Raw genomic sequence first — 448,824 nt, forward strand, 5'->3', positions numbered from 1 at the left:
CGCTGCACACGACCACCGCCACGCGCCAGTCCCGCAAGGGCGAGATCTCCACCTGGAAGGCGCACGCGCCCGCCTTCGCCGGGAAGATGGCGGTGGAGGCCGTCGACCGCGCCATGCGCGGCCAGACGAGCCCCGTGCCCATCTACGAGGGCGAGGACGGGTTCATCGCCTGGCTGCTCGACGGCTTCGAGGGCCGCTACACCGTGCCGCTGCCCGGCCCGGGCGAGGCGAAGCGCGGCATCCTCGACACGTACACGAAGGAGCACTCGGCCGAGTACCAGGCGCAGGCCTGGATCGACCTCGCCCGCAAGCTCTCGGCCGAGCGGCCCGAGCTGCGCGACCCCGAGAACGTCGCCTCGATCGTGCTGCACACGAGCCACCACACGCACTACGTGATCGGCTCGGGCGCCAACGACCCGCAGAAGTACGACCCGACCGCCTCGCGCGAGACGCTCGACCACTCGATCCCGTACATCGTCGCGGTCGCGCTGCAGGACGGCGGCTGGCACCACGTCGACTCCTACGCGCCCGAGCGAGCGGGCCGGCCCGACACCGTCGAGCTCTGGAACCGCATCACGACCGTCGAGGACCCGGTGTGGACCGAGCGGTACCACGACCCCGACCCCGACCGGAAGGCGTTCGGCGGCCGCATCGTCGTCACGCTCGCGAGCGGCGAGACGATCGAGGACGAGATCGCCGTCGCCGACGCGCACCCCGCCGGCGCGCGCCCCTTCGGCCGCGAGCAGTACGTGCAGAAGCTGCGCACGCTCGCGCAGGGCATCGTCGACGACGCCGAGATCGACCGCTTCCTCGGCCTCGTCGAGCGCCTGCCGGAGCTGACGGCCGACGAGGTGCGCGAGCTCACGGTGCGCGCGCCCGAGGGCACGGTCGACCAGGGCACGACGCGGGGGCTCTTCTGATGGCGGGGGCTCTTGTGATGGCCGCGCCCGCGAGCGCTGGGGCGCGCTGATGCTCTCCACGACCCGCACGCCGGCCGAGAAGCGGCAGGCGTTCCGCGAGGGGCTCGCCTCCGGCACGCTCCAGCGCTTCCCGGGCGCGTTCACGCCGCTGTCGGCGCCGCTCATCCAGGAGCTGGGCTTCGAGGGCGCCTACATCTCGGGCGCCGTCATGGCGGCCGAGCTGGGCCTGCCCGACATCGGCCTGACGACCCTCACCGAGGTCGCGCAGCGCGGCCGCGAGATCTCGCGGATGACCGACCTGCCGACCCTCATCGACGCCGACACCGGCTTCGGCGAGGCGATGAACGTCGCCCGCACGGTGCAGGAGCTCGAGGACGCCGGCGTCTCCGGCCTCCACCTCGAGGACCAGGTCAATCCCAAGCGCTGCGGCCACCTCGACGGCAAGGAGGTCGTCGGCCTCGACACGGCGGTGCAGCGCATCGCCGCCGCCGTGGCCGCGCGCCGCGACCCGGGCCTCGTCATCATGGCGCGCACCGACATCCGCGGCGTCGAGGGACTGGCTGCCGCGGCCGACCGCGCGAAGGCGCTCGAGGCCGCCGGCGCGGACGCGATCTTCCCGGAGGCGATGGCCTCGCTCGAGGAGTTCGCGGCGATCCGGGCGGCGGTCGACGTGCCGATCCTCGCCAACATGACGGAGTTCGGCAAGAGCGCGCTGTTCACGCACCAGCAGCTGCGCGACGTCGGCGTGGACCTCGTCATCCACCCGGTGTCGCTGCTGCGCATCGCGATGGGCGCGATCGAGCGGGAGCTCCTCGAGCTGCGCGAGACCGGCACGCTCGACGGCGCGGTGCCGCGCATGCAGACGCGCGCCCGGCTCTACGAGCTCAACGACTACGCCGCCTACGGCGCCTTCGACGAGCGCGTCTTCGACTTCGAGGTGCCCGGCGCGCCCTGACCGCCCCGCCCCGTCCGCCCCCGCCACCTGGTCTCAACCGGCTCAGTGGTAGCGCGAGGGGATCATCCCTTCGGCCTACCAACAGCCCGGTTGAGAACGGGGGATGCGGGAGGCCGGGAAGCCCGCGGCGGCGCCGCGCGTTGGCCCTCGCGGCGGCCCCGCCGCCGACCACGTCACGAGAGGAACCCATGAGCCTGCTCTTCAGCCCCGTCCGGATCGGCCAGCACGAGGCCCGCAACCGCGTCTGGCTCGCCCCGATGTGCCAGTACTCGTGCGAGGCGCAGGACGGCATGCCCACCGAGTGGCACCACGAGCACCTCGCCTCGTTCGCGCGCGGCGGCGTCGGCGTGGCGATGACGGAGGCCGCGGCGGTCAGCCCCGAGGGCCGCATCTCGCCGTGGGACGCCGGCATCTGGTCGGACGAGCAGGCCGAGGCGTGGGCGCCCATCGCGGCCCGCATCGCCGCGCACGGCGCGCTGCCCGCCATCCAGCTCGCGCACGCCGGCCGCAAGGGCTCGACGTACCGCGAGTGGTCGGGGCAGGGGAGCGTGCCGGTCGCCGAGGGCGGCTGGGAGGCGGTCGGTGCGACCGACGCGGCGTTCGGCCCGTACGCGCCGCCGCGCGCGCTCACCACCGAGGAGGTCGAGCAGGTCGTCGCCGACTTCGCGGCCGCCGCCAAGCGCGCCTGGGACGCCGGCTTCGTCGTGCTCGAGGTGCACGCCGCGCACGGCTACCTCATCCACCAGTTCCTCTCGCCGCTCGTCAACGACCGCGACGACATCTGGGGCGAGCGCACGCTGCTGCTGCGCCGCACCGTCGAGGCCGTGCGCGCCGCCGCCCCGGAGGCCGGCATCGTCGTGCGCTTCTCGGCGCACGACTGGGTCGCGGGCGGCATCGACGAGACCATGACCGCCGAGCACGCCCGCGTCGCCCTCGCCGCCGGCGCCGACTGGCTCGACATCTCCTCCGGCGGGCTCGACCCGCGCCAGCAGATCCAGGTGGGCCCCGGCTACCAGGTGCCGCTCGCGGCGAGCGTGCGCGAGGCCACCGGCGCGCCGGTCGCCGCCGTCGGCATGCTCGACGACGCCGAGCTCGCCGAGGCGACCCTCGCCGAGGGGAGCGCCGACGCGATCATGATCGCCCGCGGCCTGCTGCGGAACCCCCACTGGGCGCTGCTCGCCGAGGCCGAGCTCGACGGCGCGCCCGAGGGCTCCGCCTGGCCGGTGCAGTACACGCGCGCCCGGCCGCGCCCGGTCTCGGTGGCCGCCGGCCGCTGAGCCGGATCAGCACCTGAGCGAGGGGCCGACGCGCATCTGCGCCCGGCCCCTCGCCCACGTGCGGATGCGGACGGCTGCATGCGGACGGCTGCGCGCCGCCCGCCCCCGGCGCTGGCCCGCTAGCCCCGGTCGGGTGCCCCGTCGCGCTCGGGCCGGTCGCCGCCGTCGCGGTCGCCGCCGCCCGCGCCGCCCGCCTCGATCGCGCGCCGCTCCGTGCCGGGCCGCAGCTCGCGCTCGCCGCCCTGCCCGGCGGCAGCCGCATCCGGCACGACCTCCACGGCGCCGGTCGTCGCATCCGTGTACCACTCGGTGAGCGCCGGATCCTCGGAGTCGAGCCACGCGCCCGCGCCCCGCTCGGCCTCCACCTCGCTCGCGCCGAAGACGAAGTCGTCGCCGTGCTCCTCGATGCCTCGGCGCACGCCCTGCGCGATCGCGGTCCGCGCGTAGCGGTGGCGCAGCATGTACGGATCGGTCGAGAGGTCGCGCCAGAACGCGACCATGATGCCCATCACGACGAACGCGAACGGCAGCGCCGTCACCACCATGAGCGACTGCAGGCCGCCGAGCGCCGTCTCGCCGCCGCCCACGAGCAGCACGGCCGCGGTCGCGCCGAGCAGCAGCCCCCAGAAGATCGTCACCCAGGTGGTCGGCTCCGGCTTGCCGCGCTGGCTGATCGACGACATGACGATCGAAGCGGAGTCGGCGGCCGTCACGAAGAAGATGACGACGGCGGCCATCGCCACGATCGAGGTGATGGTGCTGAGCGGCAGGTTCGCGAGGACCTCGAAGAGCACGGCCTCCTGCGCGCCCGCGTCCGCGATCCCGAGCCCCTCGGCCTCCATCGACATCGAGGTGCCGCCGTAGATCGTGAACCACGCGAGGCACACGGCCGAGGGCACGAGGATGACGACGGTCACAAACTCGCGAAGGGTCCTGCCGCGCGAGATCTTCGCGATGAACATGCCGACGAACGGCGTCCACGACACCCACCACGCCCAGTAGTAGGTGGTCCAGGAGGCGAGGAAGGCCTGGGCGTCGTCGCCGTGCGTCACGTTGCGCACGAGCATCGTGCCGAGCTCCTCGACGTACGAGACGACGGTGGCGGGGATGAGGTTGAGCAGCAGGAGCGTCGGGCCCGTCACGAGCGCGAAGAGCCCGAGCAGCACGACGAGCAGCATGTTGGCGTTGGACAGCAGCCGGATGCCGCGCTTGACGCCCGAGACGGCCGAGACGATGAAGAGGCACGTGAGCAGCGCGATCGCGCCCACGATGAAGCCGTTGCCGACCGGTCCGATGCCCGAGACGACCTCGAACCCGCGCCCGATCTGGAGCGCGCCGATGCCGAGCGAGATGGCGGTGCCGCCGAGCGTGACGATGATCGCGAAGGCGTCGATCACCGAGCCGACCCAGCCCTCGGTGCGCTGCCCGAAGATGGGCGTGAAGAGCGCCGAGATGAGCGGCGAGCGGCCGCGCCGGTACGCGCCGTAGGCGATCGCGCCGCCGACGAGCGCGTAGTACGCCCACGCCATCGGTCCCCAGTGGAGCATCGTCTGCGCCATCGCGGAGTGCATCGCGTCGGGGCTGCCGGCGGCCTCGTCGAAGCCGTGCGGCGGCTCGAGGAAGTAGGTGAGCGGCTCGAGCGGGCCGTAGAAGAGCAGGCCGATGCCGAGGCCGGCGGCGAAGAGCATCGAGATCCACGAGGCGGTCGAGAACTCGGGCCGCTCCTCGTCGGCGCCGAGCCGGATGCCGCCGGTGCGGCCGAGGCCGACGAAGAGCATGAAGGCCGTCACGGCGACCGTGAGGGCGCCGAACAGCCAGCCGAAGTTCGTGGTCACCCACGACAGCGAGGCGCTGCCGGCGGCCGCGATGCCCTCGGAGTCGAGGATGCCCCACGCGACGATGCCCGCAGTGAAGGCGCCCGCGGCGGCGAAGACGCCCCAGTCGGTCGAGAAGTCGCGCCCCGTGCGCTCGACCCCGATGCCGGGGATGAGGGCCGGATGCACGAGGCCGGGCTCCGTCACCTCCCGCAGCACCTGGCGGACCGGGGTGCGGCGCGGGGCGGTCGACGATGCGGCCGGAGCGGGTGACGGGCTGGGCGACTGTGCGGGCGGCTGGGCGGGCGGCTGGGGCGATGCCATGGGGCTCGTCTCTGTCGGGCGCGGAGAGCGGGCCCGACGGCCCGGCGCGGTCGCTCAGCGACGCTACCGGCGTGCGCCTGGACGGCTCCGGGGACGGCCGCCGGACGGCCGCCCTGTCAGACGTCGTGCCGTAGGGTCGATGCGGCGCACGCCCCCATCTGTCTCACCGAGGAGCACCATGGCCGAGAGCGACATCAAGAAGGGTCTCGCCGGCGTCGTCGCCGACACCACCGAGATCTCGAAGGTCAACCCCGACACGAACTCGCTGCTGTACCGCGGCTACCCGGTGCAGGAGCTCGCCGCCACGCAGCCGTTCGAGGCCGTCGCGTACCTCCTGTGGCACGGCGAGCTCCCCACCGAGGCCGAGCTCGTCGCCCTCCGCGAGCGGGAGCGCGAGCTGCGCGCCCTGCCCGACAACGTCAAGCAGGTCATGGACGCCCTGCCCGAGACGGCGCATCCGATGGACGTCGTGCGCACCGCCGTGAGCATCGTCGGCGCCAACGACCCGAAGGCCGACGACCCGGAGGCCGACCTCGAGAAGGCGTTCCGCCTGTACGCCGTGCTGCCGGCGATCGTCGCGTACGAGCAGCGCCGCCGCAACGGCCAGGCGCTCGTGCCGCCGCGCGCCGACCTCGACTACGCCGCCAACTTCCTCTGGATGGCGTTCGGCGAGGAGGCGCACCCGACGGTCGTCGACGCGTTCAACCAGTCGATGGTGCTGTACGCCGAGCACTCGTTCAACGCCTCCACGTTCACCGCCCGGGTCGTCACCTCGACGCTCGCCGACCTCTACTCCGCGGTCACCGCCGCGATCGGCGCGCTCAAGGGCCACCTGCACGGCGGCGCCAACGAGGCGGTCATGGACGTGTTCCGCGAGGTCGGCACCGCCGACAGGGCGGATGCGTGGATGCAGGACGCGCTCGACTCGAAGCGCACGATCATGGGCTTCGGTCACCGCGTCTACAAGAACGGCGACTCCCGCGTGCCCACGATGCGCGCCGCGCTCGTGCGCCTCGTCCAGCACTACGAGGCGCAGGAGGTGCTCGACATCTACGATGCGCTCGAGCGCTCGATGGCCGAGCGCAAGCCCATCAAGCCCAACCTCGACTTCCCGTCCGGCCCCGCGTACGCGCTCATCGGCTTCGACGTGCCGATCTTCACGCCGCTGTTCGTCGCGGCGCGCGTCGTCGGCTGGACCGCGCACATCGTCGAGCAGCGCGCGAACAACGCGCTGATCCGTCCGCTCTCGGAATACGTCGGCCCCGACGAGCGTCATGTCGAGGGCGTCTCGCAGGCAGACCTGCCCGAGGACACGTCCACCATCGAGGAGGAAGCATGACCATCCCCACGCTCCAGCTGAACGACGGCCGCACCATCCCGCAGCTCGGGTTCGGCGTCTTCAAGGTCGACCCGGCCGAGACCGAGCGGATCGTCACCGACGCGCTCGAGGCCGGCTACCGCCACATCGACACCGCGGCCATCTACGGCAACGAGGAGGGCGTCGGCGCGGCGCTCGCGAAGTCCGGCATCGCCCGCGACGAGCTGTTCGTCACGACGAAGCTGTGGAACGACCGCCGCGGCGAGACCGCCGCCCGCGAGGCGCTCGGCGAGAGCCTGCAGAAGCTCGGCCTCGACCACGTCGACCTGTACCTCATCCACTGGCCGACGCCCGCGAACGGCAGCCCGGTCGAGACGTGGCGCACGCTCGCGTCGCTGCGCGACGAGGGCCTCACGACGTCGATCGGCGTCTCGAACTTCGACGAGCGGTTCCTGCCCGAGATCCTCGAGACCGGCATCGTGCCGGCCGTGAACCAGATCGAGCTGCACCCGCAGTTCCAGCAGCGCGCGGCCACCGAGCTCTCGGCGCAGCACGACATCAAGGTCGAGGCATGGGGCCCCCTCGGCCAGGGCAAGGTCGACTACGCGTCGACCGTCGTCGGCGAGATCGCCGAGCGCCACGGCGTCACCTGGGCGCAGGCCCTCATCGCCTGGCACCTGCAGTCGGGCCGCATCGTCTTCCCGAAGTCGAACCGCCGCGAGCGTATGGAGGACAACTTCGCCGCCGCGTCGGTGCAGCTCACCGCCGAGGACGTCGCCGCGATCGACGGGCTCGACCAGGGCGCTGCCGGCCGCGTCTCGGCCGACCCTGCCGAGGTCAGCTGACCTTCGCTCCGCTCGACGCCCCCGCCCCTCGGCGGGGGCGTCGTCGTGTCGGCGTCGCCAGCGGGCTCAGCGGAGGCGGTCGGCGAGCACCGGCACACCGTCGCCGGTGAGCGACGGCAGAGCGGCGGCGCGGCCCGCGAGCGCGGTCGCGACGGCGACGGCCGGGCCGCGCACGAGCGGGCCGTCACCGAGCGCGAGATCGGCGTCGTCGGCCTCCATGCGCAGGCCCGCCGCGGCGCTGCGGCTCGAGACGGCGAAGTCTCGGGCGACGAAGAACGCGAGCACCTGCGCCGCGGCGTCCGAGGGCGTGGGCGTCGGCAGGCCGAGCGGCATCCGGATGTCCTGGCCGTGCACCACGACCTCGCCGAGCCACGCGGGCCAGTGCCCGGAGGCGGCGGTACGCCGGCCCGCGGCGCTCCGGAAGCGGGCGAGGGTCGCGGCGGGCGTGGGCCCGCGGCGCTCCTCGAGCCGCCGCCGGTTGTGCACTGCGTCGTCGAACCTGGCGGCGAGCATCGACGCGATCCAGCGCGCCGGGCCGACGGTCGCGCCGGCGGTCAGGTGGGCCACGACGTCCTCGACGGTCCAGCCATCGCACAGCGATTCCGCCGACCACTGCGCCTCGTCGAGCTCCTCCAGTTGTTCGGCGAGCGCCGTCCGCTCGGCGACGATCGCGTCCTGCAGCCGCTGCTTCCCCCAGGTCTCCATGCGGTCGAGCCAAGCAGCAGGGGCTGAGCGTCCGCTACGGCCAGGTGGGCGGCCAGTACCGGAAGCGGACCTCCGCCGCCGGCAGCTCGATCCCGTATGCGACGGGCGCGTACCAGGCGAGCGCGACGACGCTCAGCAGGACGATCGCCGAGATCGCGACCCAGCCGGCCGCGCGCCGCTGCAGCGCCTCGCGCTCGGCCGTCCAGCAGTCCGCCTCGCCCATCGAGCGCGCGAGGTCGAGCTCGAGCGCCGTCGGCACGTCGTCGGCCCGCCGCGAGCGCGGCCCCACGAGCGCCTGCAGCGCGATCGCGAGCCCGATCACGAGGAACGGCAGGAAGACGATCGCGTAGAAGAAGAAGATCGTGCGGTCGGGGAACGCGAGCCACGGCGCGTAGCCCGCGAGCACGCCGACCACGACGAAGCCGGCCCGCCGGTCCAGGTGCCTGCCGAGGCGGTAGATGAGGTACGCGAGCGCCACGACGGCCGCGTACCAGACGACGAGGTTGGGGAGGGCGGTGATCCACCAGGTGCCCTCGGAGCCCGTCCCCATCTCGAACGCCGTCGGCCGGCCGAGCCACAGCCACTGGTACGCCGGCGACTCGTAGGCGTGCTCGCTGGTGAGCCCCACGTGGAAGCCCAGCTGCTGCGCGTGGTACCGCCAGAGCGCCTGCAGGCCGAGCGGCACCCACGCGAGCATGCCGGTCCAGCGCAGCGCCGGATCCTCGAGCACGGCCTGCGAGCCCCAGCCGCCGTCGAACCAGCCGGCGTAGCTCGCCACGTAGACGACGATCGCGGGCAGCACGAGCAGCACGAAGCTCGTGGGTGCCTGCGTGAGCAGGGTGCCGATCCACGGATGCCGGAAGCCTGCCCGGCGCCGGTCGAGCGCGTCCATGATGACGGTCCAGAGGCCGAAGGCGGCGATGAACGCCGCGCCCGACCACTTCGTCGCGCAGGCGGCGCCCAGCAGCACGCCCGCAACGACGATCCACGGCCGCGACCACATTGCCGCCCCGAACCTGCGACGGCGGGCCGCGATCGCCCGCACGGTGCGCGTCGGCGACCCGCGCCGGTCGAGCAGCAGCGCCCCGGCCCCCGCGAGCACGAACATCGCGAGGATCGTGTCGAGCAGCGCCGTGCGGCTCATCACGATCGCGAAGCCGTCGATGGCGAGCCACAGCCCCGCGAGCGTCCCGAACGCGATCGAGCGGGTGAGGCCGCGCGAGATCGCGTAGGTGAGGCCGACGATCACGATGCCCGCGAGCGCCGTCGGCAGGCGCCACAGCACAGGGTCGACGACGCCGAACGCGCCCATGAACATGCCGATGATCCACTTGCCGAGCGGCGGGTGCACGACGTAGTCGGCCACCTCCGTGAGCCCGCCGGCGTCCCCTGCCTCGAAGCGCTCGTCCGAGCCCTCGGCCCACTCGCCCTCGTAGCCGAGCTGCCAGGTCGACCAGGCGTCCTTGGCGTAGTACGTCTCGTCGAAGACGAGGATGTGGGGATGCCCGAGCGCGGTGAGCCGCAGCAGCGCGGCGATCGCGAGGATCGCGACGGGCGCCCCGACCTCGAGCCGCCGGCGCACATGCGGGCGGGTGAGGGCCCGCTCGAGCCGGCCGAAGCGGTCGGCGGCGACGTCGAGGCGCGCGAGCAGCGCTGAGCCGCGGGGGAGCGGCCGGGGCGCGTCCGCCACCGACACCGCGGTGCCGTCGTGCGCGCCGGCGGCGGCGCGGTCTCGGGCGTCCTCGGGGTCGGGCGCGCCGGAGATCGTCACGCCCGAATCATCGCACCTCGGCCGGTGCCTGGCCCGCGAACCCGCCGTCGGCAGCGGGCCGCCTCGGTACGATCGGCGGCGTGATCATCCTCGGCGCGACGCCCATCGGCAACCTGGGCGACGCGAGCGGCAGGCTCCGCGAGGCGCTCCAGGCCGCGCCCGTGATCGCGGCGGAGGACACCCGCACCGCCCGCCAGCTGCTCCGCGCGCTCGGCATCGAGGCGCAGCCGCAGCTCGTCGCGCTGCACGAGCACAACGAGGCCGCCGCCGCCGAGGGGCTCGTCGCCCGCGCGCACGACGAGGACGTGCTCGTGCTCACCGACGCCGGCATGCCCACGGTCTCCGATCCCGGCTACCGCCTCGTGCAGGCCGCCGTCGCCGCCGACGTCCCCGTCACGTGCCTCCCCGGCCCCTCCGCCGTGCTCACCGCGCTCGCGCTCTCGGGCCTCCCCACCGACCGGTTCGCGTTCGACGGCTTCCTGCCGCGGAAGGCCGGCGACCGCGACCGGATGCTCGCCTCCGTCGCCCGCGAGGAGCGCACGCTCGTGCTCTTCGAGGCGCCGCACCGGCTGGCGGAGTCGGTCGAGGCGATCGGCCGCGCGATGCCGGGCCGCGCCATGGCGGTGTGCCGCGAGCTGACGAAGCGCTTCGAGGAGGTGCGGCGCGGCACCCCTGAGGAGCTGCTGCCGTGGGCGCGGGCGGGCGTGAAGGGCGAGATCGTGCTCGTCATCGCGGGCGCCGAGCCGGTGCTCGCCGACGAGGCAGCGGCGGTCGAGCAGGTGCTCGCGCTGCGCGCCGGCGGGATGCGGCTGAAGGACGCCGCGGCGGAGGTCGCGGAGGCCACCGGGCACGCCCGCAACGCCCTCTACCAGGCCGCGCTCGCCGCCGGCCGGGGCTGAGGCCGGACGCGCGGCGTCACACGCGCGCGACCCTCCGTAGGATTGGAGGCATGCCTGCCCGCTTCACGGTGACGACGCCGATCTACTACGTCAACGACGTGCCCCACATCGGCCACGCCTACAACGAGGTCGCCACCGACGTGCTGGCCCGCTGGCACCGGATGCGCGGCGACGACACGTGGATGCTGACGGGCACCGACGAGCACGGCCAGAAGATCATGCGCACCGCCGTCGCGAACGGCACGACGCCGCAGGAGTGGACCGACCGGCTCGTCGAGAGCGCCTGGAAGCCGCAGCTCGAGCTGCTCGACATCCAGAACGACGACTTCATCCGCACCACGAGCGAGCGGCACAAGGCGGGCGTGCGCATCTTCCTCGAGCGCCTGAAGGAGACCGGGTACATCTACCACGGCGAGTTCGAGGGCCAGTACTGCGTCGGCTGCGAGGAGTACAAGACGCCGAACGACCTCGTGCCCGGCACGGGCGAGTTCGAGGGCCAGCAGGTCTGCGCCATCCACTCGCGCCCCACCGAGACGGTGCGCGAGGCGAACTACTTCTTCAAGCTCTCGGAGTTCGGCGACCGCCTGCTCGCGCTCTACGACGAGCGTCCCGACTACGTGCAGCCCGAGCACGTGCGCAACGAGGTGCGGCAGTTCGTCAAGCAGGGCCTCACCGACCTGTCGATCAGCCGCAACACCTTCGACTGGGGCATCAAGGTGCCGTGGGACGAGTCGCACGTCGTCTACGTGTGGTTCGAGGCGCTCCTGAACTACATCACCGCGATCGGCTACGGCGTCGACGACGAGCAGTTCGAGCGCCGCTGGCCGGCCACGCACATCGTCGGCAAGGACATCGCCCGCTTCCACGCGGTCATCTGGCCCGCGATGCAGATGGCGGCGGGCCTGCCGATCTCCGACCACGTGTTCGGGCACGGGTGGCTGCTCGTGGGCGGCGAGAAGATGTCGAAGTCGAAGGCGACGGGCATCGAGCCGCGGCAGATCACCGACGTGTTCGGCGTCGACGCGTTCCGCTACTACTTCATGTCGGCGATCGCGTTCGGCTCCGACGGCTCGTTCTCGTGGGAGGACCTCGACGCCCGCTACCACTCGGAGCTCGCGAACGGCCTCGGCAACCTCGCCAGCCGCGTGATCGCCATGGTGCACAAGTACTTCGGCGGCACGGTGCCCGAGGCCGCGCCCGACGCCGAGATCGCCGAGCTCGCCGAGCGCGCGGTCGCGACCGCCGAGGCTGCGATCGACCGCTTCGCGATCGACGAGGCGGTGGATGCGGCGATGGGCATCGTCGAGCGCCTCAACGGCTACATCACCGAGCAGGCGCCGTGGGTGCTCGCGAAGGACGAGGCGCAGCAGGAGCGGCTCGCCGCGGTGCTCGCGTCGAACGTGCACGGCATCGGCACGGCGGCGATCCTGCTCGCGCCGGTCATGCCGACGACCGCGCAGGCGCTCTGGGCCGCGATCGGCGGCGAGGGCGAGGTCACGGCGCAGCCGATCCACGAGGCGCACCGCTGGCAGGGCACCCGCACGGTCACGACGGTGCCGCCGCTGTTCCCGCGCATCGAGCAGGCGCAGCCCGCCACCTGATCGGCTCCCTCCGCCGGTCGAGCCGGTCCTTCGCCCTCCGCCGGCCGAGCCGGTCCGCGCGCGCAGCGCGCCGACCGTGTCGAGACCACAGCGCGGCGGGCCGCTCGCCATGCTGCGGCTTCGCCGCGCTCAGCGGCCTGCGGCCGCGGAGCGGCTCAGCCAGCGGGTGATTCCGGAGGAATCGGCTCTCAGCGGTGCGCTGGCTGGACTATCCACTCGGCGGCGCGCTGAGCCTTGCATCCTCCGGGCTGGCAGTGCGCCACCAGCCGCTGGTCGTGACGGCCGCGCCCGGAGGGCGCAGCCGTCACGAGACCCCCTGCGCCGGGCGGCTCTCGTAACGCGTGCGGCTGCGCCGCGCGCTCCTCCATCAGCGGTGCAACCACCCGGGGATCGGATCCGGCGCACCCCTCCGCCGGTCGAGCCGGTCCGCGCGCGCAGCGCGCCGACCGTGTCGAGACCACAGCGCGGCGGACCGTTTGCCATGCTGCGGCTTCGACACGCTCGGCGGCCTCCGGCCGCGGAGCGGCCAGCCAGCGGTGGGGCGGCCGCAGAGCGGCTCAGCGGGTCATCGGCTCCGGAGGAATCGGCTCAGAGCGGCCGCTTGGTCGCACTATGCAGCCATGCGCGCGCTCAGAGCTGATTCCTCCGGGCGGTCCGCCACCCCCGCCGGTCGAGCCGGTCCGAGCGCGGAGCGCGCCGACCGTGTCGAGACGACAGCGCGGCGGACCGCTCGCCATGCTGCGGCTTCGACACGCTCGGCGGCCTGCGGCCGCGGAGCGGCTCAGCCAGCGGGGGAGCGGCCTGCGGCCGCGGAGCGGCTCGCCCCTCCCGCTGGTCGAGGAGCGCGCGGCCGGAGGCCGCTCGCGTCTCGAGACCACCGCGCGGCGAGCAGCTCGGCAGGCGTAGGGTCGCCCGCATGACGACCACGACCCACGAGCGCGTCGGCGAGCAGTCGGTCGTGCACCGGCGCGAGTTCGCGGCGCCCCTCGCCGCCGTCCACCGCGCGCACACCACCGCCGTCCTCTTCGCGCAGTGGATGGGCCCGCGCGGCTCGCGCATCCGCATCGACCGCTTCGACGCGCACACCGGCGGCGGCTTCGACTACACGGTGGAGGCGGGCGGCGACTGGAGGTTCTGGGGCTCGTACCACGAGGTCACCGACCACCGGATCGTGCACACGTGGGAGTTCGAGTCCGAGCCGGGCCGGCCGACGCTCGAGGTGCTCGAGCTGCAGCAGCTCGCCCCCGACCGCTGCCGCCTCACGATCACCTCGACGTACGGATCCCGCCAGGCGTGCGACGCGATGGTCGCCTCCGGCATCGACGGCGGCATGGACGAGGACTTCGAGCGGCTCGACGAGCTCCTCGCCCGCATGGCGCACTGACGCGCGGGGCCGGCCGGGCGAGCCGGCTTCAGGGCACGTCGAGCGTCGAGCGCACCCCGGCGATCTCGACGACGACCCGCTCGGGCCGCTCCCCGCCGGGCAGCGGGTAGGCGGCGCCGTAGCGCTCGCCCGAGCACTCCGGTTGGGCGATGAGCTGCACGGTCCACGTGGTGGGCTCCTGCACGATCCGCCCGAGCAGCGGCTCGCAGCCGCGGCGGGCGTCGAGCGCGAGCACGAGCCCCCCGCCCTGCTCCACGATCGTCGGGCCGTCGGCGACCTGGCCGACCGGCACCTCGGGCCCCTCCGGCGCGAGCTCGCTCGGCTGCGGGTCGGCCGCGCCGCCGGCATCCGAGCCGTCGCCCGAGCCACCGCCCGTCGAGCCGCCGTCGCCCGGCGCGCCGTCCCCGGGGACGGGCGAGGCGCCGCCGTCGGGGGAGGGGCTCGCCGACGAGCTCGGGCCGGATGCGTCGGGCATCGGCCCGTCGGGGTCGAACAGTCCCGGCGCGCAGCCCGCGAGGCCGGCGACGAGCGCGATCGCGGCGAGCGCGGCCGCGGCGCGGCGCGCGCTCACGGCGCCGGCAGGGCGGCCGTGCCGGTGCCCGCCTCGAGCCCGCTGATCACGACGTCGACGCCGTCGCCGACCTCGACGCCGTCGGGCACGTCGAACGAGAAGGTCCGCACCGCGTCGCCGACGGCGCAGCCCTCCGCGGCGATCAGGTCGACGCCGATCGCGCCGCCGGCCGCGTAGGCGGGCAGCGCGGTCGGCCAGCACTCCTCGGCGGCCGGCACCGAGAGCGAGAACGTGCCGGGCGGATCCGCCCAGAGCACGACCGCGCCGAGCCGCAGCACGTCGTCCACGGACGCGCCGCTGCCCGCAGGCACGCCCGCCTCGCCCAGCAGCACCGGCAGCCGCTGCGCCTCGAGCGCGCCCGTGCTGTCGGCCGCCGCGCCCGACGACGCGTCGGCCGCCGACGACGGCGTCGGCGCGAACGTCGGCGCGGTCAGCGGCGTCTCGGAGCCCGAGGGCGCGGATCCGGCGGCCGAGCAGCCGCCCACCGCGAGCACGACGGCGGTCGCGGCGGGGAGCACGAGCCGGCTGAGCACGGGGCGGCGGAGCATGCCGAGAAGACCTCCTGGGTGGTGGTTGCCACCATCGTGGCACCGGTTCCATGGCGGATGCTGGACGACGCCTCACCTTCCGCTCATCGTCGTCGATCCTAGGCTGGGAGCATGCCTGCCACCCACGACGGCACGGCGCCGATCGACTCGGCCGCCGTGCCCGCGCGCACCCCCGACGCGCTCGCCGACCACCCCACCGACGTCGTCCTGCCGGGCGGCGAGTACATCCGCGAGCGGCACGACGACGGGAGGCGCGACCGCAGCAGGCCGCCGCTGCCGGAGCCGCTCGGGGTCGCCACCTACGACAACCACGCGCACCTCGAGATCCGCGACGGCGAGGCGCCCGCGTACGCCGAGGCGCTCGACCTCGCCGCGTCGGTCGGCATCGCCGGCGTCATCCAGGTGGGCGGCGACGTCGAGTCGTCGGTGTGGTCGGCGGCGCTCGCCGCGCAGGAGCCGCGCGTGCTCGCCGCCGTCGCGATCCACCCGAACGAGGCGCCCGGCTACGCCGAGGCGCGCACGCTCTTCGACGCCCTCGCGACCATCGACGAGCTCGCCGCGCAGCCGCGCGTGCGCGCGGTGGGCGAGACGGGACTCGACTTCTTCCGCACCGGCGACGACGGCCGGCGCGCGCAGTTCGAGTCGTTCGAGGCGCACATCGACATCGCGAAGCGGCACGGCATCGCGCTGCAGATCCACGACCGCGACGCGCACGACGAGGTCGTCGAGACCCTCCTGCGCGTCGGCGCGCCCGAGACCACCGTCTTCCACTGCTTCTCGGGCGACGAGCACCTCGCCCGCACGGCCGCCGAGCACGGCTGGTACCTGTCGTTCTCGGGCACCGCGACCTTCTCGAACGCCCGGAACCTGCACCGCGCGCTCGAGGTGGCCGACCGCAGCCGCATCCTCGTCGAGACCGACGCGCCGTTCCTCACGCCCACCCCGTACCGAGGCCGGCCCAACAGCCCGTACCTCGTGCCGGTCACGGTGCGGTCGATCGCCGAGCGGCTGGGCCTCGGCGCCGACGAGCTCGCCGGCATCACCGCCGAGAACACGGTGCGCGCCTACGGCAGCTGGGAGGCTGACGCGGCCTGACGGCGCGGGCGGCGCCCCGCAGATCCATAAGCGCGCTGGCAGACGGCTGGCCGTATCCTGAGCGCACGCTCGTCGAAGGAGTCACCGTGCGTCGCATCGCCGCCACCGCCGTCCCCGCGCTCGCCGCGCTCGCCATGCTCGCGGGCTGCGCCGCGGCGCCGCCCGTCGCGACCACCGGCCCTGACGCCGAGCCGACCGAGGCGGCGCTCGAGTGCGCGCAGATGGTCACCAACTCCGGCGGCCTCAACGACCGCTCGTTCAACGAGACCAGCTGGGCGGGCATGCAGCGCGCCCAGGAGGAGCTCGGGGTCACCGCCAACGTGCTCGTCTCGACCTCCGAGACCGACCTCGCGCCGAACGTCCAGGCCGCCGTCGACACCGGGTGCGGCTTCGTGCTCACCGTCGGCTACGAGCTGGCCGCCGCGACCGCGGAGCAGGCGGAGGCGAACCCCGACGTGCAGTTCGCGATCGTCGACGAGATCGTCGAGGCGCCGAACGTGCGCCCGATCGTGTTCGACACGGCGCAGGCCGCGTTCCTCGCGGGCTACACGGCCGCCTCCGTGAGCGAGACCGGCATCGTCGCCACCTTCGGCGGCGGCAACCAGCCGCCCGTCACGCTCTTCATGGACGGCTTCGCCGCCGGCATCGATGCCTACAACCAGGCGAAGGGCGCCGATGTGCGGCTGCTCGGCTGGGACCCGGAGGCGCAGGACGGCACCTTCACGGGCGACTTCGAGAACGTGCAGCTCGGCCAGTCGCAGACGCAGGCCTTCCTCGAGCAGGGCGCCGACGTCATCCTCCCCGTGGCCGGTCAGGTGGGCGAGGGCGCCTTCCGCGCCTCGCTCGACGCGGGCGGCGACGCGCTCGTCATCTGGGTCGACAACGACGGCTACGACACCCTCCCGGCCGAGTTCCGCCCGCTGCTGCTCACGAGCGTGCTGAAGAACACGGAGGACGCGGTCGTGGGCGCGATCGAGGACGCCGTCGGCGGCGGCATCTCGGACGAGCCCGTCATCGGCACGCTCGAGGACGGCGGTGTCGACATCGCGCCGTTCCACGACCTCGAGCCGCGCGTCAGCGACGGGACGAAGGCCGAGCTCGAGGCGCTGCGCGAGCAGATCATCGCGGGGGAGATCGTCGTGGAGTCGCCCTCCAGCCCCTGATCCGTTGCGCCGATCCTCAACGGAATGCAACGATTCCGTCTCGGATCCGTTACAGCGGCATGGCGGGCGCGAGCACGACCCTATGCTCGTGCGTATCTAGCGCCCTGCCGCGTGTCGGCGGGCATCCTTTGCACTGGAGGATCCCTTGAGGAAGTTCACCCGTACTGCCGTGCGCGGCGGCGCCGTCGCCATCGGCGCGGTCCTGCTGCTCGCCGGCTGCGCAGCGGCCCCGGAGGCCCCGGCCGAGACGTCGGGCGGCGCGGCCGAGCCGACCGTCGACATCCAGCCCTGCATCATCTCCGACTCGGGCGGCTTCGACGACCGCTCGTTCAACCAGCTGGGCGCCGAGGGCCTGCGCGCCGCCGCCGAGACGCTCGGCGTCGAGGCCGTCGAGGTCGAGTCGCAGTCGGAGGCGGACTACGCCCCGAACCTGTCGACCGTCATCGACAACGGCTGCAACATGGTCGTCTCGGTCGGCTTCGCCCTCTCGGAGGCCACCGCGGCCGCCGCCGAGGCGAACCCCGACGTGCAGTTCACGATCATCGACGACAACGCCATCGAGCTCGACAACGTCAAGCCGATCATCTACGACACGTCGCAGGCGGCGTTCCTCGCGGGCTACGCCGCGGCGTCCTACTCGGAGAGCGGCAAGGTCGCCACGTGGGGCGGCATGCAGTTCCCGACGGTGACGATCTTCATGGACGGCTTCTACGACGGCGTCATGTACTACAACGAGCAGACGGGCGAGGACGTCCAGGTGCTCGGCTGGGACCGCGAGGCGCAGACCGGCTCGTTCACCGGCGGCTTCGAGGCGGGCCCCACGGCCAAGTCGATGGCGGAGACGTTCATCGGCCAGGGCGCCGACGTGCTCCTGCCGGTCGGCGGCCCGATCTTCCTCTCGGCCGCGGAGGCGATCCGCGACCAGGGCGACGACGCCGGCATCACGATGATCGGCGTCGACGCCGACCTCTACGAGACGTCGCCGGACTACGCCGACCTCTTCCTCACGTCCATCCTCAAGGGCATGGCCGAGGGCGTCCAGACGGTCGTCGAGGAGGCCGGTGCCGGCGAGTTCTCGAACGAGCCGTACATCGGCACGCTCGAGAACGACGGCGTGGGCCTGGCCCCGTTCCACGACTTCGAGGGCTCGGTCGACCCGGAGCTGCAGTCGCAGCTCGACGAGATCCGCGAGGGCATCATCAACGGCGACATCGTCGTCGAGTCGCCGTCGTCGCCGTAGTCGACTGACGGTCACAGGCGTGGGGGTCGGCGCAGTCCGGCCCCCACGCCCGTGCGCGGCCCCGGGTCCGTGAGCGCGCAGCGCGCAACCCGGGTAGGTTCACTCACGTCCACAGCGTCGTCGGAGGAAAGGCCCATGACCGCCGAGCACTCTTCACTCGAGCTCCGAGGCATCACCAAGCGCTTCGGTGCCCTCACCGCGAACGACCACATCGACCTCGAGGTCCGCGCGGGCGAGATCCACTGCCTCCTCGGCGAAAACGGCGCCGGCAAGTCGACGCTGATGAACGTCCTCTACGGGCTCTACCGGGCCGACGAGGGCGAGATCCTCCTCGACGGGCAGGTGCAGCGCTTCGCCGGCCCTGGCGACGCCATGCGCGCCGGCATCGGCATGGTGCACCAGCACTTCATGCTCATCCCCGTCTTCACCGTCGCCGAGAACGTCCTGCTCGGCCACGAGCGCGAGCTCGGCGGCCTCTCGGGCGCGAAGCAGAAGGTGCGCGAGATCTCGCAGCGCTTCGGCTTCGACATCGACCCGGATGCGCGCATCGAGGACCTGCCGGTCGGCGTCCAGCAGCGCGTCGAGATCATCAAGGCGCTCTCGCAGGACGCGAAGGTGCTCGTGTTCGACGAGCCCACCGCGGTGCTGACGCCGCAGGAGACCGACGAGCTCATGGCCGTCATGCAGCAGCTGCGCGGCGAGGGCCGCGCGATCGTCTTCATCACCCACAAGCTCCGCGAGGTCCGCGCGATCGCCGACCGCATCACCGTCATCCGCCTGGGCAGGGTCGTCGGCGAGGCGAGCCCGCAGTCGACGAGCACCGAGCTCGCGTCGATGATGGTCGGCCGCCCGGTCGAGCTGACCGTGCAGAAGGACCAGCCGGTGCTCACCGACAACCAGCTCGAGGTGCGCGGCCTCACGGTGCTCGACGCGATCGGCCAGAAGGTCGTCAACGACGTCTCGTTCACCGTGCAGGGCGGCGAGGTGCTCTGCATCGCCGGCGTCCAGGGCAACGGGCAGACCGAGCTCACCGAGGCCATCCTCGGCCTCCAGCACCGCGCCCGCGGCGCGATCCTGCTCAACGGCACCGACCTGCTCGGCCGCTCCGTGCGCGAGGTGCTCGACGCCGGCGTCGGCTTCGTGCCGGAGGACCGCAAGGTCGACGGCCTCGTCGGCGACTTCTCGGTCGCCGAGAACCTCATGCTCGACCGCTACCGCGGCGAGCCCTTCTCGAAGGCCGGCACCATCGACCGGGGTGCCCGCGATTCGTTCGCGGAGGAGAAGATGGGCGCCTTCGACGTGCGTGCGCAGGGCATCGAGACGCCCGTCGGCACCCTCTCCGGCGGCAACCAGCAGAAGGTCGTGCTCGCGCGCGAGCTCGGCCGCCCCCTCGCGCTCTTCGTCGCGTCGCAGCCCACCCGCGGCCTCGACGTCGGCTCGATCGAGTTCGTCCACAGCCAGATCATCGCGACGCGCGACGCGGGCATCCCCGTGATCGTCGTCTCCACCGAGCTCGACGAGGTGGTCGGCCTCGCCGACCGGATCGCGGTCATGTACCGCGGCGGCGTCGTCGGCATCGTGCCCTCGGACACGAGCCGCGACGTGCTCGGCCTCATGATGGCCGGCGAGCGCCCGGCAGACCACGCGGAAGGAGCCGCAGCGTGAGCGACCGCACGCCCGACGCCGACGACCCGATCGAGGCCGGCCACCGCCACCGCGACGGGGCGCCCGACTCCGACATCAACCCGACCGTCGTCCACGCCCCCGAGGTGGCCGAGGTCGCCGTCGCGGCGCCCGTCGCCACCACCGACGACCGGATCGTCGAGCAGGAGGACGTCTGGGGGAGCGCGTTCCGGCGCATCATGGGCGGCAACCTCGTCATGTCGGTGCTCGCGGTGCTCGCCTCCCTCGTGGTGGGCGGCATCCTCATCGCCGCGACCGACGAGCGCGTGCAGGAGACGAGCGGCTACTTCTTCGCCCGTCCCACCGACATGCTCAGCGCCGTGTGGGAGGCCGTCTTCGGCGCCTACTCCGCGCTCTTCCAGGGCTCGATCCTCAACGTCGCGCGCGCCGACGCCGGCTTCGCGCAGCTCATCAAGCCGCTCACCGACACGCTGAACTTCGCCACCCCCCTCATCGCCGCGGGCCTCGGCGTCGCGATCGCGTTCCGCGTGGGCCTGTTCAACATCGGCGGCCGCGGCCAGATGCTCTGGGCCGCCGCCGCGGCCGGGTGGGTGGGCTTCTCGTTCGAGCTCCCGCCCGTGCTGCACCTGCTCGTCGCGATCGCCGTCGGCATCCTCGCCGGCGCGATCTGGGGTGGCATCGCCGGCGCGCTCAAGGCGTTCACCGGCGCGCACGAGGTGATCGTCACGATCATGCTCAACTTCGTCGCGCTCTGGTTCATCACCTGGATGCTGCGCACGCCCGGCCTGCTGCAGGCGCCCGGCGGCAACAACCCGATCTCGCCGCGCATGCTCGACACGGCGGTGCTGCCGCCGATCTTCGGGCCGCCGTTCGTGCTGCACTGGGGCTTCGTGCTCTCGATCGCGGCCGTCGTCTTCGCCTGGTGGCTCATCGAGCGCTCGAGCCTCGGCTTCCAGTTCCGCGCCGTCGGCCTCAACCCGAACGCGGCGCTCAACGCCGGCATGGACGTCAAGCGCATCACGGTGCTCGCGATGCTCTTCGCGGGCGGCTTCATGGGCCTCGCCGGCGCGCAGCAGGTGACGGGCGCCGTCACCACCGGCTTCACCGCCGGCATCGACGCGGGCATCGGCTTCGACGCGATCACGGTCGCGCTGCTCGGCGGCTCGACGCCGTGGGGCACGCTCGCGGCCGGCCTGCTCTTCGGCGCGTTCAAGGCCGGCGGCTTCCGCATGCAGGCCGCCGAGGGCGTGCCGATCGACATCGTGCTCGTCGTGCAGTCCTTCATCGTGCTGTTCATCGCCGCGCCGCCGCTCGTGCGGGCCATGTTCGGCCTGCCGCAGCCCGGCAGGAAGTCGCGCCGCCAGCGCCGCGACGAGGCTGCGCTCGCGGCCCTCGAGGCCAAGGGCGCCGCGGCGAAGGCCGGCACGGCGCAGGATGCGCGCACCGAGCGGAAGGGGACGGGCGCATGACCACCCAGCAGCCCATCGACGCGCACACCCCTGCGCCGTCCGAGCCGGCCGCCCTCGAGCGCGCCGTCGTCAAGCACTGGAAGGCGCCGATCTCGTACGCGGTGATCACCGTCGTCGCGGCGATCCTCATGGTCGGCCTCGCGCGCGAGGGCGACGCCACGCTGCGCCTCGCGACCGCGAGCGACTTCATCCAGCTGCCGGACGCCGTCATGCCCGTGCGGGCCACGGGCGGCGTCGTCGTCCTGCTGCTCGCCGCGCTCACGGCGCTCTCGTTCTGGGCGACGGGCACGGCCCGCCGCCTCGGCGCGTGGCTGCCGATCGCGTTCGGCGTGCTCTTCGTCGTCGGCTTCCTCGTGTGGGCCGGCGCGGGCGCGATGATCCCGATCCCGGGCCTCCTCTTCGCGACGGTCGGTCTCTCGGTGCCGCTCATCTTCGGCGCCATGGGCGGCGTCATCTCGGAGCGCGCGGGCGTCGTCAACATCGCCATCGAGGCGCAGCTGCTCGGCGGCGCCTTCACCGGTGCGGTCGTCGCCTCGGCCACCGGCTCGACGATCGTCGGGGTGCTCGCGGCGATGGTCGCCTCGGTGCTCGTCTCGATGGTGCTCGCGGTGTTCGCGATCCGCTACTTGGTCGAGCAGGTCATCGTCGGCGTCGTGCTCAACGTGCTCGTCGCCGGCCTGACGAACTTCCTGTACTCGTCGGTGCTCACGGCCAACCCGGCGCTGAACTCGCCGACGAGACTGCCGCGCATCCGCATCCCCGGCCTCGCGGACATCCCGATCATCGGCCCGGCGATGTTCAACCAGACGATCATCGTCTACGCGATGTACCTCGTGGTGCCGCTCATCGCCTGGGGCCTGTTCAAGACGACGTGGGGCCTGCGCCTGCGCGCGATCGGCGAGCACCCGCTCGCCGCCGACACCGTCGGCATCCGCGTGAACCCGCTGCGCTTCTGGAACGTCTCGCTCGCGGGCGCGATCGCCGGCCTCGGCGGCGCGTACTTCACGCTCGACTCGAACGGCGCGTTCACGCGCGAGATGACGGCGGGCCTCGGCTACATCGCCCTCGCGGCCGTGATCTTCGGCCAGTGGCATCCGATCAAGGCGACGGCGGCGGCGCTGCTGTTCGGCTTCGCGTCGGCGCTGCAGCAGACGCTCGGCGCCATCGGCTCGCCCGTGCCGAGCGAGTTCATGCTCATGCTCCCGTACGTCATCACCATCCTCGCCGTGGCCGGCTTCATCGGCCAGTCGAGGCCGCCTGCCGCGAGCGGCAAGGCGTACATCAAGCAGTAGGGGAGGGCACCATGGCGGAGATCGACTGGGAGACCCTCCACGAGGCTGCGGTCGGCGCGGCCGCGAAGGCGTACGCGCCCTACTCGCGGTTCGCGGTCGGCGCCGCCGCGCTCGTCGACGACGGGCGCGTGGTGACGGGCGCGAACATCGAGAACGCCGCGTACGGCGTCACGCTGTGCGCGGAGTGCTCGCTCGTCTCCGAGCTCGTCATGGGCGGCGGCGGGAAGCTGGTCGCGTTCGCGTGCGTCGACGGCAACGGCGACCGGCTCATGCCGTGCGGCCGCTGCCGCCAGCTGCTGTTCGAGCACGCCGCCGAGGGCTGCCTGCTCGACACCGTGAGCGGCATCCGCACCATCGACGAGGTGCTGCCCGACGCGTTCGGGCCGCGCACGCTCGCGGCCTACGCCGAGACGCAGCGCCCGTAGCCCGCGCCCCGCACGCCCCATCCGCCGATCCGGCACCTGTGGTTGGGTCGAGGGGCCGGCGCACCACCACGAGTGCCGGATGGATCCCGCGGCCGATCGCGGCGGGGCAGCAGCAGAGAGGCAGGCGACCATGGCCGAGGCGTTCGACGTCGTCGACATCATCCGCACGAAGCGCGACCGGGGGACCCTCTCGACCGCGCAGATCGACTGGCTCGTCGACGCGTACACGCGCGGCTACGTCGAGGACCCGCAGATGGCGGCGCTCGCCATGGCGATCCTGCTGAACGGCATGGAGCGGCGCGAGATCCACGACCTGACGACCGCCATGATCGCCTCCGGCGAGCGGATGGACTTCTCGTCGCTCGAGGCGCCCACGGTCGACAAGCACTCGACCGGCGGCGTCGGCGACAAGATCACGCTGCCGCTCATGCCGCTCGTCGCGGCCTTCGGCGCCGCGGTGCCGCAGCTCTCCGGCCGCGGCCTCGGCCACACGGGCGGCACGCTCGACAAGCTCGAGTCGATCCCCGGCTGGCGCGCCGACCTCTCGAACGACGAGATGCTCGAGCAGCTCCGCACGGTCGGCGGCGTCGTCTGCGCCGCGGGCTCGGGCCTCGCGCCCGCCGACAAGCGGCTCTACGCGCTGCGCGACATCACCGGCACGGTCGAGGCGATCCCGCTCATCGCGTCGTCGATCATGTCGAAGAAGATCGCCGAGGGCACGGGTGCGCTCGTGCTCGACGTGAAGTTCGGCTCGGGCGCGTTCATGCAGGAGTTCGAGCGGGCGAAGGAGCTCGCCGAGACGATGGTGTCGCTCGGCCGCGACGCGGGCGTCGAGACGCGCGCGCTGCTCACGACGATGGACGTGCCGCTCGGCCTCGCGATCGGCAACGCCAACGAGGTGCGCGAGTCGGTCGAGGTGCTCGCCGGCGGCGGGCCCTCGGACGTGGTCGAGCTCACCGTCGCGCTCGCGCGCGAGATGCTCGACGCGGTCGGGAAGGGCGACGCCGACGTCGAGGCCGCGCTGCAGGACGGCCGCGCGGTGGACGTGTGGCGCCGCTTCGTGGTGGCGCAGGGCGGCGACCCGGATGCGGCCCTGCCGACCCCGAACGAGACGCACACCGTGGTCGCGGAGGCCGACGGCGTGCTCGCGCGCCAGGAGGCGCTGCCGTTCGGCGTCGCCGCGTGGCGGCTCGGCGCGGGCCGGGCCCGCGCGAGCGACCCGGTCGTGCACGCCGCCGGCATCGACCTCCACGTCAAGCCGGGCGACGCGGTGCGGAAGGGCGACCCGCTCTGGACCATCTCGGCCGACGACGCCACGCGCATCCCGCGCGCGCTCGAGGCGCTCGAGGGCGCCTGGGAGCTCGCGCCGGTCGGCACCGAGGTGCCCGTGCCGCCGATCGTGCGGGAGCGCATCGCCTGATGCGGCTGGCTGGGCGCTGCGGCGCGCCCGGCGGCCGCCGGGGCGCCGGGCGCCGGCAACCTCCCCGCAACCTGCGGCTTGTACGATCGACCCGCACCACTTCGCGATCGGACGATGGAGACGAGATGAGCCGCTACGAGGTCGACGGCGTCGACATCCAGAGCCTGCCCAAGGTCAGCCTCCACGACCACCTCGACGGCGGGCTGCGGCCCCAGACGATCGTCGAGCTGGCCGACGAGGTGGGCCTCGAGCTGCCGGCCGCCGACGGCCCCTCGCTCGGCGCGTGGTTCGCGCAGCGGTCGAACTCCGGCTCGCTGCCCGAGTACCTCACGACCTTCGACATCACGACCGCGGTGATGCAGACCGAGCACGGCCTGCACCGCGTCGCGAAGGAGTTCGTGCTCGACCTCGCCGAGGACGGCGTCATCTACGGCGAGATCCGCTGGGCGCCCGAGCAGCACCTGCAGCGCGGCCTCTCGCTCGACGCGGCCGTCGAGGCCGTCCAGGCGGGCATCGACGAGGCGATCGGGCTCGTCGAGACGCACGGCGGCAGCATCCGCGTGGGCCAGCTCATCAGCGCCATGCGCCACCTCGACCGCGGCGACGAGATCGCCGAGCTCGCGCTCCGGCACCGCGACGCGGGCGCCGTCGGCTTCGACATCGCAGGCCCCGAGGCGGGCTTCCCGGCCTCGCGCCTCGCCTCCGCCTTCGACATCCTCGCCAAGGCGCACTTCCCGGCGACGGTGCACGCGGGCGAGGGCGACGGCATCGAGTCGATCAAGGACGCGCTCTTCTCGGGCCGCGCCCTGCGCCTCGGCCACGGCACGCGCATCGCCGAGGACATCGCCGTCGAGGAGGAGTCGGACGACGCGATCGTCGTGCGCCTCGGCGAGACGGCCGAGTGGGTGAAGGACCGCCAGATCGCCCTCGAGGTGAGCCCGAGCTCCAACCTGCAGACCGGCACGATCGCGCAGTGGGGCGAGGAGCTCGCCGACCACCCCATCGACCTGCTGCTCCAGCTCGGCTTCGCGGTGACCGTGAACGTCGACAACCGCCTGCAGTCGGGCACCTCGCTCACGCGCGAGCTCGGGCTGCTGGTGGAGGCGTTCGAGTGGGATCTCGACGACCTCGAGCAGGTGCAGCAGAACGCGGCCGCCGCGGCCTTCTGCTCCTTCGAGGAGCGCGAGGCGCTCGCCGACGAGATCGCCGACGGGTTCGACCGCCTGCGATGACCCTGCCCCTCGACGACGCCTCCTTCTCGCCGGGGGTGCACGCCGCCGACTGGCGCGCCGCCGTGCGCGCGGCCGGCGTCGACCTCGTGCACGCGGGCGCGGTCGGCCGCGCCTACGTCGACGAGATGGTGCGGCAGATCGAGGACGCCGGCCCCTACTGCGTCGTCGCGCCCGGCGTGGCCGTGCCGCACGCGAAGGCGAGCGCCGTGGTGCGCCGCGACGCGCTCGCGATCGTCGTGCTCGACGAGCCGGTCGCGTTCGGGCACGCGCACCACGACCCGGTGCGGGTCGTGATCGGGCTCGCCGCGACGAGCCCGCGCGGGCACCTGCGCATCCTCGCCGAGCTCGCGAACGAGCTCGACCGCCCCGGCGTCATCGAGCGGCTCGTGGCCGCCGAGTCGCGCGAGGCGGCGGTGGCGGCGCTCGGCGCCTGAGCGGGCCGAACGCGGATCAGTCGGTCATCGGGCGCGCGGCGGTGCGCAGGTGCGAGCCGTCGGGCGCGTGGCCCGGGTCGTGGCCGGTCTCGACGATGCGGTTCGCGTCGTCGACGAACACCACCGAGGGGTGGAAGGCGCGCGCCTCCGCGTCGTCGAGCTGCGCGTAGGCGATGACGATGACGGTGTCGCCGACGTGCACGAGCCGCGCGGCCGCGCCGTTGACGCACAGGATGCCGGACCCGCGCTCGCCGGGGATCGCGTAGGTCGTGAGCCGCGCGCCGTTGTCGACGTCGACGATGTCGACCTGCTGGCCGGGCAGGATGTCGGCCGCGTCGAGGAGGTCCTCGTCGACCGTGAGCGAGCCCACGTAGTGCAGCTCCGCCTGCGTCACCGTCGCCCGGTGGATCTTGCCCTGCAGCATCGTGCGCAGCATCCGAAGGTCCCCTCTCGCCCGCCCCGGTCGGGCGGCTCCGGGGCTCAATCCTGCCACCGACGGCGAGGGCCGGGCTCCGCCCTGAGCGAAGGCCGGCCCCCGATCCCGGATGCGTCAGCCGAGCAGCGGCCGCACGGCCTCGGCGATCGCGTCGACCTTCTCCTGCGCCGCGCGCACCCGCTGGGCGGGGGAGCCCTCGTGCGAGACGGCGTCGATGTACACCTTCACCTTCGGCTCGGTGCCGGAGGGCCGCACCATGACGCGCGTGCCGTCGGCGAGCGCGAAGCGCAGGATGTCGCCGATCGACCCGTGCTCGGGCAGGGAGAGATCGTCGGCGGCGGTCACCGCGAGGCCCGCGAGCGAGGCGGGCGGCTCGGCGCGCAGCGCCGCCATGATCGCCGGGATGCGGGCGAGGTCGGTGACGCGCACCGACACCTGGCCCGACGCGAACGCCCCGAACTCGCCTGCGAGCGCCAGCAGCTCCTCGGCGAGCGACGAGCCGCGCTCGTGCAGATCGCCGGCGAGGGTGAGCACGCGCACGAGCGCCGAGATGCCGTCCTTGTCGCGCACGGTGCCGGGGTTCACGAGGTAGCCGAGGGCCTCCTCGTAGCCGTACACGAGGTCCGGCACGCGCGAGACCCACTTGAAGCCCGTGAGCGTCTGCACGAACTCCAGCCCATGCGCCTCGGCGATCGCGCCGAGGCCGGGGGAGGAGACGACGGATGCGGCGAGCACGCCGCGGCCGCGGGCCGAGCGGGCGGCGTCCCAGCCGAGCAGCAGCCCCACCTCGTTGCCGGTGAGCATCCGCCAGCCGCCGTCCTCCGGCACGGCGACCGCGAGGCGGTCGGCGTCGGGGTCGTTGGCGAGCACGAGGTCGGCGTCCTCCGCGGTCGCGAGCGCGAACGCGAGGTCGAGCGCGCCCGGCTCCTCGGGGTTCGGGAAGTCGACGGTGGGGAAGGCTGCGTCCGGCTGCGCCTGCTCGGGCACGGTCGTGACGGGCGGGAAGCCTGCGGCGTCGAGCACCGCCTCGACCGTCTCGAGGCCGACGCCGTGCATGGGCGTGTAGACCACGCGCGGGCCGCCCTCGTGGGCCGGCTGGCCGAGCGACGCGGTGGCGGCGACGTACGCCTCCCACACGCCCTCGCCCGCCGTCTCCACCTGGCCGCGCGGGTACTCCGAGACGGGCGTCGCCGCCGCGCGCTCGATGAGCGCCGCGATCTCGCCGTCGACGGGCGGCACGATCTGGCTGCCCTCGTCGTCGCCGCCGAGGTACACCTTGTAGCCGTTGTCGCCGGGCGGGTTGTGGCTCGCCGTCACCATGACGCCCGCGCTCGTGCCGAGGTGCCGCACCGCGAACGCGGTCACGGGCGTCGGCAGCAGGCGCGGCAGCAGGATGGCGCGCACGCCCGCGCCCGCGAAGACCTCGGCGGCGTCGCGCGCGAACACCTCGGAGCCGCGACGGCCGTCCCAGCCGATGACGATCGAGGGATGCGGCTCGCGCGCGAGCAGGAACGCGGCGAGGCCCGCGGAGGCCTGCTGCACCGTGACCCGGTTCATGCGGTTCGGGCCGGCGCCGATCGCGCCGCGCAGCCCGGCGGTGCCGAACTGCAGGCGCCCGCGGAACGCATCCGCGAGCTCCGCGACGGCCAGCTCGTCGCCGCCCTCGGCGGCCGCGATCGTCGCCTCGAGCTCGGCTCGCGTCTCCGCGTCGACGTCGGCCGCGGCCCAAGCGCGCGCGACCTCGACGGCGGAGCTCACGCGGCCTCCCCGATCGCGCCGACGACGTCGGCGAGCAGGCGCGAGATGCGGCCCTCGGCGGCCTGGCCGGCCTCGATGACCTCCTCGTGCGAGAGGGGCGTCGACTGGATGCCGGCGGCGAGGTTCGTGATGAGCGAGAGGCCGAGCACCTCCATGCCCGCCTCCCGGGCGGCGATCGCCTCGAGCGCCGTCGACATGCCGCAGATGTGGCCGCCGATCGCCTTGGCCATCTGGACCTCCGCCGGCGTCTCGTAGTGGGGCCCGCGGAACTGCACGTAGACGCCCTCGTCGAGCGAGGCGTCGACGGTGCGGGCGATGTCGCGGAGGCGCGGCGCGTAGAGGTCGGTGAGGTCGACGAAGGTGGCGCCCTCGAGCGGCGAGTCGGCGGTGAGGTTGATGTGGTCGCTGATGAGCACGGGCTGGCCGGGCTCCCAGCGGTCCTTGATGCCGCCGGCGCCGTTCGTGAGCACCATCACCTTGGCGCCCGCCGCGGCGGCGGTGCGCACCGAGTGCACGACCCGGCGCACGCCGTGGCCCTCGTAGTAGTGGGTGCGCGCGCCGATGACGAGGGCGCGGCGGCCGTCGTCGAGCAGGATCGAGCGGAGCGTGCCCACGTGGCCCTCGAGCGCGGGCTTCGAGAAGCCGGTCACGTCGGTGGCGGGGATCGTGTGGGTCGTCTCGCCGAGCAGGTCGGCGGCCTTCGCCCAGCCGGAGCCGAGCGTCAGCGCGATGTCGTGGCTCTCGACGCCGGTGATGCGGCGGATGTCGTCGGCGGCGGCGGCGGCGACGGCCTTCGGGTCGGCGGGGTGGTCGAGCGGGTGCGTCATGCCGCCCACTCTAGGCGGCGGGCGCCGGGCATCCGGGGCGGACGCGGCGGACTCGGCGGGCGGGATCCTGCCGCTCGCCTAGGCTCGATCGCATGGCCATCGGCGCGACGATCCACACCTTCGACGTGCAGCTCTCGGACGTCGACCGCGGCGTCTACGAGGAGCTGACGCTCAAGGTCGCCCAGCACCCCTCCGAGACGGCGCAGTTCATGGTCACGCGCGTGCTCGCCCTCTGCCTCGAGCACGAGGAGGGCATCGGCTTCGGCGACGGCCTCTCGGGCGGCGACGAGCCCGCCGTGCTCGCCCGCGACCTCACCGGCGCCCTCACGGCCTGGATCGAGATCGGCGCGCCCGAGGCCGAGCGGGTGCACCGCGGCAGCATGGCCGCCGATCGCACCGCCGTGTACACGCACCGCGACCCCGACAAGGTGGCCGGCCGCTGGGTCGGGAAGCGCATCCACCGCGCCGAGGATGTCCGGCTCGTCTCGTTCGACCCCGGCTTCGTCGAGGCGGTCGCGGATGCGGTGACGCGGCGCACGAGCATGTCGGTGTCGCGCACCGAGGGCACCCTCTACGTCGAGGTCAACGGCACGTCGCTCATGAGCGAGGTGCACGAGCGCACCGCGGGCTGACCGCTGGCGCCGCATCCCGTCAGGGTGCGGGATGATGGAGCGCGTGAGTGCATTCGAGCGCAGGCAGCGCGTGGTCATCATCGGCGGCGGTCCCGGCGGCTACGAGGCCGCGCTCGCGGGCGCGAGGCTCGGGGCCGACGTGACGCTCATCGAGCGCACGGGCGTCGGCGGCGCCGCGATCCTCACCGACGTCGTGCCCTCGAAGTCGCTCATCGCGACCGCCGAGTCGGCCGCCGCGATCCGCGACGCGAGCCAGCTCGGCGTGCAGTACTCGGTGCGGGGCGAGTCCGGGCGGCCGCAGCGGCCCGAGGTGAGCGTCAACCTCCGCGCCGTCAACCGTCGCCTGCTGTCGCTCGCGGCCAAGCAGTCGCTCGACATGAAGGCCGACCTCGAGAAGGCCGGCGTCACGATCGTGCAGGGCGAGGGCCGCCTCGAGGGCACGGGCCGCGTCGTCGTCTCCACCGGCAAGCAGGGCGCCGACTTCGACGAGTTCGAGGCCGACACGATCGTCGTCTCGGTCGGCGCGACGCCGCGCCAGCTGCCGAGCGCGATGCCCGACGGCGAGCGCATCCTCACCTGGACCCAGCTGTACGGCCTCGAGGAGGTGCCCGAGCACCTGATCGTCGTCGGCTCCGGCGTCACGGGCGCCGAGTTCGCGAGCGCCTACTCGCTCATCGGCGCCGAGGTCACGCTCGTCTCGAGCCGCGACCAGGTGCTGCCGGGCGAGGACACCGATGCGGCCGCGGTCATCGAGGACGTCTTCCGGCGCCAGGGCATGCATGTGCTCTCGAAGTCGCGCGCCGAGCGCGTCGAGCGCACGGAGTCCGGGGTCGTCGTGCACCTCACCGACGGCCGCACCGTCGAGGGCTCGCACTGCCTCATGGCCGTCGGCTCGATCCCGAACACCGCGGGCATCGGCCTCGCGGAGGCGGGCATCGAGATGGCGGAGTCCGGCCACATCCTCGTGAACCGCGTGGCCCGCACGAACCTCCCCAACGTCTACGCGGTCGGCGACTGCGCCGACGCGCTGCCGCTCGCGTCGGTCGCGTCGATGCAGGGCCGCACGGCGATGTTCCACGCGCTCGGCGACGCCGTGGACCCGATCTCGATGCGCACGGTCGCGTCGAACATCTTCACGCAGCCCGAGATCGCCACGGTCGGCTGGTCGCAGAAGCAGATCGAGGAGGGCGTCGCGCAGGGCGAGATCTACCGCATCGACCTCGCCACGAACGCCCGAGCGAAGATGATGGGCATCGAGGACGGCTTCGTGAAGCTCTTCGCCCGCACCGGCTCCGGCACGGTCATCGGCGGCGTCATCGTCGCCCCGAAGGCCTCCGAGCTCATCTACCCTGTGACGATCGCGATGGAGCACCGCCTGACGGTCGACCAGCTCGCGCGCGTCTTCCCGGTCTTCCCGTCGCTCACCGGCTCGATCGCCGACGCGGCGCGCGCGATGCACCGCGTCGACGAGGGCTGACGCCGCGCGCCGCGACCCACGCCTCCCGCTGCTGGACCCGATCCTGCGCCGTGGACCCGAAGGTTCGGGTCCAGCGCGCAGGATCGGGTCCTTTCGCGTGCGCATGTCGAATCGGGGAGGCCCTCCGCGTCTTCCATGCGAGACTGCGACCGACGCGGTCCCTGACGGAGAGGATGCGGCCATGGTCGACCAGTACATGTTCCTGATCGTCGAGCCCGACTGGGACTCGGACGCCTACCAGGGCGACAGCGACCGCATCGAGGCGGAGTTCCCCGAGTTCGTGGTGTTCGAGCGCCGCGTCGAGGAGCTCGGGGCGAGGATCGTCGGCGGCAACGCCCTGCAGTCGCGGAAGCACGGCGGCACCGTGCGCCCCGGCCGAGACGGTCGCGAGCTGGAGGACGCCGTGTGGACCGATGGCGCGAGCCTCGAGAGCGATGAGGTGATCACGGGCTTCTACCTCGTCGAGGCGGAGTCGGACGAGGTGGCGAAGCAGCTCGCCGTCGGCGTGCCCACGGGCGGCCACGTCGAGTCGCGCAAGGTGTTCGACTTCGGCGGTGGCCAGGAGGGCTGAGTCGGGTCCGAGGCGGGTGCCCCTGCCGGCGCCCGCCCACGGCCTCCTGACCCGTCCGGCCCGCGCGTGCCACGATGATCCCGTGCGCCCGGACGACGCCGCCTTCCGTGCCGCGTGGCCGAGCGTCGTGCGGCAGCTCGCCGCGCACACCGGCTCCGTCGACGCGGGGGAGGAGCTCGCCGCCGAGGCGGTCGCCCGCGCTGTGGCGCATCCGGAGCCCATCGACGACCTCGTCGCCTGGTGCACGACCGTCGGCCGGCGCATCCACCTCGACGCCGTGCGGCACGGCGCGGTCGAGCGCCGCGCGCTGCCGGAGCTCGCGCGGCGCCGCGGCGGGGCGACCGCGGCCGACGCCGAGGGGACGGAGGCGGGCGCCACAATCGACGACCGGCTCGCGCTCCTCCACGTCGCGTGCGATCCCGCGCTCGGCGCCGGCAGCCGGCTGGTGCTCGCGCTGCGCCTCGTGTGCGGGCTCGACACCGCCCGCATCGCCTGGCACCTCGGCATCGACCCGCGCGCCGCCTCCGCGCGCCTGACGCGGGCGAAGCGGCAGCTGGCCGAGGCCGCCGGCGCGTTCCGCGTGCCGGGGCCCGAGGAGCGCGCGGCGCGGATGCCCGACGTGCTCGAGTGCATCGCCGCCGTGCACGCCGTCGGGCAGCGCGACGCGATGCGGCCCGAGGGGCCCGCCGACGACCTCGGCCGCAGCGCCCTCACGCTCGCGACCGCGGCGGCGATCGACCGTCCGGGCGATCCGGAGGCCGCGGCGCTGCAGGCGGTCGTGCTGCTCGCGCTCGCCCGCCGGCCCGGCCGCTTCGACGCCGACGGCGCCGCGCTGCCGCTCGAGGAGGTCGACCGCACCCGGTGGGATCGCCGGCTGGCGCTCGCGGGACTCGAGCGCGCCGCCCAGACCGCCGGCAGCGGCGGGCGCTTCGCGCTCGAGGCCTCGATCGCGGCGCTCCACGTCGTGGCGCGCCGCGCCGACGGGACCGACTGGCGCGCGATCGCTGAGCTGCACGAGCGGCTCGTGGCGCTGCGCCCGACGCCGGCCGCGCGGGTCGCCGCCGCGATCGCCCGCGGCCGGGTGGCGCTCGGATCCGGCGCGACCGGTCCCGGCGACGGCGCGCGCGACGAGGCCGCGCTCGACGAGGTCGCGGCGGCGCTCGCGGCGCTCGAGCACGACGGGCCGTCCGCCTCGCGGCGCGACGCGAGCCTCGCGCTCGCGGACCTCGACTGGCAGCGCGGCCGCCGTGCCGAGGCCGCCGCGCGCTACGCGGCGCTCGAGCCGCTCCTGCGGGCGCCGCTCGCCGCCTTCGTCCGCCGCCGCATCCGCGACGCCTGACCCCGCGGGCGCAGCGCCTACCCGGCGGCCGGCTCGATCGTGACGAGCGGGTGGCCCGACGGCACGGTCTGGCCGACGGGCGCGTCGACGAACGTGACGGTGCCGTCGATGGGCGCCTGCAGCGGCTGCTCCATCTTCATCGCCTCGAGCACGACGAGCAGGTCGCCGGCGACGACCCGGTCGCCCTCCGCGACGGCCGCCTTCACGACGGTCGCCTGCATCGGCGAGACGATCGCGCCGCTCGCGGCGCCCGAGATCGCGGCGCGGGTGCGGCGCGGGGCAGGGCCCTTCGCGTCCTTCGCGTCCGAGAACAGGCGCTTCGGCATCGACACCGCGATGCGCTTGCCGTCGGCCTCGACGACGACCGTGCGCCGCGCCTCCGGGCCGCCGAGCTCGCCCGGCTCGCCCGCCCACGCGGGGATGTCGTTGTCGAACTCGGTCTCGATCCACGAGGTGTAGACCTGGAACGGCTCGCCACCCTCGGGCGCGAACGCCGGGTGGTCGACGATGCGGCGGTGGAAGGGGAGCACGGTCGGCAGGCCGTCGACCTCGAACTCGGCGAGCGCGCGGCGCGAGCGCTCGAGCGCCTCCTCGCGGGTGCGGCCCGTCACGATGAGCTTCGCGAGCATCGAGTCGAAGTTGCCGCCGATGACGTCGCCGGCGACGACGCCGGAGTCGACGCGGATGCCGGGTCCCGACGGTGCGCGGTAGATGCGCACGGGGCCGGGCTGCGGCATGAAGCCGGTGCCCGGGTCCTCGCCGTTGATGCGGAACTCGATGGAGTGGCCTGCTACCCGGGGGTCGTCGTAGCCGAGCGCCTCGCCCTCGGCGATGCGGAACTGCTCGCGCACGAGGTCGATGCCGGTGACCTCCTCGGAGACCGGGTGCTCGACCTGCAGGCGCGTGTTCACCTCGAGGAACGAGATGGTGCCGTCGGCGCCGATGAGGAACTCGCAGGTGCCGGCGCCGACGTACTCCGCGGCGCGCAGGATCTCCTTCGAGGCGCGGCGGAGCTCGGCCTCCTGCTCGGGCGTGACGAAGGGCGCGGGCGCCTCCTCGACGAGCTTCTGGTGGCGGCGCTGCAGCGAGCAGTCGCGGGTGGAGACGACGACGACGTTCCCGTGGGCGTCGGCGAGGCACTGGGTCTCGACGTGGCGCGGCTTGTCGAGGTACTTCTCGACGAAGCACTCGCCGCGGCCGAAGGCGGCGATCGCCTCGCGGGTCGCGGAGTCGAACTGCTGCGCGACCTCCTCGCGGGTGCGGGCGACCTTGAGGCCTCGGCCGCCGCCGCCGAACGCCGCCTTGATCGCGACCGGCAGGCCGTGCTGGTCGACGAACTCGAGCACCTCGTCGGCGCCCTCGACGGGGTTGATCGTGCCGGGCGCGAGGGGCGCGCCGACCGACTCGGCGATGTGGCGGGCCGAGACCTTGTCGCCGAGCTGCTCGATGGCCTCGGGGCTCGGGCCGATCCAGATGATGCCGGCGCCGATGACGGCGCGGGCGAAGTCGGCGTTCTCGGCGAGGAAGCCGTAGCCGGGGTGCACGGCGTCGGCGCCCGAGCGGCGGGCGACCGAGAGGATCTTGTCGATGCGCAGGTAGCTCTCTGCGCTCGTGGCGCCGCCCAGCGCATAGGCCTCGTCGGCGAGCTGCACGTGCTGCGCATCGCGGTCCGGCTCCGCGTACACGGCGACCGAGCCGATGCCCGCATCCTTGGCGGCGCGGATGATGCGGACGGCGATCTCGCCGCGGTTGGCGATGAGGACCTTCGTGATGCGGGGCATGGTTCCTCAGCCTAGGCGGCGGAGGGTGCGCCGCTCGGCAATCACCTCCACAGGATCCGCCGGAACGTTGTGGAGACCTCCAACAGCCGAGCGCCTCCCGCGAGCCCGGAGGTGAGCGGCGCCGGGGGACGCCGCGCGACACGCGGGATTCCGCGCGGCGCCACGAATCCCGCTAGGTGAGTGAGCGCTCACTCACCTAGCATCGGAGCCGTGACCCCCCGCATGAGCTCGGACCAGCGGCGCGAGCAGATCCTCGACGCCGTGCTCGACGTCGCGCTCGAGCGCGGCCTCGCCGTCACCTCGAAGGAGCTCGCCGCGGCCGCGGGCGTCGCGGAGGGCACGCTCTACAAGGCGTTCGGCGACAAGGAGTCGCTGCTGCGCGCCCTCGTCGCCCGCGAGGGCCGCCGCGAGGATGCCGCCGGGCAGTGGATCCGCGCGGGCGGGGCCGAGGGCACGAGCCTCGAGGAGCTCGCCGCGGGCATCGCCGAGCTCGCCATCCTGCAGTACCGCCAGCAGTTCCGGATGCTCCAGATGCTCGGCTCGCTCATGCAGCAGCCGAGCCACGAGGACATCGCCGAGTTCGACCGCATGCTCGAGCCCTGGATCGACGCGCTCGACGCGCATCGCGACCGCCTCGGCATCGCGACCGCACGGGCCGCCGCGATGCTCCGGATGCTCGTCATCGCCGCCTGCCACGACGGCGGCTGGGGCATCCCCATGACGCCCGCCGAGATCGTCCACGTCTTCCTGCACGGCGTCGCCTCGCGCGCCCACGCGCCGGCCGCGCCGGCCGTGGCCGCCTGAGCCGCCGCCCCGCCCACCCCGCCCGACCCGACCCACCTCCGACCACCCCAGGAGAGGACCCCCCCATGCTGTGGACGCTCATCGTCCGCTACGTGAAGCCGAGCTGGCTGCTGCTGCTCGGCGTCATCGTCTTCCAGTTCGTGCAGGCGCTGCTGTCGCTCATGCTGCCCACGATCAACGCCGACATCATCGACGAGGGCGTCCTCCAGGGCGACACCGGCACCATCTGGCGCCTCGGCGGCGAGATGCTCGGCATGAGCCTCGGCCAGGTCGTCGCGAACCTGCTCGCGATCCTGCTCGGCGCCCGCCTCGCCATGCGCGCCGGCCGCGACCTGCGCGCCGACGTCTTCGCCCGGGTCGGCGACTTCTCGGAGCAGGACGTGCAGCGCTTCGGCTCCGCGAGCCTCATCACGCGCACCACGAACGACGTGCAGCAGGTGCAGATGCTCATCCTCATGAGCTGCACCATGCTGCTCGCGGCGCCGCTGCTCGCGGTCGGCGGCATCGTCATGGCGGTGCGCGCCGACGGCACCCTCTCGTGGCTCATCGCCGTCGTCGTGCCCGTGATGCTCGGCGTCATGCTGCTCGTCGTGACGCGCCTCGTGCCGATCTTCCGCCTGCTGCAGGACCGCATCGACCGCATCAACCAGGTCATGCGCGAGCAGCTCACCGGCATCCGCGTCGTCCGCGCCTTCGTGCAGGAACCCCGCGAGCGGCGACGCTTCGAGGAGGCGAACGACGGCGTCTACGACGCGATGCTGCGCACCGGCAACCTGTTCGTGCTGCTGTTCCCGCTCGTCATGCTCATCCTCAACGGCTCGTCGGTCGCGGTCATCTGGTTCGGCGGGCAGCTCGTCGACACGGGCGAGCTGCAGATCGGCACGATGATGGCGTTCCTGCAGTACCTCATGCAGATCCTCTTCGGCGTCATGATGCTCAGCTTCATGACGATGATGATCCCGAGGGCGGCGGTCTCGGCCCGCCGCATCGGCGAGGTGCTCGGCACGACCCCGTCGATCGAGCGCGGCATCGGCGACCTCGCCCCCGAGCCCGACGGCCGCGTCGTGTTCGACGACGTCACCTTCGCCTACCCCGGCGCGGACGCTCCGGTGCTCAAGGGCGTCTCGTTCACGGCCGAGCCCGGCGAGACCGTCGCCATCATCGGCTCCACCGGCGCCGGCAAGACCACGATCGTCAACCTCCTCGCGCGCCTCTTCGACGTCACGGGAGGCTCGGTGCGCGTGGGCGGCGTCGACGTGCGCGAGTCGGAGGCCGACGCGCTGTGGGCGCAGATCGGCCTCGTGCCGCAGCGGCCCTACCTGTTCTCCGGCACCGTGGCCTCGAACCTCCGCTACGGCGACCCCGAGGCCGGCGACGACGCGCTGTGGTCGGCGCTCGAGACCGCGCAGGCCGCGGGCTTCGTGCGCGAGCGCGACGGCGAGCTGGAGTCCGTGATCGCCCAGGGCGGCACGAACGTGTCCGGCGGCCAGCGCCAGCGGCTCTCGATCGCCCGCGCGCTCGTGAAGCGCCCGCCGGTGCTCGTCTTCGACGACTCCTTCAGCGCCCTCGACCTCACGACCGACGCGCGCCTCCGCGCCGCGCTCGACCGCGACGTCGCCGGCACCACCCGCATCGTCGTCGCGCAGCGCGTCTCGACGATCGTCGACGCAGACCGGATCGTCGTCCTCGAGGACGGCCGGGTCGTGGGCCTCGGCACCCACGAGGAGCTGCTCGCCACGAACGACACGTACCGCGAGATCGCCGACTCGCAGATGGCAGTGGAGGCCTGAGATGGCGCGCAAGGACCGGGCCCCGCAGGCCCCCGTCGAGGACAGCCGCTCCGAGGCCGAGCGCCTCGAGGACGAGCAGGCCGAGGCCGCGCGCCTCGGCGCCGGCGACTGGGAGGCGCCTCCCGGCAAGGCGAAGAGCTTCGGCCCGTCGATCAAGCGGATGCTGGGGCTGCTGCGCCCCTACCGCTGGCTCATGACCGCGGTGCTCGCCGTCGGCGCGGCCGGCGTCGTGCTCTCGGTGATCGGCCCCCGCATCCTCGGCGAGGCGACGAACATCATCGTGCAGGGCTTCGTGCAGCGGCAGCTGCCGGCCGGCGCCACCCAGGAGCAGGTCGTGGAGGGCCTGCGGCAGTCGGGCCAGGGCGACCTCGCGAACATCGTCGAGGCGATGCCGGGGCTCCAGCCCGGCGCAGGCATCGACTTCGAGGCGCTCGGCGGCATCCTCGTGGCCGTCATCGCGATCTACGCGCTCGCCTCCCTGTTCCAGTGGATCCAGGGCTACGTGATCAACGGGATCGTGCAGCGCACCGTCAAGGGCCTGCGCACCGAGGTCGAGGAGAAGGTGCACCGCCTGCCGCTGTCGTACTACGACCGCATGCCGCGCGGCGAGCTGCTGAGCCGCCTCACGAACGACCTCGACAACGTCGGCCAGACGATGTCGCAGACCATCTCGCAGATCGTCACGGGCGTGCTCACGATCGTCGGCGTGCTCGTGATGATGTTCACGATCAACCCGTGGCTCGCGCTCATCGCGCTCATCTCGGTGCCGCTCACCGCGGTCATCGTCGGGCTCGTCATGGGCCGCGCGCAGTCGCTGTTCAAGGAGCAGTGGCGCCGCACGGGCCGCCTCAACGCGATCGTCGAGGAGACGTTCACCGGCCACGCGCTCGTCAAGGTCTTCGGCCGCGAGCGCGAGGTGCGGGAGCGCTTCCGCGAGGAGAACGAGGCCGTCTTCCAGGCGTCGTTCAAGGCGCAGTTCCTCTCGGGCCTCGTCTTCCCGCTCATGACCTTCGTCGGCAACATCGGCTACGTGCTCGTCGCGGTCGCGGGCGGCCTCTTCGTCGCCGCGGGCCAGATCCGCGTCGGCGACGTGCAGGCGTTCATCCAGTACTCGCAGCAGTTCTCGCAGAACCTGGGCCAGATCGGCCAGACCTTCGCGATGGTGCAGTCGGGCGTCGCGAGCGCCGAGCGCGTCTTCGAGCTGCTCGACGCCGACGAGCAGGGCTCCGACGAGGGCGGCGCGACGCCGACGCCCGGCGCGGGCCGCGTCGCCTTCGAGCGCGTGCGCTTCTCGTACTCGCCCGTGCGGCCGCTCATCGAGGACCTCTCGCTCGCGGTCGAGCCCGGGCAGACGGTCGCGATCGTCGGCCCGACCGGCGCCGGCAAGACCACGCTCGTGAACCTCCTCATGCGGTTCTACGAGATCGACGGCGGCCGCATCCTGCTCGACGGCGTCGACACGGCGACCATGACGCGGGATGCGCTGCGCAGGCAGACCGGGATGGTGCTGCAGGACACGTGGCTGTTCGGCGGCACGATCCGCGACAACATCGCCTACGGCCGCCCCGACGCGACGGAGGAGGAGATCCTCGAGGCGGCGCGCGCCACCTACGTCGACCGCTTCGTGCACTCGCTGCCCGACGGCTACGACACGCTCATCGACGAGGACGCCTCCAACCTGTCGGCGGGCGAGAAGCAGCTGGTCACGATCGCGCGCGCGTTCCTCGCGCGGCCGAGCGTGCTCATCCTCGACGAGGCGACCTCGAGCGTCGACACCCGCACGGAGCAGCTGCTGCAGCACGCGATGGCGGCGCTGCGGACCGACCGCACGTCGTTCGTGATCGCGCACCGCCTGTCGACGATCCGCGACGCCGACCTCATCCTCGTGATGGAGCAGGGCGCGATCGTCGAGCAGGGCTCGCACGACGAGCTCGTCGCCGCGCGCGGCGCCTACTGGCGCCTGCTCAACGCGCAGTTCGAGCAGGCCGTGGCCGACCTCGACCTCGAGCCCGAGGACGACGCCGCGACGGGCGCGCCCACGGGCGCGGTGCCGCAGCAGACGACCTGAGCCGGATGCGCGGAGGGCGTGGCCGAGCGGCTCCGCCCTCCGTCGTCTCCGCCCTCGCCGCCACCCGCACATGTGCAGGCAGGGACGCGGAGCGCTCGTCAGGCGAGCGCGCGCCAGTGGTCGTAGTCGTGGATCGCCGTGCCGGCGAACGCGCGGGCGCCGGCCAGCGCCGCCTCGATCGCTGCGAGCTCGCGCTCGAGCACGGCGCGGCCGTCGTCGGCGAAGGTCTCGGCCGGCGCCTCGGACGGCAGCACATCGACGCCGATGCGGCAGGGCTTCCCCACCCGGGCGACGATCGCGCGCGCTGCCGCGCTGATCGCGAGCACGTCGGCGGCGCGGTCGCGGTAGGCCATGAGCGCGACGCGGTCGGCGCGCCGGACGATGCGGCCGAACTCGTCCGGGTAGGCGTCGGCGAGCCAGGGGGAGAGGTCGACCTCGACCGGCAGCGCCGTGCGTCCGGCGACGTCCTTCACGGTGCGCTCGAGGCCCGCGAGCAGCTCGCGCTCGCGGCCCGCCCAGTCGCGCCGCGTCCACGGCTCGATGTCGAGGTGCACGGCGTCGAACAGGAACGACGCGGTCGCCCGCTGCAGCCAGGTGACCGCATCCGATCCGGACGTCCACGCGGGGTCGCCGCCGAGCGCGGCGACGCGCACGCCGCGGCCGCGGAGCGCGGCGACGCAGCGGTGCGTCTCGGCGTCGGGGCCGGTCCACGGCACGCTCACGAACGCCTCGCCGACGCGCTGCGCGTCGACGTGGGCGACGAGGGCCGCCGTGTCGAGCGTCGTGCCTGCCTGCATCCAGATCCACATCGCGCGCGCCATGGGTGCTCCTCCGGTCGGTCCCGCGGATCAGGATTCCGCGAGTGCGGGCCAGGGTACGCCCAGCTCCCGAGCGAGTCGGCGGACGGCCGGGATCGACATGCCGATGACCGTCGACGGATCGCCCGAGATCGTGTCGATGAACGCGGCGCCGCGACCGTCGATCGTGAACGCGCCCGCGACCTGCAGCGGCTCGCCGGTGGCGACGTACGCGTCGATCTCGGCCTCGTCGATGTCGGCCGAGAAGCGCAGCGTCGTCGCCGTCGCGACGTGCGCGGAGTCCTCGATGCGGCCGCCCTGCACGCGCAGCATCCAGTGCCCCGAGTGCAGGGTCGCCTCGCGGCCGCGCTGCTGCAGCCAGCGCTCCTTGGCGCGCTCGGGCGTGTGGGGCTTGCCGAGCATCGCGCCGTCGAGCTCGAGCGACGAGTCGCCGCCGAGCACGAGGCCGTCGAAGCCGGTGAGCGGATCCTGGTCGAGCAGCGCCTCGGCCTTCGCGCGCGCGAGCAGCAGCACGTACGCGTCGGCGGCGAGCGGCCCGTGCTCGGCCTCGTGCGCCTCGACGAGCAGGTCCTCGTCGACGTCCGTCGGCCGCACGATCGGCTCGATGCCGGCCTGGCGCAGCAGGGCGAGGCGGGCGGGGGAGGCGGAGGCGAGGATGAGCTGCACGACCCGATCCTCGCATCCGCGGCTCCGCACGTCCGGTCACCGCCGCTGGACCCGATCCTGCGTCGTGGACCCGAGATCTCGGGTCCACCGCTCAGGATCGGGTCCACGAGCGAGGCGGCGCGCCGCCGGATGGGAGGATGGGGGCATGCCCTCCGACATCCAGCCCGGTCAGATCGTCGAGCTCCAGATCGACAACGTCGCCCACGGCGGCCGCTTCGTCGGCCGGCACGGCGCGACCGAGGACGAGCGGGGGCGCGTCGTGTTCGTGCCCGACACGATGCCGGGCGAGCGCGTGCGCGCGCAGATCGTCGACGTGAAGAAGTCGTTCGCCTCGGCCGTCGCGCTCGAGGTCGTCGAGGCCTCGCCCGACCGCGTCGAGCACGTGTGGCCCGAGGCGTCGATCGAGCGGGCGCCGCTCGAGCGCGCCGGCGGCGCCGAGCTCGGGCACATCCGCCTCGCCCGCCAGCGCGAGCTGAAGCAGCGGGTGCTCGAGGACGCGCTGCAGCGCACGGGCGGCATGACGCGCGAGGTGCGCGTGCGGCCGGCGCCCGGCGACGACGGGCGCGGCGGCCTCGGCTGGCGCACCCGCGTGCGCCTGCACGTCGACGACCGCGGGCGCCAGGGGCCGTTCGCGCCCCGCAGCCACGAGGTCGTGCCGGTCGCCTCGCTGCCGCTCGCGACTCGCGGCATCCAGCTCGCCGCCCAGCTCGACCAGCGGCTGCCGGGCGTCACCGCGGTCGACTACGTCGAGCGGTCCGACGGCGAGGTCGACGTGATCGCGTTCGAGGGCGAGCCCGACCGCGGCCGCTCCGACACGATCGTCGAGACCGTCGGCGAGCGCGAGTTCCAGCTCGACCGTGCCGGCTTCTGGCAGGTGCACCGCGAGGCCCCCGCCGTGCTCACGGCGGCGGTGCGCCGCGCGATCGACACCGATCGCATCGACCCGGCCGGCTGGAGCCTCGACCTCTACGGCGGCGTCGGCCTCTTCGCCGCCACCATCGCCGAGGCGCTCGGCGACCGCACCCGCATCACGAGCGTCGAGGCCGACGAGGTCGCGACCGACCACGCCGCCGAGAACCTCGCGGAGTGGCTGGGCGCGAGTGCCGAGACCGCGCGCGTCGACCGCTGGCTGCAGTCGCTCGCCGATCGCGCCAGCCGCGCCGAGCGGGAGCGCCTCGCGAGCGGCGTCGTCGTGCTCGATCCGCCGCGCGCGGGCGCCGGCCGCGAGGTCATCGAGCGGCTGGATGCGCTCCACCCCGCGCAGATCGTCTACGTCGCCTGCGACCCGGTCGCGCTCGCCCGCGACGCGAAGCTGCTCGTGGGGGCGGGCTGGGAGGTCGGGTCGCTCGAGGCGTTCGACCTGTTCCCGCACACCCACCACATGGAGGCGGTGGCCTCCTTCCGCAAGGCGTAGCGGCTGCCGCGGCCCTGCGGGCCGCGGCGCTGGGGTCGCGGCGGAGGTCCGCAGGACCTCCGCCCTCAGCTCCACCGCGCACACCCACCACGTGGAGGCGGTGGCCTCCTTCCGCAAGGCGTAGCGGCTGCCGCGGCCCTGCGGGCCGCGGCGGAGGTCCGCAGGACCTCCGCCCTCAGCTCCACCGCGCACACCCACCACATGGAGGCGGTGGCCTCCTTCCGCAAGGCGTAGCCTCCGTCGGTCGAGCCGCTCCGCCGCCGCAGGCGGCTGAGCGAGTCGAGACCACAGCGTGCCTCGCTGCTCGCAGCGCTGGTGGTCTCGAGACGCGGCCGGCTGCGCCGGCAGCTCCTCGACCAGCGGTGGGGCGGAAGAGGGCGCTACGCCCGCGTCGTCACGCCGCCCGCCGCGCGCGCCACGAGCTGCGTGACGCCCGGCACCGCCGTCGCCCGCCACAGCGCCCGCTGCGCCTCGAGCTCCACGCGCGTCGCCGGCGCGAACGCCGCCGCAGCCCGCCGACCGCGCGCCTGCTCCCGCTCGACCACCGGCCGCCAGTCGCGCTCGAACGCCTCGAGCCCCGCCCGCACGTCGCTCGGGTGCCGCGCGTACGCGAGCTCCTCCGCGAGCCGCGCCGCCCCCGCGAGCGCGAGCGACGCGCCCTGCCCCGCCACGAGCGACACCGCCGCGCAGGCGTCGCCCAGTAGCACCGTGCGCCCGCGCACCCACGGCGCCACCTCGGTCTGCGCGACCCGGTCGACGTAGGGGGCGCGGATCGCGCGCACCGCGCGGCGGCCGAGCACGCCCATCCCGGCGATCGCTCCGCGCGCCTCCGACGCGGGCACGCCCCGCAGCACGGCGAGGCCCGACACCTCCGTCGCGCCCAGCGGCGCCACGAGCAGCTGCCTGCCGAGCTCCACCTGCGTCGCGACGCGTCCGCCGAGATCGGCCGCCAGCTGCGGATCCTCGCCGATCCACGCGACGGCGAGCAGGTCGGCGACCGGCCGCACCGCATCCGCATCTGCGCCCCACAGCAGCCGTCGCACACGCGAGCCGATGCCGTCGGCGCCCACGAGCACGTCGCCCTCGAGCCGCTCGCCGTCGGAGAGCAGGGCGGTGATGCGCTCGCCGTCGTCGTGCACCGTCTCGATCTGCGCCCCGTGCCGCACGCGCACCGCCTCGGGCAGCGACTCCTCGAGCGCCTCGACGAGCTGCGGGCGCAGCACCGTGAGCCAGCGGCCGCCGACCGCGCCGCCCAGCGCCCCGATCGGCACGCGCCCGCGCACTCGGCCCGCGGCGTCGACGGCGCGCAGTTCGGCGAACGACTCCGCCCGCGCCTCGATCGCGGCGAGCACGCCGAGCTCCTCGGCGGCGTCGTGCCCGAGGCCCCAGAGGTCCACGAGGTAGCCTGCCGCGCGGGGCGACGCCGCCCGCTCCACGACCTCGACGGTCCAGCCGTCCCGCCCGAGGCGCCCGGCGAGCGCGAGGCCCGCGACCCCTGCTCCCGAGACGATCGCGTGCATGCCGCGACGCTATCCGGCCTCGCTGGGCACCGACCGCACGGCGCGCCCGCCCGGTCGCGGCCCCCAGCCGCTCAGCGCAGCAGGTCGAGCAGCGCCCGCTCGCGCGCGCCCTTGAGCGCGATCGTCTCGCCCGCCTCGAAGCGCTCGAAGACCTCCGGATCGATGTACGACGACTTCGCGACCGTCGGCGTGTTGCCGAGCGCCTCCGCAGCCTCGTCGATCGCGGCCTTGATCGCGCGCTTCCGCTCGGCCGCCGTGCCCACCTCCCGCGCCCGCGCGAGCGCGACCGCCGCCACGATCGTGCCGTGCAGCGTGCGGAAGTCCTTCGCGGTGAACTCGCCGCCCGTCGCCTCCTTGACCGCCGCGTTCAGCGACGCGTCGCGGAGCGGGTGGGCGCCCTCGTCGTCGCGCCACGCGAGCAGCCGGGAGCGGCCCGAGCGGCCCGCCTTGAGGTCCTCGACGCAGCGCGCGAGCGGGCCGTCGTCGATCGTGGTGTCGAAGCGCTGGCCCGACTTCGCGGGGAACTTCAGCCGGATGGTGTCGTCCGTGACCGTCGCGTGCCGGCACAGCAGCGTCATGAGCCCGTGCGAGCCGTTCGCCTCGGCGTACGCGTCGCCGCCCGCGCGGATCGCGACGAGGTCGAGCATCCGCAGCGCCGCCGCGAGCACCCGTTCGCGCGGCAGGCCCTCGAGCGAGAGGTCGCGGGTGACGCGCCGCCGCATCGCGGGCAGCGCCTCCGCGAGGTCGAGCGCCCGCTCGTGCTTCATCCGGTCGCGGCGCTCGCGCCACTCGGGGTGGTAGCGGTACTGCGTGCGGCCCGCGTCGTCGACGCCGATCACCTGGATGTGCGCGCGCTCGTCGGCGGCGATCCACACGTCGCGCCATGCCGGCGGGATGGCGAGCGACTGCGCGCGCTCGCGGTCGGCCGCGGAGACGGGCCTCCCGCTGTCGTGCCGGAACGACCAGCCCGAGCCCGCCCTCCGACGACGGATGCCGGGATCGTCGTTCGGATGCGCGCGCCGCAGTCTCGCCATGGGCGCGATGCTAGCCGCGGCCGGGGGGCAGGAGGCTGAGCGTCAGGCGCGCTTCCAGCGGTGCCCGGTGGGCGTGCGCGACCGCGCCTGCCACTCCGACTCCGTGTCGAGCACGGTGCGGTGCTTCGTCTCGGCCCACTCGTCGGCCATGCCGGTGAGCACGGCCTCGACGGCGGCGCGCTCCTCCGGCGTGGGGGAGCCGCTGACGACCTGCATGATCGGCTGGTCGTCGCGCGGCTCGCTCGCGGTCGGGTCGACCATCAGAGCGGGATGTTCCCGTGCTTGCGCTCGGGGCGCTGCACGCGCTTCGTGCGCAGGGCGCGGAACGCGCGGGTGACGGCCACGCGGGTCTCGGCCGGCTCGATGATGCCGTCGAGCTCGCCGCGCTCGGCCGCGAGGAACGGGGAGGCCACGTTGTACGTGTACTCGCTCGCGAGGCGCGAGCGCACCTCCGCCACGTCGTGCCCGTCGGCCTCCGCCTGCTTGATCTCGTTGCGGTAGAGGATGTTCACGGCGCCCTGGCCGCCCATCACCGCGATCTCGGCCGACGGCCACGCGATGTTGATGTCGGCGCCGAGCTGCTTCGAGCCCATGACGATGTACGCGCCGCCGTAGGCCTTGCGCGTGATGACCGTCACCATCGGCACGGTCGCCTCGGCGTACGCGTACAGCAGCTTCGCGCCGCGGCGGATGACGCCCGACCACTCCTGGTCGGTGCCGGGCAGGTAGCCGGGCACGTCGACGACCGTGAGGATCGGGATCGAGAAGGAGTCGCAGAAGCGCACGAAGCGGGCGGCCTTCTCGCCGGCCTCGATGTTCAGCGTGCCCGCCATCTGCTTGGGCTGGTTCGCGATGACGCCGATCGTGCGGCCCTCGAGCCGGCCGAACCCGATGACGATGTTCGGCGCGTAGAGCGGCTGCACCTCGAGGAACTCGCGGTCGTCCATGAGCGTCTCGATGATCGTCAGCACGTCGTACGGCTGGTTCGGCGAGTCGGGGATGACCGTGTTGAGGCGGCGGTCCGCGTCGTTGACGACGCGCTCGGCCGTGTGGTCGTACGCCGGCACCTCCGACTGGTTGTTGTCCGGGAGGTACGCGAGCAGGGCGCGCACGTAGTCGAGCGCGTCGTCCTCGTCGGCGGCCAGGTAGTGGCTCACGCCCGAGACGGTGTTGTGGGTGCGGCCGCCGCCGAGGTCCTCGAAGCCGACCTCCTCGCCCGTGACCGTCTTGATGACGTCGGGGCCGGTGACGAACATGTGGCTCGACTTGTCGACCATGACGACGAAGTCGGTGAGCGCGGGGGAGTAGACGGCGCCGCCGGCGGCCGGGCCCATCACGATCGAGATCTGCGGGATGACGCCCGAGGCGGCCGTGTTGCGGCGGAAGATCTCGCCGTACTTGCCGAGCGCGACCACGCCCTCCTGGATGCGCGCGCCGCCCGAGTCGAGCATGCCGACGATGGGCACGCCCACCTTCATCGCGTAGTCCTGGATCTTGATGATCTTCTCGCCGGCGACCTCGCCGAGCGAGCCGCCGAACGTGGTGAAGTCCTGCGCGAAGACGGCGACGCGGCGGCCGTGGACCGTACCGATGCCCGTGACGACGGCGTCGCCGTAGGGGCGGTTGCGCTCCATGCCGAACGCGGTCGTGCGGTGGCGCACGTAGGCGTCGAACTCGACGAACGAGCCCTGGTCGACGAACTGCTCGATGCGCTCGCGGGCGGTCTTCTTGCCCTTCGCGCCCTGCTTCTCGCGGGCCTTCTGCTCCTTGTCGGTCACCGCCTCGCGGTGTCGGTCACGGAGGTCGTCGATGCGGGAGGCCGTCGTCGACAGGGGTGCGGCAGCGGTCGTCTCGTCGGTCACGGATGCCACTCTAGACGCCGCCCCATGCACGGCCTTTGTGGACTGCCACAGCGTCATCCCCGCATCCGTAGGCGGAGCTCTCCAGTCCCGCCGTGCCGCGTCGCGGCCCGCGGCCTAGGCTGGGGGCATGCTCTTCCCCGGTGCCGCGCGGGTCTCGACCGTCGTCGAGCTCGGCACCGTCGGCTCGACGTTCGACGCCGTCGACGACCGCGCCGAGCACCTCACCGCGTGGGCGACGCTCGACCAGCGCGCCGGCCGCGGCCGGCTCGGCCGCGAGTGGGTGTCGCCCGCCGGCAAGTGCCTCGCCGCCACCGTGCTCGTGCGCACGAAGCGCCTCTCGGAGGACGCGATCGGCTGGCTCCCGCTCGCCGCGGGCCTCGCGCTCGCCGACGCGCTCGACCCGCTCGTCGCCGACCGCGCGCGCCTGAAGTGGCCCAACGACGTCCTCGTCGACGGGCGCAAGGTCGCCGGGATCCTCTGCGAGCGGCGCTCGACGGGCGTCGCCGTCGGCTTCGGCGTCAACCTCACCCTCACCGAGGCGGAGCTGCCGACGGATGCGTCGACCTCGCTCACGATCGAGGGCGCCGACGCCACCGCGCCCGTGCTCGCCGACTGCGTGCTGGCCCACGTCATCCGCTCGCTCGACGACCTGCTGCCGGCGCTCGGCACCGAGCCGCTGCGCGCCGCCGTCGCGGCGAGCCTCGACACGATCGGGCGCGACGTGCGCGTGCTGCTGCCCGCCGGCGAGCTGCGGGGGCGCGCGGTCGGGCTCGGGTCGCACGGCGAGCTGCAGGTCGACGACGGGAGCGGGATCGTCGACGTGCGGGCCGGTGACGTCGTCCACGTGCGCTGATCGGGCAGAATCGACGGGTGCCAGCCGTCGACGAGCGCGTGATCGCGCGCATGCGACCGCACGCGCGCGTCCTGGTGCTCCCGGTGCTCGTGCTGTGGGGGTCGCTCGGCCTGGCGACGCTGCTCGTCGACCGCGTCGACTGGCCGCTGTGGAACGTCGCGGTGCTCACGGTCGCGGGGATCGTCGTGGTGCTGCTCACGATCGTGCCGACGCTCGCGTGGCTGTCGCGCGGCTTCACCTTCACGACGGAGCGGGTGGTGACGAGGTCGAGCTTCGGCGGCACGCGGCGCGAGACGATGCTCGCGCGCGTGCACGACGTGACGGTGCGGCGGCGCGGCATGCAGGCGCTGTTCGGCGCCGGCGACGTGCTGCTCTCGACGGGCGGCGACCGCGCGGTCGTGCTCTCGGACGTGCCGCACGCCTCCCTCGTGCAGCGCATGCTCTCGGAGCAGCTGGGCTCGCGCGGGCGCGCGCTGCCCGAGACCGAGGCGTGACGCCCGCCCGGCGGGCGACGACGGATGCGCGCGCGGCGACGCGCGGGAGGGCAGGATCGATGGACGTGGAGACGAAGGAGGCGGCGGCATGATCGTCGGCGTGGTGGGCGGCGGACAGCTGGCCCGGATGATGATCCCCGCAGCGGTCGAGCTCGGCATCGAGCTGCGCGTGCTCGCGGAGGGCGAGGGGATGTCGGCCTCGCTCGCGGCCACGGCGGTCGGCGACTACCGCGACGCGGCGACGGTGCTCGCGTTCGCCGAGGGCGTCGACGTCGTCACCTTCGACCACGAGCACGTGCCGCAGGCGGTGCTGCGCGCGCTCGTCGAGGCCGGCCACGCCGTGCACCCCGGGCCCGATGCGCTCCGCTTCGCGCAGGACAAGCGCGAGATGCGTGCCCGGATGGCCGAGCTCGGCGCGCCGCAGCCCGACTGGGCTCCGGTCGACTCGGCCGACGACCTCGCCGCGTTCCTCGCCGACCACGGCGGCGTCGGCGTCGTGAAGACCGCGACGGGCGGCTACGACGGCAAGGGCGTGCGCGTCGTCCGCTCGGTCGAGGATGCGGCCGACTGGCTCGAGGGCGCCGCCGCGGGAGGACCGCGCCTGCTCGTCGAGGAGCTCGTCGACTTCCGCCGCGAGCTCGCGCAGCTCGTCGCCCGCCGACCCTCGGGCGAGGCGGTCGTCTGGCCGCTCGTGCAGACCGTGCAGCGCGACTCGATCTGCGCCGAGGTGCTCGCGCCCGCGCCCGACGCGGCCCGCATCCAGCCCGTCGTCGACGACATCGCCCGCCAGGTGGCCGAGGGCCTCGGCGTGACCGGCGTCCTCGCGGTCGAGCTGTTCGAGACGACCGACGGCCGCGTGCTCGTGAACGAGCTCGCCATGCGGCCGCACAACTCGGGCCACTGGTCGATCGACGGAGCGATCACGAGCCAGTTCGAGCAGCACCTGCGGGCCGTGCTCGACCTGCCGCTCGGCTCGACGGCGCTCGTCGCGCCCGCGAGCGTCATGGTGAACGTGATCGGCGGGCCCGCCTCGGGCGCCATGGCCGACCGGTACGCCGGCGCGCTCGCCGCGCATCCCGACGTCAAGGTGCACTCGTACGCGAAGTCGACGCGCGCCGGCCGCAAGGTCGGGCACGTGACGGCGATCGGCGACGACCTCGACGAGGTCGCGTACCGCGCCCGCGCGGCGGCCGCGCACTTCGACGCCTGAGGCGGTCGCGCAGCCAACCGGCCCTGCGAGTCCCTGCCCGTCGGATGCGTGTGGTCACAGAGCGCCCTCGTCGCGCCCCTACAGGGGCGTTCTCTGACCACACCGCCACCCGCGTAGCGCTGCATCGCGGCCGGCGGATGCGGGTGTGGTCAGAGCACGCCCCGATCGAGCCGCGTCGGGGGCGTCCTCCGACCACACCGTCACCCGCACGCCGAGCGGGCCGCGCGGATCAGCGCCTCGGCCGGTCGGGTGCGAGGCAGGGCGACCAAAAGCCGCGCAGTGCGATCGGAGTCGTCGCGGCGGCCGCAGCGCGTGCCCGGACCTCTGCGACGAAGTCCGAGAGCGCGGCTCTGCCCTCCGGCCGGTGATGGTGCGCTCCGAACTTCCGGATGCGCCAGCCGAGCGCCTGCGGACGCTCGAGCCGATCCAGGTCCTTGGCGCGCTGCTGCGGGTCCGACCAGTGCTGCTCGCCGTCGTACTCCCAGCCTGCGCGCAGCTCCGGCCAGCCGCCGTCGAGCCGCATGAGGAAGGTGCCGTCCTCGTCGAAGATCGTCAGGTTGAGCTCCGCTGTGGGGAGCCCGAGGTCCTTCAGGAGCAGACGGTGCCTCGTCTCCCGCGGTGATTCGCTGCCGACCGCGCAGTCGCGCACGGCGGCGACGGCGGCTGCGATCCGAGGCGCGCCCCGACGTCGCTCGCAGTGCGCGAGGAGGTCGGCGGGCTCGATCCGCTCGGCGCCGCGCCGATGGGAGACGAGCCAGTCGGCGACGGCGACGAGGGAGCCGTGGTCGAGGAGCGTCGCGAGGTGCACGAACGTGTCGATCCGGCTGGTCACCGGCAAGCCGGCCGCGCTCTCGACGCGAGTCCGGAGCCGATGGCCCACGACGCCGCGTCGACGCATCCGGCTGCCCGCGGTCGGGGCCGCGACATGCACCTCGCCCGCGCGGGTCCGAGCGGGCAGCGGCATGCCGTGCAGCGCCGCTGCGGTGGTGTGCGAGAAGCAGTGGTCGTCGCGGGCGACGAGCGCGAGCGCGTCGAGCACGAGCCGGTCGTCGTCGACCGCCGCCCGCAGCACGCGGACGCCGTGAGCGGGCGCGGCGAAGCGGCCCGCCCTGAGCTGCTTGGGCGTTGCGCCAGCGGCGCGCGCCTCGGAGACGAGGAAGGGGGAGGCGAGGTCCATGGGCGCAGGGTGCCCCGCCCCGCCGGACGGCGTGCGGCGTGCCCTCGTCGCTGTGGACAGCTGCGGCCGCCTCGTTCCAGCCCGCTGTGGTCACAGATGGCCCCCGCGGGATCGATCAGAGGGCCATCTGTGACCACACCCCGAACTGCGGTGGATGGGGTGTGGTCAGAGAGTGCCCCGGATGCGCCGGGCGGAGGGCCATCTGTGACCACACCCCTGACCGCGCGGCGGGCGAGGGGGCGGGCGCAGGTCAGCGGCGCGGGTGGGGCTGCGACGCGGGGCTGCGGGCGGTGCGGAGGTGAGCGGCGCGCCGCGCGGCCCGCGTCGGCGGCGGGCGCAGGGCCGGTCTACCCTGGTGGGCATGCCTGCGGTCAGCATCATCATGGGATCCGACTCCGACTGGCGGGTCATGGAGGCGGCGAAGGCCGCGCTCGACGAGCTCGGCGTCGCGGCGGAGGTCGACGTCGTCTCGGCGCACCGCACGCCCGACAAGATGGTCGACTTCGCGCGCGGGGCGGCGGACCGCGGCGTCCGCGTCATCATCGCCGGCGCCGGCGGCGCCGCCCACCTGCCCGGCATGGTCGCGTCGATGACGCGCCTGCCCGTCATCGGCGTGCCCGTGCCGCTCGAGCGCCTCGACGGCCTCGACAGCCTCCTCTCAATCGTCCAGATGCCCGCCGGGATCCCCGTCGCGACCGTCTCGATCGGCGGGGCCCGCAACGCCGGCATCCTCGCCGCGCGCATCCTCGGCACGACCGACCCGGCGATCGCCGATCGGCTCGACGCCTTCGCCGCCGACCTCGAGCGCCAGGTCGGCGACAAGGCCGCCGCGCTGCGGGAGCGCGTCGGCGGCGACGCATGACCCTGCTCCAGGCGCGCTCGCCGATGCGCGATCCCGATCAGCGCGACGCGGTGGTCATGCAGCGTCGCGGCTGGTGGCTCGTCGGCGTCGGCTTCCTGCTGCCCGGTAGCGCCCAGGTGCTCGCCGGCAGCCGGCGGCTCGGCCGCTTCGGCATCGCGGCCACGCTCGCGCTGCTCGCCCTCCTCGCGCTCGCGGGCATCCTCTGGGCGGTCTGGCGCACGGCGCTGCTCACGGTCGTCGGCAACGCCATCGGCCTGCTCGTCCTCGAGGTGCTGCTCGTCGCCTACGCCCTCCTGTGGCTCGTGCTCGGCATCGACACGATCCGCCTCGCCCGGCTGCCGAAGGTGCAGGGCGGCGCCCGGGCCGCGATCGCGGCCGTCGCGGTCATCGCCACGGTCGCGCCCGCCGCGCTCGCCGGCTACGGCGCCAGCCTCGTCGACGCCTCCCGCGGCCTCGTCTCCGACCTCTTCACCGCCTCCGGCCCGCCGGTCGAGCCGATCGACGGCCGGTACACCTTCCTGCTCCTGGGCGGCGACGCCGGCGACGACCGCGTCGGGCTGCGCGCGGACTCGATGACCGTGGTCACCGTGAACGCCGAGACCGGGGCGGCGACCATGATCGGCGTGCCCCGCAACATGCGCGACGCGCCCTTCTCCGAGGGCTCGCCCATGTGGGGGCCGTGGCCGAACGGCTTCGACTGCGACTCGAGCGACTGCTACCTCAACGGCACGTACACGTACGGCGAGGCGCACCCCGAGCTCTACCCGGATGCGGCGGCCCAGGGCTCGAGCCCGGGCATCGAGGCGACGCGCGACGCCGTCGAGGGCGTGACCGGCCTGGAGCTCCAGTTCTTCGTCCTCGTCGACATGCACGGCTTCGAGGACCTCATCGACGCGCTCGGCGGCCTGCGCCTCGAGGTGACGGAGCGGGTGCCGATCGCGGTCGAGGACGAACCGGTCCGCGACTGGATCGAGCCGGGCACGCAGGTGCTCGACGGCCACGACGCGCTCTGGTACGCCCGGAGCCGTGCGGGTGCGAACGACTACGCCCGCATGGAGCGCCAGCGGCAGGTGCAGGAGGCGCTCATCCGCACCTTCACGCCGCAGGTGCTGCTGACGAAGTACTCCGAGCTGGCGCGGGCCGGCACGGACATGGTCGAGACCGACATCCCGCAGTCGATGATCGGCTCCCTGTCGGAGCTGGCGCTCAGGACGCGCGAGCTGCCGATCACGAACCTCGAGCTCGTGCCCGACTCCGGCGTCACGACCGGCGACCCGGACTTCGACCAGATCCACGCGATGGTGCAGGCGGCGATCGCCGAGGCGGACGCCGTCGCTGCGCCCACGGAGACGCCCGAGCCGTAGCGCGTCGGCGGCCCGTCGGGCTACAGCTCGGCGTGCAGCTGCCACACCTGGGCGGCCGCGGCCTCCCAGGTGAACGCGCGCGCCCGGTCCTGCGCCAGCAGGCCGAGCCGGACGCGCTCCTCCTCGTCGCCCAGGAGCCCGGCGAGGGCCGCCGCGAGCCGCTCGGTGCCGCCGAGCGCGGCGACGCTCGCGCCCCCGCCGATCTCGAGCAGGGACCGCGACGACGGATGCACGGTGGGCGTGCCGAGCGCCGCGGCCTCGAGCAGCGTGAGGCCGAGCGCGTCGACGTCCGAGACGTGGAGGTGCGCGAGCGCCCGCCTGTAGGCGACGGCGAGGTCGGCGTCGTCGAGGTCGCCGAGCATCACGAGGCGGCCCGCGGCGATGCCGGCCTCGACCGCCAGCGCGGCGAGGGTCGTCTCGCCCCACTCCACCGGCCCGGCGACGACGACCCGGACGTCGGGCATCGATCGGCTGGCGATCGTCTCGACGAGCCGCTCCGCCTGCACCGACGCGCCCGGCGCCGTGATCGCGAGCACGTACTCCGCGGGGAGCGCGAGCCTGCGGGCGACGGCGTCGTCGTCCTCGGGCACGTGCAGCCAGGACGAGGGCGCGGGATGCACGACACGGACGCGCGAGCCGACGTCGGCGCGCTCCGCGAGATCCTCGGCCACGGCGGTCGTCGGCACGACGATGCCGTCGGCGTGCTGCACCGCGCGCCGCAGCGCCCGCTCGAACCAGCGGGCCTTGCGCGAGGAGCGGTCGGAGAGCGGGTGGAGGCCGTGGAGGGTGACGGTGCGCTGGTCGCCCACCTGGCGGTCGCGCGTGAGCGGCGCGAGCAGGCTCGTCGAGTGCACGAGCCCGCGCACCGGCAGCGTCGCGATCGAGTGGAGCCACGCCTGCCGCAGCTCGCGCGCGGGCACGGCCGTCTGCCGCAGGTCGGCGAGGCCCGGGACGAGCGCGGCGATCCGCTCCGCGCGGCGTTCGGAGACGCTCGGGCTCAGGCCCGCGACCTCGACGCCCTCGGGCGCCGTGCGCACGAGCGCCGCGGCGAGCTCGGCGCCGTAGCGGCCGACCATGGTGGTGCTGCGCTCGCCGACCTCGTCGAGCACGACCGTGAGCCGCGCGCTCACAGCGCCGCCCGCTCCTTGAGCGGCGCCCACCAGGAGCGGTGCTCGTCGTACCAGCGCACGGTCTCGGCGAGGCCCGCCTCGATGAGCACCTCGGGCATCCAGCCGAGCTCGGCGCGCGCCTTGGCGGCGTCGACGGCGCGGCGCCCCTCGAAGCCCGGCAGCTCGCGGCTGGGCCGCTCCGGCGCCGCCTGGGGGGAGCCGGGCTCGCGCCCGGCCGCGGCCACGAGCAGCTCGCCGAGCCGGCCGTGCGTGAGGGCGTCGCCGCCGCCGATGTTGTAGACCTCGCCGGGGCGTCCGACGGTGAGCGCGAGCGCGATGCCGCGGCAGTGGTCGTCGACGTGCACCCAGTCGCGCACCTGGTCGCCCGCTGCCGGCATCGGCTCGTCGTCGAGCAGCGCGGTGATCGAGCGCGCGACGCGCTGCTCGGGCGCCTGGTGCGGGCCGTAGGCGCTCGAGTGGCGGGTGATGCGCACGTCGAGGCCGTGGAAGCGGTGGTACGAGCGGGCGAGGAGGTCGCTGCCGGCCTTCGAGGCGGCGGCGGGGCTGCCGGGCGTCAGCGGTGCGTCCTCGGCCCACGCGCCGGCGTCGATCGAGCCGTACACCTCGTCGGTGGAGACGTGGAGCACGCGGCGCACGTCGTGGCGCAGGGCCGCGTCGAGGAGGCGCTGCGTGCCGACCACGTTCGTCTCGACGAACACGGAGGCGTCGCGCACGGAACGGTCGACGTGGCTCTCCGCGGCGACGTGGACGATCGCGTCGACGCCCGGCAGCACGCGGTCGAGCAGGCCCGTGTCGCGGATGTCGCCGTGCACGAAGGCGTAGTGCGGATGCTCGGCGACCGCCGCGAGGTTCTGCGGGTTGCCCGAGTAGGTCAGCGCGTCGAGCACGGTGACCGAGGCGCCCTCGAGGCCCGGCAGGCGGTCGGCGAGGGCCATCCGCACGAGGTCGGAGCCGATGAACCCGGCGCCGCCGGTGACGAGGATGTGCACGGGCTGCGCTCCCTTCCGCGTCGGCTCGCCGACGCACGGCCCACCAGTGTAGGCGGGTGCGCCGCTACCAGAGGCCCAGCGCGAGAGCGATCGAGAGCAGCCGCCGCTCCGACGGCTCCCGGCGCAGCTCGGGCGCGAGCCGACGCAGCGCCGCGCGCGATCCCCGATCGCTACGCTCGAAGAGCGGTGCGACGCGCTCGAGCCGCTGCTGGAGCGGTGGCTGCGCGAGCGACGCCGCGAGCCTGGCGACGGCCGCGCACTGCGAGCGGTAGTCGCCGTTGGCGAGGCGGCGGACGCGGGTGAGCACCGCGCCGAGGCCGCGGTTCGCCCCCGTCACGTTGCCGCCGTGCTGCCGGTAGTCGAGCGTCGGCTCCGGATCGATCCGCCAACGCCTGCCCGTCGCGCGGGCGATGGCGTAGACCGTCCAGTCGTGGGGGACCCGCGCGTCGACGAGCGGGTGGGATCGCACCACCTCGCGGACCATGGTGAACGCGGCGGCGGTGAGCACGAAGGTGCACCCCGGGCCGGCGGATTCGAGCAGAAAGTCGAGCTGCGTCTGCGGGTCCGACTTGCCCACGTAGTCGGTGCGCTCCGACCCGTCCGCGCGCGTCCAGAAGGCCGTGACGCTCGACGAGACGGCGTCGACATCGTGTCGGGCGATGAGCGCGAGCTGTCGTGCGAGCCGGTCGCGATGCCAGCGGTCGTCCTGGTCGGCGAACGCGACGGCGGTCGCCCCCGCGACGTCCGCATCGCGGACGAGCCGCAGGAAGTTCGCGGAGGCCGAGCCCGACCGGAGCGGGGGCAGCACGACGATCCGCGGATCGTCCATCGCCTCGACGACGCCGAGGGTCCCATCCGTGGAGCCGTCGTCCGAGACCACGACTCGGACGTCCACGCCGTCCTGGTCGAGGATCGTGCGCAGCTGCTCCTCCACGAAGGCAGCCCCGTCGTAGGTCGCCATCAGCACGGCCACCACAGGGCGGTCGGCGCGTGCGCCGGACTGGATGTCGCTCAGGAGTGCCTCCGTGCTGCTTCGGTCCGACGGGCGTCGTCCGACCTCCGAGCCTATCGGCGGGCGTGGTCCGGGGCCGGTCCGACGGTGCTCCGACACGGCCCGGATACGCTGGGCGCGATGAGCCCCGACGTCGACGCCCCCCGCATCGCGATCGTCGCGCACCGAGACCCGCGCGGCGACGTCGGTGCACGCGTCGCGCTGATCGCCGAGCAGCTGCGCGGCATGGTCGACCGGGTGGTGCTCGTCGCCGACGGCCTCTCGGACGCCGGGCGCCAGCGCGCCGAGGCGATCGCCGACCGAGTGGTGGTGGCTCCGGGGCCGACCGCGATCGCGCTGCTCGCCGCCGGCCTCACTGCCGTCGACGCGGAGATGCGCGATGCCGGGGCGGCGCTCGTGACCGACACCGAGCGCTATCCGATCGGCGATCACCGGGATCCCGGTCGAGCGCAGGACCCCTCCGGATCGCGACCGGACGCATGGGTGCTCGTCCCGACGGCGCCCCGGCAGCCGCTCGAGCCCTCGCCGTGGCTCTGGGCGTCGCGCGCCGTGCTCGACGACGCGGCGTGGGCCCAGTGGTGGCGAAGCGCGCGCGACGACCGCGGCGCGCTCGGCATGCATGACCTCGTCGGCGCGCTCGAGGCGGCGGGCCGCAGCGTCGCCGCGCTCGCGGAGACAGGGGAGCGGTCGGTCCGCGCGAGCCTCGAGTCGCCCGGCACGGCCGGCTTCGTGGAGCGGGTGCTGCTCACCGCGGATCCGCTCGAGCTCGAGGAGCAGGCGCTCGACAGCCGCTCCGCCGCCCGGTCGCTGCGCGGCAGCGCGTGGCAGGGCATCCTGCCGGAGGACCTGCGCCTGGCCGCCCCGCCGCGGCAGGTGCACACGGCGGTCGGCGGGATGGCGATCCCGGTCGGCGTCGGGAGGCTCAGCGGGCCGGTGCGCCTCGGCGTGCTCTCGCACGTCTTCTATCCGGACGCCCTGGCCGAGATCGGGAGCGCGCTGCGCGGGATGCCCACAGGGTGGGACTGGATCGTGACCACCGGCTCCGAGGCCTCGAAGGCCGATATCGAGCGCCGGCTCGAGACCGAGGCGCCGCGGTTGCAGGGGCTCGAGCGGATCGAGGTCCGCGTCGTGGCGTCGAATCGCGGCCGCGACATCTCGGCGTTCCTCCTCGGCTGCGCCGATCTGCTGCGGCCGGACGCGGGCGGGCGGTTCGCGTACGACGTCGTGCTCAAGCTGCACTCGAAGCGGTCGCCGCAGGATCCCATCGCGCGCGCCGAGCGGTTCCAGCGGCATGCGCTCGGCAGCATCACGGGCTCGCTCGACGGCATGCTGCAGCTGTTCCTCGACGAGCCAGAGCTCGGCATGGCCATGCCGCCGCAGATCCACGTGGGCTACCCCACGCTCGGTCGCGCGTGGTTCGGCAACCGCCCCGCCGCCGAGCGCATGGCGAGCCGGCTCAGCATCGACGTGCCCTTCGACGAGGGCTCGCCGCTCGCGCCGTACGGCTCGATGTTCGCTGCGCGGCCGGCGGCGCTCGCGCCGCTCGTCGACCGCCTAGGCTGGCGCGACTTCCCCGATGAGTCCGGCTACCGCGACGGCGGCGCCGCCCACGTCGTCGAGCGGCTGTTCGCCTACGCGGCCATCGGCGAGGGCTTCGCGGTGCGCACGGTGACCACGCCCGAGCTCGCAGCCGAGTCGCACCAGGTGCTCGAGTGGAAGCTCCAGGAGATCCTGCGCGACGTGCCTGGCACGTCCAGGCAGCAGGTGCTGCTGGCCGCGGTGGCAACGCGCGCCGCGGCCTTCGCCTCCGGCGCGGCGGTCCGAGCGGCGCGCATCGCGGGACGGGCGCCCGGGCGGCTCGCGCGGAGCGCGCGGCGCACGCTGAGGAGGCGCGGCTGATGCGCGTCGTCGTCTTCCCGGCCTACCGCGAGAACCCCTTCCTCGGGATGCTGCTGTCGGGTGCTAAGCGCGACGGCGCCGAGATCGTCGACACCCGCACGCTCGACGAGCTGGCGGCCGCCCTCGCGGTGCGGCCCGAGTCCACCGTGCTCAGCGTCCACTGGACCAACCCGGTCGCGCAGTCGACCCGGAATCCGGCGATCGCGGTGCGGAACGCGCTGCAGTTCCGACGCATCCTGCGATCGGCGAAGGCCGCGGGGGCGCACGTGGTGTGGACCGTGCACAACGTGCTCCCGCATGGCGCCCGGTTCCCGCGCATCGAGCGCTGGCTCCACCGCCTGCTCGCCGCCCAAGCCGACCGGATCCACGTGATGCACCCCGACACCGCCGCGCTCACGGCGCCGCACTACCGCCTGCCGGACGACCGCGTGCGCCTCGTGCCGCACCCGAGCTACGTGGGCGCCGTCGGACCCCGAGCAGACCGAGAGGTCGAGCGCGCGCGCCTCGGCCTCGGAGCGAGGGAGGCGGCGGTGCTGCTGCTCGGGCAGATGCGGCCGTACAAGGGCGTGCTCGAGCTCATCGACGCAGCGGGCGCCGCGCACCGTCCCGGCGGTCTGACGCTGCTGCTCGCGGGCAACGCGACGCCCGACGAGGCCGCGGCGATCGAGGCCGCGATCGCGGCGCGGCCCGGCCTCCGAGCGGTCTGTCAGCTGCGCTACATCGACGATGCGGAGCTGCCCCGCTGGTTCGCAGCGGCCGACGTCGTGGCGCTGCCGTATCGCCGCATCCTCAACTCGGGCAGCGCGCTGCTCGCAGCGACCTTCGGCACGCCGGTGCTGCTGCCGGACGAGCCGCATCTCGCTGACCTCGGTGCCCACGACTGGGTGACGCTGTTCAGCGGCGCGGACGGACTCCGCGCGGCGCTCGAGGCGGTTCGTGTGGATGATGCGGCGGCCCGGGCGTCCGCCATCGCCTTCGCGTCAACCTGGACCGGCGAGGACGCCGGAGACGCCTACCGAGAGCTCCTGCACGAGGCGCTCGTGTCCTGAGCGCTCACCGCCGCCTGAGGAGGCGGCGCCATGCCGAGATGTGCGGCTGGTCTGCTCGCCGAGGTGCCGCGACCTGCTCGACCTCATCGAGCAGCGCCAGGTACCCCTGTCCCATGCGGTACGGCGACCGCTCGCGCGCGTAGGCGAGCGCGGCCTCGCGGACCGCAGGGTCCCGGTACCAGCCGGAGGCGAGCAGCTCGGCGATGGAGCTCGCGGGGTCCTCGGTGTCGAAGAAGCGGATCCAGGTCTGGTCGCCGTAGTCTGCGGTGATGGTGTGCTCGTCGGGGAGCATCACGGGCAGCCCATAGGTGGCCGCGAGGTGCATCGTCCCCGAGTTGAGGATGTTGCGGTAGGGGAGCACGGCGACGTCGGCGGCAGAGAACCACGCAGCGATCTCGTCGTCCTCGAGGTAGCGCAGCGCGGCCGTGACCTCCACCTCCGAGTCGACGAACCGCTCGACCTCGTCGCGCACCTTGGGGGCCGGCTTGCCCGCGAGCAGCACCTCGATGGGGGTCGCACTGCCATGGAGGCGCCGAGCGGCCTCGAAGAGGTGCTCGATGCCCTTGTAGGGGCGGATCTGCCCGAAGAAGAGCGCCTGGGTGGTCGCTGCTCCTGCGCCGATCTCGACCCGCGCGCTCGAGCGGTCGAGACGCGCGCCGTAGATGCCCGCGTAGCTCGAGTGCGGCAGGACGCGCACCTTCTCGGCCGGCAGCGTGTAGAGGTCGCCGATCGCCTCCTGCGCGGTCGAGCCGAGCGTGTGGATCAGATCGGCGCGGGCAGCGAGGCCCCGGTGCAAGCGGATGGCGGTGTCGCGGAACCGAGAATCGTGAGGCAGGACGTTGTGGATCGTCCACAGGATGGGACGCCCGTGCGCGCGCGCGACGTCGATGGCGGCGAGCACGCGGTCGACCGTCTCGTCCGCGTGCGCCTGATCCCGGGCGCGCTCCGTGAACGGGCTCGTCCACTGGATGTGCACGACGCCCTCGGCGCTGGGCTTCTCCAGGTCGCCGATCAGCGCATCCGGCTTCTCCGAGCCGGGGAACGCGATCCCCGCCCCGCGCGCAGCCAGCTGGAGGATGGCAACGTACGGGTTCTCACCCCAGTTGGGGAACGAATAGACCCGGCGATGCTCGCGCTCCGGCCGCGGCGCGACCTCGACGTCGGAGGCGCGCCGCGTCGTGGTCCATCGCAGGGGCGTGGCGCCCTCGAAGACCACCTCGACCCGCTGGCCGTCGATCGCGTCCTCGATCGCGAGAGCGTCCGGAGCGGTGTCCGCGACGAGGGGAAGCTCGATGGAGCCGCGCTGGCGACGGTCGCGCCGCAACCACGCCCGCAGCGTCCGGCCGCTGAGGCGAGCGTCGCTCGGCAGCGGCGCGCTGAAGGCGGTGAGGGCAGCATCGCTGGCGCTCGGCGTCGCCCACGCGGGCGCCGAGTGGCGCACCGTGCCGTCGGACGATCGGACCACGACGCTCAAGCCGTCGGCGGCGCTCAGCGGCCGGCCGAGGTCCGCGACGCCGCGCAGCACGAGGCCGCGGTGCTCGAGGCGCACGCTGGTCACGCGCGCCTCGCGGACTCGGAGGCGGTCGATCAGCGCTCGCGCCCGCCTAGCGCCTTCGCCCCGGGCCGCGCGATCCGGCGCGGCGGGGACGGCGACGCCAGTGAGCGCCTCGCTCGGCAGCGCGGCGATGGCACGCTCGGCGTCGGCGAGCAGCTCGACGTCGTCGAGCAGGCCGAAGGCGATCGGCGCGACGACGCGGGAGACCAGCATCTCGGCCGCCAGGCGCGCTTCGATCGGCTCCTCGTCCACGAGGAGCTCGGCGGCACGCAGCGCTGCGACGGCCGTCACCGAGGCAGTGCGCGGGGTCGGGTTCGCGAGCGGGCTCGCGATCACCGCTTCCCTGCCCTCCCACGCCCTGCGCTCCTCGTCCCCGAGGCCGGCCAGCGCCGCGCGCAGCTCTCCCCAGCGGCGCGTCGCGACCCCGGCGGCGAAGGCCTCGAGCGCGGCGCCGCGCACGGGATCCAGCTCGTCGACGTCGTTGCCGAGCACCTCGACCATCCGGGCGGCGAGGCGCTCGACGCCCGCGAGGAGCGACGAGTCCTCGACCAGGTGGACCAGCTCGGCTCGCGTCCACCACTGCCCGAGCGTGTGGCTCGCCACGTAGTGCACGGTCGCTGCTCTGTCGCCATGGGCCTCGACGAGATCGATGGTCGCGATCGCCTGGTCGACCCAGTCGCCGAGCGTGGAGGGCCGCAAGTAATCGGCGCTCACCGTCGCCTCGTGGCGGCGGTGCAGGTAGACCTCGCGCGGGACCACCGCGATGGTCTCGGCGGCGAGCTGCAGGCGAAGCATCGGCGCGATGTCCTCGCAGTGGATGCCCTCGGGGAAGCGCAGGCCGATCCGATCCAGGAGCTCGCGCCGGAACAGCTTCGCCCACACCACGTGGTCCTCGAGCAGCGACGGCATGTCGGCGAGGCGGTAGCTGCCCCAGCCGCGCGAGAACTGCTCCCCGCGCATCGTCCAGTAGCGCGCCCGGCGGCCGTCGGGGAAGAAGTCCGTGCCGATGCCGGTCGCCATGTCGGCGCTCGACCCGTGCAGCGCGGTGACGAGGATCTCGAGCGCCGTCGGGATGAGGACGTCGTCGGCGTCGCAGAACGCAACGAGCGAGCCCGTCGCGTGGTCGAGGCCGATGTTGCGCGCTCGACCGATCCCGCCGTTCTCCGTCGAGACGACTCGGAAGCGCGCATCGCGCGCCTGGTAGGAGCGTGCGACCGCCTCCGAGCCGTCGGGCGATCCATCGATGACCAGCACCGCCTCCCACTGGTCCCAAGTCTGCGCGAGCATCGAGTCGAGCAGCTCGCCGAGCACTGCCTCGACGTTGTACACGGGTACGATGATCGAGATCAGCGGCCGGTCGCTCTGCTCGTGCGTCGAGGGGATCGACAAGGGATTGCTCCATCGGTCGGGGGCGGGATACCGGACAATTGTAGGGAGTCCTCTTGAGCCAGAGCACGTTCCAACCGCGCGGCGCCGACGGCGTCGACGGGCCGACCGTCTCGGTGATCATCCCCACGAAGAACGTGGGGGAGTGGATCCCGCAAACCGTGGAATCGCTCAAGGGCCAGACGCTCTCCGACATCGAGGTCCTCGTCGTCGACGACGGCTCGACGGACGACACCGTCGAGCGCTTCGAGGAGGCGGCTGCGGACGACCCGCGGTTCCGGATCCTCCCGAACCCCGGCATCGGCGGCGCGCAGGCGCGGAACCACGCGATCGCCATGGCTCGGGGTGAGTTCCTCGCGTTCGCCGACGGGGACGACATCATCCCGTCCGGGGCGTACCGTATGCTGGTCGAGCAGGCGAGGGCCTCGGGCTCGGAGATGGTCATCGGCAACCATCTCGTCATGGAGCCGCAGCAGATCACGTCGCGGGATCGCTCGGTGCCGCTCTACCGCGGTGTGCGGGCCGGTATCACGCTGCTCGACGAGCCCCGCTTCCTGCGCGACCGGGTGTGCTGGAACCGCATCATCCGCCGGAGCTCCTGGCACGCCGCTGGCCTCGCCTTCGCCGACTCGCGGCGCTCGAACGACATCCAGGCGATGACGCACGCGTACTGCGCATTCGCGTTCGACGTCATCCCCGAGCCCGTCTACGCCTACCGTCGCCGCATCGGGCGGACGTCGATGACATGGTCGAAGCACCAGCCGGGACCGCTCCTGGATCATTTCCGGCAGGAGCTCGCCTGCCTGGAGCCGGTTCGGCGGCTCGCTGACGAGCGGGTGCTCGAGCAGTACTTCGCGGGCATCCTCGAGTTCGACATCTGGGCGCACGGCGTGGTCGCCATCGAGTCCGACGGCGACGAGTTCGAGGAGGTCCGCGATCTCCTGGTGGAGCTGGTCACCGCAGCTCCTCAGCGAGCCCGCGACCGCCTGCCGCTCCGACCGCGGCTCGCCTACGGCCTCGTCGCGAAGCGCCAGTGGGAGCTCGCGCGCCTCATCCTCGGCGAGCCGGGCGTCGCGATGGCGGAGGCGCTCGAGCGGATCGACGTCGAGACCCTGATCCGCGCGAGCGTCGAGTCGGACCCCGGCTCGCACGAGGCGCTCGCCGACCTCGTCCGCACCGCATGCCTGGCGCCCATCGCGAACGGCACGGCCGACGAGGGGCACGTGGGGCGGCTGCACGCGCTCGCCCAGCGGATGCATCGTGCCGGCATCGTGGACCAGGCGTTCACGCGCAGGGAGCTGCACCTCCTGGCGATCGAGGACGACATCCCGGTCGAGGAGCTGCGGCTGCGCGCCGTGGAGGCACTTCCCGCGGAGACGCTGCAGTCGGCCGTCACTGCGACGCGCGAGGCGCTCGCGCGCGTGCGACGCGGCGGCGCTCGCGAGCTCCTGCGCGTCGCCGCCCGCGTCCGGCCGCGCCACGTGCTGGTGATCGCTCGCGAGACCAGGCCGCGGCACCTCGCCGCCGCGGCGCGCTCGGCCGCCCGTATCGCGCGTCGGCGTCTCGGCCGCTGATGCCGCGCTCCACCGACACCTCGACGGCCCCAGCTCCGGCTCGGCCGCAGCGACCGCGCGCGGCCGAGGTCGCACGCGAGGGCCCGCGCCGTGACATCCAGGGCCTGCGGATGCTCGCGGTCGTGAGCGTCATCGCCAACCACGCCTCCGGATGGCCCATCGGCGGATTCGTGGGCGTCGACGTGTTCTTCGTCATCTCGGGCTTCCTCATCACGGGGCTGCTCCTGCGCGAGCACGACCGCACGGGTCGGATCTCGTTCTCTAGCTTCTACCGCAGGCGCATCAAGCGGCTGATGCCCGCCGCGCTCACCGTCCTGCTCGTGACCGTCCTGATCGGCGCCTTCGTGCTGCCGCGCACGCGCGCGGTCGAGGCTGCCATCGATTCCGTCTTCGCCGCGCTCTTCTCGGTGAACTGGCGGCTGGCTACCGTCGGCACCGACTACTTCGCCGCCGGACAGGCTCCCTCGCCGATCCAGCACTACTGGTCGCTGTCGGTCGAGGAGCAGTTCTACGTGGTGTGGCCGATCATCATCGTGCTGGTGCTCTGGGCGGCAGGTCGCGCAGCCATCGGACGTGCCGGGCGTGGCGCGATCGTGCTCGGCGCCGCTTCGCTCATCACGGTCGCCTCGTTCGCGTGGGCGATGTGGGAGACGCGCGCCGACGAGGCCTTCGCCTACTTCTCGACGATCTCGCGTGCCTGGGAGCTCGGCGTCGGTGCGATCGTCGCGATCGTCGCGCAGCACTCCTCTCGACGCATCCCTGCCGCGATCGCGCCCTGGGCTGGTCTGGTGGGCACCGCGGGCATCCTCATGTCCTTCCTCGTGGTCGTGCCGTCGCCCGGGTTCCCGGCACCGAGCGGCCTGCTGCCGGTGCTGTCGACCGCGCTGGTCCTGGCAGCCGGCTTGACCGGAGGCGAGCGCTACGAGCGGGTCAACGTCCTGCTCACCAACCGTCTCGCGAACTCCGTGGGCGACATCTCGTACTCGCTCTACCTCTGGCACTTCCCGGTCATCGTCCTCGGCGCAGCCTTCGTCGCGCAGGACTCGGGCTGGTTCCTCGTCGGCGCAGTCGCCGTCACCGTCGTCCTCGCAGCGGCGAGCTACCGCTGGATCGAGGACCCGGCTCGCCGCTCCGCATGGCTGACGCCGACCTGGCGCTGGACGCCTCGCATCGCCGGGGCGTCGGCGGCTGTCGCGGCGCTCGTCGTGGTGGCGATCGCGGCCACGGGCATCCGCCTCGCGACCCCGCCGGCCGAGGCGCAGCCGGGCGACGTCGCGGTGGCGTCGTGCGTCGGCTACGGGGCGCTCGCGAACGGCTGCGGACCTGACGACCTCACGGGGCTCGTCACGCCCAGCCCCGATCGCCTCACCCAGGACACGGGCGACGCGTACGCCTGCTGGCGGGAGGAAGGCACCGAGCTCGAGACCTGCTCGCTCGGCAGCGACGCGGCGGACGCGCGCCGCGTCGCGATCATCGGCGACAGCCATGCCGCGATGCTCATGCCTGCCATCGAGCCGGAGCTCGAGGAGCTGGGGTGGAGCCTCGACACCTTCATCGGCTACGGCTGCCAGTGGAGGGTCCCGGATCCGTCCAGCGACTGCGCAGCGGTCATGGACGAGGCGTCCGCGCGTGTCAGCAGCGGCGACTACGACGTCATCATCACGACCGCGGCGCGATGGTCGGACTCCGGGTCCGGTGCCGTCGATGCCTACGCCGAGGCGTGGTCTCGCGCGGCGGCGGGAGGTTCTCGCGTCGTGGTGGTCGGCGACGCCCCGACCGTCAGCGAGGAGGCGCTCGCGTGCGTCGCTCGCGTGGGCTTCGACCCGAGGGAGGACGACTGCTCCACGCCGCGCGAGGAGGCGATGCAGCCGGTCGACCCCCTCGTCGCTGCGAGCGAGCGCGTGGAGGGAGCTGAGCTGGTGGAGGTCGCCGACCTCTACTGCAGCGGAGACTCGTGCCCTGCCGCCATCGGCGGCGTTCTGGTGTACCGCGATGCAGTCGGCCATGTCACCGCCACCTACATGCGCTCCGCGGGGCCGACGCTGGTCGAGCGCATCGCGACCGCGGCCGGTTGACGTGAGCCACAGGGACTCCGCAGGTATCATCCAGGGCAGTGCATCGCCGGCCCTGGCGGGCCGGCCGACTGGAGGAGCATGACTGCGGGCTTGGAGCGCGAGCGATCGGGATCGCGGACGATCACCGTCAACCTGCTCAAGAACCTCACCCTTCGGGAGGTGCGCTCGGAGTACAAGCGCACGGCGCTCGGACGGCTCTGGTCGCTGATCAATCCGCTCGCGCAGATCGCGATCTACGGCGTGGTCTTCGGCGTGATCTTCGGCGCGGAGCCCGAGCCAGGCATCAACTCGGGGATCCATCTGTTCGCGCTGTGGCTCGGCGTCGGGATCGTGACGTGGGGCTTCATCAACGGCGGCATCCGCGAGGCGATGCAGTCGTTCCTGAGCTATCAGGGGCTGCTGAAGAAGGTGTCGCTGCCCCGCTGGACCCTTCCCGCGTCGAAGGTGCTCGCCAAGGGGATCACGTACCTGACCGAGATCCTCGTCGTGGCCATCATCTGCGGCGTCCTGGGCGGCTGGGAGATCCTGCTGCGCATCTGGATGCTGGTCCCGCTCCTCGCGCTCACCGCCATGTTCATCTACGGGATCGGCCTCGTCCTGGCGATCGGGATCGTCTACTTCCGCGACCTGGAGCACTTCTGGGGCATCTTGACGCAGATCTTCTTCTACGCCTCGGGCATCATGATCCCCAGGACTACCGTGGAGGCCGCGCAGGCGAGCCTCGACGCCGGTGGGCACACCCTCCTCGGCGCGCCGATCCCGCTGCTGGCGCTCTTCGAGGCGAACCCGGTGTACCAGTTCCTCACCGCCTACCGGCGCGTCGTCTACGACTTCGCGTTCCCCGAGTGGCAGATCATGCTCTCGCTGGCGCTGTGGTCCATCGGCGCGCTCGTGGTGGGTCTGTTCGTCTACTCGCGCTACCAGGCGAAGATCGTGGAGGAGCTCTGATGACCGACAACGCCGTCGAGGTGCGGAACGTCTCGAAGACCTTCCGCGTCTACCACGACCGCAACCAGTCGATCAAGGCGACCGTGCTCAAGGGCGGTCGCGCGAAGTACGAGGAGTTCTGGGCGCTGCGCGACGTGTCCCTCGAGGTGCCGAAGGGCCTGACGTTCGGACTGCTCGGCCTCAACGGCTCCGGCAAGTCGACGCTCCTGAAGTGCATCGCCGGCATCCTGCAGCCGAACGAGGGGTCCATCACCACGCGAGGCCGCATGGCGGCCATGCTCGAGGTGGGCTCCGGCTTCCACCCTGAGCTGTCGGGTCGCGAGAACGTGTACCTCAACGGAGCGATTCTGGGCATGAGCGATCGGGAGATCGACCGCAAGCTCGACTCGATCATCGACTTCGCGGGTGTCGAGCGCTTCATCGACCATCCGGTGAAGAACTACTCGAGCGGCATGTACGTGCGGCTCGGCTTCTCGGTCGCGATCCATACCCAGCCGGAGCTCATGCTCGTCGACGAGGTGCTCGCCGTCGGCGACAAGGACTTCCAAGCCAAGTGCCTCAGCAAGTTCGACGAGCTCAAGGAGGAGGGCAAGACGGTCGTGGTCGTGTCGCACTCGATGGGCACGATGCGGACGTTCTGCGATCGCGCCGCGTGGCTGCAGGAAGGCGAGCTGCAGTCGGTGGGCACGGCCGCGGAGGTCGTCGACCAGTACGCAGGCTCCGGCGAGCCCGTGATCGAACTGCCTGGCGGAGGCAAGCGCCGCGGTTCCGGTGAGGCGATCTTCACGAGGATCCAGGTCCTCGGCGCAGATGGGCTCCCGCGCGACGAGTTCGCGCCGGACGAGCCGGTGCGGCTGCGCCTCGACTTCGAGGCGAAGGAACGCATCAACCGTCCGGTGTTCTCGGCGTCGGTCGTGAATGCGCATCAGCTCAACATGTTCCGCATCAACGGCATCGACCGCAAGTGGATCCCGGACGTGCTCGAGCCGGGGTTCGGATCCCTCGAGATCGAGGTGTCGTCGCTGCCGTTCGCATCGGGCGACTACCACGTCAATGCTGAGCTGCGCGAGCAGGGGAGCCCTGTGCCCGCCGATGATCTGCGCGAAGCATGTCCGATCAAGCTCCGGCGAGGTGATCAGTGGACCGCTCGCTCGCTGGTCTACGTGCCGTCCGCGTTCGACGGCCTAAAGATGGGTCTGAGCGCTCCCCGCTCCTGAACCAGCGTCGCTGAGCGCTCCTCGACGACACGCCGAACCGGAATCCGGCGCCGGAAACCCTCGAGCGATGCTTCAGGGTTCGCTAGCCTGGGCAGGTCCTTGCCGAACGATCATCGGACCGCCATGCGCCTCGCTCGAGCCTCGCTCGCCCTGCTGCTCGCTCTCGTCACCGTCGCCGCGGCGCTCGTCGCCGTTCCGCCCGCCAGTCGAGCGGAGGCGGCGGTGGCGAGCGACTTCGACCCCGGCTTCATCATCAGCGATGAGCAGTTCTTCGACGGCCTCGCGATGGGCGGCGCGCAGATCCAGTCGTTCCTCGACTCCCAGGTCCGCGCATGCGAGCGCGGCTACACCTGCTTGAAGGACTACTCGCAGCACACGCCGCAGATGCCGGCGAGCCTCTACTGCTCATCCATGCCGCAGCGCACCGATCAATCGGCGGCGGCGATCATCTACCACGTCGCGCGTGCCTGCGACATCAGTCCGAAGGTGCTCCTGGTCCTGCTCCAGAAGGAGCAGAGCCTCGTGACGCTGACAGCGCCGTCGCCGGTCCGGTATGAGCGGGCCACGGGCTTCGCGTGCCCTGACACCGCTCCGTGCGACGCGAGCTTCGGAGGGTTCTTCTATCAGATCTACTACGCCGCGCGACAGTTCCAGCGCTACGCGGAGCATCCCACGAACTACCAGCACCGGGCCGGCCATGTCAATCGGGTGCTCTACAACCCGAACGCGGACTGCGGGTCGAGCCAGGTGTTCATCCGCAACCAGGCGACAGCGGGCCTGTACAACTACACGCCGTACCAGCCGAACGCGTCCGCGCTGCGGAACCTGTACGGCACCGGCGACGCCTGCTCGGCGTACGGCAACCGCAACTTCTGGCGGATGTGGACCGATTGGTTCGGGTCCCCGACCGGCGTCGGCCCGCTCGTCCGGGTCGATGGCACGTCGGAGCACTACCTGATCGATGGCAGCACTCGCTTCCGCTTCACGTCCACCGCCCTGGTCGGGGAGTTTTCACGCCTCTCCTCGGTGCAGGCCGTCTCGCGCGCATGGCTCGGCACGACTCGCGATGGCGGCGAGCTGAGCCGAGTCCTGCGATCGTCCGACGGCCGAACGTTCTTCGTCGACGAGAGCAAGCGCTTCCAGTTCTCCTCATGCGCACAGATGGAGGCGTGGGGCTACCGGTGCGGTGGCCCGACGGTGAGCGCCGGGATCCTCGACGGTCTCCAGGACGGCGGGCGGCTCAACGACCTCGTCGGATGGGAGGGGGCCTGGTGGCAGGTCGCCGGCGGCGAGAGGCGCGAGGTCGCCGACACTGCCGTCTTGGGAGCGATGGGGATGTCCTACACCAATTCCTGGATGTCGCCGGGAGCGCTCGACCACCTGCGGATCGGCCCGCCGCTCCTCGCGCCCGGCTGGGGTGTGCGCGACGCGGGACGGACGCAGGCGCTCATGGGCGGCGGCAACGGCACGATCGTGGCGCTCGACGCGGGCCAGGCTCGGCTGAGCGCGTTCGCAGGATTCGCGGTCGCATCGGAGCAGTCGCTCGCGGCCGGTCGCGCCGAGGCGACCGCGCTGCCCAACCGCATCGACTACGGCGACACCGCATGGATCGTCACCGACCGCGGTGTCCTGCAGGTCTCCGAGGACCAGTACGGCGGTGACGCCTTCTTCACGGATCTGGCCTACCCGGCGTTGCGTGGCGTCCCGCAAGCGGGCGCGACGTCCGCGCGCGATCACTTCCAGGCAGAGGTGGGTTCGAGCACGGCCTGGCTCATCACCGGCGGCAAGCGGCAGCCGATCGCGGTCGCCCAGGTCCCCGCACAGGCGAGCCAACGGGGGCTGTCGTCGACGATCCACCGCGGCGCGCCCGGATACCTGAGCTGGATTCCCGAGCACTCGGACTTCGCCGCGGGCAGCCTCCTCCGCGACGAGCTCAGCGGACAGCTGCTCCTGACGTCGCGCAGCACGACGATCCGGGTCGACTCGATCGCCTCCCTCGCACAGCTCGGTCTCAGCACAGAGGCCACCACGGTGTCGCGCTCGGTGCGCAATGGCCTGCCTCCTGTCGGGCCGGTCCTCGACGACCCGGGGGTGACGTGCGAAGGCACCTCGGCCCTCGGCAGCGGCGGACGGCTGGTGGGCTTCTCGAGCGCGTCGTCGCGCGACGCGTGGCGCTTCACCTACGAGACGCTGCCCGCCGACGTCTGCCGGCTCCTGCGTCAGAGCGGGGTGCAGACCGGACCGGTGGTCACGGACCCGGCCGGCGCGCTCTGGCTCATCGAGGCGGGGGTGCGACGGCCCATCGACACCGCGAGGACGGCGGACCGCATCGCGGCGGCGTCGGGCGTCGCACGTGCGAGCATCAGCGGCACGACGCTGTACCTGCTGCCGCGCGGGCCGATGGTGACGCCGTACTGGTACACCGGCTCGCACGTGCAGGGCCACGGGCAGGCGGTGTCGTACATGGTCGACCAGGGTCGACTGCTCACGACGAACTCGACCGTCATGTGGGAGCTGGGATTCGCTCACCGTCCGACGGGCGTGCCCATCGAGGCGATCCAGGTCTCCAACCGCTCCGGATCGCTGCAGTCGACGCTCATCTCCTGCGGCGGCATCGCCTACGCCGCCGTGGACCAGCGCCTGATGCGCTTCCCCTGGCGGACGGCTCTCGAGTACGGCGACCGCTTCGCAGAGGTCTCATCGACGCTGTGCGGCAAGGTTCCCGTCGCCGGTTGGATGTCGCAGTACATCCGCGATACGTCGGGACAGGCGTGGCTCGTCGCGGGAGGGAGCCGCACGCGCGTGTCGTCGGTTCCGACCGGGAGCTTCGCCCCGGTCGTCGACCAGACGATGCTGAGCGCCATCCCGGCACGCTGATCTCGCGTGCCCGGCTGCGCGGGGCGCCTCCCTAGGGCGCCCTGCGCAGCCGATCGGATGAGCGCGCACCAAGACGCTGCTGGCGGGCTCCCTTCGCTCGATGGGCAGCCGGGAGCCCGATCAGCCGGCGGCGGTCGTGGTGATCGCCTCCGTGCTGGGCGCGCGCGGCGCGATCTGCCGCCGCAGCGGGCCGATGGCGAAGATCGTGAGGAACAGCATCCCGATCTCGATCCAGGGGCGCGACTCCGCGAGCCCCTGGACGAAGAGCGCGACCCACAGCAGCAGCGGGATGGCGTTGAGCGCGTGCGTCCCGGGGGCCGCGCGGTAGAGCGCGCCCAGCGAGTTGGAGACGGCACGGTACTGGATGGCGCCCCACACGAGCACGCCCACGATGCCGAGCTGCATGAACACGTCGAGCCAGACGTCGTGCGCCTGCAGGTAGACCATGCCGTGCAGCTCGCCGAGGGAGTCGAAGGGCGGCACCCACGGGATCCAGTAGCCGAGGTAGCCCACGCCGACGACGGGGCTCGTGAGGCCGAGCGCGATGACCCGCTCCCAGATGTCGAAGCGGCCGGTCATGTCGGCGTCGCGGCCGAGGAACTCGGTGACGTGCTCCCAGCCGCCCACGATGAGGCCGACGCACACGAGGCCCGCCGCGATCGCGACGCCGAAGATCCGGTAGAAGACGGCGCCGCGCCAGCGCACCCACGCGATGACGAGGAAGGCGAGCACCGCGACCATCGCCGTGGCGAACAGCACGGTGGCGCTGCGGGTGAGGGCCTGCGTGAGCAGCGGCAGCCCCATCCACAGCGGCCACAGGCGGTCGATGCGCGCGGCCGTCCGGCAGCCGGCGATGATGAGCGCGAAGAGCGCGACCATGCCCAGCAGGTTCGCGTTGCCCATGAGGCCCGAGATGCGGCCTCCCGCCAGGATCGCGCCGCTCGACCAGTGGAGCTCGGCGCTCACGTCGGCCGGGTAGTCGGCCCAGAGCGGGAACAGCGGCCGCCGCAGCACGAGCGCGACCCACAGCTCGAACAGCAGCGAGCCGGCGACGAGCCCCTGCATGACCCAGTGGGCGATGTCGAGGATCGTGCGGTAGGGGAGCGAGGCGACGAGCACCGCGGAGGCCATGGTGCCGACGAGGATGAGGGTGCCGACGAGCGACCACAGCGGCGAGATCGCCCAGGCGGCCGACACGAGCGCAAGGGCCGCGAAGGCCACGAGCGGCACCGGCAGGCGCCAGAGCCGGACGCGCAGCAGCACGAGCTCGACCGCGACCCAGACGAAGGTCGCGAGCACCACGGCGCCCCAGGCCGGGTAGCCGATGATGTTCCGCACCATGTCGCCGCAGGCGGCGTTCGCGAGGATCCACGTCGCGAGGACGGTCCTGCGGGTCTGGCTCGGCACCGGACCATGCTCCCACGCCCCTGCCCCCGGAGCGCCCAACCGGGGGACGCCCGGAGGTCGGTGTGCGAAGATGATGCGCTGCCGCCGCCGACAGGACTGGAACCACATGCGCGTCGTCGTCCTCGTGCCTACGTACAACGAGCGCGACGCCCTGCCCGTGACCATGGACCGGCTGCTCGCCGCGGCCCCCAACGTCGAGGTCGTCGTGATCGACGACGCGAGCCCCGACGGCACCGGCGCGCTCGCCGACGCGATGGCCGCCGCCGACCCCCGCGTCTCGGTGCTGCACCGCCCTGCGAAGCAGGGGCTGGGCGCCGCGTACGTCGACGGCATGCTGCTCGCGCTCGAGCGCGGCGCCGACGTCGTCGTCGAGTTCGACGCCGACGGCTCGCACCCGGCTGAGGCCGTGCCGCGCATGGTCGAGCTGCTCGGCCCGGACGGCCCCGCCGACCTCGTGATCGGCTCGCGCTGGGTGCGCGGGGGCGGCATCGTCGACTGGCCGTGGCATCGCGAGGCGATCTCCCGGCTCGGCAACCTCTACGCCATGGCGATGCTCGGCTCCGGGGTGCGCGACATGACGGCCGGCTGCCGCGCGTACTCGGCGGAGCTCCTGCGCGCCATCCCGCTCGAGGAGGTGCGGAGCCAGGGCTACTGCTTCCAGATCGACATGACGCGGCGCGCCCAGGACGCGGGCGCCGTCGTCGCGGAGGTGCCGATCCTGTTCCGAGAGCGCGAGGTCGGGGTCTCGAAGATGACACCCGGCATCGTGCGCGAGGCGCTCGTCCAGGTGACGGGCTGGGGCGTCGGCCGCGGCGTCCGGGCCCTGCGCGGCTGGCGCCGTCCGCTCGCGCTGGGACAGGCGGCGCCGCGCTGAGGGACCGGGCCGTCAGGCGAAGGCCGAGCGCCCGGTGATCGCCCTTCCGACGATCAGCGCGTTCATCTGCGCGGTCCCCTCGTAGGTGTAGAGCGCCTCGGCATCGGCGAAGAAGCGCGCGACGTCGTAGTCGGTGACGATGCCGTTGCCGCCGCACACCTCGCGGCACCAGGCGACGACCTCGCGCATCCGCGCCGTCGTGAAGGCCTTCGCGAGCGCCGAGTGCGCATCCTCCTGCCGGCCCTGGTCGAGCATGCGCGAGACCTGCACGCACAGCGCGATCGACGCCGTGATGTGCCCGAGCGACTTGGCGAGCAGGTCCTGCACGAGCTGGTGGCCGGCGATCGGCTGGCCGAACTGCACGCGCTCGGAGGTGTAGCGGACGGCCGCCTCGTACGCGCCGACCATGACGCCGACGGCGCTCCAGGCCACCTCTGCGCGCGTGAGCCGCAGCACGCGGGCGGTGTCGCGGAAGCTCGACGCGCCCTGCAGCCGCAGCGACTCCGGCACGCGCACGCCCTCGAGCTCGATGTCGGCGTTCTGCACCATGCGGAGCGAGATCTTGCGCTCGATCCGGGTCGCGCGGAAGCCGGGCGAGGTCGTCGGCACGATGAAGCCCTTCACCTGGCCGTCCTCGACGTCCTTCGCCCAGATGACGACGACATCGGCGTGGGTCGCGTTGCCGATCCAGCGCTTCGCGCCGTCGAGCACCCACTCGTCGCCCTCGCGCCGGGCGGTCGTGAGCAGCCCCTGCGCGGAGTCGGAGCCGGAGAGCGGCTCGGTGAGGCCGAAGGCGCCGATCGTCGAGCAGTCGGCGAGGCGCGGCAGCCACTCGGCGCGCTGCTCGGGGCTCCCGGCGACGCCGATGGACCCCGCGACCAGGCCGTTCTGCACACCGACGAAGGTCGAGATCGAGGCGTCGACGCGGCTCATCTCCAGCGCCACCCAGCCGCGGTAGACGGCGGAGTTCTCGAAGCGCGCCGTCTCGGCCCAGCCGGGGCCCACCACGCCGAGCGCGGCGATGCCGGGGATCAGGTGCTCGGGGAACGCGTCGCGGTGCCAGTGCTCCTGGATCTCGGGCGCGACCCGCTCCTCCATGAAGGCGCGCACCTCGGCGAGCGATGCCCGCTCGGCCTCGGTGAGGTCGGCGGCGAACCCGTAGAAGTCGCTCGCGAGCGGCGTGAACTCCATTGCTCCTCGTCTCCCGGCCGTCGTCGGCCGTCCCGCGTCAGCGTAGGGCCGCGGGCAGGCGGCCGCCCGCCCGTTGGTACGGTGGAGCCAAGCGAACGGAAGGAGCCGACGGCATGTTCGTGCCCATCGCCAACGCGCCGCGCTCCTACGCCTGGGGCAGCACGTCGCTCATCGCCGACTACCTCGGGTCCGAGCCCTCGGGCGGGCCGGAGGCCGAGGTGTGGCTGGGTGCGCATCCGGGCTGTCCCGCCCGCGTCGTGGGCGGCCCGCATCGCGGCGCCGGGCTCGACGAGGCGATCGCGGCGGAGCGCCGGCCGCAGCCCGCGCTGCTGCTCAAGGTGCTGGCCGCCGCCGAGCCGCTGTCCCTGCAGGCGCACCCGGACGACGTGCGCGCTCGCGCCGGCTTCGCGCGGGAGGACGCCGCCGGGATCCCGCGGGACGCGCCGCACCGCTCCTACCGCGATCCCTTCGCCAAGCCCGAGCTCATCGTCGCGGTCACCCCGTTCGAGGCGCTGTGCGGCTTCCGGGATCCGGCGCTGGCGCTGGAGGTGCTCGACGCCCTCGCCGCGGTCGACGCGCGGGTGGCACCCGCCGCGGCTCGCCTGCGGGCGGGCGATGCGCTCGAGTGGCTGCTATCGGGCGCTCCCGACGTCGCGGACGCGGTCGGCGCGGCGACCGGCGCCGGACCCGCCATCGCTGCGCAGCATCCGCGGGACGCCGACACGATCGCGCGCATCGCCGCGACGCACCCCGGCGACGCCGGACTGCTGGTCGCGCTGCTCATGCATCGGGTGCGGCTCGAGCCCGGGGAGGCGCTGTACCTGCCCGCGGGCAACCTGCACGCCTACCTCGAGGGCCTCGGGATCGAGCTGATGGGCCCGAGCGACAACGTGCTGCGCGGCGGACTGACGCCGAAGCACGTCGACGTGCCGGAGCTGCTGGCGGTCGTCGACCGGTCCACGCTCGCGGATCCGAGGCTGCCGTCGCTCGAGCTGGACGGCGCGACCGCGTATCGGCCCGAGGCTCCCTTCGAGCTGCGCCGGGTGCGCGGCCTGCACCGCCTCGGCGAGCCCGGCCGTCGGCTCCGCGGCGTCGTGCTCGCGATCTCCGGAGCGTCCGTCGAGCTCGAGGGGGCGAGGCACGAGCTCGCGCCCGCCGGCGCCGCGTGGATCGACGCCGACGGCACCGCGGAGATCGCGGCGCGGGACGCGTGGATCGCGCTCGAGCGCGACACGCCCGCGCGACCCGACAATCCCGGGGATGCGGGGCGACACTCCTAGGATCCCCGACTTGACGCGAGGCGAATCACACCGGTGTAATTGTCGCAACGCGGGGCCCGGCCGGGGGCCCGCAGAACCCGGGGGAACGCCATGCGAGAGGGACTGCAGCGCAGCACGTCGGCCGCGGACGAGACCCGCAGCCCGCTGCATCGGGGCGTGCCGGGCGACTGGTTCGTCGACCCCGTCATGCTCGGCGTGCCGGGCGTGCGCTCCGAGACCGCCGACCAGCCGCTCGGGTGGCAGGCCGACGCGCTCTGCGCCGAGACCGACCCGGAGGCGTTCTTCCCCGAGAAGGGCGGCTCGACCCGCGACGCCAAGCGCATCTGCGACTCGTGCGACGTGCGGCAGCAGTGCCTCGAGTACGCGCTCGAGAACGACGAGCGCTTCGGCATCTGGGGCGGGCTCTCCGAGCGCGAGCGCCGCAAGCTGCGCAAGCGCGCCTAGGGAGCCCCCGAGTGCGCGTCGTCCTGACGATGATGGTCCGCGACGAGGCGGACGTGATCGCGGCCACGATCGAGCACCACCTCGCCGAGGGCGTGGACCACATCCTGGTGACCGACAACGCATCCGTCGACGGCACCCGCGAGATCCTGTCCGACTACGCGCGCGTCGCCCCGATCACGGTGCTGGACGACCCCGAGCACCGCAAGCAGCAGGCAGAGGTCGTCACGCGGATGGCGCGCCGCGCCGCGACCGAGCTCGGCGCCGACTGGGTCATCAACGGCGACGCCGACGAGTTCGTGCTCGCGGGCGACCGCACCGTCGCCGAGGCGCTGGCAGAGGCGTCGCCGCGGATCGGGTGGTTCCCCGTGCCGGTGCGGAACCTCGTGGGGCCGACCGCGCGCAGCGGCTCGGGGCTCATGACGCGGATGCGCTGGCGCGACGAGCGGACGCCCGAGCAGCTGCTCGCGGCCGGGGTGCACGCGCATCCCTCGAGCAACGCCGTGCATGCGGCCGACCCGCGCGTCGAGGTCTCGCAGGGCAACCACGCCGTCACGACGCCCCAGCGCGGTGCCGCGCCCGATGCGTTCGGCCTCGAGGTGCTGCACGTGCCGTGGCGGTCATGGACGCAGTTCGAGCGCAAGACGGTCAACATGGGCCGCGGCTACGAGGCCTCACCGTCCCTCGACCCCAGCCCCAACCATCACGGCATGCGCGACTGGCGCAGGTGGAAGGCCGGCGTGCTGCTGCCCTTCTACCTCGCTCGCACGCCGCTCGACGACTCGGGCTTCGGCGACGGCTTCGTGCGGGACGAGCGGCTCGCGGAGCGCCTGGGGAGGCTCAAGCCGGTCCTGCGGGATCGGCTCGCGGATGCGGTCGATCCCGCGCGCGACGAGCCGTTCGACCTCGACGAGGTCGAGAGGATGCTCGCGCAGGAGCGCGCCGTGCACGACGTCGACGAGGCCTTCCACGCCCAGGTGGTGCGGGAGATCGAGCGTCGGCAGGCGGCCGAGCGCCGGGTGCTGACGCCGCAGCGCATCGCCCGTGGTGCGAGGCGGGCGGCCACCGCGCTGGTGCGGCGGGTGCGCCGCTGATCCCGTTGGGCGGCACACCGCCCTCAAGGCGGAGGCGTCGCCCGTCGCGCACCTAGCCTTGCCGGGTGCTCCCGAGGGTCTTCGCCGTGCTCGCCGTCAGCGACGGTGCAGCCGCCCTGCCCGCGACCCTCGCCGCGGTCGCTGCGCAGACCGTCGCGCCCGAGCGCGTGATCGCGGTCGACGGCGGCTCGCGCGACGGCTCGCGCGAGCTCCTCGAGGCCTCGGCGGCGCGCACCGTGCTCCACGAGCGGCGCCTGCCGTACGGCACGCTCGTCGCGCGCGGCGTCGCGGCGCTGCCCGAGGCGGAGCCGGGCGACTGGCTGTGGCTGCTCGCCCACGACGCGGCGCCCCACCCCCGCGCGCTGCAGGCGCTCCTCGGCCACGTCGACGCGCATCCGAGCGTCGCGCTCGTCGGCCCGAAGGTGATGCGCGCCGACGAGCCGGACCGCTTCGCCGAGCTCGGGCAGACGATGACGCCGTTCGGCCGGAGCATCCTGCTGCACGAGGGCGAGCTCGACCAGGGCCAGCACGACGACGTGTCGGACGTGCTCGGCGTCGCCGAGACGGGCGTGCTCGTGCGCCGCGACGCGTTCGATGCCCTCGGCGGCTTCGACCCCGCTCTGCGATCGATCGACGCCGGCCTCGACCTCGGCGTGCGCGCGCGCCTCGCCGGCCATCGGGTCGCGGTCGAGCCTCGCGCCCGCGTGCGCCGCGCCGGCGGGCCCGAGCACTTCCAGGCGCGCTCGGTGAGCGACGCCCAGCGCGTCGCCGTCGCCCGCCGCGCGCAGCTGCACCGCCGGCTCGCGTACGCGCACCCCGTCGCGCTCGTCGCGCACTGGCTCCTCCTGCTGCCGCTCGCGGTCGTGCGCAGCCTCCTGCACCTGCTCGCCAAGCGGCCCGCAGCGGTGCTGGCGGAGTGGCGCGCGACCCTCGCCTCCGTCGTCTCGTTCGGTGCCACCGCTCGCGCCCGACGCAGGATCGCCGCCGCGCGCGAGGCCGGCTGGCGCACGCTGCGGCCGCTGCGGATCCGCTGGCGGCAGGTGCGCTCCGGGCGCCGGGCGCTCGGCGACCCCGTCCGCGCCCAGCATCCGGTCGACGAGCGCGTCGGCTTCGTCGAGGGCGCGGGCCTGTGGGTGACCGCGCTCGCCGTCGTCGTCGGCATCGTCCTCTCGCCGCAGCTCATCGGCGCCGCCCGCGCGACCGGCGGCGCGCTGCTGCCGCTCTCGGGCACGCCCGCCGAGCTGTGGACCAACGCGCTCGCCGGCCCGCGGGACGCGCTCGGCGCGGTCGTCGGCCCCGCCGACGCCTTCGCCATCGTGCTCGCCCTGCTCGGCACGCTGACGCCGTGGCAGCCGTCGACGAGCATCGTGCTGCTGCTCATGCTCGCGCCCGCGATCGCATCCGTGACGGCCTTCTTCGCGGTGCGGCGGCTCACGGCCTCGCGGTGGGCGCCCGCGGTCGCGGCCGCCGTCTGGGCGCTCGCACCGACGCTCCTCGCCGCGATCGTCGAGGGCCGCGTCGGGCCGATCGTCGCCCACCTCGCGCTGCCGCTCGCCGTGGCCGGCATGCTCGCCGCCCACCGCTCCTGGCGCGCCGCCGGCGCGGCGGCGATCCCGGTCGCGCTCGTCGCCGCTTCGGCGCCCGTGCTGCTGCCCGCGCTCGTCGTGCTGCTCGTGCTCGCCGTCGCGCTCGGCTGGCGCAGCCCGCTCCGCCCGCTCGCCGCGGCGGTGCCCGCGGCGGCGCTCGTCGTGCCGGTCGCGGTCGACCGCTGGCTCGCCGGCGTCCCGCTCGCGGCGCTCGCGGACCCGGGCGTGCCCCGGCCGGGCGACGCGCCGACCGCCGTGGAGGCCGCGCTGCTCGCGCCGGAGGGCACGATGGCCGGCCTCGAGGCCGTCGTCGCCGCGCTCGCGCCCGGGACCGATGCGGCATGGGTCGCCCTCGGGCTCCTCGTGCCGCTCGCCGCCGCGGCGCTCGCGGGCGTGGTGCTGCGGCCCGGCCGAGCCTGGCCATGGCTCGTGCTGCTGCTCGCGGGCTACGCGACCGCCGTGGGCGCGACGCGCCTCGCGCTGACGAGCCTCGAGGGCGAGCCGGCGACGGTGTGGGCCGGATCCGGTGCCTCGCTCGTGCTCGCGGCGCTCGTCGCGCTCGCGGTGGTCGCCGTCGACGTGGACGACCGGCGTGGGGCCGCGCCCGGCGCGCTCGTCGCGATCGCGGCGGTCGCCGCATCCGTGCCGGTCATCGCGACGTCGTTCCTCGCGCCCGCGGTCGTCGTCGCCGCGCCCGAGCGCCGGATGCCGGCGTTCGTCGACGCGGCTGCCGACGAGGACGCGCGCGTCGGCGTGCTCGTCCTGCACCCGCTCGCGGAGGGCGTCATCGCCATCGACGTCGAGCGCGGCGACGGACGGACGCTCGATGACCTGTCGACGGCCGATCTCGTGCGCACCGCGGCGGATCCGGTCGAGGCCGAGCTCGCGCAGGCCGCGGTCGACCTCGCCGCCGGCGGCGACGTCGACGTCGCGCGGCTGCTCGACGACCAGCGCATCCGGTTCGTGCTGCTCGAGCAGGAGCGCGAGGGGGCGGCAGGCGTGCACGACCGGGCGCAGCGCTCGCTCGACGCGCGCGGCGACCTGGAGGCCATCGGCCAGACCGAGGCGGGCCTGCTGTGGCAGCGCGACGCCGACGACGTCGGCGCGCCCGCCGAGCGGCCCGCGTGGGCCGGCTGGCTCCTGGTGGGCCAGCTCGCCGCGCTCGCCGGCGCGGTCGTCGCAGCGCTGCCGTCGCTGCGCCGCGGCGACCGGACGCGCACGCGCAGGACCGACGGGACGGGGGAGTGGCGATGAGCGATCGCGATCGGGCTGAGGGCCCGGACCCGCTCGAGCTCGACGGCTCGCAGGAGTTCGACGACGCGTCGTCGATCGAGGACGACGAGGAGCCGCGCGCGCACCGCGCTCGGCAGCGCGAGCTCGAGGTCGAGGCGGCGTCCGCCGACCTCGCGAGCGACGTCGAGCTCACCGACCGCGAGGCTGCCGCCAACTCCGCGGCGGAGGCGGCGCGCGGCCCGCAGCGCCGAGACGCCCTCCGCTGGGCCCTCCGCGCGGGCGCCGGCCTGGCCGCGGCGGGCGTCGCGACCGCGGCCGTGCTCGGCGCGGGTGCGCTGCCCGAGGACGCCGCCGTGCGCGCCGAGCCGCCGACCACGCTCGTCCAGCCGGCCGCGCCGCTGCAGTCCCGCGTCTGCGCGGGCCCCGCCGTGCGCATCGGCACGGCCGACGGCCAGGATGCGCTCGCCCGTGCCGCGATCGCGCAGCCGCAGGTGGCCGTCGGCAGCCTCGGCGGAGAGGTCGCCGAGGAGGCGCTCGTCGCGCCCGACGGCTCCGAGGCGTCCACCGCCGTCGACCAGCGCGGCGAGAGCTCGACGCTCTCGGCCGCGCAGTCGCTCGACGTCGGCGTCGACGCCGCGCGCGGCTTCGCGGCGAGCGAGTGCGCCGAGACGAGCCTCGACCAGTGGCTCGTCGGCGGCTCGACCCGCACCGGCCGGCAGTCCGTGCTCACGATCGCCAACGCCTCCGACGTCTCGGCGAGCGTCGACATCACCGTGCACGGCGCCGACGGCCCCGTGCCGTCGGTCGGCTCGAGCGGCGTCGCCGTCGCGCCCGGCGCGGTCGAGACGATCGACCTCGCGGCGATCGCGCCCGGCGTCGAGGACGCCGTCGTCCACGTCGCGTCGACCGGCGCGCCCGTCGCGGCGCACCTCCAGCAGACCACCACGCGCGGCCTCGCGCGCGGCGGCTTCGACGTCATCGATCCCGTGCAGGCGCTCACGACCGCGGTGCTCGCCGGCATCGCGATCGAGGCGCCCACGGGCGTCGAGACCGAGCCCGACCACGACGACACCGTGCCCGTCCTGCGCCTGCTGTCGCCCTCGGGCGGCGCCGTGACGGTCGAGCTTCGGTCCGCGGACGGCACCGTCACGACCTCCGAGGGCACGCTCGAGGCAGGGCGCGTCACCGACTTCCCGCTCGAGGAGATCCCGCTCGGCGACCTCGTGCTCCGCATCGAGTCCGACGCCCCGGTCGTCGCGGGCGCGCGCGCCGTCGCCAACGACGCCGCCGGGCTCGACCTGGACTGGGTCGCCGGCGGCCAGCCGCGCTCGGGCGCCTCGGCGATCGCGGTGCCCGCGGGGCCGTCGCCGACGCTGCACGTCGTGAGCGCCTCCGACGAGGCGCAGGAGGTCGTCGTCGACGGCGAGCGGATCGCGCTGCCCGCCGGCGGCGCGATCGTGCGCGATGTCGCGCCCGGCACGGTCGACGTGGAGGGCGCCGACGTCGTGCTCGCCGTCGCCTACCGGGGCGACGGCCTCGTCGGCGGGTTCACCGCGAGCCCGCAGGGTCCGACCGCGGAGGGCATCCGCGTCGTGCACTGACGCGCGTCAGTGGTGGCGCCAGCGGTCGGGCGCGACCTCCCACGGGTCGCGGCCCAGGAGCTCGCCCGCGGCGCGGAACACGGCGCCCTCGATGGCGATCTGCCGGTGCCATGCGTCATCGACGTGCACGCGCGGCAGCCGCTGCAGCGGCAGCCGGAACACGGTGATCGAGCGGCGGTGCGGGTCGACGGCGAAGTCCGGCACCTCGACGACCTCGTCCGCGAGGATGCCCGGCGGCATGTCGGCCCACAGGAAGTCGACGTCGCCGAGCTCGTCCGGCCACAGCGACTGCACGTAGTCGGCGGCGTCGGCCGCGACGTCCTCGAAGCGCGTCTCGCGAGAGGAGAGGTAGGGCAGCACCGGCCCCGCGACGGACGAGCGGAGCTCGCGGCCGTGGCGCGACCGGCGCGCTCGAGCGCGGCCGGGCATGCCGCCATCCTACGCGCGGCGCGGCCGGTAGCCTGAGGCGGATGGACGGCAGGACCTGCGCTCGCCCCGGGTGCCGGCGGTACGCGGACCGCACGGTGACCGTCGACTACGACGCGCGGATGCTGGTCGTCGGCCCCCTCCAGGCCGCCTCGCGGCAGGGCGCGATCGAGGGCAGCTACGACCTGTGCGACCCGCACGCGGAGCGCGCGACCGGCCCCGAGGGCTGGACGGTCGTGCGGCACGAGCCCGACCGCGCGCTCCCGTAGCGGGCCTCCGGGGATCCCGAGCGGGGCCGCCGGCGGCGCTGCGCGGATAGGCTGGGAGCGTGAGCACGCTCCTCGTCACCGGCGGCGCCGGCTTCATCGGCTCGAACTTCGTGCACCACGTGGTCGAGCACACCGACCACGACGTCGTCGTGCTCGACAAGCTGACGTACGCGGGCGACCGCGCCTCGCTCGCGGGCCTGCCGGAGGACCGCGTGCGGCTCGTCGTCGGCGACATCGCCGACCCCGAGGTCGTCGACGGCCTCGTCGGCGACGCCGACGCCGTCGTCCACTACGCCGCCGAGTCGCACAACGACAACTCGCTGTCCGACCCCTCCCCGTTCGTGCACACGAACCTCATCGGCACGTTCACCCTGCTCGAGGCGGCCCGCCGCCACGCGCGCCGCTTCCACCACATCTCGACCGACGAGGTCTACGGCGACCTCGAGCTCGACGACCCGGCGAAGTTCACGCCCGAGACCCCCTACAACCCGTCGAGCCCCTACTCGTCGACGAAGGCCGGCTCCGACCTCCTCGTGCGGGCCTGGGTGCGCTCGTTCGGCCTCGAGGCGACCATCTCGAACTGCTCGAACAACTACGGCCCCCGCCAGCACGTCGAGAAGTTCATCCCGCGCCAGATCACGAACGTCATCGACGGCGTGCGCCCGCGCCTGTACGGCGCGGGCGAGAACGTGCGCGACTGGATCCATGCCGACGACCACTCGAGCGCGGTGCTCCGCATCCTCGAGCGCGGCCGCATCGGCGAGACGTACCTCATCGGCGCCGACGGCGAGAGGAACAACCTCGAGGTCGTGCAGGCGATCCTGCGCCTCATGGGCCAGGAGGCCGACGCCTTCGACCACGTCGCGGACCGCGCCGGCCACGACCTCCGCTACGCGATCGACGCCACGAAGCTCCGCGAGGAGCTCGAGTGGGAGCCGACCTACACCGACTTCGAGGCCGGGCTCGCGGCGACCATCGACTGGTACCGCGCCAACGAGGCGTGGTGGCGTCCGCAGAAGGCGGCGGCCGAGGCCAAGTACGCGGCCGCGGGCCACTGAGCGTGGTCGCCGCCGCATCCGGGGGTCCCGCCCGCGTCGTCGTCCTCGGCGCGAACGGCCAGCTGGGTCGCGCGCTCCGCGCCCGCTGGGCCGAGCGCGACGACGTCGCCTGGCTCGGCCGCGACCAGGCCGACCTCGAGCGCCCCGAGTCGCTCGGCTCGATCGACTGGACGGGCTGCGAGGCGATCGTCAACGCGGCCGCGTACACCGCGGTCGACGCCGCCGAGACGCCCGAGGGCCGGATCGCGGCGTGGCAGGTCAACGCCGTCGCCCCGGCCGCGCTCGCGCGCATCGCCGCCGACCAGGGCATCGGGCTCGTGCACGTCTCGAGCGACTACGTCTTCGACGGCACCCGCCCGGAGCACCGCGAGGACGAGCCCTTCAGCCCGCTCAGCGTGTACGGCCAGTCGAAGGCCGCCGGCGACATCGCCGTCGCGACCGCGCCGCGGCACTGGATCGTCCGCACCTCCTGGGTCGTGGGGGAGGGCAGGAACTTCGTCGCCACGATGGCGTCGCTCGCCGAGCGCGGCATCGACCCGACGGTCGTCGGCGACCAGGTCGGGCGGCTCACCTTCGCCGCCGAGCTCGCGCGCGCCATCGACCACCTGCTCGCCGTCGACGCGCCGGCAGGCACCTACAACGTGTCGAACGCGGGCGAGCCGCGAAGCTGGGCCGAGATCGCGCAGCGCGTCTTCGAGCGCACCGGCCACGACCCGGCCCGCGTGACGCCCGTCACCACCGCTGCGTACTTCGCAGGCAAGGACGGCATCGCGCCCCGCCCCGAGCAGAGCGCCATGGACCTCTCGCGCCTCCGCGCCACCGGCTTCGAGCCGGAGGACCACGAGGCCGCGCTCGACGCGTACGTGGATGCGCTGTCGGCCGGAGGCCCCCCGCAGGACGCCGCCGCGGTCCGCTGACGAGGTGGGAGGATGGCGGCATGACCGACACCGCCACCTGGCTCGACTTCGACGTCCGCGACCTCGGCCTCGCCGAGGCCGGCCGTCACCAGATCCGGCTCGCCGAGCACGAGATGCCCGGGCTCATGGCGCTGCGCGAGCGGTACGCCGCCGAGCAGCCGCTCGCCGGCCACCGCATCGCCGGCAGCCTCCACATGACCGTGCAGACGGCGGTGCTCATCGAGACGCTCGTGGCGCTCGGCGCCGACGTGCGCTGGGCGAGCTGCAACATCTTCTCCACGCAGGACGAGGCGGCGGCGGCCGTCGTCGTCGGCTCGGGCACCGTCGAGGCACCCGCGGGCGTGCCGGTGTTCGCCTGGAAGGGCGAGACGCTCGAGGAGTACTGGCGCTGCACGAACCGCATCTTCGACTTCGCCGAGGGGCCCACGCTCATCCTGGACGACGGCGGCGACGCCACGATGCTCGTGCACCGCGGCCGCATCGCCGAGCAGGCGGGCGGCGCGCCGGTCACGCCCGAGGACGCGCCCGAGGAGCTGCACGTCATCGACGCGCTCGTCGCCCGCACGCTCGCCGACGACCCGCAGCGGTGGACGACCATCGCGGCGCAGCTCCGCGGCGTCACCGAGGAGACCACCACGGGCGTGCACCGCCTCGAGCAGCTCTTCGCGCGCGGCGAGCTGCTCTTCCCGGCGATCAACGTCAACGACTCCGTGACGAAGTCGAAGTTCGACAACCGCTACGGCATCCGCCACTCCCTGCCGGACGGCCTCAACCGCGCGACCGACGTGCTCATCGGCGGCAAGACCGCGTTCGTCGTCGGCTACGGCGACGTCGGCAAGGGCGCGGCGGAGGCGCTGCGCGGCCAGGGCGCGCGCGTGATCGTCTCGGAGGTCGACCCCATCTGCGCGCTGCAGGCGGCGATGGACGGCTACCGCGTCGCGCGCGTCGAGGACTGCCTCGACGAGGCCGACATCTGGATCACGACGACCGGCAACGAGCACGTGCTCACGCTCGAGCACCTGCAGGGCATGAAGCACCTCGCGATCGTCGCCAACGTCGGCCACTTCGACAACGAGATCGACATCGCGGCGCTCGAGCGCTCGGGCGCCGAGCGCATCGAGATCAAGCCGCAGGTGCACGAGTGGCGCATGCCCTCGGGCCGCTCGCTGCTCGTGCTGTCGGAGGGCCGGCTCATGAACCTCGGCAACGCGACCGGCCACCCCTCGTTCGTGATGTCGAACTCCTTCTCGAACCAGGTGCTCGCGCAGATCGAGCTCGCGACGAAGGACGTCGAGCTCGGCGTGCACCGCCTCGCGAAGGAGCTCGACGAGGAGGTCGCCCGCCTGCACCTCGACGCGCTCGGGGCCCGCCTCACGACGCTGACGCAGCGGCAGGCCGACTACATCGGCGTGCCGGTCGAGGGGCCGTTCAAGCCCGAGCACTACCGCTACTGAGCGATCGGCAGCGACGGTGGGGGCTCGACGGTGAGCGCGCTGCGGCTGCGCGCGAGGCTGCCGCTGGTCTACCCGGCCGTGGCGCTCGCCGCCGCGGCGGCCGGTGCGATCGCGATCGTGCGCGACGTGCCGGTGCTCGCGGCGCTGCTGGGCGCCGCGCTCGTGGTCGCCGTGGTGCTGGGGGTGCGGGCCGCGACGACCCGCGTCGTCGTCGAGGTCGGCGCGGAGCCGACGATCGCGGTCGGCAGCGCCTTCGCCCGTCGACGGGTGCCGGTCGCCGCGGTCGCCGTCGCGCGGCGTCGCCCGCTGCCGGCGCTCGTGCCGCTGCGCGTCGCGCGCTGGGAGCTCGCCGGGCGCGACGGCGCGCCGCTCGCCGCGTTCCTCGACGAGGGCATCTCGGAGCGCGATGTGCGCGCGCTCGAGACCGAGCTCGGGGGCCTCGGCATCCCGATCGACCGCGGCTGACCCTCGGTCGCGAGCCGCGGATCCGCACGCCGCGATCCGGACCCCATCGCGCGAACCGGACCCCGCGCACCGGTCCGCGTCGCGCGATCGGATCCGGTTCAGACGATCGCGTCGGCGAGCACCCGCAGCAGGCCGGCGAGGCGAGCCTGGTCGTCGGCGGGGATCGAGCGCAGCAGGCGCCGCTCGGCCTCGAGCAGCGCGTCGAGCGCGACGTCGACCCGGTCGACGCCCTCGTCGGTGAGCTGCACGAGCCGCACGCGCCGGTCGGTCGAGCCCTGCACGCGCTCGACGAGGCCGGAGGCGACGAGGTTGTCGATGCGGTTCGTCATCGTGCCGCTCGTGACCATCGTCTGCGCGATGAGGTCCTTGGGGCTCAGCGGTCCGCCCGAGCGGCGCAGCGCCGCGAGCACGTCCCACTCCCACGGGTCGAGCCCGGCCTGCGTGAACGCCTCGGCGCGCACCCGGCCGAGCTGGCGCGAGATGCGCGTCATGCGGCTGAGCACCGCGAGGGGCGTGACGTCGGCGTCGGGGCGCACGCGCATCCACTGCTCCATGATGCGGTCGACGTCGTCGCCCCCGGATGCGCTCATGCCGTCATCCTGCCAGCAGCGCCCACCAGCTGAGCTGCTCGGTGGTCGCGACGAGCAGGAGCATGACGGCACCGGCGACGAGGGCCGACGCGAGGACGGCGAGGCCCGGATGCCGCACGTGCCAGGGGGCGCCCGTCGGCAGGGCGCCGATGCGACGGGCGAGGCCGTAGGGGATGCGCTCGCCGGGCACGAGGCGGCGGGCGCGCTCGACGTCGGCGGGGTCGAGGCCGATGGTCGGCGCGGTGCCGAGCGAGGTGCCGTCGTGGCCGACGAGGTGCCACAGCTCGCTGTCGCGGGTCACGGGGACGCCGCGGCTGGAGGCGCCGGGGTTCACCTGCTCGATGACGCCGCCGATGTCGGCGAGGCGCACGGAGCGGCGCGCGTCGACGCCCCAGCGGAACCGCGCATCCGGCCCCGGGGCGTCCACCTCCCAGCGGATGCGGCGCCCGCGGCTCCACGACACGGGGGCGAGCAGGAGCAGGGCGCCGAAGACGAGCGCCCAGAGCGGGCCGATCAGCAGCATCGCCGCGAGCACGACGAAGCCGAGCCACGCGAGGGGCCGCGCCCACCAGCCGGCGAAGCGGTGGCGCGCGGAGGCGCGGGCGACGAGGGCGGGTGGCACGGGACGAGGATCGCACGGCCGGACCTCGCTCGCGCGGCGACGCAGCGCGGGACGGCCCAGCTGCTGCTGGCTCCGCCACCAGGATTCGAACCTGGGCCTCACGGCTCCAAAGGCCGTCGTGCTGCCGTTACACCATGGCGGAGAGCACGATCCAGGCTAGCGTCGCCGCTCGATCCGTCCGCACCCGGTGGCCACGTGCGGCCCCGCCGGCGCCGTCCTGCCGGCCACGAGCGACGACCCGGAGCGACCGGGCCCCGCGTCGCCCATGGGAGGATCGTCCCATGCCCTCGACCCGCTCCGACGTCGTCGCCGTCGCCGTCACGTACGGGCCCGACGAGGCAGCGCTGCCGGACGTCCTCGAGCGCGCCGCAGCCCAGGTCGGCAGGCTCGTCGTGCTCGACAACGACAGCCCCGAGGTGGGCGGCGCGCACTGGAGCGACCGCGTCCGCATCCCCGAGGGCGTCGAGGTCGTGCGCCTCGAGGCGAACGTCGGGCTGGGCGCCGCCTACAACCGCGCCGCGCGCATCGCGCGCGAGCACGGCGCCCGCTTCGTGCTGCTGCTCGACCAGGACTCGCGGCTCGACGAGGGCTGCGTCGCCCTGCTGCTGCGCCACCACGACCTGCGCGCCGAGCACGGCCCGGTCGGCGCGGTCGGCCCCACCTTCGTCGACGAGCGCTCGGGGGAGCGCGCGCCCTTCGTGCGCTTCGGCTTCCCGCTCAACGGCAAGGTCGACGCGCCCGCGGGCGGCGACGTCGACGCCGACTTCCTCATCTCGTCCGGCTCGCTCATCCCGCTCACCGCGATCGACGCGGCCGGCGGCTTCGACGAGGGCCTCTTCATCGACAGCGTCGACATGGAGTGGTGCTTCCGCGCGAGGGCGGCCGGGCTGCAGCTCGTCGGCGTCGCGGACGCGCGGATGCTCCACGCCATCGGCGACGAGCTCGTGCGGCTGCCGGGCGGCGCGACGATGTTCGTGCACTCGCCGCTGCGGCTGTACATGATGACCCGCAACCGCGTCGCGCTCTGGCGGCGCCCGGGCACGCCGGGCGTCTGGACGGCGCAGGACGTGCCGCGGATGGCGTTCAAGCTCGCCCGCATGACCGCCTTCGCCGCGCCCCGCGGCCGCAACGCGCGCGCGATGCTGCGCGGCGCGCTCGACGGCTGGCGCGGGCGCCAGGGCCCGCCGCCTGCAGCCGGGCGCCGATAGCCTGGCCCCGGATCCGACCCCGACCCTGGAGGCAGCATGCCCTCGATCGCCGTCATCGTCCTCGCCGCGGGCGCCGGCACGCGCATGAAGAGCCGCACGCCGAAGCCGCTGCACCCGCTCGCGGGCCGCCCGCTCATCGCGCACGTGCTCTCGACCGCGGGCGAGCTGCACCCCGAGGCGATCGTCGCCGTCGTGCGGCACGAGCGCGACCGGATGGCGGAGGCCGTGCTCGAGCACGCGCCGCACGTGCGGATCGCCGACCAGGACGAGATCCCCGGCACCGGCCGCGCCGTCGAGCAGGGCCTCGACGCGATCGCTGGCTTCGAGGGCCACGTGGTCGTGCTCTCGGGCGACGTGCCGCTCATCGACGCGGCCACGCTCCGCACGCTCATCGAGCGGCACGAGTCGCAGGGCAACCAGCTCACGCTCCTCTCGGCGCACCTCGGCGACCCGACAGGGCTCGGCCGGATCGTGCGCGACGGCTCGGGCGCGTTCGTGCGCATCGTCGAGCAGAAGGACGCCTCCGACGACGAGCGCGCCATCGACGAGGTCAACGGCGGCATCTACGTCTTCGACGCCGCGGCGCTGCGCACGGCGCTCGCGACGATCGGCACCGACAACGCGCAGGGCGAGAAGTACCTGACGGATGCGGCGCTGCGCATCCAGGCGTCCGGCGGCCGGATCGACGCGGTCGCGGCCGCCGACCCGTGGGCGATCCACGGCATCAACGACCGCATCCAGCTCGCCGACGCCGCGCGCGAGCTCAACGCCCGCATCATCCGCCGCTGGCAGGCCGCGGGCGTCACCGTGGTCGACCCGGCCTCCACCTGGATCGACGTCGACGTCTCGCTCGGCGAGGACGTCACGATCCTCCCCGGCAGTCAGCTGCACGGCGCCACCTCGGTGGCCGCGGGCGCCACGATCGGCCCCGACACGACGCTGGTCGACACGGAGGTGGGCGAGGACGCGGTCGTGAAGCGCACCGACGCGACGCTCTCGGTGATCGGCGCGCGCGCCACGACGGGCCCGTGGGCGTACCTGCGCCCCAACACGATCGTGGGCGAGGGCGGCAAGATCGGCACCTTCGTCGAGACGAAGAACGCCCAGCTCGGCGCGGGCAGCAAGGTGCCGCACCTCAGCTACATCGGCGACACGACCGTCGGCGAGGGCTCGAACATCGGCGCCGGCACGATCACCGCCAACTACGACGGCGTCGCCAAGCACCGCACCACCGTCGGCTCGCACGTGCGCACCGGCAGCCACAACGTCTTCGTCGCCCCCGTCGAGATCGGCGACGGCGCCTACACTGGTGCGGGCACGGTCGTGCGCAAGCGCGTCGAGCCCGGCGCGCTCGCCATCACGGTCGCGCCGCAGCGGAACCGCACCGGATGGGTCGAGGCCAATCGTCCCGGCACGGCGGCGGCGGAGGCGGCAGCAGCCGCCGAGGAGCAGGCCGAGTAGGCCGAGGAGGAGCCCGCGTGGGATCGATCGTCGCGAAGAACCGCAAGCACCTGGTGCTGGCGACCGGCAGGTCGCACCCGGAGCTGGCCAGGGCGGTGGCGACCGAGATGGGCGCCGACCTCATGGACGTCGACTCCCGGACCTTCGCGAACGGCGAGATCTACGCGCGCTTCGAGGGCTCGGTGCGCGGCTCCGACGCCTTCATCCTCCAGTCGTACGGGCGCCCCGTGAACGAGTGGATCATGGAGCAGCTCATCATGGTCGATGCGCTGAAGCGCGCCTCCGCGAAGCGCATCACCGTGGTCATGCCGTACTACCCGTACTCGCGGCAGGACAAGAAGGGGCGCGGCCGCGAGCCGATCTCGGCCCGCCTCGTCGCCGACCTGTTCAAGACGGCCGGCGCCGACCGCATCATGTCGATCGACATCCACGCCTCGCAGATCCAGGGCTTCTTCGACGGCCCGTTCGACCACCTGTTCGCGATGCCGGTGCTGCTCGAGCACTTCCAGGCGACGACCGACCCCGAGACGCTCACGGTCGTCTCGCCCGACATGGGCCGCGTGCGCGTCGCCGACGTGTGGTCCGACAAGCTCGGCGCGCCGCTCGCGATCATCCACAAGCGCCGCGACCCGCTCGTGCCGAACCAGGTGTCGGTACACGAGATCGTCGGCACGGTGGAGGGCCGCACGTGCCTCCTCGTCGACGACATGATCGACACGGGCCGCACGATCGTGAAGGCCGCGGAGGCGCTGAAGAAGAACGGCGCCACGAACGTCGTCGTCGCGGCGACGCACGCGATCTTCTCCGACCCCGCGCCGCAGATCCTCAACTCCGACTTCATCGACAAGGTCGTCGTCACCGACACCCTGCCGCTGCGCGACGAGCAGCGCTTCGAGAAGCTCGAGGTGCTCTCGATCGCCCCGCTGCTCGCGCGCGCGATCACCGAGGTCTTCGAGGACGGCTCGGTCACGAGCCTCTTCGACGGCGCCGCCTAGCGGGGCTCGCCCCGCCGGGGAAGGAGGAGCCATGCCCATCCCGCCGCTGCTCGCCCTCGTGCTCCGCGAGGCGCCAGGGCTCGTGAAGGAGTACGGCCCCGCCGCGGTCGACTGGCTCCGCCAGCATCCGGAGCTCGTGCGCGACCTCGTCGCGCAGGTGCGTCCGAAGGGGCGCCGAGACGGCGAGCCGCAGCACGCCGACGAGGCACCGCCCGAGGCGGGCGCCGATGCGGCGCCGGAGGAGCGGGCGGACGTCGACGAGGTGATGGCGATGCTCCGCGAGCAGATCGCGTACCTCGTCGAGAGCGCCGACGACGCCGTCGAGCTCGACCGCGCCGAGGCCTGGACGATCCGGCTGCGGCGCTTCGAGCGAGCGCGCGGCCTCGTCGGCACCGCCGCGGAGCGCCGGAGGCTCGAGGCGCAGGTCGAGCGCCTCCGCGCCGAGGTGGTCGCCGCCTTCCTCATCGAGCGCATCGAGGACGAGGGCGGGCCGTCGCCGCGCGACCGCTAGCCTCGAGGGGTGCGCGACCTCCGACCGCTCCCGGGCCCGCGATGACCTGGCACCGCGCGGGAGGCCCGACACCGATGGACGGCGGCGAGCCGCGGCTCGAGGACGGCATCGGCGACGAGCACGGCACCCGCAGCGACGACGCGCCCGGTCGGCGCGTGCGACCGGTCGAGGCCGGCGCGGCGGGGGCGGCGCTCCGCGGGCTCCAGGTCGTGACGCTCACGGCGGCGCACGCCGCCGTCATCCTGCTGCTCGTGCTGTGCGTCGTCGGCATCCTCGACGAGGAGATCGTCGGCACGACCGTCGACCTGCAGCTGCTGCTGCGCGGCGCGCTCGGCGCGCTGCTGCCGCTCGTGCTCCTCAGCGGCATCGGGGAGCCGCTGCGCGTCGCCGCGGAGCGCGCGCTGCTGCTGCGGGCCGCGGAGCGCGCGACCGACCGCACCATCCCGCCCATGGTCGAGCGCGAGTCGCTCCGGAAGGGCACGGGCGCGACGCTGCGGGGGCTCGGGGTCGGCCTCACGATCGCGGGCGCGATCGTGCTGCCGATCGGGCTCATGCTCGCGACCGACGACCGGGAGGCGCTGGCCGCGCGCATCCTGCTGCCGACGCTCTCGGGCCTGGCGCTCGCGATCGGCGTCGCGCTCATCCTCGTGCTGCGGCCCGCCGGCGCGATCCGCGAGCGGTGGGCTGCGCGGCTCGGCTCGGTCGCGCGCGGCTGGACGCGCGGCGTCCGCTCGACGCCGCGCTCGCACCGCCAGCGCCGGTTCCGGCTGCTGAGCATCGCGAGCGGCGCGGTCGGCGTCGGCGCGGGCGTCTTCGCGCTCGGCGTCTTCATCCGCCAGCCCGGCAGGTTCGCCGCCGAGCGCACCTACGACGAGGCGGGCGAGCTCGCGATCCGCGGCCTGCTCGCGACCGGCGCGTCGATCATGGGCGTCGCCGTCGCGATCCTGCTGCTGGGCGGCGCCGTGCTCATCGCGCGCGCTGCACTGACGCACGGCCGCGCGGTGCGCGCCCTCGAGCGGGGCGAGCGGGTGCGGCTCGAGCGGATCGACGCGATCCTGCTCGACGACGGGCCGCTCGAGCGCGTCGCCTACTTCCTCGGCGTCGTCGCGTGGCTCGCGCTCGCGGTGGGCTGGGCGCCCGGATGGGCGGCGCTCGTCGAGGGTGCTGAGGCCGCGGCGCCGCTGCAGCCCGCGAGCGCGCTCGTCGCGCCGGCGATCCTGGCGCTCGCCCTCGCGCTCGTCGCGGCCGTCGTCGGCGCGGCCCGGCGCCACGCGCGCCGCCGCCGCGTGCACGCGGTGCTCGCGCGCGACCCGCGTGCCCGCGAGGAGCCCTCCACGCCGCGCAACCGCCGCGCGGAGGCCGTGCGCGACATCGCCCTCTACGCCGACCGGTCGGGCATCTGAGCATGGTGAGGACGGCCCCGTGAGCGCGGGCGAGTCGGTCGCGCTCGAGTGCGCGTACTTCGACGCGTGGCGCTGCCGCTCGTGCACGCTGCTCGCCACGCCCTACGCGCGGCAGCTCGCGGCGAAGCAGGCGGAGGTGGAGGCGCGGCTGCCGGCGCTCGCGTGGGAGCCGCCGTTCGAGAGCGCGGCGGGCGGGTTCCGCAACAAGGCGAAGATGGCGGTCGCGGGGAGCCTCGCCGCCCCGACCCTCGGCATCCTCGCCGCCGACGGCACGGGCATCGACCTGCAGGCGTGCCCGCTGCACGAGCAGCCGATCCAGGACGCGATGCCGGTGCTCGAGGCGCTCGTCCGCGACGCGGCGCTCACGCCCTACGACGTGCCGAGCCGGCGCGGCGAGCTCAAGCACCTGCTCCTCACCGCCTCGCCCGACGGCGAGCTCGCGCTGCGCCTCGTCCTGCGCTCGAGCGAAGCGATCCCGCGCATCCGGAAGCGCCTCGACGCGCTGCTGGCCGCGCTGCCGCTCGCCTCCGTGTCGGTCAACCTGCAGCCCGACCACAAGGCGGTGCTCGAGGGCGACGACGAGCTCGTGCTGCACGGCGGCACGCTCCGGATGCGCGTCAACCACGTGCCGCTGCGGCTCAAGCCCCGCAGCTTCTTCCAGACGAACACCGCGGTCGCGGCCGGGCTCTACCGGCAGGCGACGGCGTGGATCGACGACGTCGACCCCGCGAGCGCCCTCGACCTGTACTGCGGCGTCGGCGGCTTCGCCCTGCACGCCGCCCGGCCCGGCCGCCGGGTCGCGGGCGTCGAGGTCGCCGCCGACGCGATCGACGCCGCGCGCGAGACGGCCGCGGAGCTGGGCGTCGACACCGCCTTCTCGGTGGGCGACGCGACCGCCGTCGACCTCGAGGGCGCCGGCGCTCCGGAGGTCGTCGTCGTCAACCCGCCGCGGCGCGGCATCGGCCCGCTCGCCGAGCGGCTGGAAGACTCCGCCGCCCGCCACGTCGTCTACTCCAGCTGCAACCCGGTGACGCTCGCGAAGGACCTCGCCGCGATGCCGTCGCTCGCGCCCGTCCGCGGGCGGCTGTTCGACATGTTCCCGCACACCGGCCACGCCGAGGTGCTCGTGCTGCTCGAGCGCCGCTGACGGACGCGCCGCCGCACCGGACGCCCAGGCACCGGCCGTTCACCGGACGCGGATAGGTTCGCGGGCATGGCACAGCTCGAGCGGCGCATCGGCGTGCCCGGCGCGATCGCGATCGGCCTCGGGGCCATGATCGGCGCCGGGCTCTTCTTCGTCTGGGCGCCCGCGTCCGCGACCGCGGGCGGGCTGCTGCCGCTCGCGCTCGTGCTCGCCGGCGCGGTCGCGGTGCTCAACGCGCTCTCCACCGCCCAGCTGGCCATGGAGCACCCCGTCTCGGGCGGCGCCTACGCGTACGGCCGCGCGGAGGCGGGGGAGCGGGTCGGCTTCGCCGCCGGCTGGATGTTCCTCACCGGCAAGACGGCCTCGGCCGCCGCGATCGCCGTCGTCGCCGGGCGCCACCTGTGGCCGGAGCACGCGGTGCCGGTCGCGGTCGCGGCAGTCCTGGTGCTCGCGGCGCTGAACATGGCGGGCATCCGCGTGACCGCCTGGACCTCCGCCGGCATCGTCGCGGTCGTGCTCGTCGCGGTCGTCGCCGCGCTCGTCTGGTGGGCGGGCGGCGGCGCCGCGCACGAGGTCGGATGGATCGCGTACGCGCCGCTCGCGGCCGGCTCGACCGACGTCGCGTTCATCGGCGGGCAGCTGCCGGGCGTGCGCCCCTTCGACCTCCCGGTCCCCGAGGGCGCCCTCGCGGTCCTCCAGGCCGCGGGCCTGCTGTTCTTCGCCTTCGCCGGCTACGCGCGCATGGCGACGCTCGGCGAGGAGGTGCGCGATCCCCGCCGCACCCTCCCCATCGCGATCGTCGCCGGCCTCGCCGTCGTGCTCGTGCTCTACGCGCTCGTCGCGTGGGCGACCTCCGACGCCCTCGGCGCCCTCCTGCCGATCTCGGGCACCCCCGTGGCCGACCTCGTCGCCGATCCCGTGCTGCGCGGCGCCGTGCTGGTCGCGGGCGGGCTCGCGTGCCTCGGGTCGCTCATGGGCATCCTCGCCGGCCTCAGCCGCACGAGCCTCGCCATGGCGCGCGAGGGCGACCTGCCGGGCCCGCTCTCGCGCATCGCCGCGCGCACTGCCACGCCGATCGTCGCCGAGGCGGCGGTCGCGGTCGTCGCCATCATCGGCGTGCTGCTGCTGCCGCCCGGCGGCCTCGTCGCCGTCTCGTCGACGTGCGTGCTGACGTACTACGCGATCGCGCACCTCTCGGCGATCCGGATGCGCGGGCACGGCCGTGCGGCGATGTGGCTGCCGCGCTGGCTGCCGGTCGCGGGCCTCGGCGCGTGCGCGCTGCTCGTCGTGACGCTGCCGTGGCCGGGCGTGCTCGCCGCGGCCGCGTGGCTCGCGCTCGGCCTCGGCGCGCGCGAGCTGCTGCGCCGCCGCCGCTGAACGGCGACGGGCCCGGGCCGCCGCAGCGGTCCCGGGCCCGTCGGCCGAGCGGCGTCAGCGGCGCTCGGCCTCCTCGAGCTCGCGACGGTCGTCGTCGCCGTCCACCGCATCCTCGGGCTGCGCGCCGTGGTCGTCGGCGAGCAGCGTCTGCTCGTCGAACGGGCGCTCGCCGGCGAGCACGCCGCGCACCTGGTCCATGTCGATCTGCTTCGTCCACGTGCCGATGAGCAGCGTCGCCACCGCGTTGCCGGTGAAGTTCGTGAGCGCGCGCGCCTCCGACATGAAGCGGTCGATGCCCACGATGACGCCCACGCCGTCGACGAGGTCGGGGCGGTACGTCTGCAGGCCGCCCGCGAGGGTCGCGAGGCCGGCGCCCGTGACGCCCGCGGCGCCCTTCGAGGCGATGATCATGAAGACGAGCAGGCCGATCTGCTCCGGGATCGACATGGGCATGCCCATCGCGGTCGAGATGAACAGCGACGCCATCGTCAGGTAGATCGCGGTGCCGTCGAGGTTGAACGAGTAGCCGGTGGGCACCGTGATGCCGACGACCGGCTTCGAGACGCCCGCGTGCTCCATCTTGGCGATGAGGCGGGGGAGGGCGGACTCCGACGACGAGGTGCCGACGATGAGCAGGTACTCGCGGCCCAGGTACTGCATGAGGCGGAAGATGTTCACGCCCGTGACGACCTTCAGCAGCGTGCCGAGCACGACCACGATGAAGACGATGCAGGTGAGGTAGAAGCCCACCATGAGCGTCGCGAGGGCGACGACCGCGCCCCAGCCGGTCGAGCCGACGACGCCGGCGATGGCGCCGAACGCGCCGATCGGGGCGACCCAGAGGATCATGCCGAGCACGCGGAAGACGAGCGCCTGGAGGTGCTTCACGACGCCCAGGATCGGCGCGCCGCGCTTGCCCATCGCCTGCACCGCGAAGCCGACGAGCAGGGCGACGAAGAGCGTCTGCAGCACCGACTCGCCCGTGAGCGGCGAGAAGAGGGTGGTGGGGATGATGCCGAGCAGGAAGTCGGTGGTGGACTCCGCCTCGCCCGTGGCCTCGTAGGACGCGTCGCCGATGTTCAGGCCCTCGCCCGGGTGGACGAAGTTGCCGACGACGAGGCCGATCGCGAGCGCGAACGTCGACATCGCGAGGAAGTAGATGAGGGCGAGGCCGCCGACCTTGCCGACCGTCGCCGCCTTGGCGATCGAGCCGATGCCGACGACGATCGTGCAGAAGATGACCGGCGCGATCATCATCTTGATGAGCGCCACGAAGCCCTTGCCGATGGGGGCGAGGCTCTCGCCGACCTCGGGCGCCGCGAGCCCGACGACGATGCCGAGGACGACGGCGATGATGACCGAGATGTACAGCCAGTGCGTCTTGTCGATGCGACGGAGGCGGCCGAGCCGGGATCCGTCGGTGCTGGGCGTCGTTGCCATGCTGTGCTCCTTGCATCGGGCGCCGCACCTGCGCGGCGCTTCCGGTGAGCCAGCATGCGCGCGGGCCGAGCCGCGGCCCGCCTTTCGTGCATAGTGTTCATGGTCCGTGAGCGGGAGGGGGACTGCCGATGCGTCGCTGGTGGCGGTCCGCGAGCATCGCCACGCGCGTGTTCGTGCAGACGGCGGCGATGCTCGTCGTCGCCGCGATCGGCGCGTTCGCGCTGCTCGCCCTCGACGCCCAGCACGCGCAGGAGCGCGAGGCGGCGGTCGCGAGCCGCGAGCTCGCGCAGGCGATGGCGGCGACGCCCACGATCCAGCAGGCCACGGCGACGGCGGCCGCGCGCTACGACGAGCACCCCGAGGCGGCGGTGGACGGCGCGTCGGAGGCGATGCAGGCCTACGTCGAGGCGGTGCGCGAGGCGACACGCCTCGACTTCGTCACCGTCATGCATCCGGACGGCACGCGCTACACGCATCCCGACCCCGCGCAGATCGGCCGCACCTTCCTCGGCACGACGGCGCCGGCGCTCGCCGGCGCGACCTTCACGGAGGTGTTCGAGGGCACGCTCGGGCCGTCGGTGCGGGCCGTGACGCCCGTGACCGTCGACGGGCGGATCGTGGCGCTCGTCGCCGCGGGCGTCACGATCGAGCGGGTCGGCGGGCTCGTGGTGGAGCGGTTGCTCGTCGTGGGCGCGCTGCTCGTGGCCGCGCTCGTCGTCTCCGCCTTCGGCGCCTGGCTGCTGGCGCGGCGGCTCGACCGCGCGACCGGCGGGCGCCGACCCGAGGAGCTCGCGCGCCTCTTCGCCGCCCACGAGGCGGCCCTCCACTCCGTCGACGACGGGCTCGTGCTCGTCGAGGACGGCAGCGTCGTGCTCGCGAACGACCGCGCCCGGGCGCTGCTCGGCATCGAGGCGGCGCGCCTGCCGCTGCCGGCGGACGCGCCGCTGCCGCGGGAGGTGCGGCGCGTGCTCGACGGGGAGGGCCAGGTGCGCGTGCAGGGGCGCTGGCTGGTCGTCGAGCGGCACCGGGCGGGGGCCGGCACGGCGACCGGCACGTCGTCCGGCACGACCACGCTGACGATCCGCGACCGCACCGAGCTGCAGCGGATGACGGGCGAGCTCGACGCCGTGCGCACGCTCGCCGCGGCGCTCCGCGCCCAGACGCACGAGTTCGGCAACCGGATGCACACGGTCGCGACGCTCATCGAGCTCGACCAGCCGCGGCAGGCGCTCGAGGTGGCGACGGCGGGCCGCGACCTGGGGCAGCGCCTCGCCGACCGCGTCGTCGGCGACGACGAGGAGCCGGTGATCGCCGCGCTGCTGCTCGGCAAGGCCGCGGAGGCGCACGAGCGCGGCGTCGAGATGCACGTCGAGACGCACCTCGAGCCCGGCACGCACGGCATCGACCCGGTCGACTTCGTCACCGTGCTCGGCAACCTCGTCGACAACGCGATCGACGCCGCGGCGGAGCGCGCGAACGCGGTGCTCGCGACCGGCGGCGACGCGGCGGCGTGGGTCGAGGTGTACCTCGACGAGGACGACGGCCACATCGTGCTGCAGGTGAGCGACAGCGGCGCCGGCGTGCCGGCGGCGCAGCGCGACGCCGCGTTTGGCGCCGGCTGGTCGACGAAGCCCGCCGGTCCGCACGGTCGCGGCTTCGGGCTCAGCATCGTGCGCGAGACCGTCGACCGCCTCGGCGGCTCGGTGGAGCTCGGGCAGGCGGAGCGGGGCGGCGGCGCCGCCGTCACCGTGCAGCTGCCGAGACCGGGTGGCGCGTCGTGATCCGGGTGCTCATCGTCGAGGACGAGCGCGGCACGGCCGCGGCCCACGTGGCCTACGTGCAGCGCTGCGACGGCTTCGAGGTGGCGGCGGTCGCGCACTCGGCGGCGGCGGCGCTGCAGGCGATGCGGGAGGCGGCGGCGAAGGGCGCGCCGATGCAGCTCGTGCTGCTCGACATGCAGCTGCCCGACGGGCACGGCCTCGACGTGTGCCGGCGGATGCGCGCCGAGGGCCACCTCGTCGACGTCATCGCCGTCACCGCCGAGCGCGGCCTCGAGACGGTGCGCGACGCGATCGCGGTCGGCGTCGTGCAGTACCTCATCAAGCCGTTCGCGTTCTCGGCGCTCGCGGAGCGGCTGCAGCGGTACCGCGACTACCGAGAGCGGGTCGACGGCGAGGGCCGGCTCACGCAGCAGGAGGTCGACCAGGCGATCGCGGCGCTGCGCACCACGAACGCGCCGGGGCTCGCGAAGGGGCTCTCCGCCGACACGCTCGACGCGGTGGCGGCGCTGCTCGCCGACGGCGTCGCGCGCTCGGCGGCGGAGGTCGCGGGCGAGGTGGGGCTCTCGCGCGTCACCGCGCGGCGCTACCTCGAGCACCTCGCCGCGACGGGCGACGTGGAGCGCAGCCCGCGCTACGGCGCGCGAGGGCGGCCCGAGCTCGAGTACTCGCGGCTCGCGTAGGAGCCCGACACCCGCACCCGGTACCGTGGCCCGCTCCGACCGGAAGGAGCCGCATGCCCGTCCTCGACCTCCTCGCACTCGCCGGCATCGCCGTCGGCGTCTCGCTCGTCGTCGCCGCGATCGCGAGCCTCGCGCTGCTCGCGGGCGCGTTCGCCGCCACCCGCTCGCGCGCCCGCATCGCCGAGGTGCGCAAGCCCCTGCGCTGGCCCGTCGCGGCGCTCGCGTTCGTGATCGCGCTCTCGGTCTCGACGGGTGCGACGGGGCTGCAGGCCGGGCTCGGCGGCGGCGGTCCGGTGCTCGCGCAGCTGCTCGTGATCGCGGGCATCGCCGCGGGCGCGTGGCTGCTCGTGCGGCTGCTGGGCGTCGCGAGCGACGCGGTGCTGCACCGCTTCTCGGCCGCCGACCACGGGCGCCGGGCCCGCAAGGTCGCGACGCAGGTGGGCATCCTGCGGCGCGTGCTCGCGGTGGTCGTGGTCGTGGTCGCGTTCGGCGCGGCGCTGTTCACGTTCGAGGCGGCGCGCGTCGCGGGCACGAGCCTGCTCGCCTCCGCGGGCCTCGCCTCCCTCGTCGCGGGCCTCGCGGCGCAGTCGCTGCTCGGCAACGTCTTCGCCGGCATCCAGCTCGTCGCCTCCGACGCCATCCGCGTCGACGACGTCGTCGTGGTCGAGGGGGAGTGGGGCACGATCGAGGAGATCACCCTCACCTACGTGGTCGTGCGCATCTGGGACGACCGCCGGCTCGTGCTGCCGTCGACGTACTTCACGACGACGCCCTTCGAGAACTGGACGCGCACGACGAGCGAGGTCATGGGCGCGGTCGAGCTCGACGTCGACTGGACGGTGCCGGTGGAGGCGATGCGCGAGGAGCTCGCGCGCATCCTCGACGGCCACCCGCAGTGGGACGGCCGCGACAGCGCCCTGCAGGTGACGGGCGCCGTGGGCGGCTCGGTGCGGGTCCGCGTGCTCGTGACGGCCGAGGACGGCGGCGCGCTCGCCGGCCTCCAGCACGACGTGCGCGAGCGGCTCGTGGCCTGGCTGCGCGAGCAGCACCCCGACGCGATGCCGCGGCAGCGGCTCGCGGTCGCCGAGGCCGGGCCCGAGGCGGTGCGCGAGGTCGCCGGCTAGGAGAACGCGGCGGTCGAGACGTTGCGGCGGTACTCGAAGACGATGCTCGTGCGGGTGGACGCGACGGTCGCGTCGGCCGAGAGGTGGTCGACGACGAAGCGGCGCAGTCCCGTGGAGTCCGGCACCGCCACGTGCACGATGAAGTCGTCGTTGCCGCCGAGGAAGAAGAGCTGGCTCACCTCGGGCAGCGCGCGGACCCGCTCGGCGAAGTCGGGGATGGTGGCGCGGGCGCCGGCGCGGAGCGTCACGTGCACGAGCGCCTGCAGGCCGCGGCCGAGGCGCTCCTGCCGCACGACCGCCTCGTAGCCGGCGATCACGCCGCGCTCCTCGAGCCGCCGCACCCGCGCGTGGGCGGTCGACTCGGCGATGCCGGCCGCGCGGGCGAGCTCGCGGTTCGTCGTGCGGGCGTCGCGCCGCAGCATCCCGAGCAGGTCGTGGTCGACCTCGTCGAGCCCGTCGTCGGGCTGCGAAGGCTTCGGCTCGGAGGGCGGTGCGGGACTCATGCCTGCATCTTTCCATCGAAAGGGGCGGCTTCGCCACGGATGCTTCGGCAGATCGTGCGGATCGCCGGATCGTCTCCCATGATCGTTCCGACCCCCGACGACGAGAGGCCGAGCAATGCGCATCGCCATCCCCACCGAGATCAAGACGCACGAGCAGCGCGTCGCCATCACGCCCGCCGGCGTCGACGCGCTCGTGCAGCGCGGCCACGAGGTGTGGGTGCAGGCCGGCGCGGGCCTCGGCTCGCGCATCAGCGACGAGGACTACGTCGCCGCGGGCGCGCGCATCGCCGCCGACGCCGCGGAGGCGTGGGCGAAGGGCGACCTGCTGCTCAAGGTCAAGGAGCCCGTCGGGCCCGAGCTCGGCCTCATGCGCGACGGCCAGGTGGTCTTCACGTACCTGCACCTCGCGGCCGCGCCCGAGACCGCCCGCGCCCTCATCGACTCCGGCGCCACCGGCATCGCCTACGAGACGGTGCAGCTCGCCGACCGCTCGCTGCCGCTCCTCGCCCCGATGAGCGAGGTCGCGGGCCGCCTCTCGATCGCGATGGGCGCCTACCACCTGCTCGGCCCGGCCGGCGGCCGCGGCACCCTGCTCGGCGGCGTGCCCGGCACGCGCCGCGCCAAGGTCGTCGTGCTCGGCGGCGGCGTCGCGGGCGAGCACGCCGCGCGCAACGCCGTGGGCCTCGGCGCCGACGTCACCGTCATCGACCTCTCGATCCCGCGCCTGCGCCAGCTCGAGGCGCTGTTCGGCAACAGCATCCAGACGCGCCACTCGTCGCGCCTCGAGATCGCCGAGCAGCTCGCCGACGCCGACCTCGTCATCGGCTCGGTGCTCATCCCCGGCGCCGCGGCGCCGAAGCTCGTCACCGACGAGATGGTCGCCGGGATGCGCCCGGGCGCCGTGCTCGTCGACATCGCGATCGACCAGGGCGGCTGCTTCGAGGGCTCGCGCGCCACGACGCACGACGACCCCACGTTCCGCGTGCACGACGCCCTCTACTACTGCGTCGCGAACATGCCCGGCGCCGTCCCCGAGACGTCGACGCGCGCGCTGACGAACGCGACCATGCCGTACGTGCTGAAGATCGCCGACCTGGGCGCCGAGGCGGCCATGGAGGCCGACCCCGCGCTCGCGAAGGGCCTCAACGTGCGCGCCGGCCGCGTCACGAACGCGGGCGTCGCCGCCGCGCTTGGCCTGGAGCTCGCGAGCGCCTGAGCCCGTCGCTCCTCCGGAGGAATCGGCTCCCAGCGGCCGCATGGATGCGATGTGCGGCCATGCGCTCGCTCACGGCCGAATCCTCCGGGCCAGCACGACGAAGGGCCGCTCCCACGGGAGCGGCCCTTCGTCGTGCGCGAGGCGTCAGTGCGTGTCGACGGCCTCGACCTCGGTGCGGTCGCCCGACCACTGCGTGTGGAAGGTGCCGTCCTTGTCGACGCGGCGGTAGGTGTGCGCGCCGAAGAAGTCGCGCTGGCCCTGCACGAGCGCGGCCGGGAGGCGGTCGGCGCGGAGGCCGTCGTAGTACGACAGGCTCGACGAGAACGCGGGGGCAGGGATGCCGGCCTGGGCGGCGGCGACGACGACGCGGCGCCACGCCTCCTGCGTCTGGCCGAGCGCGTCGCGGAAGTACGGCGCGAGCAGCAGGGCGGGCAGGTCGGGGTTCTCGGCGTAGGCGCTCGTGATGTCGTTGAGGAAGCGGGCGCGGATGATGCAGCCGGCGCGCCAGATGCGGGCGACCTCGCCCTTCTGGATCTCCCAGCCGTGCTCCTCGGCGGCGGCGACGATCTCGTCGAAGCCCTGCGAGTAGGCGATGATCTTCGACGCGAACAGGGCCTTGCGGACGTCCTCGACGAACGCCTCCGGGTCGGCGACCGTCCACGCGTCCGACGGGCCGGGGAGGTCGGTCGCGGCCTCGCGCTGCGCGAGCCTCGACGAGAGCGAGCGGGCGAAGACGGCCTCGGCGATGCCCGAGACGGGCACGCCGAGGTCGAGCGCGGTCTGCACGGTCCAGGCGCCGGTGCCCTTCGCGCCGGCCGCGTCGAGGATGACGTCGACGAGCGGCGTGCCGGTCTCCGCATCCACCTGGCGCAGCACCTCGGCGGTGATCTCGATGAGGTACGACTCGAGCTCGCCGCCGTTCCACGCGTCGAAGATGTCGGCGATCTCGGCGGGGCTCTTGCCGGTGCCGCGGCGGATGAGGTCGTACGCCTCGGCGATGAGCTGCATGTCGGCGTACTCGATGCCGTTGTGGACCATCTTCACGAAGTGGCCGGCGCCGTCGGTGCCGACGTGCGTCACGCACGGCTCGCCCTCGGCGACCGCGGCGATCCGCTCGAGGATCGGGCCGAGCGTCTCGTACGACTCGGCCGTGCCGCCGGGCATGAGCGACGGGCCGTTGAGCGCGCCCTCCTCGCCGCCGGAGATGCCGCAGCCGACGAAGTGGATGCCCGTCTCGCGCACGGCCGCCTCGCGGCGGATCGTGTCGGTGAACAGGGCGTTGCCGCCGTCGACGATGATGTCGCCCGGCTCGAACACCGAGACGAGCTCGTCGATGACCGCGTCGGTGGGGCGGCCGGCCTTCACCATGATGATCGCGGTGCGCGGCTTCTGCAGGCTGTCGGCGAGCTCCTGCATCGTCGCCGCCTTCACGAACTCCGCCTCGGGGTGGGCGGCGATGAGGTCATCGGTCTTCTGCGTCGTGCGGTTGTAGACCGCGACGGTGTTGCCCTCGCGCGAGGCGAGGTTGCGGGCGAGGTTCGAGCCCATGACGGCGAGGCCGACGACGGCGATGTTGGCGGTAGGCATGCGGGAGTCCTCCTGAAGGGTCTGCGCTCCCAGGCTATGCGCTCGCGCATGCGTCGCTCCCCGCACGTCCAGCCCCCAAGGAGGCGCGGCTGGTTGCATCGCCGGATGGCTGCACCCACCGACCTCCACGACCCGCACGGCCTCCTCGCGCCCGGGGCGAGCCTCGAGCGCATGGCCACCGGCGCCTCCTGGAGCGAGGGGCCGCTCTGGATGCCCGACGAGCGCGAGCTGCGCTGGAGCGACATCCACGGCGACCGCATCCTCGCGGTCGACGAGGCGGGCCGGATGCGCGTGCACCGCGAGGGCGTCGAGTTCACGAACGGGCGCGCGCTCGGCCTGGGCGGCGTCGTGCAGTGCTCGCACGGGCGCCGCGCGATCGAGCTGGAGCGGGGCGGCGAGGTGACCGTGCTCGTCGATCGCTTCGGCGAGGCGCGGTTCAACTCGCCGAACGACCTCGCCGTGCACCCCGACGGCTCCGTCTGGTTCACCGACCCGCCCTACGGCATCGAGAAGCCGGAGGAGGGGCACCCGGGCGACGAGGAGTACGGCGGCCGCTTCGTCTTCCGCTGGAGCGAGGCCGACGGCGTCCGGGCGGTCGTCACCGACCTGGCGCGGCCGAACGGCATCGCGTTCAGCCCGGACCTCGCCACGCTCTACGTCACCGAGTCGGCGGGCGAGGACGAGACGCCCGCGCCGAACAGCATCCGCGCCTACCGGCTGGAGGGCGAGGGGGCCGACGCCCGCGCGCTCGAGGGGCGGCAGCTGTTCGCGATGGACGACGGCACGCCCGACGGCATCGCCGTCGACGCCGAGGGGCGCATCTGGTCGTCGGGCGCCTCCGGCGTCCACGTCATCAGCGCCGCGGGGGAGCGGCTCGCGCGCGTGCCGGTGCCCGAGACGGTCGCGAACCTCTGCTTCGGCGACGACGGCTGGCTGTGGATCGCGGCGACGACGAGCGTCTACCGCATCCGCACCCGTACCCGCGGCGCCTGAGCGCGATCCACGGTTGTCCCCCACCGGGCGTCCAGACCCGGGTCGTAGCGTCGCCGCCATGCAGATCGGATACAAGCTCTTCGCCGAGGACACCGAGCCGAAGGAGCTGATCCGCCGGGCCGTCGAGGCCGAGCGGGCGGGCTTCGACTTCGTCGAGATCAGCGACCACTTCCACCCCTGGCTGCCCGAGCACTCGCACTCCGGCTTCGCGTGGGCGATCCTCTCGGCGATCGCCGCGAAGACCGAGACGCTGCGGATCGCGACCGGCGTCACGTGCCCCTCGGTGCGGTACCACCCGGCGATCATCGCCCAGGCGGCGGCGACGCTCCAGATCATCTCCGACGGCCGGTTCACCCTCGGCGTCGGCGCGGGCGAGCGCCTCAGCGAGCGCATCGTCGGCCAGGGCTGGCCCGAGGTCGGCGACCGCCATCGCCGCTTCCGCGAGGCGCTCGAGATCATCCGCCTGCTGTGGTCGGGCGGCACGCACTCGTACCGCGGCGAGTTCCTGCAGCTCTCCGACGCGCGCGTCTACGACCTGCCCGAGGTGCTGCCCGAGATCGTCGTCGCGGCCGGCGGGCCGCAGGCGGCGAAGCTCGCCGCGGAGCTCGGCGACGGCCTCTTCTCGACCGATCCGGACGCCTCGCTCGTCGAGGCGTGGACGGCGGCAGGCGGCAGCGGCCCGCGCTGGTGCGAGGTGCCGACGGCGTACGCGGCGGATGCGCGCGCGGGCGCCGAGGCCGCGCACGCGCGCTTCCGCTTCGGCCAGCTCGGCTGGAAGGTGAACGCCGAGCTGCCCGACCCGGCGGCGTTCGAGCAGGCCTCCGCGGCGATCCGCGTCGAGGACATGGAGGAGGCGTTCGCGTGCGGGCCCGACGTCGAGCGGCACGCCGAGGTCTTCGGCCAGTTCCGCGACGCGGGCTTCGACCACCTGGCCCTCATGGACGCGAGCACCGATCCGGACGCCTTCATGGCGTTCTTCCACGACGAGCTCGGCCCGCGCCTGCGCGCCTGAGCCCGGTCGCGGCGCGGCTCAGCGCGCGGCGATGACGTGGCGCGCGGTCGAGATGTCGCGCTCGCCGTTGCCGCGCTCGACGATCTCGTCGAAGAAGGCGCGGAGGGCCGGCAGCAGCGCGGGGTTCGTGGCGGTCGCGTCGGCGATCGCGGCGGCGAAGCCGAGGTCCTTCACCATGTAGCGCGCGATGCCCGAGGGGGAGTCGTCGCCCGTGACGAGCTTCTCCTTGCGGCTGGCGAGCAGGTTCGAGCCGGCGTAGCCGCCGCCGAGGAGCGTCCAGAGCGCGTCGAGGTCGAGGCCCGAGCGGTCGGCGAGCACGGTCGCCTCCGACAGCGCCGTGATGGTCGCGGCGACGACGAGCTGGTTGCAGGCCTTCGCGACCTCGCCCGCGCCGAGCGGGCCGAGGTGCACGGGGCGGCCGCAGGGCGCGAGGAGCCGCGCGGCGCGCGCCGTGTCGGCCTCGTCGCCGCCGAGCATGATCGAGAGGGTGCCGGCCTCGGCGCCGTCGACGCCTCCCGAGACGGGCGCGTCGGCGACGCGCACCCGGCCGGCGGTCGCGGCCTCGAGCCGCTCGGCGAGCGCGCGCACGGCCGGCGCCGACGAGGTGGAGCCGATGAGGAGCAGGAGGCGGCGGTCGTCGCCGAGGCCCGCGAGCAGCCCGTCGGGGCCGTCGAGCGCCTGCTCGAGCTCGGGCAGGTCGGGCAGCAGCGAGAGCACGACGCCCGCGCGCTCGGCGAGCTCCCGCGGCGAGCCCGCCCACTCGGCGCCGGCCTCGACGAGGGAGGGGCGCGGGGAGCGGCTGCTCACGACGACGCGGCCGTGGCCCTCGAGCAGGCGGCGCGCCATGGGCTCGCCCATCGCCCCGAGGCCGATGACGCCGACGACCTCGTCGCGCGCCGCATCCGTCCCTGCCGTGTCCACTCCGGTGTGCATGTGCCGAGGCTAGCGGCCCGGATGCGCGACGTACAGCATGGCGGACGGCGTCCACTCGGATGGATCGGCCGTAGGGTGGTCGGCAATCGACCTCGACCGCGAAGGAGCGGCCATGACCGAGACCACGACGAACGACCGGGCCGACCGCGATCCGGCGCCCGCCGTCACGCGGAGCCTGCGCATCCTGACGCTCCTCGCCGAGGCCGAGGGGGTGCCGATGACGCTCAGCGACATCGCGCGCGCGCTCGGCATCGCCAAGTCGTCGACCGCCAACCTCTGCGCCGTGCTCGAGGACGGCGCGATGGTCGAGCGCGAGGCCGGCGGCTACCGGCTGGGCCGCCGCACGGCGGAGCTCGGCGGCGCGTTCGCGCAGCAGTTCAACCAGGTGCGCGAGTTCTACCGGGTGGTCGCGGCGTCGGATGCGCTGCACCGCGAGGTCGTGCAGGTCGCGATGCTCGACGGCGTCGACGCGCTCTACCTCGCGCGGCACGAGGGGCGCTCGCCCTACCGGCTCGGCACCCCGCTCGGCTCGCGGCTCCCCGCGGCGCTCAGCGCCACCGGCCTCGCGCTGCTCGCGCGGCTCGACGACGGCGCCGTGCGGTCGCTGCTCGCGCCGGCCGAGCCGTTCCCGCGGCTCACCGCCGACAGCATCGCGGGCGTGGACGCGCTCCTGCCCCAGCTCGCCGAGGTGCGCGAGCGCGGCTACGCGATCGACCGCGGCGGCTCCTTCGGCGGCATCACGGGCGTCGCCGTCGCCCTCGACCCCTGGGCGCCCGCCGACCCGCCGCTCGCGATGGGCGCCGCGCTGCCCGCCGAGCACGCCGACGACGCCCGCGTCGCCGAGGTCGGCGCCGCCCTGCTCGAGGCGGCCCGCGCCCTCACGAACCCGCTCTCGGCGCCCCGCTCGGCCTGACGCGCCCGCCCGCCGATCCCTCCGCGCCGCGCTCCAGACCGCGAACTTCCCTGAATCCCCGCTTTCCGGCCCAGAAGCGGGGATTCGGGGAAGTTCGACGTGCGTAGAGGGTGCGACGCGAAGAGCGACACGGGGAGCGCGTTCAGTAGGTTGTACGGCGTTCAGCGTGGTGGTACGGTCGGCGGCAAGCAACGACGCACCACGCCTGTCGAAGGAGATGGACCGTGACCGACACCACCGAGCAGCAGCCCCAGCGGCCGCACACGGACGACCCCGACTACGCCGCGAACCTCCGCCGCGCGACGCTCGCCTCGAGCGTCGGCAGCGCGCTCGAGTACTTCGACTTCGCGCTGTACGGCCTCTCATCCGCGCTCATCTTCAACGTCCTGTTCTTCAGCGACCTCGACCCCGCCATGGGCGTCGTGGCGGCCTTCGCCTCGTTCGGCGTCGGCTTCGCGGCCCGCCCGCTCGGCGGCCTCTTCTTCGGCACCATCGGCGACCGCCTCGGCCGCAAGTGGGTGCTCGTCGTCACGATCCTCCTCATGGGCGGCGCCACGACGCTCATCGGCGCGCTGCCGACCTACGACCAGATCGGCATCTGGGCGCCCATCCTGCTCACCGTGCTCCGCCTCGCGCAGGGCTTCGGCGCGGGCGCCGAGCAGGCGGGCGCGACGGTGCTCATGGCCGAGTACTCGCCCGTGAAGCGGCGCGGCTTCTTCTCGTCGCTGCCGTTCATCGGCATCCAGCTCGGCACCCTCATGGCCGCGCTCGTGTTCTCGTTCCTGTCGTCGCTGCCCGAGGACGTGTTCCTCGGCTGGGCCTGGCGCGTGCCGTTCCTGCTCTCGTTCGTGCTCATCCTCGTCGCGCTCTTCATCCGCATGCGCCTCAAGGAGACCCCCACGTTCGTCGTGCTCGAGAAGCAGGACCAGATCACCCACCGTCCCGTGCGCGACATCTTCACGAAGGGCCTCGCGGGCGTCACCGTCGGCATCGGCCTGCGGATGGCCGAGAACGGCGGCTCGTACATGTTCCAGAACCTCGCGCTCGCCTTCGTCGCGGGCAGCTTCCTCGCCAACCCCGTCGACCGCGGCGTCGCCACCTGGGGCGTCACCGTCGGCTCGCTCATCGGCATGGCCACCATCCCGCTCACCGGCCACCTCTCCGACCGCTACGGCCGCCGCGCGGTCTATCGCTTCGGCGCCGTGTTCATGCTCGTGTTCGCCTTCCCCGCGTGGTGGCTGCTCTCGACCGGCATCCCCGCCGTCGTCATCGCCGTCATCGCGATCGGCATCGGCGTCGCCGTGAACACCATGCTCGGCCCGCAGTGCGCGATGCTGCCGGAGCTGTTCGGCAACCGCCACCGCTACCTCGGCGTCGCGATGGCGCGCGAGATCTCGGCGGTGCTCGCCGGCGGCCTCGCCGGCGTCGTCGGCGCCTACCTGCTCGCCACCGCCGGCGGCGACTGGCTGCTGCCCGCCATCTACATGGCGACGCTCGCGCTCATCACCACGGCCTCCACGTTCCTCGTGCCCGAGACCCAGGGCCGCGACCTGCTGCGCCTCGACGACGCCGTGCGCGTCTCGACGGGGGAGCGGGGCGACGCCGAGCACCCGGCCGAGACGGCCGCCGAGCGCGACGCGGTGCGCGCCTGATGCGCATCGCCCGCATCCGCCACGGGGCGCACGTGCTGCACGTGCGCCCCGCCGGCGCGCCCGGCGACGGCACGCACGACCTGCCCGAGGCATGGCAGCCGCTCGCCGACCCGTACGCGGCGTTCGAGGCCGGGCGCGAGCCCGCCGACGAGGGCGCGCCGATCCCCGCAGCCGAGGCCACGCTCCTGCCGCCCGCGGCGCCGCTCGTGGTGCTCGGCATCGCGCAGAACCGCGGCGCGAACGACCACCCGCTGCCCGTGCAGGCGTGGCTGAAGAGCCCGCGCACCGTCGTCGCGCACGGCGAGCCCGTCGTCGTGCGTCGGGATGCGGGCAGGCTCGTCGTCGAGGCCGAGCTCGGCATCGTCATCGGCCGCGACACGGGCGATCCCACGGATCCGGCGCTCACCGAGGCGACCGCGCACGAGTTCGTGCTCGGCGTCACCGCGGTCAACGACATCTCCTACCCCGACCGCGCCGAGGTCGACGCGCGCAACTTCGAGTCGAAGGGCGGCGACGGCTCGACGCCGCTCGGCCCGTGGATCGACACCGCCGCCTCGATCGACGCCCTGCCGCTCGCCCTCGAGCTCGGCGGGGAGCGCGTGCGCGGCACGAGCGCCGAGGCGATGCCCGTGGGCGTGCGCGAGTCGCTCGCGTACGTCGCCCGCTGGGTGCGCCTCGGCCCGGGCGACGTCGTCATGGCGGGTGCGCCCGCCTCCAACCACGAGGCGGGCCCCGGCCAGACGGCGGCCGTCGTCGCCGGCGACGTGCGCCTCGAGACGCCGCTGCGCTGAGCCGCGGCGACCATCCGACCGACGCCGCACCCGCGGCATCCGACCCGCCGCGCCCGCGGCATCCGACCATCGCATAGCCTGGTATCTGACAAGGGAGTGCTGCCATGCCCGAGAGCCTGAAGGTCGCCGTCGCGGTGAGCCTCGACGACGCATCCGCCGACCGCATCCGCGAGCTGGAGCCCCGCGTTGAGCTCCTGCGCGACCCCGCGCTCACCGCCCCGTGGCGCTGGGACGGCGACTGGGAGGGCGAGCCCGGCTTCGCGCGCACGCCCGAGCAGCAGGAGGCCTTCGACGCGCTCCTCGCGGATGCCGACGCGATCTTCGGCATCCCCGACGTCAGCCCCGCAGCGCTCGCCCGCGCCGTGCGCGCGAACGAGCGCCTCCGCTGGGTGCACACGACCGCCGCGGGCGGCGGCGGGCAGGTGAAGAAGGCCGAGCTGACGGAGGCCGAGCTCGAGCGCGTCGTCGTCACGACGAGCGCCGGCATGCACGCCTCCACGCTCGCCGAGTGGGCCGTCTTCGGCGTGCTCGCCGGCGCCAAGGACCTCCGCCAGCTCGAGGCCGACCAGGCCGAGCGGCACTGGGGCACGGGCCGCCGCCTCATGCGCCACGTGAGCGAGATGACCGTGCTCGTCGTGGGCCTCGGCGGCATCGGCAAGGTCGTCGCCGAGCGCTTCGCCGGCCTCGGCGCCACCGTCTGGGGCACCACCCGCAGCGGCGAGCCCGTCGACCACGTCGACCGCCTCGTGCCGATCGACGAGCTCGCGGCCGCCGCCGCCGAGGTCGACGCGATCGTCGTGACGCTGCCCGGCACCGAGCGCACCGAGGGGCTCGTCGGCGCCGAGGTGCTCGGCGCCGTCCGCCCCGACACGATCCTCGTGAACGTCGGCCGCGGCACCGTCGTCGACGAGCCCGCGCTGCTCGACGCCCTGCATGCGGGCCGCATCGGCTTCGCCGCGCTCGACGTCACCGCCGTCGAGCCGCTGCCCGCCGAGTCGCGCCTGTGGGCGCACCCGAGCGTGCTCATCAGCCCCCACACGGCCGCGCTCTCGCGCCAGGAGCCGCGCCGCATCGCCGAGCTCTTCGCCGCGAACGCCACGCGCCTCCTCGACGGCGAGCCGCTGCAGAACGTCATGTCGACGAAGGAGTTCTACTGATGCCCGAGGCGCCCACCGGCCCCGCCCTCTTCGACCTCGCCGGGCGCACCGCGCTCGTCACGGGCTCCAGCCAGGGCATCGGCCGCGCGCTCGCGCAGGGCCTCGCCGAGGCCGGCGCCACCGTCGTCGTCCACGGCCGCGACGCCGCCAAGGCGCAGCGCGCCGCCGACGAGATCACCGCCTCGACGGGCGTCGCCGCGCACGCCATCACGTTCGACGTGACGGATGCGGCGGCGGTCGACGCGGGGCTGACCGAGCTCGAGGCGCGCCTCGGCACGCCCGACATCCTCGTGAACAACGCCGGCATCCAGCGCCGCTCGCCCATCGCGGAGTTCGCCGACCAGGACTGGCACGACCTCGTCGCCACGAACCTCACGAGCGCCTTCCTGCTCTCGCGCCGCGTCGCGAAGGGCATGATCGCGCGCGGCTCGGGCCGCATCGTCTCGATCGGCTCCGTGCAGTCGCAGCTCGCGCGCCCCTCCATCGCCCCGTACTCGGCGACGAAGGGGGCGATCGTCATGCTCACGAAGGGCCTGTGCGCCGACCTCGCGCCGCACGGCATCACCGCGAACGCGATCGCGCCCGGCTACTTCGCCACCGAGCTCACGCAGGCGCTCGTCGACGACGAGCAGTTCTCGGGCTGGGTGCGCGGCCGCACGCCCGCGGGCCGCTGGGGCGACGTGCGCGACCTCGTCGGCGCGCTCGTCTTCCTCGCCTCCGACGCCTCGGCGTTCGTGAACGGCCAGACCCTCTACGTCGACGGCGGGATGACCGCGGTCGTCTGACGACACGCCGCGTCCCGCCCGGGGCGCCTAGGCTCTCAGCAGGGCGACGCCGTCGGCGCGCCCACGGAAGGACGACCCGATGACCGCGGCACAGCAGCCCAACCTCGCGATCGTGGCCCACGGCAAGGACGATGTGCGCATCGAGGAGCTCGCCGAGCCCGCGCCCGCCCCCGACGAGGCGGTCGTCGCCGTCCGCTTCGGCGGCGTCTGCGGCTCCGACCTCCACTACTGGCGCCACGGCGCCGCGGGGGAGTCGATCCTCCGCGAGCCGATGGTGCTCGGCCACGAGGTGGTCGGCGAGGTGCTGCATGCCGCCGCCGACGGCTCCGGCCCGGCCGCCGGCACGCGCGTCGCGGTGCACCCGGCGACGCCCATCGACGACGGCTCGGCGCCGTTCCCCGCCGACAGCCCCAACCTCAGCCCCGCCGGCACCTACCTCGGCTCGGCCGCCCGCATGCCGCACACCGCCGGCGCGTTCGCGCGCCGCGTGGCGCTGCCCTCGCGGATGCTGCGCACGCTGCCCGACGGCCTCGACCTCCGTACCGCGGCGCTCGTCGAGCCCGCCGCGGTCGCGTGGCACGGCGTCGGCCGCGCCGGCGACGTCGCCGGGAAGCGGGTGCTCGTCGTCGGCGCCGGCCCGATCGGCGCGCTCGCCGTCGCCGTCGCCGTGCACCACGGCGCCGCCGAGGTCATCGCCACCGACCTCCACGACCTCCCCCGCGAGGTCGCCGCGAAGGTGGGCGCCGCCCGCACGATCGACGCGCGCGACGAGGCGGCGATCGCAGCGGTCCACGCCGACGTCGTCATCGAGTCGTCCGGCACCGTCCCGGGCCTCGCCTCGGCCATCCGCGGCGTCGCCCGCGGCGGCACCGTCGTCATGCTCGGCCTGCAGCGCTCCGGCGAGGTGCCGGTGCTCGCGTCCCTCGCCATCACGCGCGAGCTGACGCTCGTCGGCTCGTTCCGCTTCAACGACGAGATCGACGACGTCATCGCCGCCCTCGCCGACGGCTCGCTGGCCGTCGACCCCGTCATCACGCACGTCGCGCCCGTCGCGGACGCGCTCGAGGCCTTCGCCACCGCCGGCGACGCGAGCGCCTCGTCGAAGGTGCTCATCGACCTCCAGGAGGCATCATGACCGAGCTGCGCTACCCGTCCATGATCATCATGGGCGTCCAGGGATCCGGGAAGTCGACGATCGGCGCCGCGCTCGCCGAGCGGCTGAACATCACGTTCATCGACGGCGACGACCTGCACCCGGTCGCGAACAAGGAGAAGATGCGCGAGGGGCACCCGCTCACCGACGAGGACCGCGTGCCGTGGCTCAAGGTGATCGGCGAGACCATCGCCGAGGGCCGCCGCGAGGGCCGCATCACGATCGTCGCGTGCTCGGCCCTCAAGCGCTGGTACCGCGAGCTGCTGCGCTCGAGCGAGCCCGACCTGGTCTTCGTGCACCTCGCGGGCGAGAAGGGCCTCATCGCCGACCGCCTCGCGCACCGCGACCACGAGTACATGCCGACGACGCTCCTCGACAGCCAGATCGACACGCTCGAGCCGCTCGCCGACCACGAGCGCGGGATCGTCATCTCGGTCGAGCAGACGCCCGCCGCGATCGTCGACGAGGTCACCCGCATCCTCATCGCGCGCGCCTCCGGCCGCCCGGTCGAGCCCGGCGAGGGCGCGACCCTCACGGGCGCCATCGACCTGCCCGGCCGCTGATCCCCGACCGCTGATCCCCGGGGTCGGCCACGAGCCGCCCCGCCACCTCCCTCCGCACCACAGACACAGGAGTCACGACCATGGATGACCTCGTCCTCAACTGGGACCTCGGCACAGGAGGGCTGCTGCTGCTCGCGGCGGGCGCGATCGCGCTCCTCCTCGTGCTCATCATGGCCTTCAAGATCCACGCGTTCCTCGCGCTCATGATCACGAGCCTGCTGACGGCCGTCGCCGCCGGCATCCCCTTCAACCGGCTCATCGAGGCCATCTCGTTCGGGTTCAACCCGACGCTCGGCTCCGTCATGCTGCTCGTCGCGCTCGGCGCGATGCTCGGCCGCATGATCGAGACCTCGGGCGGCGCGCGCGTGCTCACCGACAAGCTGATCGCGCGCTTCGGCGAGCAGCGCGCCGCGATGGCGGTCGGCGTCGCGAGCCTCCTCATGGGCTTCCCGATCTTCTTCGACGCGGGCCTGGTCGTGATGATGCCGATCATCTACGCCGTCGCGCGCCGCCTGGGCGGCTCGCTGCTGACCGTCGCCTTCCCGGCCGCGCTCGCGTTCAGCTCGATGCACATCTTCGTGCCGCCGCACCCCGGCCCGGTCTCGGCGTCCGCGATCCTCGGCGCCGACGTGGGCCTCGTGCTCATCCTCGGCCTCGTCGTGGCGCTGCCCGTCTGGTACCTCGTGGGCGTGCTCTACGGCGGCTGGGTCGGCCGCCGCTACGACGTCGGCGTGCCGACGATCCTCGACGGCTCGAAGGACGATCACGAGGAGATGGAGTCGAACCCCGCGTTCGGCAAGATCGTCTTCCTGCTCGTGCTGCCGCTCATCCTCATCCTGCTGAACACGGGCCTCAACATGTTCGCCTCGACGCAGGCCGACCCGGACGCGTTCAAGGCGGAGCCGGTCGTCGCGATCCTGCGCACGCTCGGCGAGACGCCGGTCGCGCTGCTCCTCACGGTGCTCGTGTCGTTCTGGCTGCTCGGCTGGGGCATGGGCAAGAAGGGCTCGCTCATCGACAAGGTGGCCGACAGCGCCCTCGGCCCCATCTGCTCGGTCGTGCTCGTCACCGGCGCCGGCGGCATGTTCGGCGGCGTGCTCCGCGTCACCGGCATCGGCGACGCCATCGCCGACTCGCTCAACTCGATCGGCATGCCGGTCATCCTCGCGGCCTTCCTCATCTCGCAGATCGTGCGCATCGCGCAGGGCTCGGCGACCGTGGCGCTCACGACCGCGGCCTCGCTCATGGCGGGCGTCGTCGTCGACGGCGGCTTCAACCCCGTCGAGGTCGCCGCGATCGTGCTCGCGACGGCGGCCGGCTCGGTCGGCTTCAGCCACGTGAACGACTCGGGCTTCTGGCTGGTCTCGAAGTTCTTCGGCCTCGACGTGAAGACGACGCTGAAGACCTGGACCGTCGCGCAGGGCCTCATGGCCATCGTCGGCTTCGCGATCTCGGTCGTGATCTACCTGGTGGGCGGCCTGCTGGGCTAGCGCCGCACCGATCCACGACGCGGCGGGTCCCCTCGGGGGCCCGCCGCTCGCGTGTGGTGGCGGCCCGCGGGCGCTGGTAGCATCGGAGGCTGAACTTCGGCGAGGGATGCGCGAGCATCCGTGATCGACGCAGTGGCAGCAGGGGCCCCGTCCTCACGCGTCAGCGTTCGAGTCGACATCACCAACAGGCCCGCGGGCCACGAGGAGCATCACCATGAGCACCGACGACAACAAGCTCACGACCGAGATCCGCGAGAGCTTCGGCAAGGGCGCGGCGCGCAAGCTGCGCGCCGTCGGCAAGGTCCCCGCGGTCCTGTACGGCCACGGCACCGAGCCGCAGCACCTCACCGTGAACGCGCACGACGTGTTCATGCTCGTGCGCCGCACGAACGCGATCATCGACCTGCAGATCGAGGGCAAGAGCCAGCTCGCGCTCGTCAAGGACGTGCAGCGCAACCCCGTCCTCATGGGCGTCCCCGCCATCGAGCACCTCGACCTCGTCATCGTCCGCCGCGGCGAGAAGGTCACGGTCGACGTGCCCGTGCACGTCGAGGGCGAGCCCGTCTCGGGCCTCATCGCCATCCAGGACGCCACGACCGTCTCGGTCGAGGTGGAGGCGCTCCACATCCCCGAGTCGTTCACCGTCTCGGTCGAGGGCCTCGAGGACGGCGCCCGCATCGTCGCGTCGGAGATCGAGCTGCCGGGGGGCGCCGAGCTCCTCACCGACGGCGAGACGCTCGTCGTCGCGGTCCAGGAGCCGCAGCTCCCGGCCGAGGACGAGGAGACCGAGGCCGCCGAGGGCGACGAGGCGGAGGCCGCCGAGGGCGACGCCGCCGAGGCCGCCGAGGGCGACTCGGCCGAGTAGTCCCCAGGACGCTCCGCAGTGGCGGACACGTGGCTCGTGGTCGGGCTCGGGAATCCCGGGCCCGACTACGCGCGCACGCGCCACAACATCGGCCAGATGGTGCTCGCCGAGCTCGAGCGCCGCGCCGGCGCGAGCCCCAAGCGCCACGGCCGCGCCGAGGCGCTCGTCGCCGAGTCGCGCATCATCGGCGGCCCGAAGGTGGTCACGGCCTTCCCGACCACCTACATGAACCGCTCCGGCGGTCCGGTGGCGAAGCTCATGGACTGGTTCGGCGTCGACGCCGACCACGTCGTCGTGCTCCACGACGAGCTCGACCTGCCGCTCGGCAGCGTCCGCCTCAAGCAGGGCGGCGGCCACGGCGGCCACAACGGGATGCGCGACATCATCGCCGCGCGCGGCCCCGAGGTGCTGCGCGTGCGCCTCGGCATCGGCCGCCCGCCCGGCCGGCAGGACCCCGCCGACTTCGTCCTGAAGCCCTTCGCGAAGGTCGAGCAGGACGAGGTCGACCTCATGGTGCAGCTCGGCGCCGACGCCGTCGAGCGGATCATCGCCGAGGGCTTCCTCGCGGCGCAGCAGGGCATCCACGCGCCGTCCTGACGGCGCGACGCGGCCGCCCGCCCGAGCGGCGGCGCTACGATGGTCGTCGATCCGAAGGAGGGCCCGTGGGCCGAACGACACTGCGCGTCGCGAGCGTGCTCGTGGCTGCGCTCGTGCTCAGCGGCTGCGCAGGCGGTGACGCTCCGGAGGCGACGGAGCCCGCCGGCCCCAACGGCTACACGCTCGCCGCCGACCTGGCCGACGGCTACGGCCTCTGGTTCGATCGCGGGGCCGAGACCGGACTGACGGACCTCATCCTCGAGGACGCCGACGGGCGGACGGTCAACTCCTGCCTGGGCACGGGTCCGCTGCTCTGCGTCGAGGGGCCCGACGAGGCCTACGGCGTGCTGGTCATCGCTCCCGAGGGTGCGGAGCGAGCCGTCATGCACTGGTTCGGCCAGGACGTCGAGCTGACGCGGGGCGACGTGCAGGACCCGGAGGCGCCTCCCGTCTTCGGGGGCGTCATGCCGCCCTTCGAGCCCGGCGAGGGCTACCGGCTCGAGGTCTTCGACGGCTCCGGGGCCGTCGTGATGTCGTGAGCCTGCGACCGCTCCTCGACCTGCTGGAGCGCGGTGCCCTCGCGCCGGTCGTGGAGGCGCGCCGCGGCGGCGAGCTCAGCGGCATCGAGGCGCTCCGCGCGCCCGTCGTCGCCTCGCTCGCGAGCGCGCACTCGCGCCCGCTGCTCGTCATCACCGCCACCCGCCGCGAGGCCGAGGGCGTGCGCGAGGACCTCGCCGCCTGGCTGCCCGAGGCGGAGGTGCTCGACCTGCCCGCGTGGGAGACGCTCCCGCACGAGCGGCTGAGCCCCTCGCCCGAGACCGTCGGCCGGCGCGGCGCGACGCTGCGCGCCATCGCCGAGCGCGACGGCTCCCGTCCCGCGATCGTCGTCGCGTCGGTGCGGGCAGCGCTGCAGCCGGTCGCCGAGAACCTGCTCGACGTCGCGCCCGTCGAGCTCGTCGCGGGCGGCCGCGGCGTCGACCTCGCCGAGCTCTCGCGCCGCCTCGTCGACCTCGCGTACGCGCGCGTCGACATGGTCACGCGCCGCGGCGAGTTCGCGGTGCGCGGCGGCATCCTCGACGTCTTCCCGCCCGCCGAGGACCACCCGGTGCGCGTCGAGCTGTTCGGCGACGAGGTCGAGCAGATGCGGTGGTTCCACGTCGCCGACCAGCGCTCCTCGCCCGAGCCCGTCGAGCGGGTGGTGCTGCCCGCGAGCCGCGAGCTGCTGCTCACGCAGGACGTGCGCGACCGCGCCCGCCAGCTCGCGCCCGAGTTCCCGGGCATCCAGCAGATGCTCGAGAAGCTCGCCGAGGGCATCGCGGTCGAGGGCATGGAGTCGCTCGCGCCCGCGCTCCTGCCGCGGCTCGTGCCCATCACCCGCTACCTGCCCGGCGCGGGGGTCGTCGTGCTCGGCCCGGAGCGGATCCGCGACCGCGTGCGCAGCCTCAACGAGACGAACCACGAGTTCCTCGAGGCCGCGTGGAGCGCCGCGACCGCAGGCGGCGCCGCGCCCGTCGACCTCGCCGGCGGCTTCCTCGAGCTCGACGAGCTGCGCGACGCCGCCGAGGGCCCCTGGTGGACGCTGTCGGCCCTGCAGCGCGACGAGAGCGTCGACGCGCTCGGCGCCGAGGCCGTGCCGAGCTTCGCCGGCCGCGCCGATGGCGCCGTCGACCACCTGCGCGAGCGCCTGCGCGACGGCTGGCGCGCCGTCGTCACCGCCGGCGGCCACGGCCTCGTCGAGCGCGCCGCCGCCGTGCTCGCCGAGCGCGAGGTCGCCGCCCGCGAGGAGGAGGCGCTCGAGGGCGTCGAGCCCGGCGTCGTGCACGTGACCCAGGCGGCCGTCGAGCACGGCTTCGAGCTGCCGGCCGAGCGCATCCTGCTCATGAGCGAGGCCGAGTTCTTCGGCCGCGCCGTCGGCGTCGACGCCCGGGCGCCCCGCCGCATGGCCGCGCGCCGCGGCACCGTCGTCGATCCGCTGCAGCTCAAGCCCGGCGACTTCGTCGTGCACGAGACGCACGGCGTCGGGCGCTTCGTCGAGCTCACGCAGCGCACCGTCTCGAGCGGCGGCCGCAACCCCGTGAGGACGACCCGCGAGTACCTCGTGCTCGAGTACGCCTCCTCGAAGCGCGGCCAGCCCGGCGACCGCCTCTCGGTGCCCACCGACCAGCTCGACCAGCTCAGCCGCTACGTCGGCGGCGAGAGCCCCGCGCTGTCGAAGATGGGCGGCTCCGACTGGCAGCAGTCGAAGGCGAAGGCGCGGAAGGCCGTGCGCGAGATCGCCGTCGAGCTCGTGCAGCTCTACTCCGCCCGCATGGCCTCCAAGGGGCACGCGTTCGGCCCGGACACGCCCTGGCAGCGCGAGCTCGAGGACGCCTTCCCGTACGCCGAGACGCCCGACCAGCTCACCACCATCGACGACATCAAGCGCGACATGGAGCGCGAGATCCCGATGGATCGGCTGCTCTCGGGCGACGTCGGCTACGGCAAGACCGAGGTCGCCGTGCGCGCCGCGTTCAAGGCCGTGCAGGACGGCAAGCAGGTGGCGGTGCTCGTGCCCACGACGCTGCTCGTGCGACAGCACCACGAGACCTTCGCCGCGCGCTTCGCGGGCTTCCCGGTGCAGGTGCGCGCGCTCAGCCGCTTCCAATCCGACAAGGAGGTGCGGGAGACGCTCGCGGGCATCGCCGACGGCACGGTCGACGTCGTCATCGGCACGCACCGCATCCTCTCCGACAGGGTCGCGTTCAAGGACATCGGGCTCGTCATCATCGACGAGGAGCAGCGCTTCGGCGTCGAGCACAAGGACGCCCTCAAGGCGCTGAAGACGAACGTCGACGTGCTCGCGATGTCGGCCACGCCCATCCCGCGCACGCTCGAGATGGCCGTCACCGGCATCCGCGAGATGTCGACCCTCGCCACGCCGCCCGAGGCGCGGCACCCCGTGCTCACCTTCGTCGGCGCCTACAACGAGCAGCAGGTCGCCGCGGCGATCCGCCGCGAGCTGCTGCGCGAGGGCCAGGTGTTCTTCGTGCACAACCGCGTCTCGACCATCAACAAGGTCGCCGCGCAGCTCGCCGAGCTCGTGCCGGAGGCCCGCATCGGCGTGGCCCACGGCAAGATGGCCGAGTCGCAGCTCGAGCGCGTCATCGTCGACTTCTGGGAGAAGCAGTACGACGTGCTCGTCTCGACGACCATCGTCGAGACCGGCCTCGACATCCCGAACGCGAACACGCTCATCGTCGACCGCGCCGAGCGCTACGGCCTCAGCCAGCTGCACCAGCTGCGCGGCCGCGTCGGCCGCGGCCGCGAGCGCGCCTACGCGTACTTCCTCCACGACGCCGAGACGCCGCTGTCCGAGACGGCGCACGACCGGCTCGAGACGATCGCGGTGCACAACGAGCTCGGCGCCGGCATGCAGGTGGCGCTCAAGGACCTCGAGATCCGCGGCGCCGGCAACCTGCTCGGCGGCGAGCAGTCGGGCCACATCGCGGGCGTCGGCTTCGACCTGTACCTGCGGATGGTCGGGGAGGCCGTGGCAGTCTTCCGCGGCGAGGACACCGAGGCCCCGCGCGAGCTGCGGCTCGAGCTGCCGGTCGACGCCGTGATCCCCGAGGACTACGTCGACGCCGAGCGGCTGCGCCTCGAGGCGTACCAGAAGCTGTCCGCCGCGGCCTCGGGCCGCGACGAGGGCGCGATCGACCGCGTCGTCGACGAGCTGCGCGACCGCTACGGCGAGCCGCCCGCGCAGGTGGTCGCGCTCGTGGCGATGGCGCGCCTGCGCCGCCGCGCCCAGCGCGCGCAGCTGAGCGAGGTCATCGCGGTGGGCCCGAACCTGCGCGTCGGCCCGGCCGAGCTGCCCGACTCGGTGCAGCTGCGGGTGCGCCGCATGTACCCGGACGCGAAGTTCAACGCCGCCGCGAAGACGCTCGTCGTGCCCATCCCGACGCGCGGCGGCGGCCGGCTCGCCGGCACGCAGACCGAGCCGCTGCCCGACGCCGAGCTCATCGCCTGGGTCGAGGCGCTCCTCACCGCGGTCTTCCCGGCGTCGCGCGCGCCGGAGGCCGAGACCGGGCCGGGCGCCCCGTGAGCGCCGTCGACGAGCTCGTCGCCACGATGGCGCGGCTGCGCGGCCCGGGCGGCTGCCCGTGGGACGCGCAGCAGACGCACCGCTCGCTCGTCACCCACCTGCTCGAGGAGGCGCACGAGCTCGTCGAGGCGATCGAGGCCGAGGGCCCGGACGGGCAGGGCGCGGATCCGCATGCGCCGGCCGACGACGCCCACCTCGTCGAGGAGCTCGGCGACGTGCTGCTGCAGGTGGTCTTCCACGCCGAGATCGCGCGCGCCGAGGGCCGCTTCGACCTCGACGATGTCGCGCGGCGCCTCACCGAGAAGCTGCGCAGCCGCCACCCGCACGTGTTCGGCGACGTCGAGGTCTCGGGCGCCGACGAGGTCGTGGCGAACTGGGATGCGCTGAAGCGCGCCGAGAAGGCGGAGCGCACGAGCGCGCTCGACGGCATCCCCGCATCCCTCCCGGCGCTCGCGCTCGCCGCCAAGACGATGAGCCGAGCGCGGCGGGCAGGCCTTGCGCTGCCCGCCGAGCCCGAGGCCGCGGCGACCGACGAGGCGGCGCTCGGCCGCGAGCTGCTCGCGCTCGTGCGCGGGGCCGACGCGCGCGGCCTCGACGCCGAGCGCGCGCTGCGCGCCGCGACCCGCGCGCTCGCCGACGACCTGCGCGCGCAGGAGCGCACGGCAGGATGAGGGGCATGGCGGTCGACGAGCGGATGCGGCGGCGTCGCCGCGCCATCGGCGCGGCCGTCGTCGTCTCGGTCGCCACGACCGCGCTCACCGGCAGCGCCCACTCGCTCGCCGGCGGCGCCGCGCCCGACGCGCTCCTGCTGCTCGCCGCCCTCGTCGCGACCCTCGCCCTCCTCGCACCCGTGCTCGGCGCCCGCGCGGGCCTCGTGCGGCAGGCGATCGCCGTCGCGGTCGCGCAGCTCGTGCAGCACGGCCTCTACGCGCTGCCCCACGGCTCCGGCAGCGCGGTCCACGCCCACGGCGACGCGGCGCGCGACGCGCTCGCCGCCGCATCCCTCGACCACGGCGGCGCGGGCATGCCGCTCGCGCACGTCGTCGCGGGCGTTCTGACCCTCGCGCTCGTGCGCCGCGCGCCGCGGGCGCTCGCCGCACTGCTGCGCGCCGTGTCGCTGCGTGCCGTCGCGCTCGTGCTCGCCTGGGCGCCGACGCCCCTGCGCCCGCCTGCGCGCGCGCTCGTCGCCGCCCGCCCCGCACCGCGGCCCCGTACGCGCATCCTCGCCCGCGCGCTGGCGCGCCGCGGGCCGCCCGCGCTCGTCTGAGGCACGCCCGCTCGCATCGGCGAGCGCCCTGCCGCGCCCTGCGCGGCGGCGATCCCGCGCATCCGCCGGCCCTCGAGCCAGCGATGCCGCGACCAGACGACCGCGCCCTCGAGCACCGCTCGGGCGCCCCACCGCCGCGCCGGCGCAGCCGGGCGGCAGCACAGGAGCACCCATGACCATCCGACGACCCTCCGACCATCGCCCCGGCCCCGGCCCCGGCCCCGGCCCCGGCCCCGGCGCTCGCCGCCGCGCCGCGCGCGCCGCGCTGCCCGCCCTCGCGGCCGCCGCGGCGCTCGCGCTCGCCGCGCCCGCCGCCGCGAGCGCCCACGTCGAGGTGGGGCCCGAGTCAGCCTCGCCGGGCGAGACCGTCGACCTGGCCATCGCGGTCGGCCACGGCTGCGACGGCTCCGGCACGACCGCGGTGAGCATCGCGATCCCCGCCGGGATCGCGGCCGTCACGCCGATCCAGAGCCCCGACTGGGACGTCGCGCTCACCGCCGTCGACGGCGTGCGCACGCTCACGTACACGGCCGAGCGGCCGCTGCCCGACCCGGTGCGCGGGCAGATGCACGCGCAGGTCGTGCTCCGCGACGACCTGGCGCCGGGCGACGTGCTCGAGCTGCCCGCGCAGCAGACGTGCGAGGAGGGCGCGTACGCGTGGGACGACCTGGGCCCCGACGCCGAGGAGTCGATGCCGATCATCCAGGTGGTCGAGGCGGCACCCGCCCAGGACGCGCTCGCGGTCGCCGAGACCACCCCCGCGTCGCAGCCGCTCACGATCGCGGCGCTCGTCGCCGCCGTGGTCGCGGCGCTGCTCGCGACCGTCGCGCTCCGCCGCCAGGCGGGCATCCGCGCCGGGGAGGCAGCCCGATGACGGCCGTCGCCGATCGCGCCGCGGCATCGGGATCCGCACCCCCGCAGCCGCCGCGGCAGCCGTGGCTCGTGCCGCTCCTGCGCCGCCTCCACTGGCTCACGGGTGTGCTCGTCGGGCCATGCATCCTCGTCGCGGCGCTCTCGGGCGCTGCGTACGCCCTGGCGCCCGCGGTCGAGCAGCAGCTCTACCGCGAGGCGCTCACCGCCCCGGCGACGGGGGAGCCGCTGCCGCTCGCCGAGCAGGTGCGCATCGCCCAGGGCGTCGTGGGCGACGAGGCGGCGCTCGCGGCCGTGCGCCCCGCGCCTGAGGAGGGCGCGACGACCCGGGTGCTCTTCGCCGCCGACGGGCTGCAGGAGTCGGAGTCGCGCGCCGTCTTCGTCGATCCCGTGAGCGGCGACGTGCGCGGCGACATGACCGTGTACGGCACGAGCGGCTCGTTGCCGCTGCGCACGGCGATCGACCACTTCCACCGCGGCCTCGGGCTCGGCGACGTCGGCCGGCTCTACTCGGAGCTCGCGGCGAGCTGGCTCGGCATCGTCGTGCTCGCGGGCGTGGGTCTGTGGATCGGCCGCTGGGCGAGCGCGCGGCGTGGCCGCCGGCGCGAGCTCCTGCGGCCCGAGCGGCGCGCGACGGGCGTGCGGCGCCTGCTGTCGTGGCACGCCTCGCTCGGCATCTGGCTCGCGCTCGGCGCGCTGTTCCTCTCGGCCACGGGCATCACCTGGTCGCAGCTCGCGGGCGCGAACGTCACCGAGCTGCGCGGCGCGCTCGGCTGGACCACGCCGTCGGTGTCGACCGCGCTCGACGACGCCCCCGCATCCGCCGACGACCCGCACGCGGGCCACGGCGGGCACGGCGCGCCCGCGGCGGCCGGCGAGGTCGACCCCGCGCTGTTCGACGCCGTGCTCGCGGCTGGCCGGGAGCGGTCGATCGACGTCGGCCTCGTCGAGATCCGGCCGCCGGCCGAGGAGGGCACGGCGTGGGTCGTGCAGGAGATCCAGCGCTCGTTCCCCACCCAGGTCGACGCGGTCGCCGTCGACGGTGCGACGCTCGCGGTGGTCGACGAGGTGCGCTTCGACGACTACGGCCTCATCGCGAAGCTCGCCCGATGGGGCATCGACCTGCACATGGGCACGATGTTCGGGCTCGTCAACCAGCTCGTGCTCGCGGCGCTCGCGATCGGCATCGCCGCGATCGTCGCGCTCGGGATGCGGATGTGGTGGCGGCGCGGGCCGTACCGCCGCCCGGGCGCCGCGCCGGGGGCGGGCGCGCTCGCGGCCGCGCCGTGGTGGGGGCTGCTCGCGGTCGTGGCCGTCGGCGCCGCGCTGGGCCTGCTCCTGCCGCTCGTCGGCTGGACGCTCGTCGCCTTCGTGCTGCTCGACGGCCTGCTGGTCGCCGCCCGCACGCGTCCGACGGCACCGCCCCCGCCCTCCTGACCGCCCCTGCCGAATGGCCACTTCCTGCGAGGGAGTGGCCACTTCGTGCATCGAGCGGTCACTGTCGGTCGACAGTGGTCGCACGGTGCAGCACATCGCGACCACTCGATGCTGGAAGTGGCCGGTCGATGCGGGGGATGACCGCTCGAGAGCAGGACGTGGCGGCTCAGGCGCCGGGCAGCACCACGACGTTGCCGACCTTGTGGCCGGAGTCGACGATCGCGTGGGCGCGCGCGACCTCGGCCATCGGCATCGCCTCCTGCAGCACCGGGTCGAGCTCGCCGCGCTCGAGCAGCCCGAGCAGCCGCTCGACGTGCTCGCGCCGGTCTGCGGCGACGCCCGTCCGCACCGGTCCGCGCGCGCCGACCGTCTGCCCGACGATCGTCTGCCACAGCGAGGCGACGACGAGGATGAGCATGCCGCCGTCGGCGAGGAGGCGGCGGCCCCGCGCGGGCGAGAGCGCGCCGACCGCGTCGAGCACCACGTCGAACCGTTCCTCGAGCGCGTCGTAGTCGACGGTCGCGCGGTCGAGAACGGCGTCGGCGCCGAGCCGTCGGAGGAGGTCCGCGTTCGACGCGCTCGCGACGCCGGTCACGTGCGCGCCGGCGAGCCGGGCGACCTGCACCGCGCTCGAGCCGACGGCGCCGGCGGCGCCGATGACGAGCACGCGCTGGCCGGCGCGGAGACCTGCGACGTCGTGGAGGAAGTGCAGGGCGGTGTGGCCGCCGAAGAGCGCCGCGGCCGCGTGCTCGTGCGGCACGCCGGCGGGCTTCGGCACGACCTTCGCCGCGGGCAGCGCCACGAGCTCGGCGTGCGCGCCCGTGCCGCCCGTGGATCCTGCGACCTCCTCGCCCGGCGCGAGCCCGTCGACGCCCTCGCCGACGGCCTCCACGACGCCCGAGAGCGCGAAGCCGAGCACCCGCCGGCGCGGCCCGCGCACGCCGATCGCGATGCGGGCGGGCAGCGCGAACCCGGCGGGGAAGCGGCCCGCCCGCATCCTGGCGTCGCCGGAGCTCACGGCCGCCGCGACCACGCGGACGAGCACCTGGCCGGGCCCGGGCTGCGGATCCGGCAGCTCGGCGACGCGAGCGACCTCGGGGGGACCGTACCGATCGACGACCACGGCGCGCATGCTGGCTCCTTACGGGTGTAAGCCGATGATGGCGCCAGCGTAGCCTTACAGTCGTAAGCGCACAAGCACGATGCGGAGGGCAGGAGGCGACGATGCCGCAGCGCGAGCCCCTCAGCGCCGAGCGCGTCGTCGACGCCGCCCTCGCCGTCGCCGACCGCGACGGCATCGCGGGCCTCAGCATGCGCAGCGTCGGCCGCGAGCTCGGCGTCGAGGCGATGTCGCTCTACCACCACGTCGCGGGCAAGGACGCGCTCGTGGGCGCCGTCGTCGAGCGCGTCGTCGGCGAGATCGGGCGCCCCGCCCTCGACGTCCCGTGGCGCGAGGCCGTCGCCCGCCGCTGCCGAGACGTTCGCGCGGTGCTGCGCGCGCATCCCTGGAGCCTCGGCCTGCTCGAGTCGCGCCGCGCGCCCGGCCCGGCGCTGCTGCTGCACCACGAGGCCATGCTCGAGTGCCTGCGCCGCGGCGGCTTCTCGGTGGTCGACGCCGCGCACGCCTTCTCGGTGCTCGACGCCTACGTCTACGGCTTCGCGCTCACCGAGCAGCACCTGCCGTTCGAGCCGGGGGAGGGCGCCGACGCGATGGTCGAGGAGATGGCGCTGCCGCGCGACGCGTTCCCGCGCCTGGCCGAGATGGTCGACGAGCTCGTGGCCGGCCGCGCGTACGACTACGGCGACGAGTTCGAGTGGGGGCTCGCGCTCGTGCTCGACGGCCTGGAGGCCCGGCTGGCCCGCTGAGCCTCCCCGAGCGGCAGCGGCCGGAGCCGCTGCACCTCCTCGATCGGCAGCACCCGTCGTCGCAGGGCCCCGCCGAGCGCGACCGCCGCGATCCCCACGAGGAACGCGAGCAGCACCTGCCCGACCGGCCCGACGAGCCCCGCCCATCCGCCGTGCTCGTCCGGGTCGAGGAACGGGTACGGGAACCAGCCGTCCACGAGCCCGCCGCGCAACCACGCCGACGCGAGGTACGCGACCGGGTACGCCATCCACCACAGGCAGCGCACGAGCCGGATGCGCGGGCCGGCCACGAGCAGCCAGTCGAGCAGCAGGAGGGCCGGGACCAGCCGGTGCTGCGCGACGTTCGTGTACTCGATCGTCCACGAGAGCGCCTCGCCGGGCTCCGCGAGCAGCACCGCCCACACGAGCCCCGCGAGCACGGCGTACGCGGTCGCGGCGCCCCGCACGTGCTCGCTCCAGGCCGGGCGCCGATGCGCCGGCACCGCGAGCGTCCACGCGACCACCGCGAGCACGAGCAGGTTCGCCTGCACGGTGAAGTACGCGAAGTGCTCGCTCCAGCGCTCGCCCGAGCGTGCGACGTCGGCGATGTTCCAGGCCTCGGCGAGCACGCCGAGCAGCAGGATCGACACCCGCAGGGCGACGACCGGGACCGACCGGTCGTCGAGGAGCACGCGCCGCACGCGCCCATCCTGCACCCGCCGGCGTCGGGAGGCGCGCACGACGTGCGAGAGGATGGACGCCATGGCAACCCAGGTGCACCCGCCGCGCGGCATGCGCGACTTCCTGCCCGTCGACAAGCGCCGCCGCGAGCGCGTGCTGCGCGTCATCCGGGACGCCTACGAGGCCCACGGCTTCGAGGAGATCGAGACGCCCGTGGTCGAGGACGCGTCGCGGCTCCACGCCGGCCTCGGCGGCGACAACGAGAAGCTCGCCTTCGCCGTCATGCGCCGCGGCCTCACGGTCGACGACCTGCGCGAGGCCGCGAGCCCGCTCGAGCTCGCCGACCTCGGCCTCCGCTTCGACCTCACCGTGCCGCTCGCGCGCTTCCTCGCGACGCACCGCTCGAGCCTGCCGCCGGTGTTCCGCGCCATCCAGGTCGCGCCGGTGTGGCGCGCCGAGCGGCCCCAGCGCGGCCGCTTCCGCCAGTTCGTGCAGTGCGACATCGACATCGCGGGCGAGCCGGGCATCGCCGCCGAGCTCGAGCTGCTCGCCGCCACCGGCGACGCCCTCGAGCGCCTCGGCATCGACGGCGCGCGCATCCGCATCAACGACCGCCGCGTGCTCGCGGCCGCCCTCGAGCACGCCGGCGTGCCCGAGGACCAGCGCGATGCGACGCTCATCACCGTCGACAAGCTCGACAAGATCGGCCGCGAGGGCGTCGCCGAGGAGCTCGCCGGGCGCGGCGTCGACGGCGAGCGGCTGCTCGCGACGCTCGACGCGATCGGCGCGGGCGAGGCGCCGGAGGGCTTCGACGCCGCGACGCTCGAGCCGCTCCGCGAGCTGCAGGCCGCGCACGTCGGCATCCCGCTCGAGCTCGACCCCACGCTCGTGCGCGGCATGGGCTACTACACGGGCGCGATCTTCGAGGTCGCCCACCCCGACCTGCCGTTCTCGATCGGCGGCGGCGGCCGCTACGACGGCATGGTCGGCCGCTTCCTCGGCCAGGAGGTGCCGGCCGTGGGCATCTCGCTCGGCTTCGAGCGGCTCGTCGACCTGGTCGAGCTGCCCGAGGAGGGGGAGCGGGAGGTCGTCGCGCTCCTGGTCGACAAGCAGGTGCCGGCGCTCGAGGCGCTCGCCGCCAAGCGGGCGCTCGTCGCCGCGGGCCGCACGGTGCGCATGCAGCGCCGCCCCAAGAACCCGCAGGGGCTGCTCGACCAGCTCGCCGCCTCCGGTGCGACGCACGTCGCGTTCCTGCGCCCGGGCGGCAGCGCGGAGGGCCTCGAGCTCAAGCCGATCGCCTGACGGCGCCCGGCGCGGCGCGGGGGCGTCGCGGGGGCGCGGATCCCCTCCCGATCCGGACACCCGCGATGGCTAGGCTGGTGCGCGGGCGCGGCGCAGCCGCATCCCAGGCCGGTCGGGCACCCAGGCCGATCCGGCACCCGGACCCTTCGGCGTCCGGGCCCATCCCCGCTCTTCGAGAGGAACCCACAGTGGCACTCATCGACACCCTGCAGGCGCGCGAGATCCTCGACTCCCGCGGCAACCCGACCGTCGAGGTCGAGGTCCTGCTCTCCGACGGCACGCTCGGCCGCGCCGCCGTGCCCTCGGGCGCCTCCACCGGCGCCTTCGAGGCCTACGAGCTGCGCGACGGCGACGCCGGCCGCTACGCAGGCAAGGGCGTGCAGCGCGCCGTCGACGCCGTGAACGAGGAGATCGCCGACGCGCTCGAGGGCATCGCCGCCGACGACCAGCGCATCGTCGACGCCACGCTCGTCGAGCTCGACGGCACCGACAACAAGCAGAGCCTCGGCGCCAACGCCATCCTCGGCGTCTCGCTCGCCGTCGCGAAGGCCGCCGCCGACTCGGCGAACCTGCCGCTCTACCGCTACCTCGGCGGCCCGAACGCCTTCCTGCTGCCCGTCCCGATGATGAACGTCATCAACGGCGGCGCGCACGCCGACACGGGCGTCGACATCCAGGAGTTCATGATCCTGCCGGTCGGCGCCGAGTCGTTCCGCGAGGGCCTGCGCTGGGGCACCGAGACGTACCACGTGCTCAAGTCGATCCTCAAGGAGCAGGGCCTCTCGACCGGCCTCGGCGACGAGGGCGGCTTCGCGCCCGACCTCGCGAGCAACCGCACCGCGCTCGATCTCCTCGTGCAGGCCATCGAGAAGGCCGGCTTCCGCCCCGGCACCGACATCGCGCTCGGCCTCGACGTCGCCGCGTCGGAGTTCCACGAGGGCGGCTCGTACCGCTTCGAGGGCCAGCAGCGCTCGAGCGCCGAGATGACCGACTACTTCGCCGAGCTCGTCGACGCGTACCCGCTCGTCACGATCGAGGACCCGCTCGACGAGAGCGACTGGGACGGCTGGACCGCCCTCACCGAGCGCCTCGACGAGCAGGTGCAGCTCGTCGGCGACGACCTCTTCGTCACGAACCCCGAGCGCCTCGCCGAGGGCATCGACCGCGGCGCCGGCAACGCGCTGCTCGTCAAGGTCAACCAGATCGGCACGCTCTCGGAGACGCTCGACGCCATCCGCCTCGCCACGCAGCACGGCTACGGCTCGGTGCTCTCGCACCGCTCGGGCGAGACCGAGGACACGACGATCGCCGACATCGCGGTCGCCGTGAACGCCGGCCAGATCAAGACCGGCGCGCCCGCCCGCAGCGAGCGCGTCGCGAAGTACAACCAGCTGCTGCGCATCGAGGAGGACCTCGGCGACGCGGCCCAGTACGCCGGCGCGTCGGCCTACCCGCGCTTCCAGGGCTGACCCCCGCGATCCACGCGCACCGGGCGGGCCTGCCGCCCTCGGAGGGCGCTCGCCGATATCCTCGGCGGGTGCCCTCCTCCCGTGATGCCGCCCTCGGCCAGCTGCGCGTGTCGTGGCTGCTGCTCGTGCTCGTCGGCATCGTGGTGGCGGGTGTCGTCGTGCTCGCCCCGACGATCGGGCTGCTGCTCGAGCAGCGCAGCGACATCGCCGCCGCCGAGGCGCAGGTCGCCGCGCAGGAGGCGAACGTCGAGTCCCTGCAGGAGGAGGTCGCCCGCTGGGACGACCCCGCCTACATCGAGGCGCAGGCGCGCGACCGCCTCTTCTACGTCCACCCGGGCGAGACGAGCTTCGTGCTGCTCGACGATCGCAGCACGATCGAGGCGGCCTCGGCCGCCGTGCCGCCCGCGACCCTCGAGGAGCCGGACCGCGACTGGGCGTCCACCGCGGCCTCGTCGTTCGTCGTCGCGGGCCTGACGAGCGCCGGCCCGAGCTCGTTCGGCGAGCCCGCGCAGACCGACACCCCGGAGTGACGCGCCCCGCGCATCCGGCAGCGACCATCCGCCACGGGCGGGGGAGGACAGCATGATCGAGCCCGCCAGCGAGCGCGACCTGGAGATCATGGCCGCGCAGCTCGGCCGCACGATGCGCGGCGTGCTCGGCATCGGCGCGCGCTGCGCGTGCGGCGCCCCGACCGTGGTCGTGACGAGCCCGCGCCTGCCCGACGGCACGCCGTTCCCGACCTTCTACTACCTCACGCACCCGGCGGCGACGGCCGCGGCCTCGCGCCTCGAGGCCGACGGCACGATGGCCGCGCTGCAGGAGCGGCTGGCCGAGCCCGAGGTCGGCGCCGCCTACGCCGCGGCCCACGAGGCGTACCTCGCCGACCGCGCCGCGCACGGCGAGGTCGAGGAGATCGCGGGCATCAGCGCGGGCGGCATGCCCACGCGCGTCAAGTGCCTGCACGCCGTGCTCGCGCACGCCCTGGCCGCCGGCCCGGGCGTCAACCCCATCGGCGACCTCGTGCTCGAGCTCGGCGGCTGGAGCCCCGAGCGCTGCGACTGCGACCCCGCATCGCGCGGGGAGCACCCCATCCCGCGGTAGCATGGGGCCGCACCTATCAGAGAACGGGAAGAAGCCTCTGTGACCAAGATCCTCATCGTCGGAGGCGGCTACGCCGGCCTCTACACGGCCCGCGGCCTCGAGCGCCTGCTCGGCGCGGCCGAGGCGGAGATCACCATCGTCGACCCGCTGCCGTACATGACGTACCTGCCGTTCCTCCCCGAGGTCGCGGCCGGCTCGATCGAGCCCCGCCACGCGGTCGTCTCGCTCCGCCGCCACCTGTCGCGCACGAAGGTCATCGAGGCGAAGGTCACCTACGTCGACCACGCCGCGAAGCAGGCCACGATCCAGCCCGAGCTCGGCGAGGCCTGGACGATGGACTACGACGTCGTCGTCATGACGGCCGGCTCGGTCTCGCGCACCTTCCCGATCGGCGGCGTCGCCGACGAGGCGATCGGCATGAAGACGATCGAGGAGGCCGTGGCCGTCCGCGACCGCCTGCTCGGCAACTTCGCCAAGGCCGCCGCGCTGCCCGCCGGCCCCGAGCGCGACCGCCTGCTGACCGTCGCGGTCGTCGGCGGCGGCTTCGCCGGCATCGAGACGATCGCCGAGCTCCGCGACCTCGCGACGCACCTGCTCTCGCGCTTCCGCGAGATCGCGTTCGAGGACGTCCGCTTCCACCTCATCGAGGCGATGCCCCGCATCATGCCCGAGGTGAGCGGCCCGACGGCGGAGTGGGTGGTCGAGGACCTGCGCAAGCGCGGCGTCGACGTGCACCTCGAGACGCAGCTGCAGAGCGCGGTCGACGGCGTGTGCGAGCTCTCGACGGGCGAGCGCTTCGCCTCCGACCTCATCATCTGGACCGCGGGCGTCATGGCGAACCCGGTCGTCCGCCAGACCGACCTGCCGCTCGACGAGCGCGGTCGCATCACGGCCCTCGCGACCCTCCAGGTCGCGCGCGACGGCGTGGTCGTCCCCGACGCGTGGACCGCCGGCGACGTCTCGGCCGTGCCCGACAAGTCGAAGACCCCCGGCCCCGGCGGCTTCTGCGTGCCGAACGCGCAGCACGCCGTCCGCCAGGCGAAGCTCCTCGCGAAGAACGTCGTCGCGACGCTCCGCGGCGAGTCGCCCCGCGAGTACGTCCACGACAACCTGGGCGCCGTCGCGGGCCTCGGCATCGGCAACGGCGTGTTCCAGAGCGGCAAGATCGCCATCAAGGGCCCGCTCGCCTGGATCGCGCACCGCGGCTACCACGGTCTCGCGATGCCCATGTGGGAGCGCAAGCTGCGCGTCTTCGGCGGCTGGTGGAACAACTTCTGGCTCGGCCGCGACATCGTCGAGCTCTCGGAGCGCGAGCACCCGCGCCGCTCGTTCGAGACCTTCGCGTCGCGCCCCAAGACGAACGCCTAGGCGCCGTCCGGCCACAGCGCAGCCCCGCACCCAGCACGGATGCGGGGCTGCGCTACTGTTGCTTGGACGTCCGTCCACGACGGGCGTCGGGCCATCGCCGCGGGCGACGGCGGATGGGAGGCGCGATGCCGCGCAAGTCTGCTGCCGAGCGGCGCACCGAGATCGTCGAGGCGGGCCTCAGGGTCATCGCGCGCGAGGGCATGCACGGCGCCTCCGTTCGCGCGATCGTCGCCGAGGCCGGGGTGCCGCTCGCGACGTTCCACTACGTGTTCGGGTCGCGCGACGAGATGATCGGCGAGGCCTACGCGCACAGCGCCGGCTTCGTCAGCGAGGCGCCGCTGGAGCTCATGCCGCGCGAGGCGTCGCCCGAGCAGGTCGTTCGCAGCCTGCTCGACGCCTGGTTCGAGCGATTCCTCGAGCACCCCGAGTGGGAGCTCGCGGCGATCGAGATCATGGCCTACTGCCGCCGCACGCCCTCGCTCGCGCATCTCCACCAGGAGGTGCAGGAGCGCTACCTCACGGTCGTCGAGCGCCTGCTCGGCGCGCTCGAGGCGCGGCTCGGGATCGTCTCGGCGACGCCGGCGCGCGAGCTCGCGACGCTCGTCGTCCAGATCGCAGACGGCGTCACCTACTCGTGGCTGCGCACGGGCGACACCGCGGCAGCGCGCCGGATGCTCGACGCGGCCGTGCCGATGCTGCTCGCCGCCGTCGACGCCGACGGGCGCTGAGGTGCGGCTCGCGGCGGCCGGGCCCTGGTCGCCCGACGGCCACTGGGCGCGCCTCGACCGCGCGGTCGCGCACCTCGACGGGCCGGTCGCCGCGCTCTCGCTCGAGGCGCTCGCGCACAACGCCGCAGCGCTCGTGCGGCTCTCGGACGGCGTGCCGCTGCGGCTGGCGACGAAGTCGATCCGCTCGCGCGACGTCGTGCACGCGGTGCTCGGCACGCCGGGCTGGCGCGGGGTGCTGGCGGCGACCCTGCCCGAGGCGCTGTGGCTGGCCGAGACGGTCGACGACGTGCTCGTCGGCTACCCGAGCGCCGATCGCACGGCGCTCCGTGCGCTCGCGGCTGACGACGCGGCGCGCGCCCGCGTGACGCTCATGGTCGACGACGTCGCCCACCTCGACCTCGTCGACGCCGCAGCACCCGGGCATCCGGAGCTGCGGGTCGCGATCGAGCTCGACGCCGCGCTCGTGCGCGGGCCGATCCGGTACGGCGTGCGCCGATCGCCCGTGCGCTCGGTCGCGGCCGCCGTCGCGCTGGCCGAGGCGATCGCGCGGCGGCCCGGCTTCCGGCTCGTCGGGCTCATGGCGTACGAGTCGCAGGTCGCGGGCGTGCCCGACGGGGTGCGGCGGGGGAGCGCGCCCGCGCTCGCCGTGCGCGCGATGCAGCGGCTCTCGATGCGCGACGTGGCCGAGCGGCGTGCGGCAGCGGTCGCCGCGGTCGGCCGGATCGCCGAGCTCGAGCTCGTCAACGGCGGCGGCACCGGCTCCATCGACCGCACGGCGCGCGACCCGTCCGTCACCGAGGTGGCCGCCGGCAGCGGCCTCTACGGCCCGCACCTGTTCGACGGCTACCGCGCCCTCGCGCCCGCGCCGGCCCTCGCGTTCTCGGCGCCCGTCGTGCGGAGGCCCTCTCCCGGCTGCGCGACGCTGCTCGGCGGCGGCTGGACCGCCTCCGGCCCCGCGCGTCGCGACCGCCTCCCCGTCGTCGTCTGGCCGGAGGGCCTCCGGCTCGATGCGGAGGAGGGCGCCGGCGAGGTGCAGACGCCCGTGCTCGGCGCGGCCGCCGACGGCCTGCGGCTCGGCGACCGCGTGTGGCTCCGGCACGCGAAGGCGGGGGAGCCGTGCGAACGGATCGACCGGCTCCACGTCGTCGCGGGCGACGCGGTCGTGGGCACGGCGAACACGTACCGCGGAGAGGGCAGGATGCTCCTATGACGTGGCGGAACTGGGGTCGATCGCAGCGCGCCGAGCCGAGCGAGGTGCACGCGCCGGTCACCGCCACCGATGTGCAGCACGTCGTCGAGTCGGTGCGCGCGCGCGGCGGCACGCTGCGCCCGGTCGGCGCGGGCCACTCGTTCTCGGCCGCCGCCCGCCCGGACGACGCGCACGTGACGCTCGACGGCCTCGCGGGGCTCGTCAGGGTCGACGCCGCGACCCGCGAGGCCACGCTGCTCGCGGGCACGCGGATCGCCGAGGTGCCCGCGCTGCTGCGGCCGAGCGGGCTCGCGATGGAGGTCGTCGGCGACATCGACCAGCAGGCGATCGCCGGCGCCGTCTCGACCGGGACGCACGGCACGGGGCTCGCCTTCGGCTCGATCTCCTCGACCGTCACGGCCGCCACGCTCGTCGACGGCGAGGGGCGGCTCGTGCGGGTGTCGGCCACGGAGCGGCCCGACCTGCTGCCCGCGGTGCGCGTCGGCCTCGGAGCGCTCGGCGTGCTCGTCGACGTCACGATCCGCTGCGTGCCCGCATTCGCGCTCGACGCGGCCGAGGCGGTCGTCGACCTCGATCCCGTGCTCGACGACTGGCGCGGCATCGTGGAGCGCACCGACCACTTCGAGCTGTACTGGTTCCCCAGGACGCGCGTCGCGGTGACGAAGTCGAACCGCCGCACGCAGGGGCCGCTGCGGCCGCGCTCGCGCGTGGGCCGCCTCCTCGACGAGCGCGTGCTCACCGACGTCGGCCACCGCGCCCTGCTCGCGCTCGGTGCGCTCGCACCGGCGACGCGACCCGGCGTCAACGCGCTCTCGGCGCAGCTCATGCCGCGCGGCCGCTTCGTCGAGCCGAGCCACGAGGTGTTCAGCGCGCCGCGCTCGGTGCGGTTCCGCGAGATGGAGTACGGCATCCCGCTCGACGCCGTGCCCTCGGCGATGCGCGAGATCGACCGCGCGCTGCGCCGCGCCGACCTCGCGGTGACGTTCCCCGTCGAGGTCCGCGCCTCCGCCGCCGACGACGCGCACCTGTCGACCGCGCACGGCCGCGAGAGCGGCTACGTGGCCGTGCACCGGTGGTGGAGGGAGGACCCTCGGCCGCTCTTCGACGTGGTCGAGCCCATCCTGCTCGCGCACGAGGGGCGGCCGCACTGGGGCAAGCTCCACTCGCTCGACGCGCCCCGGCTCGCCGAGCGCTTCCCCGGCTTCGGGGCGTTCCTCGCGGCGCGCGACGAGCTCGACCCGCACCGCACCTTCGCGTCGGCCTGGACCCGGCGCGTGCTCGGCGCCTAGGCCGCCTCCGCCTCGCGTGCGGCGCGCAGCGCCGCGGAGCGCTCCCGCAGGCGCCCGGAGACGTCGTCGCACGCCTTGCACACCGACGCCGGGACGAGGCCGACCCGCATGAGGACCGCGAAGATCCGGCAGCCGAGGCAGAGGCCCAGCACGGCCTCGAGGGATGCGGCGAGCACGAGCACGCCCGTCAGCACGGCCGCGGCGACCGGAGCGCCGAGCGACCAGGCGAGGGCGGCGGCGAGCGTCACCGCGAGGCCGATCGCCTGCGCGAACCGCTTCGGCGGGCCGGGCACGAGGCGCGGCGGGCCGAGCCGGGGCGCGACGACGCGGGTGGCGAGCAGGCCGTACGGCGAGAACCGCGGCCCCCAGCCGACGCGCAGCGCGAACCCGGCCGCGAGCGCCCAGAGCGCCCAGCCGGCGCCCGTGGCGAGGATCGCGAGCGCGCTGCCGAGCACGAGCGCGGCGACCGTCCGCGCCGCGAGCTCGTTCACGGGGTTGGGGAAGTCGAACGCCATGCGGGCACGCTCCCACCGGCGGCGGCACGGCGCGAGGGCGGCGCGTCATGCGACGCAACATCGGTCGGCCGGGCGGGCGGACGCGGCGCAGGGGCGCCGCCTAGGCTGGGGGCATGGACCCGCAGCTGCTGCTCTGGATCGTCATCGGCGCGCTCGCCGTCGTCCCGATCGTGGGCGTCATCCTGGCGCTCGCCTCGTACTCGGCGATGCGCCGGCTCGGCACCGCCGTCGAGGAGCGGTGGCGCGCGCTCGACGCCGCGCTCGACGAGCGGCGCGCCGCGGCCGCGCCGCTGCTCGAGGACGCCCCGCCGGCGCAGCGGGCGTCGGCGGAGGCGGCGCTGGCCAAGGTGTCGGCCGAGCCGTTCCCGACGACGAAGGCCGAGGCCGAGGCCGAGGCGCAGCGCGCGCTGCGCCCCATCGTGCAGGCGGCGGCGCAGCAGCCCGCGGGCTCCGCGATCGCGGAGGCGCGCGCGGCGCTCGCGGCGCTCGAGGACCAGGCGCAGCAGCGCCGCCGCGACTACAACACGGTCGTGCGCGAGCTGAACGCGAAGACGCGCCGCTTCCCGACCTCGGCGTGGACGAAGGCGGTCGGCGGCCGCCGCGACTTCTTCGAGGTCGACCAGGCCGGCGCCGTCGCCGAGCCGCCCCGCATCCAGTTCTGAGCCCGCAGCGCTCACCCTCGAGGTGAGCGCGGAGGGCACAGGGTCGAGGAGCGCGCGCCGCAGGCGCACGCGTCACGAGACCCCAGCGCGGCGAACCGCCCCCCCCCCCCGGTCGAGGAGCGAACCGCCTCCGGCGGCACGCGTCACGCGACCTCGAGCCCCCGCACCGCCTCCGCGACCTCCCGCGCCCACGTGCCGGCGCCGGCGACCTCGACGGCGCCGAGCCCCTGCCACGCGGCGGCTTCGGCGAGCGCGGGCGCGAGCCGCGCGGCCAGCTCGCCGGCCCGAGCCGCGTGCTCGGGCTCGATGGTCGCGACCTGCACCCGCAGCACGCCCGCCCGCCGGTCGCTCTTGAGGTCGACGCGGCCGACGAGCGCGTCGTCGATCAGCACCGGCAGCACGTAGTAGCCGTGCACGCGCTGCTCGGCCGGCGTGTAGATGCCGATCCGGTAGTCGAAGCCGAACATCCGGGATGCGCGGGGCCGGTGCCACACGATGGGGTCGAAGGGCGACAGGAGCGCCGTCGTCCGCACCGCCCGCGGCATGCGCGCGCCCGCCGCGAGCCACGCCGGGCGACCCCACCCCTCGACCTCGACGGGCTCGAGCTCGCCGGCGTCGACGAGGTCGGCGACCGCGGCCTTCGTCGCCGCGACCTTGAGCCGGTGGTGGTCGGCGAGGTCGTCGAGCGTGGCGACGCCCTGCGCGCGCGCGGCGCGCAGGACGAGCTCGCGGTGCGCGTCGTCGCGCGGCACCTCGACGCGCGACGCGTCCGGCAGCACGGCGTCGGCCGCGGCGTAGCGCCGCTCGAAGCGCGTGCGGCCGACCGTCACGAGCTCGCCGCGGCGGAAGAGCACCGCGGTCGCCCAGTACGCGTCCGACTTGTTCCACCAGCCGCCCGGGAGCCGCTCGTGGGCCTCGTGCTCCATCTCGCTCGGGCGCATCGGCCCGCGCTCCGCGAACTCGGCGAGCACCTCGTCGATGAGGGTCGCGTGCGCCGCGGCCCAGGCCTCGTCGCCCGGCCGCATCGGCGCGCGCCGCTTCCAGGCCCACAGCGGCCAGTCGCCGACGGGGATCACGGCGGCCTCGTGCGCGACGTACTCGGTGTAGCGGCCGAGGCCCCTGCCGCGGTCGTGGTGCAGCAGGCGGTCGAGGACGCCCCGGTCGTAGGGGCCGAGGCGAGCGAGCAGCGGCAGGTAGTGGCTGCGCTCGAACACGTTCACCGAGTCGAGCTGCAGGAGCCCGAGCCGCTCGACGACGCGGGCCATCGCGGCCGGGCCCGTGCGCCCCCGCTCGCCCGGCAGTGCACCGTGGAGGCCGCCCGCGGCGATGGCCGTGCGCCGGGCCTGGGCGGCCGAGATCCTGCGTCGCTGCTGCACGCCCGGAGCCTACCGACGGCCTCCGACGCATGTGCCCGTCGCCGCGCTGCGCCGCCGTAGGATCGGGGGATGCTGTTCCGACGTGGCGGGTCCGCGGCCCCCCAGGAGCCTCCCGCGCCGCTGCCCCTCGGCGACGACGCGCTGCCCCGCGGCGTGCGCATCGCCGGAGCGTGGTCCTGGCGCGTGCTCGTCATCGCCGGCGCGGCCGCCATCGCCATCTGGCTCGTGATGCAGTTCTCGCTCATCGTGATCCCGCTGCTCGTGGCCGCGCTGCTCACGGCGCTGCTGCTGCCGCTCGTCGAGGGGCTCGCGCGCCGCGGCTGGCCGCGCGGGCTCGCCGTCGCGCTCGCGATCGTCGGCCTCATCGTGCTCGTCTCGGCCCTCGGCTGGCTCGTCGTCTCGCAGATGCGCGAGGAGTACCCGGAGCTGCAGGAGCGCGCCGTCGGCTTCTGGGCCGAGGCGCAGGCATGGATCCTGTCGCTGCCGTTCGGCATCACGCAGCAGGACCTCGCCGACTTCGGCACGAACATCCTCGGCACGCTCCGCGACGACATCTCGTCGATCCTCTCGAGCGCGCTGACCGTGGGCTCCTCGGTGGGCCACTTCGTCGCGGGCGCGCTGCTGGCGCTCTTCTCGCTCATCTTCACGCTCGCCGACGGCCGACGCATCTGGGGCTGGACAGTGGGCCTGCTCCCGCGCGCCGCGCGCCGCCCCACGGACGGCGCCGCCAAGGCCGGCTGGGTCACCCTCGGCAACTTCGTCCGCGTGCAGGTGCTCGTCGCGGGCATCGACGCGGTCGGCATCGGCCTCGGCGCCTTCATCCTCGGCCTCTTCTACGGCGGCATGCCGCTCGTGCTGCCGATCGCGATCCTCGTCTTCCTCGGCTCCTTCATCCCCATCATCGGTGCCGTCACGACCGGCGCGATCGCCGCCCTCATCGCCCTCGTCGCGCTCGGCCCGATCCCCGGCATCATCATGATCGGCATCGTGCTGCTCGTGCAGCAGATCGAGGGGCACGTGCTGCAGCCGCTCATCATGGGCACGGCCGTGAAGATCCACCCGCTCGCGGTCGTCGTCGCGGTCGCGGCCGGCTCGACCATCGGCGGCATCGCCGGCGCGCTCTTCGCCGTGCCGACCGTCGCCTTCCTCAACGTGTTCGTGAAGACGATCGCCTCCGGGTCCTGGCGCACGAACCCCAATCCGTCGATCGAGGACATCGTCCGATGAGCGCACCCGACCTGGCCGGCATCGAATCGGCGCGCGAGCGCCTCCGCGGCATCGCGCAGGAGACACCCATGGAGCGCTCCCGCTACCTCAGCGGCATGCTCGGCGCCGAGGTGTTCCTCAAGTGCGAGAACCTGCAGCGCACGGGCGCCTACAAGATCCGCGGCGCCTACAACATGCTCTCGAAGCTCAGCCCCGAGCAGCGCGAGCGCGGCGTCGTCGCGGCCTCGGCCGGCAACCACGCGCAGGGCGTCGCCTTCGCCGCGACCGAGCTCGGCATGCGCTCGACGATCTTCATGCCGCTCGGCGTCGCGCTGCCCAAGCTGCAGGCGACGCGCGACTACGGCGCCTCGATCGAGCTGCGCGGGCAGGACTTCCAATCGGCCCTCGCGGCCGCGGTCGAGCACGTCGAGCGCACGGGCGCCACGTTCGTCCCGCCCTACGACCACCCGGACATCATCGAGGGGCAGGGCACGCTCGGGCTCGAGATCCTCGACCAGGTGCCGGACGTCGCCACGGTCGTCGTGCCGATCGGCGGCGGCGGGCTCGCGGCGGGCCTCGCGGCCGCGCTCCGCGCCCGGGCGGCGCAGCAGGGCCGCACGATCCGCATCGTCGGCGTGCAGGCGGAGCGCGCCGCCGCCTACCCGGCCTCGCTGACCGCGGGGGAGCCGACCACCATCCGCACGGAGCCGACGATCGCCGACGGCATCGCCGTCGCGCGGCCGGGCGCGCTGCCGTTCGAGATCATCCGCGACGCGGTCGACGAGATCGTCACCGTCTCGGACGACGACATCGCGCGCGCCCTCATCGTGCTGCTCGAGCGGGCGAAGCTCGTCGTCGAGCCCGCCGGCGCGGTCGCGACCGCCGCGATCATGCGCGGCCTCGTGCGCGCCGACGGGCCGACGGTCGCCGTCGTCTCGGGCGGCAACATCGATCCGCTGTTCATGGAGCGCGTCATCGGCCGAGGCCTCGCCGCGTCGCAGCGCTACCTCAAGGTGCGGCTGGCGCTGCCCGACCGTCCGGGCCAGCTGGCGATCATCGCGCAGATCGTCTCGGACGAGCAGGCGAACGTCGTCGAGGTGCTCCACACCCAGCACGACGCGTGGACCTCCATCACCGACGTCTCGATCGACATCTCGGTGACGACGCGCGGCCCCGAGCATGCCGAGCGCGTGCTCGACGCGCTGCGCCGCGCGGGCTACGAGCCGATCGTCCTCTGACCCGGCCGCGTTCCCGGGCGCCGACGAAGCGGCGCCCGGGAACGCGAGAGGGCCCCGCGCGATGCGGGGCCCTCTCTGCGCCTGGGGGCGCGTGCGCCGGGGGTCAGGCGCGGTACGTCTGCACGTCGAGGATCTCGACGTCGATCGTCGCGCCCGAGGGCGCCTCGTACGAGGTCTTCTCGCCGATCTTCAGGCCGATGATCGCGGCGCCCAGCGGGCTCGCCTCGCTGTAGACGTCGAGGTCGCCCGTCTCCTGGATCTCGCGGTTGCCCACGAGGAAGGTGGTCGCGTCACCGGCGATGGTGGCCTTCACGACCGTGCCGGGCTCGACCACGCCGGATGCCTGGGGCGCCTCGCCGACCTTGGCGGTGCGCAGCAGCTGGGTGATCTGCGCGATGCGCGCCTCGATCTGGGCCTGGTCGTCCTTGGCGGCGTGGTAGCCGCCGTTCTCCTTGAGGTCGCCCTCGTCGCGGGCCTCCTCGATGCGCTTCGCGATCTCCGCGCGCACGGGCCCCTGCAGGTGCTCCAGCTCGCCCTGCAGGCGGTCGTGCGCCTCCTGGGTGAGCCAGGTCTCCGTGGTGCCGTTCATGTCGTCTCCTGATATGCGAGAAACCGGCCCCCATGTGGGCCGGTCCGATCAGGAGTCTATGGCACCCAGCACTCGGAGACCAATCCGTTGGCCGCGGGCGCGGCCGTGCGGAGCTGCACGGCGTGGGTGCTCGTGGGCACCTCGGCGGCCTCGAGCGGCACCTCGACCCACCCGACGATGCCGTAGCTGAGGTCGAGCGCCTGCACGGCGCACGTCACCGGCGTGCCGGGATCGACGGTCACCGCGAAGCGCACCTCGATGGTGGAGTCGTCGACCACGGCGTGCGAGATGTCCTGCGACTGCACGGTCGGGCTGAGCGGATCCGAGCTGATCCACCAGAGCGCGCCGACCACGAGCGTGAGCGCCGCGACGCCGGCGATCCACCAGGCGCGCCGCGTGCGCGGCGCGGCCGTGCGGCGCCCGTAGCGGGCGGCGAGGTCGGTCATCTGCAGGCTCTCGTGGGAGGATGGGAGAGGTCCCAGCCTACCGTCGTGCCGTCCGGCGCGCCGCGGCTGGAGGGGAGGAGGAGGCCGTGCCCACGAGCTCCGGACGTCGGCTGCTGGCGGTCCACGCGCATCCTGACGACGAGTCGAGCAAGGGTGCCGGCACGCTCGCGCGCTACGTCGCCGAGGGCGCCCAGGTGACGGTCGTCTCCTGCACGGGCGGCGAGAGCGGCGACGTGCTCACTGCCGGCTTCGCCCTGCCGCACCGCGCCTCGCGCGACATGGCGGGGCTCCGCCGCCTCGAGATGGCGGCCGCGCAGGCCGAGCTCGGCATCGACCACGTGTGGCTCGGCTACGTCGACTCCGGCCTGCCGCCCGAGGGCGAGCCGCTGCGCGCACTCTCGTTCGCCACGATCCCGCTCGAGGTCTCCGGCCGCCCGCTCGTGCGCCTCATCCGGCGCCTGCGACCCCAGGTCGTCGTGACCTACGACGAGACCGGCGGCTACCCCCACCCCGACCACATCCGCACCCACGAGGTGACGATGTGGGCCGTCGAGCACGCCGCGCAGGGCCTGCCGGAGCTCGGCGAGCCGTGGGAGGTGCAGAAGGTCTACTTCGACCGCTCGATGAGCGGGCAGCGGCTGCGCGCGCTCATCGCGGCGCTCGAGGAGAGCGCGCCGCACGACGCGCGCCTGCCCGACATGCGCCAGTGGTCGGAGCGGATCGGCGACCGCGGCGCCGCGCTCACGACGCGCGTCGACATCGGGCAGCACCTGGCGGCCCGGGATGCGGCGCTGCGCGCGCACGCGAGCCAGGTCGAGCCCGACTCGCCCTTCTTCTTCTGGCCGCACGACCTGCTGCTCGCCGCGTGGCCCACCGACGACTACGAGCTCGTCCGCTCGTCCGTCCCCGCCGTCGACGGCGAGGACGACCTGTTCGCGGGCGTCGAGGAGGACCGATGACCGCGCTGGGCCTCGAGCGGCTGCCGTACGACCCCGACCAGGTGACGCCGGGCGTCATCGGCTTCGCGGTGACCGCGGCGGTCGCGCTCGTCGTGATCCTGCTGCTGCTCGACTTCACGCGCCGCGTGCGCCGCATCAACGACCGCGCCGACATCCGCGCGCGCATCGACGCCGAGGTCGCCGAGCGCGACGCGCTCGAGCGCGCGGCCGCCGAGGGGCAGCCGGATGCGGTCGAGGAGGCCGCGGCGCGCGACGCCGGCATCGCGGAGGGCGGCCCGGCCGGTCCGACGGGATCGCTCGAGGCCGCGCCGCAGGACGACGCGCCGGCGGGCGAGGCCGAGCCGGTCGAGCGCGAGCGCCGCGGCGACGCCTGACGTCCCCGGTGGCGCCGTCCGCGCGGCCCTGCCGTCAGCCGCGAGCGCTCGAGGGCAGGGTGAGGATCTCGGGGCCGTCCTCGGTGATCGCGACCGTGTGCTCGCTGTGCGCCGTGCGGGCGCCCGTGGCGCTGCGCAGCGTCCAGCCGTCCTCGTCGACGACGAGCTCGTCGGTGCCGGCCATCACCCACGGCTCGATCGCGAGCAGCAGGCCGGGCCGCAGGCGGTAGCCGCGGCCGGGACGGCCGTCGTTCGGCACCGAGGGGTCCTGGTGCATGGTCGTGCCGATGCCGTGGCCGCCGAACTCGGTGTTCACCAGGTGGCCGTCGCCGCGCAGCGACGAGCCGATCGCGTGCGAGATGTCGCCGATGCGCGCGTCCGGCCTCGCGGCGGCGATGCCGGCCGCGAGGGCGCGCTCCGTGGCGGCGATGAGCGCGCCGCCCTCGTCGTCGCGCGGCGGGCCGACCTCGAAGCTGATGGCGGCATCCGCTGCGATCCCGTCGAGCGAGACGGCGAGGTCGAGCGTGAGGAGGTCGCCCTCGGCGAGGCGGTAGCGGTGCGGCTTCGCGTGCAGCACGGCGTCGTCGACGCCCGTGCAGATGTGGTGGCCGAAGGGACCCCGGCCGAACGACGGCGCGTAGTCGACGTAGCAGGAGACGGCGCCGGCGTCGGCGATCATCGCCGCGGTCCAGCGATCGATCTCGAGCAGGTCGGTGCCGACGTCGACGCGCTCGCGCAGCGCCTGCAGGATGTCGCCGACGAGCGCGCCGGTCGCCCGGGCGCGGTCGAGCTCGGCGGGCGTCAGGATCTCGATCACGGCGTGCCTCCTCGTGGATGCCGAAAGGAATACCGGCAATCCTATCCCGGGATGATCGTCCCGATCCCGTACGCTGGACGCATGGTCCGACTGCCGCTGCGTCCCGACGAGCTCGAGCGCGGCGCGCGCCTGGGCGCGCTCCTGCGCCGCGCGCGGGGCGCCCGCCCGATGCTTGAGGTCGCGCTCGCCGCGCGCATCTCTCCCGAGACGCTGCGCAAGATCGAGACGGGCCGCGTGGCCACGCCCGCCTTCCCGACCGTCGCGGCGGTCGCGTGCGTGCTCGGGCTCTCGCTCGACGAGGTGTGGGCAGAGGTCAGCGACGACGCGGGGGAGCGGCTCGCCTCCTGAGCGGCCGGGGAGGCGCCGCGCTCAGAGCACGCCGACGGAGGTCGCGCGCCAGCGACCGTCGAGGCCCTCGAGCCGGATCGCGACCGCGCGGGTGCGGCCCGCGGAGCGCACGACGACGGCGCCCTCGACGACACCGTCGGCGGAGTGGCACGCGCGGACGCGGCTGATCTCGAACCCGGGGACCTCCCGCACCGCACGCCTCGCGCGCGCCCGCCGCGCGGTGAGCGCCCGGCGCGCGAGGCAGTCGTAGGTGGGCTCGGTCACCCAGCGCGCGATCTGCTGCACGTCGCGCACGCCGAGCAGGATCTCCACGACGCTCGAGGCGAGGTTCTCGAGGAGCGGGGCGGGATCGGGCAGGCCTGCCGACGAGCACGGCTGGAAGTCGAAGTACTCCTCGGCGTCCGCCGCCGTCATCCGTCGTCTCGTCGCGCGCATCCTCGCCCCTTCGCTCCACGCCCTCGGGCATCCCCGGGGCGGCCGGCCCACCCGGGCGCCGTTGCGCGGAACCATAGCCAAGTCCTAGGTGGGGGCGTCCATGGGGAGAACTCCACCTGTGGAGAACCGCGCCGCCCGTGGCGTGGGCGCGCCCTAGGTTGGCCCGCGTGCGCTTCGACGACCTGTTCGACGACCTCGAGAGCCAGCTCGAGGCGGAGCTCGGCGCCGAGCGCAGGGACCTCGAGGCCGAGGAGGAGCGCTTCCGCGTCGGCCGCCTCGAGCTCCACGAGCGCATCGCGGCCGCGCCGCGCACGCTCGACCTGACGCTGCGCGGCGGCGGCCGGATCCGCCTCCGCCGCATGGCGCTCGGCCGCGACTGGCTGAACGGCCTCGTGCTCGAGGGCGCGCCCGCCGACACGGGCGCGCTCGTGCCGCTGCGGGCGATCGCCGGCATCGAGCTCGACGCCGACGGCGCCGCCGCCTCGGTGCGCCCGCAGTCGGCGGGCGACCTCTCGCGCCGCCTCAGCTTCGCCTTCGCGCTGCGCGACCTCGCTCGCCGCCGCGCCCACGTCATCCTCGAGGGGCCGCATCCGCTCTCGGGCACGATCGACCGCGTCGGGCGCGACCACCTCGACCTCGCGCTGCACGAGCCGGGCGCGAGCCCGCGGCTCGGCACCGTGCGGTCCTGGCGCATCGTGCCCTTCGACGCCTTCGACTGGGTGCGCCTGCCCTGAGCGGTCGGGCGGCGCGGCGGCCGCGTCGCCGTCAGCGCTCGCCGAAGAGGTCGGCGATGCTGGCGGACTGCCCCTGCCGCCACAGCGCTCGGCGGCGCTCGACCTCGAGCTGCGCGTCGATCCAGCCCTGCAGCTCGTCGAGCGCGACGCGCCACGCGCCGCCCACACGGAGGCCGCGGAGCTCGCCCGCCTCGAGCAGCGCCACGACCGCCGCCGGCGTCGAGCCGAGGGTCTCGGCGACGTCGGCCACGGACAGGAAGCGTCGCGGCTCGAGGGGCATGCCCACCATTGTGGGCCGCCGGGCGATCCCTGGCGGGCACCTGTGGACAACGTGCGCTGTGGACAACCGCCGACCCGCGCCGCGCCCTCCTGGCACGGTGGTGCCCGACGACGAGGAGGAGCGATGTCGGCACGACGGACGTGGATGGATCCCAGGCTCGTGATCGGGGTGGCGCTCGTGCTCGCCTCCCTCGCGGGCGTCTGGATGGTCGTGCAGCAGTCGGCGCGCACCGAGCCCGCGTGGTCGGCGACCCGCACGCTGCTGCCGGGCGACACGATCGGCGCGGGCGACGTGGAGCGGGTGGAGGCCCGGCTGCCGCAGTCGCAGGACCGCTACCTCGGCGCGGGCGTCGACCCGGTCGGCATGGTGGTCGCATCGACGGTGGGCGAGGGCGAGGTGCTGCCCGTGCGGGCCGTCGGCGACGCCGCCGCGGAGGACCGCGCCGCGGTCGTCATCGACGTGGGCGCGGCGCTCCCGACGGCGGTGCGCGCGGGCGCGCACGTCGACGTCTGGGCCGCGGCGCCGGGGGAGCAGGGCTACGAGGAGCCGGCCGTGCTGGTCGACGACGCGATCGTCGTCGGGCTCGTCGAGGACGACGGCATCATCGACGCGGCCGGAACCCAGCTCGAGCTGCTCGTGCCGCGCGGCAGCACGGGCGAGCTGCTCGAGGCGATCGCCGACGAGCACGCGGTGAGCGTCGTGCCGCTCGCGCAGCCGGTGGCGTCGCCGTGATCGGCATCGCGGTCTCCGCGCCGCTCGAGCGCGAGGACGCCGTCGTCCGCGAGGCGGCGCGCCACGGCCACCGCGTCGCCATCCGCGCCGCGACCGCCGACGACCTGCTCGAGCGGCTCGCCGCCCGGCCCGCCGACGCGGAGCCGGCCATCGACCTCGTGCTCGTCGTCGCCGACGAGGCACACGCGAGCCGCGCGCTCGTCGAGGGATGCGACGCCCGCGGGCTGCGCCTCCTCGCGCTCGCCGACGACCCGGGGGAGCGCAGCAGGGCGCAGGCGCTGGGCATCGACGCCGTCGCCTGGGCCGACGGCTTCGCCGCGATCGAGGCGTCGGTGCGCCCGAGCCCCGCCGGGCCGGGGACGCCCGCGGCGCGCGGCCGGGTCGTGGTCGTGTGGGGCCCGCACGGGGCGCCCGGCCGCACCACCGCGTCGATCGCGCTCGCGGCGGAGCTCGCGCTCCTCGGCCAGCGCGTCGCGCTCGTCGACGCCGACACGACGAGCGCCGCCGTGGCGCCGGCGCTCGGGCTCCTCGACGAGTCGCCCGGCTTCGCGGCCGCGGCGAGGCTCGCGCGTGCCGGCAGCCTCACGGTCGACGAGCTCGACCGCATCGCCCAGCCCGTGGCGACGAGCGGCGGCACCGTGCGCGTGCTCACCGGCATCGGCCGGGCGAGCCGCTGGCCGGAGCTCGGGCGCGAGCGCGTCGCCGAGGTGCTCGAGCGCTGCCGCGACTGGGTCGACGTGACCGTGGTCGACGTCGCCGCGAGCCTCGAGCGCGACGAGGAGATCTCGAGCGACCTCTTCGCGCCGCGCCGCCACGCCGCCACGCTCGCCGCGCTCGAGGCGGCCGACGAGCTCGTCGTGGTCGCGGGTGGCGACGCGGTCGGCATCGCGCGGCTGGTCCGCGCGCTGCCCAAGCTTCGGGAGCTCGCGCCCCAGGCGCGGCCGCGCGTGATCGTGAACCGCGTGCGCGCCGGCGCGATCGGCGTGGCGCCCGAGCGCGCGGTCGAGGAGACGCTCCGGAGGCTCGCGCAGGTGACGCCCGAGGCGTGCTGGCCGTTCGACGGGCGAGCCGCCGACGCGGCGATGCTCGAGGGTCGGCCGCTCGCCGACGTCGCGGGCCGCTCGAGGCTGCGGCGCAGGGTGCAGGAGCTCGCCCTGCGGCTCGTGCCGCAGGAGGCGGCCACCAGCAGGGCGGCGCTGCGCGCCGCCGAGCGCCCCAGGCGGCGCCTGCTGCCCGCGCTACGCTGAACGGGTGACGAGCCTGAGTGCCATCGCCGAGCGCTACGGCCGCCTCTCCGACCAGGACGTGCAGTGGCTGCATCGGCTGACCGCCGACTTCCAGGTGCTCGCCGACCTCGCGATCGGCGACATCGTGCTGTGGGTGCCCACGGGCGATCCCGACGGCTTCATCGCGGTCCACCACGCGCGGCCCGCGGGTGCGGCGACCCTCTTCTACCGCGACATCGTCGGCCAGCCCGTGCGGAACGCGTGGCGCGAGCAGGTGGGCCGCGTGCACAGCGAGGGCGTGCTGCTCGACGCCGCCTCGCCCGCCTGGGGCGTCGACGCCGACGCGCAGGTGCGCGCGATCCCCGTGCGCCGCCGCGAGGCCGAGCCGTCGACGAACGTGGTCGCCGCGCCCATCGCGGTCATCACGCGGCACGCGAACCACGCCGACATCCGCTCCGCCGGCCGGCAGGAGCGCACCTTCAAGGAGTGCGCCGACGAGCTGTTCCGGATGATCGCCGACGGCGACTTCCCCGACCAGTCGGCGCCCACGGGCCCCCGCCGCGGCGCACCGCGCGTCTCCGACGGCCTCATCCGCCTCGACCAGGCCGGCACCGCGACCTTCGCGAGCCCCAACGCGCTCTCGGCGTTCACGCGCCTCGGCTTCCGCGGCGAGCTCGAGGGTCAGTCGCTCGCCGAGATCACCACCGAGCTCATCGACGACTCCCACGAGGTCGACGAGACGCTGCCGCTCGTCGTCACGGGGCGCGCACCCTGGCGCACCGACATCGAGACGCGGCTCGTCACGCTCTCGCTCCGCGCGATCCCGCTGCGCCGCGGCGCCGAACGGCTCGGCGCGATCGTGCTCGTGCGCGACGTCACCGACCAGCGCCTCCAGGAGCAGACGCTCATCACCAAGGACGCGACGATCCGCGAGATCCACCACCGGGTGAAGAACAACCTCCAGACGGTCGCGGCGCTCCTGCGCATCCAGTCGCGGCGCACGCAGAGCGACGAGGCGCGCACCGCGCTGCAGAACGCGGAGCGGCGCGTCTCGTCGATCGCCGTCGTGCACGACACGCTCTCGGAGGGACTGAGCCAGTCGGTCGACTTCGACGAGGTCTTCGACCGCTCGATGAAGCTCACGAGCGAGCTCGCGTCCATCCACGGCGCGCAGGTGCGCACCGAGCGTCGCGGCAGCTTCGGCGTGCTGCCCTCGGGCTACGCGACGCCGCTCGCGCTCGCGCTCACCGAGCTCGTCACGAACGCGGTCGAGCACGGCCTCGCGGGCCGCGACGACGGCCTCGTGCGGATCACCGCTGCGCGCGACGACCAGTGGCTCACGGTGCAGGTGTGCGACAACGGCGCGGGACTCCCGCCCGGGCGCGTGGGCTCCGGCCTCGGCACGCAGATCGTCAAGACGCTCGTGACGGGCGAGCTGTCGGGCTCGATCGACTGGGGCTCGCGCCCGGTCGAGGGCACCGAGGTGACCGTGCGCGTGCCGCTGAGCTACATCCAGCACGACCGCGGCTGACCGCGGCGGACAAGCGATGAGCGGGGCCGCCCGGGAGGGCTGCCCCGCTCATGCGGTGATGCTGCTGTCAGCCGGCGCGGCGAGCACGCGCGGCGCGGCGCTTGAGCGCGCGTCGCTCGTCCTCGGAGAGCCCGCCCCACACGCCCGAGTCCTGGCTGGTCTCGAGGGCGTACTGCAGGCACTGCTCCGTCACCGGGCACGTCGCGCAGACGGCCTTCGCCTTCTCGATCTGCTCGAGCGCCGGCCCGGTGTTACCCACCGGGAAGAAGAGCTCGGGGTCGACCGTCAGGCAGGCTGCGTCGTCACGCCAATCCATACATGTTCTCCTTGTACATTGGAGGGGAAGTGCGCTGACGGGATGCCGCAGCGCGGGAAGTCTGATGGGCTCGGCTGCGCTGCCGCCCGACTTTCCATGGTTCCACAGCGCCCCCAGAGAGGCAAGGGTCGATTCCGTGAGCGAGGCCGCGCCGGCACGTCCCAGGGCCGCCACCTGGGCGGGTGCGCTGCTGCTCGTCGAGGCGCTCGGCATGATCGGCGTCGCCGTCTACCTGGCGATCGCGTCCTTCGGCGACCCCATCGAGCACCTCGGCGGCGGGCTCTTCCTCGCGGTGCTGGCCGCGGGCTCCGGGCTGTTCCTCGCGCAGGCGGGCCGGGCGATGCTCGACGGCCGCGCATGGGCGCGCAGCGCCGCGGTCGTCTGGCAGGTGCTGCAGCTCGGCGTCGCCCTCGGCACGTTCGACGGCGGCGAGGGCCCCGTGCCGCTCGCGCTCGTGCTCGCGGCGCTCGCGATCGCGGGCATGGTGCTCGTGCTGCGCCGCAGCGTCACCGGCTGGCTGCGCCGCGAGGCGTAGCCGCGGCCGCGGGGTCGATCAGGCCGCGCTGAACCCCAGGCGCTTGTCGAGCATGTCGAGGTGCCCCTTCGCCTTCGTGCTGTAGAAGGCGTGCGTGATGACGCCCTGCTCGTCGAGCACGAACGTCGAGCGCCGCACGCCCATCACGATCCGGCCGTAGCTGTTCTTCTCGCCGTAGGTGCCCCACGCCTCGTGCACGGCGAGATCGGCGTCGCTGAGCAGCGGGAAGCCGAGGTCGTCGGCGTCGCGCGCCCGGGCGAGCTTCTCGACCGGGTCCTTCGAGATGCCGACCACCGCGTAGCCGCGCCGCGACAGGTCGGGCATGCGCTCGGTGAAGTCGCACGCCTGCTGGCGGCAGGCGCTCGTCATCGCCTCGGGGTAGAAGTAGACGATCGCCTTGCGGCCGGCCAGGTCGGCGAGCCGCACCGTGCGGCCGTCCTGGTCCTGCAGGGCGAAGTCGGGTGCGGGCATGCCGGGCTCGAGGTGCGTCATCCCTGCCATCCAAGCAGGCGGCCCGTGCGGTGCGCGCACAGGCTCGGAGGCGTGCTAGAGTTGTTCCTCGGCACAGCAGCCATGCACCTCTAGCTCAATTGGCAGAGCAGTTGACTCTTAATCAATTGGTTCCGGGTTCGAGTCCCGGGGGGTGTACGAGCAAGGCCCGGTCAGACGCACGTCTGACCGGGCCTTTCGTCATGCCCGCGAGCGGCGGCCGCCGGCCCGGCTGCGCGCGGGGCGCAGCCGGGGGTGAGGTCTACGGCGTCGGCGGCGGAGTCTCGGCCACGGCGACCGGGAGCGGGACGGGTGCGGTCGCGATCGGGGAGCGGGACCGCGCTCGGCGCACGATCGCGGCTCGGAGCGCGAAGACTCCGACGGCGACGGCGATCGGGAAGAGCGTCAGGACGAGGATGAGGGGCAGGATCGACGCGAGGTCGACGGGGAGGGCCACGAACGGGCCTTTCTGGTGTGCCAGACAGCGAAGGCGCCACACAAGCGCTGCAAGGTGTCGGAACGAACTCGACGAGACGTGCGCTGGCTTCCGCCAGATCGGCGGTCGTCGCGTCCACCGTACCCCAGCGCCCCCGTCCCGGCTACGGCGCGGACGTCCGGATGCGTCGTCCGGTTACGATCCGAAAACGATCTCCGCTCGTCAGCGCGAGCCGCTCCGCCGCATGGCAGGATCCTGAACGTGACGATCACTCACGGAACGGACCGGTAGTCGCCGTGCATCTCGACGAGGAGCTGTGGCCCCCTGTCGTCGCCGCCGCGATCACCGCCTCGGTCGCCGCCACGAGCGTCGGCCTGGCCATCGCCCGAAGGGCTCGGGGCGCCGAGCCCGAGCCCGTGCGCCCCGACGAGGACCTCGCCCTGTGAGGGCCGGCCGGACGGCTACTGGCGGTACGACGCCAGGAAGTCGCCGATCCGCCCCACCGCGTCGACGAGGTCGCGCTTCCAGGGGAGCGTCACGATGCGGAAGTGGTCGGGCGTCGGCCAGTTGAAGCCCGTGCCGTGCGTCACGAGGATCTTCTGCTGGCGCAGCAGGTCGAGCGCGAAGCGCGCGTCGTCGTGGATCTCGTGCACCTCGGGGTCGAGCCGCGGGAAGACGTAGAGCGCGCCCTTGGGCGCGACGACCGAGACGCCGGGGATCGACTGCAGCCCCTGCACGGCCGCGTCGCGCTGCTCGAGCAGGCGGCCGCCGGGGAGGATGAGGTCCTCGATCGACTGGTGCCCGCCGAGCGCGACCTGGATGCCGTACTGGGCCGGCACGTTCGGGCACAGGCGCGTCGACGCGAGGAGCGTCAGCCCCTCGAGGAAGCCCTGCGCGTGCGTCTTCGGCCCCGTGATCGCGAGCCACGCGGCGCGGAAGCCGGCCGCCCGGTAGGTCTTCGAGAGGCCGTTGTAGGTGAGCACGAGCAGGTCGGGCGCGAGCGAGGCGATCGAGGTGTGCTCGGCGCCGTCGTAGAGGATCCGGTCGTAGATCTCGTCGGCGAGGATGAGCAGCGAGTGCTGGCGCGCGAGGTCGACGATGCCCTGCAGCACCTCGGGGGAGTAGACCGCGCCCGTGGGGTTGTTGGGGTTGATCACGACGATCGCCTTCGTGCGGTCGGTGATCTTCGACGCGATGTCGTCGAGGTCGGGCGCCCAGTCGGACTGCTCGTCGCAGAGGTAGTGCACGGGCGTGCCGCCGCCGAGCGACGTCATCGCCGTCCAGAGCGGATAGTCGGGGGCGGGGATGAGCACCTCGTCGCCGACGTCGAGGAGCGCCTGCATCGTCATGGTGATGAGCTCGGAGACGCCGTTGCCGAGGTAGACGTCGTCGACCGTGAGCGGCGGGAAGCCCTCGACGTCCTCGTACCGCGTGACGACGGCGCGGCGTGCGGAGAGGATGCCCTTGGAGTCGGAGTAGCCCTCGGCGAGGGGCAGGTTGGCGATCATGTCCTGCACGATCGTGTCGGGCGTCTCGAAGCCGAACGGCGCGGGGTTGCCGATGTTGAGCTTCAGGATGCGGTGGCCCTCGGCCTCGAGCCGCGCGGCCTCGGCGGCCACCGGGCCGCGGATCTCGTAGAGGACGTGCTTCAGCTTCGAGGACTGGTCGAGGGACTTGAGCGCCATTGCACCATGCTAGGCGGGCGCCCGGCGTGCCACTCGGCGCCGACTGGCGCGCCGGGCGCGACGGCGGCACGCGGGAGGCGCGGGCGCCGCGTCGCTCAGGGCAGCTGCAGCAGGCCGCCGGCGGAGCGGGTGGTGGCGGCCGCGACGGCCATCGCGCGCTCGAGGGGCGCCGCCCATCCGGCCTCGTGCTCGTCGGCGGCGACCGCGGCCGCGAGCGTGGCGAGCACGCTGTCGCCGGCGCCGATCGTGTCGACGAGCGGCGCCTCCAGCTGCGGCACGGCGGCGCGGGCGCAGGCCTCGCGCGTGCAGATCTCGGCGCCGTCGGGGCCGCGCGTGATGCAGACCGCGCCGGTGCCGGCATCGAGGAGCCGCTGCGCCGTCGCCTCCGGCGGCTCGCCGTAGACGAGCTCGACGTCCTCGTCGCTGAGCTTGACGAGCAGCGCGCGGGCGGCGAGCCGGTCGAGCCCGGCGGCGAAGCGCTCGGGCGCGCCGGGCTCCTGCAGGTAGGCGGGGCGCGCGTTGGGGTCGACCATGAGGCGGCCGGGGAGCGCGGCGAGCGGCGCGACCTGCGCCTCGTGCTCGAGCGCGAGGCACGAGACGACCACGAGCGGCGCGGCCGCGAGGCGGTCGGCGACGGGGGCGAGGTCGACGAACCGCTCGACGCCCGCACGGTTGAAGCGGTAGCGCATCGTGCCGCCGACGCGCTCCGCGGTCGCGACCGCCGTGCCGTTCGGCGCGGGCGTCGCCACGAGCTCGACCCCGTGGGCGGCGCAGTGCTCGCGCACCGCGGCGCCGGGCTCGTCGTCGCCGACCATGGCGACGAGCGTCGCCGGGACCCCGAGCCGCGCGAGCCCCACCGCGACGTTGAGGGCGGCGCCGCCCACGATCGAGGCGCCGTCGACCTCGTCGACGAGGGCGTCCCCGACCACGAGGACGCGCTCGGTCACCGCCGCTTGCCCTTGCCCTTGGCGGCGCGCTCGAGCTCGCGCTCGAGCTCCTCCTGCCGCACGGCCTCCTCGCGCTGCGCGACCGCGCCGATCGCGAGCGCGACGCCCACGCCCCAGCTCACCCAGAGCAGCGCCAGCCGCCAGTCGCGCGGGCCGGTGCGGGTCGACTTCACGACCGGGATCGCGCTCGTGAGCGCGCTGATCACTCCGGCGTTGAACAGGTACTTGCGCATGGTGCCTCCTCGTCGCGACCACGGTAGCCGCGGCAGGCTGGGTGCGGCATCCGACGGGGCACGGCGGCGCGGCCAGAGCGCGGCGGCGCCTGAGCGGAGCCTGAGCAGGAGCGAGGCCCGCCCTGCTTGACATGGCCGCCGCACAGGCGTTCCATGACATTGTTCCGAAACTCGCCGCGACATCGTGCCGCGGCCGCGCCCCCGGCCTCGCCGCAACGGTGCGGTCCCGGGCACCCGGGATCGCGCATCCCGCTCCCTCCGATCGGCCACAGCGCCGACCCTGACGACCCCCACGGAGGAGTCATCGTGCGCATCGCCTACCGCGTCCTCGCGTACCTCATCTGCGCCCTCGTCATGCTCCAGGCGGCCTCGCACGCCTGGGCGTCCGCCGGCATCGCCCTCTTCATCGGCGAGGGCGGCACGCTCGACCCGAGCGCGGAGGGCCCGCCGCCGTTCCCCGAGGCGCTCGGCTTCATGATCCACGGCATGAACGGCATGTACGCGATCCCGCTCGTCGCGCTCGTGCTGCTCGTCGTCGCGTTCCTCGCGCGGATCCCCGGCGGCGTCGTGCGCGCCGTGGCCATCCTCGCGCTCGTCGCGCTGCAGGTGACCCTCGGGCTCCTCGGCCACGAGATGACGGCGCTGGCGTTCCTGCACGGCGTCAACGCGCTCGCGATCTTCGGCGTCGCGCTCTGGGCGGCGCTCCGCGCAGGCAGAACGGATGCGGTCGAGCCGCGGCGCTCGGCGGTCGGCGTCGCCTGACGCCGCCGCGGCCGTGCCGGCCGCCGCGCGGGCGCCCGACGGGCGCCGCGCGCGGCTCCGGCGCGCCCTGCGCGCGCTCGGCCTCGTCGCGGCGGGCGTGCTCCTCGTGGTCGTCTTGGCCGCCTGGGCCGCGAGCATCCGGCCCGGCACCTACTCCTCGATGGCGATGGGCGTGCCCGACCTCGGCGGCGCTGCGGCGGTCGTCGGCGGCCACGGGCACGGGGGAGCGGAGCCGAGCACCGAGGGCGCTCCGACGACCGCCGGCACGCCGATCACCGAGCTCGTCGCCGATCCGGCCCGGCCCGCCGACGTGCGCGTCGAGCTCGTCGCGCGCGCCGAGCGCATCGTGCTGCCGGGCGGCGAGGCGGTCGACGGCTTCACCCTGAACGGCTCGACGCCCGGTCCCGAGATCCGCGCGCGCCAGGGCGAGCTCGTCGAGGTGGCGCTCCGCAACGAGTCGGTCGCGGCGGGCACGACCCTCCACTGGCACGGCGTCGACGTGCCCGCCGCCATGGACGGCGTCGCGGGCGTCACGCAGGACGCGGTGCCCCCGGGCGGCTCGTCCACGTACCGGTTCGTCGCCGAGGACGCCGGCTCGTACTGGTACCACGCGCACCAGGTGTCGCACGCGCAGGTGGCCGGCGGCCTCTTCGGCGCGCTCGTGGTCGAGCCCGCCGAGGCGGCCGAACCGCCGCACGCGCTCGACGTCGTCGCGCTGCTGCACACCTATCCCGGCACGTCCCGCACGCTCGACGGCGTCTCGGGCGAGGTGCGGCACGTCGCGGCGGCGGGGTCGCTCGTGCGCGTGCGGATCGCCAACACCGACAGCTCGCCGACCGTCGCGTGGGCGAGCGCGCCCTTCCGCCTGATCGCGATCGACGGCACCGACCTGCACGAACCTGGGCAGGTGGAGGGCCTGCGGGTCGCCGTGACGGCGGGCGGCCGCGCCGACCTCGAGCTGCGCGTGCCGCCCGGCGGCGCACGCGTGCAGGCGCCGGGCGTCTCGCTCGTCGTCGGCCCGGCGGGGGCCTCGCCGCCCGAGCTCGCGGCGCCCGCCGAGGCGCTCGATCCGCTCGACTACGGCGAGCCGGCACCGCTCGGCCTCGACGCCGCCGACCCCGACCGCGACTTCGCCTACGACATCGGCCGCATGCCCGGCTTCCTCGACGGCCGCCCCGGCATCTGGTGGACCATCAACGGCCGGATGGGCGGCGACGTGCCCGCCTACGTCGTCGCGGAGGGCGACGTGGTGCGGATGCGCATCGCCAACGGCAGCGGCGAGGTGCACCCCATGCACCTCCACGGCCACCACGCCGTGGTGCTCTCGCGCGACGGCGTACCGGCGTCCGGCAGCCCCTGGTGGGTCGACTCGCTCGACGTCGGCCACGGCGAGACGTACGAGATCGCGTTCGTCGCCGACAACCCGGGCGTCTGGATGGACCACTGCCACACGCTGCCGCACGCGGTGGAGGGGCTGCAGACGCACCTCGTGTACGAGGGCGTGACGACGCCCTACCTGCTGGGGCGCGACTCCGGCAACGAGCCCGAGTAGGGCTCAGCCCTGCTCGGACGCGGCGCGCTCGGGCTCGGGCGCGTCGTCGCCCAGCTGGCCGAGGTGCTCGCGCGCGAAGTGCAGCGCCTCGCGCAGGAGCCGCAGCCGGTCGCGCTCGCTGCGCGCCTGCCGCGTCTTGATCTCGGCGACCACCTGGCCCGTCCACTCCTGCGCCGCGAGCATCTCGAGCACCTCGGCGACCGGCTCGTTGCCGTGGCCGGGCAGCAGGTGCTCGTCGAACACCTTCCCCTCCTCGGCGGCGACGCCGTCGGTGAGGTGCAGGTGGCGGAGGCGGTCGCCCAGGTCGAGCGCGAGCTCCATCGAGTCGCGCTTGGCGAGCGCGCAGTGCGAGAAGTCGAGCGTGGCGTGCGGCACGTCCATGAGGCTCGGGTCGATGCCCGGCAGGTACGCCTGGCGGTCGATGCCGCCGGCCGACCAGGGGAACATGTTCTCGACCGCGACCTCGACGCCGTGCTTCGCCTCCGTGTCGCGCACCGCCTGCTCGAAGGTGCGCGCGTAGCGGCCCTGCCAGCGGAACGGCGGGTGCACGACGACCGTCGGCGCGCCGACGGCGACGGCGAGCTCCGCCGAGCGGTCGAGCTTCACGAACGGGTCCCGGCCCCAGACGAAGGTCGTGAGCAGCACGACGGGCGCGTGGATCGCGAGGATCGGCTGGTGGTAGCGCTCCGAGAGCTCGAGCAGCCGCTCGGGGCTGCGCGTGCGCGCGTCGGTGGTCACCATCACCTCGACGCCGTCGTAGCCCGCCTCGTGCGACAGGCGGAAGCCGTCCTCCACGCTCTTGGGGAAGACGGAGATCGTGCTCAGCCCGACCTTGATCATGGAGTCGACCGTAGACCCTCCAGGTGGATGCGCGGTGGCCGGCGGGGATGCTCATGGTGTCCGCATGCCCCGCGCCGAGGCCGCGGCGACCCGCACGCCGAGGCCGATCAGACATGCGCCGTCGGCGTAGGATCGGCCCCATGCCTGAGATCGACATCAAGCCGCGCTCGCGCGCCGTCACGGACGGCGTCGAGGCCACCACGAGCCGCGGCATGCTGCGGGCCGTCGGCATGGGCGACGGCGACTGGGAGAAGCCGCAGATCGGCATCGCGAGCTCGTGGAACGAGATCACGCCGTGCAACCTCTCGCTCGACCGCCTCGCCCGCGCCTCCAAGGACGGCGTGCACTCCGGCGGCGGGTTCCCGCTGCAGTTCGGCACCGTCTCCGTCTCGGACGGCATCTCGATGGGCCACGAGGGCATGCACTTCTCGCTCGTGAGCCGCGAGGTCATCGCCGACTCCGTCGAGGTCGTCGTCAACGCTGAGCGCCTCGACGGCACCGTGCTGCTCGCGGGCTGCGACAAGTCTCTGCCCGGCATGCTCATGGCCGCGGCCCGCCTCGACCTCGCGAGCGTCTTCGTCTACGCGGGCTCGATCGCGCCGGGCTTCGCGAAGCTCGAGGACGGCACGATCCCGAAGTCGATGACGATCATCGACTCGTTCGAGGCGGTCGGCGCGTACAAGGCCGGCAAGATCTCGGCAGAGGACCTGCACCGCATCGAGTGCGGCTTCGCACCCGGCGAGGGCGCCTGCGGCGGCATGTACACGGCGAACACGATGGCGTGCATCGCCGAGGCGCTCGGCATGAGCCTGCCCGGCTCGTCGACGCCGCTCTCGGCCGACCGCCGCCGCGACTACTACGCGCGGAAGTCCGGCGAGGCCGTCGTGGAGCTGCTGCGCAAGGGCATCACCGCCCGCGACATCCTCACCAAGGAGGCGTTCGAGAACGCCATCACCGTCGCCATGGTGCTCGGCGGCTCGACGAACGCGGTGCTCCACCTGCTCGCGATCGCGCACGAGGCCGAGGTCGAGCTCACGCTCGAGGACTTCCGCCGGGTGGGGGAGCGCTCGCCGCACCTCGCCGACGTCAAGCCCTTCGGCGCCTACGTCGCCCAGGACTTCGACCGCGTCGGCGGCATGCCCGTCGTCATGCGGGCGCTCCTCGACGCGGGCCTGCTGCACGGCGACGTGCTCACCGTCACGGGCCGCACGCTCGCCGAGAACCTCGCCGCGCTCGACCCCGAGCCCATCGACGGCACCGTCGTGCGCGAGCTCTCGAACCCGATCCACGCCACCGGCGGCCTCACGATCCTCTCCGGCTCGCTCGCGCCCGAGGGCGCGGTCGTGAAGACCGCAGGCTTCGACGCCGAGGTCTTCGAGGGCCCCGCACGCGTGTTCGACCGCGAGCGCGCGGCGATGGATGCGCTGACGGCCGGCGAGATCGCCGCCGGCGACGTCGTCGTCATCCGCTACGAGGGCCCGAAGGGCGGCCCCGGCATGCGCGAGATGCTCGCGATCACCGCCGCCATCAAGGGCGCGGGCCTCGGCAAGGATGTACTACTCTTGACCGACGGACGATTCTCGGGCGGCACAACCGGCCTCTGCATCGGCCACATCGCCCCTGAGGCGGTCGACTCCGGTCCGATCGCCTTCGTGCGCGACGGAGACCGCATCAAGGTCGACATCGCCGCTCGCTCGCTTGACCTGATCGTCGACGAGGCAGAGCTCGCCTCCCGGCGTGAGGGCTGGGAGCCGCTGCCGCCGCGCTACACGCGCGGAGTCCTCGCCAAGTACGCGCGTCTCGTGCGCTCGGCCGCCCACGGCGCGGTCACGGGCTGACGCACGCGCGTCGACGCTCAGGAGAGCCATGACCATCACACCCAGGCCTGCCCCGCCGCGCAGCGCCGAGCCGCCCGTGCTCACGGGCTCCGGCGCGGTCCTCAAGTCGCTCGAGCTGCTCGGGGTCGAGGACGTCTTCGGCCTCCCCGGCGGCGCCATCATCCCGTTCTACGACGAGCTCATGCAGCAGTCGGCGATCCGGCACATCCTCGTCCGGCACGAGCAGGGCGCCGGCCACGCGGCAGAGGGCTACGCCGCCGCCACGGGCCGCGTCGGCGTCTGCATCGCCACCTCCGGCCCGGGCGCGACGAACCTCGTGACCGCCATCGCCGACGCCTACATGGACTCCGTGCCCATGGTCGCGATCACCGGCCAGGTGTTCAGCCACCTCATGGGCACGGATGCGTTCCAGGAGGCCGACATCACGGGCATCACGATGCCCATCACGAAGCACTCCTTCCAGGTGAAGCGCGCCGCCGACGTGCCCGCCGCCATCCAGGCCGCGTTCCACGTCGCCTCGAGCGGCCGCCCCGGCCCCGTGCTCGTCGACATCACGAAGGACGCGCAGCAGGAGTCGGCGCCGTTCGTGTGGCCCGACCGCGTCGACCTGCCCGGCTACCGCCCGGTCACGAAGGCGCACGGCAAGCAGATCACGGCGGCGGCGCAGCTGCTCGCCGCGTCGCAGCGCCCGCTCCTGTACGTGGGCGGCGGCGTGATCCGCGCGAAGGCGTCGGCCGAGCTGCGCGAGTTCGCCGAGGCGACGGGCGCGCCCGTCGTGACGACGCTCATGGCGCGCGGCGCGTTCCCCGACTCGCACCCGCAGCACCTCGGCATGCCCGGCATGCACGGCTCGGTGCCGGCGGTGCTCGCGTTCCAGGAGTGCGACCTCATCGTCGCGCTCGGCGCCCGCTTCGACGACCGCGTCACCGGCAAGGTGGCGGAGTTCGCCCCGGGCGCGAAGGTCGTCCACGTCGACGTCGACCCGGCCGAGATCTCGAAGATCCGCGCCGCCGACGTGCCCATCGTGGGCGACGTGCGCGACGTGCTCTCCGACCTCTCGATCGCGTTCCAGGAGCTCGCCGCGAGCGACCGGCCCGACCTCACCGACTGGTGGGAGCGCCTCCAGGGCCTCCAGGAGCGCTTCCCGCTCGGCTTCTCGGAGCCGACCGACGGCAAGCTCTCGCCGCAGCACGTCATCTCGCGCATCGGCGAGCTCACCGGCCCCGAGGGCGTCTACGCCGCGGGCGTCGGCCAGCACCAGATGTGGGCCGCGCAGTTCATCAAGTACGAGCGCCCGAACGCGTGGCTCAACTCCGGCGGCGCCGGCACCATGGGCTACGCGGTGCCCGCCGCGATGGGCGCGAAGGTCGCCGAGCCCGAGCGCGTCGTGTGGGCGATCGACGGCGACGGCTGCTTCCAGATGACGAACCAGGAGCTCGCCACCTGCGCGCTCAACGACATCCCCATCAAGGTCGCCGTCATCAACAACTCGTCGCTCGGCATGGTGCGGCAGTGGCAGAACCTCTTCTACGAGGGCCGCTACTCCTTCACCGACCTCGAGACCGGCGACGACGCGCGCATGATCCCCGACTTCGTGAAGCTCGGCGAGGCCTACGGCTGCCTGTCGATCCGCGTCACGAAGCCCGAGGAGATCGACCCGGCCATCGCGCTCGCGCTCGAGACGAACGACCGCCCCGTCGTCATCGACTTCATCGTGTCGAAGGACTCGATGGTGTGGCCGATGGTGCCGCAGGGCGTCTCGAACTCCTTCGTGCAGTACGCGAAGGATCACAGCCCGGTGTGGGAGGAGGAGTGATGAGCACGCACGTCCTGTCGCTCCTCGTCGAGGACAAGCCCGGCCTGCTGACGCGCGTCGCCGGCCTCTTCGCCCGCCGCGGCTTCAACATCGAGTCGCTCGCGGTCGGCAAGACCGAGGTGCCCGGCCTCTCGCGCATCACCGTCGTCGTCGACGTCGAGGACCTGCCGCTCGAGCAGGTCACGAAGCAGCTGAACAAGCTCGTCAACGTCGTGAAGATCGTCGAGCTCGAGCCGGCCCAGTCGGTGCAGCGCGAGCACATGCTCGTCAAGGTCAAGGTCGACAACGCCACCCGCTCCCAGATCCTCGAGGCCGCGACGCTGTTCCGCGCGCGCGTCGTCGACGTCACCACCGACGCGCTCGTCGTCGAGGTGACGGGCGACTCCTCGAAGTGCCAGGCGCTGCTCCGGCTGCTGGAGCCGTACGGCATCAAGGAGATCGCGCAGTCGGGCCTCCTCGCCATCGGGCGCGGCGGCAAGTCCATCAGCGAGCGCGTGCTCAAGGCATAGCGCCTCGAACCAGACCACCACGGAGGGAACCGCAATGACTGAGGTCATCTACGACGACGGTGCCGACCTCGGCATCGTCCAGGGCAAGAAGGTCGCCATCATCGGCTACGGCTCGCAGGGCCACGCGCACGCGCTCAACCTGCGCGACTCGGGCGTCGAGGTCCGCGTCGGCCTCCAGCCGGAGTCGAAGTCGCGCGCCAAGGCGACCGAGGCCGGCTTCGAGGTCGGCACGCCCGCCGAGGTCTCGGCCTGGGCCGACGTGATCGTCATCCTCGCCCCCGACCAGCACCAGCGCCACATCTACAAGGACGAGGTCGCGCCGGCGCTCGCCGAGGGCAAGACGCTCCTCTTCAGCCACGGCTTCAACATCCGCTTCGGCTACATCGAGGCGCCCGAGGGCGTCGACGTCGTGCTCGTCGCCCCGAAGGGCCCGGGCCACACCGTCCGTCGCGAGTTCGAGGCCGGTCGCGGCGTGCCCGTGATCGTCGCCGTCGAGAAGGACGCCACCGGCAAGGCCTGGGACACGGCCTGGTCGTACGCGAAGGCCATCGGCGGCCTCCGCGCCGGCGGCATCACCACCACCTTCACCGAGGAGACCGAGACGGACCTCTTCGGCGAGCAGGCCGTGCTCTGCGGCGGCACCTCGCAGCTCGTGCAGTACGGCTTCGAGACGCTCATCGAGGCCGGCTACCAGCCCGAGATCGCCTACTTCGAGGTGCTCCACGAGCTGAAGCTCATCGTCGACCTCATGTGGGAGGGCGGCATCGCCAAGCAGCGCTGGTCGATCTCCGACACGGCCGAGTACGGCGACTACGTCTCGGGCCCCCGCGTCATCAGCCCCGACGTCAAGACGAACATGCAGGCCGTGCTCGCCGACATCCAGTCGGGCGCGTTCGCGAAGCGCTTCATCGAGGACCAGGACGCCGGCGCGCCCGAGTTCCAGGAACTGCGCGCGAAGCAGGCCGGCCACCCGATCGAGGCGACGGGCAAGCAGCTGCGGTCGCTGTTCGCCTGGGAGCAGCCGGACGCGGACTACACGGACGGCTCGGCCGCCCGCTGACCCTGCGTCGCTGAGGAGGGGACCCCGATCGGGGTCCCCTCCTTCGTCGTCTGGGATCCGGCACCCAGGTCGGAGGAGTTGGGTGGGGGACATGCCTCGTACCCCGAACGCTTCCCTCTGGCTCGACGACGGACCCGCGATCGCGCTCGACGAGGCGATCGTGCAGCGGCCCGATGCGGTCGTGGTCGGCGCGGGCATCACCGGGCTCTCGACCGCCGTCGCGCTCGCCCGGCAGGGCGCCTCCGTGCTCGTGCTCGAGGCCCGTGCACCCGGCGCGTTCGCCACCGGGAGCACGACCGCGAAGGTCAGCCTCCTGCAGTCCGACCGGCTGCACCGCATCCTCTCGCTCGCCCGCCGCGACGCGGCGCAGGCGTTCGTCGACGGCTCGCGCGCGGCGCAGTCGTGGCTGCTCGAGCTGCTCGACGGCGCGGGCGCCGAGGTCGAGCGGCGCTCCGCCGTCTCGTTCGCGTGGACGCCGGAGGGCGCCGACGCGCTCGAGCAGGAGCTGGAGGCCGCGCGCAGCCTCGGCGTGCCCGCGGCGCACGGCGGCGCCGAGCAGCTGCCGTTCGCGGTGGCTGGCGCGATCGAGCTCGAGGCGCAGGCGCAGGTGCAGCCCGTCGCCATGCTCGCCGCACTGGCCGCGGAGGCGCGGGCGCACGGCGCGATCATCGCCCGTCGCACCGTGCGCGGCGTGCGCCGCTCGGAGCGGGGCGTCGTCGTGACGACGGACGAGGGGGAGGTCCGCGCGGGCGCCGCCGTGCTCGCGACCGGCTCGCCCGTGCCGGCGCGCATCACCTCGTCGCTGCTCGAGGCGCACCGCTCGTACGCGGCCGCCTACCGAGTCCCGGGCGCGCTGCCCGCGCCGATGGCGATCAGCGTCGACTCGCCCTCCCGCTCGCTGCGCACCGCGCGGCACCGCGGCGAGGAGGTGCTCGTGGTGGGCGGCCCCGGCCACCCGGTCGGCCGGCACGACGACCCGCGGCGGCTCGTCGCCGAGCTCGACGGCTGGGTGCGCGCGCGGTTCCCGGGCGCCGAGCGCACGCACGTCTGGAGCGCGCAGGACTATCGGACCCCGGATCGGCTGCCCTGGATCGGCGCCCGGCCCGGGTCCCGCGGCGGCATCCTGCTCGCCACCGGCTTCGACAAGTGGGGCATGACGAGCGGCGTGCTCAGCGCGCTCGCGATCGCCGGCCGCCTGGGCGGCGCGGAGCCCGACTGGGCGCGCACGCTGCGGCGCAGGGGCGCGACACCCGCCGCGCTCGGCAGCGCCGTCGGCTCGGGCCTCGCCGTGGGTGCGGCGCAGGTGCGCGCGGCGTCGGCGGCGCTGCGGCCGGTCGAGGCGCCGGGCGAGGGGGAAGGGCGCGTCGGCCTCGAGGGTCCGCGGCTCGTGGCGACCTCGACCGTCGAGGGCGAGACCCGATCCGTCTCCGCCTTCTGCCCGCACGTCGGCGCCCTCGTGCAGTGGAACGCGCAGGAGGCGAGCTGGGACTGCTCGGCGCACGGCTCCCGCTTCGCGCCCGACGGCACGCGCCTCGAGGGCCCCGCCGCGTGCGGCCTCCGCGGCCTGCGCCGCGCGGCCCACGCGGGGTAGATGGCCCGCGCCGACGCGGAGCGCGCCCTGCGACCGGACCTGCCGGGCGTGGCAGGGTGGAGCGGTGGAGAGCGTCACCGAGGACCGCAAGGTCGCCCAGGCCTATCTGCGGTGGGCGGACGTCGAGGCCGACGACCGCTCGCCGCGCTACGCGGAGTGGGCACGCGGCGTCGCCGCCGATCCCGAGCTGCCGGCGCTCATCGCCGAGCTCGAGCCGGTGAAGCGCCAGCCCAACCTCCTCTTCGCCTCCGCCCGGTTCGAGGGCGTCCCGATCGCGCCGTGGGCCGAGGTGCGCGACATGGTGGTCGGCGCGTGGCCCGCCATCCGCTCCTGCATGCTCGCGCGCCTGACGCAGACGAACGAGGCGCGCCGGATGGCGACCCTGCTGCCCGCCATCGCGCACCTCGTGGGGCCGATCGCGCTCGTCGAGGTCGGCGCCGCCGCCGGCCTCTGCCTCTACCCGGACCGCTGGCGCTACCGCTTCGGCCCCGGCCGCTCCGTCGGCGACGCGAGCCTGCCGCTGCTCGAGGCGATCGCCTCGCCGTCGACGCCCCTCCCCGCCGCGCCGCCGCAGGTGGCCTGGCGCGGCGGCATCGACCTGCAGCCGCTCGATCCCGCCGACCCCGACACGAAGGCCTGGCTCGAGGCGCTCGTCTGGCCGGATGCGACGGGCGGCGTCGACGGGGCGCGCGTCGACCGCCTCCGCACCGCCGTCGCGATCGCCCGGCGCGAGCCCGCGTCCCTCCGCCGCGGCGACCTCACGGCCGACACCCGCGCGCTCGTCGAGGAGGCGGCCGCGCACGCGCCGACCGTGGTCGTGTGGCACTCGGCGGTGCTCGCGTACGTGCCGGCGTTCGAGCGCGCCGCGTTCGCGGACCTCATGGGGGAGCTGCCCGTCACGTGGGTCGCGAACGAGGGCGCCGCGCTCGAGATCGGGCCGCCCGCGCCGTGGGCGGGGCCCGGCGACTTCGTGCTGCGTCGCGACGCCGAGCCGATCGCGATCACCGACCCGCACGGCGGCGCCGTGACCTGGCTCGACGACATCGCGCGCTGAGGGGCTCCGCGCTGCGCCCTCCGGCGCATGGCCGTCGCACAGCGGCGGGCGGCCGGTCCGCCGAGTAGGCTCGATCGGGTGAGCCGCGACGAGGACGCCCTCCGCTGGGAGGGCGACGACGAGCTCGATCGGGCGACCCCGCGCGACGCCCGCGTCGCGCCCGCCGCCGCCGCGCCGGCCGCGCAGACCCGCGAGCGAGGCCCCCAGGCGATCCGCTGGCTCGCGCTGGCGCTCGCGATCGCCGCGACAGCCGGATGGGTCGTCGTGGTCGTCGCGAACCCGGTCGAGCAGCCGAGCCTCGTCGGCCTCGCGCTCTACCAGCTGGGCGAGCTGCTGGCCGTGGTCGGCCCGTTCGCATGGTGGTTCGTCGTCGACCGGCTCGCGCCCGCCGCCCGCCGCGCGCCCTGGTGGCTCGCCGGCCTCGTGGTCACGGCCCCCTGGCCGCTCGTCGCGGGGCTGCTCGCATGAGCGGCGCGCGCGACCCGCGCGACGAGCGGGAGGAGCAGGCCGTGCCGGAGGGCGCCAGCATCGATGCCGCGACGACGGATGCGGCGGAGCCGTCGGAGGTCGGAGCGGCCGATGCGGCGTCGCCGTCGTCGGATGCGGCCGCGGACGCTGCCGTGGCGAACGCGGACGACGCACCCGCCGAGCGCCCCGCCGACGCCTGGATCGTCGCCTTCCTCTTCGCGCTCGCGTTCGTCTACGACACGGTCGAGGCGGTCACGAACCTCCAGCAGCTGCCGCTGCTCTACATCGGCGCCGACATCGCCGGCGCCATCCCGTGGTGGCTGCTCATCGCGGGCGTCGCGCTGCCGGGGCTCCTCTTCGGCGCGGCCGTCGTGCTCGGCCGTGGGCGCCGCATCGTGGCGAAGGCCGGCATCCTGCTCGTCGCCCTCGCGGTGAGCGCGCAGGCGAGCCTGCTCGCCGAGCAGCTCGCCCGGCAGATCGCGATCGCCGCGCTCGGCGGCTAGCTCCTCGACGCTCGGCCGGCGCTGCGCGGCTGATCCCGAGGGCCGTCAGATGACGGCGACGAGCAGCAGCGCGCCGAGCACGACCTGCCCGATCGCGCGCGGCACGACGGGCACGGCCGCGGGGCCGAAGCGCTCCGGCTCGCGCGCGGCCTGCGCGTTCGCGGGGAAGACCGCGACGAGCAGCGCGATGAGGCCGAGCGCGGCGGCGAAGCGCACGCCCCACCACGGCGCGAGCAGGCCGATGCCACCCAGGATCTCGGCGACGCCCGAGATCGTCACGAGCGGCAGCGCGCGGCGGCGCTCCGGGCCGGCGATCGGGGCGGGGATCATCGCCGCCATCGTCCGCCGCACGCGCGGCACGAAGTGGGCGGCGCCCATCCCGACGAAGACGACGGCGAGGAGGATGCGCAGCACCAGCTGCGCGATCGAGAAGGCGTCCATCGCCTCCATCCTCCCGCATCCTCGGCGTCGCGCGCGCGGCGCGGGTCCCCGAGGGTCAGAGCACCGCGACGACGAGCAGCGACGGCACGACGAGCACGCCCGCGGCCTGGAGCAGGAGCTCGCCGCGGAACGCCCGCTCCGCCCAGTGCTCGCGGAGCGAGGCGAGGTGCTGCGCGCCGAGCAGCAGCACGAGCGCTGCGAGCGCGATCGCCCCCGCCACCTGCACGCCGTGCCACGGCGCGAGGAGGGCCAGGCCGCCGATCGCGCTCGTCGCCAGGATCGCGTTCGCGGCCCCGACCATCCGTCGCGTCGCCGCGGCGCCGTCCAGCCCGCCGACGAGCGCCGACGGCAGCACCGTCTCGATGATGGCCTTCCGGATGCGCCACACCGGATGCGAGAGGCCGAGCCCGACGAAGGCGATCGCGAGCACGATGCGCAGCACGAGCTGCGCGATCCGGAGGGGGTCCACGCCGCCATCCTGCGGTGCGGGCTCGGCCCTCGGCGCCCGCGACACGCGCACCCGCCGTGTGACGTCCCGGGTCGGAGGGCCGGGCATGGCACGCGCGCCTCGCTATCCTGGCCCAGGCACGACGACGTGCTGCCTCCCTCATCAGCCCCCATCCGAGGAGATCCGCATGTCCAAGCCCGTCGTCCTGATCGCCGAGGAGCTGTCGGCCGCGACCGTCGACGCCCTCGGGCCCGACTTCGACATCCGGCACGTCGACGGCACCGACCGCCCCGCCCTGTTCGAGGCGCTCGCCGAGGCGAACGCGATCCTCGTGCGCAGCGCGACGAAGGTCGACGCGGAGGCCCTCGGCCACGCGCCGAAGCTGCAGGTCATCGCCCGCGCGGGCGTCGGCCTCGACAACGTCGAGATCCCCGCCGCGACCGCCGCCGGCGTCATGGTCGTGAACGCGCCCACGTCGAACATCGTCTCGGCCGCCGAGCTCGCGATCGCGCACATCCTCGGCCTCGCCCGCCACATCCCCGCCGCCGACGCCTCGCTGAAGCGCGGCGAGTGGAAGCGCTCCGCCTACACGGGCGTCGAGCTCTACGAGAAGACCGTGGGCATCGTCGGCCTCGGCCGCATCGGCGTGCTCGTCGCCGAGCGCCTCGCGGCCTTCGGCACGAAGCTCATCGCCTTCGACCCGTTCGTGAGCCCCGCGCGCGCCGCCCAGCTGGGCGTCGAGCTGCGCAGCCTCGACGAGCTCATGGCGGAGGCCGACTTCGTCACCATCCACATCCCGCGCACGCCCGAGACCGTCGGCCTCATCGGCGAGGCGCAGTTCGCGGTGGCGAAGCCGTCGCTGCGCATCGTGAACGCGTCGCGCGGCGGCATCATCGACGAGGCCGCGCTCGCGACGGCGCTCCGCGAGGGCCGGATCGCCGGCGCCGGCATCGACGTCTTCGTCTCGGAGCCGCCGAAGGACGACGCGCTCACCTCGGCCCCCAACATCCAGGTCACGCCGCACCTCGGCGCCTCCACCGACGAGGCGCAGGAGAAGGCGGGCGTCGCCGTGGCCCGCTCGGTGCGCCTCGCGCTCTCGGGCGACCTCGTGCCGGATGCGGTGAACGTCGCGGGCGGCATCATCGACGAGTACGTGCGCCCCGGCATCCCGCTGGCCGAGAAGCTCGGCCAGTTCCTCGCCGGCCTCGCCGCCGGCCCGATCGAGGCGGTCGACGTGCTCGTGCACGGCGAGCTCGCCGGCTACGACGTGAAGGTGCTGCGCCTCGCGGCGCTCAAGGGCTTCTTCTCGTCGATCGTCTCGGAGCAGGTGACGTTCGTGAACGCGCCCGTCATCGCGGAGTCGCGCGGCGTCACCTCCGAGCTCTCGGCCGACGAGCGATCGGACGAATACCGCAACGTCGTCGAGATCGTCGCCGCCACGAGCGACGGCCGCCGCGTCTCGGTCGCCGGCACGCTCACCGGCCCGAAGCAGGTCGAGAAGATCGTCGCCGTGAACGGCCAGTCGGTCGAGGTGCCGATGGCCGAGCACTTCGTCGTCATGGAGTACGAGGACCGCCCCGGCATCGTCGCGCTCTACGGCGGCGCGTTCGGCGAGGCCGCCATCAACATCGCCGGCATGCAGATCGCCCGCACCGAGGCCGGCGGCACGGCGCTGTCGATCATCACGATCGACCAGGCCGCGCCCGACGCGCTCGTCGAGCAGCTCGGCGCCGCGATCGAGGCGACCGCGATCCGGCAGATCGAGATCCGCCCGCTCTGACGCATCCGCGTCCTTCGCCGACGGCGCCGCTCGGGCGCGATCGGCGCCACTCGAGCGATGCACCCGGATCGAGTGGTCGATCCCTGCGATCACTGGTCGCCAGATGTCGGGATCGGTCAGCTGCTGCAGCAGATCGTGACCACTGATCGCGCGACGTGACCACTCGCTCCCATGCAGCGACCACTCGTCCCGGGGGAGGGCGGACGCTGGTCGCGCGTGGGCGGCGCGGGCTAGCGTCGGGGCATGGACACCGCATCGTCTGCTGCCGCTCCTCGCATCGTGCTCGTCCCCGGCTTCTGGCTGGGCGCCTGGGCCTGGGACGAGGTGGCTGCGATCCTCCGCGAGCGCGGCCGCGACGTCGTCGCGCTCACGCTGCCCGGGCTCGAGCCCGAGCACCCGCGCCGCGGCGAGGTGACGCTCGAGGACCACGCCGCCGCCGTGCTCGACGCGATCGGCGACGGCCCCGTCGTGCTCGTCGCGCACTCCGGCGCCGCGTTCCCCGCCACCATCGCGATCGACCGCCGGCCGGATGCCGTGGCGCACGCCGTGTGGGTCGACACCTGCCCCGTGGTCGACGGCCAGGCGATGGACGCGTCGTTCGAGGGCGACGCGATGCCCATCGACGCGGCGTGGGACGAGGAGCTCGAGGGCGGCTCGATGCGCGACCTCACGGAGGCGCAGCTGGCGACGCTCCGCGAGCGGGCGGTGCCCGAGCCCGCGGGCGCGGTGCGCGACGCGGCGGTGCTGCGCGACGAGCGCCGCCTCGACGTGCCGCAGACGCTCGTCGCCACCGGGTTCTCGGGCGACGAGTACCGCGCCTACGCCGAGCAGGGGGCCGGGTTCCTCCGGGGGCTCGGCGAGCAGCGCGCGCTCCGGACGGTCGACCTCCCGACCGGCCACTGGCCGATGTGGTCGCGCCCGCGCGAGCTCGCCGACCTCATCGACGCCGCCGGCCGCTGATCGCGGACGCGGCCGAAGGCGCGCACGGCGCGGCGGCGGCGCGCCCGCCCGCCCGGCGGGCAGCCCCGCCCAGCCCCGCCCAGCCCCGCCTCGGCTCAGGCCGCGACGAGCGCCCGGTCGCCCTCCGGCAGCAGCACCCACACGCTTGCGCCGCCGAGAGGCGACTCGTCGATGCCGATCCGGCCGCCGAGCGCCTCGACGATCCGACGGCAGGTCGAGAGGCCGATCCCGAGGCCGTCGGCGGCGCCGGCCGCGTCCGGGTCCGCCTGCGCTGCACCGCGCTCGAGCAGCCCGAAGACGCGGTCGCGCTCGGCCTCGGGCACGCCCGGCCCGTCGTCCTCGACGCGCACGCGCCAGCCGCCGTCGAGCTCGTCGCAGCGCACCTCCACGCGCGGCGAGCGCCCGCCGGCCGCCCCGAACTTCAGGGCGTTCGACAGCAGGTTCTGCAGCAGCGCGCGCAGCAGCGTCGGATCGCCCGGCACGACGGGGAGCGGATCGACCTCGAGCGAGGCGCCCGTCGCGGCGACCTGCGCGTCGAGGTCGTCGACGACGTCGGCGACGACGTCCGCGAGGTCGACGGGCCGACGGCTCGGCCGGCCGCCGATGCGCGCGTAGTCGAGCAGGTCCTCGACGAGCGCCGACATCCGGGCGGTCGCGGCCTCCGCCCGCGAGAGCGCGGAGGCGGCGCGCGGCGCGTCGACGAGCTCGGGACTGTCGGCCGCGAGCTCGAGGAACCCGGCGAGCGCCGTGAGCGGCGTGCGGAGGTCGTGGCTCACCTGCCCGGCGAACTGCGCGAGCGACTCGTTCGAGCGGCCGAGCTCGCGGGTGATGCGGCGCAGCTCGAGCACGTCGACCACCTGGTGCGCGAGCAGCGCGAGCCCGCGGCTCTCGGCGTCGGTGAGCTCGCCCGTCCGCTCGTCGAACACGCACAGCGTGCCGATCGGGATGCCGGCGGGCGTCACGAGCGGGCTCGAGGCGTAGAAGACGACGTTGGCGACCTCGCCGGTGACGAAGGGATTCGCGCGGAAGCGGTCGTCGAGCCGCGCGTCCGCCACGACCGTGTGCCCGGGGTGGCGGAACACGACCGCGCACATCGAGTCCTCGCGCGAGCACACGTCAGGCTCGAAGCCGACGGCCGCGACCTGGTGCTGCGAGCGGTCGTCGATGATGTTGATGACGGCGCGCGGCACGCCGCACAGGGTGGCCGCGAGCTCGACGAGCCCCTGCAGGTCGGGCTCGGGCGGGCGCCCGACGACCTCGTACTCGGCGATGGCCTCTCGGCGGGCGATGTCCTCGATCGACACGGCAGTGCTCCTCCGCGCGGCGCTCGTGACCCGCCGCGCGAGGTCAGGATACCGAGCCGGCCTCACGGCGCGGTGCGCGGCTCGCCTCAGGCGCCGAGCCGCCGGGCGATGGCCAGGATGCTCTCGAGCTCGGCCTCGGCGCGGGCCGGGTCGAGGGCGCCCATCGCCGAGCGCAGGTAGATGCCGTCCGACATGAGCACGATCGCGTGCGCGAGCTCCTCGTCGCCGAGCCGCTCGGCGATCGCGGAGGCGTAGGCGTCGTCGATCCGCTGCATCGCGGCGCGCGCCGGGCCGCCGGTGGGCAGCTGCGCGAGCCGCACGAGCGCGACGGTCGCGCGGTCGAACCCGGAGTCGACGGCGATGGAGGAGCGGAGGAACGCCTCGACGATGTCGTCGGCGCGGAGCAGGGCCTCGACGTCCTCGGCGCCGAACGCGAGGAACCGCTCGATGAGGCCGGCCTCGAGGTCGGCCTTCGACCCGAAGTGGTAGAGGAGCCCGCCCTTCGAGACGCCGGCGCGGTCGGCGACGGCCTGCACGGTCGCGGCGCGCTCGCCCTCCTCGATGAGCAGGGCGACGTACGCGTCGAGCAGGAGCTCCCTCGTGGAGCCGTCGCGGGCCATGCGTCCACCCTAGCGTTGCCAACAAACCGTCCAGACGGTACAGTTGCGTGGTCCGCGAGCGCCCTCGCCGACCCTCGAGAGGAGCAGACCATGCAGACCGGCCAGATGCAGCGCATCGACGAGACGACCGCGCCCCGCGCCGGGGCGCGCGAGTGGGTCGCGCTCGCAGTCCTCATGCTCCCGGTGCTGCTCGTCTCGATCGACAACACGGTGCTCGCCTTCGCGCTGCCGCAGATCGCGCTCGCGCTCGAGCCCGACGCCGCCCAGCAGCTGTGGATGGTCGACGCGTACGCGCTCGTGCTCGCCGGCCTCCTCGTCGCCATGGGCAGCCTCGGCGACCGCTGCGGCCGCCGCCGGATGCTGCTCATCGGCGCCACGGGCTTCGCCCTCGTCTCGGTGCTCGCGGCGTTCTCGCCGAACGCCGAGACGCTCATCGCCGCCCGTGCCGCGCTCGGCTTCTTCGGCGCGATGCTCATGCCCTCGACGCTCTCGCTGCTGCGCTCCACGTTCCAGCACCGCGACCAGCGCCGTCTCGCGATCGCCGTCTGGGCGACCGCCTTCTCGGTGGGCAGCGCCCTCGGCCCGACGGTCGGCGGACTGCTGCTCCAGCACTTCGCCTGGGGCTCGGTGTTCCTGCTCGCCGTGCCGGTGCTGCTGCCGCTGCTCGTCGCCGCGCCGCTGCTCGTGCGCGAGAGCCGCGACCCGAACCCGGGCCGCATCGACCCGATCGGCATCCTGCTCTCGATCGTCGCGCTCGGCGCGCTCGCCGCCGCGATCAAGCACGTCGCCGTCGACGGCCCTGACCTCGTCGCCCTCGCCATGGTCGTCGCCGCGATCGCCGCGGGCACCGCCTTCGTGCGCCGCATGCGCCGCGTCCCGAACCCCATGCTCGACATCGACCTGCTGCGCATCCCGGCGTTCGCCGGCGCCATCACGATCAACCTGCTGAGCGTCGTCGCACTCGTGGGCGCGCTCTTCTTCCTCACGCAGCACCTGCAGCTCGTGGAGGGCATGTCGACGCTCGACGCCGCGCTGCTGCTCGTGCCCGGCACGATCGCCATGGTCGCGACGGGCCTCGGCGTCGTGCGGCTCGTGCGGCACCTGCGTCCGCACCGCATCATCGCGATCGGCCTCGCGAGCTCCGTCGCCGGCTACCTGCTCGTGGCGATCGCAGGCGACGACCTCACGCCGCTGCACGTCGCGATCGCGTACCTGCTGCTCGGCGCCGGCGTCGGCGCCGCCGAGACGCTCTCGAACGAGATCGTCATCTCGACCGCCCCGCCCGCGAAGGCCGGTGCTGCGAGCGCGGTCTCCGAGACCGCCTACGAGCTCGGCGCGGTGCTCGGCACCGCGGTGCTCGGCGGCATCGTGAGCGCCGTGTACCGCTCGACGATCGCGCTGCCGGAGGGGCTCGCGGCGACGGATGCGGCTGCCGCCCGCGAGACGCTCGCGGGCGCGCTCGACGTCGCCGAGCGGGTGCAGGGCGAGCTGGGCGCGGCGGTCGCCGAGGCGGCGAGGGTCGCCTTCGACCACGGCGCGGTCTGGACCTCGGTGACGGGCGCGGCGCTCGTCGTGGTGGCGATCGTCGTGTCGCTCCGCGCCCTCCGGCGCGCGTAGTCGGGCGCGCGCCTCAGCCGACGCAGACGAGCGGCGCCGCCCCCTCGGGGCGGCGCCGCTCGTGCGTGCGGGTCAGATGACGTCGTCGCGACGCTCCGTGCGCTCGACGCGCGTGCCGGTGTCGGGGTCGACCGCCGAGCGCGTCACCTGCGAGGTGCGCCCCGAGCGGGCGGCCATGATGATGCCGATGAGCGTCACGAGGGCGCCCGCGGCGAGCAGGATGTAGCCGATCAGCGTCCAGTTGGCGCCGTCGACCTGCCAGAGTGCCGGGACCGCCCAGGCGACGATCGCGCCGACGGCCATGAGGAAGATGCCGAATCCGATGCTCATGCGAGCTCTCCGTCCGATCGGTGGCCGCCCGGGACTCAGGCGGCCGCTGCGGGGGACGGTAGCGCGGGATGCTGGACGCCAGGCGAGGGGCGTGCGCGCGGCTAGGGTGGAGGCACGGCCCGCGCCGGTGCGGCGCCGGCATTCGACGCGCACGGCGCACGAGGAGGAAGCGTGGAGCAGCTGCGGCTCGCGGTCATCGCAGGCGACGGCATCGGCCCGGAGGTCACGACGGAGGCCCGGAAGGCCATCCGCGCGGCCGTCGACGGCGTCGAGGTCGTCGAGACGGAGTACGCGCTCGGCGCCGCCCACTACCTCGAGAGCGGCGAGATCCTCGAGGACGCGACGATCGACGCGCTCCGCAGCCACGACGCGATCCTGCTCGGCGCCGTCGGCGGCGACCCGAGCGACCCGCGCCTCGCGGGCGGCATCATCGAGCGCGGCCTGCTGCTGAAGCTGCGCTTCGCGTTCGACCACCACGTCAACCTCCGGCCGACGAAGCTCCACCCCAAGGTGCAGAGCCCTTTGCGCGAGCCGGGCGACATCGACTTCGTCGTCGTCCGCGAGGGCACCGAAGGCCCCTACGTCGGCAACGGCGGCGCCATCCGCGTCGGCACGCCCCACGAGGTGGCGAACGAGACCAGCGTCAACACCGCGTTCGGCGTCGAGCGCGTCGTGCGCTTCGCCTTCGACCTCGCCGAGCAGCGCTCGAAGCGCGTCACGCTCGTGCACAAGACCAACGTGCTCGTGCACGCGGGCGGCCTGTGGCGGCGCACCGTCGACGCCGTCGCCGCCGAGCACCCCGACGTCGCCGTCGACTACCTCCACATCGACGCCGCGACCATCTTCCTCGTCGACCGGCCCAGCCGCTTCGACGTCATCGTCACCGACAACCTCTTCGGCGACATCATCACCGACCTCGCCGGCGCCGTCGGCGGCGGCATCGGCATGGCCGCATCGGGCAACCTCGACCCGTCCGGCGCCCACCCCAGCATGTTCGAGCCGGTCCACGGCTCCGCGCCCGACATCGCGGGCACCGGAGCCGCCGACCCCACCGCGGCGATCCTGTCGGCGGCGCTCCTGCTCGAGCACACCGGCCAGGCCGAGGCGGCCGAGCGCATCCGCGCCGCCGTCGACGCCGACGTCGACGCACGCGGCGACGCGCGCCGCACCACGAGCGAGGTCGGCGACGCGATCGCCGAGCGCATCCGAGCATCCAAGGAGCACGCATGACCACCACCGAGTTCACGCTCACCCGTTCCGAGCGCCCCGCGAGCGACGAGGTCCGCGCGGCGGTGCTCGCGCAGCCCGGCTTCGGCAAGCACTTCACCGACCACATGGTCTCGATCGACTGGACGCAGGACGGCGGCTGGCACGACGCTCGCGTCGAGCCGTACGGCCCGCTGCAGATGGACCCGGCCTCGGCCGTGCTCCACTACGGCCAGGAGATCTTCGAGGGCATGAAGGCGTACCGCCGCGCCGACGGCTCGGTCTGGACCTTCCGCCCCGACCAGAACGCCAAGCGGATGCAGCGCTCGGCCGCGCGCCTCGCGCTGCCCCAGATCCCCGAGGAGCTCTTCCTCGAGGCGATCCGCCGCCTCGTGGAGGTCGACGAGGCGTGGGTGCCTGAGGGCGGCGAGGACTCGCTGTACCTGCGCCCGTTCATGATCGCCAACGAGGTGTTCCTCGGCGTGCGGGCGGCGCAGACGGTGCGCTTCATGGTGATCGCGAGCCCCGCGGGCCCGTACTTCGCAGGCGGCGTCGAGCCCGTCTCGATCTGGCTCTCGCGCGAGTACAACCGCGCCGGCCGCGGCGGCACGGGTGCCGCGAAGTGCGGCGGCAACTACGCCGCGAGCCTCCTGCCCACGCAGATCGCCGTCGCGAACGGCTGCGCGCAGGTGCTCTTCCTCAACGAGGCCGGCACCGACCTCGAGGAGCTCGGCGGCATGAACGTCGTGCTCGTCAAGGCCGACGGCACGCTCGTGACCCCCGACTCCGACTCGATCCTCGACGGCGTCACCCGCAACTCGCTGCTCCAGCTGGCCGAGGACGACGGCCACCGCATCGAGCGTCGCCCCGTGAGGCTCGCCGAGTGGCGCGACGGCGTCGCCGACGGCTCGATCACCGAGGCGTTCGCGTGCGGCACCGCGGCGGTGCTCACGCCCATCGCGGCGCTGAAGACCACCGAGGAGACGATCGGCGACCCCGAGGCGCCGGCCGGCCCCGTCGCCCTCGCGCTCCGCGCCCGGCTCACCGACATCCAGTACGGCCGCGCGGAGGACCCGCACGGCTGGATGGTGCGGCTGACGGGCGCGCGCTGATGCGGGTCGCGCGCTTCTCGCACCAGGGGCGGATCGGCTTCGGCATCGTCGACGAGGACGCCCTCGTCGAGCTCTCGGGCGACCCCATCCTGGGCCTGTGGGACACGACGGGCAACCGCATCCCGCTCGGCGAGGCGAAGCTGCTCGCGCCGGTCATCCCGCGCTCGAAGGTCGTGGCCGTCGGCCGCAACTACGCGAAGCACGCGGCCGAGCTCGGCAACGACGTGCCGACGCAGCCGCTCGTCTTCCTCAAGCCGAACACCTCGGTGATCGGCCCGGGCGACGCGATCGTGCTGCCGCCGGAGTCGGAGAGCGTGCACTTCGAGGGCGAGGTCGCGCTCGTCATCGGCTCGGTCGCGCGGCGGCTGACGCCGGACAACGCGCTCAGTGCCGTCTTCGGCGTGACCGTCGCGAACGACGTGACGGCGCGCGACCTGCAGCGCGCCGAGGGCCAGTGGGTGCGGGCGAAGGGCTTCGACACGTTCTGCCCGCTCGGCCCGGCCATCGAGACCGAGCCCGACTGGGACGCGCTGCGCGTCATCACGCGCGTCGACGGCGAGGTGCGGCAGGACGGCGTCTCGAGCGACTGGGTCTTCGACGTGCCGACCGTGCTCACCTGGATCACCGCCGCGATGACGCTGCTGCCCGGCGACGTCGTGCTCATGGGCACGCCCGAGGGCGTCGGCCCGCTCGAGCCCGGCCAGACCGTCGAGGTCGAGGTGCCGGGCGTCGGCACGCTGCGGAGCCCGGTCGTCGCGCACGCCTGACCTGGGAGCGCGCTCCCGATCCCTGCCGCTCGAGGCCGGTGCGTCCTAGCATCGGCCTCGAGCGACGTCCGGGCGGGCGGCGAGACGAGGAGGTTCCATGTCCGAGGTCCAGCAGCTCGTCGGGCGGATGCCGGTCGGACGCATCGCGCAGCAGGCGGGTGTGAGCGAGGACGATGCGCGGCGCGCGATCGACGCGATCGTGCCGGTGCTCGTGGGCGGCATGCAGGCGAACGCGGCCGACCCCGCAGGGGAGCGCTCCCTCGTGGGTGCGCTCGGCCAGCATCGCGGGCACCTCGACGAGCGGCTCGGCGGCGACGTCGACGCCGACGACGGCGAGCGGATCGTCCACAACGTCTTCGGCGACCGCACCGACCAGGTCGCCCGCGCCGCGGGCGGCGACTCCGCCCTCGGCGGCATCATCCGGAAGATCCTGCCGATCGTGGCGCCCATGGTGATCGCGTGGATCGCGAACCGGTTCCTCGGCGGGCAGCAGGGGCAGGCCGCGCAGCAGCAGGGGGGCCACGTCGAATCGCCGTTCGGCGAGGGGAAGGCGCAGCGGCCCGCACCGGACCCCGAGCCCGCGCAGCAGCAGGGCGGCGGCCTCGGCGACCTGCTCGGCGGTCTCCTCGGTGGCGGCTCGGGCGGCTCGTCGGGAGGCCCGCTCGGTCCGCTCGGCGACGTCCTCGGCGGGCTGCTGGGCGGAGGCAAGCGATAGCCCGCGGCACGCTGAGTGGAGGCTGTCTGCATATGGAGCCTGCCGACCGGTAGAGTCTCGGCATGGCTTCCCCCGATGCGCTCCGCGGCCACGTCGACGCGATGCTGCTCTCGGTGCTCGCCGAGGGCCCGATCCACGGCTACGGCGCGATCGAGCGCATCCGGGAGCGGTCCGGCGGCGAGCTCGACTTCCCGAGCGGCACGGTCTACCCGGCGCTGAAGCGGCTCGAGCGGCGCGGCCACATCGAGGGGGAGTGGGCGTCGGAGGGGCGCTCGAAGCGGGTCTACCGGCTCACGGCCTCCGGCGAGCGCGCGCTCGCGACCGAGCGCGACGACTGGGCGGCGACCGCCTCGATCATCACGCGCGTGCTGGGCGCGGCGCGAGCCTGACCGCGCCGAAGCGCACGAGCAGCGCGGCGGCGCCCGCGGCCATCGCGCCGCCGAGCAGCACCGTGAGCGCCACGAGCGCGGCGAGGATGCCCGCGCCGCCGGTCGGTGCCGGGAGCGTCGCCGCCATCACGACCGCGCCCGCGACGAGCACGCCCGCGAGCGCGAGCTGCAGGCCCGCGACGGCGACGAGCGCCGCGAGCGACCCGGAGCGGCGGATCGCGAGCCATCCCGCGACGGCCGCGACCGCGACCATCGGCGCGACGACGTCGAGCGCGCGCGAGAGCGGCAGCATCCAGCCCACCTCGAGCGGCACGCGGAAGCCGGGGAGCGAGGCGAGCGTCGTCATGCCGACGACCCACGCGGCGATGAGCACGCCGGCGGCGACCGCCGAGGCGGGCGCGTAGCGGCGCCCGAGGTCGGCGAGCAGCTCGCGCGAGAGGTCGGCGGCCACAGCCCCCGCGTCGCCGAACTCGGCGACCACGGCCTCCGCCGCGTCGGCCTCCGAGGCGCCCCGCGAGACCCGCGCCGCGACCGCCTCTCGCAGGTCGCCCTCGACCTCGCGCAGCACGTCGCGGCGAGCGCGGCCCGTCGCCCGCAGATCCTGGCCGAGACGGGCCAGGAGGCGGTCGACGGGATCGGTCCGGAGCATCGCATCCATCGTCCCACGCCTAGGATGGAGTCATCATGAGCGTCCCCTTCTCGACGGCGACCGGCAGCGACGTCGTCGTCCGCTTCTGCCCCTCGCCGACCGGCACCCCGCACGTCGGCCTCATCCGCACCGCCCTCTTCAACTGGGCCTATGCGCGCCACCACGGCGGCAAGCTCGTCTTCCGCATCGAGGACACGGATGCGGCGCGCGACAGCCAGGAGTCGTACGTGCAGCTGCTCGACGCGATGCGCTGGCTCGGCATCGACTGGGACGAGGGCGTCGAGACGGGCGGCCCGCACGCGCCGTACCGCCAGTCGCAGCGCGGCGACGTCTACGCCGGCATCATCGAGCGCCTCAAGGACGCCGGGCACCTGTACGAGTCGTTCGCGACCCCGGAGGAGATGGAGCAGCGCAACCGCGACGCCGGCCGCGACCCGCGCCAGGGCTACGACAACTTCGAGCGCGACCTGACGTCGGAGCAGCGCGAGGCGCTCCGCGCCGAGGGCCGCACGCCGAGCCTCCGCCTGCGCGTGCCCGACGAGGACCTCTCGTTCGACGACCTCGTGCGCGGCGAGATCACCTTCCCCGCCGGCTCCTTCACCGACTTCGTCGTCGTGCGGCCGAACGGCGCCCCGCTCTACACGTTCGTGAATCCCGTCGACGACGCGCTCATGGGCATCACGCACGTGCTGCGCGGCGAGGACCTCCTCTCGTCGACGCCCCGGCAGATCGCGCTCTACCGCGCACTCGCCGACATCGGCGTCGTCTCGGCCATCCCGCGCTTCGGCCACCTGCCGTACGTGATGGGCGACGGCAACCGCAAGCTCTCGAAGCGCGACCCGCAGTCGAACCTGTTCCTGCTGCGCGAGGCCGGCTTCATCCCCGAGGGCCTGCTCAACTACCTCTCGCTCCTCGGCTGGTCGATCTCGCACGACCGCGACGTCTTCACCCGCGACGAGCTCATCGCCGCGTTCGACGTCGAGGACGTCAACCCCAACCCCTCGCGCTTCGACGCCAAGAAGGCGGAGTCGATCAACGGCGACCACGTGCGCCTGCTCGCGGCCGACGACTTCGCCGCCCGCCTCGAGCCGTACCTCGGGCGGGTCTTCGGCGGCCCGCCCTCGGACGAGGAGCGCGCGCTGCTCGCGAAGGCCGCGCCGCTCGTGCAGGAGCGCATGCAGCTCATCGGCCAGGCCGAGGACATGCTGGGCTTCCTCTTCCTCGACGACGAGGACATCCACCACGACGCGGATGCCGTGGCCGGCCTCGGCGACGACGCCCACGCCGCGCTCGAGGCCTCGCGGCGCGCGCTCGCCGAGCTCGAGACCTTCGACGCGGCCTCGATCGAGCAGGTGCTGCGCGAGGTGCTCGTCGAGGGCCTCGGCATCAAGCCGCGCTTCGCGTTCACGCCGCTGCGCGTGGCCGTGACGGGCCGCCGGGTCTCGCCGCCGCTCTTCGAGTCGCTCGAGCTGCTCGGCCGCGCGTCGACGCTCGCACGCATCGACCGGCTCGCGGCCGCCGCCTGAGCATGGCGGGCAGCGTGGACGTCGACGTCGTCGTCATCGGCGCAGGCCCCGCGGGGCTCGCGGCGACGCTCAACCTCGCGCGCGCGCAGCGCAGCGTGGCGCTGCTCGACTCGAACCGCCCGCGGCACGCGGCGACGCTGCAGTCGCACGGCTTCATCACGCGCGACGGCATCTCGCCCATCGAGCTGCGCACGATGGGTCGCGAGGAGGTCCTGCGCTACCCGACGGTGCACCACGAGCGGACGCTCGTGCAGGCGCTCGAGCCCTTCGACGGCGGCTTCGTCGTGCGCACCGAGCAGCGCGGCTCGCGCGTCGCCGGCGAGACGCGCGCCGCCGCGGTGCTCATCGCGACCGGGCTCTCCGAGACGCTGCCGGCGCCGCAGCACGTGCGCGCCTGGTACGGCACCTCGCTCCACTCGTGCATGGACTGCGACGGCTACGACAAGCGCGGCCAGGCGCTCGCGCTGATCGGCGAGACCGCCGACCTCGTCGACCGCGCCATGGTCATCCGCCGCCACACCGACGACCTCGCCGTCTTCACGAACGGCGTCGACGCGGTCGACGCGGCGGGGGAGCAGCGGCTGGCCGAGCACGGCATCGCGCTCGTGCGCTCGCCCATCGCGGCGATCGAGGGCGACCGCGAGGGCATGCAGGCGATCGTGCTCGAGGACGGCGAGCGCAGCGTGCGCACCGCCGGCTTCGTGAGGCCGCTGTGGCATCCGCAGCTCTCGTTCGCGGATGGGCTCGGCGTCGAGACCGACGAGGCGGGCCTCGTGCTCGTCGACCGCTCGCAGCGCACCTCCGTCGAAGGCCTCTACGCCGCGGGCGACATCACTCCCGGCTTCCGCCAGCTGGCGGTCGCCGCGGGCGCCGGCACCGTCGCGGCCTCGGTGATCAACCGCGACCTCATCGCGCGCGGCCGCTGACGGGCGGCGCCGATTCGCGCCCGGGCGGGGGAGCCGCTATGCTCGATACTCGGTGCGGACGCCTCGGCGGACGCCCTTGGGGTATGGTGTAATTGGCAACACGGAGGTTTCTGGTACCTTTGTTCTTGGTTCGAGTCCAGGTACCCCAGCTCTGAAGCCCTCGCTGACGCGGGGGCTTTCTCGCGTCCAGGGCGCGCTCGGCGCTCGCGCCGACCGACCTGCTGGTCGCTCGGCGCGGGCGCGAGCGGCCTCGTGCTCGCTCTGGCAGGATGCGGACAGGGCGAGGAGGTGCGCATGGGTGCGTTCGGGATCGATGGTCTGGCGATCGGGCTGCTGGTCGTCGTGGCCGTGTGGGCCGCGGTCTGCGTCTGGGCCGTCGCCAAGCTCCTGAGGATGGACGTCGCGCTCGTGTCGAAGGTCGTGTGGGGCCTCGCGATCCTCGCGTTCCCGATCGCGGGCCTCATCGCGTTCCTGCTGCTCGCCGACCGCACGCCGCAGCTCGAGCGCGAGGTCGGCATCCGGCGGTACTGAGGCGGTCGCCGGGCGCCCCTCGCCGCGGCCGCACGGGCGGCGGGCGTAGGGTGCCGCCATGGACCTCGCCGTCATCGCCAGCATCGCCGCCGTGCTGGCGGCCGCCGTGCACGCGTACATCTTCGTCCTCGAGACGCTCCGCTGGGAGGCGCCCGCCACGCGCCGCATCTTCGGCACGACGCCCGAGCACGCGGCGGCGTCGAAGCAGCTCGCCGCCAACCAGGGCGTCTACAACCTGCTGCTCGCCGTCGCCGCGGTCGCCGGTGTCGTCGTCGCGCTCGCCGGTGCGCGCGAGACGGGCCTCGCGGTCGTGCTCGTCGGGACCGGCATCATGCTGTGCGCCGCGCTCTACCTCGTCGGCACCGACCGCTCGAAGGCGCGGCCGGCCGTCATCCAGGGGCTGTTCCCGCTCATCGCGGTCGTCACGGCGCTCGTGGCGATCGGGCAGGCCACCTGATGCCGGGACTCCGGATGCCGGGCCGGACCCTCGCGAGGGCGGCGCTCGGCGGCGCCCTCGTCTTCGCCGGGATCGCGCACCTGACGTTCGCGCGGCGCGACTTCCGGGCGCAGGTGCCGGAGACGGTCGTGGAGCTCTCGCCCTTCTCGACCGACCAGGTGGTCGTCGGATCCGGCGTGGCGGAGATCGCGCTCGGGTCAGCGCTGCTGCTCGCGCCGCCCTCGCGACGGCCGCTCGTGGGGACCGTCGCCGCAGCGTTCTTCGCGGCCGTGCTCCCCGGCAACATCTCGCAGTGGGTGCACCGGCGCTCCGCCTTCGGCCTCGACACCGATGAGCGGCGCTTCGGCCGGCTCTTCCTCCAGCCCGTGCTCGTCGCGTGGGCGCTCTGGGCGACGCGGCGGTAGTCGCGCCGGGTGGTCTCGAGACTCGTGCCGCCCGCGGCGGCGCGCTCCTCGACCAGCGGGTGGCTCAGTCGTCCTTGCGGGAGAAGATGCCGAGCAGGCGGCGCTTCCGGTGCGTGGGACGCTCACGGGGACGCTCCCGCTCGACCGCCTCCCGCTCGCGCGCGTCGTCGCGCTCGCGCTCCGCATCCGTCCGGTCGTCGTGCGCCTCGCGCAGCTCGCGGCCCTGCGCCTCGAGCTCGTCGCGCTGCGCCGCCTTCTTCTCGACCTTCTTCGTGCCGCGGGGCGGCAGCTGGATCGCCGACTCCGCCTCGATGCCCGCCTGCAGCTGCCGAGCGCGCTCGACCTCCGCGTCGACCTCCGCGCCGAGCAGCAGCACGATGTTGAAGATCCAGAGCGCGAACAGCAGCGCCATCACGGAGCCGATCGCGCCGTACGAGCTGTAGCCGGCGAAGAAGGCGAAGTAGAGCGACAGCGCGACCGCCGCGATGGCGATGCCGACGATGGCGACGACGGAGCCGATGCTCACCCAGGTGAACTTCGGCTGCTGCAGGTTGGGCGCGAGGTAGTAGAGCAGCGCGATCATCGCGACGACGAGCACGAGGATGACCGGCCACTTGACCCACGCCCAGATCGGCAGGAAGGTCTGGGTGAGGAAGCCGAGCACGCCGCCGAGGCCGAGCGGCTCGGCGAGCGGGCCCAGCACGGCCGTCACGAGGGTCTCGGTGAGCGCGAGCGACACGAGGATCGCGACGATGCCCACGAGCAGGGCGAGCGTGATGAGCAGCATCGTCGCCGTCTGCTTCACGAAGCCGCGGCCCTCCTCGATGCCGTAGACGATGTTCATGCAGCGCGAGAAGGCCTTGACGTATGCGGAGGCCGACCAGACGGCCGTCGCGATGCCGATGACGAGCGCGGCGACGCCGACCGAGCTCTCGCCGAGCACGGTCTGCACGAGGTCCTCGACGAGCGGCCTCGCGGTGTCCGGCAGGCGCTGCACGAGGCCGTCGATGCTCCCCGTGACGGCGCCCGCGTTGCCCGCGAGCACGAGCGAGATGATCGAGAAGACCGCGAGCAGGCCGGGCGCGAGCGAGAGCACCGTGTAGTACGTGAGCATCGCCGCGAGGTCGGTGCCGTGGTCGCTCGAGAACTCCTTCATTGCCCGCTTGAGCGCGTACTTCCAGCTGTCGCCCTCGAGGCGCTGCGGCTGCTGCGGCTTGTGCGCGGCGTCCGGCGGCGGGGCGTCGGCCGCGTCGAGGGTGGCGTCGATCGGGTCGGTGCTCGTCATGTCAGGGTCCTTCCGCCAGTGCTGGCTGAGGCTCGGAAATGTACCCCACCCGGTCGCATGGGGGACAAGCGTGCGATGCGCGGATGCTGAGCGTGAGCCGGATGCCCGGCTAGGTTGAGCGCGTGCAGCGCAGCATCCCCCGCATCCCGCCCGACCGCGACCTCTCGATCGACGCCGTGCGGGCGGTGTGCCTGCCGATCGTCGTGCTGCTGCATGCGCTGCAGATGGGCATCGGCGGCGATCCGCTGCGAGCATCGAACGCGCTCGACGGCTGGCAGCCGCTCGCGTGGGCCACGTGGGTGCTCATGATCATGCCGACGTTCTTCATCGCCGGCGGCTTCGCCGGCATCACCACCTGGCGGCGGCTGCGGCACGCGGGCGAGACGGTGGGCCACTACGTGCGCATCCGCACCCTCCGGCTCGCGCGACCCGTCGCGACCGCGATGGCGGGCGTGCTGCTGGTGCTCGTGGCGATGCTGGTCGCGGGCGTCGACGTGGAGCTGCTGCGCACCTTCGCCGTGCGGCTCGCGGAGCCGCTGTGGTTCATCGCCGTCTACGTGCTCGTCACCGCGTTCGTGCCCCTCATGTCGTGGCTGCACCACCGCGCCGCCTGGGCGACCTACTTCGGCCTCGCCGGCGCCGCGGTCGCCTGCGACCTGCTGACGCGCTTCGCCGGCATCCCGCTCCTGCCGCTCAACTGGCTGCTCGTGTGGCTGTTCGTGCAGCAGCTCGGCTTCGGCGTGCGCGACGGCTGGTACGCGAAGCGGCCGCGCCGGCTGCTCGTGGGGCTCGCGGTCGCCGCGTACGCGCTGCTCGTCGTGGCCGTCTTCGGCCTCGGGTACTCGAACGACATGCTCGACAACCTCAACCCGCCGACGTCGACGATCATCCTGCTCGCGCTCGCCCAGTGCTACCTCTTCACGCTGCTGCAGCCCGCCATCCGCGCCCTCATGCGGCGGCGGCCCGTGCTGCTCGCGGTCGGGGCGCTCGGCACCTTCGGGATGATCGTCTACCTCTGGCACACGGTCGCGATGGCGCTCGTGCTCTGGGCGCAGCTCGCGGTCGGTCTGCCGTTCCCCGAGCCGCTCTCGCCGTCGTGGTGGTGGACGCGCATCCCGTGGGTGCTCGCGATCGCGGCGGTGATCGCGCTGCTGTGCCTCGTCGTGCCGCGGCTCGAGCGGCTGTGGCCGGAGGCGCGCGACCGGCGGACGCCCGCGTGGGCCGCGTGGGCCTGGTCGGTCGTCGCCGTGGTCGGCGTCGGCTGGACGCTCGTGCTCGGCTACCTGCCGCTGCAGCAGGGGCTCGTGGGGCTCGCGCTCGTGCTCGTCGCAGTGGTCGGCCTGATGGTCGGCGGTCCCGGCCGCGGGGCGGAGCCGCGGCCGGGCGTCGCCGAGCGGCGGGAGGGAGCGGTGCGGCGCTGAGGCGGGTGGTCGCGAGACGCGTGCCGCCTGCGGCGGCGCGATCCTCGACCAGCGGATGGGGGACGCGCGCGCAGGCGTCAGGAGGCGGGCAGCAGGATGCCGTCGAAGTGGGCCGCCAGGAGGTCCGGGCGGTCGAGCGGCAGCACCGCCGAGACGAACATGTCGGGGCGCACGACCACGACGGCGCCCTCGCGCGCGACGCCGCGGCGCTCGAAGATGTCGTCCGCCTCGTCGGCGGCGTAGACGAGCTCCTCGTCGATCACCTGGAACGGCCCGAAGCGCGGCCGGAACACGGTCGGCACGTCGCCCGGCTCGACATCGTCGTGCGACTGCTGCCAGATGACCTTCACATCGAGCACCGAGCCCGCATCCGTGCCCTCCACGTGCGTCGTCACGTACGGCGACTCGGGCGACGTGCGCAGCCACTCCGCCCACGCCTCGAGCGCGCCGCCCTGCCCGGGCGCCTCGGGGCCGGCGAAGGCGTAGAGGCGCCAGCGGCCGTCGGCGCGCATGTGGTGGCCGAGCTCGACCGGCACGGCGTCGCAGACGCGCACGACGGGCGCCGACCAGAAGCGCTCGCCGATCGGGAAGCCCGTCGCGAGCGCCTGGTGCTCGCCCGTGCCGGTGATCCGCGAGGGCTCGTAGTGCGTCGCGAAGCCCGAGGCCTGCCGCTCCGAGCGCAGGTAGTGGGCGGTGACCTCCTTGGGGTCGATGCCGCCGAGCTCGGGATGCGCGGGGTCGAGGGTGCGCGCGCCCATGAGCGTCGACCACTCGCGGTCGAAGTCGATGAGCCGCTGCGCGACCACCTGGCGCTCCTCGGAGTAGGTGTCGAGGATGGCGGCGGGGCTGCGGCCGGCGAGCACCGAGCCGAGCTTCCACCCCAGGTTGAAGGTGTCCTGCATCGACACGTTCATGCCCTGCCCGGCCTTCGCCGAGTGCGTGTGGCAGGCGTCGCCGGCGATGAAGACGCGCGGATGCTGCTGGCCGCGCCGCTCGGGCGCGACGTCGTCGAAGGTGTCGGCGACGCGCTGGCCCACCTCGTAGACGCTCCACCAGGCGACGTGCCGCACCTCGAGCCGGTAGGGCGCGAGGATCGCCTGCGCCCGCTCGACGATCGTCTCGATCGGCGTCTGCCGCACGGCGTGGGCATCCTCGGGCGCGATGTCGCCGAGGTCGACGTAGATGCGCACGAGCGCGTTGCCCTCGCGGGGGATGAGCAGGATGCTGCCCGCGGCCGACTGGATGGCGCACTTCGTGCGGATGTCGGGGAAGTCGGTGTCGACGAGCACGTCCATGACGCCCCACGCGTGGTTGCGGGAGTCGCCCTGCAGGTGGCCGCCGATCGCGCGGCGCACGACCGAGCGGGCGCCGTCGCAGCCGACGGCGTACTTGGCGCGCACGACGCGCTCGGCGCCGACCGGCTCGCCCTCCGCCTCCACCGTGCGGCGGAACGTCGCGACGACCGGGTGGGCCGATGCATCCGCCTCGTCGGCGTCCTCGACCACCAGGTCGAGCAGCTCCCACCCGTAGTCGGGCGCCATGCGGCTGGGGGAGTGGCGCATGTACTCGGCGAAGTAGTCCTGCACGCGCGCCTGGTTGCAGATGACGTGGGGGAACTCGCTCAGCTCCGAGTCGGGCAGGCCCGCGGAGTCGATGGCCTTCTCGGCGCGGTGGATCCGCGTGCGGTCGGCCGGGTCGGGGCGCCAGAACTGCATCTCGGTGATGCGGTACGCCTCGGCGAGCAGCCGCTCGGCGAAGCCGAACGCCTGGAACGTCTCGATGGAGCGGGCCTGCAGGCCGTCGGCCTGGCCGCGCTCGAGGCGGCCGCCGCGGCGCTCGACGACGCGCGTCGCGACGTCCGGGTACATCGACAGCTGAGCGCCGAGCAGCATGCCGGCGGGGCCGGTGCCGACGACGAGCACGTCGGTCTCCTCCGGCAGCGACGCGGGCCGGTCGAGGCCGTGGCCGGCGGCGGGCAGCACGCGCGGATCCTCGTCGACGTATCCGTGGTGGTGGAACTGCATGGCCTCTCCTTCGAGGTCGCGGGCCGCGGCGTCGCGGCGCCACGGGTCAGTAGCTGTCGGTCGCGCGGGTCGTGGGCGCGGAGTCGTCGGTCGCAGCGTCGCCCGGCTCGCGCCGCAGTTGCGCCACGGCGGCCTCGGCGCCGCGGGCGAGGATCGTGACGTCGGCGCCGACGACGACGAACGCGGCGCCGCGGGCGACGACGCGGTCGGCGTCCGCGGGGGCGAACGCGTTGACGCCGACGGGCGTGCCGACGCCGCGGACGGCGTCGACCGTCGCGTCGACGGCCGCGACGACGTCGGGATGGCCGGGGTCGCCCGGGTGCCCGAGCGAGCCGGCGAGGTCGGCGGGGCCGATGAACACGCCGTCGACGCCGTCGACCGCCGCGATGGCGGCCGCGTTCGCGACGCCCTCGGCGGTCTCGATCTGCACGAGCACGCTCACGTGCTCGTCGGCGGCGCCGACGTAGCCGGCGATGCGGCCCCAGCGGGAGGAGCGCGCGAGCGCCGAGCCGATGCCGCGGGCGCCCTCGCGCGCGCCGGCGGCACCGGGGTAGCGGGCGGCGCGCACGGCGGCGGCGGCCTGCTCGGGCGTCGAGACCATCGGCACGACGAGGCTGCGCGCGCCGAGGTCGAGCACCTGCTTGATGATGACGGGGTCGTTCCAGGGCACCCGCACCACCGTCGCGACCGGGTACGCCTCCGCCGCCTGCAGCACGGCGAGGATCTCGCGCAGGCCCAGGGGCCCGTGCTCGCCGTCGACGATGAGCAGGTCGGCGCCCGAGCCGGCGAGGATCTCGGCCGCGATCGGGTCGCCGGTCGCGTTCCAGAGGCCCACGAGCGGGCGGTCGCCCCGAGCGGCGAAGGCGTCGCGAGCGGTCGTGGGGCCCGCCTGCTGGCCGGTCACCGGAACACCGCCTCGACGACGCCGAGATCCTGGTACTCGACGCGCAGGCGGTCGCCCGGGTGCACCCAGACGGGCCGCGTGAACGAGCCCGCGAGCACGAGGTCGCCCGCCTCGAGCCGGTCGCCGTGCTGCGCGAGCTTGCCGGCGAGCCACGCGACGCCGTGCGCCGCGTGCCCGAGCACGCCGCCCGAGACGCCGGTCTCGACGACCTCGTCGTTCACGACGCACATCGCGCCGACCCACGAGAGGTCGCGGTCGCGCGGGCCGATCTCCGCATCCCCGATCACGACGGCGCCGAGCGCCGCGTTGTCGCTGATCGTGTCGACGATCGTGCGGCCGGCGAGCTCGATGTGGGAGTCGAGGATCTCGACGGCCGGCACGACGGCCTCCGTGGCGTCGAGCACGTCGTCGACCGTGAGCCCCGCGCCCTCGAGCGGCGAGCGCAGCACGAACGCCAGCTCGACCTCGACGCGCACGTTCGACCAGCGGGCGTGCTCGAGCACCTCGCCCGAGCGGAACACCTGGTCGTCGAAGATCACGCCGTAGTCGGGCTCGGTGATGCCGGTCGCCTCCTGCATCGCGCGGGAGGTGAGGCCGATCTTGCGGCCCACGAGCCGCGCGCCGGCCTCCTCGCGCCGCGAGCGCCAGATGCGCTGGATGGCGTACGAGTCCTCGATCGTCGCGTCCGGGTAGCGGGCCGAGATGCGCTCGATCGTGGTGCGCGTGCGGGTCGCCTCGGCGAGCTCGTCGGCGATCGCGGCGACCGCCTCGTCGGAGAGCCCGCGGCCGCCGCGCAGGTGGCGCGGCGTGCTGCCCGGCTCGGTCACAGCTGATTCCCGAGCTTGAAGCCCTTCGCGGCCTCGCCGCGGTAGGTGCCGTCCTCGTCGCCGGCGCGCGTGTACGAGAAGCCGTCGGCGCCGATCGTGACCTCCATCTCGGAGGAGTCGGTGCGGGCGACGGTCTCGACGACGTTCCCGTCGAGGTCGAGCACGGGGGAGGCCTCGGTGTACCAGGAGGGCACGACGGGGTTGCCCCACCAGTCGCGGCGCTGGTTGTCGTGCACGTCCCACGTGATGACGGGGTTGTCGGGGTCGCCGGTCCAGTAGTCCTGCGTGTAGATCTCGACGCGGTGGCCGTCGGGGTCGGTGATGTAGAGGTAGAAGGCGTTCGAGACGCCGTGGCGGCCGGGGCCGCGCTCGATGTGGTCGCTCATGCGCAGCGCGCCGAGCTTGTCGCAGATCTGGATGATGTTGTGCTTCTCGTGCGTCGAGAACGCGACGTGGTGCATCCGCGGCCCGTCGCCGCCGGTGAGCGCGGTGTCGTGCACGGTGCCCTTGCGGTGCATCCACGCGGCGTAGGTGACGCCCTGGTCGTCCTTGATGTCCTCGGTGACGCGGAAGCCGAGGCTCTCGAGGTAGGCGCGGCCGCGCGGCACGTCGGGCGTGACCTGGTTGAAGTGGTCGAGGCGCACGAGCTCGCCGGCCGAGTAGAGGTCGTAGCGCATGTGGAGGCGCTCGACGTGCTCGACCTCGTGGAAGAACTCGTAGGGGAAGCCGAGCGGGTCCTGCACGCGCACGCTGTCGCCGAGGCCCTTGACGAAGCCGTCGCGGCGGCGCTCGGTGCGGCAGCCGAGCTCCTGGAACCACGCCTCCGCGCGGTCCACGTCCTCGGGCGTCCGCACCCGGTACGAGAACGCGGCGACCGCGGCCACCGGGCCCTTCCGCAGGACGAGGTTGTGGTGGATGAACTCCTCGAACGAGCGCAGGTAGATGACCTCGTCCTCCTCCTCGGTGACGTGGAGGCCCAGCACGTCGACGTAGAACGCGCGGGAGGCCGCGAGATCGGTGACGACGAGCTCCATCGAGGCGCAGCGCACGATGTCGGGCGCGGGCAGCGTCGGGGTGGGGATCGGGTTCGTGTTCGCCGGGTCGGGCGCGGTGGTGGTGGTCATGTCGCGGCTCCTCGTCGAGTGCGTGCGGGTTCGGATGCGGTGGGGGCGCGTCAGCGCGCGCCGAAGCGGGCCGTGTGGACGTCGCCGAGGGTGATGTGCACGGCCTGCTGGTCGCTGTAGAAGTCGAGCGAGCGGTAGCCGCCCTCGTGGCCGAGGCCGGAGGCCTTCACGCCGCCGAAGGGGCTGCGGAGGTCGCGCACGTTGTGGCTGTTGAGCCACACCATGCCCGCCTCGACCGACTGCGCGAAGGTGTGGGCGCGCACGAGGTCGCTCGTCCAGATGTAGGCGGCGAGGCCGTACCGCACGCCGTTCGCGAGCTCGAGGGCCTCCTCGTCGGTGTCGAAGGGGGTGATCGCGACGACCGGGCCGAAGATCTCCTCCTGGAAGATGCGGGCGTCGGGCGCGACGTCGGCGAAGACCGTGGGGGCGACGAAGTTGCCCTCGGGGAAGGCCTCGGGGCGGCCGCCGCCGGCGAGCAGGCGGCCCTCCTGCTTGCCGATCTCGACGTACGACATCACCTTGTCGAAGTGCTCGGGGTGCACGAGTGCGCCCACCTCGGTGGCCGGGTCGGACGGGTCGCCGACCACGATCCGCTCGGCGCGCGCCGCGTAGCGCTCGAGGAACTCCTCGTAGATCGGGCGCTCGACGAGGATGCGGCTGCCGGCGGTGCAGCGCTCGCCGTTCAGCGAGAAGACGCCGAACAGCGTGGAGTCGATGGCCGCGTCGAGGTCGGCGTCGGCGAAGACGACGGCGGGGCTCTTGCCGCCGAGCTCCATCGACATCGCCTTGAGGTGCGGGGCGCAGTTGGCGAAGATCAGCTGACCCGTGCGGCTCTCGCCGGTGAACGAGATGAGCGGCACGCCCGGGTGCTTGACGAGCGCGTCGCCGGCCTCCTCGCCGATGCCGTTGACGAGGTTGAAGACGCCCTGGGGCAGCTCCGCCTCCTCGAAGATGCCGGCCCAGAGCGACGCGGAGAGCGGCGTGAACTCGGCGGGCTTCAGCACGACGGTGCAGCCGGATGCGAGCGCGGGCGCGAGCTTCCACGACTCGAGCATGAACGGGGTGTTCCACGGCGTGATGAGGCCCGCGACGCCCTTGGGCTTGCGGTTCACGTAGTTCATCTGGCTGCCGGGCACCTTGTAGGTGTCGTCGCGCTGGGCGACGATGAGGTCGGCGAAGAAGCGGAAGTTCTCGGCCGCGCGCTGCGCCTGGCCCTTCGCCTGCGTGATCGGCAGGCCCGAGTCGAACGACTCGAAGGCGGCGAGCTCGGCGTCGCGCGATTCGACGATGTCGGCGATGCGGTTGAGGATCCGGGCGCGCTGGCGCGGCTTCATGCTCGGCCACGGGCCGGTCTCGAAGGCGCGGGTCGCGGCGGCGACGGCGGCGTCGACGTCGGCCGCCTTGCCGCGCGCGGCGGTCGTGTAGACCTCGTTGCCGACCGGCTCGAGCACGTCGAAGCGATCGCCGTCGATCGAGTCGACGCGCTGCCCGTCGATGTAGTGCTGGATGTGGTCGGGCAGGCCCGCGGGTCGGGTGGTCATCGGTGCTCCTGTCGGTGGGCGGCGCCGTCCTGGGGCGCGCGTCGGAGGTAGGCGTTGGGGGTCGCGAGGCGGTGGGCGCGCACGGCGAGCTCGATCTCGAGCGCGTCGGCGCCGGCCTCGACGAGGTCGAGGATGCGGTCGTGCTCGTCGACCGACTCGGCGGCGCGGGCGGGCACGAACGAGAAGGTGGAGGCGCGCAGCCGCGCGAGTCGGCGCCAGCCGCGGTCGACGAGGTCGCGCAGGTGCGCGTTGGGGCACGGGTCGGTGAGCGTGCGGTGCAGCAGCTCGTTCGTGCGGGTGAACGCGACGGGGTCGAGGTCGTCGAGCATGCCGCGCAGCTGCGCGTTGAGCTCGCGGGCGCGGGCGACGGCTGCGGCCGTGACGTAGGGCGCGGCGACGTGCGCGGCGGCGCCCTCGACGTACGAGAGGGTCTCCATCGTGTCCCAGTACTCGTGCTCGTCGATCTCGGCGACGCGGGCGCCAACGTTGCGCTCGAAGGTGACGAGGCCCTCCGCCTCCAGCCGCCGGATCGCCTCCCGCACGGGGACGACGCTCATGCCGAGCTCGGTGCCGATCGCGTCGAGCACGAGGCGCTGGCCGGGCGGGTAGGTGCCGTCGACGATTCGGTCGTGCACGACGCGGAAGGCGAGTTGCGACTTGCTCAGCTGCGCCGTCTCGGCGGTCATGCGCCGGCCTCGGCCTCGTAGCGGGCGCGCCACTCGGCGTTCATCGGGAACAGCCCGTCGACCGGGTGGCCCTCCTCGACCATCCGCGCGATGAACGCCTCCTCGGCCTCCTGCGCGACGGCCTCGTCGGCGAGCTCCTGCGCGAAGCCGGGCGGGATGACGAGCAGGCCGTCGCCGTCGCCGACGACGATGTCGCCCGGCTGCACGGTGGTGCCGCCGCACGCGACGGTCTCGTCGTGCGACCACGGCACGTGGAGGCGGCCGAGCACCGCGGGATGGCCGCCGGCGTGCCAGGTGGGCACGCCGATCTCGGTCACGACGTCGAGGTCGCGCACGCCGCCGTCGGTGATGAGCCCCGCGGCGCCGAGGTGGCGGGCGCGCAGCGCCAGGATGTCGCCGAGGGTGCCGGAGCGGGTCTCGCCCCGCGCCTCGATGACGACGACGTCGCCCGGGCGGAGCGAGTCGAAGAGCCGTTTCTGCGCGTTGTAGCCGCCGCCGTGGGCCGTGAAGAGGTCCTCGCGGTTGGGCACGTAGCGGAGCGTCCGGGCCGTGCCGACGAGGCGCTGCCCGGGCTGCGTGGGGCGGAGGCCGTCGATCGAGACGTTGTTCATCCCGCGCTTGCGCAGCAGCGACGAGAGGGTCGCGAGCGCGACGGTCGAGAGCTGCGCGCGGAGCGCGTCGGTGAGCACGGGCGCCTCGGACTCCTGGAAGTCGGCGAGCGGCCGGCCGGAGGCGTCGGACCACTGGTCGGGCGTGGGCTTCGGCTGGGCGGAGTGCGCCGGGAGGGCGTGGTCGCCGACGCGCACCGTGGTCGCGAGGCGGCCCGTGCTCACGCGCTCGCCGTCGGTCGTCGTCGCCGCGACCTCCACCTCGACCGTCTGGCCGGGCGCGAACGTCGAGGCGCCGGCCGGCGTGCCGGTGAGGATGACGTCGCCGGGGGAGAGGGTGAGGGTCTGCGAGAGGTCGGAGACGATCTCGGGCAGGGAGAAGAGCAGGGCCGCGGTCTCGTCGGCCTGCACGAGCTCGCCGTCGAGCCAGGTGCGCAGCTCGATGGCAGCGGGGTCGAGCCGGCCGGCGTCGAGCAGCGCGGGGCCGATCGGCGTCGCGCCGTCGCCGCCCTTCGAGCGCACGTTGGCGCCCTTGTCGGCCCAGCGGAGGTCGAAGACGCCGAGGTCGTTCGCGGCCGTGACGGCGGCGACGTGCGACCAGGCGTCCTCGGGGGAGACGCGGTGCGCCTCGCGGCCGATGACGAGCGCGAGCTCGCCCTCGAAGCCGAAGATCTCGGTGCCGGCGGGCACCGTCCACTCGCCGCCGGTCGAGAGGGAGGATGCGGGCTTCAGGAAGTAGCCGGGCGCCTCGGGCGTGCGGCCCTTCTGGGCGGCCCGCGCGGCGTAGGAGATGTGCATCGCGGCGACCGTGCCGGGCTTGGCGCCGAGCAGCGCCCAGGCGTCGCGGGCGGCGGCGGGGCCGCCGTGGGGGTGGGCGGCGCCGGCGGCGGGGAGGTGCGTCGATGCATCCATGCGGGCATCGTATACGATCCGTCGCGGCCGCTGTCAAGCGCGGCGAGGCGTCGTACGAGCCAATCCTGGCGGCCGACGCGGCGGTCGCGGAAGACCCGCCGAAGGGCGCTTGCCGAAGCGCGCAGGATCGTATACGTTCCATGCCGAACCCCCTGGTCGCATCCGGGGCCCACCACTGACAAGGGAGTCAGCGTGTCCAGCACGACGCACACCTCCGCGAAGGAGCGGAACAAGGTCCTCGGCGCAGTCGTCGTCGGCACCACCATCGAGTGGTACGACTTCTTCATCTACGCCTTCATGGCGAACCTCGTGTTCGCGCAGCTCTTCTTCGAGCCGGCCGGGCCCGGGGTCGCGCAGATCCTGTCGCTCGTGACGATCGGCATCTCGTTCCTCTTCCGCCCGCTCGGCGCGTTCCTCGCCGGCCACTACGGCGACAAGCTCGGGCGCCGCCCGATGCTCGTCATCACGCTGCTCCTCATGGGCGTCGCGACGACGCTCGTCGGCGCGCTGCCGACCTACGAGGCGGCCGGCATCATCGCGCCGATCCTGCTCATGATCCTCCGCATCCTGCAGGGCCTCTCGGCCGGCGGCGAGTGGGGCGGCGCCGTGCTCATGGCCATCGAGCACGCGCCCGCCAACCGCCGCGGCCTCTTCGGCTCGTTCGTGCAGGCGGGCGTGCCGCTCGGCATGCTGCTCGCCACGGGCGTGCTCGCCGCGATCCGCGCGATCTTCCCCGGCGACGCCTTCCTCGAGGTGGGCTGGCGCATCCCGTTCTTCCTGTCGATCATCCTCGTCGTGGTCGGCTACGTCGTGCGCCGCTCGGTCGACGAGTCGCCGGTGTTCCAGGAGATCAAGGAGACGGCGCAGGAGCAGTCGGCGCCCGTCAAGCAGGTCTTCGCGAAGTACGGCGCGATCATCCTCTTCGCGGCGATGATCTTCATGGCCAACAATGCCACCGGCTACATGACCACCGGCGGCTACGTGCAGGGCCTCGCCTCGCGCCCCGTCGACGCGACGCCTCCCGGCCTCGGCTTCGACCCGGTCGGCGTGCAGCTGGCGACCTTCGCTGGCTCGCTGTCGTGGCTCGTGTTCACGTTCCTCGGCGGCTGGCTCTCGGACCGCATCGGCCGCAAGCGCCTGTACCTCATCGGCTGGGTGGTGCTCGCGATCACGATCGTGCCGCTCTTCCAGCTCGTCTACACGGGCGTCGGCGGCGTCGCCATCGCGACGATCCTGCTCGGCGCGGGCCTCGGCCTCACCTACGGCGCGCAGGCCGCCTGGTACGCGGAGTCGTTCCCGGCCTCGGTGCGCTTCTCGGGCGTCTCGATCGGCTACGCGATCGGTGCGATCATCGGCGGCGCCTTCGCCCCGACCATCGCGCAGGCGCTGCTGCAGTCGACCGGCTCGACGTGGGCGATCGTCGGCTACCTGCTCTTCACGGTGGTCGTGTCGGTCATCGGCACGCTGCTCATGAAGGACCGCACGGGCATCCCGCTGTCGGTCGAGTTCGAGCGCACGGGCAAGTTCGACGCCTGGCGACGCGGCGACGCGTTCGAGGCCGTCTCGGAGGTCGACCGCGAGGCGATTCGCAAGGGCTGACGCGCAGCACCGCGCGGCACGCGGCGGGAGGGGCTCCGGCTCCTCCCGCCGTGTCGTGCCGCGGCTGCGACTACTGCTGTGCGTCGACGACCGCGTCGTCGGTCGGCGTGCCGCGCTCGTAGGGGCCGAAGAACAGGTCGGCGCCGTCCTCGGTGAGGGCGGTGCCGCTGGTGCGCTCGCCGTCGAACGCCTCGATCGTCGCGAAGCGGAGGCGGAGGCCGGGGTCGTCGGGATCGGCGACCTCGAGCGCCCAGCCGCCGTCGACCTCGACGAGCGACGGATCCGCGATCGTCACGCGCAGCAGCCCGCCGTGGCCGGTGAGCGTCACGCTGCCGCGGAAGGCGAGCGGCGCGTCGCCGGCGGGCCAGCGCACCCCGCCTGCGCCGTCGTCCTCGGCGCCGTCGGCGAGCGACACCGCGCCGTCGGCCATCCGGCGCACGTAGGCGAGCAGCGACGCCTTGATGCCCCAGTGCATGCCGCCGCTCATGCCGCCGCCCCCGTCGCGACGGTCCAGCGCTGCGCGCGGGCGAAGCGGATGAGCTCGGCGGTGCGCTCGGTGGGCTCCGAGCCCGCGGGCCAGACGACCTCGACGCCGACGGGCGGCACCGCCGGCTCGATCTCGCGGATGGCGAGCGGCCGCCCCTCGAAGCTCACCGGCACGGCGGGCCGCTGCACGAGCACGCCGTAGCCGAGCCCGCGTCCCACGAGCGCGCGCACCGCCTCCGCGCTCTGCACCCGGTGCCGCACCCGCGGCGCGACCCCCGCGGCGGCGAAGAGCGACAGCGTGTGCTGGGTCGACGGCGGCGCGTCGAGCAGCACGAGGTCGCGCTCGGCGAGGTCGGCGAGGCGCACCCGCTCCTGCCCCGCGACCGGGTCGTCGGCCGCGACGACGACGTGCGCGATGAGCTCGAACAGCGTCGCCCGCCGCGGCTGGCCGTGCACGAGCGTGTCGTAGGTGAACGCGACGTCGAGCTCGCCCGACTCCAGCCGGTGCTCGAGCCGGTCGTGCGTCGCCTCGACCACCTCGAGCGAGACGCGCGGATGCTGCTGGCCGAACCGCTCGAGCAGCGGCGGCAGGATCGTGGGCGCGAGCGTGGGGTAGCAGCCGATCGCGATGGGGCCGACGAGCTCGCCCGGTGCGCCGCGCAGCGAGCCCTCGAGCTCGCGGGATGCGGCGAGCAGCGTGCGGGCGCGGGCGACGACCTCCGCGCCGCTGCTCGTGAGCGTCATCCCGCGCGCGGGCCGCCGCACGGCGAGCCGCGTGCCGAGCGAGCGCTCGAGCTCCGACAGCGCGTCCGAGACGGCCGAGGGCGAGACGCGCAGCCGGGCCGCGGCGCCGGCGACGGTGCCCTCGTCGGCGGCGCAGACGAGGAACGACAGCTGCCGCAGGGTGAAGGCCGGGGCGTCCAGCGCATCCATGTTCGACTCCATCGACGAAGTTGCGGCAGATGATCCGCTTTCCCTCAGCATGCCCGGGCGGGAGGATCGGGGCAAGGCTTCGACGAGGAGGACCCGATGAGCACCGACGCTCCGGTCGCCGACTGGGTGACGATCCCCGACCTGTACCGCGACCCGTTCCCGATCTACGAGCGGCTGCGCGCGGAGGGCGGCGTGCACTGGGTGCCGGCGGTGGGGCGCTACCTGATCACCACGTACGAGGCTGTGCACGCGACCGAGCTCGACCAGGAGACGTTCTCGGCGAACGAGCAGGGCTCGCTGCAGATCCGCGCGATGGGGCACTCCATGCTGCGGCGCGACGATCCGGAGCACCGGCTCGAGCGCACCGCGTGGCAGCCGGCGCTTCGACCGGGCGTCGTGAAGCGGGTCTGGCGCTCGCGGTTCGAGGCCATCGCCGAGCGGTACCTCGGCGAGATGGTCGAGCGCGGCACGAGCGGCGACCTCATCTGGGACTTCGCGGCGCCGTTCGCGGCCGAGAGCCTCCGCGAGATCATCGGCCTGCCCAACGTGACGCAGCAGCAGATGCAGCGCTGGTCGCAGACCCTCATCGACGCCACGGGCAACTACGCCGACGACCCCGACGTGTGGGCGAAGGGGGAGCGGTCGTTCGACGAGGTCGACGCGGCGCTGGCCGAGATCCTGCCGTGGCACGCCGCCAACCCGAACGAGTCGCTGCTCTCGCAGCTGCTCCGCATCCCCGACTACGAGATGCCGATGGAGCGGATCCGCGCCAACGTGAAGATGACGATCGGCGGCGGCCTCAACGAGCCGCGCGACGCGCTCGGCGTCGCCGCGTGGGGGCTGCTGACGCACCCGGAGCAGCGCCGCGCCGTCGAGGGCGACCCGAGCCTCCACCACGCGGTGTTCGACGAGACGCTGCGGTGGATCGCGCCCATCGGCCTGTACTCGCGGCAGGTGACGCGCGACACCGTGCTCGCCGGCACGCGCCTGCCCGCCGGGGCGCGACTGGGCATCTGCATCCTCTCGGCCAACCGCGACGAGCGCGTGTGGGATGCCCCGGAGCGCTTCGACGTGCGCCGCGAGGTCAAGCCGCACCTCGCCTTCTCGAAGGGCGTGCACGTGTGCCTCGGCGCGTGGGTCGCTCGCGCGCAGGTCGCCGACGTCGCCCTGCCGATGCTGCTCGGGCGGCTCGAGGGGCTCGAGCTCGACCCCGATCGCGAGGCGCGGATCGGCGGCTGGGTGTTCCGCGGCATGCTCGACCTGCCGGTGCGGTGGCGCTCGGTGCGCTCGGGCGGCGCTGTGGCGGCCGCGGCGCCGGCCGCCGGGCCCGCGCCCCGCGTCGCCGTCGTCGGCTCCGGCCCGGCGGGCTGCTTCTCGGCGCAGGCGATCCGGCGCGCGCTGCCCGCCGCGTCCATCGACGTGCTCGAGGCGCTCCCCGTGCCGTACGGGCTCGTGCGCTCGGGCGTGGCCGCCGACCACCGCGGCACGAAGACCGTCGCGGCGCAGTTCGACCGGCTCTTCCTGCACGAGGGCGTGCGGTTCCGCGGCGGCGTGCGGCTCGGCACCGACGTCGCGCTCGACGAGCTGCGAGCAGCGTACGACGCGGTCGTGCTCGCCACGGGCCTCCGCGCCGACCGCTCGCTCGGGGTGCCGGGCGACGACCTGGCGGGCGTGCACGGCGCCGGCCGCGTCACGCGGCTGCTCAACGCGCATCCGGACGAGGGCGAGGCGCCGTCGCTCGGCGAGCGCGTCGCGGTCGTGGGGATGGGCAACGTCGCGATGGACGTCGCGCGGCTCCTGGCGCGCGACGCGGCGGGCTTCGAGGGCTCCGACGTCGACGATGAGGCGCACGCGCGGCTCGCGGGCTCGCTGCGGACGATCGACGTCGTCGGTCGGAGCGCGCCGGAGGACGCCCGCTTCGATCCGGTCATGGTGCGCGAGCTCGCGGGCCTGCCGGGCGTGCGGCACCGCGTGCACGGCGCCGACCTCGCGCAGCCGGAGGGGCGGGACGCGCGCGTCGACGCGGTGCGGGCGCTCGCTGCGGGCGGGGATGGTGCGGCCCGGGTGGAGGTGCGCTGGTGGTTCGGGCACGCGCCGGTGCGCATCGAGGCTGATGGCACCGTCCGCCGGCTCGTGCTGCGGGGCCCAGACGGCGAGGCTGCGCTCGACGTGGATGCGGTGGTCACCGCGGTCGGCTTCGCCGCGGACGACGACGCGCCGGTGCCTGCGGGCGCGCATCCCGACGGCCGGGTCGAGCCGGGCCTCTACGCCGCCGGCTGGCTGCGGCGCGGGCCGCGCGGCACGATCCCCGACCAGCGCGCCGACGCGCGCGAGCTCGCGCGGCTGCTGCAGGACGACCTCGCGTCCGGGGCCGTGGCGGTCGGCGCGCCCGGGCTGTCGGACGTTGCCGGGGAGGTGGGCTTCGACGGCTGGCGCCGCATCGACGTGCGCGAGCGGCTGGGGGCGGCGCCCGGCCGCGAGCGCGCGAAGCTGCGCGACGTCGCCGGGATGCGAGAGGCTGCGGCCGACCTCGGCATCCCGCTGTCGGAGGTCGCGTCGGAGACCCGCACGGGCGAGGGCGGCGGCCTGCCGGTGACGGTGCTGTTCGGCACCGAGTCGGGCGGCGCCGAGCTCGTCGCCGACGAGGTCGCGCGGGCCATCGCCGACCGCGCCGACGTCGAGGTGGTCGATCTCGCCGAAGCGACTCCTGATGCGCTCGACGCCTCGCGCCTCCACCTCGTCGTCTGCTCCACCTACGGCGACGGCGAGGCGCCGACCTCGGCGAGGGCGTTCCTCGCGGCGCTCGGCGAGCGGCCCGACCTGTCGGGGCTCCGGTACGCGATGCTCGGGATGGGCGACCGCAGCTACGCGCGCACGTACTCGCGGGGCAGCGAGCTCGTCGACGAGGCGCTCGCGGCGTGCGGCGCCGAGCGGGTGGGCGAGTACGGCCGCCACGACGCGGGCGGCGCGACGCCGGCGGCGGAGGCTGCGCGCGAGTGGGCCGACGGCGTGCTGGCCGCACTCGCGCTCGCCCCCGCCCGCTGACGCCCGAAGGCCGCTGCGAGTCGAAGGCACAGCAGGGCAAGTCGTCCGCCGCGCCGTGGTCTCGACTCGGGCGGCGCCGTCCGGCTCGGCCGGAGAGGGGACGGCGCCGCCCGGCTCGACCGGGTGAGCGAACCGGTGCGTCGTGCGCGCGTCGGCAAGCGCCGTGCGCGCCTCGCGTGGTCGCGCCCCCGGCCGCGGCGGAGGATGAGCGGGTCCCCCTTCGATGGAGAGCGAGGAACCATGGAGACCTACGAGTCCCTGCTCGGCGCAGTGCGCGCCGACGACGGCATCCCGGTGATCGATCCGGCCACGGGCGAGGTCTTCGCCCACGCGCCCGCCTCGACGCCCGACGACCTCGAGCGCGCGATCGCCGCCGCCCGCGCCGCGCAGCCCGCCTGGGCCGCGCTGTCCGACCAGGAGCGCCGCGCCGCGCTCACCGCCGCGGCCGACGAGGTGGAGGCCAACCAGGAGGCGCTCGCGCAGCTCATCGCGCGCGAGCAGGGCAAGCCGCTCAGCGGCCCCGGCGCCCGCTTCGAGGCAGGCGCCGTCGTCGCATGGCTGCGCGCGACGATCGCGACCGAGCTCGAGCCGGAGGTCGTCGTCGACGACGGGCAGGCCAAGGCGACCGTCTACTACCGGCCCATCGGCCTCGTCGGCGCGATCGGGCCCTGGAACTGGCCCGCGATGATCGCCACCTGGCAGTACGCGCCCGCGCTGCGGATGGGCAACGCGGTCGTCATGAAGCCGAGCGAGCACACGCCGCTCAGCGTGCTCGCCACCGCGCACCTCGTGAACCGGCACCTGCCGGAGGGTCTGCTCACGGTGCTCGCGGGCGACCGCGACCTCGGCGAGGCGCTCACGGGCCACCCGGCCTTCGGCAAGATCATGTTCACCGGATCCGCCCGCACCGGGCAGGCGATCATGCGCGCCTCGGCCGACAACCTCACCCGCCTCACGCTCGAGCTCGGCGGCAACGACCCCGGCATCGTGCTGCCCGACGTCGATCCGAAGGCCATCGCCGAGGGCCTCTTCTGGGGCGCCTTCATCAACACCGGGCAGACGTGCGCCGCGCTCAAGCGCCTCTACGTGCACGAGGACGTGTACGACGACGTCGTGCGCGAGCTCGTCGCCGTCGCCGGCGCCATGCCGATGGGATCGGGTGTCGACGAGGCGAACGTGCTCGGCCCCCTCACCACCGAGCAGCAGTTCGGGATCGTCGACCGGCTCGTCGAGGAGGCGAAGGCCGCGGGCGGCCGGGTGCTGCTCGGCGGCGAGCCCGACCGCGACGCGAAGGGCTGGTTCTACCCGGCGACCCTCGTCGACGGCATCGGCGACGACGCCGGGCTCGTGGCCGAGGAGCAGTTCGGCCCCGCGCTGCCGATCCTGCGCTGGTCGGACGTCGACGACGTCGTCGAGCGAGCGAACCGCGGCGAGGCGGGGCTCGGCGCGAGCGTCTGGTCGTCGGATCCGGCCAGGGCGCGCGAGGTCGCGGCGCGCATCCAGGCCGGCTCGGTGTGGATCAACTCGCACGGCACGATCCACCCGATGGCGCCGTTCGGCGGCGTGAAGGGCTCGGGCTTCGGCCTCGAGTTCGGCGTCGAGGGCCTCAAGGCCGTCGCGGTGCCGCAGGTCATCCACGGCTGACGCGCCGTCGGCCTTGAGCCGCCGCACGAGGAAGGGCCCCGCGAGGAGCGGGGCCCTTCCTCGTGGCGTCAGCGGATCGCCACGTGGTCCTCGCCGTCGTGGCCGTGGTGGCCGTCGTGCCCGTCGTGGGCGGCACCATCGTGCCCGTGCCCGTGCCCGCCGCAGTCGCAGCCGCCGCCCTCGCAGCCGCAACCGTCGCCGTCGTGGCCGGCCTCCGGCACGTCGAGCGTGGGGTTCCGGTCGAGGAACCCGACGGGCTTGAGCCAGAAGCCGGAGTAGTCGACGGGCATGATCGGCCAGTCCTCGGGCCGCGGGATGTGCGTGAGCCCGAAGGAGTGCCAGACGACCAGGTCGTCGCCGTCGACGTCGCCGCCCTCCGCCACGAACGCGGGCAGGCCGTCGCCACCGGCGTGCTGGTTGGGGTAGCGGCCGGCCGGGAACGTCTCGTCGTCGCGGTGCGCGGTGACCCACAGGTGCTGCGTCGCGAAGGTGCCGCGCGCGTGCACGGTCGAGGCGGGATCGGCCATGAGGGTCGCGCGCGCCTCGGGGATGAGCTGGTACTCGGTGGGCCTGCCGAGCCCGTTGCGCCGCGACGCGGAGCCGATGTGCCACGTGCGCCCGAGCGCGCCGTCGCCGAGCCTCGACCCCGCCTCGGTCACGCGGTCGCGGCGGTGGCCGAAGGCGTTGCCCCACGGGTTCTCGGGCCCCATCGGGATGCGCACGAGGTCGACCTGGTCGACGTAGTTGTCGGTGCCGTCGACGTCCATGTCGAGCCGCGCGCAGAAGATGTGCTGGTGGACGGGCGCGAAGAGGCCCGTCGCGATCTCGGTCGCGTGCCGCTGCACGGTGCCGGGGAGGTCGGCGCCGCAGAAGACGATGCCGGTGGCCTTGGCCTCGAACTGGATCGAGCCGTCGAGGTAGAGGTACCAGAAGAAGCCGTAGTCGTAGTTGCCGACGGTCGCGAAGTACGAGATGACGAGCCGGCGCGAGCGCCGGCCGTGGGTCGTCTCGCCGTCGAGCTCGCGGTGCTTCCAGAGGATCCCGAAGTCCTCCTCGTGCATGCAGATCGCGCGAGGGATCGTGAACGCCTCGCCGGTGTCGCCCGCGAGGTGCGCGTCGAAGTAGTGGATGGCGCCGAGGCAGTCGCAGCCGAGCGCGAGCGAGTTCGCGTTCTTGCCGAGGTGGTACTCGCCGGCGTCGAAGTAGCTGATCCAGCGCCGCGTCTCGCTCGTGTCGCCGTACGGCACGACCATCTCCGGCACGCTCGCGCGGTGGACGACGCTGCGGAGCTCCTCGCCGTCCTGCCAGCCGAGCTCGTGCAGCACGAGCCCCTCCCGCATCGAGAACCCGACGCGGAAGCGCCACTGCTCCCAGGTGACGTGGCTGCCGTCGACCGTGAAGCTCGGCCCCTCGGGCATCGTGATCTCGATGGGCTTGAGGCTCGTGCGGCGCGCGCCGACCGAGGCGTCGTCGTAGTTGCCGTCGATGTCGGGCACGGGCACCTGCCGCTCGTCGACGAGCTTCTCGACCTTCCGCCCGGTCACGTCGACGAGCAGCACGAGGCCCTCGACGGGGAACGACCACGGGTTGTCGCCCGCGTGCGGCGGCAGGAAGGTGAGCGAGCGCATCATGCGCCGGCCGACCTCGTCGGCCTCGCCGAACTGGCCGGGGGCGAGCGGCACCACGAGCGCTCGGTCCATGTGGTCGAGGCCGCGCGAGGCCATCGCGGCGCGCCAGCCTCGATCCGCCTTGACGATCTCGTCGACGAGCTCGTACTCCTCGAAGAGGTACTGCGGCTGGCCGTAGGGCGCCTCGCCGGTCGGCAGATCCTCGATCGACGCCACCCGGTCCTCGGATGCCGACGTGCCGAGCGCAACCACCGCCTCCCGCACGAGCCCCGTGCTCGTGTCGAGGAGCGTCGAGAGCACGCGGCGGCCGAGCGGATCGCCGGGCGCCCACGCGGCCAGCGCGGCCTTCGGCGGGTCGAGCAGCAGCTGCATCGGGAAGCGCGTGTCGTCGCGCAGCGCGCCGGCCGCCTCGAGCGCGGCGCGCACCCGGCCGATCTCGCCCGGGGTGAGCGCGTCGAGCGGATGCGCGGCCTCGGTCAGGTGCGAGTCGCGGGCGCCGTGGGTGTGCGTGGCATCGGGCATGGGGTCTCCTCGTCGAGCGTGGCCCCCACGCTAGGAGTCGCGCTCGGCCGGGTCTTGCGCCTCAGCGCAGGCCGCTTGCCGTCGCCAGCGCGCGTGCGCCGAGCGGCTCCGCCTCCGGCTCGAGCGCGGTCGCCTGCCGGTACTCGCTCGGGCTCTGCTCGAAGGTGGCGCGGAACAGGCGCGAGAAGTGCGCCGGGTTGACGAGGCCCCAGCGCGACGCGATCGCCGCGATCGTCTGGTCGTGGAGCGTCGCGTCGGCGAGGTCGCGGCGGATGTGCTCGAGCCGCCGCTCCCGGATCCAGCCGGCGACGGTGATGCCTCGCTCGGCGAAGACGGCGTGCAGGTGCCGGGTCGAGATGAAGTGCGCCTTCGCGATCTGGGCGGGGGAGAGGTCGGGGTCGCCGAGCATGCGGTCGATCGTGCCGAGGATCTCGTGGAGCAGCTGCCGCTTCGGGTCCTGCTGCACGCCCTGCTGCAGCTCGGAGGAGACGAGCGTCATGAGCAGGTCGAGCGCGGTGCGGGCGAGCCGCTGGCCGTTCGAGCCCGGCAGCTCCTCGAGGCTGCCGGCGAGCCCCGCGAGGAACGGGTTGACGACCCTGCCGAGCGGCGATTCGAGGGGGAAGGCCGTGGCGGTGACCGCCGCGAGCTCCTCGCGCGGCAGGTCGAGGTAGCCGTGCGGGAAGGTGAGCACGAGCAGGCTCGTGGTGCCGTCGAAGCGCAGGGTGTAGGGCCGCGAGGTGTCGTAGATGGCGATGTCGCCGGGGTGCAGCAGCGCGACGCGGCCGTCCTGCTCGATGACCTCGTCGCCCGAGAGCTGCAGGCTCACCTTGATGAGGTCGCTCGCGCCCCGCCGCACGAGCTTCGGCGTGCGGGCGACGATGCACGCCGTGTGCTCGATGCGGAACACCGACACCTGCCCGACGTCGGTGCGGGCGATGCGGCCCTGGAACGGCTCCTCCGAGAGCGGGTGGATGTCGAGCGCGACGAAGCTCGCCGTCACCTGGCGCCGCCACTCCGCGATGCCGATGGGCTCGCCGTCGAGCGGAGGGAAGTCGAAGGTCGATCGCACGCTGCCCCCTCTGTGCCGGTCAGCATAGCCGCGCGCGACGCGCGCGCGAGGGCCGCGCCACGGCGATCGTGCGCGCACCGTCAAGCCCCCGTCGGCCCCGCGCAACGCGGGCGGGTTCAGGATCGCTGCGAACCCGCACCGTGCCGGCGAAGGAGCTGACCATGGCGACCGCATCCGCGACCCCCACCCCCGCGACCCCCACCTCCGCGAGCGCGGCGCCCGGGGAGGGCGCTGTCCGGCTCGGCGCGGGAGGCGCCGGGCTCGGCGTGCCGGCGATCGTGCTCATGATCATCGCCGCCTCCGCGCCCCTCACGGTGGTCGCGGGCGGCGTCACCACGAACTACGCCGTCTCCGGCCTCACCGGGGTGCCGCTCGGCATGCTGCTGCTGGCGGGCGGCCTGCTCGTCTACGCGGTCGGCTACGTCGCGATGAGCCGCCACATCCGCAACGCCGGCGCGTTCTACGCGTACATCGCCCGCGGCCTCGGACCCGAGGCTGGCGTGGCCGGGGCGTGGACCGCGCTCGTTGCCTACAACGCCATGCAGATCGGCATCTACGGGATGCTCGGCTTCACCGCGTCGAGCTTCGTCACCGCGAAGACCGGGGCCGAGATCCCGTGGTGGGCGTTCGTGCTCGTCACGATCGCGCTCATCGCCGTGCTCGGCGTCAACCGCGTCGACGTCTCCGTGAAGGTCGTCGGCGTGCTCGTGGCGCTCGAGTTCGTGGCGGTGCTCGTGTACGACGTCGTCTCGCTCGCCGTCGCGCCCGAGGGCGTGTCGGCGGCCGGCTTCGCGCCCGGCGACCTCCTGGCGCCGGGCATCGGCGTCGTGCTCGTCATGGGCATCGCCGCGTTCATGGGCTTCGAGTCGGGCGCGATCTACACCGAGGAGGCGCGCGATCCGGTGCGCACCGTGCCGCGCGCGACCTTCACGGCCGTCATCGTCATCGGCGCGTTCTACGCGTTCAGCGCGTGGGCGATGCTCATCGGATCGGGTCCGAGCGCGACGGTCGGCGCGGCCCAGGAGAACGGCCCCGACCTGCTCTTCGTGCAGCTGGGGGAGCGGGTGGGGCCGATCGTCGCGGACCTGGCGCAGGTGCTCTTCATCTCGAGCCTCCTCGCCGCCCTCATCTCGTTCCACCACGCCGTCGCCCGCTACGCGTTCGCGCTCGGGCGCGAGCACATGCTGCTGCCGTCGTTCGGCCGCGTGAACGGCCGCGGCGCGCCCGCGCTCGGATCGCTCGCGCAGACCGCGCTCGCGGCGGTCGTCGTCATCGCCTTCGCGATCGCGGGCGCCGGCAGCGAGCTCGGCCCGCTCTACCCGGTGCTCACGCTCTTCACGTGGCTCACGAACCTCGGCGCGCTCGGCCTCATCGTGCTCATGGCCGTCGTGTCCGTCGCGGTCATCGGCTTCTTCGCCCGCGACCGGCGAGGGGTCGGCGCGTGGACGCGGCTCGTCGCGCCCGCGATCGCGGCGGCCTTCTTCGCGACGGTGACGGTGCTGACGCTCGCGAACTGGAACCTGCTGCTCGGCGAGGCCGAGACCGGCTTCCTCACCTTCGCGCTGCCGGGGCTCCTGGTGGTCGCAGCGGTCGTCGGGCTCGCGATCGCCGTGCAGGCGAAGCACCGCCGCCCGCACGCCTTCGAGTCGATCGGCACGGGCGCGGTGCCGGTCGCGCGCGCCGACGCCGCCCGCTGAGCCACCGGAGGTGTCAGCTCCCTGCGGGCACATGGCCGCACTGTGCAGCCGTGTGCCCGCTCAGCGCCGATTCCTCCGGGGTCACCCCTGGCTGAGCCGCTCCGCGGCAGGAGGCCGCTGAGCGAGGCGAAGCCACCGCGTGGCGAACGGTCCGCCGCGCTGTGGTCTCGACTCGGGCGGCGCCTGCGGCGCCGTCCGGCTCGACCGGCGGAGGGAACGGCGCTACCCGGCTCGACGGGCGGAGGAAGGGCGGCGGGCCGGAGTCAGTCCTCCTGCAGCGGCTGCTTCGGCAGCTTCTTCACCCGCGCGCGGCGCTTCGGCCTCGCCGGGATCATCGAGCGCATCTCCTCGAGCCGCCCGAAGCAGAGCAGGCGGTCCTCCGCCTCGAGCACCGTGCGGCCCTTCGGGTTCGGGATCACCGAGGTGCCGCGGTGCATCGTGAGCACCGAGATGTCGCGCTCGCGCAGGCCCGACTCCGAGAGCGTCTGCCCGACGAGGTCGGCGTCGCCGTGCACGACGAGCTCGGCGACGCCGTAGCCGGTCGAGATGGCGAGCCGCTCGCGCACGTCGATCTGCGGGAAGGCCACCTGGTCGGCCATGTAGTCGATGATCGCGCCGGCGACGTCGAGGTTCGTGGCCGTCTCGATGCCCTCGAGCCCGGGGGAGGAGTTGACCTCCATGACGAGCGGGCCGTCGTTGCCCTCGAGCATGTCGACGCCCGCGACCTTGAGGCCCATGATCTGGGCGGCGCGCACGGCGACGCGCTCGTACTCGGGGTCGAGGTGCACGGCCTCGACGCTGCCGCCGCGGTGCACGTTCGAGCGGAACTCGTCGCCCTGCGCCACGCGCCGCATCGCGGCGACGACGCGGTCGCCGACGACGAGCGCGCGGATGTCGCGGCCCTTGCTCTCGGTCACGAAGCGCTGGATGAGCACCTGCTGCCGCGTCGACTGCAGCGTCTCGATGATCGCCTCCGCGACCTTGATCGTGGGGGCGAGGATGACGCCGATGCCCTGCGTGCCCTCGAGCAGCTTCAGCACGACGGGCGCGCCGCCGACGCGCTCGATGGCGGGGATCACGTCGGCCCGGTCGCGCACGAAGGTCGTGGCGGGCATCCCGATGTCGTGGCGGGCGAGGATCTGCGTGGCGCGCAGCTTGTCGCGCGAGTTCGCGATGCCGTTCGCCGTGTTGGGCGTGTACACGTCCATCTGCTCGAACTGCCGCACGACGGCCGTGCCGAAGTAGGTGATCGAGTTGCCGATGCGGGGCAGCACCGCGTCGTAGTCGCGCAGCTGCCGACCGCGGAACTGCAGGTCGGGCGCGTCGCCCGAGAGGTCGATCGCGAACCGGAGGGTGTTGAGCACCTTCACGTCGTGGCCGCGGTCGACGGCCGCCGCGCGCAGGCGCCGCGTGCTGTAGGCGCGGGGCGCGCGGGAGAGGATGGCGAGCCTCATGGAGCGCACCTGCCTTCCTGGTTGGATGTCCGCATGGGCACCGACCATCCAAGCACCCCGGCGCGTGCCGGCTGGCGCGAGTGGATCGGGCTCCCGGGCACGGGCGTCGACCACGTGAAGGCGAAGCTCGACACCGGGGCGCGCTCGAGCGCGCTGCACGCCTTCGACCTCGAGGAGCTCGAGCGCGACGGGGCACCATGGGTGCGGTTCACGGTGCACCCGTGGCAGCGCTCGGACGCCGACGCGGCCGTCGTCGAGCGGCCCGTGCACGACCGGCGCGTGGTGCGCTCGTCGACCGGGCACGAGCAGGAGCGCATCGTCGTGCTGCTCGAGATCGCGCTGCTCGGCCGCACGGTCGAGACCGAGGTGACGCTGACGCGCCGCGACGAGATGGGCTTCCGGATGCTCATCGGCCGCGAGGCGCTGCGGCAGGGCTTCCTCGTCGACTCCTCGGCCTCGTACGTCGGCGGCCGCCCGTCGCGCGCGGTGCGCCTGCGGAACCGGGGGCGCGGTGGCGCGTGAGTCGTTCGCGATCGGCTCGGTGCGCGTGCGCGCGGGCCGCTCGCAGCTCGTGGAGCTGGAGGTCGCCCGGCTCGTGACCGGCGGCGACGTCACGCTGCCCGTGCGCGTCGTGCACGGGCGCGAGGACGGCCCCACCGTCTGGCTCGACGCGGCGATCCACGGCGACGAGGTGATCGGCGTCGAGGTGATCCGGCAGGTGCTGGCGCTGCTCGACCCGCGCACGATCCGCGGCACCGTCGTCGCCGTGCCCGTCGTCAACGTGCTCGGCTTCATGACGGGCGATCGCTACCTGCCCGACCGCCGCGACCTCAACCGCTCCTTCCCGGGCTCCGCGCGCGGCTCGCTCGCGAGCCGCATCGCGCACCTCCTCATGACCGAGGTCGTCGCGAAGTGCGACGTGGGCATCGACCTCCACACCGGCTCCGACCGGCGCGACAACCTGCCGCAGATCCGCGCCGACCTCGACGACCCCGAGACGCGGCGGCTCGCGGAGGCCTTCGGCGCGCCGGTGATGCTGCACGCGCGGCTGCGCGACGGCTCGCTGCGGCAGGCGGCGCGCGACGCCGGCGCGATCGCGCTGCTCTACGAGGCGGGCGAGGCGCTGCGCTTCGAGGACGAGCCGATCGAGGTGGGCGTCGCCGGCGTGCTGCGGGTGCTCGCCGCGCTCGGCATGCTCGACGCCGAGGACGACGACGACGCGGAGCCGCCCGTCGCCTGCCGCACGAGCGGCTGGGTGCGCTCGCGCGGCTCCGGCATCCTGCACCTCGAGGTCGACCTCGGCGACCAGGTGGAGGCGGGCGCGAGGCTCGGGCGCGTGGCGGACGCGTTCGGCACGGGCGGCCGCATCGTGCGCGCCGACCGCGACGGCATCGTCGTCGGGCTCACGCGCGCGCCGATCGTGCACGCGGGCGACGCGGTCGCGCACATCGCCGTCCCCGAGGGCTGAGCGCGCTGCGGCCGTCGGCCGGATGCGTCAGCCCGCGAGCCCGATCGCGCCGGCCACGATGACGGCGCCGCCGCCCAGGATCGAGAGCACGACGATGGCGATGCGCACCGCGCGCGCCGGGAGGCGCCGCGCGATCGGCTCCGCCACGAGCGTGCCGGCCGCGGTCGCCGCGATCACGGCCGCCCACGCCCACCATGGCCACTCGGGCCAGCCCTGCGGCACGAGCAGCTGCCGCTCGAGCAGCGTCGAGGCGCTCACGAGCACCCAGAACGGCTGCATCGTGGCGGCGAACGCGCGCGGCTCCCAGCGCGAGACGATCTGGTAGACGCCGACCGCGGGCGCGCCGACGGCGACGGAGGCGTTGAGCACGCCGATGGTGCTGCCGGCGACGAGCCGCGTGATCGGCCCGTCGAGCCGGTGCTCGGTGCGCGTGAAGGCGAGCGCGAGCACGACGCCGAGGATCGCGACCGCGCCGACCGCGATGCGCAGCAGGTCGGCGCTCACGACGCGCGCGAGCAGCAGGCCGCCGATGCTGGCGATCGCCGCGGGGATGCCGATCCAGGCGAGCCGGCGCCAGTCGATGCCGCGCCAGACGCGCGGCAGGATGAGGCCGCAGGCGACGATCGCGGTGACGTTCACGAGCACGACCGCGGCGATCGGGCCCACGAGCAGCGCGGCCGTCGGCCCCATCACGAGGCCGAAGCCCATGCCGGCGACGCGCTGCGAGACGGTCGCGACGAGCAGCGCGACGCAGAGCACCGCGAGCGGCAGCGCGTCGATCACGCGCGCGCCCCGACGCGGGGGAGCGCGCGGCGGACCGCGCTCAGAGCTCGATCGATTCGCCCGAGGTGAGCGGGTGGTGGGTGCCGCCGCCCTGCTGCACGGCCCACTCGATCCGGCCGTTCGCCATCGCGAGGCCCATGGCGCTGATGGGCGCCTCGTGGATGGGGATGGTCGCGTGCGGCGCGACCTCGAGCACGAAGTCCATCGCCTCGCCGATCTTCAGCCAGGGCGCGCCGACGGGCGCGCACAGCAGCGCGGGACGGACGTCGGGCACGGCGTAGGAGTCCCCCGGGTGGTACAGCGCCTCGTTCACGAGCACGCCGAGGTTGTCGACCACGGGGATGGAGGAGTGGATGACGGCGTGCTGCCCGCCGAGGAAGCGCAGTCGGAACGGTCCGGCGGTCACGCGCTCGCCCGCCTCGACCGCGCGCACGTCGAAGCCCTCCGCGGCGCGGGCCACGCCCTCCGGGCCGTAGATGGGCACGTTCGGGTTGGTCCCGCGGAGCGCCCGCAGGTGCTCGGCGTCCCAGTGGTCGGCGTGCTCGTGGGTGATGACGATCGCGACGACGCCCGTCGGGGCGAGCGGGCCCGTCTGGTTGCCCGGGTCGATCACGAGCCGCTGCCCCTCCTCCTCGAGGACGAGGCAGGCGTGGGCATGCTTGGTGACGCGCATGCGGTCACCCTACGCCCGCCCTCCGGCCACCGGGTGAGCGTGTCGCTCCACCCGCACATGTGCAGGAAACGGCTGTTCTGGCATGCGCATGGCAACCCTTTCCTGCACATGTGCGGGTCGCCGCCGCGCGGACGAGCGGTGCGGGGCCGAGGGCGGGTCGCGGGGCGGATGCGCGGGGCGCGGGCCAGGCAGCCGTAGGGTCGTGCCGTGCACGTCGTGGTCGCCTCGAACCCCGCAGCCCGGTTCGGACGATCGGGCGAGGTGGGCGCGCGCGTCGCGGCCCGCGTCGCGGAGCTCGGCCACGAGGTGACGCACGTCGCGGCGGCCGACGCGCGCGGCCAGCTCGAGCAGACGCGCTTCGCGATGATCCGCGGCGACGCGCTCGTCGCCGTCGGCGGCGACGGCATGGTGCACGTCGCGCTGCAGGTGGTCGGCGGCACCTCGAAGCCGCTGCTCGTCGTGCCCGCCGGCAGCGGCAACGACCTCGCCGAGGCCCTCGGCATCCGCTCGGTCGAGCAGGCGATCGACGGGCTCGAGGCCGCGCTCGCCGCCCGCCCCGAGCGCATCGACCTCGTGCGCATCGAGCATCCCGAGGGCGTGGCGCTCGCGGCCGGCATCGTGTCGGTCGGCTTCGACGCCGACGTCACGGTGCGGTCGTCCCGGATGCGCCGCGTGCCGAGCCGCGTCCGCTACGAGGCGGCGATCGTCGCGACGCTGCTGCGCCTGCGCCACCGCAGCTTCCGCGTCCGCATCGACGGGGGAGCGGAGCGCACCTGGCGCACCGTCATCGCCGCGGTCGCCAACAACCGCACGCTCGGCGGCGGCATCCCGCTCGCGGCGAGCGCCTCGATGCGCGACGGCCTGCTCACGGCGGTCTTCGCCGACGAGCTCCGCTACCCGGCGTTCCTGCGCCTGCTCGTGCGTGCGCTGCGCGGCACGCACCAGTCGGATCCGCGGGTGACGACGATCGACTGCGAGACGGTCGAGCTCGCGAGCGACGAGGAGGTCGTCGTGTGCGCCGACGGCGAGGTCGTGGGGCGCCTGCCCGTGCGCTGCTCGACCATGCCGGGCGCGCTGCGGGTGCTGCTGCCGGTGCCCTCCGGCGCGTGATCCTGCGGCGCATCGAGGCGCCGGAGGCGCGCTCGACGGCCCGACGTCCGCTCGATTTGGCGCACGCTCGGATCGTGTGCCACACTATCCAGGTTGCTTCCGCAGGGAAGCGGCAAGGCCCCATCGTATAGCGGCCTAGTACGCTGGCCTCTCACGCCGGTAACGCGGGTTCGAATCCCGCTGGGGTCACCTGATCGAAGCCCCCGCCCTCCACGGGCGGGGGCTTCGTCGCGTCCGGGCCAGGCCGTCGAGGACGGCCCGCCGCGGCACCCCCCTGTTCGCCGACGTCATCGGATGCGCACAGGCACGCTCGGGAGGATGGCCGGCGGACCCCACGAGAGGAGCCCACCATGCAGTGCCCTACCGACGGCACCACCCTCACCATGAGCGAGCGCAGCGGCATCGAGATCGACTACTGCCCGCAGTGCCGCGGCATCTGGCTCGACCGCGGCGAGCTCGACAAGATCCTCGAGCGCGCCGAGCAGCAGGCGCCCGCAGCGCCGCAGGCCCAGCAGGGCGAGCCCGCCTACGGCCAGCCGGTGCCGTACGGCCAGCAGGCGCAGGCGCCGCAGGCGCCCTACGGCCAGCAGCCCGACCAGCAGCCGTACGGCCAGCAGCAGCCCTACGGCCAGCCCCAGTGGGACCAGCGGCAGGGCGACCACCGGCAGGGGTCGTCGGGCGGCCTCGGTGCCGTCGCCGACAAGCTCCTGAACGAGGTGCAGAAGCGCGCGCAGGGCGATCGCCGCTACGACGACCGCCGCTACGACGACCGCTACGACCCGCGCTACGACCAGCGTCGCCGCTCGAAGGGCGGCTGGCTGGGCGACATCCTGGGCTGAGCGGCAGCCGTCAGCCGACGAGGCCGAGCTCGCGCACCTGCGCGCGCTCGGCCTCGAGCTCGTCGACGGAGGCGCGCACCTGCGCCGCGACGTCGGCGTCCAGCTCGAGTCCCTCGACGATCGACCACGCGCCGTCGGCGCACGTGACGGGGAACGACGACACGAGCCCCTCCGGCACGCCGTAGGCGCCGGTCGAGACGACCGACATCGAGGTCCAGTCGCCCTCCGGGGTGCCGCGCAGCCAGTCGCGCGCGTGGTCGATCGTGGCGCTCGCGGCGGAGGCGGCCGACGACGAGCCGCGCGCGGCGATGATCGCCGCGCCGCGCTGCGCGACGGTCGGCACGAACGACTCGCGCACCCACGAGCGCTCCACGAGCTCGGTCGCGGGCGTGCCCGCCACGGTCGCGTGCGTGAGGTCGGGCACCTGCGTGGCGGAGTGGTTGCCCCACACGGTCATCCGGCGGATGTCGGCGACGCGCGCGCCGGTGCGGGCGGCGAGCTGCGCGAGCGCGCGGTTGTGGTCGAGGCGCGTGAGCGCGGTGAAGCGCTCGCGCGGGATGTCGGGCGCGGCCGAGGCGGCGATGAGCGCGTTCGTGTTCGCCGGGTTGCCGGTGACGACGATCCGGATGTCGTCGCCCGCCGCATCCTGCAGCGCCCGGCCCTGCTCGGTGAAGATCGCGCCGTTCGCGGCGAGCAGGTCGCCGCGCTCCATGCCCGGCCCGCGCGGCCGGGCGCCGACGAGCAGCGCGAGGCTCGCGCCCGAGAAGGCGGTCGCGGCGTCGTCGCTCGTCTCGACGTCCTCGAGCAGCGGCAGCGCGGCGTCCTGCAGCTCCATCACGACGCCCTCGAGCGCCTGCATCGCCTGCGGCACCTCGAGGATGCGCAGCCGCACGGGCACGTCGGGCCCGAGCAGGTCGCCCGCGGCGATCCGGAAGAGCAGCGCGTAGCCGATCTGGCCCGCGCCGCCGGTGACGGCGACGTCGACGGGGGAGGTCATGCGGCCATCCTCGCGCCGTCGCCTGCGCACCGCCAGGGAGCGCCGGGACGCCTCAGAGCCAGTGCTTGCGCTTGAACGCGACGTAGAGGCCGACGGCGAAGACCAGCATGAGCAGCAGCGCGAACGGGTAGCCGAGCGCCCAGTGCAGCTCGGGCATCGCGCGGAAGTTCATGCCGTAGACGCCGGCGATCAGCGTCGGCGCGAACAGGATCGCCGCCCAGCTGGTGACGCGCTTCACCTGCTCGCCCTGCTCGAACGAGCGCTCGGCGAGCGCCTCCATGTGCTCGTTCTGCCGTTCGGCGACGCGCGCCGCCTGCAGCTGCAGCATCCCCTGCACGAGCGCGTGCTGCGCCTCGAGCCGGGTCGCGGCGCGCTGCACGTGGTCGGCGACGTCGCGCACGTGGCGGCGCAGCTCCGCGTCGTCCTCGGGCACGGCGGCGCCGAACCGGACGACGACGTCGGCGAGCGGCTCGGCGAGCCGCGCGAGCCGCGCGACCTGCCGGAGCGCCCGGTACGACTCCTCGGCGGCGGGCGGCGCGTCGCCGAGCGCGCGCTCCTCGAGCGCCTGCGCGTCGTCGTCGAGCGCCTCGGCGCGCTCGAGCACCTCGTCGCCCACGGCGTCGAGCACCGCGTGGACGACGGCGCCGGGGGAGGGGCGGAGGTCGCCGTCGGCGGCCACCGCGCGCTCGCGCACGCCGTCGATCCAGGCCGCGCCCGCCTCGCCCCACGTCGCCGTCACGACCCAGGCGGGCGCGGCGACGACGTGCACCTCCTGCGGCGGGCCGTCGCCGTCGGGCCGGTGCAGCACGAGGTAGCGCACGTCGCCGTAGGGCTCGAGCTTCGTGCGCTGGCCGCGCGCGGCGATGTCCTCGACGAGCAGCGCGTGCAGCCCGAGCTCCGCGGCGACCGCCGCGAGCTCGCCCTCGGAGGGGTCGACGAGGTCCACCCAGGCGAAGCCGCCGCGGTCGGCGGCGGCCTCCTGCAGCCGCTCGAGCGGCACGTCGGCGTCGACGCCGCCGTCCGCGCCGTGCACCGTCGCCGCGCGGATCACCGCGGTCTCGTCAGGTCGCCCACGCGTGCATCGTACGACCGTCCGGGACGGGTGCACGGGAATGCCGGCACGGCCCCGCGCGTAGACTGACGAGACGGCCGCGCGAGCGGCGCGTGAGCGTGGGAGAGGGCTGATGGGACGGACGCTGGCAGAGAAGGTGTGGGACGACCACGTCGTCGTCAAGGGCGAGGACGGCGCCCCCGACCTCATCTACATCGACCTGCACCTCGTGCACGAGGTGACGAGCCCGCAGGCCTTCGACGGCCTCCGGCAGGCCGGCAGGCAGCTCCGTCGCGTCGACCTCACGGTCGCGACGGAGGACCACAACACCCCGACGCTCGACATCGACAAGCCCATCCAGGACCCGACGAGCCGCAAGCAGATCGAGACGCTGCGCGCCAACGCCGCCGAGTTCGGCGTGCGCCTGCACTCGCTCGGCGACGCCGAGCAGGGCATCGTGCACCTCGTCGGTCCGCAGCTGGGCCTGACGCTCCCCGGCGTCACGGTCGTCTGCGGCGACTCGCACACCTCGACGCACGGCGCGTTCGGCGCGATGGCCTTCGGCATCGGCACGAGCGAGGTCGAGCACGTCATGGCCACGCAGACGCTGCCGCTCAAGCCCTTCAAGACGATGGCGATCACCGTCGAGGGCGAGCTGCGCCCGGGCGTCACGGCGAAGGACATCATCCTCGCCGTCATCGCCAAGATCGGCACCGGCGGCGGCGCCGGCTACGTCTTCGAGTACCGCGGCAGCGCGATCCGCGCCCTCTCCATCGAGGGCCGCATGACCATCTGCAACATGTCGATCGAGGCGGGCGCGCGCGCCGGCATGGTCGCGCCCGACGAGACGACCTTCGCCTACGTCAAGGACAAGCCGCACGCGCCGAAGGGCGCCGACTGGGACGCGGCCGTCGAGCACTGGAAGACGCTCCCGACCGACGACGACGCCGTCTTCGACGCCGAGGTCTTCATCGACGCCTCCGAGCTCGAGCCCTTCGTCACCTGGGGCACGAACCCCGGCCAGGGCGCCTCGCTCTCGGCCTCCGTGCCCGACCCGGCGTCGTTCGCCGACCCGACCGAGCGCGCCGCCGCCGAGCGCGCCCTCGAGTACATGGACCTCGAGCCCGGCCGACCGCTGAAGACCATCCCGGTCGACACCGTCTTCATCGGCTCGTGCACGAACTCCCGCATGGAGGACCTCACGGCCGCCGCCGACATCATCCGCGGCAAGCAGAAGGCGGAGGGCGTGCGCGTCCTCGTCGTGCCGGGCTCCGCCCGCGTCCGCCTCGAGGCGGAGGCCGCCGGCCTCGACAAGGTCTTCACCGACTTCGGCGCCGAGTGGCGCTTCGCCGGCTGCTCGATGTGCCTCGGCATGAACCCCGACCAGCTCGCCCCCGGGGAGCGCTGCGCCTCCACCTCGAACCGCAACTTCGAGGGCCGCCAGGGCAAGGGCGGCCGCACGCACCTCGTGTCGCCGCTCGTCGCCGCCGCCACCGCCATCCGCGGCACGCTCTCGAGCCCATGGGACCTGGCGCAGGACGCAGAGGTCGCCGCCTTCGCGACCGGAGAGGACGCCTGATGGAGAAGATCAGCACCCTGACGGGGCCGCTCGTCCCGCTCGAGCGCTCGAACGTCGACACCGACCAGATCATCCCCGCGGTGTTCCTCAAGCGCGTCACGAAGACGGGCTACGACGACGCGCTCTTCCACTCGTGGCGCCAGGACCCGGAGTTCGTGCTCAACCAGGAGCCCTACAAGCACGGCGGCGTCCTCGTCGTCGGCCACGACTTCGGCACCGGCTCGAGCCGCGAGCACGCCGTCTGGGCGCTCCGCGACTTCGGGTTCACCGCCGTGCTCGGCCCGCGCTTCGGCGAGATCTTCCGCGGCAACGCCGGCAAGCAGGGCCTGCTCGTCGGGCAGATCAGCGACGAGGCGAAGGAGGCCCTCTGGGCCGTCGCCCGCGCGAACCCCGGCGCCGAGATCACCGTCGACCTCGAGACCCGCACGGCGACCGCCGGCGGCGTCGCGCACGACTTCCAGATCGACGACTACACTCGCTGGCGCCTGCTGGAGGGGCTCGACGACATCGCCCTGACCCTCCGGGACGAGGACGCGATCGCCGCGTTCGAGGCGAAGCGACCCAGCTGGCTGCCGCAGACGCTGCCGGTGGAGCGAGGAGCCCAGTGAACCTGACCGAGTTCTCGAAGAGCGCCGGCGCAGCCGTCGGCATGGACGTCGACACGCTCGTCATCCGCGGCGGCAAGCCCCTGCAGGGGCGCATCACCATGAAGGGCGCGAAGAACCTCGTCACGAAGGCGATGGTGGCCTCGCTGCTCGCCGACAGCCCGAGCGAGCTTCGCAGCGTGCCGCAGATCAGCGACGTGCGGGTCGTCCAGGGCCTCCTGGAGCTGCACGGCGTCACCGTCGACCGCGACGGCGACACCCTCCGCTTCGACCCGTCGAACGTGCGCACCGCGCACGAGACGTCGATCAACGCGCACGCGGGCTCCAGCCGCATCCCGATCCTGTTCTGCGGCCCGCTGCTGCACCAGCTCGGCGAGGCCTTCATCCCCGACCTCGGCGGCTGCCACATCGGCGACCGGCCGATCGACTTCCACCTCGAGGTGCTGCGCAACTTCGGCGCCGTCGTCGAGAAGCTGCCCTCGGGCATCCGGATGTCGGCCCCCAACGGCCTGCACGGCGCGAAGATCGCGCTGCCCTACCCCTCGGTCGGCGCGACCGAGCAGGTGCTGCTCGGCGCCGTGCGCGCGAAGGGCCGCACCGAGCTGACGAACGCGGCGGTCGAGCCGGAGATCCTCGACCTCATCGCGATCCTGCAGAAGATGGGCGCCGAGATCCAGGTCGACACCGACCGCACGATCCGCATCGAGGGCGTCGACAAGCTCGTCGGCTACCGCCACACGGCGCTGTTCGACCGCAACGAGGCCGCCTCCTGGGCGTGCGCGGCGCTCGCCACCGGCGGCGACGTGTTCCTCGAGGGCGCCCGCCAGCCCGAGATGACGACGTTCCTCAACGTGTACCGGAAGGCCGGCGGCGCGTTCGAGATCGAGGACGACGGCATCCGCTTCTGGCACCCCGGCGGCGACCTCAAGCCCGTCGTCGTCGAGACCGACGTGCACCCCGGCTTCATGACCGACTGGCAGCAGCCGCTCGTCGTGGCGCTCACGAAGGCCACCGGCATCTCGATCGTCCACGAGACCGTCTACGAGCAGCGCTTCGGCTTCACGGAGGCGCTCGTCGAGATGGGCGCGCAGATCCAGATCCACACCGACTGCCTCGGCAGCCACGCGTGCCGCTTCGGCGCCCGCAACTACCAGCACTCCGCCGTCATCGCCGGCCCCGTGGAGCTCCACGGCGCCGACGTGACCGTGCCCGACCTGCGCGGCGGCTTCAGCCACCTCGTGGCGGCGCTCACGGCCGACGGCACGAGCCGCATCTCGAACGTCGGGATCATCGCCCGGGGCTACGAGCGCTTCATCGAGAAGCTCACGACCCTCGGCGCGGACTTCGACGTGGAGGGCTGATGGGGCTGCCCGGCAAGCCGCCGAAGCCGGAGCGATCCGGCATCTACCCCGCCCTCGCGGCCGTCGTCGTGCCCTCGATCGAGGGCATGGCGCGGCTGCGGATCACCGGCCACGAGCACATCCCGGCGACGGGCGCGTTCGTGCTCTCGCCCAACCACTACAGCGAGATCGACCCGCTCGTGATGGCGGTCGCGATCTGGCGCTCGGGCCGGGTGCCGCGCTTCATGGCGAAGGCGAGCCTGTGGAAGGTGCCGATCGTCGGGCGGATCCTCACGGCGGCCGGGCAGATCCCGGTCGAGCGCGCCGGGCGCTCCTCCCACGGCGAGCCGATGGCCGCCGCGCGGCAGGTCGTCGCCGACGAGCTCGGCGTCATCATCTACCCCGAGGGCTCGCTCACCCGCGACCCCGACCTGTGGCCCATGCGCGGCAAGACGGGCGCCGTGCGCATGGCGCTCGAGGCCGGCGTGCCGCTCATCCCGGCCGCCCACTGGGGCACGCAGCACCTCATGCCCCGCTACGGCAAGGGCATCCGGCCCTTCCCCCGGAAGACGATCGACATCCGCTTCGGGCCGCCCGTCGACCTGTCGGCGTTCGCGGGCAAGCGCGACCAGGCGTCGATGGCCGCCGCGACCGACGTCGTGATGGCGCGCATCGCGGGGCTCCTGGGCGAGCTGCGCGGCGAGGAGCCGCCGGCCGAGCGCTGGGACCCGACGCAGCGCGGGCAGACGGAGACGGGCCGCTTCGATGGCTGACGTCGCCGTCCTCGGCGCCGGCAGCTGGGGCACGACGTTCGCGAAGGCGCTCGCGGACGGCGGCTCGTCGACCGTGCTGTGGGCGCGCCGCGCCGAGGCCGCGCGCGAGATCGACCAGTCGCGCCGCAACACGCGCTACCTGCCCGGCATCGACCTGCCCGCATCCCTCCACGCCACCGCCGACATCCGCGAGGCGCTCGCCGGCGCGTCGCAGGTCTACCTCGCCGTGCCCAGCCAGCACCTGCGCCAGGTGCTCCGCGACCACGGCGAGGCGATCGCCCCGGAGGCGCCCGTCGTCTCGCTCATGAAGGGCGTCGAGGCGGGCACGCGGCTGCGCATGAGCGAGGTCATCGCCGAGGAGCTGCGGATCGACGCGGGGCGCATCGCCGTCGTGTCGGGCCCGAACCTCGCGCTCGAGATCGCGCAGGAGCAGCCCACGGCCGCCGTCGTGTCGTCGTCGAGCCCGGAGACGGCGCGCGACGTCGCGCGCCGCGCCCGCAACGACTACTTCCACTCGTTCATCAACAACGACGTGGTCGGCACGGAGTTCGGCGGCGTGCTGAAGAACCTCGTCGCCGTCGCGATCGGCATCGTCGACGGCGTCGGCTACGGCGAGAACACGAAGGCGTCGATCATGACGCGCGGCCTCTCGGAGGTCACCGACTTCGCGGTCGCGTTCGGCGCCGAGCGCGAGACGATGCGCGGCCTCGCGGGCCTCGGCGACCTCATCGCCACCTGCGGCTCGCCGCTCTCGCGCAACTTCACCGCCGGCCGGCTGCTCGGCATGGGCTACTCGCGCACCGACGTGATCGCCCGCATGGAGCAGACCGCCGAGGGGCTCGCCTCCGTCGAGCCGGTCGCGCAGCTCGCCGAGCAGCGCGGCGTGCGGATGCCGATCCTCGAGCAGGTGCGCCTCGTGCTCGACGGCGCCATGGACCCGCGCGACATCGCCCCCCACCTGACGACCGACGACGAGCCGATCGAGGAGTGACCGTGAGCGAGCACCAGAGGAAGACGCGCGTGGCGCTGCTGTTCGGCGGCCGATCGAGCGAGCACCTGATCTCCTGCGCGACCGCGGGCAGCGTGCTCGCCCACATCGACCGCGACCGCTACGAGGTGGTGCCGATCGGCATCGCCCGCGACGGCCGCTTCGTGCTGCAGGCCGACGACCCGGCGCCGCTCGCGCTCGAGCGCTCGCCCGAGGTGGTCGGCGGCGACGCCGTGCTGCTGCCGACGGCCAAGGACTCCCGCGCACTCACCGCGGTCGACGCGGCCGGCGCGATGCGCGAGCTCGGCGAGGTCGACGTCGTCTTCCCCATCCTCCACGGCCGCTTCGGCGAGGACGGCACGGTGCAGGGCATGCTCGACCTCGTCGACATCCCGTACGTCGGCAACGGCGTGCTCGCGAGCGCGGTCGCGATGGACAAGCACTTCGCCAAGACGGTGCTCGAGCACGTCGGCATCCGCGTCGCCCCGTGGATGACCGTCTCGCGCGGCGAGTGGCGGCGCGAGCCGGATGCGGTGCGCGCGCGCCTGGGCGACTTCCCGTTCCCGGTGTTCGTGAAGCCGGCGCGCGCCGGCTCGTCGGTGGGCGTCAGCCGCGTCGACTCGGTGCTCGACTTCGACCGGGCGATGGAAGTCGCGCTCGCCGAGGACTCGCGGGTGCTCGTCGAGGTGGGCGTCTCGGGCCGCGAGGTCGAGGTGGGCGTGCTCGGCGGCCGCGACGGCGAGCGGCCGCGCGCGTCGCTGCCGGGCGAGATCGTGCTCGAGGAGGGCACGTACTACGACTTCGACGCGAAGTACCGCGGCACCCCGACGGCCCGCACCGAGTGCCCGGCCGACCTCGACGAGGCGACGGTGCACGCGCTGCAGGACACCGCGATCCGCGCGTTCGAGGCCATCGAGGGCTCCGGCCTCGCGCGCGTCGACTTCTTCGTCTCGCCCGAGCACGGCATCGTGCTCAACGAGATCAACACCATGCCCGGCTTCACGTCGATCTCGATGTTCCCGGTCGTGTGGCAGGCCTCCGGGATCGAGTACGGCGACCTCATCACCGAGCTCATCGAGCTGGGGCTCGCCGAGGAGCGCTAGTCGCGACGCTCCTGACCGTCGGCCACGGCACGCTCGACGGCGACGGCCTCCGGGCGCTGCTCGGCGGGGCCGGCGTCGAGCGCATCGTCGACATCCGCCGCTTCCCGGGCTCGCGCGCGAACCCGGCCGCCGCGCGCGACGCGATCGAGGGCGAGCTCGCGGCGGGCGACATCGGCTGGCGATGGGAGGAGCGGCTCGGCGGGCGCCGGCGGCTCACGGCGGCGGAGGATGCCGCGTCGCCCGACGCCTGGTGGCGCGTGGCCGCCTTCCGCGCCTACGCGGCGTGGACGCGCACGCCGGAGTTCGGGTCCGGGCTCGACGCCGTGCTCGCCACGGCGGCGGAGGCGCGCACGGCGATCCTCTGCTCGGAGGCCGTGTGGTGGCGCTGCCACCGTCGGGTGGTCGCCGACGTGGCGGCGCTCGCGCACGGCGCCGAGGTGCTGCACCTCATGCACGACGGGCGCCTCGTGCCGCATCCGGTGTCGGAGGCGGCGGTCGTCGAGGGCGAGGGCGTGCGCTGGCCCGCGGCGGAGGCGGATCGGGGCTGACGCCCTCGGCGGCGCGTGGCAGGGTCGTGCCATGGACGACGCGCTGATGCCCATCCTCGCCCGCTACCTCCGCCGCCAGCACGAGGGGCTGCGGTGGAAGGTCGAGGGGCTGCCCGAGCGCGAGCTGCGCATGCCGCGCACGCCGACGGGCACGAACCTCCTGGGCCTGCTCAAGCACGTGTCGGGCGTAGAGGCGGACTACCTGGGCTCGTGCCTCGGGCGGCCCTTCGAGGAGCCGCTGCCGTGGATGGACGCCGAGCCCGACGACGACATGTTCGCCGCGGCCGACGAGAGCGTCGCGTGGGTGCTCTCGCTGCACGAGCGCGTGCGCGCTCACGCGGAGGCGACGATCGAGGCGCTGCCGCTCGACGCGCCCGCGCACGTGCCGTGGTGGGGCGAGCAGGCCGACACGACGATGGGGCGGTTGCTCGTGCACCTCACCGCCGAGGTCGCCCGCCACGCGGGCCACGCCGACATCCTGCGCGAGCAGATCGACGCGGCGGCGGGTCAGCGGCCCGGCATCGGCGACCTCGCGCACCGAGACCCCGCGGGCTGGGCCGCGTACGTGGAGCGGCTGCGGGCGATCGCGGAGGCGACACCGGGGGAGTAGGCCCCTCGGGCGGCGGCGCTGCCAGGCGGCGCGACGGAGGCCCCGGCACGTGCCGGGGCCTCCGTGGTCCGCTACTGCGCGTTGGGGTCGTGCGGCGCCTCGGCGCCCTCGGCCTGGGCGTCGGCGTCGACCTGCGCGGGGTCGGCCTCGGCCGTGCCTGCGCCCTGCTCGCCCAGCAGGGCCTCCGCTTCGCCGTCGTCGCCGTAGCCGCCGGTCACGTCCTGCTCGGTCGGCTGCGCGTGCTCGGCGTGCTCGTGGCCCTCGTGCCCGTCCTCGTGGTGGCTCATGGCTTCCCTCCTCCTCGCGGCACCGGTCGTCCGCGTCCCCCGACGCTAGGGGCCGAGGCTGGCAGCGCGGTGACCGCCCGCGCAGGGATCCGCCCCTCCGAAGGGGGCCGGAGGGGCGGATCGTGCCGCGGCGAGGGGGCGCCGCGGCTGCTCGGTGCTCGTGCGGGCTCGGAGCTCGTACGGGTCTCGGGGCTCAGACGCCGACGAGCGAGCGGCGGGCCGCCTCGATGCGGGCGAGCGCGCGCTCCTCGGCGGCGGCGAGCGGCGTGATGCCGCGCTCGCGGGCGTCGGCGAGCACATCCCGCACCGTGTCGCCGATGCCGGTGAGCCGCTCGGCGATCGCCGGCCACTCGAGGCCGTCGGCGATGCCCTGCAGGTGGATGACGCCGCCCGCGTTCACGACGAAGTCGGGGGCGTAGACGATGCCGCGGGTGGCGAGGCGATCGGCGCCCGAGCGATCGGCGAGCGGGTTGTTGGCGGGGCCGACGACCGCGTGCACGGGCAGCGCGTCGATCGTCTCGTCGGTGAGGATGCCGCCGAGGCCCGCGGGGACCAGCACGTCGGCAGTGGTCGTGAGCGCCTCGTCGGGGCTGATCCAGCGGGCGCCGAGGTCGTCGGCGATCTGGCGCTTGCGCCCGTCGATGTCGGTGACGGTGAGGCGCGCGCCGTGGCCCGCGAGCATGCGGGCGAGGCGGCCTCCGACCTGGCCGAGGCCGGAGATCACGAAGCTGCGGCCCTCGATCTCGGGCGTGCCGAAGGCGGCCTCGAGCGTGGGGGCGATCGCGGAGTAGACGCCGAGCGCCGTGGCGCCGGCGGGCTCGCCCGCGCCGCCGCTCTCGGCGGGGAGGCCGACGACGTGCGCGGTGCGCTCGCGGACGACGAGCATGTCGTGCTCGGTCGTGCCGACGTCCTCGGCGGTGCGGTAGCGGCCGTCCATCGCCTCGACGAGGTCGCCGAGGTCGAGCAGCGCCGCGCGCCGGCGCTCGCCCTCGAGCACGACGCCCTGGGGGAGCGCGATCACCGACTTGCCGCCGCCCGCGTCGAGGCCAGCCGCGGCGTTCTTGAGCGTCATCGCGGCGCTGAGGCGCAGCGCGTCCGTCTGCCCGTCCGCCCACGTGGGGTAGCCCCACATGCGGCAGCCGCCGAGAGCGGGGCCGAGGACGCTCGAGTGCAGGGCCACCGTGACGACGAGCCCGCTGCGGGCTCCCATCGCGGTGAGCACGCGCTCGTGGGTGAAGTCGGGGACGGCGCTCATGGTTGTTCTCCTCGTCGAGAGCCCAGGGCGCCGCGGATCGCACGACGCCGGTGTCGTGGTGCGCCGCGGGTCGCGCGGCACGCCACGATGATGCTCCCGATGGGCTGTGCGCGCAAGCGTCGGCGCGTCGGATGCGCGGAGTGCGCAAGCGTCGTGCGCCGGATGGCGACTCGGCTGCGCAGGGCGACCGGTGCTGCTGCGCAGGCCGGTCCGGTGCCTCCCGCGGCGGCTCGGGCTCGCCCAGCCGCCGGTGCTTGGGTGGAGGGGCGGCGCGAGCCCGCGCGCCGCATCCGAGAGGAGCCCCCGTGCCCGACGCCGCCTCGGGGATCGTGCCGATCCCCGACAGCCACCGCGACCTGCTCACCGGCACCCACCTCGCCGCCGTCGCGACGCTCGAGCCCGACGGCTCGCCGCAGGTGAGCGCCACCTGGATCGACCTCGTCGACGGGCGGCTGCTCATCCCCGTCAAGCGGCGCCTGCGGAAGACGCAGAACCTCCGCCGCGATCCGCGCGTGTCGGTGCTCGTCGTCTCGCGCGACGATCCCGGTCGCTTCATCGAGGTGCGCGGCGTCGCCGAGCTCGTCGACGACCCGGACTCCGCCCTCACCGCGCGACTGTGGCAGCGCTACGAGGGCGTGCCGTGGCCGGGCGACGACCAGGGCGGCGAGCGCCTCCAGTGCCGGATCGCGCCCACGCGGGTGCGGACCTCGTAGCGGCGCCAGCCGGGGCTGCGCGCGGCCGGATCAGGCGATCCGGAAGCCCGTCTCGCCCTTCGCGGCCACCTCGCGCACGTCCACCCGCTCGACGCGCGCGCTCGAGGGGCCCTCGTGCAGCCACGCGACCATCGCGTCGACGCCCTCGCGGGACCCCTCGACCTCCGCCTCGACGGTGCCGTCGAGCAGGTTGCGCACCGTGCCCGCGACCGCGTGCCTGGCGGCCTCGCGCTGCGCGGCCCAGCGGAAGCCGACGCCCTGCACGCTGCCGTGCACGATCGCGCGCACGCGGACGGGGGATGCCATGGCGCCAGCGTAACGCGGGCCTTGCGGGCGGGCCTGGGCGGGCGGATGATGCGGGCAGGAGGTGGCGGGATGGTGGAGTACACGGGATCGTCGGGCATCTGGGCGGTGCCCGACATCGAGGCGGCCCGGACGTTCTACGCGGATGTCCTGGGGCTCGACGTCTCGGACGAGATGGGCATGCTGCAGCTGCGGCTGCCGGGCGGCGCGACGGCGGTGGTCTACCCGAAGGACGACCACGCGCCCGCGGTGTTCACGATCCTCAACCTGATGGTGCGCGACCTGCCGGCGGCGGTCGACGAGCTCGTGGGCCGCGGCGCGCGGATGGAGCGCTACGACGGCTTCGAGCACGACGATCGCGGCATCGTCGGGGGCTTCGAGGAGGGTCCGGACATCGCCTGGACGACCGACCCGGCCGGCAACATCATCGCCCTCATCGCCGAGTGACGGGGGCGCCCGCCGCGCGACGTGCGTTTGCCCCGTCGTGCGGCGCGGCGCCCGCGCGGGCGCGTTCCCGCGCGCGCCCGAAGCCTCGAGGCGCTGCTGTGGCGCGCCTGCGCGCGCTGATCGGTCACTCCACGCTGCTGACCGGTCACTTCTTGCATCGAGTGGTCGCGTCCTGCGCTGATCGGTCGCTGCTTGCGACACAAAGCGACCACTGATCGCACGAAGTGACCACTCTCGGCCGTGCGACAGCCTCGGGCTTCGAGTGGCGCCGTCTGGCTGGTGAGTGGCGCCGTCTCGCACTCGAGTGGCGCCGAACGCCATCGAGTGGCGCCGAACGGTCGACACTGGCGCCCAATGCCAGCCGTCCGCCGCCGCTCGACGCCAGAAGTCGCCACTCACCGACCACTGAGCCGCTCGGTGCGCGGACCCGGCCCGGCGCGCCCGCCGGTAGGCTCGATCCTCGTGGCACTCACCATCGGCATCGTCGGTCTCCCCAACGTGGGCAAGTCGACCCTCTTCAACGCGCTCACCAAGAACACCGTGCTCGCGGCGAACTACCCGTTCGCCACGATCGAGCCGAACATCGGCGTGGTCGAGCTGCCCGATGCGCGCCTCACCCGCCTGGCCGAGATCCACGGATCCGCCAAGATCCTCCCGGCGGCGGTCTCGTTCGTCGACATCGCCGGCATCGTCAAGGGCGCGAGCGAGGGCGAGGGCCTCGGCAACCAGTTCCTCGCGAACATCCGCGAGGCCGACGCGATCGCGCAGGTCGTGCGCGGCTTCGCCGACCCGGATGTCGTGCACGTCGACGGCGCGGTCAACCCCGCCGACGACATGGAGACGATCAACACCGAGCTGATCCTCGCCGACATGCAGACGCTCGAGAAGGCCATCCCGCGCCTCGAGAAGGAGGTGCGCGGCAAGAAGGCCGACGCCGCCACGCTCGCCGCGGCCGAGGAGGCGAAGGGCATCCTCGACGCCGGCCGCACGCTGCAGCAGGCCGGCTTCGACACGGCCCCGATCAAGGAGCTCGGCCTCCTCACCGCGAAGCCGGTGCTCTACGTCTTCAACGTCGACGAGCACGTGCTCACCGACGAGGCCCGCCGCGCGGAGCTCGCCGAGCTCGTCGCGCCCGCGAAGGCCGTCTTCCTCGACGCGAAGGTGGAGTCGGAGCTCATCGACCTCGAGCCCGACGAGGCGCTCGAGCTGCTGCAGAGCCTCGGCCAGGAGGAGTCGGGCCTCGACCAGCTCGCGCGCGTCGGCTTCGAGACGCTCGGCCTGCAGACCTACCTGACCGCCGGTCCCAAGGAGTCGCGCGCCTGGACCATCCGGAAGGGCTGGACCGCGCCGCAGGCCGCGGGCGTCATCCACACCGACTTCGAGCGAGGCTTCATCAAGGCGGAGGTCGTCTCGTTCGACGACCTCGACGCGGCCGGCACGATGGCCGAGGCGAAGTCGAAGGGCCGCGTCCGCATCGAGGGCAAGGACTACGTCATGGTCGACGGCGACGTCGTGGAGTTCCGCTTCAACGTGTGACGCTGTCGCCCCGATGGCCGACCTCGCACGAACCTCAGGCGACGGTGCCCTCGTCGCGGACCGCCGACGCGGTGAGGTCCTCCACCTGGTAGCCGCGCGTGGCGTCGTGCAGGCTGCCCATGGCGATGAGCCAGAGGACGTCCTTCTCGAGGTCGTCCTCGGTCGAATGCGTGATGAGCGAGCGCACGCCCGTGCCGTCGAGCTCGGTCCTGGCCCACGCGGACCGCAGCTCGAGCGGGTCGGCGACCTCCACGACCACCTCGATGCTGATCCGGAAGCGGTGCATCATCGCTCGCGCATCCAGCAGAGCAGGTGGTCGATCTCGAAGATCTCGTCCACCCACCACGGCATCCGCTCATCGGTCGCGGGGTCGTAGAGGATGGCGCGCCGCTCCATGGCCTCGAACGTCACCGTGCCTGAGGGGTCGAGGGCCCCGAGCATGCTGCGGAGGTCGGCCTCCGCATCGGCCCGGGTGGGATGCCGGGTCACGGCGCGCTGACGGGATCGGGAGGCGGGTCGTCGGGCGCTCGACCAGAGGGGATCCCTGGGAGCGATCTGCGTTGCGCGGGCATGCTGACTCCTGCGGCGCCTCATGCGCCATCGGATGGATGCCTCACACGTCGAAGCTTGGGGTTGCGGCCTCGCGGTCGATCCTCCACCCTCGCACGGGCGCCTGGGCGTTCCGTGACAGCGGCAGGTCGCCGGTGCAGGTCCGCCTCCGCGTCTCATGCTCGACAGGGCCTGCGCGCGCAGCTCGCCTCGCTCACGCTGCCTCATCGCGGGCCGGCAACCACCTCGGTCGCGCACAGGCTGCTCAGGCTTCGATTCGGGTATCGCAAGACGGTCGCGCTGGCGCCCGATCGCGCGAGACGATGTCGAATCCTCAGACGAGGGCGATCGCGTCGAGCGCGCGGGCGCGCACAGCAGCGAGACCGGCGTGGTCGGATGGCCAGCGAAGACCTCGGATACCCGGACCTCCTCCCGGGTGAGCTCGAAGCCATCGAGGCCGAGGATCGGCGCAGCAGGGAGCGCGCGAACGGCGCGGCAGCACGCTGATCGTCTGGAGCTCAGCGCCAGCCGGCGCTACTCCGGCGTCCCCATCACCAGCTGCCACTCCTCGCGGATCCGCCCGTCCTCGAGCCGCACGATGTCGAGCACGCGCAGGCCCGACGTGTCCTCGAGCTCGAGGATGTGCTTGCCGTTGAAGGTCTCCTGCGAGCGCAGCACGCGCCCCGGTCGTCGGCAGCCGACGCCGCCCATCCGCACCCGCCACAGGTAGTTGTCGCGGCCGCGCATCGAGAAGCCGGGCGTGCCCATGAGGTGCCACACGACATCTGGGTGCAGCACCTCGGCGAGCGAGTCCCAGTCCTCCTCGCGCATCGCCTGCAGGGCGCGCGCGATGGGCTCGGGGAGCTCCGAGCGGCGAGTGCTCGTGGGGATGTCCATGGTGCGGCGAGGCTAGCCATCGGGCATCCGTCGCCGGTGTGCGCCGGCCGCACGCGCCGTGTGCGCGGCCTGGCAGGGCGGCCGCGGTGGTTGACTGCGAGGCGTGACCCGGGCCCTCCGACTCCGCCCGCTGCGCGTCGACGACGCCGCGGCGATGGCGGCGGTGCTCGCGCATCCCTCGCTGTACGAGCACACGGGCGGCGAGCCGCCGACGGTCGCCGAGCTCGAGCGGCGCTACGCGATCCAGGTGCGCGGAGCGTCGGCCGACGGCCGCGAGACGTGGATCAACGCGATCGTCGAGCTCGACGGCGCACCGATCGGGTACGTGCAGGCGACGATCGCCGAGGGCGGCCGCGAGGCCGAGGTCGCGTGGGTCATCGGACGCGCGTGGCAGGGGAGGGGGCACGCGCGATCGGCTGCGGCCCTGCTCGTCGACGGCCTCGCGCAGCGCGGCGTGCGCACGCTCGTCGCGCACGTGCGCCCGGGCCACGTCGCATCCGAGCGCATCGCCACCTCGCTCGGGATGGCGCCGACGGATGCGGTGCTCGACGGAGAGGTGCGATGGCAGGGGAACCTCCCCGGCTGAGCGGCCCGCTCAGCGCCGTCGGATGCGGGGGACGGAGGATGGGGGACATGGTGACCCTCCACGACCGCATCCCGACCGTCGCCGAGCAGCTCGCGATCGCCGACGCCGTCGGCTGGCACGACCGCTTCGACGCCGAGAGCCTCGGCCGGTCGCTCGAGCGCTCGCTCCACGGCGTCGTGGCGGTCGATGGCGACGGCGCGGTCGTGGCCATGGGTCGCCTCGTGGGCGACGGCGTGCGGTACTTCACCGTGCAGGACGTGCTCGTGCACCCCGACGCCGCCGAGCAGGGGGTCGCGACGCGGATCGTCGAGCGGCTGCTCGCGTGGGTGCGGGCGACGGCGCCGGCCGAGGCGATCGTGGGGCTGTTCTCGAGCCCGGAGGCGGTGGGCGTCTACGAGGCGGCCGGCTTCGAGCGGGCCGACCGCGACCCGATCGGGATGGTGCAGGCGCTGCGGCCCGACGCGCGCTGAGCGAGCGCCGCGGCGGTGGTGGAGCCGCGCCACATCCTTCGCATCGGCCGCGTCCACCTGACGTCCAGACTCGTCCGGCAATGTCTTCCATGGCACTCCCGGGGCGGGCAACGCACTCGGACGAAGGCCCAGCGACAGCCCCTCCGCCTCACGGCGCGAGGGGCTTCGGCGTGTGCGGAGGCGGCGGATGCGCGGACCGGGCAGGCGGGCGCCGAGCCGCGTCCTACGCCGCGCAGTCGATGCAGGTCGTCGCGTCGGGTCGGGCCTCGAGCCGCGCGGGCGCGATCGGGCGGCCGCAGCTCGCGCAGGTGCCGCCGTCGCCGCGCGAGAGGCGGGCGGCCGCCTCGTCGATCGCCGCGAGCGACTCCACCTCCGCCTGGCGCAGCCCCTCGAGCCGCGACCACTCCGACGACAGCGAGACCCCGTCGGGGTCGTGCTCGTCGTCGTCGTTCAGCGTGCCGCGCAGGGCCCGCAGCTCGGCGAGCTGCCGCTCGACGTCGGCCAGCTGCTCGGCGACCTCGCGGCGCCGCTCGGCGATCTGCTCGGCCCGTGCCGTCGTGTCGGTCATCCCGACACGCTAGACCCGGCCGCCCACGGCGGCGCAGGCCCGCCGGCGCCGCGCGCAGGCCACGTGGGCGTCGACCGAGCCGGTCAGCCCTCCTGGCGCAGCCGCTCCTGCCGCAGCACCGCGAGGTTCTGCAGCGGGCTCCACGCGCCGATCCGCGGGTGGTCGATCGTGACGCCCACGACGCCCGCCTGGCCGAACGACGCCACCCACTCCAGCGCGGCCGGCAGCGGCACGGCGAACATCCGCACCGGCTCGCCCTCGGGCACGAGCCCGGCGCCGACGGCGGCCTCGGTCGCGCGCTCCGCGCTGCTGTAGGCGCAGAGGATGGCCCCCTGCTCGGCCGCGAGCGCGTACGGCCGCGGGCTCTCGGGGGTGCCGCGGTCGACGAACACCCAGTGGTCGAGCGCGGCGACCGCGCGCCAGAGCGCGATCTGGCGGGCGATGTCATCCGGAGCGGCACGGCAGGCGGCGTCGAGCCGGTCGAGCTCGGCGAGCGTCTCTGCGCTCGGCTCGGCGGGCGGGGCGCCCGCCGAGTCGGTCGTGTCGGCGGGCTGGTCGGATCGGTCGTCCATCGCTTCTCCTCGTCGTGGCCTGCCATCCACCGTTCCACGTCGGGCGGCGGCGTTCCTGGGGCGCCGCGACCAGGGCGTGGTCAGCGGGCGCGCGTAGGGTCGGCCCCGCCCGCATCCGGCAGCGCCGCGACGGGCTCCGGAGCAGCAGGAGGGAGCCGCATGGATGCCGACGCCGACGTCATCGTCGTCGGGGCCGGGCTCGCAGGGCTGCAGGCCGCGCGGCGGCTCGAGGCCGCCGGCCGCAGCGTGCTCGTGCTCGAGGCGGAGGACGCCGTCGGCGGCCGCATCCGCACCGATCGCGTCGACGGCTTCCTCGTCGACCGCGGCTTCCAGGTGCTCAACCCCGCCTATCCGGCCGTGCGGCGATGGATCGACGTGGATGCGCTCGGCCTGCAGCGCTTCGGCGTCGGCGCGGTCGTGCGCAGCCGCGCGGGCATCAGCCGCGTCGCGCATCCGCTCCGGCATCCGCGGCTCGCCCTCGGCACGCTGCTGAGCCCGCACGTGCCGCCCGCCGACGTCGTGGCGCTCGCGCGCTGGCTCGGGCCGACGCTGCTCGACGCGCGCACCGCCTCCCGAGCCGCCGCGCCCGACGAGGCGCTCCGCGACTCCCTCGACCGCGCGGGCCTCAGGGGCCGCCTCCGCCGCGACGTGCTCGACACGTTCCTCGCCGGGGTGCTCGGACGCGAGCGGGCAGGCATCGGCCGACTACGTGCGGCTGCTGCTGCGCTCCTTCGCGCTCGGCGCGCCGGGGCTGCCGCGCCGGGGCATGCAGGCGCTGCCCGAGCAGCTCGCGTCGGGCCTGGCCGCGCCCGTGCGGCTCGGCACGCCGGTGCGGACGGTGCGGGATGCGCGGCGCGGCGTCGAGGTGCTCACCGACGACGGGCCGCTGCGCGCCCGCGCCGCGATCGTCGCCGTCGGCGCCCAGCACCTCGCCGACCTCACCGACCTGCCCGTCCCCGAGACGCACGGCCTCACCACCTGGTGGTTCCGCGCGGCGGGGCGCCCGCGCACCGGCCCGTTCCTCGTGCTCGACGCGTCGCGGCCGGGCGGTGGCCCCGCCGGGCCGGTCTGGAACACGTCCGCGATCTCGGAGGCGGCGCCCTCCTACGCGCCCGCCGGCGAGGTGCTCGTGCACGCGACGACGCTCCTCGGTGAGCCCGACGGCGCGGCGACCGAGCGGGAGGTGCTGCGCGACCTGGCCCGCATCTACGGCACGCGCACCGACCGCTGGCAGCTGCTCGCGCACCACGTCGTGCCGCACGCGCTGCCCGCCCAGCCGCCCGGCCCGGTCGACCGCGCGCCCGCGCGGGCCGGCGCGCGCATCCTCGTCACCGGCGACCACCGGACGACCGCCTCCATCCAGGGCGCACTCGTCGCGGGCACGCTCGCCGCCCGCGAGGCGCGGGCGCTGCTCGGCTGAGCGCCACCGCGTCGAGAGTGGCCCGGCCGCGGATGCCTACGCTCGATCCACCACGACGGATCCGGGAGGCAGGCATGCACGAGCAGGGGAGCGGCGCAGCCGCCATCACGGGGCTCGCGGTGCGCCGCGCGCTCGTCGCCGGCCACGAGGTCGACACCGACCGCGCTCGGCTCGACGTGCCGCGCGTCCACCGCTGGCTCTCGACCGACGCCTACTGGGCGATGGGTCGGCCGCTCGAGCTCATGGAGCGCGCCATCGCCGGCTCGCTGAGCTTCGGCGCCTACGGGCCCGACGGCGCGCAGAGCGCCTACGCGCGCGTCATCACCGACGGCGCCACGTTCGCGTGGCTGTGCGACGTGTACGTCGACCGCGGCGCTCGCGGCATCGGCCTCGGCTCCGCGCTCGTCGGCGCGATCCTCGCGGCGCTCGAGCCGTACGGGCTGAAGCGCACGATGCTCGTGACAGCGGATGCGCACGAGGTCTACGCGCGGCACGGGTTCGAAGTGGCGGCGCACCCGGAGCAGCTGATGGCGCGGATGCGCGACGAGACGCCACCGCCGGCACCGCACCACGACGCTTCCCGACCGGGCGCCGACGCCTGAGGATGGGCGCATGCCCGACGACGAGCAGCCGCTGACCGACGCCCAGATCGCCGACGCCCTGGTCGCCGACGAGCGCCTCCACGGCTGGCGGCTCGACGACAGCGCGCTCGTCGTGGTGCTCCGCACCCGCAGCTTCCGCCGGGGCCTCGAGGTCGTCGCCCGCGTCGGCGAGGCGGCGGAGGAGGCGGGGCACCACACCGACATCCTGCTGACGTACGGGCGCGTCCGGGTCACGATCACGAGCCACGACGCCGGCGGCGTCACCGTGCGCGACGTGCGGCTGCTCGGGCCGTCTCGTCGATCGCGGCGGAGCTCGGCGTCGAGCCCGAGCGCACTGCCTGAGCGTCGGGGGCGGCGCCTAGGCTCGTCCCGGAAGCGGCGCGACCCCCGCACCCCGATCCGAGGAGGAGCCCATGGCCGCCGAGCCCGCGATGCGCCCCACCGGCGAGACGGTGGACGCCGTGCTCGACCGCGTCACCGGCCCGCGCCGCGCGGAGGCCGACGACCTCCTCGAGCTGCTCGGCGAGGTCAGCGGCGAGGAGCCGGTGGTCTGGGCGGGCCGGATCGTCGGCTTCGGCGAGCGCGAGTACCGCTACGAGAGCGGTCACGGCGGGCGCGAGCCGCTGCTGGCCTTCGCGACCGGGTCGAGGCAGCACACCGTCTACCTGGCGAACGACTTCGCCGGCCGCTGGCCCGAGCTCGTCGAGCGGCTCGGCACGCCCCGCACGAGCACGGTCTGCCTGTACCTGACCCGCCTCACCGGCGTCGACTGCGAGGCGCTGCGCGAGCTGCTGCGGCGCACGCTCGACGCGACGGGCACCGACGTCACGGGCGAGACCACGGGCGGCTCGGCCGCCTGACGCGCTCGGCCGCGCCGTCACTCCGTCGGCGGCCTCCGGTTGTGCTTCGTCTCCGAGCGCCGCCCCTTCGCCTCGAGCCGCCGGCGCTGCGACCCGCGCGTGGGCCGCGTCGCCCGGCGCACGAGCTCGGGCATCACGGCCTCGCGCAGCAGCGCCGCCAGCCGCGCCCGCGCCGCGACGCGGTTGTCGCGCTGCGAGCGATGCTCGGAGGCGGCGATCGTCAGCACCGAGCCGGCGAGCCGCGGCGCGAGCCGCGCGAGCACCCGCGCGCGCTGCACCTCGGTGAGGGCGGTCGTCGTCGCGAGGTCGATGCTCAGCTGCACGCGCGAGTCCGTCGTGTTCACGCCCTGCCCGCCCGGCCCGGACGAGCGCGAGAACTGCTCGGCGAGCTCCGCCGCGGGGACGACGAGCCCGCGCGGAGCGCCCGGCCCCGGCGGCACGCGCAGCTCGTCCATGCCCCGATCCTCGCATCGCGCGCCGGTCGGGCGGGCCCGCCGGGCCTGGGAGGATCGAGGCATGACCGCAACGCTCGTCGCGCAGGGCCTCGCCGGCGGCCACGGCCACCGCACGCTCTTCGACTCCCTCGACCTCACCGTCGCGCCCGGCGACGTCGTGGGCGTCGTCGGCGCGAACGGCGCCGGCAAGTCGACGCTGCTGCGCATCCTCGGCGGCGACCTCGAGCCGCAGGCGGGCACGGTGCACCTCGCGCCCGCCGACGCGTTCGTCGGCTGGCTGCCGCAGGAGCACGAGCGCGTCGAGGGCGAGACGGTCGCCGCCTACATCGGCCGCCGCACCGGCTGCGCGCAGGCGACGCGCGACATGGACGAGGCGGCGGAGGCGCTCGGCGACCCCGCGAAGGCGGCGGCCGGCGTCGACCCGGCCGATGCCTACGCATCCGCCCTCGAGCGGTGGCTCGCGAGCGGCGCCGCCGACCTCGACGAGCGGCTGCCCGTCGTGCTCGCCGAGCTCGGCCTCGACCTCGGCGACGACCCCGAGGAGGCGCTCATGACGAGCCTCTCCGGTGGCCAGACCGCCCGCGTCGGCCTCGCCGCGCTGCTGCTCAGCCGCTTCGACGTCGTGCTGCTCGACGAGCCCACGAACGACCTCGACCTCGACGGGCTCGAGCGGCTGGAGGCGTTCGTGCAGGGGCTCCGCGGCGGCGTCGTGCTCGTCAGCCACGACCGCGAGTTCCTCGCCCGCTGCGTCACCCGGGTGCTCGAGCTCGACCTCGCGCAGGGCTCGAACCGCGTCTACGGCGGCGGCTACGAGTCGTACCTGGAGGAGCGGGCGAGCCTGCGTCGCCACGCGCGCGAGGCGTACGACGAGTTCGCCGACAAGAAGGCCGACCTCGTCGCGCGCGCCCGCACGCAGCGCGAGTGGTCGAGCCAGGGCGTGCGCAACGCCATGAAGAAGGCGCCCGACAACGACAAGAACCGCCGCCGCGCGATGACGGAGTCGAGCGAGAAGCAGGCGCAGAAGGTTCGTCAGATGGAGAGCCGCATCGCGCGCCTCGAGGAGGTCGAGGAGCCGCGCAAGGAGTGGCAGCTGCAGCTGACGATCGGCGAGGCGCCGCGCTCCAGCACCGTCGTCTCGAGCCTCGACGGGGCGATCGTGCGGCAGGGCTCGTTCGAGCTCGGCCCCGTCTCGCTGCAGGTGAACGCGGGCGAGCGCATCGGCATCACCGGCCCGAACGGCGCCGGCAAGTCGACGCTCCTGCGCACCCTCCTCGGCCGCCGCGAGCCGGATGCGGGCCGCGCGAGCATGGGCGCGAGCGTCCAGCTGGGTGAGATCGATCAAGCGCGCTCGCGGCTCGTGGGGGAGCGGCCGCTCGCCGACGCGTTCGAGGCGCTCGTGCCCGAGATGGCCTCCGGCGACGTGCGCACCCTGCTGGCCAAGTTCGGCCTCCGCGCCGACCACGTGCTCCGGCCCGTCGACGAGCTCTCGCCCGGCGAGCGCACCCGCGCCGCGCTCGCGCTGCTGCAGGCGCGCGGCGTCAACCTGCTCGTGCTCGACGAGCCCACCAACCACCTCGACCTGCCCGCCATCGAGCAGCTCGAGCAGGCGCTCGAGTCGTACCGCGGCACGCTGCTGCTCGTCACGCACGACCGGCGGATGCTCGAGACCGTGCAGGTCGACCGCCGCTGGCACGTGGAGGCGGGCCGCGTCCGCGAGCTGTAGTCCCTCGCGGCGCGCGACAGGTGCGGCCGCACCGCTCGGGTGCCGGTAGACCCGCACCCCAGCGGTGCAGGCGCACCCGTCGGCGCACAGCGCGGCGCGGCTGAGCGGGTACGGGGCGGCGAGCGCATCGCCCGCGCTCAGGCGCCGCCTCGGCGGGCGCCGTAGCCTCCAGGCATGACGCAGCAGCAGCGCACGGCCTGGGACGCAGCGGCCGATGCCGAGTTCGTCTCGCTCGGCACCTTCCGGCGCAGCGGCGCCGTCGTCCGCACGCCGGTGTGGATCGCCCGCTCGGGCGACCGCCTCGTCGTCACGACCGAGCGCAGCACCGGCAAGGTGAAGCGAATCCGCAACGACGCGCGGGTCGTGATGGCGCCGTGCGGCCGGATGGGCAAGGTCGACGAGGGCGCGCATGACGTCGAGGGCACGGCCGCGATCCTCACCGACGAGCGCGAGATCGCCGCGGCGAACGCGGCGCTCGCCCGCGCCTACGGCTTCCAGTACCGCGCGTTCCTCGGCGTGGAGCGGCTCGTGCGCCGCATCCAGCGCAGGCCCGGCGACCGCGTGATCCTCGCGATCGAGCCCGCGACGAGCTGACCGCTCAGGCGAAGCGCACGAACGCGCGCAGCGAGCCCGGCGCCACGTCGCGGACCTCGGCGAACCCCAGCGCCTCGTAGAACGCGCGCTGCGCCGGCTCGTCGTCGGTGAGCAGCACGTGCTGCCGCACCGCGGCGTAGGGCGCGAAGACCGCCTCGAGCAGCGCGCGGCCGATGCCGCGGCGATGCGCATCCGGATGCACGAGCACGTCCTGCAGGTAGACGATCGTGGCGCCGTCGCCCACGACGCGGGCCAGCCCGACGAGCCGGCCGCGGTCGCGCGCCGTCACGATCCGCAGCGAACCTGCGACGCCGCGCTCCAGCGCCTCCGGGTCGCGCGTGTACGCCACCCACCCATTGGCGTCGTAGAGCTCGACCAGCTCCGCGCGGGTCGGTCGGTCGTCGTCCGCGATCGTCGGCTCGGCACGCATGCGTCCATCTTCGCGCGCCGGTCGCGGGGAGCGATCCGACCGGCGCGCCGCGCCTCAGCTCGCCGGGTCGTACATGAACATCCGCAGCTCCTGCGGCGTGCGGCAGCCGGCCGCGATCCGAGCCGCCCAGTGCTCGGCCTCCTCGCGCGAGGCGACCCGCACGACGCAGAAGCCGCCGTCGAGCTGGTTCGACGACGGCTCCTGCGAGCCGTCCGGATGCACGAGCACGGGCGCCGTGGACTCGTCGAGGCCGCCGGCGAACACGTAGACGCCCGCGGCCTTCGCGTCCTCGATCGCCTCGTGCGAGGTGCGCACGACCTCCGGGAACTCCTCCTCCGTGAGCCGCATCGTCGCGCTCGGGAACGAGATCAGGTAGTGGTCCATGGGCCCATCCTGGCGGCCGCCGCCCACCGTGTCACCCGGTCGGCGCGAGGTGCACGCGGTGGTCGTCCAGCGCGCGTCGGAACGACCACCGCGTGCACCAGCCGGAAGCAGCGAGCTAGCGCACGCCCCACGCGTACGTCTGCTGCTGCAGCTTCAGGTACATGAGCGTGTCGGTCTCCCGCACGCCCTCGATCGCGCGGATCCGGCCCGAGACGAGCTCGAGCAGGTGCGCGTCCGACTCGCACACGACCTCCGCCAGCACGTCGTACGAGCCGGCCGTGATGACCACGTAGTCGACCTCCTGCATCGCCGCGAGCGCCTCCGCGACCGGCTCGAGCGGCCCGGCCACGCGGATGCCGATCATGGCCTGCCGGTCGAAGCCGAGCTGCATCGGGTCGGTCACCGCCACGATCTGCACGACCCCCGCATCCGTCAGCCGCTTCACGCGCTTCCGGATCGCCGTCTCGCTCAGCCCGACGGTCTCGGCGATCGACGCGTACGGCGCCCGGCCGTCGCGCTGCAGCTCAGCGATGATCGCCTTGTCCTGGGCGTCGAGCATGCTCACAGCCGCGACCACGCCTCCGTGAGCACCCCGCGCAGCACCTGCTCGATCTCGTCGAAGTGCGACTGGTCGCAGATGAGCGGCGGCGAGAGCTGGATGACGGGGTCGCCGCGGTCGTCGGCGCGGCAGTAGAGGCCCGCGTCGAACAGCGCGGTCGAGAGGAAGCCGCGCAGCAGCCGCTCGCTCTCGGCGTCGTCGAAGGTCTCCTTCGTGGCCTTGTCCTTCACGAGCTCGAGGCCGTAGAAGTAGCCGTCGCCGCGCACGTCGCCGACGATCGGGAGGTCGGAGAGGCGCTCGAGCGTGGCGCGGAAGCCGGCCTCGTTCGCGCGCACGTGCTCGAGCACGCCCTCCTGCTCGAAGATCTGCAGGTTCTTGAGGCCCACGGCCGTCGCGACCGGGTGGCCGCCGAACGTGTACCCGTGCGCGAACATCGCGCCGGGCTCCCGGAACGGCTCGAACAGCCTGGCGCTCGCGATCATCGCCCCGAGCGGGGCGTAGCCGGAGGTGAGGCCCTTCGCGCACGTGATGATGTCGGGCTGGTAGCCGTAGCGCTCGGCGCCGAACATCGTGCCGAGCCGGCCGAAGGCACAGATCACCTCGTCCGAGACGAGCAGCACGTCGTGCCGGTCGCAGATCTCGCGCACCCGCTGGAAGTAGCCGGGCGGCGGCGGGAAGCAGCCGCCGGCGTTCTGCACCGGCTCGAGGAAGACGGCGGCGACGGTGTCGGGCCCCTCCTGCTCGATGGCGACCTCGATCTGGTCTGCGGCCCAGCGGCCGAACGCCTCGGGGTCGTCGCCGTGCAGCGGCGCGCGGTAGATGTTCGTGCTCGGCACGCGGAACGTCGAGGGCACGAGCGGCTCGAACATCTGCTTGAGCGCGGGTAGCCCCGTGATCGACAGCGCCCCGTGCGTGGTGCCGTGGTACGCGATCGCGCGGCTGATGACCTTGTGCTTCTGCGGCTTGCCGGTGAGGCGGAAGTAGTTCTTCGCGAGCTTCCACGCCGACTCCACCGCCTCGCCGCCGCCGCTCGTGAAGAACACGTGGTCGAGGTCGCCGGGCGCGAGCGAGGCGACCTTCTCGGCCAGCTCGCGGGCGCTCGGGTGCGCGTACGACCAGAGCGGGAAGTACGCGAGCGTCGACGCCTGCTCCGCGGCGACCGCGGCGAGGTCGGTGCGGCCGTGGCCGAGCTGGTTCACGAAGAGCCCCGCGAGCCCATCGAGGTAGCGCTTGCCGCGGTCGTCCCAGATGTACGCGCCCTCGCCGCGCACGATGACCGGGGCCTTGTCGGCCCCCGCCATCCGGCTGAAGTGCATCCACAGGTGGTCGGCGGGCGTGCTCATGCGGTTCGTCTCCTCGTCGGTCCGCTCGTCCTCGAGCGGGGTTCCGTGTCGTCGCGGTCGTTGGGGGATGGGCGAGGTGGATGCGCGGCGCGCGCCGGCGGGTGCGGGCGCGCGCCGCGCGGGTCAGTCGGCGGCCGGCACGCAGAGCACCGGCCGGCGGCTGAGGTGCAGCAGCTTGTGGGGCGTGGAGCCGAGGATCGCGCCGCGCATCGGGCTCTCGCCCCACGTGCCGACGACGATGACGCTCGCGTCGTGCGCCTCCGCCTGCTCGAGCAGCGCCTCCGTGGGCCGCGCCGAGACGAGCTGCGTCACGGCCTCGACGCCCGCCGCCTCCGCGGCGGCGACGGCGTGCCCGACGGCGGTGCTGCCGAGCTGCTGGAGCGCCGCCTCGTGGCTGCGCGCCTCCTCGCCGAGCCCGCCGGGCGGGGCGGTGCCGTAGACGATCACGAGCCGCTCGCCGAAGCGCCGGGCGACGTCGATCGCGGTGGTGAGCGCGGCGCGGGCGCCGGGCGACTCGTCGTAGCCGAGGACGACGCTCACGAGCCGGCCCCGTCGGTCGCGCGGGCGCGCTCGCGCTCGGCCTCGAATCGGACGATGTCGAGCTCGGCGGTGCTCGGCCGCTCCTGCCAGAAGCGGCGGTCGCGGAAGTACCAGATCACCATGAGCACCACGCCGGTGACGAAGATGCCGATGCCGATCACGAGCGGCGGCCCGAGCCCGAACCAGGCGGTCTCGGAGTACGAGTTCTCGGGGTTGCCGTAGTCGATGATCGCCGCGACGAGCAGCCAGATGAGCAGCAGCGAGCCGAGCACGGGGCCGACGCCGATGAGCACGAAGTTCTTCACGCTCGCGGTGAGGCGCTTGCGGAAGTAGATCGCGCAGGCGATGCCGGTGAGCGCGTAGTAGAAGGCGATGAGCAGGCCGAGCGCGGTGAGGGTGTCCCACAGCGCGGTCTCGCTGAGCAGGCCCACCACGAGGTAGTAGGCGCTCGCGATGCCGGCCACCCACCATGTCGACACGTCGGGCGTGCGGAAGCGGGGGTGGATCCGGCCGAACATCTTCGGGAACGCGCCGCGGCGGGCCATGCTGAGGCCCGTTCGGGAGGCGGGGATGATCGTCGTCTGCGTCGAGGCGATGGCCGAGGTGGCGACCGAGAGCATCACGACCCAGGCCCACGGGCCCATGGTGTCGCTCGCGAGCACCTGGAAGATCGCGTCCTCCTCGTCGGCGGTCTCTGCGAGGAACGCGTCGCCCGCGAGCGCGACGACCGCGATCGTCACCGACAGGTAGGTGACGACGAGCACGATCGTCGACCAGATGGCCGCCTTGCCGGGCGCCTGCGAGGAGTTCGTCGTCTCCTCGGTGAGGTTCACCGACGACTCCCATCCCCAGTAGGCGAAGACGCCGAGCAGCAGGCCCGCGGTCACGCCGGTCCAGCCGCCGCCGAAGGGGTTGAGCCACTCCCACGAGGGGGTGATGGAGTCGAACGCCGAGGTGTTCGTGAACACCTGGTAGAGCGCGACGCCCGCGAAGGTGAGCAGCGAGAGCACCTGGAACACGATGAGCACGTTCTGCAGCCGCGCCGAGATCTCGGTGCCCCACACGCAGATCGCGGTCATCACGAAGATCAGCACGATGGTGAGGACGCGGATCCAGAACGGGTCGTAGGCGAGGTCCTCGAGCCCGACGGTGAGCAGCGAGTAGCGCACGCCCACCTCGGCGAGGGAGCCGACGATGAGCACGCCGGTCATGGCGATCGCCCAGCCGCCGATCCACCCGAACCAGGGGCCCATGGCGCGCGTGACCCAGGAGAAGGTGGTGCCGCAGTCCTGGTCGACGGTGTTGAGGTAGTAGAAGGCGGAGGCGATGAGCAGCATCGGCACGAAGCTCGCGAGCATGATGCCCGGGGCGTGCACGCCGGTGTAGAGCACGAGGCCGCCGATGATGGCGGCGATCGTGTAGGCGGGCGAGGTGGATGCGAGGCCGATGACGAGGGCGTCGAAGAAGCCGATGGCGTTCGACTTCAGCCGCGGGGCGTCGGCGCGGGCGGGGACGGTGCTGGGGTCGGTCACAGGAGCTCCCTCAGGGGCCAGGGGGCGGATACCGAGGCGCAACCCGCACGGAGGTGCTGCATCCGTCCTTCTTGCCCGCTGACACTACTGATTCCGTCGTCGTTCCGCTAGAGTCGCCGGAAACCGAGCCCGAACCCGTCGACGGCGACGCCGTCGCGGCCCGAGAGGAGTGGACTCCATGCGCATCCTGCTGGTCGGAGCCGGAGGGGTCGGCGGCGCGTTCGCGGCCATCGCCGCGCGCCGCGACTTCTACGAGACGATCGTCATCGCCGACTACGACCGGGCGCGCGCCGAGCGCGCCGCCGCGGTCGACGACCGCTTCGTCGCCGGCCAGGTCGATGCCTCCGATCCCGCCTCCGTCGCGGCCCTCTGCCGCGAGCACGGCATCACGCACGTCATGAACGCCGTCGACCCGCGCTTCGTGATGCCGATCTTCGACGGCGCGCTGCAGGCGGGCGCCGACTACCTCGACATGGCGATGAGCCTCTCGACCCGCCACCCCGAGCAGCCGTACGAGAAGGTCGGGCTCAAGCTCGGCGACGAGCAGTTCGCCAAGGCGGGGGAGTGGGAGGCCGCGGGCCGCCTCGCGCTCGTCGGCATGGGCGTCGAGCCCGGCATGTCCGACGTCTTCGCGCGCTACGCCGCCGACGAGCTGTTCTCGTCGATCACCGAGCTCGGCACGCGCGACGGCGCGAACCTCGCCGTGCACGACGACGACGGCAACGAGATCTTCGCGCCGTCGTTCTCGATCTGGACGACGATCGAGGAGTGCCTCAACCCGCCCGTCATCTGGGAGAAGGGGCGCCGCGACGTCGACGGCGGCTGGTTCACCACGGCGCCGTTCAGCGAGCCGGAGGTGTTCGACTTCCCGGAGGGCATCGGCCCGGTCGAGTGCGTCAACGTCGAGCACGAGGAGGTGCTCCTCATGCCGCGCTGGATCGACGCGGAGCGCGTCACCTTCAAGTACGGCCTGGGCGCCGAGTTCATCGGCGTGCTGCAGACGCTCCACACCCTCGGCCTCGACCGCACCGAGAAGGTGCGCGTCGGCGGCGTCGAGGTGTCGCCGCGCGATGTCGTCGCGGCCGTGCTGCCGGATCCGGCCTCCATCGGCCCGGTCATGACGGGCAAGACCTGCGCGGGCGTGTGGGTGCGCGGCACGGGGAAGGACGGCGAGCCGCGCTCGACGTACCTGTACCACGTGGTCGACAACGAGTGGTCGATGGAGGAGTACGGCCACCAGTGCGTCGTGTGGCAGACGGCCATCAACCCGGTGATCGCGCTTGAGCTGCTGGCGACGGGCGTGTGGTCCGGATCCGGTGTGCTGGGCCCCGAGGCCTTGCCGCCGAAGCCGTTCCTCGACATGCTCGTCGAGTACGGCAGCCCGTGGGGATCCATGGAGGTGCCGCAGCAGTAGGCGCGGAGGCTCGCGCGACGGCGAGGTGGGGACCGAGATGCCGTCGCGCGCCTCCGCCGCCTCTGCGGCGGCCCGCTCCGCGCCGCGTCCGGCTCGATTCGGGTACCGAACTGCGGCCCGACGCCGATCGCGCCCGCAGATCGGTACCCGAACCGCCTGCTGGCCGCGTGCACCAGGCGCGCAGGGCTCGCCCGGATGCGCTCGGTAGCGTGCCCGGATGCGCGAGCATCCGTCGACCGACGACCTGCTGCCCGACGACCTGCGCCGCGGGCGCATCGCCCGGCAGGACGGCCGCACCTGGCTGATCACGGGCGCCACGAACGGCGTGGGACGCGAGGTCGCGCGGGCCGCGGCCGCGGCGGGTGCGCGGGTCGTGGTGCCCGCCCGGGATGCGGCCAGGGGCGCGGCGCTCGCGGCCGAGCTCGAGCGCTGCGGCGGATCGGCCCGCGCGCTGGCGCTCGATCTCGCCGAACTCGCCTCGATCGAGGCCTTCGGCGCCGCGCTCGACGAGCCGGTCGACGTGCTGGTGCACAACGCCGGCGCGGTCGTGCCGCGCCGCCGCGAGACCGTCGACGGCTTCGAGCTCGTGCTCGGCACGAACCTCCTCGGCCCGCACGCGCTCACGTGCCGCATCGCCGACCGGCTGCGCGGCCGCACGGTGGTGGTCGGCTCGGGCGCGCACCGCGCCGGGCGCATCGACGCCGCGGATCCGCACTTCCGCCACCGCCGCTGGTCGATCGCCGCCGCCTACGCGCAGTCGAAGCTCGGCGACATGCTGTGGGCGCGGGCGCTGCAGCCGCGCCTCGCGGCGCGCGACGACCGCCTCGACGTCCAGCTCGCGCATCCGGGCTGGGCGCGCACGAACATCCAGAACGTCACGGGCAGCCGGGCGCTCGACCGGCTCGTGACCGTCGCCACGCGGCCGCTGTCGCAGCCCGCGGCCGACGGCGCCCTGCCGATCCTCGCCGCCGCGGTCGCCGACCTCCCGCCGCTGACCTACGTCGGCCCCGACGGCTGGCGCCGGTGGCGCGGCGCGCCCGCGATCGAGCGGCCGTCGGAGCTCGCGCTCGACGACCGGGCAGCGGAGGCGGCGTGGGCGCTCTGCGTGCGCGAGACCGGGCTCGACCTGCCGGGCTGAGGGGGCGGCCGCACCCGCAGCGCTCAGCAGTCCGCGAGCGGGAGCCGCGCGACCTCCTCGTGCAGCGGCGCGCGGCCGCGCCCGAGCAGCTGCGAGTCGACGAGCACCACCTCGTGGACCGTCCACTCCCGCGACGCCCAGCCGTCGAGCACCCGCAGCCATCGCAGGGCGCTGCGGTCGCGCGGCGGGCGCGCGAGCGTGAGGTGCGGCTCGAAGCGCCGCCCGTCCGGCGCGGCGCCGGCGTCGTTCGCGGCGCCGCGGACGCGGCGGGCGAGCCGCTCGAGGTCGGCGCGCCCGCGGTCGACGCCGAGCCACAGGACCGACGGGCGGTCCGGATGCGGGAAGGCGCCGGAGCCGCCCAGCCGGCAGCCGAACGGTGCGAGGTCGACGACAGCCGCCGCGAGCCGCTCCACGAGCGGCTCCACCGCGCGCTCTGGCACGGAGGGCAGGAAGGCCAGCGTCAGGTGCATCCGCTCGGCCCGCGTCCAGCGCAGGCCCTCGCGCGGCTCGAGGAACGCGGCGAGCGACTCGCGCACGTCCTCGGGCGGCACGACGGCCGCGAACATCCGGCGCCCCATCCGCCCACGCTAGCCGCGGCCGCCGCTCCCTGGGCGAGCGTGTCGGGGGACGGGAGTAGCGTGCGGCATCCCAGATCAGGAGGCGATCATGACCGACGACACGCAGGCCCACGAGCACCCCTCGGGCGAGGGCGAGACGATCGGCGCCACGAGCGACGCGCAGGACCCGGCGCTCGAGAAGGACCCGGCCGACTGGGTCAGCGGCGACGACCCGATGACCGAGGCGCAGCGCTCCTACCTCGACACGCTCGCGAAGCAGGCGGGCGAGGAGCTGCCCGCCGATCTCACGAAGGCAGAGGCGTCGCAGCACATCGACCGGCTGCGCGGCGCGGAGTAGGCGACGGGGAGGGGGTCGATCATGGCGTTCCGCAAGGGCGACGAGGTGAGCTGGAGCACGAGCCAGGGGACGACCCACGGCACCGTGCAGGAGAAGCGCACGAAGGACTTCCAGTTCGAGAAGCAGCAGTTCCGGGCTTCGGAGGACGAGCCGTACTACATCGTCGAGTCCGCCAAGACGGGCGCGAAGGCAGCCCACAAGGAGTCGGCGCTCACCAAGCGGTGACGGCGGCGATCGCCCTGGCGGCGGGCGCGACAGCGCCCTAGGCTCGCGACCATGAGCGAGCTGCGCCTCCGCGCCACCCTCCAGCAGCGCGGGCCCGCGGCCGCGATCGTGCTCACCGACGAGCAGGTCGCCACGCTCGGCAGCGCCAAGGCGCCGCCCGTGACGCTCACGATCGGCGGCAGGACCGTGCAGGCGCGCATCGGCCGGATGGGCGGCGAGAACCTGCTGGGCCTCAGCCGCGAGCGCCGCGAGGCGCTCGGCGTCGAGGCCGGCGACGAGGTCGACGCCGTCATCGCGCTCGACGACGGGGAGCGCGCGATCGAGCTGCCGACGGCGCTCGCCGAGGCGCTCGAGCACGACCCTGCTGCCAAGGCCGCCTTCGACGCGCTCGCGCCGTCGCGCCGGAAGGAGCTCGCGCGGCAGATCGCCGAGGCGAAGCAGGAGGCGACGCGCTCGCGCCGGCTCGCGAAGGCCCTCGACGAGCTGCGCGGCGCCGCGACCTGATCCGCGGGTCCACGGCGGGCGCTCAGCGCGGCGGCGCGAGCTCGTCGAGCCGCCCCAGCCGATCGGCGGCGCGCGCCGCCCGCGCCCGCTCGTCGAGCTCCCACCACGCGTCGCCGCGCTCGCCGAGCCCCTCCTTCGCCAGCTGCACGCGGTCGCGCGCCGCGCGCCGCTCCGCCTCGGAGCCCGCGCGGCCCACCGCGGAGCGGGCGCGCCCCAGGTGCGAGCGCAGCCGGTCCGCGACCTCTCGATCGAGCGACGGGTCCTCGGCCCGCCAGCGCCGGCCGTCCACGACGATCCAGCGCCCGTCGTCGGTGCGCTCCACGTCGTCCCGTGCCGCCATGCCCGTGATCCTCGCACTCGGTCCCGGGGGCTAGCCTGGCCGCGAGGAGGCGGGATGCTCGAGGCGCTGCTGTGGGGCGGGATCGCCGCCGCGTCGCTGCTGCTCGGCGCCGTGCTCGCCGTCGTGCGCCCCTGGTCCGACACGGCGATCGGCCTCGTGCTCGCATTCGGCGCGGGCGCCCTCATCGCCGGCGTCGCGTTCGAGCTCGCGGAGGCCGGGATCGAGACGGGCGGACCGGTGGGCGTGGGCGTCGGCCTCGCGCTCGGCGCGGTCGCCTACGTCGCCGCCGACCGTGCAGTCGAGCGCTGGTCGGGCCGCCGCGGCGGGGGAGCGGCGGGGGCGCCGCTCGCGATCGGCGCGCTGCTCGACGGCATCCCCGAGCAGGCGGTGCTCGGCATCGGGCTCGCCGCGGGCGGCGGCGTGAGCCTCGCCCTGCTCGTCGCGGTGTTCGTCTCGAACCTGCCGGAGGCGATCGGCGCCTCCGCCGACATGCGCCGAGACGGCCGCTCGCGCCGCTTCGTGCTGCTGCTGTGGACGGGCGTCGCGATCGTCTGCGCGCTCGCGGCCGTCGGCGGCCGGCTCGTCGCCGATGCCGCGCCGCCCGAGCTGGTCGGCGGCATCGACGGCTTCGCCGCGGGCGCGCTGCTCGTCATGCTCATCGACGCGATGATCCCGGAGGCGCGCGCGAAGGCGAAGGACGGCGCCGGCCTCGCCACCGTGGTCGGCTTCGCGGTGGCCGCGGCGCTCTCGCTCCTGACCGAATGACGCGGCCCTGCGCGGCTCGGCCCGGCGGCGCAGCCCAGCGCGGCTCGGCCGGCGCCCCTCAGCCCAGCACGACCGGCACGTGCCGCGGGTGCGAGGGCCGCGCGGTGATCGGCACGCGCACCGTGAGCATGCCGTCGGCGTACGTCGCGGCGATGGCCGCCTCGTCGGCGCCCTGCGGGAGCCGCACGCTGCGCGCGAGCGCGCCGTAGCGGAAGCCCTGCCGCTGCGGCGGCGCATCGGGGTGGCGCTCGGCGTGGATCGTGAGCACGCCGCGGTCGACGGTCACGTCGATGTCGCGGCCCGCGTCGAGCCCCGGCAGCTCGGCGCGCACGACGAGCCCGCCCTCCTCGGCGAGCTCCTCCACGCGGATGCCCGGGAGCGGGCCGCGGCCGTCCCAGCCGCCCAGCAGGGCGACGGCGTCGACCCACTCGGTGAAGGTCGGGAAGACCGGCTGGCGGCGCTCGGCGGATGCGGTCATGGGATCCTCCCTCCGAGGCGGCGATGCCTGGCCTCCCATCGTCCTCCTCGGCGCTCGCCGCGGCAACGGCGGATGCGCCGCTGTGGTTCGATGCATCCATGACCGACGTCGACGTCCCCCGCGTCGTGCAGGCGAGCCGCCTGGTCGCGGCTCCCGCCGAGGTGATCTTCGAGCACATCGCCGACCCGGCGCGCCAGCCGGCCTGGGACGGCAACGACAACCTCGCGGAGGCGGCGCCGGGCCAGCGCATCCGGGCCGTGGGCGACGTCTTCACGATGACCCTCACGAACGGCGCCGTGCGCGAGAACCACGTCGTCGAGCTCGAGGAGGGCAGCCGGATCGCGTGGCTGCCCGCGGTGCCGGGCGAGGAGCCGCCCGGGCACCTGTGGCGCTGGGAGCTGCGGCCCGAGGGCACGGGCACTCGCGTGACCCACACGTACGACTGGAGCGGCCTGCACGACGAGTCGCGCATGGCGCGGGCGCGCGCGACGGCGCCCGCGCAGCTGATCGCCTCGATCGACCGCCTCGCGGGCGTCGTCGAGGCCTAGCGCGCGCCGCTACTGCTGCTGCGCGTCGCGCTGCTGGTCGACGTAGCGCTGCTGGTCGTCGCGGCCGTCCTGCTCGGCGGCCTGCTGCTCGGGAGTCTCGTCCTCGATGCCGTCGCCGTGCGCGGGCCGCCCCGTGTCCGGGTCGATGCCGGCGCCCTCCGCGCCGTCGGTGAACTCGCCGTGGCGGGAGTCGAAGGATCCGGCCGTGCCGCTCGTCGCGGGGACCGTCTCGTCGGCCCGGGTGCCGGGCTTGGCCGCGCCCTCGCGCAGCTCGTCGCTGGTGCTCATGCGGCCGAACCTAGGCCCGGTCCCTGGGAGCGGGCGGCAGGGTTCGCATGCGCCCGCCATGCGAGCAGGGGCCGACCTGCGGCGCTCCCGCGCCGGTCCTGGGCGGATCCGGGGCACGAGAGGGTACGATGGTCCCGGCGTCAGCGCGCCGGCCACCGCTCCGGTGCCGTTCCATCGGCACCGCCCGTGCGCCGCAGCCGCTCTCGCCGGCTCGAGCCGCACCGCGTCCCGCCGGTGCCGCCGAGCGAGACCCTCGGGGCCGCTCCGCCGGTCCCGCCTCGAACGGAGGACACGTGGCAGACACCGCCACCATCGACGCGCCTGAGACGGGCGCTCCCCAGCAGCAGGGCGCGCGCGACCGCGACGCCCTCATCCCGCAGCTCGCCCGCGCCGTGCGCCAGGTCGAGGCGGGCGTCAAGCGCGGCGCCGTGTCGCGCTCCACCCGCACGAAGCTCCAGGTCGTAGCGATGCTGGCGCGCGAGGAGCGCGCCCGCGTGCGCGCCGACGAGGCGCTCAGCCCCGCAGCGCGCGCCGAGGACCTCAAGCGCCTCGACGGCATCGCCGTCATCCTCGCCAAGGCCGCGAGCCGCGAGCCCACGCTCCTGCCGCTGCTCGGCGAGGGCGCGCCCATCACCGACGCCGTGCGCGAGCGCAAGGCCGAGATGCTGCAGGCCGCGGGCCTCGAGCCCGAGCCCGAGCCCGCGCCCGCCGTCGAGGCGGAGCCGCTCGAGCCGCAGGCGCCGCAGGTCGTGCCGCCCTCGGTGAAGCGCGTCCTGCTCGCGAACCCGTTCCTCGAGCCCGACCTCGACCACGTGCGCCGCCGCCCCTCGCGCGACCGGCTCGCGGGCTTCGACCTGCTCTCGCCGCTGTACCTCTCGTTCGAGGTCGGCGCCGACGGCAGGCCCGCGTGCATGCCGCTGCCCGACCCGAAGCGGCGCATCGCGCCCGGCGGCAAGGAGCTCATGCACCACCAGGCAGAGCTCGTGCAGGCCGCGCGCGACGGCCACCGCACGTTCCTGCTCGCCGACGAGCCGGGCCTCGGCAAGACCGCGCAGGCGCTGCTCGCCGCGCAGGCCGCCGACGCGTTCCCGCTGCTCGTCGTCGCGCCGAGCGTCGTGAAGATCAACTGGGCGCGCGAGGTCGAGCGCTGGATCCCCGGCCGCCGCGCCGCGGTGGTGCAGGGCGACGGCGACACGCTCGACGCGTTCGCCGACGTCGTCATCGTCAACTACGAGGTGCTCGACCGCCACATCGGCTGGCTCGGCCAGTTCGGCTTCCGCGGCATGGTCGTCGACGAGGCCCACTTCATCAAGAACGTGCGCTCGAAGCGCTCCCGCCACGTGCTGCAGATCGCCGCGGCGCTCCGAGAGCGCATCGGCAACCCGCTGCTCATGGCGCTGACGGGCACCCCGCTCATCAACGACATCGAGGACTTCGGCGCGATCTGGCGCTTCCTCGGCTGGATCGACGAGAAGGAGCCGAACGCGCTCCTCACCGACCGGCTCGAGGACATCGGCCTCACGCCGATGGACCGCGCGTTCTACCCGGCCGCGCGCCGCGCCGTCATCGACATGGGCATCGTGCGCCGCCGCAAGCTCGACGTGGCCGCCGACATCCCCGCCCGCCGCATCGCCGACATCCCCGTCGAGCTCGACGACGCCGCCGTGCGCTCCATCCGCGCGGCCGAGCGCGAGCTCGTCGACCGCATGCTCCGCCGCTACGACGCGGCCATGGAGCAGCGGCCCGCCGACCAGCGCTACGAGGGGCTCGTCGACGGCGACCTCGTGCGCCGCATCGCGCGCAGCGAGGTCGAGACGAACGAGACCGGCACGGGCGAGAACGTGTTCGCGCTCGCCCGCCGCATCGGCCGCGCGAAGGCCGAGCTCGCCGCCGACTACGCGGGCCAGCTCGCGCACTCGGTCGGCAAGGTCGTCTTCTTCGCGAAGCACATCGACGTCCTCGACGCCGCCGAGCGCACGCTCGCGAAGGCCGGCATCCGCACCGTCTCGATCCGCGGCGACCAGACGCCGACGCAGCGCCAGGCGGCGATCGACGCCTTCACGAACGACGAGGGCGTGCAGGTCATCGTCTGCTCGCTGCTCGCCGCCGGCGTCGGCGTCAACCTGCAGACGGCGGCCGACATGGTGCTCGCCGAGCTCTCGTGGACCGACGCCGAGCAGACGCAGGCGATCGACCGCATCCACCGCATCGGACAGTCGATGCCCGTCACCGTGTGGCGCATCCTCGCCGCGCAGACCATCGACACCCGCATCGCCGAGCTGCTCGACGAGAAGGCCGGCCTCGTCGGCCGGGCGATCGACGGCGCGGCGGGCGACGAGCCGACGAGCACGGACCTGCGCCTCGAGGCGGTCGTGGGCCTGCTGCACGACGCGGTCGCCGACCGCATCGCGCAGCGGTAGGGGAGCGGTGCCCGACCCGGTCTTCGACCACCCGCGGCTCGCCGCGGTCTACGACCCGCTCGACCCCGACCGCAGCGACCTCGACGCGTACGCGGCGATCGTCGCCGACGAGCTCGGCGCCCGCTCGCTGCTCGACGTCGGCTGCGGCACGGGCACGTTCGCGATCCGGATGGCGGGGCTCGGCCTCGCCGTCACGGGCGTCGACCCGGCCGCCGCGTCGGTCGACGTGGCGCGCGGCAAGCCGGGCGCGGAGGCGGTGACCTGGGTCGACGGCGTCGTCGACGCCGTGGCCGTGCCGGCGCCCGGGCGCGGCTTCGACGCCGCGACCATGACCGCGAACGTCGCGCAGGTGTTCGTCGACGACGCCGACTGGCTCGCGACCCTCCGCGCCGTCCGGGAGCGGCTCCGCCCCGGCGGGACGCTCGCGCTCGAGGCGCGCCGGCCCGAGCGGCGGGCATGGCTCGAGTGGACGGAGGCCGCCACGCGGCAGGTCGTCGACGTGCCGCACGAGGGCCTCGTCGAGGACTGGGTGCAGGTGACCGCGGTCGACGGCGAGCTCGTCACCTTCGTCTCGCCCACGCTCTTCCACCGCGACGGCGTGCGGATCGACTCGACGTCGACCCTGCGGTTCCGCAGCCGGGAGGCGATCGAGGCGTCGATCGCCGAGGCCGGGCTCGAGGTCGTCGACGTGCGCGACGCGCCCGATCGGCCCGGCCGCGAGCACGTCTTCCTCGCCCGCCGCCCGGCCTGAGCCCTCGCTGCCGCTCGGCGCCGGCCTGAGCCCTCCCTAGGCCTCGGGGACGGCCTCCTCGAGCGACGCCTCGCGGGCCCGCTCGAGCGCCTGCACGAACACCTCCGGCGGCTGCGCGCCCGAGACCCCGAGCCGCATGTCGAAGACGAAGAACGGCACGCCGCTCACGCCCAGCTGCTGCGCCTGCGCGATGTCGGCGCGCACGGCCGGCAGGTGCCGCTCGTCGGCGAGCGACGCGCGGATCTCCGCCTCATCGAGCCCCGCGCCCGTGCCGATCGCGACGAGCGCATCGATCGAGCCGATGTCGACGCCCTGCTCGAAGTGCGCCGAGAGCAGCGCCTCCTTCACCTCGTCCGCGCGGCCGTGCGCCTTCGCGAGGTGCAGCAGCTGGTGGGCGCGGATGCTGTTGGCCACGACGACGCGGTCGAAGTCGTACGCGAGGCCCTCGCCGGCGGCCTGCTCGGTGACGTGCGCGAACATCTGCCGCACCTGGTCGATCGGCATGCCCTTGCGGCTGGCGAGGTACTCGGCCTCGGTGCCGTCGTGGTGCTCGGGGAGGCTCGGGTCGAGCTGGTAGGAGTGCCAGGTCACCTGCACCTCGTCGCGGTGCGCCCAGCCGGCGAGCGCGCGCTCGAAGCGCCGCTTGCCGATGAAGCACCAGGGGCAGGCCACGTCGGACCAGATGTCGATCTGCATGGTCGATGCAACCGCGATGCGCGAGGGGCATTCCCGCGCGGGACCTCCGCGCGCGGCGCTGCCGCCCTAGGCGGGCAGCTCGTCGATGAGGGCGTCGGCCTCGGGGTCGTCCCAGTCGTCGAGGTCGAAGTCGTCGTCGTCCTCGTCGTCCTCCGAGCCGTCGTCGTCCGAGCCGTCGTCGGCCGCGTCCTCCTCGTCGTCCTGGCCGAGCCACGCGTCGGCGGCCGCCTCGAGGTCGTCGTCGCCCTCGGCGTCGTCGACCTCGTCCTGGTCGGCGTCCTCCGCGAGCTCGTCGCGCAGCCACTGGTGCAGCTCGCCCTCGCCCTCGGCGTCGACCATCGCCTCGACGCTCTCGTCGTCGAGCGGCAGGATCGCGGCTACGCGGTCGCCGTCCCGCGCGACGATGGTGTCGGCCTCGCCGTCCTCGCCCGGCACCCGCTCGACGCTCTCGTGCCAGCCCGCGAGGATGTCCTCGACCTGCGCCGCGAGCCGCTCGCGGTCCTCGTGCCAGTCGCTCATCGCGCGCCCTCCGCATCCGTGGCGCCCGCCGCGTCCGCGGGGGCAGCATCCACCCTGCCACCATCCGCGCCGCGACGCGCCTCGCCCGTGCGTCGACGCGAGCCACCGGTTCCCCCGCGCGCCTTGCGGATGTAGTCGGCGCCCGCGAGGACGTGGAGGGCCGTGCCGACGAGCAGGAGCACGAGGCCGCCGACCGTCGCGGCGGGCCACACCGTCTCGCCGAGCACGAGCACGACGACGGCGGTGAGGAGCACGGCCGTGCGCCACTTGCCGAGCCACGACACCCGGATGCCGCCGTCGCGAGCCGCGGCGCCCGCGAGGGCGACCGTCGCGACGTCGGTCGCCGCGATGATCGCGAGCACCCACCAGTCGACGACGCCGACGATCGCGAGCGACAGCGTGACGCCGGTGATCCCGACGCGGTCGGCGATGGGGTCGAGGATCTCGCCGAGCCGGGACGTCTGGCCGAGCGCACGGGCGAGCACGCCGTCGATCCAGTCGGTCGAGGCCCACAGCGCGAGCAGCACGGGCGGCCACCACGACCCCTCCGCGCCCTGCAGCACGAGCAGGCACACCGGCACGAGCAGCGCGAGGCGCGCGACGGTGATCGCGTTCGGCACCGTCCACACCCGCGTCTCGAAGCTGCCGGCCATGGCAGCATCCTCCCGCATCCTCGCCCGCCTGCAGGGGATCCTGAGCGCAGCCCGAGGCTCGCGGGCGGACGGGCATGGGCACCCTTGGCACCGTCACCGGCCCGGGCTAGCGTGAGCACGTCGCACCCCTCGAGCCCCGGAGGTCGCCCATGCCCGTCCAGATGGTGTTCCCCAACTACGCGGTCGCCGACGTCGCCCGCGCCACCGCCTTCTACGAGGCGCTCGGCTTCCGCAAGAACCCGCAGTTCAGCGACGAGACGACGAGCTGCGTCGTCGTGAACGACGCGGTGGCGATCATGCTGCTCGAGCACGACCGCTTCGACTCCTTCCTCACCGACGACCAGCGCCGCACCACCGACGGCTCGCTCGAGAACCTCCTCGCCGTCCTGCTCGGCAGCCGCGAGGAGGTCGACGCGCTCGCCGAGGCCGCGCTGGGCGCCGGCGGCACCCTGTCGAAGCCGGTCGAGGCGAACGAGCACGGCATGTACGGCGGTCAGCTCACGGATCCCGACGGCCACATCCTCGACTTCTTCTTCATGGAGGCGCCGCAGGCCTGACCTGCGCGCCCCACCTCGACGCGGCGCGGCGGCGCGGGCGGGAATGCTCCTGCCCGCGCCGCCGTTGCACCGTCGTCACCTCACCCCGGAGCACCATGCAGACGCACGAGCACGCCCAGCAGGGCACGCAACCCGCCCCTCCCGCCCGACCCGACCGGCTGCCGCCGGGCGGCGCGACGATCATCGCGACGCTGCTCGTCTCGGCGTTCGTCGTCATCCTCAACGAGACCGCCATGAACGTCGCCATCTCGACGCTCGTGCGCGATCCTGCGCTCGCGATCGACGAGCGCGCCGCGCAGTGGCTCACCACCGCCTTCATGCTCACCATGGCCGTCGTCATCCCGACGACCGGCTGGCTCATGGCGCGCTTCTCGACACGCACGCTGTTCATCGCCGCGATGAGCGCGTTCGTCGTCGGCACCGTCGTGGCGGGCATCGCCCCCACCTTTGCGATCCTGCTCGTCGGCCGCGTCGTCCAGGCGTCCGGCACCGCGGTCGTCTTCCCGCTGCTCATGACGACCGTGATGCGGCTCGTGCCGCCCGCCCGCCGTGGCGCGTTCATGGGCACGATCTCGCTCGTGATGTCGGTCGCGCCGGCGCTCGGCCCGACCGTCTCGGGCGCGATCCTGCAGTTCGCGACCTGGCACTGGGTGTTCCTGGGCGTCGCGCCGCTCGCGCTCGCGATGCTGCTCGTCGGCGCTCGCAGCCTCAAGCCCACGCCGGTGGAGGGCGCGCCGCGCCTCGACGCGCTCTCGATCCCGCTCGCCGCCTTCGGCTTCGGCGGCCTCGTCTACGGCCTCTCGCTCATCGGTGCGGAGGGGCTCCCGGCCTGGCAGCTGCCGCTCGCGCTCGGCGTCGGCGTCGTCGCGCTCGTCGCGTTCGTGCTGCGCCAGGCGCGGCTGCAGCGCACCGACGACGCGCTGCTCGACCTGCGCACCTTCCGCCACCCGCAGTTCACCGTCGCGATCGTCATCATGGTGCTCGCGATGGCGTCGATGTTCGGCTCGCTCATCGCGCTGCCGCTCATCCTGCAGCAGGCGATGGGGCTCGAGCCGCTGCAGGTCGGCCTCATCACGCTGCCCGGCGCGCTGCTCACCGGCCTCCTCGGCCCGTTCGTCGGCCGCCTCTACGACCGCGTCGGGCCGCGCCCGATCGTCATCCCTGGCGCGATCGTCGTGCTCGCGGCGCTCGTGCTCTTCGCGCAGCTGCAGCTCCAGAGCCCCTGGTGGGTCGTGCTGCTCACGCAGATGGTGCTGAGCCTCGGCTTCGCGTTCACGTTCCCGCCGCTGTTCACCGTCTCGCTCGCCTCGCTGCCCGGCCACCTGTACGGCCACGGCTCGGCGATGGTGAGCACGGTGCAGCAGGTGGCGGGCGCCGCGGGCACCGCGGCGTTCGTGACCGTCATGGCGACCCAGCAGGCGGTGCTCGTCGAGCAGGGCGTCGACACCGGCGCGGCGCTGCTCGAGGGCGCCCGCTTCGCGTTCCTCGGCGCCGCGGCGCTGTGGCTCGTGGGCGTCGCCGCGACGTTCTGGCTGCGGAAGCCCGCCGACCACGTGGCCGACGAGCCCGAGCACGACGAGGCGGCGACGCCCGCGCACTGAGAGCCGCCACCGCGATCCACCCCGGGGCCGTCCGCACGCGCGGGCGGCCCTCGTCGTCCAGCCGGCGCCGGTAGATTGCCCCCGTGGGCGAGATCCTCCAGTTCATCGAGCAGTACTGGTGGCTCGGCTTCTTCGTCGTGCCGGCCATCGGCGGCTGGATCGGCGGCGTCGCGAAGTACAACGAGCGCAAGCGCCGCGACCGCATCGAGCTCGAGCGCATCCGCCGCGCCCCGCTGCAGCAGGTCTCGGCGCCCGCGCAGCCGGCCGCGGCCGCGCACGACGCGACCGCCGATCGCGACCGGCAGATCGAGCGCATCCTCGCCGACCACGCGGAGGTCGACCGCCGATGGCTCGAGTTCGAGCTCGACGTCGCGAAGCTCATCGACTACCCGCTCGTCACCGACATGCGCGAGCCGCTGACGCAGGCGTTCCACCGCGCCCGCCGCGTCGCCGAGGGCCTGCGGCCGGAGGAGCCCCGGTCGCTCCGCCCCGAGGGCGCGCTCGAGCGGTACCGGGATGCGGTGCGCGACTACGAGGTCGCGTTCGACGCGGCCGTGCGCGAGGCGAAGCGCCGTGCCCAGACGGGCTTCTCGGACGACGAGCGCGCGCGCCTGCAGAGCGCGCAGCGGCTCATGGCGCTCGCCGGCGACGACGCGTCGACGCCCGCCGAGCGGCAGGTCGCCTACCGCCGCGCGCGGCGCGAGCTCGACGGTCTCATCGCGCTGCCCGAGGCGACGACCGACGACCTCGAGCGGCGCATCGCGGGCGAGCTCGAGGCCTGACGCGCCCGAGCCTGCGGGCTAGGGGCGGAAGGCGGCGATGCGGGCGGCGGCGTCGGCGGGGGAGTCGACGAGCGCGATGCCCGCCTCGCCGGGGCGGCCGCGCATGACCGCCTGCAGGAGCGGCCAGGCGGGCAGCTCCTCGGTCCAGTAGCGCTCGCCGAGCAGCACGAGCGGCGCCCACGCGCCCTCGGCCGCGTACGAGTTCTCGCACGCGTCCTGGAAGATCTCCTGCACGGTGCCGCCGGCGCCCGGCAGCACCACCACGCCGCCGGTGGCGACGCGCAGCAGGATGTCCTCCCGGACCGAGTTCTGGAAGTACTTCGCGATCGAGGTCGCGAACGAGTTGGGTGGCTCGTGCCCGTAGTGCCAGGTGGGGATGCCGAGCGAGACGCCGTCGCCGATGCGCGCCGCGACCGCGCGGGCGCTCTCGATCCACGCCGGGATCGCGCCGCGGAAGCTCGGCACCGCGGCCAGCTCGTCGATCGCGGCGTCGAGCTCGGCGGTGGTGCGGGCGGCCGCGCGCGCGCCGAGGTTCGCGGCCTCCATCGCGCCGGGCCCGCCGCCCGTCGCGACGACGCGCCCTGAGCGCGCGAGCGCGTGCCCGAGGTGCGCGGCGGCGCGGTAGGCGTCGGAGTCGCGCGTGAGGCCGTGCCCGCCCATCACGCCGACCACGATGCGGCCCTGCACCCATTCGGCGAGCGCGTCGTCGATCGAGTGGTCGTGGAGCGCCGCGGCGAGGGTGTTCGCGATGTCGTGGTGGCGGGTGCGCGACCACGCGTAGACGCGCGCGTCGAAGCTGGCCTCGTAGCCGTGCTCGATGCCCTCCACCAGGTCGTCGGGTGAGTACAGCGTCGAGCGGTAGGCGTTGAACGGCGTCTCGGGCACGTCTCTGAAGACGAGCGCGCCCTGCGCGACGAGCCGCTGCGCAGCGCCCGGCGGCAGGTCGGCCCCGAGCAGCAGCGCGCCGTGGCCGTCCATCTGCTCGAGGATGGGCCCGCGGTCGCGCAGGTCGACGTCCTGGATGCGCCACCCCGACATCCGCCCACCGGGCCTCGCGAGCCGGTCGAAGGCCTCGAGGGTCCCGATGTCGATGCGGCGGCCGTGCTGCGGCCGCTCGTCGAAGTCGCGCATGGAGCGGAGCCTAGCCTCGGCCGCTCCGGCCGCTCCTGAGGTCAGGCCGGCTGCACGCCGAGCACCTCGATGCGGCTGCCGCCGCCGGGCACGGGCACGACGCGGATGCGGGCGGGGATGCGCTCCTGCATCTGCTGCACGTGGCTGATCACGCCGACGCTGCGGCCGCCGGCGCGCAGGTCGTCGAGCACCGCCATCGCCTGCTCGAGCGTGTCGGCGTCGAGCGAGCCGAAGCCCTCGTCGACGAAGAGCGTCTCGAGCGAGACGCCGCCCGCCTCGGCCTGCACGACGTCGGCGAGCCCGAGCGCGAGCGCGAGCGATGCGAGGAACGTCTCGCCGCCCGAGAGCGACTCCGTCGTGCGCGCCTTGCCGGTGTGGGCGTCGAGGGCGAGCAGCCCCAGGCCGCTCGCGCGCCCGCGGTAGGCGGTCGACTCGTCGTGGACGAGCGCGAAGCGGCCGCCCGTCATGCCCGAGAGGCGCAGGTTCGCGGCGTCGACGATCGCCGCGAGCCGCGTCGCGAGCACGTACGTCTCGATGTCCTGCCGCTTGGGGTTCTCGCCGCGGAGCGCGCCCGCGAGCGAGCGGAGCGCGGCGGCGTGCGCGGCGCCGTCGGCGAGCGCCGCGAGCGCCGCGCGCGCCTCGGCGGCGTCGGCGAGCGCGAGCCGGCGCCGCTGGTCGGCCTTGGCCTCGGCGCGCGCCGCGGCGCGATGCGCGGCCGTCGCCGCCTGCAGCGCGGCCTCGAGCGGCTCGAGGTCGGGCGCCTCGTCGCCGAGGCCCTCGAGCTCGGGCTGCGCGAGCACGCCACGGGCGCTCGCCTCGCGGTCGTCGTGGTCGCGGATGCGGCGGCGCAGCCCCGCGCGCTCGTCCGGCTCGAGCCGGGCCGCGGCCGCCGCGCCGCGGTCGGCGAAGCCGTGCGCCTCGAGCGCCGCGACGCCCGCCTCGGCGGCCTCCGCGGCCTCGGCCCGCGCGGCCGTCGATCCCGCGTCGGCGTCGAGCCAGCGCTGCAGCGCGTCGCGACGCGCGGTCGCCCGCGCCAGCAGCTCGGCCGCCGAGCCGCTGCCCTCGAGCGCGTCGGCAAGCCGCTCGTGCACGTCGGCCTCGCGGGCGGCGGCGGCCCCGGCGTGCTCGCGGCGCTCCGTCGCCTGCGCCTCGAGCGCGGCGATGCGCGCCTCGAGCGCCGCCGCGGCCGCGTCGTGCGCCTCGATCGCCCCCTGCAGCCGCGCCCGCTCGGCCGCCGCCTCTCGCGCTCGACCACGGTCGGCGCGCGCGGCGGCGAGCGCCTCGCCGAGCGCTGCCTCGTCGTCGCCGCCCGCGACCGCGGCGCGCGCCGCCCGTCGGGCGTCGACCTCGGCGAGCGCGGCGTCGGCCGCCCGCACCGCTGCCGTCGCGGCCTCCGCGCGCTCCCAGGCCGCCGCGACCGCCTCCGGCGTCGCGGCGTCCGCCGACGGCGAGGCCGGGGCGGGATGGTCGGTCGCGCCGCACACGGGGCAAGGACCGCCCTCGGCGAGGCCCGCGGCGAGCTCGCCCGCGATGCCCGCGATGCGCGCCTCCTGCAGCGCGGCGGCGTGCGCGGATGCGTCGCGCGCGGCCGTGAGGGCCGAGGCCGCGGCGACCCGCGCGGCGTCGACCTCGACCGCGAGCCGCGCGGCGTCGCGCGCGGCCTCGAGCCGCTCGGCGGCCGTCGCGACCGCGGCCTCCGCAGCCTCTGCGCCGGCGGCCTCCGCGCTCGCCGCCTCGCGCGCGCCGACGAGCCGCTCGCGCTCGGCGGGCCCTGCCGCGCGCTCGGCCCGCGCGGCCTCGAGCGTCGCCGCCGCCTCCTCCGCCTCCGCCGCGGCCTTCGCGGTCGCCGCGGCGAGCCTCGGCAGGGCCCGCTCGAGCTCGGCCGCCACCTGGCCGACCGCGGCGTCGTCGACGGCCGTGCCGTGCGCCGCCTCGACGGCGTCGCGCTCGGCCTCGACGTCGTCCGGCAGCTCGGCCGCGGCGAGCTCCAGCGCCGCGTCCGCGACGAGCAGCGCCGCGTCGGCCCGAGCCCAGCGGTCGAGGGCGCCCGCGGCCTCGGCGGCGCGCTCGGCCGCGTCGAGCCTGGCGCGGTCGGCGTCGATCGCCGCAGCGGTGCGCTCGAGCTCCTCGAGCGCGGCCCGCGCGGCGTCGCGCCGCCGCAGCAGCGCGGCCCGCTCGCGCGCGTCGTCCCGCGCCACGCGGGCGCTCCGCTCGGCCTCGCCGGCGCGGGCGGCCACGGCCTCGGCCGCCTCGACCGCCGCCGCGAGCGCAGCCTCGAGGGCGTCGAGCTCCGCCTCGTCGACGGCGCGCTCGACGTCGTCGCCGTCGTCCGCGCCCTCAGCCTCGGCGGCGGCCGCGGGTTCGTCGTCCACGCCCTCCGCCTCGTCGTCGGCATCCGCGCGCGCCGCCGCCAGCGCCGCCGCGGCCTCGCGCACCCGCCGTCCGCGCTCGGCGAGCAGCGCCTCCTGCGCCTCGCGCTCGGCCGCGAGCGCCTTGCGGTCGGCGTCGAGCAGGTCGCGCAGGCGGCCGAGGTCGCCCGTGCCGAACAGCCGCAGCAGCAGCGCCTTCCGCTCGTCGCTCGTCGCGCGCAGGAACTCGGCGAAGCCGCCCTGCGCCAGCAGGATCACCTGCAGGAACTCCTGCTTCGTGAGCCCGACGAGGCGCCCGACCTCGTGCCCGACCTCGCGCGCGGTCGTGGCCACCGGGTCCCAGCCGTCGGCGGTGCGCTCGAGCAGCGTCGCCCGCGCCGGCTCGCGGGTCGTGCCGGTGCCGCGCGCCTTCGGCCGCTCGTACTCGGGGGAGCGCACCACCCGCAGCACCCGGTCGCCGAGCTGCACGTCGAGCTCCACGACGGTCGGCGAGCCGGGCCCGGCGAGGTCGCTGCGCAGGTGCGCGCGCTCGTCGTACCGCGGCGCCGAGCCGTACAGCGCGAAGCTGATCGCGTCGAGCACCGTCGACTTGCCGGCGCCCGTCGGCCCCGCGATGAGGTAGACGCCGTCGCCCTCGAACGAGCCGAAGTCCACCTCGAAGCGGTCGCGGAACGGGCCGAACGCCTCGAGCGCGAGGCGCAGGATCCTCATCGGGCCGCCTCTGCGGCCGCCGCGCGCGCGAGGCCGTCGAGCACGAGCGCCCGCTCCGCCTCGCTCGCGCCCTCGCCGCGCACGTGCGCGAGGAAGTCGTCGACGACCTCCGGCTCGCTCCGTCGCGCCAGCCGCTCGCGCACCGCGGCGCCCGTCCGTGCGCCCGCGCCGCCCGCCCACTCCACCTGCGCGCACCGCGGCCAGCGCGCCTGCAGCCGCCGCATCGCGTCGAGCGGCATCGCGGCGTCGGTGAGCACGACGCGCAGCCAGTGCTGCTCGGTGCCGTCGAGCGAGGGGTCGTCCAGCAGCGCGTCGAGCTCGCCGCGCACCTCGGTGAGCGGCCGCGGCACCGGGAGGTCGAGCCAGGTCACGGCCGCGAGCCCCGCGGCGTCGAGCTCGACGAGCCAGCCGCCGCGCTCGGGCGAGCGCTCGCGGAACGAGTAGTGCAGCGGCGCGCCCGAGTAGCGCACGCCCTCGGCGAGCACCTGGCGGGAGTGGATGTGGCCGAGCGCCGCGTAGTCGACGCCCTCGAACGCCGCGACCGGCACCACGTCGAGCCCGCCCGCGCGGATGTCGCGGGGCGCGTCGTCGTCGGCCTCCGCGACCCCCGCCGCGAAGCAGTGCGCCAGCACGACCGAGCGCACGGGCGCGCCCGACGCCTCCGCGGCCGCCGCGAGCCCGGCCCGCACGGCGTCCATCGCCCAGCGCATCGCGTCGGCCTGCGTGCGGATGCCGGCCTCGGGCAGGGCCGCGCGCAGCACGACCGGCTCGAGGTAGGGGATCGCGACGACGTGCACGGACCCGTGCTCGTCGGCGAGCTCGACGACCCACGAGGCCGGATCGAGCGCGTCGGTGGAGAGGTGGAGACCACCGGCGCGCGCGAAGGCCGCGTTCGCGCCGAGCCGCGCGGGGGAGTCGTGGTTGCCGCTCGAGAGCACGAGCTGGGCGCCCGCAGCCCGGATGGCGCCGAGCGCCTCGGTGAGCGCCTCGACGTGGCGCCCCGCGGGCATCGCGGAGTCGAACACGTCGCCCGCGACGAGCACGACGTCGATGCGCTCTCGGCGAACGCGATCGGCCATCGCGGCGAGCACCTCGACGAGCGCCGGGAGCGTGTCCGCCCCGTGGAACGTGCGCCCGACGTGCCAGTCGGAGGTGTGCAGGAGACGCATGCGACCACCGTAGGCGGCGCGGCTGACGTCCAGGAGGCATCCACCCGGCCGATAGGATGGTCGGAGCCCCACCCGCCCGCTCGAGAGGGACTGCACCGCGTGCTGCTCACCGTGACGATACTCGCCGCTCTGGCAGTCGTCGCGAGCGCCCTCAGCGGGGTCCTCGGGCGCCACGTCTTCCTGCTGCCGGCCGCCGCGAGCCTGGCCGCCGCCGTCTGGTTCGGCCTGCAGGCGCCGCTCGTCGCCTCGGGGCAGGTGCTGCAGGAGCGCGTCGAGTGGATGCCGTCGCTCGGCATCGCGATCGACCTCCGACTCGGAGCCCTCCAGTGGGTGCTCGCCATGGTCGTCCTCGGCGTCGGCGGCCTGATCTTCGTCTACTGCGCCTGGTACTTCAAGACGAAGTCGCTCGCGGCGCGCACCGTCGGCCTCCTCACCGCCTTCGCGGCCTCGATGCTGCTGCTCGTGCTGTCGGACGACCTCATCGTGCTCGCCGTCGGGTGGGAGCTCACCACCGTCTTCTCGTACCTGCTCGTCGGCCTCAACCACCGCTCCGCGAGCAACCGCCGCGCCGCGCAGACGGCCCTCGTCGTCACGACCATCGGCGGTCTCTCGATGCTCACGGGCATCATGATGCTCGAGGCCGAGACCGGCACCTTCTCGCTCGCGGCCACCGTCGCCGACCCGCCGCGCACCGCGATGGCGGCGTGGGCGGTCGCGCTCGTGCTCGTGGGCGCGCTGTCGAAGTCGGCGATCGTGCCGTTCCAGTACTGGCTCCCCGGCGCGATGGCGGCGCCGACGCCCGTGTCGGCCTTCCTCCACGCCGCGGCGATGGTGAAGGCGGGCGTGTTCCTCGTCGCCGCGCTCACGCCCGCATTCGTCGACCTGCCCTGGTGGCGCTGGACGCTCGTGTCGCTCGGCATCGTCACGATGCTGCTCGGCGCGATCCGCGCCATGCGGCAGCTCGACATCAAGGTGCTCCTCGCGCACGGCACGGTGAGCCAGCTCGGCCTCCTCATCACGACGATCGGCATCGGCACCCAGTCGGCCATGCAGGCGGGCCTCACGCTGCTCGTCGCGCACGCCGTGTTCAAGGCGGCGCTGTTCATGGTCATCGGCGTCGTCGACCGCTCGACGGGCACGCGCGACCTGCGCGAGCTCGGCGGCCTCGCGCGCCGGATGCCCGTGGTCGCCGCCGCGGCGATCGTGTCGGCCGCGTCGATGGCTGGCATCCCGCCGCTGCTGGGCTTCCTCGGCAAGGAGGCGGCGCTCGACGCCGCGCTCCACGACATGGGCGAGCTCGGCGGGCTCGGCTGGGTCGCGTTCCTCGGCATCGCCGTCGGCGCCGCGCTCACGGTGGCGTACTCGCTGCGGCTCGTCGTGGGCACCTTCTTCGGCCCCGAGGGCGCGCCGGTCAAGCGCCGGTCGCGGATGCTCGTGGTCGCCCCCGTGCTCCTCACGGCGCTGACGATCGGCCTCGCCTTCCTCGGCAAGCCCATCACCGCGGTGCTCGCGCCCCACGTCGGCGCGGTGCCCGGCGGCGAGGAGGCGCCCTACCTGGCGCTGTGGCACGGCATCACGCCCGCGCTCATCGCCTCCGTGCTCGCCTGGATCGTCGGCTACGCCATCCACCGCGCCGTCGGCGCCCGCCGCACCGAGGTCGGCGGCGAGGACCCGTTCGAGACGGCGTACCACGCGGGCATGCGCGGCCTCGACCGCCTCGCCGTCGAGGTGACCGGCCGCATCCAGACCGGTTCGCTCCCGCTCCACGTCACGACGATCCTGCTGGTGCTCGTCGCGCTGCCGGGCTCGGCCCTGCTGCTCTCCGGCTCGCTCACGACCGACGTGCGCCTGTTCGACTCCGCCGGCCAGGTGGTCGCGGCCGCCGTCGTCGTCGTCGCGGGCTTCTTCGCCGCCACGTCCCGCGGCCGCCTGAAGGCGTTCATGCTGCTCGGCGTCGTCGGCTACGGCGTGGCGCTGCTGTTCCTGCTCCACGGCGCCCCCGACCTCGCGCTCACGCAGGCGCTCACCGAGACGGTGTTCCTCATCGTGCTCGTGCTCGTGCTGCGCCGCCTGCCGAAGTACTTCACGAACCGGCCGCTCCGGGCCGCCCGCTGGCTGCGCGCGCTGCTCGGCATCGCGGTCGGCACGATCGCCGCCGTCGCGGCCCTCGCCGCCCTGCAGGCGCGCACCGCCGAGCCCATCTCGGAGCTCTTCTACGACTACGCGTACGAGTTCGGCTTCGGCCAGAACATCGTCAACGTCACGCTCGTCGACACGCGCGCGTGGGACACCCTCGGCGAGCTGTCGGTCGTGCTGGCCGCCGCCACGGGCGTCGCGAGCCTCATCTTCGTCCGCCGCCCGACGCGCGGCGCCGCGGTGCTGCGGCAGTCGCCCGACGGCCCGGGCCGCCGCACCTGGCTGCGCGGCGCGTTCGCCGACGAGGCGCTCGCCTCCCCGGTGCTCGAGATGATGACCCGCCTGCTGTTCCCGGTGATGATGGCGGTCTCGATCTACCTCCTCGCCGTCGGCCACTACCTGCCGGGCGGCGGCTTCGCCGGCGGCCTCGTCGCGGGCATCGCGCTCGCCGTGCGCTACCTCGCGGGCGGCCGCGACGAGCTCGTCGAGGCCGTGCCCTTCGACGCGGGCAAGCTGCTCGGCGTCGGCATGGCGCTCGCCGTGCTCAGCATGGTCTGGCCGATGCTCATCGGCGGCCGCATCGGCGAGTCGTACAAGCTCGCGGTCGAGCTGCCGATCATCGGCGAGCTGTCGTTCGTGACGACCCTGATCTTCGACGTGGGCGTCTGGCTCATCGTGGTGGGCGCGATGCTCGACTTCGTCCGCTCGCTCGGCGCCGGCGTCGACCTGCACGGCGAGCAGAACGTGGCCCCCAGGCCGCAGTACGGCTCCGACCGCTCGCTGCCCGGCGCGGAGGTGCGCTCGTGACCCCCTCGCTCGTGCTCGCGATCGCGGGCGGCGCGCTCATCGCCGCCGGCGTCTACATGCTGCTCGAGCGCAGCCTCATGCGCATCCTGCTCGGCGTCATGCTCGCGGGCAACGGCGTCAACCTGCTCTTCCTCGTCGCCGCCGGCCCCGCGGGGCTGGCGCCCATCATCGGCGAGCCGCGCGACGAGATCGCCGACCCGCTGCCGCAGGCGATGGTGCTCACGGCGATCGTCATCGCGCTCGCGACGAGCGCGTTCCTGCTCGCCATGTCGTACCGCTCCTTCCAGCTCGAGGGCCACGACGAGGTCGCCGACGACGTCGAGGACTCGATCGTCCGCCGTCGCGCGCAGGCCGACCTGTCGAGCGAGGCGCACGTCGAGCCCACCTCGGGCGGCGACGACGACACGGAGTCCGGAGGCCGCCTCGTGCTCGACGAGGAGGGCGACGACGAGCCCGAGCCCACCGAGACGGCGCAGGGCGAGGAGCCCGGCGAGGCCGAGGTCGCGCGGCGGCCCGAGGTGCGCGAGCCCGGCGAGCGCCTGGGCGAGCGGCCCGGCGACGGGCAGGGGGATCGCTGATGGACCTCGCCAACCTCGTCCCCGTCCCGGTGCTGCTGCCGCTGCTCGCCGCGGGCGTGACGCTCGGCCTCGCGCGCCGCCCCGGCGCGCAGCGGGTCGTCTCCGCCTCGACGCTCGCGCTCAACGCGGTGCTCGCGCTCGTGCTGTGCCTCGCCGCCGACCGGATGGGCCCGATCGTCCTGTGGGTCGGCAGCTGGCCCGACGGCACCGGCATCGTGCTCGTCGCCGACCGGCTCTCGGCGCTCATGGTGCTCGTCTCGAGCATCGTCACCGCGCTCGTCGTGATCTTCCCCTCGCGGCGCGACATCGCCGACAGCGCCGAAGGGGCGCCGGTCTCGGTCTTCCACCCGACGTTCCTCGTGCTGACGGCGGGCGTCGCGAACGCGTTCCTCGCGGGCGACCTCTTCAACCTCTTCGTCGGCTTCGAGATCCTGCTGTTCGCCTCGTACGTGCTCATCATGCTCGGCGCCACGAAGGAGCGGGTGCGCGCGGGATCGACGTACGTGGTCGTGAGCGTCGTCTCGTCCACGCTGTTCCTGCTCGCCATCTCGATCGTCTACGGCGCCACCGGCACCGTGAGCTTCGCGCAGCTGCCCGAGCGCCTCGCCGCGCTCGACCCGGGGCTGCAGCTCACCATCCAGCTGCTGCTGCTCGTCGTGTTCGGCATCAAGGCGGCCGTCTTCCCGCTGCAGGCGTGGCTGCCGGACTCCTACCCGACCGCGCCCGCGAGCGTCACGGCGGTCTTCGCGGGCCTCCTCACGAAGGTCGGCGTCTTCGCGATCATCCGCCTGCAGACGATCCTCTTCCCCGAGAGCCCGCTCACCGACCTGCTGCTCGTCGCCGCGATCCTCACGATGCTGCTCGGCATCCTGGGCGCGCTCGCGCAGGGCGAGATCAAGCGTCTGCTGTCGTTCACGCTCGTGAGCCACATCGGCTACATGCTGCTCGGCGTCGCCCTCGGCACCGAGGCGGGCCTCGCGGGCGCGATCTTCTACATCGTCCACCACATCCTCGTGCAGACGGCGCTGTTCATCGTCGTGGGGCTCATCGAACGGGTGGGAGGCTCCACGAGCCTGTCCCGGCTCGGCGGCCTCGCCGCCGTGCCCCTGCTCGCCGCGCTCTACCTCGTACCCGCGCTCAACCTGGGCGGCATCCCGCCGTTCTCCGGCTTCATCGGCAAGGTGGCGCTCATCGACGGCGCGCTCGAGACCGGCTCGCCGCTCGCGCTCGTCGCCGTCATCGCGGGCGTCGCGACGAGCCTCCTCACGCTCATCGCCGTCATCCGCGTGTGGCAGCGCGCGTTCTGGCAGGACCGCGCCGAGTCGGAGGAGCGCAAGCTGTCGCTCCGCGTGCTGCCGCGCATCTGGGTGGTCGCCGCGTCGGCGCTCGTCGGCATCACCGTCTCGCTCACCGTGCTCGCCGGTCCGCTCACCGACTACGCGGCCCGCGCGGCCCACGACATCCGCGACGGGGCCTACCACGTCGCGGTCGAGGAGGCGCAGCCGTGAACCGCCCCGCCCTCCGCTACCGCGTCTCGTGGACCGCCACCGTCGGCCTCACGATCGTGTGGATGCTGCTCTGGGGCGAGCTCACGGTCGGGTCGGCGCTGTTCGGCGTGCTCGTCGCGCTGCTCATCCAGGTCGCCTTCCCGCTGCCCGACGTGCCGGAGCTCGACTCGTTCCACCCGATCGGCTTCGCGCGGCTCGTGCTCGTCACCCTCGGCGGCCTGCTCGTGTCGAGCTTCCAGGTGGCCGCGCAGGTGCTCGCGTTCTGGCGGCCGACCCGCAACGCGATCATCCGCGTCGAGCTGCGCACCGACTCGCCGTTCATCACCGTCATCACCGCCGAGCTCGTCTCGCTCGTGCCCGGCTCGGTCGCGGTCGACGCCGAGGACGGCGCGCTGCTCGTGCACGTGTTCGATGCCTCGAGCGACGCCGCCGTGGAGCGGGCGCGCGCGAGCGTGCGCGCCACCGAGGCGACCGTGATCCGCGCCTTCGGCACCGCCGAGGACCGGGCGCTGCTGCGGCAGGGCGGCGCCGCCGGCGCGCACCCCGCGACCGCCGACGCGCGCGGCGCCGACGACCGGGCCGACCGGCCGGCCAGCCACGACCGGCCGGCCAGCCACGACCAGCCGGCCAGCCACGACCAGCCGGCCAGCCACGACCAGGAGGAGCGCTGATGGAGATCGTGCTCGTCATCGCGGGCCTCATGCTCGCGGCGGCCGCCGCGCTCACGCTCATCCGCATCGTGCGCGGCCCGAACCCGAGCGACCGCGTCGTCGCGACCGACGTGCTCATCGCCATCGTCGCGGGCACGCTCGCCGTCGAGGCGGCCATCAACCACCACGCGTACACGATCCCGGTGATCCTCATCCTGTCGCTGCTCGCGTTCGCGGGCACCGTCTCGGTCGCTCGCTTCATCGCGGGGCGCCAGGGCGTCGTCGGCGAGAAGCCGCGGCGGAAGGGGGAGGGCGCATGACGCTCGAGGGCGTGCTCGACGTGACGGGGGCCGTGCTGATCCTGCTGGGCGCGGCGCTCGCGCTCACGGCGGCGATCGGCCTCGTGCGGCTGCCCGACGTGCTCAACCGCATGCATGCGGCCTCGAAGCCGCAGACGCTCGGCTTCCTGCTGCTGTGCGCGGGCCTCGCGCTCGTGCTCCGCGACGGCTCGGCGACGGCGATGCTCGTGCTCGCCGCGGGCCTCCAGCTCGTCACGGCGCCCGTCGCCACGCAGATGATGGCGAAGGCCGCGCACCGCACAGGCCAGTACCGCGCCGACCTCGTCGTCGACGAGCGCGACGAGCAGGGCGAGACCCGCTAGGATCGCTCGCAGAAGCACAGCAGGCCGCTGCAGCCCGTGCGGGAGAGCCCCTCCGGGGGCACCGAAGGAGCAAGCCTCCCCGCCAAACTCTCAGGTCCTCGAACCGTACGGGAAGGCCGCTCTGGAGCACGCCGCGAGGCTGCGACAGTGGGGGAGTCCGGACCCGACGGAGGACTCATGACCGCAGACGCACCATCGACCGCAGCAGGCCAGGAGCCCGCCGCCCCGCAGCGCACGCCGCTGCACGCCGTGCACGAGGCCGCGGGCGCGCAGCTCGTCGACTTCGCCGGCTGGGCGATGCCGGTGCGCTACGGCTCCGACCTCGCCGAGCACCAGGCGGTGCGCGAGCGGGCGGGGCTGTTCGACCTCAGCCACATGGCGGAGCTCCGCGTGCGCGGCGCCGAGGCGGGCGCGGCGCTCGATCGCGCGCTCGCCGGGCGCCTCTCGGCGCTCGAGCTCGGCCAGGCGAAGTACACGCTCCTGCTCGCCGACGACGGCGGCATCGTCGACGACCTCATCGTCTACCGGCTGGGCGAGGCCGAGTACCTCGTCGTCGCGAACGCCGGCAACCGCCGCGCCGCGGCCGACGCGATCGCCGAGCGCATCGCCGGCCTCGACGCGACGCTCGTCGACGAGACCGACGAGACCGCGCTCATCGCCGTGCAGGGTCCCGCCGCCGCCGCGATCGTCGGCGCGATCGGCCTCGAGTCGGAGCCCCTGGAGGGCCTCCGGTACTACCGCGCGCTCGAGGCGGTGTTCGAGGGCGAGGACGTGCTCGTCGCCCGCACCGGCTACACGGGCGAGGACGGCTTCGAGCTGTACATCGCCGCCCACGCCGCCGAGGACCTCTGGCGCGCCATCGTGCTCGCCGGAGAGGAGCACGGCCTCGCGCTCTGCGGCCTCGCCGCGCGCGACACGCTGCGCCTCGAGGCGGGCATGCCGCTCTACGGGCACGAGCTCTCGCTCGCGACCCAGCCCGCGCAGGTCGGCCTCGGCCGCGTGCCGGCGCTGCGCACGAAGGGCGACTTCGTCGGCCGCGCCGCCGTCGAGGCGGGCCCCGCGGAGGGCGCCCCGGTGCTCGTCGCGCTCACGGCCGAGGGCCGCCGCGCACCGCGCGCCGGCTACCCGGTGCTCGACGGCGGCCGCGTCGTCGGCGAGGTCACGAGCGGGGCGCTCTCGCCCACGCTCGGCCGCCCGATCGCGATGGCGCTCGTCGAGCCCGGCTCGGCGAACTCCGACTCCCTGACCGTCGACGTGCGCGGCACCCAGCTGCCGGCCGCCGTCACCCAGCTGCCCTTCTACACCCGAGAGGCCCGAGCATGAGCGACACCCAGTACACCCAGGATCACGAGTGGGTCCGCACCGAGGGCGACCTCCACGTCATCGGCATCACCGACTACGCGCAGGCCCAGCTCGGCGACGTCGTCTACGTCGACCTCCCGGGCGTGGGCCGCTCGTTCGCCTCCGGCGAGTCGATCGGCGAGATCGAGTCGACGAAGTCGGTCGGCGAGCTGCTCGCCCCCGCCGCAGGCGAGGTCGTCGAGGTCAACGACGAGGTCGCGGGCGACCCGACGCTCGTGAACTCGGCGCCCGAGGCCGACGGCTGGCTCGTCAAGGTGCGCTTCACCGAGCAGCCCGCGCTGCTCGACGAGGCCGCCTACCGCGAGCTCACCGCCTGATGCTGCCCTTCGCGGACCGCCACATCGGCATCGATGGGGCGGCGGAGGCCGTCATGCTCGAGGCCGTCGGCTTCGACTCGCTCGAGGCGCTCATGGACGCCGCGGTGCCCGCGGGCATCCGCTCGGCGGGCGCCGCCATCGGTGAGGCCGCGTCCGAGACCGCCGCGCTCGCGGAGCTGCGCGCGCTCGCGAGCCGCAACACGGTGCGCCGCAGCGCGATCGGCCTCGGCTACCACGGCACGATCACGCCGCCGCCGATCAAGCGCCTCATCCTCGAGAACCCGTCCTGGTACACGGCGTACACGCCCTACCAGCCCGAGATCAGCCAGGGCCGCCTCGAGGCGCTCATCAACTACCAGACGATGGTCGCCGACCTCGCGGGCCTCGACATCGCGAACGCGTCGATGCTCGACGAGGGCACCGCGGTCGTCGAGGCGATGCTGCTCGCGCGCCGCGCCTCGAAGGCCGCCTCGTCGACCTTCGTCGTCGACGCCGACCTGCTGCCGCAGTCGAAGGCGCTGCTGCGCCACCGCGCCGAGGCCACCGGCATCGAGCTCGTCGAGGTGCCGCTCGCCGAGACGGCGCCCGCCGCTCTGCCGGAGGCGTTCGGCCTCGTCGCGCAGGTGCCGGGCGCGTCCGGCCGCGTGTGGGACCCGTCCGCGCACTTCGCCGCGTCGACCGAGGCGGGCGGCGTGCCCGTCGCGGCCGCCGACCTGCTCGCGCTCGCGCTCGTCGAGTCGCCCGGCAGCCAGGGCGCCCGCATCGTCGTCGGCTCGTCGCAGCGCTTCGGCGTGCCGATGGGCTTCGGCGGCCCGCACGCCGGCTTCATGGCCGTCGCCGAGTCGCTCACGCGTCAGCTCCCGGGCCGCCTGGTCGGCGTCTCGGTCGACGCCGACGGCTACCCCGCGTACCGGCTGACGCTGCAGACGCGCGAGCAGCACATCCGCCGCGAGAAGGCGACGAGCAACATCTGCACCGCGCAGGTGCTGCTCGCCGTCATGGCCTCGATGTACGGCGTCTACCACGGGGCCGAGGGCATCCGCGCGATCGCCGAGGGCGTCCACGGCGTCGCCGCGCGCTTCGCCGCCGCCGCCCGAGCCGCGGGTGCAGAGGTCGTGCACGACGCGTTCTTCGACACCGTGCGCGTGCGCGTGCCCGGCCGCGCCGCCGCGCTGCAGGCCGCCGCGGGCGATGCCGGGATGCTCCTGCACCGCGTGGGCGATGACGTGCTGCACGCGTCGTTCGACGAGACGTGGGTCGAGCCGGGCGTCGGCGCCCTGCTCGAGGCGCTCGGCTGGTCGGATGCGGGGAAGGGCGAGCGCGCGGTCCCCGCCGCGCTCGCGCGCGAGAGCGCCTTCATGGAGCACGAGGTGTTCCGCACGCACCGCTCCGAGACGCAGCTCATGCGCTACGCGAAGCGCCTCGCCGACCGCGACTACGCGCTCGACCGCGGCATGATCCCGCTCGGCTCGTGCACGATGAAGCTCAACGCGGCGGCCGAGATGGAGGCCGTCACCTGGCCCGAGCTCTCGGCGATCCACCCGTACGGCCCCCTCGAGGACGCCGCCGGCTCGCTCGAGCTCGTCGACCAGCTCGGCTCGTGGCTCGCCGCGATCACCGGCTACGACACCGTCTCGCTGCAGCCGAACTCGGGTGCGCAGGGCGAGCTCGCGGGCCTCATGGCCATCCGCGGCTGGCACCGCTCGAACGGCGACGACCACCGCGACGTCGTGCTCATCCCGGCCTCGGCGCACGGCACGAACGCGGCATCCGCCGTGCTCGCGGGCATGCGCGTCGTCGTCGTGGCGACGAGCGCGACGGGCGACGTCGACCTCGCCGACCTCGAGGCGAAGATCGAGGCGAACGCGGCCTCGCTCGCGGCGCTCATGATCACCTACCCGTCGACGCACGGCGTGTACGAGGCCGACGTCCGCCGCGTCTGCGAGCTCGTGCACGCGGCGGGCGGCCAGGTCTACATCGACGGCGCGAACCTCAACGCGCTGCTCGGCCACGCGACCTTCGGCGAGATCGGCGGCGACGTCAGCCACCTCAACCTGCACAAGACGTTCTGCATCCCGCACGGCGGCGGCGGCCCGGGCGTGGGCCCGGTCGCGGCGAAGGCGCACCTCGCGCCGTTCCTGCCGCGCGACCCGCGCGAGGCCCCGGAGGAGGTCGACGGCGTGCTCGTCGGCGCGAACCCGGTCTCGGCCGCGCCGTGGGGCTCGGCGTCGATCCTGCCGATCTCGTGGGCGTACGTGCGCATGATGGGCATGGAGGGCCTCACGCGGGCCACGGCGACGGCCGTCCTCGCGGCGAACTACGTCGCCGCGCGCCTCCGCGACCACTTCCCGGTGCTCTACACGGGCGACCACGGGCTCGTCGCGCACGAGTGCATCCTCGACCTGCGGCCGCTGAAGGAGGCGACGGGGGTCACGAACGACGACGTCGCGAAGCGCCTCGTCGACTACGGCTTCCACGCGCCGACGATGTCGTTCCCGGTCGCGGGCACGCTCATGGTCGAGCCGACGGAGTCGGAGGACCTGGCCGAGCTCGACCGCTTCGTCGAGGCGATGATCGCGATCAAGGCCGAGGCCGACGCGATCGGCCGCGGCGAGGTGCCGCTGGCCGACAGCGCGCTCCGGCGCGCGCCGCACACGGCCGGCTCGATCGTGCACGGCGAGTGGGACCGCCCGTACACGCGCGAGCAGGCCGTGTTCCCGGTGCCGGGCGTCGAGCGCGCCAAGTACTGGCCGCCGGTGTCGCGCATCGACCAGGCGCGCGGCGACCGCAACCTCGTCTGCAGCTGCCCGCCGCCCGAGGCGTTCGCCTGATGCGGGCGCAGGCTCGCCGTCCCCTCGCCGCCGTCGCCCTGGCGGCGGTCGCGGCGAGCCTGCTCACGGCCTGCGGCCCCGACGCCGCGGCCACCGCCCAGCCGGGCACGGGGGTCGACGTCGCCTGGTCGGGCCAGCTCACGAGCGGCAACGCCGCGAGCGCGCAGGGCCGCACCGACGCGAACCTCGACGTCGCCGCCATGACCCGCGGCGCCTTCGCCGAGGTCGACGCGGCGGGCGAGGTCCGCGAGGACCCCTCGTTCGGCGTCGCGACGATCGTCGGCGACGCGCCGTTCACGGTGCGCTACGACCTCGCCGACGGCGTGCGCTGGTCGGACGGCGTGCCCGTCGACGCCGCCGACCTCATGCTGGCGTGGGCGGCGGGCTCGAACGCCCTCTCGACCCCCGACCTCGAGCTCGAGGCGCTCCGCGGCGAGGACGGCGCGCTCGACCTGCCGGAGGACGCCGTCTGGTTCGACGTCGCCGACGCGGGCGGCCTCCGGCACGCCGACGGCGCCGCGTCCCGCGACGACTGGGCGCGCTCGATCGACGTCCCGCTCGCGCAGCCCGTGCCGGACTGGCGCACGATGCTCGACGTGGCCGTGCCGGCCCACGTGCTCGGCCAGCGAGCCTTCGGCGTCTCGGATCCGATGGAGGCCAAGCAGCGCGTCCTCGACGCGATCGACCGGGCCGATCCGCTCGCCCTCGGGCCGCTCGCCGAGGAGTGGAGCACGGGCTTCGCCGTCGCGACGGCCGACCCCGACCCCGCCTCGCTCCTCTCGAGCGGCCCGTACCGCGTCGACGTCGTCCGCGACGGCCGGGTCGAGCTCGTCGCGAACGGGTCGTACGTCGGCGACCGCGGCGCGCGCGTCGAGCGCGTCGCCCTGCACGACGTCGCCGACGACGCCGCGGCGCTCCGCGCCGTCGCGGGCGGCGACCTCGACGTCGCGACCGTGCGCCCCGCCGCCGACGACCAGATGGTCGTGCGCGACCTCGAGCGCACGGGTGCCACGCTCAGCGAGGCCGGCTCCGACCGCCGGTGGGAGCTCGTGCTGCGCACCGACCGCGGGCCGTTCCGCTCGCCGGACGCGCGACGCGCCTTCCTGCGGCTCGTCGACCGCGGCGCGCTCGTCGAGGCGGCGCTGGGGGAGGAGGCCGAGTCCGCGCCCGTCGTCGACGGCATCCTCTTCCTCCCGAGCACGCGCCTCGCCGGCTATGCCGCCGAGGACGCCGGCTTCCAGGACGCGTTCCCCCGCACCGACGAGGAGGAGGCGGCCGCGCTCCGCGACGACGCGGCGGTGCCCGCCGGCACCGACGTGTGCGTGCGCTACGACCGCGGCGACGCCGTCGCGGCCGGCGCGCTGCCCGCGCTCGCCGCGCAGGCGTCGGCGGCCGGCTGGTCGGTGCGCGACTGCGGCGCCGACGACCTCGTCGAGGGGCTCGCGCAGGACGACTGGCACGCGGTGCTGCGCGCCGTCGAGGTGCCGGACTCGGTGGAGGCGATCGACGAGCGCTGGCGCGGCGGCGGCATCGCCGCGGCGCCCAGCCCAGAGCGCGACGCGCTGCTCGACGAGGCGCTCTCGACCGCCGAGCCCGAGGCGCTCGAGACGACGCTGCTCGAGCTCGAGGCGGCGCTCGTCGCCGACTCGCTCGTGCTGCCGATCGCCCAGGTGCCGCAGCTCACCGTGAGCGCCGCGGGCGTGCAGGGCGTCGCGCCCCGCGCGGGCTCCGCGCCGCTCACGTGGAGCGCGTGGGAGTGGAGCATCGACCCGGCCGCGACGCCCTGACGCGTCGCGCGCGGGCCGTCGCGCCTAGGAGGCGCCGAACAGCGCAGGGAACGTCGCGTACGCCCACGGGTAGCCGACGAACACGGCGACGTCGATGAGCGTGTGCGCGACGATGAGCGGCACGAGCCGCCCGGTGCGGGCATAGAGCCAGCCGAAGAGCACGCCCATCGCGACGTTGCCGACCATCCCCGGCACGCCCTGGTACAGGTGGTAGACGCCGCGGAGGGCCGCGGCGGCGAGGATGATCGGCCACGTGCCCCAGCCGAGCCGCCGCAGCCGCTCGAAGAGGTAGCCGACGACGATCACCTCCTCGGTGAGGCCGGCCCGCAGCGCCGAGAGCAGCAGCACCGGCACCGTGAACCAGTGCGCGTCGAGCGGCGACGGCACCACCGCGACGGTCAGGCCCATCGCGCGGCCCGCGAAGTACAGCGCGAGGCCCGGCACGCCGATGACGAGCACGAGCGCGGTGCCCCACGCGGTGTCGCGGATCGGGCGGGCGCCGTCGATGCCCAGGGCGCCGAGGTGCGGCCTGCGCATGCGCCACAACAGCCAGCACACGAGCGCCACCGGCACGACGTCGAGCGCGATGCCGGTCAGCTGGTACGCGAGGTCGAGCCAGGCGCGGTCCGAGCGCGACGGGTTGAGCGCCACCTGCTGCTCGCCGATGGGCCGGTCGCGGGTCGAGACGTCGATGAACTGGAGCACCGACCACAGCGCGCTCGCGCCGAGCGAGAGCAGCAGCACGATGCCGAGCTCCCACCAGAGCCGTCGGCTGCTGGGCGGCGCCTGGCGGTCGGGGTCCACGGGCGTCCGGAGGGCCTCGGAGTCGGTCACGGCATCAGCGTACGGCCGCGCGCCATGCGCACCCGATGCGCTCCTCAGGGGCGATCTGTTGCGTCCGCGCAAGGCCCAGCGCACCGGATCACGGTTCGGCACCGACTTGGTAACGATCTGGTTGCCTGGCCGCGCGCGCTCGCGCGGCGCCCATACAGTGGCACTCATCCGGAGCACTGCGGCCCCTCGGTCGCGCGCTCACCTTGCACAGGAGGAACATTGACGAACACGAACAGGTGGCGCGGCCGCGCGCTCGCCGGTGTCGCCGTCGCCGCCGGAGCCGCGCTCGCGCTCGCGGGCTGCACCACGACCCCGGCGCCCAGCGAGTCGGAGGGCGGCGACGCCACGACCGGCGGCACGATCAGCATCGCGCAGACCAACGCCGCGACCGCGCTGAACTCGGGCACGCCGGACACCAACCTCAACACGAACGGCATGGTCGACTACCTCATGGGCGCGGGCACCGGTCCCGGTTCGTTCATGTACGTCGACAACGAGTTCAACATCGTCCCCGACGAGACGAACGGCACGATGGAGCTCATCAGCGACGACCCGCTGACGGTCCAGTACACGCTGAACCCCGACGCGGTGTGGTCCGACGGCACCGAGATGACGACGACCGACCTCCTGCTGTCGTGGGCGATCGGCTCGGGCTACTACGACGACGCCACCTTCGACCCCGCCACCGGCGAGGTCACCGAGGGCAACGTCTACTTCCAGCTCGCGGGCTCGACCGCCGGTCTCGACACGACCGCGTTCCCCGAGATCGACGAGGAGGCCGGCACGCTCACGCTGACGTACGGCGAGCCCTACGTCGACTGGAACCTCGTCAACCTCATCAACAAGCCGGCGCACGTGTTCGCCGAGGCGGCGGGCTTCGGCTCGGTCGAGGAGCTCGCGACGTTCCTCGAGGAGACGCCCGAGGGCAACCCCGAGAGCCCCGCTGAGCCCAACGAGCAGCTCACGTCGCTCGCCGAGCTCTGGAACACGGGCTACAACATCACCGCGATGCCCGAGGACGAAGGCCTCCTCGTCGGTGCCGGCATGTGGATCCCCAAGGACTTCCAGGCCGACGACGGCGGGTTCATCTCCTTCGGCCTCAACCCGGAGTGGCGCGGCGAGATGACGCCGTCGTTCGACGAGCTCATCATCCGCTTCATCGGCGACCCGAACGCGCAGATCTCGGCCCTCCAGAACGGCGAGGTCGACGTCATCGAGCCGCAGCCCTCGGCTGACACCGTGGCTGCCATCGACGGCTTCGGCGGCACGCTCATCGAGGGCGCGCAGCTCTCGTACGACCACCTCGACCTCACGTTCAACTCCGAGGTCTTCTCCGACCCGGCCGTCCGCGAGGCCTTCCTGCTGACCATCCCGCGCCAGCAGATCCTCGAGGCGATCGTCACGCCGGTCCAGGAGGACGCCGAGGTGCTGAACTCGCAGCAGTTCGTCTCGAACCAGCCGCAGTACGCGGACGCGGTCGCGGCCAACGGCTACAGCGACTTCGCCGAGCCCGACATCGAGCGCGCCACCGAGCTGCTCGCCGGCGCCACGCCGACGGTCCGGATCCTCTACAACACGGAGAACCCGAACCGCGTCGACGCCTTCCAGCTGATCCAGGCCAGCGCGCAGCAGGCCGGCTTCGTGGTCGAGGACGCCGGCTCGCCCGACTGGTCGAGCCTGCTCGGCAGCGGCGACTACGACGCGTCGATCTTCGGCTGGATCTCGCCCGGTGTCGGCTACGCCTCGCTCCCGCAGATCTGGCAGACGAACGGCGGCGGCAACTACAACGGCTACTCGAACGCCGAGGTGGACGCCCTGGCCGACGAGTCGCAGGTCACGATCGACGACGAGGAGCGCCTCACGGAGATCCAGATCGAGATCGACCGCCTGTCGCGCGAGGACTTCTACGGCCTCCCGCTCTTCCAGACCCCCGGTCTCGTCGCCACCAACGGCACGGTCGAGGGCGTCGTCTACAACGGCGGCCAGACGGGCGCCATCTGGAACACCTGGGAGTGGACGCTCGCCGGCGAGTGAGCCGACGCGCTGATTACCCGATAGTGTTCTGACCCGGCCGTGCCTGCCGGGACCCCGGTCCCGGCAGGCACGGCCAACCCGTGCTCGACACGATCGCGCGAGACCCGCGCGATCTCCGATCGAACGGAGCGCACAGACCCGTGCTCAGCTTTGTCGTGAGGCGAATCATCGCCTCGATCCTGACCCTCGTGGTCGCGTCGTTCATCATGTACGTGCTGACGGCGAACTCGGGCAACCCGCTGCAGGACCTCCTCGCGTCGAACGCCCCCAACGCCCAGCAGCTCATCGGCCAGCGCACCGAGCGACTCTCGCTCGACGTGCCGCCGCCGCTGCGCTGGTTCCAGTGGGCCGCAGGCGCCGCGGGCTGCCTCGTGCCCTTCGCGTCGTGCGACCTCGGCGTGAACCTGAACTTCACCCCCGTGACCGCCCTGCTGCCGGGCGCCGTGGCCTCGACGGTGAGGCTCGTCGCCGCGTCGACGATCCTCGCGATCCTCCTCGGCGTCATCACCGGCATCGTGTCGGCCCTGCGCCAGTACTCGGCGTTCGACCTCGGCATGACGTTCTTCAGCTTCTTCCTCTACTCGCTGCCGTCGTTCCTCGCCGCCGTGCTCCTCAAGGAGTTCATCGCGATCGACTTCAACAACTGGCTGTCGGGAGCGGACTCGAGCTTCGGCCTCGTGCCGACGATCGTCATCACCCTCGTCGTGGCCTTCTTCCTGCAGGCGATCGTGGCCGGTTCGATGAAGAACCGCCTCATCACCTTCGGCGTCTCCGCCGCGGCGACGCTCGGCGTGCTGCTGTACATGGACGCGACCAACTGGTTCCAGAGCCCCGGGCTCGGACCGGTGGGCCTGCTCATCCTCATCGCCGGCGTCGCGTTCGTCGCCGTCGTGCTGGTCACCGGGCTCGGCAACCGTCGGGCGCTGCTCGCGGCGGGCATCACCGGCGCGATCGCGTACGCGGCGTACTTCGCGCTGCAGGGCCTGTTCGACATCTCGACGATCTGGACGATCGCGATCCTCGGCCTCGCGACGGCCGTCGTGTCGTTCGCGGTCGGATGGGTGCTGGGCGGCAACGACCGCAGCCAGGTCATCCGGGTCGCGATGATCACGGGCATCGTCTCGGGCCTGCTCGTCGTCGCCGACCGCTACCTGCAGGCGTGGTCGACGTACATCGCGAGCCCGCGCATCAACAACCGCCCGATCGCGACGGTCGGCGAGCAGACCGTGGGGCTCACGGGCGACATGTGGGTCATGGGCCTCGACACGTTCACCCACTTCCTGCTGCCGACGATCGCGCTGACGCTCATCTCGTTCGCCGGCTACACGCGGTACGCGCGCGCCGGCCTCCTCGAGGTGCTCAACCAGGACTACATCCGCACGGCGCGCGCGAAGGGCCTGTCGGAGCGCACGGTCGTCATGCGCCACGCGTTCCGCAACATGCTCATCCCGATCACCACGATCGTCGCCGCCGACATCGGCGCCCTCCTCGGCGGTGCCATCATCACCGAGCGCGTCTTCGCGATCAGCGGCATGGGCTCGCTCTTCGCGGTCTCCCTCGACCGCGTCGACCTCAACCCGATCATGGGGTACTTCCTCGTCATCGCGGTGACGGCGATCCTGTTCAACTTCATCGCAGACCTGAGCTACGCGCTCCTCGACCCGAGAGTGAGGGTCAAGTGACGACGACCGCACCCACCGACGACCAGCGCGCCGGGGAGAGCCAGGGACGGCTGATCCTCAAGCGCTTCTCGCGCAACGGCATCGCCATGGTGTCGCTCGCGCTGCTGCTGCTGCTGTTCGTGTTCTCCGTCAGCGCCATCGGGCTCGGCCCGATCCCCGGCTGGTGGAAGCACGACTACGTGACGCCGCTCCCGCCCGCAGAGGGCGGGCGCCCCACCCTGTCGCTCATCCCCGAGTGGCTCGGCGGCGCCGGCATCATGCTCGGCGAGCACCCGTTCGGGCAGAACCGCATCGGCGTGGACTACTTCGCGCAGACCATGCGGGGCGTCCAGAACTCGTTCCTCGTCATCGTCCTGCTCGCGGGCGTCGCGACCGTCCTCGGCACCGTCGTCGGCGCGATCGCCGGCTACTACCGCGGCTGGGTCGACGCGGTCCTCATGCGCATCACCGACGTGTTCATCGTGATCCCGGCGATCGTCATCGGCGCGGTCGTGGGCCGCATGACCGGCGGCCTCGGCGTGCAGTGGCTCGCGATCACCCTCGGGCTCGTGGCCTGGATGGGCATCGCGCGACTGGTGCGCGCGGAGTTCCTGTCGCTGCGCGAGCGCGAGTTCGTGGAGGCTGCCCGCGTGGCCGGCGCGAGCGACATGCGCATCATCTTCAAGCACATCCTGCCGAACGCGGTGGGCGTGGTCATCGTGGCCGCGTCGCTCATCGCCGCGGCCGCGATCCTGCTCGAGACGGGCCTGAGCTTCCTCGGCTACGGCATCCGCGCCCCCGAGTCGTCGCTCGGCCTGCTCGTCTCGCAGAACCAGTCGGCGTTCGCGACGCGTCCGTGGCTGTTCTGGTTCCCGGCCGCGTTCATCGTGATCCCGGCGCTGCTCATCAACTTCGTGGGCGACGGCCTGCGCGACGCGTTCGACCCGCGTCAGCGCCGGTTCTCCCGTCGTCGCACGAAGGAGATGCCGCAGGCCGAGGCACTGCCGGCGGTGCCGGCGGAGCAGAAGTCGTGATGCGCTCAGACGAGCAGCGGCACGACCGACGCGAGCAGCGGACCCAGCACCAGGAGCCCGATGCGCGGCCAGCGCACCGCGACGGTCACGGTCGCGGCCTCAGCATCGCCGTCGGTGCCGTGCGCGGCCCAGCGCTCGCGCACGAGCGCCGCGGCGTCGCCCGATTCGGTGCCGCGCAGGTCGCCGACCGGCACGCCGACGTCGAGCGGGCTCTCGGGGTCGCGGTCGTCGCGCTGGCGCCGGGCCGCGCGGCGCGCGAGGAGCGCGCCGGCCTGCGGGGCGCACCAGACCGGCCAGCGACGGCCGGGGGTGTGGAGCGTCAGCGAGAGCTTCGTGCTCACGTGGATGAGCGCCTCCCAGGGCACGTCGACGCTGCGGAAGGGGTTGCGCACCTGCACGCCCTCGCCGCCGACGCGCATGGACGGCGCCCACAGCAGCATGTGGATGGCGTAGGCCAGCCAGGCGACGAGGATCAGGGCGGCCACGGCGCCGCGCGACTCCGAGCTCAGCGCGATCGACGCGCCCAGCGCCGCGGTCAGCACCCAGCACGAGATGGCGAGGCCCCGGTTCACGCGGGAGTGGACGGTCACGGGAGCTTCGTTCGACACCAGGTCATCGTCGCAGGCGCCACGGCGCGCGACGCATCCGACACCCCGCTCCAGGAGGCGGCATGACTTCGCACGACACCCTCGAGCCGGTGCTCGAGATCACGGACCTCGACGTCGACTTCGCGGTCGAGGGCTACTGGACGCCGGCCGCCAAGCAGGTCTCGTACCGCATCGGCAAGGGCGAGGTCGTCGCCGTGGTGGGCGAGTCGGGCTCGGGCAAGAGCGTCTCGTCGATGGCCATCCTCGACCTGCTGCCGAAGACGGCACGGGTGCAGGGCTCGATCAAGCTCGCGGGCGACGAGCTCACGTCGCTCTCGGGCGCGCAGATGCGCGAGGTGCGGGGCAACCGGGTCTCGGCGATCTTCCAGGAGCCGATGACCGCGCTGAACCCCGTGCTGACGGTGGGGTTCCAGATCGTCGAGGCGCTCGGCATCCACCGATCGTTGTCGCCGTCCGCGGCCGCCGAGCGCGCGCTCGAGATGCTGCGGCTGGTGGAGCTCCCCGACCCCGAGAAGGCGTTCAAGTCGTACCCGCACCAGCTCTCGGGCGGCCAGCGGCAGCGCGCGATGATCGCCATGGCGCTCGCGCTCGATCCCGAGCTGCTCATCGCCGACGAGCCGACGACGGCGCTCGACGTGACGGTGCAGGCCGAGATCCTCGAGCTGATGCGCGACCTGAAGGACCGGCTCGGCTCGGCCGTGCTGCTCATCACCCACGACATGGGCGTCGTCGCCGACCTCGCCGACTGGGTCGTCGTGATGGAGCAGGGCCGCATCGTCGAGCAGGGCCCGGTGCGCGAGATCTTCGCCGCGCCGACCCAGCCCTACACGCAGATGCTCCTCGCGTCCGTGCCGCGCCTCGGCGAGGGCGACGGCTCCGAGATCGACCTCACGGCGTCGCTGGCGCTCAGCGTGCACGAGCGCGTCGACGACGAAGAGCTCGCGCGCCGGATCGAGGCGAACGAGCGTGCGGCCGCGGAGGCCGCGCGCAAGGCCGAGGCCGCATCCGGGGCGCCCGTGCTCGTGCTCGACGACGTCGCGATCGAGTACGGCCGCAAGGGCAAGCTCGGCGCGTTCCGCGCCGTCGACGGCGTCTCGCTCGAGATCCGGCGCGGCGAGGTGCTCGGCCTCGTGGGCGAGTCGGGCTCCGGCAAGTCGACGATCGGTCGCGCGGCGATCGGCCTGCAGCCGATCGCCGAGGGCCGCCTGGAGGTGGCGGGCATCGACATCTCGTCGATCGACCGCAAGATCGCCCGCAGCCTCAACCGCAAGGTCGGCATCGTCTTCCAGGACCCGTCGTCGTCGCTGAACCCCCGCCTGCCGATCGGCGAGTCGATCGGCGAGCCGATGCTGCTTGCGAAGGTCGCGCGCGGCCGCGACCTCGAGCGCCGGGTCGAGGAGCTCCTCGACTCCGTGCGCCTACCGCGCGCCTACCGCAACCGCTACCCGCACGAGCTCTCGGGCGGTCAGAAGCAGCGCGTCGGCATCGCTCGCGCGCTCTCGATGCAGCCCGACCTGCTCGTCGCCGACGAGCCGACGAGCGCGCTCGACGTCTCCGTGCAGGCGACGGTGCTCGAGCTGCTCCAGGGCCTGCAGCGCGAGCACGGCTTCGCGTGCCTGTTCATCAGCCACGACCTCGCGGTCGTCGACATCATGTCCGACCGCATCGCGGTGATGCACCACGGCAAGATCGTCGAGCAGGGCTCGCGCGACGCGATCCTGCGCGCGCCGAAGGAGCCGTACACGCAGCGCCTCATCGCGGCGATCCCCGTCCCCGACCCCGACAAGCAGCGCGCCCGGCGCGAGCTGCGGCACGAGGTGCTCGCGCGGACGGCACAGGAGTCCGACGAGGGCGAGGTGCCCGTGGTCGGCGACCCGAAGGCGATCGCCGACGCGCGTCAGAGCGACCACGCGATCGACGAGCAGCGGGGCGTCTGACCGACGCCCGGGGCCGCGCACCGTCGAGGTGCGCGGCCCTTCGCGTGCGCGGACCGGCACCGCGATCGAAGCGCAGCGCTATTGAGGATTCCTTGGGCCCTTGCTCGGTTCCAGCGAAGGATGGGCCCACCATCCCGACGGAAGGAAGCACCATGAAGTCCCTTCGCAGTGCAGCGCTCGTCGTCCTCGCAGCAGCGGCGATGGTCTTCGGCGTCGCGACGCCCGCCCATGCCGGCACCATCCCCGTCCGTCGGTTCGTGTGCTCGCCGGGGTCGCTGCCCCAGGTCACCTTCCAAGTGGGAGCGAACTGGCTGGGGATCGTGGACATCGGGCTGTACGGAGGCACGACCGCGTACACCGGAGCGCGCAACTACCTCTACTCGTTCCGATCCGCCGGAACCTTCCGTCACACCGCTGCAGCCTCGAACTACTGGATGGCCGCGCACGGCGCCGGCGACATCCGGGTGACCGGCGTGCGCTGCATCCGGGCGGTCTGACGCGCTCCTGGTCTTCGGACGCGGCCGCGCACCGTCGAGGTGCGCGGCCCTTCGCGTGCGCGGGCGACGGCGCGGTGTCCGAGCGCCGCTAGGATGGGCCGCGCGGCCCTCGCCGCATCTCCCACCTCCTTGGAAGGCCCCGCCATGCCGATCGCACAGCGATCCGACCTCCGCAACGTGGCGATCGTCGCCCACGTCGACCACGGCAAGACGACGCTCGTCGACGCGATGCTCACCCAGACCGGCTCCTTCGGCGCCCATGACACGCACGACGAGCGCGCCATGGACTCCAACGAGCTGGAGCGCGAGAAGGGCATCACGATCCTCGCCAAGAACACGGCGATCCGCTACACCGGCGCGCACGCGACGGAGGGCCCGGTGACGATCAACGTCATCGACACCCCCGGCCACGCGGACTTCGGCGGCGAGGTCGAGCGCGGCCTCTCGATGGTCGACGGCGTCGTGCTGCTCGTCGACGCCTCGGAGGGTCCGCTGCCGCAGACGCGCTTCGTGCTCCGCAAGGCGCTCGAGGCGAAGCTGCCCGTGATCCTGCTCGTCAACAAGACCGACCGCCACGACGCGCGCATCGACGCCGTCGTGGGCGAGAGCCAGGACCTGCTCCTCGGCCTCGCGTCGGACCTCGCCGACGACGTGCCCGACCTCGACCTCGACGCGGTGCTCGACGTGCCCGTCGTGTACGCCTCGGGCAAGGCCGGCCGCGCCTCGACGACGCGTCCCGAGGACGGCTCGCTGCCCGACAGCGACGACCTCGAGCCGCTCTTCGGTGCGATCCTCGAGCACATCCCCGCCCCGTCATACGAGGACGACGCGCCGCTCCAGGCGCACGTCACGAACCTCGACGCGTCGCCGTTCCTCGGCCGCCTCGCGCTGCTGCGCGTCAAGGCGGGCACGCTGAAGAAGGGCCAGACGGTCGCCTGGGTGCGCCACGACGGCGAGGTGCAGAACGTCCGCATCACCGAGCTGCTCGAGACGAAGGCGCTCGACCGCGTCCCCGCCGAGAGCGCGGGCCCCGGCGACATCGTCGCCGTCGCCGGCATCGCCGACATCACCATCGGCGAGACGCTCGCCGACCCCGACGACGTGCGGCCGCTGCCGGCCATCACGGTCGACGAGCCGGCGATCTCGATGACGATCGGCACGAACACGTCGCCGCTCGCCGGCAAGGTCAAGGGCTCGAAGCTCACGGCCCGCATGGTGAAGGACCGCCTCGACCGCGAGCTCATCGGCAACGTGTCGCTCCGCGTCGTGGACGTGGGCCGTCCTGACGCGTGGGAGGTGCAGGGCCGCGGCGAGCTCGCGCTCGCCATCCTCGTCGAGCAGATGCGCCGCGAGGGCTTCGAGCTCACGGTCGGCAAGCCGCAGGTCGTCACGCGCCGCATCGACGGCACGCTGCACGAGCCGTTCGAGCACCTGACGATCGACGTGCCCGAGGAGCACCTCGGTGCCGTGACGCAGCTGCTCGCGGGCCGCAAGGGCATCATGGACGGGATGACGAACCACGGCACCGGCTGGGTGCGCATGGAGTTCGTCGTCCCCTCGCGCGGCCTCATCGGCTTCCGCACCGAGTTCATGACGATCACGCGCGGCACCGGCATCGCGAACGCGATCGCGCACGGCTGGCAGCCGTGGGCCGGAGCGATCGTGACGCGCAACAACGGCGCGCTCGTGGCCGACCGCCAGGGCGCGGCGACGCCGAACGCGATCATGGCGCTCCAGGAGCGCGGCGTGTTCTTCATCAAGCCTGGCGACGACGTCTACGAGGGCATGGTCGTGGGCGAGAACTCGCGCGCCGACGACATGGACGTCAACATCACCAAGGAGAAGAAGCTCAACAACATCCGGTCGTCGACCGGTGAGGAGCTCGAGCGCCTGACGCCCCCGAAGCTGCTCTCGCTCGAGGAGTGCCTCGAGTGGGCGCGCGACGACGAGTGCGTCGAGGTCACGCCGACGGCCGTGCGCATCCGCAAGGTCAACCTCGACCAGACGACGCGCGCCCGTGAGGCGTCGCGCCTGAAGAAGCAGGGCTGACCCGACTCCTGGACCCGTTCCTGCGTCCGGGACCCGCAACTGCGGGTCCACGGCGCAGGATCGGGTCCATCGTCGTCTCCGGGCGCGGGCGGGGCGCGCGTGCAGGGACGGGGCGTGGAGAGTGGGAGGATGGTGGGCGATGGACCATCGGCTCGAGCGCGTGCTCTTCGTGCACGCCCACCCCGACGACGAGACGCTCTCGACCGGCGCCGCGATCGCCGCGGTCGCCGCCGACGGCGGCGACGCCGTCGTCGTCACGTGCACGCTGGGGGAGCGCGGCGAGGTGCGGCCCGAGCGGCAGACCGACGTCGACGAGGTCGGCGTCGGCGAGGTGCGCCGCGCCGAGCTCGACCAGGCGCTGCGCGCGCTCGGCGCCCGCGGCCGCCGCGTGCACGGCTTCGTCGACTCCGGCATGCAGTGGCTCGCCGACGGCACCGCCGGCGCCGCGCCCGACTCGCCCGAGACCGCCATGGCGAAGGCCGACGTCGACGACCTCGCCGACGCGCTCGGCGTGATCGTCGAGGAGGTCGACCCGACCGCGATCGTCACCTACGACGCCGACGGCGGCTACGGGCACCCCGACCACGTCGCCGTGCACCGCGCCTCCGTGCTCGTCGCCCGCCGCTACGACCTGCCGCTCTACGTGCGCACCCGCGCCCGCGCCGACGTCGCCTTCCCGCTCGAGCCCGTGCGCGAGCGCGTGCTCGCGGCGCTCGCCGCCCACCGCTCGCAGCTCGAGGTGCGCGGCGACGAGGTGCTGCACGTCGGCGGGCAGACGCAGCGGCTCGCCGAGGTCGAGCACTACCGGCTCATCGAGCCGCGGCCCGCCCGCCCGGCCCGCTGGACGCTCCGCATCGGCGCGGGGCTCGCGGGCGCCGTGGTCGGCGTCATCGGCACGTTCTCCCACCAGCAGCTGCCGTGGGGCCTCGCGCTCTCGCTGCTCGCCGCGGTCGGCCTCATCGGCGGCATCCGCGCCGCGACGGGCTCCCGCGCGCTCACGATCGGCGCCGTCCTCGGCCTCGTCGGCGTGGTCGCGCTCGTCGCGATCGACCCGCTCGGCCGCGGCGCCTTCGGCACCGAGCGCGCCCTCGTCCCGGCGAACCTCGCGGGCTGGCTGTGGACGCTCGTGCCGACGCTCGTGTCGCTCGTGGCGCTGGCGTGGCCGGACGCCGCATCCATGCGGCGGATTAGGATGGCTGCGGACGGTGGGACGACGACCGGCAGGGAAGGGGATAGGCCATGACCTACGTGATCGCGCTCCCGTGCGTCGACGTCAAGGACCGCGCCTGCGTCGACGAGTGCCCCGTCGACTGCATCTACGAGGGCGAGCGGATGCTCTACATCCACCCGGACGAGTGCGTCGACTGCGGCGCCTGCGAGCCGGTGTGTCCCGTCGAGGCGATCTTCTACGAGGACGACACGCCGGAGGAGTGGGCCGAGTACTACGAGGCCAACGTGCACTTCTTCGACGAGATCGGCTCGCCCGGCGGCGCCGCCAAGGTCGGCGTCATCAAGCACGACCACCCGATCGTCGCCGCGCTGCCGCCGCAGGGCGAGTGATGGCGGCCGCAGGCCGCCTCGCGCTGCCCGAGTTCCCCTGGGACACGCTCGCCGCCGCGAAGGCGCGCGCCGCATCCCACCCCGACGGCCTCGTCGACCTCAGCGTCGGCTCGCCCGTCGACCCGACGCCCGCCCTGCTGCAGCAGGCGCTGCGCGAGGCGACCGACGCCCACGGCTACCCGACGAACCACGGCACGCCGGAGGTCCGGCGCGCGATCGTCGAGTGGTTCGAGCGCGTGCGCGGCGTGCCCGGCCTCACCGACGACCACGTGCTCGTCACGGTCGGCTCGAAGGAGCTCGTGGCCGGCCTGCCGCTGCAGCTGGGCCTCGGGCCCGGCGACGTCGTGGTGCACCCGAGCGTCGCGTACCCGACCTACGACATCGGCGCCCGCATGGCCGGCGCGACGCCCGTGCGCGCCGACGACCCCGACGCCTGGCCCGAGGGCACGAGGCTGGTGTGGGTGAACTCGCCGTCGAACCCCACGGGCGAGGTGCTCGGCATCGCGGCCCTGCGCCGCATCGTCGCCGCCGCCCGGGAGCGGGGGATCGTCGTCGCGAGCGACGAGTGCTACGCGCTCCTGCCGTGGGAGGTGGAGGAGGCGCCCTCGGTCCTCGACCCGCGCGTCACCGACGGCGACCGCTCCGGGCTCGTCGCCGTCTACTCGCTCTCGAAGCAGTCGAACCTCGCCGGCTACCGCGCCGCCTTCGTCGCGGGCTGCCGCACCGTCGTGCAGCAGGTGCTCGGCGTGCGCAAGCACCTCGGCCTCATGGCGCCGAGCCCCGTGCAGCACGCGCTCGCCGTCGCGCTCGGCGACGACGCCCACGTGGCCGAGCAGCGCGAGCGCTACCGCGCCCGCCGCGCGCAGCTGCTGCCGGCGCTGCGCGAGCGCGGCCTGGACGTCGCCTCCGACGCGGGCCTCTACCTGTGGGCGACCGACGGCCGCGACGCCATGGCGCAGGTCGACGACCTCGCGGGCCTCGGCATCCTCGTCGCGCCCGGCTCCTTCTACGGCGACCCGCGCCGCATCCGGGTGGCGCTCACCGCCTCCGACGCAGACATCGCCCGGGCCGCGGCGCGCCTCACCGCCTGACCGGCCGAGCCGTGGCATGGGCGTGTCGGCCGACCCCCTCGCGCGTCGGTAGGCTGTCCTGGTGACGACCGAGGACACCCAGGCCCCTGCCCGCATCGTGACCCTCGAGCACCCCGGCGGCCGGTCCGAGCTGCAGGTGCTGGAGGCGGCCGACGGCCGCTCCGCGATCGACGTGTCGAAGCTGACGCGCGAGACCGGCCTCACGACCCTCGACTACGGCTTCGTGAACACCTCGAGCACCCGCAGCGCGATCACCTACATCGACGGCGACGAGGGCATCCTGCGCTACCGCGGCTACCCGATCGAGGAGCTCGCCGAGCAGAAGACGTTCCTCGACGTCGCGCACCTGCTCATCCACGGCGAGCTGCCGACAGAGGACGGGCTCGCCGCGTTCGACCAGAGCATCCGCCGTCACACGCTCCTGCACGAGGACCTGCGCCGCTTCTTCGACGCCCTGCCGCGCGACGCGCACCCGATGAGCGCCCTCTCGAGCGCCGTCAGCGCACTCTCGACCTACTACGAGGATGACCACGACCCGCGCGACCCCGACAAGGTCGACAAGCAGACCATCCGCCTGCTCGCGAAGATGCCGGTCATCGCCGCCTACGCGCACAAGAAGTCGATCGGGCAGGCCTTCCTCTACCCCGACAACTCGCTCTCGTTCGTCGAGAACTACCTCAAGCTGAACTTCGGCATCCAGGCCGAGGAGTACATCCAGAACCCGACGATGGTGCGGGCGCTCGAGCGGCTCCTCATCCTCCACGCCGACCACGAGCAGAACGCGTCGACCTCGACCGTCCGGCTCGTCGGCTCGACCGAGGCCAACCTCTTCGCCTCGGTCTCGGCCGGCATCCACGCGCTCTCGGGCCCGCTGCACGGCGGCGCCAACGAGGCCGTGCTCACGATGCTCCGCAGCATCCGCGACTCCGGCGAGGGCGTGCAGCGCTTCGTCGAGCGCGTGAAGGCCAAGGAGCAGGGCGTGAAGCTCATGGGCTTCGGGCACCGCGTGTACAAGAACTACGACCCGCGCGCGAAGCTCGTGAAGACCTCCGCCGACGAGGTGCTCGAGGCGCTCGGCGTGCGCGACCCGCTGCTCGACATCGCCAAGGAGCTCGAGCAGGTCGCCCTCGAGGACGACTACTTCAAGGAGCGCAAGCTCTACCCGAACGTCGACTTCTACACCGGCGTCATCTACAAGGCGATGGGCTTCCCCGAGCGGATGTTCACCGTCCTGTTCGCGATCGGCCGCCTGCCCGGCTGGATCGCGCACTGGCGCGAGATGATGCTCGACCCGCAGACGAAGATCGGCCGCCCCCAGCAGCTGTACGTCGGCCCCACCGAGCGCCACATCTGACCCGGCGCGCCTCACGGCGCGCCCGCACGCCGCCGCGCGCGGCGCACACGCCGCCCGCGCGGCGCCCCATCGGATCCATCCCGTCCACCGGAGGACATCCCATGACCAGCACCGCGCAGTCGCGCGCCCGCGGCACCCTCGACCGCTTCTTCAAGATCTCCGAGCGCGGATCGTCCGTGTCGCAGGAGGTCCGCGGCGGCCTCGTCACCTTCTTCGCGATGGCGTACATCATCGTGCTGAACCCGCTCATCATCGGCGGCTTCTCGGCCGACCAGGCGGCCGTCGACGTCGAGGGCGGCTGGCTGCCCAACCACCAGGTGGCGGCGGTCACGGCGCTCGTCGGCGGCGTCATGACGCTGCTCATGGGCCTCATCGCGAACGTGCCGTTCGGGCTCGCGGCGGGCCTCGGGATCAACTCGTTCCTGGCGTTCGGCCTCATCGGCGAGATCACCTGGCCGGAGGCGATGGGCCTCGTCGTCATCAACGGCATCATCATCGTCGTGCTCGGCCTCACGGGCCTGCGGCGCATGATCTTCGACGCCGTCCCGGCGCCGCTGAAGAGCGCCATCACGGTCGGCATCGGCCTGTTCATCGCGTTCATCGGCTTCGTCGACGCGGGCTTCGTGCGCACCACGGGCAACGCCTCGCCGCCCGTGCAGCTCGGCGAGGGCGGCTCGATCACGTCGCTGCCGACCGTCGTCTTCCTCATCGGGCTCGCGCTCATGGGCATCCTGCTCGCGCGCCGCGTCAAGGGCGCGCTGCTCATCGGCATCGTCGGCACCACGATCATCGCCATCGTGCTCGAGGCGATCTTCCGCGTCGGCCCGTCGCTCGGGCAGGACCCGAACGCGTGGAACCTCAACCCGCCCGCGCTGCCCACCTCGGTCTTCTCGCTGCCCGACCTCTCGCTCATGGGCCAGGTCTCGCTCACCGGCTCGTTCGAGCGGATCGGCCTGCTCGCGACGACGATGTTCATCTTCACGCTCGTGTTCATGAACTTCTTCGACGCGATCGGCTCGATGACGGGCCTCGCCCGCCAGGCGGGCATCGCGACCCCCGACGGCCAGTTCCCTGGCCTGAAGCGCGCGCTCGTCGTCGAGGGCGTCGGCGCCGTCGCGGGCGGCGGCGCGAGCGCCTCGTCGAACACGGTCTTCATCGACTCCGCCGCGGGCATCGGCGACGGCGCCCGCACGGGCCTCGCCTCGGTCGTGACGGGCCTGCTGTTCCTCGCGGCGATGTTCCTGACCCCGCTCACCTCGGTCGTGCCGCTCGAGGTCGCCGCGGCGACGCTCGTCGTGGTCGGCGCGCTCATGATGGCGCAGATCGCCGACATCGACTTCTCGGACTTCCGGGTGGCGCTGCCGGCGTTCCTCACGATCGTCGTCATGCCGCTGACGTACAACATCGCGAACGGCATCGGCGTCGGCTTCATCGCCTGGGTGCTCGTGAACTCCGTCTCGGGGCGCGCGAAGCAGGTCTCGCCGCTGCTGTGGATCGTCGCGGCGCTGTTCGTGGTGTTCTTCGCGCGCGGCCCGATCGAGGCGCTGCTCGCCTAGGCGAGCGGGGCCGGTCAGTCCTCGCGCGAGACCGCGGCGAGGAGCTCCGGCCAGCGCCGATCGACCTGGCGACCGCCGACGACGACGCCGCCCCAGACGGCGAGGCCGCCGAGCACGAGCCCGGCCGCGAGGCCGAGCCAGCCGAGCCACGGCAGCCACAGCGCGCCGACGGCCGCCGCGATCACCGGGCCGCCGAGCACGGCGCCGCCAGCGCCCATGACGAGCAGGCCGAGCAGGGCCTGCCCGCCGCCCGAGGAGCCGCGCCCGAACGGGCTCGACTCGGGGCCGGGCGCCTGGCCCGGCAGCCAGGGGGAGATGGCGGTGCCGATGCCGGCGACCACCATCGAGACGCCGAGCGTGGCGCCGATCGTTCCGGGCAGCAGCTCCGGCCGGCCGGCGACGAGCGCGCAGACGACGCACGCGACGAGCAGCAGCGGCACGGCGACGGCGCCGATCGCGAGCAGGCGGCCCGCGCGGTCGTGGGTGCCGCGGACGCCGGTGAGCACGTGCAGCGCCACCGCGTCCTTGTCGTAGGCGGTGTCGAGCTGCACCATCGTGGTCACCACGAGGATCGCGAGCAGGGGCGCGAACGCGAGCGCGGCGCTCGCGCCGCCGCCGCCCGCGAGGCCCGCGCCGAGCACGATGAGCGGCAGCAGGGCGCAGCCCACGACGTTGACGATGTGGCGCGGGTCGCGGAGGCGGTAGCGGATGCCGCGCGCGGCGATCGCGCCGACCGGGGTCGCGGGGAGCAACCGGTCGATGAGGGTGCCCGTGCGCACCGCGCCGCCGCCGCTCGCGACGACCGGTGCCGTGAGCCGCGCCGAGAACGAGCGCGCCCACGCCCACCACAGCACCGCGGCGGTCGCGAGCGCGATCGCCAGCTGCGCAACGGCCACGAGCGGCCGGCCCTCGGCGACGGCGTGCGCGACGCCCCAGGCCGCGCCGAGCGGCGTCCAGGCGGCCACCTCGGCGGCGGCGCCGATCGCCTCGGCGGGGCTGCCGAGCGCGCTGAGCGCGGCGACGGCCGCCTGCAGCAGCAGGCCGGAGCCGATGATGAGGAGGGTGGCGAGCACGAGCAGCAGGTCGCGCGTGCTGCGGCGCGCGAGCTGGCGGCCGAGCACGCCGGCGACCGCGCGGCCGGCGAGCACGCACGTGACGAGCACGAGCGGCGTCGTGAGCGCGGCGGCGACCAGCGCCCCGCCATCGACGCTCCAGCCGACGAGGCCGAGCCCGAGGGCGAGCAGCGTCGCGACGCCGCCGATGCCGAGCGCGCCCGCGAGCAGCACGGCCGGCAGCAGCCGCGCCGGGCGCACGGGCAGCAGCGCGAAGAGCTCGGGCGCGAGCCCGTCCTCGCCCGCGACGAGCGTCGATCCGACGGCCCAGCCGAGCACGAGCGCGGCGGCGAGCAGCACGAGCGCGTCGGGCGCGAGCCCGGGCACCCCGATCCGCAGCGTCGCGATGCCGGCGCCGAGCATCCCGAGCACCGAGAGCGCGCCGATGCCGGTGAGCACGAGCGTCACGATCGCCCAGGGGCTGCGCGTGAGCGTGCGGCCGAGCTGCCGCAGGCGCAGGCCTACGACGAGCGCAGCCACGACAGCGATCCCTCCCCGAGCGCGTGCGTGCCGACGAGCGCGAGGAAGCGCTCCTGCAGGCTCGAGCCCGCCCGCACCTCGTCGAGGGCGCCGTCGGCGAGCAGGCGGCCCTCGGCGATGACCGCGACGCGGTCGCAGAGCGACTCGACGAGCTCCATGACGTGGCTCGAGAGCACGACCGTGCCGCCGCTGCCGACGAAGCCGCGGAGGATCTGGCGGATCGTCTCGCCCGAGACCGGGTCGACGGCCTCGAAGGGCTCGTCGAGCACGAGCAGGCGCGGGGCGTGGATGAGCGCGCAGGCGAGGCCGATCTTCTTGCGCATGCCCGCCGAGTAGTCGACGACGAGCGTCGAGCCGGCGCCGGCGAGTCCGAGCGCCTCGAGCAGCTCGCCCGCGCGCTCGCGCACGAGCGGCTCCGGCATGCCGCGGAGCAGCCCCGTGTAGCGGAGCAGCTCCGAGCCCGAGAGCCGGTCGAACATCCGCACGCCGTCGGGCAGCACGCCCATGCGCGCCTTCGCCGCCGCCGGATCCGCCCACACGTCGGCGCCGAGCACCCACGCGGAGCCGGCGTCGGGACGCAGGAGGCCCGTCGCCATCGACAGCGTCGTCGTCTTGCCGGCGCCGTTGGGGCCGAGGAGGCCCAGCATGCTGCCGGCGGGGACGTCGAGGCTCAGGCCGTCGACGGCCGCCTTCGGGCCGAATCGCTTGGTGAGGCCGCGCAGGGCCAGGACGGTGTCGGACATGCGTCCATCCTCGCCGAGCGCACCTGCGAGCGCCTCCGTCGAGGGGCGGAATCCGACCGGAGGATGACGGCGCCGGCCGGCATCGCGGCGGGCGCCCCTAGTGGAGGATCGCGTTGAGCTCGACGCCGCGGCCGTCGCGCGCGATCGCCTCGACGGCGCCCGTGAGCGAGTTGCGGCGGAAGAGCAGGGCCGAGCTACCCGAGAGCTCCACGGCCTTGACGGCCGTGCCGTCCGGCAGCTGCACCTTCGTGCCGGCCGTGACGTAGAGCCCCGCCTCGACCACGCAGTCGTCCCCGAGCGAGATGCCGAGGCCCGCGTTCGCGCCGAGCAGCACCCGCTCGCCGACCCGCACGCGCTGGGTGCCGCCGCCCGACAGCGTGCCCATGATCGAGGCGCCGCCGCCGATGTCGGAGCCGTCGCCCACGACGACGCCCGCCGAGATGCGGCCCTCCACCATCGACGTGCCGAGCGTGCCGGCGTTGAAGTTCACGAAGCCCTCGTGCATGACGACGGTGCCGGGCGCGAGGTGCGCGCCGAGCCGCACGCGCGAGGCGTCGCCGATGCGGACGCCGTCGGGCACGACGAAGTCGGTCATGCGCGGGAAGCGGTCGACGAGCTGCACCTGCAGGCCCGCGCGCTGCAGCCGCGCGCGGTGCGCGGTGGCCCAGTCGGGGTCGACGGCGCCGCCGTTCGTCCACGCGACGATCGGCAGCAGGCCGAAGACGCCGTCGAGGCTCAGCTCGTTCGGCCGCACGAGGCGGTGGCTGAGCAGGTGCAGGCGCAGGTACGCGTCCTCGGTCGAGGCGGGCGCCGCATCCAGGTCGATCGCCACGTGGCGGTGCTCGAGCTCGACGCCCCGCTCGGGCACGGGGCCCGCGAGCCCGTCGAGGTCGCCGCCGCCGATGACGGCCGCGTCGCCGGCGGCCTCCCCGAGCGCCGGCGCGGGGAACCAGGCGTCGAGCACCCGGCCCTCGAAGACGGTGACGAGCGCATGTCCGTGTGCGGGGCGAGCCATGCTCCGAGTCTAGGCTGGGGGCCATGGCCACCCCCGCCCTCGACCTCGCCGCGAGCAGCCCCGACCTCACCCGCGCGCTGTGCGACATCGACTCCGTCTCGGGCAACGAGGCGCCGCTCGCCGACGCGATCGAGGCGGCCGTGCGGGCGCTGCCGCACCTGGCCGTCGACCGCATCGGCGACACCGTCGTCGCGCGCACGCAGCTCGGCCGCGACCGCCGCGTCGTGCTCGCGGGCCACATCGACACCGTGCCGATCAACGGCAACGTGCCCACGCGCAACCTCGACGTCGACGGCGAGGCGCACATCTGGGGCCGCGGCACGGTCGACATGAAGGCGGGCGTCGCGGTGCAGCTGAAGCTCGCCGCCGAGCTCGCCGAGCCCGTCGTCGACCTCACCTGGATCTGGTACGACCACGAGGAGGTGGGGGAGGAGCAGAACGGCCTCCGCCGCCTCGCCGAGGAGCGCCCCGACCTCATGGCCGGCGACTTCGCCATCCTCGGCGAGCCGTCGAACGGCGCGATCGAGGGCGGCTGCAACGGCACGATCCGCTTCGAGGTGCGCACGCGGGGCGTGCGCGCCCACTCGGCCCGCGCGTGGGTGGGCCACAACGCCATCCACGACGCGGCGCAGGTGCTCGGCGTGCTGCAGGCGTACCGGCCCCGGACGATCGCCGTCGAGGGGCTCGACTACCGCGAGGGCCTCAACGCGGTGCTGATCTCCGGCGGCGTCGCGACGAACGTCATCCCCGACGAGTGCGTCGTGCACGTCAACTACCGCTTCGCGCCCTCCCGCACGCTCGACGAGGCGATCGCCCACGTCACCGAGCTCTTCGAGGGCTTCGACGTGCGGGTCGTCGACGCGGCGCCCGGCGCGCGGCCCGGCCTCGACGCGCCGCTCGCGAAGGAGTTCATCGACGCCGTGGGCCTCGTGCCGCAGCCGAAGTACGGCTGGACCGACGTCGCCCGATTCTGGGGCCTCGGCATCCCGGCCGTGAACTTCGGGCCAGGCGACCCCTCGAAGGCGCACGCCGACGACGAGTCGGTGCCCGTCGCGCAGATCGAGGCGGCCGAGGCGAGCCTGCGCACGTGGCTCTCCGGGAGCTGACCCGCCGCCCCGCCCCCGCGGCGGAGCGCTGGTGGCTGTGGCCGCTCGCGCTCTGGATCGTCTCGCGCCTCGTCTCGACGGCGTTCCTCGTCGCCTTCGCCGGCAGGCAGGAGACGAACAGCTGGACGCCGGCGGCGCCCGACCTCCTCGACTACTCGACGATGTGGGATTCCCACTGGTACTTCATCGTCTCCCAGTCCGGCTACCCGAGCGAGCCGCCGCTCGACGACGACGGGCACGTCGACGAGAACGCGTGGGCGTTCATGCCCGTGTACCCGCTGCTCGCGCGCGCCCTCATGCTCACGGGGCTGCCGTGGGAGGGGGCGGCGCTGCTCGTCTCGCTCGCCACCTCCGCGGCGTTCGCCGTCGTCGCCTACCGACTCTTCCAGGAGATCGCGCCCGGCCGCGAGCGGTTCGCGCTCGCGATCGTGCTGCTCTCGCCCACGGCGCCCGTGCTGCAGCTCGGCTACGCGGAGCCGCTGTTCCTGCTGCTGCTCGCCGCGGTCCTGCTCGCCTGGCGGCTGCGCCGCTTCGAGTGGCTGTGGGTGCTCATCCCCGTCATGTCGCTCACGCGGCCGGGCGGCCTCGCGCTCGCGCTCGCGCTCGGGCTGTGGTTCCTGTGGCGCTGGTGGCGCGAGCGCGACGGCTTCGACGCGGCCGAGCGGCTGGGGCTCGTGCGGCTGGGGCTGTGGAGCGCGCTGTGGGGCTTCGCCTGGCTGCTCGCCTGCACGGTCGTCACCGGCAGCCTCGACACGTACCTCGAGACCGAGCTCTCGTGGCGGTCCGCCTACATCGGGCGCCAGGAGCTCGTGCCGTTCACGCCGTGGGCGATCGGGCTCGAGTGGTGGTTCGGCCCCTGGTGGCCGCTGTGGCTCGCCGGCATCGTCGCGGCGGCGGTCGCGCTGCTCGTCGGGCCGTGGGCGCGGGACGTCGCGCTCGAGGCGCGGCTGTGGACGATCGCCTACCTCGTCTACCTCGCGGCGGTCTGGTTCCCGCAGTCGTCGACCTGGCGGCTCCTCATGCCGATCTTCCCCGCGGCCGTCATCGTCGCGGCCCTCCGGCCCGCCTGGGCGAGGGCCGCCGTGCTGGGTGCCTCGATCGTGCTGCAGCCGGTGTGGATCTGGTTCTGCTGGCACGTGAACGCGCCAGACTGGACGGTGCCCTGACCGGCATCCTCCCCGGCGCGGCGCGCCGTCGAGGCCCCACCTATCAGCGGGACATGAGATAATGGCGACACTCTGATCCGAAGGGGGAGCCGCATGGCCGCCATGAAACCACGCACCGGGGATGGGCCGCTCGAGGCGGTCAAGGAGGGTCGCCTGATCGTCGTGCGCGTCCCGCTTGAGGGCGGCGGACGCCTCGTCGTCTCCGTCAACGACGAGGAGGCGGCGGCGCTGCACAAGGCGCTCGGCGGGGTCGTCGTCAGCGCCTGACGCTCGAGCCCGACCCGACCGGTCGCAGCGAGGGGGTCGATCCAGATGGATCGACCCCCTCGCTCGTGCCCGGCGTGCGCCGGGCAGCGTCGGGCGGGATCAGGCCGGGTCGGGCCTGCGGACGATCTGCAGGAGGCCGTCGCCGACGGGCGAGACGGCGGCCTGGACGGCGTCGCTCGCGGAGAGCGCGCGGAGCAGGTCGCGGAGGTCGCCGACGGCGTCGTCGCGCTGGGCGGGGTCGGCGACGCGGCCGCCGAGCAGCGCGTGCGCCACGAGCACCGAGCCGCCGACGCGCACGAGCGAGAGCGCGTGCTCGACGTACTCGAGGACGCCCGCGGGGTCGGCGTCGATGAGGACGACGTCGTAGCTGCCCTCGTTCATGCGCGGGAGCACGTCGCGGGCGCGGCCCGTGATGAGCCGGGCGCGGGTGACGGGGATGCCCGCCTTCGCGAACGCGGCGCGCGCGTGCTGCTGGTGGTCGAGCTCGGTGTCGATCGACGTGAGCGTGGCCTGCGGGGCGCCGCGCAGCAGCCAGAGGCCGCTGACCCCGGCGCCGGTGCCGACCTCGAGGATCGCCTGCGCCTGCGTGGCGGCGGCGATCGCGGCCAGCTGCGCGCCCACCGAGGGTGCGACGGCGGCGATGCCGAGCTCGTGGGAGGCGTCGCGCGCGCCGGTGAGGACCTCGTCCTCGGCGGCGAGCTCGTCCAGGTACTTGGCGATGAGCGATGTGGTCACGGTTCCTCCGGCCTCGAGCGTACCGACGCGCCCCTCCGCTCCCGCCGCGGCTCGCCGCGCGCCTCGACTACCCTGGAGGCGTGTCCTTCGCCGGCATCACCCTCGACAAGCTCCTGCTCATCGCAGTGCTCGCCGCGCTGCTCCTGGGCCCGGAGCGCCTGCCCGCGCTCGCGGAGAAGCTGGGGGCGCTCGTGCGGGGCCTGCGCGACATGGCGACGGGCGCGAAGGACCGCATGCGCGAGGAGATGGGCCCGGAGTTCGACGAGGTCGACTGGCGCAAGCTCGACCCGCGGCAGTACGACCCGCGCCGCATCGTGATGCAGGCGCTGCAGGACGACCCGGCGCCGAAGCCCGACTTCGCGGCCGCGGCCGCCGCGTCCTCGGTCGCGACCGTCTCGTCGCTGCCGAAGCGGCACGACGGCCCGATGCGCTTCGACGACGAGGCCACCTGATCGGCGCAACGACCTGCGCGGCTAGGCGAGGCTGATCGGCAGGCTGCGGCCGGCGATGGGCCGCGAGCCGCGCAGCGACGCCGCGAGGCCTGCGATCGCGACGGCGGCGGGATCCGTCGGCTCGCCCGACACGACGGGCGCACCGGCGTCGCCGCCCTCGCGGAGGGCCACCGAGAGCGGGATGCGCGCGAGCAGCGGCACCCCGAGGCGGCGCGCGGCCTCCTCGCCGCCGCCCGCGCCGAAGAGCTCGAGCACCGTGCCGTCGGGCTGTGCTAGCCCGGCCATGTTCTCGACCACGCCGAGCACGGTCTGGCCGGTCTGGTCCGCGACCTCCGCGGCGCGCTCGGCGACGTCGGCGGCCGCCCGCTGCGGCGTCGTCACGACGAGCACCTCGGCGTGGGGGAGCAGCTGCCCGAGCGAGATCGCGACGTCGCCCGTGCCGGGCGGCATGTCGATGAGCAGCACGTCGAGGTCGCCCCACCACACGTCGGCGAGGAACTGCTGCAGGGTGCGGTGCAGCATCGGCCCGCGCCACGACACCGAGCGGTTGCCCTCGACGAACATCCCGATCGACACGAGCCGCACGCCGTGCGCCTCGGGCGGCATCATCATGTCGCCCACGCGCGTCGGTCGCGCGTCGGTGCCGAGCAGTGCCGGGATCGAGTAGCCGTGCACGTCGGCGTCGATGACGCCGACCGAGAGGCCGCGCGCGGCGAGCGCCACGGCGAGGTTCGCGGTGACGGTCGACTTGCCGACGCCGCCCTTGCCGCTCGCGACCGCGACGATGCGGGTGAGGGTGCCGGGCCCGAACTGCTGCGGGCGGGAGCCCCGCAGCCGCTCGACGAGCGCCTGGCGCGCGGCCGGATCCATCACCCCGACCTCGACCTCGACCGCCTCGACCCCGGGCACGGCGCCGGCGGCCAGCCGCACGTCGTCCTGGATGCGGTCGGCGGCAGGGCACGCGGCGACCGTCAGCTCGAGGCGGATGCGCGCGACGCCGCCGTCGAGGGTCGCGGAGGGGATCATGTCGAGCTCGACGAGGGGGCGCCGGATCTCGGGGTCGACGACGGTGCCGAGCGCCGCGGCGAGCGCCGGATCGATGCCGGCCGGGCGGGGATCTGAGGCGTCGATCACGCGTCGTCGCGCGCGCGGCGCTCGTCGAGGTCGTCGACGAAGGACCTCAGCTCGGCGCGGATGAACTCGCGCGTCGCCATGTCGCGCATCGCCATGCGCAGCGCCACGACCTCGCGCGCGAGGTACTCGGTGTCGTTGAGGTTGCGCTCGGCGCGCAGCCGGTCCTGCTCGATCTGCACGCGGTCGCGGTCGTCCTGGCGGTTCTGCGCGAGCAGCAGCAGCGGCGCGGCGTACGAGGCCTGGAGGCTCAGCACGAGCGTGAGCAGCGGGAAGCCCTGCGACTGCGGGTCGAACTGCGCCTCGGGCGGCACGAGCGAGTTGTAGGTGAGCCAGAACCCGCAGAAGATCGTCATCCCGATGAGGAAGGCGGGCGTGCCCATCCCTCGGGCGAAGGCCTCGGTGAAGCGGCCGAAGCGGTCCTTGGACTCGGGCAGGCGCAGGCGGCGGCGCGCCTTGGGGCGCGAGAAGCCGTCCTCGCGCTCAGCCACGCTTCGCCTCCTCCTGCGCGCGCCAGTCGGCGGGGAGGACGTGGTCGAGCACGTCGTCGATCGTCACGATGCCCACGAGGCGGCGCGCGGGGTCGACGACGGGCACCGAGACGAGGTTGTACGACGCCATCCGGCGCGTGACCTCGGCGGCGGTGTCGCTCACGAGCACGGGCTCGATCTGCTCGTCGAGCAGCGTGCCGAGCCGCTCGTTCGGCGGGTAGCGGAGCAGCCGCTGGAAGTGCACCATGCCGAGGAAGCGCCCGGTGGGCGCCTCGTACGGCGGCAGGGTGACGCAGACGGCCGCGGCGAGCGCGGGCGCGAACTCGTGCCGGCGCACCATCGCGAGCGCCTCGGCGACGGTGGCGTCGGAGGCGAGGATGATCGGCTCGGTCGTCATGAGGCCGCCCGCGGTGTCGGCGCCGAACGCGAGCAGCATGCGCACGTCCTCCGCCTCCTCGGGGTCCATGAGGGCGAGCAGCGTCTCGCCGCGCTCCGCGGGGAGCTGCGCGATGAGGTCGGCGGCGTCGTCCGGCTCCATCTGGTCGAGCACGTCGGCGGCGCGGTCGTCCTCGAGCGAGTCGAGGATCTCGATCTGCCGGTCCTCGCTCATCTCCTCGAGGATGTCGGCGAGGCGCTCGTCGGGCAGGTCCTCGGCGACCTCCATCATGCGCTGCTGCGGCAGGTCGAGGAGGGCGGAGGCGGCGTCGGCCGCCGCGAGGTCGTCGAGCGAGGCCAGCAGGTGCTCGGTGCCCTGCTCGGCGCCGGGCTCGTGCTGCACGTCGCCCCAGTGCGCGAGGGTCGTGGGGCCCTTGCCGAACGGGCCCGTCTTCGGCTTGCGGAGGAAGAGCTCGTCGACCTCCCACTCGCCGGGGCCGCGCTCTGAGATGGAGAGGTCCTCGAGCGTCGCCGCGGTGCCGTCGCGCAGCGTCACGCCGCGGCCGAGCACCTCGGCGAGCAGCAGCCGCTCGCCGCCGCGCTGGCGGAAGCGGCGGTCGCTCACGGCCGAGGCGATGAGCTGGCCGCCGCCGATGGAGGTGACGCGGCCGATCGAGAGGAAGACGCGGCCCGAGGCGCGCGACTCGACGACGAGCCCGACGACGCGGGGGGAGGCGTCGGCGCGCGGGACGGCGACGACGTCGCGGACCTTGCCGATCCGCTCGCCGGCGGGGTCGAACACCCCGGCGCCCGCGAGGCGCGCGACGAAGACCGTGGCTGCGCTCATGCATCCCAACCTACCGCCGACGCCTTCACGCCAGGAGCGAACCGGGCGGCGCCGCGCGGGAGCGCCGTGGGACGATGAAGGGGTGAGCATGTTCCAGCAGGCGGGCCGCGGCGACCAGACGATGCCGCGGGGCGTGGTCGTGGCCACGTTCGACTCCTACGAGCAGGCGCAGGCCGCCGTGGGGAAGCTGTCGAAGTCGGACGCCGACATCGCGGGCCTCGCGATCGTCGGCAACGACCTCAAGCTCGTCGAGCGCGTCGTCGGCCGCCTCACCTGGGGCAAGGTGGCCCTCGCCGGCGCGATGCGCGGCCTCGGCTTCGGCGCGTTCATCGGCCTCGTCTACATGCTGCTCGTGCCCGAGGCCATCGCCTCGATCCTGCTCTTCCCGCTGCTGGGCCTCGCGTTCGGCATCATCATGGGCGTCGTCTCGCACTCGCTCGTGCGCCGCAAGCGCGACTTCGCGTCGGTGCAGCAGGTGCTCGCGAGCCGCTACGACGTGGTCGCGCCGCAGGAGATCGCCGGCCGCGCCATGCACCTCATCGGCCAGCGCGCGCAGGCCGCGCCCGCGGCTCCCGCCGAGGAGGCGCCGCCGATGGTCGAGCAGCTGCCGGGACCGGCATCGGCGCCCGAGCACGCGGCGGGCGAGCGCCCCGTCTCGCCGCCCGTCTCAGACGACCGCCGCTGATTCCCGCGCCGCGCGCTCGACGGCGCCGGTGACGAGGTCGAGCAGGGGCGACGCGAGGTTCCAGCGCTGCCACCACAGCGGCACCTCGACGTGCTCGTCCGAGAGCAGCACGAGCGAGCCGTGGGCGAGGCCCTCCTCGTACTGGCCGGGCAGCAGCATGCCCCAGCCGAGGCCGATCCGGATGGCGTCGGCGAACTCCGCGGAGGCCGAGATGATGTGCCGCGGTGCCTCCTCGCGCGCCCCGTGCCGGCGCGCGAACTGCGTCTGCAGCGTGTCGTGGGCGTCGAAGTCGACGATCGGGGCGCGCTCGAGCGCGGCACGGCCGAGCCCGTCGGCGAACCAGCGGTCGGCGAAGGCGCGCGACGCGATCGGCACGTAGCGCATCCGGCCGAGCGGCGACGCGACGCACCCGGAGACGGGCTCGCGCTGCGCGGTGACCGCGCCCATGACGGTGCCAGCCTCGAGCAGCTGCGCCGTGCGCTCCTGGTCCTCGCGATGCACGTCGAAGACGACGTCGCGCTGCGCGGCGACGTCGGCGAGCGCGGGCAGGAACCAGGTGATCAGGGAGTCGGCGTTCACGGCGAGCGGGATGCGCGGCACGGCCGCGTCGTCGCCGAGGGCGGTGCGGGCGTCGTGCTCGAGGAGCGCCAGCTGCCGGGCGAGCCGCACGAGCGCCTCGCCGGCCTCCGTCGGCCGCACGGGCTTCGTGCGCTGCAGCACGACCCGGCCCACCCGCTGTTCGATGGCGCGCAGGCGCTGGCTCACGGCGCTCGGCGTGACGCCCAGCCGCGCGGCGGCGCGGTCGAGGGTGCCGGCGTCGACGATCGCGGCGAGCGTGCGCAGGTGGTCGAGGGGGAGGTCCACGACGCGAGCCTAGATGAAGCGATGCTTACGATCCACAAGGATCCTTCGCTGGTCTGCATGACGATGCACCCGTAGCGTCGTCGGCATGAACCCCTCCATCGTCGCGCTGCTCTCGGGCCTCGGCCTCTGCCTCGGCCTCATCGTGTCGATCGGCGCGCAGAACGCGGTCGTGCTGCGCCAGGGCCTCCGCCGCGAGCACGTCGGGCTCGTCGTGCTCGTCTGCGTCGTGAGCGACGCGATCCTGCAGGCGATCGGCGTCGCGGGCGTCGCGACCCTCGTCACCTCGCAGCCCTGGCTCGAGACCGTGGCCCGCTGGGCGGGCGCGCTCTTCATCCTCGGCTACGCGTTCCTCAGCGCCCGTCGCGCCTGGCGCGGCGGCGGCTCGCTCGAGGCCGCGGCCGACGAGCAGGCCGCGGGCGCGGCGGGCGCGGGCGGCGTCGCGGTCGCCACGCGCACCCGCCGCAGCCGCCTCGTGACGCTCGGCACGATCCTCGCCGTCACGTGGCTCAACCCGCACGCGATCGTCGAGACGACCGTCGTGCTGGGCTCCGTCGCCGCGACCCACGGCGCCGAGCGCTGGTGGTTCCTCGCGGGCGGCATCGCCGGCAGCACGGTGTGGTTCGTCGTCTTCGGCTACTGCGCGCGCTTCCTCGGCCCGCTGCTGCGCACCGAGCGGGCGTGGCGCATCCTCGACGGCGCGATCGCCGCCGTGATGGTGGTCATCGCGATCACGCTCGTCGCGGGCTGACGCCCGCCCGGCGCGCGAGGCTCAGCGGGCGCGGACCTCGCGCATCCACGCCTCGACCTCGTCGGCCGTGCGGGGGATCGCGCCGGAGAGGTTGCGGGCGCCGTCGGCGGTGACGACGATGTCGTCCTCGATGCGCACGCCGATGCCGCGCAGCTCCTCGGGCACCGTGAGGTCGTCGGCCTGGAAGTAGAGGCCCGGCTCGATGGTGAACACCATCCCCTCGCGCACGATGCCGTCGTGGTAGAAGTCGCGGCGGGCCGCAGCGCAGTCGTGCACGTCGAGGCCGAGGTGGTGGCTCGTGCCGTGCACCATCCAGCGGCGGTGCAGCTGCTGGTCGGGCTGGAGGCTCTCCTCGGCCGAGATCGGCAGCAGGCCCCACTCGGCGGTGCGCCTGGCGATGACCTCCATCGCGGCGGCGTGCACCTCCTTGAAGACGATGCCGGGGCGGACGATCGCGAACGCGGCGTCGGCGGCCTCGCGGACGGCCTCGTAGACCTTCCGCTGCACCTCGGTGAACGTGCCCGAGATGGGCAGGGTGCGCGTGATGTCGGCCGTGTAGAGGCTGTCGACCTCGACGCCCGCGTCGAGCAGGATGAGGTCGCCCTCGCGCACCTGCCCGTCGTTGCGGGTCCAGTGCAGGTAGCAGGCGTGGTGGCCGGAGGCGGCGATCGTGTCGTAGCCGACGGCGTTGCCGTCGAGCCGCGCGCGCCGGTGGAAGGCGCCCTCGACGACGCGCTCGCCGCGCTCGTGCGCGGTCGCCTCGGCGAGGTCGGCGATGACGTCGTCGAAGCCGCGCGCGGTGGCGTCGACCGCGGCCTGCACCTCGGCGACCTCCCACGCGTCCTTCACGAGCCGCAGCTCCGAGAGGTCGCGCGCGAGGAGGTCGCCGTCGGGGTTCGCGGCGGGCAGCGCCGCCTCGACCGAGGCGTCGGCGCCCGTGACGACGAGCGCGTCGCCGCCGTCGGCGAGCACGTCGTCGAGCTCGGCGAGGTCGCGCGCGGCGAGCCCGAGGTCGGCGGCGACGTGCGCGAACGAGGGACGCGGACCGACCCAGAACTCGCCGATCGCGGCGTTGGCGTAGAACTCGGTGGTGCCGCGGCCGGCGGGGCCGCGGAAGTAGAGCACCGCTTCGTGGCCCTCGCCGCCGTCGACTGGCTCGAGCACGAGCACCGAGTCGGGCTCGGCGTCGGAGCCCCAGCCGGTCAGGTACGTGAAGTCGGGGTGGGGGCGGAACGGGTAGTCGGTGTCGTTCGAGCGCACCTTGAGCCCGCCCGCGGGCACGACGAGCCGCACGCCCGGGTGCAGCGCCGAGATCGCGGCGCGGTGCGCGGCGGCGGGCGCCGCCGCGGCGCGGGCCGCGGGCAGCGGCTGCTCGCGCTCGGCCCAGCCCGCCTGAATGTGCTCGGTGAAGGCCGACGACGTCGGCGTCGTCGAGCGGTTCGTGGGCCGGTCCTGCGCCCCGTCGGCCCTGGAGGTGGTCTGTGCGGTGTCCTGCGTCGTCGCCTGGTCGCTCATGGAGCCATCATCCCACCGTCGTACCCTGGCCGGATGCAGAGGGAGGATGCGCTCGCGCCGACGCCCGCGGGGCTCGCCGAGTGGCGCGAGGCCGCCGGCGGCGTAGCGGGCGCCGTCGTGCGCGAGCACGTCGAGGGCGACCACGTCGTCGTCGTGCGGCACTGGGCGAAGCCGGGCGCGCAGACCGTGGTGCTCGTCCACGGGATCGGCATGGGGCAGCAGTACTTCGGCCTGCTGCGCGAGGCGCTGCTCGACGAGCTCGACGTCGTCGCGCTCGACCTGCCGGGCTTCGGCTCCTCGCCCGAGCCGGCGGAGCCGCTCCCCATGCCGGAACTCGCCGACCTCGTCGCCCGCGCCCTCCGAGGCACCGCGCACGAGCCGATCATCGCGCTCGGCCACTCCATGGGCACGCAGGTCGTCGCCGAGCTCGCCGCGCGCCACCCCGACCTCGTCGAGCGCGTCGTCCTCATCGCCCCCACCGTGAACCCGCGCGAGCGCAACGGCTGGGCGCAGGCGCTGCGCCTGCTGCAGGACATCGCGAACGACCCGCCCATCGTCATGCTCGTCGGCGCCCACATGTACCTGCAGGCGGGGCCGCGCTGGTTCCTCCGGAAGCTCGGATCGATGCTCGACCACGACATCCGCGAGGTGCTGCCGCGCATCGCGCAGCCGGCGCTCGTCATCGTGGGGGAGGACGACAGGGTGTCGCCCGTCGGGTGGGCCTCGGAGGTGCGGGCGCTGCTGCCGCGCGGCGAGCTGCGCATCGCGCGCGCGAAGGGCCACGAGGCGATGGTGACGGGAGCGGAGCCGGTGGCGCGCATGGTGGAGGAGTTCGCGCAGCGCATCGGGCCGGCCGAGGCGGCGCCGTCGCCGCCCGCTGCCGCCCCGGTCGCGCTGCGCGCCGGGACGGCGGCCGACGACGAGCGGGGGAGCGCCGCATGAGCATCCAACCCGCCGAGGTGCTCGTCTGGGGCCGCGACTACGCCTTCGCAGCCCGCAAGCACGTCCGCTCGACCTTCGACCGGCGGCCGCCCACGCTGCGCGGCCTCCCCGGCGCGCGCGTGCAGGCGATCCTCGTGCCCGGCGTCGTCGAGCGCTGGCACTTCATGGAGCCGCTCGCGCAGCGGCTCGTGCGCGCCGGCCACGGCGTGCGCTTCGTGCCGGAGCTCGGCCGCAACCTCGCGCCGGTGCTCGAGGGGGCGGAGGTGGTGGGGCGCGTCGTCGACGAGGTCGCCGCCGAGCACCCGGAGGCGCGCATCGTGCTCGTCGGCCACTCGAAGGGCGGCCTGATCGGGAAGCGCGTGCTCGTCGAGCGGGCCACGCGGCCGGAGGCGCCGCAGCCCGTGGGGCTCGTGGCGCTCGCCACGCCCTTCGCGGGCTCCGCGCGCGCCCGCCTGCTCCCGGGCGCGTACATCCGCGAATTCGACCCGTCGAGCGAGATCCTCGTGGCGCTCGCGGCCGAGCGCGCGGCCGACGCCCGGATCCGGCTCGTGCTGCCGAACATCGACCCGCACATCCCCGGCAACGCGGTGCCCGAGGGCATGCGCGGCACGCGGCTGCGCGCGAGCGGCCACTTCCGGCCGCTCGCGACCGCGGAGGCGGGGGATGCGGTGCTCGCCGCGATCGACGAGCTCGTGGCGCTCAACGTCGCGCACGGCGCCGGCGCCGCGGCCGAGCGGGGCTCGGCGCCCGAGGCCTAGCGGCCGAGGCCCAGGCCCGCGGCCCACGCCCGCGGGCGGCGGCTCAGCCGGCGCGGTGCAGCTGCACGAGCACGGGCCGGTGGTCGGTGCCCGCGTCGTCGAGGCCGGTGAGCACGCGAGCGGCGACGGGCTCCCAGTCGGGCGTGGCGAGCACGTGGTCGATCTGCGCCCCCAGCCACGGCGGCGCCCACGTGGGCCACGTGCCCACCGCGCCCGCGCCCACCTGGCTCGCCGCGTCGCGGCAGGTGCCGAGGTCGCCGCCGGAGGCGCCGAGCCCCGCCCAGTGGTCGAGGGTCGAGTTGAGGTCGCCGCCGACGATCACCGAGTCGCCCTCGCCGCACAGGCTCGCGACGAACTCGAGGTCGGCGCGCCAGTTGCGCATCTGCTGCGGCACGGGCGCCACGGGGTGCGCCGAGACCAGCACGGGGCCGTCGCCGTCGTCGGGGCGGGCGACGACCGTCGGCAGCGTGCGCGTGCCGCCTACCTCCGCGTCGGTCGTGTACGTGCCGAGCTCGGCGGAGATGAGCAGCGTCGTGTTCAGCGCGCCGTAGGCGGGGGAGTAGCCGGTCGTGTGCACCCAGAACCGCTCGCCGCGCTCGCGGAGCGTCTCGGCCACGCCGACGCCCAGCTCGAGCGTCGTCTCCGGCAGCATGACGGCGTCGGCGCCCGTCTCGTCGATGACGCGGGCGATCTCGTCGACGCCCGGCTCGTCGCCGAGCGTGTTCCAGGTGAGCACGACGAGGTCCTCGGAGCCGTCGATCCGCTGGCCGTCGTCGAGGCCGCGGGAGGCGTGGATGCCGAAGGAGACGAGCGAGAACACGACGAGCATCGAGACGACGCCGAGCACGAAGGGGCGCACGCGGCGCCAGCCGACGAGGAGGAGCAGGAGCACCGCGAGCACGAGCGCGATGCCGACGACGCCCACCCGCATCGAGACGACCTGCGCCACCACGGGCGCCTGCTCGAGCCCCAGCGCCTGCGGCCACGCGGCCACGAACAGGCACGCGCCGATGACGAGGGCGAGCAGCCAGCCGAGGATCGCGAGCACGGTGCGAGCGTAGGCGAGCGCGCCATGCCGCGGCTGTGCGCGGCGGGCCGCGGGCACGCGCCCCCGCGCGCGGCGCCGGCGGCCGCGCGGTGCGCGCCGCGCGTAGGCTGGCGGGATGGACGAGGCGTCGCGGCGGCTGCTCGGGCTCGGGCCCATCGACCTGCACGCGCACTCGCGCGAGTCGGACGGCACCGAGTCGCCGGGCGATCTCGTGCGCGCCGCCGCCGCCGCGGGCCTCGGGGTCGTGGCGCTCACCGACCACGACACCGTCGCCGGCTGGGACGAGGCCTCCGCCGCCGCGCTCGAGGTCGGCGTCGGCCTCATCCCGGGCGTGGAGTTCTCGTCGCAGATCGGGGAGGCGAGCGTGCACGTGCTCGGCTACCTGCTCGACCCGGACTCCGCCGCCTTCCGCGGCGAGCGCGAGCGCATCCGCGTCGAGCGCGTCGAGCGGGCCGAGCGGATGGTGCGCGCCATCGGCCGCGACTACCCGCTCACGTGGCGGCACGTCGAGGAGCACGCGGCGCCCGGGGCGACCATCGGGCGACCCCACATCGCGGACGCGCTCGTGACGCTCGGCATCGTCGCCGATCGCTCGTCGGCGTTCGACGGCATCCTGCACTGGCGCGGGGGCTACTACCAGCCGCACCGCGCGCCCGCGCCCGAAGAAGCGATCGCGATCATCGCCGACGCCGGCGGCGTCTCGGTGCTCGCGCATCCCGGATCCCGCGGCAGCGCGGTCATGCGGCTCGGGCGCCTGCCCGACCTCGCGGCCGCCGGCCTCGACGGCGTCGAGGTGGCGCACCGCGACAACCCGCCCGCCGCGCGGCGCCAGCTGCTCGCCGACGCCGAGCGGCTGGGCCTGCTCGTCACCGGCTCGAGCGACTACCACGGCGCCGGCAAGCCCAACCGGCTCGGCGAGCACACGACCGAGCCCGAGGCGCTCGCCGAGATCCTGCGCCGCGCGACGGGGCACCCGCCCGTCGTGCCGTCGTAGCCGCGCCCCCGACTGCCGGACGGGCGGCGATACGGCGGACGGCCGCCCCGCGCGATGCGGGACGGCCGTCCGGTGGTGCTGCTGTCGGCTAGGACTGGGGCGCGGCGGCCGCGCCGGCGCCCGAGCCGCCGCCCGAGCGGCGACGGCGGCGCCGACGGCGCGCGGGCGCCGCGTTGCCGTCGTGGTGCTCCCATCCGCCGCCGTCGTGCGTGCCGGTGCCGGCCTCCGCCCGCACCGCCTCGCCGCTCTCACCGCGGGGCGCGCGCTCGCGCTCGCCCGAGCCCTGTCCCTGGCCGCCCGAGCGCCCGCGGCCGCCGCGACGACGGCCGCTGCCGCCCTCGCGCGAGCCCTCGCGGTCCTTCGGGGCGACGCCCTCGCGCTTGGCCTCCTTGTTCGGCGGCGTCGCGGTGAGCCGGCCCTTGACGCCCTGCGGGATCGACAGGTCGCTGTAGAGGTGCGGGCTCGACGAGTACGTCTCGACCGGCTCCGGCTTGCCGAACTCCAGCGCGCGGTCGATGAGCGACCACTTGTGGAGGTCCTCCCAGTCGACGAACGTCACGGCGATGCCGGTGCGGCCGGCGCGGCCGGTGCGGCCCACGCGGTGCAGGTAGGCCTTCTCGTCCTCGGGGATCGTGTGGTTGATGACGTGCGTCACGTCGTCGACGTCGATGCCGCGGGCGGCGACGTCGGTCGCGATGAGCACGTCCTTCTTGCCGGCCTTGAACGACGCCATCGCGCGCTCGCGCGCCTCCTGGCTCATGTCGCCGTGCACCGCCGCGGCCGCGAAGCCGCGGTCGACGAGCTCCTCGCACAGCCGCGAGGCGGCGCGCTTCGTGCGCGTGAAGATCACGGTCTTGCCGCGGCCCTCGGCCTGCAGGATGCGCGAGACCACCTCGTCCTTGTCGAGCGCGTGCGCGCGGTAGACGACGTGCTGGATGTTCGCCTGGGCGATCGTCTCGTCGACGTCGGTCGCGCGGATGTGCAGCGGGCGCGACATGAAGCGGCGCGCGAGCGCGACGACCTGGCCCGGCATCGTGGCCGAGAACAGCATCGTGTGGCGCGTCGCGGGGGTCTTCGCGAACAGGCGCTCGACGTCGGGCAGGAAGCCGAGGTCGAGCATCTTGTCGGCCTCGTCGAGCACCATCTCGGTGACCTGCGACAGGTCGAGGATGCGCTGCTGCGCCAGGTCGAGGAGGCGGCCGGGCGTGCCGACCACGATCTGCGCGCCGGCCTTGATCTGGTCGATCTGGCCCTCGTAGGCCTTGCCGCCGTAGATCGGGACGACCGTCGTCGGACGGTTGGAGGTGATGAGCTCCATGTCCTCGGTCACCTGTACAGCGAGCTCGCGCGTCGGCACGACGATGAGCGCCTTGACGCCCGGCGCGGGGTCGGGGCCGAGGCGCTGCGCGAGCGGCAGGCCGAACGCGAAGGTCTTGCCGGTGCCGGTCTTGGCCTGGCCGATGATGTCCTGGCCGGACAGTCCCAGCGGGATGGTCTGCTGCTGGATGGGGAAGGGTTCGACGATGCCGCGGTCGGCGAGGGCCTGGACCATGTCGGCGTCGATGGAGAGGTCTTGGAAGGTCAAAGGGTCCACCTGATTCGATTCGCTCCGGCCATGCTACCGGCGGCATGGCGGGAGCCGGGTCCGGGCCGCCCTAGACTGCCGGACGTGGTGAAGTGGTTCGACAGGACGCCGCGCGACGTGACGCGCCAGCTGCTGCGGCAGCATCGGGTGCCCGTCGTCGGCGACCGCGTGCTGCTCACCGACCTGCGCCCGGAGACGACCGCGTTCGTCGGCCAGGCGCTCGCCCTCGAGCTCGAGCTCGTCGCGCAGGCGGGCCGCGCGCTCGACGGCGCGCCCGACCTCGAGGCGCGCGTCGCGCTCGCGGAGGTCGTGCGCATCCACTCGAGCCGCGCCAGTGCCCTCGCGCACATCCTCGAGAGCGACGACCGCGACGCCGCCGAGGCGATCGCGCCCTACGCGGACGCCGCGCGCTCGCTGTCGCAGACGGGGGAGGGCGCCGACTGGTACGAGCAGCTGCTCGCGATCCATGTCACGAGCGGCCTGCTCTCGGACTTCTTCGTCGCGGCGTCCGGGGGCCTCCCGGAGGAGGACCGCGACGCGATGCTGCGGGCGCTCCGCGACGAGAGCGCGCACGCCGAGCTCGTGGCGCTGCTGCGCCGCGCGATCGAGCAGACGCCGCGCCTCTCCGACCGGCTCGCCGTCTGGGGGCGCCGCCTCGTGGGCGACGCGCTGCTGCAGATGTACCTCGCGGTGAACGGCCCGGACGACTCCGGGCGCGCCGTGCCGAGCCAGCCGCGGCTCGAGCCGGCGTTCAACGACATCGTCGCCTCGCACACGCGCCGCATGGACGAGCTCGGCCTCACGGCCTGAGCCGGCGCGCGGTCGAGCCGCGTCGCGCGGTCCGCACGGGTGCGCGCCGCGAGCGCGGCAGCGGTGCGCGGGGTCAGCCCTTGACGGCCTGGAGGCGGTCGAGCTCGGCCGCGTCGACGCGACGGCGGTGCGCCGGCAGGAGGCGGGGGATCGCGACGGCGACGAGCGTGGCGGCCACGAGGCTGCCGATCCAGAGCCAGCCGCTGTCCACGCCGAGCCCGGCGAGCGAGAGCGCGATCCAGACGACGCCCGCGGCGGTGGCCGCGGCGCACGGGTTGAGGAACAGGCCCACCCACTCGCGGCCCGGCAGCAGGTAGCGCGCGAGCAGGCCGATGGCGGCGCCGAGCACCATCACGACCAGGATGACCATCAGGCCACGAAGCCGATCTTGCGCGTGGCCTCGCTGCCGATCTCGACGTAGGCGATCTGCGGGCTCGGCACGATGTACCGGCGGCCCTTCGCGTCGTCGAGCGCCAGGTGGCCGGCGCCGAGCGCGGCGAGCACCGCGGCCTCCACCTCCTCGGCCGACTGGGCCGAGTCGAACGCGATCTCGCGCGCGGAGTCCTTGATGCCGATGCGGATGTCCATGCTCCTGATCGTAGGCGATCGGATGCGGGGCGGGCGCCGTGTCCGCGCGGGGCGAACGGCGGGCGTCGAGAGGCCCGCGCCGTCGTCGCTCGCGCCAAGAGCCCGCTATGCCCGCCATAGGCGCACGTCATGGAACGTCACATTCGGACTCCCGTTCCGCGATCTGCCTACCGTCGACCCACGGGCCCGTCCGGCCCGACGCGACGCACCGCACGGCAGCACAGGAGACCGCATGCGCACGACCAGCAGACCCCATCCCATCCGCCGCATCGCGGCAGTCGCCGCGGCCGCGGCGCTGCTGCTCACCGGCTGCGGCGCTGCCCAGGGGCAGCCCGGCGCGAGCGGCGAGCCCGAGGCGGTGCAGGGCGGCACGCTCCGCGTCGGCTTCGGCGGCGCCGACGTCGCGAACTACGACCCGCACCAGCGCCCCCAGCTCTTCCCGCGCACCGTCACGCGGCAGATCGCCGACACCCTCACCGAGCAGGACCCGGAGACCGGCGAGATCCTGCCCTGGCTCGCGGAGTCGTGGGAGATCAGCGACGACACGACCGAGTTCACCTTCCACCTGCGGGAGGGCGTGACGTTCTCGGACGGCACGCCGCTCGACGCCGAGGCGGTCGCGGCGAACTTCGACCGGATCGTCGAGATCGGTCCGCTCGCGTTCATCGCGGGCAGCTACTTCCGCGGCTACGTCGGCGCCGAGGTGCTCGACGAGCGCACCGTGCGCGTCGAGTTCGACGCCCCGAACGCGCAGTTCCTGCAGGCGACCGCGACGCAGTCGCTCGCGATCCTCGCGCAGGCCACGCTCGAGCTCGACCCCGAGCGCGTCGCGGCCGGCGAGGTGATCGGCTCCGGCCCGTTCACGATCGAGTCGTACGAGCCCGAGCAGCGGCTCGTGCTCGCCGCGCGCGAGGACTACGCCTGGCCGTCGCCCATCGCCGAGAACCAGGGCCGCGCCCACTACGACACCGTCGAGATCTCGTTCCTGCCGGACGCGACGACCCTCGCGGGCTCCGTGCAGTCGGGCCAGCTCGACTTCGCCTACATCCTCGACGCCTCCACGACGAGCACGATCGAGGCGTCCGGCGCCACGCTGCTGCGCACGCCCATGCCAGCGATCTCGATCCCGCTCGTGCCGCTGCTGCACCGCGAGGTCTTCCAGGACGAGGACCTCCGCCGCGCGCTGAGCCTCGCGACCGACCGCCAGGCGATCGTCGACACCGTCTTCCAGGGCGCCTACGTGCCCGCCACGGGCGTGCTCACCACGACGAACCCCGGCTACGTCGACCTCTCCGAGGAGCTCCAGCACGACCCGGAGGCCGCCGCGGCGCTGCTCGACGGCACCGCGTGGTCGACCGTCGGCGACGACGGCATCCGCACGGACGACGCGGGGGAGCCCCTCGCGATCACGATCCAGTACACGGGCGGCGGCACCACCGAGACCCTGCTGCAGCTCGTCCAGCAGCAGTGGCGCCAGGTGGGCATCGACCTCCGCCTTGAGCCGGTCGCCGACCTCTCGGAGTTCACCATCCACGACTACCCGTTCGACATCACCACCTGGTCGCAGACCCGCGCCGACCCGGACGTGCTGCGCATCGTCTACTCGTCGTTCTACGAGAACCAGTCGTTCCTCTTCGGCCACGCCGACGCCGAGGTCGACGAGGCGCTCGGCCGCCTGCAGACGACCGTCGACCCGGCGGAGCGGCTCGAGGCGTCGGAGACGGTGCAGCGCCTGCTGCTCGAGCGCGGCTACACGGTGCCGCTCTACGACCTCGTGCAGTTCTCGGCGGCGGCACCCGGCATCCAGGGCGCCCACGCCGACATCGAGGGCAAGCCGTTCTTCGCCGACCTGCACGGCTGATCGGATTCGGCACGCCATGACCCGCTACGTCCTCCGCCGCCTCGGCCACGCCCTCGTGGTGCTCTGGGGCGCCGTCACGCTCTCGTTCCTCGTCGTCCAGCTCATCCCGGGCGACCCCGCCCGCATCATGCTGGGCGGCGGCGCGAGCGGCGGCGAGGGCGCCGGGGCGGCGGACGACGGCCAGGTGGCGGCGCTGCGCACCGAGCTCGGGCTCGACCGGCCCGTGCTCGCGCAGTACGCCGCCTACCTGGTGCGGGTCGTCACGCTCGACTGGGGCACCTCGTTCGCGAAGCGGCAGCCGGTGACCGACGTCATCGCCTCCGGGCTGGAGTCCACGCTCCAGCTCGGGGCGGCGAGCATCGCGCTCACGGTCGTGCTCGGCATGCTGTTCGGCCTCGGCGGCGTGCTGCTGCCGGGCCGCTGGGTGCGCTCGGCCTTCCAGTCGATCACGGTGCTCGGCATCGCGGTGCCGTCGTTCTGGCTCGCGATCCTGCTGCTGCAGGTCTTCTCGTTCGGGCTCGGCTGGTTCCCCGCCTTCGGCGCGGGCTCGCCCGCCGCGCTCGTGCTGCCGGCGCTCACGCTCGCGCTGCTGAGCGCCGGCACCCTCGGGCAGCTGCTGACGCGCGGCATCGAGGACGGGCTGCGCGAGCCCTACGCCGACACGGCGCGGGCGAGGGGCCTCTCGCGCGCCGGCGTCGTGCTGCGGCACGTGCTGCGCAACGCCTCGCTGCCGGTGTTCACGATGGTGGGGATGCTCATCGGCTCGATCCTGTCGGGCGCGACGATCGTCGAGACGATCTACGGCCGCCCCGGCGTCGGCAACCTCTTCGTGGTCGCCGTGCAGGCGCGCGACTTCCCGCTCATCCAGGCCCTCGTCGTGCTCACGGGCGGCGTGTTCGTGCTCGTGACGCTCGTCGTCGACATCGCCTACCGCTGGATCGACCCGCGGGTCGTCGAGCCGGACCGGCGCGAGGGCGCCCGGCGCCCGCGCGAGCGGGCGGGGGCGGCGGCATGATCGCCCGCGCGCTCGGGAGCGCCGGCGCGGCGCTGCGGCAGCCCGGCGCGGTCGCCGCCGCGCTCGTGCTCGCGGTGCTCGTCGGCTGGGCGCTCGCGCCGACCGCGTTCGCGCCGCTCGACCCCGTCCACGACCTCGACGCGGCCGCCCCGCTCGCGCCGCCGAGCGCCGCCCACTGGTTCGGCACCGACGTGCTCGGCCGCGACGTCTTCAGCCGCGTCGTGCACGGCGCGCGCGTCTCGCTGCTCGCGGGCCTCGTCGCCGTCGCCATCTCGCTCACGATCGGGACGGCGCTCGGCATCGTCGCCGCCTACGCGGGCCGCTGGACCGACACCGCGATCTCCCGCTCCGTCGACGTGCTCGTCGCCATCCCCGGGCTGCTGCTGTCGATGGCGCTCGTGTCGATCCTGGGGTTCGGCGTCGACCGCGTCGCCATCGCCGTCGGCCTCGCCGGCATCCCCGGCTTCGTGCGCATCGCGCGGGCCGAGACCATCCGGATCCTGAGCCTGCCGTACTTCGACGCGGCGCGGACGAGCGGCACGCGCCCGCTGCGGATCCTCGCCTCGCACGTGCTGCCGAACGCCACGGGGCCGGTCGTGGTGCTCGCCGGCCTCGAGCTCGGCGGCGCGATCCTCGCCGTCGCGGGGCTCTCGTTCCTGGGCTTCGGCGCCGTGCCGCCGCTGCCCGAGTGGGGCTCGATGGTCAACGAGGGGCGCCTCCACATCGCCACCGCCTGGTGGCTCACCTTCTTCCCCGGGGCGGTCGTCGCGGCGACCGTGCTGGCCCTCAACCGACTGAGCAGGAACGCGAGGCGACGCGCATGACCGCACCGCTGCTGGAGGTCCGCGACCTGCGGATCGAGTACCGATCGCGCCGCTCGGCGCACGTGGCCGTCGAAAGCGCGTCGCTCGAGCTCGCGCGCGGGGAGGCCCTCGCGCTCGTGGGGGAGTCGGGGTCGGGCAAGTCGAGCATCGGCAGGGCCGTGCTCGGCCTGCAGCGCGGCTCGACGCGCGTCACCGGGACCGTGCGGCTCGACGGCGAGGACCTGCTGGGGATGCCGGAGGGCCGCCGGCGGGCGCTGCGGGGCGCCGCGATCGCGCTCGTGCCGCAGGACCCGATGGCGGCGCTCGACCCGCTGCGGCGCGTCGGCGACCAGGTGGCCGAGGTGCTGCGCGTGCACCGCCTCGCCGCCGGCGCGGCCGCGCGCGAGCGCGCGCTCGCGGCGCTCGCGGAGGCGGGGCTTCCGGATCCGGCGCTCGCGCAGCGCTACCCGCACCAGCTCTCGGGCGGCCAGCGGCAGCGCGTGCTCATCGCCGCGGCGATCGTCGCCGAGCCGCGGCTCGTGGTGGCCGACGAGCCGACGAGCGCGCTCGACGTCACGGTGCAGCGCACGATCCTCGACCGCCTGCAGGCGCTCACCGCCGAGCGCGGCACCGGGCTGCTGCTCATCACGCACGACCTGGCCGTCGCGGCCGAGCGCGCCGACCGCATCGCCGTGCTCGACCGCGGCCGCATCGTCGAGGACGGGCGGGCGCGCGCCGTCGTGGCGGCGCCGGCCCACGCGTCGACGCGCGCGCTCGTCGGCTCGCTGCCGCAGCTGCGCGCCGAGCCGCTCGTCGCGCCGGCGCCCGACGACGCGCCCGTCGTGCTGCGCGGCGAGGGGCTCTCGCTCGCGTTCGGGCACGGCCCGGCGGCGACGGTCGCGCTCGACGGCGTCGACCTGGCGCTGCGGCGCGGGCAGTCGCTCGGGGTGGTGGGGGAGTCCGGATCCGGCAAGACGACGCTCGCGCGCGTCGTGCTGGGGCTCGCGCGGCCCGATGCCGGCCGCGTCGAGCTCGACGGCGCCCCGGAGCCCGAGCGCGGGCGCAGCCGCGCGTTCCGGCGCCGCGTCCAGCCGGTGTTCCAGGACCCGTACTCGTCGCTCGACCCCTCGCACGTCGTCGGCCACGCGATCCTCGAGCCGGTCCGCGCGCTCGCGCGCACCGGCCGCGCCGAGCGCCGGGCGCGGCTCGCCGAGCTGCTCGAGCAGGTGCGGCTGCCGTCGACGATCGCCTCCCGGCTGCCGGGCGAGCTCTCGGGCGGCCAGCTGCAGCGCGTCGCCATCGCCCGCGCGCTCTCGGTCGGGCCCGACGTGCTCGTGTGCGACGAGGCGGTCAGCGCGCTCGACGTCACCGTCCAGGCCCAGGTGCTCGAGCTGCTCGCGGAGCTCCAGCGCGAGCGCGGCCTCTCGACGCTCTTCATCACGCACGACCTGGCCGTGCTGCGGCTCGTGTGCGACACGGTCGCCGTGATGGAGGCGGGGCGGATCGTCGAGCAGGGGCCCACCGCCGCGGTGCTCGCGGCGCCGGCGCACCCGCGTACGCGAGCGCTGCTCGAGGCGGTGCCCGGGGCCGTGGCCGGCCTGGGGCCCGGCGCCGGGCTGGAGCCGGCGGAGGCGGCGGCGGCCTAGCGGCGCGACCGGGGCGCGGCGCCGCGGCCGTGTCGGCGGCCGCCGATACCGTGGCGCCGTGCCCGCACCAGCCCAGCTCGCCTCCGCGCATCCCGCCCTCGCCGACGGCGCGCCGCTCGAGCTCGACGAGGCGCAGCGCGCCGTGCTGGCGCTGCCCGAGCGGGCGAGCGCCATCGTGCTGGGCGTCTCCGGCTCCGGCAAGACCACGACCCTCGTCGAGCTCGTCGCCGACCGGCTCGCCCACGGCCTCGACCCGGCCGAGCTGCTCGTCGTGGCGGGCTCGCGGCAGGCCGCGACCGCGCTCCGCGACCGGCTCGCGGCGCGCACCGGCGCCGTCACGCCCGGGCCCCTCGCGCGCTCGCTGCCGTCGTTCGCGCACGCCGTGCTCGCCGCCGTGGCGCTCGCCGAGGGGCGCCCCGCGCCGCAGCTGCTCTCGGGCGCCGAGCAGGACCGCATCATCGCGGCGATGCTCGCCGGCCACGCCGACGACGAGGCGGGCGGCGAGGGCCGCGGCCCCGCGTGGCCCGACCACCTGCACGCCGAGGTGCGCGAGCTCGCCGGCTTCCGGGCCGAGCTGCGCGAGCTGCTCGCCGCCGTCGCCGAGCGCGGCTGGGACGCCGACGACCTGCGCCGCACCGCGCACGAGCGCGAGATGCCGGAGTGGGCGGCCGCCGCCGACTTCCTCGACGAGTTCGAGCGCCTCCAGCGGCTCGAGCGGCGCGGCGCCGAGAGCGTCACCGCCGCCTCGCTGCTGCGCCGCGCGGCGCGCGCGGTCCGCGAGGCCGACCGCATTGCGCTGCCCTCGCTCGTCGTCGTCGACGACGCCCAGGAGCTGACGGAGGGCGCCGTCGTGCTGCTCGAGGCGCTCCGCGCCCGCGGGGCGTCGATCGTCGCGCTCGGCGACCCCGACACGACCACCGGCGGCTTCCGCGGCGCCGACCCGGGCCTCCTCGCCGCCCTGCCCGCGCGGCTCGGCTTCGAGCATGAGCCCGGGCACCGGCTCGTGCTCGCGACCGACCACCGCCACGGCCCGCACGTGCGCGCGCTCGCCGCGTCGCTCGCCGGCGGCATCGGCACCGCGGGCGCCGGCGACCACCGCCGCGCCGTCGCGGGCGGCGCGCCCGACGGCGTCGAGCTGCGCCTCGCCGCCTCGGTCGACGAGCAGGCGCGCCAGATCGCCCGCGCCATCCACGAGCGCCGCGCCGCGGGCGTGCCGCATGGCGGCATCGCCGTCGTCGCGCGCACGGGCCGCATCGCGGCGGAGCTCTCGTCGCTGCTCTCGGCGCTCGACGTGCCGGTCGCGTCCGGCGGCCCCACGCGGCTGCGCGAGGTCTCGGTCGTCGACGCGCTCGTGAGCGTGCTCGCGGTCGCCGCCGGGCGCGTGCCGCTCACGGCGGAGCTCGTCGAGCGCCTGCTGCGCGGCGACCTGCTCGGCCTCGACGCGCTCGCCGTGCGCCGCCTCAAGCGCGCGCTGCGGCACCGCATCATCGCCGCGGGCGGCGAGGTGCACGTGCCCGGGGCCGAGCTCGTCCGCGACGCGATCGACGACCCGAGCCTGCTCGAGGGGCTCGAGCGCGCGCGGCTCGCGGTGCCCGCCGCGCGACGGCTCGCGCGCATGCTCGCCGAGGCCCGCGAGCTCATCCACGCCGACGACCCCGCATCCGCCGACCGCGTCCTCTGGCGCGTGTGGTCGATCGCCGGCGTCGCGGAGCCGTGGCGCACGGCGGCGCTCGAGGGCGCCGGCGTCGAGCGCTCGCTCGCCAACCGCAGGCTCGACGCCGTCGTCGCGCTGTTCGACCAGGTCGCGCGCCTCATCGAGCGCCGGCCGGACGTCGACACCGGCGGGTTCGTCGACGCGTGGCTCGCCTCGAGCATCGACGACGACTCGCTCGCCGCTCGCGCCGAGGGCGACCGGGTGTCGATCGGCACGCCCGGCCAGCTCGTGGGCCGCGAGGTCGACACGGTGATCGTCGCCGGCCTCCAGGAGGGCGTCTGGCCCAACCTCCGCGCGCGCGGCTCGCTGCTGGGCGCCAACCGGCTCGACGGCGCCGCGACCGACGACGACCGCGTCGCGGTGCTCCACGACGAGCTGCGCACCTTCGCGAAGGCCGTGCAGGCGGCGCGGGCGCGCGTGGTGCTCACCGCGGTCGAGAGCGACGACGAGCAGCCATCGCCGTTCACCGCGGGCGTCCCCGTGGCGCCGGGCGGCGACGACCGGTGGCACTCGCTGCGCTCGCTCGTCGCGCACCTGCGCCGCCGCGTCGTCGACCAGGGCGACCGGGCGGCCGCGGCGGCGCTGCGCCGCCTGGCGGACGCCGGCGTGCCCGGCGCCGCCGTCGACCAGTGGTGGGGCCTCGCGCCCATCACGACCGAGCGCCGGCTCGACCAGGACGCCCCGGTCGCCGTCTCGCCCTCCGCGCTGCAGAAGCTGCAGGACTGCGAGGTCGACTGGGTCATCCAGCGGCTCGCCGGCTCGACCTCCAACCGCGCCGCAGGCTTCGGCACGATCGTGCACGAGGCGGTCGAGCGGGCCGACGCGACCGACCCGGCCGCGCTCGAGCGGTACATCGGCGACCGCTTCGGCGAGCTCGCCCACCCCTCCGCCTGGGAGGCCGCGCAGCAGCGCGGCGACGTGCCGCAGCTCGTCGCCCACATCGCCGACTACTTCCAGCGCCTCCGCGGCGAGGGGTGGACGGTCGTGCCCGGCGAGCACGAGGCCCGGTTCACCGTCGAGCTCGAGGGCGGCGCCGCCCTGCACGGCTCGATCGACTGGCTCGAGCACGGCGCCGACGGCACCGTGCGCGTCGTCGACCTCAAGACGGGCAAGCACAAGCCCGACGCGCATCCCGAGCTCGGCAACCTGCAGCTGCGCGCCTACCAGCTCGCGATCTCGCTCGGCGGCATCGAGGGCGTGCCCGCGAGCGCGCCGACCGAGGCCCGGCTCGTCATGCCGCGGCTCGGCACCAAGCAGAAGGTCGTCGCCGCCGACGCGTTCGAGGAGGTGCGCGAGGCCTTCGCCGAGCACCTCCGCGACGCCGTCGCCACCATGGGCGGCGCCCGCTTCTCGGCCTCGCCCGGCGAGCACTGCTGCGCCCCCTTCTCGTTCGGCCAGTGCGCCATCCACGTGCTCCCGGAGGTCACCGAATGACGCGATCGCCCGACGACATCGCCCGCGCCCTCGCCGAGGTGCAGGGCAAGCCCGTGCAGCCGCCGACCGACGAGCAGCGCGCCGTCATCGAGGCGCCGTCCGCCCCGACGCTCGTCGTCGCGGGCGCCGGCAGCGGCAAGACGCACACGATGGCGCAGCGCGTGCTCTGGCTCGTCGCCAACGAGCACGCCCTGCCCGACCAGGTGCTCGGCCTCACCTTCACCCGCAAGGCGGCGCGCGAGCTGCAGGACCGCCTCGACGACCAGCTCGTGCTGCTCGGCGAGGCGGGCCTCGTCGACCGGACGCTCGTCGCCACGAGCAAGCCCGTCGTCCAGACCTACAACTCCTTCGCGAGCAGCCTGTTCAAGGAGTGGGGCCTCCTGATCGGGCGCGATCCCGAGTCCGACGTGCTCACCGACCCGGCCGCGTTCATCCTCGCCCTGCGCGTCGCGCGCGCCTCCGACGACCTGCGGCTCGCGCAGATCGGCTCCGCCGCGGTCGTCGCGCAGGCCGTCGTGCAGCTCGCGGGCGAGCTCGGCGACCACCACGTGACGACCGACGCGCTGCGCCGGACCGGGCTCGCGCGCCGCTTCGCCGGGCTCGCCGACCTGCCGCCGCGCGCCGACGCGAAGCGGCCGCTCAGCCAGTCCGCGCTGAAGGACCTCGCGCGCGACGCCGCGAACGTCGGCGCGCTCGACGCCCTCGCCGACCTCGTCGACGCCTTCGACGAGCAGAAGCGGCGGCTCGGCGTCGTGCAGTTCAGCGACCAGGTGCGCTTCGCGATGGACGCGCTCGCGGCGCACCCCGGCGCGGCCGAGGAGCTCCGCGACCGGCACCGCTTCGTGCTGCTCGACGAGTTCCAGGACACCTCGGTGCTGCAGCTGCGGCTGCTGGGCACGATGTTCCGCGAGCAGCCGGTCATGGCGGTGGGCGACCCGAACCAGGCGATCTACGGCTTCCGCGGCGCGAGCGCCGGCACCCTCGCGCTCTTCGAGCGCCACTTCGGCGCGACCGCGAAGGCCGCGCTGTCGACGAGCTGGCGCAACGACCGCGAGATCCTGCGGATCGCCGGCACCGTCGCCGACGAGCTCCCCGTGCGCCCCGAGGTGCCCGTCCTGCCGCTGCAGGCGCGCGAGCACGCCGGGCCGGGCGTCGTCGCCGTGCGCCACCTCGAGACCGTCGACGACGAGGCGCGCGAGCTCGCCGCCTGGTTCGTCGAGCACGGGCTCGACGAGGGCCGCACCGCGGCGCTGCTCGTGCGCACGCACGGGCAGGGCATCGACCTCTCGAACGCGCTGCGTGCGCTCGGCGTGCGCGTCTCGCGCACCGGCGGCGGCGGCCTCCTCGAGGAGCCCGCCGTCGTCGACCTCGTCGCCGCGCTCCGGGTGCTCGGCCGGCCCGAGGAGGGCTCGGCACTCGTGCGGCTGCTCGCCGGCAGCCGCTGGCGGATCGGCGTCGCCGACCTCATGGCGCTGCAGCGCGCCGCCGGGCGCATGGCGTCGGCGGGGCTCACCGACGAGCAGCGCAGCAGCGACCGGAGCGCGGTCGTGCCCGAGGCGTCGGCGTCGATCGTCGACGCGCTCGACGCCCTGCTCGAGTCCGACGGGCTCGAGGGCGCCACCGACGAGGGCGTCGCCCGCATGCGCGACGCGGCGCAGCTGCTGCGCTCGCTGCGCCGCAGCGCCGGCATGCCGCTCGTCGACTTCGTCCGCCTCGTCGAGCGCGCGCTGCGCCTCGACATCGAGGTCGACGCGCACTCCGGCCGCACCGCCGCGGCGCTCGACGCGTTCGCGCGCGAGGTGCACGCCTTCGCGACCGCCGACGAGCAGGGCGGCCTCGAGTCGCTGCTCGTCTACCTCGAGGCGGTCGAGGCCGGCCGCGGTCCGGACGCGCCGCAGCTCGAGGCGCAGCCCGGCACCGTGCAGGTCATGACGATGCACGCCTCGAAGGGCCTCGAGTGGGACCTCGTCGCGCTGCCGCGGCTCGCGGCGGCGCAGGCCGACCCGAGCTCGAAGGGCTGGCTCGACCGCGCGCGGCTGCCGTTCCCGCTGCGCGGCGACGCGACGATGCTGCCCGAGCTCGACCACGAGCAGCCGACGGCGCACGACTACCTCGACGCGCGCGGCGACTTCACCGCCGCGCTCAAGGCCCACGACGAGTCCGAGCGCGACCGCCTCTCGTACGTCGCCGTGACCCGCGCGCGCAGCGCGCTCTGGCTCTCCGGGGCGCTCTGGTACGGCAGCGGCACGATGGCCGCGAGGCCCACGAAGCTGCTCCTGCTCGCCGCCGAGGCGACGGGCGCGCCGCTGCTCGAGCAGCCCGAGCGGGGCACCCCGAACCCGCGCTCCGGCACCGCGGCGACGACCGTCTGGCCCGCCGACCCGCTCGGCGCCCGCCGCGACGCCGTCGAGCGCGGCGCGGCGCTCGTCGAGGACGCCGACCCCGGCGCCGCGACGCCGTGGGACGACGCCATCCGCCTGCTGCTCGACGACCGCGACGCCGCGCGGCTCGCGCTGCCAACCCGTATCGCCGCCTCCGGCTTCAAGGACTGGGCCGCGGATCCGGTCGCCGTCGCGCGCTCGATCGCCCGCCCCATGCCGCAGGAGCCGTTCGCCGCCACCCGGCTCGGCACGCTCTTCCACAGCTGGGTCGAACGGCGCGGCAGCGCCATCGGGCTGGGCGACGCGCTCGACGACGATGCGCTCGACGAGGAGCTCGTCGGCATCGACGCCGACCGCCTCGAGCGGCTCAAGGCCACCTTCCTCGCCTCGCCCTACGGCACGCGCGAGGTGGCCGAGACCGAGCTCGAGGTGCACCTGCCCCTCGCCGGCACCACCGTCGTCTGCAAGCTCGACGCCGTCTACCGCGACGGCGAGCGCGCGACCGTCGTCGACTGGAAGACGGGCGCCCTCCCGCGCGACGCCGCCGACCTCGAGGCCCGCCAGCTGCAGCTGGCGCTGTACCGCGCCGCGTACGCCGCGCACGCGGGCATCGATCCCGAGCTCGTCGACGCGGAGCTGTACTTCGTCGAGCACGACGAGGTCGTGCGGCCGCCGCGCATCGAGTCGCTGGCCGAGCTCGAGCAGCGATGGCTCGCCGCGCAGCAGGCGGTCGCCGCCGCGTCAGCGGCCGGCTGAGGCCTCGCGCTCGTCGTCGAAGCCGGCGTCGAGGCGCTGCTCGGCGGTCCGGTCGTCGCGCGCGCTCTCGCCGAGGTACGCCTGCACGTCCGCGAGGTCCATCGTCTCGAGCCGCTGCGGCTCGATCGCCGCCGAGGGGTCGCGGTCGACGCGCTGTACGAGGCCCGAGAGCATGCCGGCGGCATCGGCGACGATCGCGTCGTCGCCGCGGTCGACGCCGTGGAGCAGCCAGCGCGCCACGTCGAGCTCCGCGTGGAGCATCGCGCGCTGGCGCACGTGCCGGTCGCCGATGCCGCGCGCCGCGGCGTGCGCCTCGAACGCCTCGTCGACGCTGCCGAACTCGCTCGAGCCGAGCAGGAACGCCAGGTCCCGGGCCGGGTCGCCGACCGAGAGCGCGTGCCAGCCGTCGAGGCCGGTCACCCGACCGCCCTCGATGCGGAACGCCGGCGCCTGCAGGTCGCCGTGGACGACCGCCGGCTTGAACTGCCAGAGGCGGTCGTCGCCGAGGGCGCGCTCCCAGCGCTCGAGGAGCGGCGCGGGCACCGAGCCGGTCGCCGCGGCGCGGTCGAAGGTGTCGAGCAGGCCCTGGCGCACCGAGGCCGCGGCCGCGTGCGGCAGCCCGGCGTCGGAGACCACCGAGGTGGGCAGCTCGTGGATCGCGGCGATCGCCTGGCCGACGCTGGGTGCGAGGCCGGGGGCGGCGGGGGAGACGTCGGCGAGCCGCATGGGCGTGCCGCCCAGCCGGGTGAGCACGAACACGCGCGAGCGGCCCGCGGGCGCGCTGCCGAGCACGGCCGGCACCTCGAACGGGAGCCGCGAGCGGGTCGCGGGCGTGAGCGCCGCGAGGGCCGCCTCGTGCTCCTCGGCCGTGCGCAGGGCCGAGACGGAGCGGGGGAGCACGAGCAGGGCCGTCTCGCCGTCGGCGAGGCGCGCCGCCACCTGCGAGCGGTGCTCGTCGGAGCCGTCCTCGGTCGCGCCCACCACGGCGAGGCCCTCGACTGCGGTCGTCGCGAGCGCGGCTAGAGTGAAGGGGTTCGTGCTCATGGATGCCAGGCTAGGCGGCGCGCGCCCTCCCGGGGCGGCGCCACGCGACGGAGGTGACGTGCAGGTTCCGCCGCTCGCCCGCTCGGCGCTCGACCGCGACCACGCGGGGAGGCTCCAGCAGGACGCCGTCTCCCGCGCGCTCGCCGACGCCGCGACGCGCGTCGTCCCCATCGCAGGCGACCGCGCCCCCGTGCGCGACGGCCGCCTCGTGCGGCTCGCGCCGGGCGCCGTCCCGGCCGACGCCGCGCTCGTCGAGCCGCCCGTGCCGATGAGCTGGCTCGGCCGCGCCCGCGGCGCCGAGGGCGAGCCCGGCGGCGTCGTGCTCAGCCTGCTCGTCGCCGAGCCCTTCGACGTCGACGGCGCCGAGTGGCGGTCGCTCCGCGAGGTGGGTGCCGCGCTCGACGACGAGGACGCCGGCGTGCTCACCCAGGCCGTCGCGCTCGGCGTCTGGCAGCGCGAGAGCGCCCACAGCCCGGTCGACGGCCTGCCCGCCGGCTTCGAGGAGTCGGGCTGGGTGCGCCGCGACAGCGGCGGCACCCCGCACTTCCCCCGCACCGACCCCGCGGTCATCGTCGCCATCCACGACCCGGCCGATGAGCGCATCCTGCTCGGCCACAACGCCGCCTGGCCCGAGGGTCGCTACTCGCTCATCGCCGGCTTCGTCGACCCGGGGGAGTCGCTCGAGGCGGCCGTCGTGCGCGAGGTGCACGAGGAGACGGGGCTCGTCGTCGTCGAGCCGCGCTACCTCGGCTCGCAGCCGTGGCCGTTCCCGCGCAGCCTCATGCTCGGCTTCGAGTGCGTCGCGCCCGACCCCGAGCCCATCCGCCCCGACGGCGTCGAGATCCTCGACGTGCGCTGGTTCTCGCGCGAGGAGCTGCGCGCCGGCGCCATCCAGCTGCCGGGGCCGACCTCGATCGCCTCCTGGATCCTGGAGGCGTGGATCGCGCGCGAGCCGCGCGGCCGCGCGTGACCGCAGCGCTCACGGACGCGACGCCGAGGGCGGCGCGCTGATGGACGCCGACGCGATCCTCGCCGGCCTCGACGAGCAGCAGCGGCAGGCCGCGACCACCCTCGGCGGACCGGTCGCGATCCTCGCGGGCGCCGGCACCGGCAAGACGCGCGCGATCACCCACCGCATCGCCTACGCGGTCGCGACGGGCGAGCACGCCGAGCACGCCTCGCTCGCCCTCACCTTCACCTCGCGCGCCGCAGGCGAGATGCGCACGCGGCTCGCGCGGCTCGGCGCGGGCGGCGTGCAGGCGCGCACGTTCCACGCCGCCGCGCTCGCGCAGCTGTCCCACTTCTGGCCGCGCATCACCGGCTCCGGCATGCCGCAGCTGCTGGCGCAGAAGGCGTCGACGGTCGCCGACGCGGCCGCCCAGCTGCGGCTGCGGCTGCCGACGGCGCAGCTGCGCGACGCGGCCGGCGAGATCGAGTGGCGCAAGTCGCAGGCGATGACGATGGAGGACTACGGCGTCCAGGCGCGCATCCGGCCGATGCCGACCGGGATCGACCCCGAGGCGATGCTCGACCTCCACATGGCCTACGAGCGCGTCAAGGACGAGCGGCGGCAGCTGGACTTCGAGGACGTGCTGCTCGCGACGGCCGGCATGCTCGAGCGCGAGCCCGTCGCCGCCGACGAGGTGCGGGCCCGCTACCGCCACTTCACCGTCGACGAGTTCCAGGACGTCTCGCCCATGCAGCAGCGGGTGCTCGACGCCTGGCTCGGCGACCGCCGCGACGTGTGCGTCGTCGGCGACCCGAGCCAGACGATCTACTCGTTCGCGGGCGCCGACGCCGCGAGCCTCTCGCGGTTCGTGCACGACCACCCCGACGCCGAGGTCGTGCGGCTCGAGCGCTCCTACCGCTCGACCGGCGCCATCGTGGGCGCCGCGAACCGCCTCATGCGCGGCCGCGAGGCGCTCACCCTGCACGCCGCGTCGCAGGAGCCCGGGCCGGAGCCGGCGCTCGCGGCGCACGGCAACGACTCCGCCGAGGCCGCTGCGATCGCCGCCGCGTGCCGCGCGCAGGTCGATCGCGGCGCCAACCCGGGCGACATCGCGATCCTCACGCGCTTCCACGCCCAGTCGGGGCTCCTCGAACAGGCGCTCGCGTCCGTCGGCCTGTCGTCGACCGTGCGCGGCTCGCGGCGCTTCTTCGAGATCCCGGTCGTGCAGCGCGCGGTGCTCATGCTGCGCAGCGCGCCGCCGGACGGCCGGCCCGTGTTCCAGGCGGTGACCGACATCGTCATGGGCCTCGGCTACCGGGCGGAGCCGCCCGCGACCCACGGCGAGGAGCGGGCGCAGTGGGATGCGCTCCATGCGCTCGTGACGCTCGCGGAGGAGACCGACGGCACCGACCTCGCCGGCTTCGCGCGCGAGCTGCAGCGCCGCGCCGCGACCGAGCACGAGCCGACCGTCGCCGCCGTCACCATCGCGACGATCCACGCTGCGAAGGGCCTCGAGTGGCAGCACGTGCACGTGTGCGGGCTCGCCGAGGGGCTGCTGCCGGTCTCGCACGCGACGTCGCTCGCCGAGATCGACGAGGAGCGGCGGCTGCTCTACGTCGCCATCACGCGCGCGCAGCGCACGCTCTCGCTCACGTGGGCGCGGAGCTCCGGGCACGCCGTCAGGCAGCCCTCGCGGTTCCTCGCCGAGCTCGGCACGCGCACGGCAACGGCGCGGGGAGGGCGCTGACCGCGCCGTCGCGCTGCGCGATCCGGGCGCCCCAGCCGTCGGGCAGCTCACCCGCCGCGGCGAGCCGGAGCCCGCTCAGCACGGTCGCGACGACCTGCCAGCGCGCGGCGGCGCCGGGCACCGGCACGAGGTGCGCCGGCATCGGGCCGCCCTCGTGGGCGCCGACGCACCGCTCGCAGCCGCCGCGGCCGGCGGGGCCGACCTGGATCCACGCGTCCCCGACGACCACCGGCAGGTGCGGGGCGTCGTCGGCGACGAGCCGTCGCACCTCGCCCGCCGGGAGCCGCCAGGGGGCCACGGGCACGACGAGCGCCTCGCCTGAGGGGTGGCCGGCCGCCCGCGCGGCCCGCTGGATCGTGCGAGCGAGCGCGAGCCTGCCGCGCACCCGCACGGCGATGCAGGCGGACGGCGCGTCGAGGGCCGGGCCGACGCGCTCGAGCAGCTCGCGCGCCGCATCGGCGCCGAGCAGCTGGTCGAGCTCGGGCCGCAGCACGCCGCGGACGAGCGCCGCGACGCCGCGCATCGAGGCGTCGTCGTCGGCGAGCTCGGCGACGGGCGCCTGCGCGCCGATCGAGACGCGGTCGGGCGAGGAGCGGAAGAGGGCGAGGCGGGGGTCGAGTCGGAGCATGGCCGGATGATGCGCCGGCGCGGGGCGCGGCGTCGGCGGCTGTCCACAGGAGCGGTGCGTCGGCCCCTCTCGTGGCGCGTCGCGCTGCGCGCGGCGCTCCTCGACCGGCGGGGCTCAGCGCTCCGGGCGGTCGTCCGGGTCGTCCTGGTCGTCGTCCTCCGCCGCGGGCGCTGCGTCCGGCTCCGCGTCGCCCGCGGGCGTCGCCTCGCCCTCGGCCGGCTGCTCGTCCGCGCGCGCAGCGTCGTCGAGCAGCGCCTGCAGCGCGAGGTCCATCTCGTCGAGCTCGCCCCCGCCCTGCAGCCGCGCGATCGCGCGCGAGGGGTCGTCGATGTCGGCTGCCGTCGGCACGAGGTCGGGCTGGTCCCACAGCGAGTCGCGCGCCTCCGGGCCGACCGCCTCGGTGACCGCGCGCCAGAACGCCGCCGCCTCGCGCAGGCGACGCGGGCGGATCTCGAGGCCCACGAGCGTGCCGAAGGCCTTCTCGGCCGGCCCGCCCGTCGCGCGGCGGCGGCGGACGGTCTCGGCGATCGCGTCGCGCTTGGGCAGGCGCGCCGTGGCCGCCTCGGTCACGCAGTCGACCCATCCCTCGATGAGCGCGATCGTCGTCTCGAGCCGCGCGAGCGCCTCCTGCTGCTCCTCGGTCTTCGGTGGGATGAGCGCACCGGAGCTGAGCGCTTCGCGCAGCTCCTCGGGGTTCGAGGGGTCGAAGCCCTCGGCGAGCTGCTCGAGGCGCTCGACGTCGATGCGGATGCCCTCGGCGTACTCGCGCACCGACGAGAGCACGTGCAGGCGCAGCCAGCGCGCGTGGTGGAAGAGGCGCGCGTGCGCGAGCTCGCGCACGGCGGTCCAGATGCGCACCTGGTCCTCGGGGATCTCGAGCCCCTCCGCGAGCGTGCGCAGGTTCACGGGCAGCAGCGTCGCCTCGTCCTGCAGGAGCGGGAAGCCGAAGTCGCCACCGGCGATCGTCTCGCCCGCGAGCTGGCCGACGACGTTGCCGAGCTGCATGGCGAACATCGTGCCGCCGACGTTGCGGAGGATGCGCTCGGCGCCCGCCAGCATCTCCTGCGCCTCCTCGGGCGCGTGCTCCTGCATGGCGCGCGTGAGCGCGCCCGCGATGCTCGAGGCGACGGGCTCGGCCATCTCCTGCCACACGGGGAGCGTCGCGTCGACCCACTGCTGGCGGGAGCGCAGCGTCACGTCGCTCGCGCCGCCCCAGGTGGTCGCCTCGTCGAGCCACATGGCGGCGAGCTCGACGGCCTGCCGCACGGCGTCGCGCTCGGCGGTCGTCACCGAGCCCGGGTCGCGCTGCACGACGGCGCGCGCCTGGCGCTCGGCCGCCGACCAGTCGATGCCGTCCTCGGTGCGCGCGAGCGCCGCCTGCAGCTGGGCCATGAGCGCCTGCAGCTGGGCGGGGTCGGAGGGCATGCCCGCGGCGCCCGCGAGGCGGGCGGGATCGATGGGACCCTCGCCCGAGAGGAAGCGCTGCAGCATCTCGCGGAGCTCGTCCTCGGGCCGCCGGTCGTCGGGTTCCTCAGGCATGCGACTACGCTAGCCCCAGCATGTCCGAGCCCGCCGGGATCACGCCCCAGTCGCCCTCCGCCGTCCGCGAACACGCGGTGCGGCCGCGCTTCCCCGACGTCCGGCCGCGGCGCATCCGCCGTGCCGGCTGGATCGGGATCCTCGTCGCGTCCGCCGCCTCCGTCGGCCTCGCCTTCGTGCCCTCGCCGTACATCGTCGAGCAGCCCGGCCCCACGTGGGACACGCTCGGCGCCACCGACGCCGGCCCGCTCATCCAGATCGACGAGGTGCAGACGTACCCGACCGAGGGGGAGCTGCGGCTGCTGACGGTCGCGCTGCTCGGCAACCCGCAGCAGCCGCTCACGTGGTTCGACGTGGCCGAGGCGTACCTCGACCCCTCCGACGCGATCATCCCGATGGATGCGGCCTTCCCGCCCTCGCAGACGGTCGAGCAGTCGAACGAGGCCGGCCGCATCGAGATGCAGAACTCGCAGTCGTCCGCGATCGCGGCGGCGCTGCTGCACGAGGGCTACGAGGTCGACAGCGACGTCCGCATCGCCGGCGTCATCCCCGGCTCGCCCGCCGAGGGCCTGCTCGAGGAGGGCGACCGGATCCTGAGCGTCAACGGCGAGACCGCCTACGACGTGTGGTCCATCCGCGCCGCGATCGCGAGCCGCGACGGCGCCTCCACGTTCGCCCTCGAGCGCGGCGACGAGCAGCTCGAGGTCGACGTCGTGCCGGTCGTCGACGGCGACCAGCGGCTCGTGGGCGTCTACCCGGCGAACGAGTTCGCGTTCCCCTTCCCCGTGCACATCGAGCTGCCGAACGTGGGCGGCCCGAGCGCCGGCATGATGTTCGCGCTCGGCATCGTCGACGAGCTCACGCCCGGCGCGATGACCGCCGGCACGCACTGGGCCGGCACCGGCACGATCTCGGCGCTCGGCGACGTCGGCGGGATCGGCGGCATCGTGCAGAAGATGCACGGCGCGGTCGACGCCGGCGCCACGCACTTCCTCGCGCCGGCCGAGAACTGCGGCGAGGTCGTGGGCCACGTGCCCGACGGCCTCGAGGTGTTCGCCGTCGCGACGCTCGACGAGGCGATCGCCGCGGTCCAGGCCGTCGCCGCGGGCGAGGACACCTCTGGCCTGCCGACCTGCGAGGACGTCAGCGGCTCATAGGAGCGGTGGATACGATGGGCTGACCGCCCGCCGAGCCACTGGAGCCACCCGACGTGTCCGCCAACGCCGAACGCCCGCCTTCGACGACGAGCCGGCAGCGGCCGTCGCCCCTCCTCATCACCGTCGCCATCGTCGGCGCGATCGTGGGCGGGTTCGTCCTCTTCTCCGGCTTCTACGCCGACATCCTCTGGTTCGACCAGCTGGGCTTCGTGCAGATCCTGCAGACCCGCTGGCTGTCGATCGGCGCGCTGTTCCTCGCCGGCTTCCTCGGCATGGCCGTGCCGCTCGCGATCGCGATCCAGGTCGCGTTCCGCTCGCGGCCGATGTACGCGCAGCTGAACTCGCAGCTCGACCGCTACCAGGAGCTCGTCGAGCCGCTCCGCAAGGTCGGCATGTGGGCCGTGCCCGTCGCCCTCGGCGTCTTCGCCGGCATCGCCTCGGCCGCCCAGTGGGAGCTCGCGCAGCTGTGGCTGCACCGCCGCCCGTTCGGCGAGGCCGACCCCCAGTTCGGCATCGATCTCGGCTTCTACGTCTTCGAGCTGCCGTTCTACCAGCAGATCGTCGGCTTCGCGCTCGCCGTGCTGTTCATCTGCGCGGTCGCGACGCTCGCGACGGCGTACCTGTACGGCGCCATCCGCCTGACGGGCCGCGAGTTCCGCATCTCGCGCTCCGCGCGCATCCAGCTCGCCGTGATCGTCGCGCTGTACATGCTCACGATCGGCGTCTCGATCTGGCTGAGCCAGTACGCCGCGCTGTCGCAGGCCTCGCAGGGCTTCCTCAACGCGGGCGCCGGCTACACCGAGGTGAACGCGATCATCCCGGGCCTGCAGATCCTCGCAGGCATCGCGGGCCTCGTCGCGCTGTTCTTCATCCTCACGGCCGTCATCGGCCGCTGGCGCATCTCGATCGTCGGCACGGCGCTGCTCGTCGCCGCGTCGCTCGTCGTCGGCGTCGCCTACCCGGCGATCGTGCAGCGCTTCCAGGTCGACCCGAGCCCGCTCTCGCTCGAGGCCGAGTACATCGAGCGCAACATCGACGCGACGCGCGCCGCGTGGGGCGTCGACGGCATGGTGGAGGAGCAGACCGACGCCGTCACCGACGCCGAGCCCGGCGCGCTCCGCGAGGACGCCGACACGGCGGCGAACATCCGCATCATCGACCCGGCGCTCGTCACCGACGCGTTCGCGAACCTCCAGGAGTACCGCCCGTACTACGGCTTCCCGGAGCAGCTCGACGTCGGCCGCTACGAGATCGACGGGCAGATCCAGGACACCGTGATCGCGGTGCGCGAGCTCGACCAGTCCGGCCTCGACGAGGACAGCTGGTACAACCGCCACATCGTCTACACGCACGGCTACGGCGTCGTCGCGGCCAACGGCAACCAGCGCGGCCCCGAGGGCCAGCCGGTGTTCCTGCAGTCGGGCATCCCGACCACGGGCGAGCTGGGCGACTACGAGCCGCGCATCTACTTCGGCGAGACGAGCCCCGAGTACTCGATCGTCGGCGGCCCGGAGGGCGGCCCGCAGCTCGAGCTCGACTACCCCCGCTCGACCGAGGAGGGCAGCGGCAACGCGAACACGACCTTCTCGGGCGACGGCGGCCCGAAGCTCGACAACTTCGTGAAGCGGCTCGTGTACGCGCTGCAGTTCCAGTCGGAGCAGATCGTGCTCTCGGACGCGATCAACGACGAGTCGCAGATCCTCTACGACCGCGACCCGCGCGAGCGCGTCCAGTCCGTCGCCCCGTACCTGACGCTCGACACCGATCCGTACCCGGCCGTTGTCGACGACCGCGTCGTGTGGATCGTCGACGGCATGACGACCTCGTCGACCGTGCCGTACTCGACCCACCAGGCCGTCTCGCGCACCATCGCCGACTCCACCAACCCGACGCCGCTGACGACGACGAACGACTGGGTCAACTACATGCGGAACTCCGTCAAGGCGGTCGTCGACGCCTACGACGGCTCCGTCTCGCTATACGCCTGGGACCCGGAAGACCCGATCCTGCAGGCGTGGATGGAGGTGTACCCGGGCACCATCCAGCCGATGGAGGAGATGTCGGGCGACCTCATGAGCCAGGTCCGGTACCCGACCGACCTGTTCAAGCTGCAGCGCGCCATCCTCGGCGACTACCACGTCACGAACCCGGCGACCTTCTTCTCCGGAGACGACCAGTGGTCGACCCCGACGGAGCCCACCTGGGACAGCCAGAGCCAGGCGCCGTACCAGCCGCCGTACTACCTGACGATGTCCATCGACGGGAAGGACCCGGCGTTCACGCTGTACTCCACCTTCATCCCGCGCGACGGCCGCAACGTGCTGTACGGCTACCTGTCGGTGAACGCCGACGCGGGCTCGACCGAGGGGGAGGTGAGCGAGGACTACGGCCAGCTGACCCTGCAGATGCTCCCGAAGGACAGATCGATCCCGGGGCCGGGCCAGGTGCAGAACACCTTCGACACCGACGACCAGGTCTCGCGCGAGCTCAACCTGCTCCGCCAGGGCGCCTCCGAGGTGATCAACGGCAACCTGCTCACCCTGCCCGTCGGCGGCGGCCTGCTCTACGTGCAGCCCGTCTACCTGCGCTCGACCGGTGCGACCTCGTACCCGGTGCTCCGCAAGATCCTCGTCTCCTTCGGCAACGACATCGCGTTCGAGGACACGCTCGACGAGGCGCTCGACGCGCTCTTCGGCGGCGACTCGGGTGCGCAGGCGGGCGACTCCGGCACCGATCCGGGCGCCGAGGGGGAGGAGCCGGGCACTGGCGAGGGCGAGGGCACGGAGCAGCCTCCCGCCGACCTGCAGGCGCAGCTCGATGCGGCGCTGCAGGAGGCGCAGGCGGCCATCGCGGCCCGCCAGGAGGCGTACGCGGCCAACGACCTCGTCGCGGCCGCCGAGGCGGACAACCGCCTCACCGCGGCGCTGACGCGGGCGATCCAGGTGTCCGACCAGATCGACGCGGCGGCGGGCGACGAGGCGGAGGCCGAGCCGGCCCCCACGGAGACGCCGGCGCCCTAGCCGATTTGGCCCACCCCGCGGCGCCTGGTAACGTATTCCTCGTGCCGCGGGGTGGAGCAGTTCGGTAGCTCGCCGGGCTCATAACCCGGAGGTCGCAGGTTCAAATCCTGTCCCCGCAACGAGAGACGCAGCAGCTGCGGCACAGAAGAGGGATCCGAGAGGGTCCCTCTTCTGCTGTCCGCGCGCGTCTCTCGACGCTCGCGGCGCGCGCCGCCTGAGCAGACCCTGCGCCGCCCGGCGGTGCTGGCATGGATCAGCGGGGCTACGCTCCGAGCATGGCCCGCTTCGAGATCGTCCGCACCGCCGACATCGCCGCGCCGCGCGAGCGCGTCCACGCGCTCGTCGACGACTTCCACGACTGGTCGCGGTGGTCGCCGTGGGAGGACGTCGACCCGGCGCTCCGCCGCAGCTACAGCGGCGCCGACCGCGGCGTCGGCGCCCGCTACGGCTGGGAGGGCAATCGGCAGGCCGGCAGGGGCTCGATGGAGATCCTCGAGTCGACCCCCGAGCGCATCCGCATCGACCTGCGCTTCGAGAAGCCGATCAAGGCCCGCCACGAGCTCGAGCACGGGTTCGCCGACCACCCCGACGGCACGCGCGTCACCTGGACGATGCGCGGCGAGAACCGGGGGCTGCACGCCCTGTTCTGGCGCCTCTTCCCGATGGAGCGCGAGCTCGGCAAGCAGTTCGAGCAGGGCCTCGCGAAGCTGCGGGCCGCCGCGGAGGGCTGAGCCCGGCTACTCGAACAGGCCGCCGATCCCGCCGCCCCCGCTGTTCTGGCCGGAGGCCTCCGGCCGGCCCTCGCTCGGCTGCACGACGACGAAGCCGGGGCCGTGGAAGGCGAGCTGGAACGCCTCGCCGGTGCCGCCGCGCAGCATCGAGCGGAGGTTCATGCTGTTCTGGATCTGCGGCTGCAGGTTCGCCGACCAGCAGACCGCCGCGTTCGGGTCGACGTAGGTGGGCTGCCGCGAGCAGTCGAGCAGCAGCGGCTGCCCGTCGCAGGAGAGCGCGACGGTGCCGCGGCCGCCGATCTCGAGGTTGAAGAGGCCGCCGGCCATCATGCCGCCCCCGGAGCGGAGCATCTTGATGTCCCACTGCAGCGCCTGGTCGAAGGCGAGCAGGCTCGAGCCGTTCACGGTGAGGCCCTCGTCCTCGAGGAGCACCGTGAAGATGTTCTGCGCGTCGCGCGCCAGGAACACCTCGCCCTGCCCGCGCATGCGCATGAGCGGCGCGCCCTCGCCCGTCACCATCTGCTTCAGGAAGCGCGCGGCCGAGCCGGCGCCCTCGTGCTGGAACTCGATCTGCCCCTGGAAGGCGACCATCGCGCCCTTCGCGGCGATGACGTCGCCGCCGCTCGAGACGTTCACGCGCAGCATCTTGGACGACTGCTTCGTCCACCGCTCCGCCGACTGGATCTCCTGGTTCGCCTCGGCGAACAGCTCGCTCCTCATGCCCGGCCCTCCAGAGCCTCTTCCAGCCGCTCGACCTTGCCGTCGAGCTCGCCCTGCCATCCCGGTCGGATGTCGGCCTTGAGGACGAGGGAGGCGCGCGGGCTCACGGCGAGCACGGCGTCGGTCGCGCGGCGGACGACGTCGAACACCGCGTCCCACTCGCCCTCGATCGTCGTGAACATGGCGTCGGTCCGGTGCGGCAGCCCGCTCTCGCGGACGACGCGCACGGCGGCGGCCACGGCATCGTGCACCGAGCCGTCCGGACCTGCGGTGGCCGGGGCCACGGAGAATGCGACGAGCATCCTGCTCCCTTCGTCGGTGCGATCATCGCACCCCGATCCTGTGGGCGCCACGGCCCCTGCGTAGGCTGGATCCGTGACCGAGCAGACCGCATCCGAGACCGTCGCGAGCGCCCCCGTCCCGGCCGCGCTCGTGCTCGCCGCCGCGGTGCAGTGGGCGCCCGGCGAGGACGCCGAGGCCAACCGCGCCGCGGCCGCCGCCTGGATCGACCGCGCCGCCGCCCGCGGGGCGCGGCTCGTCGTGCTGCCGGAGTACTCGCAGCACTGCTCGGCCGACCTCGCCGCCACGGCGCCGGCGGCCGCCGAGCCGCTCGAGGGGCCGTTCACCGCGATGCTCCGCGAGCGGGCCGAGGCGCACGGCGCGCTGGTCGTCGCCGGGATGCTGGAGCGCACCGAGCGGGGCGGCGTCGCGAACGTCGTGGTCGCGGTCGACGGCACGGGCATCCGGGCGGCGTACCGCAAGGTGCACCTGTACGACGCGTTCGGCACGCGCGAGTCCGACTGGCTCGAGGCGGGGGACCCCGCGCAGCTACCCGTGGTCGAGGCGCTGGGCCTGCGCATCGGCATCGAGACCTGCTACGACCTGCGCTTCCCGGAGGCGACCCGGCGGCTCGTCGACGCGGGCGCCGACGTCGTCGTGGTGCCCGCGGAGTGGGTGCGCGGCCCGCAGAAGGAGCGGCACTGGACGACGCTCGTGACCGCGCGCGCGATCGAGTCGACCGTGCACGTCGTCGCGGCAGACCAGGCGCCGCCGCTCGGCGTGGGCTGCTCGGCGATCGTCGACCCGATGGGCGTCGCGCTCGCCGCGCTCGGCGATGCCGAGGACGTGGCGGTGGCGCCGATCGACCTCGCCGTCACGGCGGCGACGCGCGAGCGCAACCCCTCGCTCGCGAACCGGCGCTACCGGATCGCCTGACCGCCCCCGGGCGCCCTCTCCGGCCGCGCATCGATCCCCAGCTGGTGGAGCGTGCGGATCGCGGCGTCCTCGCGATCGGGCTCGTCGAGCGTGATGACGGCCTTCCAGAGCGCCCAGCCGGCGCCCCGCCGCCACTCGTCGTCGTCCGCGTCCAGCGCGTCCCGGAGCGCCGCGCGGCCTCCGGCGTCGCACCACTGCCACGCGAGCGCCAGGTCGCACGCCGGATCGCCCACGGCGGTCTGCCCGAAGTCGATCGGCGCGGCGAGCCGGCCCTCGCGCACGAGCAGGTTGCCGGGCGCGACGTCGCCGTGCAGCCAGCGTGCGCGGTCGGCGGGTGCGGCGGCGCGCGCATCCGCCCACGCCGCGCGCGCGGCCCCCGCGTCCAGCCGGTCGGCGCTCGCGCGGATCGCTCGCTCGACCTCGTCGTCCCACTGCGCGAGCGGGGCGCCGCGGCCGGCGCTGTGCGGGCCGGGCTCGGGCCCGACCGGGTCGACGGCGCGCAGGTCGCGCAGCAGGCGCGCGATGTCGGCGACGAGCTCCAGGCTCGGCGGCCGCGTGCCGTCGGCGGCCTCGCCTTCGATCCAGCGGCGCACGGTCCACGGCCACGGGTAGCCGCGCCCGGGCCGCCCGACCGCGAGCACCTCGGGCACCGGCCACGGCAGCGCCGAGGCGAGGTGCGGGAGCCAGCGCACCTCCTTCTCGACCTGCGGCACATAGCCCTCGGCGCTCGGCAGGCGCACGCCCATCGCATCGCCGAGCCGGAACGAGCGGTTGTCCCAGCCGTCGACGTCGACCGGCCACACCGGCAGGTGCGCCCAGGCGGGCAGCTGCTCGGCGACGAGCGCCCGGACGAGCGCCGCGTCGATCGTCGGGGCGCGCATCCGCCTCAGACGACGGGCGCGAGGGCGGAGCGGAGGCCCGCGAGGCGCCCGGCGGCGTCGCCGAGCATGTCGTCCGACTTGCAGAACGCGAAGCGCAGCGTGGAGCGCAGGTCGCGCCGGGACGGCCGGGCGAGCGCCGAGAGCGGCACGCCCACGACGCCGACCAGCTCGGGCAGCCGGCGCGCGAGGTCGGTCGCGTCCTCGACGCCGAGCGGCGCCGCGTCGGCGAGCAGGAAGTAGCCGGCGCGCGCGTCGTGCACCTGGAAGCCCGCCTTCCGCAGGCCCCGGGCGAGGATGTCGCGCTTGCGCGTGAACGACTGGACGATCGTGTCGAAGTGCTCGTCGGGCAGCCGGAGCCCCGCGGCGACCGCCGGCTGGAACGGCGCGCCGTTCACGAAGGTCAGGTACTGCTTCACCGCGCCGATCTGGGCGATCCGCTCCGGGCTCGCCATGATCCAGCCGATCTTCCAGCCGGTGACCGAGAACGTCTTGCCGGCCGACGAGATGGAGACGAGGCGGTCGCGCGCGGCGTCGATGGTGGCGATGGGCACGTGCCGCTCGTCGTACACGAGGTGCTCGTAGACCTCGTCGGTGACGATGATCGCGTCGCGGCGCTCGGCGACGCGCACGATGTGGCGCATCGACTCCTCGGTGAACACCGTGCCCGTCGGGTTGTGCGGCGAGTTCACGACGATCATGCGCGTGCGCGGGCTCGTCGCCCGCAGCAGCCGGTCGGGATCGGGCTGGAAGTCGGGCGCGGCGAGCGGCACGGGCACGAGCACGGCGCCGGCGAGCGCGGCGACCGCGGCGTAGGCGTCGTAGTACGGCTCGAAGACGATGACCTCGTCGCCGGGGGAGAGGTAGGCGAGCATCGTCGCGGCGAGCGCCTCGGTGGCGCCGGCGGTCACGAGGACGTCGCCGCGGCCGAGGCCGATGCCGTAGAAGCGGCGCTGGTGCTCGACGACCGCGTCGATGAGCTCCTGGCTGCCGCGGCCCGGCCCGTACTGGTTGCAGCCATGGTCGATCGCGTGCTTCGCCGCGTCGAGCACGGCGCGCGGGCCGTCCTCGTCGGGGAAGCCCTGCCCCAGGTTGAGGGCTCCGGTCGCGGCGGCGAGGGCGGTCATCTCGGCGAAGATCGTCGGCGCGAGCCGACCGTCCGCGCCGAGCAGCCCCGCGCCCGCCGCCGTGCGCTGCCAGGGTGCCTGCTCCATGCCTCGACGCTACTCGCTCGCCGGTGCCGGCGCCGCCATCGGGATCCGTGCGGCGCATCGACCAGCACCGCATCGGACCCGCAAAGGAATCGCATGGCGACGAGTGGCACCGTTCTACGCATGACGAACCCGTACGACCGCGTGCCGAACCCCGCGGCGCCGCAGCAGCCTCCCGCGCAGCCCGCCGGAGCCTGGCAGTGGCAGCCGCCGCGCCGCCCCGAGGGCGACGCGCATCTCGCGCCCCGCGACGCCGGCCCGAGCGCGCCGCACGCCGACGCGAGCGCGCCCCAGCCCGGCGCCTCCGCGCCCCAGCCCGCGGCGTCCGCGCCCCGGCCGGGCGCCTCGACGCCCGCACCCGGCGGCTCGGCGGCGGGCGGCCACGCGGCGTGGCAGGCGCCGTCGACGCCGCACGCCGGCCCCGGGTCCTCGACCCCGGCGCCCGGCCCCTACGGCCAGCACCACGATCCGCGCACCGGCGCGTTCGGCGAGTCGAGCCGCGCCTTCGCGACCGCGAGCACCGTGCCCCTCGGCGCGGCCGGGCACGGCGGCCCGGGCGCGCCCTGGCAGCCCGCGGGCGGCTCCGGCGAGCCGCCGCGCCGCCGCCGCGCGGGCCTCGCCGCCGGCGCGCTCGCCGCGGCCGTGCTGCTCGGCGGCGCCGCGGGCTTCGGCGGCGGCGCGCTCTTCGCCGCGCAGAACCCGCAGCAGCCGTCGACCGCGAGCGGCCAGACGGTGCAGGGCGAGACGGTCGCCGACCCGCAGACCATCGCCGACGTCGCCGCGACCGCGGGCGGCTCCGTCGTCACGGTGCAGGCCGCGTCGCAGCAGGGATCGGGGGAGGGCTCGGGCGTCGTCATCGCCGCGGGCGGCTACATCGTCACGAACAACCACGTCGTCACCCTCGACGGTGCGACCGCGAACGCGAACGTCACCGTGCAGACCAGCGACGGCCGGCTGCTCCAGGCGGAGGTCGTCGGCACGGACCCGACGGTCGACCTCGCCGTGCTCAAGGTCGACGCCGAGCTGCCCGTGGTCACCTTCGCCTCGAGCGACGACGTGCGCGTCGGCGACACCGCGATCGCGATCGGCGCGCCCCTCGGCCTGTCGAACTCGGTGACCGACGGCATCGTCTCGGCGGTCGACCGCGGCCTCCAGGTGGCGTCGAGCGAGGCGCCGAGCGGCGACCAGCAGCAGTCGCAGCAGTCGCCCTTCGGCTTCTGGCAGCCGGACGGCACCCAGGCCGCGCAGGAGGACATCTCGATCCCCGTCGTGCAGACCGACGCGTCGATCAACCCCGGCAACTCCGGCGGCGCGCTGCTCAACGCCTCGGGCCAGCTCATCGGGGTCAACGTGGCGATCGCGAGCATGGGATCGTCGCAGGGCTCCGGCAGCTCCGGCTCGATCGGCATCGGCTTCGCGATCGAGGCGAGCCTCGTGCAGCGCGTCGTGCAGGAGATCATCGACACGGGCGCCGCGAGCCACGGGCTGCTCGGCGCGTCGGTGAGCGACGTCACCGACGCCTCCGTCGGCACCGTCGGCGCGCAGATCCAGGAGCTCAGCGCGGGCGGCGCGGCCGAGGCCGCCGGCCTGCGGGCGGGCGACGTCATCACGGCCGTCGACGGCGCGCCCGTCACGAACGCGGTCGACGCCACGGCCCAGGTGCGGGCCCACGCGGGCGGCACGGCCGTGACGATCACCTACGTGCGCGACGGCCAGGAGGCCGAGGCCGAGGCGACGCTCGGCACGCTCGAGTAGGGCTCAGCCCGCGCGGCCCGACGGCGCGTCGTCCCCCTCGCGGGGCGGCGCGCCGTCGTCGTGCCGGTCGTCGGCCGCGGCGCCCTGGTCGACGTGCTCGTCGCCGCGCTCCCGGAACCGTCGGAACCCGCCCGCGAGCCCCTCGCGCTCGATCGCCCGCGCCTCCGTGATGCGCTGGCCGAGGCTCGGCCGCACCTCCTTGATGCGCGGGGCGAGCTCGGGGCCGAACGACAGCGGCGCGGGGCCGAACGCCTCGCGAGCGGCCTTGACGACCTGTCGGCCGAGGATGTTGTTGCCGACGCCGCCGATGGCCGCGCCGATGCCGAACGGCAGCGCGCGCCCGAGCATCGACGTGCCGGTGTTGCGCGCCATCCGGCGCAGGAAGGCGCGCCGCAGGAAGTCGACCACCTGCCCCATCGAGCCGGTGGGGAGCCGGCTCGTGATGAGCTCGCCCCAGAAGGCCTGGCCGGCCTGGCCGCGGCCGATCGTCTGCTGGGCGACGCGGCGCACGAGCGCCTTGCCGCCGGAGCCGAGCATGAGGCCCATGACGAGCGCCTTCGCGCGCTCGGGGTCGTCGACGTGGATGCCGTGCACCTCGGTGACGGCCTGCGCGAAGAACGCGCTCGCCTCGAGGAATCCGATCGTCTCGACGGCGGTGAGGCCGAGGGCGGCGGCGGTGCCGATGCCGGGCACGACGGCGGTGGCGCCGACGGCGGCGCCGCCGGCCGAGACGGCCGCGACGTACTGGCGCTCGAGGCGCTGCACCACTTGCTCGGGGGTGAGCTCGGGGTGCTTGCGGCGCAGCTCGCGCAGGTGGTTCACGACGAGCGGTCGCTGGGCGTCGATGACGCGGTCGAGCGTGCGCATGAGCCAGCCGAGGTCGTCGTCGCGCTGGATGTCGGCCATGGGTCCCTCCTCCGGGCGCGGCTCGCGCCGCGGCTCCCGATCATCGCCGATCCAGCCGGGGAGCGGGCTGAACGACCCGGCCGCCGCGTGGGATCATGGAGGCATGACGGACACGACCGGACCCGGCACGATCGGCGGCGGCGGCAGCACCGACGTGCTCGACCGCGAGCTCGAGAAGCTCCTCAACGGCGAGCTCACGGACGAGGGCGACCACGACCGCTTCTCGCACTACGTGAAGAAGGAGAAGATCCTGCAGTCGGCGCTCTCGGGCAAGCCGGTGCGCGCCCTGTGCGGCAAGAAGTGGACGCCGGGGCGCGACCCCGAGAAGTTCCCCGTCTGCCCCACGTGCAAGGAGATCTACGAGAAGCTCCGCGACGAGTAGCCGCGGCGCGGCGCCTCAGCGGAAGCGCGTCGGCAGCACGGGCTCGCCGCGCGCCAGGCGGTGCGCGTCGCCCGGCAGCTCGGCCACGGAGGCGTCGTGGCGCTCGCGCGCCGTCGCGACGCCCTCGGCGCCCAGCCAGCGCTCGTCGACCTCGCCGCCGGCCACGAGCGGAACCTGCAGCGCGCGGCCGGCGCGCGCGGCCTCCGCGAGCACGGCTTCGTCATCGGTGACGAGCACCGTCTCCTCGACGGCGACGCCGCCCTGCAGCGTGCGCACCGCGACCTTCTCGCCCGGCTTCGACGCCTTGTCCTCGGAGTGCTTCGCCACGCCCACCCAGGCGCCGTCGTCGCCCCGGCGGGCGACGAGCTTGTAGACCATGCCCGCGGCCGGCGCGCCGGAGCCCGTGACGAGGCTCGTGCCCACGCCGTACGCGTCGACCGGGCTCGCCTGGAGGCCCGCGATCGCGTGCTCGTCGAGGTCGCTCGTCACGGTGATGCGCGTGCCGGTCGCGCCGAGCGAGTCGAGCAGGCGGCGCGCGTCGGCGGCCACCTCGACGAGGTCGCCGGAGTCGAGCCGGATGCCGCCGAGCCCGGTGCCCGCGACCTCGACGGCCGTGCGGATGCCCTGCTCGATGTCGTAGGTGTCGACGAGCAGCGTCGTGCCGACGCCGAGCGCATCGATCTGCGCCTGGAAGGCCTCGGCCTCCGAGTCGTGCAGGAGCGTGAACGAGTGGGCGGCGGTGCCCATGGTCGGGATGCCCCAGCGGCTGCCCGCGGCGAGGTTCGACGTGGCCGAGAAGCCGGCGATGTAGGCGGCGCGCGCGGCGGCGATCGCGGCCTCCTCGTTGGCCCGGCGCGAGCCCATCTCGGCCACCGGGCGGCCCTTCGCGGCGCGCGTCATGCGGGTCGCGGCGTTCGCGACCGCGGAGTCGTAGTTGAGCACCGAGAGCGCGAGCGTCTCGAGCACCACGGCCTCGGCGAACGAGCCCTCGACGACGAGCACGGGGGAGCCGGGGAAGTAGAGCTCGCCCTCGGCGTAGCCGCGGATGTCGCCCGAGAAGCGGTACTCCGCGAGCCAGTCGACGAGGTCGGCGGACGCCCACGGACGGATGCTCGCGAGCTCGGCGTCGCCGAAGCGGAACTCGGCGAGGCGCTGCAGGAACCGACCGGTGCCGGCGACGACGCCGTACCGGCGGGCGCCGGGGAGGCGTCGGGCGAAGACCTCGAAGACGGAGGGGCGGAACGCCGTGCCCGAGCGCATCGCTGCGTCGATCATGGTGAGCTCGTAGCGGTCGGTCATGAGCGCGGTGTCGGTCACGTGCAGAAGCCTACGACGGGCCCCATCCGCGGGGCCCGTCAGCGCTCTCGGCCGATAGCGTGGATCGGTGCGCACGATCGAGCCCTCCGCCCTGCTGTCCGAGATCGAGCTGCGCGAGCCGCGGCCGGAGGACGCCGAGCGGTGGGCCGCGTTCCTGGTCGAGGAGCAGCGGCGCACCTACGGCGCGCTGCTCCCCGACGGCTTCGGCGACCGCGACCTGTCGAAGGGCTCGATCCGGCTGCTCGCGGGTGCCTTCGCCGAGCCGGGCGACGCCGTGCGCCGCATCGCGTGGCACGGCGACCGGATCCTCGGCGTCGCGGCCGCGACCGCGGGGCCCGCGCCGTGGGAGGTCGAGCTCGGGTTCGTCCCCGCGCCCGCCGAGCGCGAGCTCGGCCGGCTCTACGTGCACGCCGACGCGCACGGCACGGGCCTCGGGCACGTGCTGTTCGACGCGGTCGTCGACGAGCGGCCCCACTACCTGTGGCTCATCGACGGCAACGCGCGCGCGAGCCGCTTCTACGAGCGGCGCGGCTTCCGCCACCTCGACGAGCGGGTGTCGACGGGGCCGAGCTGGGGGCACATCCCGATGCATCGGATGCTGCGCGGCTGAACGGCGAGGGAGCGCACTGCGTACGGTCGTACGCAGTGCGTGTACGATCGTACGCATGACAGGGCGAGACTGGTTCCCCGGCGACGACCGCACCAACCGCGAGCGCATGCTCGCCGGCGACCTCTACATCGCCGACGACCCCGAGAGCGGCGCTCGGCACGACCGGGCCGTGCGGCTCGCCGACGCGTACGGCCGCGCCTTCGTGGCCGACGCGGCGGCCGCGCGGCCGCTCCTCGAGGCGCTCGTCGGCGAGCTCGGGGAGGGCACCGTCGTCACCCCGCCGCTCTTCGTCGACTACGGCGAGCACATCCGCATCGGCCGCGGCACCTTCGTGAACTACCACCTCACGGCCCTCGACGTCGCGCCGATCACCATCGGCGAGGACTGCCAGATCGGGCCGAACGTGCAGCTGCTCACCCCCACGCATCCCATCGACCCCGAGGCGCGCCGCGCGAGGCTCGAGGCGGCCGAGCCCATCACGATCGGCGACAACGTGTGGCTGGGCGGCGGCGTCATCGTCTGCCCCGGCGTCACGATCGGCGAGAACTCGGTCATCGGCGCGGGCGCCGTCGTCACGCGCGACATCCCCGCCAACGTCGTGGCGGTCGGCAACCCGGCGCGGGTCATCCGCGAGATCGCATGACGCGCCGCACCGATCCGGAGCGGCGGGACCGGATCGTCGACGCGTGCCTCGACGTGCTCGTCGAGCACGGGGTGGCGGGCGCGTCGCACCGCCGCGTCGCGGCGGCGGCCGACGTGCCGCTCGGCTCGATGACCTACCACTTCGACGGCTTCGAGGCGCTGCTCGCGGAGGCCTTCGGGCGCTTCGCGGCGGCGGCCGCCTCGCGCTTCGAGGCCGCGATGGCGGAGGCCGAGGGCGCGGATGCGGCGATCGCCGCCGCGGCGTCGCTCGCGCGCGGCGCCGTGCTCGGCACCCGGCGCGAGCTCGTGCTCACGCAGGAGCTCTACACGCTCGCCGCCCGCGACGAGCGGTTCCGCGCGATCACGACCGCGTGGATGGCGCGCAGCCGCGCCGCCCTCGAGCGGCACCTGGAAGCCGAGGCCGCGCGCGGCGTCGACGCGATGATGGAGGGCCTCACCCTGCACCGCGCGCTCGACGCCCGCTGGGGCGACGACGGCGCGGACGGCAGCGGCGGAGCAGTCCCCGATCCCGAGGTGCTGCTCCGCCGCGTGGCCGGGCTGCCGGACTAGCCGAGCAGGCCCTGCTCCTCGAGCCAGTCGGCCGCGATGTCGGCCGCGGGCGCCTGCTCGTCGACCGAGCGTCCGTTGAGCGCGAGCAGCTCCTCGGAGGTGAGGGCGGCGGAGACCTCGTTCACGATCGCCTGCGCCTCCTCGTCGACCTTGTCGCTCGCGACGGGCACGACGTTCGACGCCAGGAAGAGGCCCTCCGGGTCCTCGAGCACGACGAGGTCGTTCTTCGCGATCGACGGGTCGCCCGTGTAGACGATGGCGAGCTGGACGTCGCCGTCCTGCAGCGCGCGGATGGTGAGCGGGCCGCCGCCGTCCTCGATCGGCGTGAAGCCGACCTCGACGCCGTAGGTGTCCGCGAGGCCCTGCGGGCCGTTGGGACGGCTCTCGGCCTCGGAGTTGGCGCCCATCGTGAGAGGCACGTCGACGTCGGCGAGGTCGGCGATCGAGGTGACGCCGTACTCCTCCGAGAACTCGCGCGTGACGACGTACGAGTCCTGGTCGGTGGCGGGCGCCTGGTCGAGGATCGTGATGCCCTCGGGGGCGGCCTCGACGAGCGCGTCGTACACCTCGTCGCTCAGGCGCTCGGCGGGCTCATCGGCCCACACCTGGAGGAGCGGTCCGGTGTACTCGGGGAAGAGGTCGATCGCGCCCGACTCGATCTCGGGCAGGTAGATCTCGCGCTGGCCGATGCGCAGGTCGCGCTCGATCGTGTAGCCGCCGGCCTCGAGGGCCTGCGCGTAGAGCTCGGCGATGATCTCGTTGGAGTAGTAGTCCTGCGAGCCGACGACGAGCGTCGTGCCGTCGCCGCCGCCCGAGCTGGGGGCCGCCGAGTCGCCGCCCTCCTCGAGCGGGTCGGCGGAGGCGCAGCCGGCGAGCACGAGGCCAGCGGCTCCGATCATGGCGAGGGCGGTGCCGGCCCTGCGGAAGGTGCGGTTCATGCGGTGTTCCTCTCTGGTGCGCGCGCGGTGGCGCGCGCGGGGACTGCGGTCGGTTCGGCGCGGCGGGCCGCGGCGGATTGGAGTGCCTGGAAGACGAGCTCGACGGCGAGCGAGAGCAGGGCGACGAGCAGGGCGCCCGCGAGCATCACCTCGTAGTCGCCCGCCTTGACGCCCTGGAAGATGGGCCGGCCGAGGCCGGTGTTCGACACGTAGGCGGCGAGGGTGGCCGTCGAGATCACCTGCAGCGCTGCGGAGCGGACGCCGCCGATGAGGACGGGCGCGGCGAGCGGCAGCTCGACCTGCAGCACGATCTGCCGCTCGCTCATGCCGATGGCGCGGGCGCCGCCGACCGTCGCGCGGTCGACCGACTCGACGCCGGCGTAGGCGCCCGCGAGCACGGGCGGCAGCGCCAGCACGAGGAGCGCGAGGTAGGGCGCCTCGAGCCCGATGCCGAGCGCGAGGCCGAAGATCGTGAGCAGGCCGAGGGTCGGGATGGCGCGGGCGCCGCTCGTGAGCGCGACGACGAGGCCGCGGCCGCGGCCCGTGTGGCCGATGAGCACGCCCGCGGGGATGCCGATCGCGGCCGCGAGCGCGAGCACGGCGCCCGAGAACGTCAGGTGCTCGAGGATGCGCAGGCCGAGCGAGCTCGGGCCCTGCCAGTTGGCGGGGTCGAGGAGGTAGGCGATCGCCTCGGCGAAGAGGTTCATGCGGGCACCGCCTTCCGCCACGGCATGGCGACCCTGCCGACGAGCACGATGACCGCGTCGAGCGCGAACGCGACGACGACCGTGAGCACGAGGCCGGTGACGATCGAGGCGTCGATGCCGCGCTGGAAGCCGTCGGTGAAGAGCGTGCCGAGGCTCGAGATGCCGATCACGGCGCCGACCGTGACGAGGCTCACGGTCGACACCGCCATGACGCGCAGCGACGCGAGCATGACGGGCCCGGCGAGCGGCAGCTCCACCCGCCAGAACCGCGCCCACGCGGAGTGGCCGAGCGCGTCGGCGGCGAGCATGGTGTCGCGCCCCACGGAGCCGAACGCGTCGGCGGCGCCGCGCGCGAGCAGCGCGATGCCGTAGAGCGTCAGGCCGATGATCGCGACCCAGGGCGAGCGCGCCGCGAGGCCGAAGATCGCGGGGATCATGATGAACAGCGCCAGCGACGGGATCGCGTAGAGCAGGCCCGTCGCCGTCAGCAGGGGCGTGCGGATGCGCCGGTGCCGCGCCGCGAGCCACCCGAGGGGCACCGAGATGGCGAAGGCGAGCACGATGGGCACCGCCGACAGCCACAGGTGGTCGAGCAGCAGCCCCCACACGATGTGGAGGTTCTGGCTGAGCCACTGCACGGTCGCTCCCTCAGCCGGCCAGGACGCCCGTGGGGCGGTCGTCGCCGTCGACGACGATGCGGCGGCCGTCGACCTCCCGCACCGAGAGCGTGCGGCGGGAGGTGCCCGCGCCGACGAACCGCGACACGAACTCGTCGGCGGGGTTCGCGAGGATCTCGGCCGGCGTGCCGCGCTGCGCCACCTCGGCGCCCTTGCGCAGCACGAGCACCTCGTCGCCGAGCGCGAACGCCTCGTCGATGTCGTGCGTGACGAACAGGATGGTCTTGCCGAGCTCCGACTGCAGCGTGCGCATCTCCTGCTGCAGCTGGTCGCGCACGATCGGGTCGACCGCGCCGAAGGGCTCGTCCATGAGCAGGATGTTCGGGTCGGCCGCGAGGGCACGGGCGACGCCGACGCGCTGCTGCTGGCCGCCGGAGAGCTGCGCGGGGTAGCGGTCGCCGAGCTTCGGGTCGAGCCCGACGCGCTCGAGCAGGCCGAGCGCGGCGCTGCGGGCCTCGCGCCGGCTCGTGCCCTGCAGCACCGGCACGGTCGCGACGTTGTCGGCGACGGTGCGGTGGGGGAGCAGGCCGCCGGCCTGCAGCACGTAGCCGATCGAGCGGCGCAGCTCCACCTTGTCGATGGAGCGCACGTCGACGCCATCGATCGAGACGGTGCCGCTCGTGGGCTCGACCATGCGGTTCACCATCCGCAGCAGCGTCGTCTTGCCGCAGCCGGAGGATCCGACGAGCACGACGACGCCGTGCGAGGGCACCTCGAGCGTGACGTCCTCGACCGCGACGGTGCCGTCGGGGTACTCCTTGCGGACGGCGTCGAACCGGATCATGCCTGGACTCCTCGCCGTCGCGTCGCGACCTCGCCGGTGGGAATGCCGAATGTACCGGGCGCCACCCACACTTCCTCTGAACGAGCCGGGAGGAGCCTGCGCGCGGCTAGGCTCGAGGACGTGCAGCGCCCCATCGGAGTCTTCGACAGCGGCGTCGGCGGGCTCACCGTGGCGCGGGCGCTCATCGACCAGCTGCCGAACGAGTCGATCACGTACATCGGCGACACGGCGAACGGCCCGTACGGCCCGCGCGCGCAGGACGAGGTGCGCGGCCTCGCGCTCGACGTGCTCGACACGCTCGTCGGCCAGGGCGTGAAGATGCTCGTCATCGCGTGCAACACAGCATCCGCCGCGACCATCGACGTCGCGCGCGAGCGCTACGAGGCCGGCATGGGCATCCCGGTCGTCGAGGTCATCGATCCCGCCGTCCGCGCCGCCGTCGCGCAGAGCCGCAGCGGTCGGATCGGCGTCATCGGCACCGCCGGCACGATCGGCTCCGGCGCGTACCAGCGGGCGTTCGCCGCGGCGGGCGTGCCGCACGTGACCGCCGCGGCCTGCCCGCGCTTCGTCGAGTTCGTCGAGGCGGGCGTCACGACGGGCGACGACGTGCTCGGCGCCGCGCGCGAGTACCTCGCGCCCGTGCTCGCCGAGCGGCCCGACACCATCGTGCTGGGCTGCACCCACTACCCGCTGCTCGCGGGCGCGATCGGCTACGTCGCCGGCCCCGACGTGCGGCTCGTCTCGAGCGCCGAGGAGACCGCGGCCGACGTGTACCGCATCCTCTCGGACCGCGGGATGCTCGCGGCCGAGGGCAGCGTGCCGACGTACGAGTTCGAGGCGACCACCGAGGCGCAGGAGCCGTTCCTGCGGCTCGCGCGGCGGTTCCTCGGGCCCGAGGTCACGCACGTCGAGTTCACGCAGACGGGGGTCATCGTGCTCCCGGACCGGATCTGAAGGAGGGCGCATGGCGCGCAAGGACGGCAGGACCCCCGACGAGCTGCGGCAGGTCACGATCGAGCGCGGCTGGAGCGAGCAGGCCGAGGGCAGCGCCCTCGTCTCGTTCGGTCGCACGAAGGTGCTGTGCACCGCATCCGTGCTGCCCACCGTGCCCCGCTGGATGTCCGGCAAGGGCAAGGGCTGGGTGACGGCGGAGTACGCGATGCTGCCCCGCTCGACGAACGAGCGCATGGACCGCGAGAGCGTCAAGGGCCGCGTCGGCGGCCGCACGCACGAGATCTCGCGCCTCATCGGCCGCAGCCTCCGCGCCGTCGTCGACCTCAGGGCGCTCGGCGAGGTCTCGATCGCGATCGACTGCGACGTGCTCCAGGCCGACGGCGGCACCCGCACGGCCGCCATCACGGGCGCCTACGTGGCGCTCGCGGAGGCGATCGCCTGGGCGCAGGCCAACGGCCGCATCCCGAAGAGCGCGACGCCGCTCATCGACTCGGTCGCCGCCGTCTCGGTCGGCGTCATCGACGGCGAGCCGATGCTCGACCTCGCCTACGTCGAGGACGTGCGCGCCGGCACCGACATGAACGTCGTCGCCACCGGTCGCGGCCTGTTCGTCGAGGTGCAGGGCACCGCCGAGGGCGCGCCCTTCGACCGGCGCGAGCTCGACGCGCTGCTCGACCTCGCGCTCGCGGGCACGGAGCGCCTCACGGCGATCCAGCGCGACGCGCTCGAGGGGGCCGGCGCATGACGAACGTGGGCGCGACCGGGATCGACGCGCGCGGCGGCGGCCTGCAGGTCGTGGTCGCCACGCACAACCCGCACAAGGTCGAGGAGCTCCAGCGCATCCTCGCGCCGCTGCTGCCCGGCGTCGAGCTGCTCGCGGACGACGGCCCCGAGGCGGTCGAGGACGGCGACACGTTCGAGGCGAACGCGCTCATCAAGGCGCGTGCCGCCCACGAGCGCACGGGCCTGCCGGCGCTCGCCGACGACTCCGGCATCGCCGTCGCGGCGCTCGGCGGCGAGCCCGGCATCCACTCGGCCCGCTACGCCGGGACGCGCGTCGACGCCGACAACGTCGCGAAGCTGCTCGCCGAGCTCGAGGGGCGCGACGACCGCGCCGCGAGCTTCGTGTGCGCGGCCGCCTGGGTCGACGCCGACGGCGAGGTCGTCGAGCTGCGCGAGTGGACGGGCACGGTCGCGGATGCGCCGCGCGGCGAGGGCGGGTTCGGCTACGACCCGGTGTTCCTGCCCGACGACGCCGACGGCCGCGCCGCCGCGGAGCTCAGCCCCGAGGAGAAGGACGCGCGCAGCCACCGACGGCTCGCCTTCACGGCGCTCGCGGAGCGCGTCGCCGGGCGATGATCCCCTCGACCGCCGCCGAGGACTACGTCAAGGCGATCTACGGCCACACCGAATGGCAGCCCGAGCCCATCTCGCCCTCGCAGCTCGCGGCGGCGCTCGGGCTCGCGAACTCCACGGTGACCGAGATGGTGAAGAAGCTCGCGGCCGCGGGCCTCGTGCGGCACCGGCCCTACGGCGCGGTCGAGCTCACCGACGAGGGCCTCGCGCTCGCGCTGCGGCAGGTGCGCCGCCACCGGGTGGTCGAGACGTGGCTCGTCGAGCAGCACGGCTACGACTGGGACGAGGTGCACGACGAGGCCGAGGTGCTCGAGCACGCCATGAGCGACCGGCTGCTCGACTCGCTCGCGGCCGCGCTCGGCGACCCGGTGCGCGATCCGCACGGCGACCCCATCCCGGCCGCCGACGGCACCGTCGTGCGGCCCGACGCCGTGCTGCTCGCGGAGGCGGCCGTCGGCCACGTGGGCGCGGTCGTGCGCATCTCGGACGCGGATCCGGCGATGCTGCGCTTCCTCGCCGATGCGGGCATCGCGCTCGACGCGGCGGTGGAGGTCGTGGGGCTCAAGCCCTACTCGGGCTCGATCGAGGTGCGGGTGGCGGGCGCCGACGTGGCGCTCGGCCCGGATGTCGCGCGCGCCGTCTGGCTCGCTTCCTAGGACGCGCCGCGCGCGTCAGCGCAGCAGGTCCTGGTCGGTCGTGCCCGACAGGTCGAGCGTCTGCACCTGGCCCGTCGCCGTGCCGTCGCGCAGCTCCTGCTCGACCTCGCGGCGCGACTGGATCGCGTGCCAGACGATGGCGATGATCGCGATCGCGACGACGCCGAGCAGCACGAGGTCGATGTACGAGGTGACGAAGTCGGCGACGCCCGGGATGTGCGCCACGCCCCACCCGAGCAGCGGCAGCCCCGCGCCCCAGAGCGCGCCGCCGATGACGTCGAGCTTGAAGAACGTGCGCCACGGCATCCGGCCGACGCCCGCCGCGACGGGCATGAACGTGCGGACGATGCCGATGAAGCGGGCGATGATGACGGCCGCGGCGCCGTAGCGCACGAAGAAGCGGTTCGTGCGCTCGATCGTGCGATGCGAGAACAGCCCGTGCGACTTCCGCTGGAAGATCGGCGGGCCCGCCTTGTGGCCGATGAAGTAGCCGAGCTGGTCGCCCGCGACCGCGCAGAGCCAGATGCACATGCAGACGAGCCAGATGGGCTGGGGGATGACGCCGGTGTACGAGAGCACGCCCGCGATCACGAGCAGCGTGTCGCCGGGCAGCAGGAAGCCGACGAGCAGGCCCGTCTCGACGAAGACGATGGCGCAGACCAGGAGCAGGGCGAGCGCGCCGGCGCCGGAGATGAGGCCCTCGATGTCGATGAGGAACTCGGCGGGCAGGGGATGCACGGGGCGCGCTCCTTCGCGGACGGGTCGACGGGTGTCGACCTGCAGTGCGGGAGAGGGGACTCGAACCCCCACGCCACGGGGGCACAGGAACCTAAATCCTGCGTGTCTGCCAGTTCCACCACTCCCGCGCAGGTGTGCTCAGCGTAGCGCCCCTGGCGCACGACCCGGTGCGCGGCTCAGGGCTTCCGGGGGACGTCCTGAGCCGGGTGTGCGAGGGTGGCCGGATGGACATGCGCGCCCTCGTCACCGGGGCCTCGGCGGGGCTCGGCGCGGAGCTCGCGCGCCAGCTCGCGGCCGACGGCCTGCAGCTCGTGCTCGTCGCCCGCGACCGGGCCAGGCTCGAGGCGCTCGCGGCCTCGCTGCCGGTCGACTGCGAGGTGCTCCCGGCCGACCTCACCGACCCCGAGCAGCTCGACCGGGTGGCGGCGAGGCTCGCCGACCGGGAGCGCCCGATCGACGTGCTCGTCTCGAACGCCGGAGGCGGCATCCTCGCCGAGCTCTCGGAGTCGGAGGCCGCCGACGAGCGCCGCCTGCTCGACCTCCTCGCGTGGGCGCCGCTGCGGCTCGCGCACGCGGCGCTGCCGGGGATGCTCGAGCGCGGCCGCGGCGGCATCCTCACGGTCGCGAGCGTCGCGGGCCTGCTGCCGACCGGCACGTACTCGGCGGCGAAGGCGCACGCGATCGCGCTCTCGCGGTCGATCGCCGCCCGCTACCGGCCCGACGGCATCCGGGCGACGGCCCTGCTGCCCGGATTCCTCGACACGGAGTTCCACGACCGGCTGGGCATCGACAACGCGTTCGTGCCGGAGATCGCGTTCGCGAGCGTGGAGACGGTCGCGCGCGAGGGCCTCCGAGGCCTCCGGAAGGGCCGGCCCGTCGTGGTGAGCGACTGGCGGTACCGGCTCGTGCGGCCGATCATCCCGCTCGTGCCCGACCACCTGCTCGGCGGCTGGAGCATGGCGCGCCTCGATCGGCGCGACGACGACGGGATGCACGTGCCGGGTCGCGCGGCCGGCCGGCACGACGACCCGGCTCGGGGCGACGACCGCGGCGACGACGACCGCCCCCGCGACGTCGGACGCCACGCATGACGGCCGCCGCCCCGCAGCACGAGGTGGTCGCGGTGCTCGGTGCCGGTGTCATGGGCGCGGGCATCGTGCGCACGTTCACGCGCGGCGGCTGCGCGGTGCGCGTCTACGACCCGCGCGCCGACGTCGCGGCGGCGGCCGCCGCGAGCGCGGGGGAGCGCGCGAGCGCGCACGGCTCGGTCGCCGAGGCGGTCGAGGGCGCGACGATCGTGCTCGAGGTCGCGCCGGAGCGCCTCGACGTCAAGCTCGCGCTGCTCGCCGAGGTCGAGGCCGCGAGCGCCGACGCGCTCATCGCCTCCAACACCTCCTCGATCGCCGCCGACGCGCTCGCGGCAGGGCTCGCCGATCCGTCGCGGCTCGTGATCGCGCACTTCTTCAACCCGTCCGACACGGTGCCGCTCGTGGAGGTGGTGCCGGGGCCCGCGACGCCGCCCGAGGCGGTCGAGCGGATGCGGGCGCTGCTCGAGGCGTGCGGCAAGACCGCCGTGCCGCTCGCCGAGCAGGTGGAGGGCTTCATCGCCAACCGGCTGCAGGCGGCGCTGTACCGCGAGGCGATGCACCTCGTGGCGCACGGCATCGCGACGCCGGAGCAGGTCGACGCGGCCGTCACCGCGGGCCTCGGCCCGCGCTGGGCGCTCGCTGGGCCGTTCGAGGTGATGGACCTCGGCGGGCTCGACGTGTGGACCTCGGTGGCCGACGGCATCTTCCCGAGCCTCGACGACGCATCCGCCGCCCCGCCGCTGCTGCGGGAGCGCGCCGAGCGCGGCGACCTCGGGGCGAAGAGCGGCCGCGGCTTCGCCGAGCACGACGCCGATGCGCCCGCCCGGTTCGCGCGCCGGCTCGCGGCGCTGCTCGCGGCGCGCGAGCGGCTCGACGCCGACGGCGCGGCCGGCTGACGGGCTAGGCGGCGCCGCGACGCCGCACGAGGCTCCAGGTGTTGCCGCCCGAGCGCTCGTGCGTGAACTCGTCGAGCGCCGCGACCGCCATCGCGAGCCCGCGGCCGGACTCCTCGAGCGGCGCCGCCATCTCGGCCTCGTCGAGGTCGACGCTCGCGGGCCTGGCGGTGTCGACGAACGACGCGGCGAGCCGCTCGGGCGCCACCTCGAGCCGCACCCGCACGCGCACGCTGCCGGGCGGCAGCCCGTGCTCGGCGATGTTCGTCGCGACCTCGCTCACGGCGAGCTGGAACAGCACGCGGTCGTCGGCGGCGACGTCGTCGGCCGCCTCGTAGAGCCGCTCGAGCGCGTCGAGCACCTGCTCGACGAGGCGCAGGTCGGCCGGACCCTCGAGGGTCGTGGCGTGCGCGTCAGTCGCCATCGAAGGCCGTCGCGGCCGAGTCGTGCGCGCGGAGCACGCGGTCGAGGTTCGTGAGGCGCAGGACCGTGCGCACGGCCTCCGGCACGGCCGCGATCCGCAGGTCGCCGCCGGCGAGCCGGGCGGCCTTGAGCGCCCCGATGAGCGCGCCGAGGCCCGAGGAGTCGACGAACTCGGTGCCGGCCATGTCGACGACGATGCGGGCAGTGCCGGCGTCGATCGACTGCTGCACCGCCTGCCGCAGCTGCGGCGCGGCGACGGCCGTGAGGCGGCCCTCCGGCGCGATGGTCGCGATGCCGGATGCGGTGGTGACGGCGATGTTCATGCGGTTCCCTTCGACGGTTCGCGGTCGACGGCCTCCTGCGGGGGCTCCCCGCCGAAGCCGCGGTAGCGGGCGGCCTGGATGATGACGCTGAGCGCCAGCAGGTCGTAGGCGACCCAGACCGTGTTCACGAGCGTGCCCGTGCCGTCGGCCGTGCCGACGACGACGCGGCCGACGCCGATGATCAGGGCGAGCAGCAGCATCCCGATCGCGGTGAGCTGCGGCCAGATCTCGCGCCAGGGCACGCGCCCCTCGGCGACCTTGTCCTTGCGGGTGACGACGAAGTCGAGCGGGGTGCGCAGCACGACGTTGGCGAACGACGTGACGCACGCCTTGATCCACACCGGGAACAGCGCGAGCGAGTACTGCTGGCCGCGCCACGTGCGGATGCCGCGCGCGACGACGACGAAGAGCACCTGGTTGACGAGGAAGTACGGCAGGAAGCGCAGGAAGAAGTCGACCGACCAGGCCGTCACCGGCAGGATCCCGAGCACGAGGTAGACGACGGGCGCGGCGAGGTACACGACGGCGGCGAAGCCCGACAGGTAGCTCCACATCGTGCCGAAGTACATGAGCCGCTGGCCCGCGCTCAGGCCGCGCTTGAGGAGCGGGTTGTCGCGCAGCAGCACCTGCATGGTGCCCTGCGCCCAGCGCAGGCGCTGCTTGAGCATCGTGCCGAGGTCGTCCGGGGCGAGGCCGTGCGCCAGCACCTCGTGGTGGTAGACGCTGCGCCAGCCGAGCGAGTGCAGCTGCATCGCCGTCGCCATGTCCTCGGTGACCGAGATGGTCGCGAGCGGCTGCAGCGGCTGCGCCTCGCCCGGGCGGTCCACGCGCAGCGCGTCGAGGAGGGCCGAGACGGCGTCGACGGCGCCCAGCGGCGACAGGTCGGAGGCGGCGAGCCGGGCGAGGGCCGCGTCGTCGATGACGACGACGCCCAGCTCGGCGTCGCGCTGGACCGGGAGGGCCTGCAGCTCGGCGAGGTCGTCGTGCATGCGCGCGACGTCGAGCGCGACGAGCCGCTGCGAGGCGGCGTCGACCGCCTCGCGCACTCGGAAGGTCACGTCGGCGATGTGGCCGCCCTCGTCGATCTCCGACCGCGCGGCGCCCACCTCGGCGCGCAGGCGCGAGAGCTCGGCGCGCAGCTCCGGCTCGTTCGAGCGGCGGTGCGCCTCGCGGGCCAGCAGGCTCTCGGCGGCGCGGAGCGTGCGCCGCGTCGACGCCTCCACGTCGCGCACGTAGCCGACGATGCCGAGCTGCATGAGCGCATCCCGCCGCAGCACCGCGTTGGAGCCGCAGAAGAACGCGGCGTTCCAGCCGTCCTTGCCCTGCTGGATGGGCCCGTAGAAGAGCGGCGCCTGGCTGCCGAGCGGGTCGGCCTCGTCGACGTTCGAGAACCACTGCGGCGTCTGCACGAGCGCCACCTGCGGGTCGTCGGCGAAGTAGCCGAGCGTGCGCTCGAGGATGAGCGGGTCCGGCACCTGGTCGGCGTCGAGGATGAGCAGGAACTCGCCGTCGGTCTGGAACAGCGCGTTGTTGAGGTTGCCGGCCTTCGCGTGGCGCGGCTTGCCGTCCCAGTCCGCCGAGCGGCGGATGTAGCCGATCCCGGCGGCGCGCGCGGCGGCCTCCATCTCGGGTCGTGCGCCGTCGTCGAGGATCCACGTCTCGTGCGGGTAGGCGATGCGCTTCGCGGCGTGCGCGGTCGTCATGACGAGCTCGATCGGCTCGTTGTAGGTGGTGATGAAGACGTCGACGGTGCCCTGCGGCGGTGACGTCGGCCTCGGCCGCTGCTTGGCCCTCCACATCGTGGTGGCGAACAGGATGGTGTCGATGAGGCTGTAGGTCTCGGCGATGACGAGCGGCACCGCGATCCACCACGCCGACCAGTTCACCGACTCCAGCCACCGCCAGGCGACGTAGTTGACGCCCAGCAGCACCGAGAGGGTGGCGAGGATGCGGATGACGAGCAGCCGCATCAGGCGCTCCTCCGCACGACGACGACGGTCACGTCGTCGGGCGCGCGGCGCTCGCGGGCGAGCCGCACCGCCTCCTCGACGGCGCCCTGCGGGCCGTGCTCGGCGAGCGTGCGGCTCACGTGCTCGAACGGCCGCTCCGCGTCGAGGATGTCGAGCAGCCCGTCGCTGCAGCACAGCAGCGCGTCGCCCGGCTCGAGCGCGACGCTCGCGGAGCGGCGGTCCTCGCCGAGCCCCATCCCGAGCGGGAGGCCCGTGGATCGCAGCCGCTCCCAGGATCCGTCGGCGCGCAGCGCGAAGGCGAGGCTGTGGCCGGCGTCGACGAACTCCAGCTCGCCCGTCTCGAGCCGCAGCGAGGAGTGGAAGGCGGTGACGAAGACGTTCGCCTCGGACAGGCTCTCCTCGAGCAGCCGGTCGACCTCGGCGACGGAGCTCGCGAGGTCGCGGTGCGGGGCGGTGCGCAGCGAGGCGCGCACCGAGGCCGCGATGATCGCGGGGCCGGTGCCCTTGCCCATGACGTCGGCGACGGTGACGCGCAGGTCGTCCTCGTGGGCGACGATGTCCCAGAAGTCGCCGGAGATGGCGCCCGCCGCGGCCGAGGCGCCGGCGAGCTCGTAGCCCGGGGCCTCCGGGAGGCGCTGCGGCGCGAGCGCGCGCTGCACGAGGAGCGCGCCGTCGAGCTCGCGCGAGCGGGCGAGCTCGAGCTGCACCCAGCCGGCGAGCTCCTGGAGCAGCGCGACCTGGCGCTCGTCGAGCTCGCGCGGCTCGGTGTCGAGGATGCAGAGCGTGCCCACGTGCTCGCCGCCCGGCGCCTCGAGGGGGTGGCCGGCGTAGAAGCGGAGGTGCGGGTCGCCCTGCACCCAGGGGCTGTCGGCCCAGGCGGGATCGGCCGCCGCGTCGGGCACGACGTTCGTGGCGCCGAGCCGCGCGGTCGCGTCGCAGAACGAGCCAGCGCGCGGCGCCTCGCGCCCGCCGAGGCCGATCTCGGACTTCCGCCACTGGCGGTCGTGGTCGAGCAGCGTCACGCTCACCATCGGCACGCGGAAGAGCTCCTGCGCGAGCCGCGTGATGCGGTCGACCCGCTCGTCGGTCGGCGTGTCCACCACATCGAGCTCGTCGAGCGCCCGTTGGCGCCGTGGCTCGTCAATCATCGAACTGCCCCCTCGTGACTGGTCGGCATCCCGGCTCCGGCCTCGGTGGAGCCTCCCTCCAGCACATCGTGCACCATCCGCATCCTTGCGGGCCAGGGATCGGCGGCCGACGGCCTGCCAGGACGCTGATCGCCCACGCCCAGGAACGGGTGGTTGCGTGGGTGACATGACCGAACCCATCCGCGCCGTCTACGTCAACGGCACGCTCACCCCCTCGCCCGGCGAGAGCCACACCGACCTGCTCATCGAGGCGAGCGCCGACATCCTGCGTCAGCAGGGCGTCGAGGTCGAGGTGATCCGTGCCGTCGACCACGACATCGCGCCGGGCGTGCAGCCCGACATGACCGAGCACGGCATCGCGACCGATGCGTGGCCGCAGCTGTGGGAGCGCATCTCGAGGGCCGACATCCTCGTGCTCGCGACGCCGATCTGGCTCGGCAACCTCTCGTCGGTCACGCGCCGCGTCATCGAGCGGCTCTACGCGCAGTCGGGCGACCTCAACGACAAGGGGCAGTCGAGCACCTACGGCAAGGTCGCCGGCCTGCTCGTGGGCGGCAACGAGGACGGCATGAAGCACGTGGCTGCCGAGACCCTCTACGCGCTCGGCCACATCGGCTACACGATCCCGCCGCAGGCCGACGCCGGCTGGGTGGGGGAGGCCGGCCCCGGCCCGTCGTACGGCGACGAGCTCGACGACGGCTCCATCGCGGGCGCCGACAACGACTTCACGAAGCGCAACATCACGATCATGGCGTGGAACCTGCTGCACCTCGCGCGCATGCTGCAGGGCGGCATCCCCAACGAGGGCAACGACCGCAACGCGTGGGAGCGCGGCGAGCGCTTCGGCTTCCACAACCCCGAGTACCGCTGACGCGGACCGGGCACCGACCACCGCCCGCCGTCCGGCGGGCGCACCCCTGACAAGACATCCGAGCGAGGAGAGCCCCATGGCAGACATCACCCTGCACATCGACGACACCGGCGCCCCCGAGGGCGGCGGCGGCCGACCCGTCGTGCTCATCCACGGCTGGCCGCTCTCGGCCGAGGCGTGGGACGCCCAGACCGACGCGCTCGCGAGCGCCGGCTACCGGGTGGTCGCCTACGACCGCCGCGGCTTCGGCCGCTCCGACAAGCCCGAGGACGGCTACGACTACGACACCTTCGCGGCAGACCTCGACGGCGTGCTGCGCGAGCTCGACCTCACCGACGTCACGCTCGTCGGCTTCTCGATGGGCGGCGGCGAGGTCGCCCGCTACGTCTCCGCGTACGGGCAGGAGCGCATCCGCTCGGTCGTCTTCGCGGCGGCCGTGCCGCCGTTCCTGCTGCAGTCGGACGACAACCCCGACGGGCCGCTCACGGAGGAGGCCTACCAGGGCATGCGCGGACAGCTCGAGGCCGACCGCGACGCGTTCCTCGACGGGTTCACGACCGGCTTCTTCTCGACGGATGCGGGCATCCAGGTGACCGAGGAGCAGCGGCAGGAGGCGCTGACGCTCGCGAAGCAGTCGTCGCAGACGGCTGCGCTCGGCGCGATGGACGCGTGGGCGACGACCGACTTCCGCGACGACATCGGCACGATCACCGTGCCGACGCTCGTCATCCACGGCGACGGCGACCAGACGGTGCCGTACGAGGGCTCGGGCAAGCGCACCGCCGAGACGATCGAGGGCAGCGAGCTGCACGTGATCGCGGGCGCCCCGCACGGCCTCAACGTGTCGCACGTCGACGAGTTCAACCGGGTGCTGCTGGACTTCCTGCAGCGCTGACGCGGGCGCGGCGCTCCCGCCGCGCGCTCGAGCGGCCGTCCCATCGCGGGGCGGCCGCTCTCGCGTGGCGCGCCGATCGACCCGATCGAGTGGCCGTCTCGCGCCCCCGAGCGGTCACCTCATGCTCGGGATCGGTCACTTCCTGCATCGAGTGGTCACGAAGCGCTGGGAGTGGTCGCTTCCTGCAGCACGACGTGACCACTGATCGCACGCATCGACCACTCGCTGCAGCGGGCTCGAGCTGAGGCCCGTGACCGACGTGAGCCCCGTGGATCCTGGCGCGTGTGGGCGCGGGGGAGCAGGATGCCGGCCATGCGCGTCATCGACTGGCTCATGGAGGGCGACCCGGCGATCCGCTGGCAGGTCATGCAGGACCTCCTGGATGCGGATCCGGCCGAGGTCGCGGACGAGCGCGCGCGGGTCGCGCGCGAGGGGTGGGGCGCCGCGCTGCTCGCCGCCCGCGGCGCCGACGGCCAGTGGGCTGGCGGCGCGCACTTCCCGACGGCGGAGCCGGAGCTGCCCGGTCAGCCGTGGACGTCGACGTCGCACGTGCTCACCGAGCTGCGGCTGCTCGGCCTCGACCCGCGCAGCCCCGAGGCGCGGGAGGTCGTCGACGACGTGCGCCGGGTCACGTGCTGGGAGCACGACGGCCAGCCCTTCTGGGAGGGCGAGGTGGAGCCGTGCATCAACGGCGCGCTCGTGACGAACGGCGTCCACTACGGCGTGCCGGTCGACGGGGTCGTCGAGCGGCTGCTCGGCAAGCGCATGGCCGACGGCGGCTGGAACTGCGAGCAGGAGCACGGCAGCACCCGATCCTCGTTCGACTCGACGATCGCCGTCCTCGAGGCGATGGCGGCCCAGGAGCGCGTGACCGACGACCCGCGCGTGCGCGAGGCGCGGCTGAGCGGCGAGGCATACCTGCTCGAGCGCGGCCTGCTGCGGCGACGCTCCACGGGCGAGGTCGTCGACGAGGACTACCTGCGGCTCGCGTTCCCGCCGCGCTGGCACTACGACGTGCTGCGGGCGCTCGAGCACCTCCGCGCGGTCGGCGCGGAGCCGGACGAGCGGATGCGCGAGGCGATCGACGTCGTCCGCGGCAAGCGGCAGGGCGACGGCACGTGGCCGCTCGAGGTGCGGTGGGGCGGCGACGCCCGCATCGACCACGGGCCGGTCGGCGAGCCGAACCGCTGGATCACCCTGAAGGCGCTCCGCGTGCTGCGGTGGGCGGGCGAGGACGTCTAGCAGGGGGTGCCGGAGCTCCGCGCCGACGCGCTCCCGCGAGACCTGATCGAGGATCGGGAAGGCGGATCGCTCCGCGATGCACCCGTGCCGCGTCCGCCTCCGCCCGGAGGTCAGGGGCAGCCGCCGGACGACCGCTGTGGACAACTTCCGCCGCCCGCCGCGGCCCCGCGCTTCACTGGCTCGCATGCGCCAGGCCGTCGCCGAGATCACCGCCACCGTGCGGGCGAAGGTGCGTCGCGACGGCGTCGATCTCGCCGGCTCCGGCGATCTCGCCGAGCGCTACGTGCGCGACGCCGTGCGCTCCTACGCCGAGCGCTCGCTCGGCGGCAGCGTGCCGATGCTCGCCGACGAGCGCGAAGCCGAGCGCGACGTGCTGGCGGCCGTCCGCGGCTACGGACCGCTCCAGCCGTTCCTCGACGATCCCGAGGTCGAGGAGCTCTGGATCAACCAGGGCTCGCTCGTCTTCGCGGCTCGCGCCGGCGTGAGCGAGCAGCTGCCGCTGCGGCTCACCGAGACCGAGGTGCGCGACCTCGTCGAGCGCATGCTCTCGACCACCGGCCGCCGCGTCGACCTCTCGACGCCGTTCGTCGACGCCTCCCTGCCCGACGGGTCGCGCCTGCATGTCGCCTCCGGCGACGTCGCTCGCGGGGCGATGAGCATCAACATCCGCAAGTTCGCGCGCCGCCTCGCGTCGCTGTCGGCGCTCGTCGAGCGCGGGGCGCTCAGCCAGCAGGCCGCGCAGTTCCTGCGCCAGGCTGTCGTCGCCGGTTGCAACATCCTCGTCTCGGGCCCCACGCACGCGGGCAAGACCACCCTCCTGAACGCGCTGCTCGGCGCCGTCCGGCCGGGGGAGCGGGTGGTCACGGTCGAGGAGACGTTCGAGCTCGACCCGCCCGTCGACGACATCGTCGGCCTCCAGTGCCGGCAGCCGAGCCTCGAGGGCACGGGCGAGATCACGCTCCGCAGGCTCGTCAAGGAGTCGCTCCGGATGCGCCCGGACCGGCTGGTCGTCGGCGAGGTGCGCGAGGCCGAGGCGCTCGACCTGCTCATCGCCCTCAACTCGGGGGTGAGCGGCATGTGCTCCATCCACGCGAACTCCGCCCGCGACGCGCTCTCGAAGCTCACGACGCTGCCGCTGCTCGCGGGCCGCAACATCGACGCCGGCTTCGTGCTGCCGACGGTGGCGCAGTGCGTCGACCTCGTCGCGCACCTCGCGATCGACGCCCGCGGCAACCGCCAGGTCGTCGAGATCCTCGCGCCCACCGGCCACGTCCAGGGCACCGTCATCGAGGGCTCGACGCTCTTCGCGCTCCGCGGCGGCCTGCTCGAGCCGACCGGCTCGCATCCTGCGCGGCTCGAGAAGTTCGCCGCCGTCGGCGCCGACCCGACCGCGCTCCTCGCACGGGGCGCCGCATGAGGGGCGGCACGGCATGACCTGGCTGCTCGGCGCCGCGCTCGGCCTCGGCCTCGTGCTCGCGGCGAGCCCGTGGCTGTCGCCGCGCCGGGAGAGGCGGGCGGATCCGCGCCGCAGCCGGGTGGTCGACCGTCTCACGCAGGCGGGCCTCGACGGCATCCCGCCGCTCGCCGTCGGCGCTGCGTCGCTGCTGCTCGGCGTGCTCGCCGCCGGCGTCGCCCTCGCGCTCGCGCCGGTGGTCGCGATCGCCGCCGCCGCGTTCGCCGCTGGCGCCCTCGCGCCGCCGCTCGCGGTGCGCTGGCGGGCGCGTCGGCGCCGTCGCGCGCAGGCCGCGGTCTGGCCCGACGTGGTCGACCACCTGGTCTCTGCCGTGCGGTCGGGGCTCGCGCTGCCCGATGCCGTCGCGCAGCTGCAGGACGCCGGGCCCGAGCTCACGCGTTCGGCCTTCGCCGCGTACGCGGCCGACCACCGCGCGACCGGCTCGTTCGCATACGCGCTCGACCGCCTCAAGGACCGCCTCGCCGATCCCGTCGCGGACCGCATCCTGGAGACGCTGCGGATGGCCCGCGACGTCGGCGGCAGCGAGGTCACGACCGTGCTGCGCGATCTCGCCGCGTACCTCCGCGTCGACCTCGCGACCCGCAGCGAGCTCGAGGCGCGCCAGACGTGGGTCGTGAACGCCGCCCGGCTCGGCGTCGCGGCGCCGTGGGTGGTGCTCCTCATCCTGTCGACGCGGCCGGAGGCGGCGCAGGCGTACAACGCGCCCGGCGGCATCGCGCTCATCGCTGGCGGTGCCGTCGTCACCCTCATCGCGTACCGCGCGATGCTGCGGATCGGCGCGCTCCCGACCGAGGCGCGGTGGTTCGCGTGAGCGCCGAGCTGGGCTGGAGCCTCGTGCTCGGCGCGAGCCTGGGCATGGGCCTCTGGATGCTCGTGAGCCTGGTCCCGATCCTGCGCCGCCCGCTGCTGCTGCACCGGGTCGCGCCCTACGTGCTCGACGTCTCGGCCGGCGCCCGCGACCTCGTCGCCCGCCGCCGGGTCGACCCGGCGCGGGTGCTCGGCGTCGTCGCCTCGCCCGTCGGCGACCGGCTCGCGCCGCTCGTCCACGCCGTGCTCGGCGCGCCCGACACCATCCGCCGACGGCTGCGCCAGGCCGCGTCCGACGAGACGCCCGAGGAGGTGCGCGGCCGGCAGCTGCGATGGGGCGTGCTGGGCGCGGTCGTCGGCACGGCGCTCGGCGTCGTCGGCGCGGTCCAGGGCGGCCACGCCGCGCTGCCCGCCGCGCTCGGGCTCCTGGGCGCAGCGATCGGCGCCCTCGCGGTCGATCACCTGCTGCAGCGCGCCGCGAAGCGCCGCCTCTCGCGCATCTCGAGCGAGCTGCCGTCGATCCTCGAGTTCCTGTCGCTGAGCCTCGCGGCGGGCGAGGGCCTGCAGGATGCGCTGCGGCGCGTCGGCGGCGCGGGCTCCAGCGCCCTCGGGCGCGAGCTGGGCGGCGTCGTCGCCGACGCTGCTGCCGGCACGAGCCTGTCGAGCGCGCTCGCGTCGCTCGCGACCGAGCTCGACCACCCGGGCGTCGCCCGCAGCGTCGACCAGATGCGCGGCGCCCTCGAGCGGGGCACCCCGCTCGCCCAGACGCTGCAGGCGCAGGCCCTCGACGCCCGCGACGCCGCGAAGCGCGACCTGCTCGAAGCGGCAGGTCGCAAGGAGATCTCGATGCTCGTGCCGCTCGTCTTCGGCCTCCTGCCGACGACGGTGGCGTTCGCGCTGTGGCCGGGCATCCACGTGCTCCAGGTCGGATTCTGAAGGAGGAAGCCATGTCCACGATCAGCAGGAGGTTCCAGCGGCTCGTCGGCCGGATGGTCGACGAGGAGCGCGGCGACGTGCCCGGCTGGGTGCTCGTCACGCTCATGACCGCGGGGCTCGTCATCGTGCTCTGGACGGTCGCCGGGCCCGCGCTCACGGGCGTGTTCGAGCAGGCGATCGCGCGCGTCTCGAGCTTCTGATGCGGCTGGCCGACGAGCGCGGCTCGGCGGTCGCCGAGTTCGCGATGGTCGCGGCGCTGCTCGTGGCGCTCGTGCTCTCGGTCATCCAGCTCTCGCTCGCGATGCACGTGCGCGCGACGCTGGCCGACGCGGCCGCCGAGGGCGCTCGGCACGCGTCGCTCGTCGGCTCGGACGCGTCGGCGGGCGTCGAGCGCGCGCGCGTGCTCATCACCACGGCAGTCGGCCCCGACTTCGCGCACGACGTGACCGCGTCGACCGCGACGGTCGCCGGCATCGACAGCATCCGCATCCGCGTCGCCGCGCCGCTGCCCGTGCTCGGCTTCGTCGGGCCGACCGCGCTGGAGGTGAGCGGGCATGCGCCCATCGAATCCCTTGGCTGAGCGTGCCCGGGCGCGGCTGCGCGGCGCGCTCGCCGATGACGCCGGCAGCGCCTCGCTCGAGTTCCTCACCGTCGGCGTGCTGCTGCTCGTGCCGCTCGTCTACCTCGTGATCGCGCTCGGCCAGATCCAGCTGGCCATGCTCGGGGTCGAGGGGGCGAGCCGCCACGCGGCTCGGGTCGTCGCGGCGGCCGACTCCCACGACGCGGGGCTCGCCGCGGCCGACCGCGCGATCCGCGTGGCGCTCGCGGACGCGGGTGTCGACGCCGGTGCCGCGAACGTCGCGATCGAGTGCTCGCCGAGGCCGGACGCGTGCACGACGCCGCGCGGCACGGTGACGGTGCGGATCGAGGCCGCCGCCACGCTGCCGCTCGCGCCGCCGGTGCTGGGCCTCGACACGGGGCTCGCCGTGCCGGTGGAGGCGCAGGCGCTGCAGCCCGTCTCGGCGTTCGGGGCGCTCCCGTGACGCGGCTGCTGCAGCGCCTGCGTCGAGAGGAGGAGGGCTCGACCCTCGTGCTCACCATCGGCTTCGCGGGGCTCGCGATCGCGCTCATCGTCGCCGTCGCGGCGGCGACGAGCCTGCTCGTCGAGCGGCGGCGCCTCTTCACGGTCGCCGACGGCGCCGCGCTCGCGGCCGCCGAGGCCTTCGCGCTCGAGCAGGTGCGCTTCGACGGCGAGACGGCGAGCCCGGAGCTCGCCGACGGCGCCGTCGACGCGGCCGCGGTCGCGTGGGTGGGCGCGGCGGCGGGCGAGCTCGACGCCGTGCAGGTCGAGGGCGCGAGCGCCGACGCCCGGAGCGCCACGGTGACCGTCTCGTCGGCATGGCGGCCGCCGGTCGTCTCGCTCCTCCTGCCCGAGGGGCTCCGGATCGACGTCACCGCGAGCGCGCGGGCCGTCTTCGTCGACTGAGGCCGATCCACGCGCCTACGAGGTCGTCACCCGGTAGTCGTCGTAGCGCAGGCGCGTCGTCGCGACCGTCGACGACGCCGACACCGACGACTTGATCGTCACCGTGCCCGCCGCCTGCAGCGCCGCCGTCGCATCCGTCGCCTGCAGCTGCCAGGTGCTCGGCTCCGGACCGCTCGCACGCCAGATCATGGCGCCCAGCGACGTCGGCGAGGTGCCGCGCACGCTGAGCCGCACCATGATCGCCTCGCCGGGCGCGTAGGCGCCCGGCAGCACGTAGCTGCCGCCGCCGAGCGCCACCTCGTCGCGCAGCAGGTAGAGCCGGATGACGCCGTTCGGCTCGAAGCGCAGCCGCGCCGAGTAGGTCGACGTGCCCACGAGCCGTCCCACGACCGTGGCGCTCGCCGTGCCGCCGACGGAGGCGACGTCGGAGGAGACGCGCACCGTCGTCACCGTGCTCGTGCCGGACGCGCCGAGCCGCGCCTCGCGCGTGTGGCTCGGCGCGAGCGTCACGATGCCCTGGCCGCCGGCCACCGAGTACGCGGCCGAGCCGCCGGTCGCGCTCCACGCGCCGCCCGCGTCGGCGGTGCCCCAGCCGCCCGAGACCGCGCGGCCGAAGGTGTCGGCCGCGACGACGGCGACGGCGGACACCGTCACCTGCCGCGTCGCGACAGCGGTCGCGCCGTCGTCGTCGGTCACCGTGAGCGTGATCGTGCGGGTGCCGTCGCTCGGGTAGGTCCAGGTCGCGGTCGAGCCGGTCGCGGTGCCGCCGTCGCCGAACGACCAGGCGTACGAGGCGATCGTGCCGTCGGCGTCGGACGATCCCGCGCCCGACACCGTCACCGTCCGGCCGCTGATGCTCGGCGCGCCGATGACGGCCGTCGGCGCCTGGTTGGGCGGCGCCGTCGCGGTCACCGAGCGGGTGGTCGTCGCCCTCGCGCCGTCGTCGTCGGTCACGGTGAGCGTGACGACGTACGTGCCGGGCGTCGCGTAGGTGCGCGAGGCGGTGCGGCCCGAGGCGGTGCTGCCGTCGCCGAGCTGCCACGCGTAGGCGACGATCGAGCCGTCCGGGTCGGAGGAGCCGGAGGCGTCGACGGTCGCGGTCATCCCCGAACCGCCGGTCGTGAAGGAGGCCGTCGGCGCCTGGTTGGGCACGGGCGCCGTCACCGTCACCTGTCGTGTCGCGGTCGCGGTCGCGCCGTCGTCGTCGGTGACGACCAGGGTGATCGTGCGCGTGCCGTCGGTGGCGTACTCGTGGGTCGCGGTGGCGCCCGTCGCTGTGGCGCCGTCGCCGAAGTCCCATGCGTACGACGTGACGGTGCCGTCGGCGTCGGTCGAGCCGGCACCGGAGACCGACACGGAGCGGCCGTCGACCTGCGGTGCGCCGATCGTCGCGGTGGGCGGCTGGTTCGGCGGCGCCGTCGCCGTCACCGTGCGCGTCGTCGTCGCGGTCGCGCCGTCGTCGTCGGCGACGGTGAGCCGCACGATGTAGTCGCCGGGCGAGGCGTAGTCGTGGGCGGCCGTGCGGCCGGACGCGGTGCTGCCGTCGCCGAACGACCACGCGTACGAGGCGATCGTGCCGTCGGCGTCGGTCGAGGCGGCGGCATCGGTCGTCACGCGCAGCGCGCTGACGTCGGTCGTGAACGACGCGGTCGGCGGCTGGTTGGCGGGCGGCGCCGCGGAGGAGACGACGCGGAGGTCGTCGTACAGCAGCCGCTGCACCGCGACCGTCGAGGAGGCGCTCAGCGACGACTTCAGCGTGACCATGCCCGCCTGCTGGAGCCCGGCGGTCGAGTCGGTCGCCGTGAGCTGCCATCCGGGCGGCTCGCCGCCCGCGGTCGGCCAGACCTTGGCGGCGAGCTGCGTGGGCGAGGTGCCGGTCACCGAGAAGCGGGCCGTGAAGGCCTGGCCGGGGCTCCAGGTGCCCAGGTGCATCCCGAGGGCCGCCTCGTTGCGCAGCAGGTACATGCGCAGCACCCCGCCGGGCTCGAAGCGCACGCGCGCCGCGTAGCTCTGCGTGCCGACGAGGCGGCCGTTGATGCTCGCGCTCGCGGTGCCGCCGGCGGAGGCGACGTCGCTCGAGACCTGCACCTCGACGACGGCGTCCGAGGTGGAGAGCGACTGCAGCCGCGCCTCCCGCGTGTGCGACGGCGCGAGCGCCACGACGCCCCGGCCCCCGCCCACCGAGAACGCCGCGCTGCCGCCCGTCACGGTCCAGGGCCCTCCGGTGTCGGCGCTGCCCCATGCGCCCGAGAGGGTGCGCGAGAACGCGTCGGCGGCCAGCGCGGTCTGCTGCGGGGCCGGCGTGCGCAGGGTCCAGGTCGCGGAGGTCGTGCGCGTGGTGCCGTCGTCGACGACCGCGCGCCACTCGTAGTCGGTCTCGTGCTGCAGGCCGGTCCAGGTGGCGCTCGCGGTCGCGCCGGCGGCGACGGTGCGGGTCGCGATCGCGGTGAAGGGCGCCGGCTGCGGCTCGGAGAGCTCGAAGGGCAGCGTGAAGGCGGAGCTGGCGTCGGTCTCGAAGCGATCGAGCGTGGGGGAGTAGGTGGTCGCCCGCATCGTGTCGGTCGCCGGGTCGAACGTGTAGTAGCGCAGCCACCCGTCGCCGCCGTTGGGCCTGCTCTGGTAGTTCGAGAGGATCTGCTGCACCGGCTGGCCGCAGGCGTTGAGGTCGGTGCGCCGCGCCTCGCCGTTCTCGCCATTGCGCTCGTGGCCCGCGACGACGAGCCGGATCTGGCAGTGCGTGCGCACGAAGTCCTGCCACAGCGCCGCGGGCGACGTGCCGCCGGGGCGCTGCGGCGTGGTGAGCCTCGTGCCGTCGACGGTGATGAACGAGTGGGTCGCCATGATCACCGTGCGGTCAGGGTGCGCCGCGAGCACCCGGTCGGCCCAGTCGAGCGCGTAGCGCGGCGCCTCCCACTCGAGGTTGAGCACGAGGAAGTGCCGCCCGCCCGCGCTGAACAGCGCGTAGCTGTCGCCGTTGCCGCGGTCGATCGGGTCGGGCCCGAACTGGCTCTGGCCGAGGTGGCCCCCGTAGCGGGTCGTGGCGGTGTTCCAGGATGCGCCCGCGTAGCGCGATGCCGGGAACCAGGCGTTGTAGGGCCCGAGGTCGCCGGTGGCGTTGTCGAAGTCGTGGTTGCCGGGCAGCACGGTGTTCGGCACGCCGGCGTCGTCGAGGATGCGGAACGCGGTCGAGACGTTGTTCCACTGGCGGGGGATGAACCAGTCGCCCACGAGGTCGCCGACCTGCACGACGAAGGCGGTGTCGAGCGTGCTGCGCGTGTCGCGGATCCAGCGCAGCTGCGCCTCGAGCCGAGCCTGCTCGCCGTCGCTGTAGTTCTGGGTGTCGGGCACCACGACGAGGCTGAAGGGCTCCTCGCCCGTGCCGCCGGGCACGGTGGCGCCGCGCGGCCTGCCCTCGAACGTGACGTCGACCGAGCCGCCGTCCGGGTCTCCCGCCACGACGGAGAGGGTGGGGGAGGCGGTCGTCGTCGTGCCGCCGTCGGCGGGCGCCACGAGGGTCGCGGCGTCGGGCGGCGAGGCCCAGGCGGGCGTCGCGACGGCGCCCGCGAGGAGGGCACCGAGCGCGGCCGCGGCAGCCATGCGGACACGTCGGGATCGAGCGCGCCGTCGCCCGTGCTGCTCGGTCTCCAGGATCGCCGTCGATCGCATCGGACACCTCCTCGTGGTGCGCCTGCGCGCATGATGACATTGCGTAACGATGTCCGCAATCCGTCCTGCACGGATGCTGAGGCGTGGCGAGGGGCAACGCTCGGCGGTGCCGCATCATGGGATGCATGACGACGCCCATCCGCTCGGGCAGCGCGGCCGCCGACCGGCAGGAGCCGCGCGCCATGCGCACCCGCGAGAAGGTGCTCGGCGCCGTGCGCGCCGCGCTCACCGAGGTGCCGCTCGACGAGCTGACCGTCGCGGAGATCTGCCGCCGCGCCGGCATCCACCGCGTCACCTTCTACGGCCACTGGAGCGACGTGCGCGCCGCCGCCGACGACGCCTTCGCCGAGGAGCTCGACCGCCTCGCGGCCGTCGACGAGGCGGTCGTGGACGCCGCGACCGACCCGGTCGCGCTCGCGGCCCGCTACGAGCAGCAGCTCGCCGAGCAGCTGCGCGGCATCCACGAGCAGCGCGCCGCATGGAGCGCGCTGCTCGAGTCGCCGTCGTTCGCGCGCCGCGTGCTCGAGCGGCTCGAGGCGCGCGTGCAGCTCGCCGTGGACGCGTTCGTCGCGCTGGGCGTCGCCGTGCCCGGCGCCGCGAGCGGCATCGCCGCCGCGCACCTCGCGGGCGGCGTCGTGGCCGCGAGCGCCCGCTGGGCGCGCGGCGACGACGAGGACGTCGAGGCGGCCGCGGCCGCGATCGTCGCGCAGGTGCCCGCCTGGTGGCCGGGCGCGCATCCGCCGCACGGCTGACAGCGGTCCAGCGTCTCGGCCCGGGGGCCCAGCCCTGCGGAGTACCCTCGCGCCCATGGCCGAGCAGACCCCGCAGGACTCCGACCCGACCTCGATCGACTACGACGCGGTGGCGGCGAGCCTGCCCACCGACCAGCCCGAGCGCGCGGCCGACGGCCTGCGGCAGCTCATGGAGCACCCGGGCTTCCGCGCCCTCGTCGAGCAGATACAGCAGGGCGAGCTCACCGATGACGAGCTGCGCGAGGAGGCCACCTCGTTCGCGCACGACCTCGCCGCCCGGCAGGAGCTCCGACGGGACGAGTGATGGCCGACGACGACTTCCGCGCGGAGCTCGAGCACCTCTTCGCGGAGTACGGCGACGCGCTCGGCGCGATGGACGCGCCGGCGACCGCGGCGCTCTGGGCGATGCCCGGCCTGATGGTCACCGACGACGTCGTCGGCGCCGTCGAGAGCCGCGAGCGGCTCGCCGAGGGGCTGGCGGGCGCCTACCCGCAGTACCGGGAGCAGGGCCTCGCCGCCGCTCGCGCGACGATCCTCGAGCACCGGGTGCTCTCGCCCCGGCTCGTGCGGGCGCTCGTGCACTGGGACCTCCTCGACGCGTCGGGCGAGCGGGTCGACCAGGCCGACTTCGAGTACCTGCTGCGCCGGGATCCGGACGAGGACGCCTGGCGGATCCACGTGGCGGCGCTCGCGGTGGGCGAGCTGGAGAACCCGCTGTAGCGGCGGCTACTCCACCTTCCGCGGCAGGTACCGCACGAGCAGCACCGCGCCCGCGACGCACAGCGCCGTCAGCGAACCCGCTGCCAGCGCGATCGACGCGACCGACACGAGCAACGAGATGAGCAGCGGCGCCGCCGCGCCGCCCAGGTCGACCGTGAGGCGCCAGGCGCCGAGGAACGGCGCCGGGTTCTGCCGGTCGGCGAGGTCGGCGCCGAGCGTCATGACGATGCCGGATCCGAAGCCGTTGCCGATCGAGAGCGTCATCGCCGCCGCGACGAACCAGATGACCGCCGCGTCCAGGTCGTGCGAGACCGCGAGCATCGTGAAGGCGACGCCCATGAGCGTCAGCGCCGGCACGATCGACCACAGCCTGCCGAAGCGGTCCATGATCCAGCCCGAGAGGAAGAAGAGGGCGAAGTCGACGCCGCCGGCGATGCCGATGACGATGCCGGTCGTGACGCCGTCGAGTCCGATCGAGACCGCCCACAGCGGCAGCAGCACCTGTCGGGCCGAGCGCGCGAGCGCGAGCACCGCGGCGCCGACGCCGACGGTGCCGAGCACCTTCGCGTTCTGCCGGATGACGGCCCACACGTGCTGCCGCTCCTGCACCACCTCGATCGTGCCGGTGGTGGCGGGCGTGCGCTCGAACGCCGAGGCGGGATCCGGCAGCACGACGAGCACGAGGATGGCGACGATCGTGCCGATCGCGCACACGACCCACACCGAGTGCACGGGCAGTCCGAGGCCCAGCACCGCGGAGCCGACGAGCGGCCCGACGAACATGCCGAGGCGGAAGATGCCGCCGAGCGTCGACAGCGCCCGCGCCCGGTAGCGGATGGGCACGAAGGTCGTCATGAAGGCGTGCCTGGCGAGCCCGAACACCGCGTGGCCCAGGCCCAGGATGAACACCGCGAGCCCGAGCATCCACACGTCTCGGGCGAAGAACGCGATGACGAGGGCGACGAGCACGAGCGCGCCGGCGGCGATCATCGTGGGCCGCTCGCCGAAGCGCGCCACCACCGAGCCGCCCGGCACGTCGCCCGCGAGCTGGCCGACCGTGAGCATCGCCGCGACCACGGCCGCGACGGCGAGCGAGGCGCCGAGATCGCCTGCGATGAGCGGGATGTAGGGGATGACCGCCCCCTCGCCGATCGCGAAGGCGGCGGTCGGCACGAAGGCGGCGCCGGCGACCTTCCGCCACGGGAAGCGCTCCGACTGGTCGACTCCGCTCACTCCTGGAGCCTACGACCGCCGCCCGCGCCGCCTGACCGCGAGGCGGACGGGGCTCGACCGGCCGCGGCCTCGCTAGGCTGGAGCATCATGGCCGATCTCGACATCGCCGGCGACATCGCCGAGCTCCGCTCCACCTTCGCCGACATCGCAGCCGTGGCCGACGTGCCCCAGCTGCAGGCCGACATCGCGGCGCTGTCCGAGCAGGCCGGCGCCCCGGACCTCTGGGACGACGTCGAGGCCGCTCAGAAGGTCACGAGCGCCCTCAGCCACAAGCAGGCCGCCCTCAAGCGCATCACCGAGACCGAGGCGCGCATCGACGACCTCGAGGTGCTCGTCGAGATGGCGAACGAGGAGGGCGACGCGTCGGTGCAGGACGAGGCCCGCAAGGAGCTCGCGAGCATCCAGAAGGTCGTCGCCGACATGGAGATCCAGACGCTCCTCGACGGCGAGTTCGACTCCATGCCCGCGGTCGTCACCATCCGCGCGGGCGCCGGCGGTGTCGACGCGAGCGACTTCGCCGAGATGCTGCTGCGCATGTACCTGCGGTACGCCGAGCAGCACGGCTACCCCGTGACGGTGCACGAGACCTCGTACGCGGAGGAGGCGGGCATCAAGTCGGCGTCGTTCGAGGTCGACTCGCCCTATGCCTTCGGCAACCTCTCGGTCGAGGCCGGCACGCACCGCCTCGTGCGCATGAGCCCCTTCGGCGCGGCCGGCAAGCGCCAGACCTCGTTCGCGGCGGTCGAGGTCGTGCCGCTGTTCGAGGAGGCGGTCGAGGTCGAGGTGCCCGAGACCGACATCCGCGTCGACGTCTTCCGCTCGTCGGGCCCCGGCGGCCAGAGCGTCAACACGACCGACTCGGCGGTGCGCATCACGCACATCCCGACCGGCATCGTCGTCTCGATGCAGAACGAGAAGAGCCAGATCCAGAACCGCGCCGCCGCCATGCGCGTGCTGCAGAGCCGCCTCATGCTGCGCCAGCGCGAGGAGGAGGCCGCCCGCAAGAAGGAGCTGGCCGGCAACATCGCCGCGAGCTGGGGCGACCAGATGCGCTCGTACGTGCTCGCGCCGTACCAGATGGTCAAGGACCTCCGCACGCTCCACGAGGTGAACAACCCGAGCGCCGTCTTCGACGGCGACCTCGACGGCTTCATCTCGGCCGGCATCCGCTGGCGCAAGCAGCAGCAGGCCGAGCAGGACTAGCCGAGCAGGACGACCAGGGGAGCGCGGGGCACGATGCAGACGGGCGCCGACTACCTCGCGAGCCTCGACGACGGCCGCGTCGTCGTGCTCGACGGCCAGCCGGTCGCCGACGTCGCCGCGCACCCCGCGTTCGCGGGCGCCACGACGACCATCGCGTCGCTCTACGACAGCCTCCACGGCCCCGACGCCGAGGCGCTGCTCGCCGAGGGCCCGGACTGCGCTCCGACGCACGCCTTCTGGGCGATCCCGCGCTCGCGCGACGACCTCCGCGCGCAGCGCGAGGCGATCCGCGCCTGGCAGCGCACGACCCACGGATGGATGGGCCGCACGCCCGAGATGCTGGCGAGCGTCGTCACGTCGATGGCCGCCCACGCATCGTTCTACGGCGACCAGGCGGATGCGGTGCGGGGCGTGCACGCGCGCGACGCGGCCGCCGTCACGCACTACGCGCAGGCGCTCGTCAACCCGCCCGTCGACCGCGAGCTGCCGCCCGACGAGGTCGGCGACGTCTTCCTGCACGTCGTGCGCGAGACCGACGAGGGGCTCGTGCTGCGCGGCGCGAAGGCCGTCGTCACGGGCGCCGCGACGGCGCAGCGCCTCCTCGTCTCGCACTTCGGCGGCGAGGTGCGGACGGACGCGTTCGCGATCGCCGCCTCCGTCCCGGTCGGCGCGCCGGGCGTGCGCCTCTACGTGCGCGGCATGCCGACGGGCGCCGACCAGCCGCTCGCGACGCGCTTCGCCGAGCACGACGCGCTCGTCGTGCTCGACGACGTGCTCGTGCCGTGGCACGACGTCCTCATCCGCGACGCGGCGACGATGCTCGGCCACAACCGCGGCGCCGTCGGCTGGAACGCGCGGCTCGCCTTCCAGTCGGCCACCCGGCTCGAGGCGAAGCTCGAGCACATCGCGGGCCTCGCGGAGCGGGCGGTCGAGATCCTGGGCACGAGCGGCATCCGCGGCGTGCAGGCCGCGCTCGGCGAGGTCGTCGCCTTCCGGCACGTCGTCGCCGGCATGCGCGACGCGATGATCGAGCAGGCCGCGCCCGTCGGCGACGACCATCCCGACGGCCGCGCATGGGGACCGGGCGTCGAGCCCGCGATGGCGTTCTCGGCGTACGCGCCCGACGCCTACAGCCGCATGCGCATCCTGCTGCAGACGACGCTCGCCTCCGGCCTCGCGCACCTGCCGCTGCCCGTCGACGCGCTCGCCGCGCATCCGGACGTCGCGCCGCTGCTGCGCGGCTCCGGCGGCGCCGACGCCGCGACGCGCCTCGAGGTGCTCGGCACGCTGCACGACGCGATCGTCAGCGGCTTCGGCGCCCGCCACGAGCTCTACGAGCGCAGCCACTGGGGGCAGCCGGAGCGCACCCACGTCGGCATCCTCGGCCTCGCGCAGGCGCAGGGACGGCTCGACGGCTGGCGCGGGCGATAGCCCGACCCGCCGCGCCGGTGCGCGGTGCGCGAGTGCCCGCGCCCATACCCTCGTCAGGTCATGATCCGGTTCGACGAGGTCTCGAAGACCTACTCCCGCAAGGCGCGCCCCGCGCTCGAGAGCATCTCGCTCGAGATCCTCAAGGGCGAGTTCGTGTTCCTGGTCGGCGCCTCCGGCTCCGGCAAGAGCACGCTCATCCGCATGGTGCTCCGCGAGGAGCGCCCCACGAGCGGCGAGGTGCACGTGCTCGGCCAGCGCCTCCAGGCGCTGCCCAGCCGCCGCGTGCCCTTCTTCCGCCGCAACCTCGGCGTCGTGTTCCAGGACTTCCGCCTGCTGCACAACAAGACCGTCTACGAGAACGTCGCCTTCACCCTGCAGGTGATCGGCAAGAGCCGCGGCTTCATCTCGGAGGCCGTGCCCGACGTGCTGAAGATCGTCGGCCTCGCAGGCAAGGCCAGCCGCCTGCCGCACGAGCTCTCCGGCGGCGAGCAGCAGCGCGTCGCGATCGCGCGCGCCGTCGTCAACCGGCCGCCGATCCTCCTCGCCGACGAGCCCACCGGCAACCTCGACCCGTCGACCAGCGCCGGCATCATGGCGCTGCTCGCGCGCATCAACGAGGGCGGCACGACCGTCGTCATGGCCACGCACGAGGCCTCCATCGTCGACTCGATGCAGAAGCGCGTCGTCGAGCTCGACGCCGGACGCATCATGCGCGACGAGGCCTCCGGCTCGTACCGGCGGCAGCTCGCCGCGTACGACGACGAGGACCAGGACGCCGACGAAGGCGCGGAGGTGCGCGCATGAGGCTCCAGCTCATCGGCCAGGAGGTCTGGAACGGCCTCCGCCGCAACCTGTCGGTCGTCGTCTCGGTCGTGCTCGTCACGTTCATCTCGCTGTCCTTCGTGGGCGCGGCGATCCTGCTGCAGCTGCAGATCAACCAGATGAAGGGCTTCTGGTACGACCGCGCGCAGGTGGGCATCTACTTCTGCGGGCCCGTCGACGCGACGGAGACCTGCACGCAGACCGCCGCGACCGAGGAGCAGGTCCAGGCGGTGCAGGACGTGCTCGCCTCCGGGGCGATCGCCCCGTACGTGGGCGACGTCGTGTTCGAGGACCGCGAGCAGGCGTACGCGAACTTCATGGAGCAGTTCGGCGGCACGGCGAGCGCAGAGTTCGCGAGCCCCGAGACGATGAACGAGGCGCTCCGCGTGCAGCCCGCCTCGCCCGCCGACGCCGAGCTCATCCGGGAGGCGACGAGCGCGCTGCCGGGGGTGCTCGAGGTGCGCGACCAGCAGGCGCTCCTCGATCCGATCTTCCAGGTGCTCAACACCGCGTCGCTCGCGGCGATCGGCGTGGCCGTGCTCATGCTCGTCGCGGCCGTGCTGCTCATCTCCACGACCATCCGGCTCTCCGCGTTCTCGCGGAAGCGCGAGCTCGGCATCATGCGGCTCGTGGGCGCCTCGAACCGGTTCATCCAGACGCCGTTCATCATCGAGGGCGTCGTCGCGGCGCTGCTCGGGGCGGTGCTGGCGGCGGGCTCGGTGATCGCGATCGTGCACTTCTTCCTCCAGGGCTACGTGGCGCCGATGCTGCAGACGATCGCGATCGTGACGATCGACGACGCGCTGCTCGTCGCGCCCGTGCTCGTGGGCATCGGCGTGCTGTTCGCGGGCGTCGCGGCGGCCGTCGCGATCCGGCGCTACCTGCGGATCTAGGCGCCCGCCTGGCCGCACGGCGCTCCTGCCGCTAGGCTGGAGGGCTGCCCGCGGCGTGCGGGCGACGAAGGGGAGGGCACCATGCCGCGCGAGACCGGCCAGAAGGTCGTGGCGCAGAACCGCAAGGCGCGCCACGACTACACGATCGAGGATCGGATCGAGGCGGGCCTCGTGCTCACGGGCACCGAGGTGAAGTCGCTGCGCGCGGGCCGCGCGTCCCTCGTCGACGGCTACGCCTTCGTCGACCGCGGCGAGGCCTGGCTGGATGCGGTGCACATCCCCGAGTACGGCCAGGGCACCTGGACGAACCACCCGCCGCGCCGCAAGCGCAAGCTGCTGCTCCACCGCAGCGAGATCGACAAGCTGCAGGCGAAGGTGTCGCAGGGCGGCTACACGCTCGTGCCGCTCTCGCTCTACTTCCAGGACGGGCGCGCCAAGGTCGAGCTCGCCGTCGCGAAGGGCAAGAAGGACTACGACAAGCGGCACGCGCTGCGCGAGCGCCAGGACAAGCGCGAGGCGGAGCGCGCCATGCGCACCCGCAACCGCATGGGGGAGTAGGCGGGCCGACGTCCGGTGCCGGCCTCCTGGTCGTTCGACATCCCAGGATCGAGCGGGTTGGATGGGGGCGCCGGCAGGTTCACCCAGGCGAAGCCGGCGGAAGGCATCCATGCGAGTCGGCATCCTCACGTCCGGAGGCGATTGCCCCGGGCTCAACGCGGTCATCAGGGCCGCAGTCCTCACGGGCATGAAGCACCACGGCCTCGAGTTCGTCGGCATCCGCGACGGCTACCGAGGCCTCGTGGACGGCGACGTGCGCGTGCTCAACCGCTCCGCGGTGCGCGGCATCTCGCGCATCGGCGGCACGATCCTCGGCACGAGCCGCACGAACCCCTACGAGGGCTCGGGCGGCGGCGCCGCGAACGTCGCGAAGACGCTCGAGCGCCTCGGCATCGACGCCGTCATGGCGATCGGCGGCGAGGGCACGCTGGCGGCGGCCAAGCGCCTCGCCGACGACGGCATCCCCATCGTGGGCGTGCCGAAGACCATCGACAACGACCTCGACGCCACCGACTACACGTTCGGCTTCGACACCGCCGTGCAGATCGCGACCGAGGCGGGCGATCGGCTCCGCACGACCGGCGATTCGCACATGCGCTGCATGGTCCTCGAGGTCATGGGCCGCCACGTGGGCTGGATCGCCCTCCACACCGGCATCGCCACCGGCGCGCACGTCACGCTCATCCCCGAGCAGCCGCGCTCGATCGAGTGGATCGCCGACTACGTGCAGCAGGTCTACGACCGCCGCCGCGCGCCGCTCGTCGTGGTCTCCGAGGGCTTCAAGCTCGAGGGCATGGACGAGGAGTACTCCCGCAAGGGCCTCGACGCGTTCAACCGCCCGCGCCTCGGCGGCATCGGCGAGGTCATCGCGCCGATGATCGAGGAGCGCACGGGCATCGAGTCGCGCTCGACCGTGCTCGGCCACATCCAGCGCGGCGGCGCCCCGAGCGGTGCGGACCGCGTGCTCGCGACCCGCTTCGGGCTCGCGGCGACGGATGCGGTGGTCGACCGGGCGTGGGGCACGATGGTGTCGCTGCGCGGCACCGACATCGTGCGCGTCAGCCTCGACGACGCGCTCGGCGAGCTCAAGCGCGTGCCCGAGCACCGCTACCGCGAGGCCGAGGCGCTCTTCGGCTGATCCGCCTCCGCGCCGACGGGTCGAGGGCTCGTCACGCGCGCCGTGCGCCGCGGCTGCGGCTGCGGCGCACGAGCGCCGCGGCCGCGAGCCCGACCGCGGCGACGACGACCGCGACGACGAGCCTCGGCACGACCACCGCCGGCTGCAGCAGCGCCTCCTGGAGCACGTCGATCGCGAGGTCGACGAGCGCGGCGGGGTCGCGAGCGTAGGCACGCGTGCCCGCGGCCGCCTGCGCGGCCGTGACCGCGGCCGGCAGCGCCCACAGCAGCGCGAGCGAGAGGATCGCGCCCACGACCCGTCCGGCGGTCCGCACGCCCGCCCACGCGATCGCCGCGCCGACGAGCACCGACGGGATCCACGGCACGACCGCGAGCACCCACGTGGACAGCTGCTGGTCGGCGAGCGCGGGCTGGGGGAGCAGCAGGCTGCTGAGCCACGGCGCGAGCGCGACGGCGGCCGCAGCGAACCCCAGGAGCGCTCCGCCGCGCGCCGCGCCGGCGACGAGGCCGAGCACGAGCGCGCCGCCGACGATCGAGAGCACTGCGACGCCCAGGAGGGCCGCGAGGTACAGCGAGGCGAGGAGGCCCGTGGGGAGCCCCGCGTCGACGACGAGCGAGGTCTGCACGACGGCGGCCGTCTGCACCGAGATCGCGCCGGTGCCGAGGGCCGCGACCGCGCCGCGCGAGAGGCGCGGCCGGAGCGCGCGGCCGACGACGCCGGCGATCGCGGCGCCGACCGTGACCAGCGCCCAGATCGTCACGATCGCGTACTGGCTGAACGGCAGCAGCACGAACGGCATGCCCTCCGGCCCCGGCTCCGTCTCCCACAGGTTCTGCAGGGGGAGCGCGCCGCCCGTGAGCAGCCAGGGCACCAGGCCGAGCGCGGCCGCGGCAGCCCCGAGCAGCAGCGCCGCCCACCACGGCGCGCGGCGGACCGGGCGGCGGTGGGAGCGGCCGTCCGTGAGGGCGGCGGTCGACGCGGTCTCGGTGCTCATGCGGGCCTCTCCGATCCGCGCGGTGCTGCTCGATGCGCTGTCGCCTCGCCGTCGAGGTCGCGGACCGTCGTCAGCCTAGGCGCGGTCGACCCCGCGGGCGGCCCACCTGTGCGCGAGCCTTGCACGACGCTCAGCCGCCGCGATACGATGACGGGCTGGCCCAGCCAGCTCGAGCCGGAGATCCGGCCCCCACAACTCCACAGCGTGCGACTCGCACCACTCCACGGGGATGATCGGTTTCGACAGCGCCTCAGTCGGAGCGGGAAGCGGGTAGAGGATCCAGGGTCATCTCTCGAACGCCCCCTGGGAACACATAGGTGCCAACGCTAAGCGCACCGACTTCGCCCTCGCTGCCTAAGCGAGCCTGAAGTCCGTCAGACCGGGTCTGCCCTCGCCCCGGACCCTGGCGTCATCAAGAGGGCTTGCTGCGATGCTGCGTCTCAGGGCATCGCGGGACTTTCTCTGAGACTGGGCTCGTCGACCTAGATGCTCAGGGCAAAGGTCGGAGCCGAGCAGAACGCCCTTCCTGAGCTGCACCCGGAGAAGCCGCACGGTCCGAGCGTTGGACGGGGGTTCGATTCCCCCCATCTCCACCACCGGTCGCGAGTCGCACGCTGTGAGAGCCCCGCCCACGCCCCCACTACGCTGGGCGTCATCGGGCGCTGCGATGCGGCAGCGCCCTCCCGACGCTGCGAGGAGGCTCTGCGTGAGCGACTACAAGGTCATCGACCCGTACACCGGCGAGCAGGTCAAGGAGTACCCGACCGCCACCGACGACGAGGTCCGCGCGGCCGTGGAGCGCGCGCACGAGGCGTTCGCGTCGTGGTCCACGACGCCGATCGCGGAGCGGGCGGCGGTGCTGTCGAGAGCGGCGGCGATCTTCGCGGAGCGCTCGCGCGAGCTGGCGGAGATCATCCGCACCGAGATGGGCAAGCCGCTCGGGCAGGGGATCTTCGAGGCGGAGTTCTCGGGCGAGATCATCCAGTACTACGCGGACAACGCGGAGGCCTTCCTGGCCGACGAGGTGCTCGAGAACCGCGGCGGCGTGGACGCGCGGGTGCGGAAGTCCGCGCAGGGCGCGATCCTCGGCATCATGCCGTGGAACTTCCCGTACTACCAGGTCGCGCGGTTCGCGTTCCCCAACCTCATGCTCGGCAACACGGTGGTGCTCAAGCACGCGCCGCAGTGCCCGTGGTCGGCGACGACGATCGCCGAGATCCTCACCGAGGCGGGGCTGCCGGCGGGCGCGTACGAGAACGTCTTCGCGACCAACGAGCAGATCAGCGACATCGTCATCCCGCACCCGGCGATCCGGGGCGTCTCGCTCACGGGCTCCGAGCGCGCCGGCGCCGCGGTCGCGGAGGTCGCCGGACGGAACCTCAAGAAGGTGGTGCTGGAGCTCGGCGGCTCCGACCCGTTCATCGTGATCTCCACCGACGACCTCGACGCGGTCGTCGAGAACGCCATCGAGACGCGGATGGAGAACTCGGGCCAGTCGTGCAACGCGTCGAAGCGGTTCATCGTGCTGGACGAGCTCTACGACGACTTCACGGCGAAGCTCGCCGAGGCGATCGAGGGCACCGCGATCGGCGCCGCCGACGACGAGGAGGCCATCGTGGGCCCGCTGTCGTCGCAGGCCGCGGCCGACCGCCTGCGCGAGCAGGTGTCGTCGGCGATCGCCGAGGGCGCGCAGGTGCTCGCCGGCGATGTGGCCGGCAGCGGCGACGCGCGCGTGCAGCCCGCGCTGCTCGGGGGCGTCACGGGCGAGATGCACGCGTACCGCGAGGAGCTGTTCGGTCCGGTCGGCACTGTCTACCGCGCGAAGGACGTGGACGACGCGATCCGCCTCGCCAATGACACCCCGTTCGGCCTCGGCTCGCGCCTGTGGTGCAGCGACCCCGAGCAGGCCCGCGCGATCGCCGACCGCATCGACGCCGGCATGGTCGCCATCAACGGCGCCGGCGCCGAGGACTACGACATGCCCTTCGGCGGCACCAAGCGCTCCGGCTTCGGCCGCGAGCTCGGGCCGCACGGCATGGAGGAGTTCATGAACCGCAAGCTCGTCGTCATGCCCTGACGCGCGAGCGACGCAGGAGGCCCGGACCGAGCGGTCCGGGCCTCCTCTCGTCTGCAGGCTCAGTCGAGCAGTCCCCGCATCCGCTTCGCGATGATGCCGCCGACCTTCGCCGGCGCGAGCCGCGCAAGCCGGTCGAGCGCCCGCGCGTCCTTGCCGATCACGACGCGCGGAGCCCCGGAGGCGACGGCGTCGACGATCTGCGCGGCCGCGTCCTGCGGGGTCGTCATGGAGGCTGCGGAGGCGGACGTGTCGGCGCTGCGGCGCATGGTCACGCCCGAGTTGCCGGTGATGTTCGTGCCGACGCCGCCGGGGAAGACGACCGTCACCGCGACCGGCGTGCCCTCGAGCTCGGCGTGCATGCCCTCGGTGAGCAGCTTCACCGCGGCCTTCGACGCGCCGTACGCCGACTGCCCCGGGACGGGGGCGAGGGCGCCCATGCTCGAGACGTTGACGATCGCGGCCTCCGATCGCGCGCGCAGCAGCGGCAGGAACGCCATCGTGGTGTGGACCACGCCCCAGAAGTTCACCTGCATGACGCGCTCGATCTGCTCGTAGGGCAGGTCGCCGATGCGCTGGAAGGGCTGGATGATGCCGGCCACGTTGAGGAGGCCGTCCACCTGCCCGTGGGCGGCCGCGACCGCGTCCGGGAGCGCCTCGACCGCGGCGCGGTCGCCGACGGAGGCCACGTGCGTCGAGAGGCGGTCGCCGAGCCCGGCGAGCCGCTCGGTCTCGGCGAGCCCCTCGGCCGAGAGGTCGACGGCGGCGACGCGCGCCCCGCGGGAGAGGAGCGCGAGCACGACCTCCCGCCCGATGCCGTTGCCGCCGCCGGTGACGACGAAGGTGCGCTGCGCGATCTGCATGGAGAGCCTCCCGGTTCCGCTCGGTGCCGGCGCGGAAGCGTCAACTAAGTTGACGACGCCGTCGCGAGCGATGCTACGCGATCGCCGCCTGCAGCACAGCCCCGTAGCGGCGCACGAGCGCGGCGCGGTCGGCGGCGAGCGCCTCGTCGCCCACGGCCCACAGCGCGTAGAGCATCCCGCCCGCGGCCGCCGCGGCGAGGCGCGCCCGCAGGTCGGCGCCCGCGGCGTCGCCCTCGCGCTCGAGCCGCTCGCGCAGCGGCGCGACGAACTGCTCCTCGTGCGCGCGCCGCAGGTGCGAGCCGATGCCCTCGGCGTCGCTCGCGCGCAGCAGCGCCAGGAACACCCCGCGGGTGTCGCCGCGCTGGTCGAGCAGGGCCTCGACGCAGCGCTCCCCGAAGGCGGCGAGCGGCCCGTCGAGCGTCGCCCGCCACGCCTCGGCGAGCCCGCCAGGGCGCATCGCCTCGAGGAAGAGCGCCTCCTTCGAGCCGAAGCGGCGGATGACGACCGCGGGATCGACGTGGGCCTCGGCGGCGATGTCGCGCACGGTCGTGCCCGCGTACCCGCGCTCGACGAACAGGCGCGCCGCCGCCTCGGCGATCGCGCCGGGATCGGCGGCGGGGCGGGGCACGGGCGGGTGCGCGCCGGCGCTACGCGACCGTGCCGACCATCGGCCGGCCGGCCTGGGCCCACGAGAGGGTGCCCCCGGCGACGTTGACCGCGTCGAGGCCCTGCTGCTCGAGGTACGCGACGACCTGCGCCGAGCGGGCACCGGAGCGGCAGATGACGGCGGCGCCGTCGGGCACCTCCGACAGCCGCGCCACGACCTCCGACATCGGGATGTGGATCGCGTCGACCGCGTGCCCCGCATCCCACTCCTGCTGCTCGCGCACATCGACGAGCGGACGGTCGGCGACCTCGGCGGGGGTGATCTCGCGCATGGATCGAGGCTAGCGCGACGCGCGCGCGCCGAGGATCATGGCGCCATGACCGCTGTGCGCACCTGCCTCTGGTTCGACGGCCGCATCGAGGAGGCCGCCGAGCTCTACGTCTCGCTCGTCCCGGGATCCCGCATCGTGTCGATCGAGCGCTACCCGGAGGGCCATCCGTTCCCGGGCGGGCCGGAGGGCGGCGACGCCCTCACGGTCGACCTCGAGCTCGCGGGCGTGCCCTACCAGCTGCTCAACGGCGGGCCGATGTTCCCGCCGACCGAGGCAGCCTCAATCGTCGTGACCGTCGACGGGCAGGAGGAGGTCGACCGCCTCTGGGACGCGCTCGTCGCCGACGGCGGCGAGGAGTCGCAGTGCGGCTGGTGCAAGGACCGCTTCGGCGTCTCGTGGCAGGTCGTGCCGCAGCAGCTCGTCGACCTCATGCGCGGCCCGCACGCGCAGGCCGTCACGCAGGCGATGCTCTCGATGCGGAAGCTCGACGTCGCCCGGCTCGAGGCCGCCGCGCGCTGAAGCGGACCCGGGATACACACGGACGTCCACACCGGACGTCCACACCGGGCATCCGGCCTCCGTCCAGGTGAGGGACCCTCGCGACTGCGAGCGTGGACGGGCGCGCGACGGCCGTGCGCACGAGAGGAACGCATGCAGCTCCGTCCCATCACCACCCTCGCGCTCGTCGCCGCGGTCGGCCTCGGCCTGTCCGGGTGCATGGCGTCGCCGCCCGCCGACGAGGAGGCGCCCGCCGCCACCGAGGTGCAGGAGGACGCGTCGACCGCGCCCGAGGCGGAGGAGACCGGCGCCGATGACGCCGCCGAGCCGGCCGCCGACGCCCCCATCGACGGCTGGCCCGCCGAGGTGCCGGTCCCCGCGGGCGACCTCGAGCAGGACGCCTCGAACGACGCGCAGATCGTGGGCGCCTTCCGGGTGGCCGACGCGAGCGCCGGCGAGGCGTACGCGGCCGAGCTCGAGGCGGCGGGCTTCACGCCGATGGAGGGCGCGCCGAGCGAGATCGCCGGGGTCGAGGCGAACGTCTACGAGGGCGCAGGGCACCTGGTCGCGACGTCGATCGTCGAGGCCGGCGACGTGGTGCTGCTCAGCGTCGCGATCCAGCCGATGTGATGCAGGCGATGTGATCCACGCCATGTGAGGCGCGGCTCGCGCGCCCGTCCGCTCAGCGGGCGAGGCGCGCGAGCAGCCCCGCGTGGAGCCGACCGTTCGTCGCGAGCGCCGAGCCGTGCCAGGGCCCCAGCTCGCCGCCGATCGAGGTGAACGTGCCGCCCGCCTCCTCGACCACGGGCACGAGCGCCGCCATGTCGTAGGGCTTGAGGTCGAACTCGCCCACGACGTCGACCTTGCCCTCGGCGAGCAGCATGTAGCTCCACGCGTCGCCGTAGGAGCGGGCGCGCCACACATCGCGCTGCAGGGCGACGAGGTCGTCGATGCGGCCCGCGCCGTCCCAGCCCTGGATGGAGTTGTACGAGAGCACGGCGTCCGAGAGGTCCGAGACCTCGGAGACGCGGATGCGGTGCGCCTCCTCGCCGGCCGGCTGCTTCCACGCGCCCGAGCCCTGCGCGGCCCACCACCGCGCGTGCAGCGCGGGCGAGGAGACGACGCCGACGACCGGGTGGTGGTCGACCACGAGCGCGATGAGGGTCGCCCAGATGGGGGTGCCTCGGAGGAAGTGCGCGGTGCCGTCGATCGGGTCGATGATCCACTGCCGGTCCGTCCCGCCCGCGGCACCGGGCTGCTGGCCGAACTCCTCGCCGAAGATCGCGTCGTCCGGCCGCTCGGCGGCCAGCGCGTCGCGGATGCTCCGCTCGACCGCCCGGTCGGCGTCGGTGACATGCGTCGCGTCGGGCTTCGTCGTGATCTCGAGGTCCTGCGCGCCGAAGCGCTCCATCGCGATCGCGTCGGCGGCATCCGCCATCCGCAGCGCGAGCGCGAGGTCGTCGTCGTAGCGGCTCATGGCTCCAGCCTACGTCCGCGGCGCGCGCCGGGCGCGGGCCGGATCACTCCTCGAAGCGCTGCCGGCGGGCCGCGACGAGCGTCGCGAGCATCCGCTGCATCGAGGCGACGCGCCGCGGCTCGAGGCGCCCCTCGGCGGCGGCGATCGCGAGCTCGCAGTACTCCTCGTCGGGCTGGTGCGCGCAGCCGCGCGGGCAGTCCTCCGCGACCGCCGCGAGGTCGGGGAAGCCCTGCAGCACGTTCGCGGTCGCGACGTGGCCGAGCCCGAAGGAGCGCACGCCCGGGGTGTCGATGATCCAGCCGTCGCCGAGCTTGAACGAGACCGTCGATGAGGACGTGTGGCGCCCGCGGCCGGTGACCGCGTTGACGTGGCTCACCGCGCGGTTCGCGCTCGGCACGAGGGCGTTCACGAGCGTCGACTTGCCGACGCCCGAGTGACCGACCGCGACGGTCGTGTGGCCGTCGAGGCGCGCGTGCAGCTCGTCGAGCGGCGGGTCGTCGATCGACGAGCGCCACACCTCGATGCCGAGGCCCTCGAAGTTCGCGAGGAACGGCTCGGGATCGGCGACGTCGGTCTTCGTGACGACCATGACGGGCACGATGCCGGCGTCGAGCGCCGCCACGAGGTAGCGGTCGACGAGGCCGGGCCGCGGCTCCGGGTCGGCCGCGGCGACCACCATGAGCAGCACGTCGGCGTTCGCGACGATGACGCGCTCGACGACGTCGGCGTCGTCGGCCGAGCGGCGCAGCACCGTCGAGCGGGGCTGGATGCGCACGATGCGGGCGAGCGTGCCCTCCTCTCCCGTCGTGTCGCCGACGACGTCCACGCGGTCGCCCGCGACGATCGCCTGGCGGCGCAGCTCGCGCGCCCGGGCGGCGGTGACGACCGACTCGTCGGTCTCGCCGACCCGCACCGCGAGCGTGTACCGGCCGCGGTCGACGGCGGTCACGATGCCGGTGACGGCGTCCTCGTGGGCCGGCCGCTGCTTCGAGCGCGCCCGGTTGGCCTTCGGGTTGGGGCGCTCGCGGACGCTCGACTCGTCGTAGTCCTCGTACGGGTCCTCGTAGTCGCCGAGCCAGCTCATCAGGCCCGGCCGCCCTCGAGCATCGCCGCCCACAGCTCGGGGAACTCGGGGATGGTCTTGGCGGTCGCGCCGATGTCGTCGACCTCGACGCCCGGTACGCGTAGGCCCACGACTGCGCCCGCCGTGGCGATCCGGTGGTCGTCGTAGGCGCTCCAGGCGCCGCCGGCGAGCGGCGTCGGCTCGACCCGGATGCCGTCGGGCAGCGCGACCGCGCGACCGCCGACGGCCGCGATGTCGTCGACGAGCGCCTGGATGCGGTCGGTCTCGTGCCCGCGGATGTGGCCGATGCCGGTGATCTCGACCGGTCCCGACGCGAGCGCGCCGAGCGCGACGATCGTGGGCGCGAGCTCGCCCGCAGCGTGCATGTCGAGCGTCGCGCCGGGGATGCGCCCGCCCACGGCTTCGACGACGAGCGCGCCGTCGGCGAGGTGCGAGGCGGCGCCGAACGCGCCGAGGAGCTCCGGCAGCATCCGGCCCACCTGCGTCGTCTCCGCCGGCCAGCCGTCGAGCACGATGCGGCCGCCGACCGCGACGACCGCGGCGAGGAACGGCGCGGCGTTCGAGAGGTCGGGCTCGATCTGCTCGTCGAGCGCGGCGATGGGGCCCGGCTCGACGCGCCAGGTGCGCTCGTCGACGATGCGCGCCTCGACGCCGCGCTGGTGCAGCGCGTCGAGGGTCATCTCGATGTGAGGGAGCGAGGGCAGCCGCTCGCCGTCGTGGCGCAGCGTCAGCCCCTCGTCGAAGCGGGCGGCCCCGAGCAGCAGCGCCGAGACGAACTGGCTCGAGGCGCTCGCGTCGATCGTCACCTCGCCGCCGCGCACCCGGCCCTCCCCGTGCACGGTGAACGGCAGGCGCGGCTCGTCGGCGTCGACGCGCACGCCGAGCGCGCGCAGCGACGCGATCGTCTGGTCCATGGGGCGCTTGCGCGCGTAGGGGTCGCCGTCGAACGCGACGGGGCCGTCGGCGAGCGCCGCGACGATCGGCAGGAAGCGCATCGCCGTGCCCGCGAGGCCGCAGTCGATCGCGCCGCCGCCGACCAGGGCGCCCGGCTCGATCCGCAGGTCGGGGCCGAACAGGCCGTCGCCCGTCACCTCGCGCACGCCCGCGCCGAGCCGCCGCAGCCCCTCGGCCATGATCGTCGCGTCGCGGCTGCGCAGCGGCCGGTGCAGCGTGCTCGGGCCGTCGGCGAGCGCCGCGAGCAGCAGCGCCCGGTTGGTCAGGCTCTTCGACCCCGGCAGCTGCACGCGCGCGTCGATGCGCGCGGTCGCGGTGGGAGCGGTCCACGGACGGGAATGCGAGGCCTCGGTCATCGGTTCCAATCTAGAGGCCCGGGGTTCCCCGGGGCTCGACGGATGCGCAGGAAGGGGGGCCGAGTGCCGCTCGCGACACTAGACTCGCCCGCGATGACGACCGAGCAGACCGCCGACGCGAAGCGCGACGACTTCGAGGAGCAGGCGATGCAGTACGCCGACCAGCTCTACGGCGCCGCCATGCGGATGACCCGCAACCCGGCGGACGCCGCCGACCTCGTGCAGGAGACGCTGCTCAAGGCCTACGCGGCCTACGACTCGTTCAAGCCCGGCACGAACCTGCGCGCCTGGCTCTACCGCATCCAGACGAACACCTACATCAACACCTATCGCAAGCAGCAGCGCCGGCCGTTCGAGGCGCCGCTCGACGACATGGAGGAGTGGCAGATCGGCGACGCCGAGTCGATCTCCGCCACGTCGTCGCGCAGCGCCGAGGCCGAGGCGATCGACCGCATGCCCTCGGGCGCGGTCACGCAGGCGCTGCAGTCGATCTCGGAGGACTTCCGCATGGCGGTCTACTGGGTCGACGTCGAGGGCCTCAGCTACGCCGAGACGGCTGAGGTCATGCACACGCCCGTCGGCACCGTCATGAGCCGCCTGCACCGCGGCCGGCGGCTGCTGCGAGGACTGCTCGCCGACTACGCGCGGGAGCAGGGGATCACCGTGGAGGAGAAGCCGTGATCGACCAGAAGGAGTCGAAGGGCGACTGCCGCGAGGCGCGCGCCGCCCTCGAGGAGTACCTGCACAACGAGCTGTGCTCGGAGGACGCCGCCGACGTGCGCGCGCACCTCGCCGAGTGCCCTGACTGCTCCGCCGAGCACCACGTGGGCGAGACGCTCACCGCCGCGCTGCAGGGCGCGTGCAAGGACCGCGCTCCCGAGGACCTCCGCGCGCGGCTGCTCGCGAGCCTCCGCGCGGCCAAGGCCGAGCACGAGTAGGACCACCACGACGAGCGGGGACCCGGGTCGACCGGGTCCCCGCTCGCGTGCGGGCGCACGCGCGACGCGGTGCTCGATGGCTCAGGCCGCCTCGAGCGCCTCGTCCTCGAAGCCCCGCTCACCCGCCTCGGGGGCGGAGCCCTCGGGCGCGGGCTGCACCGGGATCGAGCCCGTGCTCGGCCGCCGGGTGCCCTCGCCGAGGTAGCGCTCCGTGCCGGCGAGCGTGAGGAACGCCGGGTAGGCCTCCTCGAGCGCCGTCTCGCGGAACAGCGCGATCGCCTCGTCGAAGCGGTCGCCCTCGTGCCGCTCGAGCTCGTGCTCGAGGGCCGCGACGAGCGCCTCGCACCGCTCGCGCGTGATCGTGCGGCCGTCCTCGGTCTCCGACTCGTTTGCGATCCACTGCCACACCTGCGATCGCGAGATCTCGGCCGTCGCCGCGTCCTCCATGAGCGAGTGGATCGCGACGGCGCCGTGGCCGCGCAGCCACGCCTCGCAGTAGCGGATGCCGATCTCGACGTTCGAGCGCAGGCCCGCCTCGGTGATCGAGCCCTCCGCGGTCGAGAGGTCGATGAGCGCGGCGCCGTCGACCGGCACGTCGTCGCGGGTGCGCGCCAGCTGGTGCGGCGCGTCGCCGAGCACGGCCGTGAACGCCTCCCTGCAGGTCTCCACGAGGCCGGGATGCGCGACCCACGAGCCGTCGAAGCCGTCGCCGGCCTCGCGCGCCTTGTCGGCCGCGACCGCCGCGAGCGCGCGCTCGGTCGCCTCCCGGTCCTTCGCGTTCGGCACGAACGCCGCCATGCCGCCGATCGCGTGCGCGCCGCGGCGGTGGCAGGCGCGCACGAGCTGCTCGGTGTACGCGCGCATGAACGGCTGCGTCATCGTGATGCTGCGCCGGTCGGGGAGCACGAACGCGGGCCCGCGCAGGCGGAAGGCCTTGATGATCGAGAACAGGTAGTCCCAGCGCCCGGCGTTGAGGCCGGCCGCGTGGTCGCGGAGCTCCCAGAGGATCTCCTCCATCTCGAACGCTGCCGTGATCGTCTCGATGAGCACCGTCGCCCGGATCGTGCCCTGCGGCAGCACGAGCAGCCGCTGGGCGACGACGAAGACCTCGTTCCAGAGCCGCGCCTCCTCGTGCGACTCGAGCTTCGGCAGGTAGAAGTACGGGCCGCGGCCGCGCGCGACGAGCTCGTCGGCGTTGTGGAAGAGGTGCAGCCCGAAGTCGACGAGCGCCCCCGACATCGGCACGCCGTCGACGAGGATGCGGTGCTCGTCGAGGTGCCAGCCGCGGGGGCGCACGACGATCGTCGGCGTCTCCTCGGCGGTGACCCGGTACTCCTTGCCCTCCTGGCTCGTGAACGCTATGCGTTCGCGGATCGCGTCCTGCAGGTTCACCTGGCTTGCGATGACGTTGCGCCACAGCGGGCTCGAGGCGTCCTCGCAGTCGGCGAGCCAGACCTTCGCGCCGGAGTTGAGGGCGTTGATGGTCATCTTGCGCTCGATGGGGCCGGTGATCTCGACCCGCCGGTCCTCGAGGCCGGGCGCCGGGGGAGCGACGCGCCACGAGGCGTCCTCGCGGATGCGCCGGGTCTCGTCGCGGAAGCCCGGATCGGCGCCGTCGGCGAACGCGGCGCGGCGCTGCCGGCGCACCTGCAGCAGGTGCTGGCGGGTGGGCTCGAAGCGGTCGTGCAGCTGGAGCAGGAACGCGAGCGCGTGCTCGGTGAGGACGCGCTCCTGGCCCTCTGCGGTGGCGGTGATGCGGATGCGGCCGGTGGTGCTGCGGTCAGTGGTGGTGTCCATGGTGGTCTCCTCCCGGGTGTCGCGGATCAGTGGAACTGCTCGGTCTCGGTGCTGCCCGCGAGCGCGAGCGTGCCGGACGACGGGTTGAGGGCCGTGGCGACGAGGTCGAACCAGCCGGTGCCGACCTCCCGCTGGTGCCGCGTGGCCGTGTAGCCCTGCGCCTCGGCGGCGAGCTCGCGCTCCTGCAGCTCGACGTAGGCCGTCATATCGTGCTCCGCGTAGCCCTTCGCGAGGTCGAACATCGAGTGGTTGAGGGCGTGGAAGCCCGCGAGGGTGATGAACTGGAAGCGGAAGCCCATGGCGCCGAGCTCGCGCTGGAAGCGGGCGATGTCGGCGTCGTCGAGGTGCTTGCGCCAGTTGAACGACGGCGAGCAGTTGTACGCGAGCAGCTGGTCGGGGAACTCCGCCTGGATGCCCTCGGCGAAGCGCCGCGCGACCTCGAGGTCGGGCGTGCCCGTCTCCATCCAGAGCAGGTCGGCGTAGGGCGCGAAGGCGCGGCCGCGGGCGATGCACGGCTCGATGCCGTTCCGCACCTCGTAGAAGCCCTCGCTCGTGCGGCCGCCGGTGAGGAACGGGCGGTCGCGCTCGTCGACGTCGCTCGTGAGGAGCGTCGCCGCCTCGGCGTCGGTGCGGGCGATGATGACGCTCGGCACCCGCTCGACGTCGGCCGCGAGGCGCGCCGCGTTCAGCGTGCGCACGTGCTGCTGCGTGGGGATGAGCACCTTGCCGCCCAGGTGGCCGCACTTCTTCTCGCTCGCGAGCTGGTCCTCCCAGTGCACGCCCGCGGCGCCGGCGGCGATCATGCCGCGCATGAGCTCGAAGGCGTTGAGCGGCCCGCCGAAGCCGGCCTCGGCGTCGGCGACGATCGGGGCGAGCCAGTCGCGCGTCGTGGTGCCGCTCTCGCCGCGCTCGACCTGGTCGGCGCGCTGCAGGGCGTTGTTGATGCGGCGCACGACCGACGGCACGGAGTTCGCCGGGTAGAGCGACTGGTCGGGGTAGGTCTGGCCGGCGAGGTTCGCGTCGGCGGCCACCTGCCAGCCCGAGAGGTAGATGGCCTCGAGGCCCGCGCGCACCTGCTGCACGGCCTGGTTGCCGGTGAGGGCGCCGAGGGCGCGCACGGGGGCCTCGTCGGTCGTGAGCCGCTCGAAGAGCCGCTCGGCGCCGCGGCGGGCGAGCGTGCGCTCCTCGACGACGGAGCCCTGGAGGCGCACGACGTCGGCCGCCGCGTAGTCGCGCTCGACGCCGCTCCAGCGCGGGTCGGCCGCCCACTCGAGCTCGAGCTGCGCGGCCTCCTCCGCCATCGTCGACGGCTGCTGGCCGGGGGTCTGCTCCTGCATGGTGTCCTCCTCATGAACGCCCGCATCGCGGGGTGCCTGGCACCACCCTGCGGGCGATCCGGCGTCGGCGAGCGGGATCCGTGCCGTGAAGATCTGCACTTCTCCCGCACCCGGGAGGAGCCCGCGGGTGCCGTCGCCGACGTACGATCGCGGCATGGACGACGTCGTCGAGGCATGCGAGGCCCCCGCCGCACCCGCGGCGGCACCCGCACCCGCGTGGAGCCGCGCCGAGCCGACCGAGCGCCGCGCGCGGACGTCGGAGGTCGACGCGCTGCACCTCGGCAAGGCGCTCCGGCACCACCGCAAGCGCTCGGGGCTGACGCTCGACGCGGTGCGCGAGGCGACGGGCGTGGCGCCGAGCCAGCTGTCGGCGATCGAGACCGGCAAGCGCGAGGCGCGCTTCTCGACCCTCCAGCAGCTCGCGGCGCTCTACGGCGTCGGGCTCGACGAGCTCACGGGCACCGCGCCGCCCTCGCCGCGCGCCGCGAGGGAGCTCGAGCTCGAGCGCGTCATGGCGTCGAGCGCGTGGCGCCAGGCGCAGCTGCCGACGTTCCGGATCGGCCCGCGCACGCCGGACGACGTGCTCGAGACGGTGCTCGCGCTCGTCGAGCGGCTCGACCGGGCGCAGGAGGAGCGGGTGGCGACGCCCGAGGAGGCTCGGCGAGCGAACACGCAGCTGCGGGCCGAGATGCGCGCGCGCGACAACCACTTCCCGGAGATCGAGGCGGAGGCGCGGCGCGTGCTGGAGCGGGTCGGCTACCAGGCGGGCCCGCTCTCGCAGCACCTCGTCGCCGCCGTCACCGAGCGGCTCGGCTTCACCGTGCACGACGCGCCCGACCTGCCGCACTCCACCCGCTCCGTCACCGACCTCAAGCGCCGTCGCATCTACCTCTCGCGCTCGCAGCGCACGGGCCACGACCCGCGCTCGGTGCTGCTGCAGGCGCTCGGGCACCACGTGCTCGGCCACGCGGTGCCGCGCGACTACGGCGAGTTCCTGCGCCAGCGCATCGAGACGAACTACTTCGCGGCGGCGCTGCTCATGCCCGAGCGCACCGCGGTGGCGTTCCTCGCCGAGGCGAAGCAGGCGCGGCAGCTCGCCGTCGAGGACCTCCGCGACGCGTTCGCGGTCTCGTACGAGGCGGCCGCGCACCGGCTCACGAACCTCGCGACCGTCCACCTCGGCATCCCCCTGCACTTCCAGAAGGTGCACGAGTCGGGGATCATCTACAAGGCGTACGAGAACGACGACGTCACGTTCCCCGCCGACCACACGGGCGCGATCGAGGGGCAGCCGGTGTGCCGGTACTGGACGAGCCGCGAGGTGTTCGACGCCGACGACCGCGTGCACGCGTTCGAGCAGTACACCGAGACGCCCTCGGGCACCTACTGGTGCACGGCGATGACCGAGCGCAGCCCGCAGGGGGAGTTCTCGCTCTCGATCGGCGTGCCGTTCAGCCAGGCCCGCTGGTTCCGCGGGCGGGCCACGAAGCACCGCTCGCGCTCGTCGTGCCCCGACCCCACCTGCTGCCGGCGGCCGCCCGCCGAGCTGCTCGCCGACTGGGCCGGGCAGGCGTGGCCGAGCGCCCGCGCCCACTCGCACCTGCTCGCGGCGCTGCCGCCGGGCGCGTTCCCGGGCGTCGACGAGACCGAGGTCTACGCGTTCCTGGCCTCGCGGGCCTGAGCCGCGGGCTCAGGAGCCGACTGCCTGCGGCTCGGCGCCCTCGAGCAGCGCGAGCGCCCTCCGCAGCGCGGTGCTCGACGTGTGCGCGGTGTACGGGAAGTAGACGACCTCGACCCCGACGGCCCCGAGGTCCCGCTCGAGGCGGGTGCCCTTGTCGGTGCCGCGCCAGTCGTCGCCCTTGAAGCAGTGGGTGAACCCGAGCTCGCGCCACGCGTCGACCTTGTCGGGCGTCGACTCGACGTGGACGCGGTCGACGAACCGGATCGACCGGACGATCTCGACGCGCTCGAGCTCGGGCACGACCGGCTCGATGCCCTTCACGAGCCGGAGCATCTCGTCGCTCACGACCCCCGCGATGAGGACGTCGCACCGCTCGCGGGCGTGGCGCAGGATGTTGAGGTGCCCCACGTGGAAGAGGTCGAAGGCGCCGGCGGCGTAGCCGATGCGGAGGCGCTCAGGCATGACGGGTCTCCCTGACGTACTCGAGGTGGCGGTGCCCGAGCGCGGCGGCGACCATGCCGCGTCCGCGATGGGCCGTCCTGAGGCCGCGCGCGTCGGCCTCGAGGTCGCCCGCGAGCCGTCCGCCCGCGTGCCGGAGCGCGCCGAGGACGGCGCGGGCGGCGCCGCCCGCGACTGCCGAGGCGCGCACCAGCGTGCGCTCGCCGGCGCGCGCGGCGAGGGCGAGGTCGACGTGGACGGCGCTGTTGCCGCCGTTGAACGCGCGTCGCATCGCCCACTCCCGGGTGACGCGCTCCGCGGGCACGCGGTCCTCGGCGAGCGACTCGTCGCACCAGACGATGCGGCCGCCCGCGGCGATGAGCTGGCGCGAGAAGAGCGTGTCCTCGCCGCCCGCGAGACCGATGCGCGGATCGAACCGGACCTTCGCGTCGCGCAGCTGCCGCAGGTCGACCAGGAGGCTCCCGCAGGCGGCCGCCCGCAGCTCGAGCCCCGTGGGACGCGAGCGTCGCCGGAAGACCCCGGTGGCGAGGATCCAGGGGTCGGCGTCCGTCTCGAAGACCGAGACGACGCGGCCCATGACGGCGGCGGCGCCCGTCTCGAGCCACGTGCGCACGAGGGCGTCGAGCCAGCCGGGCAGCGGCACCTCGTCGTCGTCGATGAAGGCCACGGCATCGCAGTCGCTCGCGAGGTCGAGCAGGCGGTTGCGGACCGAGGCGATGCCCGGCGTGCGCTCGACGGCGCTGCGCACCGGCAGCGGCGAGGCGGCGAGCGCCGCCGCCGCGCTGCCGTCCCGGTCGTTGTCGACGACGAGCACCACGACCTCGACGGGCGCCGCCACCTCCGCGATCCGGTCGGGCAGCGCCGCGAGCAGCTCGGCGAGCCGCTCCGGACGGCGGAACGTGGGGATCGCGATCGCGACGCGCATCATGCCTCCCGCACCGCGCTGCGGATGAAGCGCATCTTGCCGCCGACCTGCTCGATCTCGTCGACGAGCTCGAGCCGGACGGGCACCTCGTCGCGGAGCGCCTCGCGCAGCCGGCCGACCGCCCGTGCGATGCCGGCCTCCGCGTCCTCGCCGGGGATGCATCGCAGCGTCACCGAGGCGTCCGCCGCCTGCACGATCTCGAACTGCCGCACCGACAGCGGCGCGTCGTCGAAGACGTGGCCGAGCGCGCCCGCGATCGTCGTGCCGTCGGGCAGCCGCACCGCGTCCGAGGCGCGGCCCACGATCGGGCCGAGGCGCGGCAGGGTGCGTCCGCAGGGGCACGCGCCGGGCAGCAGCGACGAGATGTCGCCCAGCCGGTAGCGGATGAGCGGGAAGACGCGGTTCGTCGAGTCGGTCGCGACGACGCTGCCCTCGACGCCCGGGGCGGCAGGCAGGTCATCGTCGTCGAGCACCTCGACGCGGCGCACGTCGGCGAGCACGTGCAGGCCGTCGTGGGCGAGGCACTCGCCCGCGAGCCAGGGCACCTCCGCCGAGCGGTAGTGGTCGTGCACGGGTGCGCCGAGCGCCGCCTCGAGCTCCGCGCGCGTGCCGGGGGCGAGGGGAGCGGCCGTCACCGCGACCGCCGCGGGCGGCTCGAGCGCGAGGCCCAGCCGCTCGAGGCGGCGCACGAGCTCGAGCACCCCGCCGCCGTAGCCGAGGAGGAACCTCGGCCGCACCCGGGCCCACTCGTCGGCGAAGGCGCGCACCGCGTCGTCGTCGATGCGGAACGCGTCGAGCTGGATGCGCCTGCTCGGCCACCACGATGCCGTGTGGCGGGCGCGGTCGAGCCCGGCGTGCATGTGGCGCGTCACGATCGCGCGGTCGTCGGCCGGCGAGACGCCCCACCACGAGAGCAGCCGCCACTCGAGGGCGCGCGCAGGGAAGCGGAGGTCGCGGAGGATCCGCAGCGGCAGGCCCGTGCTGCCGCCGGTGGACGACACCGCGCTCGTGCGCGGGGTCGCCTCGTCGGTCCGCACCGCGTCGTGGTGCTCCCTGAGCATCTGCTTGTCGACGAGCGGCAGCGCCTCGAACGCATCGGGGTCGTCGAGGTCGGACGGGCGGAAGCCGTGGCCGGTGTAGTAGTCGCGGTAGAAGGGGCTGCGCTCGATGGCGAACCGGGCGAGCGCCGAGGCCCGCTGCCGCGACCGCGCCTCGAGCGCCGCCGGCTCCTCGACGTCGGCGGCGAGGAACCCCCGCAGCGCCTCGCTGCTCGACCTGCCGCCCACCGCGACCTTCGCCCGGAAGGCCGCCTCCGCCAGCGCGCTCATCGTCGTCCTCGCTTCGCGTCGATCGCGGCCCGGTAGGCGCGCGCGTGGTCGGCGGCGGCGGTGGTCCACTCGCGCGCGCTGAGATCCGGGGACGCGGCGTCGTCGAGCGCCGCCGCCGCGTCGACGGCGGCGAGCAGCGCCTCGGCGTCGAGGTCACCGTCGTACATGTGCACCCACTCGTGCCCGACCTCGGCCGCGAGCGCCTCGTTGGCCGCGGTGCGCGGCACGAGCACGGGCCGGTCGAGCGAGAGGGCCGCGAGCACGCTGCCGGAGTTGTGCATGAACCGGTAGGCGAGCACGACGAGCGAGGCCTCGCTCGCGAGGAGCACGAGCTCGTCGTCCGGCAGGAAGCGCATCGCGAGCCGCGCATCCGGCAGGGTCGCCGCGCGCGCCTCGAGGCTGCGGGCCAGTTCGGGCGTGGAGGGCCGCCCGCCGATCCGGAGGCTCAGGCCCGAGCGGCGGGCGGCGGCGTCCGCGTACGCCTCGACGAGCGAGCCGACGTTCTTGTACCGCCGCACGCCGCCGAAGGCGCCGATCCTGCCCGCGACGCGTCGGGCGCGCGGGTGGCCGCCGTACCAGTCGCGGTAGTGGCCGTGGCGGATGAGGGCGCTCGGCCCCGCCGGCACCTGGGTCGCCGCGCTGAGCAGGATGCGCAGGTCGGCGTCGCGCTCGATGCGCCGGAGGATCGCGAGCCGCAGGGCCGTGTCGTCGGGCAGCTCGACGTTGTGCACGGTGCGCACGACCGCGATCCGGCGCGAGAGCCGGTGCCGCAGCCACAGGAGGCCCGTGAGCGCGGTCTTGCCCGCCGAGCGCCACCAGGTGCTGCCGTGGAGCTTGCCCTCCGGCCAGTGCCAGTGGAAGGCGTCGTAGTCGCCGCGCAGCGCCCGCCGCCAGTCGAAGCGCAGGTGCTCGACCTCGGCCGAGCCGGCGAGGGCGGCGTCGAGCATCGTGATGTACGGGTTGGTCGTTGCGCGCGGCGCCCCGAACGACTGCATGACGCGCACGGGCGCCGGCGCGCCGCCGACGAGGGAGCCGCCGCCGCTCATGATGCGCGGCTCAGCGACCGCAGCGAGCGGTGCCAGCGGACGAGCCCGACGACGAGCAGGAGGCCGTTGATCGCAGCGATCGCGGTGTACGCCGGCACGAAGAGGGCGGGCAGCCACAGCGCGGCGAAGAGCAGGCACAGCAGGCCGTAGTCGGCGGGGACGACGAGCAGCGCGTAGAGCGGCGAGGTGCCGCCGGTGCGCTCGACGACGGGCGCGTCCGGGTGCTGCAGGCGGTGGATGCGCCGGAGCAGGTCGACCGCGATGAGCGCGAAGAAGAAGGTGGAGGCGACCGCCGCGAACACGAGCGGCACGAGCAGCATCGCGGGCGGTGCGTCGAGGAACCGTGCCCACGACACGAGCACGGCGAGGTGGATGGAGACCGCCTTCGCGGCGTCGATGCAGTGGTCGAGCCACTCGCCCGCGAGCGACGCGCTGCCGGTCAGGCGCGCGAGCTGGCCGTCGGCGGAGTCGAGCGCGTAGCCGAGCACGAGGAGTGCCGCGATGACGAGCGAGCTGGTCGCGGTCGGCGGCACGAGCGCGACGGCACCGATGGCCGTGAAGGTGCAGGCGGCGCTCAGCAGGGTGACGTGCGAGGGGCTGAGGCCGAGCGCCGCCGCCATCGCCGCGAGCGGGCGGCCGAGCGGGCGGTTCACGAAGCGGGAGTACGCGGGCGCGCCCCTCGACGACTTCTGCGCGGTGCGCAGGCGAGCGATGCTCTCCGAGATGCCGGTCATCGTGACGCTCCCCAGGTCGGTCGGCGCCATGGTAATCACACTGTTACGAAACTTGCACCCTGCGCAGTCCACCGGCTTCGCACAAGGTTCGCTGAGCGCAGGCGCACGCGACGGGGCCCCGCCAGCCGTCGGCGGCGGCCGTCGCGGCGATGGTGTCTAGCATGGCGACGAACGAGGGAGGGCGTCGTGGCAGAGCCGTGGGCGATCGTCGTCGTGAGCTTCGGCTCGAGCATGCTGCTCGAGCAGCACCTCGTCGCGACCGCGGACGCATCGCCGGACGCGCTCGTGGTCGTCGTCGACAACCGATCGACCGAGGGCGAGCGCGAGCGCGTCCGCGCCCTCGCCGCCGAGCGCGGCTGGCACCTCGTCGCGATGGACGGCAACCCCGGCTTCGGGGGCGGGGCGAACGCCGGCATCGGACGCGCCCTCGAGCTCGGCGCCCGCGCTGTCCTCCTGCTCAACCCGGATGCCCGGATCGGTGCCGACGGCGTCGCTGTACTCCGGGGCGCGGGCGGTCCGCTGTCGCTGCGGTCGCCGCTCGTCCGCTCGCCCGACGGGCGTCCGTGGTTCTCGGGGCTCGACCTCGACCTCGTCGACGGCGAGATCCGCTCGCCGCGCCGTCGCGCGGAGCGCCCCGACGGCGAGCCGATGGCCTGGCTGTCGGGGGCCTGCCTCTGGATCGAGGCGCCGCTGTGGGCGCTCGTCGGCGGGTTCGACGACGACTACTTCCTCTACTGGGAGGACGTCGACCTCTCCCGGCGGGTGCTCGACGCGGGCGGCGAGCTGCTCGTCGTCGAGGACGCGACCGCGTGGCACGACGAGGGCGGCACGCACCGCGAGCGCGGCGCTCGCGCCGAGGCGAAGTCGGAGCTCTACTACTTCTGGAACATCCGCAACCGCATGCTGTTCGCCGCGAAGCACCTCGACCCGGAGGGCATCCGGCGCTGGCGCCGCGCGGCGCCCGGGGCGGCATGGCGGATCGTCCTGCGCGGCGGCCGGCGGCAGCTGCTGCGCCCCGTGCCACCGCTGCGCGCCCTTGTGCGAGGCCTGAGCGAGGGCAGCAGGATCGCTCGGGAAGCGCTGGCGTCGGGCGGCGGGGCGCGCTCCTAGACTGCCGACACCCGAGATCGGAGTCACCATGGCCGAGCCTGCTGCCGAGGGCGCCGAGCGCGCCGCGCTACGACGGAGGGCGCTCGTCGTGGCGAGCGCCGTCGTGGTGGCGCTGCTCGTGGCCGGCGGCTGGTGGATCGCGGCCACGGGGGCCATGCAGCAGGCGGGTGCGCCGCCCGACGCGTCGAGCTCCGCGACGGCGACCGCGACCGCGACGGAGGCCGCTCCGAGCGGGTCCGCCGCGCCCTCGACGACGCCCGGCGCGGCGACGCCGTCGCCCGCGGCGACGACCGCGGCCCCGCCGGGGACGGACGCCCCGATCGCACCGGAGCTGGATCCGGTCGCCGTCGACGAGCCGACGGAGGTCGCGGACGTCCGCGTGACGCTCGCCGACGCCGAGCGCGTGCAGGGCGTCGCGAGGCTGCCCGGCGAGATCTCGGGCCCCGCGGTGCGGCTCACCGTGCGCATCGACAACGACGGCGGCGCGCCGCTCGATGCCGAGTACGTCGTGGTGAGCGCCTTCTACGGCGCCGCGCGCACGCCGGCGAACGAGCTGGGCGAGCCCGGCGGCGCCCCGTTCTCGGGCACCATCCCGCCCGGGGGGTCCGCCGAGGGCGTCTACGTCTTCGAGGCCTCGGATGCCGAGCTCGCGGACGTGCTCGTGCGCGTCGAGACCGCTGCGGGGGAGCCCGCGGCGACCTTCCGCGGCGACCTGCGCTGACGTCGCCTCGCGATCGCGCGTCGCGCGTCCCGCTGCGCACGCGCGGGCGCGAGCACCGCGGGAGTGCCGTCTGCGGCGCGCCCGCCGAGCGCGCCGCACGCGACCCGGGCGCCTTGGCGAACACTGTGTGAAAACTGCAGGGAGCATCTGTAACGCCGTTCTGCAACCGCTCTACAGTGGCGCCAGATCGCGCGGCGCCGCCGTGCGGCCCCGCCTCGGCGGGTCACGGGCTGGAGGACGCAGTGGGCGCGCAGCAGTCGAGCGGCAGGGCCGCGAGCAGGGGGACACGGATCGCGCGCGGCGCGGTCGCGGCGGTCGCGGCAGCGGCGCTCGGGCTGGGGCTGCTGGCAGCCTCCCCGCCGGGTGCCCAGGCGGCGCCGCTCGCGGGCGACGTGCTGGTCGCGGCGGACCCGACGGCCGCGGAGGCCGCCGGCGAACCCAGCGTCAGCTCCGACCCGCTGCCGACCGCGCAGGTCAACGGCATCGTGTGGGCGCAGGCCGCGGCCCGCGGCCGCGTCTACGCGGGCGGCGACTTCCAGAGCGCGCGGCCGGCGGGCGCGGCCCCCGGCACCCAGCTGGTCGCCCGGCAGAACCTGCTGGCCTACGACCTCGCCACCGGCGTCCTCGTCCCGTCGTTCGCGCCGCAGGTCAACGGCCGCGTGCTCGCCGCAGCGGCATCGCCCGACGGCACCCGCGTCTACATCGGCGGCGCGTTCACCGCGGTCAACGGCGTCGCCCGGTACCGCGTCGCGGCCTTCGACACCGCCACCGGCGCGCTGATCTCCAGCTTCGCGCCCGGCACGAACTCGACGGTCATCGGCATCGCGGCGACCAACACGACGGTCTACCTCGCCGGGCAGTTCTCGAACGTCAACAACACCTCGCGCACCGGTGTCGCGGCCGTGTCGGCCGCGACCGGCCAGCTCACCGCGTTCAACCCGGTCATGACCGGCGGCTACGGCGCCCGCGGCGTCGTCGTGTCGCCCGACGGCAGCAAGGTCGTCGTCGGCGGCTCGTTCCTCACCACGAACGGCTCCGATTCGCCGGGCCGCGGCATGGCGGCCCTCAGCGCGACGACGGGCGCGAGCCTGCCCTGGGCGGTCAACAGCGTCATCCGCAACGCCGGCAACAACGCCGCCATCTACTCCCTCTCGTCCGACGGCGACAGCGTCTACGGCACCGGGTACGACTTCGGCGGCACCAAGACCCAGGACGACTTCGAGGGCGCGTTCCGCGCCTCCTGGTCCGACGGCACGATGGTGTGGATGGAGGACTGCCACGGCGACACCTACTCCGCCGCGCCGCTGAACGGCAACCTCTACACCGCCGGCCACACGCACTACTGCGGCAACATCGGCGAGTTCCCGCAGCTCGACCCCTGGTACCTCAACCACTCGCTCGCCTTCGGCCGCGAGCCCTCCGGGCGCCAGATCACCCCCGACATCTGGGGCTACCGCTCGTTCACCGGCAACCCCGCGGCGAAGCTGCTGCACTGGTACCCGACGTGGTCGACCGGCACCGTCAGCGGCGTCGGGCAGGCGGGATGGAACGTCATCGCCTCGGGCGGCTACCTGCTCTACGGCGGCGAGTTCACCGCCATCAACGGCGTGCGCCAGCAGGGCCTCGTGCGCTTCGCGGTGCGCGACGCCGCGCCGAACAAGCAGGGGCCGGTGCTCCAGGGCGGCAGCTTCGCCGTGAACGCGGCGTCCTTCCGCTCCGGCGAGGCGCGCGTGCTGTGGCAGGCCAACCACGACACCGACGACGCGACCCTCACCTACGAGGTGTACCGGCGCGGCACGACGGCGCCGATCGACACCCGCACGGTGGACTCGACCTACTGGGTGCGCCCGCAGCAGCGCTTCTCCGACACCTCGGTGCAGCCCGGCGCCACCTACGAGTACCGCGTGCGCGTCTCCGACCCGAGCGGCAACGCCACCACCTCGAACTGGGTCGCCGTGACGGTGCCCGCAGCCGGCACGACGCGCTACGCCGACGCCGTGTTCGAGCAGGATCCGCTGCACTACTGGCCGTTGGGTGAGGCCTCCGGCACGATCGCGCGCGACTGGGCGAGCGGCAGCGACGTCACGCTGACCGCCGGCACCACGCGCGGGGTCGCGGGCCAGGCGACCGACGGCTCCACACGGGCCACCGCCTTCTCCGGCGGGAGCTCCTCGGGCGCCTCGGCGGTCCAGGAGGCCGGGCCGGACACCTTCTCGCTCGAGGCGTGGTTCCGCACCACGAGCGGCGAGGGCGGCAAGATCGTCGGCTTCGGCGACCGCCAGACCGGTGGCTCGAACAACTACGACCGCCACATCTACCTCACGCCCGAGGGGCGGGTGACCTTCGGCGTCCACCCCGGCGGCGTGCGCATCCTCCAGTCCGGGGCCGGTCTCAACGACGGCGGCTGGCACCACGTGGTCGGCACGCTGAGCCCGAGCGGCATGGCGCTCTACGTCGACGGCGTGCGCATGGGCACGAGCGCCGACACCACCTCGGCGCAGCCGTACCGCGGGTACTGGCGGATCGGCGGCGACAACATCGGCGGATGGCCGAACGTCGGCGCGCACAACCTGAGCGGCACGATCGCGGACGTCGCCGTCTACGATCGGGCGCTGACGCGGGGCGAGATCGACGCCCACCTCGTCGCCTCGGGACGCGCCTCGACGGTGCCGCCGGTGCCGACGGACCAGTACGGGGCAGCCGTGCGCTCGCTCGACCCGACGCTCTACTGGCGCCTGGACGAGACCAGCGGTCCCGTCGCGGCCGACAGCGGCCCGGACGGGCTCGAGGGCACGTACCTCGAGGAGGGCTCGGACCGCATCCAGCGGGCCCAGTCGGGCGCGCTCACCGGCGTCGACGACGGCGCCGTGCGGTTCACGTCCAACGGCTGGGACAACGGGTGGAGCAACCGGCAGTCGGTCGTCGCCCGCCGCGCCATGGCCGGCCCGACCACCTTCGCGATCGAGACCTGGTTCCGCACCACGACATCCGGTGGCGGCAAGCTCGTCGGCTTCGGCTCGTCCGACGGCGGCTGGTGGAACGCATCGCCGTCGCACGACCGGCACCTCATGATGACGAACGAGGGCACCCTGCAGTTCGGCGTCTGGAACGGCCGGACCGACCTGGTCGGCACCTCGCAGGCGTACAACGACGGCGGATGGCACCACGTGGTCGCCCAGCAGTCGTCGTCCGGCATGCAGCTCTACGTCGACGGCGCGCTCGTCGCGCAGAACGGCGTCACGACCGCCGAGCCCTTCACAGGCTACTGGCGGGTCGGCGGCGACTCGACCTGGTTCGGCGACCCGTTCTGGGTCGGCACGATGGACGAGGTCGCCGTCTACCCGACGCCGCTCACGGCGGCCCAGGTGCGGGCGCACTACGAGCTCGCCACCGAGGGCGTGGCCAACGTCGCCCCGACGGCGTCCTTCACCGCGACGGCCCAGGGCCTTCGGCTGAGCGTCGACGCGAGCGCATCGAGCGACCCCGAGGGCGGCATCGCCGCCTACGAGTGGTCGTTCGGCGACGGCACGACGGCGACCGGGCCCGTGGTCGCGCACGACTACGCGGAGGCGGGCGACTACCAGGTGCGGCTCACGGTCCGCGACGCGGCGGGCGCGACCGGCACCACGACGCGCGACGTGAGCGTCTCGCCCGTGAACCAGCCCCCGACGGCGGCGTTCGAGGCCGTCGTCGACGGCCTCGACGTCTCGGTCGACGCGAGCGCCTCGAGCGACCCGGAGGGCGCGATCGCGTCGTACTCGTGGGCGTGGGGCGACGGCACGAGCGGCAGCGGCAGCACCGCGACGCACGACTACGCGGCCGCCGGGCAGCGCACGATCGTGCTCACGGTGCGGGATGCGGCCGGTGCCACCGCCACCGCCTCCCGCACGGTGACGCTCACGGCGCCGAACCAGGCGCCGACGGCTCGCATCGCGGTCACGGAGAGCGGGATGAGCGCGACGCTCGACGGCCGCGGGTCCACCGACCCCGATGGCACGATCGCCGCCTACGCGTGGGACTTCGGCGACGGCACGACGGGGTCGGGCGCCACCGCGACGCATCCCTACGCGTCCGAGGGCACGTACACCGTGCGGCTCACCGTCACGGACGACGACGGCGCCACCGCGCAGGCGACGGCGACCGTGCGCGCGGCCGCCGGACCGCCGGCGGGCGCGACCGCCTTCGACCGCTTCGAGCGCTCCGTCGCGAGCGGCTGGGGCAGCGCGGAGGTCGGCGGCGCGTGGAGCGCGCTCGGCGGGACCGCGGCGTTCTCGGTCGCGGGCGGCGAGGGCGTCATCCGCCTCGCGCCCTCGCACACCCGCGAGGCGCGCCTCGCCGGGACGCAGACGAGCGCGGTCGCGGAGGTGTCGTTCTCGTCCGACGTGCTGAGCGCCGGCGGCACGGCGAGCGTCACGGTCATCGCCCGTCAGGTCGGCTCCAACACCTACTCGGGCCGCGTGCGGCTCGAGCCGAACGGGGCCATCCGCCTCTACCTGCTGCGGAACGAGACGTCGCTCGGCACGGTGGTGCTGCCGCAGCAGTACGCGGCGGGCGCCGACGTCCACGTGCGCGTGATGGCGTCGGGCACGAGCCCGACCGCCCTCGGCGCCTCCGTCTGGCTCGACGGACAGCCGCGCCCGACCGGCTGGATGCTCCAGGCGACCGACACGACGGCGGGCTTCCAGTCGGCCGGCACCGTGAGCATCAAGGCCGCCCTCAGCGCCGCGTCGACGAACGCGCAGACCGTGCTGCGGTTCGACGACTGGCTCGTCACGCCCACCCCGTGACGCCGGCGCCGGGGCCGTCGCGGCCCCGGCGCCGCCTCGCCGACTCCTCGGCCCCACATTCGCAAACACTGTGATGAAACTGCGGTCGCGCACGCGGCTCGCGGCCTACAGTGACCCCCAGGTCGCCGGGGACGGGCGGCCAGCACGAGCGGAGGCAGCGATGCGATCCACCACAGCAGCTCTCGGCAGCAGCCGCCGCGGCGGCCACCGGGCCCGCCGCGCGACGGAGGCGCTCCTCGCCTCGGTCGCCGCGCTGGCGATGGTCGTCGGCGCGGTCGTGGGCGGTCCGCCCGCGCCCGCGGCCGCCGCCGAGCCGTCGCTGGTCGCGGCGGTCGACCCCGCGGGCTCCGAGACCGTCAGCGCCGACCCCCTGCCCACCGCGCAGGTCGACGGGGTCGTCTGGGCCCAGGCGGTCGGCAACGGCCGCGTCTTCGCGGGCGGCCAGTTCGCGAACGCCCGGCCCGCCGGCGCGGAGCCCGGCACCCAGCTCGTCCCGCGCAGCAACCTGCTCGCCTACGACCTCGCCACCGGCGCGCTCGACCCCGGCTTCGCGCCGCAGTTCAACGGGCGCGTGCTCGCCGCCGCGACGTCGCCCGACGGGTCCAGGCTCTACGTCGGCGGTGCCTTCACCGCGGTCAACGGCCTCAACCGGTACCGCCTCGCGGCCTTCGACACCGCCACGGGCGCGCTGCTGACCAGCTGGTCGCCCGGCACCAACTCGACCGTGCACGGCATCGCGGCCACCGAGTCGACCGTGTACGTGGTGGGGCAGTTCGGCAGCGTGCAGAACACCACCCGCACCGGCGTGGCCGCGCTCTCGGCGACGAACGGCGCGCTGCTCGCGTTCAACCCCGTCTTCAGCGGGGGCAACCCCCGCGCCGTCGTCGTCTCGCCCGACCGCTCCAAGGTCGTCGTCTCCGGCTCGTTCCTCACGACCAACGGCTCGGACAGCCCCGGCCGCGGCATCGTGGCGCTCGACGCGGCCACGGGCGCGAGCCTGCCGTGGGCGATGAACAGCGTGCTGCGCAACGCCGGCTCGAACTCGGCGATGTACTCGCTCGCCTCCGACGGCGAGAGCGTCTACGGCTCCGGCTACGACTTCGGCGGGACGAAGACGCAGGACGACTTCGAGGGCACCTTCCGCGCCTCGTGGGACGACGGCGCCCTCATCTGGATGGAGGACTGCCACGGCGACACATACTCGGTCGCGCCGCTCGACGGCACCCTGTACACGTCCGCCCACACGCACTACTGCGGCAACATCGGCGAGTTCCCGCAGCTCGACCCCTGGTACCTCAACCACTCGCTCGCCTTCGCCCACGAGCCGTCCGGGCGCGCGATCACGCCCGACATCTGGGGCTATCGCAGCTTCACGGGCCAGCCGGCGGCGAAGCTGCTCCACTGGTACCCGATCTGGGCCACGGGCTCGATCACCGGCGTCGGCCAGGCGTCCTGGTCGGTCGTCAGCTCCGGCGGCTACCTGCTCTACGGCGGCGAGTTCACCGGGGTGAGCGGCGCGCGGCAGCAGGGCCTCGTGCGGTTCCAGGTGCGCGAGAGCGCGCCCAACGACGTCGGCCCCACCGTGCAGGGCGGCCAGTGGCAACTCGGCGCGAGCTCGTTCCGCGAGGGCGAGGCCCGGCTGTCGTGGCAGGCGAACCACGACGCCGACGATGCCACCCTCACCTACGAGCTCTTCCGCCGCGGCACCGCGGCCCCCATCCACGCCGAGTCGCTCGCCACGACCTACTGGACGCGGCCGCAGATGCGCTTCGTCGACCGCGCGGTGCAGGCGGGGCAGACCTACGAGTACCGGATCCGGGCCACCGACCCGAGCGGCAACACCACCCAGAGCGACTGGACGCCCGTCACGATCGCAGCGCCCGGGTCGACGCCCGCCTACGCCGCGGCGGTGCTCGGGGACGGCCCCGCGCACTACTGGCCGCTCGGGGAGGCGAACGGGGCCGCGGCGCTCGACTGGGCCGGAGCCGCCGACCTCGCGCTGAGCGGCAGCTACACGCGGGCGGCAGCGGGACAGGCGCTCGACGGCAGCGGAGAGGCCACCGCGTTCGGCGGCACGAACGGCTTCGGCAGCACGCAGGCGGCGGAGACGCCGGCGAGCGCCCTCTCGGTCGAGGCGTGGTTCCGCACGACGAGCACCACGGGCGGCAAGATCGTCGGCTTCGGCGACCGCGCGACCGGCGTCTCGTCGAGCTACGACCGCCACCTCTACCTCTCCGGCGACGGCCGCATCACCTGGGGCGTGTACCCCGGCGCGACGCGCGTCGTGCAGACGGGCGTCGGGTTCAACGACGGCGCGTGGCACCACGTCGTCGGCACCCTCGGCAGCACCGGCATGACGCTCTACGTCGACGGCGTCCGGATCGGCACGCGCGCCGACACGACCTCCGCGCAGGCCTACCAGGGGTACTGGCGGGTCGGCGGCGACAACCTGAGCTCCTGGCCGAACATCTCGCAGCGGTACCTCGTCGGCTCCATCGCCGACGTCGCGGTCTACGACCGGGTGCTGGCCCGCACCGAGATCGACGACCACCGGGTCGCGAGCGGGCGCGCGTCTCGCATCCCCGCGGCACCGGCCGACGCCTACGGCGCCGCCGTGCGCGGGCTCGATCCCACGCTCTACTGGCGGCTCGGCGAGGCCAGCGGGACGACCGCGGCCGACACGGGGCTCGACGGCATGGCCGGCAGCTACCTCCAGGCCGGGTCCAATCAGATCCAGCGCGGCCAGGCCGGCGCGCTCCTGGGCGTCGCGGACACCGCGGTGCGCCTCACGTCGGCGCGCACGAACAACCAGTGGTCGAGCCGCCAGTCCGTCGTCAGCCAGCGCTCGATGCCGAGCCCGTCTGCGTTCGCTGCCGAGACGTGGTTCCGGACGACCTCGTCCGGCGGCGGCAAGCTGCTCGGCTTCGGCAACAGCAACGGCACCGGCACGAACGCGTCGACGACCTACGACCGCCACATCATGCTCAGCGGCACCGGAGCCCTGACGTTCGGCGTGCGGAGCGGCGGCGTCCAGCGGACGATCACCGCGCCCGGCACGTACCGCGACGGCGCGTGGCACCACGTCGTCGCGCAGCAGTCGGCGACCGGCATGCAGCTGTTCGTCGACGGGCAGCTCGCGGCGTCGAACGCGATCGCGACCGCCGACGCCTACACGGGCTACTGGCGGGCAGGCGGCGACAGCACCTGGATCGGCGACCCCTTCTTCGTCGGCACGCTCGACGAGGTGGCCGTCTACCCGCAGGCGCTCTCGGCGCAGCAGGTGCAGCAGCACTTCGACATCGGCTCCCAGGGAGCGCCCGACCAGCCGCCCACCGCGTCGTTCACCGCCGCGGTCGACGGGCTCGACGTCGCGGTCGACGCGAGCGCCTCCACCGACGCCGAGGGGCCGATCGCCTCGTACGCGTGGAGCTTCGGCGACGGCGCGACCGCGAGCGGCGCGACGGCCACGCACCGGTACGCAGCCGGCGGCGAGCACGAGGTCCGCCTGACGGTGCGCGACAGCGCCGGCAACGAGGCCACGACCACGCGGACCGTCGCGGTCGTCGCCCCGAACGCCGCGCCCACGGCATCCTTCGAGGCCTCCGTCGACCGGCTCGGGGTGGCCGTGGACGCGTCGGGCTCGACCGACCCCGACGGACAGGTGGTCGGATGGGCGTGGGACTTCGGCGACGGCACGACCGGCAGCGGTCGCACGGCGGCGCACGACTATGCGGCGACGGGCGACTACACGATCCGCCTCACGGTCACCGACGACCGCGGCGGCACGGCCAGCACCGAGCGGCAGGTCTCGGTCGTCGCGCCCAACCGCGCCCCCGACGCCGCGTTCACGGCGACGACGTCCGGGCTCACCGCGACGCTCGACGCGACAGGCTCGAGCGACCCGGACGGCTCCATCGCCTCCTGGTCGTGGGAGTTCGGCGACGGCACGACCGGCTCGGGCCGCACGACGACGCACGCGTACGCGACCGACGGCACCTACGCGGTGACCCTCACCGTCGTGGACGACGACGGCGCGAGCGACACCGCGACGACGTCGGTGCGCGCCGGCTCGCCCGTCCCGCCCGGAGCCCTCGCGTTCGACGCCTTCGAGCGCTCGGCGACCGGCGGCTGGGGGAGCGCCCAGATCGGCGGCGCCTGGACGGCGGTCGGCGGCAGCGCGGCGTTCTCGGTCGCGAACGGCCAGGGCGCGATCGCCCTCGCGCCGTCGCACACGCGGGAGGCCCGCATGGCGCTCTCGTCGACGAGCACGGTCGCCGAGGTCGAGGTCTCCTCGAGCGTCGCCTCCGCCGGCGGCACCGCGAGCGCCACCGTGATCGCGCGCCAGGTGGGCACGAGCGTGTACTCGGCCCGCATCCGCTTCGAGCCGAACGGCGTCATCCGGCTGTACCTGCTGCGCGACGAGGTCGCGCTCGGGGGCGTCGTCCTCCCGCAGTCGTACCAGCCCGGGATGGTGGTGCACGTGCGGGTGCAGGCGATCGGCACGAGCCCGACCGCGCTCGGCGCGTCGGCCTGGGTCGACGGGCAGCCGGCGCCGACGGGCTGGATGCTGCAGGCGACCGACACGACCGCGGCGCTGCAGGCGGCCGGCTCGGTGGGCATCCGCGCGGCGCTCAGCTCGGCGTCGACGACTCCGCAGACGGTGCTCCGCTTCGACGACTGGGCCGTGACGCCGACGCCGTGACGAGCGGCACGGCGGCGATGGCGAAGAGCAGCGCGAGGGAGCGGTAGGAGGTGAGCATGGGGCTGAAGAGGGCGTCCCACGCGCCGAGCAGCGCGAGCAGCACGAGCGCGCCGGACGCGTGCCGCACCGAGAGCCCGCTCGCCAGGCCGGCGATCCCGACCGCGACGATGAGCACGACGAGGGCGGCGCCGAGCGGACCGAACCTGATCCACAGGTCGCCGAGCACGGAGTGGACCTCGTAGTGGCCCCCGAACATGAAGCGGTCGACATAGCCGTTGTCCGGGTCGTACCCGAGCAGCTGCATGCCCTGCTTCGCGCTCCACACGTCACGGGAGGACGGCAGCGTGCCGGAGCCGTAGCCCAGCGGCCGCGCGGCGATGAGCGCGGTCGCGGCGCCCAGCTCGGGGCGCGCCCCGGTGATGATCGATCCGGACGCGTCGATCTGCGCCTCGCTGCGCTGCTGGGCGCTCTGCCCGAGGACGCCGTCGAGGATGAGCGCCTGCAGGAGGCTCGCGGCGGCGAGCCCGACGGCGGCGAGCGCCACGAGCGCGGTCCACGGCCTCGCCCGGCTGCCCCGCTCGCCGGCGGCCTGCCACAGCATGGCGGCGCCGGCGAGCAGCAGGAACGAGGTCATGGAGCGCGAGTCCGAGAGCGCGGACACGATCGCGAGGCCGCCGAGGACGACGACCGGCAGCCAGCGCTCGCCGGTGCGCGCCGCGAGGCCCAGCAGGAGCAGCGCGACGGGCACCGCGAGCGAGTACTTCCACAGGTTCGCCGGGTTCCCGCCGCTCAGGGCCACGTTGAGGAGCGCCCCCACCGCGAAGGACAGCACCGTCGCACCGACGCCGATCCGGCTGCGCGCCCAGAGCAGCAGGCCCACCCCGCCGACGAGCGAGAGCAGCGTGCCGGTCTCCTGGCGCAGCAGGACCAGGTCGATGCCGCGCTCCGTCTGCAGCAGCGTGGCGCCGGCGCCCCACGCCGCCGCCGCGAGGCCGAGCGCGACGAGGGTGCGCGCCCATCGGTACTCCCGCAGCGCGCCGATCCACACGGGGGCCAGCACGATCGCGACGACGACGCACACGCTCACGCCGTTCACGACCTGCTCGCGGATCGCCGCGGCAGCGGCGGCGAGGACGGGCACGACGACGGAGAGCGCGTCTCGTCCGCGGAACGCATCCACCATCCGGCCCCTCCGATCGGGCGCCCTGCTGCCGCCATGATGCCACGAGGAGACGCGCCGTGAGCGTCGTGGGCCCCGCGGGGGCCGACTCGCCGCTCGTCGTGGTCGCGCTCTCGCACGAGCACGACGTCGCCGCGTGGCGGGCCCGGCACGAGCGCGGCGAGGTGCTCGATGCGACGCCGTACGGCTACGAGCGGGCGGGCGACCGGTTCCGGATGGCGTGGACGGAGCCCGGTGCCGAGGGGCCGCTCGTCGCGCGTGCGCGGCGGGCGCTCGCCGCGAGGCTGGGCTTCGACGTCGTCCATGCGTGGCGGAACCGCGCGCTCCTGCGCTCCGCCGACGTCATCTGGACCCACACCGAGCGCGAGCACCTCGCCGTCGCCGCGCTGCTCGGCCGCGGCGGACCGCCGGTGCTCGCGCAGTCGGTCTGGCTGTGGGACGCGTGGCCGAGCATGCGGCCCTGGCGCCGACGGCTCGTGGCGGCGCTGCTGCGGCGGCACCGGGTGGAGGCGGTGCACTCCGCCGAGAACCTGGCGGCCTCGCGCGCGGCGGTGCCGGGGCGCCGCGTCCAGCTCGTGCCGTTCGGGTCGACCGCGCTGCCCCGGGTGGCGCATCGGCCGGCCGCCGCGGATCCGCCGGTCGTGCTCGCGGTCGGCAACGACGTCGACCGCGACTGGCCCCTGCTGGCCCGCGCGGCGGCCGAGGTGTCCGAGGCGCGCTTCCTCGTGATCTCGGGCAGCCGCGCGGCACGCCGCGCCGAGTGGCCGGGCAACGTCGACCGTCGCGCGAGGACGAGCCGCGCCGAGCTCGTCGCGGCCTTCTCGGCGGCGTCGTGCGCCGTCGTGCCGCTGCGCCCGAACCTCCACGCTTCCGGCACCACGAGCTGCATCGAGGCGCTCGGTGCCGGACGGCCGCTCGTGGTCTCGCGCGCTGGCGGCATCGAGGCCTACGTCGAGGGCGCGGCACGGCTCGTGCCGCCGGGCGAGCTCGAGCCGCTCGTGGCCGGCATCCGGGACGCGCTCGCCGGGCGCCTGGCCGGCGCTCGGCCCTGCGAGGCGGAGGCGCGCGGGCTCGGCCAGGGCGACTACGTCGAGCGGTACGTGCGCATCACCCGGTGGCTGCTCGGCGGCCCGTGGGACTCGCGCATCTCGGCGTTCGCGCCGCTCACCGGCGCTCGGACGCCATGAGCCGCTCGCGGTGCCGCACGATGTAGACCGCGAACGGCACGAGCTGGCAAGCGACCAGCGCCGCGGCGTTGCCGAGGGGCGGGCCGCTCGGCCCCAGCGCGGGCGCGAGCGCGATCGAGAGCGCGAGGCTCCCCCCGGCCATCAGGAGGGTCGGGAGCACCTGGAAGCGGATGCCCGGCTTGTCCATGATGAACATGCCCAGCGGGTAGACCGCGGCGACTGCCGTCACCATCGCCGCGAATGCCAGCACGGTGGCGCGGTGCACGACGACGTGGCCGTCGGTCACGAGCGCGAAGAGCGGGTCTGCGACGAGCAGCACGGCGCCCGATGCTGCGGCGGCGCTCAGGGCGAACAGGGCCGACATCCGCCACGGCCCGCGCGTGAGCTCGCCGCGGTGGCGGCTCCGCGCGTAGGCGGGCCACAGCGCCACGCCCGCCGCGAGGACGAGGCCCTGCATCGCGAGGAAGACCTGCGCCACCACGCCGTACTCGGCGACCTCCGCGGGCGTGCCCGTGTGCGCGAGGACGTACCGCTGCGTGCTGACGGCGATCGGGTAGGTGACCAGCTGCGCGAGCATCGGCCAGCCGACGTCCATCACCCGCACGCCCGGATGCCGGCGGGGATGCGGCACCATGGCTGCCGCGCGCCCCACGAGCGGCGCGGTGCCGCGCGCGGTGAGGGCGAGGCCGATCGCACTCACGGCGAGCGAGGCCGCGTACGAGGCGATCGCGAGGGCCGCGTGCGCGGCCTCCTCCGGGATGCGGGTCAGCAGCCAGACGCCCAGCAGCGTCAGGGGGGAGATGAGCCCCTGGAGCAGGATGACGAGGTGGTTGCGCCGCAGCCCGAGCATGATGCGCACCCAGATGCCGATCGGCACGCCGATGCAGAAGATCGCGATGCAGGCCGCCGCGGCGAGCGGCGCGCCCGGCAGGTCGCCCGCATCGGCGAGCACCGCCCGCCACGCGCCCGTCACGAGCATGGTCGCGTCGACGGCGAGCAGCACCGCCGCGAAGCCCACGAGGATGCGCCCGACCGACGTCACCTGCGCCACGAGATGGTCGTCGCGCCGTGGATCGTCGCTCGTGGCGACGCCGTTCACGATGACCGCGCCGGCGCCGAGGTCGGTGAACGCCAGCAGCGACGGCAGCACCGTGAGGAGCGAGTACAGCGCGTAGTGCTCGATGCCCGCCTCGCCGAGGATCAGGCGCGTCGTGAGGATGCCGCACACGAACGAGACCGCGGTCGCGAGCGCCTTCGCGAGCACAGCGCGCAGCGAGCTCACCCGTCCGGATCCAGGTACGGGCTCCGCGCCTGCGCGACGCCGTTGAGCACGACGCCCAGCACCGGCGCGGGCGTGCCACCGAGCGCCTCGAGCGCCCGCCGGAGCGTCTCGCGGCGGGTGCGGTGCGCTCGGGCGACGACGATCGCGCCGTCCACTGCCGGCGCGAGCCACAGCGCGTCGCTCACCGACAGCACCGGGGCGGTGTCGACGACGACGTAGTCGTAGTGCGCGCGGGCGCCGTCGATGATGGAGCGGAGCCGCGCGCTCGACAGCAGCTCGCCCGGGTTCGGCGGGAGCGCGCCGCTCGCCAGCACGTGGAGCCGCTCGTTGCCCCACGGCTGCGCGACGTCCGCGAGGGTCGCGTCGCCCAGCAGGACGGACGTCAGGCCGGCGGCGCCCTCGAGGCCGGTGGAGTCCGCGAAGGTCGGGCGCCGGAGGTCCGCCTCGACGGCGAGCACGCGGTGGCCGAGCTCGGCGAGGGTGAGGGCCAGGCCGAGGCTCACGGACGACTTCCCCTCGCCCGCGGCGGCGCTCGTCACGAGCAGCACGCGGCGCTCGTCCTCGAGGTCGACGAACTTCAGCGCGGCCGTGACCTGCCGGAGCGACTCGGCGACGCGCCCCGACGGCCGCTCGCGGAGCGTCCGGGGCACGCCGGCCCGCGGCGCGCGGCCGACGGTGCCCAGGAGCGGCTCGTCGATCGCCTCGCGGGCGTCGTCGGCGTCGTCGATCCGACCGCCGAAGCGGCGCAGGCCGAGCGCCGCGAGCACGCCGAGGCCGAGGCCCGCAGCGCCGCCCATCGCGGCGTTCATGCGGGTGTTCGGCGAGATCGGCACGCTCGGCACACGGGCGGGCTGGATGATCGACACCCGCACCGCGGGCTCGCCCCGCTCGCCCTCGGGCGAGGCGTCCGCGACGGCGATCGCGAACTCGTCGGCGATCGCGTCGGCGATGCTCCTCGCCTGCTCGGCGTCCGCGTCGGTGACGCCGATCGTCAGCACCACGGTGTTGAGCGGCGCCTCGACGTCGGTGCGGTTGGCGAGCTGCGAGGCGGTGTCGCCGAGGCCGAGGTCGCGGATGACGGGGTCGAGCACGAAGGGGGAGCGGGCGAGGATCGTGTAGGTCTGCACGAGGCTCTGGACGTAGTTGGAGCCCTGCACGAGCTCGCTCGTGCTGTCGCCGCGCGCCGGGATGATCATGACGGTCGCCTGGGCGCGGAACCGCTCCGGCAGCAGCTGCGAGACGCCCCAGCCGGAGACGGCGCCCAGCACGGCGACGACCGCGATCACGAGCCAGTGGCGCCGCAGCGCGATCCCGTACTCGTGCAGCGTCATCGGGGATCCTCTCGCCGGTCGTGCCCGGTGCGGTCCTTCCGGACCGTGTCTCCGCATTGTCCTCCCGCGGTGCGCAGATCTGCCGTCCGCGCACTCAAGGACGCCGCGGCCTCTGCTGTCCGTGAGCCTCGCGGAGGCTCAGGTCGGGCAGCCGCAGGTCGCGCAGCTGGGTCGCGATCGCCGCGCGGTAGCGCTCGGGTGCGTGGCGGGAGCGCACCCGTTCGCGATCGGCGCCGACCTCCCCGACGAGCGAGGCCCAGCGCTCGGCCACGTCCTGGAGCGCGTCGGCGAGCGCCGCCGCGTCGCCCGGCGGCACGAGCCGCACCGAGCCGCAGCCCTCCGCGGCCTCGCGGAGGCCGCTCGTGTCGCTCGCGACGACCGGCCGCATCGCGAGGACGCCCTCGATCGCCGCGTTGCCGAACGACTCCTCGGCCGTGCTCGGCACGACGAGCACGTCCGCGTCGGCGAGATGCGGTCGGACGTCGTCGACGAAGCCGTGGAAGCGGATCCGCACGGCGGGCGTCGCCGCCGCCGCGGCCCGCAGCTCGTCCTCGAACCACTCGTAGCCGGCGAAGGGCGCGCCGACGACGTCGAGGGTGCTCGCGATGCCGCGCTCCGCGAGCAGCGCAGCGGCGCGGAGCGCCACGTCCGGGCCCTTGCGCGGCGAGAGGCGCCCGACGAAGAGGATGCGCAGCGGCCCGTCGATCGACGCCCGCGGGGGCCGCGGGTGCTCGGGTCCCTCGACGCCGTTCGGGACGACCGCGCAGCCGCGGGCGAGCGCCGGGAGGCTGCGGCGCATGGTGGCCGCGGTGAAGGCGCTGTTGGCGATCGTCCGCCGCGCGAGGAGGTGCGGCGCGTACAGGACGGCGTTGCGCAGCCGGCCGCTGGAGGCCTCCGCCTCGTGCACGTGCGTGACCGCCGGGATGCCCCGCGCTCGCGCGAGGACGGGCCAGAGCGGCAGCGTGACGGTGCTGACGTAGACGCTCGAGGGGCGCGCCTCACCCAGCAGGCGCCACGCGGCGGACGCGCCGCGGACGGCGTCGAGCACGAGGCGCGGCCAGCCGCGGGGCCGCAGCAGCGACCGCCGCAGCACGAGCATCGGCGCGATCGCGACCCGCGCGCCGATCGCGCGCAGCGCATCCTCCAGCGGCCCGTGCTGCGGGAGCGCGACGAGGCAGGAGCCGCCCGCCTCGACCGCGCCGCGCACGCTCTCGAGCAGCATCCGGTCCGAGCCGAACAGCTCCGCCCCAGGGTGCGCGAACAGGGTGGTGGTCGCGCCGCCGCGCGCCGCGATCGGCGCGGCGTCGGGCTCCTGCGCGGTCCGCACGGCTCAGAGGATCGCGGGGTCGGCGACGGCGCGGGCCGGCGCGCGACGAGCCGCCCGTCCGAGGGCGTGGATCGAGGCGCGGGATGCGAGGGCCTCGGCGAGCCGCTCGTAGCCGGCGGCGACGTCGTCCCAGCGGAACGCCTGCGCCGCGCGCGATCGGGCGCGGGCGCCCAGCCGCGCGACGAGCGCGTCGTCCGCCTCGGCGGCCGCGAGGATCGACGGCAGCCCCTCGGGCGACCGGAACGCCCACTCGCGCGTGCCCAGCACCTCCCGGTTGAAGCCGACGTCCCACGCCGCGACCGCGGCTCCGGCGCCCATCGCGCGCAGCAGCGAGGGGTTCGTGCCGCCCACGGAGTGCCCGTGCAGGTAGGTGCGGGCGCCGGCGTACAGCGCGTCGAGCAGCTGCTGGTCCCAGATGCCGCCGAGCAGCCGGATGCGCTCGTCGCCCTCGGCGGCCTCGCGGACGGCCGCGGTGTAGGCGGCGCTGTACGGGGCGGATCCGACGACGACGAGCGGCATGCGGGCGCCGCTGCGGCGGTAGCCGCGCACGATCTCGAGCACGTGGTTCTCCGGCTCGAAGCGGGCGACGACCAGGTGGAAGCCGCCGTCCTCCAGCCCTGCCTCGGCGATCCGGGCGCGATCGACGTGCTCGAGGATGGGCGCTCCGTACCGCAGCAGCTCGGTCGGCACCCCGAACTCGCGCAGGTAGTAGTCGACGAGGCCGGGCGCATCGGCGATGAGCGCGTCGGCGGTGCGGACGGCCCGGCGCTCGGCCCACCGGTAGTAGCCGCGACCGGCGCGGCCCCACTTCGCGCGCTGCCACTCGAGCCCGTCGACGTGCACCGCGACGGGGATGCCGCGGGCGCGCAGCAGCGGCACGTACGGCGCGTTCGCGGCGTTGAAGACGAACGCCGCGTCGGCGCGCCGCCCCGTGACCGCGAGCAGCGCGGCGATCCCCGTGCGGCTGAGCGTCTCGAGCTGCTTCTGCGGCACGGCGGGCACGTGCACGACCTCCATGCCGAGGTGCTCGCGCACGTGCGGGTGCTGGCGGTCGCCGTAGACGACGACCTCGTGGCCGCGGGCGACCAGGCGCCGCCCGACCTCCTCGACCGCGGTCTCGAAGCCGCCGTAGGACGCGGGCACGCCCCTCGTCCCGAGCATCGCGATGCGCATCAGCAGGTCGCTCCCATCAGTAGGCCCCTCTCGGACGGACCATGACCTTGGCGGTGCGCCAAATGATCATGACGTCCTCCATGACCGACCAGTTCTCGACGTAGCGGAGGTCCAGGCGGACGCTCTCCTCCCACGAGAGGTCGCTGCGCCCGCTGACCTGCCAGAGCCCCGTGATGCCGGGCTTGAGGTAGAGGCGACGCGCGACGGTCCCGTCGTAGGAGGTGGCCTCCGCGGGCAGCGGCGGCCGCGGCCCGACGACGCTCATGTCGCCGCGGAGCGCGTTCCAGAACTGCGGGAGCTCGTCGAGCGAGGTGCGGCGGAGGAAGCGGCCGACGCGCGTGACGCGCGGGTCCTCGCGCAGCTTGAACATCGGTCCGTCGGCCTCGTTCTGCGCGAGCAGCGCGGCGAGCTGGGCCTCGGCGTCGACGCGCATCGTGCGGAACTTCAGCATCGAGAAGAGCTGGCCGTCGCGCCCGACGCGCTGCTGGCTGAAGAGCACGGGGCCGGGGGAGTCGAGGCGGATCGCGATCGCGATGGGGATCGCGAGCAGCGCGATCGGCAGGAGCGCGAGCGATGCGACCCCGATGTCGAGCGCGCGCTTCAGCACGTGCCGACCGCCGTCGAACGTGGGGATGCGCACCTGCACGAGCGGCAGGCCGTCGACGGGGCGGAACGAGATCCGCGGCCCGGCGACCTCGGCCAGCCGGCTGTAGAGCACGAGCTCGGCGCAGCAGCCCTCGAGCCGGCGGCTCAGCTCGGCGAGGCCGCGGGCGTCGCCGTCGGCGTCGCCGGCCAGGATGACGGCGTCGGCACCGATGCGCTGGGCGATCTCGGCGAGCTGCTGGACGTCGCCGAGCACGGGCACGCGGCGGCCGTCGTGGGCGAAGGGCTCGTTGCCCCCGTCGCGCACGACGGCGCCGAGCACGTGGTACCCGAGCTCGCCGGCTCGCGCGAGCCGGGCGAGCACGTAGGCGACCTCGGCCCGATCGCCGACCACGACGGTGCGCGACGCCCACTCGCCCTCCCGCCGGCGGCCGATGAGCCAGCGGCGCCACTGCCAGCGGCCCACGAGCACGGCGACGAGCGCCGCGGGCAGCGCCGCGAGCAGCTGCAGCCGCAGGTCGTGCCACTCGAACGCCAGTGCCGGGATCGCGAGCACGCCGAACGCGAGCAGCGCCGCGTGCGCGACCCGTCGGTACTCGGTCGCGCCGGAGGTGAGGATGCCGGGCTCGCGCGAGCGGAACGCCGCGAGCAGCAGGAGCACGACGGTCGCCGTGAGCACCGGCGCGGCGAGCACGGGCATGAGCGGCGGCGTCGGGATCTCGGGGGCGCGCGCGCCCGGCTCGAGCAGGCCGACGATGAGGGTGGTGGCCACCACGACCGCGAGGTCGGTGGCGGCGAGGCGCAGCCGCGTCCGCCGCTCGAGGCCCAGGCGACGCACGATCGAGGGCGCCGAGCGCGGAGAGCGCGCCCCGGCGAGGGGGAGCACGGCCGCCGCAGGCTGCACGGGCGCGCGTCGACCCGCGAGCCGGGGTGCCGGCACCGATCGATGCGCCCGTTGCATCCGAACCACCCCTCGTCGTGACCCGCGCCTGCGGGTTCGCGATAACAGCGTTTCGTAACACTATGCGCAAACTTCCTCAGGGTGCCACGCCACCCATCCCCAGGATTCGCCCGGCGTGCCGGGCCGTCGCGGGACGGGCGCGAAGCGCGGACCGGGCCCCGACGCGCGATGCGTCGTGGGCCCGGTCAGCGGTGCTCGGCGATCAGGAGAGCGCGGCCTCCACGAGCGCGGCGAGCTCCTGCGCGGAGCGCTTGGCCGAGCCGGTGGCGGGGCTCGCCGACGAGGCGCGCGAGACGACCTTCAGCGTACGGCCGTGCAGGTGGCGCGGCAGCACGAGGTGCACGAACGGCCAGGCGCCCTGGTTGAGCGGCTCCTCCTGCGCCCAGACGAGCTCGGCGTCGGGGTAGCGGTCGACGATCGCGTTGATCTCGTCGATCGGCAGCGGGTACAGCTGCTCGACGCGCACGAGCGCGACGTCCTCGATGCCGCGCTTCGCGATCTCGGCCTTGAGGTCGTAGTGCACCTTGCCCGAGTGCAGCAGCACGCGGCGGACCTTCGTCGGGTCCTGGATCCGGGCGTCGTCGATCACCGGCTGGAAGCGGCCGGTGGCGAAGTCCTCCACCGAGCTCGTCGCGTCGCGCAGGCGCAGCATCGCCTTCGGCGTGAAGACGACGAGCGGGCGGCGCGGGCGCGCGTACGCCTGGCGGCGCAGCAGGTGGAAGTGGTTCGCCGGGGTCGACGGGCGGGCGATCGTCATGTTGCTCTCGGCCGCGAGCTGCAGGAAGCGCTCGATGCGCGCCGACGAGTGGTCGGGGCCTGCGCCCTCGTAGCCGTGGGGGAGCAGCAGCACGAGCGAGGCGTGCTGGTTCCACTTCTGCTCGGCCGACGAGATGAACTCGTCGATCACGATCTGGGCGCCGTTGGCGAAGTCGCCGAACTGCGCCTCCCACAGCACGAGCGCGTCGGGGCGCTCGACCGAGTAGCCGTACTCGAACGCCATCGCCGCGTACTCGCTGAGGAGCGAGTCGTACATCGAGATGCGGCCCTGGGCCTCGCCGAGGTTCGCGAGCGGCAGCCACTCCTGGCCGTTGTGCTTGTCGTGCATGACCGCGTGGCGCTGCACGAACGTGCCGCGGCGCGTGTCCTGGCCCGTCATGCGCACCGAGATGCCCTCGAGCAGCAGCGACCCGAGCGCGAGCAGCTCGCCGAACGCCCAGTCGATGCCGCCGGAGCGGCTCGCCTCGACGCGCTTGGAGAGCACCTGCTTGACCTTCGGGTGCACGGTGAAGCCCTCGGGCGGGTTCCCGTGCGCGGCGCCGATCGCCTCGACGACCTCGGTGCCGACGCCGGTCGACTCCGGCTCGCCCTCGGCCTCGGCGGGCGCGGGCTCGACGACGGGCAGCGAGCCCGTCGCGGCCGCGTGCGTCTCCATGAAGGCCTGCTCGAGCTTGCCCTGGAAGTCGGCCTGCGCGCCCTCGTACTCCTCGAGCGTGATGTCGCCGCGGCCGACGAGGTTCTCGGCGTAGAGGGTGCGGACGGAGCGCTTCGCCTCGATGAGCGAGTACATGAGCGGCTGCGTCATGGTGGGGTCGTCGCCCTCGTTGTGCCCGCGGCGGCGGTAGCAGATGAGGTCGATGACGATGTCGCGCTTGAACTCCTGGCGGTACTGGAACGCCAGCTCCGCCACGCGCACGACGGCCTCGGGGTCGTCGCCGTTCACGTGCAGCACGGGGGCGTGGATCGACTTCGCCACGTCGGTCGCGTACGTCGACGAGCGCGACTCCGACGGCGGCGTCGTGAAGCCGAGCTGGTTGTTGACGACGAGGTGCACGGTGCCGCCGGTGCGGTAGCCGCGCAGCTGCGAGAGCTGGAGGGTCTCGAACACGACGCCCTGGCCGGCCATGGCCGCGTCGCCGTGCACGAGCACGGGCAGCACCGAGTGCTCGCCGTTGCCGAGGCGGTCCTGCTTGGCGCGGACGATGCCCTCGAGCACGCCGTTGACCGCCTCGAGGTGCGAGGGGTTCGCGGCGAGGTAGACGGGCACGGTCGAGCCGTCGGCGGCGGTGAACTCGCCCTCGTTGCCGAGGTGGTACTTCACGTCGCCCGAGCCGGTGAAGACGGCGGCGCCCTCGAACTCCTGGAACACCTGGCCGTAGGTCTTGCCGGCGATCGAGGTGAGCACGTTGAGGCGGCCGCGGTGCGGCATGCCGATCGCGACCTCGTCGAGGCCCTCGGTCGCGGCGCCCTGGAGGAGCGCGTCGAGGAAGGCGATCATCGACTCCGCGCCCTCGAGCGAGAAGCGCTTCTGGCCGACGTACTTGGTCTGCAGGAACGTCTCGAACGCCTCGGCCTCGTTGAGCTTGCGCAGGATGCGCATCTGCTCGTCGTGGGTGGGCTTGACGTACGGCACCTCGAGGTGGCTCTGGAACCACTGGCGCTGCGCCGGGTCGGCGATGTGCATGTACTCGACGCCGATGGTGCGGCAGTACGTGTCGCGGAGCACGCCGAGCACGTCGCGCAGCAGCGCCTGGCGCTTGCCGCCGAAGCCGCCCGTGACGAACTCGCGGTCGAGGTCCCAGAACGAGAGGCCGTGCTGCTCGATCTCGAGGTCGGGGTGGGTGCGCTGCACGTACTCGAGCGGGTCGATGTCGGCCATGAGGTGGCCGCGGACGCGGTACGAGTTGATGAGCTGGGCGACGCGGGTCTGCTTCGAGAGCTCGTCGGCCGAGCGGACGGCGACGTCGGTCGACCACTTGATGGGCTCGTAGGGGATGCGCAGGTCCGCGAAGATCCCCTTGTAGAAGTCCTGCTCGCCGACGAGGAGGCCGTTGACGATCTTCAGGAACTCGCCCGAGCCCGCGCCCTGGATGACGCGGTGGTCGTAGGTCGAGGTGAGCGTGATGGTCTTGCCGATGCCGGCCTCGGCGAGGCGCTCCGGGCTCGAGCCCGTGAACTCGGCCGGGTAGTCGAGCGCGCCGGCGCCGATGATGCAGCCCTGGCCCTGCATGAGGCGGGGCACCGAGTGCACGGTGCCGATGCCGCCCGGGTTCGTGAGCGAGATGGTCGTGCCGGCGAAGTCGCCCGCCTCGAGCTTGTTGGCGCGCGCCTTCTTCACGAGCGCCTCGTAGGCGGCGACGAACTCGGCGAAGTCCATCGTCTCGGTGCGCTTGATGCTCGGCACGAGCAGGGCGCGGGTGCCGTCGGGCTTCGGGAGGTCGATCGCGATGCCGAGGTTGACGTGCGGCGGGGCGACGAGCGAGGGCTTGCCGTCGACCTCGTCGTAGTAGACGTTCTGGCTCGGGAAGGCCTTGAGCGCCTGGACGAGCGCGTAGCCGATGAGGTGCGTGAACGACACCTTGCCGCCGCGCGTGCGGCGCAGGTGGTTGTTGATGACGATGCGCTGGTCGATCATCAGCTTCGCCGGGACGGTGCGGACGCTCGTCGCGGTGGGGACGAGCAGCGAGCGGTCCATGTTGGCGGCGAGCGTCTTGGGCATGCCGCGGAGGGTCGTGACCTTCGGCTCCTCGCTGGGAGCCTCGGCCTCGTCCTTCTTCGCGCCCGGCGCGGGGGCGTCGGCGGGGACGGGCTTGGGGCGCGCGGCCTGCTTCGTGGTGCGGGCGACGATCGAGCCGTCGCCCTTCGCAGCCGGTGCCGGGGTGTCGGCCTGGTTCTCGGTCTTCTCCTGCGGCGCGTCCTGGTTGCGCTGCGCCTGGCCGGCGTCGACCGGCTGGTCGGGGCGCGAGCCCGGGCGGACGGGGCGCTTGGGCGGAGCGGGCTGCGAGGCGGAGGCCTGCGGCGTGGAGGCGGGCTCGGGGGTCGGCGCCGAGGCGGGCTTCGCGGCCTCGCCCGTGGCGGGCTTCGGGGCCTCGCTCATGCTCGTGGCGGCGCCGCCGGCGTCGCGCTGCGCGGCGTACCGCTCGAGGATCGGCCACCAGGACTGGGCGACGGAGCCCTTGTCCTTGAGGAAGAGCTGGTACTGCTCCTCCACGAGCCATTCGTTCGCTCCGAACTCGCTGTCGTCCGCAGGGCTGGACACGGTATCGATCGCCTCTTCCGATTGCTTCCGGGCACACCGCAGTGCGTTCTGCGGCACGGTGCCCTCCAGCATAGTCCGCGCGCGGTGTGCGCTGCGCCGGTCGCGGGCGCGTCCCGCGGCCTGCTCGGCGTCGGCGTCCGGCGGCGCGCGTCAGCGGGCGAGGAGCGCCTCGAGGTCGACGCCCGCGGCCTCGACCGCGAGCATCATGACCTCGCGCCGCCAGACCACGCGCGGCTCGAAGCGCAGCGGCATGCCGGCCTCGTGCGGGGTGCGGTCTCCCTTCTTCCCGTTGCACGCGACGCACGCCGTGATCGTGTTGAGCCAGGTCGAGCCGCCGCCGCGCGAGGCGGGGTGGATGTGGTCGATCGTGGCACCGGGACCCTCGCAGTACGCGCAGCGCCGGCAGTCGCGGTCGAGCACGCCGCGGCGGCTCCACGGCATCCGGTCGTAGATGCGCGTGTGGGGGATCTGCACGTAGTCGTTGAAGACGACGACGCGGGGCACGGGCAGCTCGATCGACTCGGAGCGGATGGTGCCGTCGCCCGCGAGCATGATCTGCGCGCGCTCCTTGACGACGAAGGCCACGGCGCGCTGCAGCGAAGCGACGCCGATCGGCTCGAGCGTCGCGTTGAGCACCACCACCTGCGCAGTCATCGCGTCTCCTGAGCATGATGATGCCGCATCCGGGTGACGCGCAGGTGTACGGCGCGCTGAGCGCCGGTGCCGACCGGCTTCGGAGCGGGCCGCGCTGCGGCGGACGATGTGGGCGCGGCGCAGTACGGTCGCGGCATGGACCTCGCGGTGGCGCCGCTCGATCGGGGCGCCCGCGTCGTGGTGGCCCGCGTCGTCGACGGCGTCGCGGTCGACCCGCGCGAGCATCCGGCCGCGGCCGTCGCGGACGACGAGCGGCTCGCGGCGCAGGGCGCGCGCATCGTCTGGCAGGACGCCCGCGCGGTCGCGCCGGCGCTGCTCGACGCGGGACTCCGCCTCGAGCGCGTCCGGGATCTGCGGCTCGTGCACCGCATCCTCGTCGAGGCGCGCGACCTGCCGCGGCAGGACCGCTGGTCGCGCTCGCTGCGGGGCGGCGACGACGGCCTGTTCTCGCTCGCGCCCGAGCCGGAGGGCGTCGCGGCGATCGCGGCGGAGCTGGCGTCCCAGGAGGCGACGATCGACGGCGACGCGGGGCTCGCGATGCTCGCCGCCGCCGAGTCGATGGGCGCGGTCGTCGCGATCGAGCTGAGCCGCGAAGGGCTGCCGTTCGACCGCGCCCGACACGACGCGCTGCTCGTCGAGGCGCTCGGCGAGCGGCCGGTCGGCGGCGGCCGGCCGCGACGCATGGAGGCGCTCGCCGCCGAGGTGCGCGCGGCGCTCGCAGACCCGGGCCTCAACCCCGACTCGCCGCAGGACGTGCTGCGGGCGCTCCGCCGCGCCGGCGTCGACGTAGCCTCCACTGCGCGCTGGGAGCTGCGCGAGCACGAGCACCCCGTCATCGACCCGCTCATCGCCTACAAGCGGATGTCGCGCCTCCACACCGCGAACGGCTGGTCGTGGGCGCAGCGCTGGGCGCGCGAGGACGCGCGAGGCCGCACGCGGCTCGCGATCGAGTACGTGCCGGGCGGCGTCGTCACGGGCCGCTGGGCGACGGAGGGCTCGGGCGCGATGCAGATCGCGCGCGGCATCCGGGCGGCGGTCGCGGCGGAGCCGGGCATGCGGCTCGTCGTCGCCGACGCGGCGCAGCTCGAGCCGCGGGCGCTCGCGGCGCTCGCGCGCGACGAGGCGCTCGCCGACGCGGCGCGCGGCCGCGACCTGTACCAGTCGCTCGTCGACCGCGGTGTGGTCGACACCCGCGACCACGCCAAGGTCGGCATGCTCGGCGCGCTCTACGGGGCGACCTCCGGCACCGGCGGGCGCATGGTCCCGCGGCTGGCGCGCGCCTACCCGACGGCGATGGGCGCGGTGGAGGCGGCGGCGCGGGCGGGGGAGCGGCGCGAGCGCGTGCGCACCTGGCTCGGGCGGGCCTCCCCGCTGCCGCCCCGCTGGCGCGACGACGAGCGCGGCGCGATGCAGGCGCGCGCGTGGGGCCGCTTCACGCGCAACTTCGTCGTGCAGGGCACGGCCGCCGAGTGGGCGCTCGCGTGGATGGCGGGCGTGCGCCGCGCGATCCGCGACGTCAAGGGTGCCGCGCTCGTCTGCTTCCTCCACGACGAGGTGATCGTGCAGGCGCCCGCCGACCGCGCTGAGGAGGTCGCCGACGCCGTGCGCGAGGCGGCGGCGCTCGCGGGCCGGACGCTCTTCGGCGCCTTCCCGATCGAGTTCCCGGTGCAGGCCCGCGTCGTCGACGACTGGAGCGAGGGCAAGGGCTGACCGGCCTACCCTGGAGGCATGCGGTTCATCGGCGACGTGCCCGAGCACGACCTCACCTACTCCGACGTCTTCCTCGTCCCGAGCCGCTCCGGCGTCGGCTCGCGCATGGGCGTCGACCTCTCGCCCGACGACGGCACGGGCGCGACGCTCCCGATCGTCGCTGCGAACATGAACTCCGTCACCGGTCCCCGCATGGCGGCGGCGCTCGCCCGTCGCGGCGCGCTCGCCGTGCTCACGCAGGACCACGCGCTCGACGACACCATCGCCTCCATCGACTGGGTGAAGGCGCAGCCCATCGGGCTCGCCTCGCCGCACGTCGCCGGCCCCGACGAGACGGTGCAGCTCGTGCTCGAGCGCGTGCCCGCGATCGCCGGCCACGCGGTCGTGGTCGAGGACGCCGACGGCGGCTTCCTCGGCGCGATCCCCGCCGAGCGCCTCGGCCACGCCCTCGCCGACGCGACGGTCGGCGACCTGCTGCACTCGCGCCTGCCGGAGCTCGCGCCCGCCGACGCCGTCGACGGCCGCACGATGTTCGCGGCGCTCGAGCGCGAGGGCGTCGAGGTGGCGCCCGTCGTCGAGGGCGGCCGCTGCGTCGGCGTCGCCTCGCGCCTCGGGGCCCTGCGCGACGACCTCTACCGCCCGGCGCTCGACGGCCAGGGCCGGCTCTCGGTCGCCGTGGCCGTCGGCATCAACGGCGACCCGGGCGCCAAGGCCGCCGCGCTCGTCGCAGCGGGCGCCGACGTCATCGTCGTCGACACCGCGCACGGCCACCAGGAGGGGATGCTGCGGGCGCTGGAGGCGGTGCGGTCGCAGGTGGGCGACGCCGTCCCCGTCGCCGCCGGCAACATCGTCTCCTCCGACGGCGCGCGCGACCTCGTCGCCGCAGGCGCCTCGATCCTCAAGGTCGGCGTCGGCCCGGGCGCCATGTGCACCACCCGCATGATGACCGCCGTCGGTCGGCCGCAGTTCTCGGCCGTCATGGACACCGCGACGACCGCCATCGAGCTCGGCGCGCGCGTCTGGGCCGACGGCGGCGTGCGCTACCCGCGCGACGTCGCGCTGGCGCTCGCGGCGGGCGCCTCCAGCGTCATGATCGGCTCCTGGTTCGCGGGCACGATCGAGGCGCCCGGCCGCCTCCAGCGCGATGGCCAGGGGCGGCTCTTCAAGGAGTCGTGGGGCATGGCCTCCACGAAGGCAGTCCTCGGCCGCAACGCCGGCCTCGACGCCTACGAGCTCGCCCGCAAGACGCTCTTCGCCGAGGGCATCTCGTCGTCGACGATCCTGCTCGACCCGCAGCGGCCGAGCGTCGAGGACCTCGTCGACATGATCACCTCGGGCGTGCGCTCCTCGTTCACGTACGCGGGCGCCGACAGCGTGCCCGCGTTCCGCGAGCGCGCCCGCGTCGGCGTGCAGTCGGCGGCCGGCTACGAGGAGGGCAAGGCCCTGCCCGTCTCCTGGTAGCGGCGGCCGGCGCGCGGGCGCGCGCGAGTAGGATGACGCCGTGCACGACGACCCCAGTCATAGTCCCGCGCCGGTCCCCGTCATCTGATGGACACGATCCTCATCCTGATCGGCGTCGTCCTGACGATCGGAACCGGCCTCTTCGTCGCCAGCGAGTTCTCGCTCGTCAACCTCGACCGCTCGGAGCTCGAGGCCCGCCGCGGCCGCGGCGAGCGCCGGCTCGACGGCACCATCAAGGCGCTCAAGCAGACCTCCACGCACCTCTCGAGCGCGCAGCTGGGCATCACGCTCACGACGCTCCTCACCGGCTACACGATGGAGCCCGCCATCTCGCGGCTGCTCACGCCCGTGCTCGTCGGCTGGGGCCTCGCAGAGGGCTTCGCAGCCCCGCTCTCGAGCGTCATCGCCATGACGGGCGCGACGATCCTCTCGATGATCGTCGGCGAGCTCGTGCCCAAGAACCTCGCGCTCGCGAAGCCGCTCGGCACCGCCATCGGCGTCACGCCCTTCCAGCGCCTCTTCACCGCCATCTTCAAGCCCGCGGTGCTCGGCCTCAACGGCTCGGCCAACGGCATCCTCCGCTCCATGGGCCTCGAGCCCAAGGAGGAGCTCTCGGGCGCCCGCACGGCCGAGGAGCTCTCGACGCTCGTGCGCCGCAGCGCCACCGAGGGCGCGCTGGACGTCGGCGCCGCGACGCTCCTCGCGCGCACGCTGCGCTTCGCGGAGCTCAGCGCCGGCGACGTCATGACGCCGCGCCCGCGCGTGCACGCGATCGACCGCTCCGGCTCGGTCGCCGAGCTCGTGGCGCTCTCGCGCTCGACGGGCCTGTCGCGCTTCCCCGTGACCGACGGCGACCTCGACGAGGTGGTCGGCATCGCCCACATCAAGCAGGCCATCGCCGTGCCGCGCGAGCGCCGCGCCGACGTGCCGGTCGCCGCCATCGCCGAGGAGCCGCACCGCGTGCCCGAGTCGGTGCGGCTCGACGCGCTGCTCTCGGACCTCAAGGAGCGCGGCTACCAGATGGCGCTCGTCGTCGACGAGTACGGCGGCACCGCCGGCATCGCGACGCTCGAGGACCTCGTCGAGGAGGTCGTGGGCGAGGTCGCCGACGAGCATGACCGGATGCACGTGGAGGTCGTCCGCGGCCCCGGCTGGGTCACGTTCCCCGGCTCCTTCCGCCCCGACGAGCTGCTCGAGCGGGCCAGGATCGCCGTGCCCGAGGACGGCCCGTACGAGACGATCGGCGGCTTCATCATGGCCGAGCTGGGCGCCGTGCCCGTCGTCGGCGACACCGTCGCGATCGAGGCCGGCACGCTGCGCGTCGAGCGCGTCGACGGCCGCCGCGTCGACCGCGTGCGGTTCATCGAGCTCGCGACGGCGACCGAGGACGAGGGGGCGCAGCGATGAACGACTGGCTGGGCATCATGTGGCTGGTCATCCTGCTGATCGCCAACGCCTTCTTCGTCGGCGCCGAGTTCGCCGTCATCTCGGCGCGCCGCTCGCAGATCGAGCCGCTCGCCGACCGCGGCAACCGCGCCGCGAAGCTCGCGCTCTACGCGATGGAGCACGTCTCGCTCATGCTGGCGATGTGCCAGCTGGGCATCACGATCTGCTCGCTCCTCATCCTCAACGTGTCGGAGCCCGCGATCCACCACCTGCTCGAGGGCCCGCTCTCGTGGACGGGGCTCAGCGAGGAGGTCGTCTCGGTGACGGCGTTCGTCATCGCGCTGCTGCTCGTCACCTACCTGCACGTCGTGCTCGGCGAGATGGTGCCGAAGAACGCGGCGTTCTCGGTGCCCGACCGCGCCGTGCTGCTGCTCGCGCCGCCGCTCGTGCTCATCTCGCGCGTCTTCCGCCCGATCATCTGGGTGATGAACGCGATCGCGAACGGCATCCTGCGCCTGTTCCGGGTGGATCCGGTGGACGAGGCCGCGAGCGCGTTCACGATCGACGAGGTCGAGACGATCGTCGAGACCTCGAAGCGCGAGGGCGTGCTGTTCGACCCGACGGGCGCGATCTCGCGCACGTTCGAGTTCACGGAGCGTCGCGTCAAGGACGTCGCGCTGCCGCTCGACGAGATCGTGACGCTGCCGCAGGGCGCGACCACCGCCGACGTCGAGGCGGCGGTGCGCGAGCGCGGCTTCTCGCGCTACGTCATCACCGACGAGGCCGGCGCCCCGACGGGCTACGTGCACGTGAAGGACGTGCTCGGCGCCGAGGACGACGAGGTCGACGAGCCCGTGCCGGGCAAGCGCATCCGGCAGCTCGCCTCGATCTACCAGGACGCCGAGGTCGAGGACGCGCTCGCGCTCATGCGCTCCACGGGGGCGCACGTGGCACGATCGTTCGACGAGCAGGGCGAGACGACCGGCCTGCTCTTCCTCGAGGACATCATCGAGGAGCTGGTGGGCGAGGTCCGCGACGCCACGAGGAGGCTCTTCTGACCCGAGACCGGGCATGGCTGTGGCTGGCCTTCGGCGGCGTCCACGCGCTCCTCGCCATCCTCAACGCGCCGCAGGTCTCCGACGCGTACGGCGACGTGCTCACCGTCTACCCGTGGTGGCTGCAGCAGGCGGAGGCGGGCGAGCGGCTCGGCGTCGACGTGCCGTGGGTCTACCCGCTGCTCGCCTGGGTGCCGATCCTCGTCGCCGGCGCGCTCGGCACCGCGGCGCTGCCGATCGTGTGGATGCTGCTGGTCGTCGCGCTCGACGCCGTCGCGTTCGCGCTGCTGCTCACGCTCCCGCGGGGCCGCGCGATGGCGACGGCCTGGCTGGGGCTGCTGCTGCTCATCGGCCCGGTCGCGGTCGGCCGGATCGACGCGGTCGCCGCGGCGCTCGCGATCATCGCGGTCGTGCAGCTGCGGCAGGGCCGGCAGGGCGTCGCGGCGGGCCTCCTCACCGCAGCGGCGTGGATGAAGGTGTGGCCGGGCGCGCTGTGGCTCGCGCTGCTCATCGCGCGCCGCGGGCGGCGGACGACGCTCGCCGCCGGCGCCGCGGTGTCGGCGGCGGTGCTCGGCGTCGCCGCGCTCCTCGGCTCGCAGCACGCGCTGTCGTTCCTCGTCGAGCAGGGCGACCGCGGCCTGCAGATCGAGGCGGTCGCCGCGACGCCGTGGATGTGGCTCGCGACCGCGGGGGAGGCGACGGTCCGGTTCGACCGGCAGATCTACACGTTCCAGGTCTACGGCGACGGCGTGCGCGACGTCGCGGCGCTCGCCACGCCCGTGCTGGTCGGGGTCGTCGCGGTCGTCGCGGCGCTGGGTGTCGTCGCGGTGCGCCGCTCGCACGGCCAGGAGGCGACCGTGTGGCTCGCCGTCGCGCTCGTGGCGGCGATGATCGTCACGAACAAGGTGGGCTCGCCGCAGTTCATGGTGTGGCTCACGGTGCCCGCGCTGCTGCTCGTCGAGGCCGGCGCGCGCCGGCACTGGATCGCCGTCGGCGCGATCGGGACCGTCGGGCTGCTCACGCAGCTGCAGTTCCCGTGGACCTACGACTGGCTCGTGCTCGCGGATCCGGCCGCCGTCGCGCTGCTCACGGCGCGCAACCTGGTGCACGTCGGGATCCTAGCGGGCGCCGTGTGGATGCTCGTGCGCGCCGCGCGGCGCGGTCGGTTCGCGGCCTCAGCCGAGCAGCGGCGCGAGCAGGTCGGCCACGCGGTCGCGCTCGATGAGGAAGCCGTCGTGGCCGAAGCCGCTCTCGAGCACGATCGGCTCGGGCCCCGACACGCTCGTGGGGACGCCGGCGGCGAGGCGCTGCTGGTCGGCGACCGGGAAGAGCCGGTCGCTCGAGATCCCGACGACGAGCGTCGGTGAGCTGACGCGCGCGAGCGCCGCCTCGACGCCGCCGCGCCCGCGGCCGACGTCGTGGGTGGACATCGCGTCGACGAGCCGCACGTAGGAGCCGGCGTCGAAGCGGCGCACGAAGCGGTTGCCGTGCACGTCGAGGTACGACTCCACCTGGAAGCGGCCGCCGGCGAGCGGGTCGACGCTCGACTGCCAGGCGCGCTCGAACCGCTCGTTGAGCTCGTGCTGCGAGCGGTAGCCGAGCATCGCCATCCGCCGGGCGAGCGCGAGGCCGCGGGCGGGGCCGGCGTGGCCGGGCAGGTCGTAGAAGTCGCCGCCGAGCCAGCCCGGATCGGTCGTGACGGCCTCGATCTGCAGCGCGTTCGTGGCGATCTGGTCCGCGGAGGTCGCGGCGTTCGACGCGAGCAGCGCGGTGCTGCCGACGCGGTCGGGGTGCGCGATCGCCCACTCGAGCGCGTGCATGCCGCCCATCGAGCCGCCGACGACGGCGTGCCAGCGCTCGATGCCGAGCGCGTCGGCGAGGCGCCGCTGCGCCTCGACCTGGTCGCGCACGGTGACGCGCGGGAACCTGGAGCCCCACTCGCGGCCGTCGGGCGCGGGGGTGGCGGGGCCGGTGGAGCCCTGGCAGCCGCCGAGCATGTTGGGGGCGACGACGTGGAAGCGGTCGGTGTCGATCGCGAGGCCAGGCCCCACGACCTCCTCCCACCATCCGGAGGTCGCATGGCCGGATCCGGCGGGGCCGCGCACGTGGCTGTCGCCCGTGAGCGCGTGCAGCACGAGGACGGCGTTGTCGCGGGCGGGGGAGAGCTCGCCCCAGGTCTCGTAGGCGAGGACGGCGCCGCGGATGGTGCCGCCCGCCTCGACCTCGACGTCGCCGATGCGCGCGAAGCGGCGCTCGCCCGGGTCGTCGCCGGGCCGCCACGCGCCCGTGGTCGGGACCGGCGTGTGGTCGACGAGCCGGGAGGCGGGCACGGCGGAGAGGAACTGCGCGTCGTCGCTCAGCTGCCAGTCCACCGGTGCCCGCCTCCTGCCGTCGTGTCGGTCGTCGCGCCGCTCAGGCGGCGGCGCTCGCAGCGGCCGCCTTCGCCGCGGCGGCGGCGAGGCCGGCCTCGAGGTCGGCGATGAGGTCGTCGACGTGCTCGACGCCCACCGAGAGGCGCACGAGGCCCGGCGTGACGCCCGCGGTGAGCTGCTGCTCGGGCGTGAGCTGCGCGTGCGTCGTGGATGCCGGGTGGATGACGAGCGAGCGCACGTCGCCGATGTTGGCGAGGTGGCTGAAGAGCTGGAGCTCCTCGACGAGGGCCTTGCCGGCCTCCACGCCGCCGACGAGCTCGAACGAGAGCACGGCGCCCGCGCCGCGCGGCGCGATCTCCTGCTGACGCTCGTGCCACGGGCTCGAGGGGATGCCGGCGTAGTGCACGGTCGCGACCTGCGGGTGCGCCTCGAGGAAGCGCGCGACCGCGGTCGCGTTCTCGACGTGCCGGTCGAGGCGCAGCGAGAGCGTCTCGATGCCCTGCAGCAGCTGCCAGGCGGAGTCGGGGGAGGCCGAGGCGCCGACGTCGCGGAGCAGGGTGACGCGCGCCTTGATGATGTACGCGATCGCGTCGCCGAGCGCCTCCGTGTACGTGACGCCGTGGTACGACTCGTCCGGCGTCGTGAGCCCGGGGAACTTGTCCGACTTCGACCACGCGAAGCGGCCGCCGTCGACGATGACGCCCGCGACGACGGCGCCGTGGCCGCCGAGGAACTTCGTGGCCGAGTGCACGACGATGTCGGCGCCGTGCTCGATGGGGCGGATGAGGTAGGGCGTGGCGATCGTGTTGTCGACGATGAGCGGGATGCCGGCCTCGTGCGCGACGCCGGAGACGCCGGCGATGTCGAGCAGGTTGATGCGCGGGTTGCCGACGGTCTCGCCGAACAGCAGCTTGGTGTTCGGGCGGATCGCGCGGCGCCACTCGTCGAGGTCGTCCTGGTCCTCGACGAAGGTGACGTCGATGCCGAGGCGCTTCAGCGTGAAGCTGAAGAGGTTGTACGTGCCGCCGTAGATCGACGACGACGAGACGATGTGGTCGCCGGCGCTCGCGATGTTGAGGATCGCGAAGGTCTCGGCCGCCTGGCCGGAGGAGACGAGGAGCGCCGCGGAGCCGCCCTCGAGCGCGGCGACCCGCTGCTCGACGACGTCGTTCGTCGGGTTCATGATGCGGGAGTAGATGTTGCCGAACTCGGCGAGGCCGAACAGCCGCGCTGCGTGGTCGGCGCTGTCGAAGACGTACGACGTGGTGCGGTACACGGGCGTGACGCGCGCCTTGGTGGTGGGGTCCGGCTGCGCGCCGGCGTGGACCTGCAGGGTCTCGAACTTCCAGTCGCTCATGGGGGTCTCCTCTGTCGAAGCGTGGGCCCACGGTACGGAGCGGGCGCGCGGCGCCGGTAGCGGGACCCGTCACGGGGCGTCACAGTCGGCCGGGCGCCGGTCGCGCGGCGCCGCCCGCAGCGCATCCGGGTGCTGTCTGACCTCCTGTGCTTGCATGGGGCCATGAACGAGAAGCGGATCATCGTCACGGGTGCGTCGAGCGGCATCGGGGAGGCCGTGGCACGGCACGCCGTCGCGCGCGGCTGGCAGGTGCTCGCGGTCGCGCGCCGCCAGGAGCGCCTCGACGCGCTGGCCGCCGACATCGGCTGCGAGGTGCTCGCGGCCGACCTCACCGACGAGGGCGACGTCGCCCGGCTCGCGGAGGTCGCGGCGGGCTTCCGCCCCACCTCGCTCGTCAACGTGGCGGGCGGCGCGAAGGGTGCCGCGGAGATCGCCGAGACGACGCTCGAGGACTGGCGGTGGATGTTCGAGTCGAACGTCATCGCGACGAAGCGCGTGCTCGACGCGATCCTGCCGCTGCTGCGGGAGTCCACCCGCCCTGGTCCGGACGGCACCGGGGGCTACGCCGAGATCATGACGGTCACGTCGATCGCGGCGACGGTGGCGTACACGGGCGGCTCCGGCTACAACGCCGCGAAGGCGGCCGAGAAGCAGCTCGTCGACGTGCTGCGCCTCGAGCTGCAGGGCGAGCCGATCCGCGTCATGGAGGTCGCGCCCGGCATGGTGTGGACCGAGGAGTTCTCGCTCGTCCGCTTCGGCGGCGACCAGGCGAAGGCGGATGCGGTCTACCAGGACGTGCAGGACCCGCTGACGGCCGACGACGTCGCGCAGGTGATGACCGACATCCTCGCCCTGCCCGGCCACGTCTCGGTCGACGAGACGATCATCAAGCCCGTCGCGCAGACGCACCCGTGGCGCGTGCACAAGGGTCCGCTCGTCGCGAAGGGCTGACTCCCGGCGGCTACGGCGCGGCGTCCTCGCGGAGGGCCTCCTCGACCGGTTCCGGGTCGGCGAAGGCGAGCCGCGGGACGGCGACGAGCGCGGCGGCCGCGACGAGCGCGGTCACGCCGCAGACGATCCAGACGACGATGTAGCCGCCGAGGCTCGCGGCGGTGCCGATCGCGCCGACGGCGAGCACGATCGCGAAGATCGACGACGCGAACGAGCCGCCGATCGTCTTCGTGGTGTTCGTCATCGCGGTCGCGACGCCCGTCTGGCCGCGCGGCGCGGCGGCCGCCGCCGCGGCGGGCATCGCGCCGACGAGGGCGCCCGAGCCGACGCCCGCCACGGCCATGCACGCGAACACCTGCCACACCGCGAGGTGGAACGGGATGAGCAGCAGGTAGCCGACGCCGACGAGCGTCGCCGCCGCGATGAGCAGCGTGCGGGGACGCAGGCGCCTGGACAGCGCGGCGAGGGCGATGGCGCCGGCGATGAGGGACAGCAGGTAGACGCCGATGAGGATCGAGCGGCCCGACGCGTCGAGGCCGAGGCCGTAGCCGAGCGAGGGGTCGGTGCCGGCGTAGGTGGCGAGCGGCGTCTGCGCGCCCAGCAGGCTCACGCCCACGAGGCCGGCCGTGAGCTGCACGGGCCACATCTCCGGGCGGCGCATGACGCGCAGGTCGATCGCCGGGTCGTCGCGGCGCAGCACCCAGCGGCCGAACGGCAGCAGCAGCCCGATGCCGACCAGGATCACGCCCCACGCCCACCACGCATCCGGCCCGTTGAGCTTCAGGAACGTGAGGCCCGACGTGATGGTGAGGAGCGACAGCGCGAGCAGCACGAAGCCGCCCGCGTCGAGGGTGCGGCCGGGCAGCGGCTCCGACTCCGGCACGCCCCACAGCACCGCGAAGAAGCACAGGGTGACGACCGCGGCGGGCACCGCGAGCGTCGGCACCATCTGCTCGCCGAACGCGCCGAAGGCCGCCGCGGCGCCGAGGGCGCCGACGATCGCGCCGGCCTCGAGCGCGACGACGAGGAGGCCCGCGGCGCGCCGGGTCGTCGACGGCGCGGAGGCGGTGCGGCGGCCGCGGTCGAAGATGAGCGCCACCTCGAGCGGCAGCCACACGGCGTACGCGCCCTGCAGCGAGAAGGCGATGAGGTAGCCCCAGAAGTCGCCAGCGAACGCCATCCACCAGCTCGCGCCCGCCGTGATCGCGGTGGCGACCAGCAGCATCCGCTTGTGGCCGTGCATGTCGCCGAGCTTCGCGAGCACGGGGACGATGAGGGCCGACAGGAGCAGCTGGCCAGCCTCGAACCAGTTGACGTCTGCGTCCGCGATCGACAGGTGCCGGGCGATGTCGGGCGTGAGGGTGACGTACCAGCCCTGCAGGAGGCCGCTCGTGAGCTCGACGATCACGAGCCAGCCGATGAGCGCGAACGGGACGGCGCGTGCGGTCGGCAGCGGTGCCGACGGCGGCGAGTGCCGGGTCATGCTCGCATCATGGCACCGCTGCCAGGCGCGGCGCCTACGGTGGGCGGATGCCACGCCGATCCGACATCTGGGATGCCGTCCACGTGGAGCGCCGCGCGCTCATCGCCGATCTGCAGGGGCTCGAGCCCGAGCAGTGGGAGGCGGCGAGCGGCTGCGCGCGCTGGACGGTGCACGACGTCGCGGCGCACCTCGTCGACGTCTGGACCACGACGCGGCTCGGCCTCGTGCGCCGGCTGGTCGTCGCCGGGTTCGACTTCGACCGCGACAACCAGCTCGGCGTCGATCGCGAGCGACGTGCGACCCCCGCCGAGACGCTGCGGGCGATGCGCGACGCCGCGGGGCGCACTGACACCCCGCCCGCGCCGCTCGCAAGCCGGCTCGTGGAGGAGATCGCGCACGGCGACGACATCCGTCGCCCGCTCGGCATCGCGCACCCGTACCCGCTCGGTGCGGTCCTGCCCGCCCTGGACCACCAGCTCGCCACCTCGGCTCGCCTCGGCGGCGCGAAGGAGCGCCTCGGCGGCATGCGGCTCGTGGCGACGGATGCTCGGCTGCGCCGCGGCGACGGTCCGGAGGTGCGGGGCACGGCGCTCGCGCTGCTGCTCGTCGCCACCGGGCGCGACGTAGCGCTCGCGGAGCTCGACGGGGACGGCGCCGCGCTGCTGCGCGCGGGCTCGCCGAGCGTCGGACCGCCGCCGCGGTGATCGACGCGCGGGTGTGCTGAGCGCGCTCGGAGGCGCGAGCGGCGTGCGGGCGCGCGGCCCATGGCGCTGCGGTCGTCCAGCGGTCAGAACGGCGGCGGCCCGAGAGCGGCGACCGGCTGCGGCTCCGGCGACCACGGGTCGTGGGCGCGCCGCGGCTCGGCCGATGCGTCGACGAAGCGGGGGCCGCGACGGCTGCCGGGCGGCGCGGTGCTCGGCGCGCCGGGCGGCGGGCCGGGCGATGGCTCCGGCTCGTCGACGACGAGGCGGCCCGTGGGGCTCGTCCACTCGAGCACGCCGCCCGCACGCTGGCGCACCCGCCAGCCGGTGGCGTGCTTCATCGTGTGGTGGCGCCTGCACAGGTGCGCGAGGTTGCGCACGTCGGTGGCGCCGCCGAGCGCGTGGTCGTGGGTGTGGTCGGCGTCGGCGCGCGTGACCGGGTTCGCGCAGCCCGGCCAGCGGCAGCGCCCGTCGCGGTGGCGCAGCCAGCGGCGCTGGGCGGCGGACGGTCGGTAGGCGTCGACGGCGACCGGTGCGCCCGTGCCGCCCGCGAGGAGGAGGCGCTCCCAGGTGCCTGCGTCGCCTGCGATCGCGCGCGCCGTGGCCGGGTCGAGCAGCGCGCCGCCGTCGAGCACCGCCGGAGCCTCGCCTCCGAGCAGGGTCGAGACCGGGATCGTGACCGCGACGACGGGCCGGATGGGCCGCATCGCGTGCACGTCGTCGGGCGCGGCCCCGGCGAGCAGCAGCTCGCACAGCGCATCGGCCCGCCACTGCGGGAACGTGCGCGGGTCGTCCTTCGGCTTCGCGGCGGCGCCCTGCGTGAGCCGGTCGAGGATCGCGCCGCCCAGCACGGCGGGCACGAGCGCGGTGAGCCGCGCCATGCCGTCGCCCGCGTCGTCGAGCCACACGCCGCGGCGCTCGCGCGCGGCCTCGTGCCGCTGCTGCAGCGGGCGCTCGAGCGCCGCGTCGACGATCCGAGCGGCTCGCCGCCGGAGGCGCCCGGGCGTGGTCTCCTGCGCGATCGCGACGAGCGCCTCCTCGACACGGTGCCGCTCATCGGCGGCGTTGCCGTCGTCGAGGCGCAGCGCCTCGGTCGCCCGCACGATGACCGCGAGGTGCGCCGCGTCGATCGCCCCGTCTCGGTGCGCGGCGTGCGCGAGCGGGAGGTCGCGCACGACCTCGTGGGCCGCGACCATGCGCCGCTCGATCGTCGTGTCGCCGAGCCGCAGCTCGCACGCGAGCTCCGACGCGGTCTCGCGCACGGCGACGCGGGCGTCGCCGCCGGCCGCGAGGCTCGCGGCGAACGCCTGCGCGAGCAGCTCGCGCTCGCGGGCCGCGATGCGCGCGGACTCGGCCCGCAGCAGCACGAGCTCGTCCTGCACAGCCTCGGCAGGGGAGCGCGGTGACTCGGCATCGGGGGCGTCGGCGCGGGCCGGCAGCATCCCGCCTCGATCGGCGATGGCCGCGACCTCGGCGTCGTCGAGCGCCATGAGCCGCTCGAGCCAGGCGGACTCGGCCGCGTCGAGCGCGTCCTCCAGGGCGCGGACGGAGCCTCCGAACGGTCCCGGCGCGAGGCCGGCGCGCGCGGCCTCGACCGCCTCCGCCCCGCTCACGCCCCATCGCTCCATGCCTGCATCAGACCACGGGCCACTGACATCGTGGATCGCTCGCGGCGACGGTGCCGCGGCCGGCGACCCGGCGCCGCATCCCGCGCCGCCCGCCCCCGCCGCATCCCCACGTCGCCGCCGTCTGTCCGCCCCCGTCGCCGGCCGCCGGTAGGCTCGAGGCATGCCTGCTCACCCCTTCACGATCTCCGTGCGCGACATCGTGCGGAAGCCGGGCCAGATGCGCGAGCTCGAGCTCGACGGCACCTTCGGCGACACGGTCGGCGAGGGCCTCGCGACCGTCGCGGCCGATGCTGTGATCGAGCTCGACGCGCGCCTCGAGAGCGTCCACGAGGGCATCCTCGCGACCGGCAGGGCGTCGGTGCCCGCGCGCGCGACGTGCTCGCGCTGCCTCACCGAGTTCGCGCTCGACGTCGATGTCGACTTCCTCGAGCTGTTCGCGTATGATGGTGCGTCGGAATCCGACTACCTCGTGGCCGACGACTTCGTCGACCTGCTGCCGGTGGTCCGGGACGCGGTGGTGCTGGCGCTGCCGTTCCAGCCGGTCGACCGACCGGACTGCGCGGGGCTCGACCCCGTCACGGGGGAACGGCTCGAGCCTGGCACGACGTACGTGCCCGAGGAGACCACCGATCCGCGGTGGGCAGCCCTCCAGGGATTCTCTGCAGATGTGACCGACGAGGCCTCGTCGGACGAGGGCGCGCAGGCGCCGAAGAAGGAGTGAGCAATGGCTGTTCCCAAGAGGAAGATGTCGCGGTCGAACACGCGCGCCCGCCGTTCGCAGTGGAAGGCCGTCGTGCCCAAGCTCGTGAAGACCGTCGAGGGCGGCAAGACCGTCTACAGCCTCCCGCACCGTGCGAAGGTCGTCGAGGACTCGGCCGGCACGCCCCTGTACATGGAGTACAAGGGCCGCAAGGTCGCCGACGTCTGATCCGCGCGGGAGCACTCGTCGCATGACGGACGAGCACGCACTGCTCGAGCAGCTCGGGGTCGAGATCGACCCCGAGCTGCTGTCGTTGGCGCTCACGCACCGCTCGTGGGCGTACGAGCACGGCGCCGCGCCGCACAACGAGCGCCTCGAGTTCCTCGGCGACTCGATCCTCGGCCAGGCCATCACGATCGAGCTGTTCCGGCGCCACCCCGAGGCGACCGAGGGGCAGCTCGCCAAGCGCCGCGCCGGCGTCGTCTCCACGATCGCGCTCGCCGAGGTCGCCCGCACCATCGGGCTCGGCCAGCACATCCGGCTCGGCAAGGGAGAGGCAGCGTCCGGCGGCGCCGACAAGGCGTCGATCCTCGCCGACACGATGGAGGCCGTCTTCGGCGCCGCCTTCCTGTCGGCCGGGCACTCCGCATCCGCCGCCCTCGTGCTGCGCCTCGTCGGCCCGCTGCTCGACGACCCGGGCCGCACGGGCGCAGCGCTCGACCCGAAGACCGCCCTCCAGGAGGCCGCCGCCGCGCAGGGCCGCGGTGCGCCCGCCTACGAGGTGGCGGCGAGCGGTCCCGACCACGCGCGCACCTTCGTCGCCACCGTGCGCATCGACGGCGCGGCCGTCGCCGAGGGCACCGGCACGAGCAAGAAGGTGGCCGAGATGGCCGCCGCGCTCGCCGCCCACCGGCAGCTCGTCGCCGAGGGCTAGGCGCCGGATGCCGGAGCTGCCCGAGGTCGAGGTCGTGCGCGCGGGACTCTCGCCGGCCGTCGACGGCGCGCGCGTCGAGGCCGTCGAGGTGCTCGACGCCCGCTCGGTCGCGCGCCACGACGGCGACCCCGCCGACTTCGAGGCGGCGCTCGTCGGCCGCACGCTCGTGCTGCCCGAGCGGCGTGGCAAGTTCCTGTGGATCCCGGTCGCCGAGGGCGACGAGGGAGCGCCACGCCGCGCCCTGCTCGCGCACCTGGGGATGTCGGGACAGATGCTGCTGCGCGAGCCCGGCGCGCCCGCCGACCGCCACACCCGCATCCGCCTCGTGCTCGACCAGCCGCAGCACGGGAGCGTCGAGGTGCGCTTCGCCGACCAGCGGCTCTTCGGCGGCCTCGCGGTGCGCCCGCTCGTCGACGGCGTGCCCGACCAGGCGTCGCACATCGCGATCGACCCGGTCGACGCGCGCTTCGACGCCGCCGCGGTCGCCCGGCGCCTGCGTCGGCGCCGCCAGGGCGTGAAGGCAGCGCTGCTCGACCAGACGCTCGTGTCGGGCATCGGCAACATCTACGCCGACGAGGCGCTCTGGCGCTCCCGCCTCCACTACGCGACGCCCGCCGAGCGGCTGACGCAGGCGCGGGCGCTCGCGCTGCTCGGGGACGTGCGCGACGTGCTCGACCTCGCGCTCGCCGAGGGCGGCACCTCGTTCGACGCGCAGTACGTGAACGTCAACGGCCAGGCCGGCTACTTCGCGCACTCGCTGAACGCCTACGGCCGCGGCGGCCAGCCCTGCCCGCGCTGCGGCACCACGATGGTGCGCGAGCCCTGGGCGAACCGCTCCTCGCACCGCTGCCCGCGCTGCCAGCGGCGCCCGCGCGGCCTCGCCTGACAGGCGGCGGGCGTAGGGTGATCGGATGCCCTTCGACGGATTCCCGGCCGACGCGTTCGCCTTCTACCGCGAGCTCGAGACGCACAACGAGAAGCCCTGGTGGGAGGCGAACAAGCCGCGCTACGAGGCGGCCGTGAAGGCGCCGTTCGAGGCGCTCGCCGAGGAGCTCGAGCCCGTCGCCAACCGGGTCAAGGTGTACCGCCCCTACCGCGACGTGCGCTTCAGCCACGACAAGACGCCCTACAAGACGCGGCAGGGGATGTTCGCGCAGCGGGCCGAGGGCGTCGGGTGGTTCCTCAACCTCGACGCCGAGGGCGTGTGGCTCGGCGGCGGCTTCTTCGGCGACGCGTCGCTCACGAAGGCGTACCGCGCGGCCGTGGAGGCCGCGGCGCCCGGCACCTCCCTCGAGCGCATCGTCGGCGACCTGCAGGAGGCCGGCTACGAGCTCGGCGGCGAGCAGCTGAAGACCGCGCCGCGCGGCGTCGACCGCGACCACCCGCGCATCGAGCTGCTGCGCTACAAGTGGCTCACCGCGCGCCGCCATCTCGCGCCCGAGGCCGCCGGCGGCCCCGAGCTGCTCGACGCGCTCTTCGACGCCGTCGAGGACCTGCGGCCGCTCGTCGCCTGGGGTGCCGAGCACGTCGCGCCCGCCCGCTGAGCCCGGGTCTCCGAGCGATTCAGCCCAGGATGCGGCGGATGAGGTCGCGGCGGCCCGCGGGGATCGGCGGGTAGACGAGCCGCAGCGTGTCGAGCGCGGTCGGCTTCGAGAGCACGGCCTTCCGGTGGCTGAACGCCTCGAACGAGTGACGCCCGTGGTACGCGCCCGAGCCGCTCTCGCCGACGCCGCCGAACGGCAGCGCGGCCGAGCCGACATGCGCGACCGTGACGTTGATCCCGAGCCCGCCCGAGGTCGTCTCGCGCTCGACGCGCCGGATCGCCTCGCCGTCGCGCGCGAAGACGTACAGGGCGAGCGGCTTCTCGAGCCCCCGCATCCGCCGCACGAACGCATCCACGCCGTCGATCGGCAGCACCGGGAGCAGCGGCCCGAAGATCTCCTCCTGCATGAGGTCGGAGGACTCGTCGACGTCGACGAGGATCGTCGGGGCGACGTAGCGCGCCCGCACGTCGACGTCGCCGCCCGTCACAGCGGTGCCGCCGGGCAGCAGGTCGCGGAGGCGCTCCGCGTGCCGCGCCGTGACGATGCGGCCGAAGTCGTCGGAGTCGCGCGCCTCGCCGAGCTGCTCGGCGGTCGCGACGCGCAGCTCCTCGACGAGCTGCCCGGCGACCTCGCGGTCGACGAGCACGTGGTCGGGCGCCACGCACGTCTGGCCGGCGTTCAGCCACTTGCCCCACGCGATGCGGCGCGCGGCGGCCGGGATGTCGGCGGAGCGGTGCACGTAGACGGGGCTCTTGCCGCCGAGCTCGAGGATCGTCGGCGTGAGGTGCTTCGCCGCGGCCTCGGCGACGATCCGGGCGACGCGGCCGTTGCCGGTGTAGAAGATCAGGTCCCAGCGCTCGGCGAGCAGCGTCGTCGTCGCTGCGGCATCGCCCTCGACGACCCGCACGGCACGCTCATCGAGGTAAGCGGGGATGAGCTGCGCGAGCAGGCGCGAGGTGGCCGGCGCGACCTCGCTCGGCTTCACGACCGCCGCATCGCCCGCTGCGAGGGCGCCGATGAGCGGCGCGAGCGCGAGCTGCAGCGGGTAGTTCCACGGCGCGATGATGAGCGCCACGCCGAGCGGCTCCGCGACCGTGCGGGCGACGGCGGGCTGCAGGGCGAGCGGCGCGGCGACGGGCGTCGGCGCCATCCAGCGGCGCAGCGAGCGCTTGGCGCGGCGGGCCTCGGCGGCCGTGTAGCCGATCTCGGTGAGGTGCGCCTCCAGGGCGCTCTTGCCCAGGTCGTCGGCGAGCGCGCGCTCCCACAGCGACACGTTCTGCAGCAGCATCCGCGCGACGCCGTCGAGCTGCGCCTCGCGCCACGCGCGCGGACGGGTCGTGCCGCCGAGCACCGCCTCGCGCAGCTCGGCGGCGATGCCGAGGAGCTCGGGATGCGCGGTCGCGGCCTCGGGTGCATCGACCCCGGGTGCATCGACCCCGGGTGCATCGACCTCGGTCGCATCGAGCTCGGGCGCATCGGCCTCGACGGAGGCCTCCGCTCGGGCGTCGTCGACGGGCGAGGTCCGGGTGGTGGCGCTCATGCGGCCCATGGTGGCATCCGCGTCCGAGCACGACCTATGCGGCGGCTGCGCCGCCGTCCAGCAGCGCAAGACGCCGCTGCCACCCGCCCTCGGCCCCCACGGCGACGAAGCCGAGCACCTCGTTCACCGCGAGCATCGGCCGGTTCTCCTCGGCGTTCCAGGTGAGGATGCGCGCGCGGTCGGGGTGCAGGCGGCCGAGCTGCAGGAGGTTCTCGGCCTTGACGAGCATCCCGAGCCGGTGCCCGCGGTGCTCCGCGTGCACGAGCGTGTCCTCCTGGTACGCGGGCCGGCCGTCGGCGGGCACCGCGATCCACGTGAACGCGACCGGCTCGCCGGTCGGCACGTGGATCGCGATCGCCTGCACGAGCTCGAGGCCCGACGCCTCCTGCTGCCGCTCGCTGCGCTCGAGCCGGGCGACGTCCCAGGTCTCGTCGTCGACGTCGAGCCCCGCGGCGGGGGCGTCGGTGACCATGCGGCCATGGAGCGCCGCGAGACCCTCGGCGAGCTCGGTCGGCGTGCGGCCCGACCATGAGCGCACCGCGTACGCGTCGCCGGCGGCCGCGAGCGCGGCGGCGCGGTGGCCCTCCAGCGCGGCGCGCGCGGCCTCGACGTCGAGCACGGAGATGCGGTCGACCTGCTCGAGCGCGTAGCCGAGCGAGAGGGCGAGCCGCGCGGCGGCGTCCGCGGCGACGGCGCCGTGCCCGCTCACGGCCGCCACCGCCTCCTCGCCCTCGGCCGGTGCTCGGTGATCGACCCAGGCCTGCAGCGTCGTCGCGCCGATCGAGCGCGCGACCTCCTCGATGCGCGTCGCGACGGCGCGGCCGATGCCGCGCCCGCGGGCGGCCGGCACGACCCAGGCCGAGACGTAGCCCACGCTCGAGCCCTCCTCGCGCGCGACCGACGCGACGGCGCGGGCCACGTCGCGGCCCTCGTGCACGACGAGCAGGCGCCGGGTGTCCTCGTCCTCGTCGCCCGTGAGGCTCGCGAGGATCTCGCCGACCGTGGTGTCGTGCGAGTCGTCGCCCCAGAACGCCTGCGTCACCGCGTTCGCGACGGCGACGTAGCGGTGGATGCGGGTGAGCGCGGGCTCGTCGAAGGCGTCGGCGGGCGCGGCGAGCTCGAGCCACTCGAGCGTCGCCGGGTCGATCCGTCCTGCGCTCACGTCGCATCCTTCCGCTGCCACACGCCCTCGCTGCAGATCGCGACGAAGCCCAGCGCCTCGTTGACGGCGAGCATCGGCCGGTTCTCCTCGGCGTTCCACGTGCGCACCACTGCGCCGGGCTCCCGCGCGTCGAGGGCGAGCAGGTTCGCCGCCTTCACGAGCATCCCGAGCCGGTGGCCTCGGTGGTCGCCGTGCACGAGGGTGTCGTGCTGGTACCAGGGGGAGCCGTCGCCCGAGCCGGTCAGGGTCGTGAAGGCGATGACCTCGCCGCTCGCCTCCTCGACCGCGACGGCCCGCAGGAGCGTCCGGCCGCCGTCGATCTGGCTCGCCTCGTAGCGCTGCAGCCGCTCGAGGTCCCAGACCTCCGGCTCGCTGGCGAGGCCGGCGCTCGGCGCATCCGTCGACATGCGGGCGTGCAGGGCCGCGAGCTGCTCGGCGAGGGCGGTCGGCGTCGCTCCCGACCAGGTCTCCGCGCGGTAGCGGGGGAGCGCGTGGCGCTCCGCGTCGGCCCGGAGGTCGGCGAGGCCGTCGCGCGCGTCGCCGAGCCGCAGCTCGCTCATCCGCTCGATCTGCTCGAGCGCGAAGCCGTACCGCCGCAGCATCCGCACCTGCGGCGAGTCGGCGGGCACCGCGCCGAAGCCCGTGGGCGGCGCGATCGTCGGCCCGGGCGCCGGATGGTGGTCGACCCACGACTGGAAGGTCGTCGCGCCCTGCGACCGCATCCGGCCGATGAGGTCGTCGGCGAGGGCGGTGCCCACCCCCCGACCGCGGGCGCCGCGGCGCACCATGACGTCGATCTCGGCGATCTCGGTGGCCTCCAGCAGGCTGCGCGAGGCGTAGCCGCGGCCCACGGGCTCGCCGTCCAGGAGCGCGACCGTCCGGATGTCGTCGGACTCGCCCTCCTGGCGGCGCCATTGCGCCCACGCCTCGCGGTAGGTGAAGGCGTGGCTCGCGTCGCCGCCCCAGGCGTCGACGACGACGGCGTTGCGCACGTCGACGAGGCTCCGCAGCAGCCGCGCGCCCTCGCTGTCGTCGTCCCACGCCTCCGGCACGGGCACGTCCACGATCTCGATCCTCATGCGTCGTCCTTCCGCTGCCAGGCGCCCTCGTGGGCGACGGCGACGAAGCCCGTCGCCTCGTTCACGGCCAGCATGTGGCGGTTCTCCTCCGCGTTCCACGTGGCGATGCGCGGATGCGTCGGATGGTGGTCGCGCAGCTCGACGAGGTTGGCGAGCTTCAGCAGCATCCCGAGCGCGTGGCCGCGGTGCGGGCCGACGACGAGGGTGTCGTGCTGGCGGGCGACGTCCTGCCCGTCGCCCAGCAGTGCGGCGCCGACGTAGAGGGACGTGAAGCCCGCGAGCTCCCCGGTGGGTCGGTGGCGGGCGACGACGGTGCGCAGGACGCGGCCGCCGGCCGTCGTGGTGCGCTCGAACTCGGCGAGCCGCTCCTCGCTCCAGGTCTCCGGCTCGAGCGCGAGGCCGCCGATGGGCGCATCGATCGACATGCGCTCGTGCAGTCCCCGCATGGCGTCGCGGTGCTCCGCGGGCGTCGGCCCCTCCCACGCGAGCAGCTCGTAGTCGGGCCCGGAGCGCTCGCGCGCCGCGGCGAGCCGCGCGTCGAGGTCGAGCTCGCGGATGTCGGCGACGCTGACTCGGAACACCTGCTCGAGCGAGAACCCGCGCTCGATGAGCGCGCCCGCCTCCGGGTCGTCGGGCTCCGCGCCGCCGAAGCCGGTCGATGCCATGACCGTGCCGGTCGCGGCGGCGGGCGAGCCGCCGACGATGGTCGTCCGGCCGAGCGCCGCGGCCATCGCCACGGCGTCGTCCATCAGCGCGTCGGCGAGCGCCCGGCGCTCGTGCCCGGGCAGCGCTGGGTCGATGACGAGGCCCACGTCGAGCAGGTCGGTCGACTCCTGCAGCGGCAGCCAGATGGTCGACAGCGCGACCGGCACGGGGTCGCCGACGACCCGCAGCACGTGGTCGTCGACGCTCGAGGGCTGCCAGATGGCGAGCTGCTCCACGGGCGTCACCGCGGAGGTCCCGGCGAACCTCGGTCCGTACGTGCGCTCGACGAGCGCCGCGACGGCGCGGAAGCGCTCGCCGTCGCCACCGGCCTCGTCGGCGCGCGCGGGCAGCGTCAGGGTGCGGATGTCGTGGCGCATGGGTCGTCCGCCGCTCGAACGAGGCACCGTGCCTGCGGGCAGCCTTGCAGGATAGACGTGCGCGCGGCGACAGCACAACACCGCGCCGCGCCGCTACCGTGGGGCGGAGCAGAACCCGGGAGCCGCATGCACCTCAAGACCCTCACCGTCAAGGGCTTCAAGTCGTTCGCGCGCCCCACGACCTTCCAGTTCGAGCCGGGCGTCACGTGCGTCGTCGGCCCGAACGGGTCGGGCAAGTCGAACGTCGTCGACGCCCTCGCCTGGGTGATGGGCGAGCAGGGCGCGAAGACGCTCCGCGGCGGCAAGATGGAGGACGTCATCTTCGCCGGCACGGCGACCACCGGGCCGCTCGGGCGCGCGCACGTCGAGCTGACCATCGACAACGCCGACGGCGCGCTGCCGATCGAGTACGCCGAGGTCCAGATATCGCGCACGCTCTTCCGCAACGGCGGCTCCGAGTACGCGATCAACGGGGAGTCGTGCCGCCTGCTCGACGTGCAGGAGCTGCTGAGCGACTCGGGCCTCGGCCGCGAGATGCACGTCATCGTCGGCCAGGGGCAGCTCGACGCCGTGCTGCAGGCGACGCCCGCCGACCGCCGCGGCTACATCGAGGAGGCCGCGGGCATCCTCAAGCACCGCCGCCGCAAGGAGAAGACGCTCCGCAAGCTCGACGCGATGCAGGCGAACCTCACGCGACTCCAGGACCTCACGGGCGAGATCCGCCGGCAGCTGAAGCCGCTCGGCCAGCAGGCCGAGATCGCCAAGGAGGCGGCGACCATCCAGGCGACCGTCCGCGAGGCCCGCGCGCGCATGATCGCGGCGGAGGTCGTGGGCCTGCGCCAGCAGCTCGAGCTCGCGGCGCGGTCGGAGTCGGAGCGGAAGTCGGAGCGGATCGTGCTGCAGGAGCAGCTCGAGCAGGCGCGGCTGCGCGCCACCCGCATCGAGGAGTCGATGGCCGGCGACGACGTCGACCGCGCCCGGCAGGTCGCGCACGCGCTCGAGCGCGAGCTCTCGCGCCTCCAGTCGCTCCACGCGCTCGCCGGGCAGCGGCTCGCCCTGCTCGAGGAGGCGCCGGAGGCCATCGACGCCGCCCCGCTCGTGACGCCCGACATGGTGCAGGCCGCCCGCGACGAGGCCGCCTCGCTCGGCGCCCGGGTCGCCGAGGCGGAGGGCCAGCTCGGCCGCGCCGCGTCGGCGACCGCCCTCGCGCGCGCCAACCTCGACTCGCTCGACGAGGAGATCGCCGCCCAGGCGGCGCTCGTGTCGAAGCACGACCTCGAGGCCGCCTCCCACCGCTCCCGCGTGGAGGTGGCGCAGTCGACCCTCGCCGCGCGCGAGGCGGAGGTCGCCCGTCGCGAGGCGCAGGTCGGCACGGCCGCGCAGCGCCTCGCCGAGGCGCAGGCCGCCGCCGGCGAGCTCGGCGACGACGCGGATGCGGGCGACAACGAGTCGCTCGCATCCGCCTACCGCGACGCGGACGACGCGCAGGCGCGGCTGTCTGCGGCGCTCGACGAGCGGCGCGACGCGCTCCACGCGGTCGAGCGCGAGCGCGACGCCCTCGCGGCCCGCACCTCCGCGCTCACGCTCGCGCTCTCGCAGGCGAACGCCTCCGCCGGGGTGCTCGACGCGGGGCTCGACGGCATCGCCGGGCTCGTCGCCGAGCGCGTGAAGGTGCGCAAGGGCTTCGAGGCGGCGATCGCCGCGGCGCTCGGCACGCTCGGCGAAGCGGTGCTCGCGCAGTCGCGCGGCGCCGCGGCGGCCGCCGTCGACCACGCCCACGCCGAGGGGCTGGGTCGCATCGAGGCCGTCGTGGCGGATGCGGGCCGGATGCGTCCGCGCGTCGACGTCGCCGCGGAGGGCGTCGACGGCGCCGTGCACGCGCCCGAGGTGATCGACGCGCCCGAGGGCGTGCTCGGCATCCTCGCCTGGACGTACGTGGTCGACGACCTCGCGGCCGCGCAGGAGCTCGGCCCCCGACTCGCCGACCTCGAGCTCGGCGGGCCGATCACGATGGTGACGCGCCGCGGCGACCTCGTGACCGAGCACCTGCTCCGCGGCGGCAGCGACGACAGCCAGTCGCGCCTCGAGCTGCTCGCCGAGCGCGATGCCGCCACCGAGCGACTCGACGCGCTCTCCACGTCGATCGAGCGGCAGGCGGGGGCGCTCGAGGACGCCCGCCAGGCGCATCAGCAGGCCAAGCGCGCCGCGGCGGAGGCGCTCGAGGCGCTCCGCGCGCACGACGCGGCCTCGGCGTCCCGCGGCGAGCAGCGCTCCCGCGCCCGCGCGCGCCTCGAGTCGGCGACGGGCGAGCACGAGCGGGCGGAGGCGGCGCTCGCGGAGGCGCGCGGCGGCATCCAGGAGGCCGTGGACGGCGTCGACGCCGCGCAGCGCGCGCTCGACCGCTTCGAGGCGAAGCCGCGGCCCATCCTCGACGCCTCGGAGCGCGAGGCGCTGCTCGTGGAGCTCGAGGAGGCGCGCGCGGACGAGACCGACCTCCGGATCGAGCTCGAGACGGCGCGCGAGCGCGTGCGCGCCGAGCTCGCGCGGGCCGACCAGCTCGGGCGCGACGTCGAGGCGCAGCGGGCCCGGGCCGAGGAGGCCGCCCGGCGCGCCGTGCTGCGCGAGCGGCAGCGCGCGCAGGCGCAGCGCGTGCTGGACGCCATCCCGCCCGTGCTCGGCGTCGCCGAGCGCAGCGTGCAGGAGGCGCGGGCCTCCCTCGCCGAGCGCGAGGCGGCCCGGCGCGACCGCAACGAGGAGCTCTCGCGCCTCCGACGCGACGAGGGCGGGCTGCGCGAGCGGCTGCAGGAGCTCACCGAGCACGTCCACGTCGCCGAGATGGAGGCGTACGAGCAGCGCCTGCACCTGTCGAACCTGCTCGAGCGCGCCGGCAGCGAGCTGGGCCTCGAGGAGGCCGTGCTCGTCGCCGAGCACGCGCCCGAGGAAGGATGGGACCGCACGGCCGAGCAGGCGCGGCTGCAGGACGCGGAGCGCAAGCTCGGGCGCCTCGGCCGCGTCAACCCGCTCGCCCTCGAGGAGTTCGAGGCGCTCGAGCAGCGGCACCGGTTCCTCACCGAGCAGCTCGCCGACCTCGCCTCCACCCGCAAGGACCTCGAGCAGATCATCGCCGACCTCGACGTGACGATGGAGACGATCTTCGCGGCCGCGTTCGAGGACACGAAGGCCGCCTTCGCCGAGGTCTTCCCGGTGCTGTTCCCGGGCGGCTCGGGCTCGCTCGCGCTCACCGACCCGGACGACATGCTTGCGACGGGCGTCGAGGTGGCGGTGCGGCCGGCGGGCAAGAAGATCGACCGCATCTCGCTGCTCTCGGGCGGCGAGCGCTCGCTCGCGGCCGTCGCCTTCATGGTCTCGATCTTCAAGGCGCGGCCGAGCCCGTTCTACATCTGCGACGAGGTGGAGGCGGCGCTCGACGACGCGAACCTGGGGCGCCTGCTGGCGGTGTTCGAGCAGCTGCGCGAGAGCTCGCAGCTCATCATCATCACGCACCAGAAGCGCACGATGGAGATCGCGGATGCGCTCTACGGCGTCTCGATGCGGCAGGACGGCGTCTCGGCGGTCGTCGGGCAGCGCACGGCGCGCGAGCGCGACCGGGAGCCGGTCGACGCCTAGCGCCCTCCGCCAGTCGAGCCGTCGCCCGCAGGCCGACGAGTCGAGACCATCGCTGGCGCGAGGGTGGGCTCGAGACGCGGCTGCGCCGCTCCTCGACCCGCGGTGGGGTGCTCAGCCCGCTGGTCGAGCCGTCGGCCGAAGGCCGACGAGTCGAGACCATCGTCCACAGGGGCGACCGCTCGCCGAGCGACGCGACCGGCGGACGCGAGACGGTACCGCGATGGGATGGGTGTACATGCTCCGCTGCCGCGACGGCAGCTACGACGTCGGCAGCGCCCGCGACCTCGAGTCGCGGCTGGAGCAGCATCACCGCGGCACGGGAGCGCAGTACACGCGGCATCGGCTGCCGGTGGAGCTGGTCTGGTGCGAGGCGTTCGAGAGCATCGCGGATGCGTTCGCGCTCGAGAAGCGCATCCAGGGCTGGAGCAGGGCCAAGCGGGAGGCGCTGATCCGCGGCGACTTCGACGAGATCTCGCGCCTGGCGCATCGGCGGGGACCGCGAACGTCCTCCGAGTGACGGTGGTCTCGAGACGCGGCTGCGCCGCTCCTCGACCAGCGGGGAGGGGCTAGCGGAGCGCCGAGACGACGAACACGGCGCCCTCGCCGTAGATGTCGTCGAGCGCCGCCTGGATCGAGCCGTCGTCGAGCACGACGTCGAGCACGACCACCCCGTCCATCCCGCCGTGGCCCAGCAGGTCGGGGCGGTCGAGCGTCGCGAGATCCTCCGAGATCGCCGCGACCTGCGCCTCGTCGAGGTCGCCCGTCGGGTACTCGATCGCCGGCATCGTGAGCGACGCGAGGTCGAGCAGCTCGCCCGCGACCGTCGCCGTGCCGCTCGCGGCGTCGTACGTCACCGGCGCGGCGATGCCCTGCACCCACCGCACGCCCGACATCTCCTGGTGGTCCACGAGCGACCAGTCCCAGCCGACCAGATCCGGGCCGTCGCACTGCGGCGGGGCGGACTCGGCGACCGGGCCCAGGCACAGCACCTGGCCGCCGTCGCGGTCGAGCACGGTGCCGATGGCGAGGGCCGGCTCCGTCGCGCTCGGCGTCGGGAGGCCGGCGAGCAGCGCCTGCGCCTGCGGGCCGGTGACGAGCGGTGCCTCGGGGGCGGACGGGGCGGAGGAGGGCGGTTCGGCGCCGCCGGAGCCGGGCGCGCTCATGGCGCAGCCGGCGAGGACGAGGAGGGCGGCTGCGGAGCCGACGACGGCGATGCTGCTCATGGCCTCACGGTAGGTCGCCGGCGCGGGAAGCACAGCCCAACGTTGTGGGGGATCCGTTCGTCACGAGTGGTCTCGAGACGCGGCTGCGCCGCTCCTCGACCGGCGGGCGTCAGCGGGGCAAGCGGCCCTCGTGCATCACGCCGTCGGGGTCGGCGGCATCGCGCGCCGCGCGCAGCCGCGCGATCGCCTCCGGCGACCCGCACGCGTCGAGCGGCTCGCCCTCGCCGAGGAACGTCTGGATCATGCGGGGCACGGCGTTCGGCGCGAGCACCGACGAGAGGCCGGCGAGGCTTGCGAGCCCCGGCTCGGGCGGCACCCCGGGGAGCAGCGGCGCGAGGCCCATCACGAGCCAGCGCGCACCCTCGAGCGTCGCGAACGCCGGGCGGCGCGGCTCGTCGACGGCCCCGCCGAGCAGCCGCATCCCGATCCCCACGAGGCTCGCCTGCTCCGGCAGCGCGCGCCATCCGAGCATCGCGTCGATCACGGCGTCGTCGAGGCCCCCGAGCGCCACGGACGCGCCGCGGCTCGGGGAGGGATCGGTGGGCTCCATCGCCTGCATCGCCATCTGCAGCTGCGTCGTCGGCGCGACGGCATCCATCTCGGGCGTCGTCGCCGCCCGCACGCCGTCGAGGAACGCGAGCGATGCCTCGTCGGGCCCCAGCGCCTCGATCGTCAGCAGCGTGCGGCCGCGCACGGGCTCGGGCACCTGCGGCGCGTCGGGCATCCGCATCGAGGTCGCGAAGAGGCCGAGCGCGCGGTCCGCGCCCTCCGGCCCGCGTGCCTCGGCGGCATCGCGCAGCGCCCGCAGCGCCGCACCCGCCTGGGCGCCGTCGACGACCAGCTCGGCCCGCACGAGCGACGGCACGGGATGCAGGTCCAGCTCGATCCCCGTGACGACGCCCGCGATGCCGCCGCCGCCGCGCATCGCCCACATCGCCTCCGGATCGCTCGCGTCGTCGACGCGGTCGAGCGAACCGTCGGGCCGCAGCACCCGCACCGCGCGCAAGCCGTGCGCGCCCAGGCCCGCCTCGCGCGCGAGCCAGCCGTGGCCGCCGCCGAGCGCGTAGCCGGTGGCGCTCACCACCCGGCTCGTGCCGGAGGGCGCGCCGAGCCCCGTGCCCTCGAGCGCCTGCAGCACCGGCCCCCACGGCACGCCCGCGCCTATCCGCGCGACCCGCGCGTCCGCGTCGACCTCCAGGTGGTCGAAGGCGGCCGTGCGCACGAGGATCGCGCCCTCGAGCGCGCTCGAGGCGCCGTGCCCGTTCGGCTGCACCGCCACGGCGAGCCCGGCCTCGCGGGCCGCCCGCAGCACCCCGCGCAGGTCGTCGACCCCGGCAGGGTGCGCGACCGCCTGCGGCCGCTGCTCGACCGCGAGGTTCCACGGCCGCCGGTCGGCGTCGTACGCCGCGTCGTCGGGCAGCACGAGCCGCCCCTCCATCTGCTCCTGCAGGGAGCGCAGCGACGCCGGGGCGTCCGCTCGCTCGTGCGCCTCGGTGCTCACGGGCGCGACCGTACACCCGGATCGCGGCACCGCGACAGGGTGCGGATGCGTGCGAGGATCGAGAGGTGACCGACCGCGACGCCCTCTTCCAGGCGCTGCGGCGCAGGCCCGACGTCGAGGACCCGACGCTGCAGGCGCACGACGCGAGCGACGCGCTCATCCTCGACCAGGCGGCGGGCCTCGGCCGCCTCCCCGCCGACGTCGTCGTCATCGGCGACCGCCACGGCGCGCTGACCCTGGGCGCGCTGCACGACGGCGCCGAGCGCGTGCGCGTGCACCAGGACTCGATCGTGGGGGAGCGCGCCCTCGACGCGAACGCCGCCGAGCTCGGCGTCGCCGGGTTCGAGCACCGTCCCCTCGACGCCTCGCTCGTCGAGGGCGCGCGGCTCGTGCTGCTGCAGCTGCCGCGCTCGCTCGACGCGCTGCAGGAGATCGCGGAGCTCGTCGCGGCGCACGCCGACGAGCGCGTGCGGGTCGTCGCGGGCGGCCGCGTCAAGCACATGAGCATGAGCATGACGGCGCTGCTCGGCGGCTCGTTCCGCTCGGTGCACGCCTCGCTCGGCTGGCGGAAGTCGCGCGTCATCCACGCGAGCGGACCGCGGCACCAGGCCGAGGGCATGCCTGCCACGACGTGGCCGCGCCGGCGCGCGCATGAGCTCCCGGGCGTCGGCCGCATCGAGCTCGTCGCGCACGGCGCGGCGTTCGCCGGCACGTCGGTCGACATCGGCGCGCAGGCGCTGCTCGCGCAGCTGCCGTCGATGCCGGATGCGGCGAGCGCGATCGACCTCGCGTGCGGCACCGGCGTGCTCGGCACCGCCCTCGCGCTCGCGCGCCCCGGCATCCGCGTGCTCGCGACCGACGCCTCGGCCGCCGCCGCGGCATCCGCCGCCGGCACGGCCGCTGCGAACGGCGTCGCCGACCGCGTCGAGGTGCGCCGGGCCGACGGGCTCGAGGGCGTGCCCGACGCGTCGGCGCCGCTCATCCTGCTCAACCCGCCGTTCCA

418 protein-coding genes, 6 tRNA genes, 1 other RNA gene, 4 pseudogenes and 1 riboswitch (2 of these 430 cut by a window edge) are annotated in these 448,824 nt (G+C 74.4%); of the genes and pseudogenes, 267 read left to right on the forward strand and 162 right to left on the reverse strand.

Annotation, left to right across the window (positions count from 1 at the left end; all coding sequences use genetic code 11):
* From IEW90_RS03815 to IEW90_RS03825, 3 genes are all read left to right on the forward strand, one after another.
* On the forward strand, nt 1-920 hold the 3' portion of the coding sequence (locus IEW90_RS03815) for an MmgE/PrpD family protein (RefSeq protein ID WP_188716198.1). Its footprint begins 586 nt before the window's first position; 920 of the gene's 1,506 nt are visible here — the last part of the coding sequence; its start codon lies off the left edge, out of view; its stop codon occupies nt 918-920.
* Between the two features lie 49 nt (nt 921-969).
* On the forward strand, nt 970-1,875 hold the full coding sequence (prpB, locus tag IEW90_RS03820; protein ID WP_188716200.1) for a methylisocitrate lyase: 906 nt from the start codon (nt 970-972) through the stop codon (nt 1,873-1,875).
* Nucleotides 1,876-2,063: 188 nt separating this feature from the next.
* Nucleotides 2,064-3,152, forward strand: a complete 1,089-nt coding sequence (locus IEW90_RS03825) for an oxidoreductase (protein WP_188716202.1) — start codon at nt 2,064-2,066, stop codon at nt 3,150-3,152.
* A gap of 119 nt (nt 3,153-3,271) precedes the next feature.
* On the opposite strand, the gene IEW90_RS03830 is transcribed toward IEW90_RS03825, so the two are convergent.
* Entirely contained in the window at nt 3,272-5,290 is a 2,019-nt protein-coding gene (locus IEW90_RS03830; RefSeq protein ID WP_188716204.1) for a BCCT family transporter, read from the reverse strand.
* A 178-nt stretch (nt 5,291-5,468) separates the two neighbouring features.
* Between IEW90_RS03830 and IEW90_RS03835 the strand changes: the two genes are divergently transcribed.
* A complete protein-coding gene (locus IEW90_RS03835; protein ID WP_188716205.1) occupies nt 5,469-6,629 on the forward strand; it encodes a bifunctional 2-methylcitrate synthase/citrate synthase in 1,161 nt (386 codons plus the stop codon).
* Nucleotides 6,626-7,453: an aldo/keto reductase gene (locus tag IEW90_RS03840; protein ID WP_188716207.1), complete on the forward strand. Its 828-nt coding sequence runs from the start codon at nt 6,626-6,628 to the stop codon at nt 7,451-7,453. Before IEW90_RS03835 ends, IEW90_RS03840 begins: the two co-directional genes overlap by 4 nt.
* A 66-nt stretch (nt 7,454-7,519) precedes the next feature.
* On the opposite strand, the gene IEW90_RS03845 is transcribed toward IEW90_RS03840, so the two are convergent.
* Both IEW90_RS03845 and IEW90_RS03850 read right to left on the reverse strand, forming a co-directional pair.
* Nucleotides 7,520-8,158: a maleylpyruvate isomerase family mycothiol-dependent enzyme gene (locus tag IEW90_RS03845; RefSeq protein ID WP_188716209.1), complete on the reverse strand. Its 639-nt coding sequence runs from the start codon at nt 8,156-8,158 to the stop codon at nt 7,520-7,522.
* A gap of 34 nt (nt 8,159-8,192) precedes the next feature.
* Nucleotides 8,193-9,929, reverse strand: coding sequence for a dolichyl-phosphate-mannose--protein mannosyltransferase (locus tag IEW90_RS03850; RefSeq protein ID WP_188716219.1), 1,737 nt, complete (start codon nt 9,927-9,929; stop codon nt 8,193-8,195).
* Between the two features lie 80 nt (nt 9,930-10,009).
* On the opposite strand from IEW90_RS03850, the gene rsmI reads away from it, so the two are divergent.
* The 3 genes from rsmI (at nt 10,010) to IEW90_RS03865 (ending at nt 13,813) form a co-directional block, all read left to right on the forward strand.
* A complete protein-coding gene (gene rsmI, locus IEW90_RS03855) occupies nt 10,010-10,828 on the forward strand; it encodes a 16S rRNA (cytidine(1402)-2'-O)-methyltransferase (RefSeq protein WP_188716222.1) in 819 nt (272 codons plus the stop codon).
* 50 nt (nt 10,829-10,878) lie between these two features.
* Nucleotides 10,879-12,429, forward strand: coding sequence for a methionine--tRNA ligase (gene metG, locus IEW90_RS03860; protein WP_188716224.1), 1,551 nt, complete (start codon nt 10,879-10,881; stop codon nt 12,427-12,429).
* A gap of 916 nt (nt 12,430-13,345) precedes the next feature.
* Entirely contained in the window at nt 13,346-13,813 is a 468-nt protein-coding gene (locus IEW90_RS03865) for an SRPBCC domain-containing protein (protein ID WP_188716226.1), read from the forward strand.
* A 28-nt stretch (nt 13,814-13,841) separates the two neighbouring features.
* On the opposite strand, the gene IEW90_RS03870 is transcribed toward IEW90_RS03865, so the two are convergent.
* Together IEW90_RS03870 and IEW90_RS03875 are read right to left on the reverse strand one after the other, a co-directional pair.
* Nucleotides 13,842-14,384, reverse strand: a complete 543-nt coding sequence (locus IEW90_RS03870) for a hypothetical protein (RefSeq protein WP_188716228.1) — start codon at nt 14,382-14,384, stop codon at nt 13,842-13,844.
* Nucleotides 14,381-14,932: a hypothetical protein gene (locus tag IEW90_RS03875; protein WP_188716230.1), complete on the reverse strand. Its 552-nt coding sequence runs from the start codon at nt 14,930-14,932 to the stop codon at nt 14,381-14,383. The genes IEW90_RS03870 and IEW90_RS03875 overlap by 4 nt, the downstream gene beginning before the upstream one ends.
* 111 nt (nt 14,933-15,043) lie before the next feature.
* Here IEW90_RS03875 and IEW90_RS03880 point away from each other — a divergent pair, with 111 nt between their 5' ends.
* The 10 genes from IEW90_RS03880 to IEW90_RS03925 all read left to right on the forward strand — a co-directional run bounded on the left by IEW90_RS03880 (nt 15,044) and on the right by IEW90_RS03925 (nt 26,346).
* Nucleotides 15,044-16,027 (forward strand): TatD family hydrolase, encoded by a 984-nt coding sequence (locus IEW90_RS03880; RefSeq protein WP_188716232.1) that lies wholly within the window; start codon nt 15,044-15,046, stop codon nt 16,025-16,027.
* Nucleotides 16,028-16,113: 86 nt separating this feature from the next.
* Nucleotides 16,114-17,190, forward strand: a complete 1,077-nt coding sequence (locus IEW90_RS03885) for a BMP family lipoprotein (RefSeq protein WP_229679473.1) — start codon at nt 16,114-16,116, stop codon at nt 17,188-17,190.
* A 145-nt stretch (nt 17,191-17,335) separates the two neighbouring features.
* Nucleotides 17,336-18,430: a BMP family lipoprotein gene (locus IEW90_RS03890; protein WP_188716234.1), complete on the forward strand. Its 1,095-nt coding sequence runs from the start codon at nt 17,336-17,338 to the stop codon at nt 18,428-18,430.
* A gap of 135 nt (nt 18,431-18,565) precedes the next feature.
* Nucleotides 18,566-20,095: an ABC transporter ATP-binding protein gene (locus IEW90_RS03895; RefSeq protein WP_188716235.1), complete on the forward strand. Its 1,530-nt coding sequence runs from the start codon at nt 18,566-18,568 to the stop codon at nt 20,093-20,095.
* Nucleotides 20,092-21,543, forward strand: a complete 1,452-nt coding sequence (locus IEW90_RS03900; protein WP_229679474.1) for an ABC transporter permease — start codon at nt 20,092-20,094, stop codon at nt 21,541-21,543. Before IEW90_RS03895 ends, IEW90_RS03900 begins: the two co-directional genes overlap by 4 nt.
* Entirely contained in the window at nt 21,540-22,835 is a 1,296-nt protein-coding gene (locus IEW90_RS03905; protein ID WP_188716237.1) for an ABC transporter permease, read from the forward strand. Before IEW90_RS03900 ends, IEW90_RS03905 begins: the two co-directional genes overlap by 4 nt.
* A gap of 11 nt (nt 22,836-22,846) precedes the next feature.
* The gene (locus IEW90_RS03910) at nt 22,847-23,260 is read left to right on the forward strand and encodes a cytidine deaminase (protein WP_188716239.1); all 414 of its coding nucleotides are present in this window, start codon (nt 22,847-22,849) and stop codon (nt 23,258-23,260) included.
* A 130-nt stretch (nt 23,261-23,390) separates the two neighbouring features.
* Nucleotides 23,391-24,680: a thymidine phosphorylase gene (locus tag IEW90_RS03915; protein ID WP_188716241.1), complete on the forward strand. Its 1,290-nt coding sequence runs from the start codon at nt 23,391-23,393 to the stop codon at nt 24,678-24,680.
* 125 nt (nt 24,681-24,805) lie between these two features.
* Nucleotides 24,806-25,912 (forward strand): adenosine deaminase, encoded by a 1,107-nt coding sequence (locus IEW90_RS03920; protein ID WP_188716244.1) that lies wholly within the window; start codon nt 24,806-24,808, stop codon nt 25,910-25,912.
* Complete coding sequence (locus tag IEW90_RS03925; RefSeq protein WP_188716246.1) at nt 25,909-26,346, forward strand: PTS sugar transporter subunit IIA; 438 nt, start codon at nt 25,909-25,911, stop codon at nt 26,344-26,346. Before IEW90_RS03920 ends, IEW90_RS03925 begins: the two co-directional genes overlap by 4 nt.
* A 16-nt stretch (nt 26,347-26,362) precedes the next feature.
* On the opposite strand, the gene panD is transcribed toward IEW90_RS03925, so the two are convergent.
* From panD to IEW90_RS03940, 3 genes are all read right to left on the reverse strand, one after another.
* Nucleotides 26,363-26,782: an aspartate 1-decarboxylase gene (panD, locus tag IEW90_RS03930; RefSeq protein WP_188716248.1), complete on the reverse strand. Its 420-nt coding sequence runs from the start codon at nt 26,780-26,782 to the stop codon at nt 26,363-26,365.
* Nucleotides 26,783-26,896: 114 nt separating this feature from the next.
* Nucleotides 26,897-28,540, reverse strand: coding sequence for a phospho-sugar mutase (locus tag IEW90_RS03935; RefSeq protein WP_188716250.1), 1,644 nt, complete (start codon nt 28,538-28,540; stop codon nt 26,897-26,899).
* A complete protein-coding gene (locus tag IEW90_RS03940; protein ID WP_188716253.1) occupies nt 28,537-29,367 on the reverse strand; it encodes a purine-nucleoside phosphorylase in 831 nt (276 codons plus the stop codon). The genes IEW90_RS03935 and IEW90_RS03940 overlap by 4 nt, the downstream gene beginning before the upstream one ends.
* Nucleotides 29,368-29,459: 92 nt before the next feature.
* Between IEW90_RS03940 and IEW90_RS03945 the strand changes: the two genes are divergently transcribed.
* From IEW90_RS03945 to IEW90_RS03960, 4 genes are all read left to right on the forward strand, one after another.
* Complete coding sequence (locus tag IEW90_RS03945) at nt 29,460-29,999, forward strand: YaeQ family protein (protein ID WP_188716255.1); 540 nt, start codon at nt 29,460-29,462, stop codon at nt 29,997-29,999.
* A 34-nt stretch (nt 30,000-30,033) separates the two neighbouring features.
* Entirely contained in the window at nt 30,034-31,476 is a 1,443-nt protein-coding gene (locus IEW90_RS03950) for an NAD(P)H-quinone dehydrogenase (protein ID WP_188718015.1), read from the forward strand.
* A 181-nt stretch (nt 31,477-31,657) separates the two neighbouring features.
* On the forward strand, nt 31,658-32,047 hold the full coding sequence (locus IEW90_RS03955; RefSeq protein WP_188716257.1) for a YciI family protein: 390 nt from the start codon (nt 31,658-31,660) through the stop codon (nt 32,045-32,047).
* Nucleotides 32,048-32,129: 82 nt separating this feature from the next.
* Nucleotides 32,130-33,386 carry a DUF6596 domain-containing protein gene (locus IEW90_RS03960; RefSeq protein ID WP_188716259.1) on the forward strand — a complete coding sequence of 419 codons (1,257 nt, stop codon included), beginning with the start codon at nt 32,130-32,132 and terminating at the stop codon, nt 33,384-33,386.
* A 17-nt stretch (nt 33,387-33,403) separates the two neighbouring features.
* Here IEW90_RS03960 and IEW90_RS03965 read toward each other — a convergent pair whose 3' ends face one another.
* Nucleotides 33,404-35,167 (reverse strand): acetyl/propionyl/methylcrotonyl-CoA carboxylase subunit alpha, encoded by a 1,764-nt coding sequence (locus IEW90_RS03965; RefSeq protein ID WP_188716261.1) that lies wholly within the window; start codon nt 35,165-35,167, stop codon nt 33,404-33,406.
* A 210-nt stretch (nt 35,168-35,377) separates the two neighbouring features.
* Between IEW90_RS03965 and IEW90_RS03970 the strand changes: the two genes are divergently transcribed.
* From IEW90_RS03970 to IEW90_RS03980, 3 genes are all read left to right on the forward strand, one after another.
* Nucleotides 35,378-35,971 carry a TetR/AcrR family transcriptional regulator gene (locus tag IEW90_RS03970; protein WP_229679475.1) on the forward strand — a complete coding sequence of 198 codons (594 nt, stop codon included), beginning with the start codon at nt 35,378-35,380 and terminating at the stop codon, nt 35,969-35,971.
* 65 nt (nt 35,972-36,036) lie between these two features.
* Complete coding sequence (locus tag IEW90_RS03975; protein ID WP_188716263.1) at nt 36,037-37,761, forward strand: ABC transporter ATP-binding protein; 1,725 nt, start codon at nt 36,037-36,039, stop codon at nt 37,759-37,761.
* Between the two features lies 1 nt (nt 37,762).
* Nucleotides 37,763-39,829 carry an ABC transporter ATP-binding protein gene (locus IEW90_RS03980; RefSeq protein ID WP_188716266.1) on the forward strand — a complete coding sequence of 689 codons (2,067 nt, stop codon included), beginning with the start codon at nt 37,763-37,765 and terminating at the stop codon, nt 39,827-39,829.
* Between the two features lie 98 nt (nt 39,830-39,927).
* Here IEW90_RS03980 and IEW90_RS03985 read toward each other — a convergent pair whose 3' ends face one another.
* Both IEW90_RS03985 and IEW90_RS03990 read right to left on the reverse strand, forming a co-directional pair.
* Nucleotides 39,928-40,650 (reverse strand): hypothetical protein, encoded by a 723-nt coding sequence (locus IEW90_RS03985; protein WP_188716267.1) that lies wholly within the window; start codon nt 40,648-40,650, stop codon nt 39,928-39,930.
* A gap of 27 nt (nt 40,651-40,677) precedes the next feature.
* Complete coding sequence (locus IEW90_RS03990) at nt 40,678-41,313, reverse strand: Maf family protein (RefSeq protein ID WP_188716269.1); 636 nt, start codon at nt 41,311-41,313, stop codon at nt 40,678-40,680.
* A 145-nt stretch (nt 41,314-41,458) separates the two neighbouring features.
* On the opposite strand from IEW90_RS03990, the gene IEW90_RS03995 reads away from it, so the two are divergent.
* Nucleotides 41,459-42,727 carry a class I SAM-dependent RNA methyltransferase gene (locus IEW90_RS03995; protein WP_188716270.1) on the forward strand — a complete coding sequence of 423 codons (1,269 nt, stop codon included), beginning with the start codon at nt 41,459-41,461 and terminating at the stop codon, nt 42,725-42,727.
* A 380-nt stretch (nt 42,728-43,107) separates the two neighbouring features.
* Here IEW90_RS03995 and IEW90_RS04000 read toward each other — a convergent pair whose 3' ends face one another.
* The 4 genes from IEW90_RS04000 to IEW90_RS04015 all read right to left on the reverse strand — a co-directional run bounded on the left by IEW90_RS04000 (nt 43,108) and on the right by IEW90_RS04015 (nt 47,152).
* Entirely contained in the window at nt 43,108-44,247 is a 1,140-nt protein-coding gene (locus IEW90_RS04000; protein ID WP_188716272.1) for an FAD-dependent monooxygenase, read from the reverse strand.
* Nucleotides 44,248-44,318: 71 nt separating this feature from the next.
* Complete coding sequence (locus tag IEW90_RS04005; protein WP_188716274.1) at nt 44,319-45,281, reverse strand: DNA topoisomerase IB; 963 nt, start codon at nt 45,279-45,281, stop codon at nt 44,319-44,321.
* Nucleotides 45,282-45,323: 42 nt separating this feature from the next.
* Nucleotides 45,324-45,542, reverse strand: coding sequence for an acyl-CoA carboxylase subunit epsilon (locus tag IEW90_RS04010; protein WP_188716276.1), 219 nt, complete (start codon nt 45,540-45,542; stop codon nt 45,324-45,326).
* On the reverse strand, nt 45,542-47,152 hold the full coding sequence (locus tag IEW90_RS04015; protein WP_373284706.1) for an acyl-CoA carboxylase subunit beta: 1,611 nt from the start codon (nt 47,150-47,152) through the stop codon (nt 45,542-45,544). The genes IEW90_RS04010 and IEW90_RS04015 overlap by 1 nt, the downstream gene beginning before the upstream one ends.
* 118 nt (nt 47,153-47,270) lie before the next feature.
* Between IEW90_RS04015 and IEW90_RS04020 the strand changes: the two genes are divergently transcribed.
* The 3 genes from IEW90_RS04020 (at nt 47,271) to IEW90_RS04030 (ending at nt 49,700) form a co-directional block, all read left to right on the forward strand.
* Nucleotides 47,271-47,996, forward strand: a complete 726-nt coding sequence (locus tag IEW90_RS04020) for a biotin--[acetyl-CoA-carboxylase] ligase (protein ID WP_188716280.1) — start codon at nt 47,271-47,273, stop codon at nt 47,994-47,996.
* 17 nt (nt 47,997-48,013) lie between these two features.
* Nucleotides 48,014-48,490, forward strand: a complete 477-nt coding sequence (locus IEW90_RS04025; RefSeq protein ID WP_188716282.1) for a PH domain-containing protein — start codon at nt 48,014-48,016, stop codon at nt 48,488-48,490.
* A gap of 88 nt (nt 48,491-48,578) precedes the next feature.
* Nucleotides 48,579-49,700: a 5-(carboxyamino)imidazole ribonucleotide synthase gene (locus tag IEW90_RS04030; protein WP_188716285.1), complete on the forward strand. Its 1,122-nt coding sequence runs from the start codon at nt 48,579-48,581 to the stop codon at nt 49,698-49,700.
* A gap of 229 nt (nt 49,701-49,929) precedes the next feature.
* On the opposite strand, the gene IEW90_RS04035 is transcribed toward IEW90_RS04030, so the two are convergent.
* Entirely contained in the window at nt 49,930-50,877 is a 948-nt protein-coding gene (locus IEW90_RS04035) for a hypothetical protein (RefSeq protein ID WP_188716287.1), read from the reverse strand.
* A gap of 361 nt (nt 50,878-51,238) precedes the next feature.
* Between IEW90_RS04035 and purE the strand changes: the two genes are divergently transcribed.
* Both purE and IEW90_RS04045 read left to right on the forward strand, forming a co-directional pair.
* On the forward strand, nt 51,239-51,739 hold the full coding sequence (gene purE, locus IEW90_RS04040) for a 5-(carboxyamino)imidazole ribonucleotide mutase (protein ID WP_188716289.1): 501 nt from the start codon (nt 51,239-51,241) through the stop codon (nt 51,737-51,739).
* Nucleotides 51,736-53,103: an LCP family protein gene (locus tag IEW90_RS04045; protein ID WP_188716292.1), complete on the forward strand. Its 1,368-nt coding sequence runs from the start codon at nt 51,736-51,738 to the stop codon at nt 53,101-53,103. Before purE ends, IEW90_RS04045 begins: the two co-directional genes overlap by 4 nt.
* Nucleotides 53,104-53,123: 20 nt before the next feature.
* Here the strand turns inward: IEW90_RS04045 and IEW90_RS04050 are convergent, their stop codons facing one another.
* The 3 genes from IEW90_RS04050 to IEW90_RS04060 form a co-directional block, all read right to left on the reverse strand.
* The gene (locus IEW90_RS04050; RefSeq protein ID WP_188716294.1) at nt 53,124-54,233 is read right to left on the reverse strand and encodes a glycosyltransferase family protein; all 1,110 of its coding nucleotides are present in this window, start codon (nt 54,231-54,233) and stop codon (nt 53,124-53,126) included.
* Nucleotides 54,230-55,222, reverse strand: coding sequence for a dTDP-glucose 4,6-dehydratase (locus IEW90_RS04055; protein WP_188716296.1), 993 nt, complete (start codon nt 55,220-55,222; stop codon nt 54,230-54,232). The genes IEW90_RS04050 and IEW90_RS04055 overlap by 4 nt, the downstream gene beginning before the upstream one ends.
* 64 nt (nt 55,223-55,286) lie before the next feature.
* A complete protein-coding gene (locus IEW90_RS04060; RefSeq protein ID WP_373284707.1) occupies nt 55,287-56,399 on the reverse strand; it encodes a glycosyltransferase in 1,113 nt (370 codons plus the stop codon).
* Here IEW90_RS04060 and IEW90_RS04065 point away from each other — a divergent pair.
* Nucleotides 56,355-58,133 (forward strand): rhamnan synthesis F family protein, encoded by a 1,779-nt coding sequence (locus tag IEW90_RS04065; protein WP_188716300.1) that lies wholly within the window; start codon nt 56,355-56,357, stop codon nt 58,131-58,133. The two genes, IEW90_RS04060 and IEW90_RS04065, sit on opposite strands and share 45 nt — an antisense overlap.
* Nucleotides 58,133-59,182, forward strand: coding sequence for a glycosyltransferase (locus IEW90_RS04070; RefSeq protein ID WP_188716303.1), 1,050 nt, complete (start codon nt 58,133-58,135; stop codon nt 59,180-59,182). The genes IEW90_RS04065 and IEW90_RS04070 overlap by 1 nt, the downstream gene beginning before the upstream one ends.
* Before the next feature lie 4 nt (nt 59,183-59,186).
* Here the strand turns inward: IEW90_RS04070 and IEW90_RS04075 are convergent, their stop codons facing one another.
* On the reverse strand, nt 59,187-62,126 hold the full coding sequence (locus IEW90_RS04075) for a glycosyltransferase (protein ID WP_188716305.1): 2,940 nt from the start codon (nt 62,124-62,126) through the stop codon (nt 59,187-59,189).
* 53 nt (nt 62,127-62,179) lie between these two features.
* Here IEW90_RS04075 and IEW90_RS04080 point away from each other — a divergent pair, with 53 nt between their 5' ends.
* From IEW90_RS04080 to IEW90_RS04100, 5 genes are all read left to right on the forward strand, one after another.
* Nucleotides 62,180-63,697, forward strand: coding sequence for a glycosyltransferase family 2 protein (locus tag IEW90_RS04080; protein ID WP_188716307.1), 1,518 nt, complete (start codon nt 62,180-62,182; stop codon nt 63,695-63,697).
* The gene (locus IEW90_RS04085; protein WP_268236812.1) at nt 63,697-65,772 is read left to right on the forward strand and encodes an acyltransferase family protein; all 2,076 of its coding nucleotides are present in this window, start codon (nt 63,697-63,699) and stop codon (nt 65,770-65,772) included. Before IEW90_RS04080 ends, IEW90_RS04085 begins: the two co-directional genes overlap by 1 nt.
* 78 nt (nt 65,773-65,850) lie before the next feature.
* On the forward strand, nt 65,851-66,720 hold the full coding sequence (locus tag IEW90_RS04090; RefSeq protein WP_188716312.1) for an ABC transporter permease: 870 nt from the start codon (nt 65,851-65,853) through the stop codon (nt 66,718-66,720).
* Nucleotides 66,720-67,937 (forward strand): ABC transporter ATP-binding protein, encoded by a 1,218-nt coding sequence (locus IEW90_RS04095; protein WP_188716314.1) that lies wholly within the window; start codon nt 66,720-66,722, stop codon nt 67,935-67,937. The genes IEW90_RS04090 and IEW90_RS04095 overlap by 1 nt, the downstream gene beginning before the upstream one ends.
* Nucleotides 67,938-68,060: 123 nt before the next feature.
* Nucleotides 68,061-70,814, forward strand: coding sequence for a hypothetical protein (locus IEW90_RS04100; protein ID WP_188716316.1), 2,754 nt, complete (start codon nt 68,061-68,063; stop codon nt 70,812-70,814).
* A 120-nt stretch (nt 70,815-70,934) separates the two neighbouring features.
* Here IEW90_RS04100 and IEW90_RS04105 read toward each other — a convergent pair whose 3' ends face one another.
* The gene (locus IEW90_RS04105) at nt 70,935-72,221 is read right to left on the reverse strand and encodes an O-antigen ligase family protein (RefSeq protein ID WP_188716318.1); all 1,287 of its coding nucleotides are present in this window, start codon (nt 72,219-72,221) and stop codon (nt 70,935-70,937) included.
* A 106-nt stretch (nt 72,222-72,327) separates the two neighbouring features.
* On the opposite strand from IEW90_RS04105, the gene IEW90_RS04110 reads away from it, so the two are divergent.
* Nucleotides 72,328-73,095 carry a polyprenol monophosphomannose synthase gene (locus IEW90_RS04110; protein WP_188716321.1) on the forward strand — a complete coding sequence of 256 codons (768 nt, stop codon included), beginning with the start codon at nt 72,328-72,330 and terminating at the stop codon, nt 73,093-73,095.
* A gap of 12 nt (nt 73,096-73,107) precedes the next feature.
* Here IEW90_RS04110 and IEW90_RS04115 read toward each other — a convergent pair whose 3' ends face one another.
* The gene (locus IEW90_RS04115) at nt 73,108-74,286 is read right to left on the reverse strand and encodes an acyl-CoA dehydrogenase family protein (RefSeq protein WP_188716323.1); all 1,179 of its coding nucleotides are present in this window, start codon (nt 74,284-74,286) and stop codon (nt 73,108-73,110) included.
* Between the two features lie 113 nt (nt 74,287-74,399).
* Here IEW90_RS04115 and manA point away from each other — a divergent pair, with 113 nt between their 5' ends.
* The 5 genes from manA (at nt 74,400) to IEW90_RS04140 (ending at nt 81,521) form a co-directional block, all read left to right on the forward strand.
* Nucleotides 74,400-75,566 carry a mannose-6-phosphate isomerase, class I gene (gene manA, locus IEW90_RS04120; protein WP_229679477.1) on the forward strand — a complete coding sequence of 389 codons (1,167 nt, stop codon included), beginning with the start codon at nt 74,400-74,402 and terminating at the stop codon, nt 75,564-75,566.
* A gap of 186 nt (nt 75,567-75,752) precedes the next feature.
* Nucleotides 75,753-76,010, forward strand: coding sequence for a WhiB family transcriptional regulator (locus IEW90_RS04125; RefSeq protein ID WP_188718017.1), 258 nt, complete (start codon nt 75,753-75,755; stop codon nt 76,008-76,010).
* Nucleotides 76,011-76,021: 11 nt separating this feature from the next.
* On the forward strand, nt 76,022-77,101 hold the full coding sequence (locus IEW90_RS04130; protein ID WP_188716325.1) for a glycosyltransferase family 2 protein: 1,080 nt from the start codon (nt 76,022-76,024) through the stop codon (nt 77,099-77,101).
* Nucleotides 77,102-77,166: 65 nt separating this feature from the next.
* Nucleotides 77,167-79,941 carry a glycosyltransferase gene (locus tag IEW90_RS04135; RefSeq protein WP_188716327.1) on the forward strand — a complete coding sequence of 925 codons (2,775 nt, stop codon included), beginning with the start codon at nt 77,167-77,169 and terminating at the stop codon, nt 79,939-79,941.
* Nucleotides 79,938-81,521 carry a DUF5719 family protein gene (locus tag IEW90_RS04140; protein ID WP_188716329.1) on the forward strand — a complete coding sequence of 528 codons (1,584 nt, stop codon included), beginning with the start codon at nt 79,938-79,940 and terminating at the stop codon, nt 81,519-81,521. Before IEW90_RS04135 ends, IEW90_RS04140 begins: the two co-directional genes overlap by 4 nt.
* Before the next feature lie 6 nt (nt 81,522-81,527).
* Here IEW90_RS04140 and IEW90_RS04145 read toward each other — a convergent pair whose 3' ends face one another.
* Nucleotides 81,528-81,950 carry a hypothetical protein gene (locus IEW90_RS04145; protein WP_188716331.1) on the reverse strand — a complete coding sequence of 141 codons (423 nt, stop codon included), beginning with the start codon at nt 81,948-81,950 and terminating at the stop codon, nt 81,528-81,530.
* A gap of 41 nt (nt 81,951-81,991) precedes the next feature.
* Between IEW90_RS04145 and IEW90_RS04150 the strand changes: the two genes are divergently transcribed.
* Genes IEW90_RS04150 through IEW90_RS04170 form a run of 5 tightly spaced genes read left to right on the forward strand, consistent with a single transcriptional unit; the run spans nt 81,992 to nt 86,110 of the window.
* Nucleotides 81,992-82,216, forward strand: coding sequence for a DUF3499 family protein (locus IEW90_RS04150; RefSeq protein ID WP_188716333.1), 225 nt, complete (start codon nt 81,992-81,994; stop codon nt 82,214-82,216).
* Between the two features lie 59 nt (nt 82,217-82,275).
* Nucleotides 82,276-83,274 (forward strand): dTDP-glucose 4,6-dehydratase, encoded by a 999-nt coding sequence (gene rfbB, locus IEW90_RS04155; RefSeq protein WP_188716335.1) that lies wholly within the window; start codon nt 82,276-82,278, stop codon nt 83,272-83,274.
* A 2-nt stretch (nt 83,275-83,276) separates the two neighbouring features.
* On the forward strand, nt 83,277-84,191 hold the full coding sequence (locus IEW90_RS04160; RefSeq protein WP_229679479.1) for an SDR family oxidoreductase: 915 nt from the start codon (nt 83,277-83,279) through the stop codon (nt 84,189-84,191).
* Nucleotides 84,192-84,211: 20 nt separating this feature from the next.
* Complete coding sequence (ahcY, locus tag IEW90_RS04165; RefSeq protein WP_188716337.1) at nt 84,212-85,645, forward strand: adenosylhomocysteinase; 1,434 nt, start codon at nt 84,212-84,214, stop codon at nt 85,643-85,645.
* 30 nt (nt 85,646-85,675) lie between these two features.
* Nucleotides 85,676-86,110, forward strand: a complete 435-nt coding sequence (locus tag IEW90_RS04170; protein ID WP_188716339.1) for a hypothetical protein — start codon at nt 85,676-85,678, stop codon at nt 86,108-86,110.
* 98 nt (nt 86,111-86,208) lie between these two features.
* Here the strand turns inward: IEW90_RS04170 and IEW90_RS04175 are convergent, their stop codons facing one another.
* The 3 genes from IEW90_RS04175 to IEW90_RS04185 all read right to left on the reverse strand — a co-directional run bounded on the left by IEW90_RS04175 (nt 86,209) and on the right by IEW90_RS04185 (nt 87,464).
* On the reverse strand, nt 86,209-86,700 hold the full coding sequence (locus IEW90_RS04175) for a MarR family winged helix-turn-helix transcriptional regulator (protein WP_188716341.1): 492 nt from the start codon (nt 86,698-86,700) through the stop codon (nt 86,209-86,211).
* 4 nt (nt 86,701-86,704) lie between these two features.
* Nucleotides 86,705-87,322: a hypothetical protein gene (locus IEW90_RS04180; protein WP_188716343.1), complete on the reverse strand. Its 618-nt coding sequence runs from the start codon at nt 87,320-87,322 to the stop codon at nt 86,705-86,707.
* Between the two features lie 67 nt (nt 87,323-87,389).
* Nucleotides 87,390-87,464 (reverse strand) — tRNA-Gln (locus IEW90_RS04185).
* A 139-nt stretch (nt 87,465-87,603) separates the two neighbouring features.
* Here IEW90_RS04185 and IEW90_RS04190 point away from each other — a divergent pair.
* The 7 genes from IEW90_RS04190 to IEW90_RS04220 all read left to right on the forward strand — a co-directional run bounded on the left by IEW90_RS04190 (nt 87,604) and on the right by IEW90_RS04220 (nt 95,421).
* On the forward strand, nt 87,604-88,530 hold the full coding sequence (locus tag IEW90_RS04190) for a glycosyltransferase family 2 protein (RefSeq protein WP_188716345.1): 927 nt from the start codon (nt 87,604-87,606) through the stop codon (nt 88,528-88,530).
* A 36-nt stretch (nt 88,531-88,566) separates the two neighbouring features.
* Nucleotides 88,567-89,991, forward strand: coding sequence for a bifunctional UDP-N-acetylglucosamine diphosphorylase/glucosamine-1-phosphate N-acetyltransferase GlmU (glmU, locus tag IEW90_RS04195; RefSeq protein WP_188716347.1), 1,425 nt, complete (start codon nt 88,567-88,569; stop codon nt 89,989-89,991).
* A 17-nt stretch (nt 89,992-90,008) separates the two neighbouring features.
* A complete protein-coding gene (locus IEW90_RS04200; RefSeq protein WP_229679480.1) occupies nt 90,009-90,986 on the forward strand; it encodes a ribose-phosphate diphosphokinase in 978 nt (325 codons plus the stop codon).
* Nucleotides 90,987-91,017: 31 nt separating this feature from the next.
* Nucleotides 91,018-91,497 carry a hypothetical protein gene (locus IEW90_RS04205; RefSeq protein WP_188716349.1) on the forward strand — a complete coding sequence of 160 codons (480 nt, stop codon included), beginning with the start codon at nt 91,018-91,020 and terminating at the stop codon, nt 91,495-91,497.
* A gap of 74 nt (nt 91,498-91,571) precedes the next feature.
* Nucleotides 91,572-92,900: an amino acid adenylation domain-containing protein gene (locus IEW90_RS04210; protein ID WP_188716350.1), complete on the forward strand. Its 1,329-nt coding sequence runs from the start codon at nt 91,572-91,574 to the stop codon at nt 92,898-92,900.
* Between the two features lie 19 nt (nt 92,901-92,919).
* Entirely contained in the window at nt 92,920-94,047 is a 1,128-nt protein-coding gene (locus tag IEW90_RS04215; protein WP_188716351.1) for a methyltransferase domain-containing protein, read from the forward strand.
* A gap of 66 nt (nt 94,048-94,113) precedes the next feature.
* The gene (locus IEW90_RS04220) at nt 94,114-95,421 is read left to right on the forward strand and encodes an APC family permease (RefSeq protein ID WP_188716352.1); all 1,308 of its coding nucleotides are present in this window, start codon (nt 94,114-94,116) and stop codon (nt 95,419-95,421) included.
* A gap of 54 nt (nt 95,422-95,475) precedes the next feature.
* On the opposite strand, the gene IEW90_RS04225 is transcribed toward IEW90_RS04220, so the two are convergent.
* Nucleotides 95,476-96,861: a cation:dicarboxylate symporter family transporter gene (locus IEW90_RS04225; protein WP_188716353.1), complete on the reverse strand. Its 1,386-nt coding sequence runs from the start codon at nt 96,859-96,861 to the stop codon at nt 95,476-95,478.
* 128 nt (nt 96,862-96,989) lie between these two features.
* Here IEW90_RS04225 and IEW90_RS04230 point away from each other — a divergent pair, with 128 nt between their 5' ends.
* The 3 genes from IEW90_RS04230 to IEW90_RS04240 are packed head-to-tail and all read left to right on the forward strand — an operon-like array spanning nt 96,990 to nt 100,446.
* Nucleotides 96,990-98,642 carry a sensor histidine kinase gene (locus IEW90_RS04230; protein WP_188716354.1) on the forward strand — a complete coding sequence of 551 codons (1,653 nt, stop codon included), beginning with the start codon at nt 96,990-96,992 and terminating at the stop codon, nt 98,640-98,642.
* Nucleotides 98,639-99,322 carry a response regulator gene (locus tag IEW90_RS04235; RefSeq protein WP_188716356.1) on the forward strand — a complete coding sequence of 228 codons (684 nt, stop codon included), beginning with the start codon at nt 98,639-98,641 and terminating at the stop codon, nt 99,320-99,322. Before IEW90_RS04230 ends, IEW90_RS04235 begins: the two co-directional genes overlap by 4 nt.
* 53 nt (nt 99,323-99,375) lie before the next feature.
* Nucleotides 99,376-100,446 (forward strand): mechanosensitive ion channel family protein, encoded by a 1,071-nt coding sequence (locus IEW90_RS04240; protein ID WP_188716358.1) that lies wholly within the window; start codon nt 99,376-99,378, stop codon nt 100,444-100,446.
* Here the strand turns inward: IEW90_RS04240 and IEW90_RS04245 are convergent.
* Nucleotides 100,443-100,949, reverse strand: a complete 507-nt coding sequence (locus IEW90_RS04245; protein WP_188716360.1) for an Lrp/AsnC family transcriptional regulator — start codon at nt 100,947-100,949, stop codon at nt 100,443-100,445. The two genes, IEW90_RS04240 and IEW90_RS04245, sit on opposite strands and share 4 nt — an antisense overlap.
* Before the next feature lie 115 nt (nt 100,950-101,064).
* Between IEW90_RS04245 and ald the strand changes: the two genes are divergently transcribed.
* Nucleotides 101,065-102,165 (forward strand): alanine dehydrogenase, encoded by a 1,101-nt coding sequence (ald, locus tag IEW90_RS04250; RefSeq protein ID WP_188716362.1) that lies wholly within the window; start codon nt 101,065-101,067, stop codon nt 102,163-102,165.
* Nucleotides 102,166-102,309: 144 nt separating this feature from the next.
* On the opposite strand, the gene gnd is transcribed toward ald, so the two are convergent.
* The gene (gnd, locus tag IEW90_RS04255; protein WP_188716364.1) at nt 102,310-103,752 is read right to left on the reverse strand and encodes an NADP-dependent phosphogluconate dehydrogenase; all 1,443 of its coding nucleotides are present in this window, start codon (nt 103,750-103,752) and stop codon (nt 102,310-102,312) included.
* 105 nt (nt 103,753-103,857) lie between these two features.
* Between gnd and IEW90_RS04260 the strand changes: the two genes are divergently transcribed.
* Nucleotides 103,858-104,745 (forward strand): SMP-30/gluconolactonase/LRE family protein, encoded by an 888-nt coding sequence (locus tag IEW90_RS04260; RefSeq protein ID WP_188716367.1) that lies wholly within the window; start codon nt 103,858-103,860, stop codon nt 104,743-104,745.
* Nucleotides 104,746-104,803: 58 nt separating this feature from the next.
* On the forward strand, nt 104,804-105,757 hold the full coding sequence (locus IEW90_RS04265; protein WP_188716369.1) for a TIGR03557 family F420-dependent LLM class oxidoreductase: 954 nt from the start codon (nt 104,804-104,806) through the stop codon (nt 105,755-105,757).
* 18 nt (nt 105,758-105,775) lie between these two features.
* On the opposite strand, the gene IEW90_RS04270 is transcribed toward IEW90_RS04265, so the two are convergent.
* Nucleotides 105,776-106,690, reverse strand: coding sequence for an NAD(P)-dependent oxidoreductase (locus tag IEW90_RS04270; protein WP_188716371.1), 915 nt, complete (start codon nt 106,688-106,690; stop codon nt 105,776-105,778).
* A gap of 112 nt (nt 106,691-106,802) precedes the next feature.
* Here IEW90_RS04270 and IEW90_RS04275 point away from each other — a divergent pair, with 112 nt between their 5' ends.
* From IEW90_RS04275 to IEW90_RS04350, 16 genes are all read left to right on the forward strand, one after another.
* Complete coding sequence (locus tag IEW90_RS04275; RefSeq protein WP_188716373.1) at nt 106,803-107,603, forward strand: IclR family transcriptional regulator; 801 nt, start codon at nt 106,803-106,805, stop codon at nt 107,601-107,603.
* Nucleotides 107,604-107,827: 224 nt separating this feature from the next.
* Complete coding sequence (locus IEW90_RS04280) at nt 107,828-109,255, forward strand: MFS transporter (RefSeq protein ID WP_188716375.1); 1,428 nt, start codon at nt 107,828-107,830, stop codon at nt 109,253-109,255.
* On the forward strand, nt 109,255-110,046 hold the full coding sequence (locus IEW90_RS04285; RefSeq protein ID WP_188716378.1) for a fumarylacetoacetate hydrolase family protein: 792 nt from the start codon (nt 109,255-109,257) through the stop codon (nt 110,044-110,046). The genes IEW90_RS04280 and IEW90_RS04285 overlap by 1 nt, the downstream gene beginning before the upstream one ends.
* Nucleotides 110,047-110,150: 104 nt before the next feature.
* On the forward strand, nt 110,151-111,203 hold the full coding sequence (locus IEW90_RS04290) for a D-2-hydroxyacid dehydrogenase (RefSeq protein ID WP_188716380.1): 1,053 nt from the start codon (nt 110,151-110,153) through the stop codon (nt 111,201-111,203).
* Nucleotides 111,203-111,988, forward strand: coding sequence for an SDR family oxidoreductase (locus IEW90_RS04295; RefSeq protein WP_188716382.1), 786 nt, complete (start codon nt 111,203-111,205; stop codon nt 111,986-111,988). Before IEW90_RS04290 ends, IEW90_RS04295 begins: the two co-directional genes overlap by 1 nt.
* Before the next feature lie 79 nt (nt 111,989-112,067).
* Nucleotides 112,068-113,123, forward strand: a complete 1,056-nt coding sequence (locus IEW90_RS04300) for an L-idonate 5-dehydrogenase (protein WP_188716384.1) — start codon at nt 112,068-112,070, stop codon at nt 113,121-113,123.
* Complete coding sequence (locus tag IEW90_RS04305; RefSeq protein ID WP_229679481.1) at nt 113,120-113,704, forward strand: gluconokinase; 585 nt, start codon at nt 113,120-113,122, stop codon at nt 113,702-113,704. The genes IEW90_RS04300 and IEW90_RS04305 overlap by 4 nt, the downstream gene beginning before the upstream one ends.
* 80 nt (nt 113,705-113,784) lie before the next feature.
* The gene (locus tag IEW90_RS04310; RefSeq protein ID WP_188716386.1) at nt 113,785-115,194 is read left to right on the forward strand and encodes a GntP family permease; all 1,410 of its coding nucleotides are present in this window, start codon (nt 113,785-113,787) and stop codon (nt 115,192-115,194) included.
* Nucleotides 115,195-115,408: 214 nt separating this feature from the next.
* Nucleotides 115,409-116,059 (forward strand): 50S ribosomal protein L25/general stress protein Ctc, encoded by a 651-nt coding sequence (locus tag IEW90_RS04315; protein ID WP_188716388.1) that lies wholly within the window; start codon nt 115,409-115,411, stop codon nt 116,057-116,059.
* Between the two features lie 18 nt (nt 116,060-116,077).
* Nucleotides 116,078-116,656, forward strand: a complete 579-nt coding sequence (gene pth, locus IEW90_RS04320) for an aminoacyl-tRNA hydrolase (RefSeq protein ID WP_188716389.1) — start codon at nt 116,078-116,080, stop codon at nt 116,654-116,656.
* A 65-nt stretch (nt 116,657-116,721) separates the two neighbouring features.
* Nucleotides 116,722-117,195 (forward strand): hypothetical protein, encoded by a 474-nt coding sequence (locus tag IEW90_RS04325; RefSeq protein WP_188716391.1) that lies wholly within the window; start codon nt 116,722-116,724, stop codon nt 117,193-117,195.
* Entirely contained in the window at nt 117,192-120,740 is a 3,549-nt protein-coding gene (gene mfd / locus IEW90_RS04330) for a transcription-repair coupling factor (protein ID WP_188716393.1), read from the forward strand. The genes IEW90_RS04325 and mfd overlap by 4 nt, the downstream gene beginning before the upstream one ends.
* Complete coding sequence (locus IEW90_RS04335) at nt 120,737-121,411, forward strand: MazG family protein (RefSeq protein WP_229679482.1); 675 nt, start codon at nt 120,737-120,739, stop codon at nt 121,409-121,411. Before mfd ends, IEW90_RS04335 begins: the two co-directional genes overlap by 4 nt.
* Before the next feature lie 5 nt (nt 121,412-121,416).
* Nucleotides 121,417-122,007: a hypothetical protein gene (locus IEW90_RS04340; protein WP_188716395.1), complete on the forward strand. Its 591-nt coding sequence runs from the start codon at nt 121,417-121,419 to the stop codon at nt 122,005-122,007.
* Between the two features lie 172 nt (nt 122,008-122,179).
* A complete protein-coding gene (locus tag IEW90_RS04345; RefSeq protein WP_188716398.1) occupies nt 122,180-122,881 on the forward strand; it encodes a DUF1775 domain-containing protein in 702 nt (233 codons plus the stop codon).
* Nucleotides 122,878-124,314 (forward strand): PepSY-associated TM helix domain-containing protein, encoded by a 1,437-nt coding sequence (locus tag IEW90_RS04350; protein WP_188716400.1) that lies wholly within the window; start codon nt 122,878-122,880, stop codon nt 124,312-124,314. The genes IEW90_RS04345 and IEW90_RS04350 overlap by 4 nt, the downstream gene beginning before the upstream one ends.
* Nucleotides 124,315-124,480: 166 nt before the next feature.
* Here the strand turns inward: IEW90_RS04350 and IEW90_RS04355 are convergent, their stop codons facing one another.
* Nucleotides 124,481-125,446 carry an NAD(P)-dependent alcohol dehydrogenase gene (locus IEW90_RS04355; RefSeq protein ID WP_188716401.1) on the reverse strand — a complete coding sequence of 322 codons (966 nt, stop codon included), beginning with the start codon at nt 125,444-125,446 and terminating at the stop codon, nt 124,481-124,483.
* Between the two features lie 92 nt (nt 125,447-125,538).
* Between IEW90_RS04355 and IEW90_RS04360 the strand changes: the two genes are divergently transcribed.
* Nucleotides 125,539-126,180 carry a TetR/AcrR family transcriptional regulator gene (locus IEW90_RS04360; RefSeq protein WP_188716403.1) on the forward strand — a complete coding sequence of 214 codons (642 nt, stop codon included), beginning with the start codon at nt 125,539-125,541 and terminating at the stop codon, nt 126,178-126,180.
* On the opposite strand, the gene IEW90_RS04365 is transcribed toward IEW90_RS04360, so the two are convergent.
* Nucleotides 126,111-126,860: a Pr6Pr family membrane protein gene (locus IEW90_RS04365; RefSeq protein WP_188716406.1), complete on the reverse strand. Its 750-nt coding sequence runs from the start codon at nt 126,858-126,860 to the stop codon at nt 126,111-126,113. The genes IEW90_RS04360 and IEW90_RS04365 overlap by 70 nt on opposite strands.
* Nucleotides 126,861-126,921: 61 nt before the next feature.
* Here IEW90_RS04365 and IEW90_RS04370 point away from each other — a divergent pair, with 61 nt between their 5' ends.
* The 8 genes from IEW90_RS04370 to IEW90_RS04405 all read left to right on the forward strand — a co-directional run bounded on the left by IEW90_RS04370 (nt 126,922) and on the right by IEW90_RS04405 (nt 135,307).
* Nucleotides 126,922-128,142 (forward strand): histidine--tRNA ligase, encoded by a 1,221-nt coding sequence (locus IEW90_RS04370; RefSeq protein WP_188716408.1) that lies wholly within the window; start codon nt 126,922-126,924, stop codon nt 128,140-128,142.
* Between the two features lie 188 nt (nt 128,143-128,330).
* The gene (eno, locus tag IEW90_RS04375) at nt 128,331-129,611 is read left to right on the forward strand and encodes a phosphopyruvate hydratase (protein WP_188716410.1); all 1,281 of its coding nucleotides are present in this window, start codon (nt 128,331-128,333) and stop codon (nt 129,609-129,611) included.
* A 68-nt stretch (nt 129,612-129,679) separates the two neighbouring features.
* The gene (locus IEW90_RS04380; RefSeq protein WP_188716412.1) at nt 129,680-130,141 is read left to right on the forward strand and encodes an FtsB family cell division protein; all 462 of its coding nucleotides are present in this window, start codon (nt 129,680-129,682) and stop codon (nt 130,139-130,141) included.
* A gap of 52 nt (nt 130,142-130,193) precedes the next feature.
* On the forward strand, nt 130,194-130,712 hold the full coding sequence (locus IEW90_RS04385) for a DUF501 domain-containing protein (protein WP_229679483.1): 519 nt from the start codon (nt 130,194-130,196) through the stop codon (nt 130,710-130,712).
* A gap of 39 nt (nt 130,713-130,751) precedes the next feature.
* Nucleotides 130,752-132,080, forward strand: coding sequence for an NAD(P)/FAD-dependent oxidoreductase (locus IEW90_RS04390; RefSeq protein ID WP_188716414.1), 1,329 nt, complete (start codon nt 130,752-130,754; stop codon nt 132,078-132,080).
* 125 nt (nt 132,081-132,205) lie between these two features.
* Nucleotides 132,206-132,808 (forward strand): TetR/AcrR family transcriptional regulator, encoded by a 603-nt coding sequence (locus IEW90_RS04395; protein WP_188716416.1) that lies wholly within the window; start codon nt 132,206-132,208, stop codon nt 132,806-132,808.
* 1 nt (nt 132,809) lies between these two features.
* A complete protein-coding gene (locus IEW90_RS04400) occupies nt 132,810-134,018 on the forward strand; it encodes an alanine racemase (RefSeq protein WP_188716418.1) in 1,209 nt (402 codons plus the stop codon).
* A complete protein-coding gene (locus tag IEW90_RS04405; protein WP_188716420.1) occupies nt 134,015-135,307 on the forward strand; it encodes a D-arabinono-1,4-lactone oxidase in 1,293 nt (430 codons plus the stop codon). Before IEW90_RS04400 ends, IEW90_RS04405 begins: the two co-directional genes overlap by 4 nt.
* On the opposite strand, the gene IEW90_RS04410 is transcribed toward IEW90_RS04405, so the two are convergent.
* Complete coding sequence (locus IEW90_RS04410) at nt 135,304-135,822, reverse strand: DUF4395 domain-containing protein (RefSeq protein WP_188716422.1); 519 nt, start codon at nt 135,820-135,822, stop codon at nt 135,304-135,306. The genes IEW90_RS04405 and IEW90_RS04410 overlap by 4 nt on opposite strands.
* A 113-nt stretch (nt 135,823-135,935) precedes the next feature.
* Between IEW90_RS04410 and IEW90_RS04415 the strand changes: the two genes are divergently transcribed.
* A complete protein-coding gene (locus IEW90_RS04415) occupies nt 135,936-136,484 on the forward strand; it encodes a LemA family protein (protein WP_188716424.1) in 549 nt (182 codons plus the stop codon).
* 143 nt (nt 136,485-136,627) lie between these two features.
* Here IEW90_RS04415 and IEW90_RS04420 read toward each other — a convergent pair whose 3' ends face one another.
* On the reverse strand, nt 136,628-137,860 hold the full coding sequence (locus tag IEW90_RS04420; protein ID WP_188716426.1) for a winged helix-turn-helix domain-containing protein: 1,233 nt from the start codon (nt 137,858-137,860) through the stop codon (nt 136,628-136,630).
* A gap of 69 nt (nt 137,861-137,929) precedes the next feature.
* Between IEW90_RS04420 and IEW90_RS04425 the strand changes: the two genes are divergently transcribed.
* Both IEW90_RS04425 and ilvA read left to right on the forward strand, forming a co-directional pair.
* Nucleotides 137,930-139,087 carry an AI-2E family transporter gene (locus IEW90_RS04425; RefSeq protein ID WP_229679484.1) on the forward strand — a complete coding sequence of 386 codons (1,158 nt, stop codon included), beginning with the start codon at nt 137,930-137,932 and terminating at the stop codon, nt 139,085-139,087.
* Complete coding sequence (gene ilvA / locus IEW90_RS04430) at nt 139,084-140,304, forward strand: threonine ammonia-lyase (RefSeq protein WP_188716428.1); 1,221 nt, start codon at nt 139,084-139,086, stop codon at nt 140,302-140,304. The genes IEW90_RS04425 and ilvA overlap by 4 nt, the downstream gene beginning before the upstream one ends.
* A gap of 103 nt (nt 140,305-140,407) precedes the next feature.
* Here the strand turns inward: ilvA and greA are convergent, their stop codons facing one another.
* The gene (gene greA / locus IEW90_RS04435) at nt 140,408-140,893 is read right to left on the reverse strand and encodes a transcription elongation factor GreA (RefSeq protein WP_188716430.1); all 486 of its coding nucleotides are present in this window, start codon (nt 140,891-140,893) and stop codon (nt 140,408-140,410) included.
* Between the two features lie 56 nt (nt 140,894-140,949).
* A complete protein-coding gene (locus IEW90_RS04440; RefSeq protein ID WP_188716432.1) occupies nt 140,950-141,339 on the reverse strand; it encodes a DUF4307 domain-containing protein in 390 nt (129 codons plus the stop codon).
* Between the two features lie 86 nt (nt 141,340-141,425).
* On the opposite strand from IEW90_RS04440, the gene mca reads away from it, so the two are divergent.
* Nucleotides 141,426-142,298, forward strand: a complete 873-nt coding sequence (gene mca, locus IEW90_RS04445; RefSeq protein WP_229679485.1) for a mycothiol conjugate amidase Mca — start codon at nt 141,426-141,428, stop codon at nt 142,296-142,298.
* Entirely contained in the window at nt 142,295-142,672 is a 378-nt protein-coding gene (locus IEW90_RS04450) for a hypothetical protein (RefSeq protein WP_188716436.1), read from the forward strand. The genes mca and IEW90_RS04450 overlap by 4 nt, the downstream gene beginning before the upstream one ends.
* Before the next feature lie 34 nt (nt 142,673-142,706).
* On the opposite strand, the gene map is transcribed toward IEW90_RS04450, so the two are convergent.
* Nucleotides 142,707-143,489 carry a type I methionyl aminopeptidase gene (gene map, locus IEW90_RS04455; protein WP_188716438.1) on the reverse strand — a complete coding sequence of 261 codons (783 nt, stop codon included), beginning with the start codon at nt 143,487-143,489 and terminating at the stop codon, nt 142,707-142,709.
* 81 nt (nt 143,490-143,570) lie between these two features.
* Between map and IEW90_RS04460 the strand changes: the two genes are divergently transcribed.
* Complete coding sequence (locus IEW90_RS04460) at nt 143,571-143,837, forward strand: helix-turn-helix domain-containing protein (protein ID WP_188716442.1); 267 nt, start codon at nt 143,571-143,573, stop codon at nt 143,835-143,837.
* 21 nt (nt 143,838-143,858) lie between these two features.
* Here the strand turns inward: IEW90_RS04460 and IEW90_RS04465 are convergent, their stop codons facing one another.
* A complete protein-coding gene (locus tag IEW90_RS04465) occupies nt 143,859-144,251 on the reverse strand; it encodes an Rv3235 family protein (protein ID WP_188716444.1) in 393 nt (130 codons plus the stop codon).
* A 188-nt stretch (nt 144,252-144,439) separates the two neighbouring features.
* On the opposite strand from IEW90_RS04465, the gene IEW90_RS04470 reads away from it, so the two are divergent.
* The gene (locus tag IEW90_RS04470; protein WP_188716445.1) at nt 144,440-145,006 is read left to right on the forward strand and encodes a hypothetical protein; all 567 of its coding nucleotides are present in this window, start codon (nt 144,440-144,442) and stop codon (nt 145,004-145,006) included.
* Nucleotides 145,007-145,037: 31 nt separating this feature from the next.
* Here IEW90_RS04470 and IEW90_RS04475 read toward each other — a convergent pair whose 3' ends face one another.
* Complete coding sequence (locus tag IEW90_RS04475; protein ID WP_188716447.1) at nt 145,038-145,286, reverse strand: helix-turn-helix domain-containing protein; 249 nt, start codon at nt 145,284-145,286, stop codon at nt 145,038-145,040.
* A 123-nt stretch (nt 145,287-145,409) separates the two neighbouring features.
* Here IEW90_RS04475 and IEW90_RS04480 point away from each other — a divergent pair, with 123 nt between their 5' ends.
* The 3 genes from IEW90_RS04480 to IEW90_RS04490 are packed head-to-tail and all read left to right on the forward strand — an operon-like array spanning nt 145,410 to nt 148,775.
* Complete coding sequence (locus tag IEW90_RS04480; protein WP_188716451.1) at nt 145,410-146,018, forward strand: hypothetical protein; 609 nt, start codon at nt 145,410-145,412, stop codon at nt 146,016-146,018.
* Complete coding sequence (locus IEW90_RS04485) at nt 146,015-147,265, forward strand: CpaE/TadZ family protein (RefSeq protein WP_188716453.1); 1,251 nt, start codon at nt 146,015-146,017, stop codon at nt 147,263-147,265. Before IEW90_RS04480 ends, IEW90_RS04485 begins: the two co-directional genes overlap by 4 nt.
* Nucleotides 147,266-147,269: 4 nt before the next feature.
* Entirely contained in the window at nt 147,270-148,775 is a 1,506-nt protein-coding gene (locus tag IEW90_RS04490) for a sensor histidine kinase (RefSeq protein ID WP_188716455.1), read from the forward strand.
* A 67-nt stretch (nt 148,776-148,842) separates the two neighbouring features.
* On the opposite strand, the gene IEW90_RS04495 is transcribed toward IEW90_RS04490, so the two are convergent.
* Nucleotides 148,843-149,091 carry a WhiB family transcriptional regulator gene (locus IEW90_RS04495; protein WP_188716457.1) on the reverse strand — a complete coding sequence of 83 codons (249 nt, stop codon included), beginning with the start codon at nt 149,089-149,091 and terminating at the stop codon, nt 148,843-148,845.
* Between the two features lie 136 nt (nt 149,092-149,227).
* On the opposite strand from IEW90_RS04495, the gene IEW90_RS04500 reads away from it, so the two are divergent.
* Nucleotides 149,228-149,626, forward strand: coding sequence for a hypothetical protein (locus tag IEW90_RS04500; RefSeq protein WP_188716459.1), 399 nt, complete (start codon nt 149,228-149,230; stop codon nt 149,624-149,626).
* Between the two features lie 18 nt (nt 149,627-149,644).
* Here IEW90_RS04500 and bcp read toward each other — a convergent pair whose 3' ends face one another.
* Nucleotides 149,645-150,118, reverse strand: a complete 474-nt coding sequence (gene bcp, locus IEW90_RS04505) for a thioredoxin-dependent thiol peroxidase (protein ID WP_188716461.1) — start codon at nt 150,116-150,118, stop codon at nt 149,645-149,647.
* Between the two features lie 83 nt (nt 150,119-150,201).
* Between bcp and IEW90_RS04510 the strand changes: the two genes are divergently transcribed.
* A tRNA-Lys gene (locus IEW90_RS04510) sits at nt 150,202-150,274 on the forward strand.
* 103 nt (nt 150,275-150,377) lie between these two features.
* Here IEW90_RS04510 and IEW90_RS04515 read toward each other — a convergent pair.
* Nucleotides 150,378-150,572: a hypothetical protein gene (locus IEW90_RS04515; protein ID WP_188716464.1), complete on the reverse strand. Its 195-nt coding sequence runs from the start codon at nt 150,570-150,572 to the stop codon at nt 150,378-150,380.
* Between the two features lie 275 nt (nt 150,573-150,847).
* Here IEW90_RS04515 and IEW90_RS04520 point away from each other — a divergent pair, with 275 nt between their 5' ends.
* A complete protein-coding gene (locus IEW90_RS04520; RefSeq protein WP_188716466.1) occupies nt 150,848-150,997 on the forward strand; it encodes a hypothetical protein in 150 nt (49 codons plus the stop codon).
* Nucleotides 150,998-151,012: 15 nt separating this feature from the next.
* Here the strand turns inward: IEW90_RS04520 and IEW90_RS04525 are convergent, their stop codons facing one another.
* From IEW90_RS04525 to IEW90_RS04535, 3 genes are all read right to left on the reverse strand, one after another.
* Nucleotides 151,013-152,236 carry a pyridoxal phosphate-dependent aminotransferase gene (locus IEW90_RS04525; RefSeq protein WP_188716467.1) on the reverse strand — a complete coding sequence of 408 codons (1,224 nt, stop codon included), beginning with the start codon at nt 152,234-152,236 and terminating at the stop codon, nt 151,013-151,015.
* Nucleotides 152,237-152,331: 95 nt separating this feature from the next.
* Nucleotides 152,332-153,183 carry a PfkB family carbohydrate kinase gene (locus tag IEW90_RS04530; protein WP_188716469.1) on the reverse strand — a complete coding sequence of 284 codons (852 nt, stop codon included), beginning with the start codon at nt 153,181-153,183 and terminating at the stop codon, nt 152,332-152,334.
* A complete protein-coding gene (locus IEW90_RS04535; protein ID WP_188716471.1) occupies nt 153,180-153,416 on the reverse strand; it encodes a hypothetical protein in 237 nt (78 codons plus the stop codon). Before IEW90_RS04535 ends, IEW90_RS04530 begins: the two co-directional genes overlap by 4 nt.
* A gap of 306 nt (nt 153,417-153,722) precedes the next feature.
* Here IEW90_RS04535 and IEW90_RS04540 point away from each other — a divergent pair, with 306 nt between their 5' ends.
* Both IEW90_RS04540 and IEW90_RS04545 read left to right on the forward strand, forming a co-directional pair.
* Nucleotides 153,723-154,178 carry a hypothetical protein gene (locus tag IEW90_RS04540; protein WP_188716473.1) on the forward strand — a complete coding sequence of 152 codons (456 nt, stop codon included), beginning with the start codon at nt 153,723-153,725 and terminating at the stop codon, nt 154,176-154,178.
* A gap of 13 nt (nt 154,179-154,191) precedes the next feature.
* Nucleotides 154,192-155,730 (forward strand): multicopper oxidase family protein, encoded by a 1,539-nt coding sequence (locus IEW90_RS04545; RefSeq protein WP_229679486.1) that lies wholly within the window; start codon nt 154,192-154,194, stop codon nt 155,728-155,730.
* Between the two features lie 3 nt (nt 155,731-155,733).
* Here IEW90_RS04545 and IEW90_RS04550 read toward each other — a convergent pair whose 3' ends face one another.
* Nucleotides 155,734-156,570 carry a sugar phosphate isomerase/epimerase family protein gene (locus IEW90_RS04550; RefSeq protein ID WP_188716477.1) on the reverse strand — a complete coding sequence of 279 codons (837 nt, stop codon included), beginning with the start codon at nt 156,568-156,570 and terminating at the stop codon, nt 155,734-155,736.
* Between the two features lie 140 nt (nt 156,571-156,710).
* Here IEW90_RS04550 and ilvD point away from each other — a divergent pair, with 140 nt between their 5' ends.
* From ilvD to IEW90_RS04590, 8 genes are all read left to right on the forward strand, one after another.
* Nucleotides 156,711-158,408: a dihydroxy-acid dehydratase gene (ilvD, locus tag IEW90_RS04555; RefSeq protein ID WP_188716478.1), complete on the forward strand. Its 1,698-nt coding sequence runs from the start codon at nt 156,711-156,713 to the stop codon at nt 158,406-158,408.
* Entirely contained in the window at nt 158,308-160,224 is a 1,917-nt protein-coding gene (locus IEW90_RS04560) for an acetolactate synthase large subunit (protein WP_268236813.1), read from the forward strand. The genes ilvD and IEW90_RS04560 overlap by 101 nt, the downstream gene beginning before the upstream one ends.
* Nucleotides 160,224-160,733 (forward strand): acetolactate synthase small subunit, encoded by a 510-nt coding sequence (ilvN, locus tag IEW90_RS04565; protein ID WP_188716489.1) that lies wholly within the window; start codon nt 160,224-160,226, stop codon nt 160,731-160,733. The genes IEW90_RS04560 and ilvN overlap by 1 nt, the downstream gene beginning before the upstream one ends.
* Nucleotides 160,734-160,767: 34 nt before the next feature.
* Nucleotides 160,768-161,793, forward strand: coding sequence for a ketol-acid reductoisomerase (ilvC, locus tag IEW90_RS04570; protein ID WP_188716491.1), 1,026 nt, complete (start codon nt 160,768-160,770; stop codon nt 161,791-161,793).
* 91 nt (nt 161,794-161,884) lie between these two features.
* On the forward strand, nt 161,885-163,384 hold the full coding sequence (locus IEW90_RS04575; RefSeq protein ID WP_188716493.1) for an FAD-dependent oxidoreductase: 1,500 nt from the start codon (nt 161,885-161,887) through the stop codon (nt 163,382-163,384).
* A gap of 64 nt (nt 163,385-163,448) precedes the next feature.
* Nucleotides 163,449-164,438 carry a DUF2332 domain-containing protein gene (locus IEW90_RS04580; protein WP_188716495.1) on the forward strand — a complete coding sequence of 330 codons (990 nt, stop codon included), beginning with the start codon at nt 163,449-163,451 and terminating at the stop codon, nt 164,436-164,438.
* A 78-nt stretch (nt 164,439-164,516) separates the two neighbouring features.
* Nucleotides 164,517-164,906, forward strand: a complete 390-nt coding sequence (locus IEW90_RS04585; protein ID WP_188716497.1) for a hypothetical protein — start codon at nt 164,517-164,519, stop codon at nt 164,904-164,906.
* Nucleotides 164,903-165,409, forward strand: a complete 507-nt coding sequence (locus tag IEW90_RS04590) for a hypothetical protein (RefSeq protein WP_188716499.1) — start codon at nt 164,903-164,905, stop codon at nt 165,407-165,409. The genes IEW90_RS04585 and IEW90_RS04590 overlap by 4 nt, the downstream gene beginning before the upstream one ends.
* A gap of 45 nt (nt 165,410-165,454) precedes the next feature.
* On the opposite strand, the gene IEW90_RS04595 is transcribed toward IEW90_RS04590, so the two are convergent.
* Together IEW90_RS04595 and IEW90_RS04600 are read right to left on the reverse strand one after the other, a co-directional pair.
* Nucleotides 165,455-165,850 carry a DoxX-related protein gene (locus tag IEW90_RS04595; protein ID WP_188716501.1) on the reverse strand — a complete coding sequence of 132 codons (396 nt, stop codon included), beginning with the start codon at nt 165,848-165,850 and terminating at the stop codon, nt 165,455-165,457.
* A 55-nt stretch (nt 165,851-165,905) separates the two neighbouring features.
* Nucleotides 165,906-166,319 carry a hypothetical protein gene (locus tag IEW90_RS04600; protein ID WP_188716503.1) on the reverse strand — a complete coding sequence of 138 codons (414 nt, stop codon included), beginning with the start codon at nt 166,317-166,319 and terminating at the stop codon, nt 165,906-165,908.
* 166 nt (nt 166,320-166,485) lie between these two features.
* Here IEW90_RS04600 and serA point away from each other — a divergent pair, with 166 nt between their 5' ends.
* On the forward strand, nt 166,486-168,078 hold the full coding sequence (serA, locus tag IEW90_RS04605) for a phosphoglycerate dehydrogenase (protein WP_188716505.1): 1,593 nt from the start codon (nt 166,486-166,488) through the stop codon (nt 168,076-168,078).
* A 243-nt stretch (nt 168,079-168,321) separates the two neighbouring features.
* Nucleotides 168,322-169,038: an alpha/beta fold hydrolase gene (locus IEW90_RS04610; RefSeq protein ID WP_188716507.1), complete on the forward strand. Its 717-nt coding sequence runs from the start codon at nt 168,322-168,324 to the stop codon at nt 169,036-169,038.
* 95 nt (nt 169,039-169,133) lie between these two features.
* On the opposite strand, the gene IEW90_RS04615 is transcribed toward IEW90_RS04610, so the two are convergent.
* Complete coding sequence (locus IEW90_RS04615) at nt 169,134-170,342, reverse strand: sensor histidine kinase (protein ID WP_188716509.1); 1,209 nt, start codon at nt 170,340-170,342, stop codon at nt 169,134-169,136.
* A gap of 86 nt (nt 170,343-170,428) precedes the next feature.
* Complete coding sequence (locus tag IEW90_RS13910) at nt 170,429-170,962, reverse strand: TetR/AcrR family transcriptional regulator (protein WP_188716511.1); 534 nt, start codon at nt 170,960-170,962, stop codon at nt 170,429-170,431.
* A 90-nt stretch (nt 170,963-171,052) separates the two neighbouring features.
* On the opposite strand from IEW90_RS13910, the gene IEW90_RS04625 reads away from it, so the two are divergent.
* Nucleotides 171,053-172,579: an MFS transporter gene (locus IEW90_RS04625; protein WP_188716513.1), complete on the forward strand. Its 1,527-nt coding sequence runs from the start codon at nt 171,053-171,055 to the stop codon at nt 172,577-172,579.
* A 72-nt stretch (nt 172,580-172,651) separates the two neighbouring features.
* Here the strand turns inward: IEW90_RS04625 and IEW90_RS04630 are convergent, their stop codons facing one another.
* Complete coding sequence (locus IEW90_RS04630; RefSeq protein ID WP_188716515.1) at nt 172,652-172,909, reverse strand: DUF6458 family protein; 258 nt, start codon at nt 172,907-172,909, stop codon at nt 172,652-172,654.
* 171 nt (nt 172,910-173,080) lie between these two features.
* Between IEW90_RS04630 and IEW90_RS04635 the strand changes: the two genes are divergently transcribed.
* The 5 genes from IEW90_RS04635 to IEW90_RS04655 all read left to right on the forward strand — a co-directional run bounded on the left by IEW90_RS04635 (nt 173,081) and on the right by IEW90_RS04655 (nt 177,098).
* Nucleotides 173,081-174,139 carry a 3-isopropylmalate dehydrogenase gene (locus IEW90_RS04635; protein ID WP_188716517.1) on the forward strand — a complete coding sequence of 353 codons (1,059 nt, stop codon included), beginning with the start codon at nt 173,081-173,083 and terminating at the stop codon, nt 174,137-174,139.
* Nucleotides 174,136-175,227: a branched-chain amino acid aminotransferase gene (locus tag IEW90_RS04640; protein ID WP_188716519.1), complete on the forward strand. Its 1,092-nt coding sequence runs from the start codon at nt 174,136-174,138 to the stop codon at nt 175,225-175,227. Before IEW90_RS04635 ends, IEW90_RS04640 begins: the two co-directional genes overlap by 4 nt.
* Nucleotides 175,227-175,994: a fumarylacetoacetate hydrolase family protein gene (locus tag IEW90_RS04645; RefSeq protein WP_188716521.1), complete on the forward strand. Its 768-nt coding sequence runs from the start codon at nt 175,227-175,229 to the stop codon at nt 175,992-175,994. Before IEW90_RS04640 ends, IEW90_RS04645 begins: the two co-directional genes overlap by 1 nt.
* Before the next feature lie 97 nt (nt 175,995-176,091).
* Nucleotides 176,092-176,709, forward strand: a complete 618-nt coding sequence (locus tag IEW90_RS04650; protein ID WP_188716523.1) for a DUF937 domain-containing protein — start codon at nt 176,092-176,094, stop codon at nt 176,707-176,709.
* Nucleotides 176,710-176,771: 62 nt separating this feature from the next.
* Nucleotides 176,772-177,098, forward strand: a complete 327-nt coding sequence (locus IEW90_RS04655; protein ID WP_188716525.1) for a PadR family transcriptional regulator — start codon at nt 176,772-176,774, stop codon at nt 177,096-177,098.
* On the opposite strand, the gene IEW90_RS04660 is transcribed toward IEW90_RS04655, so the two are convergent.
* Entirely contained in the window at nt 177,067-177,747 is a 681-nt protein-coding gene (locus IEW90_RS04660; RefSeq protein ID WP_188716527.1) for a permease prefix domain 1-containing protein, read from the reverse strand. The genes IEW90_RS04655 and IEW90_RS04660 overlap by 32 nt on opposite strands.
* Before the next feature lie 35 nt (nt 177,748-177,782).
* Between IEW90_RS04660 and gltX the strand changes: the two genes are divergently transcribed.
* From gltX to IEW90_RS04690, 6 genes are all read left to right on the forward strand, one after another.
* A complete protein-coding gene (gene gltX / locus IEW90_RS04665; protein ID WP_188716529.1) occupies nt 177,783-179,273 on the forward strand; it encodes a glutamate--tRNA ligase in 1,491 nt (496 codons plus the stop codon).
* Nucleotides 179,274-179,287: 14 nt separating this feature from the next.
* Entirely contained in the window at nt 179,288-180,199 is a 912-nt protein-coding gene (locus tag IEW90_RS04670) for an NAD(P)/FAD-dependent oxidoreductase (protein WP_229679487.1), read from the forward strand.
* Nucleotides 180,200-180,276: 77 nt separating this feature from the next.
* Nucleotides 180,277-180,348 (forward strand) — tRNA-Gln (locus IEW90_RS04675).
* Between the two features lie 145 nt (nt 180,349-180,493).
* Nucleotides 180,494-180,730, forward strand: coding sequence for a PLDc N-terminal domain-containing protein (locus tag IEW90_RS04680; protein ID WP_188716533.1), 237 nt, complete (start codon nt 180,494-180,496; stop codon nt 180,728-180,730).
* A 58-nt stretch (nt 180,731-180,788) separates the two neighbouring features.
* Entirely contained in the window at nt 180,789-181,187 is a 399-nt protein-coding gene (locus IEW90_RS04685) for a DUF1304 domain-containing protein (protein WP_188716536.1), read from the forward strand.
* 14 nt (nt 181,188-181,201) lie between these two features.
* Nucleotides 181,202-181,591, forward strand: a complete 390-nt coding sequence (locus IEW90_RS04690) for a DoxX family protein (RefSeq protein ID WP_188716538.1) — start codon at nt 181,202-181,204, stop codon at nt 181,589-181,591.
* 64 nt (nt 181,592-181,655) lie between these two features.
* On the opposite strand, the gene IEW90_RS04695 is transcribed toward IEW90_RS04690, so the two are convergent.
* Nucleotides 181,656-182,876: a YihY/virulence factor BrkB family protein gene (locus IEW90_RS04695; protein WP_188716540.1), complete on the reverse strand. Its 1,221-nt coding sequence runs from the start codon at nt 182,874-182,876 to the stop codon at nt 181,656-181,658.
* A 122-nt stretch (nt 182,877-182,998) separates the two neighbouring features.
* On the opposite strand from IEW90_RS04695, the gene IEW90_RS04700 reads away from it, so the two are divergent.
* Nucleotides 182,999-184,297 (forward strand): acyltransferase family protein, encoded by a 1,299-nt coding sequence (locus tag IEW90_RS04700; RefSeq protein ID WP_188716542.1) that lies wholly within the window; start codon nt 182,999-183,001, stop codon nt 184,295-184,297.
* A 77-nt stretch (nt 184,298-184,374) separates the two neighbouring features.
* On the opposite strand, the gene IEW90_RS04705 is transcribed toward IEW90_RS04700, so the two are convergent.
* Genes IEW90_RS04705 through IEW90_RS04735 form a run of 7 tightly spaced genes read right to left on the reverse strand, consistent with a single transcriptional unit; the run spans nt 184,375 to nt 192,923 of the window.
* The gene (locus tag IEW90_RS04705; RefSeq protein ID WP_188716544.1) at nt 184,375-186,321 is read right to left on the reverse strand and encodes an FAD-dependent monooxygenase; all 1,947 of its coding nucleotides are present in this window, start codon (nt 186,319-186,321) and stop codon (nt 184,375-184,377) included.
* Between the two features lie 46 nt (nt 186,322-186,367).
* Entirely contained in the window at nt 186,368-187,225 is an 858-nt protein-coding gene (locus IEW90_RS04710) for an aldolase/citrate lyase family protein (protein WP_188716546.1), read from the reverse strand.
* On the reverse strand, nt 187,222-188,052 hold the full coding sequence (locus IEW90_RS04715; protein WP_373284713.1) for a 2-keto-4-pentenoate hydratase: 831 nt from the start codon (nt 188,050-188,052) through the stop codon (nt 187,222-187,224). Before IEW90_RS04715 ends, IEW90_RS04710 begins: the two co-directional genes overlap by 4 nt.
* On the reverse strand, nt 188,049-189,176 hold the full coding sequence (hpaD, locus tag IEW90_RS04720) for a 3,4-dihydroxyphenylacetate 2,3-dioxygenase (protein WP_188716548.1): 1,128 nt from the start codon (nt 189,174-189,176) through the stop codon (nt 188,049-188,051). Before hpaD ends, IEW90_RS04715 begins: the two co-directional genes overlap by 4 nt.
* Nucleotides 189,177-189,226: 50 nt before the next feature.
* Entirely contained in the window at nt 189,227-190,717 is a 1,491-nt protein-coding gene (gene hpaE, locus IEW90_RS04725; protein ID WP_188716551.1) for a 5-carboxymethyl-2-hydroxymuconate semialdehyde dehydrogenase, read from the reverse strand.
* Entirely contained in the window at nt 190,714-191,403 is a 690-nt protein-coding gene (locus tag IEW90_RS04730; protein WP_188716553.1) for a GntR family transcriptional regulator, read from the reverse strand. Before IEW90_RS04730 ends, hpaE begins: the two co-directional genes overlap by 4 nt.
* Nucleotides 191,400-192,923 carry a fumarylacetoacetate hydrolase family protein gene (locus IEW90_RS04735; protein WP_188716554.1) on the reverse strand — a complete coding sequence of 508 codons (1,524 nt, stop codon included), beginning with the start codon at nt 192,921-192,923 and terminating at the stop codon, nt 191,400-191,402. Before IEW90_RS04735 ends, IEW90_RS04730 begins: the two co-directional genes overlap by 4 nt.
* A 192-nt stretch (nt 192,924-193,115) precedes the next feature.
* On the opposite strand from IEW90_RS04735, the gene IEW90_RS04740 reads away from it, so the two are divergent.
* Nucleotides 193,116-194,522 (forward strand): MFS transporter, encoded by a 1,407-nt coding sequence (locus IEW90_RS04740; RefSeq protein WP_188716556.1) that lies wholly within the window; start codon nt 193,116-193,118, stop codon nt 194,520-194,522.
* 70 nt (nt 194,523-194,592) lie between these two features.
* Here IEW90_RS04740 and IEW90_RS04745 read toward each other — a convergent pair whose 3' ends face one another.
* The gene (locus tag IEW90_RS04745; protein ID WP_188716557.1) at nt 194,593-194,997 is read right to left on the reverse strand and encodes an HtaA domain-containing protein; all 405 of its coding nucleotides are present in this window, start codon (nt 194,995-194,997) and stop codon (nt 194,593-194,595) included.
* Between the two features lie 8 nt (nt 194,998-195,005).
* Nucleotides 195,006-195,941: a LysR family transcriptional regulator gene (locus tag IEW90_RS04750; RefSeq protein WP_188716559.1), complete on the reverse strand. Its 936-nt coding sequence runs from the start codon at nt 195,939-195,941 to the stop codon at nt 195,006-195,008.
* 96 nt (nt 195,942-196,037) lie between these two features.
* On the opposite strand from IEW90_RS04750, the gene IEW90_RS04755 reads away from it, so the two are divergent.
* Both IEW90_RS04755 and IEW90_RS04760 read left to right on the forward strand, forming a co-directional pair.
* Entirely contained in the window at nt 196,038-198,986 is a 2,949-nt protein-coding gene (locus tag IEW90_RS04755) for a cytochrome P450 (RefSeq protein ID WP_188716567.1), read from the forward strand.
* Between the two features lie 240 nt (nt 198,987-199,226).
* Nucleotides 199,227-200,630, forward strand: coding sequence for an aldehyde dehydrogenase family protein (locus IEW90_RS04760; protein WP_188716569.1), 1,404 nt, complete (start codon nt 199,227-199,229; stop codon nt 200,628-200,630).
* 68 nt (nt 200,631-200,698) lie between these two features.
* Here IEW90_RS04760 and IEW90_RS04765 read toward each other — a convergent pair whose 3' ends face one another.
* On the reverse strand, nt 200,699-202,780 hold the full coding sequence (locus IEW90_RS04765) for a primary-amine oxidase (protein ID WP_188716571.1): 2,082 nt from the start codon (nt 202,778-202,780) through the stop codon (nt 200,699-200,701).
* Between the two features lie 61 nt (nt 202,781-202,841).
* The gene (locus IEW90_RS04770; protein ID WP_188716573.1) at nt 202,842-203,849 is read right to left on the reverse strand and encodes an AraC-like ligand-binding domain-containing protein; all 1,008 of its coding nucleotides are present in this window, start codon (nt 203,847-203,849) and stop codon (nt 202,842-202,844) included.
* A gap of 161 nt (nt 203,850-204,010) precedes the next feature.
* On the opposite strand from IEW90_RS04770, the gene IEW90_RS04775 reads away from it, so the two are divergent.
* Entirely contained in the window at nt 204,011-205,546 is a 1,536-nt protein-coding gene (locus IEW90_RS04775; protein ID WP_188716575.1) for an APC family permease, read from the forward strand.
* A gap of 263 nt (nt 205,547-205,809) precedes the next feature.
* On the opposite strand, the gene IEW90_RS04780 is transcribed toward IEW90_RS04775, so the two are convergent.
* Complete coding sequence (locus tag IEW90_RS04780) at nt 205,810-207,000, reverse strand: RimK family alpha-L-glutamate ligase (RefSeq protein ID WP_188716577.1); 1,191 nt, start codon at nt 206,998-207,000, stop codon at nt 205,810-205,812.
* 33 nt (nt 207,001-207,033) lie between these two features.
* Between IEW90_RS04780 and IEW90_RS04785 the strand changes: the two genes are divergently transcribed.
* On the forward strand, nt 207,034-207,522 hold the full coding sequence (locus IEW90_RS04785; protein WP_188716579.1) for an ATP-dependent zinc protease family protein: 489 nt from the start codon (nt 207,034-207,036) through the stop codon (nt 207,520-207,522).
* Nucleotides 207,512-208,468 carry a succinylglutamate desuccinylase/aspartoacylase family protein gene (locus tag IEW90_RS04790; protein ID WP_188716582.1) on the forward strand — a complete coding sequence of 319 codons (957 nt, stop codon included), beginning with the start codon at nt 207,512-207,514 and terminating at the stop codon, nt 208,466-208,468. The genes IEW90_RS04785 and IEW90_RS04790 overlap by 11 nt, the downstream gene beginning before the upstream one ends.
* A gap of 27 nt (nt 208,469-208,495) precedes the next feature.
* Here IEW90_RS04790 and IEW90_RS04795 read toward each other — a convergent pair whose 3' ends face one another.
* The gene (locus IEW90_RS04795; RefSeq protein ID WP_188716584.1) at nt 208,496-209,251 is read right to left on the reverse strand and encodes a sulfite exporter TauE/SafE family protein; all 756 of its coding nucleotides are present in this window, start codon (nt 209,249-209,251) and stop codon (nt 208,496-208,498) included.
* Between the two features lie 40 nt (nt 209,252-209,291).
* Complete coding sequence (locus tag IEW90_RS04800; RefSeq protein WP_188716587.1) at nt 209,292-209,924, reverse strand: MBL fold metallo-hydrolase; 633 nt, start codon at nt 209,922-209,924, stop codon at nt 209,292-209,294.
* Between the two features lie 207 nt (nt 209,925-210,131).
* On the opposite strand from IEW90_RS04800, the gene IEW90_RS04805 reads away from it, so the two are divergent.
* The 3 genes from IEW90_RS04805 (at nt 210,132) to IEW90_RS13965 (ending at nt 211,873) form a co-directional block, all read left to right on the forward strand.
* Nucleotides 210,132-211,034: a diacylglycerol/lipid kinase family protein gene (locus IEW90_RS04805; RefSeq protein WP_188716589.1), complete on the forward strand. Its 903-nt coding sequence runs from the start codon at nt 210,132-210,134 to the stop codon at nt 211,032-211,034.
* Nucleotides 211,035-211,150: 116 nt separating this feature from the next.
* Nucleotides 211,151-211,223 (forward strand) — tRNA-Glu (locus IEW90_RS04810).
* Nucleotides 211,224-211,384: 161 nt separating this feature from the next.
* Entirely contained in the window at nt 211,385-211,873 is a 489-nt protein-coding gene (locus tag IEW90_RS13965) for a TFIIB-type zinc ribbon-containing protein (RefSeq protein ID WP_188716590.1), read from the forward strand.
* A 10-nt stretch (nt 211,874-211,883) separates the two neighbouring features.
* Here IEW90_RS13965 and IEW90_RS04820 read toward each other — a convergent pair whose 3' ends face one another.
* Both IEW90_RS04820 and IEW90_RS04825 read right to left on the reverse strand, forming a co-directional pair.
* The gene (locus IEW90_RS04820) at nt 211,884-212,870 is read right to left on the reverse strand and encodes a malate dehydrogenase (RefSeq protein ID WP_188716593.1); all 987 of its coding nucleotides are present in this window, start codon (nt 212,868-212,870) and stop codon (nt 211,884-211,886) included.
* 52 nt (nt 212,871-212,922) lie between these two features.
* Nucleotides 212,923-213,921 carry a CorA family divalent cation transporter gene (locus IEW90_RS04825; RefSeq protein WP_188716595.1) on the reverse strand — a complete coding sequence of 333 codons (999 nt, stop codon included), beginning with the start codon at nt 213,919-213,921 and terminating at the stop codon, nt 212,923-212,925.
* A gap of 133 nt (nt 213,922-214,054) precedes the next feature.
* On the opposite strand from IEW90_RS04825, the gene leuC reads away from it, so the two are divergent.
* The 8 genes and pseudogenes from leuC (at nt 214,055) to IEW90_RS04865 (ending at nt 221,467) form a co-directional block, all read left to right on the forward strand.
* Nucleotides 214,055-215,500 carry a 3-isopropylmalate dehydratase large subunit gene (gene leuC / locus IEW90_RS04830; RefSeq protein WP_188716596.1) on the forward strand — a complete coding sequence of 482 codons (1,446 nt, stop codon included), beginning with the start codon at nt 214,055-214,057 and terminating at the stop codon, nt 215,498-215,500.
* On the forward strand, nt 215,500-216,108 hold the full coding sequence (gene leuD / locus IEW90_RS04835; protein ID WP_188716598.1) for a 3-isopropylmalate dehydratase small subunit: 609 nt from the start codon (nt 215,500-215,502) through the stop codon (nt 216,106-216,108). Before leuC ends, leuD begins: the two co-directional genes overlap by 1 nt.
* A 41-nt stretch (nt 216,109-216,149) precedes the next feature.
* On the forward strand, nt 216,150-217,466 hold the full coding sequence (gene murA / locus IEW90_RS04840) for a UDP-N-acetylglucosamine 1-carboxyvinyltransferase (RefSeq protein WP_188718024.1): 1,317 nt from the start codon (nt 216,150-216,152) through the stop codon (nt 217,464-217,466).
* Complete coding sequence (locus IEW90_RS04845) at nt 217,466-218,218, forward strand: lysophospholipid acyltransferase family protein (protein ID WP_188716600.1); 753 nt, start codon at nt 217,466-217,468, stop codon at nt 218,216-218,218. The genes murA and IEW90_RS04845 overlap by 1 nt, the downstream gene beginning before the upstream one ends.
* A pseudogene (locus IEW90_RS04850) lies at nt 218,211-219,321 on the forward strand (NAD(P)H-dependent glycerol-3-phosphate dehydrogenase); the annotation flags it as partial. The gene IEW90_RS04845 and the pseudogene IEW90_RS04850, both read left to right, overlap by 8 nt.
* Complete coding sequence (locus tag IEW90_RS04855) at nt 219,206-220,309, forward strand: D-alanine--D-alanine ligase family protein (protein WP_188716604.1); 1,104 nt, start codon at nt 219,206-219,208, stop codon at nt 220,307-220,309. The pseudogene IEW90_RS04850 and the gene IEW90_RS04855, both read left to right, overlap by 116 nt.
* Nucleotides 220,234-220,857, forward strand: a complete 624-nt coding sequence (locus tag IEW90_RS04860) for a DUF488 domain-containing protein (protein ID WP_188716607.1) — start codon at nt 220,234-220,236, stop codon at nt 220,855-220,857. The genes IEW90_RS04855 and IEW90_RS04860 overlap by 76 nt, the downstream gene beginning before the upstream one ends.
* Nucleotides 220,858-220,888: 31 nt before the next feature.
* Nucleotides 220,889-221,467 carry a DinB family protein gene (locus tag IEW90_RS04865; RefSeq protein ID WP_188716609.1) on the forward strand — a complete coding sequence of 193 codons (579 nt, stop codon included), beginning with the start codon at nt 220,889-220,891 and terminating at the stop codon, nt 221,465-221,467.
* A 71-nt stretch (nt 221,468-221,538) separates the two neighbouring features.
* Here the strand turns inward: IEW90_RS04865 and IEW90_RS04870 are convergent, their stop codons facing one another.
* Complete coding sequence (locus IEW90_RS04870; RefSeq protein WP_188716611.1) at nt 221,539-221,754, reverse strand: hypothetical protein; 216 nt, start codon at nt 221,752-221,754, stop codon at nt 221,539-221,541.
* Between the two features lie 193 nt (nt 221,755-221,947).
* Complete coding sequence (locus tag IEW90_RS04875; RefSeq protein ID WP_188716613.1) at nt 221,948-223,009, reverse strand: Glu/Leu/Phe/Val dehydrogenase dimerization domain-containing protein; 1,062 nt, start codon at nt 223,007-223,009, stop codon at nt 221,948-221,950.
* A gap of 305 nt (nt 223,010-223,314) precedes the next feature.
* On the opposite strand from IEW90_RS04875, the gene IEW90_RS04880 reads away from it, so the two are divergent.
* The gene (locus IEW90_RS04880; protein WP_188716615.1) at nt 223,315-223,722 is read left to right on the forward strand and encodes a PPOX class F420-dependent oxidoreductase; all 408 of its coding nucleotides are present in this window, start codon (nt 223,315-223,317) and stop codon (nt 223,720-223,722) included.
* Nucleotides 223,723-223,752: 30 nt separating this feature from the next.
* On the opposite strand, the gene IEW90_RS04885 is transcribed toward IEW90_RS04880, so the two are convergent.
* The gene (locus IEW90_RS04885) at nt 223,753-224,028 is read right to left on the reverse strand and encodes an acylphosphatase (protein ID WP_188716617.1); all 276 of its coding nucleotides are present in this window, start codon (nt 224,026-224,028) and stop codon (nt 223,753-223,755) included.
* 69 nt (nt 224,029-224,097) lie between these two features.
* On the opposite strand from IEW90_RS04885, the gene IEW90_RS04890 reads away from it, so the two are divergent.
* Nucleotides 224,098-224,472 (forward strand): VOC family protein, encoded by a 375-nt coding sequence (locus IEW90_RS04890; protein ID WP_188716619.1) that lies wholly within the window; start codon nt 224,098-224,100, stop codon nt 224,470-224,472.
* Between the two features lie 462 nt (nt 224,473-224,934).
* On the forward strand, nt 224,935-226,008 hold the full coding sequence (gene ychF / locus IEW90_RS04895; RefSeq protein WP_188716622.1) for a redox-regulated ATPase YchF: 1,074 nt from the start codon (nt 224,935-224,937) through the stop codon (nt 226,006-226,008).
* 34 nt (nt 226,009-226,042) lie between these two features.
* Here ychF and IEW90_RS04900 read toward each other — a convergent pair whose 3' ends face one another.
* The 3 genes from IEW90_RS04900 to IEW90_RS04910 form a co-directional block, all read right to left on the reverse strand.
* Nucleotides 226,043-226,297 carry a hypothetical protein gene (locus IEW90_RS04900; protein WP_188716624.1) on the reverse strand — a complete coding sequence of 85 codons (255 nt, stop codon included), beginning with the start codon at nt 226,295-226,297 and terminating at the stop codon, nt 226,043-226,045.
* The gene (locus IEW90_RS04905; protein ID WP_188716626.1) at nt 226,294-226,497 is read right to left on the reverse strand and encodes a hypothetical protein; all 204 of its coding nucleotides are present in this window, start codon (nt 226,495-226,497) and stop codon (nt 226,294-226,296) included. The genes IEW90_RS04900 and IEW90_RS04905 overlap by 4 nt, the downstream gene beginning before the upstream one ends.
* Before the next feature lie 594 nt (nt 226,498-227,091).
* On the reverse strand, nt 227,092-227,454 hold the full coding sequence (locus IEW90_RS04910) for a nuclear transport factor 2-like protein (RefSeq protein WP_188716628.1): 363 nt from the start codon (nt 227,452-227,454) through the stop codon (nt 227,092-227,094).
* A 103-nt stretch (nt 227,455-227,557) separates the two neighbouring features.
* Here IEW90_RS04910 and IEW90_RS04915 point away from each other — a divergent pair, with 103 nt between their 5' ends.
* Together IEW90_RS04915 and IEW90_RS04920 are read left to right on the forward strand one after the other, a co-directional pair.
* The gene (locus IEW90_RS04915; RefSeq protein WP_188716629.1) at nt 227,558-228,040 is read left to right on the forward strand and encodes a GNAT family N-acetyltransferase; all 483 of its coding nucleotides are present in this window, start codon (nt 227,558-227,560) and stop codon (nt 228,038-228,040) included.
* 47 nt (nt 228,041-228,087) lie between these two features.
* Nucleotides 228,088-228,510: a GNAT family N-acetyltransferase gene (locus IEW90_RS04920; protein ID WP_188716631.1), complete on the forward strand. Its 423-nt coding sequence runs from the start codon at nt 228,088-228,090 to the stop codon at nt 228,508-228,510.
* Nucleotides 228,511-228,733: 223 nt separating this feature from the next.
* Here IEW90_RS04920 and IEW90_RS04925 read toward each other — a convergent pair whose 3' ends face one another.
* A complete protein-coding gene (locus IEW90_RS04925) occupies nt 228,734-229,078 on the reverse strand; it encodes a TraR/DksA family transcriptional regulator (RefSeq protein ID WP_188716633.1) in 345 nt (114 codons plus the stop codon).
* A gap of 83 nt (nt 229,079-229,161) precedes the next feature.
* Nucleotides 229,162-229,650 (reverse strand): hypothetical protein, encoded by a 489-nt coding sequence (locus IEW90_RS04930; protein WP_188716635.1) that lies wholly within the window; start codon nt 229,648-229,650, stop codon nt 229,162-229,164.
* Between the two features lie 159 nt (nt 229,651-229,809).
* Here IEW90_RS04930 and IEW90_RS13935 point away from each other — a divergent pair.
* The 5 genes and pseudogenes from IEW90_RS13935 to IEW90_RS04950 form a co-directional block, all read left to right on the forward strand.
* A pseudogene (locus IEW90_RS13935) lies at nt 229,810-229,983 on the forward strand (FAD-dependent oxidoreductase); the annotation flags it as partial.
* Nucleotides 229,984-230,359: 376 nt separating this feature from the next.
* On the forward strand, nt 230,360-231,070 hold the full coding sequence (locus tag IEW90_RS13940) for an FAD-dependent oxidoreductase (RefSeq protein ID WP_308421858.1): 711 nt from the start codon (nt 230,360-230,362) through the stop codon (nt 231,068-231,070).
* A 74-nt stretch (nt 231,071-231,144) separates the two neighbouring features.
* Complete coding sequence (locus IEW90_RS04940; RefSeq protein ID WP_188716638.1) at nt 231,145-231,672, forward strand: GNAT family N-acetyltransferase; 528 nt, start codon at nt 231,145-231,147, stop codon at nt 231,670-231,672.
* Between the two features lie 10 nt (nt 231,673-231,682).
* A pseudogene (locus IEW90_RS13805) lies at nt 231,683-231,943 on the forward strand (4a-hydroxytetrahydrobiopterin dehydratase); the annotation flags it as partial.
* A gap of 142 nt (nt 231,944-232,085) precedes the next feature.
* Complete coding sequence (locus tag IEW90_RS04950) at nt 232,086-232,532, forward strand: DUF1801 domain-containing protein (protein WP_188716639.1); 447 nt, start codon at nt 232,086-232,088, stop codon at nt 232,530-232,532.
* 17 nt (nt 232,533-232,549) lie between these two features.
* Here the strand turns inward: IEW90_RS04950 and arfB are convergent, their stop codons facing one another.
* Nucleotides 232,550-232,987, reverse strand: a complete 438-nt coding sequence (gene arfB, locus IEW90_RS04955) for an alternative ribosome rescue aminoacyl-tRNA hydrolase ArfB (protein ID WP_188716640.1) — start codon at nt 232,985-232,987, stop codon at nt 232,550-232,552.
* A gap of 61 nt (nt 232,988-233,048) precedes the next feature.
* Between arfB and IEW90_RS04960 the strand changes: the two genes are divergently transcribed.
* Nucleotides 233,049-234,710, forward strand: coding sequence for an ABC-F family ATP-binding cassette domain-containing protein (locus IEW90_RS04960; protein ID WP_188716642.1), 1,662 nt, complete (start codon nt 233,049-233,051; stop codon nt 234,708-234,710).
* 174 nt (nt 234,711-234,884) lie between these two features.
* Nucleotides 234,885-235,304: a PPOX class F420-dependent oxidoreductase gene (locus tag IEW90_RS04965; protein ID WP_188716644.1), complete on the forward strand. Its 420-nt coding sequence runs from the start codon at nt 234,885-234,887 to the stop codon at nt 235,302-235,304.
* Nucleotides 235,305-235,308: 4 nt separating this feature from the next.
* On the opposite strand, the gene IEW90_RS04970 is transcribed toward IEW90_RS04965, so the two are convergent.
* The 6 genes from IEW90_RS04970 to IEW90_RS04995 all read right to left on the reverse strand — a co-directional run bounded on the left by IEW90_RS04970 (nt 235,309) and on the right by IEW90_RS04995 (nt 240,092).
* A complete protein-coding gene (locus tag IEW90_RS04970; RefSeq protein WP_188716646.1) occupies nt 235,309-235,734 on the reverse strand; it encodes a GNAT family N-acetyltransferase in 426 nt (141 codons plus the stop codon).
* Between the two features lie 54 nt (nt 235,735-235,788).
* Nucleotides 235,789-236,118, reverse strand: a complete 330-nt coding sequence (locus IEW90_RS04975; protein WP_188716648.1) for a YciI family protein — start codon at nt 236,116-236,118, stop codon at nt 235,789-235,791.
* A gap of 115 nt (nt 236,119-236,233) precedes the next feature.
* Nucleotides 236,234-236,677 (reverse strand): Lrp/AsnC family transcriptional regulator, encoded by a 444-nt coding sequence (locus tag IEW90_RS04980; RefSeq protein ID WP_188716650.1) that lies wholly within the window; start codon nt 236,675-236,677, stop codon nt 236,234-236,236.
* Between the two features lie 2 nt (nt 236,678-236,679).
* Nucleotides 236,680-238,020, reverse strand: a complete 1,341-nt coding sequence (locus IEW90_RS04985) for an aspartate aminotransferase family protein (RefSeq protein ID WP_188716652.1) — start codon at nt 238,018-238,020, stop codon at nt 236,680-236,682.
* Nucleotides 238,021-238,143: 123 nt separating this feature from the next.
* Nucleotides 238,144-238,560: a universal stress protein gene (locus IEW90_RS04990; protein WP_188716655.1), complete on the reverse strand. Its 417-nt coding sequence runs from the start codon at nt 238,558-238,560 to the stop codon at nt 238,144-238,146.
* Complete coding sequence (locus IEW90_RS04995) at nt 238,557-240,092, reverse strand: APC family permease (protein ID WP_188716657.1); 1,536 nt, start codon at nt 240,090-240,092, stop codon at nt 238,557-238,559. Before IEW90_RS04995 ends, IEW90_RS04990 begins: the two co-directional genes overlap by 4 nt.
* 178 nt (nt 240,093-240,270) lie before the next feature.
* Between IEW90_RS04995 and IEW90_RS05000 the strand changes: the two genes are divergently transcribed.
* Together IEW90_RS05000 and IEW90_RS05005 are read left to right on the forward strand one after the other, a co-directional pair.
* Nucleotides 240,271-241,506, forward strand: coding sequence for a saccharopine dehydrogenase family protein (locus IEW90_RS05000; protein ID WP_188716660.1), 1,236 nt, complete (start codon nt 240,271-240,273; stop codon nt 241,504-241,506).
* A 217-nt stretch (nt 241,507-241,723) separates the two neighbouring features.
* On the forward strand, nt 241,724-242,644 hold the full coding sequence (locus IEW90_RS05005; RefSeq protein ID WP_188716662.1) for an SDR family NAD(P)-dependent oxidoreductase: 921 nt from the start codon (nt 241,724-241,726) through the stop codon (nt 242,642-242,644).
* A gap of 23 nt (nt 242,645-242,667) precedes the next feature.
* Here IEW90_RS05005 and thpR read toward each other — a convergent pair whose 3' ends face one another.
* Nucleotides 242,668-243,222: an RNA 2',3'-cyclic phosphodiesterase gene (gene thpR, locus IEW90_RS05010; protein WP_188716665.1), complete on the reverse strand. Its 555-nt coding sequence runs from the start codon at nt 243,220-243,222 to the stop codon at nt 242,668-242,670.
* Nucleotides 243,223-243,310: 88 nt separating this feature from the next.
* Here thpR and IEW90_RS05015 point away from each other — a divergent pair, with 88 nt between their 5' ends.
* The 3 genes from IEW90_RS05015 to IEW90_RS05025 are packed head-to-tail and all read left to right on the forward strand — an operon-like array spanning nt 243,311 to nt 244,288.
* Nucleotides 243,311-243,559: a DUF3072 domain-containing protein gene (locus IEW90_RS05015; protein WP_188716667.1), complete on the forward strand. Its 249-nt coding sequence runs from the start codon at nt 243,311-243,313 to the stop codon at nt 243,557-243,559.
* 21 nt (nt 243,560-243,580) lie between these two features.
* The gene (locus IEW90_RS05020; protein WP_188716669.1) at nt 243,581-243,784 is read left to right on the forward strand and encodes a hypervirulence associated TUDOR domain-containing protein; all 204 of its coding nucleotides are present in this window, start codon (nt 243,581-243,583) and stop codon (nt 243,782-243,784) included.
* Between the two features lie 51 nt (nt 243,785-243,835).
* On the forward strand, nt 243,836-244,288 hold the full coding sequence (locus IEW90_RS05025) for a YdeI/OmpD-associated family protein (RefSeq protein ID WP_188716671.1): 453 nt from the start codon (nt 243,836-243,838) through the stop codon (nt 244,286-244,288).
* 22 nt (nt 244,289-244,310) lie between these two features.
* On the opposite strand, the gene IEW90_RS05030 is transcribed toward IEW90_RS05025, so the two are convergent.
* Nucleotides 244,311-244,628 (reverse strand): biopolymer transporter Tol, encoded by a 318-nt coding sequence (locus tag IEW90_RS05030; RefSeq protein ID WP_188716673.1) that lies wholly within the window; start codon nt 244,626-244,628, stop codon nt 244,311-244,313.
* A 54-nt stretch (nt 244,629-244,682) separates the two neighbouring features.
* Between IEW90_RS05030 and IEW90_RS05035 the strand changes: the two genes are divergently transcribed.
* On the forward strand, nt 244,683-245,393 hold the full coding sequence (locus IEW90_RS05035) for a ZIP family metal transporter (protein ID WP_188716675.1): 711 nt from the start codon (nt 244,683-244,685) through the stop codon (nt 245,391-245,393).
* Nucleotides 245,394-245,451: 58 nt separating this feature from the next.
* Here IEW90_RS05035 and IEW90_RS05040 read toward each other — a convergent pair whose 3' ends face one another.
* Nucleotides 245,452-245,871, reverse strand: a complete 420-nt coding sequence (locus tag IEW90_RS05040) for an Hsp20/alpha crystallin family protein (RefSeq protein WP_188716677.1) — start codon at nt 245,869-245,871, stop codon at nt 245,452-245,454.
* A 98-nt stretch (nt 245,872-245,969) separates the two neighbouring features.
* Between IEW90_RS05040 and IEW90_RS05045 the strand changes: the two genes are divergently transcribed.
* Nucleotides 245,970-246,419: an SRPBCC family protein gene (locus IEW90_RS05045; protein WP_188716679.1), complete on the forward strand. Its 450-nt coding sequence runs from the start codon at nt 245,970-245,972 to the stop codon at nt 246,417-246,419.
* Between the two features lie 9 nt (nt 246,420-246,428).
* Here the strand turns inward: IEW90_RS05045 and IEW90_RS05050 are convergent, their stop codons facing one another.
* Entirely contained in the window at nt 246,429-246,707 is a 279-nt protein-coding gene (locus IEW90_RS05050) for a hypothetical protein (protein ID WP_188716682.1), read from the reverse strand.
* 293 nt (nt 246,708-247,000) lie between these two features.
* Here IEW90_RS05050 and IEW90_RS05055 point away from each other — a divergent pair, with 293 nt between their 5' ends.
* Nucleotides 247,001-249,127 carry a DEAD/DEAH box helicase gene (locus IEW90_RS05055; protein ID WP_373284714.1) on the forward strand — a complete coding sequence of 709 codons (2,127 nt, stop codon included), beginning with the start codon at nt 247,001-247,003 and terminating at the stop codon, nt 249,125-249,127.
* A 7-nt stretch (nt 249,128-249,134) separates the two neighbouring features.
* On the forward strand, nt 249,135-249,878 hold the full coding sequence (locus tag IEW90_RS05060) for a class I SAM-dependent methyltransferase (RefSeq protein WP_188716686.1): 744 nt from the start codon (nt 249,135-249,137) through the stop codon (nt 249,876-249,878).
* 36 nt (nt 249,879-249,914) lie between these two features.
* On the opposite strand, the gene IEW90_RS05065 is transcribed toward IEW90_RS05060, so the two are convergent.
* The 3 genes from IEW90_RS05065 to IEW90_RS05075 all read right to left on the reverse strand — a co-directional run bounded on the left by IEW90_RS05065 (nt 249,915) and on the right by IEW90_RS05075 (nt 251,746).
* Nucleotides 249,915-250,574: a DsbA family oxidoreductase gene (locus IEW90_RS05065; protein ID WP_188716688.1), complete on the reverse strand. Its 660-nt coding sequence runs from the start codon at nt 250,572-250,574 to the stop codon at nt 249,915-249,917.
* Between the two features lie 66 nt (nt 250,575-250,640).
* Complete coding sequence (locus tag IEW90_RS05070) at nt 250,641-251,093, reverse strand: hypothetical protein (protein WP_188716690.1); 453 nt, start codon at nt 251,091-251,093, stop codon at nt 250,641-250,643.
* Complete coding sequence (locus IEW90_RS05075) at nt 251,090-251,746, reverse strand: CDP-alcohol phosphatidyltransferase family protein (RefSeq protein ID WP_188716692.1); 657 nt, start codon at nt 251,744-251,746, stop codon at nt 251,090-251,092. The genes IEW90_RS05070 and IEW90_RS05075 overlap by 4 nt, the downstream gene beginning before the upstream one ends.
* Before the next feature lie 149 nt (nt 251,747-251,895).
* Between IEW90_RS05075 and IEW90_RS05080 the strand changes: the two genes are divergently transcribed.
* The 3 genes from IEW90_RS05080 (at nt 251,896) to IEW90_RS05090 (ending at nt 254,686) form a co-directional block, all read left to right on the forward strand.
* A complete protein-coding gene (locus tag IEW90_RS05080) occupies nt 251,896-252,303 on the forward strand; it encodes a VOC family protein (RefSeq protein WP_188716694.1) in 408 nt (135 codons plus the stop codon).
* A 95-nt stretch (nt 252,304-252,398) separates the two neighbouring features.
* A complete protein-coding gene (locus tag IEW90_RS05085; RefSeq protein ID WP_188716696.1) occupies nt 252,399-253,904 on the forward strand; it encodes an MDR family MFS transporter in 1,506 nt (501 codons plus the stop codon).
* An 83-nt stretch (nt 253,905-253,987) separates the two neighbouring features.
* On the forward strand, nt 253,988-254,686 hold the full coding sequence (locus IEW90_RS05090; protein WP_188716698.1) for a hypothetical protein: 699 nt from the start codon (nt 253,988-253,990) through the stop codon (nt 254,684-254,686).
* 18 nt (nt 254,687-254,704) lie between these two features.
* Here IEW90_RS05090 and IEW90_RS05095 read toward each other — a convergent pair whose 3' ends face one another.
* Genes IEW90_RS05095 through IEW90_RS05105 form a run of 3 tightly spaced genes read right to left on the reverse strand, consistent with a single transcriptional unit; the run spans nt 254,705 to nt 260,066 of the window.
* Nucleotides 254,705-255,817 carry an SLOG cluster 4 domain-containing protein gene (locus IEW90_RS05095; RefSeq protein ID WP_188716700.1) on the reverse strand — a complete coding sequence of 371 codons (1,113 nt, stop codon included), beginning with the start codon at nt 255,815-255,817 and terminating at the stop codon, nt 254,705-254,707.
* Nucleotides 255,818-255,858: 41 nt separating this feature from the next.
* A complete protein-coding gene (locus IEW90_RS05100) occupies nt 255,859-258,897 on the reverse strand; it encodes an AAA family ATPase (RefSeq protein WP_188716703.1) in 3,039 nt (1,012 codons plus the stop codon).
* A complete protein-coding gene (locus IEW90_RS05105) occupies nt 258,894-260,066 on the reverse strand; it encodes an exonuclease SbcCD subunit D (RefSeq protein WP_188716705.1) in 1,173 nt (390 codons plus the stop codon). Before IEW90_RS05105 ends, IEW90_RS05100 begins: the two co-directional genes overlap by 4 nt.
* Before the next feature lie 111 nt (nt 260,067-260,177).
* On the opposite strand from IEW90_RS05105, the gene IEW90_RS05110 reads away from it, so the two are divergent.
* The 10 genes from IEW90_RS05110 (at nt 260,178) to IEW90_RS05155 (ending at nt 272,703) form a co-directional block, all read left to right on the forward strand.
* Nucleotides 260,178-263,009, forward strand: coding sequence for a Na+/H+ antiporter subunit A (locus tag IEW90_RS05110; RefSeq protein ID WP_229679489.1), 2,832 nt, complete (start codon nt 260,178-260,180; stop codon nt 263,007-263,009).
* Nucleotides 263,006-263,587, forward strand: coding sequence for a Na(+)/H(+) antiporter subunit C (locus tag IEW90_RS05115; RefSeq protein WP_188716709.1), 582 nt, complete (start codon nt 263,006-263,008; stop codon nt 263,585-263,587). The genes IEW90_RS05110 and IEW90_RS05115 overlap by 4 nt, the downstream gene beginning before the upstream one ends.
* Nucleotides 263,587-265,095, forward strand: coding sequence for a Na+/H+ antiporter subunit D (locus IEW90_RS05120; protein ID WP_188716711.1), 1,509 nt, complete (start codon nt 263,587-263,589; stop codon nt 265,093-265,095). The genes IEW90_RS05115 and IEW90_RS05120 overlap by 1 nt, the downstream gene beginning before the upstream one ends.
* Complete coding sequence (locus IEW90_RS05125; protein WP_188716713.1) at nt 265,092-265,766, forward strand: Na+/H+ antiporter subunit E; 675 nt, start codon at nt 265,092-265,094, stop codon at nt 265,764-265,766. Before IEW90_RS05120 ends, IEW90_RS05125 begins: the two co-directional genes overlap by 4 nt.
* Nucleotides 265,766-266,065 (forward strand): MrpF/PhaF family protein, encoded by a 300-nt coding sequence (locus IEW90_RS05130; protein ID WP_188716715.1) that lies wholly within the window; start codon nt 265,766-265,768, stop codon nt 266,063-266,065. Before IEW90_RS05125 ends, IEW90_RS05130 begins: the two co-directional genes overlap by 1 nt.
* Nucleotides 266,062-266,406 (forward strand): monovalent cation/H(+) antiporter subunit G, encoded by a 345-nt coding sequence (gene mnhG / locus IEW90_RS05135; RefSeq protein WP_188716717.1) that lies wholly within the window; start codon nt 266,062-266,064, stop codon nt 266,404-266,406. Before IEW90_RS05130 ends, mnhG begins: the two co-directional genes overlap by 4 nt.
* A 29-nt stretch (nt 266,407-266,435) precedes the next feature.
* Nucleotides 266,436-266,522: riboswitch (glycine riboswitch) on the forward strand.
* 61 nt (nt 266,523-266,583) lie between these two features.
* Nucleotides 266,584-267,729 carry a glycine cleavage system aminomethyltransferase GcvT gene (gcvT, locus tag IEW90_RS05140; RefSeq protein WP_188716719.1) on the forward strand — a complete coding sequence of 382 codons (1,146 nt, stop codon included), beginning with the start codon at nt 266,584-266,586 and terminating at the stop codon, nt 267,727-267,729.
* Nucleotides 267,726-268,085 carry a glycine cleavage system protein GcvH gene (gene gcvH / locus IEW90_RS05145; RefSeq protein WP_188716721.1) on the forward strand — a complete coding sequence of 120 codons (360 nt, stop codon included), beginning with the start codon at nt 267,726-267,728 and terminating at the stop codon, nt 268,083-268,085. Before gcvT ends, gcvH begins: the two co-directional genes overlap by 4 nt.
* Nucleotides 268,085-270,916: an aminomethyl-transferring glycine dehydrogenase gene (gcvP, locus tag IEW90_RS05150; protein WP_188716723.1), complete on the forward strand. Its 2,832-nt coding sequence runs from the start codon at nt 268,085-268,087 to the stop codon at nt 270,914-270,916. Before gcvH ends, gcvP begins: the two co-directional genes overlap by 1 nt.
* A complete protein-coding gene (locus tag IEW90_RS05155) occupies nt 270,916-272,703 on the forward strand; it encodes an ABC transporter substrate-binding protein (RefSeq protein ID WP_188716725.1) in 1,788 nt (595 codons plus the stop codon). The genes gcvP and IEW90_RS05155 overlap by 1 nt, the downstream gene beginning before the upstream one ends.
* Before the next feature lie 24 nt (nt 272,704-272,727).
* Here IEW90_RS05155 and IEW90_RS05160 read toward each other — a convergent pair whose 3' ends face one another.
* Nucleotides 272,728-273,537 carry a CPBP family intramembrane glutamic endopeptidase gene (locus IEW90_RS05160; RefSeq protein ID WP_188718119.1) on the reverse strand — a complete coding sequence of 270 codons (810 nt, stop codon included), beginning with the start codon at nt 273,535-273,537 and terminating at the stop codon, nt 272,728-272,730.
* 219 nt (nt 273,538-273,756) lie between these two features.
* Between IEW90_RS05160 and IEW90_RS05165 the strand changes: the two genes are divergently transcribed.
* The 3 genes from IEW90_RS05165 to IEW90_RS05175 all read left to right on the forward strand — a co-directional run bounded on the left by IEW90_RS05165 (nt 273,757) and on the right by IEW90_RS05175 (nt 278,266).
* Nucleotides 273,757-275,571 (forward strand): ABC transporter family substrate-binding protein, encoded by a 1,815-nt coding sequence (locus IEW90_RS05165; RefSeq protein WP_229679490.1) that lies wholly within the window; start codon nt 273,757-273,759, stop codon nt 275,569-275,571.
* Between the two features lie 140 nt (nt 275,572-275,711).
* The gene (locus tag IEW90_RS05170; RefSeq protein ID WP_188716730.1) at nt 275,712-277,253 is read left to right on the forward strand and encodes an ABC transporter permease; all 1,542 of its coding nucleotides are present in this window, start codon (nt 275,712-275,714) and stop codon (nt 277,251-277,253) included.
* A complete protein-coding gene (locus tag IEW90_RS05175; protein ID WP_229679491.1) occupies nt 277,250-278,266 on the forward strand; it encodes an ABC transporter permease in 1,017 nt (338 codons plus the stop codon). Before IEW90_RS05170 ends, IEW90_RS05175 begins: the two co-directional genes overlap by 4 nt.
* Nucleotides 278,267-278,271: 5 nt before the next feature.
* On the opposite strand, the gene IEW90_RS05180 is transcribed toward IEW90_RS05175, so the two are convergent.
* Nucleotides 278,272-278,856 (reverse strand): PH domain-containing protein, encoded by a 585-nt coding sequence (locus IEW90_RS05180; protein WP_188716731.1) that lies wholly within the window; start codon nt 278,854-278,856, stop codon nt 278,272-278,274.
* A gap of 80 nt (nt 278,857-278,936) precedes the next feature.
* Between IEW90_RS05180 and IEW90_RS05185 the strand changes: the two genes are divergently transcribed.
* From IEW90_RS05185 to IEW90_RS05220, 8 genes are all read left to right on the forward strand, one after another.
* Nucleotides 278,937-280,811: an ABC transporter ATP-binding protein gene (locus tag IEW90_RS05185; protein WP_188716733.1), complete on the forward strand. Its 1,875-nt coding sequence runs from the start codon at nt 278,937-278,939 to the stop codon at nt 280,809-280,811.
* Between the two features lie 152 nt (nt 280,812-280,963).
* On the forward strand, nt 280,964-281,308 hold the full coding sequence (locus IEW90_RS05190; RefSeq protein ID WP_188716735.1) for a hypothetical protein: 345 nt from the start codon (nt 280,964-280,966) through the stop codon (nt 281,306-281,308).
* 144 nt (nt 281,309-281,452) lie between these two features.
* Nucleotides 281,453-283,357 (forward strand): translational GTPase TypA, encoded by a 1,905-nt coding sequence (typA, locus tag IEW90_RS05195; RefSeq protein ID WP_188716737.1) that lies wholly within the window; start codon nt 281,453-281,455, stop codon nt 283,355-283,357.
* A 139-nt stretch (nt 283,358-283,496) separates the two neighbouring features.
* Nucleotides 283,497-284,600, forward strand: a complete 1,104-nt coding sequence (locus IEW90_RS05200; protein ID WP_188716739.1) for a PIG-L family deacetylase — start codon at nt 283,497-283,499, stop codon at nt 284,598-284,600.
* Nucleotides 284,597-284,917 carry a ferredoxin gene (fdxA, locus tag IEW90_RS05205; RefSeq protein ID WP_188716741.1) on the forward strand — a complete coding sequence of 107 codons (321 nt, stop codon included), beginning with the start codon at nt 284,597-284,599 and terminating at the stop codon, nt 284,915-284,917. Before IEW90_RS05200 ends, fdxA begins: the two co-directional genes overlap by 4 nt.
* A complete protein-coding gene (gene dapC / locus IEW90_RS05210) occupies nt 284,917-286,008 on the forward strand; it encodes a succinyldiaminopimelate transaminase (protein ID WP_188716743.1) in 1,092 nt (363 codons plus the stop codon). Before fdxA ends, dapC begins: the two co-directional genes overlap by 1 nt.
* 61 nt (nt 286,009-286,069) lie before the next feature.
* Nucleotides 286,070-287,362 (forward strand): citrate synthase, encoded by a 1,293-nt coding sequence (locus tag IEW90_RS05215; protein ID WP_229679492.1) that lies wholly within the window; start codon nt 286,070-286,072, stop codon nt 287,360-287,362.
* Between the two features lie 101 nt (nt 287,363-287,463).
* On the forward strand, nt 287,464-288,918 hold the full coding sequence (locus IEW90_RS05220; protein ID WP_188716745.1) for an NCS2 family permease: 1,455 nt from the start codon (nt 287,464-287,466) through the stop codon (nt 288,916-288,918).
* Between the two features lie 14 nt (nt 288,919-288,932).
* Here the strand turns inward: IEW90_RS05220 and IEW90_RS05225 are convergent, their stop codons facing one another.
* From IEW90_RS05225 to IEW90_RS05235, 3 genes are all read right to left on the reverse strand, one after another.
* Nucleotides 288,933-290,510 (reverse strand): hypothetical protein, encoded by a 1,578-nt coding sequence (locus IEW90_RS05225; protein ID WP_188716747.1) that lies wholly within the window; start codon nt 290,508-290,510, stop codon nt 288,933-288,935.
* Nucleotides 290,492-291,253 (reverse strand): ABC transporter ATP-binding protein, encoded by a 762-nt coding sequence (locus IEW90_RS05230; protein ID WP_188716750.1) that lies wholly within the window; start codon nt 291,251-291,253, stop codon nt 290,492-290,494. Before IEW90_RS05230 ends, IEW90_RS05225 begins: the two co-directional genes overlap by 19 nt.
* Nucleotides 291,254-291,350: 97 nt before the next feature.
* Nucleotides 291,351-292,268, reverse strand: a complete 918-nt coding sequence (locus IEW90_RS05235) for a DapH/DapD/GlmU-related protein (protein ID WP_188716752.1) — start codon at nt 292,266-292,268, stop codon at nt 291,351-291,353.
* A 23-nt stretch (nt 292,269-292,291) separates the two neighbouring features.
* On the opposite strand from IEW90_RS05235, the gene dapE reads away from it, so the two are divergent.
* The 3 genes from dapE to IEW90_RS05250 all read left to right on the forward strand — a co-directional run bounded on the left by dapE (nt 292,292) and on the right by IEW90_RS05250 (nt 294,807).
* Complete coding sequence (gene dapE / locus IEW90_RS05240) at nt 292,292-293,374, forward strand: succinyl-diaminopimelate desuccinylase (RefSeq protein ID WP_188716754.1); 1,083 nt, start codon at nt 292,292-292,294, stop codon at nt 293,372-293,374.
* Nucleotides 293,356-294,540 (forward strand): putative hexosyltransferase, encoded by a 1,185-nt coding sequence (locus tag IEW90_RS05245; RefSeq protein WP_188716756.1) that lies wholly within the window; start codon nt 293,356-293,358, stop codon nt 294,538-294,540. The genes dapE and IEW90_RS05245 overlap by 19 nt, the downstream gene beginning before the upstream one ends.
* Before the next feature lie 93 nt (nt 294,541-294,633).
* Entirely contained in the window at nt 294,634-294,807 is a 174-nt protein-coding gene (locus tag IEW90_RS05250) for a DUF3117 domain-containing protein (protein ID WP_188716758.1), read from the forward strand.
* A 99-nt stretch (nt 294,808-294,906) separates the two neighbouring features.
* On the opposite strand, the gene IEW90_RS05255 is transcribed toward IEW90_RS05250, so the two are convergent.
* On the reverse strand, nt 294,907-295,542 hold the full coding sequence (locus IEW90_RS05255) for an O-methyltransferase (protein WP_188716760.1): 636 nt from the start codon (nt 295,540-295,542) through the stop codon (nt 294,907-294,909).
* An 80-nt stretch (nt 295,543-295,622) separates the two neighbouring features.
* Here IEW90_RS05255 and IEW90_RS05260 point away from each other — a divergent pair, with 80 nt between their 5' ends.
* On the forward strand, nt 295,623-295,994 hold the full coding sequence (locus IEW90_RS05260; RefSeq protein WP_229679493.1) for a twin-arginine translocase TatA/TatE family subunit: 372 nt from the start codon (nt 295,623-295,625) through the stop codon (nt 295,992-295,994).
* A 21-nt stretch (nt 295,995-296,015) separates the two neighbouring features.
* Here the strand turns inward: IEW90_RS05260 and IEW90_RS05265 are convergent, their stop codons facing one another.
* From IEW90_RS05265 to IEW90_RS05275, 3 genes are read right to left on the reverse strand one after another with little or no spacing between them, the layout of a single operon-like run.
* On the reverse strand, nt 296,016-297,128 hold the full coding sequence (locus IEW90_RS05265; protein WP_229679494.1) for an Mrp/NBP35 family ATP-binding protein: 1,113 nt from the start codon (nt 297,126-297,128) through the stop codon (nt 296,016-296,018).
* Complete coding sequence (locus tag IEW90_RS05270; protein ID WP_373284717.1) at nt 297,125-297,616, reverse strand: DUF1003 domain-containing protein; 492 nt, start codon at nt 297,614-297,616, stop codon at nt 297,125-297,127. Before IEW90_RS05270 ends, IEW90_RS05265 begins: the two co-directional genes overlap by 4 nt.
* Nucleotides 297,609-298,838 carry a magnesium transporter MgtE N-terminal domain-containing protein gene (locus IEW90_RS05275; protein WP_188716764.1) on the reverse strand — a complete coding sequence of 410 codons (1,230 nt, stop codon included), beginning with the start codon at nt 298,836-298,838 and terminating at the stop codon, nt 297,609-297,611. Before IEW90_RS05275 ends, IEW90_RS05270 begins: the two co-directional genes overlap by 8 nt.
* Before the next feature lie 88 nt (nt 298,839-298,926).
* Between IEW90_RS05275 and IEW90_RS05280 the strand changes: the two genes are divergently transcribed.
* Nucleotides 298,927-299,523: a YflT domain-containing protein gene (locus IEW90_RS05280; protein ID WP_308421872.1), complete on the forward strand. Its 597-nt coding sequence runs from the start codon at nt 298,927-298,929 to the stop codon at nt 299,521-299,523.
* Here IEW90_RS05280 and IEW90_RS05285 read toward each other — a convergent pair.
* On the reverse strand, nt 299,506-300,387 hold the full coding sequence (locus IEW90_RS05285; RefSeq protein ID WP_188716768.1) for a LysR family transcriptional regulator ArgP: 882 nt from the start codon (nt 300,385-300,387) through the stop codon (nt 299,506-299,508). The two genes, IEW90_RS05280 and IEW90_RS05285, sit on opposite strands and share 18 nt — an antisense overlap.
* Nucleotides 300,388-300,472: 85 nt before the next feature.
* Here IEW90_RS05285 and IEW90_RS05290 point away from each other — a divergent pair, with 85 nt between their 5' ends.
* Nucleotides 300,473-301,135, forward strand: a complete 663-nt coding sequence (locus IEW90_RS05290) for a LysE/ArgO family amino acid transporter (protein WP_188716770.1) — start codon at nt 300,473-300,475, stop codon at nt 301,133-301,135.
* A gap of 21 nt (nt 301,136-301,156) precedes the next feature.
* On the opposite strand, the gene IEW90_RS05295 is transcribed toward IEW90_RS05290, so the two are convergent.
* Entirely contained in the window at nt 301,157-302,650 is a 1,494-nt protein-coding gene (locus IEW90_RS05295) for an aminopeptidase P family protein (protein WP_188716773.1), read from the reverse strand.
* Between the two features lie 33 nt (nt 302,651-302,683).
* On the opposite strand from IEW90_RS05295, the gene IEW90_RS05300 reads away from it, so the two are divergent.
* The gene (locus IEW90_RS05300) at nt 302,684-303,592 is read left to right on the forward strand and encodes an alpha/beta fold hydrolase (protein ID WP_188716775.1); all 909 of its coding nucleotides are present in this window, start codon (nt 302,684-302,686) and stop codon (nt 303,590-303,592) included.
* Complete coding sequence (locus IEW90_RS05305) at nt 303,589-304,350, forward strand: esterase/lipase family protein (RefSeq protein ID WP_188716777.1); 762 nt, start codon at nt 303,589-303,591, stop codon at nt 304,348-304,350. The genes IEW90_RS05300 and IEW90_RS05305 overlap by 4 nt, the downstream gene beginning before the upstream one ends.
* A 43-nt stretch (nt 304,351-304,393) precedes the next feature.
* Here IEW90_RS05305 and IEW90_RS05310 read toward each other — a convergent pair whose 3' ends face one another.
* On the reverse strand, nt 304,394-305,398 hold the full coding sequence (locus IEW90_RS05310) for an endonuclease/exonuclease/phosphatase family protein (RefSeq protein WP_188716779.1): 1,005 nt from the start codon (nt 305,396-305,398) through the stop codon (nt 304,394-304,396).
* A 115-nt stretch (nt 305,399-305,513) separates the two neighbouring features.
* On the opposite strand from IEW90_RS05310, the gene IEW90_RS05315 reads away from it, so the two are divergent.
* Nucleotides 305,514-306,392, forward strand: a complete 879-nt coding sequence (locus IEW90_RS05315) for a PHP domain-containing protein (RefSeq protein ID WP_188716781.1) — start codon at nt 305,514-305,516, stop codon at nt 306,390-306,392.
* A gap of 88 nt (nt 306,393-306,480) precedes the next feature.
* Here IEW90_RS05315 and IEW90_RS05320 read toward each other — a convergent pair whose 3' ends face one another.
* A complete protein-coding gene (locus IEW90_RS05320) occupies nt 306,481-307,944 on the reverse strand; it encodes a DEAD/DEAH box helicase (protein ID WP_188718028.1) in 1,464 nt (487 codons plus the stop codon).
* Between the two features lie 117 nt (nt 307,945-308,061).
* Between IEW90_RS05320 and IEW90_RS05325 the strand changes: the two genes are divergently transcribed.
* Nucleotides 308,062-308,787, forward strand: coding sequence for a ferritin-like fold-containing protein (locus tag IEW90_RS05325; protein WP_188716784.1), 726 nt, complete (start codon nt 308,062-308,064; stop codon nt 308,785-308,787).
* A 73-nt stretch (nt 308,788-308,860) separates the two neighbouring features.
* Here IEW90_RS05325 and IEW90_RS05330 read toward each other — a convergent pair whose 3' ends face one another.
* A complete protein-coding gene (locus IEW90_RS05330) occupies nt 308,861-309,157 on the reverse strand; it encodes a hypothetical protein (protein WP_188716786.1) in 297 nt (98 codons plus the stop codon).
* Nucleotides 309,157-309,375 (reverse strand): DUF3107 domain-containing protein, encoded by a 219-nt coding sequence (locus IEW90_RS05335; RefSeq protein ID WP_188716788.1) that lies wholly within the window; start codon nt 309,373-309,375, stop codon nt 309,157-309,159. Before IEW90_RS05335 ends, IEW90_RS05330 begins: the two co-directional genes overlap by 1 nt.
* Nucleotides 309,376-309,607: 232 nt before the next feature.
* Between IEW90_RS05335 and IEW90_RS05340 the strand changes: the two genes are divergently transcribed.
* From IEW90_RS05340 to IEW90_RS05365, 6 genes are read left to right on the forward strand one after another with little or no spacing between them, the layout of a single operon-like run.
* Nucleotides 309,608-311,236: an ABC transporter substrate-binding protein gene (locus IEW90_RS05340; RefSeq protein ID WP_188716790.1), complete on the forward strand. Its 1,629-nt coding sequence runs from the start codon at nt 309,608-309,610 to the stop codon at nt 311,234-311,236.
* Between the two features lie 16 nt (nt 311,237-311,252).
* Nucleotides 311,253-312,251 (forward strand): ABC transporter permease, encoded by a 999-nt coding sequence (locus tag IEW90_RS05345; RefSeq protein WP_188716793.1) that lies wholly within the window; start codon nt 311,253-311,255, stop codon nt 312,249-312,251.
* Nucleotides 312,248-313,075, forward strand: coding sequence for an ABC transporter permease (locus IEW90_RS05350; protein ID WP_188716795.1), 828 nt, complete (start codon nt 312,248-312,250; stop codon nt 313,073-313,075). The genes IEW90_RS05345 and IEW90_RS05350 overlap by 4 nt, the downstream gene beginning before the upstream one ends.
* Nucleotides 313,072-314,700, forward strand: a complete 1,629-nt coding sequence (locus IEW90_RS05355; RefSeq protein ID WP_188716797.1) for a dipeptide ABC transporter ATP-binding protein — start codon at nt 313,072-313,074, stop codon at nt 314,698-314,700. Before IEW90_RS05350 ends, IEW90_RS05355 begins: the two co-directional genes overlap by 4 nt.
* 58 nt (nt 314,701-314,758) lie before the next feature.
* Nucleotides 314,759-317,848: a UrvD/REP family ATP-dependent DNA helicase gene (locus tag IEW90_RS05360; RefSeq protein ID WP_188716799.1), complete on the forward strand. Its 3,090-nt coding sequence runs from the start codon at nt 314,759-314,761 to the stop codon at nt 317,846-317,848.
* Entirely contained in the window at nt 317,845-320,985 is a 3,141-nt protein-coding gene (locus tag IEW90_RS05365) for an ATP-dependent helicase (RefSeq protein WP_188716801.1), read from the forward strand. The genes IEW90_RS05360 and IEW90_RS05365 overlap by 4 nt, the downstream gene beginning before the upstream one ends.
* Here the strand turns inward: IEW90_RS05365 and IEW90_RS05370 are convergent.
* A complete protein-coding gene (locus tag IEW90_RS05370) occupies nt 320,971-322,029 on the reverse strand; it encodes a phosphotransferase (RefSeq protein ID WP_188716803.1) in 1,059 nt (352 codons plus the stop codon). The two genes, IEW90_RS05365 and IEW90_RS05370, sit on opposite strands and share 15 nt — an antisense overlap.
* Nucleotides 322,030-322,087: 58 nt before the next feature.
* Between IEW90_RS05370 and nudC the strand changes: the two genes are divergently transcribed.
* Both nudC and IEW90_RS05380 read left to right on the forward strand, forming a co-directional pair.
* Nucleotides 322,088-322,999: an NAD(+) diphosphatase gene (gene nudC, locus IEW90_RS05375; protein WP_229679495.1), complete on the forward strand. Its 912-nt coding sequence runs from the start codon at nt 322,088-322,090 to the stop codon at nt 322,997-322,999.
* 40 nt (nt 323,000-323,039) lie between these two features.
* Complete coding sequence (locus IEW90_RS05380; RefSeq protein ID WP_188716808.1) at nt 323,040-324,725, forward strand: ATP-dependent helicase; 1,686 nt, start codon at nt 323,040-323,042, stop codon at nt 324,723-324,725.
* Here IEW90_RS05380 and IEW90_RS05385 read toward each other — a convergent pair.
* The gene (locus IEW90_RS05385) at nt 324,658-325,353 is read right to left on the reverse strand and encodes a hypothetical protein (RefSeq protein WP_188716810.1); all 696 of its coding nucleotides are present in this window, start codon (nt 325,351-325,353) and stop codon (nt 324,658-324,660) included. The genes IEW90_RS05380 and IEW90_RS05385 overlap by 68 nt on opposite strands.
* Nucleotides 325,354-325,467: 114 nt before the next feature.
* Nucleotides 325,468-326,892 (reverse strand): zinc-dependent metalloprotease, encoded by a 1,425-nt coding sequence (locus tag IEW90_RS05390; protein WP_188716812.1) that lies wholly within the window; start codon nt 326,890-326,892, stop codon nt 325,468-325,470.
* A gap of 20 nt (nt 326,893-326,912) precedes the next feature.
* Here IEW90_RS05390 and IEW90_RS05395 point away from each other — a divergent pair, with 20 nt between their 5' ends.
* From IEW90_RS05395 to IEW90_RS05410, 4 genes are all read left to right on the forward strand, one after another.
* Nucleotides 326,913-328,049 (forward strand): YlbL family protein, encoded by a 1,137-nt coding sequence (locus tag IEW90_RS05395; RefSeq protein ID WP_188716814.1) that lies wholly within the window; start codon nt 326,913-326,915, stop codon nt 328,047-328,049.
* Between the two features lie 53 nt (nt 328,050-328,102).
* Nucleotides 328,103-331,069 (forward strand): UPF0182 family membrane protein, encoded by a 2,967-nt coding sequence (locus IEW90_RS05400; protein WP_188716816.1) that lies wholly within the window; start codon nt 328,103-328,105, stop codon nt 331,067-331,069.
* Between the two features lie 45 nt (nt 331,070-331,114).
* Nucleotides 331,115-331,188: transfer RNA gene (locus IEW90_RS05405), tRNA-Met, on the forward strand.
* 156 nt (nt 331,189-331,344) lie between these two features.
* Nucleotides 331,345-331,800 (forward strand): SRPBCC family protein, encoded by a 456-nt coding sequence (locus IEW90_RS05410; protein ID WP_188716818.1) that lies wholly within the window; start codon nt 331,345-331,347, stop codon nt 331,798-331,800.
* Nucleotides 331,801-331,806: 6 nt separating this feature from the next.
* Here IEW90_RS05410 and IEW90_RS05415 read toward each other — a convergent pair whose 3' ends face one another.
* Complete coding sequence (locus IEW90_RS05415) at nt 331,807-332,520, reverse strand: AIM24 family protein (protein ID WP_188716821.1); 714 nt, start codon at nt 332,518-332,520, stop codon at nt 331,807-331,809.
* Nucleotides 332,517-332,822, reverse strand: a complete 306-nt coding sequence (locus IEW90_RS05420) for a thiamine-binding protein (RefSeq protein ID WP_188716823.1) — start codon at nt 332,820-332,822, stop codon at nt 332,517-332,519. Before IEW90_RS05420 ends, IEW90_RS05415 begins: the two co-directional genes overlap by 4 nt.
* Before the next feature lie 73 nt (nt 332,823-332,895).
* Between IEW90_RS05420 and IEW90_RS05425 the strand changes: the two genes are divergently transcribed.
* Nucleotides 332,896-333,735, forward strand: a complete 840-nt coding sequence (locus IEW90_RS05425; protein WP_229679496.1) for a nitrilase-related carbon-nitrogen hydrolase — start codon at nt 332,896-332,898, stop codon at nt 333,733-333,735.
* On the opposite strand, the gene IEW90_RS05430 is transcribed toward IEW90_RS05425, so the two are convergent.
* Together IEW90_RS05430 and IEW90_RS05435 are read right to left on the reverse strand one after the other, a co-directional pair.
* On the reverse strand, nt 333,720-334,616 hold the full coding sequence (locus IEW90_RS05430) for a phosphotransferase (protein ID WP_188716825.1): 897 nt from the start codon (nt 334,614-334,616) through the stop codon (nt 333,720-333,722). The genes IEW90_RS05425 and IEW90_RS05430 overlap by 16 nt on opposite strands.
* Nucleotides 334,617-334,621: 5 nt before the next feature.
* Nucleotides 334,622-335,827 carry an aminotransferase class I/II-fold pyridoxal phosphate-dependent enzyme gene (locus tag IEW90_RS05435; RefSeq protein ID WP_188716827.1) on the reverse strand — a complete coding sequence of 402 codons (1,206 nt, stop codon included), beginning with the start codon at nt 335,825-335,827 and terminating at the stop codon, nt 334,622-334,624.
* 120 nt (nt 335,828-335,947) lie between these two features.
* On the opposite strand from IEW90_RS05435, the gene IEW90_RS05440 reads away from it, so the two are divergent.
* Nucleotides 335,948-337,579: a S1C family serine protease gene (locus tag IEW90_RS05440; RefSeq protein ID WP_188716829.1), complete on the forward strand. Its 1,632-nt coding sequence runs from the start codon at nt 335,948-335,950 to the stop codon at nt 337,577-337,579.
* A gap of 3 nt (nt 337,580-337,582) precedes the next feature.
* Here IEW90_RS05440 and IEW90_RS05445 read toward each other — a convergent pair whose 3' ends face one another.
* The gene (locus IEW90_RS05445) at nt 337,583-338,485 is read right to left on the reverse strand and encodes a hypothetical protein (RefSeq protein WP_188716831.1); all 903 of its coding nucleotides are present in this window, start codon (nt 338,483-338,485) and stop codon (nt 337,583-337,585) included.
* Between the two features lie 103 nt (nt 338,486-338,588).
* On the opposite strand from IEW90_RS05445, the gene IEW90_RS05450 reads away from it, so the two are divergent.
* The gene (locus tag IEW90_RS05450) at nt 338,589-338,867 is read left to right on the forward strand and encodes a DUF3039 domain-containing protein (protein WP_188716833.1); all 279 of its coding nucleotides are present in this window, start codon (nt 338,589-338,591) and stop codon (nt 338,865-338,867) included.
* 15 nt (nt 338,868-338,882) lie between these two features.
* On the opposite strand, the gene IEW90_RS05455 is transcribed toward IEW90_RS05450, so the two are convergent.
* Nucleotides 338,883-340,166, reverse strand: coding sequence for a nicotinate phosphoribosyltransferase (locus IEW90_RS05455; RefSeq protein ID WP_229679609.1), 1,284 nt, complete (start codon nt 340,164-340,166; stop codon nt 338,883-338,885).
* Nucleotides 340,167-340,251: 85 nt separating this feature from the next.
* Here IEW90_RS05455 and IEW90_RS05460 point away from each other — a divergent pair, with 85 nt between their 5' ends.
* From IEW90_RS05460 to IEW90_RS05470, 3 genes are read left to right on the forward strand one after another with little or no spacing between them, the layout of a single operon-like run.
* Nucleotides 340,252-340,794: a GNAT family N-acetyltransferase gene (locus IEW90_RS05460; RefSeq protein ID WP_188716835.1), complete on the forward strand. Its 543-nt coding sequence runs from the start codon at nt 340,252-340,254 to the stop codon at nt 340,792-340,794.
* A 55-nt stretch (nt 340,795-340,849) separates the two neighbouring features.
* Nucleotides 340,850-341,437 (forward strand): sugar O-acetyltransferase, encoded by a 588-nt coding sequence (locus IEW90_RS05465; protein ID WP_188716837.1) that lies wholly within the window; start codon nt 340,850-340,852, stop codon nt 341,435-341,437.
* Complete coding sequence (locus IEW90_RS05470) at nt 341,434-342,006, forward strand: TetR/AcrR family transcriptional regulator (protein WP_188716839.1); 573 nt, start codon at nt 341,434-341,436, stop codon at nt 342,004-342,006. Before IEW90_RS05465 ends, IEW90_RS05470 begins: the two co-directional genes overlap by 4 nt.
* Here the strand turns inward: IEW90_RS05470 and IEW90_RS05475 are convergent.
* From IEW90_RS05475 to IEW90_RS05490, 4 genes are read right to left on the reverse strand one after another with little or no spacing between them, the layout of a single operon-like run.
* The gene (locus IEW90_RS05475) at nt 342,003-342,944 is read right to left on the reverse strand and encodes an ABC transporter substrate-binding protein (RefSeq protein ID WP_188716841.1); all 942 of its coding nucleotides are present in this window, start codon (nt 342,942-342,944) and stop codon (nt 342,003-342,005) included. The genes IEW90_RS05470 and IEW90_RS05475 overlap by 4 nt on opposite strands.
* The gene (locus IEW90_RS05480) at nt 342,941-343,651 is read right to left on the reverse strand and encodes an ABC transporter permease (RefSeq protein ID WP_188716843.1); all 711 of its coding nucleotides are present in this window, start codon (nt 343,649-343,651) and stop codon (nt 342,941-342,943) included. The genes IEW90_RS05475 and IEW90_RS05480 overlap by 4 nt, the downstream gene beginning before the upstream one ends.
* Nucleotides 343,648-344,289 carry an ABC transporter permease gene (locus IEW90_RS05485; RefSeq protein WP_188716845.1) on the reverse strand — a complete coding sequence of 214 codons (642 nt, stop codon included), beginning with the start codon at nt 344,287-344,289 and terminating at the stop codon, nt 343,648-343,650. Before IEW90_RS05485 ends, IEW90_RS05480 begins: the two co-directional genes overlap by 4 nt.
* A 10-nt stretch (nt 344,290-344,299) precedes the next feature.
* Nucleotides 344,300-345,112, reverse strand: a complete 813-nt coding sequence (locus IEW90_RS05490; protein ID WP_188716848.1) for an ABC transporter ATP-binding protein — start codon at nt 345,110-345,112, stop codon at nt 344,300-344,302.
* Between the two features lie 120 nt (nt 345,113-345,232).
* On the opposite strand from IEW90_RS05490, the gene murI reads away from it, so the two are divergent.
* The 4 genes from murI to IEW90_RS05510 are packed head-to-tail and all read left to right on the forward strand — an operon-like array spanning nt 345,233 to nt 348,078.
* Nucleotides 345,233-346,066: a glutamate racemase gene (gene murI / locus IEW90_RS05495; protein WP_308421859.1), complete on the forward strand. Its 834-nt coding sequence runs from the start codon at nt 345,233-345,235 to the stop codon at nt 346,064-346,066.
* A gap of 10 nt (nt 346,067-346,076) precedes the next feature.
* Nucleotides 346,077-346,811, forward strand: a complete 735-nt coding sequence (gene rph / locus IEW90_RS05500; RefSeq protein ID WP_188716852.1) for a ribonuclease PH — start codon at nt 346,077-346,079, stop codon at nt 346,809-346,811.
* A complete protein-coding gene (gene rdgB, locus IEW90_RS05505) occupies nt 346,808-347,425 on the forward strand; it encodes an RdgB/HAM1 family non-canonical purine NTP pyrophosphatase (protein ID WP_188716854.1) in 618 nt (205 codons plus the stop codon). The genes rph and rdgB overlap by 4 nt, the downstream gene beginning before the upstream one ends.
* Nucleotides 347,422-348,078 (forward strand): metal-dependent transcriptional regulator, encoded by a 657-nt coding sequence (locus IEW90_RS05510; protein WP_188716856.1) that lies wholly within the window; start codon nt 347,422-347,424, stop codon nt 348,076-348,078. Before rdgB ends, IEW90_RS05510 begins: the two co-directional genes overlap by 4 nt.
* Nucleotides 348,079-348,093: 15 nt before the next feature.
* Here IEW90_RS05510 and IEW90_RS05515 read toward each other — a convergent pair whose 3' ends face one another.
* Both IEW90_RS05515 and IEW90_RS05520 read right to left on the reverse strand, forming a co-directional pair.
* Nucleotides 348,094-348,816, reverse strand: a complete 723-nt coding sequence (locus IEW90_RS05515; protein ID WP_188716858.1) for a DedA family protein — start codon at nt 348,814-348,816, stop codon at nt 348,094-348,096.
* A gap of 45 nt (nt 348,817-348,861) precedes the next feature.
* Nucleotides 348,862-348,944: transfer RNA gene (locus IEW90_RS05520), tRNA-Leu, on the reverse strand.
* Nucleotides 348,945-349,040: 96 nt separating this feature from the next.
* Here IEW90_RS05520 and IEW90_RS05525 point away from each other — a divergent pair.
* Together IEW90_RS05525 and IEW90_RS05530 are read left to right on the forward strand one after the other, a co-directional pair.
* On the forward strand, nt 349,041-349,907 hold the full coding sequence (locus IEW90_RS05525) for an SDR family NAD(P)-dependent oxidoreductase (RefSeq protein WP_188716860.1): 867 nt from the start codon (nt 349,041-349,043) through the stop codon (nt 349,905-349,907).
* Complete coding sequence (locus IEW90_RS05530; RefSeq protein ID WP_188716862.1) at nt 349,904-350,800, forward strand: 3-hydroxyacyl-CoA dehydrogenase family protein; 897 nt, start codon at nt 349,904-349,906, stop codon at nt 350,798-350,800. The genes IEW90_RS05525 and IEW90_RS05530 overlap by 4 nt, the downstream gene beginning before the upstream one ends.
* Nucleotides 350,801-350,804: 4 nt before the next feature.
* Here the strand turns inward: IEW90_RS05530 and IEW90_RS05535 are convergent, their stop codons facing one another.
* The 4 genes from IEW90_RS05535 to IEW90_RS05550 are packed head-to-tail and all read right to left on the reverse strand — an operon-like array spanning nt 350,805 to nt 354,661.
* Nucleotides 350,805-351,221: an ATP-binding protein gene (locus IEW90_RS05535; RefSeq protein ID WP_188716864.1), complete on the reverse strand. Its 417-nt coding sequence runs from the start codon at nt 351,219-351,221 to the stop codon at nt 350,805-350,807.
* Nucleotides 351,211-351,543, reverse strand: a complete 333-nt coding sequence (locus IEW90_RS05540) for an STAS domain-containing protein (RefSeq protein WP_188716866.1) — start codon at nt 351,541-351,543, stop codon at nt 351,211-351,213. Before IEW90_RS05540 ends, IEW90_RS05535 begins: the two co-directional genes overlap by 11 nt.
* Nucleotides 351,540-353,513, reverse strand: coding sequence for a glycosyltransferase (locus tag IEW90_RS05545; protein WP_188716869.1), 1,974 nt, complete (start codon nt 353,511-353,513; stop codon nt 351,540-351,542). The genes IEW90_RS05540 and IEW90_RS05545 overlap by 4 nt, the downstream gene beginning before the upstream one ends.
* Complete coding sequence (locus tag IEW90_RS05550; RefSeq protein WP_188716871.1) at nt 353,513-354,661, reverse strand: PP2C family protein-serine/threonine phosphatase; 1,149 nt, start codon at nt 354,659-354,661, stop codon at nt 353,513-353,515. The genes IEW90_RS05545 and IEW90_RS05550 overlap by 1 nt, the downstream gene beginning before the upstream one ends.
* Nucleotides 354,662-354,827: 166 nt before the next feature.
* Between IEW90_RS05550 and IEW90_RS05555 the strand changes: the two genes are divergently transcribed.
* From IEW90_RS05555 to IEW90_RS05600, 10 genes are all read left to right on the forward strand, one after another.
* Nucleotides 354,828-355,532 carry a flavodoxin family protein gene (locus IEW90_RS05555; RefSeq protein WP_188716873.1) on the forward strand — a complete coding sequence of 235 codons (705 nt, stop codon included), beginning with the start codon at nt 354,828-354,830 and terminating at the stop codon, nt 355,530-355,532.
* Between the two features lie 76 nt (nt 355,533-355,608).
* Nucleotides 355,609-356,427: an alpha/beta fold hydrolase gene (locus tag IEW90_RS05560; RefSeq protein ID WP_188716875.1), complete on the forward strand. Its 819-nt coding sequence runs from the start codon at nt 355,609-355,611 to the stop codon at nt 356,425-356,427.
* A 312-nt stretch (nt 356,428-356,739) separates the two neighbouring features.
* Nucleotides 356,740-357,669 carry a prenyltransferase/squalene oxidase repeat-containing protein gene (locus tag IEW90_RS05565; protein WP_188716877.1) on the forward strand — a complete coding sequence of 310 codons (930 nt, stop codon included), beginning with the start codon at nt 356,740-356,742 and terminating at the stop codon, nt 357,667-357,669.
* Nucleotides 357,670-357,853: 184 nt separating this feature from the next.
* A complete protein-coding gene (locus IEW90_RS05570; protein WP_188716879.1) occupies nt 357,854-359,086 on the forward strand; it encodes a TadA family conjugal transfer-associated ATPase in 1,233 nt (410 codons plus the stop codon).
* A gap of 13 nt (nt 359,087-359,099) precedes the next feature.
* Complete coding sequence (locus IEW90_RS05575; protein ID WP_188716881.1) at nt 359,100-359,954, forward strand: type II secretion system F family protein; 855 nt, start codon at nt 359,100-359,102, stop codon at nt 359,952-359,954.
* Nucleotides 359,951-360,886, forward strand: coding sequence for a type II secretion system F family protein (locus IEW90_RS05580; RefSeq protein WP_229679497.1), 936 nt, complete (start codon nt 359,951-359,953; stop codon nt 360,884-360,886). The genes IEW90_RS05575 and IEW90_RS05580 overlap by 4 nt, the downstream gene beginning before the upstream one ends.
* 11 nt (nt 360,887-360,897) lie before the next feature.
* The gene (locus IEW90_RS05585; RefSeq protein ID WP_188716883.1) at nt 360,898-361,086 is read left to right on the forward strand and encodes a hypothetical protein; all 189 of its coding nucleotides are present in this window, start codon (nt 360,898-360,900) and stop codon (nt 361,084-361,086) included.
* Nucleotides 361,086-361,466, forward strand: coding sequence for a TadE/TadG family type IV pilus assembly protein (locus tag IEW90_RS05590; RefSeq protein WP_229679498.1), 381 nt, complete (start codon nt 361,086-361,088; stop codon nt 361,464-361,466). The genes IEW90_RS05585 and IEW90_RS05590 overlap by 1 nt, the downstream gene beginning before the upstream one ends.
* The gene (locus tag IEW90_RS05595) at nt 361,459-361,929 is read left to right on the forward strand and encodes a TadE family protein (protein WP_229679499.1); all 471 of its coding nucleotides are present in this window, start codon (nt 361,459-361,461) and stop codon (nt 361,927-361,929) included. The genes IEW90_RS05590 and IEW90_RS05595 overlap by 8 nt, the downstream gene beginning before the upstream one ends.
* Nucleotides 361,926-362,372, forward strand: coding sequence for a pilus assembly protein TadG-related protein (locus tag IEW90_RS05600; protein WP_188716887.1), 447 nt, complete (start codon nt 361,926-361,928; stop codon nt 362,370-362,372). The genes IEW90_RS05595 and IEW90_RS05600 overlap by 4 nt, the downstream gene beginning before the upstream one ends.
* A 15-nt stretch (nt 362,373-362,387) precedes the next feature.
* On the opposite strand, the gene IEW90_RS05605 is transcribed toward IEW90_RS05600, so the two are convergent.
* Nucleotides 362,388-365,969 carry a PKD domain-containing protein gene (locus IEW90_RS05605; RefSeq protein WP_188716889.1) on the reverse strand — a complete coding sequence of 1,194 codons (3,582 nt, stop codon included), beginning with the start codon at nt 365,967-365,969 and terminating at the stop codon, nt 362,388-362,390.
* A 194-nt stretch (nt 365,970-366,163) separates the two neighbouring features.
* Here IEW90_RS05605 and IEW90_RS05610 point away from each other — a divergent pair, with 194 nt between their 5' ends.
* Genes IEW90_RS05610 through IEW90_RS05620 form a run of 3 tightly spaced genes read left to right on the forward strand, consistent with a single transcriptional unit; the run spans nt 366,164 to nt 367,510 of the window.
* Entirely contained in the window at nt 366,164-366,790 is a 627-nt protein-coding gene (locus IEW90_RS05610) for a TetR/AcrR family transcriptional regulator (protein WP_188716891.1), read from the forward strand.
* A 55-nt stretch (nt 366,791-366,845) separates the two neighbouring features.
* Nucleotides 366,846-367,094 carry a hypothetical protein gene (locus IEW90_RS05615; RefSeq protein ID WP_188716893.1) on the forward strand — a complete coding sequence of 83 codons (249 nt, stop codon included), beginning with the start codon at nt 366,846-366,848 and terminating at the stop codon, nt 367,092-367,094.
* The gene (locus tag IEW90_RS05620) at nt 367,094-367,510 is read left to right on the forward strand and encodes a DUF6841 family protein (protein WP_188716895.1); all 417 of its coding nucleotides are present in this window, start codon (nt 367,094-367,096) and stop codon (nt 367,508-367,510) included. The genes IEW90_RS05615 and IEW90_RS05620 overlap by 1 nt, the downstream gene beginning before the upstream one ends.
* A gap of 6 nt (nt 367,511-367,516) precedes the next feature.
* Here the strand turns inward: IEW90_RS05620 and IEW90_RS05625 are convergent, their stop codons facing one another.
* Entirely contained in the window at nt 367,517-368,743 is a 1,227-nt protein-coding gene (locus IEW90_RS05625) for an MFS transporter (RefSeq protein ID WP_188716898.1), read from the reverse strand.
* Nucleotides 368,744-368,830: 87 nt separating this feature from the next.
* Here IEW90_RS05625 and prfB point away from each other — a divergent pair, with 87 nt between their 5' ends.
* From prfB to IEW90_RS05655, 6 genes are all read left to right on the forward strand, one after another.
* Entirely contained in the window at nt 368,831-369,946 is a 1,116-nt protein-coding gene (gene prfB, locus IEW90_RS05630) for a peptide chain release factor 2 (RefSeq protein ID WP_188716900.1), read from the forward strand.
* Between the two features lie 33 nt (nt 369,947-369,979).
* Nucleotides 369,980-371,377, forward strand: coding sequence for a 4-hydroxyphenylacetate 3-hydroxylase N-terminal domain-containing protein (locus IEW90_RS05635; protein ID WP_188716902.1), 1,398 nt, complete (start codon nt 369,980-369,982; stop codon nt 371,375-371,377).
* A gap of 60 nt (nt 371,378-371,437) precedes the next feature.
* Nucleotides 371,438-372,181 carry a cell division ATP-binding protein FtsE gene (gene ftsE / locus IEW90_RS05640; RefSeq protein WP_188716904.1) on the forward strand — a complete coding sequence of 248 codons (744 nt, stop codon included), beginning with the start codon at nt 371,438-371,440 and terminating at the stop codon, nt 372,179-372,181.
* Nucleotides 372,178-373,092 (forward strand): permease-like cell division protein FtsX, encoded by a 915-nt coding sequence (gene ftsX, locus IEW90_RS05645; protein ID WP_188716906.1) that lies wholly within the window; start codon nt 372,178-372,180, stop codon nt 373,090-373,092. The genes ftsE and ftsX overlap by 4 nt, the downstream gene beginning before the upstream one ends.
* A gap of 81 nt (nt 373,093-373,173) precedes the next feature.
* Entirely contained in the window at nt 373,174-373,650 is a 477-nt protein-coding gene (smpB, locus tag IEW90_RS05650; RefSeq protein WP_188716908.1) for an SsrA-binding protein SmpB, read from the forward strand.
* A gap of 109 nt (nt 373,651-373,759) precedes the next feature.
* The gene (locus IEW90_RS05655; RefSeq protein WP_188716910.1) at nt 373,760-374,788 is read left to right on the forward strand and encodes an ATP-dependent 6-phosphofructokinase; all 1,029 of its coding nucleotides are present in this window, start codon (nt 373,760-373,762) and stop codon (nt 374,786-374,788) included.
* 31 nt (nt 374,789-374,819) lie between these two features.
* Here the strand turns inward: IEW90_RS05655 and IEW90_RS05660 are convergent, their stop codons facing one another.
* On the reverse strand, nt 374,820-375,782 hold the full coding sequence (locus tag IEW90_RS05660) for a hypothetical protein (RefSeq protein ID WP_188716912.1): 963 nt from the start codon (nt 375,780-375,782) through the stop codon (nt 374,820-374,822).
* A 225-nt stretch (nt 375,783-376,007) separates the two neighbouring features.
* Here IEW90_RS05660 and ssrA point away from each other — a divergent pair.
* Both ssrA and IEW90_RS05670 read left to right on the forward strand, forming a co-directional pair.
* Nucleotides 376,008-376,378: a transfer-messenger RNA gene (gene ssrA / locus IEW90_RS05665) on the forward strand.
* A 110-nt stretch (nt 376,379-376,488) separates the two neighbouring features.
* Nucleotides 376,489-377,859: an aldehyde dehydrogenase family protein gene (locus IEW90_RS05670; protein WP_188716914.1), complete on the forward strand. Its 1,371-nt coding sequence runs from the start codon at nt 376,489-376,491 to the stop codon at nt 377,857-377,859.
* A gap of 59 nt (nt 377,860-377,918) precedes the next feature.
* On the opposite strand, the gene IEW90_RS05675 is transcribed toward IEW90_RS05670, so the two are convergent.
* The 3 genes from IEW90_RS05675 to IEW90_RS05685 all read right to left on the reverse strand — a co-directional run bounded on the left by IEW90_RS05675 (nt 377,919) and on the right by IEW90_RS05685 (nt 379,657).
* The gene (locus IEW90_RS05675; RefSeq protein WP_188716916.1) at nt 377,919-378,719 is read right to left on the reverse strand and encodes an SDR family NAD(P)-dependent oxidoreductase; all 801 of its coding nucleotides are present in this window, start codon (nt 378,717-378,719) and stop codon (nt 377,919-377,921) included.
* A gap of 73 nt (nt 378,720-378,792) precedes the next feature.
* Nucleotides 378,793-379,347: a TetR/AcrR family transcriptional regulator gene (locus IEW90_RS05680; protein ID WP_188716918.1), complete on the reverse strand. Its 555-nt coding sequence runs from the start codon at nt 379,345-379,347 to the stop codon at nt 378,793-378,795.
* A 19-nt stretch (nt 379,348-379,366) separates the two neighbouring features.
* Nucleotides 379,367-379,657, reverse strand: coding sequence for a rhodanese-like domain-containing protein (locus IEW90_RS05685; protein ID WP_188716920.1), 291 nt, complete (start codon nt 379,655-379,657; stop codon nt 379,367-379,369).
* A gap of 45 nt (nt 379,658-379,702) precedes the next feature.
* On the opposite strand from IEW90_RS05685, the gene IEW90_RS05690 reads away from it, so the two are divergent.
* Together IEW90_RS05690 and IEW90_RS05695 are read left to right on the forward strand one after the other, a co-directional pair.
* Nucleotides 379,703-380,176 carry a VOC family protein gene (locus tag IEW90_RS05690; RefSeq protein WP_188716922.1) on the forward strand — a complete coding sequence of 158 codons (474 nt, stop codon included), beginning with the start codon at nt 379,703-379,705 and terminating at the stop codon, nt 380,174-380,176.
* A gap of 132 nt (nt 380,177-380,308) precedes the next feature.
* Nucleotides 380,309-380,785 (forward strand): hypothetical protein, encoded by a 477-nt coding sequence (locus tag IEW90_RS05695; protein ID WP_188716924.1) that lies wholly within the window; start codon nt 380,309-380,311, stop codon nt 380,783-380,785.
* 52 nt (nt 380,786-380,837) lie between these two features.
* On the opposite strand, the gene IEW90_RS05700 is transcribed toward IEW90_RS05695, so the two are convergent.
* From IEW90_RS05700 to aroA, 3 genes are read right to left on the reverse strand one after another with little or no spacing between them, the layout of a single operon-like run.
* Nucleotides 380,838-381,632: an inositol monophosphatase family protein gene (locus IEW90_RS05700; RefSeq protein ID WP_188716926.1), complete on the reverse strand. Its 795-nt coding sequence runs from the start codon at nt 381,630-381,632 to the stop codon at nt 380,838-380,840.
* Nucleotides 381,633-381,675: 43 nt separating this feature from the next.
* The gene (gene rsgA / locus IEW90_RS05705; RefSeq protein WP_188716928.1) at nt 381,676-382,716 is read right to left on the reverse strand and encodes a ribosome small subunit-dependent GTPase A; all 1,041 of its coding nucleotides are present in this window, start codon (nt 382,714-382,716) and stop codon (nt 381,676-381,678) included.
* Nucleotides 382,716-384,026 carry a 3-phosphoshikimate 1-carboxyvinyltransferase gene (gene aroA / locus IEW90_RS05710; protein ID WP_188716930.1) on the reverse strand — a complete coding sequence of 437 codons (1,311 nt, stop codon included), beginning with the start codon at nt 384,024-384,026 and terminating at the stop codon, nt 382,716-382,718. Before aroA ends, rsgA begins: the two co-directional genes overlap by 1 nt.
* A gap of 93 nt (nt 384,027-384,119) precedes the next feature.
* Between aroA and IEW90_RS05715 the strand changes: the two genes are divergently transcribed.
* Complete coding sequence (locus tag IEW90_RS05715) at nt 384,120-384,707, forward strand: sigma-70 family RNA polymerase sigma factor (RefSeq protein WP_229679500.1); 588 nt, start codon at nt 384,120-384,122, stop codon at nt 384,705-384,707.
* Nucleotides 384,704-384,964: a zf-HC2 domain-containing protein gene (locus tag IEW90_RS05720; protein WP_229679501.1), complete on the forward strand. Its 261-nt coding sequence runs from the start codon at nt 384,704-384,706 to the stop codon at nt 384,962-384,964. The genes IEW90_RS05715 and IEW90_RS05720 overlap by 4 nt, the downstream gene beginning before the upstream one ends.
* Nucleotides 384,965-385,045: 81 nt before the next feature.
* Here IEW90_RS05720 and aceB read toward each other — a convergent pair whose 3' ends face one another.
* Together aceB and aceA are read right to left on the reverse strand one after the other, a co-directional pair.
* A complete protein-coding gene (gene aceB, locus IEW90_RS05725) occupies nt 385,046-386,761 on the reverse strand; it encodes a malate synthase A (protein ID WP_188716934.1) in 1,716 nt (571 codons plus the stop codon).
* 26 nt (nt 386,762-386,787) lie between these two features.
* Nucleotides 386,788-388,062, reverse strand: coding sequence for an isocitrate lyase (aceA, locus tag IEW90_RS05730; RefSeq protein ID WP_373284753.1), 1,275 nt, complete (start codon nt 388,060-388,062; stop codon nt 386,788-386,790).
* 190 nt (nt 388,063-388,252) lie between these two features.
* Here aceA and IEW90_RS05735 point away from each other — a divergent pair, with 190 nt between their 5' ends.
* On the forward strand, nt 388,253-389,779 hold the full coding sequence (locus IEW90_RS05735) for a helix-turn-helix domain-containing protein (protein WP_188716939.1): 1,527 nt from the start codon (nt 388,253-388,255) through the stop codon (nt 389,777-389,779).
* A gap of 9 nt (nt 389,780-389,788) precedes the next feature.
* Here IEW90_RS05735 and IEW90_RS05740 read toward each other — a convergent pair whose 3' ends face one another.
* From IEW90_RS05740 to IEW90_RS05760, 5 genes are read right to left on the reverse strand one after another with little or no spacing between them, the layout of a single operon-like run.
* Entirely contained in the window at nt 389,789-390,241 is a 453-nt protein-coding gene (locus IEW90_RS05740; protein WP_188716941.1) for an FAD synthase family protein, read from the reverse strand.
* Nucleotides 390,234-391,166, reverse strand: a complete 933-nt coding sequence (locus IEW90_RS05745) for a glycosyltransferase family 2 protein (protein WP_188716943.1) — start codon at nt 391,164-391,166, stop codon at nt 390,234-390,236. Before IEW90_RS05745 ends, IEW90_RS05740 begins: the two co-directional genes overlap by 8 nt.
* Complete coding sequence (locus tag IEW90_RS05750; protein WP_188716945.1) at nt 391,163-392,491, reverse strand: phenylacetate--CoA ligase family protein; 1,329 nt, start codon at nt 392,489-392,491, stop codon at nt 391,163-391,165. The genes IEW90_RS05745 and IEW90_RS05750 overlap by 4 nt, the downstream gene beginning before the upstream one ends.
* Entirely contained in the window at nt 392,488-393,537 is a 1,050-nt protein-coding gene (locus tag IEW90_RS05755; protein WP_229679502.1) for a glycosyltransferase family protein, read from the reverse strand. Before IEW90_RS05755 ends, IEW90_RS05750 begins: the two co-directional genes overlap by 4 nt.
* Nucleotides 393,534-394,301 carry a CDP-alcohol phosphatidyltransferase family protein gene (locus tag IEW90_RS05760; RefSeq protein WP_229679503.1) on the reverse strand — a complete coding sequence of 256 codons (768 nt, stop codon included), beginning with the start codon at nt 394,299-394,301 and terminating at the stop codon, nt 393,534-393,536. Before IEW90_RS05760 ends, IEW90_RS05755 begins: the two co-directional genes overlap by 4 nt.
* A gap of 156 nt (nt 394,302-394,457) precedes the next feature.
* On the opposite strand from IEW90_RS05760, the gene IEW90_RS05765 reads away from it, so the two are divergent.
* The 4 genes from IEW90_RS05765 to IEW90_RS05780 all read left to right on the forward strand — a co-directional run bounded on the left by IEW90_RS05765 (nt 394,458) and on the right by IEW90_RS05780 (nt 405,591).
* Nucleotides 394,458-395,381 carry a glycosyltransferase family 2 protein gene (locus IEW90_RS05765; protein ID WP_229679504.1) on the forward strand — a complete coding sequence of 308 codons (924 nt, stop codon included), beginning with the start codon at nt 394,458-394,460 and terminating at the stop codon, nt 395,379-395,381.
* A 28-nt stretch (nt 395,382-395,409) separates the two neighbouring features.
* Nucleotides 395,410-396,102: a hypothetical protein gene (locus tag IEW90_RS05770; protein ID WP_188716946.1), complete on the forward strand. Its 693-nt coding sequence runs from the start codon at nt 395,410-395,412 to the stop codon at nt 396,100-396,102.
* Between the two features lie 242 nt (nt 396,103-396,344).
* Nucleotides 396,345-400,889, forward strand: a complete 4,545-nt coding sequence (locus IEW90_RS05775) for a LamG domain-containing protein (protein WP_188716948.1) — start codon at nt 396,345-396,347, stop codon at nt 400,887-400,889.
* A gap of 160 nt (nt 400,890-401,049) precedes the next feature.
* Entirely contained in the window at nt 401,050-405,591 is a 4,542-nt protein-coding gene (locus tag IEW90_RS05780; protein ID WP_188716952.1) for a PKD domain-containing protein, read from the forward strand.
* On the opposite strand, the gene IEW90_RS05785 is transcribed toward IEW90_RS05780, so the two are convergent.
* Nucleotides 405,521-406,774 (reverse strand): hypothetical protein, encoded by a 1,254-nt coding sequence (locus IEW90_RS05785; protein ID WP_188716954.1) that lies wholly within the window; start codon nt 406,772-406,774, stop codon nt 405,521-405,523. The genes IEW90_RS05780 and IEW90_RS05785 overlap by 71 nt on opposite strands.
* A gap of 56 nt (nt 406,775-406,830) precedes the next feature.
* Between IEW90_RS05785 and IEW90_RS05790 the strand changes: the two genes are divergently transcribed.
* Nucleotides 406,831-407,958 carry a glycosyltransferase gene (locus IEW90_RS05790; RefSeq protein WP_188716956.1) on the forward strand — a complete coding sequence of 376 codons (1,128 nt, stop codon included), beginning with the start codon at nt 406,831-406,833 and terminating at the stop codon, nt 407,956-407,958.
* On the opposite strand, the gene IEW90_RS05795 is transcribed toward IEW90_RS05790, so the two are convergent.
* The 7 genes from IEW90_RS05795 to IEW90_RS05825 form a co-directional block, all read right to left on the reverse strand.
* Nucleotides 407,936-409,240, reverse strand: a complete 1,305-nt coding sequence (locus tag IEW90_RS05795; protein WP_188716958.1) for a hypothetical protein — start codon at nt 409,238-409,240, stop codon at nt 407,936-407,938. The two genes, IEW90_RS05790 and IEW90_RS05795, sit on opposite strands and share 23 nt — an antisense overlap.
* Complete coding sequence (locus tag IEW90_RS05800; RefSeq protein ID WP_188716961.1) at nt 409,237-410,571, reverse strand: tyrosine-protein kinase domain-containing protein; 1,335 nt, start codon at nt 410,569-410,571, stop codon at nt 409,237-409,239. The genes IEW90_RS05795 and IEW90_RS05800 overlap by 4 nt, the downstream gene beginning before the upstream one ends.
* A gap of 94 nt (nt 410,572-410,665) precedes the next feature.
* Nucleotides 410,666-411,898 (reverse strand): glycosyltransferase, encoded by a 1,233-nt coding sequence (locus tag IEW90_RS05805; RefSeq protein WP_229679505.1) that lies wholly within the window; start codon nt 411,896-411,898, stop codon nt 410,666-410,668.
* Between the two features lie 3 nt (nt 411,899-411,901).
* Entirely contained in the window at nt 411,902-413,041 is a 1,140-nt protein-coding gene (locus tag IEW90_RS05810; RefSeq protein WP_373284721.1) for a glycosyltransferase, read from the reverse strand.
* A 46-nt stretch (nt 413,042-413,087) separates the two neighbouring features.
* Entirely contained in the window at nt 413,088-414,560 is a 1,473-nt protein-coding gene (locus IEW90_RS05815) for a sugar transferase (RefSeq protein ID WP_229679507.1), read from the reverse strand.
* A gap of 277 nt (nt 414,561-414,837) precedes the next feature.
* On the reverse strand, nt 414,838-418,671 hold the full coding sequence (locus IEW90_RS05820; protein WP_229679508.1) for a multifunctional oxoglutarate decarboxylase/oxoglutarate dehydrogenase thiamine pyrophosphate-binding subunit/dihydrolipoyllysine-residue succinyltransferase subunit: 3,834 nt from the start codon (nt 418,669-418,671) through the stop codon (nt 414,838-414,840).
* 150 nt (nt 418,672-418,821) lie between these two features.
* Nucleotides 418,822-419,325 carry an HNH endonuclease gene (locus tag IEW90_RS05825; protein WP_188716969.1) on the reverse strand — a complete coding sequence of 168 codons (504 nt, stop codon included), beginning with the start codon at nt 419,323-419,325 and terminating at the stop codon, nt 418,822-418,824.
* 135 nt (nt 419,326-419,460) lie between these two features.
* On the opposite strand from IEW90_RS05825, the gene IEW90_RS05830 reads away from it, so the two are divergent.
* The 5 genes and pseudogenes from IEW90_RS05830 to IEW90_RS13815 form a co-directional block, all read left to right on the forward strand.
* Complete coding sequence (locus tag IEW90_RS05830; protein WP_188716971.1) at nt 419,461-421,035, forward strand: bifunctional 3'-5' exonuclease/DNA polymerase; 1,575 nt, start codon at nt 419,461-419,463, stop codon at nt 421,033-421,035.
* An 18-nt stretch (nt 421,036-421,053) separates the two neighbouring features.
* Complete coding sequence (gene guaB1 / locus IEW90_RS05835) at nt 421,054-422,496, forward strand: GMP reductase (protein ID WP_188716973.1); 1,443 nt, start codon at nt 421,054-421,056, stop codon at nt 422,494-422,496.
* Nucleotides 422,497-422,583: 87 nt separating this feature from the next.
* Nucleotides 422,584-423,903, forward strand: a complete 1,320-nt coding sequence (locus tag IEW90_RS05840; protein WP_188716975.1) for a hemolysin family protein — start codon at nt 422,584-422,586, stop codon at nt 423,901-423,903.
* Entirely contained in the window at nt 423,900-424,940 is a 1,041-nt protein-coding gene (locus IEW90_RS05845) for a hemolysin family protein (RefSeq protein WP_188716977.1), read from the forward strand. The genes IEW90_RS05840 and IEW90_RS05845 overlap by 4 nt, the downstream gene beginning before the upstream one ends.
* 158 nt (nt 424,941-425,098) lie before the next feature.
* A pseudogene (locus tag IEW90_RS13815) lies at nt 425,099-425,815 on the forward strand (glycosyltransferase 87 family protein); the annotation flags it as partial.
* A 297-nt stretch (nt 425,816-426,112) separates the two neighbouring features.
* Here IEW90_RS13815 and metX read toward each other — a convergent pair.
* A complete protein-coding gene (metX, locus tag IEW90_RS05850) occupies nt 426,113-427,309 on the reverse strand; it encodes a homoserine O-acetyltransferase MetX (RefSeq protein WP_188716980.1) in 1,197 nt (398 codons plus the stop codon).
* Nucleotides 427,310-427,349: 40 nt separating this feature from the next.
* Complete coding sequence (locus IEW90_RS05855) at nt 427,350-428,666, reverse strand: bifunctional o-acetylhomoserine/o-acetylserine sulfhydrylase (protein WP_188716982.1); 1,317 nt, start codon at nt 428,664-428,666, stop codon at nt 427,350-427,352.
* 162 nt (nt 428,667-428,828) lie between these two features.
* Between IEW90_RS05855 and IEW90_RS05860 the strand changes: the two genes are divergently transcribed.
* Nucleotides 428,829-429,617: an SDR family oxidoreductase gene (locus tag IEW90_RS05860; RefSeq protein ID WP_188716984.1), complete on the forward strand. Its 789-nt coding sequence runs from the start codon at nt 428,829-428,831 to the stop codon at nt 429,615-429,617.
* Between the two features lie 10 nt (nt 429,618-429,627).
* Here IEW90_RS05860 and IEW90_RS05865 read toward each other — a convergent pair whose 3' ends face one another.
* Nucleotides 429,628-431,100 (reverse strand): MFS transporter, encoded by a 1,473-nt coding sequence (locus IEW90_RS05865; RefSeq protein ID WP_188716986.1) that lies wholly within the window; start codon nt 431,098-431,100, stop codon nt 429,628-429,630.
* A gap of 47 nt (nt 431,101-431,147) precedes the next feature.
* Between IEW90_RS05865 and IEW90_RS05870 the strand changes: the two genes are divergently transcribed.
* Complete coding sequence (locus tag IEW90_RS05870; RefSeq protein WP_188716988.1) at nt 431,148-431,804, forward strand: maleylpyruvate isomerase family mycothiol-dependent enzyme; 657 nt, start codon at nt 431,148-431,150, stop codon at nt 431,802-431,804.
* 83 nt (nt 431,805-431,887) lie between these two features.
* Here IEW90_RS05870 and IEW90_RS05875 read toward each other — a convergent pair whose 3' ends face one another.
* On the reverse strand, nt 431,888-433,429 hold the full coding sequence (locus IEW90_RS05875; RefSeq protein ID WP_188716989.1) for an HNH endonuclease signature motif containing protein: 1,542 nt from the start codon (nt 433,427-433,429) through the stop codon (nt 431,888-431,890).
* A 160-nt stretch (nt 433,430-433,589) separates the two neighbouring features.
* Here IEW90_RS05875 and IEW90_RS05880 point away from each other — a divergent pair, with 160 nt between their 5' ends.
* The 5 genes from IEW90_RS05880 to IEW90_RS05900 are packed head-to-tail and all read left to right on the forward strand — an operon-like array spanning nt 433,590 to nt 436,607.
* Entirely contained in the window at nt 433,590-434,150 is a 561-nt protein-coding gene (locus IEW90_RS05880) for a YceD family protein (protein ID WP_188716991.1), read from the forward strand.
* Nucleotides 434,151-434,153: 3 nt separating this feature from the next.
* Nucleotides 434,154-434,357, forward strand: a complete 204-nt coding sequence (gene rpmF / locus IEW90_RS05885; RefSeq protein ID WP_188716993.1) for a 50S ribosomal protein L32 — start codon at nt 434,154-434,156, stop codon at nt 434,355-434,357.
* A gap of 22 nt (nt 434,358-434,379) precedes the next feature.
* The gene (rnc, locus tag IEW90_RS05890) at nt 434,380-435,063 is read left to right on the forward strand and encodes a ribonuclease III (RefSeq protein WP_188716995.1); all 684 of its coding nucleotides are present in this window, start codon (nt 434,380-434,382) and stop codon (nt 435,061-435,063) included.
* A 7-nt stretch (nt 435,064-435,070) separates the two neighbouring features.
* Nucleotides 435,071-435,949: a bifunctional DNA-formamidopyrimidine glycosylase/DNA-(apurinic or apyrimidinic site) lyase gene (mutM, locus tag IEW90_RS05895; RefSeq protein WP_188716997.1), complete on the forward strand. Its 879-nt coding sequence runs from the start codon at nt 435,071-435,073 to the stop codon at nt 435,947-435,949.
* A gap of 25 nt (nt 435,950-435,974) precedes the next feature.
* A complete protein-coding gene (locus IEW90_RS05900; protein ID WP_188716999.1) occupies nt 435,975-436,607 on the forward strand; it encodes a DUF2461 domain-containing protein in 633 nt (210 codons plus the stop codon).
* Nucleotides 436,608-436,626: 19 nt separating this feature from the next.
* Here IEW90_RS05900 and IEW90_RS05905 read toward each other — a convergent pair whose 3' ends face one another.
* From IEW90_RS05905 to IEW90_RS05920, 4 genes are read right to left on the reverse strand one after another with little or no spacing between them, the layout of a single operon-like run.
* On the reverse strand, nt 436,627-438,147 hold the full coding sequence (locus IEW90_RS05905; RefSeq protein ID WP_188717001.1) for an aldehyde dehydrogenase family protein: 1,521 nt from the start codon (nt 438,145-438,147) through the stop codon (nt 436,627-436,629).
* Nucleotides 438,148-438,181: 34 nt separating this feature from the next.
* Nucleotides 438,182-439,309: a GNAT family N-acetyltransferase gene (locus IEW90_RS05910; protein ID WP_188717003.1), complete on the reverse strand. Its 1,128-nt coding sequence runs from the start codon at nt 439,307-439,309 to the stop codon at nt 438,182-438,184.
* A complete protein-coding gene (locus IEW90_RS05915; RefSeq protein ID WP_188717005.1) occupies nt 439,306-440,388 on the reverse strand; it encodes a GNAT family N-acetyltransferase in 1,083 nt (360 codons plus the stop codon). The genes IEW90_RS05910 and IEW90_RS05915 overlap by 4 nt, the downstream gene beginning before the upstream one ends.
* Complete coding sequence (locus IEW90_RS05920; protein WP_188717007.1) at nt 440,385-441,470, reverse strand: hypothetical protein; 1,086 nt, start codon at nt 441,468-441,470, stop codon at nt 440,385-440,387. Before IEW90_RS05920 ends, IEW90_RS05915 begins: the two co-directional genes overlap by 4 nt.
* Before the next feature lie 126 nt (nt 441,471-441,596).
* On the opposite strand from IEW90_RS05920, the gene smc reads away from it, so the two are divergent.
* Nucleotides 441,597-445,097: a chromosome segregation protein SMC gene (gene smc, locus IEW90_RS05925; protein ID WP_188717015.1), complete on the forward strand. Its 3,501-nt coding sequence runs from the start codon at nt 441,597-441,599 to the stop codon at nt 445,095-445,097.
* 220 nt (nt 445,098-445,317) lie between these two features.
* The gene (locus tag IEW90_RS05930; RefSeq protein ID WP_188717017.1) at nt 445,318-445,614 is read left to right on the forward strand and encodes a GIY-YIG nuclease family protein; all 297 of its coding nucleotides are present in this window, start codon (nt 445,318-445,320) and stop codon (nt 445,612-445,614) included.
* Nucleotides 445,615-445,663: 49 nt separating this feature from the next.
* On the opposite strand, the gene IEW90_RS05935 is transcribed toward IEW90_RS05930, so the two are convergent.
* Nucleotides 445,664-446,320, reverse strand: coding sequence for a hypothetical protein (locus IEW90_RS05935; RefSeq protein ID WP_188717019.1), 657 nt, complete (start codon nt 446,318-446,320; stop codon nt 445,664-445,666).
* Between the two features lie 109 nt (nt 446,321-446,429).
* The gene (locus tag IEW90_RS05940; RefSeq protein ID WP_188717021.1) at nt 446,430-447,821 is read right to left on the reverse strand and encodes an FAD-binding oxidoreductase; all 1,392 of its coding nucleotides are present in this window, start codon (nt 447,819-447,821) and stop codon (nt 446,430-446,432) included.
* Between the two features lie 65 nt (nt 447,822-447,886).
* On the opposite strand from IEW90_RS05940, the gene IEW90_RS05945 reads away from it, so the two are divergent.
* On the forward strand, nt 447,887-448,824 hold the 5' portion of the coding sequence (locus IEW90_RS05945; protein WP_188717023.1) for a class I SAM-dependent methyltransferase. It continues 196 nt past the right edge of the window; only the first 938 of its 1,134 coding nucleotides appear in the window; the start codon lies at nt 447,887-447,889; its stop codon lies beyond the right edge, outside the window.

This window comes from Agrococcus terreus (assembly GCF_014645235.1).
Lineage (GTDB): Bacteria > Actinomycetota > Actinomycetes > Actinomycetales > Microbacteriaceae > Agrococcus > Agrococcus terreus.

Excerpts from the sequence above, each read along its gene's own strand:
- IEW90_RS05870 (WP_188716988.1), top strand. The coding sequence starts at position 431,148 with ATGCCACGCCGATCCGACATCTGGGATGCCGTCCACGTGGAGCGCCGC.
- gcvT (WP_188716719.1), top strand. The coding sequence starts at position 266,584 with ATGACCGCAGACGCACCATCGACCGCAGCAGGCCAGGAGCCCGCCGCC.
- IEW90_RS04980 (WP_188716650.1), bottom strand. The coding sequence starts at position 236,677 with ATGCTCGACGCCCAGGACAAGGCGATCATCGCTGAGCTGCAGCGCGAC.
- IEW90_RS04225 (WP_188716353.1), bottom strand. The coding sequence starts at position 96,861 with ATGGCAACGACGCCCAGCACCGACGGATCCCGGCTCGGCCGCCTCCGT.
- dapC (WP_188716743.1), top strand. The coding sequence starts at position 284,917 with ATGGCGGCCGCAGGCCGCCTCGCGCTGCCCGAGTTCCCCTGGGACACG.
- IEW90_RS05685 (WP_188716920.1), bottom strand. The coding sequence starts at position 379,657 with ATGCGCGAGATCACCCCCGCCGAGGTCGCCGACCGTCCGCTCGTCGAT.
- IEW90_RS04910 (WP_188716628.1), bottom strand. The coding sequence starts at position 227,454 with ATGGACATCCCCACGAGCACTCGCCGCTCGGAGCTCCCCGAGCCCATC.
- IEW90_RS05690 (WP_188716922.1), top strand. The coding sequence starts at position 379,703 with ATGACCGCTGTGCGCACCTGCCTCTGGTTCGACGGCCGCATCGAGGAG.
- IEW90_RS03845 (WP_188716209.1), bottom strand. The coding sequence starts at position 8,158 with ATGGAGACCTGGGGGAAGCAGCGGCTGCAGGACGCGATCGTCGCCGAG.
- IEW90_RS04755 (WP_188716567.1), top strand. The coding sequence starts at position 196,038 with ATGAGCACCGACGCTCCGGTCGCCGACTGGGTGACGATCCCCGACCTG.
- IEW90_RS04705 (WP_188716544.1), bottom strand. The coding sequence starts at position 186,321 with ATGCAGTTCCACCACCACGGATACGTCGACGAGGATCCGCGCGTGCTG.
- aceB (WP_188716934.1), bottom strand. The coding sequence starts at position 386,761 with ATGGACACCACCACTGACCGCAGCACCACCGGCCGCATCCGCATCACC.
- IEW90_RS05350 (WP_188716795.1), top strand. The coding sequence starts at position 312,248 with ATGATCGCCCGCGCGCTCGGGAGCGCCGGCGCGGCGCTGCGGCAGCCC.
- IEW90_RS04535 (WP_188716471.1), bottom strand. The coding sequence starts at position 153,416 with ATGCGCAAGTACCTGTTCAACGCCGGAGTGATCAGCGCGCTCACGAGC.
- IEW90_RS04210 (WP_188716350.1), top strand. The coding sequence starts at position 91,572 with ATGGACGGCGGCGAGCCGCGGCTCGAGGACGGCATCGGCGACGAGCAC.
- IEW90_RS04265 (WP_188716369.1), top strand. The coding sequence starts at position 104,804 with ATGCAGATCGGATACAAGCTCTTCGCCGAGGACACCGAGCCGAAGGAG.
- IEW90_RS04260 (WP_188716367.1), top strand. The coding sequence starts at position 103,858 with ATGGCTGCACCCACCGACCTCCACGACCCGCACGGCCTCCTCGCGCCC.
- IEW90_RS04595 (WP_188716501.1), bottom strand. The coding sequence starts at position 165,850 with ATGGACGCCTTCTCGATCGCGCAGCTGGTGCTGCGCATCCTCCTCGCC.
- IEW90_RS05095 (WP_188716700.1), bottom strand. The coding sequence starts at position 255,817 with ATGCGCGACTTCGACGAGCGGCCGCAGCACGGCCGCCGCATCGACATC.
- rdgB (WP_188716854.1), top strand. The coding sequence starts at position 346,808 with ATGACGAACGTGGGCGCGACCGGGATCGACGCGCGCGGCGGCGGCCTG.
- IEW90_RS05035 (WP_188716675.1), top strand. The coding sequence starts at position 244,683 with ATGCTCGAGGCGCTGCTGTGGGGCGGGATCGCCGCCGCGTCGCTGCTG.
- IEW90_RS05120 (WP_188716711.1), top strand. The coding sequence starts at position 263,587 with ATGGACCTCGCCAACCTCGTCCCCGTCCCGGTGCTGCTGCCGCTGCTC.
- IEW90_RS03950 (WP_188718015.1), top strand. The coding sequence starts at position 30,034 with ATGGAGCGCGTGAGTGCATTCGAGCGCAGGCAGCGCGTGGTCATCATC.
- ftsE (WP_188716904.1), top strand. The coding sequence starts at position 371,438 with ATGATCCGGTTCGACGAGGTCTCGAAGACCTACTCCCGCAAGGCGCGC.
- IEW90_RS04065 (WP_188716300.1), top strand. The coding sequence starts at position 56,355 with ATGAGCCCCGACGTCGACGCCCCCCGCATCGCGATCGTCGCGCACCGA.
- IEW90_RS03965 (WP_188716261.1), bottom strand. The coding sequence starts at position 35,167 with ATGCCCCGCATCACGAAGGTCCTCATCGCCAACCGCGGCGAGATCGCC.
- IEW90_RS03835 (WP_188716205.1), top strand. The coding sequence starts at position 5,469 with ATGGCCGAGAGCGACATCAAGAAGGGTCTCGCCGGCGTCGTCGCCGAC.
- smpB (WP_188716908.1), top strand. The coding sequence starts at position 373,174 with ATGCCGCGCGAGACCGGCCAGAAGGTCGTGGCGCAGAACCGCAAGGCG.
- IEW90_RS04870 (WP_188716611.1), bottom strand. The coding sequence starts at position 221,754 with ATGAGCCACCACGAGGACGGGCACGAGGGCCACGAGCACGCCGAGCAC.
- IEW90_RS05290 (WP_188716770.1), top strand. The coding sequence starts at position 300,473 with ATGAACCCCTCCATCGTCGCGCTGCTCTCGGGCCTCGGCCTCTGCCTC.
- IEW90_RS04960 (WP_188716642.1), top strand. The coding sequence starts at position 233,049 with ATGACCGCAACGCTCGTCGCGCAGGGCCTCGCCGGCGGCCACGGCCAC.
- IEW90_RS04360 (WP_188716403.1), top strand. The coding sequence starts at position 125,539 with ATGCCGCAGCGCGAGCCCCTCAGCGCCGAGCGCGTCGTCGACGCCGCC.
- IEW90_RS05190 (WP_188716735.1), top strand. The coding sequence starts at position 280,964 with ATGAAGTCCCTTCGCAGTGCAGCGCTCGTCGTCCTCGCAGCAGCGGCG.
- IEW90_RS05380 (WP_188716808.1), top strand. The coding sequence starts at position 323,040 with ATGGACGCCGACGCGATCCTCGCCGGCCTCGACGAGCAGCAGCGGCAG.
- IEW90_RS04480 (WP_188716451.1), top strand. The coding sequence starts at position 145,410 with ATGTCGGCACGACGGACGTGGATGGATCCCAGGCTCGTGATCGGGGTG.
- IEW90_RS04290 (WP_188716380.1), top strand. The coding sequence starts at position 110,151 with ATGCCCGAGAGCCTGAAGGTCGCCGTCGCGGTGAGCCTCGACGACGCA.
- IEW90_RS03945 (WP_188716255.1), top strand. The coding sequence starts at position 29,460 with ATGGCCATCGGCGCGACGATCCACACCTTCGACGTGCAGCTCTCGGAC.
- IEW90_RS05760 (WP_229679503.1), bottom strand. The coding sequence starts at position 394,301 with ATGGCGCCGACCGACCTGGGGAGCGTCACGATGACCGGCATCTCGGAG.
- IEW90_RS04650 (WP_188716523.1), top strand. The coding sequence starts at position 176,092 with ATGTCCGAGGTCCAGCAGCTCGTCGGGCGGATGCCGGTCGGACGCATC.
- IEW90_RS05070 (WP_188716690.1), bottom strand. The coding sequence starts at position 251,093 with ATGAGCGACTGGCACGAGGACCGCGAGCGGCTCGCGGCGCAGGTCGAG.
- IEW90_RS04800 (WP_188716587.1), bottom strand. The coding sequence starts at position 209,924 with ATGCGCGTCACCAAGCATGCCCACGCCTGCCTCGTCCTCGAGGAGGAG.
- IEW90_RS05045 (WP_188716679.1), top strand. The coding sequence starts at position 245,970 with ATGACCGACGTCGACGTCCCCCGCGTCGTGCAGGCGAGCCGCCTGGTC.
- IEW90_RS04610 (WP_188716507.1), top strand. The coding sequence starts at position 168,322 with ATGGACACCGCATCGTCTGCTGCCGCTCCTCGCATCGTGCTCGTCCCC.
- IEW90_RS04295 (WP_188716382.1), top strand. The coding sequence starts at position 111,203 with ATGCCCGAGGCGCCCACCGGCCCCGCCCTCTTCGACCTCGCCGGGCGC.
- ilvC (WP_188716491.1), top strand. The coding sequence starts at position 160,768 with ATGACTGAGGTCATCTACGACGACGGTGCCGACCTCGGCATCGTCCAG.
- murA (WP_188718024.1), top strand. The coding sequence starts at position 216,150 with ATGGACGTCGACACGCTCGTCATCCGCGGCGGCAAGCCCCTGCAGGGG.
- IEW90_RS05430 (WP_188716825.1), bottom strand. The coding sequence starts at position 334,616 with ATGCGCGCCCCGACGATCGACGCGGCGCTCGTCCGGGCGCTCGTCGCC.
- IEW90_RS05280 (WP_308421872.1), top strand. The coding sequence starts at position 298,927 with ATGTTCCAGCAGGCGGGCCGCGGCGACCAGACGATGCCGCGGGGCGTG.
- IEW90_RS05740 (WP_188716941.1), bottom strand. The coding sequence starts at position 390,241 with ATGCCTGAGCGCCTCCGCATCGGCTACGCCGCCGGCGCCTTCGACCTC.
- IEW90_RS04220 (WP_188716352.1), top strand. The coding sequence starts at position 94,114 with ATGGCACAGCTCGAGCGGCGCATCGGCGTGCCCGGCGCGATCGCGATC.
- IEW90_RS05030 (WP_188716673.1), bottom strand. The coding sequence starts at position 244,628 with ATGGCGGCACGGGACGACGTGGAGCGCACCGACGACGGGCGCTGGATC.
- IEW90_RS05675 (WP_188716916.1), bottom strand. The coding sequence starts at position 378,719 with ATGCAGATCGCGCAGCGCACCTTCGTCGTCACCGGCGGCGGCAACGGC.
- ahcY (WP_188716337.1), top strand. The coding sequence starts at position 84,212 with ATGACCGACACCGCCACCTGGCTCGACTTCGACGTCCGCGACCTCGGC.
- IEW90_RS05550 (WP_188716871.1), bottom strand. The coding sequence starts at position 354,661 with ATGATTGACGAGCCACGGCGCCAACGGGCGCTCGACGAGCTCGATGTG.
- IEW90_RS05655 (WP_188716910.1), top strand. The coding sequence starts at position 373,760 with ATGCGAGTCGGCATCCTCACGTCCGGAGGCGATTGCCCCGGGCTCAAC.
- IEW90_RS04865 (WP_188716609.1), top strand. The coding sequence starts at position 220,889 with ATGGACGACGCGCTGATGCCCATCCTCGCCCGCTACCTCCGCCGCCAG.
- IEW90_RS05750 (WP_188716945.1), bottom strand. The coding sequence starts at position 392,491 with ATGAGCGCGCTGGCGGAGGCGGCCTTCCGGGCGAAGGTCGCGGTGGGC.
- IEW90_RS05780 (WP_188716952.1), top strand. The coding sequence starts at position 401,050 with ATGCGATCCACCACAGCAGCTCTCGGCAGCAGCCGCCGCGGCGGCCAC.
- hpaE (WP_188716551.1), bottom strand. The coding sequence starts at position 190,717 with ATGACCACCCGACCCGCGGGCCTGCCCGACCACATCCAGCACTACATC.
- IEW90_RS05660 (WP_188716912.1), bottom strand. The coding sequence starts at position 375,782 with ATGAGCACCGAGACCGCGTCGACCGCCGCCCTCACGGACGGCCGCTCC.
- IEW90_RS05020 (WP_188716669.1), top strand. The coding sequence starts at position 243,581 with ATGGCGTTCCGCAAGGGCGACGAGGTGAGCTGGAGCACGAGCCAGGGG.
- IEW90_RS05320 (WP_188718028.1), bottom strand. The coding sequence starts at position 307,944 with ATGGTCCAGGCCCTCGCCGACCGCGGCATCGTCGAACCCTTCCCCATC.
- IEW90_RS05840 (WP_188716975.1), top strand. The coding sequence starts at position 422,584 with ATGGACACGATCCTCATCCTGATCGGCGTCGTCCTGACGATCGGAACC.
- IEW90_RS04100 (WP_188716316.1), top strand. The coding sequence starts at position 68,061 with ATGCGCCTCGCTCGAGCCTCGCTCGCCCTGCTGCTCGCTCTCGTCACC.
- IEW90_RS04140 (WP_188716329.1), top strand. The coding sequence starts at position 79,938 with ATGAGCGATCGCGATCGGGCTGAGGGCCCGGACCCGCTCGAGCTCGAC.
- rph (WP_188716852.1), top strand. The coding sequence starts at position 346,077 with ATGGCGCGCAAGGACGGCAGGACCCCCGACGAGCTGCGGCAGGTCACG.
- IEW90_RS05635 (WP_188716902.1), top strand. The coding sequence starts at position 369,980 with ATGCAGACGGGCGCCGACTACCTCGCGAGCCTCGACGACGGCCGCGTC.
- IEW90_RS04550 (WP_188716477.1), bottom strand. The coding sequence starts at position 156,570 with ATGATCAAGGTCGGGCTGAGCACGATCTCCGTCTTCCCCAAGAGCGTG.
- IEW90_RS03920 (WP_188716244.1), top strand. The coding sequence starts at position 24,806 with ATGAGCCGCTACGAGGTCGACGGCGTCGACATCCAGAGCCTGCCCAAG.
- IEW90_RS04750 (WP_188716559.1), bottom strand. The coding sequence starts at position 195,941 with ATGGATGCGCTGGACGCCCCGGCCTTCACCCTGCGGCAGCTGTCGTTC.
- IEW90_RS05875 (WP_188716989.1), bottom strand. The coding sequence starts at position 433,429 with ATGGAGCGATGGGGCGTGAGCGGGGCGGAGGCGGTCGAGGCCGCGCGC.
- IEW90_RS04930 (WP_188716635.1), bottom strand. The coding sequence starts at position 229,650 with ATGGACGACCGATCCGACCAGCCCGCCGACACGACCGACTCGGCGGGC.
- IEW90_RS05130 (WP_188716715.1), top strand. The coding sequence starts at position 265,766 with ATGGAGATCGTGCTCGTCATCGCGGGCCTCATGCTCGCGGCGGCCGCC.
- IEW90_RS04475 (WP_188716447.1), bottom strand. The coding sequence starts at position 145,286 with ATGCCCCTCGAGCCGCGACGCTTCCTGTCCGTGGCCGACGTCGCCGAG.
- IEW90_RS04695 (WP_188716540.1), bottom strand. The coding sequence starts at position 182,876 with ATGACGAGCACCGACCCGATCGACGCCACCCTCGACGCGGCCGACGCC.
- IEW90_RS04175 (WP_188716341.1), bottom strand. The coding sequence starts at position 86,700 with ATGAGCGCATCCGGGGGCGACGACGTCGACCGCATCATGGAGCAGTGG.
- IEW90_RS04245 (WP_188716360.1), bottom strand. The coding sequence starts at position 100,949 with ATGAGTCCCGCACCGCCCTCCGAGCCGAAGCCTTCGCAGCCCGACGAC.
- ald (WP_188716362.1), top strand. The coding sequence starts at position 101,065 with ATGCGCATCGCCATCCCCACCGAGATCAAGACGCACGAGCAGCGCGTC.
- IEW90_RS03875 (WP_188716230.1), bottom strand. The coding sequence starts at position 14,932 with ATGCTCCGCCGCCCCGTGCTCAGCCGGCTCGTGCTCCCCGCCGCGACC.
- prfB (WP_188716900.1), top strand. The coding sequence starts at position 368,831 with ATGGCCGATCTCGACATCGCCGGCGACATCGCCGAGCTCCGCTCCACC.
- IEW90_RS04385 (WP_229679483.1), top strand. The coding sequence starts at position 130,194 with ATGATCGAGCCCGCCAGCGAGCGCGACCTGGAGATCATGGCCGCGCAG.
- rsgA (WP_188716928.1), bottom strand. The coding sequence starts at position 382,716 with ATGAGCTGGCTCGGCGACTACGAGGACCCGTACGAGGACTACGACGAG.
- serA (WP_188716505.1), top strand. The coding sequence starts at position 166,486 with ATGTCCAAGCCCGTCGTCCTGATCGCCGAGGAGCTGTCGGCCGCGACC.
- IEW90_RS05185 (WP_188716733.1), top strand. The coding sequence starts at position 278,937 with ATGACTTCGCACGACACCCTCGAGCCGGTGCTCGAGATCACGGACCTC.
- IEW90_RS04760 (WP_188716569.1), top strand. The coding sequence starts at position 199,227 with ATGGAGACCTACGAGTCCCTGCTCGGCGCAGTGCGCGCCGACGACGGC.
- IEW90_RS03840 (WP_188716207.1), top strand. The coding sequence starts at position 6,626 with ATGACCATCCCCACGCTCCAGCTGAACGACGGCCGCACCATCCCGCAG.
- IEW90_RS04285 (WP_188716378.1), top strand. The coding sequence starts at position 109,255 with ATGCGCATCGCCCGCATCCGCCACGGGGCGCACGTGCTGCACGTGCGC.
- IEW90_RS05050 (WP_188716682.1), bottom strand. The coding sequence starts at position 246,707 with ATGAGCACCAGCGACGAGCTGCGCGAGGGCGCGGCCAAGCCCGGCACC.
- IEW90_RS05235 (WP_188716752.1), bottom strand. The coding sequence starts at position 292,268 with ATGGCTCGCCCCGCACACGGACATGCGCTCGTCACCGTCTTCGAGGGC.
- leuC (WP_188716596.1), top strand. The coding sequence starts at position 214,055 with ATGGGACGGACGCTGGCAGAGAAGGTGTGGGACGACCACGTCGTCGTC.
- manA (WP_229679477.1), top strand. The coding sequence starts at position 74,400 with ATGTTCGTGCCCATCGCCAACGCGCCGCGCTCCTACGCCTGGGGCAGC.
- IEW90_RS05860 (WP_188716984.1), top strand. The coding sequence starts at position 428,829 with ATGAACGAGAAGCGGATCATCGTCACGGGTGCGTCGAGCGGCATCGGG.
- IEW90_RS04350 (WP_188716400.1), top strand. The coding sequence starts at position 122,878 with ATGACGGCCGTCGCCGATCGCGCCGCGGCATCGGGATCCGCACCCCCG.
- IEW90_RS04110 (WP_188716321.1), top strand. The coding sequence starts at position 72,328 with ATGCGCGTCGTCGTCCTCGTGCCTACGTACAACGAGCGCGACGCCCTG.
- IEW90_RS05620 (WP_188716895.1), top strand. The coding sequence starts at position 367,094 with ATGGCCGACGACGACTTCCGCGCGGAGCTCGAGCACCTCTTCGCGGAG.
- panD (WP_188716248.1), bottom strand. The coding sequence starts at position 26,782 with ATGCTGCGCACGATGCTGCAGGGCAAGATCCACCGGGCGACGGTGACG.
- ilvD (WP_188716478.1), top strand. The coding sequence starts at position 156,711 with ATGCCTGAGATCGACATCAAGCCGCGCTCGCGCGCCGTCACGGACGGC.
- IEW90_RS05565 (WP_188716877.1), top strand. The coding sequence starts at position 356,740 with ATGCGCGTCATCGACTGGCTCATGGAGGGCGACCCGGCGATCCGCTGG.
- IEW90_RS05435 (WP_188716827.1), bottom strand. The coding sequence starts at position 335,827 with ATGGAGCAGGCACCCTGGCAGCGCACGGCGGCGGGCGCGGGGCTGCTC.
- IEW90_RS04205 (WP_188716349.1), top strand. The coding sequence starts at position 91,018 with ATGCCCATCCCGCCGCTGCTCGCCCTCGTGCTCCGCGAGGCGCCAGGG.
- IEW90_RS04345 (WP_188716398.1), top strand. The coding sequence starts at position 122,180 with ATGACCATCCGACGACCCTCCGACCATCGCCCCGGCCCCGGCCCCGGC.
- aceA (WP_373284753.1), bottom strand. The coding sequence starts at position 388,062 with ATGGCGGAGGAGGCCGCGCAGCTCGAGCTCGAGTGGGCGGCCGACCCG.
- IEW90_RS05315 (WP_188716781.1), top strand. The coding sequence starts at position 305,514 with ATGGACGAGGCGTCGCGGCGGCTGCTCGGGCTCGGGCCCATCGACCTG.
- IEW90_RS04005 (WP_188716274.1), bottom strand. The coding sequence starts at position 45,281 with ATGGCGAGACTGCGGCGCGCGCATCCGAACGACGATCCCGGCATCCGT.
- IEW90_RS05075 (WP_188716692.1), bottom strand. The coding sequence starts at position 251,746 with ATGGCCGGCAGCTTCGAGACGCGGGTGTGGACGGTGCCGAACGCGATC.
- IEW90_RS05410 (WP_188716818.1), top strand. The coding sequence starts at position 331,345 with ATGGCCCGCTTCGAGATCGTCCGCACCGCCGACATCGCCGCGCCGCGC.
- IEW90_RS04575 (WP_188716493.1), top strand. The coding sequence starts at position 161,885 with ATGCCTCGTACCCCGAACGCTTCCCTCTGGCTCGACGACGGACCCGCG.
- IEW90_RS04875 (WP_188716613.1), bottom strand. The coding sequence starts at position 223,009 with ATGAGCGCCGTCCCCGACTTCACCCACGAGCGCGTGCTCACCGCGATG.
- IEW90_RS04985 (WP_188716652.1), bottom strand. The coding sequence starts at position 238,020 with ATGAGCACGCCCGCCGACCACCTGTGGATGCACTTCAGCCGGATGGCG.
- IEW90_RS04315 (WP_188716388.1), top strand. The coding sequence starts at position 115,409 with ATGAGCACCGACGACAACAAGCTCACGACCGAGATCCGCGAGAGCTTC.
- ftsX (WP_188716906.1), top strand. The coding sequence starts at position 372,178 with ATGAGGCTCCAGCTCATCGGCCAGGAGGTCTGGAACGGCCTCCGCCGC.
- IEW90_RS04965 (WP_188716644.1), top strand. The coding sequence starts at position 234,885 with ATGACGCAGCAGCAGCGCACGGCCTGGGACGCAGCGGCCGATGCCGAG.
- IEW90_RS05365 (WP_188716801.1), top strand. The coding sequence starts at position 317,845 with ATGACGCGATCGCCCGACGACATCGCCCGCGCCCTCGCCGAGGTGCAG.
- IEW90_RS05300 (WP_188716775.1), top strand. The coding sequence starts at position 302,684 with ATGCAGAGGGAGGATGCGCTCGCGCCGACGCCCGCGGGGCTCGCCGAG.
- IEW90_RS05575 (WP_188716881.1), top strand. The coding sequence starts at position 359,100 with ATGACCTGGCTGCTCGGCGCCGCGCTCGGCCTCGGCCTCGTGCTCGCG.
- IEW90_RS05475 (WP_188716841.1), bottom strand. The coding sequence starts at position 342,944 with ATGAACCGCACCTTCCGCAGGGCCGGCACCGCCCTCGCCATGATCGGA.
- purE (WP_188716289.1), top strand. The coding sequence starts at position 51,239 with ATGCCTGCGGTCAGCATCATCATGGGATCCGACTCCGACTGGCGGGTC.
- IEW90_RS05695 (WP_188716924.1), top strand. The coding sequence starts at position 380,309 with ATGCAGCTCCGTCCCATCACCACCCTCGCGCTCGTCGCCGCGGTCGGC.
- leuD (WP_188716598.1), top strand. The coding sequence starts at position 215,500 with ATGGAGAAGATCAGCACCCTGACGGGGCCGCTCGTCCCGCTCGAGCGC.
- IEW90_RS05440 (WP_188716829.1), top strand. The coding sequence starts at position 335,948 with ATGACGAACCCGTACGACCGCGTGCCGAACCCCGCGGCGCCGCAGCAG.
- IEW90_RS04370 (WP_188716408.1), top strand. The coding sequence starts at position 126,922 with ATGGCAACCCAGGTGCACCCGCCGCGCGGCATGCGCGACTTCCTGCCC.
- IEW90_RS05335 (WP_188716788.1), bottom strand. The coding sequence starts at position 309,375 with ATGGACATCCGCATCGGCATCAAGGACTCCGCGCGCGAGATCGCGTTC.
- IEW90_RS04775 (WP_188716575.1), top strand. The coding sequence starts at position 204,011 with ATGGCGACCGCATCCGCGACCCCCACCCCCGCGACCCCCACCTCCGCG.
- IEW90_RS04125 (WP_188718017.1), top strand. The coding sequence starts at position 75,753 with ATGCTCGGCGTGCCGGGCGTGCGCTCCGAGACCGCCGACCAGCCGCTC.
- IEW90_RS04630 (WP_188716515.1), bottom strand. The coding sequence starts at position 172,909 with ATGAGCATCGGATTCGGCATCTTCCTCATGGCCGTCGGCGCGATCGTC.
- IEW90_RS04450 (WP_188716436.1), top strand. The coding sequence starts at position 142,295 with ATGACCGCGCTGGGCCTCGAGCGGCTGCCGTACGACCCCGACCAGGTG.
- IEW90_RS05000 (WP_188716660.1), top strand. The coding sequence starts at position 240,271 with ATGCGCATCCTGCTGGTCGGAGCCGGAGGGGTCGGCGGCGCGTTCGCG.
- IEW90_RS04785 (WP_188716579.1), top strand. The coding sequence starts at position 207,034 with ATGGGCACCGACCATCCAAGCACCCCGGCGCGTGCCGGCTGGCGCGAG.
- IEW90_RS04425 (WP_229679484.1), top strand. The coding sequence starts at position 137,930 with ATGCTGTTCCGACGTGGCGGGTCCGCGGCCCCCCAGGAGCCTCCCGCG.
- IEW90_RS05385 (WP_188716810.1), bottom strand. The coding sequence starts at position 325,353 with ATGCTCCGACTCGACCCCCGCCTCGCCCTCTTCCGCTCCTCGCCCGAC.
- IEW90_RS04765 (WP_188716571.1), bottom strand. The coding sequence starts at position 202,780 with ATGCCCGATGCCACGCACACCCACGGCGCCCGCGACTCGCACCTGACC.
- IEW90_RS03880 (WP_188716232.1), top strand. The coding sequence starts at position 15,044 with ATGCCTGCCACCCACGACGGCACGGCGCCGATCGACTCGGCCGCCGTG.
- IEW90_RS05845 (WP_188716977.1), top strand. The coding sequence starts at position 423,900 with ATGAACGACTGGCTGGGCATCATGTGGCTGGTCATCCTGCTGATCGCC.
- IEW90_RS04270 (WP_188716371.1), bottom strand. The coding sequence starts at position 106,690 with ATGCACACCGGAGTGGACACGGCAGGGACGGATGCGGCGCGCGACGAG.
- IEW90_RS05930 (WP_188717017.1), top strand. The coding sequence starts at position 445,318 with ATGGGATGGGTGTACATGCTCCGCTGCCGCGACGGCAGCTACGACGTC.
- IEW90_RS04190 (WP_188716345.1), top strand. The coding sequence starts at position 87,604 with ATGCCCTCGACCCGCTCCGACGTCGTCGCCGTCGCCGTCACGTACGGG.
- IEW90_RS04920 (WP_188716631.1), top strand. The coding sequence starts at position 228,088 with ATGGTGACCCTCCACGACCGCATCCCGACCGTCGCCGAGCAGCTCGCG.
- gcvP (WP_188716723.1), top strand. The coding sequence starts at position 268,085 with ATGCTGCCCTTCGCGGACCGCCACATCGGCATCGATGGGGCGGCGGAG.
- IEW90_RS03910 (WP_188716239.1), top strand. The coding sequence starts at position 22,847 with ATGGCGGAGATCGACTGGGAGACCCTCCACGAGGCTGCGGTCGGCGCG.
- IEW90_RS05355 (WP_188716797.1), top strand. The coding sequence starts at position 313,072 with ATGACCGCACCGCTGCTGGAGGTCCGCGACCTGCGGATCGAGTACCGA.
- IEW90_RS04820 (WP_188716593.1), bottom strand. The coding sequence starts at position 212,870 with ATGACCTCCCCCGTCGACGTCGCCGTCACCGGCGGCGCGGGCCAGATC.
- glmU (WP_188716347.1), top strand. The coding sequence starts at position 88,567 with ATGCCCTCGATCGCCGTCATCGTCCTCGCCGCGGGCGCCGGCACGCGC.
- IEW90_RS05370 (WP_188716803.1), bottom strand. The coding sequence starts at position 322,029 with ATGAGCACGAACCCCTTCACTCTAGCCGCGCTCGCGACGACCGCAGTC.
- IEW90_RS13965 (WP_188716590.1), top strand. The coding sequence starts at position 211,385 with ATGCAGTGCCCTACCGACGGCACCACCCTCACCATGAGCGAGCGCAGC.
- IEW90_RS05025 (WP_188716671.1), top strand. The coding sequence starts at position 243,836 with ATGAGCGAGCTGCGCCTCCGCGCCACCCTCCAGCAGCGCGGGCCCGCG.
- gnd (WP_188716364.1), bottom strand. The coding sequence starts at position 103,752 with ATGCCTACCGCCAACATCGCCGTCGTCGGCCTCGCCGTCATGGGCTCG.
- IEW90_RS05480 (WP_188716843.1), bottom strand. The coding sequence starts at position 343,651 with ATGAACCTCTTCGCCGAGGCGATCGCCTACCTCCTCGACCCCGCCAAC.
- IEW90_RS05555 (WP_188716873.1), top strand. The coding sequence starts at position 354,828 with ATGACCGAACCCATCCGCGCCGTCTACGTCAACGGCACGCTCACCCCC.
- IEW90_RS04925 (WP_188716633.1), bottom strand. The coding sequence starts at position 229,078 with ATGACCGACACGACGGCACGGGCCGAGCAGATCGCCGAGCGGCGCCGC.
- IEW90_RS04305 (WP_229679481.1), top strand. The coding sequence starts at position 113,120 with ATGACCGAGCTGCGCTACCCGTCCATGATCATCATGGGCGTCCAGGGA.
- IEW90_RS04685 (WP_188716536.1), top strand. The coding sequence starts at position 180,789 with ATGGACCTCGCCGTCATCGCCAGCATCGCCGCCGTGCTGGCGGCCGCC.
- IEW90_RS03940 (WP_188716253.1), bottom strand. The coding sequence starts at position 29,367 with ATGACGCACCCGCTCGACCACCCCGCCGACCCGAAGGCCGTCGCCGCC.
- IEW90_RS05040 (WP_188716677.1), bottom strand. The coding sequence starts at position 245,871 with ATGACCGCATCCGCCGAGCGCCGCCAGCCGGTCTTCCCGACCTTCACC.
- IEW90_RS04845 (WP_188716600.1), top strand. The coding sequence starts at position 217,466 with ATGGGGCTGCCCGGCAAGCCGCCGAAGCCGGAGCGATCCGGCATCTAC.
- IEW90_RS13910 (WP_188716511.1), bottom strand. The coding sequence starts at position 170,962 with ATGGCCCGCGACGGCTCCACGAGGGAGCTCCTGCTCGACGCGTACGTC.
- IEW90_RS05865 (WP_188716986.1), bottom strand. The coding sequence starts at position 431,100 with ATGACCCGGCACTCGCCGCCGTCGGCACCGCTGCCGACCGCACGCGCC.
- IEW90_RS05085 (WP_188716696.1), top strand. The coding sequence starts at position 252,399 with ATGCAGACGCACGAGCACGCCCAGCAGGGCACGCAACCCGCCCCTCCC.
- IEW90_RS04030 (WP_188716285.1), top strand. The coding sequence starts at position 48,579 with ATGATCGTCGGCGTGGTGGGCGGCGGACAGCTGGCCCGGATGATGATC.
- IEW90_RS05585 (WP_188716883.1), top strand. The coding sequence starts at position 360,898 with ATGTCCACGATCAGCAGGAGGTTCCAGCGGCTCGTCGGCCGGATGGTC.
- smc (WP_188717015.1), top strand. The coding sequence starts at position 441,597 with ATGCACCTCAAGACCCTCACCGTCAAGGGCTTCAAGTCGTTCGCGCGC.
- IEW90_RS05450 (WP_188716833.1), top strand. The coding sequence starts at position 338,589 with ATGACGGACACGACCGGACCCGGCACGATCGGCGGCGGCGGCAGCACC.
- IEW90_RS04070 (WP_188716303.1), top strand. The coding sequence starts at position 58,133 with ATGCGCGTCGTCGTCTTCCCGGCCTACCGCGAGAACCCCTTCCTCGGG.
- IEW90_RS05735 (WP_188716939.1), top strand. The coding sequence starts at position 388,253 with ATGGACGACGTCGTCGAGGCATGCGAGGCCCCCGCCGCACCCGCGGCG.
- IEW90_RS04495 (WP_188716457.1), bottom strand. The coding sequence starts at position 149,091 with ATGGATTGGCGTGACGACGCAGCCTGCCTGACGGTCGACCCCGAGCTC.
- ilvN (WP_188716489.1), top strand. The coding sequence starts at position 160,224 with ATGAGCACGCACGTCCTGTCGCTCCTCGTCGAGGACAAGCCCGGCCTG.
- IEW90_RS04355 (WP_188716401.1), bottom strand. The coding sequence starts at position 125,446 with ATGCGCGCCGTGGTCGTCGATCGGTACGGTCCCCCCGAGGTCGCTCGC.
- IEW90_RS05065 (WP_188716688.1), bottom strand. The coding sequence starts at position 250,574 with ATGCAGATCGACATCTGGTCCGACGTGGCCTGCCCCTGGTGCTTCATC.
- IEW90_RS05905 (WP_188717001.1), bottom strand. The coding sequence starts at position 438,147 with ATGAGCGCCACCACCCGGACCTCGCCCGTCGACGACGCCCGAGCGGAG.
- fdxA (WP_188716741.1), top strand. The coding sequence starts at position 284,597 with ATGACCTACGTGATCGCGCTCCCGTGCGTCGACGTCAAGGACCGCGCC.
- IEW90_RS05615 (WP_188716893.1), top strand. The coding sequence starts at position 366,846 with ATGGCCGAGCAGACCCCGCAGGACTCCGACCCGACCTCGATCGACTAC.
- IEW90_RS05745 (WP_188716943.1), bottom strand. The coding sequence starts at position 391,166 with ATGATGCGCGTCGCGATCGCGATCCCCACGTTCCGCCGTCCGGAGCGG.
- IEW90_RS04645 (WP_188716521.1), top strand. The coding sequence starts at position 175,227 with ATGCGGGTCGCGCGCTTCTCGCACCAGGGGCGGATCGGCTTCGGCATC.
- IEW90_RS05275 (WP_188716764.1), bottom strand. The coding sequence starts at position 298,838 with ATGAGCGCAGCCACGGTCTTCGTCGCGCGCCTCGCGGGCGCCGGGGTG.
- IEW90_RS05540 (WP_188716866.1), bottom strand. The coding sequence starts at position 351,543 with ATGAACATCGCCGTCACCACCGCATCCGGCATCGCGACCATCGCGCCG.
- IEW90_RS05340 (WP_188716790.1), top strand. The coding sequence starts at position 309,608 with ATGCGCACGACCAGCAGACCCCATCCCATCCGCCGCATCGCGGCAGTC.
- rnc (WP_188716995.1), top strand. The coding sequence starts at position 434,380 with ATGACGGACGAGCACGCACTGCTCGAGCAGCTCGGGGTCGAGATCGAC.
- IEW90_RS04310 (WP_188716386.1), top strand. The coding sequence starts at position 113,785 with ATGGATGACCTCGTCCTCAACTGGGACCTCGGCACAGGAGGGCTGCTG.
- IEW90_RS03955 (WP_188716257.1), top strand. The coding sequence starts at position 31,658 with ATGGTCGACCAGTACATGTTCCTGATCGTCGAGCCCGACTGGGACTCG.
- IEW90_RS03975 (WP_188716263.1), top strand. The coding sequence starts at position 36,037 with ATGCTGTGGACGCTCATCGTCCGCTACGTGAAGCCGAGCTGGCTGCTG.
- IEW90_RS05935 (WP_188717019.1), bottom strand. The coding sequence starts at position 446,320 with ATGAGCAGCATCGCCGTCGTCGGCTCCGCAGCCGCCCTCCTCGTCCTC.
- IEW90_RS05105 (WP_188716705.1), bottom strand. The coding sequence starts at position 260,066 with ATGCGTCTCCTGCACACCTCCGACTGGCACGTCGGGCGCACGTTCCAC.
- IEW90_RS04730 (WP_188716553.1), bottom strand. The coding sequence starts at position 191,403 with ATGACCGCCGAGACGGCGCAGCTGAGCAAGTCGCAACTCGCCTTCCGC.
- IEW90_RS03895 (WP_188716235.1), top strand. The coding sequence starts at position 18,566 with ATGACCGCCGAGCACTCTTCACTCGAGCTCCGAGGCATCACCAAGCGC.
- IEW90_RS05880 (WP_188716991.1), top strand. The coding sequence starts at position 433,590 with ATGCCTGCTCACCCCTTCACGATCTCCGTGCGCGACATCGTGCGGAAG.
- IEW90_RS04900 (WP_188716624.1), bottom strand. The coding sequence starts at position 226,297 with ATGATGCACCGCTTCCGGATCAGCATCGAGGTGGTCGTGGAGGTCGCC.
- IEW90_RS05830 (WP_188716971.1), top strand. The coding sequence starts at position 419,461 with ATGGACCTCGCGGTGGCGCCGCTCGATCGGGGCGCCCGCGTCGTGGTG.
- IEW90_RS03830 (WP_188716204.1), bottom strand. The coding sequence starts at position 5,290 with ATGGCATCGCCCCAGCCGCCCGCCCAGCCGCCCGCACAGTCGCCCAGC.
- IEW90_RS05470 (WP_188716839.1), top strand. The coding sequence starts at position 341,434 with ATGACGCGCCGCACCGATCCGGAGCGGCGGGACCGGATCGTCGACGCG.
- dapE (WP_188716754.1), top strand. The coding sequence starts at position 292,292 with ATGGCCACCCCCGCCCTCGACCTCGCCGCGAGCAGCCCCGACCTCACC.
- IEW90_RS04970 (WP_188716646.1), bottom strand. The coding sequence starts at position 235,734 with ATGCGTGCCGAGCCGACGATCGCGGACGACGACCGACCGACCCGCGCG.
- IEW90_RS05305 (WP_188716777.1), top strand. The coding sequence starts at position 303,589 with ATGAGCATCCAACCCGCCGAGGTGCTCGTCTGGGGCCGCGACTACGCC.
- IEW90_RS03995 (WP_188716270.1), top strand. The coding sequence starts at position 41,459 with ATGCCCTCCGACATCCAGCCCGGTCAGATCGTCGAGCTCCAGATCGAC.
- IEW90_RS04035 (WP_188716287.1), bottom strand. The coding sequence starts at position 50,877 with ATGGACCTCGCCTCCCCCTTCCTCGTCTCCGAGGCGCGCGCCGCTGGC.
- IEW90_RS04020 (WP_188716280.1), top strand. The coding sequence starts at position 47,271 with ATGCTCTTCCCCGGTGCCGCGCGGGTCTCGACCGTCGTCGAGCTCGGC.
- IEW90_RS04975 (WP_188716648.1), bottom strand. The coding sequence starts at position 236,118 with ATGGACCACTACCTGATCTCGTTCCCGAGCGCGACGATGCGGCTCACG.
- IEW90_RS05605 (WP_188716889.1), bottom strand. The coding sequence starts at position 365,969 with ATGGCTGCCGCGGCCGCGCTCGGTGCCCTCCTCGCGGGCGCCGTCGCG.
- IEW90_RS03905 (WP_188716237.1), top strand. The coding sequence starts at position 21,540 with ATGACCACCCAGCAGCCCATCGACGCGCACACCCCTGCGCCGTCCGAG.
- IEW90_RS05560 (WP_188716875.1), top strand. The coding sequence starts at position 355,609 with ATGGCAGACATCACCCTGCACATCGACGACACCGGCGCCCCCGAGGGC.
- IEW90_RS04465 (WP_188716444.1), bottom strand. The coding sequence starts at position 144,251 with ATGACGGCGGCGGACGCCGAGGAGTACTTCGACTTCCAGCCGTGCTCG.
- IEW90_RS05490 (WP_188716848.1), bottom strand. The coding sequence starts at position 345,112 with ATGATCCGGTTCGACGCCGTCCGCAAGGAGTACCCCGACGGCACCGTC.
- IEW90_RS04000 (WP_188716272.1), bottom strand. The coding sequence starts at position 44,247 with ATGCACGCGATCGTCTCGGGAGCAGGGGTCGCGGGCCTCGCGCTCGCC.
- IEW90_RS04690 (WP_188716538.1), top strand. The coding sequence starts at position 181,202 with ATGCCGGGCCGGACCCTCGCGAGGGCGGCGCTCGGCGGCGCCCTCGTC.
- IEW90_RS04735 (WP_188716554.1), bottom strand. The coding sequence starts at position 192,923 with ATGGATGCATCGACGCACCTCCCCGCCGCCGGCGCCGCCCACCCCCAC.
- IEW90_RS05420 (WP_188716823.1), bottom strand. The coding sequence starts at position 332,822 with ATGCTCGTCGCATTCTCCGTGGCCCCGGCCACCGCAGGTCCGGACGGC.
- IEW90_RS04405 (WP_188716420.1), top strand. The coding sequence starts at position 134,015 with ATGACGTGGCGGAACTGGGGTCGATCGCAGCGCGCCGAGCCGAGCGAG.
- IEW90_RS05590 (WP_229679498.1), top strand. The coding sequence starts at position 361,086 with ATGCGGCTGGCCGACGAGCGCGGCTCGGCGGTCGCCGAGTTCGCGATG.
- IEW90_RS04145 (WP_188716331.1), bottom strand. The coding sequence starts at position 81,950 with ATGCCCGGCCGCGCTCGAGCGCGCCGGTCGCGCCACGGCCGCGAGCTC.
- IEW90_RS05080 (WP_188716694.1), top strand. The coding sequence starts at position 251,896 with ATGCCCGTCCAGATGGTGTTCCCCAACTACGCGGTCGCCGACGTCGCC.
- mutM (WP_188716997.1), top strand. The coding sequence starts at position 435,071 with ATGCCGGAGCTGCCCGAGGTCGAGGTCGTGCGCGCGGGACTCTCGCCG.
- typA (WP_188716737.1), top strand. The coding sequence starts at position 281,453 with ATGCCGATCGCACAGCGATCCGACCTCCGCAACGTGGCGATCGTCGCC.
- IEW90_RS05825 (WP_188716969.1), bottom strand. The coding sequence starts at position 419,325 with ATGACTGCGCAGGTGGTGGTGCTCAACGCGACGCTCGAGCCGATCGGC.
- IEW90_RS04010 (WP_188716276.1), bottom strand. The coding sequence starts at position 45,542 with ATGGTCGACCCGACCGCGAGCGAGCCGCGCGACGACCAGCCGATCATG.
- IEW90_RS03980 (WP_188716266.1), top strand. The coding sequence starts at position 37,763 with ATGGCGCGCAAGGACCGGGCCCCGCAGGCCCCCGTCGAGGACAGCCGC.
- IEW90_RS05220 (WP_188716745.1), top strand. The coding sequence starts at position 287,464 with ATGACCAGCACCGCGCAGTCGCGCGCCCGCGGCACCCTCGACCGCTTC.
- guaB1 (WP_188716973.1), top strand. The coding sequence starts at position 421,054 with ATGCGGTTCATCGGCGACGTGCCCGAGCACGACCTCACCTACTCCGAC.
- IEW90_RS04660 (WP_188716527.1), bottom strand. The coding sequence starts at position 177,747 with ATGCTCCGGACCGATCCCGTCGACCGCCTCCTGGCCCGTCTCGGCCAG.
- IEW90_RS05155 (WP_188716725.1), top strand. The coding sequence starts at position 270,916 with ATGCGGGCGCAGGCTCGCCGTCCCCTCGCCGCCGTCGCCCTGGCGGCG.
- IEW90_RS05415 (WP_188716821.1), bottom strand. The coding sequence starts at position 332,520 with ATGAGGAGCGAGCTGTTCGCCGAGGCGAACCAGGAGATCCAGTCGGCG.
- gltX (WP_188716529.1), top strand. The coding sequence starts at position 177,783 with ATGAGCGTCCCCTTCTCGACGGCGACCGGCAGCGACGTCGTCGTCCGC.
- IEW90_RS03865 (WP_188716226.1), top strand. The coding sequence starts at position 13,346 with ATGACGACCACGACCCACGAGCGCGTCGGCGAGCAGTCGGTCGTGCAC.
- IEW90_RS04440 (WP_188716432.1), bottom strand. The coding sequence starts at position 141,339 with ATGACCGACCTCGCCGCCCGCTACGGGCGCCGCACGGCCGCGCCGCGC.
- ilvA (WP_188716428.1), top strand. The coding sequence starts at position 139,084 with ATGAGCGCACCCGACCTGGCCGGCATCGAATCGGCGCGCGAGCGCCTC.
- arfB (WP_188716640.1), bottom strand. The coding sequence starts at position 232,987 with ATGGACGAGCTGCGCGTGCCGCCGGGGCCGGGCGCTCCGCGCGGGCTC.
- IEW90_RS03825 (WP_188716202.1), top strand. The coding sequence starts at position 2,064 with ATGAGCCTGCTCTTCAGCCCCGTCCGGATCGGCCAGCACGAGGCCCGC.
- IEW90_RS05345 (WP_188716793.1), top strand. The coding sequence starts at position 311,253 with ATGACCCGCTACGTCCTCCGCCGCCTCGGCCACGCCCTCGTGGTGCTC.
- IEW90_RS04950 (WP_188716639.1), top strand. The coding sequence starts at position 232,086 with ATGGCCGCCGAGCCCGCGATGCGCCCCACCGGCGAGACGGTGGACGCC.
- IEW90_RS05015 (WP_188716667.1), top strand. The coding sequence starts at position 243,311 with ATGACCGACGACACGCAGGCCCACGAGCACCCCTCGGGCGAGGGCGAG.
- IEW90_RS05445 (WP_188716831.1), bottom strand. The coding sequence starts at position 338,485 with ATGGCCGACATCCAGCGCGACGACGACCTCGGCTGGCTCATGCGCACG.
- IEW90_RS03915 (WP_188716241.1), top strand. The coding sequence starts at position 23,391 with ATGGCCGAGGCGTTCGACGTCGTCGACATCATCCGCACGAAGCGCGAC.
- IEW90_RS05200 (WP_188716739.1), top strand. The coding sequence starts at position 283,497 with ATGGACCATCGGCTCGAGCGCGTGCTCTTCGTGCACGCCCACCCCGAC.
- IEW90_RS04115 (WP_188716323.1), bottom strand. The coding sequence starts at position 74,286 with ATGGAGTTCACGCCGCTCGCGAGCGACTTCTACGGGTTCGCCGCCGAC.
- IEW90_RS05610 (WP_188716891.1), top strand. The coding sequence starts at position 366,164 with ATGACGACGCCCATCCGCTCGGGCAGCGCGGCCGCCGACCGGCAGGAG.
- IEW90_RS04680 (WP_188716533.1), top strand. The coding sequence starts at position 180,494 with ATGGGTGCGTTCGGGATCGATGGTCTGGCGATCGGGCTGCTGGTCGTC.
- IEW90_RS05100 (WP_188716703.1), bottom strand. The coding sequence starts at position 258,897 with ATGAGGATCCTGCGCCTCGCGCTCGAGGCGTTCGGCCCGTTCCGCGAC.
- IEW90_RS04590 (WP_188716499.1), top strand. The coding sequence starts at position 164,903 with ATGAGCGGCGCGCGCGACCCGCGCGACGAGCGGGAGGAGCAGGCCGTG.
- IEW90_RS03985 (WP_188716267.1), bottom strand. The coding sequence starts at position 40,650 with ATGGCGCGCGCGATGTGGATCTGGATGCAGGCAGGCACGACGCTCGAC.
- gcvH (WP_188716721.1), top strand. The coding sequence starts at position 267,726 with ATGAGCGACACCCAGTACACCCAGGATCACGAGTGGGTCCGCACCGAG.
- thpR (WP_188716665.1), bottom strand. The coding sequence starts at position 243,222 with ATGGGGCGCCGGATGTTCGCGGCCGTCGTGCCGCCCGAGGACGTGCGC.
- IEW90_RS04095 (WP_188716314.1), top strand. The coding sequence starts at position 66,720 with ATGACCGACAACGCCGTCGAGGTGCGGAACGTCTCGAAGACCTTCCGC.
- IEW90_RS04230 (WP_188716354.1), top strand. The coding sequence starts at position 96,990 with ATGCGTCGCTGGTGGCGGTCCGCGAGCATCGCCACGCGCGTGTTCGTG.
- IEW90_RS05295 (WP_188716773.1), bottom strand. The coding sequence starts at position 302,650 with ATGAGCGACCAGGCGACGACGCAGGACACCGCACAGACCACCTCCAGG.
- IEW90_RS04890 (WP_188716619.1), top strand. The coding sequence starts at position 224,098 with ATGGTGGAGTACACGGGATCGTCGGGCATCTGGGCGGTGCCCGACATC.
- IEW90_RS04460 (WP_188716442.1), top strand. The coding sequence starts at position 143,571 with ATGGTCCGACTGCCGCTGCGTCCCGACGAGCTCGAGCGCGGCGCGCGC.
- IEW90_RS04655 (WP_188716525.1), top strand. The coding sequence starts at position 176,772 with ATGGCTTCCCCCGATGCGCTCCGCGGCCACGTCGACGCGATGCTGCTC.
- IEW90_RS04085 (WP_268236812.1), top strand. The coding sequence starts at position 63,697 with ATGCCGCGCTCCACCGACACCTCGACGGCCCCAGCTCCGGCTCGGCCG.
- IEW90_RS05455 (WP_229679609.1), bottom strand. The coding sequence starts at position 340,166 with ATGACCGACCGCTACGAGCTCACCATGATCGACGCAGCGATGCGCTCG.
- IEW90_RS05785 (WP_188716954.1), bottom strand. The coding sequence starts at position 406,774 with ATGGTGGATGCGTTCCGCGGACGAGACGCGCTCTCCGTCGTCGTGCCC.
- IEW90_RS04090 (WP_188716312.1), top strand. The coding sequence starts at position 65,851 with ATGACTGCGGGCTTGGAGCGCGAGCGATCGGGATCGCGGACGATCACC.
- IEW90_RS05465 (WP_188716837.1), top strand. The coding sequence starts at position 340,850 with ATGACAGGGCGAGACTGGTTCCCCGGCGACGACCGCACCAACCGCGAG.
- metG (WP_188716224.1), top strand. The coding sequence starts at position 10,879 with ATGCCTGCCCGCTTCACGGTGACGACGCCGATCTACTACGTCAACGAC.
- IEW90_RS05800 (WP_188716961.1), bottom strand. The coding sequence starts at position 410,571 with ATGACGCTGCACGAGTACGGGATCGCGCTGCGGCGCCACTGGCTCGTG.
- IEW90_RS04340 (WP_188716395.1), top strand. The coding sequence starts at position 121,417 with ATGGCGGTCGACGAGCGGATGCGGCGGCGTCGCCGCGCCATCGGCGCG.
- IEW90_RS05390 (WP_188716812.1), bottom strand. The coding sequence starts at position 326,892 with ATGCCTGAGGAACCCGACGACCGGCGGCCCGAGGACGAGCTCCGCGAG.
- IEW90_RS05525 (WP_188716860.1), top strand. The coding sequence starts at position 349,041 with ATGGACATGCGCGCCCTCGTCACCGGGGCCTCGGCGGGGCTCGGCGCG.
- IEW90_RS05900 (WP_188716999.1), top strand. The coding sequence starts at position 435,975 with ATGCCCTTCGACGGATTCCCGGCCGACGCGTTCGCCTTCTACCGCGAG.
- IEW90_RS05755 (WP_229679502.1), bottom strand. The coding sequence starts at position 393,537 with ATGAGCGGCGGCGGCTCCCTCGTCGGCGGCGCGCCGGCGCCCGTGCGC.
- IEW90_RS05545 (WP_188716869.1), bottom strand. The coding sequence starts at position 353,513 with ATGCGGCTGCTCGTCATCCGCATCCTCGCCACCCTCTCGGTGCTGCTG.
- IEW90_RS04300 (WP_188716384.1), top strand. The coding sequence starts at position 112,068 with ATGACCGCGGCACAGCAGCCCAACCTCGCGATCGTGGCCCACGGCAAG.
- IEW90_RS04745 (WP_188716557.1), bottom strand. The coding sequence starts at position 194,997 with ATGCACTGGGGCATCAAGGCGTCGCTGCTCGCCTACGTGCGCCGGATG.
- IEW90_RS03925 (WP_188716246.1), top strand. The coding sequence starts at position 25,909 with ATGACCCTGCCCCTCGACGACGCCTCCTTCTCGCCGGGGGTGCACGCC.
- aroA (WP_188716930.1), bottom strand. The coding sequence starts at position 384,026 with ATGACCGAGGCCTCGCATTCCCGTCCGTGGACCGCTCCCACCGCGACC.
- mnhG (WP_188716717.1), top strand. The coding sequence starts at position 266,062 with ATGACGCTCGAGGGCGTGCTCGACGTGACGGGGGCCGTGCTGATCCTG.
- IEW90_RS05855 (WP_188716982.1), bottom strand. The coding sequence starts at position 428,666 with ATGAGCGACTGGAAGTTCGAGACCCTGCAGGTCCACGCCGGCGCGCAG.
- IEW90_RS04275 (WP_188716373.1), top strand. The coding sequence starts at position 106,803 with ATGACCGAGACCACGACGAACGACCGGGCCGACCGCGATCCGGCGCCC.
- IEW90_RS05920 (WP_188717007.1), bottom strand. The coding sequence starts at position 441,470 with ATGCGCCACGACATCCGCACCCTGACGCTGCCCGCGCGCGCCGACGAG.
- IEW90_RS04640 (WP_188716519.1), top strand. The coding sequence starts at position 174,136 with ATGACCACCACCGAGTTCACGCTCACCCGTTCCGAGCGCCCCGCGAGC.
- IEW90_RS04780 (WP_188716577.1), bottom strand. The coding sequence starts at position 207,000 with ATGAGGCTCGCCATCCTCTCCCGCGCGCCCCGCGCCTACAGCACGCGG.
- IEW90_RS04395 (WP_188716416.1), top strand. The coding sequence starts at position 132,206 with ATGCCGCGCAAGTCTGCTGCCGAGCGGCGCACCGAGATCGTCGAGGCG.
- IEW90_RS05330 (WP_188716786.1), bottom strand. The coding sequence starts at position 309,157 with ATGGTCATCCTGGTCGTGATGGTGCTCGGCGCCGCCATCGGCCTGCTC.
- IEW90_RS05915 (WP_188717005.1), bottom strand. The coding sequence starts at position 440,388 with ATGAGGATCGAGATCGTGGACGTGCCCGTGCCGGAGGCGTGGGACGAC.
- IEW90_RS04415 (WP_188716424.1), top strand. The coding sequence starts at position 135,936 with ATGGACCCGCAGCTGCTGCTCTGGATCGTCATCGGCGCGCTCGCCGTC.
- IEW90_RS04940 (WP_188716638.1), top strand. The coding sequence starts at position 231,145 with ATGCACGAGCAGGGGAGCGGCGCAGCCGCCATCACGGGGCTCGCGGTG.
- IEW90_RS04240 (WP_188716358.1), top strand. The coding sequence starts at position 99,376 with ATGCCCGTCCTCGACCTCCTCGCACTCGCCGGCATCGCCGTCGGCGTC.
- IEW90_RS05770 (WP_188716946.1), top strand. The coding sequence starts at position 395,410 with ATGGCCGAGCCTGCTGCCGAGGGCGCCGAGCGCGCCGCGCTACGACGG.
- hpaD (WP_188716548.1), bottom strand. The coding sequence starts at position 189,176 with ATGACCACCACCACCGCGCCCGACCCGGCGAACACGAACCCGATCCCC.
- bcp (WP_188716461.1), bottom strand. The coding sequence starts at position 150,118 with ATGACGCACCTCGAGCCCGGCATGCCCGCACCCGACTTCGCCCTGCAG.
- IEW90_RS05230 (WP_188716750.1), bottom strand. The coding sequence starts at position 291,253 with ATGTCCGACACCGTCCTGGCCCTGCGCGGCCTCACCAAGCGATTCGGC.
- IEW90_RS04410 (WP_188716422.1), bottom strand. The coding sequence starts at position 135,822 with ATGGCGTTCGACTTCCCCAACCCCGTGAACGAGCTCGCGGCGCGGACG.
- IEW90_RS05530 (WP_188716862.1), top strand. The coding sequence starts at position 349,904 with ATGACGGCCGCCGCCCCGCAGCACGAGGTGGTCGCGGTGCTCGGTGCC.
- IEW90_RS04625 (WP_188716513.1), top strand. The coding sequence starts at position 171,053 with ATGCAGACCGGCCAGATGCAGCGCATCGACGAGACGACCGCGCCCCGC.
- IEW90_RS05570 (WP_188716879.1), top strand. The coding sequence starts at position 357,854 with ATGCGCCAGGCCGTCGCCGAGATCACCGCCACCGTGCGGGCGAAGGTG.
- IEW90_RS05535 (WP_188716864.1), bottom strand. The coding sequence starts at position 351,221 with ATGGCGACTGACGCGCACGCCACGACCCTCGAGGGTCCGGCCGACCTG.
- IEW90_RS04045 (WP_188716292.1), top strand. The coding sequence starts at position 51,736 with ATGACCCTGCTCCAGGCGCGCTCGCCGATGCGCGATCCCGATCAGCGC.
- rpmF (WP_188716993.1), top strand. The coding sequence starts at position 434,154 with ATGGCTGTTCCCAAGAGGAAGATGTCGCGGTCGAACACGCGCGCCCGC.
- IEW90_RS05715 (WP_229679500.1), top strand. The coding sequence starts at position 384,120 with ATGACGACCGAGCAGACCGCCGACGCGAAGCGCGACGACTTCGAGGAG.
- IEW90_RS05250 (WP_188716758.1), top strand. The coding sequence starts at position 294,634 with ATGGCCGCCATGAAACCACGCACCGGGGATGGGCCGCTCGAGGCGGTC.
- IEW90_RS05700 (WP_188716926.1), bottom strand. The coding sequence starts at position 381,632 with ATGAGCCGCTACGACGACGACCTCGCGCTCGCGCTGCGGATGGCGGAT.
- IEW90_RS05395 (WP_188716814.1), top strand. The coding sequence starts at position 326,913 with ATGTCCGAGCCCGCCGGGATCACGCCCCAGTCGCCCTCCGCCGTCCGC.
- greA (WP_188716430.1), bottom strand. The coding sequence starts at position 140,893 with ATGAACGGCACCACGGAGACCTGGCTCACCCAGGAGGCGCACGACCGC.
- IEW90_RS04150 (WP_188716333.1), top strand. The coding sequence starts at position 81,992 with ATGGACGGCAGGACCTGCGCTCGCCCCGGGTGCCGGCGGTACGCGGAC.
- IEW90_RS04525 (WP_188716467.1), bottom strand. The coding sequence starts at position 152,236 with ATGGCGCTCAAGTCCCTCGACCAGTCCTCGAAGCTGAAGCACGTCCTC.
- prpB (WP_188716200.1), top strand. The coding sequence starts at position 970 with ATGCTCTCCACGACCCGCACGCCGGCCGAGAAGCGGCAGGCGTTCCGC.
- IEW90_RS05510 (WP_188716856.1), top strand. The coding sequence starts at position 347,422 with ATGATCCCCTCGACCGCCGCCGAGGACTACGTCAAGGCGATCTACGGC.
- IEW90_RS04885 (WP_188716617.1), bottom strand. The coding sequence starts at position 224,028 with ATGGCATCCCCCGTCCGCGTGCGCGCGATCGTGCACGGCAGCGTGCAG.
- IEW90_RS05005 (WP_188716662.1), top strand. The coding sequence starts at position 241,724 with ATGCGCGAGCATCCGTCGACCGACGACCTGCTGCCCGACGACCTGCGC.